The organism is Pedobacter terrestris (assembly GCF_052343045.1).
Taxonomy (GTDB): Bacteria; Bacteroidota; Bacteroidia; order Sphingobacteriales; family Sphingobacteriaceae; genus Pedobacter.
The window spans coordinates 2,708,699-3,170,071 of record NZ_CP180264.1; the positions used below are offsets into that span (position 1 = coordinate 2,708,699).

General features: G+C 38.6%; 377 protein-coding genes, 4 tRNA genes, 1 other RNA gene, 2 pseudogenes and 1 riboswitch (2 of these 385 only partly in view). Of the genes and pseudogenes, 152 read left to right on the top strand and 232 right to left on the bottom strand.

Annotation, left to right across the window (positions count from 1 at the left end; genetic code table 11):
- The 4 genes from ACJVDH_RS11465 to ACJVDH_RS11480 form a co-directional block, all read right to left on the bottom strand.
- Positions 1-214: the 5' portion of a redoxin family protein gene (locus tag ACJVDH_RS11465; RefSeq protein WP_443943540.1), read on the bottom strand. The gene continues 884 nt to the left of window position 1, outside the view; the window shows 214 of its 1,098 coding nt (coding positions 1-214); it begins with the start codon at positions 212-214; its stop codon lies beyond the left edge, outside the window.
- Positions 215-465: 251 nt separating this feature from the next.
- Positions 466-654 (bottom strand): hypothetical protein, encoded by a 189-nt coding sequence (locus ACJVDH_RS11470; RefSeq protein ID WP_443943541.1) that lies wholly within the window; start codon positions 652-654, stop codon positions 466-468.
- A 110-nt stretch (positions 655-764) separates the two neighbouring features.
- Positions 765-956 carry a hypothetical protein gene (locus ACJVDH_RS11475; RefSeq protein ID WP_443943542.1) on the bottom strand — a complete coding sequence of 64 codons (192 nt, stop codon included), beginning with the start codon at positions 954-956 and terminating at the stop codon, positions 765-767.
- A 97-nt stretch (positions 957-1,053) separates the two neighbouring features.
- On the bottom strand, positions 1,054-2,640 hold the full coding sequence (locus tag ACJVDH_RS11480) for a thioredoxin domain-containing protein (RefSeq protein WP_443943543.1): 1,587 nt from the start codon (positions 2,638-2,640) through the stop codon (positions 1,054-1,056).
- A gap of 146 nt (positions 2,641-2,786) precedes the next feature.
- On the opposite strand from ACJVDH_RS11480, the gene ACJVDH_RS11485 reads away from it, so the two are divergent.
- Complete coding sequence (locus ACJVDH_RS11485) at positions 2,787-3,533, top strand: LytR/AlgR family response regulator transcription factor (RefSeq protein WP_443943544.1); 747 nt, start codon at positions 2,787-2,789, stop codon at positions 3,531-3,533.
- A gap of 85 nt (positions 3,534-3,618) precedes the next feature.
- Positions 3,619-3,804 (top strand): hypothetical protein, encoded by a 186-nt coding sequence (locus tag ACJVDH_RS11490; protein WP_443943545.1) that lies wholly within the window; start codon positions 3,619-3,621, stop codon positions 3,802-3,804.
- A 25-nt stretch (positions 3,805-3,829) separates the two neighbouring features.
- Here ACJVDH_RS11490 and ACJVDH_RS11495 read toward each other — a convergent pair whose 3' ends face one another.
- From ACJVDH_RS11495 to proS, 7 genes are all read right to left on the bottom strand, one after another.
- Positions 3,830-4,477, bottom strand: coding sequence for a response regulator (locus ACJVDH_RS11495; protein WP_443943546.1), 648 nt, complete (start codon positions 4,475-4,477; stop codon positions 3,830-3,832).
- A 111-nt stretch (positions 4,478-4,588) separates the two neighbouring features.
- Complete coding sequence (locus tag ACJVDH_RS11500) at positions 4,589-5,611, bottom strand: PorP/SprF family type IX secretion system membrane protein (protein WP_443943547.1); 1,023 nt, start codon at positions 5,609-5,611, stop codon at positions 4,589-4,591.
- The gene (locus ACJVDH_RS11505; RefSeq protein WP_443943548.1) at positions 5,611-20,127 is read right to left on the bottom strand and encodes a DUF7507 domain-containing protein; all 14,517 of its coding nucleotides are present in this window, start codon (positions 20,125-20,127) and stop codon (positions 5,611-5,613) included. Before ACJVDH_RS11505 ends, ACJVDH_RS11500 begins: the two co-directional genes overlap by 1 nt.
- A 485-nt stretch (positions 20,128-20,612) precedes the next feature.
- Entirely contained in the window at positions 20,613-21,227 is a 615-nt protein-coding gene (locus ACJVDH_RS11510) for a Crp/Fnr family transcriptional regulator (protein WP_443943549.1), read from the bottom strand.
- A gap of 105 nt (positions 21,228-21,332) precedes the next feature.
- Positions 21,333-22,118, bottom strand: a complete 786-nt coding sequence (locus tag ACJVDH_RS11515) for a TIGR02757 family protein (protein ID WP_443943550.1) — start codon at positions 22,116-22,118, stop codon at positions 21,333-21,335.
- 82 nt (positions 22,119-22,200) lie between these two features.
- Positions 22,201-23,340 carry a cystathionine gamma-synthase gene (locus ACJVDH_RS11520; protein ID WP_443943551.1) on the bottom strand — a complete coding sequence of 380 codons (1,140 nt, stop codon included), beginning with the start codon at positions 23,338-23,340 and terminating at the stop codon, positions 22,201-22,203.
- A gap of 82 nt (positions 23,341-23,422) precedes the next feature.
- Positions 23,423-24,895, bottom strand: coding sequence for a proline--tRNA ligase (gene proS, locus ACJVDH_RS11525; RefSeq protein WP_443943552.1), 1,473 nt, complete (start codon positions 24,893-24,895; stop codon positions 23,423-23,425).
- Positions 24,896-25,087: 192 nt separating this feature from the next.
- On the opposite strand from proS, the gene ACJVDH_RS11530 reads away from it, so the two are divergent.
- The 5 genes from ACJVDH_RS11530 (at position 25,088) to coaD (ending at position 29,554) form a co-directional block, all read left to right on the top strand.
- Positions 25,088-26,023, top strand: a complete 936-nt coding sequence (locus tag ACJVDH_RS11530) for a hypothetical protein (RefSeq protein WP_443943553.1) — start codon at positions 25,088-25,090, stop codon at positions 26,021-26,023.
- A gap of 26 nt (positions 26,024-26,049) precedes the next feature.
- Positions 26,050-27,567, top strand: coding sequence for an OmpP1/FadL family transporter (locus ACJVDH_RS11535; protein WP_443943554.1), 1,518 nt, complete (start codon positions 26,050-26,052; stop codon positions 27,565-27,567).
- A gap of 121 nt (positions 27,568-27,688) precedes the next feature.
- Positions 27,689-28,495 carry a DUF3822 family protein gene (locus ACJVDH_RS11540; protein WP_443943555.1) on the top strand — a complete coding sequence of 269 codons (807 nt, stop codon included), beginning with the start codon at positions 27,689-27,691 and terminating at the stop codon, positions 28,493-28,495.
- Entirely contained in the window at positions 28,486-29,022 is a 537-nt protein-coding gene (gene rsmD, locus ACJVDH_RS11545) for a 16S rRNA (guanine(966)-N(2))-methyltransferase RsmD (protein WP_443943556.1), read from the top strand. Before ACJVDH_RS11540 ends, rsmD begins: the two co-directional genes overlap by 10 nt.
- A 70-nt stretch (positions 29,023-29,092) precedes the next feature.
- Positions 29,093-29,554 carry a pantetheine-phosphate adenylyltransferase gene (gene coaD, locus ACJVDH_RS11550; RefSeq protein ID WP_443943557.1) on the top strand — a complete coding sequence of 154 codons (462 nt, stop codon included), beginning with the start codon at positions 29,093-29,095 and terminating at the stop codon, positions 29,552-29,554.
- Positions 29,555-29,657: 103 nt separating this feature from the next.
- On the opposite strand, the gene ACJVDH_RS11555 is transcribed toward coaD, so the two are convergent.
- The gene (locus ACJVDH_RS11555; RefSeq protein ID WP_443943558.1) at positions 29,658-30,269 is read right to left on the bottom strand and encodes an NUDIX hydrolase; all 612 of its coding nucleotides are present in this window, start codon (positions 30,267-30,269) and stop codon (positions 29,658-29,660) included.
- On the opposite strand from ACJVDH_RS11555, the gene pyrE reads away from it, so the two are divergent.
- The 7 genes from pyrE to ACJVDH_RS11590 all read left to right on the top strand — a co-directional run bounded on the left by pyrE (position 30,268) and on the right by ACJVDH_RS11590 (position 37,028).
- Positions 30,268-30,930, top strand: coding sequence for an orotate phosphoribosyltransferase (gene pyrE / locus ACJVDH_RS11560; protein WP_443943559.1), 663 nt, complete (start codon positions 30,268-30,270; stop codon positions 30,928-30,930). The two genes, ACJVDH_RS11555 and pyrE, sit on opposite strands and share 2 nt — an antisense overlap.
- 39 nt (positions 30,931-30,969) lie before the next feature.
- Positions 30,970-31,368 carry an SRPBCC family protein gene (locus tag ACJVDH_RS11565; RefSeq protein ID WP_443943560.1) on the top strand — a complete coding sequence of 133 codons (399 nt, stop codon included), beginning with the start codon at positions 30,970-30,972 and terminating at the stop codon, positions 31,366-31,368.
- Positions 31,369-31,665: 297 nt separating this feature from the next.
- Positions 31,666-34,269, top strand: a complete 2,604-nt coding sequence (clpB, locus tag ACJVDH_RS11570; protein WP_443943561.1) for an ATP-dependent chaperone ClpB — start codon at positions 31,666-31,668, stop codon at positions 34,267-34,269.
- A gap of 30 nt (positions 34,270-34,299) precedes the next feature.
- The gene (locus tag ACJVDH_RS11575) at positions 34,300-35,100 is read left to right on the top strand and encodes an outer membrane beta-barrel protein (protein WP_443943562.1); all 801 of its coding nucleotides are present in this window, start codon (positions 34,300-34,302) and stop codon (positions 35,098-35,100) included.
- Between the two features lie 34 nt (positions 35,101-35,134).
- Positions 35,135-35,308, top strand: a complete 174-nt coding sequence (locus ACJVDH_RS11580; protein WP_443943563.1) for a hypothetical protein — start codon at positions 35,135-35,137, stop codon at positions 35,306-35,308.
- A 258-nt stretch (positions 35,309-35,566) separates the two neighbouring features.
- Positions 35,567-36,238 carry an outer membrane beta-barrel protein gene (locus tag ACJVDH_RS11585; protein WP_443943564.1) on the top strand — a complete coding sequence of 224 codons (672 nt, stop codon included), beginning with the start codon at positions 35,567-35,569 and terminating at the stop codon, positions 36,236-36,238.
- 136 nt (positions 36,239-36,374) lie between these two features.
- Complete coding sequence (locus ACJVDH_RS11590) at positions 36,375-37,028, top strand: hypothetical protein (protein ID WP_443943565.1); 654 nt, start codon at positions 36,375-36,377, stop codon at positions 37,026-37,028.
- 52 nt (positions 37,029-37,080) lie between these two features.
- On the opposite strand, the gene ACJVDH_RS11595 is transcribed toward ACJVDH_RS11590, so the two are convergent.
- The 7 genes from ACJVDH_RS11595 to ACJVDH_RS11625 form a co-directional block, all read right to left on the bottom strand.
- Positions 37,081-38,331 (bottom strand): sulfate adenylyltransferase subunit 1, encoded by a 1,251-nt coding sequence (locus ACJVDH_RS11595; RefSeq protein ID WP_443943566.1) that lies wholly within the window; start codon positions 38,329-38,331, stop codon positions 37,081-37,083.
- Positions 38,332-38,404: 73 nt separating this feature from the next.
- Positions 38,405-39,310 carry a sulfate adenylyltransferase subunit CysD gene (gene cysD / locus ACJVDH_RS11600; protein WP_443943567.1) on the bottom strand — a complete coding sequence of 302 codons (906 nt, stop codon included), beginning with the start codon at positions 39,308-39,310 and terminating at the stop codon, positions 38,405-38,407.
- A 262-nt stretch (positions 39,311-39,572) separates the two neighbouring features.
- On the bottom strand, positions 39,573-40,277 hold the full coding sequence (locus ACJVDH_RS11605) for a phosphoadenylyl-sulfate reductase (protein ID WP_443943568.1): 705 nt from the start codon (positions 40,275-40,277) through the stop codon (positions 39,573-39,575).
- A gap of 2 nt (positions 40,278-40,279) precedes the next feature.
- The gene (locus ACJVDH_RS11610; protein ID WP_443943569.1) at positions 40,280-41,791 is read right to left on the bottom strand and encodes a TSUP family transporter; all 1,512 of its coding nucleotides are present in this window, start codon (positions 41,789-41,791) and stop codon (positions 40,280-40,282) included.
- A complete protein-coding gene (cobA, locus tag ACJVDH_RS11615) occupies positions 41,775-42,551 on the bottom strand; it encodes a uroporphyrinogen-III C-methyltransferase (RefSeq protein WP_443943570.1) in 777 nt (258 codons plus the stop codon). Before cobA ends, ACJVDH_RS11610 begins: the two co-directional genes overlap by 17 nt.
- Before the next feature lie 48 nt (positions 42,552-42,599).
- Positions 42,600-44,696, bottom strand: a complete 2,097-nt coding sequence (locus ACJVDH_RS11620; protein WP_443943571.1) for a nitrite reductase — start codon at positions 44,694-44,696, stop codon at positions 42,600-42,602.
- Between the two features lie 213 nt (positions 44,697-44,909).
- Positions 44,910-45,347, bottom strand: a complete 438-nt coding sequence (locus ACJVDH_RS11625) for an RrF2 family transcriptional regulator (protein ID WP_443943572.1) — start codon at positions 45,345-45,347, stop codon at positions 44,910-44,912.
- 288 nt (positions 45,348-45,635) lie between these two features.
- On the opposite strand from ACJVDH_RS11625, the gene ACJVDH_RS11630 reads away from it, so the two are divergent.
- Positions 45,636-46,865, top strand: coding sequence for a metallophosphoesterase (locus tag ACJVDH_RS11630; protein WP_443943573.1), 1,230 nt, complete (start codon positions 45,636-45,638; stop codon positions 46,863-46,865).
- A 4-nt stretch (positions 46,866-46,869) separates the two neighbouring features.
- Here the strand turns inward: ACJVDH_RS11630 and ACJVDH_RS11635 are convergent, their stop codons facing one another.
- The 12 genes from ACJVDH_RS11635 to ACJVDH_RS11690 form a co-directional block, all read right to left on the bottom strand.
- Entirely contained in the window at positions 46,870-47,571 is a 702-nt protein-coding gene (locus ACJVDH_RS11635; RefSeq protein WP_443943574.1) for a sulfite exporter TauE/SafE family protein, read from the bottom strand.
- Entirely contained in the window at positions 47,571-47,999 is a 429-nt protein-coding gene (locus ACJVDH_RS11640) for a FixH family protein (RefSeq protein WP_443943575.1), read from the bottom strand. The genes ACJVDH_RS11635 and ACJVDH_RS11640 overlap by 1 nt, the downstream gene beginning before the upstream one ends.
- A 21-nt stretch (positions 48,000-48,020) precedes the next feature.
- Positions 48,021-49,388, bottom strand: a complete 1,368-nt coding sequence (gene ccoG / locus ACJVDH_RS11645) for a cytochrome c oxidase accessory protein CcoG (protein WP_443943576.1) — start codon at positions 49,386-49,388, stop codon at positions 48,021-48,023.
- On the bottom strand, positions 49,372-50,310 hold the full coding sequence (locus ACJVDH_RS11650; RefSeq protein ID WP_443943577.1) for a cbb3-type cytochrome c oxidase N-terminal domain-containing protein: 939 nt from the start codon (positions 50,308-50,310) through the stop codon (positions 49,372-49,374). Before ACJVDH_RS11650 ends, ccoG begins: the two co-directional genes overlap by 17 nt.
- Positions 50,297-50,479 (bottom strand): hypothetical protein, encoded by a 183-nt coding sequence (locus tag ACJVDH_RS11655; RefSeq protein WP_443943578.1) that lies wholly within the window; start codon positions 50,477-50,479, stop codon positions 50,297-50,299. The genes ACJVDH_RS11650 and ACJVDH_RS11655 overlap by 14 nt, the downstream gene beginning before the upstream one ends.
- A gap of 6 nt (positions 50,480-50,485) precedes the next feature.
- The gene (gene ccoN, locus ACJVDH_RS11660) at positions 50,486-52,624 is read right to left on the bottom strand and encodes a cytochrome-c oxidase, cbb3-type subunit I (RefSeq protein WP_443943579.1); all 2,139 of its coding nucleotides are present in this window, start codon (positions 52,622-52,624) and stop codon (positions 50,486-50,488) included.
- Positions 52,625-52,701: 77 nt separating this feature from the next.
- Positions 52,702-52,881: a cbb3-type cytochrome oxidase assembly protein CcoS gene (gene ccoS / locus ACJVDH_RS11665; protein WP_443943580.1), complete on the bottom strand. Its 180-nt coding sequence runs from the start codon at positions 52,879-52,881 to the stop codon at positions 52,702-52,704.
- A complete protein-coding gene (locus ACJVDH_RS11670; protein WP_443943581.1) occupies positions 52,878-55,322 on the bottom strand; it encodes a heavy metal translocating P-type ATPase in 2,445 nt (814 codons plus the stop codon). The genes ccoS and ACJVDH_RS11670 overlap by 4 nt, the downstream gene beginning before the upstream one ends.
- On the bottom strand, positions 55,277-56,623 hold the full coding sequence (hemN, locus tag ACJVDH_RS11675) for an oxygen-independent coproporphyrinogen III oxidase (protein ID WP_443943582.1): 1,347 nt from the start codon (positions 56,621-56,623) through the stop codon (positions 55,277-55,279). The genes ACJVDH_RS11670 and hemN overlap by 46 nt, the downstream gene beginning before the upstream one ends.
- On the bottom strand, positions 56,620-57,051 hold the full coding sequence (locus ACJVDH_RS11680) for a lactate dehydrogenase (protein ID WP_443943583.1): 432 nt from the start codon (positions 57,049-57,051) through the stop codon (positions 56,620-56,622). The genes hemN and ACJVDH_RS11680 overlap by 4 nt, the downstream gene beginning before the upstream one ends.
- A gap of 90 nt (positions 57,052-57,141) precedes the next feature.
- Positions 57,142-58,173, bottom strand: coding sequence for a response regulator (locus ACJVDH_RS11685; protein ID WP_443943584.1), 1,032 nt, complete (start codon positions 58,171-58,173; stop codon positions 57,142-57,144).
- A 9-nt stretch (positions 58,174-58,182) separates the two neighbouring features.
- Complete coding sequence (locus tag ACJVDH_RS11690; protein ID WP_443943585.1) at positions 58,183-59,376, bottom strand: PAS domain-containing sensor histidine kinase; 1,194 nt, start codon at positions 59,374-59,376, stop codon at positions 58,183-58,185.
- 392 nt (positions 59,377-59,768) lie between these two features.
- Between ACJVDH_RS11690 and ACJVDH_RS11695 the strand changes: the two genes are divergently transcribed.
- Entirely contained in the window at positions 59,769-60,119 is a 351-nt protein-coding gene (locus ACJVDH_RS11695) for a hypothetical protein (protein WP_443943586.1), read from the top strand.
- Between the two features lie 361 nt (positions 60,120-60,480).
- Here ACJVDH_RS11695 and ACJVDH_RS11700 read toward each other — a convergent pair whose 3' ends face one another.
- The gene (locus tag ACJVDH_RS11700; RefSeq protein ID WP_443943587.1) at positions 60,481-60,684 is read right to left on the bottom strand and encodes a cold-shock protein; all 204 of its coding nucleotides are present in this window, start codon (positions 60,682-60,684) and stop codon (positions 60,481-60,483) included.
- A gap of 145 nt (positions 60,685-60,829) precedes the next feature.
- On the opposite strand from ACJVDH_RS11700, the gene ACJVDH_RS11705 reads away from it, so the two are divergent.
- Complete coding sequence (locus ACJVDH_RS11705; protein WP_443943588.1) at positions 60,830-61,468, top strand: phosphatase PAP2 family protein; 639 nt, start codon at positions 60,830-60,832, stop codon at positions 61,466-61,468.
- Between the two features lies 1 nt (position 61,469).
- Here the strand turns inward: ACJVDH_RS11705 and ACJVDH_RS11710 are convergent, their stop codons facing one another.
- Positions 61,470-62,063 (bottom strand): Crp/Fnr family transcriptional regulator, encoded by a 594-nt coding sequence (locus ACJVDH_RS11710; RefSeq protein WP_443943589.1) that lies wholly within the window; start codon positions 62,061-62,063, stop codon positions 61,470-61,472.
- A gap of 114 nt (positions 62,064-62,177) precedes the next feature.
- On the opposite strand from ACJVDH_RS11710, the gene ACJVDH_RS11715 reads away from it, so the two are divergent.
- From ACJVDH_RS11715 to ACJVDH_RS11725, 3 genes are all read left to right on the top strand, one after another.
- Positions 62,178-62,849 (top strand): HAD family hydrolase, encoded by a 672-nt coding sequence (locus tag ACJVDH_RS11715; RefSeq protein WP_443943590.1) that lies wholly within the window; start codon positions 62,178-62,180, stop codon positions 62,847-62,849.
- Between the two features lie 43 nt (positions 62,850-62,892).
- Positions 62,893-63,882, top strand: coding sequence for an L-glyceraldehyde 3-phosphate reductase (gene mgrA, locus ACJVDH_RS11720; RefSeq protein WP_443943591.1), 990 nt, complete (start codon positions 62,893-62,895; stop codon positions 63,880-63,882).
- 94 nt (positions 63,883-63,976) lie between these two features.
- Positions 63,977-64,918, top strand: coding sequence for a cation diffusion facilitator family transporter (locus ACJVDH_RS11725; protein ID WP_443943592.1), 942 nt, complete (start codon positions 63,977-63,979; stop codon positions 64,916-64,918).
- Positions 64,919-64,920: 2 nt separating this feature from the next.
- Here ACJVDH_RS11725 and ACJVDH_RS11730 read toward each other — a convergent pair whose 3' ends face one another.
- The 12 genes from ACJVDH_RS11730 to recR all read right to left on the bottom strand — a co-directional run bounded on the left by ACJVDH_RS11730 (position 64,921) and on the right by recR (position 79,233).
- Positions 64,921-66,294, bottom strand: coding sequence for an NAD-dependent succinate-semialdehyde dehydrogenase (locus ACJVDH_RS11730; RefSeq protein ID WP_443943593.1), 1,374 nt, complete (start codon positions 66,292-66,294; stop codon positions 64,921-64,923).
- A gap of 135 nt (positions 66,295-66,429) precedes the next feature.
- Entirely contained in the window at positions 66,430-66,627 is a 198-nt protein-coding gene (locus tag ACJVDH_RS11735) for a hypothetical protein (RefSeq protein WP_443943594.1), read from the bottom strand.
- 72 nt (positions 66,628-66,699) lie between these two features.
- Complete coding sequence (locus ACJVDH_RS11740) at positions 66,700-67,020, bottom strand: hypothetical protein (protein ID WP_443943595.1); 321 nt, start codon at positions 67,018-67,020, stop codon at positions 66,700-66,702.
- Between the two features lie 136 nt (positions 67,021-67,156).
- Positions 67,157-67,453 (bottom strand): Dabb family protein, encoded by a 297-nt coding sequence (locus ACJVDH_RS11745; RefSeq protein WP_443947622.1) that lies wholly within the window; start codon positions 67,451-67,453, stop codon positions 67,157-67,159.
- A 74-nt stretch (positions 67,454-67,527) separates the two neighbouring features.
- Positions 67,528-70,230, bottom strand: a complete 2,703-nt coding sequence (gene ligD, locus ACJVDH_RS11750; RefSeq protein ID WP_443943596.1) for a DNA ligase D — start codon at positions 70,228-70,230, stop codon at positions 67,528-67,530.
- Positions 70,231-70,380: 150 nt separating this feature from the next.
- Positions 70,381-71,145: a tryptophan synthase subunit alpha gene (trpA, locus tag ACJVDH_RS11755; protein ID WP_443943597.1), complete on the bottom strand. Its 765-nt coding sequence runs from the start codon at positions 71,143-71,145 to the stop codon at positions 70,381-70,383.
- 49 nt (positions 71,146-71,194) lie between these two features.
- Entirely contained in the window at positions 71,195-72,376 is a 1,182-nt protein-coding gene (gene trpB, locus ACJVDH_RS11760) for a tryptophan synthase subunit beta (protein WP_443943598.1), read from the bottom strand.
- 33 nt (positions 72,377-72,409) lie between these two features.
- On the bottom strand, positions 72,410-73,039 hold the full coding sequence (locus ACJVDH_RS11765; RefSeq protein ID WP_443943599.1) for a phosphoribosylanthranilate isomerase: 630 nt from the start codon (positions 73,037-73,039) through the stop codon (positions 72,410-72,412).
- Positions 73,033-74,022 carry an anthranilate phosphoribosyltransferase gene (trpD, locus tag ACJVDH_RS11770; RefSeq protein ID WP_443943600.1) on the bottom strand — a complete coding sequence of 330 codons (990 nt, stop codon included), beginning with the start codon at positions 74,020-74,022 and terminating at the stop codon, positions 73,033-73,035. Before trpD ends, ACJVDH_RS11765 begins: the two co-directional genes overlap by 7 nt.
- Positions 74,023-74,310: 288 nt before the next feature.
- The gene (locus tag ACJVDH_RS11775) at positions 74,311-75,117 is read right to left on the bottom strand and encodes an alpha/beta hydrolase (protein ID WP_443943601.1); all 807 of its coding nucleotides are present in this window, start codon (positions 75,115-75,117) and stop codon (positions 74,311-74,313) included.
- 2,609 nt (positions 75,118-77,726) lie between these two features.
- Positions 77,727-78,548, bottom strand: coding sequence for an SDR family oxidoreductase (locus ACJVDH_RS11780; protein WP_443943602.1), 822 nt, complete (start codon positions 78,546-78,548; stop codon positions 77,727-77,729).
- Positions 78,549-78,615: 67 nt separating this feature from the next.
- Positions 78,616-79,233, bottom strand: a complete 618-nt coding sequence (gene recR, locus ACJVDH_RS11785; protein WP_443943603.1) for a recombination mediator RecR — start codon at positions 79,231-79,233, stop codon at positions 78,616-78,618.
- Between the two features lie 150 nt (positions 79,234-79,383).
- Between recR and ACJVDH_RS11790 the strand changes: the two genes are divergently transcribed.
- The 3 genes from ACJVDH_RS11790 to ACJVDH_RS11800 all read left to right on the top strand — a co-directional run bounded on the left by ACJVDH_RS11790 (position 79,384) and on the right by ACJVDH_RS11800 (position 82,325).
- On the top strand, positions 79,384-80,892 hold the full coding sequence (locus ACJVDH_RS11790) for a sodium:solute symporter (RefSeq protein ID WP_443943604.1): 1,509 nt from the start codon (positions 79,384-79,386) through the stop codon (positions 80,890-80,892).
- Positions 80,893-80,907: 15 nt separating this feature from the next.
- Positions 80,908-81,615: a TIGR00730 family Rossman fold protein gene (locus ACJVDH_RS11795; RefSeq protein ID WP_443943605.1), complete on the top strand. Its 708-nt coding sequence runs from the start codon at positions 80,908-80,910 to the stop codon at positions 81,613-81,615.
- 224 nt (positions 81,616-81,839) lie between these two features.
- Positions 81,840-82,325 carry a hypothetical protein gene (locus ACJVDH_RS11800; RefSeq protein WP_443943606.1) on the top strand — a complete coding sequence of 162 codons (486 nt, stop codon included), beginning with the start codon at positions 81,840-81,842 and terminating at the stop codon, positions 82,323-82,325.
- Here ACJVDH_RS11800 and ACJVDH_RS11805 read toward each other — a convergent pair.
- The 3 genes from ACJVDH_RS11805 to ACJVDH_RS11815 form a co-directional block, all read right to left on the bottom strand.
- Positions 82,322-82,678 carry an arsenate reductase family protein gene (locus ACJVDH_RS11805; protein ID WP_443943607.1) on the bottom strand — a complete coding sequence of 119 codons (357 nt, stop codon included), beginning with the start codon at positions 82,676-82,678 and terminating at the stop codon, positions 82,322-82,324. The two genes, ACJVDH_RS11800 and ACJVDH_RS11805, sit on opposite strands and share 4 nt — an antisense overlap.
- A gap of 1 nt (position 82,679) precedes the next feature.
- On the bottom strand, positions 82,680-83,270 hold the full coding sequence (locus ACJVDH_RS11810) for a DUF502 domain-containing protein (RefSeq protein ID WP_443943608.1): 591 nt from the start codon (positions 83,268-83,270) through the stop codon (positions 82,680-82,682).
- A gap of 977 nt (positions 83,271-84,247) precedes the next feature.
- Positions 84,248-86,707 carry a bifunctional UDP-N-acetylmuramoyl-tripeptide:D-alanyl-D-alanine ligase/alanine racemase gene (locus tag ACJVDH_RS11815; protein WP_443943609.1) on the bottom strand — a complete coding sequence of 820 codons (2,460 nt, stop codon included), beginning with the start codon at positions 86,705-86,707 and terminating at the stop codon, positions 84,248-84,250.
- Positions 86,708-86,768: 61 nt separating this feature from the next.
- On the opposite strand from ACJVDH_RS11815, the gene ACJVDH_RS11820 reads away from it, so the two are divergent.
- The 3 genes from ACJVDH_RS11820 (at position 86,769) to ACJVDH_RS11830 (ending at position 87,560) form a co-directional block, all read left to right on the top strand.
- Positions 86,769-87,257: a regulatory protein RecX gene (locus tag ACJVDH_RS11820; RefSeq protein ID WP_443943610.1), complete on the top strand. Its 489-nt coding sequence runs from the start codon at positions 86,769-86,771 to the stop codon at positions 87,255-87,257.
- Positions 87,258-87,351: 94 nt separating this feature from the next.
- Positions 87,352-87,427: transfer RNA gene (locus tag ACJVDH_RS11825), tRNA-Gly, on the top strand.
- A 48-nt stretch (positions 87,428-87,475) separates the two neighbouring features.
- Positions 87,476-87,560: transfer RNA gene (locus ACJVDH_RS11830), tRNA-Leu, on the top strand.
- Positions 87,561-87,993: 433 nt separating this feature from the next.
- Here ACJVDH_RS11830 and ACJVDH_RS11835 read toward each other — a convergent pair.
- Positions 87,994-88,893: an SDR family oxidoreductase gene (locus ACJVDH_RS11835; RefSeq protein ID WP_443943611.1), complete on the bottom strand. Its 900-nt coding sequence runs from the start codon at positions 88,891-88,893 to the stop codon at positions 87,994-87,996.
- A gap of 336 nt (positions 88,894-89,229) precedes the next feature.
- Between ACJVDH_RS11835 and ACJVDH_RS11840 the strand changes: the two genes are divergently transcribed.
- The 7 genes from ACJVDH_RS11840 to ACJVDH_RS11870 all read left to right on the top strand — a co-directional run bounded on the left by ACJVDH_RS11840 (position 89,230) and on the right by ACJVDH_RS11870 (position 98,014).
- Positions 89,230-89,664 carry a VOC family protein gene (locus ACJVDH_RS11840; RefSeq protein ID WP_443943612.1) on the top strand — a complete coding sequence of 145 codons (435 nt, stop codon included), beginning with the start codon at positions 89,230-89,232 and terminating at the stop codon, positions 89,662-89,664.
- A gap of 530 nt (positions 89,665-90,194) precedes the next feature.
- Complete coding sequence (locus tag ACJVDH_RS11845; protein ID WP_443943613.1) at positions 90,195-90,968, top strand: SDR family NAD(P)-dependent oxidoreductase; 774 nt, start codon at positions 90,195-90,197, stop codon at positions 90,966-90,968.
- Positions 90,969-91,055: 87 nt separating this feature from the next.
- Positions 91,056-91,967: a helix-turn-helix domain-containing protein gene (locus ACJVDH_RS11850; RefSeq protein ID WP_443943614.1), complete on the top strand. Its 912-nt coding sequence runs from the start codon at positions 91,056-91,058 to the stop codon at positions 91,965-91,967.
- Positions 91,968-92,067: 100 nt separating this feature from the next.
- The gene (locus tag ACJVDH_RS11855) at positions 92,068-93,174 is read left to right on the top strand and encodes a transglutaminase domain-containing protein (RefSeq protein WP_443943615.1); all 1,107 of its coding nucleotides are present in this window, start codon (positions 92,068-92,070) and stop codon (positions 93,172-93,174) included.
- Between the two features lie 312 nt (positions 93,175-93,486).
- On the top strand, positions 93,487-96,717 hold the full coding sequence (gene ccsB / locus ACJVDH_RS11860) for a c-type cytochrome biogenesis protein CcsB (protein WP_443943616.1): 3,231 nt from the start codon (positions 93,487-93,489) through the stop codon (positions 96,715-96,717).
- 231 nt (positions 96,718-96,948) lie between these two features.
- Positions 96,949-97,668 carry a DUF3667 domain-containing protein gene (locus ACJVDH_RS11865; RefSeq protein WP_443943617.1) on the top strand — a complete coding sequence of 240 codons (720 nt, stop codon included), beginning with the start codon at positions 96,949-96,951 and terminating at the stop codon, positions 97,666-97,668.
- Positions 97,669-97,720: 52 nt separating this feature from the next.
- A complete protein-coding gene (locus ACJVDH_RS11870; protein ID WP_443943618.1) occupies positions 97,721-98,014 on the top strand; it encodes a hypothetical protein in 294 nt (97 codons plus the stop codon).
- A gap of 20 nt (positions 98,015-98,034) precedes the next feature.
- On the opposite strand, the gene ACJVDH_RS11875 is transcribed toward ACJVDH_RS11870, so the two are convergent.
- Positions 98,035-98,565 (bottom strand): NAD(P)H-dependent oxidoreductase, encoded by a 531-nt coding sequence (locus ACJVDH_RS11875; RefSeq protein ID WP_443943619.1) that lies wholly within the window; start codon positions 98,563-98,565, stop codon positions 98,035-98,037.
- A 93-nt stretch (positions 98,566-98,658) separates the two neighbouring features.
- Between ACJVDH_RS11875 and ACJVDH_RS11880 the strand changes: the two genes are divergently transcribed.
- On the top strand, positions 98,659-99,018 hold the full coding sequence (locus ACJVDH_RS11880; protein WP_443943620.1) for a winged helix-turn-helix transcriptional regulator: 360 nt from the start codon (positions 98,659-98,661) through the stop codon (positions 99,016-99,018).
- A gap of 120 nt (positions 99,019-99,138) precedes the next feature.
- A complete protein-coding gene (locus tag ACJVDH_RS11885; RefSeq protein WP_443943621.1) occupies positions 99,139-100,203 on the top strand; it encodes an NAD(P)H-dependent flavin oxidoreductase in 1,065 nt (354 codons plus the stop codon).
- Positions 100,204-100,306: 103 nt separating this feature from the next.
- On the opposite strand, the gene ACJVDH_RS11890 is transcribed toward ACJVDH_RS11885, so the two are convergent.
- The 9 genes from ACJVDH_RS11890 to ACJVDH_RS11930 form a co-directional block, all read right to left on the bottom strand.
- The gene (locus ACJVDH_RS11890; RefSeq protein WP_443943622.1) at positions 100,307-100,564 is read right to left on the bottom strand and encodes a hypothetical protein; all 258 of its coding nucleotides are present in this window, start codon (positions 100,562-100,564) and stop codon (positions 100,307-100,309) included.
- Positions 100,565-100,666: 102 nt separating this feature from the next.
- Positions 100,667-102,412, bottom strand: coding sequence for an ABC transporter ATP-binding protein (locus tag ACJVDH_RS11895; RefSeq protein ID WP_443943623.1), 1,746 nt, complete (start codon positions 102,410-102,412; stop codon positions 100,667-100,669).
- A gap of 116 nt (positions 102,413-102,528) precedes the next feature.
- A complete protein-coding gene (locus ACJVDH_RS11900) occupies positions 102,529-103,074 on the bottom strand; it encodes a TlpA family protein disulfide reductase (RefSeq protein ID WP_443943624.1) in 546 nt (181 codons plus the stop codon).
- 2 nt (positions 103,075-103,076) lie between these two features.
- Positions 103,077-105,272, bottom strand: coding sequence for a transferrin receptor-like dimerization domain-containing protein (locus ACJVDH_RS11905; protein ID WP_443943625.1), 2,196 nt, complete (start codon positions 105,270-105,272; stop codon positions 103,077-103,079).
- A 23-nt stretch (positions 105,273-105,295) separates the two neighbouring features.
- Entirely contained in the window at positions 105,296-107,716 is a 2,421-nt protein-coding gene (locus ACJVDH_RS11910; protein ID WP_443943626.1) for a zinc-dependent metalloprotease, read from the bottom strand.
- 4 nt (positions 107,717-107,720) lie between these two features.
- Positions 107,721-109,181, bottom strand: a complete 1,461-nt coding sequence (locus ACJVDH_RS11915; protein ID WP_443943627.1) for a RagB/SusD family nutrient uptake outer membrane protein — start codon at positions 109,179-109,181, stop codon at positions 107,721-107,723.
- A gap of 22 nt (positions 109,182-109,203) precedes the next feature.
- On the bottom strand, positions 109,204-112,371 hold the full coding sequence (locus ACJVDH_RS11920) for a SusC/RagA family TonB-linked outer membrane protein (RefSeq protein WP_443943628.1): 3,168 nt from the start codon (positions 112,369-112,371) through the stop codon (positions 109,204-109,206).
- A gap of 247 nt (positions 112,372-112,618) precedes the next feature.
- Positions 112,619-112,720: riboswitch (SAM riboswitch) on the bottom strand.
- 285 nt (positions 112,721-113,005) lie between these two features.
- A complete protein-coding gene (locus ACJVDH_RS11925; RefSeq protein WP_443943629.1) occupies positions 113,006-113,881 on the bottom strand; it encodes an ATP-grasp domain-containing protein in 876 nt (291 codons plus the stop codon).
- A gap of 134 nt (positions 113,882-114,015) precedes the next feature.
- On the bottom strand, positions 114,016-114,381 hold the full coding sequence (locus ACJVDH_RS11930) for a winged helix-turn-helix transcriptional regulator (RefSeq protein WP_443943630.1): 366 nt from the start codon (positions 114,379-114,381) through the stop codon (positions 114,016-114,018).
- A gap of 77 nt (positions 114,382-114,458) precedes the next feature.
- Between ACJVDH_RS11930 and ACJVDH_RS11935 the strand changes: the two genes are divergently transcribed.
- The gene (locus ACJVDH_RS11935; protein WP_443943631.1) at positions 114,459-115,337 is read left to right on the top strand and encodes an NmrA family NAD(P)-binding protein; all 879 of its coding nucleotides are present in this window, start codon (positions 114,459-114,461) and stop codon (positions 115,335-115,337) included.
- 140 nt (positions 115,338-115,477) lie between these two features.
- Here ACJVDH_RS11935 and ACJVDH_RS11940 read toward each other — a convergent pair whose 3' ends face one another.
- Positions 115,478-115,867 carry a c-type cytochrome gene (locus ACJVDH_RS11940; protein WP_443943632.1) on the bottom strand — a complete coding sequence of 130 codons (390 nt, stop codon included), beginning with the start codon at positions 115,865-115,867 and terminating at the stop codon, positions 115,478-115,480.
- Between the two features lie 197 nt (positions 115,868-116,064).
- Complete coding sequence (locus tag ACJVDH_RS11945; protein ID WP_443943633.1) at positions 116,065-117,825, bottom strand: FAD/NAD(P)-binding protein; 1,761 nt, start codon at positions 117,823-117,825, stop codon at positions 116,065-116,067.
- A gap of 138 nt (positions 117,826-117,963) precedes the next feature.
- Here ACJVDH_RS11945 and ACJVDH_RS11950 point away from each other — a divergent pair, with 138 nt between their 5' ends.
- The gene (locus tag ACJVDH_RS11950; RefSeq protein WP_443943634.1) at positions 117,964-118,548 is read left to right on the top strand and encodes a DUF1543 domain-containing protein; all 585 of its coding nucleotides are present in this window, start codon (positions 117,964-117,966) and stop codon (positions 118,546-118,548) included.
- A 185-nt stretch (positions 118,549-118,733) separates the two neighbouring features.
- On the opposite strand, the gene ACJVDH_RS11955 is transcribed toward ACJVDH_RS11950, so the two are convergent.
- The 3 genes from ACJVDH_RS11955 to ACJVDH_RS11965 all read right to left on the bottom strand — a co-directional run bounded on the left by ACJVDH_RS11955 (position 118,734) and on the right by ACJVDH_RS11965 (position 120,928).
- Entirely contained in the window at positions 118,734-119,132 is a 399-nt protein-coding gene (locus tag ACJVDH_RS11955) for a DUF983 domain-containing protein (RefSeq protein ID WP_443947623.1), read from the bottom strand.
- Between the two features lie 77 nt (positions 119,133-119,209).
- Positions 119,210-119,788 carry a Crp/Fnr family transcriptional regulator gene (locus tag ACJVDH_RS11960; protein WP_443943635.1) on the bottom strand — a complete coding sequence of 193 codons (579 nt, stop codon included), beginning with the start codon at positions 119,786-119,788 and terminating at the stop codon, positions 119,210-119,212.
- 153 nt (positions 119,789-119,941) lie between these two features.
- Positions 119,942-120,928 carry a D-alanine--D-alanine ligase gene (locus ACJVDH_RS11965; RefSeq protein ID WP_443943636.1) on the bottom strand — a complete coding sequence of 329 codons (987 nt, stop codon included), beginning with the start codon at positions 120,926-120,928 and terminating at the stop codon, positions 119,942-119,944.
- A gap of 224 nt (positions 120,929-121,152) precedes the next feature.
- Here ACJVDH_RS11965 and ACJVDH_RS11970 point away from each other — a divergent pair, with 224 nt between their 5' ends.
- From ACJVDH_RS11970 to ACJVDH_RS11990, 5 genes are all read left to right on the top strand, one after another.
- Positions 121,153-121,920 carry a PASTA domain-containing protein gene (locus tag ACJVDH_RS11970; protein WP_443943637.1) on the top strand — a complete coding sequence of 256 codons (768 nt, stop codon included), beginning with the start codon at positions 121,153-121,155 and terminating at the stop codon, positions 121,918-121,920.
- A 23-nt stretch (positions 121,921-121,943) separates the two neighbouring features.
- Positions 121,944-122,999 carry an endolytic transglycosylase MltG gene (gene mltG / locus ACJVDH_RS11975; RefSeq protein ID WP_443943638.1) on the top strand — a complete coding sequence of 352 codons (1,056 nt, stop codon included), beginning with the start codon at positions 121,944-121,946 and terminating at the stop codon, positions 122,997-122,999.
- A 1-nt stretch (position 123,000) separates the two neighbouring features.
- Positions 123,001-123,411 (top strand): acyl-CoA thioesterase, encoded by a 411-nt coding sequence (locus tag ACJVDH_RS11980; protein ID WP_443943639.1) that lies wholly within the window; start codon positions 123,001-123,003, stop codon positions 123,409-123,411.
- Positions 123,412-123,416: 5 nt separating this feature from the next.
- On the top strand, positions 123,417-124,406 hold the full coding sequence (locus ACJVDH_RS11985) for a YihY/virulence factor BrkB family protein (protein ID WP_443943640.1): 990 nt from the start codon (positions 123,417-123,419) through the stop codon (positions 124,404-124,406).
- Positions 124,407-124,501: 95 nt separating this feature from the next.
- A tRNA-Ser gene (locus ACJVDH_RS11990) sits at positions 124,502-124,586 on the top strand.
- A 129-nt stretch (positions 124,587-124,715) separates the two neighbouring features.
- Here ACJVDH_RS11990 and ACJVDH_RS11995 read toward each other — a convergent pair.
- From ACJVDH_RS11995 to ACJVDH_RS12020, 6 genes are all read right to left on the bottom strand, one after another.
- Positions 124,716-126,446, bottom strand: a complete 1,731-nt coding sequence (locus ACJVDH_RS11995) for a RagB/SusD family nutrient uptake outer membrane protein (RefSeq protein ID WP_443943641.1) — start codon at positions 126,444-126,446, stop codon at positions 124,716-124,718.
- Positions 126,447-126,457: 11 nt separating this feature from the next.
- Entirely contained in the window at positions 126,458-129,538 is a 3,081-nt protein-coding gene (locus tag ACJVDH_RS12000; protein ID WP_443943642.1) for a SusC/RagA family TonB-linked outer membrane protein, read from the bottom strand.
- A gap of 36 nt (positions 129,539-129,574) precedes the next feature.
- Positions 129,575-131,209, bottom strand: a complete 1,635-nt coding sequence (locus ACJVDH_RS12005; RefSeq protein ID WP_443943643.1) for a RagB/SusD family nutrient uptake outer membrane protein — start codon at positions 131,207-131,209, stop codon at positions 129,575-129,577.
- Between the two features lie 11 nt (positions 131,210-131,220).
- Positions 131,221-134,289 (bottom strand): SusC/RagA family TonB-linked outer membrane protein, encoded by a 3,069-nt coding sequence (locus tag ACJVDH_RS12010; protein ID WP_443943644.1) that lies wholly within the window; start codon positions 134,287-134,289, stop codon positions 131,221-131,223.
- Between the two features lie 1,191 nt (positions 134,290-135,480).
- A complete protein-coding gene (locus ACJVDH_RS12015) occupies positions 135,481-135,873 on the bottom strand; it encodes a response regulator transcription factor (RefSeq protein ID WP_443943645.1) in 393 nt (130 codons plus the stop codon).
- Positions 135,874-135,907: 34 nt separating this feature from the next.
- Complete coding sequence (locus ACJVDH_RS12020) at positions 135,908-136,672, bottom strand: DeoR/GlpR family DNA-binding transcription regulator (protein ID WP_443943646.1); 765 nt, start codon at positions 136,670-136,672, stop codon at positions 135,908-135,910.
- Between the two features lie 156 nt (positions 136,673-136,828).
- Between ACJVDH_RS12020 and ACJVDH_RS12025 the strand changes: the two genes are divergently transcribed.
- Genes ACJVDH_RS12025 through ACJVDH_RS12035 form a run of 3 tightly spaced genes read left to right on the top strand, consistent with a single transcriptional unit; the run spans position 136,829 to position 140,672 of the window.
- Positions 136,829-138,391: a glycerol-3-phosphate dehydrogenase/oxidase gene (locus ACJVDH_RS12025; RefSeq protein ID WP_443943647.1), complete on the top strand. Its 1,563-nt coding sequence runs from the start codon at positions 136,829-136,831 to the stop codon at positions 138,389-138,391.
- Positions 138,392-138,428: 37 nt separating this feature from the next.
- Entirely contained in the window at positions 138,429-139,919 is a 1,491-nt protein-coding gene (glpK, locus tag ACJVDH_RS12030) for a glycerol kinase GlpK (protein WP_443943648.1), read from the top strand.
- Positions 139,920-139,937: 18 nt separating this feature from the next.
- Positions 139,938-140,672: an MIP/aquaporin family protein gene (locus ACJVDH_RS12035; protein ID WP_443943649.1), complete on the top strand. Its 735-nt coding sequence runs from the start codon at positions 139,938-139,940 to the stop codon at positions 140,670-140,672.
- Positions 140,673-140,912: 240 nt separating this feature from the next.
- On the opposite strand, the gene rplT is transcribed toward ACJVDH_RS12035, so the two are convergent.
- The 9 genes from rplT to ACJVDH_RS12080 all read right to left on the bottom strand — a co-directional run bounded on the left by rplT (position 140,913) and on the right by ACJVDH_RS12080 (position 150,668).
- Positions 140,913-141,257, bottom strand: coding sequence for a 50S ribosomal protein L20 (gene rplT / locus ACJVDH_RS12040; protein ID WP_025144714.1), 345 nt, complete (start codon positions 141,255-141,257; stop codon positions 140,913-140,915).
- A 72-nt stretch (positions 141,258-141,329) separates the two neighbouring features.
- Positions 141,330-141,530, bottom strand: coding sequence for a 50S ribosomal protein L35 (gene rpmI / locus ACJVDH_RS12045; RefSeq protein ID WP_090882274.1), 201 nt, complete (start codon positions 141,528-141,530; stop codon positions 141,330-141,332).
- Positions 141,531-141,559: 29 nt separating this feature from the next.
- Positions 141,560-142,129: a translation initiation factor IF-3 gene (gene infC / locus ACJVDH_RS12050; protein ID WP_443943650.1), complete on the bottom strand. Its 570-nt coding sequence runs from the start codon at positions 142,127-142,129 to the stop codon at positions 141,560-141,562.
- A gap of 20 nt (positions 142,130-142,149) precedes the next feature.
- Positions 142,150-144,075, bottom strand: coding sequence for a threonine--tRNA ligase (gene thrS, locus ACJVDH_RS12055; protein ID WP_443943651.1), 1,926 nt, complete (start codon positions 144,073-144,075; stop codon positions 142,150-142,152).
- A gap of 155 nt (positions 144,076-144,230) precedes the next feature.
- Positions 144,231-145,304 (bottom strand): acyltransferase family protein, encoded by a 1,074-nt coding sequence (locus ACJVDH_RS12060; protein ID WP_443943652.1) that lies wholly within the window; start codon positions 145,302-145,304, stop codon positions 144,231-144,233.
- 155 nt (positions 145,305-145,459) lie between these two features.
- A complete protein-coding gene (locus ACJVDH_RS12065; RefSeq protein WP_443943653.1) occupies positions 145,460-146,356 on the bottom strand; it encodes a hypothetical protein in 897 nt (298 codons plus the stop codon).
- 177 nt (positions 146,357-146,533) lie between these two features.
- Complete coding sequence (locus tag ACJVDH_RS12070; RefSeq protein ID WP_443943654.1) at positions 146,534-147,271, bottom strand: (Fe-S)-binding protein; 738 nt, start codon at positions 147,269-147,271, stop codon at positions 146,534-146,536.
- 68 nt (positions 147,272-147,339) lie between these two features.
- Positions 147,340-148,647 (bottom strand): MFS transporter, encoded by a 1,308-nt coding sequence (locus ACJVDH_RS12075; protein ID WP_443943655.1) that lies wholly within the window; start codon positions 148,645-148,647, stop codon positions 147,340-147,342.
- Positions 148,648-148,775: 128 nt separating this feature from the next.
- Positions 148,776-150,668, bottom strand: coding sequence for a RecQ family ATP-dependent DNA helicase (locus ACJVDH_RS12080; RefSeq protein WP_443943656.1), 1,893 nt, complete (start codon positions 150,666-150,668; stop codon positions 148,776-148,778).
- Positions 150,669-150,780: 112 nt separating this feature from the next.
- On the opposite strand from ACJVDH_RS12080, the pseudogene ACJVDH_RS12085 reads away from it, so the two are divergent.
- The 3 genes and pseudogenes from ACJVDH_RS12085 to ACJVDH_RS12095 all read left to right on the top strand — a co-directional run.
- Positions 150,781-151,151 (top strand): annotated as a pseudogene (locus ACJVDH_RS12085) (DUF1016 N-terminal domain-containing protein); the annotation flags it as partial.
- A 90-nt stretch (positions 151,152-151,241) separates the two neighbouring features.
- Positions 151,242-151,748, top strand: coding sequence for a PDDEXK nuclease domain-containing protein (locus tag ACJVDH_RS12090; RefSeq protein WP_443947624.1), 507 nt, complete (start codon positions 151,242-151,244; stop codon positions 151,746-151,748).
- Positions 151,749-151,763: 15 nt separating this feature from the next.
- Positions 151,764-154,991 (top strand): amidohydrolase family protein, encoded by a 3,228-nt coding sequence (locus tag ACJVDH_RS12095; RefSeq protein WP_443943657.1) that lies wholly within the window; start codon positions 151,764-151,766, stop codon positions 154,989-154,991.
- 160 nt (positions 154,992-155,151) lie between these two features.
- Here ACJVDH_RS12095 and ACJVDH_RS12100 read toward each other — a convergent pair whose 3' ends face one another.
- On the bottom strand, positions 155,152-157,359 hold the full coding sequence (locus ACJVDH_RS12100; protein ID WP_443943658.1) for a B12-binding domain-containing radical SAM protein: 2,208 nt from the start codon (positions 157,357-157,359) through the stop codon (positions 155,152-155,154).
- Between the two features lie 324 nt (positions 157,360-157,683).
- On the opposite strand from ACJVDH_RS12100, the gene ACJVDH_RS12105 reads away from it, so the two are divergent.
- Together ACJVDH_RS12105 and ACJVDH_RS12110 are read left to right on the top strand one after the other, a co-directional pair.
- Positions 157,684-157,905, top strand: coding sequence for a hypothetical protein (locus ACJVDH_RS12105; protein ID WP_443943659.1), 222 nt, complete (start codon positions 157,684-157,686; stop codon positions 157,903-157,905).
- 56 nt (positions 157,906-157,961) lie between these two features.
- Positions 157,962-158,675 (top strand): hypothetical protein, encoded by a 714-nt coding sequence (locus tag ACJVDH_RS12110; protein WP_443943660.1) that lies wholly within the window; start codon positions 157,962-157,964, stop codon positions 158,673-158,675.
- A gap of 17 nt (positions 158,676-158,692) precedes the next feature.
- Here the strand turns inward: ACJVDH_RS12110 and ACJVDH_RS12115 are convergent, their stop codons facing one another.
- From ACJVDH_RS12115 to ACJVDH_RS12165, 11 genes are all read right to left on the bottom strand, one after another.
- On the bottom strand, positions 158,693-160,744 hold the full coding sequence (locus ACJVDH_RS12115) for a glycoside hydrolase family 2 TIM barrel-domain containing protein (RefSeq protein WP_443943661.1): 2,052 nt from the start codon (positions 160,742-160,744) through the stop codon (positions 158,693-158,695).
- A gap of 6 nt (positions 160,745-160,750) precedes the next feature.
- Positions 160,751-162,673 (bottom strand): heparinase II/III domain-containing protein, encoded by a 1,923-nt coding sequence (locus ACJVDH_RS12120; RefSeq protein ID WP_443943662.1) that lies wholly within the window; start codon positions 162,671-162,673, stop codon positions 160,751-160,753.
- Positions 162,674-162,677: 4 nt separating this feature from the next.
- Positions 162,678-164,156 (bottom strand): alpha-L-fucosidase, encoded by a 1,479-nt coding sequence (locus ACJVDH_RS12125; RefSeq protein WP_443943663.1) that lies wholly within the window; start codon positions 164,154-164,156, stop codon positions 162,678-162,680.
- 47 nt (positions 164,157-164,203) lie between these two features.
- On the bottom strand, positions 164,204-164,953 hold the full coding sequence (locus ACJVDH_RS12130; protein WP_443943664.1) for a hypothetical protein: 750 nt from the start codon (positions 164,951-164,953) through the stop codon (positions 164,204-164,206).
- Entirely contained in the window at positions 164,953-166,515 is a 1,563-nt protein-coding gene (locus tag ACJVDH_RS12135; protein ID WP_443943665.1) for a beta-N-acetylhexosaminidase, read from the bottom strand. The genes ACJVDH_RS12130 and ACJVDH_RS12135 overlap by 1 nt, the downstream gene beginning before the upstream one ends.
- Before the next feature lie 274 nt (positions 166,516-166,789).
- Entirely contained in the window at positions 166,790-168,214 is a 1,425-nt protein-coding gene (locus ACJVDH_RS12140) for a hypothetical protein (protein WP_443943666.1), read from the bottom strand.
- Between the two features lie 40 nt (positions 168,215-168,254).
- A complete protein-coding gene (locus ACJVDH_RS12145) occupies positions 168,255-170,039 on the bottom strand; it encodes a RagB/SusD family nutrient uptake outer membrane protein (RefSeq protein WP_443943667.1) in 1,785 nt (594 codons plus the stop codon).
- A gap of 10 nt (positions 170,040-170,049) precedes the next feature.
- Positions 170,050-173,187: a SusC/RagA family TonB-linked outer membrane protein gene (locus tag ACJVDH_RS12150; RefSeq protein WP_443943668.1), complete on the bottom strand. Its 3,138-nt coding sequence runs from the start codon at positions 173,185-173,187 to the stop codon at positions 170,050-170,052.
- A gap of 16 nt (positions 173,188-173,203) precedes the next feature.
- The gene (locus ACJVDH_RS12155) at positions 173,204-175,009 is read right to left on the bottom strand and encodes a RagB/SusD family nutrient uptake outer membrane protein (protein ID WP_443943669.1); all 1,806 of its coding nucleotides are present in this window, start codon (positions 175,007-175,009) and stop codon (positions 173,204-173,206) included.
- A 2-nt stretch (positions 175,010-175,011) separates the two neighbouring features.
- Positions 175,012-177,876, bottom strand: coding sequence for a SusC/RagA family TonB-linked outer membrane protein (locus ACJVDH_RS12160; RefSeq protein ID WP_443943670.1), 2,865 nt, complete (start codon positions 177,874-177,876; stop codon positions 175,012-175,014).
- 38 nt (positions 177,877-177,914) lie between these two features.
- A complete protein-coding gene (locus ACJVDH_RS12165) occupies positions 177,915-178,382 on the bottom strand; it encodes a CHRD domain-containing protein (protein ID WP_443943671.1) in 468 nt (155 codons plus the stop codon).
- A 911-nt stretch (positions 178,383-179,293) separates the two neighbouring features.
- On the opposite strand from ACJVDH_RS12165, the gene ACJVDH_RS12170 reads away from it, so the two are divergent.
- From ACJVDH_RS12170 to ACJVDH_RS12180, 3 genes are all read left to right on the top strand, one after another.
- Positions 179,294-180,610 (top strand): NAD(P)/FAD-dependent oxidoreductase, encoded by a 1,317-nt coding sequence (locus ACJVDH_RS12170; RefSeq protein ID WP_443943672.1) that lies wholly within the window; start codon positions 179,294-179,296, stop codon positions 180,608-180,610.
- Positions 180,611-180,880: 270 nt separating this feature from the next.
- Positions 180,881-181,249, top strand: coding sequence for a hypothetical protein (locus ACJVDH_RS12175; RefSeq protein WP_443943673.1), 369 nt, complete (start codon positions 180,881-180,883; stop codon positions 181,247-181,249).
- A complete protein-coding gene (locus ACJVDH_RS12180; protein WP_443943674.1) occupies positions 181,239-182,618 on the top strand; it encodes a YihY/virulence factor BrkB family protein in 1,380 nt (459 codons plus the stop codon). The genes ACJVDH_RS12175 and ACJVDH_RS12180 overlap by 11 nt, the downstream gene beginning before the upstream one ends.
- 112 nt (positions 182,619-182,730) lie before the next feature.
- On the opposite strand, the gene ACJVDH_RS12185 is transcribed toward ACJVDH_RS12180, so the two are convergent.
- From ACJVDH_RS12185 to ACJVDH_RS12210, 6 genes are all read right to left on the bottom strand, one after another.
- Positions 182,731-184,179 carry a TlpA family protein disulfide reductase gene (locus tag ACJVDH_RS12185; RefSeq protein ID WP_443943675.1) on the bottom strand — a complete coding sequence of 483 codons (1,449 nt, stop codon included), beginning with the start codon at positions 184,177-184,179 and terminating at the stop codon, positions 182,731-182,733.
- 18 nt (positions 184,180-184,197) lie between these two features.
- The gene (locus tag ACJVDH_RS12190; protein WP_443943676.1) at positions 184,198-185,610 is read right to left on the bottom strand and encodes a RagB/SusD family nutrient uptake outer membrane protein; all 1,413 of its coding nucleotides are present in this window, start codon (positions 185,608-185,610) and stop codon (positions 184,198-184,200) included.
- Positions 185,611-185,612: 2 nt separating this feature from the next.
- Complete coding sequence (locus ACJVDH_RS12195) at positions 185,613-189,254, bottom strand: SusC/RagA family TonB-linked outer membrane protein (protein WP_443943677.1); 3,642 nt, start codon at positions 189,252-189,254, stop codon at positions 185,613-185,615.
- A gap of 79 nt (positions 189,255-189,333) precedes the next feature.
- Positions 189,334-190,476: a FecR family protein gene (locus ACJVDH_RS12200; RefSeq protein WP_443943678.1), complete on the bottom strand. Its 1,143-nt coding sequence runs from the start codon at positions 190,474-190,476 to the stop codon at positions 189,334-189,336.
- A gap of 72 nt (positions 190,477-190,548) precedes the next feature.
- Entirely contained in the window at positions 190,549-191,145 is a 597-nt protein-coding gene (locus tag ACJVDH_RS12205; RefSeq protein ID WP_443943679.1) for an RNA polymerase sigma factor, read from the bottom strand.
- 109 nt (positions 191,146-191,254) lie between these two features.
- On the bottom strand, positions 191,255-192,445 hold the full coding sequence (locus ACJVDH_RS12210) for an NAD(P)/FAD-dependent oxidoreductase (protein WP_443943680.1): 1,191 nt from the start codon (positions 192,443-192,445) through the stop codon (positions 191,255-191,257).
- A gap of 53 nt (positions 192,446-192,498) precedes the next feature.
- Here ACJVDH_RS12210 and ACJVDH_RS12215 point away from each other — a divergent pair, with 53 nt between their 5' ends.
- A complete protein-coding gene (locus ACJVDH_RS12215; RefSeq protein WP_443943681.1) occupies positions 192,499-193,638 on the top strand; it encodes a 5-(carboxyamino)imidazole ribonucleotide synthase in 1,140 nt (379 codons plus the stop codon).
- 32 nt (positions 193,639-193,670) lie between these two features.
- Positions 193,671-194,156, top strand: a complete 486-nt coding sequence (gene purE, locus ACJVDH_RS12220; RefSeq protein ID WP_443943682.1) for a 5-(carboxyamino)imidazole ribonucleotide mutase — start codon at positions 193,671-193,673, stop codon at positions 194,154-194,156.
- Positions 194,157-194,236: 80 nt separating this feature from the next.
- On the opposite strand, the gene ACJVDH_RS12225 is transcribed toward purE, so the two are convergent.
- On the bottom strand, positions 194,237-194,800 hold the full coding sequence (locus ACJVDH_RS12225; protein WP_443943683.1) for a YqgE/AlgH family protein: 564 nt from the start codon (positions 194,798-194,800) through the stop codon (positions 194,237-194,239).
- 45 nt (positions 194,801-194,845) lie between these two features.
- Here ACJVDH_RS12225 and pdxH point away from each other — a divergent pair, with 45 nt between their 5' ends.
- Positions 194,846-195,496 carry a pyridoxamine 5'-phosphate oxidase gene (gene pdxH, locus ACJVDH_RS12230; protein WP_443943684.1) on the top strand — a complete coding sequence of 217 codons (651 nt, stop codon included), beginning with the start codon at positions 194,846-194,848 and terminating at the stop codon, positions 195,494-195,496.
- Positions 195,497-196,115: 619 nt separating this feature from the next.
- On the opposite strand, the gene ACJVDH_RS12235 is transcribed toward pdxH, so the two are convergent.
- The 6 genes from ACJVDH_RS12235 to ACJVDH_RS12260 form a co-directional block, all read right to left on the bottom strand.
- On the bottom strand, positions 196,116-196,784 hold the full coding sequence (locus tag ACJVDH_RS12235; protein ID WP_443943685.1) for a hypothetical protein: 669 nt from the start codon (positions 196,782-196,784) through the stop codon (positions 196,116-196,118).
- Positions 196,785-196,833: 49 nt separating this feature from the next.
- Positions 196,834-198,246 (bottom strand): RagB/SusD family nutrient uptake outer membrane protein, encoded by a 1,413-nt coding sequence (locus ACJVDH_RS12240; RefSeq protein ID WP_443943686.1) that lies wholly within the window; start codon positions 198,244-198,246, stop codon positions 196,834-196,836.
- 12 nt (positions 198,247-198,258) lie between these two features.
- On the bottom strand, positions 198,259-201,297 hold the full coding sequence (locus tag ACJVDH_RS12245; RefSeq protein WP_443943687.1) for a SusC/RagA family TonB-linked outer membrane protein: 3,039 nt from the start codon (positions 201,295-201,297) through the stop codon (positions 198,259-198,261).
- Between the two features lie 582 nt (positions 201,298-201,879).
- Positions 201,880-202,551: a hypothetical protein gene (locus tag ACJVDH_RS12250; RefSeq protein WP_443943688.1), complete on the bottom strand. Its 672-nt coding sequence runs from the start codon at positions 202,549-202,551 to the stop codon at positions 201,880-201,882.
- A gap of 41 nt (positions 202,552-202,592) precedes the next feature.
- Complete coding sequence (locus ACJVDH_RS12255) at positions 202,593-204,005, bottom strand: RagB/SusD family nutrient uptake outer membrane protein (protein WP_443943689.1); 1,413 nt, start codon at positions 204,003-204,005, stop codon at positions 202,593-202,595.
- An 11-nt stretch (positions 204,006-204,016) separates the two neighbouring features.
- Entirely contained in the window at positions 204,017-207,082 is a 3,066-nt protein-coding gene (locus ACJVDH_RS12260; protein WP_443943690.1) for a SusC/RagA family TonB-linked outer membrane protein, read from the bottom strand.
- Positions 207,083-207,547: 465 nt separating this feature from the next.
- Here ACJVDH_RS12260 and ACJVDH_RS12265 point away from each other — a divergent pair, with 465 nt between their 5' ends.
- Positions 207,548-208,444: a 3-hydroxyacyl-CoA dehydrogenase family protein gene (locus ACJVDH_RS12265; RefSeq protein WP_443943691.1), complete on the top strand. Its 897-nt coding sequence runs from the start codon at positions 207,548-207,550 to the stop codon at positions 208,442-208,444.
- Between the two features lie 31 nt (positions 208,445-208,475).
- Positions 208,476-209,498, top strand: a complete 1,023-nt coding sequence (gene ruvB / locus ACJVDH_RS12270) for a Holliday junction branch migration DNA helicase RuvB (RefSeq protein ID WP_443943692.1) — start codon at positions 208,476-208,478, stop codon at positions 209,496-209,498.
- Between the two features lie 161 nt (positions 209,499-209,659).
- Here the strand turns inward: ruvB and ACJVDH_RS12275 are convergent.
- Positions 209,660-210,042: pseudogene (locus ACJVDH_RS12275) on the bottom strand (GxxExxY protein).
- Positions 210,043-210,162: 120 nt separating this feature from the next.
- Here ACJVDH_RS12275 and ACJVDH_RS12280 point away from each other — a divergent pair.
- The gene (locus tag ACJVDH_RS12280; RefSeq protein WP_443943693.1) at positions 210,163-211,671 is read left to right on the top strand and encodes a GNAT family N-acetyltransferase; all 1,509 of its coding nucleotides are present in this window, start codon (positions 210,163-210,165) and stop codon (positions 211,669-211,671) included.
- Between the two features lie 126 nt (positions 211,672-211,797).
- Here the strand turns inward: ACJVDH_RS12280 and ACJVDH_RS12285 are convergent, their stop codons facing one another.
- Entirely contained in the window at positions 211,798-215,139 is a 3,342-nt protein-coding gene (locus ACJVDH_RS12285) for a TonB-dependent receptor (RefSeq protein WP_443943694.1), read from the bottom strand.
- 440 nt (positions 215,140-215,579) lie between these two features.
- On the opposite strand from ACJVDH_RS12285, the gene lpdA reads away from it, so the two are divergent.
- The 3 genes from lpdA (at position 215,580) to ACJVDH_RS12300 (ending at position 218,412) form a co-directional block, all read left to right on the top strand.
- On the top strand, positions 215,580-216,968 hold the full coding sequence (gene lpdA, locus ACJVDH_RS12290; protein ID WP_443943695.1) for a dihydrolipoyl dehydrogenase: 1,389 nt from the start codon (positions 215,580-215,582) through the stop codon (positions 216,966-216,968).
- 214 nt (positions 216,969-217,182) lie between these two features.
- A complete protein-coding gene (locus ACJVDH_RS12295) occupies positions 217,183-217,512 on the top strand; it encodes a DMT family transporter (protein ID WP_443943696.1) in 330 nt (109 codons plus the stop codon).
- A gap of 60 nt (positions 217,513-217,572) precedes the next feature.
- On the top strand, positions 217,573-218,412 hold the full coding sequence (locus tag ACJVDH_RS12300) for an MBL fold metallo-hydrolase (protein WP_443943697.1): 840 nt from the start codon (positions 217,573-217,575) through the stop codon (positions 218,410-218,412).
- A 16-nt stretch (positions 218,413-218,428) separates the two neighbouring features.
- Here the strand turns inward: ACJVDH_RS12300 and ACJVDH_RS12305 are convergent, their stop codons facing one another.
- Genes ACJVDH_RS12305 through spt form a run of 10 tightly spaced genes read right to left on the bottom strand, consistent with a single transcriptional unit; the run spans position 218,429 to position 229,351 of the window.
- On the bottom strand, positions 218,429-219,367 hold the full coding sequence (locus ACJVDH_RS12305) for a phosphatase PAP2 family protein (RefSeq protein WP_443943698.1): 939 nt from the start codon (positions 219,365-219,367) through the stop codon (positions 218,429-218,431).
- A 1-nt stretch (position 219,368) separates the two neighbouring features.
- Complete coding sequence (locus ACJVDH_RS12310) at positions 219,369-219,989, bottom strand: sterol desaturase family protein (RefSeq protein ID WP_443943699.1); 621 nt, start codon at positions 219,987-219,989, stop codon at positions 219,369-219,371.
- Positions 219,990-219,997: 8 nt separating this feature from the next.
- Positions 219,998-221,287: a DUF4833 domain-containing protein gene (locus ACJVDH_RS12315; protein ID WP_443943700.1), complete on the bottom strand. Its 1,290-nt coding sequence runs from the start codon at positions 221,285-221,287 to the stop codon at positions 219,998-220,000.
- A gap of 9 nt (positions 221,288-221,296) precedes the next feature.
- Complete coding sequence (locus ACJVDH_RS12320; RefSeq protein ID WP_443943701.1) at positions 221,297-223,855, bottom strand: DUF5686 family protein; 2,559 nt, start codon at positions 223,853-223,855, stop codon at positions 221,297-221,299.
- Positions 223,852-224,229: a GtrA family protein gene (locus ACJVDH_RS12325; RefSeq protein WP_443943702.1), complete on the bottom strand. Its 378-nt coding sequence runs from the start codon at positions 224,227-224,229 to the stop codon at positions 223,852-223,854. Before ACJVDH_RS12325 ends, ACJVDH_RS12320 begins: the two co-directional genes overlap by 4 nt.
- A gap of 6 nt (positions 224,230-224,235) precedes the next feature.
- On the bottom strand, positions 224,236-224,691 hold the full coding sequence (locus ACJVDH_RS12330; RefSeq protein ID WP_443943703.1) for a phosphatidylglycerophosphatase A family protein: 456 nt from the start codon (positions 224,689-224,691) through the stop codon (positions 224,236-224,238).
- The gene (locus ACJVDH_RS12335) at positions 224,691-226,016 is read right to left on the bottom strand and encodes an inositol-3-phosphate synthase (protein WP_443943704.1); all 1,326 of its coding nucleotides are present in this window, start codon (positions 226,014-226,016) and stop codon (positions 224,691-224,693) included. Before ACJVDH_RS12335 ends, ACJVDH_RS12330 begins: the two co-directional genes overlap by 1 nt.
- Positions 226,017-226,041: 25 nt before the next feature.
- The gene (locus ACJVDH_RS12340) at positions 226,042-227,031 is read right to left on the bottom strand and encodes an NAD-dependent epimerase/dehydratase family protein (protein WP_443943705.1); all 990 of its coding nucleotides are present in this window, start codon (positions 227,029-227,031) and stop codon (positions 226,042-226,044) included.
- Positions 227,028-228,149 (bottom strand): hypothetical protein, encoded by a 1,122-nt coding sequence (locus ACJVDH_RS12345; protein ID WP_443943706.1) that lies wholly within the window; start codon positions 228,147-228,149, stop codon positions 227,028-227,030. Before ACJVDH_RS12345 ends, ACJVDH_RS12340 begins: the two co-directional genes overlap by 4 nt.
- Positions 228,146-229,351 carry a serine palmitoyltransferase gene (gene spt, locus ACJVDH_RS12350; RefSeq protein WP_443943707.1) on the bottom strand — a complete coding sequence of 402 codons (1,206 nt, stop codon included), beginning with the start codon at positions 229,349-229,351 and terminating at the stop codon, positions 228,146-228,148. The genes ACJVDH_RS12345 and spt overlap by 4 nt, the downstream gene beginning before the upstream one ends.
- A gap of 571 nt (positions 229,352-229,922) precedes the next feature.
- Here spt and ACJVDH_RS12355 point away from each other — a divergent pair.
- The 5 genes from ACJVDH_RS12355 to asnS all read left to right on the top strand — a co-directional run bounded on the left by ACJVDH_RS12355 (position 229,923) and on the right by asnS (position 235,469).
- Complete coding sequence (locus ACJVDH_RS12355) at positions 229,923-230,831, top strand: helix-turn-helix domain-containing protein (protein ID WP_443943708.1); 909 nt, start codon at positions 229,923-229,925, stop codon at positions 230,829-230,831.
- An 81-nt stretch (positions 230,832-230,912) separates the two neighbouring features.
- Positions 230,913-231,272 (top strand): hypothetical protein, encoded by a 360-nt coding sequence (locus tag ACJVDH_RS12360; protein WP_443943709.1) that lies wholly within the window; start codon positions 230,913-230,915, stop codon positions 231,270-231,272.
- Positions 231,273-231,443: 171 nt separating this feature from the next.
- The gene (locus ACJVDH_RS12365; protein WP_443943710.1) at positions 231,444-231,971 is read left to right on the top strand and encodes a ferritin; all 528 of its coding nucleotides are present in this window, start codon (positions 231,444-231,446) and stop codon (positions 231,969-231,971) included.
- A gap of 595 nt (positions 231,972-232,566) precedes the next feature.
- Positions 232,567-233,871 carry a circularly permuted type 2 ATP-grasp protein gene (locus tag ACJVDH_RS12370; protein ID WP_443943711.1) on the top strand — a complete coding sequence of 435 codons (1,305 nt, stop codon included), beginning with the start codon at positions 232,567-232,569 and terminating at the stop codon, positions 233,869-233,871.
- Between the two features lie 149 nt (positions 233,872-234,020).
- The gene (gene asnS / locus ACJVDH_RS12375) at positions 234,021-235,469 is read left to right on the top strand and encodes an asparagine--tRNA ligase (protein ID WP_443943712.1); all 1,449 of its coding nucleotides are present in this window, start codon (positions 234,021-234,023) and stop codon (positions 235,467-235,469) included.
- 980 nt (positions 235,470-236,449) lie between these two features.
- Here asnS and ACJVDH_RS12380 read toward each other — a convergent pair.
- A complete protein-coding gene (locus ACJVDH_RS12380; protein ID WP_443943713.1) occupies positions 236,450-238,111 on the bottom strand; it encodes an FMN-binding glutamate synthase family protein in 1,662 nt (553 codons plus the stop codon).
- Between the two features lie 78 nt (positions 238,112-238,189).
- Here ACJVDH_RS12380 and ACJVDH_RS12385 point away from each other — a divergent pair, with 78 nt between their 5' ends.
- The gene (locus ACJVDH_RS12385; protein WP_443943714.1) at positions 238,190-238,810 is read left to right on the top strand and encodes an L-threonylcarbamoyladenylate synthase; all 621 of its coding nucleotides are present in this window, start codon (positions 238,190-238,192) and stop codon (positions 238,808-238,810) included.
- 10 nt (positions 238,811-238,820) lie between these two features.
- Positions 238,821-239,264, top strand: a complete 444-nt coding sequence (locus ACJVDH_RS12390; RefSeq protein WP_443943715.1) for a DUF2721 domain-containing protein — start codon at positions 238,821-238,823, stop codon at positions 239,262-239,264.
- On the opposite strand, the gene ACJVDH_RS12395 is transcribed toward ACJVDH_RS12390, so the two are convergent.
- The 3 genes from ACJVDH_RS12395 to ACJVDH_RS12405 all read right to left on the bottom strand — a co-directional run bounded on the left by ACJVDH_RS12395 (position 239,265) and on the right by ACJVDH_RS12405 (position 243,030).
- Positions 239,265-239,726 carry a MaoC family dehydratase gene (locus ACJVDH_RS12395; RefSeq protein WP_443943716.1) on the bottom strand — a complete coding sequence of 154 codons (462 nt, stop codon included), beginning with the start codon at positions 239,724-239,726 and terminating at the stop codon, positions 239,265-239,267.
- Between the two features lie 44 nt (positions 239,727-239,770).
- Complete coding sequence (locus ACJVDH_RS12400) at positions 239,771-240,364, bottom strand: TIGR00730 family Rossman fold protein (RefSeq protein WP_443943717.1); 594 nt, start codon at positions 240,362-240,364, stop codon at positions 239,771-239,773.
- A gap of 158 nt (positions 240,365-240,522) precedes the next feature.
- On the bottom strand, positions 240,523-243,030 hold the full coding sequence (locus ACJVDH_RS12405; protein ID WP_443943718.1) for a DPP IV N-terminal domain-containing protein: 2,508 nt from the start codon (positions 243,028-243,030) through the stop codon (positions 240,523-240,525).
- A 181-nt stretch (positions 243,031-243,211) separates the two neighbouring features.
- Here ACJVDH_RS12405 and ACJVDH_RS12410 point away from each other — a divergent pair, with 181 nt between their 5' ends.
- Genes ACJVDH_RS12410 through ACJVDH_RS12420 form a run of 3 tightly spaced genes read left to right on the top strand, consistent with a single transcriptional unit; the run spans position 243,212 to position 246,206 of the window.
- Positions 243,212-244,090 (top strand): polysaccharide deacetylase family protein, encoded by an 879-nt coding sequence (locus tag ACJVDH_RS12410; RefSeq protein WP_443943719.1) that lies wholly within the window; start codon positions 243,212-243,214, stop codon positions 244,088-244,090.
- 58 nt (positions 244,091-244,148) lie between these two features.
- Positions 244,149-245,003, top strand: a complete 855-nt coding sequence (locus tag ACJVDH_RS12415; RefSeq protein ID WP_443943720.1) for a polysaccharide deacetylase family protein — start codon at positions 244,149-244,151, stop codon at positions 245,001-245,003.
- Between the two features lie 39 nt (positions 245,004-245,042).
- Complete coding sequence (locus ACJVDH_RS12420) at positions 245,043-246,206, top strand: DUF3298 domain-containing protein (RefSeq protein WP_443943721.1); 1,164 nt, start codon at positions 245,043-245,045, stop codon at positions 246,204-246,206.
- 335 nt (positions 246,207-246,541) lie between these two features.
- Here ACJVDH_RS12420 and ACJVDH_RS12425 read toward each other — a convergent pair whose 3' ends face one another.
- The 4 genes from ACJVDH_RS12425 to ACJVDH_RS12440 all read right to left on the bottom strand — a co-directional run bounded on the left by ACJVDH_RS12425 (position 246,542) and on the right by ACJVDH_RS12440 (position 249,077).
- Complete coding sequence (locus ACJVDH_RS12425; protein WP_443943722.1) at positions 246,542-246,991, bottom strand: 3-oxoacyl-ACP synthase; 450 nt, start codon at positions 246,989-246,991, stop codon at positions 246,542-246,544.
- Between the two features lie 57 nt (positions 246,992-247,048).
- On the bottom strand, positions 247,049-247,621 hold the full coding sequence (locus tag ACJVDH_RS12430) for a nitroreductase family protein (RefSeq protein ID WP_443943723.1): 573 nt from the start codon (positions 247,619-247,621) through the stop codon (positions 247,049-247,051).
- Between the two features lie 107 nt (positions 247,622-247,728).
- On the bottom strand, positions 247,729-248,280 hold the full coding sequence (locus ACJVDH_RS12435; RefSeq protein ID WP_443943724.1) for a hypothetical protein: 552 nt from the start codon (positions 248,278-248,280) through the stop codon (positions 247,729-247,731).
- A gap of 104 nt (positions 248,281-248,384) precedes the next feature.
- Positions 248,385-249,077, bottom strand: a complete 693-nt coding sequence (locus ACJVDH_RS12440; RefSeq protein ID WP_443943725.1) for a hypothetical protein — start codon at positions 249,075-249,077, stop codon at positions 248,385-248,387.
- Between the two features lie 208 nt (positions 249,078-249,285).
- On the opposite strand from ACJVDH_RS12440, the gene ACJVDH_RS12445 reads away from it, so the two are divergent.
- From ACJVDH_RS12445 to ACJVDH_RS12460, 4 genes are all read left to right on the top strand, one after another.
- On the top strand, positions 249,286-250,908 hold the full coding sequence (locus ACJVDH_RS12445; protein ID WP_443943726.1) for an ABC-F family ATP-binding cassette domain-containing protein: 1,623 nt from the start codon (positions 249,286-249,288) through the stop codon (positions 250,906-250,908).
- Between the two features lie 166 nt (positions 250,909-251,074).
- Positions 251,075-251,773: a DUF4397 domain-containing protein gene (locus ACJVDH_RS12450; protein WP_443943727.1), complete on the top strand. Its 699-nt coding sequence runs from the start codon at positions 251,075-251,077 to the stop codon at positions 251,771-251,773.
- Positions 251,774-251,877: 104 nt separating this feature from the next.
- Positions 251,878-252,462, top strand: coding sequence for an RNA polymerase sigma factor (locus ACJVDH_RS12455; RefSeq protein ID WP_443943728.1), 585 nt, complete (start codon positions 251,878-251,880; stop codon positions 252,460-252,462).
- Positions 252,455-253,696 carry a hypothetical protein gene (locus ACJVDH_RS12460; protein ID WP_443943729.1) on the top strand — a complete coding sequence of 414 codons (1,242 nt, stop codon included), beginning with the start codon at positions 252,455-252,457 and terminating at the stop codon, positions 253,694-253,696. The genes ACJVDH_RS12455 and ACJVDH_RS12460 overlap by 8 nt, the downstream gene beginning before the upstream one ends.
- Positions 253,697-253,712: 16 nt before the next feature.
- Here ACJVDH_RS12460 and ACJVDH_RS12465 read toward each other — a convergent pair whose 3' ends face one another.
- The gene (locus ACJVDH_RS12465; protein ID WP_443943730.1) at positions 253,713-254,492 is read right to left on the bottom strand and encodes a helix-turn-helix domain-containing protein; all 780 of its coding nucleotides are present in this window, start codon (positions 254,490-254,492) and stop codon (positions 253,713-253,715) included.
- 244 nt (positions 254,493-254,736) lie between these two features.
- On the opposite strand from ACJVDH_RS12465, the gene ACJVDH_RS12470 reads away from it, so the two are divergent.
- Complete coding sequence (locus tag ACJVDH_RS12470) at positions 254,737-254,919, top strand: hypothetical protein (RefSeq protein ID WP_443943731.1); 183 nt, start codon at positions 254,737-254,739, stop codon at positions 254,917-254,919.
- 64 nt (positions 254,920-254,983) lie between these two features.
- Positions 254,984-255,619 carry an HAD family hydrolase gene (locus ACJVDH_RS12475; protein ID WP_443943732.1) on the top strand — a complete coding sequence of 212 codons (636 nt, stop codon included), beginning with the start codon at positions 254,984-254,986 and terminating at the stop codon, positions 255,617-255,619.
- 60 nt (positions 255,620-255,679) lie between these two features.
- Here the strand turns inward: ACJVDH_RS12475 and ACJVDH_RS12480 are convergent, their stop codons facing one another.
- Positions 255,680-256,867, bottom strand: a complete 1,188-nt coding sequence (locus ACJVDH_RS12480) for a proline dehydrogenase family protein (RefSeq protein ID WP_443943733.1) — start codon at positions 256,865-256,867, stop codon at positions 255,680-255,682.
- A 93-nt stretch (positions 256,868-256,960) separates the two neighbouring features.
- Here ACJVDH_RS12480 and ACJVDH_RS12485 point away from each other — a divergent pair, with 93 nt between their 5' ends.
- The 7 genes from ACJVDH_RS12485 (at position 256,961) to aroC (ending at position 264,332) form a co-directional block, all read left to right on the top strand.
- Positions 256,961-257,167, top strand: a complete 207-nt coding sequence (locus tag ACJVDH_RS12485) for an RNA-binding S4 domain-containing protein (RefSeq protein WP_443943734.1) — start codon at positions 256,961-256,963, stop codon at positions 257,165-257,167.
- The gene (gene aroB, locus ACJVDH_RS12490) at positions 257,167-258,225 is read left to right on the top strand and encodes a 3-dehydroquinate synthase (RefSeq protein WP_443943735.1); all 1,059 of its coding nucleotides are present in this window, start codon (positions 257,167-257,169) and stop codon (positions 258,223-258,225) included. Before ACJVDH_RS12485 ends, aroB begins: the two co-directional genes overlap by 1 nt.
- A 1-nt stretch (position 258,226) precedes the next feature.
- Positions 258,227-259,177, top strand: a complete 951-nt coding sequence (locus ACJVDH_RS12495; RefSeq protein WP_443943736.1) for a sterol desaturase family protein — start codon at positions 258,227-258,229, stop codon at positions 259,175-259,177.
- Between the two features lie 380 nt (positions 259,178-259,557).
- Complete coding sequence (locus tag ACJVDH_RS12500; RefSeq protein WP_443943737.1) at positions 259,558-260,391, top strand: prephenate dehydratase; 834 nt, start codon at positions 259,558-259,560, stop codon at positions 260,389-260,391.
- A gap of 104 nt (positions 260,392-260,495) precedes the next feature.
- Positions 260,496-261,635, top strand: coding sequence for a chorismate mutase (locus ACJVDH_RS12505; RefSeq protein ID WP_443943738.1), 1,140 nt, complete (start codon positions 260,496-260,498; stop codon positions 261,633-261,635).
- A 209-nt stretch (positions 261,636-261,844) separates the two neighbouring features.
- Positions 261,845-263,113: a 3-phosphoshikimate 1-carboxyvinyltransferase gene (aroA, locus tag ACJVDH_RS12510; RefSeq protein ID WP_443943739.1), complete on the top strand. Its 1,269-nt coding sequence runs from the start codon at positions 261,845-261,847 to the stop codon at positions 263,111-263,113.
- 121 nt (positions 263,114-263,234) lie between these two features.
- Positions 263,235-264,332 (top strand): chorismate synthase, encoded by a 1,098-nt coding sequence (gene aroC, locus ACJVDH_RS12515; protein WP_443943740.1) that lies wholly within the window; start codon positions 263,235-263,237, stop codon positions 264,330-264,332.
- A gap of 108 nt (positions 264,333-264,440) precedes the next feature.
- Here the strand turns inward: aroC and ACJVDH_RS12520 are convergent, their stop codons facing one another.
- A complete protein-coding gene (locus tag ACJVDH_RS12520) occupies positions 264,441-266,861 on the bottom strand; it encodes an alpha-ketoacid dehydrogenase subunit alpha/beta (protein WP_443943741.1) in 2,421 nt (806 codons plus the stop codon).
- A gap of 183 nt (positions 266,862-267,044) precedes the next feature.
- On the opposite strand from ACJVDH_RS12520, the gene ACJVDH_RS12525 reads away from it, so the two are divergent.
- The gene (locus ACJVDH_RS12525) at positions 267,045-267,446 is read left to right on the top strand and encodes a DUF1573 domain-containing protein (protein ID WP_443943742.1); all 402 of its coding nucleotides are present in this window, start codon (positions 267,045-267,047) and stop codon (positions 267,444-267,446) included.
- A 61-nt stretch (positions 267,447-267,507) separates the two neighbouring features.
- Positions 267,508-268,704: a pyridoxal phosphate-dependent aminotransferase gene (locus tag ACJVDH_RS12530; RefSeq protein ID WP_443943743.1), complete on the top strand. Its 1,197-nt coding sequence runs from the start codon at positions 267,508-267,510 to the stop codon at positions 268,702-268,704.
- Between the two features lie 1,214 nt (positions 268,705-269,918).
- Here ACJVDH_RS12530 and ACJVDH_RS12535 read toward each other — a convergent pair.
- Together ACJVDH_RS12535 and ACJVDH_RS12540 are read right to left on the bottom strand one after the other, a co-directional pair.
- Positions 269,919-270,320, bottom strand: coding sequence for an endonuclease domain-containing protein (locus ACJVDH_RS12535; RefSeq protein WP_443943744.1), 402 nt, complete (start codon positions 270,318-270,320; stop codon positions 269,919-269,921).
- A gap of 1,054 nt (positions 270,321-271,374) precedes the next feature.
- Complete coding sequence (locus tag ACJVDH_RS12540; protein ID WP_443943745.1) at positions 271,375-272,004, bottom strand: DUF4159 domain-containing protein; 630 nt, start codon at positions 272,002-272,004, stop codon at positions 271,375-271,377.
- A gap of 152 nt (positions 272,005-272,156) precedes the next feature.
- On the opposite strand from ACJVDH_RS12540, the gene ACJVDH_RS12545 reads away from it, so the two are divergent.
- The 9 genes from ACJVDH_RS12545 to ACJVDH_RS12585 all read left to right on the top strand — a co-directional run bounded on the left by ACJVDH_RS12545 (position 272,157) and on the right by ACJVDH_RS12585 (position 286,604).
- Positions 272,157-273,155: an AAA family ATPase gene (locus ACJVDH_RS12545; RefSeq protein ID WP_443943746.1), complete on the top strand. Its 999-nt coding sequence runs from the start codon at positions 272,157-272,159 to the stop codon at positions 273,153-273,155.
- Positions 273,155-274,042 carry a DUF58 domain-containing protein gene (locus ACJVDH_RS12550; RefSeq protein WP_443943747.1) on the top strand — a complete coding sequence of 296 codons (888 nt, stop codon included), beginning with the start codon at positions 273,155-273,157 and terminating at the stop codon, positions 274,040-274,042. Before ACJVDH_RS12545 ends, ACJVDH_RS12550 begins: the two co-directional genes overlap by 1 nt.
- A gap of 2 nt (positions 274,043-274,044) precedes the next feature.
- Positions 274,045-275,430, top strand: a complete 1,386-nt coding sequence (locus ACJVDH_RS12555) for a BatA domain-containing protein (RefSeq protein ID WP_443943748.1) — start codon at positions 274,045-274,047, stop codon at positions 275,428-275,430.
- Between the two features lies 1 nt (position 275,431).
- Positions 275,432-277,549: a hypothetical protein gene (locus ACJVDH_RS12560; RefSeq protein ID WP_443943749.1), complete on the top strand. Its 2,118-nt coding sequence runs from the start codon at positions 275,432-275,434 to the stop codon at positions 277,547-277,549.
- Positions 277,550-277,556: 7 nt separating this feature from the next.
- Complete coding sequence (locus ACJVDH_RS12565; protein WP_443943750.1) at positions 277,557-279,341, top strand: hypothetical protein; 1,785 nt, start codon at positions 277,557-277,559, stop codon at positions 279,339-279,341.
- 90 nt (positions 279,342-279,431) lie between these two features.
- The gene (locus ACJVDH_RS12570) at positions 279,432-281,066 is read left to right on the top strand and encodes a TldD/PmbA family protein (protein ID WP_443943751.1); all 1,635 of its coding nucleotides are present in this window, start codon (positions 279,432-279,434) and stop codon (positions 281,064-281,066) included.
- A gap of 2 nt (positions 281,067-281,068) precedes the next feature.
- Complete coding sequence (locus tag ACJVDH_RS12575) at positions 281,069-282,385, top strand: TldD/PmbA family protein (RefSeq protein WP_443943752.1); 1,317 nt, start codon at positions 281,069-281,071, stop codon at positions 282,383-282,385.
- A gap of 1,687 nt (positions 282,386-284,072) precedes the next feature.
- On the top strand, positions 284,073-285,713 hold the full coding sequence (locus ACJVDH_RS12580; RefSeq protein ID WP_443943753.1) for a TldD/PmbA family protein: 1,641 nt from the start codon (positions 284,073-284,075) through the stop codon (positions 285,711-285,713).
- 144 nt (positions 285,714-285,857) lie between these two features.
- On the top strand, positions 285,858-286,604 hold the full coding sequence (locus tag ACJVDH_RS12585; protein ID WP_443943754.1) for a dienelactone hydrolase family protein: 747 nt from the start codon (positions 285,858-285,860) through the stop codon (positions 286,602-286,604).
- A 113-nt stretch (positions 286,605-286,717) separates the two neighbouring features.
- On the opposite strand, the gene ACJVDH_RS12590 is transcribed toward ACJVDH_RS12585, so the two are convergent.
- The 9 genes from ACJVDH_RS12590 to ACJVDH_RS12630 form a co-directional block, all read right to left on the bottom strand.
- Positions 286,718-286,975 carry a hypothetical protein gene (locus tag ACJVDH_RS12590; RefSeq protein ID WP_443943755.1) on the bottom strand — a complete coding sequence of 86 codons (258 nt, stop codon included), beginning with the start codon at positions 286,973-286,975 and terminating at the stop codon, positions 286,718-286,720.
- 115 nt (positions 286,976-287,090) lie between these two features.
- Complete coding sequence (locus tag ACJVDH_RS12595) at positions 287,091-288,209, bottom strand: FAD-dependent monooxygenase (protein WP_443943756.1); 1,119 nt, start codon at positions 288,207-288,209, stop codon at positions 287,091-287,093.
- A 75-nt stretch (positions 288,210-288,284) separates the two neighbouring features.
- Positions 288,285-289,142: a helix-turn-helix domain-containing protein gene (locus ACJVDH_RS12600; protein WP_443943757.1), complete on the bottom strand. Its 858-nt coding sequence runs from the start codon at positions 289,140-289,142 to the stop codon at positions 288,285-288,287.
- Positions 289,143-289,876: 734 nt separating this feature from the next.
- The gene (locus tag ACJVDH_RS12605; RefSeq protein ID WP_443943758.1) at positions 289,877-290,287 is read right to left on the bottom strand and encodes a DUF1348 family protein; all 411 of its coding nucleotides are present in this window, start codon (positions 290,285-290,287) and stop codon (positions 289,877-289,879) included.
- A gap of 2 nt (positions 290,288-290,289) precedes the next feature.
- On the bottom strand, positions 290,290-290,817 hold the full coding sequence (locus ACJVDH_RS12610) for a TetR/AcrR family transcriptional regulator (RefSeq protein WP_443943759.1): 528 nt from the start codon (positions 290,815-290,817) through the stop codon (positions 290,290-290,292).
- Positions 290,818-291,355: 538 nt separating this feature from the next.
- Positions 291,356-291,723: a transfer-messenger RNA gene (ssrA, locus tag ACJVDH_RS12615) on the bottom strand.
- Between the two features lie 145 nt (positions 291,724-291,868).
- The gene (locus ACJVDH_RS12620) at positions 291,869-292,423 is read right to left on the bottom strand and encodes a hypothetical protein (protein ID WP_443943760.1); all 555 of its coding nucleotides are present in this window, start codon (positions 292,421-292,423) and stop codon (positions 291,869-291,871) included.
- Positions 292,424-292,538: 115 nt separating this feature from the next.
- The gene (locus tag ACJVDH_RS12625; protein WP_443943761.1) at positions 292,539-293,483 is read right to left on the bottom strand and encodes a DMT family transporter; all 945 of its coding nucleotides are present in this window, start codon (positions 293,481-293,483) and stop codon (positions 292,539-292,541) included.
- Positions 293,484-293,657: 174 nt separating this feature from the next.
- Complete coding sequence (locus tag ACJVDH_RS12630; RefSeq protein ID WP_443943762.1) at positions 293,658-293,945, bottom strand: hypothetical protein; 288 nt, start codon at positions 293,943-293,945, stop codon at positions 293,658-293,660.
- A 259-nt stretch (positions 293,946-294,204) separates the two neighbouring features.
- On the opposite strand from ACJVDH_RS12630, the gene ACJVDH_RS12635 reads away from it, so the two are divergent.
- Together ACJVDH_RS12635 and ACJVDH_RS12640 are read left to right on the top strand one after the other, a co-directional pair.
- The gene (locus ACJVDH_RS12635) at positions 294,205-296,181 is read left to right on the top strand and encodes an ATP-binding protein (RefSeq protein ID WP_443943763.1); all 1,977 of its coding nucleotides are present in this window, start codon (positions 294,205-294,207) and stop codon (positions 296,179-296,181) included.
- Between the two features lie 362 nt (positions 296,182-296,543).
- Entirely contained in the window at positions 296,544-296,783 is a 240-nt protein-coding gene (locus ACJVDH_RS12640; protein ID WP_443943764.1) for a hypothetical protein, read from the top strand.
- Positions 296,784-296,842: 59 nt separating this feature from the next.
- On the opposite strand, the gene ACJVDH_RS12645 is transcribed toward ACJVDH_RS12640, so the two are convergent.
- Complete coding sequence (locus ACJVDH_RS12645) at positions 296,843-297,034, bottom strand: cold-shock protein (RefSeq protein ID WP_443943765.1); 192 nt, start codon at positions 297,032-297,034, stop codon at positions 296,843-296,845.
- Positions 297,035-297,340: 306 nt separating this feature from the next.
- On the opposite strand from ACJVDH_RS12645, the gene ACJVDH_RS12650 reads away from it, so the two are divergent.
- The 5 genes from ACJVDH_RS12650 to ACJVDH_RS12670 all read left to right on the top strand — a co-directional run bounded on the left by ACJVDH_RS12650 (position 297,341) and on the right by ACJVDH_RS12670 (position 300,091).
- A complete protein-coding gene (locus ACJVDH_RS12650) occupies positions 297,341-297,775 on the top strand; it encodes a hypothetical protein (protein WP_443943766.1) in 435 nt (144 codons plus the stop codon).
- Positions 297,776-297,957: 182 nt separating this feature from the next.
- Positions 297,958-298,815: a hypothetical protein gene (locus ACJVDH_RS12655; protein ID WP_443943767.1), complete on the top strand. Its 858-nt coding sequence runs from the start codon at positions 297,958-297,960 to the stop codon at positions 298,813-298,815.
- A gap of 116 nt (positions 298,816-298,931) precedes the next feature.
- Entirely contained in the window at positions 298,932-299,432 is a 501-nt protein-coding gene (locus tag ACJVDH_RS12660; protein ID WP_443943768.1) for a DinB family protein, read from the top strand.
- Between the two features lie 40 nt (positions 299,433-299,472).
- On the top strand, positions 299,473-299,673 hold the full coding sequence (locus ACJVDH_RS12665) for a LytTR family transcriptional regulator DNA-binding domain-containing protein (RefSeq protein WP_443943769.1): 201 nt from the start codon (positions 299,473-299,475) through the stop codon (positions 299,671-299,673).
- 151 nt (positions 299,674-299,824) lie between these two features.
- Positions 299,825-300,091 (top strand): hypothetical protein, encoded by a 267-nt coding sequence (locus ACJVDH_RS12670; RefSeq protein WP_443943770.1) that lies wholly within the window; start codon positions 299,825-299,827, stop codon positions 300,089-300,091.
- Between the two features lie 113 nt (positions 300,092-300,204).
- Here the strand turns inward: ACJVDH_RS12670 and ACJVDH_RS12675 are convergent, their stop codons facing one another.
- From ACJVDH_RS12675 to ACJVDH_RS12685, 3 genes are all read right to left on the bottom strand, one after another.
- Positions 300,205-301,494: an ATP-binding protein gene (locus ACJVDH_RS12675; protein ID WP_443943771.1), complete on the bottom strand. Its 1,290-nt coding sequence runs from the start codon at positions 301,492-301,494 to the stop codon at positions 300,205-300,207.
- A 158-nt stretch (positions 301,495-301,652) separates the two neighbouring features.
- The gene (locus ACJVDH_RS12680) at positions 301,653-302,075 is read right to left on the bottom strand and encodes an organic hydroperoxide resistance protein (protein WP_443943772.1); all 423 of its coding nucleotides are present in this window, start codon (positions 302,073-302,075) and stop codon (positions 301,653-301,655) included.
- 17 nt (positions 302,076-302,092) lie between these two features.
- A complete protein-coding gene (locus tag ACJVDH_RS12685) occupies positions 302,093-302,524 on the bottom strand; it encodes a MarR family winged helix-turn-helix transcriptional regulator (RefSeq protein WP_443943773.1) in 432 nt (143 codons plus the stop codon).
- Positions 302,525-303,134: 610 nt separating this feature from the next.
- Between ACJVDH_RS12685 and ACJVDH_RS12690 the strand changes: the two genes are divergently transcribed.
- On the top strand, positions 303,135-304,004 hold the full coding sequence (locus tag ACJVDH_RS12690; protein WP_443943774.1) for a sensor histidine kinase: 870 nt from the start codon (positions 303,135-303,137) through the stop codon (positions 304,002-304,004).
- On the opposite strand, the gene ACJVDH_RS12695 is transcribed toward ACJVDH_RS12690, so the two are convergent.
- From ACJVDH_RS12695 to ACJVDH_RS12705, 3 genes are all read right to left on the bottom strand, one after another.
- Complete coding sequence (locus ACJVDH_RS12695; RefSeq protein WP_443943775.1) at positions 304,001-305,758, bottom strand: ABC transporter ATP-binding protein; 1,758 nt, start codon at positions 305,756-305,758, stop codon at positions 304,001-304,003. The two genes, ACJVDH_RS12690 and ACJVDH_RS12695, sit on opposite strands and share 4 nt — an antisense overlap.
- Positions 305,742-307,478, bottom strand: a complete 1,737-nt coding sequence (locus tag ACJVDH_RS12700; protein ID WP_443943776.1) for an ABC transporter ATP-binding protein — start codon at positions 307,476-307,478, stop codon at positions 305,742-305,744. Before ACJVDH_RS12700 ends, ACJVDH_RS12695 begins: the two co-directional genes overlap by 17 nt.
- 114 nt (positions 307,479-307,592) lie before the next feature.
- The gene (locus ACJVDH_RS12705) at positions 307,593-308,195 is read right to left on the bottom strand and encodes a phospholipid scramblase-related protein (protein ID WP_443943777.1); all 603 of its coding nucleotides are present in this window, start codon (positions 308,193-308,195) and stop codon (positions 307,593-307,595) included.
- 122 nt (positions 308,196-308,317) lie between these two features.
- On the opposite strand from ACJVDH_RS12705, the gene ACJVDH_RS12710 reads away from it, so the two are divergent.
- Positions 308,318-309,154, top strand: coding sequence for a CvfB family protein (locus ACJVDH_RS12710; protein WP_443943778.1), 837 nt, complete (start codon positions 308,318-308,320; stop codon positions 309,152-309,154).
- 19 nt (positions 309,155-309,173) lie between these two features.
- Here ACJVDH_RS12710 and hscB read toward each other — a convergent pair whose 3' ends face one another.
- The 13 genes from hscB to ACJVDH_RS12775 form a co-directional block, all read right to left on the bottom strand.
- A complete protein-coding gene (hscB, locus tag ACJVDH_RS12715; protein ID WP_443943779.1) occupies positions 309,174-309,710 on the bottom strand; it encodes a Fe-S protein assembly co-chaperone HscB in 537 nt (178 codons plus the stop codon).
- A gap of 73 nt (positions 309,711-309,783) precedes the next feature.
- Positions 309,784-311,172, bottom strand: coding sequence for an RIP metalloprotease RseP (rseP, locus tag ACJVDH_RS12720; protein WP_443943780.1), 1,389 nt, complete (start codon positions 311,170-311,172; stop codon positions 309,784-309,786).
- Positions 311,173-311,199: 27 nt separating this feature from the next.
- Entirely contained in the window at positions 311,200-312,360 is a 1,161-nt protein-coding gene (locus tag ACJVDH_RS12725) for a 1-deoxy-D-xylulose-5-phosphate reductoisomerase (RefSeq protein WP_443943781.1), read from the bottom strand.
- A gap of 148 nt (positions 312,361-312,508) precedes the next feature.
- Positions 312,509-314,014 (bottom strand): GH3 auxin-responsive promoter family protein, encoded by a 1,506-nt coding sequence (locus ACJVDH_RS12730; RefSeq protein WP_443943782.1) that lies wholly within the window; start codon positions 314,012-314,014, stop codon positions 312,509-312,511.
- A 111-nt stretch (positions 314,015-314,125) separates the two neighbouring features.
- Positions 314,126-314,914 carry a hypothetical protein gene (locus tag ACJVDH_RS12735; protein WP_443943783.1) on the bottom strand — a complete coding sequence of 263 codons (789 nt, stop codon included), beginning with the start codon at positions 314,912-314,914 and terminating at the stop codon, positions 314,126-314,128.
- The gene (locus ACJVDH_RS12740) at positions 314,911-315,879 is read right to left on the bottom strand and encodes a glycosyltransferase (RefSeq protein WP_443943784.1); all 969 of its coding nucleotides are present in this window, start codon (positions 315,877-315,879) and stop codon (positions 314,911-314,913) included. Before ACJVDH_RS12740 ends, ACJVDH_RS12735 begins: the two co-directional genes overlap by 4 nt.
- Before the next feature lie 64 nt (positions 315,880-315,943).
- A complete protein-coding gene (locus tag ACJVDH_RS12745) occupies positions 315,944-316,894 on the bottom strand; it encodes a glycosyltransferase family 2 protein (protein WP_443943785.1) in 951 nt (316 codons plus the stop codon).
- Between the two features lie 136 nt (positions 316,895-317,030).
- Complete coding sequence (locus ACJVDH_RS12750; RefSeq protein ID WP_443943786.1) at positions 317,031-317,603, bottom strand: DUF4199 domain-containing protein; 573 nt, start codon at positions 317,601-317,603, stop codon at positions 317,031-317,033.
- 10 nt (positions 317,604-317,613) lie between these two features.
- A complete protein-coding gene (locus tag ACJVDH_RS12755; protein ID WP_443943787.1) occupies positions 317,614-318,282 on the bottom strand; it encodes a hypothetical protein in 669 nt (222 codons plus the stop codon).
- Positions 318,283-318,338: 56 nt separating this feature from the next.
- Positions 318,339-319,595: a dihydroorotase gene (locus tag ACJVDH_RS12760; protein ID WP_443943788.1), complete on the bottom strand. Its 1,257-nt coding sequence runs from the start codon at positions 319,593-319,595 to the stop codon at positions 318,339-318,341.
- A complete protein-coding gene (locus tag ACJVDH_RS12765; protein WP_443943789.1) occupies positions 319,592-321,631 on the bottom strand; it encodes a BatA domain-containing protein in 2,040 nt (679 codons plus the stop codon). The genes ACJVDH_RS12760 and ACJVDH_RS12765 overlap by 4 nt, the downstream gene beginning before the upstream one ends.
- 153 nt (positions 321,632-321,784) lie before the next feature.
- Positions 321,785-322,183, bottom strand: coding sequence for a hypothetical protein (locus ACJVDH_RS12770; protein ID WP_443943790.1), 399 nt, complete (start codon positions 322,181-322,183; stop codon positions 321,785-321,787).
- An 18-nt stretch (positions 322,184-322,201) separates the two neighbouring features.
- Positions 322,202-323,764, bottom strand: coding sequence for a L,D-transpeptidase family protein (locus tag ACJVDH_RS12775; protein WP_443943791.1), 1,563 nt, complete (start codon positions 323,762-323,764; stop codon positions 322,202-322,204).
- A gap of 276 nt (positions 323,765-324,040) precedes the next feature.
- On the opposite strand from ACJVDH_RS12775, the gene hisG reads away from it, so the two are divergent.
- From hisG to ACJVDH_RS12820, 9 genes are all read left to right on the top strand, one after another.
- Positions 324,041-324,892, top strand: coding sequence for an ATP phosphoribosyltransferase (hisG, locus tag ACJVDH_RS12780; protein WP_443943792.1), 852 nt, complete (start codon positions 324,041-324,043; stop codon positions 324,890-324,892).
- Between the two features lie 70 nt (positions 324,893-324,962).
- Positions 324,963-326,246, top strand: coding sequence for a histidinol dehydrogenase (hisD, locus tag ACJVDH_RS12785; protein ID WP_443943793.1), 1,284 nt, complete (start codon positions 324,963-324,965; stop codon positions 326,244-326,246).
- A gap of 55 nt (positions 326,247-326,301) precedes the next feature.
- Entirely contained in the window at positions 326,302-327,342 is a 1,041-nt protein-coding gene (gene hisC, locus ACJVDH_RS12790; protein ID WP_443943794.1) for a histidinol-phosphate transaminase, read from the top strand.
- Complete coding sequence (hisB, locus tag ACJVDH_RS12795; RefSeq protein WP_443943795.1) at positions 327,342-328,475, top strand: bifunctional histidinol-phosphatase/imidazoleglycerol-phosphate dehydratase HisB; 1,134 nt, start codon at positions 327,342-327,344, stop codon at positions 328,473-328,475. The genes hisC and hisB overlap by 1 nt, the downstream gene beginning before the upstream one ends.
- 84 nt (positions 328,476-328,559) lie before the next feature.
- Positions 328,560-329,207 carry an imidazole glycerol phosphate synthase subunit HisH gene (gene hisH, locus ACJVDH_RS12800; RefSeq protein WP_443943796.1) on the top strand — a complete coding sequence of 216 codons (648 nt, stop codon included), beginning with the start codon at positions 328,560-328,562 and terminating at the stop codon, positions 329,205-329,207.
- 1 nt (position 329,208) lies between these two features.
- Complete coding sequence (hisA, locus tag ACJVDH_RS12805; RefSeq protein ID WP_443943797.1) at positions 329,209-329,958, top strand: 1-(5-phosphoribosyl)-5-[(5-phosphoribosylamino)methylideneamino]imidazole-4-carboxamide isomerase; 750 nt, start codon at positions 329,209-329,211, stop codon at positions 329,956-329,958.
- 99 nt (positions 329,959-330,057) lie between these two features.
- Entirely contained in the window at positions 330,058-330,813 is a 756-nt protein-coding gene (hisF, locus tag ACJVDH_RS12810; protein WP_443943798.1) for an imidazole glycerol phosphate synthase subunit HisF, read from the top strand.
- Between the two features lie 111 nt (positions 330,814-330,924).
- The gene (gene hisIE, locus ACJVDH_RS12815; RefSeq protein ID WP_443943799.1) at positions 330,925-331,527 is read left to right on the top strand and encodes a bifunctional phosphoribosyl-AMP cyclohydrolase/phosphoribosyl-ATP diphosphatase HisIE; all 603 of its coding nucleotides are present in this window, start codon (positions 330,925-330,927) and stop codon (positions 331,525-331,527) included.
- A gap of 65 nt (positions 331,528-331,592) precedes the next feature.
- A complete protein-coding gene (locus ACJVDH_RS12820) occupies positions 331,593-332,489 on the top strand; it encodes a WD40 repeat domain-containing protein (RefSeq protein WP_443943800.1) in 897 nt (298 codons plus the stop codon).
- 25 nt (positions 332,490-332,514) lie between these two features.
- Here ACJVDH_RS12820 and ACJVDH_RS12825 read toward each other — a convergent pair whose 3' ends face one another.
- The gene (locus tag ACJVDH_RS12825; protein ID WP_443943801.1) at positions 332,515-333,234 is read right to left on the bottom strand and encodes a carboxypeptidase-like regulatory domain-containing protein; all 720 of its coding nucleotides are present in this window, start codon (positions 333,232-333,234) and stop codon (positions 332,515-332,517) included.
- A gap of 39 nt (positions 333,235-333,273) precedes the next feature.
- On the bottom strand, positions 333,274-334,059 hold the full coding sequence (locus tag ACJVDH_RS12830; RefSeq protein WP_443943802.1) for a C40 family peptidase: 786 nt from the start codon (positions 334,057-334,059) through the stop codon (positions 333,274-333,276).
- Positions 334,060-334,168: 109 nt separating this feature from the next.
- Here ACJVDH_RS12830 and ACJVDH_RS12835 point away from each other — a divergent pair, with 109 nt between their 5' ends.
- On the top strand, positions 334,169-334,621 hold the full coding sequence (locus ACJVDH_RS12835) for a universal stress protein (RefSeq protein ID WP_443943803.1): 453 nt from the start codon (positions 334,169-334,171) through the stop codon (positions 334,619-334,621).
- A 326-nt stretch (positions 334,622-334,947) separates the two neighbouring features.
- On the opposite strand, the gene ACJVDH_RS12840 is transcribed toward ACJVDH_RS12835, so the two are convergent.
- From ACJVDH_RS12840 to ACJVDH_RS12850, 3 genes are all read right to left on the bottom strand, one after another.
- Positions 334,948-335,157: a hypothetical protein gene (locus ACJVDH_RS12840; protein WP_443943804.1), complete on the bottom strand. Its 210-nt coding sequence runs from the start codon at positions 335,155-335,157 to the stop codon at positions 334,948-334,950.
- Between the two features lie 375 nt (positions 335,158-335,532).
- Positions 335,533-335,757 carry a hypothetical protein gene (locus ACJVDH_RS12845; RefSeq protein ID WP_443943805.1) on the bottom strand — a complete coding sequence of 75 codons (225 nt, stop codon included), beginning with the start codon at positions 335,755-335,757 and terminating at the stop codon, positions 335,533-335,535.
- 362 nt (positions 335,758-336,119) lie between these two features.
- On the bottom strand, positions 336,120-336,470 hold the full coding sequence (locus ACJVDH_RS12850) for a 4Fe-4S dicluster domain-containing protein (RefSeq protein WP_443943806.1): 351 nt from the start codon (positions 336,468-336,470) through the stop codon (positions 336,120-336,122).
- A gap of 78 nt (positions 336,471-336,548) precedes the next feature.
- Here ACJVDH_RS12850 and ACJVDH_RS12855 point away from each other — a divergent pair, with 78 nt between their 5' ends.
- From ACJVDH_RS12855 to dnaJ, 5 genes are all read left to right on the top strand, one after another.
- Positions 336,549-337,565, top strand: coding sequence for an acyl-CoA reductase (locus ACJVDH_RS12855; RefSeq protein ID WP_443943807.1), 1,017 nt, complete (start codon positions 336,549-336,551; stop codon positions 337,563-337,565).
- Positions 337,566-337,621: 56 nt separating this feature from the next.
- Positions 337,622-337,825, top strand: a complete 204-nt coding sequence (locus ACJVDH_RS12860; protein ID WP_443943808.1) for a fructose-6-phosphate aldolase — start codon at positions 337,622-337,624, stop codon at positions 337,823-337,825.
- Between the two features lies 1 nt (position 337,826).
- The gene (locus ACJVDH_RS12865) at positions 337,827-338,510 is read left to right on the top strand and encodes a cell division ATP-binding protein FtsE (protein WP_443943809.1); all 684 of its coding nucleotides are present in this window, start codon (positions 337,827-337,829) and stop codon (positions 338,508-338,510) included.
- Positions 338,511-338,637: 127 nt separating this feature from the next.
- A complete protein-coding gene (locus tag ACJVDH_RS12870) occupies positions 338,638-339,219 on the top strand; it encodes a nucleotide exchange factor GrpE (RefSeq protein WP_443943810.1) in 582 nt (193 codons plus the stop codon).
- 97 nt (positions 339,220-339,316) lie between these two features.
- Positions 339,317-340,480, top strand: a complete 1,164-nt coding sequence (gene dnaJ, locus ACJVDH_RS12875; protein WP_443943811.1) for a molecular chaperone DnaJ — start codon at positions 339,317-339,319, stop codon at positions 340,478-340,480.
- Positions 340,481-340,526: 46 nt separating this feature from the next.
- Here the strand turns inward: dnaJ and ACJVDH_RS12880 are convergent, their stop codons facing one another.
- Complete coding sequence (locus ACJVDH_RS12880; RefSeq protein WP_443943812.1) at positions 340,527-341,024, bottom strand: hypothetical protein; 498 nt, start codon at positions 341,022-341,024, stop codon at positions 340,527-340,529.
- 172 nt (positions 341,025-341,196) lie between these two features.
- On the opposite strand from ACJVDH_RS12880, the gene ACJVDH_RS12885 reads away from it, so the two are divergent.
- The gene (locus ACJVDH_RS12885) at positions 341,197-342,096 is read left to right on the top strand and encodes a Ppx/GppA phosphatase family protein (RefSeq protein ID WP_443943813.1); all 900 of its coding nucleotides are present in this window, start codon (positions 341,197-341,199) and stop codon (positions 342,094-342,096) included.
- 114 nt (positions 342,097-342,210) lie between these two features.
- Here ACJVDH_RS12885 and ACJVDH_RS12890 read toward each other — a convergent pair whose 3' ends face one another.
- The 6 genes from ACJVDH_RS12890 to fucP form a co-directional block, all read right to left on the bottom strand.
- Positions 342,211-342,990 (bottom strand): SDR family oxidoreductase, encoded by a 780-nt coding sequence (locus ACJVDH_RS12890; protein WP_443943814.1) that lies wholly within the window; start codon positions 342,988-342,990, stop codon positions 342,211-342,213.
- Positions 342,991-343,081: 91 nt separating this feature from the next.
- Entirely contained in the window at positions 343,082-343,411 is a 330-nt protein-coding gene (locus tag ACJVDH_RS12895; protein WP_443943815.1) for an L-rhamnose mutarotase, read from the bottom strand.
- Positions 343,408-344,256, bottom strand: a complete 849-nt coding sequence (locus tag ACJVDH_RS12900; RefSeq protein WP_443943816.1) for a fumarylacetoacetate hydrolase family protein — start codon at positions 344,254-344,256, stop codon at positions 343,408-343,410. The genes ACJVDH_RS12895 and ACJVDH_RS12900 overlap by 4 nt, the downstream gene beginning before the upstream one ends.
- A 46-nt stretch (positions 344,257-344,302) precedes the next feature.
- Entirely contained in the window at positions 344,303-345,067 is a 765-nt protein-coding gene (locus tag ACJVDH_RS12905) for an SDR family NAD(P)-dependent oxidoreductase (RefSeq protein WP_443943817.1), read from the bottom strand.
- A 17-nt stretch (positions 345,068-345,084) separates the two neighbouring features.
- Positions 345,085-346,722, bottom strand: a complete 1,638-nt coding sequence (locus tag ACJVDH_RS12910) for a UxaA family hydrolase (protein WP_443943818.1) — start codon at positions 346,720-346,722, stop codon at positions 345,085-345,087.
- A gap of 10 nt (positions 346,723-346,732) precedes the next feature.
- Positions 346,733-348,001 carry an L-fucose:H+ symporter permease gene (fucP, locus tag ACJVDH_RS12915; RefSeq protein ID WP_443943819.1) on the bottom strand — a complete coding sequence of 423 codons (1,269 nt, stop codon included), beginning with the start codon at positions 347,999-348,001 and terminating at the stop codon, positions 346,733-346,735.
- Between the two features lie 345 nt (positions 348,002-348,346).
- Here fucP and ACJVDH_RS12920 point away from each other — a divergent pair, with 345 nt between their 5' ends.
- The gene (locus ACJVDH_RS12920; RefSeq protein ID WP_443943820.1) at positions 348,347-349,210 is read left to right on the top strand and encodes an AraC family transcriptional regulator; all 864 of its coding nucleotides are present in this window, start codon (positions 348,347-348,349) and stop codon (positions 349,208-349,210) included.
- Between the two features lie 4 nt (positions 349,211-349,214).
- On the opposite strand, the gene ACJVDH_RS12925 is transcribed toward ACJVDH_RS12920, so the two are convergent.
- The 9 genes from ACJVDH_RS12925 to ACJVDH_RS12965 all read right to left on the bottom strand — a co-directional run bounded on the left by ACJVDH_RS12925 (position 349,215) and on the right by ACJVDH_RS12965 (position 356,346).
- Entirely contained in the window at positions 349,215-349,817 is a 603-nt protein-coding gene (locus ACJVDH_RS12925; protein ID WP_443943821.1) for a Maf family protein, read from the bottom strand.
- 69 nt (positions 349,818-349,886) lie between these two features.
- Entirely contained in the window at positions 349,887-350,270 is a 384-nt protein-coding gene (locus tag ACJVDH_RS12930) for a hypothetical protein (protein WP_443943822.1), read from the bottom strand.
- A gap of 81 nt (positions 350,271-350,351) precedes the next feature.
- Complete coding sequence (locus ACJVDH_RS12935) at positions 350,352-351,179, bottom strand: universal stress protein (RefSeq protein ID WP_443943823.1); 828 nt, start codon at positions 351,177-351,179, stop codon at positions 350,352-350,354.
- Between the two features lie 170 nt (positions 351,180-351,349).
- Positions 351,350-351,922: a KdsC family phosphatase gene (locus ACJVDH_RS12940; protein ID WP_443943824.1), complete on the bottom strand. Its 573-nt coding sequence runs from the start codon at positions 351,920-351,922 to the stop codon at positions 351,350-351,352.
- A gap of 52 nt (positions 351,923-351,974) precedes the next feature.
- Positions 351,975-352,217 (bottom strand): Fe-S cluster assembly protein IscX, encoded by a 243-nt coding sequence (gene iscX, locus ACJVDH_RS12945; RefSeq protein WP_443943825.1) that lies wholly within the window; start codon positions 352,215-352,217, stop codon positions 351,975-351,977.
- Positions 352,218-352,294: 77 nt separating this feature from the next.
- Entirely contained in the window at positions 352,295-352,627 is a 333-nt protein-coding gene (locus tag ACJVDH_RS12950) for a 2Fe-2S iron-sulfur cluster-binding protein (RefSeq protein WP_443943826.1), read from the bottom strand.
- Positions 352,628-352,667: 40 nt separating this feature from the next.
- Positions 352,668-353,435, bottom strand: a complete 768-nt coding sequence (locus tag ACJVDH_RS12955) for a Rossmann-like and DUF2520 domain-containing protein (protein WP_443943827.1) — start codon at positions 353,433-353,435, stop codon at positions 352,668-352,670.
- Positions 353,435-355,903, bottom strand: a complete 2,469-nt coding sequence (gene ccsA, locus ACJVDH_RS12960; RefSeq protein ID WP_443943828.1) for a cytochrome c biogenesis protein CcsA — start codon at positions 355,901-355,903, stop codon at positions 353,435-353,437. Before ccsA ends, ACJVDH_RS12955 begins: the two co-directional genes overlap by 1 nt.
- A gap of 5 nt (positions 355,904-355,908) precedes the next feature.
- Complete coding sequence (locus tag ACJVDH_RS12965; protein WP_443943829.1) at positions 355,909-356,346, bottom strand: cytochrome c maturation protein CcmE domain-containing protein; 438 nt, start codon at positions 356,344-356,346, stop codon at positions 355,909-355,911.
- A gap of 248 nt (positions 356,347-356,594) precedes the next feature.
- Here ACJVDH_RS12965 and ACJVDH_RS12970 point away from each other — a divergent pair, with 248 nt between their 5' ends.
- Genes ACJVDH_RS12970 through ACJVDH_RS12980 form a run of 3 tightly spaced genes read left to right on the top strand, consistent with a single transcriptional unit; the run spans position 356,595 to position 360,673 of the window.
- On the top strand, positions 356,595-357,275 hold the full coding sequence (locus tag ACJVDH_RS12970) for a hypothetical protein (RefSeq protein ID WP_443943830.1): 681 nt from the start codon (positions 356,595-356,597) through the stop codon (positions 357,273-357,275).
- A 44-nt stretch (positions 357,276-357,319) separates the two neighbouring features.
- Entirely contained in the window at positions 357,320-359,290 is a 1,971-nt protein-coding gene (locus tag ACJVDH_RS12975; RefSeq protein ID WP_443943831.1) for a hypothetical protein, read from the top strand.
- A gap of 3 nt (positions 359,291-359,293) precedes the next feature.
- Complete coding sequence (locus tag ACJVDH_RS12980) at positions 359,294-360,673, top strand: hypothetical protein (protein WP_443943832.1); 1,380 nt, start codon at positions 359,294-359,296, stop codon at positions 360,671-360,673.
- Positions 360,674-360,743: 70 nt separating this feature from the next.
- Here the strand turns inward: ACJVDH_RS12980 and ACJVDH_RS12985 are convergent, their stop codons facing one another.
- The 3 genes from ACJVDH_RS12985 to ACJVDH_RS12995 all read right to left on the bottom strand — a co-directional run bounded on the left by ACJVDH_RS12985 (position 360,744) and on the right by ACJVDH_RS12995 (position 363,548).
- Complete coding sequence (locus ACJVDH_RS12985; RefSeq protein ID WP_443943833.1) at positions 360,744-362,165, bottom strand: Glu/Leu/Phe/Val family dehydrogenase; 1,422 nt, start codon at positions 362,163-362,165, stop codon at positions 360,744-360,746.
- A 425-nt stretch (positions 362,166-362,590) separates the two neighbouring features.
- On the bottom strand, positions 362,591-362,797 hold the full coding sequence (locus tag ACJVDH_RS12990; protein ID WP_443943834.1) for a CcmD family protein: 207 nt from the start codon (positions 362,795-362,797) through the stop codon (positions 362,591-362,593).
- Between the two features lies 1 nt (position 362,798).
- Positions 362,799-363,548 (bottom strand): cytochrome c biogenesis protein, encoded by a 750-nt coding sequence (locus ACJVDH_RS12995; RefSeq protein ID WP_443943835.1) that lies wholly within the window; start codon positions 363,546-363,548, stop codon positions 362,799-362,801.
- A gap of 281 nt (positions 363,549-363,829) precedes the next feature.
- On the opposite strand from ACJVDH_RS12995, the gene ACJVDH_RS13000 reads away from it, so the two are divergent.
- On the top strand, positions 363,830-364,294 hold the full coding sequence (locus ACJVDH_RS13000; RefSeq protein ID WP_443943836.1) for a hypothetical protein: 465 nt from the start codon (positions 363,830-363,832) through the stop codon (positions 364,292-364,294).
- Positions 364,295-364,356: 62 nt separating this feature from the next.
- Here the strand turns inward: ACJVDH_RS13000 and ACJVDH_RS13005 are convergent, their stop codons facing one another.
- Positions 364,357-365,022: a heme exporter protein CcmB gene (locus ACJVDH_RS13005; protein ID WP_443947625.1), complete on the bottom strand. Its 666-nt coding sequence runs from the start codon at positions 365,020-365,022 to the stop codon at positions 364,357-364,359.
- A gap of 121 nt (positions 365,023-365,143) precedes the next feature.
- Between ACJVDH_RS13005 and ACJVDH_RS13010 the strand changes: the two genes are divergently transcribed.
- The 4 genes from ACJVDH_RS13010 to ACJVDH_RS13025 all read left to right on the top strand — a co-directional run bounded on the left by ACJVDH_RS13010 (position 365,144) and on the right by ACJVDH_RS13025 (position 367,150).
- Positions 365,144-365,629 carry a methylated-DNA--[protein]-cysteine S-methyltransferase gene (locus ACJVDH_RS13010; protein ID WP_443943837.1) on the top strand — a complete coding sequence of 162 codons (486 nt, stop codon included), beginning with the start codon at positions 365,144-365,146 and terminating at the stop codon, positions 365,627-365,629.
- 3 nt (positions 365,630-365,632) lie between these two features.
- Positions 365,633-366,145: a DUF421 domain-containing protein gene (locus ACJVDH_RS13015; RefSeq protein WP_443943838.1), complete on the top strand. Its 513-nt coding sequence runs from the start codon at positions 365,633-365,635 to the stop codon at positions 366,143-366,145.
- Positions 366,146-366,155: 10 nt separating this feature from the next.
- Positions 366,156-366,548: a hypothetical protein gene (locus ACJVDH_RS13020; protein ID WP_443943839.1), complete on the top strand. Its 393-nt coding sequence runs from the start codon at positions 366,156-366,158 to the stop codon at positions 366,546-366,548.
- A gap of 98 nt (positions 366,549-366,646) precedes the next feature.
- Positions 366,647-367,150 carry a lipocalin family protein gene (locus tag ACJVDH_RS13025; protein WP_443943840.1) on the top strand — a complete coding sequence of 168 codons (504 nt, stop codon included), beginning with the start codon at positions 366,647-366,649 and terminating at the stop codon, positions 367,148-367,150.
- 155 nt (positions 367,151-367,305) lie between these two features.
- Here the strand turns inward: ACJVDH_RS13025 and ACJVDH_RS13030 are convergent, their stop codons facing one another.
- The 13 genes from ACJVDH_RS13030 to ACJVDH_RS13090 all read right to left on the bottom strand — a co-directional run bounded on the left by ACJVDH_RS13030 (position 367,306) and on the right by ACJVDH_RS13090 (position 380,819).
- On the bottom strand, positions 367,306-368,316 hold the full coding sequence (locus ACJVDH_RS13030; RefSeq protein WP_443943841.1) for a hypothetical protein: 1,011 nt from the start codon (positions 368,314-368,316) through the stop codon (positions 367,306-367,308).
- Between the two features lie 8 nt (positions 368,317-368,324).
- Positions 368,325-371,369 (bottom strand): OmpA family protein, encoded by a 3,045-nt coding sequence (locus ACJVDH_RS13035; RefSeq protein ID WP_443943842.1) that lies wholly within the window; start codon positions 371,367-371,369, stop codon positions 368,325-368,327.
- Between the two features lie 20 nt (positions 371,370-371,389).
- The gene (locus tag ACJVDH_RS13040; RefSeq protein WP_443943843.1) at positions 371,390-371,866 is read right to left on the bottom strand and encodes a DUF4280 domain-containing protein; all 477 of its coding nucleotides are present in this window, start codon (positions 371,864-371,866) and stop codon (positions 371,390-371,392) included.
- 18 nt (positions 371,867-371,884) lie between these two features.
- Entirely contained in the window at positions 371,885-372,874 is a 990-nt protein-coding gene (locus tag ACJVDH_RS13045; RefSeq protein WP_443943844.1) for a hypothetical protein, read from the bottom strand.
- A gap of 10 nt (positions 372,875-372,884) precedes the next feature.
- Complete coding sequence (locus ACJVDH_RS13050; RefSeq protein ID WP_443943845.1) at positions 372,885-374,279, bottom strand: hypothetical protein; 1,395 nt, start codon at positions 374,277-374,279, stop codon at positions 372,885-372,887.
- Positions 374,260-375,378: a DUF2931 family protein gene (locus tag ACJVDH_RS13055; RefSeq protein WP_443943846.1), complete on the bottom strand. Its 1,119-nt coding sequence runs from the start codon at positions 375,376-375,378 to the stop codon at positions 374,260-374,262. Before ACJVDH_RS13055 ends, ACJVDH_RS13050 begins: the two co-directional genes overlap by 20 nt.
- Positions 375,375-375,548 (bottom strand): hypothetical protein, encoded by a 174-nt coding sequence (locus ACJVDH_RS13060; protein ID WP_443943847.1) that lies wholly within the window; start codon positions 375,546-375,548, stop codon positions 375,375-375,377. Before ACJVDH_RS13060 ends, ACJVDH_RS13055 begins: the two co-directional genes overlap by 4 nt.
- Before the next feature lie 3 nt (positions 375,549-375,551).
- Positions 375,552-377,414: a type VI secretion system Vgr family protein gene (locus ACJVDH_RS13065; RefSeq protein WP_443943848.1), complete on the bottom strand. Its 1,863-nt coding sequence runs from the start codon at positions 377,412-377,414 to the stop codon at positions 375,552-375,554.
- A 261-nt stretch (positions 377,415-377,675) separates the two neighbouring features.
- The gene (locus ACJVDH_RS13070; protein WP_443943849.1) at positions 377,676-377,861 is read right to left on the bottom strand and encodes a hypothetical protein; all 186 of its coding nucleotides are present in this window, start codon (positions 377,859-377,861) and stop codon (positions 377,676-377,678) included.
- Positions 377,862-378,343: 482 nt separating this feature from the next.
- Positions 378,344-378,760: a hypothetical protein gene (locus ACJVDH_RS13075; protein WP_443943850.1), complete on the bottom strand. Its 417-nt coding sequence runs from the start codon at positions 378,758-378,760 to the stop codon at positions 378,344-378,346.
- 36 nt (positions 378,761-378,796) lie between these two features.
- Positions 378,797-379,132 carry a gliding motility protein GldC gene (gldC, locus tag ACJVDH_RS13080; protein WP_443943851.1) on the bottom strand — a complete coding sequence of 112 codons (336 nt, stop codon included), beginning with the start codon at positions 379,130-379,132 and terminating at the stop codon, positions 378,797-378,799.
- Between the two features lie 71 nt (positions 379,133-379,203).
- Positions 379,204-379,473, bottom strand: coding sequence for a hypothetical protein (locus tag ACJVDH_RS13085; protein WP_443943852.1), 270 nt, complete (start codon positions 379,471-379,473; stop codon positions 379,204-379,206).
- Complete coding sequence (locus ACJVDH_RS13090; RefSeq protein ID WP_443943853.1) at positions 379,470-380,819, bottom strand: DEAD/DEAH box helicase; 1,350 nt, start codon at positions 380,817-380,819, stop codon at positions 379,470-379,472. Before ACJVDH_RS13090 ends, ACJVDH_RS13085 begins: the two co-directional genes overlap by 4 nt.
- A 220-nt stretch (positions 380,820-381,039) precedes the next feature.
- On the opposite strand from ACJVDH_RS13090, the gene ACJVDH_RS13095 reads away from it, so the two are divergent.
- From ACJVDH_RS13095 to ACJVDH_RS13105, 3 genes are all read left to right on the top strand, one after another.
- Positions 381,040-382,374: a dihydroorotase gene (locus ACJVDH_RS13095; RefSeq protein WP_443943854.1), complete on the top strand. Its 1,335-nt coding sequence runs from the start codon at positions 381,040-381,042 to the stop codon at positions 382,372-382,374.
- Between the two features lie 834 nt (positions 382,375-383,208).
- On the top strand, positions 383,209-383,862 hold the full coding sequence (locus ACJVDH_RS13100) for a hypothetical protein (RefSeq protein WP_443943855.1): 654 nt from the start codon (positions 383,209-383,211) through the stop codon (positions 383,860-383,862).
- Positions 383,863-384,602: 740 nt separating this feature from the next.
- Positions 384,603-385,619, top strand: a complete 1,017-nt coding sequence (locus ACJVDH_RS13105; RefSeq protein WP_443943856.1) for a DUF3810 domain-containing protein — start codon at positions 384,603-384,605, stop codon at positions 385,617-385,619.
- Positions 385,620-385,738: 119 nt separating this feature from the next.
- Here the strand turns inward: ACJVDH_RS13105 and ACJVDH_RS13110 are convergent, their stop codons facing one another.
- Positions 385,739-386,320 (bottom strand): tRNA-(ms[2]io[6]A)-hydroxylase, encoded by a 582-nt coding sequence (locus ACJVDH_RS13110; RefSeq protein WP_443943857.1) that lies wholly within the window; start codon positions 386,318-386,320, stop codon positions 385,739-385,741.
- 163 nt (positions 386,321-386,483) lie between these two features.
- Between ACJVDH_RS13110 and ACJVDH_RS13115 the strand changes: the two genes are divergently transcribed.
- The 4 genes from ACJVDH_RS13115 (at position 386,484) to ACJVDH_RS13130 (ending at position 392,321) form a co-directional block, all read left to right on the top strand.
- Positions 386,484-387,719: a glycosyltransferase gene (locus tag ACJVDH_RS13115; RefSeq protein WP_443943858.1), complete on the top strand. Its 1,236-nt coding sequence runs from the start codon at positions 386,484-386,486 to the stop codon at positions 387,717-387,719.
- A gap of 247 nt (positions 387,720-387,966) precedes the next feature.
- Positions 387,967-389,823, top strand: a complete 1,857-nt coding sequence (dnaK, locus tag ACJVDH_RS13120) for a molecular chaperone DnaK (RefSeq protein ID WP_443943859.1) — start codon at positions 387,967-387,969, stop codon at positions 389,821-389,823.
- A 404-nt stretch (positions 389,824-390,227) separates the two neighbouring features.
- Positions 390,228-391,259 carry an LLM class flavin-dependent oxidoreductase gene (locus ACJVDH_RS13125; protein WP_443943860.1) on the top strand — a complete coding sequence of 344 codons (1,032 nt, stop codon included), beginning with the start codon at positions 390,228-390,230 and terminating at the stop codon, positions 391,257-391,259.
- Between the two features lie 117 nt (positions 391,260-391,376).
- Positions 391,377-392,321, top strand: coding sequence for a zinc dependent phospholipase C family protein (locus ACJVDH_RS13130; RefSeq protein ID WP_443943861.1), 945 nt, complete (start codon positions 391,377-391,379; stop codon positions 392,319-392,321).
- Positions 392,322-392,353: 32 nt separating this feature from the next.
- On the opposite strand, the gene ACJVDH_RS13135 is transcribed toward ACJVDH_RS13130, so the two are convergent.
- The 14 genes from ACJVDH_RS13135 to ACJVDH_RS13200 form a co-directional block, all read right to left on the bottom strand.
- Positions 392,354-393,031, bottom strand: a complete 678-nt coding sequence (locus tag ACJVDH_RS13135; protein ID WP_443943862.1) for a DedA family protein — start codon at positions 393,029-393,031, stop codon at positions 392,354-392,356.
- Positions 393,032-393,078: 47 nt separating this feature from the next.
- The gene (locus ACJVDH_RS13140; protein ID WP_443943863.1) at positions 393,079-393,777 is read right to left on the bottom strand and encodes a DUF4397 domain-containing protein; all 699 of its coding nucleotides are present in this window, start codon (positions 393,775-393,777) and stop codon (positions 393,079-393,081) included.
- Positions 393,778-393,836: 59 nt separating this feature from the next.
- Positions 393,837-394,493: a DUF4397 domain-containing protein gene (locus ACJVDH_RS13145; RefSeq protein WP_443943864.1), complete on the bottom strand. Its 657-nt coding sequence runs from the start codon at positions 394,491-394,493 to the stop codon at positions 393,837-393,839.
- 83 nt (positions 394,494-394,576) lie between these two features.
- Positions 394,577-395,701: a DNA polymerase III subunit beta gene (gene dnaN / locus ACJVDH_RS13150; protein ID WP_443943865.1), complete on the bottom strand. Its 1,125-nt coding sequence runs from the start codon at positions 395,699-395,701 to the stop codon at positions 394,577-394,579.
- A gap of 33 nt (positions 395,702-395,734) precedes the next feature.
- The gene (gene gldG / locus ACJVDH_RS13155; RefSeq protein WP_443943866.1) at positions 395,735-397,417 is read right to left on the bottom strand and encodes a gliding motility-associated ABC transporter substrate-binding protein GldG; all 1,683 of its coding nucleotides are present in this window, start codon (positions 397,415-397,417) and stop codon (positions 395,735-395,737) included.
- Positions 397,414-398,142, bottom strand: a complete 729-nt coding sequence (gldF, locus tag ACJVDH_RS13160; RefSeq protein WP_443943867.1) for a gliding motility-associated ABC transporter permease subunit GldF — start codon at positions 398,140-398,142, stop codon at positions 397,414-397,416. The genes gldG and gldF overlap by 4 nt, the downstream gene beginning before the upstream one ends.
- 163 nt (positions 398,143-398,305) lie before the next feature.
- Complete coding sequence (locus tag ACJVDH_RS13165) at positions 398,306-398,512, bottom strand: hypothetical protein (protein WP_443943868.1); 207 nt, start codon at positions 398,510-398,512, stop codon at positions 398,306-398,308.
- Positions 398,513-398,646: 134 nt separating this feature from the next.
- Positions 398,647-399,195, bottom strand: a complete 549-nt coding sequence (locus tag ACJVDH_RS13170; protein WP_443943869.1) for a hypothetical protein — start codon at positions 399,193-399,195, stop codon at positions 398,647-398,649.
- A 1-nt stretch (position 399,196) separates the two neighbouring features.
- The gene (locus ACJVDH_RS13175; protein ID WP_443943870.1) at positions 399,197-399,904 is read right to left on the bottom strand and encodes an ATP-binding cassette domain-containing protein; all 708 of its coding nucleotides are present in this window, start codon (positions 399,902-399,904) and stop codon (positions 399,197-399,199) included.
- A gap of 19 nt (positions 399,905-399,923) precedes the next feature.
- Complete coding sequence (locus tag ACJVDH_RS13180) at positions 399,924-400,856, bottom strand: glycerophosphodiester phosphodiesterase family protein (protein WP_443943871.1); 933 nt, start codon at positions 400,854-400,856, stop codon at positions 399,924-399,926.
- A gap of 63 nt (positions 400,857-400,919) precedes the next feature.
- Positions 400,920-401,540, bottom strand: coding sequence for an HAD family hydrolase (locus ACJVDH_RS13185; protein ID WP_443943872.1), 621 nt, complete (start codon positions 401,538-401,540; stop codon positions 400,920-400,922).
- 9 nt (positions 401,541-401,549) lie between these two features.
- Positions 401,550-402,926: a magnesium transporter gene (mgtE, locus tag ACJVDH_RS13190; protein WP_443943873.1), complete on the bottom strand. Its 1,377-nt coding sequence runs from the start codon at positions 402,924-402,926 to the stop codon at positions 401,550-401,552.
- Between the two features lie 267 nt (positions 402,927-403,193).
- Positions 403,194-403,265: transfer RNA gene (locus tag ACJVDH_RS13195), tRNA-Arg, on the bottom strand.
- A gap of 295 nt (positions 403,266-403,560) precedes the next feature.
- The gene (locus ACJVDH_RS13200; RefSeq protein ID WP_443943874.1) at positions 403,561-405,195 is read right to left on the bottom strand and encodes an ABC-F family ATP-binding cassette domain-containing protein; all 1,635 of its coding nucleotides are present in this window, start codon (positions 405,193-405,195) and stop codon (positions 403,561-403,563) included.
- A 294-nt stretch (positions 405,196-405,489) separates the two neighbouring features.
- Here ACJVDH_RS13200 and ACJVDH_RS13205 point away from each other — a divergent pair, with 294 nt between their 5' ends.
- Both ACJVDH_RS13205 and ACJVDH_RS13210 read left to right on the top strand, forming a co-directional pair.
- On the top strand, positions 405,490-406,074 hold the full coding sequence (locus tag ACJVDH_RS13205; protein WP_443943875.1) for a GIN domain-containing protein: 585 nt from the start codon (positions 405,490-405,492) through the stop codon (positions 406,072-406,074).
- Positions 406,075-406,249: 175 nt separating this feature from the next.
- On the top strand, positions 406,250-406,840 hold the full coding sequence (locus tag ACJVDH_RS13210) for a GIN domain-containing protein (RefSeq protein WP_443943876.1): 591 nt from the start codon (positions 406,250-406,252) through the stop codon (positions 406,838-406,840).
- A gap of 161 nt (positions 406,841-407,001) precedes the next feature.
- Here the strand turns inward: ACJVDH_RS13210 and ACJVDH_RS13215 are convergent, their stop codons facing one another.
- The 7 genes from ACJVDH_RS13215 to ACJVDH_RS13245 all read right to left on the bottom strand — a co-directional run bounded on the left by ACJVDH_RS13215 (position 407,002) and on the right by ACJVDH_RS13245 (position 418,146).
- On the bottom strand, positions 407,002-408,174 hold the full coding sequence (locus ACJVDH_RS13215) for a redoxin domain-containing protein (RefSeq protein ID WP_443943877.1): 1,173 nt from the start codon (positions 408,172-408,174) through the stop codon (positions 407,002-407,004).
- Positions 408,175-408,242: 68 nt separating this feature from the next.
- On the bottom strand, positions 408,243-409,298 hold the full coding sequence (locus tag ACJVDH_RS13220) for a DUF1735 domain-containing protein (RefSeq protein WP_443943878.1): 1,056 nt from the start codon (positions 409,296-409,298) through the stop codon (positions 408,243-408,245).
- A 24-nt stretch (positions 409,299-409,322) separates the two neighbouring features.
- Positions 409,323-410,705: a RagB/SusD family nutrient uptake outer membrane protein gene (locus ACJVDH_RS13225; protein WP_443943879.1), complete on the bottom strand. Its 1,383-nt coding sequence runs from the start codon at positions 410,703-410,705 to the stop codon at positions 409,323-409,325.
- Positions 410,706-410,715: 10 nt separating this feature from the next.
- Positions 410,716-414,912 (bottom strand): TonB-dependent receptor plug domain-containing protein, encoded by a 4,197-nt coding sequence (locus ACJVDH_RS13230; protein ID WP_443943880.1) that lies wholly within the window; start codon positions 414,910-414,912, stop codon positions 410,716-410,718.
- Positions 414,913-415,028: 116 nt separating this feature from the next.
- Entirely contained in the window at positions 415,029-416,180 is a 1,152-nt protein-coding gene (locus ACJVDH_RS13235; protein ID WP_443943881.1) for a FecR family protein, read from the bottom strand.
- Between the two features lie 185 nt (positions 416,181-416,365).
- On the bottom strand, positions 416,366-416,947 hold the full coding sequence (locus ACJVDH_RS13240; RefSeq protein ID WP_443943882.1) for an RNA polymerase sigma factor: 582 nt from the start codon (positions 416,945-416,947) through the stop codon (positions 416,366-416,368).
- Between the two features lie 278 nt (positions 416,948-417,225).
- Entirely contained in the window at positions 417,226-418,146 is a 921-nt protein-coding gene (locus ACJVDH_RS13245; protein WP_443943883.1) for a S1 family peptidase, read from the bottom strand.
- Positions 418,147-418,350: 204 nt separating this feature from the next.
- On the opposite strand from ACJVDH_RS13245, the gene ACJVDH_RS13250 reads away from it, so the two are divergent.
- Positions 418,351-419,268: a bestrophin family protein gene (locus ACJVDH_RS13250; RefSeq protein ID WP_443943884.1), complete on the top strand. Its 918-nt coding sequence runs from the start codon at positions 418,351-418,353 to the stop codon at positions 419,266-419,268.
- 178 nt (positions 419,269-419,446) lie between these two features.
- On the opposite strand, the gene ACJVDH_RS13255 is transcribed toward ACJVDH_RS13250, so the two are convergent.
- Positions 419,447-420,118: a YceI family protein gene (locus ACJVDH_RS13255; protein WP_443943885.1), complete on the bottom strand. Its 672-nt coding sequence runs from the start codon at positions 420,116-420,118 to the stop codon at positions 419,447-419,449.
- A gap of 331 nt (positions 420,119-420,449) precedes the next feature.
- Between ACJVDH_RS13255 and ACJVDH_RS13260 the strand changes: the two genes are divergently transcribed.
- The 3 genes from ACJVDH_RS13260 to ACJVDH_RS13270 are packed head-to-tail and all read left to right on the top strand — an operon-like array spanning position 420,450 to position 427,710.
- Complete coding sequence (locus ACJVDH_RS13260) at positions 420,450-423,647, top strand: SusC/RagA family TonB-linked outer membrane protein (protein ID WP_443943886.1); 3,198 nt, start codon at positions 420,450-420,452, stop codon at positions 423,645-423,647.
- Between the two features lie 19 nt (positions 423,648-423,666).
- Positions 423,667-425,154: a SusD/RagB family nutrient-binding outer membrane lipoprotein gene (locus ACJVDH_RS13265; protein ID WP_443943887.1), complete on the top strand. Its 1,488-nt coding sequence runs from the start codon at positions 423,667-423,669 to the stop codon at positions 425,152-425,154.
- Positions 425,155-425,211: 57 nt separating this feature from the next.
- Positions 425,212-427,710 (top strand): phosphocholine-specific phospholipase C, encoded by a 2,499-nt coding sequence (locus tag ACJVDH_RS13270; protein WP_443943888.1) that lies wholly within the window; start codon positions 425,212-425,214, stop codon positions 427,708-427,710.
- Between the two features lie 61 nt (positions 427,711-427,771).
- On the opposite strand, the gene katG is transcribed toward ACJVDH_RS13270, so the two are convergent.
- The 4 genes from katG to ACJVDH_RS13290 form a co-directional block, all read right to left on the bottom strand.
- Positions 427,772-430,045 (bottom strand): catalase/peroxidase HPI, encoded by a 2,274-nt coding sequence (gene katG, locus ACJVDH_RS13275; protein WP_443943889.1) that lies wholly within the window; start codon positions 430,043-430,045, stop codon positions 427,772-427,774.
- Between the two features lie 311 nt (positions 430,046-430,356).
- Positions 430,357-433,005 (bottom strand): M14 family metallopeptidase, encoded by a 2,649-nt coding sequence (locus ACJVDH_RS13280; RefSeq protein WP_443943890.1) that lies wholly within the window; start codon positions 433,003-433,005, stop codon positions 430,357-430,359.
- Between the two features lie 12 nt (positions 433,006-433,017).
- Complete coding sequence (locus ACJVDH_RS13285; RefSeq protein WP_443943891.1) at positions 433,018-434,355, bottom strand: RagB/SusD family nutrient uptake outer membrane protein; 1,338 nt, start codon at positions 434,353-434,355, stop codon at positions 433,018-433,020.
- A gap of 10 nt (positions 434,356-434,365) precedes the next feature.
- Positions 434,366-437,437, bottom strand: coding sequence for a SusC/RagA family TonB-linked outer membrane protein (locus ACJVDH_RS13290; protein ID WP_443943892.1), 3,072 nt, complete (start codon positions 437,435-437,437; stop codon positions 434,366-434,368).
- A gap of 576 nt (positions 437,438-438,013) precedes the next feature.
- On the opposite strand from ACJVDH_RS13290, the gene ACJVDH_RS13295 reads away from it, so the two are divergent.
- Together ACJVDH_RS13295 and ACJVDH_RS13300 are read left to right on the top strand one after the other, a co-directional pair.
- On the top strand, positions 438,014-438,802 hold the full coding sequence (locus ACJVDH_RS13295) for an SDR family NAD(P)-dependent oxidoreductase (RefSeq protein WP_443943893.1): 789 nt from the start codon (positions 438,014-438,016) through the stop codon (positions 438,800-438,802).
- Between the two features lie 216 nt (positions 438,803-439,018).
- Complete coding sequence (locus tag ACJVDH_RS13300) at positions 439,019-439,825, top strand: phytanoyl-CoA dioxygenase family protein (RefSeq protein WP_443943894.1); 807 nt, start codon at positions 439,019-439,021, stop codon at positions 439,823-439,825.
- Positions 439,826-440,048: 223 nt separating this feature from the next.
- Here ACJVDH_RS13300 and ACJVDH_RS13305 read toward each other — a convergent pair whose 3' ends face one another.
- Genes ACJVDH_RS13305 through ACJVDH_RS13315 form a run of 3 tightly spaced genes read right to left on the bottom strand, consistent with a single transcriptional unit; the run spans position 440,049 to position 444,673 of the window.
- Positions 440,049-441,008, bottom strand: coding sequence for a siderophore ABC transporter substrate-binding protein (locus ACJVDH_RS13305; protein WP_443943895.1), 960 nt, complete (start codon positions 441,006-441,008; stop codon positions 440,049-440,051).
- 9 nt (positions 441,009-441,017) lie between these two features.
- Positions 441,018-442,271 (bottom strand): DUF4374 domain-containing protein, encoded by a 1,254-nt coding sequence (locus tag ACJVDH_RS13310; RefSeq protein ID WP_443943896.1) that lies wholly within the window; start codon positions 442,269-442,271, stop codon positions 441,018-441,020.
- Positions 442,272-442,291: 20 nt separating this feature from the next.
- The gene (locus ACJVDH_RS13315; RefSeq protein ID WP_443943897.1) at positions 442,292-444,673 is read right to left on the bottom strand and encodes a TonB-dependent receptor plug domain-containing protein; all 2,382 of its coding nucleotides are present in this window, start codon (positions 444,671-444,673) and stop codon (positions 442,292-442,294) included.
- A 258-nt stretch (positions 444,674-444,931) separates the two neighbouring features.
- Here ACJVDH_RS13315 and ACJVDH_RS13320 point away from each other — a divergent pair, with 258 nt between their 5' ends.
- Complete coding sequence (locus tag ACJVDH_RS13320; RefSeq protein WP_443943898.1) at positions 444,932-445,357, top strand: Dabb family protein; 426 nt, start codon at positions 444,932-444,934, stop codon at positions 445,355-445,357.
- 163 nt (positions 445,358-445,520) lie between these two features.
- On the top strand, positions 445,521-445,817 hold the full coding sequence (locus ACJVDH_RS13325) for a hypothetical protein (RefSeq protein ID WP_443943899.1): 297 nt from the start codon (positions 445,521-445,523) through the stop codon (positions 445,815-445,817).
- Between the two features lie 105 nt (positions 445,818-445,922).
- Here the strand turns inward: ACJVDH_RS13325 and ACJVDH_RS13330 are convergent, their stop codons facing one another.
- The 6 genes from ACJVDH_RS13330 to ACJVDH_RS13355 form a co-directional block, all read right to left on the bottom strand.
- Positions 445,923-446,249, bottom strand: a complete 327-nt coding sequence (locus ACJVDH_RS13330; RefSeq protein WP_443943900.1) for a hypothetical protein — start codon at positions 446,247-446,249, stop codon at positions 445,923-445,925.
- Positions 446,250-446,666: 417 nt separating this feature from the next.
- A complete protein-coding gene (locus ACJVDH_RS13335; RefSeq protein ID WP_443943901.1) occupies positions 446,667-447,293 on the bottom strand; it encodes a Crp/Fnr family transcriptional regulator in 627 nt (208 codons plus the stop codon).
- A 311-nt stretch (positions 447,294-447,604) separates the two neighbouring features.
- Positions 447,605-448,525 (bottom strand): glycosyl hydrolase family 18 protein, encoded by a 921-nt coding sequence (locus ACJVDH_RS13340; RefSeq protein ID WP_443943902.1) that lies wholly within the window; start codon positions 448,523-448,525, stop codon positions 447,605-447,607.
- 76 nt (positions 448,526-448,601) lie between these two features.
- Complete coding sequence (locus ACJVDH_RS13345; protein ID WP_443943903.1) at positions 448,602-450,233, bottom strand: SusD/RagB family nutrient-binding outer membrane lipoprotein; 1,632 nt, start codon at positions 450,231-450,233, stop codon at positions 448,602-448,604.
- Positions 450,234-450,246: 13 nt separating this feature from the next.
- Entirely contained in the window at positions 450,247-453,354 is a 3,108-nt protein-coding gene (locus ACJVDH_RS13350) for a SusC/RagA family TonB-linked outer membrane protein (protein WP_443943904.1), read from the bottom strand.
- A gap of 135 nt (positions 453,355-453,489) precedes the next feature.
- A complete protein-coding gene (locus ACJVDH_RS13355; RefSeq protein WP_443943905.1) occupies positions 453,490-454,356 on the bottom strand; it encodes an ROK family protein in 867 nt (288 codons plus the stop codon).
- Between the two features lie 263 nt (positions 454,357-454,619).
- Here ACJVDH_RS13355 and ACJVDH_RS13360 point away from each other — a divergent pair, with 263 nt between their 5' ends.
- The 5 genes from ACJVDH_RS13360 to ACJVDH_RS13380 form a co-directional block, all read left to right on the top strand.
- Positions 454,620-455,252, top strand: a complete 633-nt coding sequence (locus ACJVDH_RS13360) for an RNA polymerase sigma-70 factor (RefSeq protein WP_443943906.1) — start codon at positions 454,620-454,622, stop codon at positions 455,250-455,252.
- A gap of 57 nt (positions 455,253-455,309) precedes the next feature.
- Positions 455,310-456,326: a FecR family protein gene (locus ACJVDH_RS13365; protein ID WP_443943907.1), complete on the top strand. Its 1,017-nt coding sequence runs from the start codon at positions 455,310-455,312 to the stop codon at positions 456,324-456,326.
- A gap of 29 nt (positions 456,327-456,355) precedes the next feature.
- Positions 456,356-459,457, top strand: coding sequence for a SusC/RagA family TonB-linked outer membrane protein (locus ACJVDH_RS13370; RefSeq protein ID WP_443943908.1), 3,102 nt, complete (start codon positions 456,356-456,358; stop codon positions 459,455-459,457).
- A 23-nt stretch (positions 459,458-459,480) separates the two neighbouring features.
- Positions 459,481-461,061, top strand: a complete 1,581-nt coding sequence (locus ACJVDH_RS13375) for a SusD/RagB family nutrient-binding outer membrane lipoprotein (protein ID WP_443943909.1) — start codon at positions 459,481-459,483, stop codon at positions 461,059-461,061.
- A 305-nt stretch (positions 461,062-461,366) separates the two neighbouring features.
- A protein-coding gene (locus ACJVDH_RS13380) for an HAD-IIA family hydrolase (RefSeq protein WP_443943910.1) crosses the window boundary here: on the top strand, positions 461,367-461,373 show its beginning. The gene runs 770 nt beyond the window's last position; the window shows 7 of its 777 coding nt (coding positions 1-7); the start codon lies at positions 461,367-461,369; the stop codon falls past the right edge of the window.

The following is a 461,373-nucleotide window of genomic DNA, read 5'->3' on the forward strand; positions in this document are numbered from 1 at the left end:
ATCCCACCAATATTGGATTTTGTATTTTGCCAGTCATCTGAAATTTGCCTGATATGACCCGTGCTGTTATCTTTTCAATATTTTGATGAACTGAATCTTCCTTATCATACAAGTGAAGTTCGACGATACCAGTATCAATATTTATTTTTCCATTAATTTTGAAATCGATTGGTTTCGGCTTTTGACCGAAACTGATAAGTGAATTCAGAATCATTATTAGGCAAATAATTATTTTTCTATGCATTTTTATGAAAATAAAACTGTATTAATTATATATTTAATTGAAATACAACTTAAAGTTTAGGGCAGACTTAATAAAAAATATGATAGTAACAACTTAAAAAAATATACCAGTTGGATTTATTTCAACTTACTTTCGTTTTAAGAACTACCGTTTCGCACCAAAAACTAATGTTAGTAACGAAGAACTTCCTCAAGTTCTTCGTTACGTTCTTACAATACATATTAGCAGCCATTCGGGTTTCTAGAACGACATACCCCTGTAGTATCACAACACCAATCTTCAGCTTTACAAACTACTTTATCACATGGCATACCACCTTCAACTGAGAGTTCCTGTAGCCCACCTAAAACATTTTTAAGCTGTGACCGGGTTAATACTTGCGCTTGAGAAAGCGTTTTTGTTAATTTCATCGTTTTCATATTTTAAATTTCTAAAGTTTATAAATCTATCTTTTAGCCAGATAGTGAGGCTATAAATTGATATAAATATTTCTTATTATTATCATTTACTACTCGGTCTATTAAGGACAGGGCTGTATTCTAGTAATACACCTTCCAGTAATATCACAACACCAATCCTCAGGGTTACACGTTCCGCAATCCATACCAGAAATTGATACTGCTAAACCATCAGTTGTTCCACCTAAGACATTTTTAAGCTGTGAGCGGGTTAATACTTGTGTTTGAGAAAGCATTTTTTTTAATTTTTTCATTTTTTTAAAATTTTAAAGTTTATAAATCTATCTTTTGTTAGACAGTTAAGCTATGCAATAAACGTTGCATTCGTTTTATGTAAAAAGCACTTTGAAATCATAAGAACTGTTTAATTTCTTCTAATGTGTAAAGATCTGGTAATTTGTAGCCATTGATTAAAATGGTTGGTGTATGTGTAATCTCTACCATTCTACACCATTCTTTTTGCTTCTTCATCACTATATCCAAATCCAGATTAAATACGACTGGAAAAATCTTTGCCCAATCTTCGTAATTTTTGTCCGTCCGTTTGTACCAATTATCTATTGCCTCTTCAACCAATTTCTTATCATCTAATTGATTTAATGCAATAATGTGTCTAGCAACTTTAGTACGTTCGTCATTTTCTTTATTAGCCGTTGTAAAAATTATTTTAACGTTGATATCATCTTTTTCTAAAAGCCATTTTTGCAACATTTCATGCGTTTTCATACATGGATTACAAAAAAGATTACTAACCATCGTAATTGTTTTGTCTGCATCTAAATTCCCTAGTACAACAGGTAAAAGATCACTATCAACTGCATATTTTGCTTGACTGGTGAGCATTTTATTAAACAGATCAACGTCGTATTTAAACTTATTTAATTGCCGGCGCAAAGGCTGTAATTGTAGAGATTGGAGGAAATGGGGTTTTAAAAACACCCAGACTGTTATGGGAAGTAAAAATGAAAGGATAGCAATAGGAATCACTTCCAAATTAAACGATGGCATTTCAAATGCATTACCAATAAAAAACAATAAAAATTCTGTCCATAATGATCCTTGAACAATACAGCATAGTAAACACCAATTCTTATTTTTATATTGATAACCGATTGAGTAAATTGTATAAGGAATGGTTGCTAAACTTAGCCAGGCCAACCAATGGATAGAGTTTTGTTGGAAAATAAAAAACACGAGTGACCCGAAGAAATAAAAAAAACCAACCTCACTCCAGCTTAGCCAGCTCGTTAATTTCGCCGCGTCAGATTTTAAAATGGCATTACATCCATTTTTACTTGCTAAACTGCAAAGATTTGCGATAAAGCTGTTACTTGAATTTACACTTTGAACCAATAGCAAAATAGTACTCAGTAACCCAATACACTTAACCAGACCAATAAATATTCCTATTGGATTCATGAAATTCCATCTGGGAAGCACATAAAAAAATGCGAATATCAAAATAACTACTGCCGGATAATACAAAAAGTTTAAAAAGGACTTAATCCTGGTTGAACGATAATTGGGTTCAGCACTATTTGCGTTCGCCTCAGCATTTAAAGTAATTCCATCCCAACGCGTTAGAAACTCTTGCTCATCTATATGCTGATCATTTGCCTTTTCGTCAGAAAAGTTTACCAGTCCATTTTGAATCGATTCAACGAAAATAAATCTCCCACCCTTTTCAGGCAAATGAGCAACGAAAGGAAATTCAAGATCATCTGGATCATATTCTGATTTATTTATCTTGAAAGCAATATTATCGATCGACCAATCGGACAAAAAATCACTTATACACAATAAACTTGGATATTCAGGATGTGCTTCTAACTTAGATGAAATACTTGAGGAATTAAATTTAACGCCCAACTTTTCTAAAATTTTGTGGACTATACTCGAAGAGTTACTCTTATTACGAATGAATATTGTAAAAGACATAAACATCAGTTTTATTGCAGTAATTTCAAAAAATCTTCTATCTTTATTAACTATCACTTCCGCTCTCGTTTATTCTTTCCCTAAACACCTTTATTGTTCCCATATTTTTTACGATTTAAAATTTATTTTTTAGTCAATAGAGGAACATGTATCGATTAAATTCAAAAGAGAAATTAAATTGTGTAATCATTGATGATAACAATGTTTCAACTGAGCATTTGAAATCGAAACTTACAGCACTCGGTTTTCTAAATTTTATATGCAGTTACATTAATCCGCTAACCGCACTTCGTGAAATTGAGCACTTGCAAAATATAGATGTCATATTTATTGAAGCCAACATGGCGGAAATGTCTGGCTTTGAATTTGCCCGGAACATTACGCATCATGCTGCGCATATTATTTTTACGGCCAATGATTCCAATTACTGCTGGAACGCCTTTCAGGTTTTTGCACACGTGTATCTCTTAAAACCGGTAAAAGAATTTGACTTGACAAAAGTAACCCAAACTATCATAAAAAACAGAGTAGAACACTCGAATACAGAATTAACGCTTCAACCGTTTGTATTACTTAAAGGCGAAGTAAAGGGGAAATACCTGCGAATGGAACTAGAAGATATAATTCTGATCTACAAAAAAATGCATCTTGTTTTTGTAGCCACAATGAAAGGTGAATTTCAACTTAACACAACTATGGCGAATATCGAGAGAAAACTCAGTCACTACAGATACTTTATCCGAGTTCATCAATCTAATTTAATTAACAGCAATCACCTATTGAAAATTGAAGGAAATACCATTTATCTCAAGAACAAATGGACAGTTCCAGTTGGTGAATTCTACAGGGCAAATATCAGAAAATTTATTTCCTCCAATCTTTTAAATCCATAAATGGATTTTACCTGCTAGGCAATAGTTTTCCAAAACAAACTTCAAACCTTTTTCTTCTCATTCATGTTGTTAAAACAAAAACAATATGGAAAAGCATAAAGAAAGTAAAGATACCCCAAAGGAGACGAACAGCGGAAATGCAGGAACTGCGAAAGAAAAGGCCACGTTTGACCAGAATGGAAAAGGTGCTTCAGAAAAGTTTGGTGAGGCAGGTTCTACACCGAACGAATCTGGAAAGGAAAATGGCCCCGGAACAGCGAAAGAAAAATAAAACTTTCGCTGTTCCGGAGTAATTTTTATTTTTCGTAAATGCTCATTTTTTCTGCAAGTTCTATAATACTCTTGATTTTGAGTTTCTGAAACAAGCGAAGTTTATACGTACTTACAGTACCCATTCTAAGATTTAATTGCGTAGAAATATCCAATACGCCAACGCCTTTGGTAAGCAACTCGGCAACTTCCAATTCGCGACCAGAAAGCTTTGTAAAAGGATTATCAACATCATTACCTAAAATACTGTTGAACATGTTTTCTTTTACATTGCGGCTAGAATATCTGCTGCCAGCTAAAATAGTGGTAATGGCAATTACAATTTCAGATTCTTCAGCATTTTTTGCTAAATAACCTGATGCGCCCGATTTTAAGTATGGTACCGCATATATATTTTCATTTAAAGAAGAAAACACTAGAATTTTAGCATTCGGCTGAACCAATTTCAATTGTTCAATCACTTTAAGGTTGTTACCTCCCGGAAGGTTAACATCTATGATGATCAGATTTGGAGCTTTCTCCGCTTCAGTTAATGCCTGTTCTAACGTAGATGCGCTGGTGATGGTTACGCCGGTCCAAAAATCTGAAATTAAACTTTTTAAGCCCCGGCGAATAATTTCATGATCATCTGCGATAAGCACAGAGAGCGTACTTGTAGCATTTTTTGTCTTCATTGTTTCTATAATATGTTGCAATTTATAAAAAGTTATCTTATTATACTTAACTGTCAGTTATTTTTTTGTCTATTTTTGTAAATATTAAAATACAAATATTATTATTTCGGATTAAAAAACCCGCGGAGTTGCCAGTCGGATATTGGGTTTGATAAATGAAAACGCAATAGACAACTCATGAGAACCACCACTATAGCTTTGTAAAGGCCCGATTGAAAAGTCATACGCATAACCAATACGTAATTTTTCTGAAGCAAAAATCTGAACCGCCGCTACTGCCGAATTTCTCGGCGTCAGGTCTGTTTGCAGATAACTCTTGTCGTACAATTTCACTCCTGTACGGTAAGAACCGCCAACCCATAAAACGTCTTTTATAATCAAAAAAGTATTGATATCCAAACTTGTGGGCCCGCCCCTATCGTCTTTTAGTAAAAATGATGGCTTGAGCTGAAAATCATAAGACAATGGAATTAACGTACCCGCGGTGAGATAATAATGTGGTTTAGGCTGTGGGATAAATGCATATCGATCGATATCAACATATTGCGCAATCAGATTGTCTACAGAAAAACCTGCATAAAAACGATCGTTAGCAAAATATACTCCGGCACGTGCATCTGGTACAATTGTACTTTGTATACCTACAGGTTGGTTTAGCTCTGCATCGTTTGTATTCAGCATAGAGCCGTCTATTCCCAATTGTACCATTCCGATTCCTAATCCTAATGCAAGCCGGGAACTTCCATCATCATTCATCGCAATGCGATAGGCGTAATTTCCATAAGCTGCCAGATTGGTCTGCGCGCCAAGTTTATCACTGGAAACCTGAAGTGCTAAACCTACATTGCCGTTGTTTGCAATTGCATCAATTGCAAGCGACATACTTTTTGGCGCCCCGGTAATTCCTGTCCACTGGCTACGGTAAAATCCATGCACATTTAATACTTCTTTGTAGCCTGCATAGGCCGGATTAATATATATACCGTTAAACATATACTGGCTATACTGGGCATCTTGCTGCGCTTTTGCCTTCGCAAAAAACATCAGCATAAAAATGACAGGTATACTAATTTTTTTCATCATCATATTTCTAAAAACGGAAAACCTATTTCTGCCTTCCCTGCTCTGCTGCATTAATTTTTAAATGCGCGGATTAATGTTATGTAACCTTTGAATACAGTCCATTCAGAAGAGCCGGCTTTTTTAACGCGCAACAAATAATAATAAGTTCCTTCGTTTAAACCTTCGCCAGACCAATTGTTCTGGTAACCTTTTGCGCGGAATACTTCATTGCCCCAACGGTTCACAATGGTCAGTTCGTTTTCTGCAAAAGCAGATAATCCACGGATTTCAAACTGATCATTCCGTCCGTCACCATTTGGCGTAAATAGGTTCGGGATCAGCAATTCATCGCCTACAATAGTGGTTGTACGTGCCGACATCTGATTGTTCCCACGAATCGGATCTGGCTGATCTGCCGTTACAGAAGCCGAGTTTTCCAAATCACCAGCAGCAAGTGTGCGCGATTTGAAAGTCATAGTGGCCGTTTGTCCGTTCTCCAGTTTTCCTACCGTCCATACAAAATCACGTGTAACGGTGTTGAAATCGGACAATCCCTGTGAAGCCGAAATATCTTTTGGCTGATCAATCAACATTGCAATTCTATCGGTAACTTTTACACCCGTTGCCGTATTGCCCCCTTTATTTCTAACCGAAATTTTATACGACACATATTCGCCGGTTTTAACCTGGCCTTGCGTAAGCAATTCTTTGGTAATATCCAGATCTGCGGACTGATCAATCACCGCGACTGCATTTGGCGCAACACTAAATCCATTTGGACCTTTCATTACCGCTACATTGGTAATGTTTGGATAAGCAGACACATCTGCCGCAACTCTGGCGTCGAACGTAAGCACCGTGCTTGAGTTCGGCTGCATGTTCAATGTCCAGGTTAAGGTATTTCCGGTTACGGTTCCATAACCCGTTACTGTTCCTGAAACATAGGTCAATCCAGAAGGCAATTCATCAGTTACAACCACTCCACGTATTGCTGTTCCGCCTGTATTTTTTACGGTTAGCGCATACGTCAAAATTTCATTTGCCTGTGCTTTTCCATCATTATTTCCTTTCGCATCTGCAAATGATTTGCTTCCTTCCAGTTTTCCTTCTGTCGGAATATTTACCGATGGATAAATTGGCATAGTAGCATTTGCAGGATCAACCACGGTAGCCACATTACTGATTTTTAACATGCCTGATGGCAACACTGCATCAACCTTAACTTTAAACGTAAGCGCCAGTTCTCCATGTGCCGGGATGGTCAGGTTTTTCCAGTTTAGAGTCGTTCCTGTCCATTCTGCACTTTGATTTGCTGTTCCAGTAACATAACTGGTATTTGCAGGAACTGGATCTGAAACATTTACGCCGGTTCTACTTACCGAGCCAATATTTTTGACGGTAATGGTATAAGTTAATTCTTCGCCGGTTTCTGCAAATCCATTTGCATTTGCATCGGTTACTGTTTTTGTACTCACCAATTTGCTCAATTCCAACACCGTTGGGTCATCATTATCTTCGGCTGTTCCGGAAACATCAGAAACTTTTGTACCCGATGGCGCTGTTGCCGTAATTGTTGCCGTATTGCGCACAGAACCCGCGTTCTTTTCTGTTTGAGTCAGATTATAAACTGCAGTTGCAGTTGCGGTTGCGCCCGGTGCAACTGTAGCAGTGTTGAAGCTTATCACCGAAGAGATTTTAACATCGCTAAGGTTCAGCGCAGAAAGTGTAACATTTCCGGTATTTTTCGCCAGGAATGTATACGTTACTGAATTTCCATCGGCACTTAATACACCCGTTTTAACTAATGTTAAACCCGGTGCCTCCACAATATCAAATTCTGTTGCATCATCAACAGCCAGTGTTAATGGGTTGTCAGAGACTTTAGATATTGAATTTACGCCTCCGTAATGTGCGGTCAGACTGGCTTGGTTAATGAACTTGCCAAAGTCTATTTCTATTTGTTTTAGTGTATGCTGTGCAGTGATATTTACACTTTGTAAAGGTTCAAGTCTGGCAATTAGCGATGGTAAGATACTGCCTGCATCTGCACCCGGATCCGAAATCACGATATCGGTTAGCGTTACGTTTCCGGTATTCGTTACTTTAAGCGTATACTTAATTACATTTACTACGCCTTGTGGATTGGTTACCTGTTTTGTGAATGTTAACGAAGGATTTGCAACAATTGCGATAACCGTTGGATCGCCCATTTCGGCAGTTGCCGGATTATCAGATACCTTAGTCAACGTAGACGCTTTTGGATCTTGCGCTGAAGCTGTTGCTTGGTTGGTTACCAATCCTTCATTTGCATCCTCTTGAGTTACCGTGTGCTTTGCCGTAATCTTAACCGAATTACCAGGTGCAACTGTAGCAATTGCAGCAGGCAATATACTTCCCACATCGGCATTGCCATCTGTTACGCTGATGTTAGACAAAGTTACGTTTCCGGTGTTCGTAAAAATCAATTCGTACGAAATAACATCTCCAGCTTTGGTTACTGTATTTACCGATTTCTTAGTAAATGTAAAAGCCGGATTTTGAGTAAGCGTTGTTACTGTTGCATCGTTTGGTGTGCTGGTAATTGGATTATCAGACAACTGATTAATCACAACTCCTTTCGCATCTTTCGCGACAATACTGGCCTGGTTGCTGAAATTGCCAAGATCCAAATCGCTCTGCGTTAAAGTATGCGTAGCATTTACATCTGTACTTTTTCCCGGTGCAAGGCTTGCAATACGCGCCGGCGACATGCTTCCTGCATCTGCACCAGCATCCGAAATTTCTAAATCGCTCAAGGTTAAAGTTCCGGTATTGGTAACCGTAATGCGATAAGTTATGGTTTCGCCAGCTTTTGTTCCTTTACTGAGAACTGATTTTGTAAAGGTTAAAGATGATTTTCCGGCAACCGAAACTACCGTTGGAAGATCATTCCCTGGAGCTGTACCGGAGATATCGTTCACCGTATTTCCAACAGGAGTTTTTGCGGTTATCGACGCCGAATTTGTTACTGAACCTGCATCTTTTTCACTTTGTGAAATGACATAACTTTGGTTGAATGTGAAGGTTGAACCAACGCCCAGGTTTAAATCGAAGGTTTTGTTTAATGCCAATTTAGCATCTGTTAAAACAATTTGGTTTAATGGAACATCGCCATTGTTGCGCATAATAAACGTGTATTGTATGCTGTTTCCATCTGCACTTAACGTTGCGGTTTTAACTAAATCTATGTTGCCTTTAAGTATCGATGTGCTTACGGCAGATTGATCATTTGACGACTCAGGGTCTTCTGTTCCGGATGCAGGGCGAATAGAAACCTGATTGGTAATGCTTGTTCCATTGTAAGAAGCCGAAATTTTACCATTGATGGAAAGACTAAGCTCCTCGCCATTTTTGAAATCTGCTGTTGGTGTAAAGGTTGCTGCAGATGCATCATACGTTCCTCCGACGGCCGAATAGGTAACATTTTCTAATCCCGCCGGAAGATTTTCTACCAATACAATTGCTTTACCAGCAAGTACGGTTGCTGGTCCGTTATTCTTAATTTTGATGGTATAACCGATATTGCCGTTTGGCTCTACGCTGGTTACACTTGAAGATTTTGTTACACTTAAATCAACTTTCCAGTTTGGTACCGTTACCGTTACTGTTGCTGTAGAAGATTTTGAAGGATCTAACTGATCCGTGATTTTATACTCCAACACATACACGCCCGGAAGTGTCCCTGGCATTACTTTTACTTCGCCAGTGGCGATATCAATTGAAAGGTTATTATTTGAAGTGGACAACTGTTCGATTTTCACGGTGTTGATCGTCGCCCCAGAACCGCCGTTGTACATATCATTTGCAAGCACATTTGCAATTGCGACGCCACCACTAAAACCGTCAACAACGCCATTATCTTCCACTGCTAAAATTGCATCAGAAGTTACGTTTACTTTGATCGTTGCAGTCGATGTTTTGCTTGCATCCAGTTTATCGGTAATCGTATAGGTCAGCGTGTATTCTTTCGCTGGCGTGTTTGGTTTTACCGTTACTTTTCCGGTTGCAACATCTAATACTACATTTCCGTTGCTGTCGTTTGTGCCGGCTGTAATGGTCACATTGGTTAAATCGGCCTGTGTTCCACCGTTGAAGGTATCGTTGCTTAAGATGTTCTCAATTGCTGTTCCACCTTTAATGGTATTTGCTGAACCTGAATCGTCTTTGGCTAAGATTGCATCTGATCCAACAGTAACTTTAATGGTTGCGGTTGATGTTTTGCTTGCATCCAGTTTATCGGTAATCGTATAGGTCAGCGTGTACTCTTGCGCTGGTGTGTTTGGTTTTACCGTTACTTTTCCGGTTGACTCGTCTAATACTACGTTTCCGTTGCTGTCGTTTGTGCCGGCAGTAATCGTAACGTTGGTTAAATCTGCTTGTGTTCCGCCGTTGAAGGTATCATTGCTTAAAATGTTTTCTATCGCTGTTCCACCTTTAATTGTGTTCGCTGAACCTGAATCGTTGGTTGCTAAGATTGCATCTGAAGTTACGTTTACTTTGATCGTTGCAGTCGATGATTTGCTTGCATCCAGTTTATCGGTAATCGTATAGGTCAGCGTGTATTCTTTCGCTGGCGTATTTGGTTTTACCGTTACTTTTCCGGTTGTCTCGTCTAATACTACGTTTCCGTTGCTGTCGTTGGTGCCGGCAGTAATGTTCACGTTGGTTAAATCTGCTTGTGTTCCGCCGTTGAAGGTATCGTTGCTTAATACGTTTTCTACCGCTGTTCCGCCTTTGATTGTATTCGCTGAACCTGAATCGTTTGTTGCGGCAATCGCATCTGATCCAACCGTAACTTTGATCGTCGCGGTTGAGGTTTTGCTTGCATCCAGTTTATCGGTAATGGTATAACTAAGCGTGTATTCTTGCGCTGGTGTGTTTGGTTTTACCGTTACTTTTCCGGTTGACTCGTCCAACACTACATTTCCGTTGCTGTCGTTTGTGCCGTCAGTAATTTTCACGTTGGTTAAATCGGCTTGTGTTCCGCCATTGAAGGTATCGTTGCTTAATACGTTTTCTACCGCTGTTCCGCCTTTGGTTGTGTTTGCTAGACCTGAATCGTCTTTGGCTAAGATTGCATCTGAAGTTACGTTTACTTTGATTGTTGCAGTCGATGTTTTGCTTGCATCCAGTTTATCGGTAATCGTATACGTAAGAGTGTATTCTTTCGCTGGCGTATTTGGTTTTACCGTTACTTTTCCGGTTGTCTCGTCTAATACTACGTTTCCGTTGCTGTCGTTGGTTCCGGCAGTAATAATCACGTTGGTTAAATCGGCTTGTGTTCCGCCGTTGAAGGTATCGTTGCTTAAAATGTTTTCTATCGCTGTTCCACCTTTGATGGTATTTGCTGAACCCGAATCGTTGGTTGCGAAGATTGCATCTGAAGTTACGTTTACTTTGATTGTTGCAGTCGATGTTTTGCTTGCATCCAGTTTATCGGTAATCGTATAGGTCAGCGTGTATTCTTTCGCTGGCGTGTTTGGTTTTACCGTTACTTTTCCGGTTGCAACATCTAATACTACATTTCCGTTGCTGTCGTTTGTGCCGGCTGTAATGGTCACATTGGTTAAATCGGCCTGTGTTCCACCGTTGAAGGTATCGTTGCTTAAGATGTTTTCAATTGCTGTTCCACCTTTAATGGTATTTGCTGAACCTGAATCGTCTTTGGCTAAGATTGCATCTGATCCAACAGTAACTTTAATGGTTGCGGTTGAGGTCTTGCTTGCATCCAGTTTATCGGTAATCGTATAGGTCAGCGTGTATTCTTGCGCTGGTGTGTTTGGTTTTACCGTTACTTTTCCGGTTGACTCGTCTAATACTACGTTTCCGTTGCTGTCGTTGGTGCCAGCAGTGATGGTAACGTTGGTTAAATCTGCCTGTGTTCCGCCGTTGAAGGTATCGTTGCTTAATACGTTTTCTACTGCTGTTCCGCCGCGAATGGTATTCGATGATCCTGAATCGTTGGTTGCGGCAATAGCATCAGAAGTTACATTTACTTTGATGGTTGCGGTTGATGTTTTGCTTGCATCCAGTTTATCGGTAATCGTATACGTAAGCGTGTATTCTTGCGCTGGTGTGTTCGGTTTTACCGTTACTTTTCCGGTTGTTTCATCCAAAACCACGTTTCCGTTGCTGTCGTTTGTGCCGGCAGTAATGGTAACATTGGTTAAATCGGCTTGCGTTCCGCCGTTGAAGGTATCGTTACTTAATACGTTTTCTACCGCGGTTCCGCCTTTGATAGTATTTGCTGAGCCGGAATCGTTGGTTGCTAAGATTGCGTCTGATCCAACCGTAACTTTGATCGTTGCAGTCGAGGTTTTGCTTGCATCCAGTTTATCCGTAATCGTATACGTAAGCGTGTATTCTTGCGCTGGTGTGTTTGGTTTTACCGTTACTTTTCCGGTTGCAACATCTAATACTACATTTCCGTTGCTGTCGTTTGTGCCGGCTGTAATGGTCACATTGGTTAAATCGGCCTGTGTTCCACCGTTGAAGGTATCGTTGCTTAAGATGTTTTCAATTGCTGTTCCACCTTTAATGGTATTTGCTGAACCTGAATCGTCTTTGGCTAAGATTGCATCTGATCCAACAGTAACTTTAATGGTTGCGGTTGATGTTTTGCTTGCATCCAGTTTATCCGTAATCGTATAGGTCAGCGTGTATTCTTTCGCTGGTGTGTTCGGTTTTACCGTTACTTTTCCGGTAGCAACGTCTAACACTACGTTTCCGTTGCTGTCGTTTGAGCCGGCAGTGATGGTAACATTGGTTAAATCTGCCTGTGTTCCACCGTTGAAGGTATCGTTGGTTAAGATGTTTTCAACTGCTGTTCCGCCTTTGATGGTATTTACTGAACCTGAATCGTTTGTTGCGGCAATCGCATCTGATCCAACCGTAACTTTGATCGTCGCAGTTGAGGTTTTGCTTGCATCCAGTTTATCGGTAATCGTATACGTAAGCGTGTATTCTTTCGCTGGTGTGTTCGGTTTTACCGTTACTTTTCCGGTAGCAACGTCTAACACTACGTTTCCGTTGCTGTCGTTGGTGCCGGCAGTAATGGTCACGTTGGTTAAATCTGCTTGCGTTCCACCGTTGAAGGTATCGTTGTTTAATACGTTTTCTACCGCTGTTCCGCCTTTGGTTGTGTTTGCTAAACCTGAATCGTTGGTTGCGGCAATAGCGTCTGATCCAACCGTAACTTTAATCGTTCCGGTTGATGTTTTGCTTGCATCCAGTTTATCGGTAATCGTATAGGTCAGCGTGTATTCTTTCGCTGGCGTATTTGGTTTTACCGTTACTTTTCCGGTTGTTTCGTCTAATACTACGTTTCCGTTGCTGTCGTTTGTTCCGGCAGTAATCGTAACGTTGGTTAAATCGGCCTGTGTTCCGCCGTTGAAGGTATCGTTGCTTAAGATGTTTTCAATTGCTGTTCCACCTTTAATGGTATTTGCTGAACCTGAATCGTTGGTTGCTAAGATTGCGTCTGATCCAACCGTAACTTTGATCGTTCCGGTTGATGTTTTGCTTGCATCCAGTTTATCGGTAATCGTATAGGTCAGCGTGTATTCTTTCGCTGGCGTATTTGGTTTTACCGTTACTTTTCCGGTTGTCTCGTCTAATACTACGTTTCCGTTGCTGTCGTTGGTGCCGGCAGTAATGGTCACGTTGTTTAAATCTGCTTGCGTGCCGCCGTTGAAGGTATCGTTGCTTAAAATGTTTTCTATCGCTGTTCCACCTTTGGTTGTGTTTGCTAAACCTGAATCGTCTTTGGCTAAGATTGCATCTGAAGTTATGTTTACTTTGATCGTTGCAGTCGATGTTTTGCTTGCATCCAGTTTATCGGTAATCGTATAGGTCAGCGTGTATTCTTTCGCTGGTGTATTCGGTTTTACCGTTACTTTTCCGGTTGTCTCGTCTAATACTACGTTTCCGTTGCTGTCGTTGGTGCCGACAGTAATGGTAACGTTGGTTAAATCTGCTTGTGTTCCGCCGTTGAAGGTATCGTTGGTTAAGATATTTTCAACCGCTGTTCCGCCTTTAATGGTATTCGCTGAACCTGAGTCGTCTTTGGCTAAGATTGCATCAGAAGTTACAGTTACTTTGATCGTCGCAGTTGAGGTTTTGCTTGCATCCAGTTTATCGGTAATCGTATAGGTCAGCGTGTATTCTTTCGCTGGCGTGTTTGGTTTTACCGTTACTTTTCCGGTTGACTCGTTTAATACTACGTTTCCGTTGCTGTCGTTTGTTCCGACAGTAATGGTCACGTTGGTTAAATCTGCTTGCGTTCCTCCGTTGAAGGTATCGTTGCTTAATACGTTTTCTACCGCTGTTCCACCTTTGGTTGTGTTTGCTAAACCTGAATCGTCTTTGGCTAAGATTGCATCTGAAGTTATGTTTACTTTGATCGTTGCAGTCGATGTTTTGCTTGCATCCAGTTTATCCGTAATCGTATAGGTCAGCGTGTATTCTTTCGCTGGTGTATTCGGTTTTACCGTTACTTTTCCGGTTGACTCGTCTAATACTACGTTTCCGTTGCTGTCGTTTGTTCCGGCAGTAATCGTCACGTTGGTTAAATCTGCTTGTGTTCCGCCGTTGAAGGTATCGTTGCTTAATACGTTTTCTACTGCTGTTCCGCCGCGAATGGTATTCGATGATCCTGAATCGTTGGTTGCGGCAATAGCATCAGAAGTTACATTTACTTTGATGGTTGCGGTTGATGTTTTGCTTGCATCCAGTTTATCGGTAATCGTATACGTAAGCGTGTATTCTTGCGCTGGTGTGTTTGGTTTTACCGTTACTTTTCCGGTTGACTCGTCTAATACTACGTTTCCGTTGCTGTCGTTGGTGCCAGCAGTGATGGTAACGTTGGTTAAATCTGCTTGTGTTCCGCCGTTGAAGGTATCGTTGCTTAATACGTTTTCTACTGCTGTTCCGCCGCGAATGGTATTCGATGATCCTGAATCGTTGGTTGCTAAGATTGCGTCAGAAGTTACATTTACTTTGATGTTTGCGGTTGATGTTTTGCTTGCATCCAGTTTATCGGTAATCGTATAGGTCAGCGTGTATTCTTTCGCTGGTGTGTTCGGTTTTACCGTTACTTTTCCGGTTGTTTCATCCAAAACCACGTTTCCGTTGCTGTCGTTGGTGCCGGCAGTAATGGTAACATTGGTTAAATCGGCTTGCGTTCCGCCATTGAAAGTGTCATTGATTAATACGTTTTCAACCGCTGTTCCGCCTTTGATTGTATTCGCTGAACCTGAATCGTCTTTGGCTAAGATTGCGTCAGTAGTCACATGTACAATTACGGTTGTTTCCTTGATATTTGCTGGATTGGCTTTATCCTCTATAGTATATTTAATCGTGTAATCACCTGCCTTGGTTAATGGCAATACACTTACAATACCAGTAGCCGGATCAACATTTACATTTGCATTTGTTGTCGACACCTGGCCAATGGTTACATTAGTTATTGTTGCCTGACTTCCGCTAAGTTTATCGTTGTCCAGAACATTTAACACCTGCGTTTTTCCTGTATATCCATTGGCAGAACCTTCATCACTTACGGCAAGCACACCAGTTTTTGTTACCGTTGGCAAATCATTATTTGCTGCTGTTCCAGAAATATCCTTCACATCAGTACCGGCCGGATTTTTTCCGATTACGGCAGCCGTATTGCTAACTGAACCGCTATTTATTTCTGTACTTGAAATGGTATAAGTTGCGCTGACAGATGTAGATGCGCCCGGCGCCAAACTTGTGGACGATAATGCCAATCCGGAGGTAATTTTACTATCGCTTAAAGTCAGATTTTTCAACGTTACATTTCCAGTGTTTTGCACCAGGAACGTGTATGTGATTTCATCACCTGTCGATTTCAATACGCCTGTTTTCACCAAAGTAACTGACGGAGCTGCCGCGATGTTTACAACCGTAGGATCATCATTCGATTCTAAAGTTCCAGAAACGTCTTTCACATCGTTTCCTGCCGGATTTTTTGCTGTTACACTTGCAGAATTGCTATACGTTCCTGCATCCACATCACTCTGTGTTAAAGTATGAGAAGCCGTAATTGTAACACTTGCATTTGGCGCGAGCGTTGCAACCGGAGATCCGCTTACAACTGCATTATTATCCGTCACGGTAAGATGTGTAAGTGTTACACTTCCTGTATTTTTGATTACTAGATTGTAAGTCAATACACCACCCGCAACAGAAGGCACTACGCCTTTTACAGTTTTCACCAAAGTAACTGCCGCCGAAGTCAACACATTTACATCGGCACTCGCTGTTTTTTGCGCTGGTAATTCTGATGAGTTAGATGTAACTGTATTGGAAATTTTTCCGCTTTGCGCTACCGGCTGCCCATTGTTGTCTAAATCTGCCTGTCTAACCATATAACTTCCGCTATATGTCCAAACCTCTCCTTTTTCCAGGATATTGTTTGTGTTTCCGGTTTTTTGTGGATTGCTTAAAGCGCCACCAAGTAAAACATCGTTAACAACTAAATTGCTTTGGTTCGCATTGCCTGTATTTGTTAACACGATTTGATAATTAATCACATCGCCGGCTTTATTTACAGATGTTACATCCGCAGTTTTGCTTATCGTATAAGAAGAACATACCGGAACGGTTACCGTAAGCGTGAACGAATTTCCGGCACACGTACCTGCACCCGTCGCTTTGGGCGTTACAGTATAGATTACTGTTTGTGCGGAATTACTGGTGTTGATTAGAGTTTGTTGTATATTATTGCCGCTACCACTAGCTGCGCCAGTTACATTTGCATTGTTGGCAACTGTCCACGTAAAACTCGCTGCTACGCCATTACCACCTTTTGTGGTATTGTCAACATTATCCGTTTTCAAATTGTAATTGATCACTCCGGTACAATCCAGCGTTTTGGAATCGTTGAAACCTTTTGGCGATGAATAAATGGTTACCAACACCGCGGTGCGGGAAATACTTTCGCAACCACTAACCGTTTGGCTTACATAATATATGGTATTGTTTGCTAAAGCAACTGTTGAAAGTAGCGCTGTACCGTTTGTTGCAGAATTGTACCATTTTAATGAAGCGCCAGTGGCAGTAAGGTTTGCAACAGTTGGATTTTCAACATCGCAAAATGTCTGGTCATTCGCTGTCGGTGCCGCGGTTGCTGTTTTCACGAGTACATCAAACGTAAATGATGCACCTGTGCAACCATTAAACAATGGTGTAACCGTATACCTGACCGTTGCATCAGCTCCGGATGTATTGATTAATGTTTGAACAATCGGTGCTGTAACTGCTACAGTTTGGTTTGAAAATCCGCTTGCAGTTCCACTTCTTAAAGCGGCTGTCCAGGTATAAGTGGTATTGTTTACATTGCTAACAGGTGTTACCGAAAACGGTGATGAAGAACAAATGGTTGTTCCGCTGGCACTTGCCGATAAAACCGGTACCAGGTAAACCGTAATTTTAAACGGATCTCCAACACAACCCGCGTAAGTAGCAGTTACGGTATATGTTGCCGTTTCTAATGCCGTACCCGAATTGGTTAAGGTCTGACTAACCGAAGACTGTGCGCTTCCGCTGGTAGAACCGGTAATGTTTGTTGACGACAAAACTGGCGCCGCCCAGGTATACATTGTTCCGTTAGCCGCATCAGCCGGAGAAAATGTAAAACTTCCTGTACGGCAAATGTAATAGGTTTGATCGCTGTAATTCGGTGTAGGATTAACCATTACCGTAAATGGCGATGAATATGCAGCAGAACAATTTCCGCCAGTAACTACTGCTCTATATGTTGTGGTTACGGCAATCTTGTTATAATCTAAACTTTTTGTTGTATTCGCAATCGAAGTCCACGTTGTTCCGTTATCCGTAGAAAATTCCCATCTAACTACATTTGCTGTTGTATTGCTTAAAGTTAACGTTCCATTTGTACCTGAACAAACCGGAGATGTACCGCTAACCGTACCGGTAGATGTTACGGTAACAACATGAGATGCCGTTGTTGTTCCACATGCACCAGTAGCTGTTGCTTTTATAGTTGCTGTTCCACTAAACAAAGAAGACCAGGTCACTTCTCCGGTAGATGCATTGATTACACCAGCTGTTGGTTGATCAATACTATACACAATTGATGTACTGTTTGCCGCTGTAGCACTATAGGTCTCTACGCCATATCCCTGGCAACGCGAAGAACTTCCACCGCGTGCAAATGTAGGATTTGCCGTGGCGCCTTTTATCGTAATTCTTCCTGCTGCATTTAGAATAGTTAGTCCATTTATGTAAGTTGCTGTGACATTGTAAGTATAACTCGCAGCAGTTGCAGTTAATGTACCAGAAATGGTTAGTGTAGTAACATTATTTGCTACTGATGTGGACTGGGTAATACCTGAAGGCAATCCAGTAACGCTAACCAATGGCGCACCCGTTATTGAATAGGTGATAGTCTTTATAGTTGCACCAGCACATAACGACTGATCATCTGTACCCGCCGCAGATGTTAAAGTGAGGTCTACAGGTTTTACGGTTACTGAAGACGTATTGTTAGACAAAACTGGATCTTCCTGCGGCCCAGTTACAACAGCAGTATTGGTGTAGGTTCCATTTGCATTAACTTTTGCGGCAATATTTAAGGTTACCGTTTGACCGGCAGACATGCTTCCGATAGACCATAAACCATTTGCAGAATTGTAACTTGTACCTGCAGACGCAGTATTTGAAATGTAAGTGAATCCACTCGGCAAGACATCGGTTAACGAAACTCCAATAGCATTTCCTGTTCCTGTAACTTTACCAGAAGCCACATTAGAATTTGTAACCGTAATGGTAAAATTAACTGTACCTCCTTTTGCCGGCGCATCATTATCAACCTTTTTGTTGGCAATTAAATCAATATTACAAAGCGCAACTGTAATGGGCAAAGATTGTGCACTCTGTCCACAATCTAACTGCGAAGTTACTGTATATGTTCCGGATACAGTAGCCTGATAATTTGCAGCAGTTGCACCGCTAATGGCTACACCATTTAGGTACCATTGGAATGGTGCCACACTTGTTGGATCTGCTTTCAAAAGTGCAGAAGCACAATCGGTTTGTGTAAATGTTGGTTTTAATGCTTTCTCCGGAAATGGCGAAATAAAGTTAGACATTGAAAAGCCCGTTCCTTGTTGCACCATATTTACGGTCAAACGTGCAGTACTGGTTAAACTCAGTACGTTTGGTTTTCCGATCTGCGCATTTGTAAAATCAATAAGATATTGACCGGTAGACCCCATTTGCCTGCGTAATCCAACACCACTAATCGTTTCTATGTTCTGGTTGGTATATCCGTTATCTGTAGTCAACAAAACAGGTGCAGTCGGGTCTTGAAGAATTACATAAGAAAAATAATCTAAGTCGGTATTTTCATTTAATGCTCGAAACTTTATCGTTTCCACACGTTTTGAACCACCACAGGATGATATTGGCGCAAGTGTTGCCACATCCACCTCACAGCCGTCTGCCGTACCAGAATACGCAACCACATTTTTATTCGCAACAATACGTGTTGATGAATACTTATCTCCTTCGGATGTATTTACATTACCGGCCCCCGCAATCCCGTTAGGAAAACTTACAAAACTTCCGGCTGCAATCAGGTTATAGGTTTTGCTGCTTTGCAATACTCCTTTTGAATTAAAATTATGTACCGTAACAGATGTATTTGCCTCTGATGCGATTACGGTAGTTTGTTCAGAAATATTATTTCCTGCACCTCGTACCACAATATATTCATTGCCCAAAGCAGTAACCGGCGGTACCGGATTACTCGCACTATCGTAACAGGCGGTAGAAACCGTTGGTGCATCAAACTGGGCATTTGTATTCATCACAGCTGGTCCGGAGGTTTCAATCAAAGCGCCCATAGGTGCGTAAAACAGATAGCTTTGTCCAGCTTTCAATGTAGTAGTGGCTACACCGTTTACACTCACAACTGTATTATTTTCTATTGCCAACACACTGTAAACGGGTGCATGTTGCCTTGCCGAATAGCTTGGATTGTTACTGGTATAGATTTCTCCATCACGGTAGTAACCTACTCTGAACTGGTTTCCAACTGCTGCATCACCAAAACTAAATAAAGACGAGTTTCCTTTAATGAAATTATCATTAGATGCATCCGAGGCTACATTTCTGATATTCACACTAATTGGCGCATCTGCGGTAACAATTAAACCTGCAGCATCAATTACAGTATTTAAGGTGAAATATGGAAAACTGGTTACCGCACCAGTAAAACGGTAGCGTACAGGTGTACCGGCAACCACATTGTTTAGCGTCGTAATTAAATCGCCATTACTTTTCTTAACAGTAACAGCAATAGGTGTTGTACTGGACGTACTCACCACCAACTCATTGGCAACAGTGAAATATTGCCATGGCGCTGGCGCTATATAATGCGTTTTGTACGTTTGCGCTAATGCACTTTGAGCAAATATTGAAAGGAGAGTAAAAGCAACTACGGTTAAATGCAAAACATTTAACCTGAACACCGTTGAAAGCCGTTGTAAAGATAATTTCATCAAACTGGGGATAATATTGACAACTTACCCCATGAACCACCGGTTAATGAGGCACTCGATAAATGTCAATAAGACCCTTATTATTTCTGGAATTAAAAAGTTTCAGCAAACTGATTTTCAAGCGACTAAAACCTCATTTTAATCCACTACAACTAGTGAAAAACAACATTTTTGAGGGCGGCAAAAGTATAGTATTTGATAGAGAACCACAAATGCGCACAAACACGCAAAAGCCCTCAAAAGTTTGATGAAGAATATCTTTTAATTGTCAAAAAGCGTACTCTAAATACTACAAACAGAGATAAAAAAGAAAATAATCTAAAACGATGCCAGTTTTAATGAAATTGACAAAAATTGTTTTTTGACAAAAATCAACAACATATTTCAAACATGTATTATTTCAACTACAAATAAAAACCCAAAATGATTAATGAGTATTTGTAATAAAATGGGCTTGTTTGTAGCTGGATACTGGAAAAATTAGGTTATATTTTACTTCTTATCCTACTCAGAGTTTCCAATCTTATAGCCAAGAATGAAGCGATATATTTTAGTGAAATTCTGTGAACCAAATCCGGATAAGTAAGCAAAAAACGCTTATATCTTTTTTCGGCAGACGAAATGCGGCAAAGGTATGCGCGTTCTTCTGCTGAGCGATAATATTCTTCCATCATCTTGCGACCTACAATGTTGGCCTCAGAAAAATTTTCATACAAAAATTCGGAAAGTGTATGCGGGATGGCAATCAATTCAACATCTTCAAGCGCTTGCAGGTATTCTTCAGAATCTCCTTCTAACCACAAATTTCTGATGGTACCTATCACTTCATTTTCAGTACATATCCAAGTGGTAATTTCATTTTTCCCATCTTTAATAAATCCTCTGACAGCACCTTTTACAATCAAAAACAAATATTTGTTCTGATCTACAGGAGATACGATGTGTTTGTTTTTTTTGAAATGTATGGGAAAAGTATGTGCATTAATTCTGCGTTCTATCTCTTCATTAAGTGGATGGAAACGTTGAAAAACAGAAATCAATGGAGAAATATTGTTGTAATTCTTCCATCTATCTTTATCGGAGATGTTAACTGCAATCATTTAAAGACAATAAGGGATAGATTGTAAACAAAAAAATGTTTCAGGCAGAGTTGTGTTGTAATTATACCAACATTGTTTCTAATTATAAAGTTTTTTTACTTTTTATTAAAGAATATTTTCTACGCCCATACCGAATAATGCAAAATCGTATTTCGTTGGATCTTTTTCATCAAACAATTTAAGACTGTTTGTAAGCTCAAGCGCGGTTTGCCAGTCGGTTTGTTTTCTCCGGATTAAGCCAAGTCCGCGGGCTACACGATCCACATGCACGTCACACGGGCATACCAGATCTGCGGGCTTTAAACGGTTCCAAATTCCAAAATCTACACCATTGTTATCTACCCGTACCATCCAACGTAAAAACATATTAAGCCGTTTGCAAGTTGATTTTTGCATGGGCGACGATATATGCTTTTTAGTTCGGTGCGGAAAATCTTCGAGCGAGAAAAAATACGCCCGGAAGTAATTTAATGCATCTTCAAGATCAACTGTAGTCGTTTTTTGCAGTTTATATTCGTTAGGTATAAATGCATCTTCCAGACTTGGATAAAGTTGGTAATGGTTTTTAAAAAAAGCCGTAAAATAAAGTAAATCGGTATCGTTAAAAGTTCTGTGCTTAAAGCCTAATAATTTCTTGAGATCCTGATCCTGATGATTCCGCATAAAATCAAAAGGTGCATTATCCAATCTATCTAGAAGTTCTGTACATTTATTGATAATGGTTTTACGTTGCCCCCAGGCCAGAATTGCGGCAAAAAAACCTGCAATTTCGATATCTTCTTTTAGTGTAAACCTATGCGGTATGCAGATGGGATCATTTACAATAAACTGCGGCTGGTTAAATTGCTCAACCTTTGTATCCAAAAAGTTTTTTAAATCCAGAAAGTCCACAAGAAAAGGTTTAAAACAGAAAATCACCAGAAAAACCAAGCAAGGTTAATTTGTCTGATGATTTTCTTACTAAGAATTAGAATTATTTTAGGGCGTTTTCCAGATCTTCAAGCAAATCATCGATATCTTCTACACCAACACTCAAACGCAGTAAATTGTCGGTTACACCAACTTTTTCACGTTCTTCTTTTGGTATAGATCCATGTGTCATTGTAGCTGGATGGTTGATTAACGATTCTACGCCACCTAATGATTCTGCAAGTGTAAAAACTTTAAATCCCGAAGAAATCCTGAAAGTTTCTGCCAAATCAGCATCTTTTAAAGTGATCGAAATCATCCCACCAAAACCACGCATTTGTTTTTTTGCAACATCGTGGTTTGGATGGTCTTCAAAACCAGGCCAATAAATTTTATCCACTTTTGGATGTGTTTTAAGGTATTTTGCTATACGCTCGCCATTTTCACAATGGGCTTTCATACGCAGGTGCAAAGTTTTAATGCCTCTTAACACCAAAAAAGAATCTTGCGGACCGGGAGTTGCACCACATGCATTGTAGATAAACCAAAGGTCTTTATACAATTGCTCATTACTGGTTAGCAATGCGCCCATTACCACGTCTGAGTGGCCGCCAATATATTTCGTTACGGAATGCATAACAATATCGGCACCAAGATCAATCGGGTTTTGCAAATATGGCGAGGCAAAAGTATTGTCAACAGTTAAGATCAGACCTTTCTCTTTGGTAATCTTCGCAACCCCCTCAATATCGATAATTTGCATTGTGGGGTTTGTCGGAGTTTCTATCCACACCAATTTGGTTTTTTCATTAATATACGGCAACATATTTTCTGGTTTAGATAGATCCAGAAAATGAAATTTGATACCATATTTGGTGAAAATTTTAGTGAAGATGCGGTAAGAACCACCGTAAAGGTCGTTCCCGGTAATCACTTCGTCGCCTGGTTGCAACAATTTTAGAACAGCATCTGTGGCGCCCATTCCGCTTGAGAATGCCAGTCCGTATTTTGCATTTTCTAAAGCAGCCAAACAGTCTTCAAGGGCTTTCCGTGTTGGGTTTGTACCGCGGGAGTATTCATAACCTTTATTATCGCCAGGCGATTTTTGCCAGTACGTAGATGTCTGATAAATTGGTGTCATTACGGCACCAGTTGTTGGGTCGGGTTCCTGGCCCGCATGTATTGCTTTTGTTCCGAATTTCATTTCTATAGTTCAAGTAATCGCAATCAAGTATCGGACTTACATTGTTAAAAACCATGTAAGCCCGAACCATTTTACATTAAGATTAATATGCTCTTGCAAATAATACGCGTTGGATGGAAGGCTTCCCAGAGTAAATACAAATACCATCTTCCAGAGGATTATCTAAAGGAATGCAACGAATGGTTGCTTTGGTTTCTTCTTTTATTTTTTGCTCTGTTTCTGGCGTTCCGTCCCAATGTGCGGAGATAAAACCAGCTTTATCATCTAAAAGGTTTTTAAACTCTTCGTAAGTGTCTGCCTTAGTGATGTGCTCATCGCGGTAGCTAAGTGCTTTGTTGTATAAGCTGGTCTGAATATCTTCAAGCAATTTGGCAATATAAATATCCAATCCTTCCTGAGGCACAGTTTGTTTTAACTTTGTATCTCTGCGGGCAATTTCAACCGTTTTGTTTTCCATGTCGCGGCCACCAATTGCAATTCTAACTGGAACACCCTTCATTTCATAATCTGCAAACTTAAATCCTGGGCGTTGTGTATCTCTGTCGTCATATTTTACAGAAAACCCCATTCCGCGTAAACGCATGCTCAATTCATTTGCATAAGCGGTAATTTTAGATAAATCTTCGTCGTTACGATAAATCGGAACAATTACAACCTGTATCGGTGCCAATTTCGGTGGAATTACCAATCCAGAATCATCGCTATGCGCCATAATTAAAGCACCCATCAAACGGGTCGAAACGCCCCATGATGTTGCCCAAACGTGGTCTAATTTTCCATCTTTACCGGTAAATTTCACGTCAAATGCTTTGGCAAAATTTTGTCCAAGGAAGTGTGATGTTCCGGCTTGCAAAGCTTTTCCATCTTGCATTAGGGCTTCTATACAATACGTATCAATAGCACCGGCAAAACGTTCGTTTGGAGATTTGCGACCACGTACAACTGGTACCGCCAGCCAGTTTTCGACAAAATCTGCATAAATGTGCAACATGCGTTCTGTTTCTTCAATTGCTTCTTCTGGTGTGGCATGTGCGGTATGTCCTTCTTGCCATAAAAATTCTGCAGTTCTTAAAAACAGGCGTGTACGCATTTCCCAACGCACAACATTTGCCCATTGATTAATCAGAATTGGAAGATCTCTGTAAGATTGTATCCATCCTTTATACGTATTCCAGATAATGGTTTCAGAAGTTGGGCGTACAATTAACTCTTCTTCCAATTTTGCATTCTCATCTACAACGATATTTCCGTTGCCATCATTTTTTAAGCGGTAATGCGTCACAACGGCACATTCCGTTGCAAAACCTTCCACGTGAGAAGCTTCCTTAGAAAAAAATGACTTTGGGATGAACAAGGGAAAATAAGCATTACTGTGCCCCGTATCTTTGAACATTTTATCCAAAATAGCCTGCATTTTCTCCCAAATGGCGTATCCATTCGGCTTAATAACCATGCAACCCCTTACTGCAGAGTGCTCTGCCAAATCTGCTTTAATTACGATATCATTATACCATTGCGAATAATCGGTTTCTCGGCTTGTAATTTCTTTGCTCATAAAATGTATTTGGAACGTAAATTGTATGTTAAAAAGTGTGAAATTGATGCGCAAATTTATAAATTTATACCTACAAAACGATTAAGTACTTTGCTCATTAATTTTAGGAGGCTTCTTTTTGAAAGTTCATTCTATTTCAAAAGCCCCAACTTTAGCTTATTATTAACACAAATAACTTAAATATAAACACAAATGAAACCAATTAAATTATTCACTATTGCTATGATTGCATCCGCAGGGTTGATTGCATCATGCTCTACACAACAATTGGCTCAGAACGGCGCCGGTGATGATGTGTACAATAGCGTTGCGAAAGCGCAGGTTATGCAATATGTTCCGCCGGTACAGCAGGCTCAGGGTGGCCAATATCAGGAACAAGGTTACGGAGAAGATGAATATTATGGAACAAGTAATCCATACTATGACATGGATTACTCCTCTAGAATAAGTCGTTTCTATAATGGAAATTCATCTATGGGATATTATGACCCTTATTATGATGGTTATAGCAATTACTATAACAATTACGGTTATAATAATTACGGTTTAAATTATGGACTCAATTATGGTTTAAATTGGTCTACAGGTTATGGAATGGGTTTAGGTTTAGGCTTTGGCTGGGGCGGAAACCCATATTGGGGTTACGGCAGCTGGGGTTGGAATAGTCCTTTCTATGGTGGCTGGGGCGGCTGGGGTCCATACTCTTACTATGATCGTTTTGGTTGGGGCGGCGGCTGGTACGGCGGTGGCCTTTGGGGCGGCGGTTACTATGGTGGCGGACTATACAGCAACAACAGAACGTACAGAGCCAGACCAGGAAATGGTGGCGGCGGCGTTACAAGCAGCCGAGGTACGATTTCAACAAATCCAAACTATGGTCGTCCTACCAGAACAGGTTATACAAATGGTTCTAACAGCGCAATTAGCGGTAGGCCAACCAGAAATTACCAAGGCAATGGCAATAACCAAAACTATACGCCGAATACTCAAATGAGCAGACCAACAAGAACACAAAGTACACCAAGTTATTCTCCACCAGCATCTTCATCAGGTAGAAGCTCTGGCGGCGGTAGTGTAGGTGGCGGCGGCGGCGGTGGTGGCAGACCATCAAGAGCTGGTAGAGGTTAGATCGAAACACACAATTCTATAAATAGATGAAAAAAATCATATTAACCTTTGCTGCCGTTATAGTAACGGCTGGAGGGGCAGCATATGCACAAAGTTATGCACCGGACGCCTACCGGTTTTCACAAGGCAACTACGGCTCAACTGCCCGTTTTAAAGGAATGGGCGGTGCGCAGATTGGCGTTGGAGGGGATTTAAGTTCTTTAGGTGGAAATCCGGCAGGGTTAGGTTTGTTTACAAAATCTGAATTTAGTTTAACACCAGAATTTAATAGTGCAAACGCGCAAAGTTCTTTTTTGGGCACAAATACAAAAGACTCTAAAAGCCAGTTGAACTTAAATAATATTGGTGTGGTTTTTTATAGCCCAACGTATAAAGCTAAAGGTGCAGATACACAGAAAGGTTTGATTAGTGCTGTTTTTGGAGTGGGTTATAACAGAAACAACGATTATTTGAATCAAATTAGCTATAATGGAACAAATGCCAATAGTTCTATCAGAGATGCATTTGCTGAACAAGCAAATGCCTTCGGTACGAATGGAACCGTGGCTGGTGATGCGTATAATAGTTATTTAATCAATAGAAATGCAACGAACTATCCTGGTGGTTTTTCTGCAGAACCTTACAATAACGCAAGTTTCCCACAATCATGGAACGAAAACAGATTAGGTTCTACCTCTGAATTTAATGTTGCAGGTGCGCTGAACTTCAGCAACAAGTTTTATTTGGGTGGTGCAATTAGCTTTGTTGATGTAAGATATATCAGCGATGCATTTTACAGCGAATCGGGAATTGCTAATCCTTTTATTGAAGGAACCGGCGGTGCAGCAGGTTTTTATGAAGGCAACCAAAACTACACTTTAAATTATATCAGAAACCAGGAAACAAAAGGCTCTGGTGTTAATTTAAAAATCGGTATGATTTTCAGACCCGTTAGCGAATTGAGAATTGGTTTAAATTTCCAGTCTCCAACCTGGATGAACGTACAGGACAATACCAACGAAACCTTAAATGCGCGTGTTGGAAATGACACCTATAACAACAATAGCCAAAATTATACCTTCACATATAACTTAAAAACGCCTTTGAAAGCATCGGCAGGTTTGAGTTATGTTCTTGCAGGACGTGCATTAATTTCCGGTGATGTGGATTATATTGATTATTCAACAATGCGTTTCTCTGCCGATGGCGGATCGGATATCGCAGCAATCAACCAGAACAATGCAAACATCAAAGATTTTTATAAATCTACTATAAACTACCGTTTCGGTGCTGAAATTAAAGTAACCAACGAGTTTAGTTTAAGAGGCGGTTATGGCGTAAATGGAAGCGGTATTAAAGGCGGCGACGATTCTTACTATCAAGGACAGTATTTTACAGGTGGCTTGGGTTACCGTATAGACAACTACTATTTCGACTTGGCTTACCAGAATTACAAAACCAATTTCAGTTCTAGCCCTTATGAACTAAACGATTTTTCAGAACCTGTAGCCGATGTAAAAAGTACACGACACAATGTTTTCCTAACCTTTGGGGTTAGATTCTAAATACTTAACGGCCGCAAAAGCGGCCGTTTTCGTTTACTTCATTTTTTACACGTCATAACTTAATGAAGCAATCTAAAGTCTAGTTGTTATTAATGACTAAAAAATTCTACTTTTGTTGTCCATGAGTAGAAACAGCCTCTTATTAGTAGATCCCAATTTTTCCCACAACAACCATGCGGGTTACCATCTCTTACTAAAGATTACCAACGATAGCTTTTCTTACGCAGTAATTGATGGCAAATTGGATAAAGTGTGTGTACTTTTCGACAAACAAAACTGCCAGGATTTAGCTCATGAAATTCAACAGGCTTTTGCAACTGACCAAAACTTATCTATTGCGTACGACTCGATAAAAGCAGCAGTATATACTACAGATTACCTTTTCATACCTACAGAATGGTTTGATAAAGATAACTTGAGTATTTATCAGAATTACTTTTCCAATACAACCGATATTTTTTCTAAATCCAATTCAAAAATGGGTTTTGAAACCGTTTTCTCCGTTCCTTCAGAAATAAGAACACTTCTACCAGAAAATACTCAAATTTTCTCACAATCCTGCGCTTTATTATCAATCAGGAAACAGTTAGATAAGGCATCTATACTCATCGATTTTACAGCAAGTTCATTCAACTTTCTGTATCTTAAAGATGGAAATGTTCAGTTTCAAAACCATTATCAGATTGACAATGATGAAGAATTTAACTACTTTATTTTGTTAATCATTGCGCAACTTCAACTTAATGATGCTATACCAGTATATCTTCAAGGCATTATAAATGAGGATGATGAAGTGTACAACTGCCTTTTGAAGTATTTCAATCAACTGTATTTCTTTCTTCCCAATGGCCTGGAAAACAGCGATTTGCTCGCAGATATGCCCAAACATTATTTTAGCGGACTTCTTGCCTTAGATTTATGCGAATAATTGGAGGTGCATTAAAAGGAATCCGCTTACAGCCACCAGCGAACTTACCGGTTAGGCCAACCACAGATATGGCCAAAGAAGCGTTATTTAATATTCTGAACAACCGCTACGATTTTGAAACTTGTACCATTCTGGATCTTTTTGCCGGAACCGGAAATCTGACTTTTGAATTTGCATCCCGCGGTGCGGAAAAAATCTTGTCAATAGATATGGATTTTGGTTGCATTAACTGGATAAAAAATACCGCAAAGCAACATCATTTTCTCCAAATTGAAACCAGAAAAGGCGATGTATTTAAGTTATTGAAACAAATGACAGTCCCATTCGATTTAATTTTTGCCGATCCTCCATATCATTTGCCCAATATTCCACAGATTCCTGTGCTTGTTAAGGAACAAAAACTGTTAAATCCTGGCGGTTTACTCATTGTAGAACATCAAAGTAACATGAAACTGAACAATCAGCCTGGTTATCAGGAAACCCGCAAATACGGAAACTCATCCTTTAGCTTTTTTGAGTTCGATTAGTAAAGACAATTGCCATACATCCATCTGTTTTAACCTTTCTCCTTTCCACATAAAAATCTATATTTGATTTATGAAGATAGCGCTATTTCCGGGTTCATTTGATCCAATAACGATTGCTCATGTCAACATTCTCCAAAGGGCAACTCCCCTATTTGATAAAATCATCATCGGTATTGGCTTAAACAGTTCCAAGCAGAATTTTTTATCTGCAGAACAGCGTTTACAAATTCTGGAAACTGTTTTTGAAGATTATCAAAATATTGAAGTGCAAACCTATGAAGGACTTACTGTAGATTTCTGCCGCAAAATACATGCTACTTACATGGTTAGAGGTATTCGGTCTGCAGCAGATTTTGAATATGAAAGGGCAATTGCACAAATTAACCAAACCATGATGCCTGAAGTAGAAACCATTCTATTGCTTAGCAAACCGGAATATTCTGCTATAAGTTCTACAATTGTACGCGATATTTTAAGAAACAATGGCGATGTTAGTCCTTTTGTTCCTCAAGAAGCACTAAAGTTCTTGTAAAAACCCTACATCATTCGGCGCTATTTTTCAGGAGTGAAATTCAAAATTTGAGTGTAAAATTTATCCGGAAGATGTTCTTCTTGCCGGATAAACTTAATTGGAATTAAATTAATGCACCTGCTCTTAACACATCCATAATAGACGGATAGGTGTTTGCGATAACCGGCGCTATTTCTCGCTGATCTAGCCAAACAGCTTTATCTATTCCTTCTTCTTTCTGCGGAATAAGTTTTGGCTCGCCTTTCACTTTCATGCGGTACCAATTGGTCTTTTTAATTACCAATTTAGAACCGATTGGATATACATGATAGGTTTTACAAAGTTTTTCTTCGCGTTTTAATACTTTTACGCCACATTCTTCCTCCACTTCGCGTACTGCGGTTTCTTTCATATTTTCGCCATCCTCAAGTTTACCTTTTGGTAAATCCCACTTTTTATTTCTGAAAATAAAAAGGTAATTTCCATTCGCACTTTCTACCAAACCACCGGCAGCTTTTATGATTGTACAGTTCTTTTTAAGTTTATTGAAAGTTTCTTTAGGGTTTTTAGTTAGGAAAATATAGCTTTTTTTCGATCCATTTTTCAATTTTTTATAAAATGTTTCAAGATCAAAATCTTGAATATCAAGTTGTTGTATTTTTTCTTTTTGCTCAGGTAAAACATCAGCAATAAACAAAGTGTTATCGTTGATATAAATTCTGTAATTTTGGGCCATGTATAATAAAAGTGATATTGAATTAAAAGTAGCGGAATTTTTATTACAAATAAAGGCAATTAAATTACAACCTACTAATCCTTTTACTTGGGCATCTGGTTGGAAGTCGCCGATTTATTGCGATAATCGCGTTACCTTATCCCATCCTCAGGTCAGAACGTACATCAGACAAAAGCTTGCACAGGCCATTCAAGAAGAATTTGGATCGGTTGATGTGATTGCTGGTGTTGCAACAGCAGGTATACCTCAGGGCGTGCTGGTAGCTCAAGAGTTGGGCTTGCCTTTTATATATGTAAGATCAAAAGCCAAAGAACACGGAACCGGAAGTTTAATCGAAGGCGAAGTTGTAGAAGGGCAACGTGTTGTGGTAATTGAAGATCTTATTTCTACCGGAAAAAGTAGCTTGCAAGCTGTTGATGCGCTTAGAAGTGCTGGTTTATCCGTTGCTGGTTTGGCTGCAATTTTTACTTACGGATTTGATCAGGCAGATGAAAATTTTGCTGCAGCAAAATGCAGATACATTACATTATCCAATTATGGTGCACTAATTGAATATGCTGCAGAACACAGTATTATTGCTAAAAGCGATATGGAGCTGTTGGGCAAATGGAGATTAAACCCTTCTGAGTGGGGCAAAGATGTGGTAAAAACCCAATCTTAAAGCTACGCGTTTAGGAAAAACACATAACCTATATAAATAATGACAATTATTGAAAGTGCCGTAGAAGTGAATAAACCTGTACAGGAGGTTTATGCTTTTTTATCTAATATGAACAACCATCAGCAGTTAATGCCAGAAAACATTTACAACTGGGAGAGTACTGAAGACGATGCACGTTTTACGATTCAAAATATGGCAAAATTGGCAATTAAAATTTCCAGTCGGATTGAAAACCAAGAGCTAATTGCTGTACCAACAGAAAAAGCGCCTTTTGAGCTTGAACTGAAATGGACAGTAGCTGATAATGGTAACGGAACATCTACTGCAAAACACATCATTTCTGCAGATCTAAATATGATGATGAAGATGCTTGCTTCTGGTCCACTTCAAAAACTGGCAGATCACCAGACCCAAAAACTAAAAGAAATTTTAGGATAGTTAAGCGCATTTGCGATATACTTAAACGAAAAAAGCGAAGATGAACCTTCGCTTTTTTCGTTCGTAAATAAAAATGGCCTTAATTAAATAGTATGCTCTCGTGGAAACCGATTACCCTGTTGGTAAATTTATGTTTTGTCAGTTTGCCTACAATACTCAAATTCAATCGACGGACATAATTACACGATAAAAACCTATTAAACAGCAATTTAGTCATAAAGGATTTCAGTTAACAGACAAAATTTCCGATCAGTAGATTAAATTGAGGATGGCATTTGTTTTGATTAAATGCCAGATATGAACTTCAACAATTTTACGATAAAAGCCCAGGAAGCAATTCAACAGGCTTCCGAAATAGCTCAGGGCAACCAGCAACAAGCTATTGAAACAGCGCACCTGCTTAAGGGTCTGCTCACTGTTGATGAAAATGTAGTTTCTTATGTTTTAAAGAAGCTGAACGTTAACCTAAACGTATTAAACCAAAACTTAGATACTGAGATTGCTAAATTCCCTAAAGTGAGTGGAAGTAACGTATATCTATCTTCAGTAAGCAATAGTGTTCTTCAAAAAGCACAATCTTTTCTGAAAGAATTTAAAGATGATTTCGTATCGGTAGAGCACCTGCTTCTTGGTATACTTGCTGTGAACGACAATACTTCTAAATTGTTAAAGGAACAAGGCGTTAACGAAAAAGACCTGAAAAAAGCAATTGTTATGCTTCGGGGCGACAACAAAGTTACCGACCAGAACGCGGAAGCGACTTATCAGGCGTTGGGTAAATATGCACGTAACCTGAACGAATATGCGGAAAGTGGAAAACTTGATCCAGTGATTGGGCGCGATGAAGAAATCAGAAGAGTAATTCAGATACTTTCTCGCCGTACTAAAAACAATCCCATTTTAATTGGCGAACCTGGCGTTGGTAAAACCGCTATTGCAGAAGGTATTGCATTCAGAATAATCAAAGGAGATGTTCCGGAAAATCTAAAAAGTAAAGTGGTCTACTCGCTTGACATGGGCGCTTTAATTGCTGGCGCAAAATATAAAGGCGAATTTGAAGAACGCCTTAAAGCGGTGGTTAAAGAAGTTACGCAAAGCGATGGAGACATCATTCTGTTTATAGATGAAATACACACCTTGGTTGGTGCCGGCGGTGGCGAGGGTGCAATGGATGCTGCAAATATTTTAAAACCTGCTTTAGCCCGTGGCGAGTTACGTGCAATTGGCGCAACCACTTTAGATGAATATCAAAAATATCTGGAGAAAGATAAAGCACTTGAACGTCGTTTTCAGAAAGTAATGGTTGAAGAACCAGATACACAAGATGCGATTTCTATTTTGCGCGGATTGAAAGAACGCTATGAAACACACCACAAAGTACGCATTAAAGATGAAGCCATTATTGCAGCCGTTGAAATGAGCCAGCGCTATATTTCTGATCGCTTTTTGCCCGATAAAGCTATTGATTTAATGGATGAAGCGGCATCTAAACTTCGCATGGAAATGGATAGTGTACCGGAAAATGTGGATGCTTTAGACCGAGAAATTATGCGACTGGAAATTGAACGTGAAGCGATTAAAAGGGAAAAAGACGACAAAAAAGTTCAGGAGCTGTCTGAAGAAATTGCGAACCTCTCTGCAGAGCGTGATGAATTTAAAGCAAAATGGCAAGGTGAAAAAGATTTGGTAGATGCTGTTAATACACAGATAGAACAAATTGAGCAGTATAAACTAGAAGCTGAACAGGCTGAACGTGCCGGCGATTATGGTAAGGTTGCAGAAATCCGGTATGGTAAAATCAAGGAAGCACAAGATCAGGTAGAGAAATTAAAAATCGACCTCGAAAGTCAGCAAAACAGCAGCAGAATGCTGAAAGAAGAAGTCACCGCTGATGATATTGCCGGTGTTGTTGGCCGGTGGACAGGCATTCCGGTTACGAAACTGATTGCCAGTGAAAGAGAAAAACTGCTCAACCTCGAAGCAGAATTGCATCAACGTGTTGCGGGACAAGATGAAGCCATTGAGGCCATTTCTGATGCCATACGCAGATCGAGAGCGGGTTTACAAGACAAACGCAAACCAATTGGCTCGTTCATTTTCTTAGGCACAACCGGAGTTGGTAAAACTGAACTGGCAAAAGCCCTGGCCGAATTTTTATTTAACGATGAAAATGCGCTAACCAGAATTGATATGAGTGAATACCAGGAACGCCACGCCGTTTCCAGATTAATTGGCGCTCCTCCGGGATACGTTGGTTATGATGAAGGCGGACAATTAACTGAAGCTGTTCGGCGCAAACCTTATTCTGTAGTTTTACTGGATGAAATTGAAAAAGCACATCCCGATGTATTCAATATTTTGCTTCAGGTATTAGACGATGGCCGATTAACCGATAATAAAGGTAGAACCGTAAATTTTAAAAATACCATAATCATCATGACATCAAACATTGGTGCACATTTGATTCAGGATAATTTTAAAGATCTGCGGGATGAAAACCGTGATGAGGTTATTGCGAAAACAAAAAACGAGCTGTTCGAGGTATTGAAACAAACCATTCGTCCGGAGTTTCTAAACCGGATTGATGAACTGATCATGTTTACGCCTTTAAACCGAAGCGAAATCAGAGATATTGTAGCACTTCAGTTTAAGCAAGTACAACAGACTCTTGCAGAAATGGGAATAGAAATGGAAGCGAGCGACGAAGCTTTAGATTGGCTGGCACAATTGGGTTACGATCCGCAATTTGGTGCAAGACCGTTAAAACGCGTAATTCAAAAACGAATTTTAAATGAGCTATCTAAAGAGATTTTAGCCGGAAAAGTGGATAAAGAGAGCAAAATTAAACTCGATATGTTCGACAATAACTTTGTTTTTCTCAATCAAAACGACATGAATTAACAAGTCTTAAGCTGAATTTTCAAAACGTATGTGTTTATTTTTGTAACAAAACACATACGTTTTATTTTTTTATATCTGATTTCCAAATACTTAAATAAAACAAAAACTAATCACCTAGTTGATGTGTGTTTTGTCATTTATCTTGTTTCAACACAAAAAAACACACATGAAAAACAACTGTCAATTCTGGCACTTCTCTGTGCTATCGGGTTTGGTGCGTCAGCACAAACCGAAAAAGGAAAAAGTCTTATCGGCGGAACGCTTCTGTTTAACTCGAATAAGTCAGATACCGAGATGAATGTCTCTTCCACAAAAAATTCTAGTTTTGAAGCAGCTCCAAGTTATGGTTACTTTGTAGCCAATAATTTAGCAATCAGTATATCTGCCAGCTTCAGTCATTCCAAATCAGAAAACTCATATCAATCTACTTTTGCGGTAAACGGGGTTTATTCCTATTCTCAGCTTAGTGCCACATCTACTACGAATAGATACCTGATTGGGCCTTTTGTTAGATATTACGTCCCTATATCAGATCAGTTCAAATTTTTCGGACAATTTAACGCAGGTATTGGATTTGGCGACTCAGAAATAGCCGGTTCCAGTTATATAGCCAATAAGTCAAAATTATCCAGTCTTCAGGCAGCTTTAAGTCCAGGGTTGGCTTTCTTTCCCGCTAGAAAATGGGCAATTGAATTTGGTTTTAATCTTTTGTCCTTTGCAAGAGATAAAGACAAGGAAAATACCACTCTGCAGAACGACTCGACGGTCGATACTTTCGTATTGGGCTTAAGTACTTTTACGCCGAGAATCGGCGTCAATTTCCATTTTTAAAGATCTCTGATTTACATACTAAAACAAATGATATATGAGCGTATTTGTCAGATCTTTGGCTTGTCTGTTAAGCTTTTATTTTATTACACATATGGCGAATGCGCAAAGTTTGCAGTATAAGCATAAGATCGAATATTACATGAGCGCACCTTCCGAATTTGATGGAAAAGTTAAATCCATAGATGGCACTTCAGTTGATTATTACTGAAGTGCACTTTCGGAATTTAATGGGAAGATCAAATCTATCGGCAATGCCCGAATTGACTATTATGTAAGTGCAATTGGAGAAATTGATGGCAAACTGAAATCAATAGGCAACATCGAATTCAGCTACAATTTTGATGGAACAGCACACGATAATTACACTAGCAATTCAAGTTATTCGAATGATGCTGACAGTGCTCTAAATTTATATTGGATCATTGAAAGAATCAATTCAAGGAAATCAAAACATTAACACATTCAAATGAGAAAACATTTTTTTTTACTCGCAATATTCCTGATCTCAGCTACGTATAATGCAATGGCGCAGACCGAAAAAGGTAAAAATCAAGTTGGAGGTACGCTCTCATATTCGTCCTCAAACAGTTCTTTAACGGGTCAGATTACAAATGGCAAATCCAAAGCTCTAGAAGTAAGTCCTTCTTACGGACATTTTTTTGCTGATAATCTTGTATTTGGGCTTTCAGTTTCTTACTCCAGGCAAAAGCAGTCAAATTCCCTTAATGGCATATATATAGGAAGTGTTTACTATCCATCCGCACCTTATGGAAGTGAGCAAACATTAAACTATTTCTTAGCTGGCCCATATATCCGTTACTACACCAAAATTGCAGAGAATTTCAAGTTTTTTGCACAATTTAATGCATATGCCGGATTTGGAAATTCCAAATTTGTGGAAGAATATCCCAACACCACTCAAAGCTCAAAAAATAAGGGTTTTGGAGGCGCTCTAACTCCGGGATTTGCATTTTTCCCAGCAAAAAAATGGGCAATTGAATTTGGATTCAATTTAATTTCGTATTCGAAAAACAAGACTGAAAATTCTATGGGCTTGTATACAGATCAAACCGCTGAAAATTTAAATTTAGGTTTCAACAGTTTTTCGCCTTTGATTGGTATAAACTATCATTTTTAATACAGAATTTTCATAACAAAGGCCTTAAGTGAATTTTTGCTTAAGGCCTTTATCATTCATATCCAACATATTACAGCAAATAAAAACTTTTTCGGGCAATAATTCCTAAACTTGGATACACACAAAAAAACAAATCATGAAACCTAAATTACTTCTCGCTGCAGCTTTTTGCGTTTTTACGTTTAAAGGCTTCTCACAAATTGATAAAGGGCAAGGATCCATTGGTGGAAGCCTAAGTTTCGGAACAAGAAGACAAACCCTAAACTCATCCAGCTTAAACACACTCACCTTAATACCACGTGGCGCTTATTTCGTAGCCAATAATCTGGCGCTGGGTTTAGAAACACCATTAAATTTATCCAAGTTAAGAGGCGAGAATTATATTACTTGGAATAACGAAACCGGTTATTACGAGAACACTTTTGGACCAAAAGAATTCAGTTTCGGAATTTCTCCATTTTTAAGGAAGTATGTAGATGTAAACGCAAAGCTTAAATACTTTTTTCAGGCAAATTTGCTGATGCAAATCAATACATTCAATAGAATAGATCAGGAAGGTTACCTCATCAGAACGGATGCAAAAGTTAAAGGCTATGGCGCCAGTGTTAGTCCAGGTTTTGCCTTCTTCATCAATAGTAGAACAAGCTTAGAGTTCTCCTTTCCTATCGTAACCTATTTTCATCAGAATTATTACGATTACGACTCTATGTATAACTTTGATAAAACAAATACGCTCCGGCTGGCGCTAGATAATTTCACGCCTGTTTTAGGTGTAAATTTTATATTGTAAAAAAGGCATCCCGGTTTTGTACCGGAATGCCTTCAAAATATTTGGATTTATATTAATCGGCAATAGCCCTGAACATCAGCGCGCCAACCGTAAGGTTTGTTCTGCTGTCAATCAAAATTGCAGAGCCATTGGTTCGGTTATCATCGTATAAATCGAAAGCCAAAGCATCAGCAGTTTTGATAATTACGCGACCAATATCATTTAGATTGAAGGCATCTGCCGGATGTTTTTCTAAAGTGTTAATATCTACTTTATGCAAAATTTCGCTGATTTTAGTTCTGGTAATTTTACTATTGTGCTGTAGAAAATAGGTTAATGACGGATCTAAAGCACGTGCATCCATCCAGCATAAATCTGCTTCGATCATTTTAGATTCTTGCGGTACCGCTGTTGCATTTACAATGGTATCGCCTCGGCTAATATCTACATCATCTTTTAAATGGATTACAACAGATTGCCCGGCATGCGCGGCATCGAGATGTTGATCCAATAATTCTATTCTTTCTACTGTAGAACGTGCACCAGACGGAATAACCGCAACTTGATCGTTCAGGTTAAATGTTCCGCTTAAAACACGCCCGGCATAACCTCTGTAATCATGCAAAGCTTCTGTTTGCGGACGAATTACCCATTGAACAGGCATACGTGCAAGTGCAGATTGATCTTGTGCATCTGTATCTACTTTTTCTAAAAAATGAAGCAAACTCTCGCCGCTGTACCAAAGCATCTTATCAGAAGTTTGTACAATGTTATCGCCTTTTAACGCACTTACCGGAATGTAAGTAACATCTTTTAAATTCAATTGATTGGCTAATGTTTTGTATTTTTCCGTTATGGCAGAAAATACAGTTTCGCTGTAATCAACCATATCCATTTTATTTACACAAACTACGATGTGTTTAATGCCCAATAAAGACACCAAATAAGAGTGACGAATGGTTTGTTCTACAACACCGTTACGGCCATCAATTAAAATAATGGCAAGATTGGCCGTAGACGCGCCAGTAACCATATTTCTGGTATATTGAATGTGGCCGGGTGTATCCGCAATAATAAACTTGCGCTTATCTGTCTGGAAGTATTTATAAGCAACATCAATAGTAATTCCTTGTTCGCGCTCTGCGCGCAATCCATCTGTTAAAATGGCAAGATCTATTGTTCCGTCATCATTTTTGCGGTTGGAACTCTGTAAAGCCTCCAACTGATCGGCCAAAATAGAATCTGTATCGTAAAGCAAGCGGCCAATCAGGGTACTTTTCCCATCATCAACGCTACCTGCTGTAAAAAATTTAAGTATGTTCATTTTTTTTCGTTTGGTGTTAGACGGTAAGCGATAGGCGCTGGAAGCACATAACCCTTAACGCTAAAGCTAATTATTAAAAATATCCGCCTTTTTTTCTGTCTTCCATTGCGGCTTCAGAAACCTTATCGTCTAATCTGGCCCCGCGTTCTGATATTTTTGATGCACTGATTTCTTCAATAATATCATCTATTAAAACGGCTTCAGATTCTACAGCTGCTGTACAAGACATATCACCAACTGTACGGAAACGCACTTGTTTTCGTGTAACTACATCTTCATCATCCATATTCAAAAATGGCGATGCGGCCATAAGCTGACCATTTCTGGTAATACAATCCCGTTGATGCGAAAAATAAATACTTGGAAGTTCAATTTTTTCTCTGCGGATATAATTCCAAACATCCAGTTCTGTCCAATTGCTAATTGGAAAAACGCGTACATTCTCCCCTTTATGAATTTTTCCATTATAAATATTCCACAATTCCGGGCGTTGGCGTTTTGGATCCCACTGTCCAAATTCGTCACGAACAGAAAAAATACGTTCTTTAGCGCGTGCTTTTTCTTCATCTCTACGCGCGCCGCCAATGCAGGCGTCAAATTCGTACTTTGCGATGGTATCTAACAATGTTACCGTTTGTAATGCATTTCTACTTGCATTTTTTCCGGTTTGTTCTACTACTTTTCCCTGATCGATAGACTCCTGAACGGAGCCGACTATTAGCTTCTCTCCTATTCTTTCGATCATTCTATCGCGATAATCTATTGTTTCCTGAAAGTTATGACCAGTATCAATATGTACCAGCGGGAAAGGAAATTTTCCGGGTCTGAATGCTTTCTCAGCCAATCTTACTAACGTTATGGAATCCTTTCCGCCAGAAAAAAGAAGCGCCGGTTTTTCAAACTGCCCCGCAACTTCACGCAAAATATGAATGGCTTCTGCTTCCAGTTCGTCTAAATAATCAAAGTTGTATGTGCTCATTTTAATCTTGAATGATACCCGCTATGTGCGGCATTTATCTTAATATTTTTGTTGTTATTATTTTTTGTTTTACTACTACTTTATCAAGCGCTATCGTTATTGCCAGCTTTACCTATCTTATCGGTTAGATTGCTTCGGCTCACGCATTCCCGGCCTCGCAATGACGAGTATCAAAATCCGTATTATCTTCGCCATTGCGAGAACGGTTTCTTCAAACCGTCGAAGCAATTTCCGTTGTAGGCGACGATTTATTTCTGCCAGTTTATGTTGTAGCGGCATGTAATCCGCATTCTTTTTTAGATTGATCTTCCCACCACCATCTTCCGGCTCTGAAATCTTCGCCGGGCTGCACTGCTCTGGTACACGGCGCACAACCAATACTCGGAAAACCTTTATCGTGCAAAGTATTGTAAACAATATTATTTTCTTTGATGTAGTTCCGCACATCTTCTAAAGTCCAGTCGAAAATTGGATGGAATTTTACGAGTTGATTGCCTTCGTCCCATTCCAAATCATGCATATTTTCGCGATTAGCACTTTGATCTGCGCGGATTCCGGTAATCCAGATTTCATTGCCCCCAAGTGCGCGTTTTAACGGCTCTATTTTACGGATGTAGCAACATTCTTTTCTATTGTCTACAGACTCATAAAAACTATTTGGTCCTTTTGAATTGACCATTTCCTGCAGCAATTCATTTTTAGGATAATAGGCGTGAATCGGTTTATTGTAAATTTCCAACGTACGGTTCCAAACATAATACGTTTCAGGAAATAGACGACCGGTTTCCAATGTAAAAACTTTTATCGGAATGTTATTGGCAAAAATTAAATGCGTAACCACTTGGTCTTCCCAACCAAAACTGGTTGAAAATATAATTTTATCCGTATAATTTTCGGCCAGAAATCTCAGTTTCTCTATGGTATTTAAGCCCGAAAGCAGGCTTTTAATGTCTTCCAGATTTTTCATGTTTAAATAAACTTAGAAACGAAAATAAATACGCTTCTGGTACTTACTAACATCACAATTATACCAACGGCAACCATGATGGTTTTTGCGGAGATTTTATTGGACACTTTTGCTGCAATAGGTGACGCCAGCGCACTTCCAATAATTAGGCCAACTACGGCCTCCCAATGCTTTCCGCCAAGCATGGTAAAAAAAGTAAGCGAACTTAAAGTAGCAATAAAAAAACGGCTGATTTTTACTGTTCCTAATGAAAACAACGGATGACGGCCGCCCGCAATTAAGCTGGATAAAACAATCGAGCCCCATCCGCCACCAAAAGCCGCATCGATAAAACCGCCCACAAATCCTAAAAAACCAATTTTCTTAATTTTCTGATCGGCACGTTTTCGTTTTATGTTAAAGGCTTTCATTAAAATTACTGCACCTAAAAACAATGTATATACTGCAACAATTGGTTTAACAAAAGCACTGTAATGTTCTAAAGAAGAAAGGATAAATGCACCCAAAACTGCACCGACAATTGCCGGCAGTATCAGTATTTTAAATAGTTTCCAATTAACATTTCCCATTTTATAATGCATCCATCCGGCAATTCCATTGCTCATTACTTCAGAAATGTGAATGGCCATACTGGCCGAAGCTGGTGGCAAACCCATAGCCAAAGAAAAAGATGCCGAGGTTACACCGTATGACATGCCAATGGCTCCATCAATCAGTGCAAATACAAAACCCGCGCCTAAAAACCAGTAAAACAAGGGATTTATATTGACAACAAAGTGCTGAAATTCAGGCTCCGTATTCCACAGCGTCAATCCTACAGCACCAAGTAACAGCACTGCTGCCAACCAAATTAACCATTTGATATTTGCCTCTACAAAATTTTTTTTCGGGTTTACCAATTGCTCAGTTACCTTATTCAGTTTCTTAACTTTTGCAGTAAAATCACCGTTTAAGGTTTGCCGCAACGCGCTCATATTTTGCAATGTAGCATCTAACTCTTGAGGTAAAGCTTCATTAAGAATTTGTTTTAAGCGTTTTGCAATGGTTGGAGATTTCCCATTGGTAGAAATGGCAATTTTAAGATCGCCTTTCTGTACAATTGAACCCAAATAGAAATCGCAAAGCGACGGTTTATCGGCTACATTAATCAGTAATCCACGTTCATGCGTTACACTTCTGATTTCTTCATTCAGAATATTGTTGTTTGTAGCCGCAAATACAATATCGATGTTGCTTAAATCTTCTACATCGAAACTTTTCTGATTGATTTTAACGTTGGGATAATCAGCAATCAACGTATAGATTTCTGGCAAAACCTGTTCTGCAACAATAGTTATTCGGGCATTCGGGCTGTTGTTTACAATAGCCGTCAGCTTCTCCAAACCTACTGCACCTGCACCAATTAACAATGAACGCAGCTGATTCAGCTTTATAAAAACCGGAAAAAGCTGGTTGCCTTTTTCTTGTTCAGAAAAGGCCTGAGCATTATCATCTGGATTAGGCAATATCTGCATACTGTTTAATTAAGGTTTTAAATGAGGGATGTAGCGAAACTACATCACCAAATACCAAAAGTGCTGGTGCTTTTACATTTTCTTGGGCTGCGCGTGACACAATATCATCTACCACGCCAATTACCAGTTTTTCATCTTCTGCAGATCCATTCTGGATGACCGCTGCAGGTAAATTGTTCCGCCCTTCGGCTTTGAAAATATCGGTAATTTGTTTCAGCTTTTTTAATCCCATCAAGATGACTACAGTAGCATTAGATTTTGCTGCCTGATAAATATCGGCAGAAACCTCTCCTGATGTTGTAGTGCCGGTAATTACCCAAAAACTTTCGGCCATGCCACGATGCGTTACCGGAATTTGTTGCAAACCGGGTACACCAATTGAACTGGAAATACCGGGAATTACACTTACCGGAATGCTATAATCAGATGCATAATCCAACTCTTCATATCCACGGCCGAAAACGAAAGGATCTCCGCCTTTCAAACGGACAACATGACCATAATTGAGCGCATAATCTACCATCAGTTTATTGATGGTTTCCTGCGGATAAGAATGTTCACCTGAACGTTTGCCTACATAAACTTTAATGGCTTCTGCTGGCGCATGTTCCAACAAAGCTTCATTGGTTAAGGCATCATACAATACAACATCTGCAGACTGCAATGCTTTAACACCTTTTAAGGTAAGTAAATCCGGATCTCCGGGGCCTGCACCCAGCAAAGTAATCCTGGCATCTATATATTTTTTCTGATCACTCATATCTGTCTTCTTTTAGAGCAGTAATTTCTCTATTGTAAATCCTTCGTATTAATTTGCGCGTATTACTTCTGCACGTTTCACTTTTATTTCATTTAAAAATGCCTCCGCATCATTAAAATACTTTCTGGCGAAAGCTTCAGATGGTTCATTTTTATTGATTTGAAGTACGAAATCAGAAAAAGTTGAACCGAAATTGAAATCGCCGCTTTCAACGTAATGGTTATCAAATTCGCGGATTACACCAACTTGGGTACTGCTGTTTACACCTTTATCCAACAGTAATGATTTTGCTGCGCTTACTAAAGTTGAGTACGTGTGGTAAATTGAATCTGCATAAGCAGCTTTATTTAGGTTTTCTTTCGCCCAACCAAATTTCTCATCTGCTTCTAACAATAGCGTTGCAACCAGATCTATAACTACGCCGGCACATTCTCCTACGCCGATTGCGGTTTGAAATTGCTCTACGTGCCCCCAATCTACAAATTCTTCAGATTGAAGACTGGTCAAATCTGCCAATGGTTTTAACAACTGATAAAAATGATCTTTACCTTTTCTATCGTAATAGGCATGGAAATTTTCAGATTCGAGGTTATTGTCTTTAAAGTCGTTCAACAGATAATGCAATACGCTGGTTGCGCGTTTTGAAGGCACTTTAATTACGCGTTCTGCAACACGTCCGAAACCATTGCCAACGGTTCCGCCGCCCAGCATTACCTGAACCGCCGGTACAACTTTTCCTTCGGCCTTTAATGAACTGCCATGAAAACCGATTTCGGCAAGGCCATGTTGCCCGCAAGAATTCATACAACCACTAATTTTGATTTTGATATCTTTTTCGTAAATAAACTCAGGGAAATCGCTGTAAATCACATCTTCCAACACCTCGGCCAAAGTCATAGAGTTTGAAATACCCAAATTACAAGTATCCGTACCCGGGCAAGTTGTAATATCGGCTAAACTGTCAAATCCGGCAGTAGTAAAACCGATTTTATGCAATTCATTATATAACGAAGGCAAGGCTTCTTTCCGAACAAACTTCAGCAACAATCCCTGGTTTTGAGTAATCCGGATTTCATCTGCTACATAATTTTTAACCGCATCCACAAAAGCACGCGCACGGTCTGTTTTAATATCGCCAACTTGCACCTTAACATATACGCCGTAAAAGCCTTCCTGTTTCTGTTCTACCACATTTGTAGCCAACCAATGTTTGTAATGCATTTCATCTTCTGGCTGTACATTTTCGAAATTCTGAGATTGCGGAATTTCTGGTTGCGGAACAGTATTCAGATCGATTTTAAAGGTTTTAACTTTATTGGCAAGGCGTTCCTCTGCAATCAATTTCAAAACTTCTTCCAAACCCAGTTTTTGCACTAAATATTTCAAGCGTGCTTTATTCCGGTTGTTTCTTTCACCATAACGGTCAAACACGCGCAAAACAGATTCTGTAAAAGGAATCAGTTGATCTTCGGGTAAAAACTCATGCACCGCATTGGCTAAAAATGGTTGTGCACCCAAACCACCGGCAAAAAGTACTTTAAAGCCACGCTCCCCATTTTCATTTAATTTAGGAATAAAACCCAAATCATGAATATAACTAAATGCTGTATCGCGATCGCTTGAAGAAAAAGAGATTTTAATCTTCCGGCCCATTTCCTGGCAAATTGGATTGCGCAGAAAGTAAGCAAAAACTGCCTGAGCATAAGGAGAAACATCAAAAGGTTCTTCTGCATCAATACCAGAATTTGGCGATGCAGTCACATTTCTCACTGTATTTCCACAAGCTTCGCGAAGGGTAATATCGTCTTGTTCTAATTTCGCCCAAAGTTCTGGCGTGCGATCTAAACTCACATAGTGAATCTGAATATCCTGGCGCGTAGTTAAATGAAGATTTCCGCTGCCATACTCATCTGCAATATCCGCAATTCGCAGCAGTTGCTTAAACGTAACTTTACCAAAAGGAAGTTTAATGCGAACCATTTGTACACCAGGTTGTCTTTGTCCGTACACACCCCGCGCCAATCGTAAGCTCCTAAATTTCTCTTCATGGATGGTGCCGTCTCGAAAGGCTTTTATTTTCCGCTCTAAATCGATGATGTCCTGCTCGACAATCGGATTTTCGAGTTCTGTTCTGAAACTTTGCATATATGTTGTTGTTAGCGATATTCAAAAAATGCCTCCTTTTACTGAGGAAGCATTTCAAATTTTATATTAAAAAAAATCTATATACGTCCTTAACTTACTGTTTTACAACAGCACATCAAACCCGTACACATCAATTTAATTACCATAAACTTTAAAGTCATCTGCCAAATATATAAAGTATATAGAAATAGTCGTAATTTTTATTAAAAAAAATTAAATGATGGCTTTCAGATTATCTTCGCGATTGATGACATCTGCAATACTGGTCTCCGTTAAAACCTTTAGCGTAGCATCTCTAACTTCAATAAAAGCACTTCTAATGCCGCAAGTTTTCTCATCTACACACTCATCACATTTGTGGTAGAAATTTAAACTTGCACATGGTACCATAGCAATTGGACCATCAGTTACGCGCATAACATGTACCAAAAGAATATCTTCTGGTTTTTTGTTTAAGCTATAACCGCCTCCAGCGCCTTTTTTACTGTATAAGAAACCCGCGTTGCGAAGATCGAGCAAGATCTGCTCTAAGAATTTTTTAGGAATATGCTCCTCCTCTGCAATTTTGGATATTTGCATAGGTGGTTTTTCTACATTTTTACCAAGAGCAACGAGCGCTTTAATGGCATATTTTGTCTTTTTGGATAGCATATTTCGTACAAAGCTAATAAAAGAATGTAAAATTTAAAATTTGCGCCCTTCAACAAAATGAAAATTTACGAAAATGCTAATGCGGCGCAACAAACATCCGAAACAATTAGGCAAACCTTCGCACTGCGATAAAAGACAAAAACTTAAATACGAACCAGTTACGGCAAAACTAAGATTTACCTATAAATAAGTTCGATTAATCAACCTGAAGTAAAAAATGATCAGTAATGGAAACTTAACTGAAAAAGAGAGGTTTAAAATTTACATTTACCGAAATTTAAAATCAACATGCGAAGAAAATTAAATCTCCTTCCCTTTCTCTTCATCACCATATTTTTTCTGGCACTAAATGTTTATGTGTTATCTGGTTTCAGCGCGTTAAATGGATCGGCTTGGTTAAGTCCGGCTTTCTGGGTATTTATCATTGGATTGCTTTTCGCATTGATCTTTGCCATACAACAAATGCGTATACAAGGAATAAACCGTTTTTTTCAAATCGTGAGCCATGCTTTTCTCATTGTGTTTACTGCTGAAGTTGTTTTTGCTTTTTTCTTGCTGCTTGGCGATCTGTATCGTTTACTTCTGGGCGCAGCTTCGAACTTTAGTGACGGCGGCTATCATATGCTTGGCCGGAATAACTATTGGATTGATTTTGCCTTCGTGATGTTTTGCGTTACCATTTTGCTATTTGCTTACGGCATTACACAAGGTAAATATGCCTATCGGGTAATTCGGCATACTTTGTTTTTTGATGATTTGCAAGAAAGTTTTGACGGTTTTACACTTACACAGATATCGGATGTACACTCCGGAAGTTTTACCAATCCAAAAGCTGTGCAGAAAGGAATTGATTTGATTAACGCACAAAAAAGTGATCTTTTTGTGTTTACTGGAGATTTGGTTAACAACGTTGCCTCAGAAATAAAGCCTTACATTGGGCACTTCTCTCAAATTAAAGCAAAATTTGGGCAGTTTTCTGTTTTGGGCAATCACGATTACGGTGATTATGTAAAATGGCCAGATGAACAGGCAAAAATTCAGAACCTACAACTATTAAAACACCATCACGCCGATTTAGGTTTCAGGCTTTTGCTTGATGAACACATTGAACTGCAAAAAGGAAATGACAAAATTATACTTGCCGGTGTAGAAAATTGGGGTATTGGTTTTGGAGAACGCGGAGATTTGAAAAAAGCCCTTCAAAACACCAAAACTGACGATTTTAAAATTCTGCTCTCACACGATCCGAGTCACTGGGAGGCACAAGTAAAACAATTTCCATCAAAGATACACCTTACACTTGCCGGTCATACGCATGGTATGCAATTTGGAATTGAAGCTTTTGGTTTACGCTGGAGCCCCGTACAATACCGATACAAGCATTGGGCTGGCGTTAAAACTGAAAACGGCCGTTATTTAAACGTAAATCGCGGTTTTGGTTTTTTAGGTTTTTCCGGACGAATTGGCATCTGGCCGGAAATTACGGTAATTGAACTTAGAAAAACCAAAAAAGCTTAATTTACTACCTGCATTCTGCACCGTGAGCATAACCTGAGCCGCTGATTGGTGAAAGAAATGGAATTCCCAAATCTGAAGCGCGAAGAATAAATAACAAACCGATAAATAAAGTAAACCAGGGAATTAGTTTTTGTACATTGAAAGGAATGTATTTACGCAGATAAAAACCACCTAAAGAAATGGTCATCATTAAAGGACTGGTACCTAAACCGAACAGAAACATAAAAGTGGCGCCAGCAGAAACCGATCCGGTATTAAGTGCGGTGGCCAGAGAGAGGTAAACCATGCCACATGGAATAAGGCCGTTTAACATTCCGAACAGAAAACCCCAAAATGGCAGTTTAAAAATTTTAGGTAAAACCCGGCTTAACGGATGCAGAAATTTAGCTTGTGCAAGTGAAAGCTTTTTATGAAAAGACCGGCTAAAAAGCCTAAAAACACTTACAATTAATAAACTTGAGCCGATAAAAAGACTTAGAAACTTTTGGTTGCTGAAAACGACTATACTGCTTCCAATCCAACCAACAATAAGGCCCAATAGCGTATACATTAGTATCCGCCCCAATTGATAAGAAAGCAGTTGAAATACATTTTTCCACATACCGTCACTTTTGCCTGGTAAACTCAACACAATTGGGCCGCACATTATGGCACAATGTAAACTGCCAAAAAGCCCCATTAAAAATGCCAAGGGTAGAAAATCCATCAGAAAGTGATATTTTTCTTGAATAAATACGGTTTATTGGCGTGCGTCCAACTCAGCGACAGAAACCACATACCAGGCGCAAAATCTTTTTTGTTAAGTACAATCGCATTTGTTGCGCCAATGGTATGCCCTTCAATTTTACGGTCTTGCTTTTTGTTTGATGGGCGCATAAGTGTTAAAACAAATTCTGCACTATCGCGCAAGAGAATGACCATTTTTTGTTGATCAATGATGATTTCTGGCGACGCCTGATCATTTAACATATTCTGGGCCGCCGTATATTCGGAATTAAAATTAATTCCCTTCTCGTAATAATTGTCTTCAATCAAAGCATCTCTGTTGTGTACCGAAAACATGTACATAACCATCCCGATAATAAACAACATAAATGCCGCCATTCCCATTACAATTTTAGTTCCCCAATTCATCTATTCTATCTTTAAAAGAATTTAATCTGGCTGTGCAAAAAAACTTGTAGAAGCCCTACTGATCACCTTTCCATCGGCAAGAATTTCAAACTCTACTTCACTTTTGTATTGCTTAATCAGCGTGTTTTTCCTCAACAGAAAAAATGTGAGTTGCGCTGCACCTTCTTTTGGCAATACCGTTGTATTTTGAACAAACTCTATATGGTTTTGTGGATCTTTGGGCCTGAAAACAAAATGCACATCTTTATTGGTTTTGTTTATCAATTCTGCATTATACAGGTTGCTGGTAGAATCGCCTCTGTTTTGATAAAGTGTGCCACTTGCTCTAAGAACTGTGCTTTGAACGCTTTCGCGGATGTAAACCAACGATGAAAACACACAAATAATAACGGCAAGCACAGCAGCATATCCGTAAGATTTTAAACTGATTTTGAAAGGTTTATTATGCTCGATGTATTCCTGGTTATAAAACCCGATTAAGTTTTTGGTTTTGCCAAGTTTATACATTACCGCATTGCAGGCATCAATACAGGCAGTACAATTTATACATTCAAGCTGTGTACCTTTTCTAATGTCTATACCGGTTGGACAAACCTGAACACAAAGCGAGCAATCTATGCAATCGCCGATTGTGGCGTTTTCCTGTTCGCGTTTGCGGTGCCCGCGAGGTTCTCCCCGTTTCACATCATAGGCAACAACCAAACTCTGGTTATCTAGTAAAACACCTTGTAAACGGCCATAAGGACAAATTACTGTACATACAACTTCCCTTACATAAGCGAAAACACCATAAAAAATTAAGGTAAATACACAGATAGAAATAAAACCAGAAACGTGCTGCGCTATAGGTTCTGTTACAATCCCAATCAGTACATTAGAGCCAATAATGTAGGCCAGAAAAGTGTTTGCAATGGCAAAAGAAATCAACAAAAATAAGAGATGTTTAACTGCTTTTTTAGCAATCTTACGTGTGTTCCAATTTTCTTTGTCTAATTTTTTCTGTTGATTGGCATCTCCTTCTATCCAATATTCAATCCTTCTGAAAACCATTTCCATAAAAATAGTTTGCGGGCAAGCCCAGCCGCACCACAATCTGCCCAATACAACGGTAAAACAAACTACACTCACAATACCGATAAGCATGGCAAGTGCAAAGAGATAAAAATCTTGCGGTGTAAAAATCAATCCGAAGAAAACGAATTTCCGTTCCACGAAATTTAAAAGCACCAGCTGCTCACCTTTAAATTGGATAAACGGAAAAGAAAATAAAAGCAACAGCAAAGCATAACTTACCCATTTGCGATAGGAATACAGCCGACCTGAAGGCATTTTCGGGTAAACAAACTGCCTGCCGCTGCTTTTATTCTCGTTTTTATTTTGTTTGCTCATCTTCTTTTGCAGCATTATCTTCAGGATCTTTTTCCTCGTATTTATCGCCTTGCGGTGCTTTTGCGCCAGCAGGATTTGTGCCGTGCAAAGACAGAATGTAATTGGCGACCGCAGCAATTTGTTTCGGACTTAATGTTTTTTCCCAGCTTACCATTCCTTTTGCCGGCACGCCATATTTAATGGTTTTAAAAACATTGTTAATTCCGCCGCCGTGCAACCAGTAATCGTCTGTTAAATTCGGTCCGATTAAACCTTGTCCACTGTCGCCATGGCACACTTTACAATTCCCGGAAAAAAGGTTTTTTCCCTCTTCGAGAATAGTTGCTGTGTTGTCAACTTTTACGGTATTTTCATCAACAGCATTTGCAGATTTCTCCAGATAGGCAGCTTTTTCTTCATCGGCCTTTGCCATTTCTGTCTTATATTCCTGATCCTGCAGGTCTCCATATCCACCAATGTGGTAGTAGAAGAGATATCCGGCGGCGAAAATCATCGTTCCGAACAACAGAAAATTAAACCAGGCAGGCACCGGATTATCCAGTTCTTTTATCCCATCATACGCATGATCTATTTCCAGATCTTTCTCTTGTTCGATAGGTTTTAATCCCAAAATTTTTGTCCAGATGCTGGTTTTTTTCTTTTTTGTTTTAAGCCAGTCATCATAATCCAGCACCGCAATTTTTTCTTGCTGAATGTAAGGTGTAGGATTCAATTGCTCTTTATACATCACTTTAAATGCGTGGAGCAAGGTAACCGAAACCACCAAAAGCACAATTACAAAGAGCAGCAATATGAGAATGAGCAGTTCAGACTGGCTTAAACCCAAACCCGGTTCTGAAGGCGGCAAAGCCGGTACTTCATCTGCGCCCAAAACCATCAACGAAAAAAATGTCAGGCAAAGCGATAAACTAATCTTTTTCATATTCAGAATTTTGATTTTCGACGATTGGCAATTCACTCATGGTTTGAATGTGGCCCTTATTTAATTTAAGCAGATATAAAGCTACAATGATGAAAAACACCATGAACATAATTAATGAACTGATAAGGTACAGTTCGCCGCCTGCAAGGTTTTTGATCTGATTGAACATGACTGATTAGTTTGAAGGAATTTCTTTTGTATTTGCTTTAATATCTGTACCGAGGCGTTGCAGATAGGCAATAATGGCCACAATTTCTTTGTCGCTTTTTACCTTAATGTTATTTTGCAAAAGCTCCGCAGATATTTTGTTAGCCTGATTTTTTAGACTTTCATTGGCGTTAACATCAAAACCTGCCGGATATGGAACGCCCAATGTTTGCATTGCACGGATTTTAGTTGCCGTGGTAGAAATATCGAGCGTCTGCTCTACCAACCATGGATAAGGTGGCATGATACTGCCTGGGGACATTGATGTTGGGTCTAACAAGTGATTGAAATGCCAGGCATCAGAATATTTGCCGCCAATGCGGTGAAGATCTGGCCCGGTACGTTTACTTCCCCATAAAAATGGATGATCGTATACAAACTCTCCGGCTTTACTATAATCGCCATAACGTTCTGTTTCTGAACGGAAAGGACGAACAGTTTGCGAGTGGCAGTTTATACAACCTTCGCGAATGTAGATGTCTCTGCCCTGAAGTTCCAGTGGCGTATATGGTTTTACGCTTCCGATAGATGGCACGTTAGATTGGATGGTAAACGTTGGCATCATTTCGACCATTCCGCCGATAAGAATAATGATTAATGAGAAAACCATAAATTTAATTGGCTTACGTTCCAGAACGCGGTGCCAGGCACGATCGGCAGCAGATTCTTGGCCAATTTCTTTTTCTAAAGCCATAGCTTCTGCAGGTTCGTTTGCCACCAGTTTTGCACTGCGCATGGTTTTAGCAAGATTGTAGGTCATTGCAATTACACCGGTTAAATACAATGCACCTCCAACGGATCTTAATACATGCATTGGAATAATCTGCAAAGTTGTAGCCAAGAAATTTGGGTATTTTAAAAGCCCTTCTGCAGTAAATTCTTTCCACATTAAACCTTGTGTAAAACCCGCCCAATACATTGGAATTGCATAAAACAAAATCCCTAATGTGCCAATCCAAAAGTGGAAACCTGCTAATTTTTTTGAATACAGAGGTGTTTTATAAATTCTTGGTATTAACCAATACAAAACGCCAAAGGTTAAGAAACCATTCCAACCCAATGCGCCAACATGTACGTGCGCTACAATCCAATCGGTAAAGTGGGCAACACCATTTATTTGTTTGAGGGATAGCATTGGCCCCTCAAAAGTTGCCATTCCGTAAGCGGTAAGTGCCACCACCATAAATTTTAGGGTGACGTCTTCTCGAACTTTATCCCAGGCACCGCGTAGGGTAAGTAAACCGTTAATCATTCCGCCCCAGCTTGGTGCAATCAACATGATAGAAAAAGCAACGCCTAATGATTGTGCCCATCCCGGAAGGGAAGTATACAGCAAATGGTGCGGACCCGCCCAGATGTATATAAATATGAGCGACCAAAAATGCAGAATACTAAGTTTATAGGAATAAACCGGCCTGTTGGCCATTTTCGGCAAGAAATAATACATCATGCCCAGATAAGGTGTAGTTAAGAAAAAAGCAACAGCATTGTGCCCATACCACCATTGCACCAACGCATCCTGAACACCTGCATATACATAATAGCTTTTCATAAATGAAATAGGCAATTCAAAAGAATTTACAATATGCAATACTGCAATAGTTACAAATGTGGCAATGTAAAACCAGATGGCTACATAAAGGTGGCGCTCTCTCCTTTTTATAATGGTTCCGAACATGTTGATTCCGAATACAACCCAGATAACGGTAATGGCGATATCTATCGGCCATTCCAGCTCTGCATATTCATGTGATGTGGTGAAACCTAAAGGAAGTGTAATTGCTGCTGCAACAATAATGAGTTGCCAGCCCCAGAAGTGGATTTTACTCAGTACATCGCTAAACATTCTTGCTTTTAGTAAACGTTGTAAAGAATAATAAACGCCCATAAAAATGGCATTCCCTACAAATGCAAAAATTACTGCATTGGTGTGCAGCGGCCTAATCCGCCCAAAAGTGGTGTATTGGTTCCCCATGTTCATTGCCGGCTTAAAAAGCTGCATAGCCACAAGCAAACCAACCGTCATACCTACAATTCCCCAAACCAGGGTGGCGATTCCAAAATTTCGGACAATCTTGTTATCGTAAGTAAATTTTTCTAACTGCATAATCTATCAGAGATGTTTTGTTTGAATTTTGATAGTTCAAAGGTATCTCGTGATCGATTGCCGGCAGGTGACTTTACTTATCTAGAAAAATGATCTTCTTCACTTTTTTCGTCGGTTAGATCATCATCAAATAAAATACGTACACCGGGTGTATACACATCATCGTGCTGACCAGTTTTAGAAGCCCAGAAAAAGGCGCCGAGAAAAATTAAAGCCATAACTACGCTACAGCCAACTAAAAAATACAGAATATTCATACCAAATGATTTTTACGCGCAAACATCCGCGTGGTGATTGTAGTAAAACAAATAATGGTAATGGTGCTAATTGGCATAAGAACTGCCGCCACCAAAGGATACAAAGTTCCCTGAACTGCGAAATACAAACCAATACAATTATAGGCTGTAGCAATGGCAAAACTGGTTTTAATTACTTTAAGACCATCTCTGCTGAGTTGAATAAATTGCGGCAGCAAGCCAAGTGAATCACCATGTAGGATGGCATCACATCCGGGTGTAAAATTGTTGATATTGTCTGTAATGGCAATGCCGAAATTGCTTTGTTTTAATGCGCCTGCATCGTTCAATCCATCGCCAAGCATTATCACTTGTTTGCCGGTTTGCTGAAGTTTAAGCACTGTTGCCAATTTATCATGTGGTGTTTGCCTGTAAAGCAACCTGCAATGTTCTGGAAAAATTGACTGAATATACTGCTGGTCTTTCTCTGTATCGCCAGAAAGCAATTGTAAGGTAAAAGTACGTTTCAACCGCTCCATTAAATTGCTTAATCCAGGTCTCCACTCCTGCTTCACGGTAAAACAACCTTTGTATTGATTATCAATCATAATGTGTACTCCGCCGCCAGAAACATCAGTTTCGGCAATAGGTAAAAAGCCCGCACTTCCGGCGTAAATCTGTTGATTATCTACCACTCCGCTTAAACCTTTGCCCGGAATTTCCTGATAATCCGAAACGGGATAACATTTATCAACACGAAGCGCTTTTAAAATATGCCGACTTAAAGGATGTGCAGAATTTCTGAGCAAAGAAGAAATTGCGGTTTGTTCTACATAGGTTAATGTGCCATTAAATTCAATTTCGGCTTGATCTGCGCGTGTTAAAGTACCGGTTTTATCAAAAACAATTGTATTGCACGCAGCAAGAAGTTCTACAGCATCAGTATTTTTGACGTAAAAACCTTTCTTATCGAAAACAGATAAAATTGCAGACAGTGTAAAAGGTGTGCTCAAAGCCAGAACACAGGGACAAGCCACAATAATTACGGCAGTAAACGCCGCCCAGGCTTTATGACTATCGTGCTGAAAAATCCAGTATGCTGTTGCGGTGAACGCTAGTATAAAAACACCAAGACTAAAATACTTCGCTATCCGATCGTTAAAATTATGTTTTTGTTGATGATCTGCATAATTGTCATTGTTCCATAAACCTGTAAGATAACTTTGCGATACCGGTTTTACCACTTCAAGTTCTATGGCTTCTGAAGTCTGCCTTCCGCCGGCATAAATAATCTCGCCAAGTACTTTATGCACCGGATCCGATTCTCCGGTTACAAAACTCATGTCCATCCAGGCATCGCCCTTCATTAAAATGGCATCTGCCGGCACAAGTTCTCCATTTCTAATCCATAACCGATCGCCAACCTGCACGTCATTAATTGCTACGGATTTTTCTTTTCCATTTACTAAAGTGGTTACCGCAATTGGAAAATAAGAACGGTAATCCCGATCGAAAGAAATGTGGTGATAGGTTCTTTGTTTCAGCCATTTTCCCATTAGCAATAGAAAAACCAATCCAGTTAAAGTATCTGCAAAACCGGGTCCGGCTTTAAATAACACTTCAAATGTGGTACGCAAAAACAAAACGGCAATAATAAGTGCCAGCGGCGTATCTAAATTAATATGGCGATGTTTAAGACTTGTAAGTGCAGAAACGAAGTATTCGCGGGCGCAAAAAAATGTAACCGGGATGGAGAAAGCCAGATTTAACCAGGCAAAAAGAGATTGAAACTCACGTTCAAAACCATCAAGACCGAAATATTCCGGGAAACTAAAAAGCATCACATTTCCCATACAAAAACCGGCGAGCGCAATTTTCACAATCAATGTACGATCGCTGGCTGCATTGTGGCTCTTCACTACATCTTGTAAACTGATTAAAGGTTCATAACCGATATGATTTAACGTTTCTACCAACTGGCGCAATGAAATTTCTTCGTGATTGAAACTGATGGTAACCTGTTTTTTGATAAAATCTATCCGCGAATTAAAAATTGCCGCGTTTATTTTATACAAATGTTCTAGTAACCAAATGCATGAACTGCAATGAATTGCAGGGATATAAAACGTTACAATACTGGAGCTTCCTTGTTTATAATCGATAAGCTGGTTTACAATATTGGCTTCATCCAGATAATCGAGTTGCTTATTTTTTTCGAAACGCTGACCCGGATTTTCGTTATATGCATAATAATTGCAAAGGTTGTTTTCAGAAAGAATTTTATAAACACCTTTACATCCGATGCAGCAAAAGTCTTTGCCATCTAATTGGAATTTAGCTTTTGGCAATGCTTCTCCGCAATGGAAACAAACATTATCGACAGAAATATTCGTAGTGGCGCCCATAATTGTAGAACTTAAATTGTAGAACTGAAAATCTGCGTTTCGGGTTGTTTTGCCCACATACGCTCATCAAAAGCCATGCATGCATTTCTCAAAAAAGATTTCCCTTTTGTTGTGATTTTGATATTTTTCTCGTCTAGCCAAACCAGTTTATCTTTAAGCATGGGTTGTAGACGTGTGTAAACATTTTCAGGTATTCCCTGAGTAAAAGTTGTTTTTTCCCGGCACATGATGTCCAAAATATGCTGACGAACCTGCAAATCATCCTGCGAAAGCAGATGTCCTTTTTCTGCAGGCAATTTACCGGCGGCAATTTGTTCGAGATAACTTTCTACAGTCTTAGGATTCTGTGCAAAAGCTACCCAGCTGTCGCTTATAGAAGATACGCCTAACCCAATCAGTAAATGGCTATGTGCATGTGTATAACCCATAAAATTGCGATGCAATTGTTGCGAATGGCTGGCTTTATACAACATATCACTTTTTAACGAAAAATGATCCATACCAACATCTGCATAACCAGCATCTTGAAGCATATTTTTTCCGAGTTGATACAGATCAAACTTTGCATCGCCAACTGGCAAATCCTTTTCTGTATAATGTCTTTGGCCGGGTTTTAACCAAGGCACATGTGCATAACTGTAAAACGCAATACGGTCTGGCTGCATGTAAATTACTTCTTCGATGGTATCTTTCAAGCCAGATAAGGTTTGTGCGGGCAGACCATAAATAAGATCAAAATTTATAGAATCGTAACCAATTATTCGCGCTTCGGTAGTTACCTTAAAAACCTGTTCTGGCGTTTGAAAGCGGTTGATCATCATTTGAACTTTCGGATCAAAATCCTGAATACCGAGGCTCAACCTTCTAAAACCAAGTTTATAAAGCACTTGTAAATGTTGAATAGTGGTATTTGCAGGATGCGCTTCAAAAGAAAGCGAGGGGTTTTCTGCCAAAAAAGATTTTGCCAGTATTCCTTGTATCAGTTGTTCCAAATTTTCTGCAGAAAAAAAAGTCGGAGTACCGCCGCCCAAATGCAACTCTTTAATGGTTGGTTTTTCGCCTAAAATGGCAACGTACATTTCCCACTCGCGTAAAACAGCCTCAATATAAGGCTGTTCTACAGCATGATTTTTGGTAATTCTGGTATTACAGCCGCAATATGTGCACAAACTGTCGCAAAAGGGCAAATGAATGTACAAAGCCAGTCCTTCTTCTTTAAATTGCGCGTATGTATTGCGGACAGACTGTTGCCAAACATTGGTATTAAATGTACTCAAATCCCAATAGGGAACCGTTGGATAGCTGGTGTAACGCGGCGCCGCAATATTGTATTTTTTAAGCAAAGTGGACGATTTCATGGCTTTAATGCTTTAGCTGCGCCACAATTGTTTGCACAACAACAGGCTTTACCCACGCATTTTCCGGCGGCCCATTGATCCAGATTTTTAATTACCTGCTCCATCCTGGATTTTGGATTCTGATCTTGATTGGCATTCGGCACATTGGCAATTTTCATATTTGCTTGTGCGGCAGCCTTCAAATCCAAATGTGCAATTTCAAATGAAGAAGTTGCTATGTATTTAATGCCAAGTTTTGCCAAACCGGCAATCATCTCGGCAGTAAGTTCATCATTGTTAAAAACCAGCAACGCTTCTTTCCCAATTGCAAAAGGAAGCGTATCTGCCGTTAAACTGTTCACGATAATGGTAATATCGTGTTTTTTATAGTTGGCCAGCACCAGCCACTCTTTCTCTTCTGGTTTGATATTATATGCGATTGCTTTCATATATTTTTTGATATATACAAAGCTACTCGCTGTACCACTTGCCTTTGATGAGTAGGCTTAGACTAAAAAATGATTTTAATCACTAAAGTATTATTGTTTTACATGGCGCAGTTTTTCTATTGAAAGAATATTGATTGCATTTCCGCTTTTATCAATCAGTTTTTCCTCTTTAAAATCGGCCAGCATTCGACTAATGGTTTCACTTGCTGTACCTACGAGTGCAGCAAGATCATCCCGTGAAATCCGGATTGTACAAGCGTCGGAATCTATATTTCCAAATTTTCCGGCTACCTGCAACAGTGCTTCAGCAACCCGTTTGCGTACAGATGAATATGCAAGTTGCAACATCTGTTTGCCTTTATCATTTACATTTCCGGATAATAAACCAATAAATGTTTTAGAAATAATCTGATGGTTCAATAAACTACTCATAAACTCCAGCTTAGGAATCTGGATGATTTCACATTCTGTAAGCGTTGCGGCATTATCGTTATATGGCTGACCGCTGCAAATGCTTTCATAACCAAAAAAATCGCCATCGTGGTATAAATTTGATGAAAGCTCGCGGCCATCTTTAAATCTTTGGTACGTTTTCACCTGGCCTTTTACCAGAAAGTACAAAAAAGTTGGTTCATCGCCTTCAATAAAAATAACCTGTTTATTGCTTACCAGTCTGCTTTTCCCTTTCTGGCGCAAATCTTCTAATGCTTCTTCGGTATTGCTTTTGGCAGCGCCAAAACCGGCAGATTGCTGTTTCTTCTTGAATCGGCTTTCTATTGCTTTAAACAATTCTATATCGTCAAAAGGTTTTGTGAGGTAATCATCTGCACCCATTTCCATGCCTTTTCTCATATCGGCACGTTCTGTTTTAGCGGTGATAAATATAAAAGGAATAGACGCCGTTTTTGGGTTTTTATTAAGCAAATACAAAACACCGTAACCATCTAATTCGGGCATCATAATATCGCACAGAATAACATCGGGAATATTTTTTGTGGCCAGGTCTACGCCAAGTTTACCGTGTTTTGCGGTAAGGGTTTCATATCCGGCCAGATCAAGTACTTCTGCTGTGCTTTCTCTAATGTCGTCATTATCTTCAATAATTAATACTTTTTTACCCATTGGAATGTGCTAGTTACGTTGTAAATTAAAATTTAAAATAAAAGTGGTTCCGCTGTTCAGTTTACTAAAACAGGCTACTGTACCATTCATTAACCCAACGTAGCGTTTAACAATATTGAGTCCGAGTCCGGTTCCCGGAATATCTCCGGTATTGTGTGCGCGGAAGAAAGGTTCAAATAGATTATTTTGGTCAACTTCCGGAATGCCGATGCCGTTATCGCTCACTTCAACCGTAAGCGTTTTATTTTCTAAACGACTGTTAAATTGAATTAAAGTATCTGCTCCAGAGTATTTTATAGAGTTGGAAATAAGGTTGATAATGCAATTTTTCAACAAATTTGGATCTAAAAACACCTCGGCAGTGGTGCCAGAATGTTCGTAAATAATGTGTTGGTTTTGTTTGGTCATCAATTGCATTTCTTCGGCAATTTCTTCAGCAAAGCTGATGAGGTTAAAGTGCTGGTTATTGGCTTCAACTTTTCCGGCTTCGAGCTTTTCTAGCGATAAAAAATCGTTTAAAATAGTGGTTAAATGATTGATGGAATTGCGGATTTTTGCCGTATGTTTTTCTACATTCGGCGTATCTTGTTTAATGGTATATTTATCAATGAGTGAAGCGGAAAGCTGCATAGAACTTAGCGGCGTTCTAAACTCATGCGACGCCATAGAAACAAAACGTGTTTTCAACTGGTTAAGTTCTTTCTCTTTTTGAAAAAGTGCACGCATATTTTCTTTTGCCAGCTCCAGTTCTGAAACCAGCTTAACCAAATCTTGCGTACGCTCACGGATTTTCACCTCAAGCTTTTCTGTATAGCTTTTAATCTGTTCTTCGCTGGCTTTTTCTTTGGTGAGATCATGAATAAAGCCCGTGTAGATTTTGCGGTCGCTAAATTTCACTTCACTTACACCGAGGCGAAAAGGAAATTGCGATCCATCTTTACGTTGTCCATGCACTTCGCGCCCGATACCAATAATATGTTTTTGCCCGGTTTGATTGTAGTTATGAATATAACCATCGTGGTTAGAACGGTCTGGTTGAGGCATTAAAACCGATACATTTTGCCCAACAAGTTCTTCTTTACGGTAGCCAAAAAGCTCAAGTGCAGCCGGGTTAAGATGTTCGATAAGGCCTTTATCATCAATAGTAATGATGCCATCTATTGCATTTTCTATAATTGCATCTAAAAATTTCGATCTGTCCATACGCAAACAATAATAACCATTTCTGCGATATTCTGGCCAAATGCGTGGCTAAACACAGCAAATATGTGCGTTAATATTTGTTCAAATATAAGATTTCGGTACAGGGCAGATGGGTATCAGAATCAATTAAAAAGGTGATGGGCGTCACAAATTTCACGAGCAAAAAATAAGGGAATACTAATTAAAGTATTCCCTTCCCAATTTTGTATTAAATCGTCCCGTTTTGATTTAATAAGTTGTAAATATCCCCAAAAATTGTATCATTTACAATACTAAACTTGAGTAATTGGTAATTTTACACCAAGCAGTTAATTAAGATTATCTATAATTTAAGCGTGTGCATTTGCTTTAACATTTATTTGTCCTTATTTTTGAAATTCAAATCCATCTCCATGAAAAAGCTCATCCTCTCCATCCTATTCTTTAGTGGTTCTTATCTGGCAAAAAGCCAAACCTTGATTCTGGCGAAAGATGCAGCTCAATATATTGGTAAAACCGTTACCATCTGCGATTCTGTTTACAGTATTAAAGCTTTGGACAAAATAAGCCTGATTAATCTTGGAGGTGCTTTCCCTAAAGAATTGATTACAATCGTAGTGAATAAAGAAGATCAGGCAAAATTTCCTTCAGAACCGTCTAGCATGTTTTTGGGTAACAACATTTGCGTTACCGGTATTGTGAGTGATTTTAAAGGCAAAGTGCAGATTCTGGTAACAGATCCTAAACAGATTGTTGTTAAATAGCTTCCATTTTCCACATCAACATCAAAGATATACTTCCAATTGCTCTGCGATGCTTATGAATTACAGTAACTTTTAAATTTTCTTTACAAGATATAACAGAAAATCAACCTTGCTGGTCCTCCCCATTAAGGAAGGACAGTAGGTTGGAGCGTTATATTTAAGTAGTATACGATTAGTTATTTTTGATAAGGCGTACTATTCAGAATGGCAGGCCGAGCGACCCGCCAATCTTAATAGTTAGATATCCTTATTATCTGTACGAAGATTAGAATTTACTTTTTTAAATCATAGAAGGCTACACACACAGTATATTTTTCGTGATGGATGCCTTAATTTTCTCGATGAAAATTATCGCAGCGAACTAGTGTAACGCTTTAATATTTGCAGCCTGTTTTCCTTTTTTGCCGGATAATAGCAAATAATCTACTTTAAGGCCTTCTTTAAATTCGATGTTTTTTACGGCAGCTCTTTCACAATCTGCGAATACAGGTTCCGATCCGTCTTCCGGAAGAATAAATCCAAATCCTCTGATTGGATTAAACCATTTAATTACTCCTTTTGGCATTTTAGGTGATCATTTTGTTTAAACGTTTTGTTTGCTTTGCACCAAAACGTATTATTGTGCAATTTCGCGCTTCTAAAATACTTAGACAATACTCAAAAATGAGTATTGCAATGAAGATAAAGTGCTTTGAACCTTATATAGAACTATGATTAAATTAAAACCAATACATTTCCGTATCATTGTTATGGTATTACTGTTTTGCTTTGTATTGCTTAGTGTTTTCGTAAGCTTGCATCCAGTTTGGGCATTTGATGTCAAATTTTCTTTGGCGATACAACAATTTCAGTCTAATTGGCTGGATCAGCTTATGCTTGGTATTAGTATTTTTGGCGATATGCCTTTTTCCTTTTTGGCAGTTTTTCTGGTTGCCGTTTTATTCTACCTCAACAAATTTAAAAGAGAAGCTTTGTTTATTCTATTAATTTCATTGTCCAGCCTGGTTATACTTGGCATAAAAAATATTATAGACAGGCCACGCCCTACGGCATTCTATGTGCGTTTAATGCAGCCATATAAATTTCAAAGTTTTCCAAGCGGCCACGTAATGTCTTATTTTGTCTTTTTTGGGTTTCTGATTTTATTGATGTACCAACTGAAATCTATCCCAAATCCAATCCGAATAGCCGTAACCGTATTTTCTGTTTTTTTAATGTTTATGGTTGCACCGTCGCGTATTTACCTAGGCGCGCATTGGTTTACCGATACTTTGGGCGGCGCATTACTTGGAACAATTTGTTTGTTTCCATTGGCGTACTATTATCTTAAACCAAAAAACAACCTTTAGTTTATTTAAACTTTGCCCTTACTCGGCTCAAAGTTTCTATCCTCATACCCAAATAACTAGCCAAAAACTTCCCCGCTATTCTGGTTTGTAACGTTGGATTAAGCATCAGGAACTGACGGTATCGTTCTTCAGCAGAAGGAATGCGAGATAAAATTGAGCGGATATGTGAAGAATGATATTGCATCGCCAGCAACTTACGCCCCAGAATATTGGTCTCTGGAAAACGGCTATACAACTGATCGATAGCTGTATACGGAATGGCAATAAGTTCTGTTTCTTCAAGCGCCTGCAAATGTTCATCATAAGCAAAAACATCAGTTTTAGGATGCCGGATATGCCCGATTAATGAATTTTCACCAACAAGGCGCACAGTTATATCTTTATCCTTATCCAGTATAAAACCACGTACTACACCGCTAATCACAAAAAATAAAATATACTCCTGATCGTGCTGGGTTGCCGGAAGATGTGTCCCTTTTTTTGCTTTGATGTATACACTTTCCTTATTAATAAGAGCAATAACATCCATACTAAGGGGTTCAATATCATTTAAAAAGCTGATCAGAAACTGAGGTATTGCATTTGATTTCGGCATAAAAAAACTTTGGCTTTAAACTTAGCAATGAGATCGCAATCGGTCAATAATGTTACGCAAAATATTAAAGTAATTTAACATCTAAAGCGCAAAAAAACCGATATTTTTACGAGCATGAAGAACATACAATTCAAAGCATTTTTGTTTGATCTGAACGGAACAATGATCAACGATATGGATTTTCACAACCGCGCCTGGCATTCTATCTTAACTGAAGATTTGGGTACAAAAATTAGTTACGAGGCGGTCAAGAAAGAAATGTATGGCAAAAACCAAGAGCTTTTAGAACGCGTTTTTGGTCAGGGCCATTTTACTCAAGAGCAGATTGATCAGATTTCAATAGAAAAAGAAAGACGCTATCAATCCGCATATAAAAAACACCTGAGTCTGATTCCGGGCCTGGGTCCATTTTTAGATCAGGCAAAACAATCGGGCATTTTAATGGCAATCGGTTCGGCAGCGATCATGTTCAATATTGATTTTGTTTTGGACAACCTGCACATCCATCAGTATTTTAAAGCTATTGTAAGTGCAGATGATGTTCATTTGAGCAAACCAGATCCAGAAACCTTTCTTAAAGGAGCCGAAATCCTCGGCATCAATCCAGAAAATTGCCTGGTTTTTGAAGATGCACCAAAAGGTGTAGAAGCCGCGCAGAATGCGGGAATGAAATGTATGGTTTTAACAACTATGCATACTGCAGACGAGTTTGCCGCCTACAATAATATTGTCGGATTTATTGATGATTATACCGATCCGATGCTACAAACCTTGTTTACCAACTAAATACACCAACAAATATTAAATATTAGCTAATCGAATTATACATATGGAATTAAATATTTCTACCAACAGATATGAAAAAATGCTCTACCGCCGTTGCGGCAAAAGCGGACTGAAACTCCCGGCAGTTTCTTTGGGTTTGTGGCACAATTTCGGTGATGTAAACGTTTTCGAAAACAGCCGAAATCTTATTTACACTGCTTTTAACAATGGCATAACTCATTTTGATCTGGCCAACAACTATGGCCCGCCTCCAGGTTCTGCCGAGGAGAATTTCGGCCGTATTCTCGCCACAGATTTCGCAGATTATCGTGATGAAATGATCATTTCTACCAAAGCGGGATACACGATGTGGGATGGACCTTACGGCGATTGGGGATCAAAAAAATATCTGGTTTCCAGTTTAGACCAAAGTCTGAAAAGGATGAAGCTGGATTATGTAGATATTTTCTATCATCACCGTCCAGATCCGGACACGCCATTACGCGAAACGATGGATACGTTAAGTTTGATGGTGCAACAAGGAAAAGCATTATACGTAGGGATTTCCAATTATCAGGCCGAAGAAGCAGAAAAAGCAATTGCCATTTTAAAAGACAATGGCACGCCTTGTCTTATCCATCAACCAAAATACTCCATGTTTGAACGTTGGGTAGAAAATGGATTACTGGATGTTCTGGGTAATGAGGGTGTAGGATGTATTCCTTTTTCTCCGCTTGCACAGGGTTTACTTACCGATAAATATTTAAAAGGCATTCCGGCCGATTCAAGAGTGGCAACCAGTGGAATCTTTCTGAAAGAAAGCAACCTTACGCCAGAAATTTTAGAGAAAATTTCTCAGCTGAATGACGTGGCAGAATCCAGAGGGCAAAAACTGGCGCATATGGCTTTATCGTGGATTTTAAAGGATGAAAGGATTACTTCCGTTTTGATTGGCGCAAGCAAGGCCGAACAAATTCTGGATTCTATAAGAGCCCTAGAAAACATTGTATTTTCTGAAGCAGAGATCACCCGCATTAACGAAATATTGGCTTAATTTTTCTGGGGATCTTTTTTGCGAAAGATCCCCAAAATTAAATGAAACTAAAGTGACTCGAATTGGTTAATTAATAAATTTTCCAAAATCCCATATGGCAAGAGCCAATACATCCATTTACAGTGCCCTTGCGGCAAACTTACTTATCGCGGTTACAAAATTCATTGCCGGAGCATTTACCAACAGCTCTTCAATGATTGCAGAAGGCATTCATTCTACGGTAGATACCAGCAATCAGCTTTTGCTTTTATACGGGTTAAAACGTAGCACCAAACCAGCAGATAAATACCGGCCATTTGGTTATGGCCGCGAACTGTATTTTTGGTCGTTCATCGTTTCCATCATGATTTTTGGTTTGGGTGGCGTAGTCTCGATCACTCAGGGAATTAACCATATCCGCCATCCGGAAATCCTCAAAAACCCAACATGGAATTATGTTGTCCTCATATTGTCGTTCATCTTTGAAGGCACTTCGCTCCTTATTGCCATGAAAGAATTTAACAAAACCCGAAATGGGATGAGTTGGTGGCGTGCCATTATAAAAAGCAAAGATCCTTCTGGTTTTCTGGTATTGTTTGAAGATGGTGCAGCGGTACTTGGTTTAGTTATCGTTTTTGTAATGATGGTATTAAGCCATAAACTTGGTTTGCCCTATTTAGACGGGCTGGCTTCTGTTTTAGTTGGTTTGTTGCTGATTTTTGTTTCGCTGATTCTGGCACGGGAAAGCCGAAGTTTACTTATGGGCGAAGGAATCATGCCGCAAACGCAGGAAAAAATTAAAAAACTAATTGAAAGTGATCAAGATGTGCACGCCGCCATCAGCATTTTATCAAGCTATCAATCTCCAAAAGAAGTTTTATTGGTGGTTATTGCAACTTTTCGACCCAATCTGGATACGGAAAAGCTTACGGATGCAATTGCGAGATTAAGAACTGAGATAAGAGATGCTTTTCCAATTGTAAAATTTGTGATCATACAACCACAATCAGACAAAACAAAACTACCTCAGCCCTTAGACAATATTGATTTTGAATAGATTTATTTGATGTAAACCGTTTTGATGTTTACAAATTCATGAATGCCGTATAAACCCAGCTCGCGGCCGTAACCCGATTCATGAATACCGCCAAACGGCAAAGCCGGATCAGATTTTACGGCTTCATTTACAAAGCAACTTCCGGCCTGAAGTTTGTTTTTAGCAATATCTTCTGCCAATGTTGCATTTTCTGTAAATACCGCAGCACCCAAACCAAAACCAGTATCGTTTGCAATTCTGATGGCATCTTCCGTATTTTCTGCGGTAATAACTGCAGCAACCGGACCGAAAATTTCTTCATCATATGCCAGGTTTCCTTTTTTTACATTCGACAAAATAGTCGGAGTATAATACGCATGTGGTGTTTTTCTTTCAGGAATTTCGCCACCAAGAAGACAATTTGCGCCTTGTGCAATGCTTTTTAAAACTTGCTCATGCAATTCATTTCTAAGTTCCTCACGTGCCATTGGCCCCAGATCAGCATCTGCATCAAACGGATTTCCGGTTTTCTTACTTTGCATTTCAACCTTAAATAGCTTTACAAATTCTTCTTCAACGTCTTTAACTACGATAAATCGTTTTCCCGCAATACAACTCTGTCCGTTATTGATCAATCGTGCTTCGGCACAAATTTTTGCTGCTTTAGGCAAATCTGCATCAGCTAAAACAAGATAAGGATCGCTTCCACCCAATTCAAGAACAGTTTTTTTCAGAAATTTTCCCGCTTGTGCGGCAACTTTTTTACCTGCTTCGGTACTTCCGGTTAAGGTTACCGCTTTTATTTTAGCATGTTCAATAACTGCCGCAATAGATTTACTTTTGCAAATAAGCACTTCCATTACATTTGGATGAAACCCGGCATCTTCTATAATTTTTTTGATGGCAAGCGCACAACCCGTTACACCAGAAGAGTGTTTCAAAATGGCGCAATTGCCTACCATTAATGCCGGTGCAAGAAACCGAAATACCTGCCAATACGGGAAATTCCACGGCATCACGGCCAGTACCAGACCAAGCGGTTGAAAAGTAACGTAGCTGCGAGAAGCATCGGTTTTTACAGCTTGATCGGCAAGAAATTCTGCACTGTTTTTTGCATAATATTCACACACACTGGCGCATTTTAATACCTCTGCAACGCCAGCTTTAAGTGGTTTACCCATTTCTAAGGCGGCGAGTTTAGCAAGCTCGTCTTTTCGTTCTTTAAGTAAAGATGCAGCGCGTAATAGAAGTCCGGCGCGAAGTTTTAAGTCTGTTTCGCGATAGCCCAACCAAGCTTCATGAACGTGATCTATTTTGCTTGCAATGGTTTCTGTAGTATCTTCTTCGTATGCTTTTATCTCCTCACCATTATGTGGATTGATGGACGTTATGCTCATATATTAACCGCTTTTTTAAAAAGTTTCTAATAATACAGTACATCAACAAAAATGTTTGAAATACGGTTGTGCAAACCACAAAAAGAGTGCGGATTTATATACCTGATAAAAGAAAAACTAAACAGAAATCGCTCGCTAAATCAGAAATAGAATTGTTCCGGATTTGCCGATGTTGAAATAATATTGAGTTTCTCGGTTTCGTTGAACTTTTTCGATATCGCAAACCAGACCGGTTTTGCCATATTCATCACCAATAGAATCGCCAATTTTAATGCTATCTAAAAGATACGAGGTTACAGACGACCTCTTTAATATAGTAGTTGATTTTTTCATGAGCGCAATTTTATGCATACCTACGAAAAAAAATTTTACACGGTTTTTTACAAAATCACTTTTTTTAAAAAATTAGTGATGTACAATTTCATAAACCTGTTTCATATATAAAGCTTCTTCTATTTTCAGAAAAAACTCAAACCATTCTACGCGCGTAAATACCAAACTGATGTCCGGAAATGGTGTAGAAAGGATAACAACTTCTCTGCCATCGGGTGTCTGCTCTGCATAATCATCAAACTGCAGTTTTTTTGTAGAAGCATAGAAAAGATCAAACTGATCGAAAGAAAAATTCATCAGTACGCCACACCTCCAGATGTTTAATACTTTACAATTGTTGCATTGGGCAATGGTTATATTCTCATTTTGGGAAAGTACTGTAGTTTTGCACATAAGTTTAAATCGAAATCAATTCGGGCAAATAACATATTATTTAGAACAATTCCAAATAAATTTAATTGATTATTTGAACGGATCACAAAACTATAAAGCAAAAAAAAAACGCTCCGTTTATGGAGCGCTTTTAAAACTAATTTGCGTCGTAAATAATTACTTTTTCAAACAAAGCTCTAAACTCTTCTAAGAAAGCTTTATGAATTGGATGAACCTGATATACATCGTGAGCAGCAAGATCTTCGAAAAACAAGATTAGGCTAAAAGTATAGGTTATATCAACAACGGCACGTTCAATTGGTGCAGGTGTGCCCACATGAAATGTTTTTACGCCTTCTATGTTTTCTAAGGTTTTCAATCCGCCTAAAAAAGCAGTTTTCTGTTCTTCAGTCGTGTCGGCTTTAAGCCAGAATAAAACGTGGTGTGCAATCATCATAAAATATTTTTCCAAATATAATTAATGAAGACTAAGCGCCAAAAAAACGGTATAAGTCATACGGATTATGACTATCCGAAGATGCTTTTTGCTTTCTGTATTGCTTTTTTTAAGTCGATTCCTTTTCCTAAAACGCCTTTAAATAAATCACCTTCTTGTTTCAACCGGTCTATTGCGTTCCATATGGTAAAATCTTTCATTTTTAAACCTTTTTTTACCTCGTCCCAATGCAGTGGCATAGAAACAGTGGCGCCGGGTTTTGGTCGAAGCGAATATGGCCCAGCAATTGTAGCTCCGGGTCTGTTCTGTAAAAAATCTAAGTACATTTTTCCTTTCCGTGCGCTGATCATGCGCTCAAGCGATGTAAATTCCGGAATTTGATGATGAACAATGTCTACAATTAAACGGGCAAACATCTGGCTCTGATCATAACTGTACTTCGCATTTAGCGGTATATAAATGTGGATCCCGGTTGATCCGGAAGTTTTACAGTATCCATCAACTTCTATAGCATCCAATACTTCTTTAACTTTTTGGGCCGCCTGTATTGTCTGCTCAAAAGTGGTGTGTTTTTTATCCGGATCAAGATCAATGACACAGTAATCCGGCTTGTCGGGAGTTTTAACCCGACTAAACCAAGGATTAATTTCTATACAACCCAAACTTGCCATCCACATTAAACTGGCTTCGTTTGTTGCCACCATATATTCCTTTTTCTCGCCATCGCTGGTTTCATATGGAAAAGTCTCAATCCAATCTGGTGCTTTTCCTTTCACATCTTTTTGATAAAAACTCGCCCCGTGAATGCCATTCGGGAAACGGTTTAACGATTGAGGCCGATCTTTAAGATAAGGTAAAATATATTCGGCAACCTGATAATAGTAATTAAACATATCGCGTTTAGTTACTTTATCTTCAGGCCAGTAGATTTTGCTCAGATTTGTAAATTTGATTTCGTGGCTGTTTATTTTCCGAACTTGCGTCTGGTCTTTCGGGTTCAATAAAGATTTCCGATCTGTGTTTTTAGGAGGTTTTAGCGCTGTATTGTGCGCAGTATCTTTCTTATTTTTGTTCACAACTTTCTGTACCTCGGCTTCAGTTTCGCGCATTACAGCTTTTGCGTTTTTATCTTCCCGCATGCCTTGAAAAGATGGATGCCTGAAAACGCCATCGTCCGTTACTTCTGTAAACGCGACCTCGCAAACCAGTTCTGGTTTTAGCCAGGTAACGCTTGCTTTTGGCGGATTTGGCCGGAAACGCGATGGCTTGTTTACATCGGGAACAACATCAAAAGGCACTTCTTTTACTTCAAGTGGCTTAAACTGTTTTAGTAAGTCTTTCTGTAATTGATTGGAAAAACCGGTTCCAACTTTACCAACGTACACCAGTTTTTTATTTTCATATATGCCAAGCAACAGCGAGCTGAAATTTTTCGAGGTCGATTCATTCTTAGTATATCCGGCAATCACCACCTCTTGCCTTTTGTGAATTTTAATTTTAAGCCATTCTTTTGAGCGCCGGTTTGGAGAATACGTAGAATCCATTTTTTTGGCGATTATACCTTCTAAACCGAGGCGTTGTGCCGCGTTAAAAAAATCTGTTCCCCGCGCCTTAAATACTTTTCCTAAACGTACACGATCATCTGTTGTGGGCAGAATATCATTTAAAATTGCCTGACGTTCGGTTAAAGGCAATTCCATCAAATTTTTTCCTTTGTACCAAATCAAATCGAATACATAGTAAACCAATTCTCCATCGGCTTCACTTCTCCAATTTTGCAACGCTCCAAAATCAGATACGCCATTCTGATTCAATACAATAATTTCTCCATCCAAAACCACGTCTAAATCCCATTTCTGTATCAGATTATAAATCGGATAAAATTTCTCATTGTAAGATTTGTTGTTGCGGGAAGTGAGCGCCAATTTTCCTTTCTTTAATGCGGCCAGAGTTCTATATCCATCCCATTTTACTTCATATTGCCAATCCGGATCGTCAAAAGGCGCATCTACCAATGTGGCAAGCATTGGTTTTATTTCTTCGGGAAATGTTTGTCTTTTGCCTTTTTTGATGAGGCTTGCCGGATTCAGGTCTTTCTTTTCACCTACAGCCTTCAATTCTTTTTTTCCTTTTTTATCCAGAAGGGCTTCTGTTTTCTTAATAGTTTTTGCTTTTCCGTCGTCCCAAACCTTTTCCGCATTTTTCTCGGTTTCTGCAATTGTGTGGCCGGAAATTACCGATTTGTCTTTTTTAGTGATATCTGTTTTAGAAGCAAATTCATCGTCATGTTTAATGAGCAACCAACTGTTTTCGCCCATTCCATTTGTACGCACCAAAGCAAATTCGCCCTGCAGTTTTTCTCCGTGAAGTACAATTTTAAGCGAACCGGTTTTTAGCGCATCGAGCAAATGTTTTTCCTGAGCCTTTTTTCCGGATATTTTTTCAATGGGCTCATAAGTTCCTTCGTCCCAAACAATTACCGTTCCTCCGCCATACTCGCCTTTTGGTATAATGCCTTCAAAATCACGATAATCGTAAGGATGGTCTTCTACCATCATCGCCAAACGTTTCGTTTTCGGATCTGTAGAAGGTCCTTTCGGTACAGCCCAACTTTTTAACACGCCTTTCATTTCCAGCCTGAAATCATAATGCAGGCGTGAAGCATCGTGTTTTTGAATCACAAAATGTAATTTTTGAGCGTCAGAACTTTTACCAGACTTTGGTTCTTTTGTTTTTGAAAAATCGCGTTTCTCTTTATATTTTACCAGACTCATGGCGTACACTTTAGTTGCAAAATGATCTTTCAAGCAGAACATGCAGTCGACATAAAAAGTTTTTTGTCGCTTAATGAAATACAAGAAACAAAAAAAGCGCTCATAAAATTGAGCGCTTCTGTGCCAGAAATGGCAAATTATTCTACTTTTTTATTTAAACTTTTTCATAAAGTTTGATACATTTTCTTCGATGTTGCCTTCGGCAATTGCTTTTACAAAAGCGGTTCCAATAATTGCACCGTTTGCGTAAGAACAGGCTTTATCAAAAGTCGTTTTATCGCTAATTCCGAAGCCAATCATGGTTGGATTATTCAGCTCCATTGCCGCAATTCGCTCGAAATACCTTTCAGTAGTATTTCCAACTTCGAGGTTTTTACCCGTAGTTGCTGACGAAGACAAAAGATAAATGAAACCATTGCTCAAATCGTCAATTTTACGAATCCTTGCGTCTGCTGTATGTGGCGTAATCAGAAAAACATTGCTTACACCGTGTTCTACAAAACATTCTTTGTAAAACTCTTCATATTCTGCCATAGGCAAATCGGGTACAATACAACCATCCACACCAACTTCGGCGCAAGATTTACAAAAATTTTCAACACCAAACTGAAGAACGGGATTTACATATCCCATTAATAGTACTGGAATAGTGACGTTTTTACGAAGGTCTTTAAGTTGCTCAAAAAGAAGTGGTAAAGTCATACCCTGATCCAGCGATTGTTTGCTGCTGGCCTGAATAACTGGTCCATCTGCAACAGGATCTGAATAAGGAAACCCAATTTCAAGCATATCTGCACCAGATTTCTCCAAGGCTTCAGCAATTTGAATGGTATCGCCCAGGTTCGGATATCCGGCAGTATAATAAATTGATAATATATTTTTCTTCGTTTCGAAGAGTTGTTTAATTCTGTTCATGTTTTTTCTTTTTTCCGTCATTGCGAAGCACGAAGCAATGACGATTCTTCTACAGGTTAAAGTGTTTGATATACGTATCCAAATCTTTATCGCCGCGGCCAGACAAGCAAACAATCACGTTTTCGCCGCCTTTAAAATTCATTTTTTCCAGGTAAGCCAATGCATGTGCACTTTCTATTGCCGGAATAATACCTTCCAACTGTGTAAGCAATAAACCTGCATCTAAACTTTCATCATCTGTAATGGAAACATATTCTCCCCTACCGCTTTTAAATAAATGTGCATGTTGTGGGCCAATTCCGGGGTAATCCAATCCGGCAGAAACAGAATGTGGTTCCACAACCTGGCCATCTGGCGTTTGCATTAAAATACTTCTGCTGCCATGCAAAACACCTTCTTTACCTAAATACGTTGTAGCTGCAGACAAACCAGAACTCACGCCTTTTCCCGCAGCTTCAACCGCAATAAGTTTTACATCTTCATCGTCAAGAAAATGATAAAACATACCCATAGCATTGCTGCCACCACCAACACAAGCCAGAACATAATCTGGTTTATTGTTACCGGTTTTCTCAAGCAATTGTTTTTTAGCTTCTTCAGAAATTACAGACTGGAACAACGCTACCATATCTGGATAAGGATGCGGACCAACTACAGAACCAATGATGTAATGTGTATCTACCGGATTGTTGATCCAATCGCGCATGGCTTCATTTGTGGCATCTTTCAGTGTTTTACTTCCCGATGTTGCCGAAACTACTTTAGCACCAAGCATTTTCATTCGTGCCACGTTTGGTGCCTGCCTTTGAATATCAACCTCGCCCATATACACCACACATTCTAATCCGCGTAAAGCACAAACAGTTGCAGTGGCAACGCCATGTTGCCCGGCACCGGTTTCTGCAATGATGCGTTTTTTACCCAGCTTTTCGGCAAGTAAAATCTGCCCGATGGTGTTGTTAACTTTATGTGCGCCGGTATGGTTTAAATCTTCCCGTTTGAGGAAAATATTTGCGCCGTATCTTTCTGAAAGACGCTTTGCCAAATATAATGGCGAAGGACGGCCAACATAATCTTTCAGCAGCTGATGAAATTCCTGCTGAAAATCTTCATCATCAATAATGTTAAGATAATTTTGACGAAGTTCTTCTACATTCGGATACAGCATTTCCGGGATATAAGCACCGCCAAAATCTCCGTAATATCCTTTTTCGTTTACTTTGTATTTCATATCTGTGTTTTTTACCTTGCGCTAGGCAGGGTTTTATTTTCTGATTTCTTGTATAAATTCTGAAACCTTTTCTGCGTTTTTAACACCGGCTTGAGTTTCAAACTTGCTGTTGATATCCAATGCATACAACCGCTCGTCTTTAATATTTTTTATGGAGGTGTGATGCTCCAAATCTATTCCTCCGCTTAAAAAATAAGGTTTAAAAAATGTATATTGTGCTAAGATAGACCAATCGAAGGTTTTTCCAGAACCGCCATGCATTTTTGTTTTGGTATCAAAAAGGAAATAGTCTACCACATTGAGGTAAGGCTCCAGGCTGTCGAAATCAAAATCTTCATCAATTCCAAATGCTTTAATGATTTCCAACTGCTGAAATTCTTTTTTCAACTCCGTACAATATGCCGGATTTTCCTGTCCGTGAAGTTGAACGGCAGATAAGTTAAACTGGCTTACGTTTTTCCGAACAATTTGAGGTGTTTCATTTACGAAAACACCTACGGTTTTAATTTCTGCTGGAATGTATTTTATAAGCTCTGCAGATACGCTACTAATGGCACGTGGCGATTTATCGTAAAAAATAAATCCCATATACTCTGGCTTGGCTGCTGCAACTGCTGCAATATTTGCTGCCAATGTCATACCGCATACTTTTATTTTTAACATGCCAACAATTGTTTAAAACTGTTTAATGCCTTTTTACTTAACAATGATTCTTCTGCTTCGTAATAGCAATCTGCGAAAGACATTTGTGGCTTTATTGTTCTGATGGCCAATGCAGAATTGCAAAGCACTACATTATTTTGGATATCTGTTGCTTCTCCATTTAGCACGTCCATAAAAATTTTAGCAGATGATTCTACGGTATCTCCTCCTTTAATTTCTGAAGTGGAAACACGATCGAATCCCATTTCCTGTAACGTCAAAACCTGCTCGCCTTTATTGTTAAAGGTTTTTACATCGCAGGTAAGTGAAATTTCATCATAACCTTCCAGCGCATGTACAATGGTGTAATTTTTATCCGTTTCTTGATACAAATACGCATAAAGTCGGGCCAATTCCAGGCTAAAAACACCAACCATCTGATATTTGGGTTGGCCTGGATTTACCATTGGTCCAAGCATATTAAAAAAAGTTTTAATGCCCAACTCTTTACGAATTGGCGCTACGGTTTTCATCGCCGGATTGAAAAGTGGTGCATGAAGAAAACAAATTCCGGCTGTGTCGAGATTCCGTTTCAACGTATCCTGATCGTTGGTAAAATTGTAGCCCAAATATTCCATTACGTTTGAAGATCCACAACCTGAAGATACGCCGTAATTTCCGTGTTTGGCAACATGATGACCCGCGCCTGCCACAACAAATGAAGACAAGGTTGAAATGTTGAAGGTATTTTTTCCGTCGCCGCCGGTTCCACAAAGATCAATAAGGTCATATCCTGACAGGTCTGTTTTCACGCAGAGATCCAGCATCGCATCGCGAAATCCCTGCAACTCATCAACCGTAATATTTCGCATGGCATATGCCGTGATAAAAGATGCAATCTGCGAATTGTTAAACTCGCCCTGAGCAATCGAAATGAGAATATTTTTAGCTTGCTCGCGACTAAAAGTTTTATTTTCGAATAAATGATTTAAGATCTGTTTCATTTTAACCTATTCAATTTGAGCACTTAAACGCTATGGTTTTCAATCTCGACCGGAGAAAAGTGCATAAAAAAAGGATTGCTTTTTGGGCAATCCTGTTCGTAACTGTAAATATTTTTAAATATACAACAAAAGTGCCTAACGATTATCGTTATGCCACCACCATTTGTTATTTAAGTTTGTATTTGTCATTTTGTATGGAGGCAAATATTAAGATAGTTTTTTAAAATTCCAAAATGTTTTTAAAAAAAGGTAAAAAGGATTACTTATTTCACCAAAATGTTTCTTTGCTTAACGATTGATAAACGCGAGGATGTATTCATACAATTTGTTGCCACCAAATATCATCTGCGCAATCATCGGTACATGCTTTTTTCCTTTAATTTCTTTAATTTCTACATCAACACCATTTTGTTTGAGGCGTTCATACAATCTTGGAGTTTGCAAACGGATTGCACCATAAGTTTTACCGCCGTAAAAGAGCAAATGCGGGTTATGGATGTTGTTTACATAGTTTAGCGGCGATGCCTCTGTCCACACTTCTGGCTTCTTGGTAAACGTTCGCAAGAAATCATAATAGTAATCATCTTTTTCAGCTTCCAATAAATATTCATGAATATCCAAACCGAAAGGATCATTTAAAATGAGTCCTTTAATTGGATTGGATATTCCGGCTTGCTTAAAATAACGTGGATCAGCGTTAATCAACTCGGCTAAATGTGCACCAGCTGAATGTCCCATTACGAAGATCTTTTTTGTATTGCCTTCAAATTTCGAAATACTATCGCGCACCCATTTAATTGCCAAAGCACAATCTTCAGCCATTTTCTCATATTGCGCATCTGGAGCCAGAGGATAATTTATGATTACAGCAACTGCACCTTTTCTGGCAAAATTGCGGCCAAGCCACCAGTACGTTTCCTTTTTACCACTGCTCCATGAACCACCATGTATAAATATAATAACTGGTTTATCTTTTATGCCGTCTGCTTTGTAATATACATTTAGCGTGTTCGCGATGGAATTGTTGTGTACATATTGGATATTTTTGATTTTTTTAACCTGCGCAACAGAAATCAGGGCTTGGAAAAGAAACATTAGTATAAAGCCGTATTTTAACATGGGTAAAATTTATCTTTCAACATAAAAATGAACGAAATTGTTCTGCTTTTGGATGTTTCTCGATCGCATTCTTATTTACGTTTAATCTATAAAACTCGTAGGGATCGCATTTACAATGTAATTCTTTAACTATTCGATACAATCGAAAAACTTACTTGTGCACTTGTGGTAAACAAGCGCAAGAATACTTCCACTCGTTTGTAACGAGCAGGGAATTAGCACAGCGTTTGCAACGCAATCTTTTGATATTTGTTACTATCAAAAAAGCGCTTATGTACTTGTGGTAAACAAGCGCAAGAATACTCCCGCTCGTTTCGAACGAGCAAGGAAATAGCACAGCGTTTGCAACGCATTCTTTCAATATTCGATACAATCGAAAAACTACTTGCGCACTTGTTGTAAACAAGCGCAAGAATACTCCCGCTCGTTTCTAACGAGTGTGGAAATAGCACAGCGTTTGCAACGCAATCTTTTAATATTTGATACAATCGAAAAACTACTTGCGCACTTGTTATAAACAAGCGCAAGAATACTCCCGCTCGTTTCTAACGAGTGTGGAAATAGCACAGCGTTTGCAACGCAATCTTTTAATATTTGATACAATCGAAAAACTACTTGTGCACTTGTGGTAAACAAGCGCAAGAATACTCCCGCTCGTTTCTAACGAGTGTGGAAATAGCACAGCGTTTGCAACGCAATCTTTCAATATTCGATACAATCGAAAAACTACTTGTGTACTCGTTAAAAACAAGCGCAAGAATACTCCCGCTCGTTTTTAACGAGCAGGGAAATAGCACAGCTTGCAACGCAATCTTTTAATATTTGATACTATCAAAAAACTACTTGTGCACTTGTTGCAAACAAGCGCAAGAATACTCCCGCTCGTTTCTAACGAGCAAGGAAATAGCACAGCGTTTGCAACGCATTCTTTCAATATTCGATACAATCGAAAAACTACTTGCGCACTTGTGGTAAACAAGCGCAAGAATACTCCCGCTCGTTTCTAACGAGCAAGGAAATAGCACAGCGTTTGCAACGCAATCTTTCAATATTCGATATAATCGAAAAACTACTTGCGCACTTGTGGTAAACAAGCGCAAGAATGCTTCCGCTCGTTTCTAACGAGCAAGGAAATAGCACAGCGTTTGCAACGCAATCTTTCAATATTCGATATAATCGAAAAACTAATTGCGCACTTGTGGTAAACAAGCGCAAGAATACTCCCGCTCGTTTGTAACGAGCAGGGAAATAGCACAGCGTTTGCAACGCAATCTTTCAATATTCGATACAATCGAAAAACTAATTGCGCACTTGTGGTAAACAAGCGCAAGAATACTCCCGCTCGTTTCTAACGAGTGTGGAAATAGCACAGCGTTTGCAACGCATTCTTTCAATATTCGATACAATCGAAAAACTACTTGCGCACTTGTTATAAACAAGCGCAAGAATACTCCCGCTCGTTTCTAACGAGTGTGGAAATAGCACAGCGTTTGCAACGCAATCTTTTAATATTTGATACAATCGAAAAACTACTTGTGCACTTGTGGTAAACAAGCGCAAGAATACTTCCACTCGTTTGTAACGAGCAGGGAATTAGCACAGCGTTTGCAACGCAATCTTTTGATATTTGTTACTATCAAAAAAGCGCTTATGCACTTGTGGTAAACAAGCGCAAGAATACTCCCGCTCGTTTGTAACGAGCAGGGAAATAGCACAGCGTTTGCAACGCAATCTTTCAATATTCGATATAATCGAAAAACTAATTGCGCACTTGTGGTAAACAAGCGCAAGAATACTCCCGCTCGTTTTTAACGAGCAGGGAAATAGCACAGCGTTTGCAACGCAATCTTTCAATATTCGATACAATCGAAAAACTACTTGTGTACTCGTTAAAAACAAGCGCAAGAATACTCCCTCTCGTTTTTAACGAGCAGGGAAATAGCACAGCTTGCAACGCAATCTTTTAATATTTGATACTATCAAAAAAGCGCTTATGCACTTGTGGTAAACAAGCGCAAGAATACTTCCGCTCGCTTCCAACGAGCAGGGAAATAGCAAAGCGATTGTAATGCAATCTTTTAATATTCGATACAATCGAAAAACTAATTGCGCACTTGTGGTAAACAAGCGCAAGAATACTCCCGCTCGTTTCTAACGAGTGTGGAAATAGCACAGCGTTTGCAACGCAATCTTTTAATATTTGATACAATCGAAAAACTACTTGTGCACTTGTGGTAAACAAGCGCAAGAATGCTTCCGCTCGTTTGTAACGAGCAGGGAAATAGCACAGCATTTGCAACGCAATCTTTTAATATTCGATACAATTGAAAACCGCTTGCTCAATTGTTGTAAGCAAGCGCAAGAATACTCCCGCTCGCTTCCAACGAGCAGGGAATTAGCAAAGCATTTGCAACGCAATCTTTTAATATTCGATACAATCGAAAAACTAATTGCGCACTTGTTGTAAACAAGCGCAAGAATACTTCCGCTCGTTTTTAACGAGCCGGGAAATAGCACAGCGTTTGTAAAGCATTCTTATCCGCGATTAATATGCTCAAAGCGTTATCGAGACGTAAGCTTAAACGCTATCCTTTAGCAATTAATGGATTTTTTTCTTTCGCGAACAGATCAAAAACCTTCTTATCCACAAAAGCCGGAAAAAGTTTATTCATCCAAACAGCAAGTTTCCCTTGTCCGGTCATAATTAACGTTCTCTTACGTTTTTCAACCCCATCAGCAATAATAGTTGCAACTTCTTCTGCGCTCATCATTTTACCTTCTTCCATACTGGTTTCGCCATGCGACTGACCATCTTTTGCCAAAGCGGTAACCCGAATATTTGAAGCTGTAAAACCCGGACATGCCAATAAAACATTTACCCCTGTGTGTAAAAGTTCTGTACGCAATGACTCAATAAAGCCATTCATGGCAAATTTTGATGCTGAATAACCCGTACGCCCAGGCAGTCCGCGGAAACCCGCAATTGAAGATACACCAACAACAGTTCCTTTGCTCTTTAAAATTTCTGGAAGTGCAAATTTTGTACAATACACTGTTCCCCAAAAATTTACGTCCATCAGGTTGCGGATTACCGATAAATCCAAATCATTGAAAAGAGCACGCATAGATAAACCTGCATTGTTGATCAAAATATCTATTTTCTGAAAAGAAATCAGCGTTTGTTTAATGATAAGTTCACAATCTTCTTCTTTACTTACATCTGCCTGAACGGCAACTGCCCGGATGTTGTATTTCTGTTCTAAAGCCTGTGTAATTTCGCAAAGTGTAACATACTGGCGCGCTGCCAAAACGAGATTTGCGCCCCGAGTGGCAAATTCTTCTGCACAAGCTTTACCGATGCCACTTGAGGCACCCGTAATCACAACGACTTTATCTTTTAAATTCATGTTTGTTTAGTGTAGTTATTTGGCCTGAATAATTTTCAGGAAAGTATTTTATTATAGCTTGGAAGAATTACTTCATCATTGCCGTTTCATAAGGTACGCGTGTAACAATCGAACGGCCGAGGGTAATTTCATCCGTATATTCCAATTCGCCACCAAAAGCAATTCCGCGTGCAATAGTCGTTATGGGGACATTAAATTCTTTAAGTCGTTTATATAAATAAAATAGTGTGGTATCGCCTTCCATATTTGGACTTAAAGCCAGAATAACTTCTTTGATACTTCCGGCAGATAATCTTTGAACCAGCCCCTCTATAAACAGATCTGCCGGGCCAATACCATCCATCGGCGATATTAATCCACCCAAAACATGGTAAACGCCGAAATATTGACCGGTATTTTCAATGGCCATAACATCTCGAGTATCTTCTACTACACAAATGGTTTCTTTATCGCGCTTTGGCGCAGTACAAATCTCACAAGTGGTATAATCAGAAATATTGTGGCAAATCGTACAGTTCTTAATTTCGGCTTTTAGCTTAATCAGCGTATTGCCAAACTGGTTTACTTCTTCTTTTTCTTTATTCAACAAATGTAAAACTAAACGCAAAGCCGTTTTTTGTCCCACACCAGGTAATTTCGAAAACTCATTTACCGCATCTTCCAGCAGCTTGGACGAAAAATTCATGGCACAAAAATAATCAAAATGGATTGATTGATAAATTGTTTGATTGCTAAAAATCCAATTCCATTGCGGTGTTATTCGAGAAGATGCTTTAAGCGTGTAGTCATTGACATTAAAACCTAAATTCTTACATTTAGCTCTTAAATCAAAACTATGTCACCAACCATCCTATTGTGTTTCCTGATTGGCTATTTCCTGCTGCTAATCATCATTTCATTTGCGACATCAAAAAATTCTTCTGATAATTCCACTTTTTTTATCGCCAATAAAAACTCCAAATGGTATTTGGTGGCTTTCGGGATGATTGGAACGGCACTTTCTGGTGTTACCTTTATTTCCGTTCCGGGAGAAGTTGGTGCACCTGCAGGCAATCAATTCCAATATTTTCAGTTCGTATTGGGCAACGCAGTTGGCTTTCTTATTATTGCAACGGTTTTGCTGCCTCTGTACTACCGCATGAACCTGACTTCGATTTATGGATACATCGAAAAACGACTTGGCCATTACAGTTATAAAACCGCTGCATCTATTTTTTTACTGAGCAGAACACTGGGTTCTGCAACGCGTCTATACCTGGTTGTTATTGTTTTACAACGATTTATATTTGAAAATTATGGCATTCCTTTTTGGCTTACCGTTTTGATTTCACTGGCTTTAATTTTCTCTTATACCTTTAAAGGCGGACTAAAAACCATCATCATTACCGATACACTACAAACGTTTTTCCTCGTTTTATCTGTTTTCCTAACGATTTATTTCATTTGCAAAAGCTTGGATTTTAACATCCCTCAGGCATTTGAAAATGTTAAAAACAGCAGCTATTCACAGATATTCTTCTTCGAAAATTTCCTTACTAACAAGTTTAATTTCAGTAAACAATTTATCGGCGGAATTTTTGTAACCATTGCCATGACCGGCCTGGATCAGGATTTGATGCAGAAAAATCTAAGCATGAAAACCATCAAAGAAGCACAAAAAAACATGTTTACCTTTACCGGTGTTTTTGTAATCCTGAATGTATTTTTCCTGAGTGTTGGTGCGTTATTATACATTTATGCCAGTAAAAACGGCATCAATATCCCGCTCGATCACGCCACTTTAAAACCAAGAACAGATTTGCTTTTTCCCGAAATTGCGCTGAACAGTTTGGGCGCCATTCCGGCTATTATTTTTATGCTCGGACTTACTGCAGCAACCTTCGCCACAACAGATTCTGCACTTACTGCGCTCACCACCTCCTTTTGCGTAGATTTTCTCGGAATGGATAAGAAAGCCGATATGAACACCAAAAGTTCTGTAAAAACCCGCCACGGTGTACATATTGCCTTTTCAATTTTAATGTTCCTGGTTATTATTGTTATCAATGCAGTAAACAGTTCATCTGTGGTGAGTCTTATATTTTTAATTGCTTCGTATACCTACGGCCCACTTTTGGGATTATACAGTTTTGGATTGTTTGTAAAAAAACGAGGTTTACACGATAAATTGGTACCAATAGTTTGTGTAATATCACCAATTTTATGTTACTTGCTATCCACTTACTCTACCGTGTTATTGGCAGGATATGTGTTCAGTGTTGAACTGATTTTGATTAACGGATTTATCACCTTTTTAGGTTTGCTCTTCATCAGTAAAAAGACCGATGCGCAAACCAGATTTTAATAATAAGCATACAATATGACGAGCGAAGAAAAAATTAGAAGTGCGTTTGAAAATAAAGACTGGCAGGAAATAAAAGTTACCGACTCCTGGCAGATATTTAAAATAATGGCCGAATTTGTTGACGGATTTGAGAAACTAGCCAAAATTGGTCCTTGCGTAACCATTTATGGTTCTGCACGTACCGCACAAACCAATAAATATTATCAACTGGCCGAGCAATGCGGTAAATTACTTACCGATAGAGGTTATGGAGTAATTACCGGCGGCGGCCCAGGAATTATGGAAGCTGGAAATAAAGGCGCCCACACCAATGGCGGTAAATCTGTTGGATTAAACATTGAATTGCCTTTTGAACAGTTTCACAACAAATATATCGACCACAATAAACTATTACAGTTCGATTATTTCTTCGTGCGTAAAGTAATGTTTATGAAATACAGCCAAGGTTTTATTGTACTTCCTGGTGGATTTGGAACGATGGACGAACTTTTTGAAGCCTTAACATTAATCCAGACCGGAAAGATTGCCCGCTTCCCTATTATTTTGTTAGGCAGCGACTATTGGAGTGGTTTAATTGACTGGATTAAAAACACGATGTTGCAAAAAGAACACAATATTCATGAAGAGGATTTAAATCTTTTCCGCGTAGTAGATACCGCAGAAGAAGCAACGGAGCATATATTCCGTTTCTATAACAAATATGTGTTGAAACCGAATTTTTAATCAACACAACAGAAAATTTAAAGTATCCTTCGGGATACTTTTTTTTTGTCTAAAAACGTAACAAACTCAATCTCAGTTGCTCTAATTCTTAAAAGGGATTAATCCACAAAATCACATCGCGTTCACTGTTGCAACCTGTAAAGCCGGAATGCATACCTGCGCTGAACATCATCAAACTAAAAGGTTGTTTAATGGTTATACAGACTTGCAATTCAAATTGATTTATGTTAAACTGGAGAAAAGGCATATTTGACAGCAACTATCAGGTTTTTTCTGATGGACAATTGCGCTTTACACTAAATTTTAGTGCTTTACGCAATTCGGCTATCGCCACCCTACAAAGCGGGATTTTTGTTTTCCAAAGCAATGGAATTTTTCAGTCTACAACAACCGTGTTAGACAGTCAGCATCAAATACTGGCCACAATTGCATTTGAATGGACAAATTTCAAGGCAAAAATTACCATGAACAATGGCGAACAACTGGATTGGTCATTTCAAAATTCGTGGCTGAAACGCTGGACAATCAACAACCATAAGGAAAAACAGATTCTATACAATTCGGCTACAGGAAGTGGTACAATACAAAGCAATGTAGATGACGACATCTTAATTGCAATGGGTTTGTTTATCAATGAATATTATGCGCGTTTGCTTTTTTTAATTATACTCATTTGCATCATTGTGATGACTGTAAGTCGAACACATTAAAAGCCTTTCGATTTTAGAAACTCAAGCAATTTTTCTGGTGGACGGGCAATTACAGCCGAATTTCCGGCAACAACCACTGGCCTTTCCATCAAAATTGGATGTTCAAGCAAAACATCAATCCATTCAGAATCACTACGAAGTGCGCCGGCGTATTGCGCTTTAAAAACAGGTTCAGTTTTACGGATTAAATCTTCAGCAGAAATACCCAATTGCCCAATTAACGTCATCAATTCATCGCGATTTAGCGGCGTTATAAGGTAATTTACAAATTCATATGGATGGTTCAATTCTTCCAGAATATGCAGTGCAGAACGACTCTTACTGCAACTGCCGTTGTGGTAAATTTTAACCATTCTATAATCCACTTACGCCACCGCTCACTACAAGTTTCATAGCATCCGCGGCACTCATATTCAAATCTTTGACTTTAGAACGCGGCACAATACAAAGCTGACCTGCGAAAGAATAGGACAAAGGAAAATAGACACCAACTTCATCCGGAAGTTCGAGCTTTGTAAGGTCATTCTGCGTTAAAAATCCAATCTTTTTTAAACCGCCCTCTACCTCTACCAAAACCGGATGATTAAATTTTTTCTCATCGCCAACGAAAGCTTCTGTAAGGTCTTTAATGGAAGAATAGATAAAATTGAGCAAAGGCAAACGATGCATCACTCTTTGAAACCAATTGTACATGGGTTCGGTTACGAAATTGGTTACAAAAATGCCGGCCACTAAAATAATGAGAATGACCGTAAGCAAACCCAAACCCGGAATATTGCGGCTTTCTCCTGTAATTGGATTTACGCCTAAAATATTATTTACATTCACCCAACTGTCTACCGTTGTAACTGCCCAAACCACGATAAAAATACTTACCGCAATGGGAACAACAATCAACAATCCTTTGATGAGGTAATTTAACAGCACCTTGCCAAGTTTATTCATGGCACAAATTTATCATTATTTGCCACGGAACATGTAACGCCACGGAAGATTTTCTTTTTACTATCAACAGCGTTGAAAGACTTTAAATGTTCTTACATATCTTAGGTGGTAAAACATCTCCAAAAAAGTTTGCCACGGAAACACGAAAACCACGGAAGTCTTCTTTCTTTCAACAGCATTGAAAGACCTTAAATGTTCTTGCATGTCTTAGGTGGTAAAACATCTCCAAAAAAGTTTGCCACGGAAACACGAAAACCACGGAAGTTTTTTTTCTTTCAACAGCGTTGAAAGACTTTAAATGTTCTTACATGTCTTAGGTGGTAAAACATCTCCAAAAAAGTTTGCCACGGAAACACGAAAACCACGGAAGATTTTCTTTTTCCTTTCAACAGCATTGAAAGACCTTAGATGTTCTTACATGTCTTAGGTGGTAAAACATCTCCAAAAAAGTTTGCCACGGAAACACGAAAACCACGGATTTTTTTTCTTTCAACAGCATTGAAAGACCTTAAATGTTCTTACATGTCTTAGGTGGTAAAACATCTCCAAAAAAGTTTGCCACGGAAACACGAAAACCACGTAAGTCTTTTTTCTTTCAACAGCATTGAAAGACCTTAAATGTTCTTACATGTCTTAGGTGGTAAAACATCTCCAAAAAAGTTTGCCACGGAAATACGAAAACCACGGAAGTTTTTTTTCTTTCAACAGCATTGAAAGACCTTAGATGTTCTTACATGTCTTAGGTGGTAAAACATCTCCAAAAAAGTTTGCCACGGAAATACGAAAACCACGGAAGTTTTTCTTTTTTTATGATCAGCATTAAACTTCTTCGATGTCCTTAGGTGTCTTAAATAGTAAAAAATCGCCAAAAAAGTTTGCCACGTAAACACAAAAACCACGGAAGATTTTCTTTTTCCTTTCAACAGCGTTGAAAAACCTTAGATGTTTTCACATCTCTTAGATGGTTAATAAATAAACTATCCATATAAATAAACCCGTTTTACTCTCTGCGATACACTGGTTAAAATTTCATATGGAATGGTATTTATCACGGTTGCAAGGTCCATAATCGTATGTTTTTCGTTGAAAACAATTGCTTCGTCGCCGGGTTTAACATCGATCTCAGAAATATCTAACATCGTCATATCCATACAAATAGAACCGATAGTTGGCACCAAATGTCCGTTAACCAACATTCGGCCTACTCCATTTCCAAAAGCGCGGCTATAGCCATCTGCATATCCAATTTTCACCGTGGCAATTTTGCCGCCATTTTGCAGCATGCCTTTTCTGCTGTAGCCTACACTTTCTCCAGCACTTAAATTTTTCACCTGTGTAATTGTGGTTTTTAAAGTCATAACGGTTTGCAATCCGGTATTTTCAGGCAATGCTGCGTCAAATCCATATAAACCGATCCCCAAACGCACCATATCTAACTGCGCATCTGGCCAGCGGCTAATGCCTGATGTATTCGAAATGTGCAGCAATGGTTTATAAGGCAAGTTGGCCAGCAAATGTTCTGCTGCCTGCTTAAAGATGTCGATTTGTTTCTGCGTAAATCCATCGTGCTCCGCAGCATCACTGGCGGCCAAATGGGAGAAAACACTTAGCACATGTATCCGTTTATCTGCCTGTAAAATCGCGCTCAACTCAAACAAATCTGCAGGATCAAAACCCAAGCGGTGCATCCCGCTGTCAATTTTAATGTGAATAGGAAAATGATCTTCTTTGTTTTCCAATGCGAGCAGAAAACTTTTCAGAATATCCAGACTGTAAATTTCCGGCTCCAGTCTATAATGTATAATCGCATCGAAAGCAGATTCTTCCGGACTCATAACCATAATCGGTAAGCTGATACCCGATTTTCGCAAAGCGATACCCTCATCAGCATACGCTACGGCAAGATAATCCACTTTGTGAAACTGCAATAAGTTGGCAATTTCAAAACTTCCGCTACCATAAGAAAATGCCTTCACCATTGCCATAATTTTAACTCCAGGTTTTAGTTTCGAGCGGTAAAACTGAAGGTTGGTCAACATCGCATTCAGATCAATTTCTAAAACGGTATCATGAATCTTTTGGGTAAGCAGTTTACTGATCCGGCCAAAGTCAAAACGCCTCGCTCCTTTCACCAAAATGGTTTCATGATCGAAACGCAATTTTGGGAAAGCCTGTATAAAAGCTTCGGTATCTGCAAAGTAATCTGCCTCAAATGGAAACAAATGCTTGTATTCTGATAGGTGTATACCAATGGCGATTAATCGGCTTATCCGTTTTTGTTGCAGCAAAGCTGATATTTCTGCGTAAAGTTCCGCGTCATTTTTTCCGGTTTCAAAGAGCTCAGAAAGAATAACGGTTTTCTTCGGGTGCTGGTTTTGCTGGTTTAAAAAATCCAGTGCAATGGCCAGAGATGAAATATCTGCACTGTACGAATCATCAATAATGGAGCATTGGTTGATGCCATTTTTGAGTTCTAAACGCATGTGTACCGGCGCAAGCTTAGCCAATTTAATTGCAACATCTGATGCATCATAACCCAGCGCAAGCAGTGCTGCCCAACAAATTATGCCGTTCTCTATAGAAGCCTGATCGTTAAAAGGAAGCTGACAAGTAATCGTATTGTTGTTAAACCGTGCACTCAGATTTGTATTGCCACTTAACCCATTTTCAGATAGAATTTGCAAATCAGCCGGTTGTTTGCGGCTCCAGGTAAACTTTTGTTTGCCGGGAATTTCTGACGCAGCAAGTTCCGCTGTATAATCTGGCGAATAAATCAGTAAGGCCGAGTCTTTAAAAAGCTTTAGTTTTTCAAGTAATTTTTCTTTGGAAGATGCAAATCCATCGGCATGTGCCGCACCAATATTGGTTAAAATGCCGATTTGAGGATCGATAATCTCCTGCAAAATATCCATTTCGTTTATTCCGGAAATACCTGCTTCAAAAATCCCAAGATTATTTTCGGCAGCAATCTGCCAGACGGACAAAGGTACCCCAATTTGTGAGTTGTAACTCTTCGGACTTCTCACAACGTCGAAATCAGTCCCCAAAAGCTGGTAAAGCCATTCTTTAACAATGGTTTTTCCATTACTGCCGGTAATGCCAATGGTTTTGAGATCAAATGTATGCCGATGATATTTTGCGAGCATGTGCAACGCCAGCAGTACATTTCTAACTACGATAAAATTGCTGTCCGGAAAAAGGTCTTTATATTTTTCATCACTGATCACAAAATTACGAATACCCTTCTGATGTGCATCTTCCAGAAACTGATGTCCATCGCGATGACTACTAATTGCAAAAAATAGCGAACTTTCTGCCAGAAGTATAGAGCGGCTATCGGTAACAAGATGCTGAATGGCAGTATTTTCACACTGAATATAAACTTCTGCACGCAAAACCTGCGCAATTTTTTCGACGGTATAAGTTGATATTTGCATTCTTTAGTTTCAGAAAAAATGTGGTATTCGTATTTATTTTTACGAATTTCAATAAATATTTATGAAAAGCGGTAAACAAGAGGCAGCAATATTAGACAAAAAACAGGCTTTGGCCAAGGCCGAAAATTTCTGTGCATATCAGGAACGTTCACAAAAAGAAGTAAGGGGAAAATTATTGGATTGGGGCATTCGTGGTGACGAGCTGGAAGAAATTATTACCGAGCTGATTTTGAACAACTTTCTAAATGAAGAGCGCTTCGCAAAACAATATGTATCGGGAAAATTTAATATTAAAAAGTGGGGACGGATAAAAATTAAACAGGGTTTAAAACTGAAAGGTGTTCCGGAAAAAATGATCCAAAAGGCGCTTTACAGTATGGATGATGATGATTATTCTAAAGTTCTGGAAGATTTACTGACAAAAAAATCTCAACTTTTAACCGAGTCTGACGCTTTTAAACGAAAAATTAAGCTGACGGCCTACCTTCAAAGTAAAGGTTTTGAAAATGATTTAATTTTAGTTGCACTGAAAGCCAATGGGTTAAAATAAATATTAAAATTTTAATAAAAAATCCCTTGACAGAAGTATAAATCTGTCTATATTTGCATCACCAAAACGGAACGACACACTGTTCAAGTTTAATGCGAAAGTAGCTCAGTTGGTAGAGCACGACCTTGCCAAGGTCGGGGTCGCGAGTTCGAATCTCGTCTTTCGCTCCAAAAAGCCTTCCTTCAAGAAGGCTTTTAAATTTAAAAGGTTAATCACCTGCTCGGGTGGTGGAACTGGTAGACACGCAGGACTTAAAATCCTGTGACCCTAAAAGTCGTGCGGGTTCGATTCCCGCCCCGAGTACTTCTTTACAAAATCGAACAAAAAAAGCCTTGAGAAATCAAGGCTTTTTTTGTTCCGCCAATGTTTTCATCGATCTGTCATTTCGAGCGCAGCAGGAAATCCAGGATCATGCACAAAAGGGTGTGGGAGTAGAATAACTAAGATCCTCGCTGGCCAATTCTACCTATATAAAAACAATGCAATTTGCGAGGAAATCACCCCAGTTATCAAAAGATACTTAATTACCTTATTCCAATACGAAGAAGGCGCATAGATCATTATAAAAAAACTGATGATTCCAAATGGATATGATATGAAAACATTTGAGTAATATGTCCAAATCCAAGAGGTTAAAAGGAAATAAGTAGCAAGAATTACGCCTACAATTTTAATCATTCTGTGCTCTGTAGTCATAATTCTCTGATCTACTCATTTCCAGTGACCTTTTTTAAAACTAAGGATGTCCGTTGCCTCCTGCCGAACCATAAATTTGTCCGGTAGCGTAACTTGCAGCAGAATCTGCCAATTGCACAAATATCGATGCCAGCTCTGCCGGCTGACCCGGTCTGCCTAATGGCGTAACTTCTCCAAATTTTACTATGGCGTCTTGCGGCTGCCCGCCGCTGGTCTGCAATGGTGTCCATACCGGACCAGGCGCTACGCCATTTACCCGAATACCTTTTGGTCCAAGCTGTTTGGCTAAAGATTTTACAAACGCTACATTTGCGGCCTTGGTTTGGGCGTAATCGAAAAGGTTTTCCGACGGATCATAAGCCTGTACGGAGCTTGTGGCAATAATTACAGAACCTTCCGGTAAAATTGGAAGTGCAGCCTTTGTAATCCAGAACGGTGCATAAACATTTGTTTTCATCGTCGTATCAAAATGTTCCGTACTGATATCCAGGAGAGAATCTACAGCCTGTTGATGACCTGCATTGTTAACCAATATATCTATTCCGCCAAGCTTCGCAGCCGCCTGCTCTACCAACTCCTTACAGAAATCTTCAGACGTAATGTCTCCAGGTATCCCAAAGCCTTTTCTTCCTGCGGCAGCAATAAGTGCCAGCACTTCATCCGCATCAGATTGTTCTTGCGGAAGATAGTTGATGACCACATCAGCGCCCTCTCTTGCATAGGCAATCGCCGCAGCTCGGCCGATTCCAGAATCGCCCCCGGTAATTAATGCTTTACGGCCCGATAATCTTCCTGAACCTTTGTAGCTCTCCTCTCCATGATCGGGAATGGGATTCATTTTTGATGCCAGCCCCGGAACCTCTTGAGGCTGTTTCACAAACGGAGGTCTTGGGTATTTTTGAATTGGATTTTCTAGGGTTGTTTTTTCTTTTTCAGACATGTTTTTCATTTTTTTGGCCTGTTCATAATGCTCAGCTAAATGCCTGGCCGGACAAATTGCGTCATGCATGCTGTGCATACATTTTCAACACGAACTATTTTTTTTTGTTCAGAAAAAACGAACAACTTAAACTTTTCCCGATTGCAGCAATATTGAGATTCAAAAACCTCCCTAAACCGATAGCTTATAAGAATGAGAAGTAAAACATAAATATTCATAAGCAATTTGCTTCCATTACTGCAGCATTTGCAAAAATTCTTTATGGATTATCACATTATTTGTACATTCATGTATACCAAAAGTCAAACTGCTTAATTCATCCAAAAAAGCTAAATTATGAGTACTATAAATCCCTGGATCAATTTTAATGGCAATGCCGAAGAAGCATTCAATTTTTACCAATCTGTTTTTGGCGGAGCATTTACAAAGGTGGTCCGGTTTAAAGATTTGTCCAGCCCTGAATTTCAGGTACCGGAACACGAAGAAAATAAAATCATGTACATCGCCTTACCTATCGGAAAACACAATTTACTGATTGCGAATGATGTGCCCGAAGTCCTCGGCCGCGTAAGTGAGACGGAAAATCGGTCTAAAATATACTTCAGCGCGGAAAGTAAGGAAGAAGCTGATAAAATTTTCAACGGTTTATCTGCAGATGGATCCGTAGAAGGGCCGATTGCAGATAGTCCGTGGGGAACATATGCAGGCATGTTCAGAGACCGCTATGGAATAGAGTGGATTATAGAATTTGATCCTGCTCAGCAGACATAATCGGAGAAAATCCGGAGGAAAACGTCGTTGAAATGAAACTTCATATAATCCTCTCGACGGGCAAAATATGGGACTTTGCTATATACCAGGTTTACACCTGGTTTACCCTTTGTTTACCCCTTGGTTACCTATTCTTTACCTAAGGGGTAATAAATAGGTAATAAAAAGGTAAAGAAGAGGTAACCAACTAGTCTTTTTTTGGTCAGTCAGCATTAAATAAACCCTAAAAAATCGATTGGGAGTATATTATTTTGGAAGACTGATATACTAATGACCAGATCAAAATATATCGTGTATCGAATAGTGACGAGTTAAAAGTTTTGGAGCCTAGTCATTTCAAAATGAAATCACAACTCGATCTAATTATAGATTAAGTAGCGCACTTGTGCAGATTGTTCCCCAAAAACCGACACTAAGCTCCGAAAAAACGATTCAATCCCTGTTTAGGTTATCAATCTCCTTGATTTGGTTAAGTCTGCTGCGTGTGGTAAACCGATCTTTGTTGCATTCTTTAAATAAATTTCATTCTTATGGAAAATCAAACTAAAGCAGCAACGAAACAAAAACCTATAGCATTGGTAACCGGAGCAAACCAGGGCATTGGCTATCAGGTTACGAAAGAACTTATAGCCAATGGCTATGTCGTATTTATGGGCGTGCGCAATCTGCAAAAAGGCGAAAAAGCCGCAGCCGAAATTGGACCAGATGCAATCGCCATTGAGTTGGATGTAACCAAGCAAGGCACTGTGAGTACCGCAATGGCGCAAATAGAGAAAGAATATGGTATACTGGATTTATTGGTGAATAACGCTGGGGTTTCGCACGGCGGAAGCCCGGATAGATCTATGGAGGATATGCTAGCCGACGGAAAAGCACTTACCGCAACGCTTAACGAGGTTCGAACCGTTTGGGAAACCAATGTTTTTGGCGTAATTGCGGTAACACAAGCCGCTCTGCCTTTACTTAGAAAGGCTCAGGCGGCGCGCATTGTCAATGTCTCCAGCAGTTTAGGCTCTTTAACCCTGAATGCTGATCCAAAATCCTGGGCAAGAGAAAGCTTCGGTGTAGTATACGCGGCTTCCAAAACAGCCATGAACGCAATTACCCTGGCACTCTCCATTGAACTGGAGAAAGAAAACATCAAAGTGAATGCAGTAAGTCCGGGTTTTACCGCCACAGCACTGAATAACTTTCAAGGAACTGACAGTCTGGAAGTGGGCGCCCGTGAACCTGTTCGCGTAGCATTGGAAACGGATGGACCAACAGGAACTTTTACAGGTCCGGAAGGCATTGTCCCCTGGTAAAAATTTTGAATCCAACAATCGGAATACTGACCGTTTGTTTAAAAATCAACCGGTCATTTAAGTATCTTTAAAGTTTTTAAAAATGACATGCAGAATTTAACTAAACTGGAAACGATTGCCGATGTACACCGTGCCCACAATCTGACAGGCCCAACACATCCGCTTATTACGATGCTCGATGCCTCTAATGGTTATCTTAAAATGTGCAGCCTGCCGGAGAGTTATGTATTAAACTTCTATAAAATCACCTTTGTAACCAAATTTGGTGGAAAAATCAGGTACGGACAAGGCTATTACGATTTTGACCAGGGCAGCATGCTTTTTGCCTCGCCCAATCAGATTATGGGTAGCACTGCAGATTATGCCGATAATGAAGGTTACTCATTGCTAATCCATGCAGATTTTCTCCGTGGTTATCCTTTGGCCAAAAAAATTAAGCAGTTTGGCTTCTTTTCCTACGCTGCAAACGAAGCGCTTCATCTTTCAGAGCAAGAAAAATCAACCATAACGTCTATTTACACCATCATCAGAAATGAATTGAACAGCAGGATTGACGATTTTAGTCATGAGGTCATTATCGCGCAAATTGAATTGCTTTTGAGTTATGCCAAACGTTTTTATAAACGCCAGTTTCTGACCAGGAAAGTGGTTACAAATGATTTGCTTCAGCAACTTGAAGATTTGCTCGATGCATATTTCGAGGAAAACGAAACCGCAACTAAGGGCGTTCCAACGGTTCAGTTTCTGGCCGATACACTACATTTTACACCGAATTACCTCAGCGATATGCTGCGTTCACTTACCGGTTTAAATGCACAACAACATATCCATACTAAACTGATAGAAAAATCTAAAGAACTGCTAACCGCTACGGATAAAACCGTCAGTGAAGTTGCTTTTCAACTTGGTTTTGAACATCCACAATCCTTTACCAGATTGTTTAAAAATAAAACGCAATTGTCGCCACAGCAATTTCGTACTTCCTTTGTTAAAACATAAACAGACACCAAATACCAGAACAGAAGGTTTTGTAACTTATTCAGCGAATCAATTTTTAAATCTCACAGATTGCCTATCTTTAAGAACTAAGTTATCCTCAATGAAAATTCGCATTCTTTTTCAGGCAATTACCTGTACATTTTTCTCTTGCACCGCTTTCGCGCAGCAAAGTTTTAACAAAAAACCACTTTTGCTTGCCTCTTCTGAGCGTGCCGATATCGCAATCGGGCAAGATTGGTATGAAAACCGCTGGAGAATTTCGCCTGAAATTGAACGCGATACCATGAGCCTTAAACTTTATGGAAAAAGCGAAAGTTTTGCATTCAGAACAGATCTGGACAGTTTGCGTTTTACGATAAAACCCGGAGAAACGAAATCGTTCTATGTAAAACTAGGAGATGCGGCGCCTGCAAATACGTTTATTTCGGCAACGCCATACCAATGGGATAAAATCGCTTACGGAACCAATAATGCTACTTCGGATATCCATTTGTCTTTTGAAAACCAGAAACATGCTTACTTCGATTCTTTAAGAAAAACATATCCAATAGCAGATTTGATTGCCGGTGAAAAATCAGATACCGAAAAAGTACTCGCTATTTTAAACTGGACACATCATCAATGGAAACATGACGGTGGAAACTCGCCCAAAGGAAGTGATGGAATTTCTATTCTGAATGAAGCCAAAGCCGGTGGCAGATTTCCTTGTTTTGCCTATGCCATTGTACTCAGAGACCAACTTACGGCCTATGGTTTTCCAGCTCGCGTATTGTATCTGAAAACCAAAGATGCAGAAAACAGAAAAGGTTCGCCTGGCCATGTGGCTACAGAAGTTTACCTTAAAGATTTAAAAAAATGGGCTTTTATTGATGGTCAGTTTAATATAATGCCCATGCTGAGTGGTAAACCTTTAAACGCGGTAGAATTTCAACAGGCATTAAGCAACAACTATGAAAAAGTGGTTATGAAAAGTTTGGATGCGGTTTCTAAACGCAGCTATACAGAGTTTGTTTATGACTATTTATATTACCTTGATACCGCACTGGACAACAGAATTGCTGCAGATAAACGCTCTGATGGAAAACGTTCTGTCATGCTGATGCCCCTGGGCGCGCCGGAATTAAAGAAAATTGCTTTCTGGAATTCTACAGTAGATTATTGCATCTATACAAATAGTATGAAGGATTTCTATCCGGTTATGGAGTAGCAATTAAGTCGGAAAGTCCGGAGACCGATGTTTTGGCGTTAAACCTGTTATTTGCCTAACACTTCTTAAAGTCGGAAAGTCTGATGTACGGAGTGCTGGTATGCAATACTAAACTTACATAAAGCAGTTTCTTATAGTTGGAAGTATGGCCTTTAGATTTATTCTTCGGACTCCCGACCTCTGACCACAGACTTTCCTCCTCCTTACCCGACGGTCATCGTTTATTCAAATTAACAGAAAACGTTCACCTGGCAAAACATAGGTTGTAACTTGGCGGCCAGAAAAACCAATATCTTCTACAGATCCGATTTGATGAACAAAATTACCAAAACTATCTTCTCTACCCGAACCACGGGTTTTATGCTCCTTCTTTTCGCCCTGGCTATGGCCATTGCCACTTTTATTGAAAACGATTACGGTACACCCGTAGCCAAAGCATTGGTTTACGAGAGCTGGTGGTTTGAGCTGGTGATGGTGATATTGATGTTAAATTTCATTGGCAATATTGTACGATACCGTTTGTTCAGAAGAGAAAAATGGCCTGTACTTGTATTTCACCTGGCCTTTATCTTAATTTTTATCGGCGGAGCGATTACACGCTACATCAGTTTTGAAGGCGCAATGCATATTCGTGAAGGCAGCAGCAGCGATGAAATTGTTTCAGACGGTTCTTTCCTTAAAGTGCAGATTGCAAAGGGCGAACAAGCACTGGCTTACGATGATGTTAAAGCAAATTTTATCCCTAAAGATGTTCCTGGTTATCTTTCCATATTTCGTAAAAGCTTTAAATCTCAATACGATTTTATGGGGCAGTTGGTTACCGTTCGTTTGTTAGACGTTGTACCCAGAGCACAAGACAGTTTAATTGCTCAACCGAATGGGAAACAAATCCTCCATTTGGTTACATTGGTTGGCGGAAACCGCGAAAATAAATTTATCCCTTCCGGTACCACACAATTAATCGAAAATACACTGGTGAGTTACAACAACCAAACAGCTGGTGCAGTAAATTTTTCAGATACAGAAGGCGCATTGAAAATCAGCAGTCCGTTGGAAGGAAATTTCATGATTATGGCAACGCAAACCCGTGGGGTTTTGGCTAAATCAGACGTTGCAGTTCCGCTGAATTTACGCAGTTTATATACCATCGGAAATCTGGTTTTTGTGGTACCACAGCCACCAAGTCCGGGAGAAGTTAAAGCTTTTCCAGGCGATAAAACCAAAAATGAGCATGATCCCGACCAGATTATTATGGAAATTTCAACAGCAAATACTGTAGACACGGTTAATTTTAGAGGAGGCAAAGGCCTTACCGGATTTCAGCATCAGGCCGCAATTGATGGATTAACCGTTTCATTGGGTTATGGTTCTAAAATTTACCATGCACCTTTCCGCATTCAGCTGGATAAATTCCTTCTGGAGAAATATCCGGGAAGCAACAGTCCGGCGTCTTACTCTTCTGATGTGACTTTGCTGGATGGAAACACCACTAAACCGTATAAAATTTTCATGAACCATATTCTCGATCATAAGGGTTACCGTTTTTTCCAATCGAGTTATGACGGTGATGAAAAAGGAACTATACTTTCTGTAAACCACGATTTCTGGGGAACTACCACAACATATGTTGGTTATACCTTATTATTCCTCGCCATGTTTGTAACCCTTTTCTGGAAAGGAAGTCGTTTTTCAGATCTCAATCACAAACTGAAAAAATTATCGCGTTCCCGTGCTGTAATGCTCTTGTTGATGTTGGGTTTTGGCACTTCTGCATTTGGGCAAAAAATTGATATGCATGGCCCATCAGAAGAATCTGGTGCTGTGCATAATCACGCAGCAGATTCTGGACTCAACCACGTACATACAGCCCCGCAAACTGCTACAGAAACAACATCAAATATTGCCGGCGCACCAACGTCCAGCACACACATTGATCGCGAACATGCAGATGAATTTGGTTCTTTAATGGTTCAGAATGTAGATGGAAGATTTGAACCTGTAAATACAATGGCGCTTGATATTTTGCGCAGAATTTACGGTAAAGATGAATTTAGTGGCTTAACGGCCAACCAGTTTTTGCTTTCTGCAATGATAGAACCGGTTAACTGGGCCCAATTGCCAATCATTAAAGTGAGTGGTAAAGGTGGTAAAGAACTCTCTACTATTGTTGGTGCAAACGAACAAGGTTATACTACCCTTTTTAACCTGTATGAAATGGGAAGCGATGGCAATGCACATTTCAGACTGGAACGTGAATACATGCAGGCGTTCGCGAAAAAAGCTTCGGAACAAAATAGTTTCGATAAAGAAGTAATTGAGCTGAATGATAAACTGCAAGCCATGCAAGTGCTCATGAGCGGCCAATATATGCGCGTCATGCCAATTCCAAATGATCCCAATCATAAGTGGGCAGCAATTGCTGAAGGCAGAAGTTTCAGAGAAGCCGGAATGGATGATCCGATGTCACTTTATCTAAAACAGGTTGCTGCCGGAAATTGGAAAGAAGCCAAAATAGAACTGGATAAATTAAAAAATATCCAACAAAAACTGGGCGGCGACGTGATTCCATCTGCAGCAAAAATCAATTGGGAAATTAGCTACAACTCCTGGAATGTTTTCTTTAAACTGATGATTACCTACTCTATCCTCGGTACCATCATTTTGTTTCTTGGCTTTGTAAAACTCTTCCGCGATTCCAAATTGCTCAAAAATTTAATCCGCGCCTGCTTTGTAGTGTTGTGTATTGCAGCTGCTATTCAAGCTTTTGGGTTAGGTATTCGCTGGTATATTTCCGGACACGAGCCCTGGAGTAACGGATATGAAGCCGTTATGTTTATCAGTTGGATTGGTGTTTTATCAGGCATGTTCCAATACCGCAACAGCAATGCATTTATTCCCGCCGCAGGTTGTTTAATTGCCGTGATTCTAATGGGTTTTGCCCATGGCGGTTCTCAAATGAACCCACAAATTACTCCACTTGTTCCGGTTTTAAAATCGTACTGGTTGATGATTCATGTGGCCATCATTACGGCCAGTTATGGTTTCTTTGGTTTAGGGGCGCTAATTGGTATGGTGGTTATGCTACTTTACATAGTGGGCAATAAAAAAATCTCCAAAAAAGTTGCAGAATCTATCAACGAACTGACCATTGTAAATGAAATGTCTTTAACCATTGGTTTGTTTCTTTTAACCGTAGGTACATTTCTTGGTGGAATCTGGGCCAATGAAAGTTGGGGAAGATATTGGGGTTGGGACCCGAAAGAAACCTGGGCATTTATCTCGGTTTTTGTGTACGCCTTTGTATTGCACGTACGTCTGATTCCAAAAATGCAGGGAAAATATTTATTCAACTTATTGGCGTTACTAAGCTTTTCATCAGTAATAATGACTTATTTTGGCGTAAATTATTACCTATCCGGACTTCACTCTTACGCCAAAGGCGATCCTGTTCCGGTTCCATCGTGGGTGTATATTACAACTGCCGTTATTTTTCTAACCGCTGCATTGGCATATTGGAGAAAATCCAAAATAACTAAAGCATAGATAAACAGTAATCAGGTAAATCAGTTTACCCATAAGAATAAACCTGAGGGGCAGATTTAAGTTTCTGCCCTTTTTTTATTGGAAAATTGTCCAGCGTGTACAGGTCTAATCTAAATTCCTGAATTGATAATTTTGACGTAAACCTATTTAACGATTTCAAAAAAATCCATAACTTGGCTATATATTTATTAATGTTCTCGGGCACAGAAAAGTGTCCTTATTTCAAATCAGATGATAATTTGTAAAAACTGCAATACCGATATTGTACAAAATTACTGTTCCAACTGCGGACAGCCAGCCCAGCTAAAAAGAATTGACGGTCATTATCTTACACATGAAATGGAGCATATCCTCCATTTTGAACGTGGCATTTTGTACACCATCCGCGAGCTGATAACCAATCCTGGTAAAAACATCAAAAATTACCTTACAGAAAACCGAAGTCGATTGGTTAAACCCATCATTTTCATTATTGTAACCTCACTTATTTATTCCTTTATTAGCCATTTTTTCCACATTGAAGAAGGTTATGTCCGATATATGGAAAAACAGGAATCGGCAACAGGCGCAATTTTTAAGTGGATTCAATCTCACTACGGTTACACCAATATTATTATGGGTATTTGCATTGCCTTTTGGGCAAAATTATTTTTTAGAAAGCAAGGCTATAATTTATTCGAAATCCTGATTCTGATGTGTTTTATCATGGGGATGGCGATGTTGATTCTGGCGGTTTTTTCTATTCCAAGTGGCATTTTTCATATCGATATTTTGCAGTTTGGCGGAATGGTTTGTTTGGTTTACACCATTTGGGCAATGGGCCAGTTTTTTGATAAATCTAAAATATCTGCTTACTTGAAATCTCTGCTGGCTTATTTTTTAGGGATGATTAGTTTTGGAATCATTGCGATACTGATTGGCGTTACGGTCGATTTGCTTTTAAAGCATTAAATCAGATTTTGGTATGTAGAAATCCTCATCTAAAATCTTACCTTACCACAGTATGAAAAGCCTTGATGAATTTAAAATTACTTTAAAAAATACGGCCCCTGATGCCGACCTTTCTGTGCAACTAAAAGCGCTTTGGTATGATGGTAAAGGAGATTGGAATCGTGCGCATCAGCAAGTAGACCAGTTGCATGATCGTTCTTCTGCCTGGGTTCATGCCTATCTTCACCGCAAGGAAGGCGACATTTGGAATGCCGACTATTGGTATAAAAATGCCAGGCAATCCCGCCCGGATGTTTCGCTGATGCAGGAATGGGAAAATCTGGTTTCCACATTCCTGAACATCTAACAGAATCTTAGTAAAAAAAGCTACAACGCATTCAAATAATCAAGATATAAAGGAACACTTTTTTCAATCCATTCTGGTGTGCTGTTGTATTCCATTCCGTAGTATGCAAAAGGTGTTCGATAATCTGCTTTAACATATTCAAAACTCAGCTCAAACGGACGCAGCAGCTCGTTTAGTGTATATTTATAATCGCCTTTTGCGCTATACTCCGCTTCATCTACGCCGATTGAAACCGCCAGTGCAACGGTTTTACCGCCCATTTTATATCCGCTTTTACTGCCGTATGCCCAACCGTGCGTCAGTACCAAATCCATCCATTTTTTATAAAAACCCGGACAACTAAACCAATAGAATGGAAACTGAAAAACAATTTTATCGTGTGCTTCAATTAAACGCTGTTCTGCGGCAACGTCTATAATTTCATCGGGATAAACCTGATGCAAATCATGAATGAGAAATTGATCAGGATATTGTTTAAGTTCATCTACCCAGCGTTTATTTACGACAGATTGTTCCATATCTGGATGAATGACAACTATAAGTGTTTTCATGTGTTTTAGATTGATTGGGTACAAAATTACGGTACATCAGCTATATTTGACGCCCCGGCAACCAATTGTAGGGTACTATAAAAAATGTAAGTTATGACGAAAATAAAGGAAACATCAACCAATTTTGCCAATAAACAGGCCCTGGCCGAAGAATGTCCGGAGGTGTATGCAGCTTATATTATTGGTGGTCAGTGGGCGCTGGTTATCTGTTCCTGGTTGATGAATGGAAAATTAAGATTTAGTGAACTGCGAAAACATTTGCCCAACATAACCGAACGGATGTTGAGCTTGCAGCTGCGCAAACTGGAACAGGATAAAATCCTGACACGTAGTGTATATCCTGAAGTACCGCCACGTGTAGAGTACGAACTTACGCACGTTGGCTATGCCTTACGTCCAGTAATTGAACAATTGGAGATTTGGGGAGAACAGCATAGAAAACTGGAAGATTAACCCCCCTCTTGATTAGCAAAAAATGTTTTTTGAATGTGAAATTTCAGGTCAACTTTTGATGTTTCAAACCTCATTCACCAAATTTGGAGATAAGAAAATGCACATGTAAAATCTGCAGAAATGAATTGGAAAACGACCATTAGCGATCAACTTGAAATTGACTACCCGATTATTCAGGCGCCAATGTTTGGCGTTGGCACTCCAGAAATGGTTGCAGCGGCTAACAGTGCCGGCGCTTTGGGTTCACTCCCACTCGGCGATCTTTCTGCCGCGCAGTGTATAGAAAAAATCCGCGCAACAAAAGCATTAACCAACCGGCCTTTTGCGGCCAATATCTTTGTAAATGCGATTCCGGAAGTGACCATCGAGCTGGAAAATCAATATGAAAATTCACGCAGATATATAGAAACATTTGCAGCAGCGCATAACCTGCATGTACAATTACCGGCTTTTGAAGAAATTTCCATCACACGCTATACCGATCAGGTAGATGCATTAATTGAGGAAAGATGTAGAATTGTTAGCTTCACCTTTGGCAATCTGGATGAAGAAAACATCCGCAAATTCAAAGAAAATGATACCACATTAATTGGAACCTGCACAAGTGTTGCAGAAGCCGTAGCGCTGGAAAAATCTGGCATAGACATCATTTGCGTTCAGGGTTTTGAAGCTGGCGGACATCGCGGCAGTTTTGAAGCAGAAAACATTCCTGAAATTGGCGGATTTTCTTTACTTCCGCAAATTAAGGCAATCTGCAAAAAGCCTATTGTATATGCAGGCGGAATTTACAATGCGCAAACCTTAGGCGCTGCACAAATTCTTGGTGCTCAAGCCTTCCAGGTGGGCAGCTTACTTCTTTGTTCAGCAGAAAGTGCCCTGATGGATTTCGAAAAAAAGCGACTTTTGCAGGCCAAACCAGATGAGATTGTGCTTAGCAAAAACTTTTCCGGCCGTTATGCACGCGGCATTAGAAACACATTTATAGACTTTAGCGATAAAGCTTCCATTTTGCCGTATCCGTATCAAAACAAACTGACTGCAGCATTAAGGAAACAAGCGAAAGAAAGCTTAAATGTTGATTTTGTAAGCATTTGGACCGGAAATTCTTTGCCTGCGTTCTCAACAGACTCAACAAGCAAAATTCTTCGGGATTTGATTTTTGACGCCGGTAATTTTCAGAACTAGCCGGAGATCCGTAATTGATTTAGCAACACAAGAATCTTAAAATCAAACCGTAACGAGAATTAACTAAAATATTGAATAAGCGGGAACGATAAAAAATCCAGGCTTAAAGATGTTGAGCAATCATTTTACGGATCGATTTTAAATCCGGAATCTTGATTGATGGATCTTTAATCGTGAGTTTGCTCAAACGCTGAAGAAACCGATCAACCCGAACAAGATATTGCGCGGTGTGTTTTTGCATCGCCTTTAAAACGGCTTCATTGATATCTTTACCCACTTCAATCTCAGTATTTGCCGATTTGGCTGAGAGTTCGGATAAACATTCGAAAAGAATATCTTCTGCGCTCAATAATTTGTTCATATAACAAATTATCCATAAACCATGCCATAATCCACTAATTCAAGACAAATTAATACGCAAAATATTTCTATGTTCAGGTAAACACCCTCAGTTCAGCCATATCTAAACGCGTCGTTCGCCAATTTGCTGGCGCCACATGGAATAATACAGGCCTTTCTGTTGAAGCAAATCGTCATGCGATCCTGTTTCTGAAATTTTACCTTTTTCCAATACGTAAATTCGATCGGCATGCATAATGGTAGACAATCGATGTGCAATGAGGATGGTCATTTGCTCACGGCGTTCAGAGATTTCGCGGATGGTTCCAGTAATCTCTTCTTCCGTAAGAGAATCTAGTGCGGATGTGGCTTCGTCAAAAATGAGCAGCCGGGGTTTTCGGATCAGTGCCCGCGCGATGGAAATCCGTTGTTTTTCTCCTCCAGACAATTTCATTCCATTCTCGCCCAAAATGGTATTGATCCCGTTTGATGCCCGCTGAATAAGTCCGGTTGCCGAGGCTTTACGTAAAGCTTCATGAATTTCTTCATCCGTGGCCAGAGGATTTACAAACAACATATTTTCGCGGATGGTTCCGGCATATAACTGTGTATCCTGAGTTACGAAACCTATTTGTCGCCTGAGCGGGTTGTAGCGTATGGTTGTAGAATTAATGTCGTTAAAATATATAGATCCTTCAACCGGCAAATACAAACCAACCAATAACTTGACTAAAGTAGATTTTCCAGATCCTGAAGGGCCGACAAAGGCAATGGTTTCGCCTTGCCGGGTAGTAAATGACAAGTCATCTATTGCATTATAGTTTGCCGTTTTGTGCCGGAATACCACATGCTCAAAAGACATGCTTTGTAATGCCGCTACTTCTACAGAATCCTTAGGTCTTTGCTCTATAGGCTTTTGCATAAGCACATCGAAACTTTTCATTGAAGCATCAGCTTCCCGGTACAGAACAATCATATTGCCTAAATCCTGCAAAGGATTAAATATGGCTGTGGAAATAAATTGCATTGCAATCAATTCTCCTGTACTCAGGATCTTTCTGAAAATAAGCCACAACAAAATAAACAAAACAGATTGTTTTAGCAGATTGAGCAGGTTTCCCTGTAAAAAAGAAAGCGCACTCACTTTACGGGCTTTTAACATCTCCAATTTAAAGATATTCAGTGTTTGCAAATTTAGCCGACGAATTTCTGGAAACGTAAGTCCGAGGCTTTTTACCAGTTCAATGTTGCGCAAACTTTCTGTAATTACTCCTGCCTGTGCATCAGTTTGACGATTTATCGCGCGTTGCAGTGTTTTTATCCGTTTAGAAACCAAACCTGTGAGCGAACCCAGCAGAACCACGCCAATGAAAAATACAGGAACCAGAATCCAGTTTTTGTTGATGCTGTACCAAAGGAGAAACCCTACACCTACCAAAGAGGAAAATAGAACATTTATAAAGGAGTTGATAAATCGCTCTGCATCTGTTTTTACTTTTTGAAGAATAGCGAGGGTTGTTCCGCTTCGGCTTTCTTCAAATTCCTGGAAAGATAACCTCAGGGTTTGTTTCAATCCATCGTTGAAAATATTCATACCAAAACGTGCTACAGCTTTCCGGGTTACATATTCCTGAATGGCTTTGCAACATTTAGCAACAACGGCAACAGCCAGCGCCAGCAACAACCAATAACTTACTTCTGTAATCAATTGTCTTTCGGGTAAGTTTTTCTGATTTGTGGAGTAATGATCGATGATCTTTCCGAAAATAATCGGATCAACCAGATTGAGGAGCTGTGCAACTGCAGCCAGTATTAAAGAAAGGACAACAAGAATTTTATGTGGTTTTAAATAATTCCAAAGGATCTGCATAACAATGGTTGTGAAAATACAACGTGGAAACTGAAAATTGGTTTTTATCTTTTCGTATAAAGCACAGAAGCCCTCCAATAGGAGAGCTTCTGTCTATATAACGCTTATTTGAGGAATTATTTTTTCGCCAGTTGATCGATGGCTTTAATCATTGATGCAAACTCTTCCTTATCGTATAATCTGGTGAGATACTGAATCTTACCCGTTTCATCTATAATTACATTTCGGGTTACGCCTGCTTTTTTATCCGCAAAGCGATAAAAAATCCCGGCTCCCGGATCCAGTGCCAAAGGATAGGAAATATTCATATCCTGATGAAATTTCTGCACCTTTTCTAAAGGTTCATCGCGGTCTACGCCAATCAGCACTACATTTTTATCTTTATATGCCTGCCACAAATCTTTCTCCAGATAAGGCATTTCTTCTCTACAAACTTTACACCACGAAGCAGTAAATTGCAGCACCACAATTTTACCACGCAGTGCTTTTAAGTTGGTTTTGCGCCCGTCTTGCAGTATAAGTTCAAAATCATCTGGTGCCTGGTCTCCAACTTTAACCAGATAACCGCGGGCGTCGCTATTGGGATTTTCAAATTTCTTTTCTTGTGCATTGCTTACTACAACCAGTAAGACCAATGCAAATAGGAATGCAAACTTTTTCATATTTATTTATAAATTGAGTTTAATGTTTCATTTAAAGCGTTTACAGATGCCGTTACACGGGTAAGTTCTGTAGACAATTCATCGTAATGTCCTTCTTCTAAAGCTTCGCGAACACCAGGAATGGTTTTAACGCCGTAACCAGTATAAAAGCCGGGCGCATAAATACTGTGTTTATACCAAGGTCTGCGCGGTAAACCGCCGTTAAGCAATAAAGCTTGTTCTGCACGGTATAATTTAATGTTCTGCGCAGCCAACGCTTCAGAATTTCCGTTAAAGGCAGATTTGCGTGCAGCCAAATCTTTCGCTGCTTTCTCTAGTTGTGCAATCGCCAAATCGAGTTGTGTGTAATCAATCTGTGGAATTGCTTTGGCAACTTTTGGTGCCACAACACGGTCTTTATTACCGGCGGCAGTTTTATAAAAACCTCCTGAAACAAGCTTCTGCTGGTAACTTTGATTCTTAGTTAAGGTTTCTGTTTGCGTTTTTAATTCGTCAGAATAAGATTTTATGGCCTTGTACAGACCTTCAAATTCAAAAGGCAGCTGATCGGCATCTGCAAGTTTCAGAACAGTATGGCCGGCAACTTCGGATAATGCTACGCCATAACTGAAATCCGGATCTTTAAAGCGGATATAATTGTCGTAAGAATCATAAATTGAATGATACTCGCCACCTTCTCCTTCTCCAGAGAACGCATAATTTACACTTGGAATGCCCAGATGCTGCAAAAAAGCAGAATAATCAGAACCTGTTCCAAGTGCGCCCAATGCATATTCTTCATTTTTCAAAATACTTTCGCCTTTTTGTGGCGTAGCTGCATTTATCGCATCGTTGGCTTTTTTACGGTCGAATACCGAGGTTCCCGTTTGCGGATCATTCACTTCTTTAGAGATTTTGGTCACAAAGTTTGTGAGTGCATGAGAACCACCTGCCCGCAGAAAACCGCTGCTGTTGTTGTCGCTATTGATGTAGGCAACGGCTTTTTTACTCAGTTCATCAGCATGATCTTCTACCCATTCTGTAGAACCCAGCAAAGATGGTTCTTCGCCATCCCAGGCACAATACACCAGCGTACGTTTTGGGCGGTAACCTTGTTTGGCCAAAAGGCCGATAGCTCTCGCTTCTTCTAAAAGTGAGGATAAACCACTTACAGGATCAGAAGCACCGTTTACCCAGGCGTCGTGGTGATTTCCTCGGATGACCCATTCGTCCGGATATGTACTTCCTTTTAATTTTGCGATGACGTTATAAGCCGGAACGGTTTTCCAGTCGTGTTTAATTTTTAGGTGCACTTTTGCACCATTCCCGCCACCTACGTGATAGGTAAAAGGCAAAGCGCCACGCCACGCACTTGGCGCAACCGGCCCTTCTAAGGCCTTTAATAAAGGTTCTGCATCTCCATACCCAATTGGCAATACCGGAATTTTCAAAATGGTTTCCGCATCTTCGCGGTTTAATCTTTTAGCATTTTTATTGGATGCGTAACCTGGTGTAAGCGGATCGCCGGGATAAACTACCATATCCATAACAGAACCGCGTTGAACGGTTTGCGGCGTTTTAAAAGCGCCTTTAGGATATTCATCGCCTTGCACATAACCATCATCAGCCGGATCAGAATAAATGATACAACCAATTGCACCGTGTTCATAAGCCACTTTTGGTTTTATTCCGCGCCACGATTTACCATATTTTGCAATTACAATCTTACCTTTAACATCAATACCCAGTTTTTCAAGCTGTTCGTAATCTGCCGGAAGGCCATAATTTACGAAAACCAATGCTCCGGTAACATCGCCATCGGCGCCCCAGGCATTGTAGGTTGGCAACTGACCATCCTGACCAGAGGTTGCATCTTCTGCCAATGCCGGTTCTTTAAGACTTGCCGTAAAAGTTGTAGGCGCAATAAGTTCCAGCTTTCTTTCAATCGGTGTTGGAAATAAGACCTGGTAAGTTTCGATTTTACTCTCCCAACCATATTGCTTAAACAACCTGTTTAATTCCTCTGCAATCCATTTGCCTTGCGCAGAACCGAGATGGTGTGGTTTGGCAGAAAAGGTTTTAATGTATTTCCCGATGCTGTCTTTACTCAACTGTGCATCAAACCTGCTCAGTACGTCCTTCTGGTTTTGCTGTGCAAAAAGCGCACTGCTGCCCATGGTCAATAAACTGATGAGTAAGCTGTATTTTTTGTTGATCATTGTATAAAATTGAGGATTAAGGTTTAAAACATTCCATCCATGCCAATAGGTGCACCTGGCGGAATTTGTATTTTAGGTAGAGTTTTATATTCTGTTGGTTTCTCTTTAAAAGCTTCGATTTCTGCAAGCAATTGTAAACGGCTGCTTTGCGATTGCTGATCGCCTTCATCTGCATGCAGTTTTAACCACGCAGCAAGTTCATTTATTTTCAGTCTGGCCTGGCCTTTTACATTTGCCGGAACATCATCCTGAATGGCTAGTGCAAACAAGTAATGCAAGGTTAAATTGTTAACCAGAATACGCAGTTGCGCATTCATACCGGTTCCGATTTTATTGTAAAAAGTCTGAGTAAAAAGCTGGTCGATGACCTTTAATAAACCGGGTTGTTTTGAATCCCGTGCCGAATATTCCGTTAAACGTGCTGCGCGTTCCGGATCGAGGATTTGTGAAAGTGTTGTAGACGCCAGTGATTCTGCCGCCGCAAGCGGATCAAAAGGTGTTCCCGTATTGCTTTTAAACAATTCTACTGTTGAAGAATAACCTGCCGGGCGCGGTGGAATGATGGCAATCAACTTTTCAGGAATTGCCAGTTCTGCAGGTTGCAGGCTTTTTAACAATAAACCAAGTGCCTGAGTTTGCTTGTCTGGCGCAATTAATTCGGTGACTTTCTGTCCATCGCCTTTTAAAGCAAAAGTATAATCTAATCCCCCTATGTATTTAGAAACGGCCAGCAACTGGTAACGGTGCATTAAATATACAGGTACCAAAACCTCTTGCAGCGTGGCCATTGGCGCATCTTTCTGAATGGCATTCTCTGAAAGTTTGCCTAATACGGTTGCACGGATTTTCATCAATCTATCCAGCTCTGCAAGTGGCTCACTCCCATTGTCCCAAACGTGTGCCAAAGGATGGACGTTCCCACCTTCGTCTGGAATCTGGATAAAACCTTGTTTTAGCGTTTCATCCATTACTTTATCCAAAGCTTTATTCTCATCGGTGCCCGCATCAAATTCTCCATAACCCCAGGCAATTGCCCTCTTGTCCCATTCTCCAATTCCGGTTGCATAAGCCTGGCTTACATCTATATTTCCTTTAGCATCCATTGTATAATAAGGTGCAGGATAATCCATTACAGATGTACGTCCTTTAATGCTGGCGCTAAAATTATGATACAAACCAAGTGTGTGGCCAATTTCATGTGCCGACAATTGCCTGATTCTGGCGAGTGTAAGTTCTTTAAGTTTTGCAACTCCGGTTTCATTGCCATGATATGGCTGCAAAAGACCTTCGGCGATAAGATAATCCTGTCTGTGGCGATCTGATCCTAAAGTTACCACACCTTTAATAATCTCACCTGTACGCGGATCGATATAGGACGAACCGTAAGAATATCCTCTGGATTCACCGGCACGGTCTACCCAGTTTACCATATTGTAGCGAATATCCATCGGATCGGCACCTGCCGGAAGTTCTTTAACCTGAAATCCATCAATAAAACCTGCAGCAGTAAATGCCAGGTTCCACCAGTTTCCGCCATCAATCAATGCCTTTTTTATGTCAGCGGGAGCGCCACGGTCTACATAATACACAATGGGTTCTTTAACCTTGCTTGGTGCAGCGCCCGGATTTTGTTTTTCCAGTCGTTGTCTGCGCGAGAAACGGGCAACCAAAGGTTTTTCCATTCCTGCAGAAAAATCATAATAACTAAAGAGATTAAACCCTGACCGCGGATCAAACTTTCGCATTTTAAAACCTTTTTCAGGCAACTTGGCAAAAGACTGATGCATTTTTACCGTTATAGAGGTTTGATCTGGTGCAATATTTCCGCCAGATGCAAAAGGACCTTGTGGTGCAACACCACCGGTAAAAGTAGCCAGACTTTCAAACTCTGTATTGTTTGGAAAATTACCAATATGGCTCCATTCAAGCGCGCTTCTGCTTTCTTCAAACTTATATGTTCCGCCGGCAATTTTAGATATAGATTGTGCGAGGTTCTGGCTATCCTGAATTAAAAACGGCGTTAGATCGACATATACTTTCCCATCGGTAGAAACCAAAGCTTTAAAACCCCAGATTACGGATTGCGGAAAAGCGTTATCAACCGCAATCTGTTCATCAGGATTATCAGAAATTGCCCGGTATTGCAAATTCGGTTCAACAAGCAGCACTTTATTTCCGGTACGCACAAATTTCACCAGCTTAGAACGTGCTTTTCCACGCTCGGCAATACCATTACCCAAACCGCCGGGCAAAGAACTGAAATAAAGCACTTCCTCATTAAGGTGATTCATTTCCAGAAAAATCCGGTCTTGTGTTGCATCATAATAAAACGGGAAAAAACCATCGAATTTTTTAAATCCTTTTACCGGATCAGTTCCTTGTGCCCAAAGTGTTGCTGAGCAACACATAAGTAAGGCGAAAAAATAGTTGAAGCGAGTTGTCATACGCCTAATATAGCTTATTGGTTGCAAGTTCAGTATTGGCCGCAGGGAAAATATAATTATCTGCTGTAGAGGCAACTGCGGGCGTTTGCAAATTACTATCGCCCTTTGCCGGCAAGGTTTGCAGGTTACGCAATAAATCGGGGCCACGAAAACCTTCCCCAAGCAATTCAATCCGACGTTCTTTCCAAATGGTTTCTACCAAGGCTTGCTGTGTTGCCGTAGAAGCGGATGGAAAAACAAAACTGGCGTCTGAACGTTGATGAACGGCTTTAAGCAAATTGGTTGCAAGTGTAAGATCGCCTAATTTTGCAGCAGCTTCTGCATAGTTTAGCAAAACTTCTGAATAGCGGATTACAGGGATATAATCCAAAAATGGCGATGGTTTTGCATATTTTTTAAAATATTGTTTCCCGGATACGGTTCTGGTTAACGCTCTCCTGTCATCTGTGCTACTCCATTGTGCATCGCCCAGAATACCAGATGGATTCAAATAATACTCCAGATTGGTATTGTAAACATAAGCGATAGCCGACTGGCCGGTATAAGAATCCAAACTACTCATTGGCATACTAAAAATCGATTCTACGCTGGTGTAATCACTTGCAAAAATGGCTGCAATACTGGTTTGAAGACTGTGTTTTACAGCGGTAGCCGTTGTACTGAATGGCGCTGCAGTTTGCGGTGCAAGCTTTGCCGCTTCTGCTGTTACTTTTGCCCAGTTGTTCATAGATAGATACACACGCGTTTTTAGTGCTATTGCTGTACTCGCATGCGCTCGTGTGGTATTCAGTTCATTACTGGTGTAATTTTGTGGTAAAGTGGCTTCAGCATCGTCCAGATCTTTTATAATTTGTGCATAGATTTCGGCAACGCTACTTCGGGCCAAATCGTTGTTGGCTGTTCCGGTTTCTGCAACCAAACGCAAAGGCAAACCTTTAGATGCACCTGCATTTTTATTGTAAGGTTGAGCATAGCTAACTACTAGACTATAGTATGCCAATGCACGCAAAAATTTGGCTTCTCCGGTGTATTCTGCTGCTTTCTGCGTAGTCACAATGCCAGGATTTGCGGCAAGTCCGGCAATCAGAACATTGGCATTGTTAATTGTTGTATAACCCGCAGACCAAAGGTTATTGATATCATTAGATCCTGAACTGTAGGAATTGTTCCAGCTTTCATACGCTGTGTACGTATTTGCAGTAAGGTTGATAAAATCTTCGCCTCTTACATCCTGATACAGCAAATAACGTCCGCCATATAAACTGGCAGCTTTAAGCGCTTTATAGATTCCATTTACCAAACCTTCAATCCGAGCAGGCGACTTAAAAATATCCGAATCGGAAATGGTGGTTTGTGGAGAAATGGTTAATGAATCTGTTTTTTCGCAAGCACTAAACGTAATAATTGTTAGTGCAGCAGAAAATGCGAATGTTTTTTTTATGATTGGATTGAAATAATTTTTCATTTGATTTTAATTAGCTAACAGGTTAAAAACTAAGGTTAATACCTAAAGTAAACGTACGGCCCTGGCCAATAGAATTTTTCTCTACGCCCATGCTGGTGGTAGAATTTCCATTTGATGACGATTCAGGGTCGGTTCCGGTATACCCTGTAATCAGGAATAAATTTGATGCTTGTGCATAAACGCGCAAGCTGGAAACATCAATTTTAGACAAAAGTGTTTTAGGTAAAGAATATCCGAAAACCAACGATTGAAGGCGCAGAAAATCTGCTTTCTCTACGTTATCAGAAATTGAAAAACCGCTTGATCCGTTAGAAATTACATCGTTATAAACCAGTCTTGGGATATTAGTTACTTGTCCGGGTGTAGTCCAACGGTTTAACGCTTCGGTAGAATTGTTGTAAAAACGCTGATCAAGAAGTGTTCCGCGGGTACCGTTCATCACTTTATTTCCACCAGAATAACTGATGCTCACGGCAAGGTCAAATGATTTGTATTGAAAAGTATTGGATAAACCGCCATACCAGGTTGGCAAAGCATTACCAAGTACCTGATAATCGGCAACAGTAATTGCTGGCGCTGTTGTACCGTCAAGATAAGTCCAGTTGCTTTGTCCGGATGCAACAGCCGCGCTGTATTGCACTTTTTGGCCGTTTTTATTGATAAAAATCTGACGTCCGTTTTCTGGGTTAACACCAGCAGTTACGGCGCCATATAAGCTTCCGGCAGAATATCCTACACGGGTAACATTGTTTGCTTCTGTAGTGGTGTGGGTATAACCAATAATATCGCTATTTCCCTCTGCCAAAGCCGTAACTCTATTTTTTACGTGTGTATAATTGAAGGATGCATTCCAGCGGAAATTATCTTTGCGAAGGATAGATGCATTTAAACCCAGTTCGATACCTCGGTTATACATAGAACCCACATTCGCCAGAATTGCATTGCCCGGAAGGCCTTTAGATGGCGATTGCGGACTGCTTAAAATCAAACCGTTTACATTATTATTAAAGAAATCTGCTGTAAACGTTAACCGATCTTGCCACAAACCTGCTTCCAAACCGATGTTGGTCTGCTCACTGGTTTCCCAACCCAAATTTGAGTTTCCAGCTTGTGCCAAAGCCCAAGTTGCCGCTGTTCCGTAAATAGAAGAGCCGTAAAGGTTTAATGATGCGTAATCAGAAGATAGATTTCCATTGCCGACGCGGCCCCAGCTCCCTTTAATTTTCAATGCGTTCACGACAGTACTGAATGATGAATTTTTATAAAAAGATTCTTCGCTAACAGACCAACCGGCAGAAACACCACCAAAATTTCCGTATTTATTTACTGCGCCAAGTGCAGAGTTTCCATCCTTACGGAAATTTCCGGTGATGAAATATTTGCCTTTATAATCATAAGAAAGTCTGAAAAAAGACGACAGATATAACTTTTCTGATAATGCATTTCCCGATGATTTTATCGTACCCCAGGTACCTTGGTAATTTTCAAAAAACAGATCCGAAGCGGTGGTTTGGTTAGCGCCCCACGATGAAAATTCAAACTTCTGAACGTCATATCCCGCAAGGGCAGAAATGTGGTGAACTTCTCCGAAACGTTTATCGTAAGAAAGACTATTCGTGAAATTGTAGTTGTTGCGTAATGCAGAAACATTGGTTACAGAACCGCCTGTAGAAAATGCAGATGAACCAAGAATTGGGCTGAGATACGTTTTATCCTCAGATCTTAACCGATCCAAAGCGTAGTTACTGTCAAATTTTAATCCGTCAAGCAATTTAAAGCTCGCATGGATATTTCCAATAATGTGATCGTTTGTTGTAGAGTAATCGCTGTTGTCAAATAATGCGCCAGGATTGTACAATGTATTCGTAAATAAATTTTTACCTGCACCAAGTGTGCCGGTACTGCTTAAATTGTAAGAACCGTCTGCGTTAAACGGCGAAACATTTGGCGGCAAAACAAGTGCAAGACGTGCGGCACCAATAAGCAACAACGTACTGTTACTTAAAGAACCTGTATTTTGCGATTGATTAAGCGTGTTATTGTAAGACACATTACCACTTAATTTGAACCATTTGGTTACATCATGATCAATATTGAAACGAAGTCCTTTACGTTCAAAATCATTGTCTTTTGTAATACCTTCCTGCTTAGAATAGTTGCTGGAAAAGTAATATTTTGTAGTTTCATTTCCACCGGCAATACTGATATTGTGGTTGTGTGATACTGCCGTACGGTAAACCTGATCGTACCAGCGTGTATCAACTGCAGATCCATCGGCATTGGTTGATGGAAAAAACAGTGCGGAAGCTACACTTGCATTATTTTGATTACCAGTTAAAATTTTACTGTTTAATACAGCTTCATTTTTAAGTTCCATATATTGGTTTGCATTCAGCAATTCTGGTAAACGAACTGCAGATGTAAGTCCGACCCAACCATCGTAACTTACTTTTGCTTTGCCTTGTTTACCACGTTTTGTAGTAATTAACAAGACACCGCCCGCAGCGCGAGAACCATAAATTGAGGTTGATGCGGCATCTTTCAAAACATCAATAGATTCTATATCTGCCGGATTGATGTCTGCAAGTGGATTATTCGGAACCGAAGTACTGGTAGAAATATCTCCGGTGTTAATCGGAATCCCATCTACTACTACAAGTGGATAAGAACTTAAAGAAATAGAGTTTACACCACGAATGCGGATAACCGGAGGATTGTTTAACACCCCATTTGGAATAGATATATTCACACCAGATGCTTTACCGATCATACCTTGCTCAAAGCTCTGAACGGGAATATCTTTTAGTGTTTCGCTGGTGATTCGTGCGGCAGAACCCGTAAATTCTTTTTTGTTCTGCGTACCGTAACCAACTACAAGAACATCTTTTAAACTGGTATTAGAAGATTTTAAACGCACATCGCCAGATGAAGATGCGGTAGATTGCGTAAGTGTTTCGTAACCTACATAACTAAATGTCAGGCTTTTATCTGCACCGGTCACAGAAATGGTAAACTGGCCATTTCCATTTGTTGCAGCACTACGGCCGCTTGCCGAAGCTTTAACCACAACACCAGGCAACGGACCGCCGCCATCGGCATCTTTTACCGTGCCGCTGATTTTACGATCCTGCGCAAATACCTGTGCAGAAACTCCGGTGATTAAAAATAAAAAGAGTAAAAATTGTTTCATATCATTTGGTTTATTTTAAACATAATAATCCCCTTAGCCTTTTTTTAAGAAGACTTTAAAGCGCTATACAGCGTGGAAGAAAATTTTAGGGCATGTAACTAACTACCTGTTTTTCTGAAGCTTTATGAATTAGCACAGGTTTAAAATTGTGTCGATACAGGTTATACAAGAATTTGGTAATCATGTGAATAGTATAAGGTTGATTGTTTAACTTTTCGCTTATACAGAACTCCCAAAGGAAATCTCTCTCTTATCTCTCCTCTTGTTAGAGGAAGGATTTAGCACCTTATTTGGCAACAGGTTGCTAAGACATCATCGGGCCCATTCCCTCAGTCTTTCTGGATAAGTCAACCAGGATATTAACTCCTGACAGCAGCAAATATATACAAAATAGGTAGACTTTATATTCTATTGTTAAATTTTTAACAATTAGACTTATATAATTCTGATAATCAGTTTAATAAATTTTATCAAAAAGAAGCAATGAAGGAGAGCGAAAAGCGAAAAGCAGAAAGAGTAATGCGGAGAGCGTAATGCGGAGAGCGTAACGCTAAAAGCATTTTGCCTACGCACCAAATACTATTTTACTAATAAACAAATGATTAATGAACCAATAGCCAATGACGAATGAACTTTACTTGCCTACACTCCTCTTAATCGCTTGCGCGTAACGTTGCACAGCATCTGAATGATAAGCAAGATATAAGAACGGCTCTATAAGTTCGAGCTCCATTAGTTGAAATTCGCCATTAATTAAAAGACCATCAACACGAGCATAAACACTATCTGGCGCAAATTTGGAAATATAGTCAGATGCTTTTTGAATTTGTTCTGCTGATGGTTTTACTTCTTCAATTGTTCCACCGAAAATCTGTTGCACGCGGAAATCGCCGGTTTTTGGTTTTTTAATAATCGTATGGCTGTATTCTCCACCGAAAAATAAAAAAGACCATTCGCCTTCACGCACTTGCTCCATAAATGGTTGCGCAATCAAATCAATATCTTTCAGCAACGTCATTATCTCTGATTTTCTTTCTAAATAATGATCGCGTTCTACAATAAATGTATTTTTTGATCCACCACTTATACATGGCTTTATGATGATTTTATCCACGTACAATTCCCCAAATACCGATGTTAATGTGCCATTCCATCCACGATCTAAAAAAACCGAAGGAATTACATCCATACCCGCATTGGCAATCTCCTTCAGGTAATGTTTATCGGCGTTCCATTTTACGATCTGGTAATCGTTCAGCAACTTAACGCCCAGTTTTTCCAACGCGTTTAGCCAGCTATTAAAAGCTTCAAATTTTTGATGATAATCCCACGGGCATTTCAACAGAGCGAAATCAAAATCAGACCAATTTACCTTTGGATCATCCCAAACTACAGATTCAATATTCAGTCCTTCTTGCTGAAGAAAAGGAAGTGTATCTGTATTTTCATTGAAATTATTGGCTGCAGAATAATTGTTTACTCCACTATAAGTAATGTAGGCTATTTTCATTTTGCTTTTCTGCCAGAAATTTAAAACCAGCCGATTGAGGCAAATTTAGAAAAGCAATGCAATTTTAATCCAAAATGGGAGAAAAAATTTAAGGGCAGCGATATAGCTATATGAATGAATACAACCGGAAATGCCTAGTCGTTGAAAACGCCATCCATATCTTGAAAAGCCCATGCAGCCATCGCATCAATAACGGGTAACAAACCTTTGCCCGCCGCGCTCAGTTTATAGGTTACAAATGGTGGCACAACGGCTTTCGCCTGTCTAATAAGCAATGAATCTGCTTCCAACTGTTTTAAGTGCTGAATCAATACTTTCTCGGTAATAGCCGGAATGCATCTACGGATTTCGCTGTAGCGTTTCTCGCCTTGCGAAAGATGATAAAGAATAATGGGTTTCCAATGCCCGCCAATCTTCTCCATTACATACGTAACCGGACAAGCAGCCAATGCATATTGTTTATTTTCTTGTATGGTAGAATTTTCTTTTATCGCCGTCATTATACATACTTTAGGGTAAGTACTTGTAAAAAAGTATGCACAAATATACCTTTGTTTCATCATTTAAAAAAACAATTATGAAAATTACAATAACAGGTTCTTTAGGGAATATAGGAAAACCATTAACTACAATATTAACAGCATCAGGCCACGAAGTTACCGTTGTGAGCAGCAGCGCAGATAGAACATTAGAAATTGAGAATTTAAACGCAAAAGCGGCGATTGGTTCTGTTAGTGATGCAGATTTTTTGACTGAAGCGATGCGGGGTGCCGATGCCGTTTTTGCAATGACACCTCCAAACTTAGGTGGTTCAAACATTTTGGCCAATACAATTAATGCCGGAAAAGCTTTAGCAACAGCAATTGCAGCATCTGGTGTAAAACGTGTAGTTATGTTAAGCAGTATTGGTGCAGAACATGCAAATGGAACTGGCCCAATTGCAGGATTGCATGCCATTGAAGCGCTTTACAGCACACTCGAAAACGTATCGTTAACCTATTTACGTGCAGGTTATTTTTACACCAATTATTTCAATGACGTGCCATTGATCAAAGGTATGGGCATTATTGGAGCAAATTATCCGGCTTCAACAACAATTCCATTGGTGCACCCGGCAGATATTGCTTCGGCAGCTGCCGAAGAATTGACAAATGCCAAAACCGGCACAGATACTCGCCTTATTGTGAGCCAGGTTTTAAGTGCTCAGGAAATTGCCTCTATTTTAGGTGCTGCAATTGCTAAACCGGAATTGCCTTGGGTTGAGTTTACAGATGAACAATCTTTTGATGGCATGAAACAAGCCGGCTTACCAGAAGAAATGGCTATGCTGTACACTGAAATGGGCACCGCAATACGCAAAGGTTTACTTTCAGAAGAATTTGAGAAGCAAGGCGCGCCAACGCAAGGTCAAACTAAATTTGAAGATTTCGCTAAAACATTTGCCTCTTCATTTTAGACTAAAAATGCGCACAAAAAACCCAGATTACTTGCATAATCTGGGTTTTTATTTTTTCAATCTGCCGCAATAGCCTCAAACCTTTTAATCAAATTTGATTGATACTATTTTCTCAAAGCGATTTCCTAAACACTACATAATTATTTTGCCGGTTCAGATTTTCCGTTGTGGCAGGTAATACAGGAAATGGCCATCGGTTTCCCATCTTTCATTTCATCGTGAAAATATTTTTTATTGATTTTTGCTGTCATGCGCATCATCTCTCGGGCAATATCTTTTTCAGGCTTCTCATCGCTGGCGAAATCCATTCGCTTAGGATTGTCTTTCATCGGCACGTGGCAATAACCGCAACGTACACCTAAAGCCATTTTAAAATTATCCATCACTTTATCCAAATCTTCTTTAGAAATGTTTTTAGGCAGTACTTTCAGGTTCTTTGCTTTATAATCTTCTTGTTTTGGCATAAATGCACTCAATGATCCGGCAAGCGCCAGCAATACGCCAAGAGCAATTGTTTTTCTGTAATACATGTCTGTTAGTTTTTATTTAACTAAATTAATCAATAGGAAGAACAGATTTTTACCTGTTTTGGATTTTAACAGATTTGATACCGCCTATATTTAGACTGAATTTAAGCGCGATAGCCATTTGGGTTGAAAATTATACTTAATAAGGAAAAAACTAAATCCTATTAGTTTTTTTCATCAAAAACTACATAAAGATCAGCTTAAATCTTTTGTTTTTTTTCAGTTTGAAGCAAACGATCGATTACAGAAGCCGAAGCAGCTTCGCAAAAATCAATTCCGGAGTAATCGGGGTTGAAACCGCCAATATAAGGTACAGCAAGAATATAAATGCGGTTATTGGCCTCTCCTTTTTCATCTACAACTTCGAAATAATCATTAATGGTAATGCCGGGAACAGACAATACATATACGCCTTCATCATTTTGCTTTACCTTTTTATTGCCCTTTTCCATTTCTGAGCGCCCAAAGTCTTGATTTTTGAAACGTAAAGTAGCGGAGCTGATGGCGCCTTGATTTATCAAACTTTTAAAAGGAAAATCATCTATAGAAAGATGTGGCTGGCCAACACAATCTACAAAAGTTTCAAAATGCTGCGTTATATTTTCACCAGATTCTGATGTGTATACATAATTTACGCCACCATTTGGTTGCGGAACAATTTCACTATCCTCTCCAACAGCAACCAGCGTAAGAATACCGGCATTGTTTAAAGCCATTAATTCCCTGCAGGAGCTTTGAGGTACAAATGCAATCACCAAAGAAATTAACGGCATCAATACTTTTTGCAGCCGGATCATATCTTCTGCCGGAAGATATTTAGCGGGATAATTCATCGTAAAACTCAATACAGCCAATACTTCCTTCCAATATATAGAGGTACGTTGCGCTATAGATTTTTCGGCCTCTGCATATTCCTTTTTAAACAATTCAAAGGGATCACCTTTCTCGCGGTAATGCATCATTGCATCAACAAATTCTTCGATTGTCAAATCTTTAATCTGCTCAAAAAATTCGGGCCTTTTCTCTATAAACAGTTGCTTAAAGTTGTGCTCAAACAAATAATCCAATGAAACAAAACCTCCATTTTTTCTGGCAAAATCATCAATTTCTTGCCTACTTAATGTTTCATCTTTGCCAAGATGGGAATCTTCAAGATGAAAACGAATTGCCGGCAAAAGTCCGTTTCTGGAATGCATAACCAGTTTAAAAGCGGAACTTGCTTCATGCAAAGCGTAATAAAGTTCTCCGTCGTTTCCTTCATAAAAATGGCCATTATTTCTGGCGAGCGTCCGCACAGCATCTATTGCAGTCAAAGATGCACCTTTAATCCCTACCGGATGATTGACCGCTTTCGCAAGTTTCTTTGGCGGATAAGGTGAATCAAAATAGCCTGCTACTTTGTCTTCATTTTTTTTTGGCCAGTTGTGACCGGTACATACTATAACCCGATCAAAAAAGACATCTGCTTCACCTTCAATACATACCCTAATCTGCTTATGTTCTGGATCATCTTTCACATCCAAAACATTAGATTGCAAATGAATCTGAACAGGAATGCCAAGTTCTTCAGCCTGATCGCGCAATTCCGCAAATTGAGCAGACAAATACTCGCCGAAAAATAACCGTGGCAGTACTTTGTATTCATTAAATTTTTCCGGAACAATGTTAAAACGAGACAATACTGCTTCTGGCGCTTTGTAAACCCAATCCTGAATATGTTCTACAATTCGCGGAATTTCATTATCAGAAACGTTGGTAATATGCTCCTCATTTGCGCCTTCCAAACTGTAAGGCATTCCCATTCCAAGTGTGTTTTTTCGCTCAAAAATATCAATAGAAATGCCGCGCAAGCCAGATTCTATAAATCTCTTTAACATAAATAAACCGCTCGGCCCGCCACCTAAAATGGCTATGCGTTGATTGGAATTGTTTAAAATATTGCTTTTGTAGTGGTTATTCATATTCAAGTGATCGTATAGCTTAAATCACTTTTTAGAAAAATTGTTTTGACAATCCATAAATGGCGTAGTAATACTTCTCGAAATCTGTAGAAACCAATTTCGATGTATCGTGTTGTATCCTGAAAAGTTTTTATGTAAATGGATAGCATCAAAAATCATCAAACACAAAATTTAAAACTCTTTCAATTACTTTTGGGCTCTAAAGCACCTGCAAGAAATGTAGAACAGCATGATTATTTTTTCGGGATTGGATATGAACTGAAAGATTTAGTTCCGCACATTAAGAAGTTCTGGCCAGAAGCCGGAGCAAGCATACATATTGATGGCTGGCGGGAAGTAAATTTTGTAGAAGGATATCAAATTACAGTAAATGAACGTGCCGCAACTGAAACCGACACCGAGCATAAGCTTTTTTTTATAAATCTTGGTGGTTATCAGCATCAAAAACTGGAAGAACAGCATCATACTATTCTTACAGTACAAACTGATCGGGCAACTGCGGTGCAGCATTCAAAAAAAACGGTCTTTTTTAAGGCAAATTCTATTAAAGGTGCCAATTCTCATATTGATGAAAAGTACGGAATAGATGTAGACGATATTTATCGGATTGAAGATATCCTTTCGCCAGAATTTAAACAACGGTACGTGTTAAATATCTCTCCTGCAGCTGCGCCAGTAGAGGATGAAATCCATTTGGGATATTTTAAACTGGATAAATTGTAAAAAGCAGATCGATTATGTAATTATCCCTAAAACACTTGAGGAAATCACCTTTATCTTATGTTCTGTAAATTTAAGACTTTTTATTCCGCTGAACATAGAATAAAGGAGGGTTCCACGAGGTTTACGCTAAGAATAAAACCAAATTCTTCTGAAGTTAATTGGAAATCCACAATAACAGAATTGGCTTATTTAGAATCGCCACTACCAGGGATATAATGCAAACCTGGAGTAAGATAGTGCAAAAGAATTACACGCGAGTAGCGGTAGTTAAATGGAGAACACAGCAACACGCCAAACAAAATTAAGCCTACATAATACCAAAGGTTTTCGTAAACCAAAGGCAAACCAAGCACATAAGCCGCCACGCCAATACTGATAATTTCGGCTACATTCATCGCGTAGCTCACAAACATGGCAACGTAGAAAAATCCGGGTTCACGTTCAAATTTCAAATTACAATGCGGGCAGTTGATGTTTGTTTTTTGCACTTTAAATGAATAAGCATTACCTGTAAAAATCTCGCCTTTGCGGCAACGCGGACATTTACACTGAACGAAAGCCTGAAATTTAGATAATTCTGCCATAGTGATTGTATTCATGCAACAAAGTTAGCACCTCGCAGCGTAATGGTTTATGATCTATATCATATCGAGGTCAAATCTTATTTAAGAATTTTTCCTTTGCGTAATTTGATCGTTTTGTGCAGGGCCATTGTCTTGATTGCACGGATTACAGTTTCTACACGTAAGCCGGTCATGTCTGCTAAATCCTGCCGCGTTACATCAAGTACTTCTCCGTCTTTTAATGGCTCCGCTAAATGTCGGATAATTGTGCTGAGCCGATGTTCTGCTTTCTCATTTGCCAGCTCTTCCAGCATCATGGATTTATAAAATAAACGATCGCTAAGCGTACGGATTAAATCTAAACTAAAATCGGGGTGCGCTTTTATCATCGCGAAGAAATCTTTCCTGGCAACGGGAACAATCTTCGTTGCTTTATTTACGATGGTATAGGCCAGATAAGGTTTATCTAAAATTAATGCAGGCTCGCCAAAGTAATCTCCAGATTTGAAAATGCCCTGAATAAATTCTTTTCCATCTTCACTTACGGTAACCATTCGGATTTCGCCACTTTGTATAAAATACACAAAACGCGGTTTCATTCCGGGTGCGTACACAACAGCATCTTTTGGATACTCTTTAACCCGAAATCCCTGGTCTATAAATTTTTCGATATCCATAATTTTTTGGCCTGAAGCGGAAGAGCGGAGAGCAATTAGCGAAGAGCATTCAGTCGGCTTGTCGTTGAAAATAAAATCCGTCTTATTTTTCAAGTTTGAAATACTTAGCTTGATTTCTGCTTTCTAACCTTTTTACTCCAAACTTTTCCTTTCCTATCCGATCGTTTCTTTCAGCAAACGTGTATAAAATTCTTTTAAAGTTAAACCCATAGCAGCCACTTGTTGTGGAATAAAACTGGTTGCGGTTTGTCCGGGGATGGTATTAATTTCAATAAAATAGAAGTTACCTGTTTCTTCCTGAAGGAAATAATCTACACGCACAACGCCTCTGCAGTTCAATTTTTGATAAACATCTGCAACTACTTGTTGCACGCGTTTCCATTCTTCATCAGACATGCGGCCTGGTGTAATTTCTTCAGTTGCGCCGGGCGTATATTTGGCTTCAAAATCAAAAAATTCATTGGCGGGGATAACTTCAGTTGCAGGCAAAACGGTAATTTTTCCATCTGCTTTAAAAACACCAACAGAAAACTCGCGCCCACTGATAAACTCTTCTACCAAAATCTGTCTATCTTCTTTAAAAGCCTTTTGCAATGCATTGTCGAGATCATTGGTGTGCTTTACTTTAGTCATTCCGATACTGCTGCCGCCATTATTTGGCTTAACGAAATAAGGGAGTTTCAATTTTGATCTTACCAGGCTTGCGTTATCTGGATCGCCAGAAAAAAGCTGAACAGATTTAGCTACATTCAAATGTTCAATCCCATCAACAATGGCCTTTGTATATGCTTTATTCATCGTAATTGCAGAAGTCATTGCATCGCAAGTGGTGTACGGAACATCCATCATATCAAAATATCCCTGTAGCTTTCCATCCTCTCCCGGTGATCCATGAATAACAATAAATGCGCCATCGAACTTAATTTTTTTGCCTTTAATGTTTAATGAGAAATCGTTTTTATCTACTTCAACTTTTACAGAATCTGCAGGTTCATAAAACCAACCTTTATCGTTAACCATAATTTTGTACACATCATACAAATCGGCATCTAAATTCTGGGCAATGGTAGCAGCACTTTTTACGGAGACAACCCACTCTCCCGTAGTTCCGCCAGTTAACAATGCAATTGTTTTTTTCATGTTAAAAATCCTCTTTTATAAATAGAATTGAAGTTTAAATATATCCCCAAAAATATAAATATCTTTGTGCAAAGTTTAATTTTGATTGATATTGTACAGGAATGAACAATTGTAACGTTTAGGTGTTTAAGCTACAAAAAATGCCACTACAGCGATTATTCCTTCAATTAAGCATTATTGACTACATTTGAATTTGTTTGCATAAACCCCCGAATTTAATATTCATGTCTAAATTTATTGATTACTTAAAAACCAAATCCTTCAGGAACAACATTTTAGCCGCAGCAATAACCGTAGTGGTACTTTTACTTATTGCTTTTTTCAGTTTAAGGTATTACACCAAACACGGCGAAGGTTTAAATGTGCCAATGGTTAAAGGGCTCTCTTTTGAAGATGCAGTGAAAAAACTGGAAGATGCCGGTTTAAAATATGAAGTAGATTCTGTATTTATTATGGATCAGCCTGCCGGGATTGTGATTGATCAAGACCCCGATCCAAATACTTTTGTAAAAGACAACCGAACCATTTATCTGACCATTAATGCGGGCAAAACACCGAATACTAAATTTCCGGATATTGCTTTCAAAACCCTTCGCGAAGCGCAGGCCATTATTGAAAGTTCGCGATTAAAACTGGGCGATACCACGTACAAGCCAGATGTAAGCAGAGATGTAGTGCTAGAAGCCAGTTTTGGTGGCCAGGAAATTAAAGCTGGAGATATTATACCAGTAGGTTCTAGAATTAACCTGGTTTTGGGGGATGGCCGCGGAAATGAAGAAGTTGATGTACCGCAATTACTTGGCTTAACAATTGATGAAGCTAAATTTAGTTTGAAAGGTTCTATGCTTAGCCTCGGCACGCTTATATATGAAGGTCAGATAACCGATAGCGCAAATGCTATAATCACCAAACAAGATCCAATGCCTACAGATTCTGTAAGTAAAGTAGCTTTAGGAACCAGAATTAATGTAACCTTATCTAATAAACAGTAGAAAAATTTACAGACATAAATAAAATGACTGACGCAGAAAAAAACAGTACCAGTACAGGCAAAAAAATAGCCATCATCATCACTATTGTCGTGATTTTAGTAGCTGGCTACTTTGCACTTGATTTATATAAAACTTATTTTGCAGCAAATATTACAGGCAATCAAAAATATCTGTATGTCCGTACAGGAAGCGATTACAATGCTTTGATCAAAAATCTTGAAGCGAAAAACATCCTTAAAAGCGTTCCGGCATTTGAGCGTGCAGCAGGCAAAATGGATCTTGCGAACAATATTAAACCCGGCAGGTATCGGGTTAAAGTTGGAATGACCAATCGGGGTTTAATTAACATGATCAAAGCTGGAAATCAAGACCCTGTGAAGTTGAAATTTCAGAATATCCGTAAAAAAGAAAATTTTGCAGCTTATCTGGCAAATAATCTCGAAGCGGATTCATTGCAATTTATCCACGTACTGGACAGTACCACGCTCATTTCTAAATACGGCTTTAATACAGACAATGTTTACACCATGTTTATCCCAAATACATATGAGATGTATTGGAACATTGCCCCTGAAGAGTTTTTTGAGCGTATGCATAAAGAATATGATAAATTTTGGACAGATGAACGCAAACAAAAAGCAACCAGTTTAAACCTAAACCAAATTCAAGTGTATACACTGGCATCTATTGTAGATGCAGAGGCTTTATTTGATAAAGAAATGCCCATTATTGCCGGATTGTATTTAAACCGTTTAAATAAAGGAATTTTATTGCAAGCCGATCCGACAGTAATTTTTGCAAATGATGATTTTACTGTGAAACGTGTAACCGGAAAACTGTTGCAGGTTCAATCTCCATACAATACATACAAATACGCTGGTTTGCCTCCTGGCCCTATTATGATGCCAAGTATTGCTGCTATTGACGCAGTATTGAACCGCGATCAAAACAATTATATTTATATGTGTGCGAAGGATGATTTTTCGGGTTACCATAACTTTGCAGAAACCAAAGCAGAACACGAGATTAATGCAAAAAAATACAGAGAAGCCTTAAATAAGAGAAATATTTTCAAATAACATGTTTATTCACGAAACGAAGGTTAAGGTGCGTTATGCCGAAACCGACCAAATGGGCGTCGTATATCACGGCAATTATGCAGAATATTATGAAATTGCGCGTACAGAATGTTTTGAAGCCTGTTCTGGTATTACTTATGAATCTATGGAAGCCGACGGCGTCATGTTGCCGATTTTGGAACTTCAATCTAAATACCTTAAACCTGCATTTTACAACCAGGTTTTAACTGTTAAATCTATCGTAAAAGAATTGCCCACAGTGCGCCTATATGTGGAATATGAAATTTATAACGAAGCAGAGCAACTGATAAATATTGGAAAAACTACATTGGTTTTTGTAGATAAACAAACACGCAGGCCTTGCCATCCGCCCACCAACTTTATGGATGGCGTACGCAAACACTTTATTTAATTTCAATGGAATGGGTACACAGGCAATTATTACAATTTAGGTTTTATTCGAAATTTATCGAGTGGAGCAAAAGTTGTGTTCTGCCTGGTTTTAGTCCGTTGCCATTGTATACGGTTGCTACTTTTTTTTTCCGCGAGATCGGGAAAGAATCCCTGGTTAATAAATCGTCTTCATTAGCTTATAGCTTTATGCTGGCCATATTTCCAGGAATTATTTTCCTTTTCACCTTAATTCCCTTTATCCCGATCAATAATTTTCAGGATCAGCTATTAGGATTAATTGAATTGGTTTTACCACACAATGCATACGAAGCCTTTGAAACTACGTTGAAAGATATTGTAAAAAATCAGAATGGGCGTCTACTTTCTTTCGGGTTTCTATCGGCTATTTTTTTCGCCACAAATGGTGTTAAAAACCTGATGAAGGCTTTTAACAAATCATCATTGGTAACGGAAACCAGAAGCTGGGTTAAGCAGCGTTTGATTGCACTTGCGCTTACCATGACGATTTGTATTTCGATTATCATCTGCATAAGTGCAATGGCTTTAGGCGAAGTACTGTTAAACCATCTGAAAAATGAATTACACATTAGAGATAGTTGGTCTGTTTATGCCATTCAACTTACCCGATGGACTTTACTTGCAGCCTTATATTTTATCACCATTTCTATTTTATATCGATACGGACCATCGCATGCCAACAAGTGGAAACTTTTTAGCGCTGGCGCATGGTTGGCTACCATTCTAGCCTTTTTAACTATCTGGGGATTTTCATACTACATTAACCACTTTGCCCGATACAATAAAGTGTATGGTTCTATAGGTACCCTAATTGTTGTGATGATCTGGTTATACCTAAATTCACTGATACTTTTGATCGGTTTTGAGCTAAACGCAAGCGTTGATGTAAGCAAACGCAGTGTAAAAATTATCAGAACAAACTTCAATTTGTTTAAAAAACCACTTGAAAAAAACGACAAAGACAAAGGAAAATAATTTTTTCTACCTGTGTGTTAAGCAATTATAAATTTTATATAAAAAAAAGCATTTCGCTATTTGCAGATTACGCCGGAGTTTGTACTTTTGCCTCCGGAAAGCTGGCAGAGTGGTCGAATGCGGCAGTCTTGAAAACTGTTGACTGTAACAGGTCCGGGGGTTCGAATCCCTCGCTTTCCGCTTAACAAAAAATGCCACCCAATTGGATGGCATTTTTTGTTATATTTCAGTTGGCTATGCACTTATTTGAATCTAAAGGATATCCCCAAAACCATATCTGTAACCATCTTGTAAATAAGCGCTTACTTGTCACCAACCTGCATTCTGAATCAATTTTACGTTCTTAGCAATTTCAGCTTCCGGAATCGGAAATAATCCAAATTGTTTTGGAAAAGCATGCGGACGAACATCGAATCTCGTATAGGTGTAGGTATTTCCTATTTTTGTTATCCGCATCCCTCCTGTCGGCTTAGTAAAGACAACATCGGCAATTTTCCATCGCCTTGCATCCCACATCCTATGTTCCTCAAATGCCAGCTCTATTTGACGCTCGGTTTGTATAATTGCACGCATCTGTTCTTGGGTGATTCCAGTTTTCAATCCATAATTTCCGTCTGTACCAGGTAATATTCCTGCACGTTTACGGATGATTTTTAACGTATTATATACCTCTGCAGTTGGCCCAGAATATTCATTGACAGACTCAGCATAATTTAACAGAATTTCAGCATAGCGAATTAACGGCCAGCATCTTTCCGTATTACCCGCACTGCCTTCTAACAACATTTTACGATCGAAATAACCTGTGCTATAAGCTATACTGGCACCTACGGCATCGGCAGTACCCGAACCAACGTAGGTATACACCTCCCGATCAGCATTTGCAGATGACAGGTACCACAATGCGCCGTTGTAAATAATGGAATTTCCAAACCTTGGGTCGCGGTTTACATAAGGATTATTTTCTGAATAACCAGACGCCGGATCTGTAATAGGCAAACCATTCGCCATTGGAAATGCATCTACTAAATTCTGACTGGCCACATGATAGTAATAGCCGCTTCTGGTTGGAGGCAGCAAATAGGTTTCGAACTCACGTTGATTACCACGCATGGCGCCAAATAAATATTCATTATTATAACGAATGTGGAATGTACGGTAAAAGCCATAACCCAGTCGCGTTGTATTGTCTTCATACAATGCATATTGTCCTGTGTTTATAACATCCAGAGCTGCTTGAGCCGCTTTGTTCCAACGTTCTCGATCATATGAGGAGTAGCCTGTAGCATCACGAACCGTTCCTGACGCCGCATATTGTCCACCATTAAAAAGTGGACTGGCTGCATACAGCAACATTCTAGACTTTAAGCCCATGCATGCGCCTTGTGTTACTCTTCCGTAATCTTCAGCGGGCTGTGCGCGAAAGGTAGGCAGATCAATTTTAGCAGCATCACATTCTGAAACAATATAATTTACACAATCGGAATAACTGGATCGTTCTATGCTGAAATCTTCTGTTATGTCGTAAACCTTATCTCCTAAAAGAGGAACGCCACCATACGTACGCACGAGCAAAAAATAGTACCACGCCCTTAGAAAGCGAGATTCAGCAATAACTAATTTTTTCTTCGCAGCACTAAGCGGTGAGTTTCCTATATTTTTTAGCAAAACGTTTACACGTCTAATATTTTCATAGGGCGTTTTCCACATATTTGCAAATTCTGCATTAGTAGAAGTAGCGCCCAGAGTTCCCAATGCACACATTACAGCAGAATTTTGTGCTCCGTTATAATAACCAGATGCCGCTTCATCGGCAATTACAGCACTACCTCCCGCAGCATGGTACGAGTACGGAAATAGAAAACCTACGTTAACATAGATTCGTGTTAAAAAAGCCATCGTATTTGCGCTATCTGCAAACGTTGTAGTCTCATTTAAAGTATTTGTATTTTTTTTATCCAAAAAACTATCGCCTTTTTTGCAAGAAACCGTGATCAACACTATTGCGCTGATTACCACTAGAATTGATTTTATTTTCATCTCTTCCTGTATTAAAAATTAACGTTTAAACCAAAATTATATACCCTTTGAGTTGGGTAAACTCCATATACAGATGTGGTACTATTTCCCGCTTCCGGATCTACCTGATAGAATTTATTTACATTCGTCCAGGTAATTAGATTGTTTCCGTTTGCATATATACGGATGCCTTTAACTTTTAATCTTTTGGAAATCGAATTGGGCAGTTGATAGCTAATTTCGGCCGTTTTCAACCGTAAGTAATAGGAATCTCGGGTCCAGAAATCTGAAAAATTATTGGTTACGCTTGGCCAATTGGTTAAGGTATTATTAAGTCTGGGGAACTGTGCTGTTTCAGCGGTTTCCGGTGTCCAACGTTGCAAATGAATTTCCTGAAAATTACTGCTCATCGGAACAATCGTTTCGGAGTGAAAACGCATGCTATATCCATATGCGCCCTGAAAGAAAAGATTTAAACTGAATCCTTTATACCCGAAGTTGAAATTTGCGCCATAGGTGGTGTTGGGAAGATTGGGCTGTCCGATTACACCTTTGTCATAGTCATTGATAATGCCATCACCATTCAGATCCTCATATTTTAAATCGCCGGCCATCACTGCAGTGGTTGGTTTTGCAACTGAAGGGTCGTTAATTTCCGTCTGTGTATAAAAACCAATTGCATGCCAGCCGAAATACTGCCCGATAGACTGTCCCGTACTGGCAAGCCAAGGATAGCTTGGCTGTGCTTCATCCATATACAGAATTTTGTTCTTGGCATAGGAAAAAGTACCTCGGATACCAAAATTGAAATCATTGTATTTTCCATTAAACCCAATTTCACCATCAAATCCCCTATTATTCACGCGTCCCAGATTTACTGGAGGTAAACCAATACCGATCGTATTTGGAACGCTTGCCCTGGTGGTCAATATATCGTACCGGTCGTTGTTGAAATAATCAGCTGTAATGGTTACTTTTCCTTTAAAAAGATTCATATCAAAGCCAATATTCATCTTTTTTTCCTTTTCCCATGTTACTTCGGAGTTGCCGAGCGTACCTTCCATAATTCCGTTATAGGTAGTGCTTGTCGTTCCAAAGGAATAGTTTGAATTGTAACTATAGGTCTGTTCATATTGATAAGCCCCTCCAATACCATCTGATCCAACGATACCGTAAGATCCTCTGATTTTAAATAAGTCTATAAACTTTAAGTTATTGGAAAAAAATTTTTCCTCAGCGACATTCCATCCCGCGGAAACAGCAGGAAACCACCCGAATTTTTTAGTACCGACAAAGCGATCGGTTCCATTGTACGCAGCGTTGAATTCAAACAGATATTTTCTTTTGAAATCATAACCAGTTCTAAAAGTAACCCCTCTTGAGTTTGTGGCAATACCAGGACCGTCATTTGTTACCGTGGTTGAAGTTATTGCGCTATTCTGATTCAGTAAAGCTAAACCATATAAATGGTGTTGGCCGAACGTGCGATCCCAATTAAGAGCGCCCTGAACATTGATTGTTCTGTAAATACTCGTATTGCTGTAGCTACTGGCTAGGTAAGGAATACGATACAATGTCGCATCTCTTGGCAGGTAGATTTGGGTATCAGGATTATAGTAATACATTGGGAATGAGCTTCTGCTTAACCCTTGGGAATAACTTTGTGCACTTGAATAGGAAACCAATACCTTTGCAGATAGTCCTTCGGTAAGGAAATTTAATTTTTGGTTTGCACTTGTTACAATATTTAAATCATTGTCAAAAGTCCGGTTATACCCCAATAATGCCAATCGTCCAACTACATTGGTTCCAGCCAACAAAGGATTATATCCGTAAGAACCATCCGGATTGTATATTGGGTAAGCCCACGAAGGCAGGTAACTATAGCTGTATATTTCCCCGATCAACCCGTTTCCGTTCGGACTATTTGTAATCGGCTCATTGGTTTCTCCGAACCTTCCGGTAAGATCCAACCGCAGACTCAAAGTTTTGGTAGCTTGAATATCAAGATTTGACCGGAAATTATAGCGTTTATAATAATAGTTATTGTTAAAACCACCTTCCTCATCACTAAAATCTTTTACCATACCATTTTGCCACAGGTAACCCATGGATACGAAATATTTGACACTTTCTGTTCCACCCTGGAAATCTAAATTGGTTCGGGATTGTAAAGAATTTTTATTGAACAGAGTTGAGTACCAGTCAATATCCGGATGACCATAAGGATCAGTTCCATCTCTATAAGCAGCAAGATCTGCTTCAGATGCAAAGAATTTATTATTGGTATCTCCTATATTTCGATAATACTCATTTGATAGTAACTTAGATTCATAAGAATTCAAGAAATTAGGTTTGAAAGTCAATTCCTGAAGAGCAACTTCTTGTCGTAAATTAACACTTGGTCTGCCGGCTTGTCCTCTCCTCGTTGTAATTACCAAAACCCCATTTGCACCCTTAATCCCGTACACCGCCGTAGTTGATGCATCTTTTAAAATCGATATGGTTTCTACTTCATTTGGATCAATCTGAGCTACTTTATCGTAACTATACTCTACATCATCCACAATAATCAATGGTGAAGTATTTCCGTTAAACGTACTTATTCCGCGAATAAAAAATGTTGCCCCGTCTTTGCCCGGCTGTCCGGTTCTTTGTTGTGCAGTAAATCCCGGAAGCCTTCCTGCAAGGGTATTTTGAATACTCGCTGTTGGGTTTTGTCGAATCTCCTTTGCACTAATAGAACTTACTGCACCGGTATTTGTAATTTTTTTTTGTTGACCAAAGCCAACAACTACAACTTCCTCCAAACCTTTGGCATCCGCTATTAGTTCTATCTGAACGCTAGTTTTACCTGCCACGTTCACTTCCTGGCTCAAATATCCGACAGCCCGGACAATGAGTACTTGACTACTTCCCTTCAGCGTGATCTGAAACCGACCTTCCACATCTGCAACTACTCCATTATTTTGTAATCCTTTTTCAATGATGGTGGCTCCCGGAATAGAACCTGCTTTCTCAGCAACTACGCCTTTTATCACCTTGGTTTGAGCCAACGAAAACAAAGGCAGAAAGGCCCATATTAACATTAGTTTTATAAGTTTATTTTGCATAACACAATACGTTATCGAATGAATAATTTTTAAGACTTACCAACCCGGATTTTGGGTCAGATTTCTGTTTTTACTTATTTCTGTCAGTGAAATTGGATACCAATACATCTTGGGTGCAATGAATGAAACCGACAAGGCATCATATCGCAGATAGCTGAACACACCGGTAGCAGATCGTGTGATTTGCATACCATGAAGGGTTCCGTTTAAAACATTTTCTGCGATTTTCCATCGCCTAATATCCCAATAACGCTGTTCCTCAAAAGCCATTTCTACTCTGCGTTCATGACGAATAATGTCTCTCATTTGTGACTGGGTTAAACCTGAATTTAAGGTATAAGGGACTAAACCAGCACGCTGTCGAATCAATTGAATTGCAGAATAAACACTCACATCCGGACCCACGGCTTCATTTTGTGCTTCCGCATAATTGAGCAGTATTTCTGCATATCTAAAAATGGGAAAGTTATGCGTTTGATTACTGTATGCCGAAGAGGAGGAAAAGTCGGCCATGAACTTACGCATGTAGTAACCGGTTCTGGTTTGGGTAACCACTGAACTTCCGGGTTTATCTAATCCGCCTTCATATGTTTGAATTAACCGATTGAGCCACCGCATGTTGTTATGAAAAATAGTTAGATAAAACCTTGGATCGCGATTGCTATATGGATCTGTTGCAAGATATCCGGAGGTAGGATCACTTATTTGCTTTCCGTTCTTCATCTCAAAAGCATCCACCAATTCCTGTGTTGGACTGGTATACCCATAACTCACAACATTACCCGTATAACCAACCGGCGAGTTATTTGTCTCCACATCATAGGTAACAGCACGCTGATACCCTAAAATTACTTCTGTGTTTTTTCTGGATGTAAAAACAGAAAGATAGTTAGCAACCAGACTGAATTTATTTAAGTCTATTAAATCTTTAGCAGCTTTTGCCGCATTCGCCCATTTGGAGAGATTATTAGAAGGATTATTAAGTGGGCTTGCATCGTACAGGAGCAACCGAGCCTTTAATGCCATTGCTACGGCCTGGGTAAGCCTTCCGTAATCTGCATCGGAAACAGGATCAGGACGCAATAGTGGTTTAAGGGCATCACATTCGCTAATTACATAGTTCACACAGTCTTGATAACTGTTTCGTGGAAGCTCAAGGTTGTCATTAATCGTCAGAATACGGTCTCCAATTAATGGCACTCCCCCATACCTTTTAATCAATTCAAAATATTGAAAAGCCCGCAAAAGCCGCGCTTCAGCTTTCCAGTAATCTTTTAATCCCACAGCTTTAAGCGGAACTACATCTACATTAGCCAAAAAAACGTTCACCTTACGAATGGCTTCATAATTATTGTTCCAGGAGTCATTGACCGTAGTGATCGAAGAAATGCGTCCATTTACAAAATATTCAATCGTACTACTAAGCTGTGAACTTATGGCATCATCAGTCCCAGCATCCAATACGTTATTATTAATTCTATTGAAACCATTTGGTAGATAGGAGTATATATCCGTCAAAAATTGTTGAGCGATTGTACCAAGAGAATCTGTTGGATCAAATACATAATCTAATCCCAGACTCGCCGGTTCAGTTTCATATTTCGGCTTCTCGCACGCGGCAAAAGTCAAAATGAGCGATAAAATAACCAATAAATATATATATTTTTTCATGATGGATTCGATTATAGGTTGATATTTAAACCAGCATTGAATACTTTTAGCATCGGATAATTGGCGCCGTAGATTTCTGGATCGATCTCTTTATATCCAGCAATTGTGATCGCATTTACTGCATTGACAAAAATTCTGACAGACGAAACACCAATTTTTGACGTCACACGTTTTGGAATGGTATATCCGATTTCTATATTTTTAAGTCTTGCATAATCTCCGGAGTGCATCCAGTAAGAAGATACAGCTTCATTATTTGGGTTAGAACCAATTGTAAGTCTCGGCTGTGTTGCCGTAGCGGCGGTTTGAGCAGTCCATCTACCAAGATTTTGTTCAAATGCTTGTCCTAAACCGCCATTTTGAAACGCCCATACCGTGTTTCCCGAAACATACACAAATCTGTTACTGACGCCTTGAATCAAAGCTGAAAAATCAAAGCCTTTGTAGCTAAAACCAAAGTTTACGCCATAATACCACATCGGTTTATTATTTTTCAAAGCTGTTACATCGAGATCATTTATGATGCCATCTCCATTTAAATCTTTGTATTTGATATCTCCAGGAACTGGATTATAGCCCTGGATTTTTGCACTGTTGCTTATTTCTTGTTGAGTTTGAAATAGGCCCTCTGCTATGTAGCCAAATACCTGATCTTGACTCTGGCCAGTGTGTATCATCCACTCATACATTCGATCTACTTCATCCTGATAAATAATGGTCTTATTTAAAGAATATACATTTGGTGCAACGAAGTAGTTAAAGTTTCCTATATTGTTACTATACCGCAAGTCAAATTCCACGCCGGTATACCTATTAACTCCAATATTTTCCAGGGGGTACGTATTGCCGAGCAAGGATATCGATCTACCCCTGGTTTGCATCAACTCGAAGTACCTGTTATTGAAATAATCGGCACTTAGTGTAAGGTGATTATTGAATATGGAGGCATCAAATCCGATATTGGTTTTGTTGGCTTTTTCCCATGTAGCATTTGGATTGGCCAAAGTAAGTTCTTCATATGACCCTGGATTTACTGGTGTGGTTCCGAAAAAATAGGCATTTCCAGTTCCACTATAATACTGGTTGTAGACAAAATAGCCAATATTAGCGTTGCCGGTATAGGCATATGTTGCACGTATCTTGAGATTATTCAGCCATTTATTGTCCTTAAGAAAATCCTCTTTAGTCAGATTCCAACCCAATCCGGCTCCATAAAATAATCCAAAACGATTGTTATTTGAATATCGATTCAAACCACTGTAACTGAGTGCCAATTCAGCCAAATATTTTTCCTTGTAATCATAGGTGAATCTACCCGCCAAATTGGTATAATTCAATGGTAGGGTTGAACCGCTAGTGTAACTTTGAGTATTAAGTTTGATTAATGCACCTAAAGCATGATTGCTGAAATTGCGATCCCACCCCGTGGAGAAATCTGCATACAAATTTCTAATCTGCCCGGAATTGGAATAATAATTTCCTTGTGCGGCGTCGTTTCCAAATTTCTGATAAGCAGTTACTCCGGCAACGGTAGTTTCCTTGTATACGGAAAAAGGTTTGATCCGGACAATATTTTCTGATACGCTGGTATTAAAAGCAGCTAGCGCTTTAAACCACAGACCTTTTGTAATATTATCCAGTATCTTTTTTAGGGATATATCAGCAGATACATCTCTGGATGTATTGAAGTAATAACCGGTTTGAGTAGTTGCGCCCCACAAATTATATTGATAATCAGTAGTTCCCCCTAAAGACCCATTTGAGTTGTATACCGGATAAGCATTATTAGGCGTCGTTGCTAATTGATTAAATACACTGCTTGTTCCACCAATACTGGAAACCGAAACTACCCCAGCCGACGTAGCCGAACTTCCCACAACACCTCCCGGCTGATTTCCTGTTTGTATACGTCCGAATAAGTTGAGGTTCAGAAATGTAGTGGGCGTAATGTCTACATCAATGTTAGACCGCACCAGATATCGTTTATAATCTGAATTCGTATTATAGGAATTATTTGCATCCGTTTTAAAAAGCCCTCCTTGATCTAGATAATCAAGGCCAACGTAATAACGTGCCGAATTACCACCGCCGTAGGTGTTTAAATTATATCGACTAAACTTTGCATTCGGTTCTAGAATCGTATCGTACCAATCAACATCCGGATGTCCAATAGGATCTGTTCCATCTCTATAAGCGACTAAGTCGGCATTGCTGTATCGTGCAGTTTGACCTGCATTTGCCAGTGCTTCATTATAAAGGCGTGCATAATTATAAGCATCTAAAGGTTTGGGCAATTTGGAAGGTGTTTGAAGTCCGGTCTGTGCGGTAAAAGATATACGTTGTTTGCCGGTTTCACCTTTTCTGGTGGTAATCAAAACCACCCCGTTAGACGCTTGTTGGCCAAGCATAACAGTTGAGAGGCCATCTTTCAAAACGGTAACGGATTCTATTTCTTCCGGGTCTATTGACGGATAATCTCTTGGAACACCATTTACAAGTACTAAAGGCGTACTTCCCCGTAAGGTTAAACTCGTGCCATCTGCCCCTGGCCTACCACTACTCTGTAAGGTATACAAACCAGCTAATCTACCAGTTAGTGCATTATTAATCTGGACTACCGGTACTTTAACCAGATCAGGTGTGTAAACCGTTGCCGTTGATTGCAGTTGGGTAGATCGTTTTTGATAACCATATAAGATTGGCGTAAGTTCTTCTAGCTTTTGACTCTCCGCCAGTGTTACATTTAATACGTTGTTTTCGATTTGAACCTCTCTAATTAGGTATCCGTTAAGCATAAAAACGAGGACTTCGCCTGGTTCAGCATTAATGGAGTATTTTCCGTTTTTATCTGTTAAAGCATCAACACCATTTTCTTTTACGGATACTTTTACACCATATAATGGATTTCCATATACATCCTTGACGGTACCGGAAACCTCTATTGCATTTTGAAATATTAAAGGTGTCGCTTTCGCTAAGCAGTGTGATGAAAATAATCTTTTGGCTTCACACAGTTGCGGATACATAGCATTCCCCACAAGTGCAAAAAGCACGAGTTGCTTGAAGTAAACTTTCTTCATGTTTGTTGGTTTAGTTGATTAATTATTTGGTCGTTTAGGCAAATACGGACGACATATGAATAAAATTTAGCATTCTATCCTATGTGCGCACTTACATAACTTCAGGAATGTTTTGGATAAGCATCCAAATGGCCTGGTTTACAAAAGGTAGTTTTTGGGCATAGCGTTCTGGTTTAGTTAAACAAAGTTGTTGGTTGTAACAAACCTATATCAAAGCCTGCAATTGAAGGGGATAAAATCTTAAAGGAATAGGTGTAAAATCCTATCATACATGAGTTATCGCATATTTTGTTTTCCGAATCTAAATCCAAAACATATGAAGATCGCATGAAAATACACAAAAGGATTTTAGCGTAGATTATACAACAATACTTAGCTGCAGTTTATAAATTGATTGATCGCTTTCCGCATTTCTCTTATTCGGTAATAACGCGCATTTTTTCAATTGAAACACCTGCAATCTGTAAAATAGCAAGAGCACCTCTGGCACAATAAATCTGGTCAACCTTTATCTTAGTTGAATACTATTGAGCAGATCATGTAAAGTATTTTCGCCTTTTCAGTATCCTTCTGTTTAAAGGCTCGCTCGCTCTGATTGCCTTTAGATTTTTGGGTTCAGAAATGAACCAGATATAAGATTCATTTTTCTTATTGATTGTCTTGATATAGAATCAATGATATTTGTATTTTAAATTTTACCTGAAAAAACCATTTTGTTTGTGTAAAAGGATCCGGCATTCCCATAGGCTCCCTTTTCAAAGGATTCTAGCGAAACAAAAAGATAAGGTGAAAATCTCCTAAACCAAACATGTAAATCTCCGACTAAATACATGTCATTCCTCTTTTTTGGAATAAAGAACAGTTTAAAATTTGATTCGGCACAACGCACACATGCTCTCAATCAAAGTCAAAGCTTTTGAATTTTCTGGTATAGTTAATGAGCAACTTTACCAAATGGTTGCGGAGAAAAAAAGCATTTGAAATTCAAAATATAATATTTACGAACTATATATTCTGTTATTTCAGGATGAAATTAGACCGCATTACTTCTTTAGCAATCCTGATGATATGATTGAGTAAATTCCGCTTAATGTAATCCCCGAATTAAATGCTTCAAAACACCAACGAAAAAAAAAGCTACATTTTTTTTTAAAAAATGTAGCTTTTTTGAATATATTTTAGCTGTAAAAACTAACCCTGTATAGTTCTGTTTTCTTCGCTGCGTTTTATTTGTGCATTAATACGTTTCAATACATCATAGATATCGAACGGCTTACTAATATAATCATCGGCCAAAGCTTCAATCGCTTTTTGCTCACTATTATTCTGTGCAGACATTACAATAATCGGAATATGTTTTGTAAAGATATCGTTCTTTAAATCGCCACAAATCTCCGCTCCATTTCCATCAGGCAACATTACATCCAATAAGAAAAGATCAGGCATTGCATCTTGAATATTCTTCTTCAATTCTGCAAATGATGAAGAAAGTTGAAGTTCAAATCCCTCCTCTTTCAATAAAATTTCAATCACATTTCTAATCTCTTGATCATCCTCTAAGATGTGTATACGTTTTTTTTCCATTTCAATTTAATTTGTTGATTTACGTATAGTAAAACTATACGATAGTTACTGTAACACCTAAACCCTCTAAATGTTTTACGGTTTGGTCAGAAATCCCTCTATCGGTAATAATGTGGTCAATCTCTTCTAAACCGCATATTCTGCCGAAGCCTTTTTTGCCAAATTTTGTAGAATCGGCAAGTACTATAGTTTTTTGCGAAGCCTGAATCATTTTTCTATTCAGATGTGCCTCCATGGCATTTGTAGTGGTCAAACCAAAATCAAGATCTATTCCATCAACTGCTAGAAAAAGTTTGTTGAAATAAAAATCCTGTAAAACCTGTTCTGCATAACTTCCCGTTACCGCCGACGAACTTTTGCGTAAAACGCCTCCCAATTGAATTACTTCAATTTTAGCTTCGCGAATTAGTTCAAGTGCAACGTTTAAAGCAGGCGTAACTACCGTAAGTTTAGACATGTTCACTATATTTTTAGCGAAGTGTAGAACGGTAGTACCTGAAGAAATCAGGATGGAGTCGCTTTCATCCAGAAATGCAATTGCTGCTGCGCCAATCCGGCTTTTTTCGTTAAACTGTAATTTTTCTTTTTCGTTAATTGGTCTATCTACCGTGTATGGATTATTAATCGAAGCTCCGCCGTGCGTACGAAACAAAAGACTTTTATCTTCCAGTAATTTCAAGTCCTTTCTTATCGTAACAGAAGAAACTTTCAGTTCGTTACAAAGATCCAGCACATTGACATACTGGTCTTTTTGCAATCGGTTTAATATAAATTGGTGCCGCTCAGCTAAATTCATCATCGTCTACATTATTAGCGTGCTGCAAAATAACAATAATAATAATGCGAAAAGATCTAAATACATAAATAATGTATTTTTAACGGGGAGAACACATTTTTTAAATATTGTTTGCTTACAATTACACATTATTTCGTTTTATTATTTTTCTTCTACCGAATGAAAAGACTACACCCGGCTGATATAAAGGAAGACTTTAATTGGGATATTATACTAATTGGCGGAGGCGCAACCGGACTTGGCACCGCGCTTGATGCAGCCAGCAGAGGTTACAAAACTTTACTCGTAGAACAATCTGATTTTGCAAAAGGCACGTCCAGTAGAAGTACAAAACTGGTACACGGAGGCGTACGTTACCTGGCGCAAGGCGATATTGGCCTGGTTAAACACGCACTGGAAGAACGTGGTATTTTACAAAAAAACGCCGAACATCTGGTAGCTAAAGAAGCGTTCCTAATTCCCTGTTACAATTGGTTTTCTACAGCAAAATACCTGATTGGCCTCACACTTTACGATTGGCTTTCCGGAAAATATAGCTTCGGCAAGTCCAAATATTTCTCTAAAACAGAAACCTTGCAAAAAATGCCTGGAATTAAAGCCAAAGGCTTAAAAGGCGCTATTCAATATTATGATGGTAAATTTGACGATGCCAGACTTGCAATTAATATTGGCCAAACTGCAATAGAACAAGGCGCAACCATTCTAAATTACACACAAGTAACTGGTTTGTTAAAAAACGAAACCGGAGAAATAAATGGTGTTACGGTTGTGGATGTAATTACCGGAAAAAAATCTGCGCACCACGGAAAAATGGTGATTAACGCCACCGGAATTTTTGTAGATGAAATTTTGCAGATGAGTGATCCAAATGCAAAGAAAATGGTAAGGCCGAGCCAGGGTGTTCACATAGTACTATCTAAGGAATTTCTAAACAGCGATGCAGCACTCATGATTCCAAAAACTTCAGATGGTCGTGTACTGTTCGCAGTTCCATGGCACGAGCATCTATTGGTCGGCACTACAGATACGCCACTTGATAAACACAGTCTTGAACCTCGTGCATTAAAACAAGAAGTAGATTTCATTGTAAATACTGCGCAAGAATATCTTCAAAAAAAACCTAACAAAAGTGATATTTTAAGTGTATTCTCTGGCTTACGTCCACTCGCTGCGCCAACCAAAACCAATGGCAACAGTACCAAAGAAATCAGTCGGGACCATAAATTAGTTGTCTCTGCCAAAGGATTGATTACTATAACCGGTGGAAAATGGACTACTTATCGCCGGATGGCAGAAGAAACGGTAAATTTAGCAATTAAGGAAGCCGGACTTCCATTTATGCCATGCAAAACAAAATCATTGCCGATACATGGAAATACCGATATTAAAAGCAATGATCATCTAGATGCTTACGGTACAGACCGTGATGAAATTCTCTCGCTTCTGTCCGGAAATCCAGAACTCAATCAAAAGCTCCATCCGGATTTTCCTTATCTTGAAGCCGAAGTTGTTTGGTCTGCAAGAAATGAAATGGCAGAAACAGTAGAAGATATTTTGAGCAGACGCCTTCGGGTATTATTCATCAATGCAGCGGCAGCAAAAAAAATGGCGCCTAAAGTTGCGTTTCTATTGGCACGAGAATCTGGAGAGGATGAATCCTGGGAAAAAAAACAGGTTACCGCTTTCAATAATCTTGCAGATGGATATCTCTACCAGGGATAATCATTTTTTTAAATACTAATCAACCGAATAAAAAATTATGAGCAAGTACATTTTGGCTCTTGACCAAGGAACCACAAGTTCAAGGGCAATTATTTTTAACCATAAAGGCGAAATACTCGAAATTACACAAAAGGAGTTTACACAGATTTATCCAAAAGCAGGTTGGGTTGAGCACGATCCGATGGAAATTTGGTCTACACAAATTGGCGTTGTAACAGAAGTAATTGGCAAAGCGGGAATTGACCCGTATGAAATCGATTCTATCGGTATTACCAACCAACGCGAAACTACTGTGATTTGGGATAAGGAAACTGGAATCCCGATTTATAATGCCATCGTTTGGCAAGACCGACGTTCAGCTGCTTACTGTGATGAAATCCGCAAGCAAGGTCTGTCCGAAAAAATACAGAAAAAAACAGGGCTCATTATCGACTCTTATTTTTCTGCTACAAAAGCCAAATGGATTTTAGAAAATGTAGAAGGCGCCAAAGAAAAAGCAAAAAATGGACAACTAGCATTTGGCACAATAGATTCCTGGTTGATTTGGAAACTTACTGCAGGTACAATCCATGTTACCGATGTGACCAATGCATCGCGAACAATGCTGTATAATATCCACACATTGGAATGGGACAAAGAACTTTTAGAGTTGTTTGGTATTCCTGAAAATATGCTTCCCGAAGTAAAATCTTCCAGTGAAATATATGGTGAAACTGCAGGAAAAATCCTTTCAGCAAAAATTCCAATTGCAGGTATTGCCGGAGATCAGCAGTCGGCTTTATTCGGACAAATGTGTACCGGAACCGGTATGGTCAAAAATACATATGGAACCGGATGTTTTATGCTGATGAATATTGGAAACAAACCAAAAACATCGGCAAATAATCTGTTAACTACAATTGCCTGGAAAATTGGCGATGAGATCAACTATGCGCTTGAGGGCAGTATTTTTATTGCTGGTGCAGTTGTACAATGGCTACGTGATGAAATGGGTATGATTTCGAGATCCGCAGATGTAGAAACGCTGGCCAAAAAAGTTCCGGATACGGATGGCGTTTATGTTGTTCCTGCTTTTGCAGGTTTAGGTGCGCCGTATTGGGATCAGCATGCTCGTGGCACCATTACAGGATTAACCCGCGGCACTAACAAATCACATATTGCGCGCGCCGCTTTAGAAAGTATTGCTTTACAAACAATGGACGTACTTCGGGCAATGGAAGCGGATGCTGGCGTTTCTATCAGTGAGTTGCGTGTAGATGGAGGTGTTACGGCAAATAATTTATTGATGCAATTTCAAGCGGATTTGCTCAATTGTGAAGTCATCAGACCAGAAATAACAGAAGTTACGGCTATCGGCTCCGCATATCTTGCTGGCTTGGCAACAGGCTATTGGAAAAGCATAAGTGAAATTCAATCCCAATGGAAAATCAATAAAACCTTCCATGCCGATAAAGATGCGGACAATACTGAAAAAATACTTGGCTGGAAAAGAGCTGTTAAAGCTGCGCGTGTAAATGCAGAAAATTAATCCCTAATTACAATTATTATGAATGCATATTTAGCTGAATTTACCGGTACAGCGCTGATGATTCTGTTGGGCAACGGGGTTGTAGCAAACGTGGTACTTAAAGAGACTAAAGGGAACAGCAGCGGGTGGATTGTAATAACTACCGCGTGGGCATTAGCTGTTTTTGTTGGCGTGGTAGTGGCCGGGCCGTATAGCGGTGCACATTTAAACCCCATAGTTACACTGGGGCTTGCAATTGGGAAAGGTTTTAGTTGGTCGCAGGTGCCATTTTATGTAATTGCACAACTACTTGGTGCAATGTTGGGTTCATTGCTGGTTTGGTTTGTGTATAAAGATCATTTTGATGCAACAGATGATGTAGGTTTAAAAGCAGCTCCCTTTGCGACAGCTCCTGCCATTCGTAAATACTCATCAAACTTGCTGTCTGAAATTATTGGAACCTTCGTGTTAATATTTGTGATTTTTTATTTTACAGATGCCAGTATGGGCACAAAAGAGAATACTGTGCCGATAGGCTTAGGTTCTTTAGGTGCAATACCGGTAGCATTTTTGGTTTGGGTTATTGGTTTGGCTTTGGGTGGCACTACAGGTTACGCCATCAATCCGGTGCGCGATTTAGGTCCGCGTATTGTTCATTCCCTAATTCCGATGAAAGGGAAAGGAAGCAGCGATTGGGCTTATGCATGGATTCCGACAGTTGGGCCGATTGTAGGAAGCCTACTTGCCAGCCTCGCATATTTGGCTTTACACTAATAACTTAAGTTTATATTGATTCACACAGTAACTTCATCCTTGCAAACACAGAAAATTGTCTCAGAATCCTTTCTTTATCGCCATTGGCACAACAAAAATCTGTGTTAATCGGCGAAAATTATGAGGAAAACTCATTATTTATCTGCTAATCAAAATCTCATATGTAAAGTATAGACAATAAAAAAGGGAACTGAAAATCAGTTCCCTTTTCAAATATGATTATCGCCATAGCGAAAATTTCTATTTTACTGCGTCAATTACAGCTTTGAAAGCTTCTGGATGATTCATTGCTAAATCAGCCAATACTTTACGGTTTAAACCGATTTCTTTAGAAGCTAATTTACCGATCAATTGAGAGTAAGAAATACCGTGTTGACGCGCACCAGCGTTAATACGCTGAATCCACAATCCACGAAATTCTCTTTTCTTAACTTTACGGTCACGGTATGCATATTGCAAACCTTTTTCTACTGTGTTTTTAGCAACAGTATAAACCTTACTTCTTGCTCCCCAATATCCTTTTGCAAGGTTAAGGATTTTTTTTCTTCTTCTTCTCGAAGCTACTGCGTTTACCGAACGTGGCATGTTGTTGTTGTTTTTTGGTAAGCGGCGCCCAATTAAGGATCTTTAATGCCTGATACCTGGTGAATTAATAAATTACTTTCCGATGCAAAGCATACGTTTAACGTTACCTGAATCTGCATCTGTTACGATGCTTGCATGACCAAGAGCACGTTTACGTTTAGTACTCATCTTTGTTAAGATGTGACTTTTGTATGCATTGTTTCTTTTGATTTTACCTGTCCCAGTAAGCGAAAAACGCTTTTTAGCACTGGAATTGGTTTTCATTTTTGGCATAACCTGTTTTTTAATTTATAAACCTATTTTTATTTTTTTGCAACTTTAGGTGCAACTGTCAGGAACATACGTTTTCCTTCCAACTTAGGAAGCAACTCTACCTTTCCAACTTCTTCTAAAGCCTGGGCAAATTTCAATAATAGAATTTCTCCCTGCTCTTTATATACAATTGCTCTTCCTTTGAAATGCACATAAGCACGAACTTTTTCTCCGTTCTCTAAAAAGCTTACTGCATGTTTCAATTTGAACTGGAAATCGTGATCGTTCGTATTCGGACCGAAACGAATTTCCTTAATAACCGTTTGCTTAGCGTTTGCTTTAATCTCTTTCTGCTTTTTCTTCTGCTCGTAAACAAACTTGCTATAATCTATAATCCTACAAACCGGAGGAACGGCGTTTGGAGAAATTTCTACCAAATCCAACTCCAACTCATCAGCAAGTGCCAAAGCTTTCGCCAAAGGATAGATTCCTGGCTCAACATTATCGCCAGCCAAACGCACTTCAGGCGATTTAATGTACTGATTGATGTTATGCTCTGCTTCTTTTTTCTTAAAAGGCGGACGTGGTCCCCTGTTAAATCCTGGTCTTCCTAATGCCAAATTTGTATTAATTTAATTTTTTAAACGGTTATTTCTTTAATTAACAAACTGTTGAACTCTTCCAAAGTCATTTCTCCCAAATCTCCCTCACCATGTTTACGAACAGAAACTTTGCCCTCGGCCATCTCTTTATCGCCTATTATCAACATGTAAGGGATCTTTTTAACCTCTGCATCGCGTATTTTGCGACCAATTTTTTCATCCCGGAAGTCAATCAGCCCGCGAATATCGGAATTATTTAGCTCATCTAAAACTTTTTTTGCATATTCTTCATATTTTTCTGAAATCGGAAGAATGATAAACTGCTCCGGACTTAGCCACAACGGGAAGTTTCCGGCGCAATGTTCAATCAATACAGCAACAAATCTTTCTAAAGAACCGAATGGTGCTCGGTGAATCATTACCGGTCTGTGTTTCTGATTGTCACTACCTGTATATTCCAGTTCAAAACGCTCTGGCAAATTATAATCTACCTGAATGGTTCCAAGCTGCCATTTTCTGCCCAGCGCATCTTTTACCATAAAATCCAGTTTCGGACCGTAAAAAGCGGCTTCACCGTATTCAACTACAGTAATTAAATCTTTTTCGGCAGCAGCCTCGATAATGGCATCTTCAGCAAGTTTCCAGTTTTCATCAGTTCCGATGTACTTGGTTTTATTTTCCGGATCGCGCAAAGAAACCTGTGCAGTATAGTTCTCAAATCCCAATGATTTGAATACATATAATACCAGATCAATTACTTTTTTAAATTCTTCTTTAACCTGGTCAGGACGACAGAATAAGTGTGCATCATCCTGAGTAAATCCCCGTACACGAGTTAATCCATGTAATTCGCCACTTTGTTCATAGCGATAAACGGTTCCAAATTCTGCAAAACGAACCGGCAGATCTTTGTAAGAACGTGGTTTAAATTTATACATTTCGCAGTGGTGCGGGCAATTCATTGGTTTCAACAAAAATTCTTCACCTTCTTGCGGCGTTTTGATTGGCTGAAAACTGTCTTTACCATATTTCTCGTAATGACCAGAAGTTACATATAGGTTTTTATGCCCAATGTGAGGTGTAACTACTTGCTCATAACCATGTTTTGCCTGTGCTTTGGCTAAAAACTGAACCAGGCGTTCGCGAAGCGCGGTTCCTTTTGGCAACCACATAGGCAAACCCATGCCCACTTTTTCAGAAAACATAAACAGCTCCAATTCTTTTCCCAGCTTACGGTGATCGCGTTTTTTGGCTTCCTCAATCATTTGAAGATATTCTGTCAATTCGCTCGCTTTCGGGAAAGTTACGCCGTATATACGGGTAAGCTGTTTTTTGGTTTCATCGCCACGCCAATATGCACCGGCAACGTTCATCAGTTTAACTGCTTTAACAAAACCAGTATTTGGAATATGTGGACCACGGCATAAATCTGTAAATGAACCCTGAGTATAGAAAGTGATTTTTCCATCTTCTAATCCATCAATCAAATCTAATTTATACTCGTCTCCTTTTTCAGTAAAATATTTAATTGCATCGGCTTTACTCACACTTTCGCGAGTAAAAGTCTCCTTTTGCTTAGCCAATTCTACCATCTTGGTTTCAATTGCCTTGAAATCATCCGAAGAAAACTCCCGATCGCCGAAATCTACATCGTAATAAAATCCGGTTTCAATAGCCGGACCGATACCAAATTTGGTGCCCGGATAAAGTGCTTCCAAGGCTTCTGCCATTAAGTGAGCAGATGAATGCCAAAACGTTGCTTTACCAGCGGTATCGTTCCAGGTTAATAGTTTTACTGAAGCATCAGCGTCGATTGGGCGGGTAGAATCCCACACTTCTCCGTTAACTTCAGCAGCTAAAACGTTACGGGCAAGTCCTTCAGAAATGGATAATGCAATTTGGTGGGCAGATGTGCCCTGTTCATACTGACGTACAGATCCGTCAGGTAAAGTAATATTAATCATCTACAACTATGATTTAGTTTTTAAAAAATGTACCGAAAATCACCTACAATGTGATTTCATTTTGTGCAAATATGGCGATTCTATGCCGGAAAATCAAGAATTAAAAGGTTTTGATTATTACCTGTTTCCGCAAGTATATTTAAAAAGACACCCGATCATAACCATTTATTTTTCAAATATTTACGAATGGGTTCATCCACGTAGCGCATTACAAGGTAAGAAAAAAGTGTTAGCAGAATTACGCCTATTGGCATAATAATAGCCAGAGTAGACATTGGAGGTTTTAGAACACCTACATAGGTTAGGAAAATCCAAATGAATGGATAATGCGTCATATACAATGGATAGGAAATATCGCCAGATAGTTTACAAATTTTCTTTGATGACGCATTTAGTGTTGAACCTGCACCTAATGATACCAGTAGTGGAAAATAAAATAAAACTAAAATGGGTTCTACTAACCAATTGTATTGATCGTTAAAAGGCACTAAAAATGCGATCAGCAAAAGTACGCTCATCCGTAGAAAACCAAGCTGATTTCTGATTATCCAATTTAACCGATAAATCAGCATCCCCATCAAAAATGAAAAGGCAACGCGCGCGCTTCCATCAAAAAAATTATCTCCTCCCCAGCCGCCACCAAGTGAACCCGACTTTAAAGAAACACAACAAAGTACAATTGCGGCGATAATGGTTAGTGCGAGCAATGTTTTTCGCCCGATGCGCCAAAGTATCAGAATGTAAATTAGATTGGCCACATATTCCCAAAATAGCGACCAACTTGGTGCATTTAAACAAAATAAATTGAAATAACGTTCTGGCATTACCGGATACGGAATTACCAACGCTGAAGTAATAAATAAAAGCGCTGTTTTTACAAAACCGTAACTGCTGTATAAATTACTGAAAGGATCAACTAAAAATGTGATTAAACCTAACACAGAGCCGATAACAACTAAAGGATGAAGGCGGATTAAGCGTAATTTCAGGAACTGGCTTAACTTCATATCTTTCGCACGCGCATCATAAGCATAGGCAATTACAAAACCCGATAAACAGAAAAAGAAATCGACAGCCAGATATCCGTGCGAAATCCAGTTTTTATTGTAATCGGTGAAAGAAATTTCCATGAAATGGAAAAATACAACCACAATTGCGGCAACGCCGCGAAGGCCGTCTAAAATTTCAAAATGTTTTCTGGTTTTTAATAAGTCGGAAGAAGTCCCCATTATAAGTCTGGTATGTTTCGGTTATGCCTTTCAATATTAATTGAATAATTGATGCGTTGCAACAACATAACAATATCATTACCGGATTTTGGTTTTGAGCGGGCAAAAAAAAGCCTGCCTGAAAATCCAGGCAGGCGAATATATTTATTTTATTGTTAATTGCCCATTCCCATCGGACGGAAACCACCACTTGACGGTCTGTTATTTCTGAAGCGTTTCATCATATTTTCCATCTTCACTTTGTATTCTGCTTCGGTAATCAATTTCGCTTTTTTAGGTGCAGTAACGTCTTTAGCACTTACATTTCTATATTCTATACTGGTAGCGATGGTATTATTTCCACGGCTTTCAATGGCTAAAACTACGCCTTCTGGCCATAAATTTGTATTTGGTGAAAAATTAAAACCCAAATCAGTTGTATACCAAATTTTAGTTTCTTCGGTCACTTCTCGATCTGCTCCAAGCAAATTAATATGTTTGGTAGATTTCACAATTACCTGATGGCAATTAAAGCCGATGATATTTTTTGTAGAGTCAGTTTTAACAATATCTATTTTTGGAGGTGTTACCGGTTTTGCAGCTGCAGCAGAATCGTTCCGGTTGCCGCCAGCTCTAAATCCGCCCATTGCGCCACCGCCCGTTGTAGACATTTTTAGCTTGTTGGGCATATAATATGTAGTATCGTTAAGGTCGAAGACTTCTGATACCGACTGATCAGCAAATATGTAATAGTACTCGCGATTGCCGCCAGCACCACCAAACCTCATCATTCTATTTCCAAAGCCACCGCCACCACCGCCGTTACTGTCTTCAACATCTTCTACGGGCATATAACTTGCATTTGTAGCCGTAAATAATAACTCGTAATTGGATTTGCTGCTCGAAGGCATCCGTGCTTTCATTTCGTCGGTTAAGGTAATTCCACTAGCTGAAGCCATCATTGCCGGATCAATTGTGCTGGAATATTGGATTGCTCCAGATGTCTTTTTTTGTGCATTAGCCACACCAACCATTGATGCGATACCCAGTAAAGCCAAGATAATTTTTTTCATGTCCTGTTATTTGTTTCAGTTTGATTTTAAAGATGCTTAAAGGTTTAAACAAAGATACAAAGCGATGTTGTAAATCCTATCGAGAACAACACAAAGCATTCATATAAAACAACTTGTATCTGTAAAAAAATTTATTGTAATTTTATTTTTACAGTAGTAAAGATTTGTTCAGGCACATTAATATTCAGTTGTTTCCAGCCAGCCATGCGTTAAAACATCTGCAAGATGAAGTGTTTTAATCGCAAGATTATTCTTTTCTATATAACCTTGTAGATGAAGTAAGCAAGACAAATCTGTTGAGATGATATAATCAGCATTTTTTGCCAAAGCATGATTAATTTTTTGTTCTGCCATTGCCGAAGAAATCCCATCAAACTTTACGGCAAAAGTGCCACCAAAACCGCAGCACATGTCTGTATCGTCCATTTCGATCATTTCTAATCCATGAACCTTGGATAAAAGCTGGCGCGGTTCGTCTTTAATTTTGCACTCGCGCAAAGCGCTGCAAGAATCGTGATAAACGGCTTTACCTTCTAATTCTGCACCGAAATAGTCTTTTTTAGCAACGTTCACCAAAAAATCAGAAAGTTCCCAAATGTTAGATTGCAAATTTCTGCATTTGTTGTGCACCATTGTATTGGTAAACAAATCATTATAACCACCTTTTACCATTCCAACGCAAGATGCAGACGGCGCAACCACGTAGGTATTTTCGCTAAAATCGTTTAGAAATTTTGTGCCCACTTCTTTGGCTTCGTCCCAATAACCTGCGTTATATGCAGGCTGACCGCAACACGTCTGCTTGGAATTGTACTCAACCTTACAACCAGATTTTTCCAATAACCGCAGCGTATTAAATGCCGTTTCCGGATAAAGTTGATCAACAAAACAGGGAATAAACAATTCTACTTTCATTAACTTTTATGCTATTCAGATGAAAAAGAAAGCAACACATACGTTTTCTTTTCGATAAGGCTACAAACTTACAACTTTAACAATTCTTTGCGTTCAATTTTGCGAAGTAGTGTTAAAAAGATTAGTCCTACGATAAAAAATGATGCCAAAGCAATGATTGAAAAGCGAATATTTCCTGTTAAATCTTCAATATAGGCAAAACTGAATAAGCCGATTACAATTGCCAGTTTCTCCGTTACATCGTAAAAACTAAAAAATGAAGTGCTATCCGGCGTATTTACAGGCAGATACTTAGAATAAGTAGAACGGGAAAGCGATTGGATTCCGCCCATAATTAAACCAACAATTGCTGCCAGAGCGTAAAACTGATATTCGTTAGTGATGAAATATCCGTACACGCAGCACGCAATCCAGATGAGTACAACCATGATCAAAATATTAATATTGCCTACTTTTTTGGCCAGATATGACATTAACAACGCGCCCGGAATAGCCACCAGCTGAATGATAAGAATTACAGCAATCAACTTCGCTGTTCCAAGTTTTAAGGTTTTTTCTGCAAAACCCGCAGCAGCAAGCATGATGGTTTGAACACCCATAGAATAGAAGAAAAACGAAAGTAAAAAACCTTTCAATTTCTTAATTTCTTTCAATTGCCGCCATACTTTAGAAAGCTCATTAAAACCATCTTTTAAAATATTGCTTCTGATTTTTCCTTCCTGAGGAATGCCGGCAGGTAAAACTGCGAACGGAATCTGAGAAAATGCGATCCACCAGATCCCGACCAATAAAAACGACAACCTTGCAGGAAAAGATGCATCCTGAATACCAAACCATTCTGGTTTAAGTACAAATAGGAAACAGATCAACTGCAACAATACCGAACCAATATATCCGTATGAAAATCCTTGTGCACTTACGCGATCCTGATGTTCTTCGGTCGCGATTTCTGGCAGATACGAATTGCTGAAAAGTACGCCACCAATATATCCCATTGCGGCAAGTACGAAAAAAATAATGCCCATTTCAAGCGTATTCAGTTTAAAAAAATATAAGCCGATACAAGCTGCACCCCCCAGGTAAGTAAAAAACTTCATGAATGATTTTTTGTTTCCCCGCCGATCTGCAATAGATGAAAGTACGGGTAAAGAAAGCGCCATTATGAGATACGCGAAAGAAAGCGCATAATTAGACAATGCGGTGTTCACGAAATAGTGTCCGAAAAACGAAACCTGGTCACCATGTTCTTTAGTTGTTGTGATGATGGTGTAATAAGCAGGAAAGATGGTTGAGGTAATCACCAGATTATAGGCAGAGTTTGCCCAATCGAAAAACGCCCAGGAACGGATCGTTTTCTTATTATTTTTTTCTATCATGTACAGTTTGTGGTAATGCTCAAAAATATCATTTTTTTGCACAATGTAGTATTAGCGAGTTGTGAATTTAGAGTAGCCGGTAGTTGTTCTTCTTTTCTTGGCAAACATTTTCCACTATTTGCAAATTCTCACAAATAATATCTTTTGCCATCGGTTTTAATTTTTCCGGCATCAAGCAATGTTCTGATAATATTTAATCTATCGCTTTCAACACCAACCCTAAGTGCGCCCATTAAGCTATCTAAATCCAAAGCCTGCTGTTGCAAAAGAGAAATAATCTCATATTCTATCTGATCTTGCAATTGTCCGGCATTTTCCAATCGTTTTTCTGCCAAACAAACATCACAATACCCGCATTTAGCAGCATTTAACTCGCCAAAATACTGCAATAGTTGAATACTTCTGCATAACTTTTCGGTGGTATATTTTGTTACTGCATGAACTTGTGTATGGATCAGTTCTTTTCTGAACAATAAGTATTTGGTATCTACATCAAAGTGATTCATATCTACCCGCGCCCGGACATATTGAAGTTGCGGCTGATCAGTTTGCGGAATATAATTAATGAGTTCAAGCTCATGAAGTTTATTAAGCAATACATTCATTTCAAGGAACGAAATACCTGTTCTTTTAGCTAAATCACCTTCATTAATTTTCACGAAACCATCAAATGCACCGCCATAAGAACGTTGTATGGTTTTAATAAGCAAATCAAAGCCCCGATTTTCAATTTGAAAACGATATACATCTTCGTGAGCAGCCACAAACATTAACTTTGAAGGTAAAAAAACACTTTCTGTGAAAGTGAGGTAACCGTCATGTTCTAAAAATTTAAGAACAGACATGGTTCTGATTACGCTAAGGTTAAAACGTTTGCAAAAATCGACCAGATCAAAAGGAAATGTAAGCCCTTCGCCAGCACCGAATGCAAGCTGAAAATAGTTTCCGAGGTAATGATAGGTTTTTCGGATATCATCTGCTGTAGGATAGCTTTCCAGATACCTCGTTTCCAGCATTTGCACATCAGATTGATTGGCGAGTAAAACAGCATAACTTCGTTTTTCATCGCGCCCTGCCCTTCCAGCTTCCTGATAATAAGCTTCCAAACTTTCTGGCAAATCCAAATGAACCACGAAACGTACGTCTGCTTTATCAATCCCCATCCCAAAGGCGTTAGTAGCCACCATTATACGGGTTTTATTTTGTTTCCATTCTTCTTGTTTTTTAAAGCGATCTTCACGTGGCAACCCGGCGTGATAAAAATCGGCCTTAATGTGGTTTCTATTAATAAAATTAGAAACTTCTGCGGTTTCCCGTCTGTTGCGCACGTAAACCAGTCCGGTACCTTTCACATTTCGGCAAATGTCTATCAGTTTTTTATATTTATCTTCCTGATCAAAAACCACATAACTGAGGTTTTCTCTGGCAAAACTTTTCACAAAAATCTGCGGATCCTTCATTTCAAGTTTCTCCACAATATCTTTGCGTACAAACTCTGTAGCCGTTGCCGTCAAAGCCAAAACGGGAACATTGGGCAGAATTTCGCGCAATTTGGCTAATTCCAGATATGGCGGCCGAAAATCATATCCCCATTGGGAAATACAATGTGCTTCATCTACTGCAATCAAATTCACATTCATATAAGAAATCCGTATGCGAACAAGTTCTGAAAGCAACCGTTCTGGAGAGAGGTATAGAAACTTAATTTTTCCATAAATACAATTGTCCAATAAAATATCGATTTCTCTTTTCCCCATACCCGCGTAAATGGCAATGGCTTCTATACCTTTGGATTTCAGGTTTTCTACCTGATCTTTCATGAGTGCAATGAGTGGCGAAACCACAATACAAATTCCTTCTTTAACCATTGCAGGTACTTGAAAACAAATGGATTTTCCACCACCTGTTGGAAGGAGTGCCAGTGTATCTTTTCCATCTAAAGCAGCGGTAATAATGTCTTGCTGTAAAGGCCGGAAAGCGGGATAGCCCCAGTATTTCTGTAAAATCTCTATTGCGGTCATAAAATCGGCGGATTCAAAACTACAAATTTCCCTCCAAAGCAATAGGATAATTACAATTGCCGGAAAATCATCTTCAGAAAAGATTATTAACTTTGAAGCACAGGCAAAACCAATGATAGAAAACCGATTTACAGATGTTATAACACTTATTAAAAATGCCAGAACTACTGCATTAAAATCTGTAAATCGCGAACGGATTAATTTGTACTGGAATATCGGCGAATACATATCTATTAAGGTAGAAAAATCGGAATGGGGACAATCGGCTGTAAAAGAACTGGCGCTTCATATTTCTAAAAATGAGCCAGATTTAAAAGGATTTTCGGATAAAACCTTTGGCGAATGAAGCAGTTTTATGAAAGCTATAAAGATTTCCCAAAACTCTCACCACTGTTGAGAGAAATTAGTTGGTCACATAATTTAGCTATATTTTCCAGATGCAATACGCCAGAAGCTCGTGAATTCTATCTCAAGATATCTAAAAAAGACAACTACTCTTTTAGAGAATTAGATCGTCAAATTTCAGCAGGCTTTTTTGAAAGATCAATCTTAGGAAACACAAAACTCTCAACAGTGTTGAGAGAATTACACGATAACCTGGGAAATAATTTTAAAGACAGCTATATCTTTGAATTTCTTAATCTTAATGAGCAACACAATGAAAGTGACTTGCAAAAAAGTCTAGTTCGAGAAATGAAAAATTTCATCTTGGAGCTGGGTAGAGATTTCCTATTTATTGGCCAGGAGTATAAAATACAGGTTGGCAACAGCGATTTTTTTATCGATTTGCTTTTTTATCATCGTGGTTTACAATGTTTAATTGCATTTGAATTGAAAGTAGATAAATTTAAACCCGAACATTTGGGACAATTAAATTTTTACTTGGAAGCTTTAGACAGAGATGTAAAAAAAGACAATGAAAATCCTAGTATCGGAATTTTACTTTGCAAAGATCAAGACCATGAAGTTGTAGAATATGCATTAAGCAGAAGTTTATCTCCAGCATTGGTTGCAGAATACAAAACACAATTGCCCGATAAAAAGCTTCTTCAAAAGAAAATTAACGAATTATTTAAATAACCATTTTCACTATACATGAAACAACTTTACATATTATCTGCGCTTTCCTTACTCTTTTTAACCACAAATGCCCAGGAAAAAAAATGGGATATTGAAAATTATCAGGGTACAAAAAAAGAGTTCACACTAAACACCAATGAGGGAACCTGGATGAATTTGGATGTAAGTCCGGATGGGCAGGAAATTGTTTTTGACTTGCTCGGCGATATCTATATTATGCCAATTGCCGGCGGAATGGCTAAAACCATTAGTAGCGGAATTGCCTGGGATGTTCAACCAAGATTTAGTCCGAATGGCAAATATATTTCTTACACAAGCGACAAAAGCGGTGGCGATAATATCTGGATTATGAAAAGAGATGGCTCAGATAAAAAGCAAATTACCAAAGAAAGCTTTCGTTTGCTCAATAATGCAACCTGGACACCAGATAGCGAATATTTGATTGCCAGAAAACATTACACGGCCGGCAGATCTTTAGGTGCAGGCGAAATGTGGATGTACAACATTAATGGTGGAGAGGGTGTGCAACTCACAAAAAGAAAAAATGATCAGCAAGATGCTGGCGAACCGAATGTTTCTCCGGATGGAAAATTCCTCTATTTCAGTGAAGATGTTTCTCCTGGTCCAAATTTTGAATACAGTAAAGATCCAAACGGAACCATTTATGCCATTAGGCAACTGGATTTAACAACCGGAAAACTATCGACTTTAATTAATGAACAAGGCGGTGCATGCCGGCCGCAAGCTTCTCCCGATGGCAATTTTATTGCCTTTGTTAAGCGTGTGCGATTAAAATCGACTTTGTTTGTTCAAAACCTGAAAACTGGCGAGGAATGGCCGGTTCAGGATAACTTATCACATGATCAACAAGAAACCTGGGCCATTTTTGGTGTATATCCGAATTTTGCGTGGACACCAGACAGCAAAGGCATCGTTTTTTATGCAAATGGGAAGATTAAAAAAGTAGAAGTTGCTACGCTAATCAACACAGATATTCCTTTTCAAGCCAATGCTGTACATACCGTTCAGCAAGCTTTACACTTTGAACAAAAGGTTTTCAGCAATGAGTTTACAGCTAAAATGCTTAGACAACTGAGCACATCGCCAGATGGCAAAACCATCATTTTTAATGCTGCAGGTTTCTTGTATAAACAAGAAATGCCCAATGGCAAACCGGAAAGATTAACCGCAAGTTTAGATTTTGAATTTGAACCTGCATTTAGTCCGGATGGAAAATTTGTAATTTACACCACCTGGAACGATGATTTGCGCGGAGCGATTAAAAGAACGGATATGAAAACGGGTAAAACCATTACTTTGAGCGATGAGAAAGGATTTTATTATTCCCCGCAATATTCTACCAAAGGCGATAAGATTGTTTTTAGAAAAGGCAGCGGGAATGACGTTTTAGGTTACAACTTTGGTAGAGGAACAGGAATATTTATCATGCCAGCAGCTGGCGGAAGTAAAACGCTGATTTCTGAGAACGGAATCCGCCCGCAATTTAACAATACCGATACAAGGATCTATTTCCAAAGTTATGCCGACGGGAAAAAAGCATTAAAAAGTATCGATTTAAACGGTGCAAACGAGCGTACGCATTTTACCTCGCAATATGCCAATCAATTTGTGATCAGCCCGGATAACAAATGGCTTGCCTTCAATGAACTTTTCAATGTATACATTACACCAATGATCAACACCGGAACAGCTCAGGATGCCTCTGCAAGCAATAAATCTATTCCTGTTGTAAAAGTGAGCACCGATGGCGGAACCTACATGCAATGGAGTACAGATAGTAAAAACCTGCATTGGACACTGGGGCCAAAGTATTTCACTATTGATGTTGCGGGTGCGTTTAATTTTGACGGTTCTACGCCTAAAACAACAGCAACATCCAGCGATATCAATCTCATTCTAAAAACAGACGTTCCGACAGGAATTGTTGCATTAAAAGGTGCCAGAATTATTTCTATGAAAGGTGAAGAAGTAATTGAAGATGGCACAATCCTTACCGATGGCAATAAAATTACCGCAATTGGCAAAACGTCAGAAATAAGTTTACCGGCAAATGCAAAGGTGATTGACCTGCAAGGCAAAACCATTATGCCCGGAATTGTAGATGTACACGCGCATTTGCGCACCAGTCCGGATGGAATTTCCCCGCAAAACGATTGGAGTTACATGGCCAATTTGGCTTTTGGAGTAACGACCGCTCACGATCCATCAAGCAATACTGAAATGGTTTTTAGTCAGAGCGAAATGCTTAAAGCCGGAAGAATGATTGGCCCAAGAGTATATTCTACAGGTTCTATTTTATATGGTGCCGATGGAGATTTCAAAGTTGTGATTAACAGTTTAGATGATGCTTTGGCAAATCTTCGCCGTTTAAAAGCTGTTGGCGCTTTTTCGGTAAAATCTTACAATCAACCTCGCCGCGAGCAACGCCAGCAGATCCTGGAAGCGGCACGCCAGTTAAAAATGGAGGTGGTACCAGAAGGCGGATCAACTTTTTTCACCAATATGAACATGGTTGCTGATGGACATACGGGAATAGAACACAGCATTCCGGTTTTACCTGTTTATAAAGATGTGACCACACTGTGGAACAATACAGATGTTGCGTATACACCAACATTAATTGTTGCTTACGGTGGCCAATGGGGCGAAAATTATTGGTATGACCGGACAAATGTATGGGAAAATGAAAAATTAATGGCGTTTACACCGAGATCTATAATTGATGCCCGTTCGAGAAGAAGATCTACATCTGAATATAGCGACTACAATCATATAGACATTGCAAAAGCCACAAAACAAATCGCAGACGGCGGAACAAAAGTGAATCTGGGCGCACATGGACAAATACAAGGTTTGGGCGCACATTGGGAACTTTGGATGTTTGTGCAAGGCGGATTCTCTCCTTTGCAAGCCATTAATGCAGCCACGTTAAACGGCGCAAAATATTTGGGAATGGATAAGGAAATCGGCTCTTTAGAAGTTGGTAAACTCGCCGATTTAGTGATTATGGATGCAAATCCATTGGATGACATTCGCAACTCAGAAAAAATCCGTTATGTGATGATTAATGGAAGATTATATGATAGCGCAACATTAAATGAGGTGGGTAGCCGCGATAAATTAAGAGGGAAACTGTGGTTCGAAAACATAAAAGGAACTGAATATATTATTCCTTCAAGCGAATCCGAAACCTGGACGTTTACTGTTCCGCATTGCGATTAATAATTTTTCAACCATTTAAGGAATTTGAGAATGTTAGTAATTAAGCTTAAATTCCTTAAATGGTTAATTTATCACACAACCAACAACCCGAAGTTTTTAAGAGAAGAATGTAAGAAATTAAGCTTAAATGAATCTTAAATTTCTGTAAATAGTTAGCTTATCACAGAACCAACAACCCGAAATTTCTAAGAGTATTAATTGGTTTGGAAAACCAAAACAGTTCAAAATTCTCCAAATTGGCTTCAAAATCTGCTTTAACTTCCTGGAAAGTGTAAATCTTATCTTGAGTGAGTGCTATTTTATTCAATAGCTCGTTTAGCCACTCTCCTTCTTCTTTGCTGGTTTGTATGGTAAAACTTTCCTTCTTATCGTGAAAACTTAAACTTGCCATTTCCCATGACCGGCCTTTTTTCGATTTGGTAAACGTTTCTAAAGAATGACTTCCACCAATCCAAACAATTTTTGCCGTTGGCTTTATGTTAAAATGATCTTCATCGTTCAAAGATTTTTCGATAAAATCCGCAGCGATTTGTGTTCGCGGGATTTTGAAATCGAACCAGTCTTGTAATGCATAATCAAAACAAATCCCGTGCATAAAATTGAAGAGCGATTTTTTTAATCCATAACTGAATTTATTGTGGTCGATTCCCGTTTTATCACGATAGTTAATGTCATTATTTGCGAAAGTACCAATTGCTTCAGTTTCTTTTACAACGCCAAATTTCTCTGGGTACATACCAACCGGACTATGCGCCGTCATCGCGAACTGATGCCAAAAACCAGACTGTAAAACACCTGCTTCGAAAAGCTGGCGAACCATTTCCAGACTGTCTACCGTTTCCTGAACGGTTTGTGTTGGATATCCGTACATCAGATATGCATGAACCATAATTCCGGCTTCGGTAAAATTGCGTGTAACACGCGCAACCTGCTCTACGGTAACACCTTTATCAATTAATTTTAGTAATCGATCTGATGCAACTTCCAAACCTCCGGAAACCGCGATACAACCAGATGCTTTCAACAAAATACACAGATCTTGTGTAAAACTTTTTTCAAAGCGAATGTTCGTCCACCAGGTTACAGCAAGTTTTCTTCTCAATATTTCCAATGCCACCTCTCGCATCAAGGCAGGTGGTGCGGCTTCATCCACAAAGTGGAAACCATTTTGACCTGTTTGTAAGCTAAGCTCTTCGATACGGTCAACAATTTGTTTGGCCGCAACGGGTTCATACACGCGAATATAATCGAGAGAAATATCGCAAAACGTACATTTACCCCAGTAACAACCATGTGCCATTGTTAATTTATTCCAGCGTCCATCACTCCACATGCGGTGCATCGGATTAACAATTTCGATCACAGAAATATACTGATCGAGCAACAATCCACTATAATCTGGGGTGCCTACATTAAGCTGTTTGTAATCACTCCGAAGCGCATCATTCTTGTAAACCACATGTCCATCTTCCAGCAAGAACGTACGCTTGTACATCTTCATTTGTTCGGGGATGTCTGATGTAATGTTTTGATACAACAACTCTACAGGCAATTCGCCATCGTCAAGCGTTATGAAATCAAAAAATTCAAATACGCGTGGATCTGAAAGCGAGCGCAGTTCTGTATTTGGAAAACCGCCACCCATAGATATTTTAATTTCTGGATGATTGGCTTTTAACCATTGAGCACACCGAAATGCGCTGTATAAATTGCCTGGAAAAGGAACAGAAATTAAAAAAAGTTTGGGTTGATGATTGGAAATATGTTGTTCTAAAATTTTAAATAGAACGAGGTCAATATAACTTGCCGCACCGCTTAGTGTGGTGTAAAGCTCATCAAACGAATTTGCGCTTCTGCCCAAACGTTCGGCATAACGGCTAAAACCGAAGTTATCATCCACACATTCTACAATAAAATCAGAAATATCTTCCAGATATAAGGTTGCAAGATGTTTAGCTTTATCTTGTGTACCCATAGCGCCAAAAGCCCAATCCAATTCCTCTAACTGATCAAACCTGGATGCCTGAGGGAGAAAATCACCACTACAAATTTGAAGCGCCAAAGTCGGGTTTCTCCCTTGAAGAAAAGAAATAACCGGATGAATTGTCTTTAAATATTCATCTCGCAGCGCGAAAATCCGTTTAGTATTTTGACTTGTCTCAGACCAATCGGATTGTGCTCGGCCAAAATCAAAAAGATCTTGCAATCCTTCTTTTGAGAATAAAGCCAAAATTACTTCAATACCCAAGTCTGCCTGTGCAGATGAAATCTGCTTCGTATTCAAAAACCCTTTGATATAGGCAGATGCCGGATAAGGGGTATTTAATTGCGTAAAAGGCGGGGTAATAATGAAGATCTCGTTTTTCAAAAGAAATAATTTTATGCAAAAGTAAGGGAAAAGATGGAAACTAAGGAGTACTGTATCTTTTGCTTTAGCAATACATCTCCACATCACAACAATTACTAATTTTCAACTGCTGAGCGCACAAAGAATTCACAGAGCTACACATAAAGCAATTCTGACTAAATAGTACTTTATTGCCACGGAAACACAGAAGTCACGGAATAAAATGATGGGCTAAAGGTCTCGCATTTTAATTTTAAATCTTTTGAACTCGCTCTCACTCAAACTGGCCTAACCACAGTTTCTCCGTTCTACTTTCAACCGACCTAGCTATTTTTTGGTAAAGATTTGGCAAGTCTTTGCACTGACCTTAATAAAAAAATAGCAGCCGGCAGTTTTTGTTTCTTTTTCCTGCGAAAAAGAAAGCGCCCTATCGGCGGTGAGCCTATTTTAACCACATCACTGAAAAATGTACAGAGTTTAAAGGAAAATATTATTGATTTTTGCCACGGAAACACAGAAGTCACGGAAGAAAAACAGATGGCTGATGAATATTCCGTTTTCACGTAAGTAAACTAAAACCAAGCAAAGCACGTTTTATCCATATATAAGTGTATCCTATCTTCATGAATTTTTTACGAATCATCCTTTTTCTGCTGGTATCCAATACTGTTTTTGCTCAAAAGACTTTCCATTTTCCTAGAGTCGCTTCACAAGGGTCAGATATTGCGAAACTGAAACCCGAAAACTGGAATGTCATCGATCAGACAAGCGGAGATTTGAACAACGATGGGGTACAAGATCTGGCTTTGATTTTTGAATTTAACACCGCAATAGATGAAACCCGTGTCTATGCCGACAACAACACAGATATTATCAAAGAGCATCAGCGTCCGCGGATTCTGGCGATTTATTTCAAAGATAAATCTGGAATCTATCATCTCTCTACCCAAAATAACGACTTCATCCTCAGATCTGAAGAAGGCGGCAAACTTGGCGATCCTTTACAAAGAATTTCCATTCAGGATCAACAACTGTTTCTGCGTTTTAGAGGCGGCAGCGAATGGCGTTGGGAAATGGGTTATACCTTTAAATTTGAAAACAAGGATTGGTTTCTGACAAATGCTATAAACTTGTATTACAACAATCAATCTGGCGATATGACCGAGAGAATTTACAACTTTAAAGAGCGCGAACTCACCACCACTCTTGGCAATATGTATCGAAGAGACATTTCAAACAGCAGAACCAGTGAGGTTCTTTTCTTCAATCACCTACGCACATTTAAAACCTTCAAAAAACCCTGGGCATGGGAAATTAGCCCAAATGTGTATTTATGATGGCTGAACCTTTCAGATTATTTCAGGTTCCAGACAATAGTATCTGAATACATTTTCCCCGCCTTTATCACTTCGGTCTTTATCGTATTTTTTCCTTTTTTTAGTAAAATATTGTCAAAAACGTAATGTACATCAACATCGGGTTTGATTGCTTTCACCTGTATCTTTTTACCATTAACATACAAATTTGGTTCGCCTACATTAGAATAAACAGTAACCGGCGTAATCGCTTTTGTCCGCTCAGTCGTTCTTCTTTCAGTTAGATATAGCACAGGATTTTTACTCCAATTGGCCTTATACCAATAAAAAACATCTTTCTTCAGTTTCCGGTCGAATGTAACCAGTCCTTTCATATTTCTGGCAATATTACCTCCTCGGTTCCACAATGGGGTGGCGAAATCAAACATGTTCCAGGCGTATGATGCAAGGATTATTGGATACCGCGCAATCACCGGCCATTGTTTTTCGTGGGTTTTTGTTTCATAATTCTCTGGATATTCAGGCGACATATAATTCCATTTTTCCGGAAGGGTGGATTGTTCCTGCTGTTGAAATACATTTCCATCCGCGCCATATTCAGAAAGGATCAGCAAATTTTCAGGGTAATTCTTTTCCATCCCACTTGCCCATTTTTGCAGGTCGTCTATTTGTCCGTTATACCAGCCGTAGTAATGATTAATTCCCTGGATATTCGCGTTCAGATTGGTTGGCCGATCCATTTCTGCGTATCCGCTTACAGAAACAGTATATCGATACGGATCGAGTGTTTTCGCCAGATCATTCAAATCGCGGGTGAGAACTGCAGGATAATCTGCTGGTGTTTTACCGTAAACCTCATTATGCAAACCCCAAACGTAGATAGCAGGATGGTTGTAGTTTTGTAAAATCAATTCCTGAAGCTGCTGTTTTGCATTCTCTCCCTCCTCTCCTGTTGATGTATTCACAAAAGGGATTTCGGCCCAAATTATAAAACCCATAGTATCACATTGCGAATACACGTACTCAGCCTGCTGATAATGTGCAAAGCGGATTGTAGTTGCGCCCATTTCCTTTATCAGATTTAGGTCTTCCTTGTGCTGCACGTTAGTTAGTGCGTTTCCATATTGCCATCTGTCCTGATGCCTTGAAACCCCAAACATAGAATATGGCTTCCCGTTTAAAAACATTCCTTTTCCTGCAACCAACTCAAATTTCCGAAGTCCTAATGGTTGTAAAACCTCATCTACCACAATTCCGTTGTGAATCACTTGTGACTTTAATTTATATAGATATGGGTTTTTAAAACCATCCCATAAATCCGGATGGGGAATATTCAACAATTGACTAAATTTTTGCCTGCCTTGAGTAAAAAGACGCTGCTGTTCGCTTTTTTCAAGCACAACTTTGCCTTCTTTATCTAAAACAATATTTTTGATTGTAATGTCTTCGGGCGTTCCTGTCACATTTTCAACTTTTACGGCAACCTCAATATCTGCACTATTCTTATCAACATTATGTTGCGAAATGTAAACGCCTGGCGAGGCATAATCAGTTGTGCTGATGTTGATTTTGTTTGTGGCAATAAGTTCCACCGGACGATAAATGCCTCCGTAAATTCCGAATAAAAAATGGTTAACCGGAATAATATCTTTTCGGGCTTTATTGTTCACCTTTACCAGGATTCTATTGGCTTTGTTCAACAAAATGGCATACGTAATTTCGAAACAAAAAGCACTGTAAGAGCCTTTATGCGTACCAACTAATTTATCATTAACGTAAACCTGGGCAACTTGCCCAACACCTTCAAACCTCAGGAATAATCTCTTGCCTTTGTATTCATCGCCAAAAACTACATCTTTTTGATACAATCCTTCGCCTTCATAAAAGTCTTTACCCAGCTGCATATCCGTTGCATTCCACGAATGTGGAAGCGTTACTTTTTCCCAGTCTTTGCTTTTTCCAGCAGTATCCGTTGTTTTGCTAAATGTCCAATCGCCATTGAAACTTTTTATCAATCGTGTTTCCTGAGCATTTGACACTTCTACCATACACAACAGCATCAATAGATTTATCCAATTTTTAACTTTCATCTAATTTTATTGACTTATTTTAAGCGTATATTCTCCTTTTTGTATTTTATTTTTTGCCTGAAGTTGTATGCGGTATAAAAAATCGCCCCAAACATTTTTCAAACGTATATCATCCATTGGTTTTTCCTCGATGCGAATGTCAAATTTTTGTGCATCGAAAAACATGCTTACGCCATTTTTCCATTTTAAAGTTCCATTGGTTATTTGAGGTTTTTCAGCAGACATAAAATTGAGTGTATTTTTATCCAGTACTTTTTCCAGATCGAATTGATCGCGCAGAATAATTTCTTTTTTGTATCTGTCAAACGTCCATATTCTACGCCAAGACTTTACAGAGGCTTCCTGTGGATAAGCATTGGAAATATCCATAGAAAGTACATCTACGGATTTATTATGTTTAACTTTAAATTCGGTGGCTTTATATGAACTGCCATCTTTTTGCTCATATCCATTAATATTTGGCGTATTGTGCCATTGAGACTGCACATTCCACAATTCATATCTTTTGTTGCTGAAGGTTTTGCTCGTGTAGGTTCCCACTCCGGCGTCGATAATAACGGGACTACCGTCAGCATAAACAATAAAATTGCCGATATCATTGTGGTTATGGCTTTCTCCATTATGGCCTCCTTTTGCGGCAAGGAAAAGACCTTTATCAGTTCCCTTTTGCATCCTTGCCACGAAGACTTTAAGATTGGGCAAAACGGCAAATTCAGGATATGGAGATTTGGTTTCAGTGGCCGTGAGCCTTTTAGAAACCGATGTAATAGCCGTGAAATTGATAAGATCATCACTCGAAATCTTTCGCTTCCGTTCGTTGAACAGATAAGCTGCGTATTCTTTCAGTACGTCATCATTAAAAAGCTTTCCGTAAGTATATACGCTAACCGGATCTTGTGTGTAATTTGCAAACGCATCGGCAAAGTTCACCATCTTATTTCCGGAAATTTGCATTTTATAGGTATAACTTCCCATGTCGTGAATCAATTGTCTATCCGACAAGGTGATTTTGTCTTCTGAGGCTTGCCCAATTAAACTCAGTAATTGAACGAGCTTCCCTCCCGCCATATCCCAATAACTGGGACCTTCATCACAGCCGCCATCTTCAGGATATTGATTAATAAAAAAATCTGTGCTGGCCAATATTTTTTTACTGAGAAGAGTAAGACTGTCTCCAGGCTCGGAAACCAAAAGAGCCGTTTGCATGATATTGGTATTGTTGAAGGAATTCCAGTTATTTACCGCATTGCCTTTAAATCCCATCCACCAAAACGTATCATATTTGAGGTAAGGGTCGAAAATTCTTCTGTTAAGTTCATACAATATGCGTCCGTTCAAAATCTTGGAATATTTTGCAAATTTGTCTGACAGGAGATGATAAATCATGGCTACGTTGGCACCTGTTTGGGAAGCATTCAGATCAATATATGGATTAACGATATTTGCGAGATCTGCACCTTCTTTTTGCACGGTAATGTGTGCAGGTGCTACCCAAGTACTTTCTTCCAAAATGAGCCAAAGACCATCTACAATTTTCGGGATGTATCTTTCATCGTTACGGATCAGCTCTCCAACCACCAGGTTTGAAAGGATTTTACGGCGCTCGCCCTGCAAATTTTCATAATTTACGCGGGTTCCGGTTTCCCGGTAGTCCAGATATAAACTTGCAGGCAAAGACGGCCAGTTATAGGTCAGTGCATCGTCAGCCTTTTTAACTAAATTTTGTTTGATAGTATCCGGAAGCGCTGCAATAGATTGCAGAACCGCTAATTTATTTTTCTGCTGCCAGCTACTTAAATTTGGGAATGCGGCTGCGCCAGAGTATGCTTTATTATAACTATATGTCAACCAATTTCTGGGATTTAGTTGAGCTTTCGCCACGAAGGCAAATTCAGATATCATTAAAGCGGTTAAGATCAATTTATTCATATACTTATGTTTTCGCATCTCCAAATGAATTTCCAGCACCTGTACTCGGCTTGGTGTCTATATAAATGACAAAAGGTTTATCGGTCGAAAATTCCGTGGGAAGCTGCACATCGTAATACACATTACGATCTCCACTCATACCTATATCTGAAACCTTAATATACAAATTGGTTGAGGGCAGCAAATAGGCTGCGATAGGTTTATCTTTATACGCACGCGGGATTGGTAAACGTAAAACATTATTTACCGGTTTATTGAATACGGTTAGGAAAAGTTTATTTTCTTTTTTGGTAAAATATCCGAAATCTGGTTTGGGGAGGCCGGAATAACCTGTACCATAAATAGCTTCACCATTTTTATTTACCCATTTTCCAAGTTCTTCAGCTATTTTACCTTCTTCTGGCCTGATATTGCCTTTGCCATCCGGCCCAAAATTGATCACCAAATTCCCGTTCATGGATACAGCATGCAAAAGCATATCGGTTAAGTCGTCAGTAGTTTTAATGTAAGACGATTTCCAATCTGAATTGTATCCCCATTGATTGGGCGGAATGGTCATTACACAATCCCAATCTCTGCCTTGCAATACTTCAATATTTTCAGGCAACTTGCGTTCCCAGCCCTGCTCGTAATCTCCCATCATTTTATGGTTACTATCGAAATGGCGTTTACCATTTTCGTCTGCTCTAAAACGACTTCCAATAACCAATCCTGGGTGGAGTTTACGTAATTCCTTTTCAAGATCGTCGGCAAATTTAGATTGTTTTACCCAAGCAGCATCCCAGGTTCCGTCAAACCAAAGCCCTTTAGCTTTCGGATATTTTGTCAATAATTCTATAAGCTGATTTCTGGTAAAGGATTTAAATCCTTCATACGCAAGGCTGTCTGCTTTCGTTTTGGGTATACCGCTTTGGTATCCTTTGTGGTTCCAGTCAATAATCGAAAAATACAAGTAAACATCAATGCCCTGCGCATCATATGCATCTACAACCTGTTTAACAATGTCTTTTTTATACGGCGTATATTGAACGGTATATTTGGTATACTTGCTGGGCCACATGCAGAAGCCATCATGATGCTTTGTAGTGAAGATGACATACTTTGCCCCCATTTGTTTCGCCTGTGCTGCCCACGCATCGGCATTAAAATCAGTCGGATTGAATTTAGTGTAGAGTTGGTCATAAGTTTCTTTCCAGTTAGCTGGTGCGCCATTTCCAGACCATGACCGAATCCATTCGGCTGCTCCGCCGTAAGTTTTCCCTTCCCATTGTCCACCAGGAATGGCATAAATTCCCCAGTGGATAAATTGCCCGAGACCATAACTCCGCCAGCGCTGCATATCCGCATCGGTTCTATTGCCTGTACGGTGTGCCCCGTATTTCAGTGGGATTGTATCTGTAAGCATTTGTTGACCGATGGCCGGATTTCCTGCGAATGAGAATGTAACTACAAGAAGTAAAAGAATTTGTTTATAGCTTTGCATGATGTTCATTTTTTTGATGATTATCTAGAATTTCTTATTCCAAGGCCTCATGCCCAATTTTGATTTTGCGTATCGCTTACCGGAGAAATACCTTTATTCGTTTTCGAATCAGATAATTTCTCTATTATCTGGTTTTTACTCGTCTGGAAAACGACAATATTTTTACCTTCGAAAGCCGATCGTTTGAAATCGATTTTGTATCCTTTGTCATCAAAGATACTCGACGGATTCATATTGGTGTTGCCGTCATAACCGATACTGATATAGGCTTTGAGCGTATTTTTGGATTCCAAACATTTGTAAATTGTTGAATACCCGCCGCCATTTAAAAGCGCTTGATGCCGAATCTGGAAGCCATCTTTTTTACTTATTTGAATTGGTGGGTTATCCAGAAAATTTTGAGGTTTTTCTCTTACATAATCTTGTAAGTATCTCGGGCGGATGCTCCGTTCTGGCCGAAAATCCAGTGTAGGTTTTTCTTCATGCCCTTTACAGTTGATATTAACAACCATCAATTCCATCACTGCTAAAACGGTCAATAAAGGGCCTGTTGCACTTGTATTATAGACATCTAATTTAAGTGAAGATGATTGTATTTTTCCTCTCGTTTTAAAATTGAAATGTCCAATGGGCAAACGAGCTTCCGTAAACAATTTGTTTACATCTGGATATTGAGCTACGCGATTGTCTATCACGTCAGTTCGACCAATATTAAAGCGGTCGACCCAATTTATTTCTTGCGCCTTTGCAAAGGCAACTGCTAAAAAGCAGGGGGATGAGATGAGATATGGTTTCATTAATCTTTATAATTTAAGGATAACCTGCTTTTTCCTAATGGTTCAGTAGTTTCATTGGGGTTAAACGGATTATAAAAATTCAGACCAGATGCTTTAAACCATTCTATATGCGGCTCCAATCGTTTTAGGAATTCCTGACTATTTTTATTTGCGGATTCGAGCCAGCTGGCTTCCGCCAATGCGGCAATTCTCGGAAACAGTAGATAATCTAAACGATTACTATTCTGAGCGGTTTCTGTCCATAGATTTGCTTGAATGCCTAAAATATTGTTTTCTGAAAGGTTTCCATCAACGTAGTTATCGGCATTGAAGTTGTATACAGAAATTAAATCGTTAAATTTCCGATCCCATTTGCGTCCAAAACGGTGTGTGCTATCCTGAACAAAATCGAAATACAGCGGAAGCCTTGGACATAATACTGTTTGATATCCCATTTTGAGGGATGCATTTAATTGTTGAGGTTTATCATGCCGCCACCAAAAAATTATCGTTTTATCTTTAGGTAACCCAGCGTCAACCATTTCATCCCATACCAAAACTTTATTTTTCAGCTTAAACACAGAATCGGCCATTCTTTTAATAAAATATTTCTCTACTTCGAGTTCATTTTTTAAATTGAACCGCATTTTTAAGGTATTTATCGTGGTATCTGTTCTCCATTTGTCATTACCAAAACTTACTTCATCACCACCTATATGAATCATTTGAGCCCGAAAGAGCAATTGCGTTTCGTTAAGTATTTTGGTGAGGTAACTGTAGGTCGTTTCCAAACCTGGGTTAAATGTAAAGTCGGGATGTTCTTTTGATCCGCCACCAGAGAATTCCGGATAGGCTTTATTTGCCGCAGTAGCATGTCCTGGCATATCAATCTCTGGAATTACAGTAATGAATCGTTCCGCAGCATAAGCCACAACTTCTTTAATTTGCTGCTGTGTATAATAATTTGCAGGCGTATTGGGATCAGTAAAACTGCCGATACCTCCAACAAGCGTTAACCTTGGATATTTCTTAATTTCTAAACGCCAGCCAGGCACATCTGTTAAATGCCAATGGAAACGATTTAATTTATAAAGCGCCATCCAGTCCAGAATAGATTTCACTTTTGCCACACCAAAAAAATGTCTGGATTCATCTAACATAAAACCTCTCCAAGCGAATTTGGGCTCATCTTTTATCTCCAAAATGGGCACAACAATCTTATTCTTTTCTGCTGATCCGCGAACCAGCTGCAAAAAGCTTTGGATTCCATTAAAAATGCCCGCCGGACTTGAGGATTCAATTTTTACTTGTCCTTCAGTAATCTTTAATTTGTATGCTTCAGTGCCTTTATTTTTGCCAGTAGATAGTAAAACCAGATAAATCGCCGCATCCTCACCTTCTCCATGAATAGGTGTAATCCCTTTTAAATCGAATAGAGATTGTTGCAGATAAAGTACCTGTGATTGCAAAACATCTTGATTGGCAGCAATTTCAAAATTTGGCATCAATTGCAATACACCCTCGCCTAAGGTCATCTGCTTTGGGTATGGAATGAGCGGAGTATTTTGTTGGGCTGTGGCCATTTTGAAAAATAGGACAGTCGAAAAAAGTAAAATGTAGCGCATACCTAAGTCTATTTTTGAATTGTAGAAGCAGCCCGGTAGGAAGCTATTTTTCTGTCTATTTACATTCCGAGTGCGGGACACTTTTACTAATATAATCAGCACTTTTAACCTTTCAATCTATTGATTTTGATACAATTCAGATCAAACGTTTGATTTAACCTTTAAAAGGTTTGAAAAAATGGAATTTAAATCAGGCCAGCGCAATTTGATTGCGCCGACCCAATTCTAATGCTTATAATGCAATGACTCGGATTGATGAAGCTTTGTCATTAAATGTGGAGAGATAGCTGCTCGCTGCATTGAGTTCGAAGCTTGTTCCGGTAAAGTTATCTCCGTCATATAAAATTATTTTAACGCCCAGGTCAACACTGACTGAAGATATGTCATTATCCTTGATTCCTTTCGCAATTAAATCTGCAGTTGTATAATCTCCAACTGGCAATGAGACACTATAACCTCCGTAACTCGCATTTTGATAAAATTTACCGGTGCCATTCGCGCCAATTTGCGGAATCCCATTTAAAAAGTTAAACGTGTATGTTTGCGTAACTAAATTTCCATTATTTAACAACAACTTAACCTTAAATTCATAAGGCTCATTGTTTTTGTAATATAACTCATTCAGCGGAATACTTCCTGCTAAGGTATTTCCCGTATTGGGATTAAAACGCCAGCTCACTGCATTATAGTCTTTATTTGCACCAACCCCTTCATTATTAACGTTCGGATCCAAGTAAACAATAACATCACTAACAGGCAAGCTACTTGTGAACGTTCCATTTAATTGAAAAACTTGTGCTGCCGAATCGAAGGTGCTTGAATTTGCATATATGCTGGTACTTGAGCTCTGATACGCTGTTTCAATGGGACTTGGATTTTGAAAAATTTCGTTACAGTTTAAGATTGCCGCATCGCCTTCTGTGAGAAAAGTAGGTTGTCCTTTACTAAAACTCACATTTCCTGAGCCCATAAGAGACGTTCCTAAACTTTGCTGTTCCGACGCATATTTAGCGTGATTGTGTGCCAGGTTTAGTCCGTGTCCCAACTCGTGCAACATTCCACCAAGATAGTTTGAATTTGGATTGGGTATTTTATCTACCGCCATACTGGAATTGTCTACGGCAAAGCAATATTTCCCATATCCATAAAAAGGCTGATCTCCACCGTCGCTACGTTGTGGAAGTAAAATTAACATATGCCCGGAATTGGAGAATTCTGCTGGATGACTGCTCCTATACGTATTTATTTCATTAATTATTTTGGTTGCTGATACACTGGAGCTGTAGGGATAATCTGTTTGCGCGCCCTGGGCATGTATTTCAATAATCCGGACCAAACCAGTGGAGTCATTCCTCGCCAATCCCATATATTTATCATATCCATAGCGAAGCATTTCATTGTGAAACCAGGTTTGGAAATGGGTAAAAAGTGTAGAAAGTCTGCTTTGATACCCAGAAACTGCTGGATTATCTGTTGGGACAAACATGACAATATTCAGATTTTTTGGATTGGAAACGAAAGTTGATCCTTCTTCTGCCTGCAATTTTGAATTTGCAGAAAGCGTTTCTTCTGATGGTAATTTTTTACATGAAAAAATTCCGACGCTCATAACAGCAAGTACGAGCAAATAGATGGTGCGATGTTTAATGTAATTCATATTTATTATTTTTAGTTTTTGTCTATTGATTTAATTTGTCTTACCATCCGGGATTTTGATGTAGGGAACCGTAGCTTTTTAGAATCTCAGTCCGCGGAAAAGGAACGAAGTACATTTGCGGATAAATGAAAACTGTCGATAAGTGTACAAAGCTGCTATAGGTATACGTACCATTGGCTTCCAGGTACACCCGCGTTCCGGTAACACCCTGTGCTTCCGTTTGTTCTGCGGTTCGCCACCTTCTGGTATCGTAAAACCAATGCCCTTCCTGATAAAATTCAACCCGGTACTCATTTTGTAGTAATATGCGCAATGCCTCTTTTGAAATCCCAGCAGACACACCATACCTCCTGTCCGATCCGGGCAGTATACCGGCACGTTCACGAATTCTATTCAGCCAGGTGACTGCTTCTTCAGTCCGCCCCAATTCATTCAAAGCCTCCGCATAGCCTAGATAAATTTCTGCCAGTCTGATGATTGGATATGCACGATCGACATTTAATGTACTTAAGGGAAGTCGATCATTGCACATTTTACGACTATAAAAACCTGTTTTGGTGTAATAAGCCGTTATGCCGTCGGGCGTTGTAATTCCGGTGGTTCTATTGGTATAAATACTAATGGGTTTCAACTCTGTTGTTGTCCGGTCTGATACGAGCGCTTGATTGTATATAATGGAATAATAGAATCTTGGATCCCGATTCAAATACGGGCTACTTGGCGAAAAACCTGAACTTGGGTCTGTTATTGCTTTTCCATTATTCATTCCAAAAGCATTAACAATATGTTCTGTAGGGTTGCTGAATGTCGCTCCGCTATAGGGAGATGTTCCCAAGCTTCGTGGAAACCAGTAATTTTCCAATACTTTTCCTTGCGCAATATTAAAAACATAGATGTATTCAGAATTTTTTCTGCTCTCGGTAAACATCTTCCAAAATCCATTTCCAGGATAATTCGGCAGGGAGTTGTCCACAACTAAAGCATATTCGGGTAAATCTATAACTGCTTTTAAGGCATCTGCAGCTTTTTGCCATAAATTTTGATCGTAAGAAACGGTGTACGAAACTAATGGAGCAATTTGAGCATCGGTAGTTACAGGACTTCCATTAAACAACGGACTCGCTGCAGTAAGCAATAATCTTGCTTTCATCGCATAACATGCGCCCGATGTAGCGCGCCCGTAATCTGTTGCAATTTGTTCGAGCGAAGAGGGTAAATCTCTCGCTGCAATATCATATTCTGCCGCAATATAATCTACACATTCCTGATACGTATTTCGGCGATATTCATAAGTAGGAAAGTCATCACTTGCATCGTCGCCCATCAATTGAACACTGCCATACAAACGAATTAAAGCTTGATAATAAAAAGCCCTTAAAAATCTTGCTTCTGCCGCCAGGCGAGTTTTTTTTGCTGCCGAAAGCGGCGTGGTCGGCAAATAAAATAGTAATTTATTTGCAGCGCGTATTTTTTGATAATAAGCTGCATAGGTAGCGTAAAATGGTCCACTGGTGCTGCTAGAACCTCCGGTTAAAAAAGAATTTTGTCCGGAAAACCCACTGGCATTATTGGTAGTCAAATCTTCCAAATTCCCATTATTATCACTTGCACCACTATTGCTAACTAAGCTGTTCCGTAAAGGAACAATATCCATCCCAGTGGCAGCATATACTGTATTTAGAAAATTATTGGTTAGTGCACTATCTGCGAAAACTTCAGCCTCAGAGAGCGGCTCTGTGGCCGGATCAAGAAAACTAGCTTTCTTGCAGGCATTGGCGGTGAAAAGTAAAACCAAAGATATGGCTATAAAAAATCTATTCTTCATAATCAAAATACTAAAGACCAAATTGAATTCCAAAATTGACAACACGTTGTTGCGGATATTCTCCAACCGTAGTTGAGCTTACAGACTCAGGATCAATATCTGCCGGAAGATTGGTATACAACAATGCCATATTATATCCATTTGCATAAATGCGGAGACTATTCAGATGTAGTTTTTTATATATAGACGCGGGAAACTGGTAACCGATGTCTGCCGTTTTCCAGCGGATATAATCCCCTTTTACATACCAGAAAGTGGACTGATAAGTTGAAGTGGGGTTATTTGCATTCGGTGTACTGCCTGAAAGCTCAGGAAATATTGCATTTTCAGCAGTAATGGGTGTCCATCTACCAGAATTCAACGGAACTGAAACCCGATCCGGTACGGTATAACTAATCGAGCCTCTGTTCATACTCAGGTAATTTCCGAACGCGCTCTGAAATGTGGTGGAAAAACTAAACCTTCCATATGAAAAACCTAAGGTAAATCCTGCATTGTAAAAAGGAATGTTAGTTCCAATATACCCCTTATCATTCTCATCAATAATACCATCGCCATTTAGATCTTTGAATTTTACCGAACCTAGAAAAAGATTCGAAAGCGGTACAGAGGACGCCAATTTGGGTGCGGTGTACAGTTCTTCTAAAGTTTGATAAAAACCGTCAAACTGATAAGCGAAAATAGGATTGGCCGTTTGCCCGGTTGAGGCAAGCCAAGGATATGGATAGGCGGGTTCGTTTCTGTAGGTCACTTTATTTTTGGCAAAACTTAGATTGGTATTCATGAAAAAACTAACTTTTGGGCTAATACGTTTATTATATGTTATATTTACTTCAAAACCCTTATTTTCCTGTGTACCTAAATTATAGGGGGGCAAACTAGCGCCAAATGAACTCGGAATTGATGCTGGCGTAGTGAAAATATTTTTGGTATTTTTCTTAAATGCATCCAATTCAAGAGATAATTCGCCATTAAACAATTTCAGATCTAAGCCCAGATTAACTTCATCAGTAACCATCCACGTAATTTGTGTATTAGCCAATAAGGGTTCTAATAAACCTGCATAATTAACCGGTGTTTCTCCAAAATAATAGGAAGCTCCAGAATTTGCTACGTAACTTTTTTCATAAAGGTAAACATTGGTCCCAATCCGGTCATTTCCGGTTCTTCCGGCCGAAGCCCTTAACTTCAACAGGTTGATACTTTTGATGTTATTTTTAAAAAAAGGTTCTTCACTGATATTCCATCCAATTCCGACAGCGGGAAAAAGCTGATGCGCGCGATCAGACTGAAACCGATCTGATCCATTGTACGCACCATTTATATCGAAGAGGTATTTTTGCTTGTAGTTGTACGTGAATTTTCCTGTAACTCCTCTAATATTGTAGGGATCGGCAAGAATCACCCCATCGGGATCTTTATTTGTTGTAGATTGATTTAAAAGAATCAATCCGGTAACATTATGATCCCCAAACTGCTTATTGTAATTTAGGTTCATCCTTAAATTGAGGTTTTTTGACATAGCAGCTGTAGAAGAACTTCTGGTAAGCGCACCCATTCTATATAAACCAATAGTTACCGGATCATAAGCACCTGTGGTTCGATTATATGTGTAGGCCAATATCTCGCTCGAATTTCGAGTTAGGTTTCTTGTGAAGTTATAATCTGTAGCCATTGATACCAGAGCATTTGCAGCCAGCCCTTTAGTTATAAAGTTGAGTTCCTGATTGGCTTCTACCACCATATTCAAATTGTTTGTATAAGTTCGTCGATAACCCGAATAGGTTAGATTGGCCACCGGATTTGGTTTTACGGTTGCCGGATTTGTTGAACTGGCTATAAGGCCATTAGGCCAGTAAATAGGATAAGAAAATCCGTTTAGTTCACCATTCCATAAATATTGAAACGTGGTACCTCCACCATTCCATTCTGTATCGTTCGGAATATTCGTTACACCGAAACGACCGGATAAATCGATTCTGATTTTAAGTGTTTTTGTAGGCTTTAAATCTACGTTAGAACGAAAATTATATCTATTGTATGTGTAATTTGAATTGTAACCTTGATCAGCAGAAAAATCTCTATACAAGCCTCCCTGAGAAATATATCCCACGCTAACAAAGTACTTCGCTTTATCGGTACCACCACTTACATCTAAGTTGGCTCTGGTCTGAAGACTTACCTCGCGCATCAGTTCATCCCACCAATTTACATTTGGATAATTATAAGGATCATCGTTTAATCGATAATGTTCAAGGGCGCCGTTGGCAAAATATTGAGAGTAGTTACTTGTTTCGGGTGTCGAAGTAGTACCGGCGAACTGTTCAACCAAGCGTTCACGCAATAAGCTTAATGTGGTATAGCCATCATTTACCTCAGGTCTTTGTGTCGGAAATTGCAATCCGACTTCCGTTTTGAAATTAAGTTCTGGTTTACCCGGACTGCCCCGTCTTGTTCTAACAATAAATACCCCATTAGAACCTCGAACTCCATATACAGCAGTTGTAGACGCATCTTTCAAAATCGTAACGCTTTCAACTTCGTTGGGATCCAGCTGGCTTACCTGATCTAATGTGTACTCTACGTCGTCCACAATTATCAAGGGACTGGTTCCGCCTGCGTAAGAATTAATACCTCTGATTTGGAAACTTGCGGCATCGGCCCCGGGTTGTCCGCTTCGTTGCTGTGAGAAAAATCCCGGAAGCCTTCCGGAAAGCGTGTTTTGAATACTAGCGGATGGTGTTTGACGAATGAGTTCACCAGAAATCGTGCTCGTAGCGCCCGTATTCGTAACTTTTTTCGTTAACTGTCCAACACCAAGAACAACGACTTCTTCCAAACCCCGGGTATCTTCTTCCAATAGTATTGAAAAATTATTTTTCCCTTTTGTATCGATTTCTTGTTCAAGGTAACCTACAAACCGAACAATGATAACCCCAGTATTTCCTTTAAGTCTGAGGGTAAATTTTCCGGCTTCGTTTGTTTTGGCACCGTTAGATGTTAAATCTTTTTCGTAAACGGACGCGCCCTGTATTGGACCAACTTTATCAGAAACCACGCCGGTTACAACCGTTCCAATTTGGCTGTAACTATTGATCCAAACCAATACCAGCGGGAGTAATAAAAGATTAACTATGATTTTCTTCATGTCATTTGTATTTGAATTACCAGCCAGGATTTTGAGTCATCAAAGAATTTGATACCATTTCATTAAATGGAATTGGATATCGGTACATCTTGCCTGCATCAAATATTACGGGCTGAACACCTACGATTTGATAATTGAGTATGCCACCTGTTGACACAATCTGTACGCCAGCCAATGTTCCATTAAGTACGGTTTCTGCGATTTTCCATCTCCGGATATCCCAAAACCGTTGTTCCTCAAATGCCATTTCTACCCGCCTTTCATGTCTGATCCGGGTTTGCATTTGTGCTTTTGTCAATCCTGTTGGTAAATTGGGCATCCCAACCCTGCTGCGGATGGCATTTATCGCAGTATAAACTGAATTGTCTGGCCCGGCAGACTCGTTCTGTGCTTCGGCAAAATTGAGCAATATCTCAGCATATCTGAAAATTGGAAAGATGTGATTGGTTGCTGTGAAACTCGTTGCTGAAGAATTACTGGTCATAAATTTCCTCATATAATAACCGGTACGTGTTTCGCCACTATTTACCAATCCAAAACCATAAGGACGATCCAATCCTCCGTCATAAGTTTGAACAGCCCGGTTTAGCCAATACAAACCATTATACATTATTGTTGCCGGAAAACGCGGATCGCGATTATAATAAGGCATTGTTGCAACATAACCAGAACCACTTTCATTAATTTGTCTTCCATTACTCATTTCGAATTCGTCCACCAATTGCTGGGTTGGGTTGGTTTTACCGGCTCCTGCCCGCGTATACCCAACCGGATCATTATTGGTTTCTAAATTCGTATTTGCGACCGCCATGTATGGCAAAATGATTTCGCTATTTGAAGCCGTAGAAAAAATACTTAGGAATTTATTTACGGAACTAACATAGGCGGATAGGTTTGCGGAAGTGGTTACGCCTGCTAAAGTGGTGGTACTATAATGCGATGTACTGGCGGTATTGTGCAGGGCATAGGAAAACCGGCCTTCTGAAACACTATCCATAATAGCTTTTGCTGCTGCCGCCGCGAGTACCCATTTGCTTTGGTCATTACTCGGGTTATTAAAAGGGCTAGCCGCATACAACAATAACCTGGATTTCAATGCCATTGCCGCGCCCCTTCCAAATCGACCATAGTAGGTGGCACTGAGTGTACCTGTTGTACTTGCGTTTCCAGTGAGCAGGTATGGCATAGCCGAATCCAATTCGGTAATGATGTAATTTTGTACCTCATCGTAACTGCTTCTTCCGATACGAATTGGCTCGGATGTTCCGTAAACAATATCACCAATTAGCGGAACACCTCCCCATCGTTTAAGCAATTCAAAATAGAACATTGCTCGTAAGGCCCGTGCTTCTGCCTTCCATCGATTCATCAAGCCTGCGGTACGCAAAGGAACCCGGTCAATATTGGCCAGAAAAATATTGACCTTTCGAATTCCTGCATAATTTGCCGACCAGTTGTTATCCGGATTTACTGCCGTAGAAATTCCTCCAGTCGAAAAATATTGAACAGCATCTGTATTGGCATTTGGCAATGCATCGTCCGATCCTGCATCTAAAATTGTTCCGACGTTTGCCGTAACTGAATACAACGCCACAGATGTGACAGATAGTCGGTTATAACCTCTCGGTAGAGCCGAGTAAATATTGTTGAGAAATCTTTCAGCGTTTACCCCCAAAGAGTCTTGAACGTCAAATATCAAGTCAACTTCGATCAATTCGGCTGGAGGCGTCGAATCCGTTAATTTATTGCAGCCGCCTGTGAAAAGAAGAATCAGGATAAAAGTCGAAAATAGTACAACTGTTTTTATATGTGTCTTTGTCATCGTCATAATTTTAAGGTTACACCTCCACTAATAATTCTATTGTTCGAAAATCCTGATGTTAGCGATTCTGGATCGAGATAATCCAACGCCGTGACCGTAAATAGGTTATATGCATTTATAAAAAATCGCAACTTTTTAATTTTTGCTTTTTTAATCCATTTCGATCGGATACTATAGCCAAATTCAAGATTTTTTAACCGCACATAGTTCCCGTTTCTAAGCCAAAAACTAGAGACCTGCGTATTGTTCACATTGGTTCCAAGGGTTAATCGTGGAAGTGTAGCATTTACTGTATTGTTAACCGCCCACCGGTTCTCAGTGGTATAATCTAAAACATAACCGGTGCTATTGTTAAAAGCAGACATTTGTGTCGAATTGAGATAGACCTCTTGATTGACAACCCCCTGAAACAATCCGGATAAATCAAAATTCTTATACGCTAAAGAAAAATTAAACCCAAAAAATATCCTAGGACTATTGCTTCCAATCTGCGTAACATCTAAAAAATCGATTCTGCCATCTCCGTTTAAATCCTTATATTTTATATCACCCGGCTGCGGAGTATAACCTTGAATGGATGGTGTATTGGATGAATTTTCATCCTCCTGATAAAATCCAATGGCCTGATATCCCCTAACAGCCGATATCGGCGACCCTTGGTAATACAACCACTCGTAAGGTAAATTGGCCTCATCATATGATAAAATCTTGCTTTTTTCAATAGAGATATTTAAGCCAAATCCATACTGTAGCGAAGTCGTAGACCGGTTGTTGAAATTTAAACTTACTTCCATTCCAGAATATCTGGTTTTGCCCACATTATCTGTTGGATAATTTTGGCCAAGTATCGCGGTTGTATAGCCATTACCAGGATTGCGGATTAAATCGTAATATCTGTTGTTATAGTAGTCGAAACTTACACCAAGCCGATCTTTGAATAGAGTAGCGTCAACGCCAATATCATATTTCCATGCCTTTTCATTCTCCAATGCACTGGAAATACTATTTTCCGCTGCACCGCTTACACTGGCTAAACTGGTGCCGAAAACGTATCCCGTTGCACTGGTACTATAGGACTGAATATAGCTGTAGTAAGAATTAGGATTTGCCCAGGCAGTTTGCCCTACGGTAGTCCGCAATTTCAATGTTCCAATCCATTCAGAATGAAACCATTTCTCTTTATTTAAAGCCCAAGCTAAGCCCAGAGAAGGTAAAAACTGCCACCGATTTTCTGGTGCGTATCTGTTGTAACTTCCAAATACACCGGACAGTTCGAGCATATATTTTTGTTCGAAATTGTAACGCCCGGTTATTCCTGCATTGCGATATATCTGACTTAACTGATTGTAGACGATGATATTGTTGTCTACGTTGTAAGAAGCCAAAACATCCAAATTATTTTTCCCGAACTGTGCAGCATATCCCATTAAAAAGTTGACATAGGTCTGCTTAAATTGGCTTCCGTAAACATATGAAGCCGTACCGGCTGCAACAATACCATCGGTTCCCGATTGTATGTATGTTATATTATCGCCAGAAACTACTGGATAGTAAATGGCGAAAGTTTTAGATCGGTTTGTATATTGCTGATAGTAATTGTTGATAGAAAGCAAACCTTTAGCCCAAAGCCCGGGTAGAATGTCGTCGAGTTTATAATTTAAACTCACATCTGCAGCCAAACTTCTGGCATCAACAGGCATATAACCCGTAGAAATGGCGGTAGCCAATATATTATTGGTGAGTTGTGCCGTTCCACCGAAAGTGCCATCTGCATTTCGGGGTGCATAGGCGAGCGGAGAGGTCGCGAAAATGGATGACATCAGAATCCTGGCTCCCGGTGTATCAATGGAAAAATTAGTGGCTCCTGGTCCATTGCTATTTTCTATTGCGCCGAACAAATTCAGAGATACCGTAATATCGTCATTGAAATTCATCTGAGCGTTAGTTCTGATACTATAACGTTTATAGAAATTATCTGTATCATAATTGTTTTCAGGATCGGTAAGCAAGTTTCCATCCTGATTAAAATTTTCCAAGCTAACATAGTAGCGATAGGTTTTAGAATTTCCGGCAACATTAACACTGTATCGTTGCTGGCTACTCTGGTTTCTATACACCAGATCATACCAGTTAGTGTTTGGGTTTAAATAAGGATCGTTGGTTCCATTACGATAGCTTGCTATTGCATTGGCGCTATACAATGGCGCAGATCCGGGGTTTGTATTTTGTTGCGCTTCATTATATAAGGTTGCATAATCTGCTCCTGTAATAAAATTTGGACTTCTCAAATTACTAAGAAATCCGTATTGGGCATCAAAACCAATTTCAAGAGAGTTGTCTCCTTCTGAGCGGTCTCGTGTAGTGATATAAATTGCTCCATTTGAAGATCTGCTGCCCAACATCGCTGTGGAAAGTCCATCCTTCATCACCGTTATTGTTTCGATATCTGCCGGATTAAAGGACATAAATGAGCGTACAACACCGTCAATGACAAAAATCGGAGTTTGCCCGCGCAAACTTATTGAGGCTGCATCATATCCTGTTAGTGAATTATTCTGGTTTGTGTATAAGCCTGGCAAACGACCAGTAAGTATATTAGTGAGATTTGATACTGGAATCGTCCGTATATCGTGGCCATAAATGGTCGAGGTAGCCGCAATTTGTTCTTCCTTCCCGATTACCTTATTCCAATTGTCAATCAAATTGATACGTAATAATTTAATGGAATCTACTTTTAGCGAATCCTTATTTGATTTTGGATTGGTTTGGGCTATTCCATCCTGTGAGCTTAGGCAAATAAAAAGCCCAATGCTTAAAACGTACCTCAAACAACCCGAAAAAATATATTTGGTCAGTATTTTTGCCATATAAGTTTTTTTAAAAAATTTCTGGTATTATTATGACTTTACATCTGGCCACGTACCAAGCCTGAAGGATACTGAGCAGAGGAGACATTGAGATAGATACTGGTTTGAGCCACTAGGGAATTGGCCATTTCGGTACTTAACGCTACCATCCCATCATTCTCTCCACTGCTGTTGAAAGATGATCCGTTGAAATTGATCAACACTTGTCCATTTTGACCGCTCGCTCCGTAATAAATGGCAGCCGAACCGGGAACATCTCCATTTTGAATGGCAGTATCAAAGTAGATATAGTAGTAAAGTTCATTGTTGTCCATCAGGTATATCGATGCCACAGCATGATCCAATCTGCCGGTAATTTGCGGAACAATTGAATTTGCTGAGAGATAAACCGTCCATTGTTTGCGAATGTAAACGTCTGAGCTAACGTTATCCTTTTTACAGGAAATACTCAAACACAGCACCCACAATAAAATTGGACATACGAATTTCAAAAGTTTTTGTTTCATATTGGCTATTTTAAAAATTACATAACTGCTCCAGTAGCGCAACGGCCAGGATTAAACTTAAAAGATGCTAGATACTGGACGAGAAGTATTGACTCCCTTCAGATGGGTTACGCCAATATTCTTCCTGCGGTAAATTTGAATTAATCAGTATTTGTTTATTTAGTTGTCTTTGGTTCAATTACTAAAATCAATTTAGAAACAATACGCTGTTTATGAGGTAGATAAAAAACACACAAACGTTTGATTATTCAATTCAATCGTTTGAAATAATGCTTTCTATCTTAATTCGCCAAAAGATTTCCAATAGAAAAAAATAGATAAACTAGGTTATCAAAAACGTAAATAAAAATGTCATTAAAATCCTAAAATGAATTTAATATGTAAGTTTTACTCAAACATTCGTTTGAGTAATTTTAAAAAGATAATTTATATTTTGAATGAAGTTCGCGGCCTGTAATCGATGAATAAACATTGTGTATTAAAGATTTTAAGGACTCAGCAGCAAATTTTATTTGAATTTGCGAAAAGAAATACCATATAAAAGACATTGATTTTTGCGCAAACGTTTGCACATTTAATTCATTCATCAGTAAAATATTTTGGCGCTCAGTCATCTACTACTTTATGCCTACAAACCGGTTATATACCTAATTAAGAACACTTAATGAATTAGCTGGGTATCAACGCGCTCGATTTTATATGGTTTTATTTTTAGCAATATTGATGTATTTGCATGCATTTACAAAATAACCGAAGGGATAGTCTTTCGAATGCTTGTTCTATGTCAAACTTTAGATCCAATATCAATTTAAAACCTGAGTATTGTACATTTACAACCATCGCATTCGTTTGGAAAAACATTCGGCATAAACGCTTGTTAAAAGTGTGAACATATATTTTGCTGCTTAGATATGAAGACAAAGAAACACGTTGTAATTGCTGGCGGAGGTTTCGCCGGACTTAACCTTGCCAAGAAACTTGCCCGCACTAATAATTTTTCGATTACACTTGTAGACAGAAATAACTACCATTTTTTTCCGCCCTTGCTCTATCAGGTTTCTACAGCATTTATAGAGTCTTCAAACATCATTTATCCTTTTCGCAAAATGTTTCACGATCAGCCCGTTCGCTATTTTATGGGTTCCGCAATCATGGTTAACGCGCAAAAGAAAACTTTGATTACCGATTCCGGTGAGCTTAGTTACGATATTCTGGTTTTAGCCATGGGTACTGAAACCAACTATTTTGGCAACGAAAAAATACGTGAATATGCGCTTCCAATGAAAACGATTGACGATGCACTGCAAATGCGCAATCATATCTTAATCCAAATGGAATGTGCCGTACGTTTAACAGATGTGGAAGAAAAAAAACGCCATGCAAATTTGGTAATTGCCGGCGGCGGACCAACAGGTGTAGAACTTGCCGGCATGTTTGCAGAAATGGCCACAAATATCATTAAAAAAGATTATCCTGAAACTACTTCTCGTGTTGGAAATATTTACCTGATTGATAGTGGACATGCACTGCTCGGCCCAATGAGCGAAAAAAGTCAGGCCGAAGCTTACCACATTTTACATAAACTGGGCGTTAACATTGTTTTGGGGAAACGCGTTAATGATTATGATGGCGAAAACGTTACTTTATCTGATGGCAGCTCAATTCCATCAAACACGTTGATTTGGGCGACAGGTGTAATTGCCCGGAAAATTGAAGGTATTCCGTCAGAGTCAATAACACGTGGGAACCGGATTTTAGTAGATGCATATAATCGTGTGAAGGGAATGGAAAATGTTTACAGTATTGGCGATCAATGCCTGCAGCTTTCTGATGAAAAATTCCCGGAAGGTCATCCGCAATTGGCGCAAGTAGCGATACAACAAGGCAAATTTTTGGCGCGTAATCTCTCTGCCCTGGAAGAAGGAAACACATTGCTGCCTTTTAAATACTTCGATAAAGGTTCAATGGCAATTATTGCCAAATACAAAGCTGTTGTAGATTTGCCAAAAGGTTTTTTTAAAGGATTTATTGCCTGGATGGTTTGGCTATTTATTCATATTATTCCAATTGCAGGATTCAGAAATAAAGTTAAACTTTCACTAAACTGGATGTGGAGTTTTCTTACCAACGATCCAACCTTACGCGTAATTGTAAGACCAAGAAAGCAGCTCGCTGTTGAAGCACAGCAACCAAAAGTTGAAGTGTTGAGTAATCCAAATCAAGCATAAAGCCTCTAAGATTCGTTACATTCAACCTTTTTGTTAAACCATTTTGGTTTATTCCTGACTCAACAAAAATAAATCCAACTTATTAAAAATTATGAGGGGCAATTGCCTCAATTTTAATCTACAGTTTTACATTTTCGCGCCGACTGATCCGGCATTTCCAGCCCACTTGTTTGTGAAATAAAAAACAATATCCAAAAAAGAAGGTTAAAAATAAGAAAGACGCGTGCATACATAAAAATACTTACAGCCGTGTCTACTTGATTTTAGCCTATGGATAAACAAAGTACAGAAAACCTTCAAACATTGCTCAACGAATTAAACACGAACGCACGGTTGAGATTTGAGCAAATAAAACTTAACGTGATCGTACAGGCATCACGCATAACCGCCGATCTTTTAACCAATATAGTTGTAGCCTTGTCGCTTATACTTGCGTTTTTATTTGCTACAGTAACACTCGGCTTCTTCCTTTCCACTGTATTTAACAGTTATTCATGGGGTTTTGGCGGCTTAACTCTGGTTTATTTAATAATAGCACTGGCGGTTGCAAAGAGCAGTAAAAAGTATATCGAACCGGCAATGATCAATTTCAGTATAGGAAGATATTTCAAAAAACATTTTGCAAATAATGATCACTAGAAAACATACAAGAAGCCTGGAGATTCTGAAAAATTACAGTGAAAATTTAGCCCAGGAAATTCGCGAGAGCGACTCCAGGATTTTAAAATCGGCGATGGAACTTCGGAAAACGGATACCGGAGAAATAATTCCGAGCTTATTTAAACCCAAACTGGAGAAACAAATGGATGCTTTAGCAAATCCCGGCCAAAAGTTTATTCCGGCTACGGCAGCAAAACTCCTGGATAAAACACTTTTTAAAAAAGCGGGCTTTCTGAACAAGATAATTTTATCAACTGCCGTAAAATTTGCTGTCAGAAAAATTTTAAAGCCAAAAGTTAAAGTGGTTAAAGAGAAAACAGGTATAATAACTCAGGAAAGACCGCCAGCGAAAGGTGATGCTGCAATTGAAAACACTCAAAATTTAACCGCTAAATCTAGAGAACAGATGAAAAAGAAAGTAACATTTAAAGGGATAGTTGAAGTGGTAAAATCTGCTTTCGGTGGATTTACAGACCACAAAGTGACTAAAATTAGTGGTTCACTTGCTTATTACACCGTATTTTCAATGGGCCCGCTGTTGGTTGTTATTATCTCGCTATGCGGAATTTTTCTGGATAAAGAAGCTGCAGAGGGGCAAGTTTTTGATCAGCTTAAAGGTTTCTTGGGTGGCGAAACGGCTTTGCAACTGCAAAACATCATTAAAAAAGCGTCAATCGGTAATAAAAGTACAATAGCTTTCATCATCGGGATTTTTACTTTACTTATTGGTGCCACAAGCGTTTTTGCAGATATACAAGATTCTATAAATACCATTTGGGGAATAAAACCGAAACCCAAACGTGGCTGGTTAAAAATGTTGCAAAACCGGTTTCTTTCTTTCTCTGTAATTGTTAGTCTGGGTTTTCTGCTACTTGTGTCGCTCGCCATTACTTCTATTTTAGATGGATTTAGCGAGCGGTTGCAGGCACGCTTTGCTGATGTTTCGGTAATTGTTTTCTATATACTTAACCTCATCATCACACTTGGTGTGATTACCACCATATTCGGTGTAATATTTAAAGTATTGCCAGATGCCGACATCAAATGGCGCGATGTAATTTCCGGTGCAATTGTTACGGGTATACTTTTTATGATTGGAAAATTCGGAATTTCATTCTACATCTCTCAGAGTAACGTTGGCGGTACTTTCGGCGCAGCCGGATCACTTGTTGTGTTATTACTGTGGACTTACTATTCATCCATCATTCTCTATTTTGGTGCAGAATTTACCCGCGCATACGCTTTGAGTTACGGATCAGAAATACGTCCCAATCATTACGCTGTAACCATTAAGGAAATAGAAGTTGAGCAGGGAAATGCATCCGTGCAACAAGCACAGCAGCCATAGATGGAATGAAATTTTGGTTTGGCCACTCATTTTAAATCCACATTCATAAAACATAGTTTTTTAAATAGCCTGCACCTTTGAGAAAAGGTACAGGGACTACTAGTATATTGGTTTAATCGATACTCTTCAGCTGATCGATCAACTTTTGTCCATCACTCGGCCTACGCGCATCCCAGTTAACAATTTTTCCCTCCCTATTTAAAATGAGATAGCGGGGTATACCGGTAAATTTAGGTACGGTTTCGGTGATGTATTTGTAAAAGGCTTGAGTTGCACGCATATTTTTTCCATTTAAACCCATACCTTTTGCCATGTTCTTCCATTCCAAATCTTTATTATCCGCATCTATGGAAAGATAAAGTGCTTGAATACCTAAAGCCGTAAGTGCATCGTGCATTTTAATGCTAATTTGCAATTCTTCCCTGCAGGGTACGCACCACGTTGCCCACAGGTCGACATAAGTTACCTTGCCTTTAACCCGTTCTGCCAGTTGCTCGAAAGTGTTGATGGAATCAGATGCGGGGATAAATTCTACTTCGGGAGCATCCATACGCAATCGTTCCTTAAAGACTTTCACTTTGTCTACAAGCCGTTTCAACAGGGGTAAATAAGGGCTTTTGGGATAGAGGTGTTGAAATGATTGGAAGTTTTCGATCCATTCCGGCTCATTTCTGTTGTAGCCAATTCCCTCCGCCATCAGAGTTGCCCAAGGAAATTCCGCTTCCTGAACATTAAATGTATTGCGAACCAAATTTATAGAATAGAGTGAAAAATTTTCGCCGTATTTAGCGCGGTCAAAATCTAAATTTCCCCCTTTGGATTTTGCATCAAGTGCTACATAAGAGAGATATCGACCTAAGAGAACAGGATATAAATACGAAGATTTCGTCCTCTGATCTGATATGATTGATGTTGCTTTCTTATATGCTGCCAAATGGGAAGCATCAAATTCTATTTCGGGTTTTGTAAAACCCCGAGATATGAAAAACATATCCGTACACAACAATAGACGATAATAGATATCTGCGTTTTGTTCAACGGCTTTATAAAAGATCAGCGAAATTTTCCCGGAATTTAGCAGGTCCTTAAATTGGTTCAGATCGCTTGTCATTAACTTCCGGACATACGCTTCGCGATCTGCTGTTTGAGGAATGGAATCCAACTCTTTAAACCTGCTTCGGGTATTATCCTTAAACAACTGATTAAATAAAATCTGTCCTTCGGCATTCGTACCAGAAATTTCCCATTTTTCGCCGTCAAAAAAATTCAGTGTGTAATGTTCATCTGCGGCTAAATGAATTAGATTTACCGTTTGATAGTCTTGCGATATTTGAATGATACCAGGATCTACAGCCTCCAAATTGAGTATCGCTTGTTGATTAACATCCGCTTGAATTCTTTTTTCATTCGGTTGGAAAAAATTTAAATGGATCGGCAGCCGTATATCAACCTGAGTATTAGAACCTGGTTCGGAAATGATTTTGAGGGATAAGCTTTGGCTCAATACACTTCTTGTTGTAAACACAAACAACAAAAAAATTAGTGCAGATTTTAATTTCATATTATTTATTTAAGCAGATTATGGGTTTTGAATTATTCCATCGGTAATTGCCGATTCCGGCAAACGCAGCACATACCGGTTGCTGCCGGGTGTAAGCTCGATAAATGTACCGTCGGCGAAATAGTGTCTGGCCGTAAAACCATATACGGGGTCAGCACTTAATCGTCTCATATCAAACCACCGCGCACCTTTAAAAAACAGTTCTTTCCTGCGCTCCAAAAGCACCAGTTTTACGGCATCCGTTACTGTATTTGCCGCGAGAGCGGTATACGCATTAGCACGAATTCGTGCTTTCCGCAAAAGGTTTAGATCGGTCATGGCTGCAGAAAGGTTACCCAGACGTGCATTGGCTTCAGCTCTGACCAACAACATTTCCGGCACCGTTATTCCAATACTATATTGATACACTGTACTGTAAGCCATATAATAATAATTTCCATTCCAAATGGCTGGAGTAGCAGTTGTCACAGAACTTGGCGTTAAAACAATTCTACGCAGGTCATTTTCCGGAAATAACGCTACTGTTTCCAGAGAAACACCAAAGCCATACATACCTAAAGAGGAGCTGTGATATCGGATGAATATATCCTGAGTATTCGGCCGTTGGCTTAACAGGCTTCCGGTCTTAGTATAGATGAAATTTAATCCATTTCCATTATATGTTGAAAACTCATTATTGTAATCAATCAAACCGTTTTGAAAGGTTAATGCCTGTGAAGCGGCTTCCCCGGCGGCGGCGTAGTTGCCCATATATAAATAAGCACGGGCTAAGGTTCCGTACGCAGCACCTTTCGTCATTTCGAAATAGTTGGCGCCAATAGACGGCAAATTTGGTAAGGAGGCATTGATCTCGGAAATAATGTAATCATAAACCCCTTGAACAGTTCCCCGGTCTGGCGGGTTTTGGCTGATGTTGGTATCGTACACAAGTGGTATTCCCGGGTCTGTTGAAGATGTATTAGGATTGTATTGTTTGGCATATAAATTTACGAGATACAAAAAGCTGAATGCCCGTAAGGCCCTGGCTTTTGCCTTTGCCGCGGTTTTTCTCGATTCTGTGCCACCAGTAGCATTATCGATATTATTTATAACTGCATTAAACTGATAAATATTGGCATACAAGCGGTTATAAAAAGATTGGGAGAGCAAATCATTTGAGGTTGAAAAGATCGTTTCAGACCATTGATACGCCTGATTTTGTGCTGTGACAGGAATATTGGTTCTGCTCAGGCTCCAATTATAATAGTCATCAGAAAGCACATCCAAGATGGTTGAGAAGGGCCATTGTAAATCTTTAGCTTCAAGAATTTTTTCAAAATCTTCAACGGTTGAGGGAACAACATATCCCTTTGGTTGTATATCTAAATACTTCTGGCATCCAAACTGCACGGACAGCGCCAGGGTGAGAAAACATATGTATATTTTTTTCATGGTTAAAAATTTAAGTTAACACCAAAAGCAAAGGTTGGAGACACGGGTGTTGTGCGAACACCATTGGAAAAGGCTTCGGGATCAATTCCCAATTTATTAGCAGTAATCGTCCATAAATTACGCGCCTGCGCATTTATCTGAAGTCCCTTGATAAACTTAAAGCGTGCCAGAGACTTTGGTGAAAAATTGTAGGTAAGTATTACCTCTCTTAATTTTGCATAAGATGCGTCGAAGACTTGCACATCCAGGTAATTGGAATAGTAGGCTCTGGCATAATAATAGTTTTGGCTATCCCATACGACATTGGGAATGGTGGTTGTGAGCTCATCTCCGGGTGCTTTCCATGCAGTCGCCACACGCGAATCATATGCTGTTCCATTAACATCAGAATTGGGCAGATTTTGACGGCCTACGTGGCCGAGGTAAAACTGAAACATAAAACTCAATTCAAAATTTTTATAGTTAAATATGTTTCCGAATGCACCACTGGTAACCGGCCGACTATTGCCTGAATAATAGGCAAAATCCAGAGCATTTGTGAGATAATCTCCTTGCACCTGCCCATTGGCATCCAGCAGATACAGTTGCCCATTATCTGGCGTTAACCCTCCATAACGTACGCTAAACAACCCACCATAAGGATAACCCACAATATAAGGATGCGAACTGCTGCTGGCCAAGACCCTCGAACTGGTATAACTGGAGGAAAGGGAAACTTCTGTGATTTTATTATTATTACGGGCATAGGTAAAATTGGTGGTCCAACGAAAGTTTTTGTTCACGATATTGCGCGTTGTTAGCTGAAGCTCAAAACCATCATTATTCATACTGGCCGTGTTGAGTAAAGCGGTATAAAAACCCAGCGTAGGATTTATTGCTGTTTCGGCAAGAAGATCTGAACTTCGCCTTAAATAATAGTCCAGCTTGCCGGAGATGCGGTTTTTAAAAAGTCCGAAATCCAGACCGAAATTGGTTACTTCAGTTTTTTCCCACCGCAACGCATCATTTTCTGGCGAGCTAATGGTATATGCTGGCAGATTTGTATTCGAATTGACTGACGCCGTCGCAATTAAAAATGGGCCTGAATTTTTGGGGATATTTCCATTTAAACCATATGTAGCTCGTGCCTGAAGATAGTTAACCAATTTACTATCTTTTAAAAAATCTTCATTACTTATAATCCAGCTCACGCCAGAAGACCACATTGGTTTGTATAAATATTGAGGATCGGTACCAAACAGATTGGTCTGGTCAATTCTGAAACTACCACTTAAGACATATTTTTTCTTGAAGCTATATGCCGCATTTCCAAACATTGATATATACCGATCTTCAACATAGGTGATATAATCTGCAGGAGCTATTAAGTAAGAAGAGTCATATGGATCCAAGCGCGTACTGAAACTTGCCAACTTCTGTTTATCAAGTTCTATAAATTTTAGGGTGTTGTCATCATATCCATATTTTGTTAGAAAACTCCCTGTACCCCAAACACGTCGCTGTTCAAATCCAATTACGGCAGATATCTGATGGTCTGATGCGATAGTTTTATCCACATTCAATACGCCCCTAAGTGTATAAGCGCTATTATCCGTACGGGTTTCTTCCAACTTTCCGCCCTGAGGAATATTGTAGGTTGGATTGAGTAGTGTTCCATCCGCATTGGTAGCAATGACACCGTTCGTTGTATAGGTTGGTGTAATGTAGGATGTCACAGTCGTCATCAGCCTGGACTCATCTGCATGTGTATAAACCTTATTATAGGAATTGGCTTTTTCAAGCTGGTAACTTGCATTAAAACTTATACCATCTACGATCTTATAATTCAATTCGGCCTGAAACCTTTGGGCAGTGGAACGGTTTGTAATTTCAGTTTGGTCCACAGCCAAAAGTGGATAAAAGGCCAGGTCACCCAGTCCATATGCGGCACGCTGGGCAGCAATTGCAGGATTTGCATAGCCATCCATTGATATCGGGAGCGGATTTCCGTTTGCATCCTCCAACATATTATACGCTTTCGTTTTGTAAACATCTATAGAGGATACAGGCGCTCCTGTTCCGTTCGTTGTATTTAAATTCACATTAATTCCAAGGGTGAGCCGCTTGCCAATTTTATGTGTACTTTTGAACAATGCATTATACACGTTATCGGCATCTTTCAGGTCATATCCATTACTGTTGGTTACATTTAACGATCCATAATAGGTGTTTTTATCATCTCCACCACTAAAAGACAGACTTTGATTCATCGTGAATGGATTTTGCATCAATAAATCCTTAATCTGTTGTGTATTGTCCAACCCACTTAATTGCTGTAGGCCTGCTGCATAATCCGCTGCCGATATCCTGCCTGCAACAGAATCCATATAAAGTTGGGTAACTTTAGAGTAACTGTAGCCTGTATTCCTGAAATAAGCCTCTGTATATCCAGGATCCAAAAGTTGTTTTTCAATGGCAATATCTTCTGCGGCGGTGGCACGGTTAAAATAATCCAGGTTCGGCTTAGGTTGAAATTGAAAACTATTGGTATAAGTGAAACTGATATCGCCTTTTTTTCCATGTTTGGTCGTAATTACGATTACCCCATTTGCTGCACGCGCACCCCAAATTGATGCAGCAGCAGCATCTTTCAGAACAGTGATCGTCTCCACATCATTTGGATTAATGGTATTAATATCTCCCTCAATCGGGAAATTGTCTACAACGATTAAAGGCCTTTTAGTGCCAGAAAGTGTGGATACTCCCCTGATAGTTAATCCGTCATCACTCCCATTATCTACACCATTGATCATCATTAAGCCCGGCACCAAACCTTCCAATCGTTCCAAAACATTCGTTTGTATTTTATTTTGAATTTGTTTTGAGGTAACCACATCTATGGCACCGGTGGCACGTTCTTTAGGCAACAATTGATATCCCGTGTTCGCTTTTACATTTACTTCTGTCAAATCGGAAGCGGAAGGAGTCAGCACAACTTTTATAGGAGATCTTTGTACCTTTTTTTCTTCTTGCAAATAGCCAATATATGTAAATACTAGAACCTCATTTTCATCAACATTCTGAAGCTTAAATTCCCCTTTTTCATTGGTTACAACAGATTGATTTGTACCCTTCACTTTTACATTAGCTCCGGATAAAGGCGTGCCTTTTTCATCTAAAACCACCCCTTTAACATCAATTTCATTAAAATAATCTACTAATTTATCAAATACAGTTTTCTCTTGCTTTTGAATAATTATTGTTTTCTGATCTATAGAATACATCAAACCCCGGGGGAGAATAATTTGATCTAATACACGCTTCAATTCAACATTGTATACGTTAATATTCAATGCTTTGCCCCCTTTTAAATCTTCGGTTCGAAAGAGAAAATGGTATCCGGTTTGCGATTTTATCTCCCTGAATAAATCACTAAATGTGATATTACTCTTGGATATGCTCACCTTCTGAGCAAAACCCGCGGCAGAAACTTGTGAAAATGCGATTAATAAAACGATGAATGTGGTGTTAATACGCATAATAGCCTGATTGCTAATAGCTTGTTGGTTTCCAGAAGATAATGTAGCCTTATCTCTCAGAAACTTGAGGTTAAATTTCATATTTTTGTCTGGTTTGGATTGGTTGATAATTTTGTGTAACTGCATTTTTAAAACGCCCAAAACCAATACCGGGAACGGGTCGAGCGTTCCTGGTATTTATGTAAAAAGGCGTTGGTGGTAAAACTCAAGGCATCACGGTAAGCCTCCTTCCCTCTATTTTAAATTGTACGTCTTTAGTGAGTTCGAATTTTTTTAAAATTTCCGAAATGTGCTTAAAACGCGATACCGCCCCGTTAAACCGTTTTGAAGCGGTGTTTCCTTCGAAGATAACGTCGACATCATACCATCGCGCAAGCTGTTCCATAATCACTGCAAGAGTTTCATCTCTAAATATAAACTCCTGATTTTTCCAGGCCAGGTCTAGCTCTACATCCGCAGTTCCCAACGTGACACCGCTATCTGAAAATACAGCGGATTGGCCTGGTTTTATTTGTACGCGTTCAGCAGAACCGTCAGTTGGCGCCATGTCCACAGCGCCTTCTAACAAAGTAGTTTTAACTGCTCCGCTACTCGCATATCCGTTTACGTTGAAATGCGTACCTAATACCTTAACCTGGTAGTTTTCACAATTCACCAGAAACGGACGATTTTTATCTTTTGCCACCTCAAAGTAGGCCTCCCCACTTAAATCAACCTGGCGTTCTTTTTTCAAATAAAAATTTGCCCGATATCGTATAGAGGATTCGGCATTTAACCAGATGACTGTACCATCCGGCAATTCGATCTGAAATTCGCCTCCTTTTGGAGTTTCAAGTGTGTTAAATGCGTTATTACTAAGGGATTGAGCGGCAGAATCACGATCAACAATATATTTAACTTTGCCATCCGCAGTTTTCAACACCTTGATCCCCCCTATTTCTGTTAATTCACCTATTTTATTTTGAGACAAATCAATCTTTCGTCCATTAGACAATGTTAAGGTTGCTTTGTATCCGCCCGGTTTGATATCATTAGCTTCATCAAGCACATGGAGGCTTTGGATTTTCCAGATATACATGGCAGGTGCAACTATCAGAAAAAAAACAGCCACTGACTTCAGCCATGTTTTGGTTGTAAAACCGGGCCAAGCTGTGTTTTTCCTATCAATTATTTTATCTATTTTTTGTTTAAGCTCATATTTAAAATTCGCACGCTCCTCTTCGGTTTTTGACCATAAATCATTATCAAGTTCTAATTCCAACCAATGCTCTATAGCCAAGTTTTCCAAATCGGTAGTTTTTTCTTTGCGATATTTCCGGATTAGCTCTTTAGCCTGCCTTTTTTTCATATATTGTAAGCAAAATGAATCCTATTCTAATGGTATATTCTAAAAAACAGGCATTGGTAGTAGATATTTTTTTTATTTACGCAAAAAATATTTAGAGAAGTCATAAATACAGACGACTATTTGTATATATATGCTTTTATGGATAAACTTAAGCGCATTGTTAATCTGTTTTTTCACAGTGGTTTGTGCGATATTTAATTGCTGAGCGATTTCTCTGTGCGACAATTGATCATTCCGGCTGAGCAAATAAATCTCTTTCATTTTACTTGGGAGTTTTGACACGGCTGCATCTACACTATTTTGCAATTCCTTCGCGGATATGTTTTGCTCAATATCGAGATATATAAAGTCCGCGCGCGTCGAAAATCGTTCAAGAAAATCGTTTTTTGTTATGTTTTTCTGGATAAATTTTAAGGAAAGATTTCGGGTACCCTTAATCAGATACGAAGCGAGGTTACCCTTTATATCAATTGTATAGCGTCTATTCCAAAGCGAAATAAATATTTCCTGAACGATATCCGCGCCCTCTTCTTCAGACTTTGTTAGCTTAATGGCATAAGAAACCATTTTTTCCCAATACCGGTTATAAATTTCTGTGAATGCGTCGTACTCTCCGGATTGTAAGAATCGAACCAAATCATCGTCATGAAATGTGCTAAAATTAGCCATGTCAGTTTGCAGTTACGAGGAAATGGGATGATGTTCAAATAAAGAGAAAAAATATGTGATTTTAAAACGATTAAGAATTAATTGTTTACTCTGAATGTAAAATTGCTAATTAAAGATTCTGAGCAATTACAAAGCCCGAAGCCCAGGCCCATTGAAAATTATATCCACCGAGCCAGCCGGTAACATCAACACACTCTCCACCAAAAAAGAGGTTGGGAATTTTTTTACATTCCAAGGTTTTGGATGAAATTTCGTCGGTACTGATTCCGCCGCGCATTACTTCTGCTTTATCGTAGCCTTTATCGCCAGCCGGCTTCACTTTAAAATGATGAATCGTCTGATCAATAAGTTGAATTTCTGTTTTGGTTAAAGAAGCGACTGTTTTATTCAGCGGCAAAAACTTCCCCAGAGCATCTGTAAATTTCTTGGTGTAAAAACGGTTCAAAAAAGTAGACAATAGAATTGCTCCATTTTGTTTGCGAGCATCATCCAACGCATTAACAATATTTTCTGACGGAAGTAAATTAATATTTACGGTACTTCCCCGACGCCAGAAAGAAGAAATCTGCAAAATAGCAGGGCCGCTTAAACCCCAATGCGTAAACAAAATATTCTCTTCAAAAGCAATTTCATCATTGCTTACTTCACAAAAAACACTATTTCCAGACAATTGGGCAAACCATTCTTCATCTTTTCCGGTAATTGTAAGCGGCACCAAAGCCGGTGCAGTTTCCACAATTTTTAAATGGTGTTTTCGCGCAAAGCGTAAAGCAAAATCTGTGGCACCCATTTTTGGAATAGGCAAACCGCCTGTTGTAATAACCAGTTTTTCTGCCGTTAAAGTTTGTTTTTTGCCAAATTTTTCAAAAGCAACCCGAAATCCATCCGGTAAAATTTCTATATCTGTAACATTAGTGCCGCAGCGAATTTCCTGACCAAAATCTGCACAAACAGAATTAAAAACCTGAACAATATCTTTTGCACTTTTTTGATCCGGAAATAGTTGTCCGAGGGTTTTTTCCTTCCCTTCTATTCCATAAGTTTCAAAGAAACCAACTGTATCTTCTACCGTCCACTGGTTGAAAGCCGATTTTACAAAATGCGGATTTTCAGAAATAAAGTGCTCTGGCGAAGCAAATTGGTTGGTATAATTGCAGCGGCCGCCTCCAGAAATGAGAATTTTTGCACCTGTTTTATCGTTCTTTTCTAGAAGGATAACTTTTTTCCCTAAATAGCCCGCTTGTACGGCACACATTAAACCACAGGCACCGGCCCCAATAATTATCGCATCTGCATCCATCAATAATCGAAATATTGTTACTTTTGTGCAAAATTAGCAATATTTTCAACCTCATGGCAAAACAGATCAGCGATTTAAAATTGGGCATACTCGGCGGTGGACAATTGGGCCGCATGCTCATACAACAAGCAATCAACTACAACGTAACGTCTTTGGTGCTAGATCCTGATCCAGATGCGCCTTGTAAACACATTTGTAACCATTTCGAAAATGGTTCTATCACCGATTTTGATACCGTTTACAATTTTGGCAAAAAGGCAGATATCATTACCATTGAAATTGAAAAAGTGAATATCGATGCCTTAGAACAACTTGAAAAAGAAGGAAAACAAGTGTTTCCCCAATCGCGCGTCATTCGTCTGATTCAGGATAAGGGTGTACAAAAACAATTTTTTAAAGAAAACGATATTCCTACCTCGGCCTTTCAAATTGTAAATACGAAAGAAGACATTTTAAATAGTCCATTCCAATTTCCTTATATCCTGAAATTGCGCAAAGATGGTTATGACGGAAAAGGTGTAATGCGTATTAACAATGAAAACGATCTGGATAAAGCTTTTGACGCGCCTTGCATCATTGAAAAACTGGTAGATTTTGAAAAGGAAATTGCGGTAATTGTTGCACGCAATGCCAACGGCGATGTAAAAACCTTCCCGATGGTAGAAATGGAATTTAATCCGGAAGCAAACCTGGTAGAATTTTTAATTTCTCCGTCTACTTATGCCGAAAGTTTACAGCAAAAAGCAGAAAACATTGCCAAGCACATTGCATCTGCAATGAACATTACCGGAATTTTGGCGGTAGAAATGTTTGTAACAAAAGATGGAGAAATATTGGTCAATGAAGTTGCGCCAAGGCCACACAACAGCGGGCACCAAACCATAGAGGGCAATTATGTTTCGCAATTTGAGCAACATTTAAGGTCTATTTATAATTTGCCTTTAGGCGATACAACGAGCATTACAAATGCAATAATGATCAATCTGCTTGGCGAAAAAGGACATGATGGTGTTGCAAAATATGAGAATTTTGAAAAGGTTTTGGCTATAGATGGCGTATTTGTACATCTTTATGGAAAAAAATACACCAAGCCATTCCGCAAGATGGGACACGTAACCATTGTAGATATAGATCGGGAAAAGGCGATTGAAAAAGCCAGATATGTGCAAAAAACGCTAAAGGTTATTGCATAAAAATTGAAATAGAACAGCAAAAAAACAATATAATGAGTGAAATTAAAGTAGGCATAATTATGGGCAGCAAATCTGATTTGCCTGTGATGCAAGATGCTGCAGATATTTTAAAAGATTTTGGAATTGCATATGAAATTACAGTTGTTTCTGCGCATAGAACACCAGAAAGGATGTTCAACTATGCAAAAGAAGCTTCTTCACGTGGCTTAAAAGTCATTATAGCCGGTGCTGGTGGTGCTGCACATCTTCCAGGAATGGTTGCGTCTATTACAACACTTCCGGTAATTGGTGTTCCGGTAAAATCATCCAATTCTATTGATGGCTGGGACAGTATTTTATCTATTTTGCAAATGCCAAATGGTATTCCTGTGGCAACTGTGGCACTAAATGCGGCAAAAAATGCCGGTTTGTTGGCTACACAAATTTTAAGCACAGCTGATGATTCTTTAACCCTCAAAATGCAGGCTTATAAAGATGATTTGCGTAAAAAAGTAGAAGAAAGCGCAGACAGTATATAATTTAAAACCGGAAGTCTGACGTTCTGGCTAAACACCGAACGTTAGACTTCCGACTCTCAATTTCGGACCTCTGACTTTGTTTAATTCAAATTCGGATCAACCGGGAAATTACTGATGTGTGCATATTTCGGGCCTAAGTTTACCACCACATCTTTCCACAGCTTTTCATCATCACTTGCAAAAATCGAATCAACGTCGAACACATCGCCAACCATCCAGGCATTTTGCTCCATTTCTTTGTTTAACTGGTTGCTATCCCAACCAGAGTAGCCCATAAAAAACTTAATTTCGTCTGGTTCTATAGAATTGCTGTTCAATAAAACTTTCAGTGTTTCAAAATTTCCGCCCCAGTAAATTCCATTGCCAATCTCCTCGCCACTTTGCAATTTATCGTAACAACGGTGTATAAAATGTAATGTATCTGCCGCCACCGGGCCACCAAAATAAATGGGATTTCTTGCTTCCCATAAATCAGGAATTACATCGTTCAATATCAAATTCCCAACCTGGTTTAAAATATAACCCACAGTTCCTTCGTCACCGTGCTCAGCTAATAAGACTACAGACCTTTTGAAGTTGGGATCAGACATAAAAGGTTCAGAAATCAGTAATCTGCCCATTTTTGGTTTTATATTGTTCAGCATGACGTTTATCATTTGTGGCACCGCAAAAGATGCGTATTTTTGCGTATGCAAGTTAATAACGAATTTCTACAAAACCTGCGCCAAGATTACAAAAGCGCGTCCTTAGATGAGTCTGATGTGGATGATAATCCCATCGTTCAGTTTAAAAAGTGGTTTGAACACGCCGTTGATGCTCAGGTTTATGAACCAAATGTAATGACACTGGCCACCGCAGATAAATCTGGCAGACCCGACGCAAGAATTGTACTTCTGAAAGGCGTAGATCAGGATGGGTTTCGCTTCTTTACCAATTATTTAAGTGCAAAGGGTAAAGAGCTTAAACGCAATCCGTATGCCTGTCTGGTATTTTTTTGGCCAGATTTGGAGCGCCAGGTCAGAATTGAAGGCACTGTAGAAAAACTGGATAAAGAAACTTCAGAACATTATTTTAATACAAGACCAGTTGCCAGCCAGATTGGAGCATTGGTATCTCCTCAAAGCCAGATCATACCGAACCGTGAATTTTTAGAAGTAAAATTTGAAGAATTGAAAGAGAAAACCGGCGATAAAACCATTGCTAAACCAGCGCATTGGGGCGGTTACATTGTTAGACCTACCAGAATTGAATTTTGGCAAGGCCGAAGAAGTCGCTTGCACGACCGTATTAATTTTGAATGGACAAAAGGCGCTTGGGTAAAAAACCGATTAGCGCCATAGGCACAAATAAATAACTGTAAAATACAAATAGAGATCGGCTATCCAGCAAGATCTCTATTTTTTAACTAATCATTAACTAACCTAAATTTACTAGGAAGTACCTTTATATAATCGCTTTGGCTATCTAACGCCGCTACGGTAATTAATCTTTTTTTTGATATAAGAAAACTTAAAGCTTATATCTTTTTCTTGATGAATCAAATATCAGCAATAAACCAGCCCTGTTAAAAGTTGTATCGACGAATAATAGTGATGTATCGATAAATGAAATCCTGGCTTTTTTCTATTTGGATTTTAACAAAATTTAACTTCAATATTTTGTTAATTATGTTTTTAAACGCTAAACAAATACGCTGAAATGAACGTGTTTATGAAATCATAAGGTGATTTTTTAACCGGTTAACTTTATTTTCTATATAGTTTCCCAGCGCTCAGGTTTACATTTCATTTTACATGGTCATGAAAATTCCGAACGGGTATATTGTGACAAAAGAAGCTGATATAATCTATTATAACTGAAAAATAAAAAGAGAGGTGCCAAAAGCATCCTCTCTTTGGGAATAATACTTAATCATTTGTCCAATGGAATAAATCTGAACCGTACACTAAGAATTAAATATTAGAGTGCATTGTAGTGTATAAAAATTTTGATTAGGTCAGATTCTTCTTTACTATTCAATTTACCCTCCTCAATATAGGTCTTCATTTTTTCACCTTTAGTTCCAAAGAGCTTGATCAAGCTTTTTTTATCCGTTTGCAAAGGTACAACCTCGCCATTTTCAGATTTTACATAGAAATTTGTAGTTGAGGAAATTGTCTTTTCAACCGTTGCCGAGTTGTATTCTCTTGATTCGGTGATGATTTTTCCAGTTTTCTTGAGCAAAGTCATTGGGCCGTCTACCAATATTTGAACATAATTAGCCGGACTTAAACCTTTTGAGGATGATAAGCCTTTCTTAAAAACAGATGCAGGTATCGCTGTATCTGAGTTGAGTATTTTGAAAGTAGGTATATCTTGTGTAAAGCTCATGGCTATACCATCTTTTCCCTTAAATATTAATTGGTTTGAGATCAGATCTAGTTTAATATCAAGCGGACCAAATACTTTTCCATCTGCTGCCGTAACTTCTGATTTCATCCAATCTTCAGTAAGATACGGTGTACCTTTTACGTCCGCGTAAACATTTGTCTTTATAGGTGTTCCGTTAACATCCTGCATAAATAAACTTTGAGCTTTTGTTTTTGATACTATTGCACCGATTAGAAGGAGTATTAAATAATTTTTCATAGCATAAAATTATTAAAGCCTCAGAATAAAATCCTGAGGCTAGTTTAACTTAATACCCTGTATTTTGGGTCATATTAGGATTGGCATTCAATTCATCTTGAGGAATTGGCCCTATCCTTCTAAAATTAGAATATAAAATCGTTTGTGCCGCGGTGGGAAAAGCTGATGATCTTGCAATATCTCTTTTCAAACGGTTTAATGTATGGAGTCTATCTCCTTCAAAAGCGAGCTCTTTTCGTCTCTCGGTAATGATATCTTCAAGAAGTTGTGTTCCTGTTGATGCATATACCAAAGCGTTATCTCTTTTAGAAACCAAACCGTTCAGATAGCTAAGGGCAAGAACATCATTTGGAGTAGACTGACTATGAGCCGCTTCGGCCGCAATCAGATAAACATCTGAAAGGCGAATTACTTTTTTATCGTCACGATCGCCAGAAACAGCTTTAAATTTCGTTACTATATACGCTGGATTTTCTGCACTTGCTCTGGATCCTACAGTGATCAGGCTTCTTCTTACATCGGTACTGTTATACAAATTATAAAGTGCAGGTGCTGCCAATAAATCGCCATAACCTGCCTGACTGTACATATAGGCCAATTCATCTGTTCCTAAATTATACGTTGCGTCTGATACAACCTCAAATAAGGTTTCAATCTTAGTTGAGGTTTGCGATGCTGGATTTGCCCAGTACGCAACTAAGTCTGTCATCGGAACAAGCGTAAATCCGCTGTTGCTAATTACATCTTGAGCATAAGTTAAAGCTGTTGAATAATCGCCTTTAAACAAGGCAACTTTAGCCGCTATCGCCCTTGCTGCATACTTACTAATATAGGCCGTACCTCTGTAAGATGTAATTAGGCCGTAAGCCTGATCCAAATCTGACTGAATTTGACTATATACTGCTGCTGTTGTACTTCTGCTTGGTCTGAGTGAAGTATCATATACCAGTACTAAAGGTACGCCAGGGCCATTAGGTAAATCTGTATATGGACGGGCAAAATGCTGCAGCAACTCAAAATAACATAAAGCGCGAAGCGCATAGGCCTCGCCTTTGTATTGATTAACAGTAGTTGAGGAAGCAAGAGTTGCGTTGATAATATTATTTGCCCTTAGAATGGTCGTATATAAGGTACTCCAAATTCCGGCATATTCGCTGGAAGCAACGGTAAAAGAATACGCATTGAAAGTTGTGTATCTTCCCGAATTGGAAATGGATACAAAAACATTATCGCCCGCTACATCTCCAATTACCGGAATATTTCGCCCAAAGTTACTGGCATTTCTCAAACCCTGATACGCACCGCCTAAAGCAACCAGCATATCTTTCTCTGTACCTACCGCATCTGCTGTGGCTTGGCTGGTATAAGGTTTTTGCTCTAAGAACTCATCTTTACATGAACTCAGCACACTCAGTGAAAGTAATCCGCCAAGAAGTATTTGTTTATAAAAAGTTTTTTTCATGATTAGTTAAAATTAAAGTCCAACATTTACACCAAAGGTGATTGTACGTGGCATATAAACCGTAAAGTTTGTAGCACTTGTAGTGAATGCTTCCGGATCATAAGGAAGATTTTTATCTCTAACCCACGTGTATAAGTTAGATCCTCTGGCATACACTCTCAGGCTGTTTACGTTTAATTTACTCAATACACTTTTTGGTACCTGGTAACCTAAAGTCACGTCTCTTAAACGGATGTAATCGCCTTTGTATAAAAATCTGGTAGATGCAGAACTTGAGCTGTTGGTATTGTTGTATACATATTTAGGAACATTGGTTATGTCTCCGGCTTTTTGCCATCTGTCCATCTGTGCCGCAACTCTGTTGTATGAAGCATTTGCACCGTCAGATTGTGTGTAAGATGCCCAAGAATCACGTATCCAGTTGCCATAGCTATAATACAACATCGCCTCGAGGCTGAAACCTTTATAAGTGAAAGTATTGGTAAAGCTTCCAAAGCCTTTTGGATCAGATTGTTTGCCGGTATTCACTTGTTTTGCTGCGCTATAGCTACTGGTAGTTGCGGTTTTTGTCTCATCGGTATACCAAAGCGGATTACCATTTGCCGGATCTACGCCAGCCCACTCTCTCATATACCAGGTTCCAGCTGCTACACCTGGTGTATATAGATAGTAAGTGCTTAAGATAATTTGCTGTTGACCGTTAACGATTGATAAAATTTTGTTTTTGTTCAATGCAATGTTAAAATTCACATCCCATCTAAAATCTCCGGCGATGATTGGTGTACCAGAAACCGTGAACTCAAATCCTCTGTTTCTCATACTTCCTACGTTGTTACTATATGATGCAAATCCACTTGAAGTTGGAAGCGGTTCACTTAGCAGTAAATTAGAAGATTTTCTACTATAGTAATCAACATTAAACGCCAATCGTCCTTTGAAGAAAGCCATATCCACACCTAAATCAAAAGGTCGGTTATCTTCCCAAGTCAGGTTTACGTTACCAACTGATGATGGAGCACTTCCAGAGGTTGAATTATAATTGTAGCCATAGCTATATAAAGGTCTCCAATCGTAGTTACCGATGCCAGCATTACCATTTTTACCGTAAGAACCTCTGATTTTCAATTGGCTGATCCAGGAATATTGTTTAATAAAATCTTCCTGATCTAAGTTCCATGTTCCACCTACTGACCAAAAATTACCATAACGGTTTGTTGATCCAAAACGTGATGATCCATCGCGTCTGAAACTTCCCTGTAGTACATACTTTCCTTTATATGAAATATCTGCAATACTCAATAAGGAAGCAAATGTATAATCGGCATTTGTACCAGAAGCGGTATTTAAAACAGAACCTGCTGATGGAACATTGATTTCATAACTGGTAGGTAAACCTGTAGTCGTAACACTTGAAGTATAATAGCTTGATTTTTGAGCTTCATAACCACCACGGACATTTAACAACAACGATTTATCACTCAAAAAACTGGCAGAATAGTTCAATAAGTTTGTTGAAACCCAATTGAAATATCTCGTGTAATAACGATAAGAATAACCCCCTACTGTACGTCCATCTCCATAATCCGGATTCCAGTACATATCTTCTTCCATATTGTTGTAATCAATACCAATTTTTGACGTAAATTTCAGGTTAGGAAGAATTTTATATGCTAAATCTGCCGAACCTAAACCTTTGAAAAGGTTATATTTATTTTTATCGTATGCATTGATCATTACAGGATTGTATACACCTGAGGCAAAGTCTGCTGTTGAAACGTTAGGAGAAACACCATCTGCAGCGTATGCATTTTTGTAAGATGGAAGAAAGTAAGCCGCTAAAACTGGATTACGAAATGATCCGCCTGAATATGGACCAGATTGCCCCGCATTTGAAATATTTAGGTTTATACCAAAAGACAACTTATCATTATATGTATGTCTCAAATTGATATTACTCGTAATTCTGTTAAACTCAGAGCCAATTACCGTACCTTCTTGTTTAAAGTAACCGCCCGACAAACTGTAAACAGTTTTTTCGTTACCGCCACTTGCAGATAAGTTATATTGTTGTTGTTTACCTGTTTGCGTCACAACATCTAACCAATTGGTATTGTTGCTTTGTCTGGCTGTAGTTACAATTGTGTTGTCGAAATAATTGTATGCCGCATCAAGCGTAGTGAAATAGCCACCGTTTACCAAACCTTCTGCAGAAAGCTCGCGATACTGAGAAGCATCCAAAGGCTTGTTTGCATCACTTAAGTATGCAGCGTTTGCAATACCGTATTCTGCATCGAACTTTAGTTTGGTTTTTCCAGCTTTTCCGGTTTTAGTCGTGATTAGGATTACACCATTTGCCGCTCTTGAACCATAAATGGAAGCTGCCGAAGCATCTTTCAAAACAGTCATACTTTCGATATCGTTCGGGTTTATACCAGCTAGTGCATTTGTTGATGTCGCAATTCTGGCCAAATCTCCTGAATTGATTGGAACTCCATCCACCACATACAAAGGCTCATTACTTGCATTGATGGAACTTACCCCACGAATCCTGATTTGCTGAGCGGCTCCGGGCTGACCATTTCCAGCAATAGACATTACACCGGCAACTTTTCCTTGCAAAGCTTTATCAATCGAAGTAAATGGCGATTGCTCCAAATCCTTAGCTTTTACAATACCGATTGAACCAGTTTGCGTTAATTTGGTCTGCTCAGATCCGTAAGGAGACGCAATCGTTACTTCTTCTAAAGTTTTGGCATCTGTAACAAGTGCGACATTGATCACTCCAGTTTCACTAATGATTCTGGTGGTCGTGATGTAACCTAAAAAAGAAAACTCAAGAACCTGTCCGGCAGGTACCCGAATGGAATATTTACCTTCGGCACTTGTACTTACACCACCTTTTTCTCCTTTAATTTTCACACTAACACCAGGCAATGGAATTCCATCATCCTTGGCGGTTACCAGTCCGGTAACAGTCCTTTCTTGAGCTGAAACTTTCGTTGCCAGCAGAACGAAGAAGAACAACAAACATTTTAGTAGTTTTCTTTTCATTTACATTTAATTTTTAGTTTAATAGTTAATTAATATATATGCCGCACGATATCGCATCGCGGAGAATATTCGTGTTCAAAAAAATATTTGATTAGTAGAGGCGCACGATGTCCCGGACATAAATTCCAGGAAAAAGCCATTTGATTGGGTGGAAAAAACACCCGAATAATATGTTAAGGATATATTTCAACCTGCGGATACAGGGAAAAACCAAGAAAATACAGAAGTAATTTTAAATCGAATATGGTTGCTTTTAAGGATGAAACAATAGGGGTTGATATTTTTGGAAAAAGCTTTGCTTTTACCGATCAATTAAATTGAACATGGTAGAAATGCGTTTTCTTTCCTATTGCGAAAAAACATGATTATTGAAAAACTAAGAAATTAGTATAGATGAAGCGGGATTTTGTCTCGATATTCAGACAGATAACTTATAAAAATGCGAAAGATTCATTTTTTAGGATGATGAAATATTGCAGAGACATTTCAAAAAAGCTAAAGCAAAAAAAAATGCACCCCCGATACTGGGTGCATTTTTCACTTATAATTATAAAAACACTTCTATTGAATCAACAACATGAATCAAAGTGCATTATAATACGTTACAATTTTTATCAGATCATCTTCGTCTTTCAAATTCACCTTATTATCTTTCAAAAAGGCCTCAATCTTATCCTGGTGTGAAGAAAAATTCTGAGCAAAATTCTTTTTATTTAATACCAGGAGTATATTTTCCTTGTCTTCATTCACAAAATAATACACAATAGATGTGGTAATACTTTTATCTACCGTAGAAGAATTATATGCGCGACTTTCTGAGACAATTTTATTTGTCTTCTTGAGCAAAGTGGTTTTTCCTTCTGTAAGTACCTGCACAAAATCAGAAGCCCTTAACCCTTTCGAACCTGAAAATCCAGTTTTAAAAATTAGCGTTTTAGAATCTGATTCGTCTGGTTGTAACGCAAAAGAGGTAATATTTTCCGAAAAACTAAGCACCTCATTAACAGAATCTTTAAATAACAACTTATTGGCAATTAGGTCCATTTTAAGATCAGAAATATTGTATTTTTTCCCTGAAAGAGTTGTTACAGTCCCTTTGATCCAATTTTCAAAAAGATAAGGACTACCCGAAATATTCTCATAAGTATTGGTTTTAATGGGTTTTCCAGAAACATCCTGCATAAAATACCCCTGCGCTTGTACATTCACTGCGCCGATAGAACATGCTAAAAGAAAAATAACTAATAATTTCATGTTTAAGCGTTTTATGCGGTCTGAAGACAGACCAGTTTACATTAGTATCCGGCGTTTTGTACAATATTGGGATTTGCATTTAGCTCACTTTGAGGAATTGGACCTATACGCCTGAAATTCGAATATGGAATATTTAGTGCGGCGGCCGGGAAGACAGAAGATCTATTGACATCCCGCATCAGTCGATTTAACGTATGGTACCGATCTCCTTCAAAGGCAAGCTCCTTTCTTCGTTCTGTTATAATATCTTCTAAAAGCTGAGGGCCAGTACTTGTATAAACTAACGATGGGTCTCTTTGCGCCATCAATGTATTGAGGTATTGCAACGCAAGTACATCGTTAGAAGACGCTTGACTGTGTGCAGCCTCTGCTGCAATTAAATAAACATCAGACATCCGGACTACCTTTTTATCATCCCGATCTCCCGATACAGCTTGAAACTTTGTAACTATATACGCTGGATTTTCGGCTCCGCTTCTGGCACCAACAGTAATAAGCCCTTTACGAACATCAGTATCACTATACAAATTGTACAAAGCTGGTGCAGCCAGTAAATCGCCATAACCCTCCTGGCTAAACATATACGCAAGTTCATCTGTTCCCGAGTTATATATTTCATCAGACACTATTTCAAACAAAGTCTCAACACGTGTTGTAGTTTGTGGACTTACGGTAGCCCAAAATGAAATCACATTTGTTAGCGGTACAATAGAAAATCCACTATTATTAATCACATCTTCCGCATAAGTAAGCGCTGTTGTATAATCACCTTTAAATAGAGCAACTTTGGCCCAGAGTGCCCGGGCTGCATATTGATTAAAATATGCTGTCCCACGATAAGTCGTCATTAGTGAATAAGCCTGACCAAGGTCGGATTCAATTTGGTCATAAACCGAGCTTGTTGTACTTCGTGAAGCCAGTTGTGTTGGATCATAAGCCAAAACTAGTGGCACCCCTGCGCCATTTGGCAAATCGGTATACGGACGGGCAAAATGCTGTAAAAGTTCAAAATAACAAAGTGCCCTCAAAGCATAAGCTTCACCTCTATACTGATTAATCAAAGTACTTCCTTCCAAATTTGCATTTATGATATTATTCGCCCGGAGTATCGTTCTGTATAGAGAAGTCCAGATATCGGAATACTCGGCTGAAGAAACGTTAAATGAAAATGCATTATACGTAGTGTACCGCCCTGAATTCCTGATAGATACAAACACATTGTCTGCAGAGACGTCTCCCATAACAGGAATATTTCGCCCAAAAGTACTAGCTGTCCTTAATCCTTCATAGGTACCAGCTAACGCGACCATCATATCTGATTCTGTTGCAAGTGCTACATCAGTTGGAACATTAGTATAGGGTGTCAAATCAAGGAAGCTTTTTTTGCAAGCGCTAAACACACTTAATGTGACCGTGCACAGGATCAGCAAGTTTTTATATAAATTTCTTTTCATGATGTTATAAATTAAAGACCAAGGTTTACGCCAAACGTAATTGTTCTAGGCAAGTAAACCGTAAAATTCGTTGCAGTTGGGTTAGCAGAATTTGTTGCACTAGTAGTGTAGGATTCCGGATCATAAGGTAAATCTTTATCCCTTGTCCAGGTTAACAAATTACTCCCCCGAACATAAACTTTCAGATTACTGATTTTCAAGAAATTGACCACACTTTTAGGAAATTGATAGGCGAAAGTCGCATCTCTTAAACGGATATAATCTGCATTATACAGAAACCTGGTTGATGCAGAATTGGATTGATTTGTATTGTTGTATACATACCTTGGAACATCGGTAATGTCTCCCGGATTTTGCCATCTATCCATTTGTGACGCAACTCGGTTAAACGTGGCATTGGCACCATCAGATTGTGTGTAAGCAGCCCAGCTGTCACGAATAAAATTGCCATAACTGTAGTAGAACATAGCCTCAAGAGAAAAGCCTTTATACTGAAAGCTGTTGGTAAAACTACCGAAACCTTTAGGATCAGACTGTCTACCCGTATTCACCTGTGCCGCTGCACCATAACTGCTCGTTGTTGTGGTCTTACTGGCATCTGTATACCAAAGCGGATTACCATTTGCTGGATCTACGCCTGCCCATTGGCGCATATACCAGGTTCCGGCAGCATAGCCCGGTGCATATAATGAATATGTATTCAGAATCATTTGAGATTGGCCATCTGCAATAGTGAGGATCCTATTTTGATTTAATGAAATATTAAAATTCACATCCCACCTAAAGTTTGTGCTCTGAATAGGTGTTCCTGAAACAGACAATTCAAAACCCCGATTTCGCATGCTGCCAACATTGGCTGTGTACGATGTGAATCCAGTGGATGGGGGAGTTGGTACATCTAGTAATAAGTTGGTCGATTTTCTGGAATAGTAATCCATGTTGAGCGTAAGCCTATTTTTAAAGAACCCTAGATCAAGTCCAATATCAAATGGCGAATTTTCCTCCCAGGTCAAATTTACATTTCCCACAGAAGATGGTGCACTTCCCAGCAAGCTATTGTAACTGTTGCTATAACTGTACAATGCTCTCCAGTCATAGTTACCAATACCTGCATTTCCGTTTCTACCATATGAAGTTCTGATTTTTAACTGACTGATCCAGGAATATTGTTTAATAAATTCTTCCTGATCCATATTCCAGCTTGCCCCAATTGACCAAAAATTTCCATACTGATTATTAGATCCAAACCTAGACGAACCATCTCTTCTAAAACTGCCTGTCAAAACATACTTACCTTTGTAAGAAATATCTGCCAAACTTAACAGAGATGCAAACGAATAATCTTCATTCGTTCCATCTGCTGTATTCAATATGGATCCGGCCGATGGGACATTCACAGAATAATTACCTGGTAATCCATTTGTAATCACACTCGAATAATATAAACTGGATTTTTGTGCTTCATATCCTGCCCTGACATTTAAAACCAGGGATTTATCGGCTAGAAAACTGCCAGAATAATTCAATAAATTGGTCGATATCCAGTTGTAGTACCGGGTATAATACCGGAAAGAATAGCCATCTACATTTCGCCCGTCTCCATAATCCGGATTCCAATACATGTCTTCCTCAATATTATTGTAATCTATACCCAGCTTAGACGTAAATTTTAATCCGGGAAGGATTTTATAAGCAAGATCGACTGACCCTAACCCTTTGAGCGTGTTATTTTTATTGATATCGAATGCATCAACCATGACCGGATTATAAATATTTCCTGCCGGATAATCCACTAAAGATAAATTTGGGGACACTCCATCTGCAGCATATGGATTTTTATATGCCGGAAGGAAATAAGCAGCCAACACCGGATTACGAAAACTTCCACCAGAATATGGGCCGGATAATCCGGAATTTGATATATTCAGGTTCAAACCAAATGATAACTTTTCATTATAGTTATGCCTGATATTTGCATTGGCAGACACCCGATTAAACTCCGAACCAATAACTGTTCCTTCTTGTTTAAAATATCCTCCGGATAAACTGAAAACAGTTTTCTCAGTACCGCCACTTGCAGATAAATTGTATTGTTGTTGTCTGCCTGTTTGCGTAACCACATCTAGCCAATCGGTGTCGGTACCCTGCCTGGCGGCGGTTGCGATCGTGTTGTCATAATAAGAATAGGCATCACTCAGCGAGGTAAAATATCCGCCGTTCAGCAATCCTTCAGAAGTCAGCTCCCTATATTGTGCGGCATTTAACGGTTGATTTGCATCACTTAAAAACGCTGCATTTGCAATACCATATTCTGCGTCGAACCTAATTTTAGTCTGCCCCGCCTTGCCCGTTCTTGTGGTAATTAAAATAACACCATTCGCCGCCCTGGATCCATATATTGAAGAAGCCGATGCATCCTTCAAAACAATCATCGTCTCAATATCATTAGGATTAATTCCGGAAAGTGCATTAGTGGTTTCCGTGTTTCTTGACAAGTCACCGGAATTAATCGGTACACCATCAACTACGTAAAGCGGACTATTCTCAGCATTAATAGAACTTACGCCCCGAATTTTAACCTGCTGAGCCGATCCAGGTTGGCCGTTACCAGAAACGGACATTACTCCGGCAATTTTTCCCTGCAAAGCTTTATCAACTGAAGTAAAAGGCGATTGTTCCAGATCTTTAGCACCGACTATTCCAATTGAGCCGGTTTGTGAAGCCTTAGTTTGCTCTCGCCCATAACCAGTAGTTACGGTAATTTCTTCCAGGCTACGGCTGTCTTCAGATAACACTACATTCAGCAACAAGCTTTCCCCAATTAGCCGCTCTACCGTTACATAACCCAAAAAAGAAAATTCCAATATTTTACCTGCTGAAACACGAATAGAATATTTTCCATCCGCAGCGGTAATCACACCTACGCGTTCCCCTTTTAATTTCACACTTACACCGGGTAAAGGCGTCCCATCTTCTTTACCTGTTACGGTTCCTGTTATTGTTCTTTCTTGTGCGGACGCAGCTGTAACTACAAAGAGACTCAACAATAACAAACAATTAAGTAGTTTTTTTCTCATTTACACTTTAGTTTATTTTTAAATAATAGACAATTGCAAAAAATAAAATATGCTGCTGTGAACAGTCAAATTCAGTTTGGTTTCTAAAGGATAAATCAAGGAATGTGAATGGTTGTCCTTTTATTCGTTTTTTCTGATAAATTGGGGGGATTCCAAATGGGAAGTAACTCAGAACAAAAACGAAATCTGTTAATTTCTGATTTTAAACCCAGATCTTTTAGAACTTGATTTAACAAAAATTAACATGCGGCGAAATACCCTTTAATTGAGAAGATTAAAGAAGTGTGTCGATCAATAACATGTATGTGTCGATAAACCCAAGCAACATTCCTTTTTGCACTAAATTTCTAAAAGAGCAGTTTGTTATTTAATAGTCTGAATAAGTTTATTCGTCATTCTCTATTGAACATCCCTCAGAAATCATAAATTAGCAAGGGAACATTTAATACCTAACCAATACACCTCATGATTAAAAACATATCTGTAATCGGCTCCGGAACAATGGGAAACGGCATCGCCCATACTTTTGCCCAGTTTGGCTTTTCAGTAAAACTGGTTGATATCAACCAATCTGCACTTGATGCAGCGCTAAATACAATTGTAAAAAATCTGGATCGGCAAATTACTAAAGGTCATCTTACGGAGCAGCAAAAATATGATACATTAAATAACATCGAAACCTATACATCAATCTCAGATGGTGTGAAAACCGCAGATCTGGTTGTAGAAGCAGCTACAGAAAATGCCGATCTTAAATTGAATATCTTCAAAGAATTAGACCAGCACGCGCCAAAAAATGCAATTCTGGCCAGCAATACATCATCCATCTCCATCACACAAATTGCGGCTGCAACGCAACGTGGCGATAAAATTATCGGAATGCATTTTATGAATCCTGTACCTGTAATGAAACTGGTAGAGGTAATTCGTGGTTACGCGACAAGCGATGAAACCACTGCACTAATTATGGTATTAGCCGAAAGTCTGCAAAAAACGCCTGTAGAAGTAAATGATTATCCGGGTTTTGTGGCCAACCGCATTTTGATGCCGATGATTAACGAAGCGATATACACCCTTTTTGAAGGTGTTGCCGGTGTTTATGAAATAGATACTGTAATGAAACTCGGAATGGCACATCCGATGGGGCCTTTACAGCTTGCAGATTTTATCGGTCTGGATGTCTGCCTCGCCATTTTAAATGTATTACATACTGGTTTCGGCAATCCGAAATATGCACCTTGTCCGTTATTGATAAATATGGTTGCAGCGGGCAAAAAAGGGATTAAAAGTGGCGAAGGATTTTACAAATACACAGCCGGTTCAAAAGAGTTAATCGTTTCAGATAAATTCAAAAGATCCTAATTTTTTTAGCATTTAATTTTATATTTGCCCTATGAATGAACATTTGGATCCAGATGCGAGCCACCTTACCCCTACCGATCGGGATATTGAGCGTGTATTGAGGCCTCAAGCTTTTGAAGATTTCACCGGACAGGAAAAGGTTATGGAAAACCTTAAAATTTTTGTTCAGGCGGCAAAACTTCGTGGCGAAGCGCTGGATCATGTTTTACTTCATGGCCCTCCGGGTTTAGGGAAAACCACACTTTCGCATATCATCGCCAATGAAATGGCCACAGGTATTAAAGTTACTTCTGGTCCGGTGCTGGATAAACCTGGAGATTTAGCCGGTTTACTTACTGGATTGGACACCGGAGATATTCTTTTCATTGATGAAATCCATCGATTATCGCCTTTGGTAGAAGAATATCTGTACTCGGCAATGGAGGATTTTAAAATCGATATTATGCTCGAAACCGGCCCTAACGCCCGTTCAGTTCAAATTTCTTTAAATCCTTTTACGCTTGTAGGTGCAACCACACGATCTGGTTTATTAACCGCACCTTTACGTGCACGTTTCGGAATTAATGCCCGTTTGGCGTATTACGATGCAAAACTCTTAACAACAATTGTACTTCGGTCATCTGATATTCTGAAAACACCTATAAGTGATGAAGGCGCTTATGAAATTGCAAGAAGAAGTCGCGGTACGCCGCGTATTGCAAATGCGTTGCTTAGACGCACGCGCGATTTTGCTCAGATCAAAGGCAATGGAACTATTGATACCGAAATTGCCCGCTATGCTTTAAATGCGTTGAATGTAGATGAACATGGCTTGGATGAAATGGACAATAAAATTCTGATTACGATTATCGATAAATTCAAAGGCGGACCTGTAGGCTTAAAAACCATCGCGACAGCAGTTGGAGAAGATGAAGGTACTATTGAGGAAGTTTATGAGCCATTTCTAATTCAGGAAGGATACATTATGCGAACTTCAAGAGGCAGGGAAGTAACCGAAGCGGCATATAAACATCTGAAGAAGAATTTCCCTGGTCAAACCGGGAAGTTGTTTTAGGGCGATAACTTAATTGCCTTTTTTATATTTTCCTTAAATCTTCCCGCGGATCAAACCCGGATAAATACGCTGATCTTCGCTGACTTGCCCGATATAAATCTCGTTAAATCTGCGCCCCTTTTCTGCGAAAATCTGCGGGAGATGCTAATAATCAAATCTTCCTAAACATCCAAACCATTAACCTTTCTGAAAATTCCATCAGTAATTTGACTCACATTAAAATTCACCAGTAAACCTAATTTCAAACCTGATAATTTGAGATAGGTAATCAATTGTTTGTGATGCACATCCAAAATTCGTTCAATCGACTTTATTTCTATCACGACTTTTTCTCCACAATCAAATCCATTCTATATCCAACATCCATTTTTATGCTTTCATAATACATTGGCAATGGAACCTGGCGCTGGACCAAAAGACCTTGTTTCTCCAACTCATATTTTAAAGCAACCTCATAAGCGGACTCCAGCAAACCTGGACCAAGTTGATTGTATACATTAAAAATGGAACCTCGGATGATGTAGGAGATTTGGTTTTCTTTCATTCACTAATTTAACGAATCAAACATTTCTGTAAAGAATAAATTATTTTTCATTGCGCCATACCTGCATCCCCATAAAACATTAAACCTCTTCATCTGTTGCTACAGTACAAATGAAGATTTATGAATATTGAAATACGCAAACTGACGCTTGAAGATTATGCCGATTTAAAAGAATCTATGTTGCAAGCTTATGACAGCATGGGCGGGCAAATCTGGCCGAAATCGAGCATCGCAAAACTATTGAAAATTTTCCCGGAAGGACAACTTTGTATTGCAGTTGATGATAAAGTGGTGGCCTGTTCGCTCTCTATTATTGTAGATTATACGGAATATGGCGATCGGCATACTTATAAATTAATTACCGGCGATTATTCTTTCTCCACGCATGATCCGAATGGAGATACCTTATACGGAATTGAAATTTTTGTACATCCTGAATACCGCGGCTTACGCCTCGGCAGACGATTGTATGAAGCCAGAAAAGAGCTTTGCGAAGGTTTAAATCTAAAAAGTATTATTGCCGGGGGCAGAATACCGGGTTACCACGCCTACGCGGAAACACTTACGCCACGCCAGTATATTGATAAGGTAAAAGCCAAAGATATATACGATCCAACACTTACATTTCAGATCTCGAATGATTTTCACGTAAGGAAAGTATTGAAAAATTATCTTCCCGGAGATCACGAATCTAAAGAGTTTGCTACACTGATTGAATGGAATAACATTTATTACCAAGGTGTAGATGCCTCGGCGAGATCGGCTATGACCATTCGTTTAGGCCTTGTACAGTGGCAAATGCGTCTTTTTCCGGATATGGAAAGTTTTTATGAGCAGGTGGAATTTTTTGTTGATGCAGTAAGCGGATATAAATCTGATTTTATCATGTTTCCAGAACTGTTTAATACGCCGCTTCTTCAGCCTTACAACCATTTACCAGAGATTGAAGCCATGCGGAAACTGGCAGAAAAAACAGAAGAAATTGTGCAGAAAATGCATGAATATGCACTAAGCTATAATGTAAATATTATTACGGGTAGCATGCCTTTACTAGACAATGGCAAACTGTATAATGCAACCTATTTGTGCCATAGAACCGGCAAGATTGATGAGTTTAGAAAAATCCACATCACGCCGAATGAACAAAAATATTATGGTATGGTTGGCGGCGATAAATTGCAGGTTTTTGATACCGATTGTGGCAAAGTCGGGATCTTAATTTGTTACGATGTAGAGTTCCCGGAACTCAGCAGAATTTATGCCGATCAAGGTATGCAGATTCTCTTTGTTCCTTTTCTTACAGACACGCAAAATGGCTACACGCGCGTAAGACATTGCGCCCAGGCACGCGCAATTGAAAATGAATGTTATGTAGCCATTGCAGGTTGCGTAGGTAATTTGCCGAAAGTAAATAATATGGATATTCAGTTTGCACAATCTGCGGTGTTCACACCTTCCGATTTTGCCTTCCCTACAAATGCCGTAAAAGCAGAAGCAACACCAAATACAGAAATGGTATTGGTTGTAGATGTTGATCTTCATTTGTTAGATGAATTACACCATTACGGAACGGTAAAAGTGTTGAAAGATAGACGAAAAGACTTGTATCAAACTAAGCTGTTGAAGTAATTATTAAAGATATTTTTAAAAGGCTTTCCAAATTGGGAAGCCTTTTTTGTGTGGCAGAAAAATTTGGCTTAAATAAAAAAATCCCGGCTTGTGGCCGGGATTTTTAAGTTATAATTTGAATTTGTATTAGTTAAAGATATAACGAACACCAAATTGCATGTAGTAAGTAGAAGAAATAGTTTGTGAAGTTCCATAAGTGCTTCTAACCAAATCATTTTGAGATGCTGCTAATCTGAAAACAGGCTTGGTAGTTGCGTTAATTGCAGATACGTTTCTAGGTACTAAAATCGCTGCATTATTCACAAAGTTTATATTACCCCATTTGCGGTTTAACAAATTACCGAAGTTAAAGATGTCTGCAGTAAATTGGAATGAATTTTTTGAATTACCGATATTTTTGAAAATTTCTTGAGTAATTCTCAAGTCAAACTGATGTCTCCAAGGTAGTGTTGCTGCATTACGTTCTGCATATTCACCCTGGTGCTTGCTCAAGTATGGATCCTGAGCAATATAGGCGAAAAATGCGTCACTTTGCTCTTGAGCTGAATATGCTCTACCATAACCAGAAGTTCCAGCAGGAATTGCTTCGAAAGTAATTTCAGATGCGTTACGAGGGATGTAAATCAAATCATTGGTTTGACCATCTCTGTTAAAATCTGCACTATAATAGTAAGAGAATCGACCTTGTTGAGAACCTTGATAAAATAGTGACAATGATGTTGCAAGATTACCAATATATTCTTTTCTATAAGAGATATTCGCAACAATACGATCAGGATTCAAGTTTTGAGAGTAACTCAATGAAGGAGAATTCGCACTACCTGAAGTGTATGGCAGAGACCATAAGTTTAACAACTGATCTCCACTTTGATCTCCAAAGTTACGTTGGTCAGATCTAGTATAGGCAATCATTGCAGAAAGTCCACTACCAAATTGTTTGGTCAACTGTGCTGTTGCCTGCCAGTTGTAACCACCTTTAGTATTTTTCATTTGAACAACGTTCAATGCAGAGGTACCAGTTGCACTTACAGCGCCAGCGCTTGTAATGTTAACAACCTGTCTTCCATTAACAGAACTTGGGTAAAAATATCTTGTATCTGCATAACCGTTAACTTGGATTGTTGGATCTTTTAAGTTTACATTTTCGGCAACAACTACATTTAGTTCTTTACCGTAAATTCCTTCCAATGTACCTACTACACCCCAAGGCAATTTAACATCGAATGCTAAACTTGATTTCCATGTTTGAGGAAACTTTAAGTCTGGAGATAACGAGCTAATTGTACCTGGGATACTGGTTCCTGCAGCAGGTGCAGTAGAAGTCAAATTAGGTGCAATATTTGGACTGAAGAACGGAGTATTAGCACCAGAATAAACCTGAGTGTATTGTAATAATCCAGCATCTCCAGATTGAGATACTAACCAAACAAACGGCACACGGCCAGTGAAGATACCAGAACCTCCACGAACTTGGAAAGAACGGTCACCCAATACGTCCCAATTAAAACCAAAACGAGGAGAGTAGGTTAATTTATTTTGAGGCAAAACACCTGTATCAACTTTCTGTCCGTTTACGAAAGTTTGCGCTGCAACTAATGGATGTGTTCTGATTTCAGATACATCTGGATAAGTTGCCTGCTCCACACGTAAACCAGCAGTTAACTTAAAACGATCTGAGATTGTAAACTCATCTTGAATATACGCAGAGTACTGTGCGAATTTAAAGCTTGGATATGCTTGAGTGCCATCGGCGGTTAATGGATAAGTTACCGAATATTGTAACGGTCTTTGATTAGTAATAAAATCATTCCAAGAAGCAAACGTGTAAAACCCAGTCCCAAAACGTTGGAAACCATTTTTAGTTGTACTGAATTCTGCCTGAGCACCTAAAGTAATGTTGTGTTTACCTAAAGCTAAAGTCAAATCATCACTATATGTATAACCTTTAACATCTCTTAAGTTTCCATAAGTAAATGCTTCGTAACCAAACGTCGTCAAAACGTTACCTGCCGATGTTGCAGATTGACTTCCGTCCAAAATATCTACCAAAGGGAAAGGAGAACTATCCGAGGTACGAGGGTCATTTTGGTGCGAATATGTTACACGCGCAACATTTGTAACTTTACTACCAAAGTTTGAGTTTAACTCAGCAACTGCAGAATATAAGTTAGCTGCTTGATAATAGTTTGAATTTGAGAAATTTAGACCAGCGTTTGTTGCAGAACCAGATCTCGAGTTTCCATAACCTAAATTACCTGTAACACCAGAACCACTAACTGAAGTAGATGCAGAACTTGGTGACTGGCTTTCTACCTGATTATAACGAACGCTAAAACGGTGATTTTTTGAAATGTTCCAATCTAAGCGGGCGAACATCTTTTCATTATCACTGATATTGGAGTAACCTTGATAAACACCTGGATTGTATCCGTAAGTGTTTTGCAAATAAGTTTTAACTCCATCCAAAAAGCTTGCAGTTGCAGGAGCTACAGTTGTTAGACTGCCGAAAGGCTGACTTGGAGTAGCAGCAATTCTGTTGTTTCCTGGTTCTATGGTATGTTTTTTTTCATAGTTCACAAAGAAGAACAATTTGTCTTTAACAATTGGTCCACCTAAGCTAAAGCCATAGTTTTTTTCATCAAGTTTTTGAACTGCTGAAGCTGGAATTCTATAGCTCTCTCCGATTCTTTTTCCTTGCTGATCATCACCGCGCATAGTATAAAATGCACTTCCACTAAACGTGTTTGTACCTGAACGTGTAACCGCGGTCACCGAACCACCGGTAAATCCTGACTGACGTACATCGTAAGGAGTTACGTTAATTGAAATCTGCTCCAAAGCGTCGATAGAAATCGGCGATCCGTTAGCCGGAATGTTCTGACCAATACCAAACTGGTTATTGAAGTTTGCACCATCTACGGTGAAATTGTTTGAACGGTAGTTACCACCGCCAATTGAAGTACCATTAGCTTGTGGTGTTAAACGGGTTAAATCATTCACACTTCTGCTAATTGTAGGCAAACTTTGAATCTGTTGTCTTGTAACAACTGTATTCGCACCATTTTTATTAGAATTCATAATTGAATTGTTACGACCAACAACTTTAACTTCTTCTAAAGTTGAGCTGTTATCAGACAATTCTACGTTTTCTACATAAGGCTCACCTAATTTCAGATAGATATCTGTTTGTTTAAGTGTGTTATACCCTACAAAACTGATTTCAATAGTGTAAGGCCCGCCAACACGCATACCACCAATGGTAAAGCGGCCATCGTTGTTGGTTGAAACCGAATACACGGTACCTGTTGGGGTATGTGTAGCCTTAACGCTAGCACCGGGTAGTGCACCTTTTGCGTCTCTAATTGTACCGGTCATTGATGAGGTAGTTACCTGAGCATTAGCTCCAAACGTAAAACCCACTACAGCAACGAATAGCAGCACGAATCTTAAAAGTAAAGATTTCTTCATACTTTGTTTTTTAAATGTTTTTTTTGTTGTTGAATAAGTCAGTAAATGAATTATTCGACAAATGTAGGGAATAAAATTTAACACATTTTAACATCCAATATTAAATTATCGTTAAATAGTTCAAAACTTTTCAACATTTAACATGAAAATCGCACTGCTAAGTTGCACTTTACCAATTGTTTGAAGCCATGTACCGAAATTTGTCTCTACAATGGCCTAACTTTACTTTCCCAGGGTGTTTATAAAGTTTTTGTAAGGACTTTGCGAATTATCGTTTATTAAGAAACATTTTTTTAGTTTTGACGATAATTTGGATTCAGGTCATCCTGAATTTAATCGTAAAATAAGGTAAGCAGGTAAAATCCGAAACGGTTGGTTTCCTTTTGTCCAAAACTTACACAAAAGAAAGAACAATTAAAAGCAAACTTCTTTAAATAGATATGAATTACGACGTTATTGTTTTAGGCAGCGGCCCTGGAGGTTATGTAGCTGCAATCAGAGCTTCACAATTGGGAATGAAAGTTGCCATTGTTGAGCGCGAATCTTTAGGTGGTATTTGTTTAAATTGGGGTTGTATCCCTACAAAAGCATTGTTAAAAAGTGCACAAGTATTTGAATACATTAATCACGCTGCTGATTATGGTATAACTACTACAGAAGCCAAGGCAGATTTCCCGGCAATTATCAAACGTAGTCGCGGTGTTGCAGATGGTATGAGTAAAGGTGTTCAGTTTTTGATGAAGAAAAATAAAATTGACGTCATCATGGGCACTGGAAAAGTAAAATCAGGCAACAAACTAGAAGTTAAAGGCGCAGATGGTTCTCAAAAAGAACTAACAGCTAAAAACATTATTATTGCCACTGGCGCACGCTCAAGAGAATTGCCAAACCTGAAACAAGATGGGAAAAAAGTAATTGGCTACCGCCAGGCAATGGTTCTGCCTGAACAACCTAAAAGTATGGTTGTTGTAGGTTCTGGTGCCATTGGTGTAGAATTTGCCTATTTCTACGCTACAATGGGTACTAAAGTTACCATTGTAGAGTTTATGGAAAATGTTGTTCCGGTAGAGGATGAAGATGTTTCTAAACAATTGTTGCGCAGCTTGAAAAAAGTTGGAATTGATGTGATGACATCTGCAAGTGTAGAATCTGTAGATACTGCGGGCGCAGGTTGCAAAGTATCTGTTAAAACTGCTTCTGGTATGCAAACCATCGAAGCAGATATCGTACTTTCTGCTGCTGGTATTGTTGCAAACATCGAAAACATCGGACTGGAAGAAGTTGGCATCAAAACCGAAAAAGGAAAAATCGTTACAGATGAGTTTTACAATACATCAGTTAAAGGTTATTATGCCATTGGCGATGTTGTAGGCGGACAAGCTCTAGCGCACGTGGCATCTGCAGAAGGAATTATCTGTGTAGAAAAAATTGCTGGTCAGCATGTAGAGCCTTTAGATTATAACAATATCCCGGGTTGTACGTATTGTACTCCAGAAATTGCATCTGTTGGTTATACAGAAAAAGCAGCTAAAGCAGCAGGTTATGAGTTAAAAATTGGTAAGTTCCCGTTCTCAGCTTCTGGAAAAGCTAGTGCTGCCGGTGCAAAAGATGGTTTTATCAAATTAATTTTCGACGCAAAATACGGCGAATTACTCGGTGCACACATGATTGGTGCTAACGTAACTGAGATGATTGCTGAAATTGTTGTAGCACGTAAATTGGAAACTACCGGTCATGAAATGATTAAATCGGTACACCCTCACCCAACAATGAGTGAAGCCATTATGGAAGCTGCCGCTGATGCATACGGCGAAGTAATACATTTGTAAGTCAATACAATACAAATATTAAAAGGCGGTAGTTATTAAAACTACCGCTTTTTTTGTTTACAGGCATCTCCAAAAATGGCTATTGATACATGAATTTTGGCGAAGGATTTCCTAATGAACTCCTGACTAATGACTATTGACTCGTGAACTAATTCCAAACATTTAAAGATTGAGGCTGTTGAATTTTAGAGGCTAATCAAAAATAAATAACATTATGAATTGGATTTTACTGGTCATTGCAGGACTTTTTGAAGTAGGTTTTACCACTTCCTTAAAATTATCTGAAGGTTTTACCAACTGGAAATGGGCTGTTGCTTTTGTACTTTGTGTCATCATCAGCTTTGTATTATTAACCAAATCAACCGTAGAAATCCCTTTAGGAACGGCGTATGCCATTTGGTCTGGTATTGGCGCTGTAGGTACAGTATTGGTTGGCATTTTCTATTTCAAAGAAGATGTAAGTTTCTGGCGAATCTTTTTTATCGGTTTACTTATCGTATCCATCATTGGTTTAAAACTCGCCACACCGGGCAAAAGCAGCTAATCTTTATTTGGTGCAAACCGTCTGAAAACATAACTTTAACCGGATAAATACCCATCAATTATGAAATTACACACAATAGATACCGGATTATTTAAGTTAGATGGCGGAGCAATGTTTGGCGTAGTGCCGAAAAGCATCTGGCAACGTACAAACCCTGCAGATGAAAACAACATGTGTACTTGGGCAATGCGTTGCTTGTTAATTGAAGATGGTAATGAGCTGATTCTGGTTGATACCGGAATTGGAGACAAGCAAGACGAGAAGTTTTTTAGCCATTATTATCTACATGGAAATGATACAATGGATAAATCGCTCGCTGCACTTGGCTTTCAGCGCTCAGATATTACAGATGTTTTTCTAACTCATTTGCATTTCGATCACGTTGGTGGTGCGGTTGTGCGCGAGGGAGAAAAACTTTTACCAGCATTTAAAAATGCCACCTATTGGAGTAATGAAAAACACTGGCAATGGGCAACTGAACCCAATGCAAGAGAGAAAGCGTCTTTTCTCAAAGAAAACATTTTGCCTTTGCAACAAAGTGGGCAATTGAAATTTATTGAAGAAAGGGAAAATACCACTTGGAAACCGAACATCAATATCAGCTTTGCATACGGCCATACCGATGCGATGATGCTACCTAAAATAAACTACAAAGGCAAAACCATAGTTTATGTGGCAGATTTGCTTCCATCGGTGGGCCACCTTCCCCTACCCTATGTAATGTCTTACGATATGTTTCCGTTGAAAACCCTGCATGAAAAGCAGGCTTTTTTGCAAGAAGCACTTGATCAGGAATATGTATTGTTTCTGGAGCACGATTCTGTACAGGAATGTTGCACTTTACAACAAACAGACAAAGGCATCCGCGTTGGGGATACCTTCAAACTAAGTGAACTTTAATACGATATAAACCTGATTAGCTGATTTTGCTGATCAGGTTTTCACAAAAGCGATGAATAGCTTTTTGTCTGATCACCCAGAAAAAACTAAAAATCCCAATACCTGCGCAAGTAATTCCGGCCAAAACATCTAATATGTAATGATGACTGGTGTAAACTGCCGCAAACCAAATGCCCAGCATAACAATTAGAAAAAAGATATTGATTTTACCTAATTTGCTTTTCATTGCATAGAAAAATACAATTACGGGATAAGCCGAATGCAAGGATGGCATTGCAGCAAAAACATTAGACCCTTTACTATAAATACCTTGAAATAAGGTTGTATTAAAGAAATGATCAAAACGGATTAACCCTGCCGTATTGCCCGGAGTTTTTGCATGAAAGATGAAACCATGTTCCTGAACGTACCAAGGTGGTGCAGCCGGAAAAGCATAATACACTACAAATCCTAATAAATTTACCCAAACAAAAGTTAGAGAAAAGTATACAAACTGCCGTTTGTTGGTAAAGAAAAGGTAGGTAGCAAAAGCTAAAGGAACGGGCACCCACATCAGGTAAAAAAAACCGGTAAGCACGTCTAAAAAAGAATTGCTATTCAGTTTCCAGTATTCATTTGGCGTTAAAACCAAATCGTGAAATTGAATACCGAAAAGTTTCTTCTCTGTTTCGTATAAACTTTGTATATGCACTTCGCTGAACAAATAATTCGGGAAAGCTTTCATATAATCGTACAAAATCCAATAGACGATAAAAATCGAGAAACCGAGAATAAATTTCCGAGTTCCACGACTTAAATAATACATTGAATTAAATATCGCCACCAACACCAATTGATCAGTTTTAAAACCAACCAGCAAGGTTGATAATGCAATGTAAATGGCAGAAATAAGAGTGGTGATGAGAATATCTTTAATTCTGATGTTTGTATTTTTCAGGCTAACTTCTTCGTTCATTCTACTTTTTCTCGAAATTAGACCTGAAGATATTGTCCCAAAATGTCCAACTTACGCCGTAACCTTTCGTTGGATCTGAATAATGGTGCAACATATGGTGATGTTTCAATTTTTTCCAGAATCCACTTTTAAAATTGGCATGATGTAAGGCATAATGTACCATATCATAAAACAGATATCCACCAATAAAACCCGGAAAAAAAGCATACACAATACCTTCTGGCAATAACCACTGAAATAAAAAGAAAAACCCAAGTGCCAGCGGAATACTGGCCGATGGCGGCATTACCAAACGTTTTGCATCATTCGGATAATCATGGTGTACGCCATGAAAAATAAAATGGATTTTTTTGCCAAATGCACCCGGCGGCTCGTAATGGAACACCCAACGGTGCAGTATATATTCTGTAATGGTCCATACGGCCAATCCAAACAACAACCAACCGAAAAAATCTAAAACCGGCGTGTGCAATTGGAAAATAGATTTCCAGACAAAGAAAACAATAATTGGTACGTACACAATTAAGGGCACATAATATCTTACTTTAGATAAACTCTCCAGGAAATTACTCTTAAACATCCGGATAGAATCCGATGAATTTGAAACAAAATTTCTTTTCATATCAATAACTACACTTTGATGCGCTCTACAAGCGGTTTGCTAAAATCAGCTGCATCGTATCCTTTAATTTCAACATATTTAACATTTGGAAGCCAGAACGATCCGCCTTCAATGCGCAGAAATATTCTTTCCAAAATCATCTTTTTATTGTTGATTGTTGCGTAAACATGGTATTTTTTATCAACCGCCGATTTACTTAAATACATGGGCAATTTTTTGTGCGATACAAAACGCAGCTCAAACTGTCCGTTTCCCATATCTTTAGAATCGATACCATAAGCAAACTTGCGTTGGATATAACTTAACTCTTTTTTTTCGCCATTATCGCCATAGCGCATCCAAAACACATTTACCGGTGTTTTTTTAACCACTTCGCCATTTGCATCCAGATTTAACTGGCAGATAATCGTATTGGTATTCGGATCGCGCTGAACATAAAACATTTGATTGCTGATGTTTTTTGGAGTTGGAAATTTTATTGGAGAAGGATCTGAAACTTGCGCCATAACCGATGATGACGCACCAACAGCAATACCTACGGCAAGCAGAAAACCAACTATGGAAGCTGCTTTATTTTTTGACGTACGTTCTTGCAATTCTTGCGCTTCCAATCCTTTTTTCGCTTCCTGTAACCTTTTGATTGCCGTGATATTGGTTAATACGGCCAAAATTGTGATGGGCAAAGTAAAAATAGTCATCGTTTCAAAAACGTGAAATGAGATACCCGGAACATAGATTTTATAATCGCCGCCAATAAAATGACTGGTTACACCACAAGCAATAGCAACAATACCAATGGTAACAACGCGCTCCGGGCGCTGCATTAAACCGCCTTTACATTCTACGCCCAAGCCTTCAGCACGCGCACGGGTGTAACTGACCATCATTGAGCCTATAAGCGCAATAAATGCGAACAATGAACTTAGAAAATAGTGATGTGCTACAAGGTAATAGCAAATACCCAGAAACATAATCATTTCACTGTATCGGTCTAAAACAGAATCATAAAGGGCACCAAATTTCGAGCTCATATTTCCTAGACGTGCAACTTGCCCATCTAACATATCAAATAAGCCGGCAAAAAGCACTAATGCGCCTCCCCAACCTACGTAACCCAATTCGCCACGATTAGATTTTTCTGCACCAAGTACAAAAATTACCGCTACACCAATATTCAACACCAAACCAATGGTTGTAACCATATTTGGCGTTAAACCTATTTTAATTAATCCTTTAACAAAAGGATTAATGACTTTGTATATGCCTTGTTGAAGGCTATCTCTTAGTTTTACCTGCATTTTTATCTGTTAAAAATCAAATTTTACCCGTGCCCGGATTCCCCATTCAGAAACTTCTGGCTGGTTTAAATAATTAAAGCGCTTCACTAAATCTACCCGAAGCAGTTTAAAGATATTTCCGATACCAACACTGCCTTCAATATATGGATCGTTTCCTAAACCATAAGTTCTCTGTGCGCCGTTTTCGTAAACCGGAAAACGGTAAAGATTAGAACTTAAACCTGGGTTATTCTCGTCACGCAATCCGCCATACAAAGCTTTGAATGAAAATACTTCGCGCAGTTTCAATTTTTTAATTAACGGCAATTTATTAAAAAAGAAGCCATTAAAGTTATGATCGATGTTAATACTGACATAATGATCACTTACGAACTCTAAAAAGTTCATCAAATTATATGAACTGATCTGATAAGCGTAAGTTTGGTTGGCACGATGAATGGCCAACAACGGGAAAGGAACTTTACCAGCAATATAACTTCCTTCAATCGTAAAATCTGTATAACCCAATTGAGATAAATAGAAACGCTTATCAATAGATCCCAGAAAATTGTGGTAATTGTATTCGCCACCTAAAACGTCTTTTAAACCCGCTGTATATCTGAAATTAAAAACCGGATAACGATCTGGAATCGGAACACGATAAATTTTTCCTTGATAAAATTTCTCATTTGGTGCGTATCTAAACGCTACAGAAATCTCACTTGTAGTTAAGCGGTTAATCAACTGGCTACCGGTATTGCTTTGATAAAACAATCCGCCTGCTGGCGTCTGACTCCATTTTTTCAATCCAAATGAATAGGATAAATGGTTTTCAAATTCTTTTACATAATCTACACGATAAAAATCGTTGTACAATAACATGTCATTCACACCGCGTTTAAAGGATAGTAAAAAGTTATCTTCCTGAACAAACTGCAACTCCTGACCCGGAATTTTTGTATCGCGCTGAAAGCTTGCCCGGATGTAATTCTGTGGAAACTCGTAAATAGATTTGTTGTTTATAGAATATGTTCCGGAAAGGAAAAACTTCCATTTTTCATCTTTAAATCCGTAAGCCGCATAGTTTTCAAAATAAAAACGTTTGCTCAATTCCGGAGTTGTTCGTCCGCCCAAACGCAATCTTAAACCTTCAACATTGTTAAAACTGTAAAAAGTATTTACCGGACCAACCTCGTATACATTGAAATTTTGATAACCTGCAAAAAGTAAGGTCACAATTTTCATTGTACGTTTAAACGACGGCAAGTTTTGAAGCGTATCTATATTGTGGTAAATTTTAAGCTGATTGGCAGAAATGGTATCCAATCGGTTATTTTCCCAATATTGGTCTGAACGTTTTCCGGCATCTGCCAAAACTACTGTTGGTTTGCCCGCAAAGACGGTATCTGGAATTATTTCGTCATATTTATAATTTTTATAGGTAACGGTCCGTTCGCCGGTAAAACCTAAACCTTTGTTTTTGGAAAGGCCAAAGTCGGCAAGGAGATTACTTTTACTTAAAGAATATTTCTCCTGTTCATTTCTGTCAAAGTTCAGATCAATCTTTAAAGCCCGAACGAAGTTTAGATTGATGTTTTTATTTACGCCAAGATTGGCACCTGTTACGGCATATTTTCCATCATTGGTAACGTAAATTTTGCCCTCAAACAACATATCATTGGTATTTCTCGGCGTAAAAGAAAGCTCAATAATTTGTGGTTTCTGATCTTTTAAAGTATCGGTAATAAAGAATTTGTAAAACGCAGGCGCACCATCGGCAATCGGACTTAAAAACTCATTGCTCATAACCGAAATATTGTTTTTGTAGATATCGATATTCTGATACATCCGATCGAAATATGCTTTCATGCCTTTATTATCAATATAACGATTGTCAAAATCTACCTGCTTTTCGGCCACAACCACAGATTTGTTTTTTTCCGGATTTTGGCTCAGATAATTGTCTGATAATTTTTCTTGTATGTAAACCGGCAATAAGTTTTTGCCACCAATTTGAGTAGAATCCTGTTCCTGAAACAGAAACTGATAATTCCTGAAAATCTTTTTGTTTTTAAACTTTTCTGATAGATTACTCATCGAAAACAACATCTTTTCATACTCGCGGTAAGAAATGGTGTTGTAACTTTTAACGCGGTTATCATCTTTATGTGCAATTACCTGTCGGATCAGTTCAACTGCGGGATTGTCTTTATTACGGTACCGTATTTTTTTACCACCTACAACCACAACTTCATCCAGCGCTTTAGAATCGGCTTTCAATAAAACATCTATTTGTTGTGTGTTAGATGCAATAACGGTTCTCACTAACTCGGTATAGCCAACGTAATTGAATTTTAAACCGGTTTGCGGTTCTGCAGAACTGATGGTGTAGTTTCCGTTTACATCTGTTTGTGTGCCAATTTTTGTTCCATTAAAAAAAACGGATACGTAAGGCAATGTTTCTTTGGTTGCCGCATCGCGTACGGTGCCGGTAACAACAGTTCTTTGAGCCATTGCAACGTTGCCAAAACTGAGCAAACCAATGACCAATATATTTAGAGTTAACGATATGTTAATTAGACGTTTCATGTACGGGAAAAGATAAACTGCTTTTGCATGATATAATTGTAACTTGTACCGATAAGGAGCGACACAATTACTTTAGAGAGCACATAATTTATATTGAAAAAATGAGTCAAACCATAAACGCCACCGGTTACCAGCAACAAATTGCCCAACCAAACGATGATGTATTTAATAATTTGAAATTTTATATTTTGTGAAGTTGCGTTAAAAACGAGGTTTCTGTTTATGCTGAAATTGACAATACCGCCTGATACTGTACCGGTTATACTGGCTGCAAGATACCACATACCAAAAACTCTCGCACAAAGAATAGTCATCAAAAAATCAACTATCGATGCGGATAGCGACGATGCCTGGGCTTTTAAAAATGTGTACATATTGATTTATAAAATGTTCAATATGATAACCAGCTGAAGGATAATGTTTGCGTAAACACCGGCAAGAACATCATCTGCCATTACGCCCCAACCACCTGGCAATGCTTCCAATTTCCGGATGAATAAAGGTTTGACGATATCGAAGAACCTGAACAATACAAGCCCAAGGAGAATATACTCCCACTTTACCGGCACCCATAGTAGTGTAATACACATTCCTACTATTTCATCCATTACGACCCTTGCATGGTCTTTGCCCCAAATGGTTTCTACCTTATTGCCGCTAACAATACCCAAAATTGTTAAAATAATAGTGATGGGTAATGCCCAAACGCTAGGGTATACATCACCGGTCTGGAAAACGTACCAGCAAATGCATGCGAACACAGCAGCAACTGTGCCCCCGCCCTTGCCAATATATCCGATGCCCAGACCGGTAGATATAATTTTATGTGTGAACACTAGATCGTATCAACAGTTTCTTCTTCGTAATCCAAACCTAAATGGGTGATTAAATCTTCTCCCATCATATGGCGTAAAGTATTCTGAAGTTTCATCAATTGCTTGAAGATATCATTTTCTGGTGGCACACCTGGCAATGTTTGAGGCGATTTCAAATAGAATGATAACCATTCTTGTACACCGCTCATGTTTGCACGTTTAGCCAAATCGCTGAACAAAGCCAAATCCAAAACAATTGGTGCAGCTAAAATTGAATCGCGACACAAGAAATTGATTTTGATTTGCATTTTGTAACCCAACCAGCCGAAAATATCGATGTTATCCCAGCTTTCTTTGTTATCACCGTGAGGTGGATAATAGTTGATACGGATTTTGTGATACATATCGCCATACAAATCAGGGTTTTTTTCTGGTTTGAAAATATCTTCCAGTACACCTAATTTAGAAACCTCTTTAGTTTTGAAGTTATCCGGATCATCCAATACCAAACCATCTCTGTTACCTAAAATATTGTCAGAGAACCAACCGTTAACACCAAGTGAGCGTGCAGTTAAACCTGGCGCAAGAATGGTTTTCATTAAGGTTTGTCCGGTTTTGAAATCTTTACCAGCAATTGGTGTATTGGTTTCTTTAGCCAACTCAATTAAAGCAGGAATATCTACTGTTAAGTTTGGCGCTCCGTTTGCAAATGGATAACCCAATTTTAACGCTGCATAAGCATAAATCATACTTGGAGCGATACGAGAATCGTTATCTTTCAATCCTTGTTCAAAAGCCGCTAAAGATGCATGCACCTCAGAAGCTTCGAAATAGATTTCAGTAGAACCACACCATACTAAAACGATACGGTCACAGTTGTTTTCTGCTTTGAAGTTTTTAATGTCTTCAATTACAGCTTGTGCCAAATCCCAACGGTTCTCAATATCTTTTACATATTTACCATCAAGGTTTTTTACGTAGTTTCTATCGAAAGCAGCACGCATTGGCTTGATAGATTCCAATTCTTCTTTAACATCGCGAAGCAAGTTTGCGTCCAATACACGGGCATTCATTGCAGCTTCGTAAACGTTATCTTCATAAACGTCCCATCCACCAAATACTAAATCCTCAAGCGGTGCCAAAGGAACAAAATCTTTAATTTTAGGTTCGTTATTATCTGTTCTTTTTCCGATACGGATTGTTCCCATTTGTGTTAACGAGCCGATCGGTTTTGATAAACCTTTCTTAACGGCTGCAACACCGGCAATCATGGTAGTGGCAACTGCGCCAAGCCCTGGCATCAATATACCAAGTTTGCCATCTGCCGCTTTTACTTGTTCTTTCATTTTATTTTATTTTAACTATCTAATCTTATAACCAATTGTTTTTTTTATACCAGGTTATGGTTTCCTGTATTCCGTTTTCCAAAGTATATTTTGGCTGAAAACCAAAATCTCTTTCTAAGTTTTGTATGCTGCAAATCCAGTTTGCTGCTGTAAGCTCTTTCACTTTATCCAGGTTTAATGTAGGTACTTTATTAAACCAGCCATAACTGCGATCGAGGCACCAGGCAACACCTTTAATTATGCCAACCGGTATCTGAACCGTTAATGTTTTTGTTTTTAATGCCATCTTTGAAAACTTAGCCAGCGAAAACCGATCGTAAATTCTTCCATCGGATACGTTATAAGCATTGTGCTTAATTGCAGACCCCAGGGTTTTAATGATTAGTTCTGCTAAATCTGTAACATAGATGAAGCTTAATTTTTGTTCTTGCTTTCCAATGTAAAGCTCCAAGCCAGAACGGATACTTTTAAACAGGATAAATAAATCCTTTTCTCTTGGGCCGTACACCGCTGTTGGCCTGATAATGATTAAAGGTAAACCTTCAATCTGATTCAGGTAGTCTTCAGCTTTTGCTTTGCTGATGCCATAAAAGGTTACCGGATTCGACTTCGAAAAATCTGTTAGTACCTCATCTGGTTTTTCCAGCGGACCAATTGCTGCCAAACTGCTAACAAACACAAACTTTTCTACCTTATGCGTAGCAGCAGCAGTAGCTTTAGCCAGGTTTCTTGTGTAATCGGCATTTATTTTAATATACTGCTGCAGGTTTTTAGCTTTTGTTGTTGCTGCTGCATGTATAATGTAATTGTATTTATTTTCGTCAATATGCTGTGTAAGCATTTCAACCGAGCTAAAATTGAGGTCTACATATTGTATATCCAAGTCTTTAAGATGATCTACCGAACTGGATTGGCGTACGTTTGCATAAACGTCTAAATCCTGTTTTAAGGCAGCTTCTATCAGATGATATCCCACAAATCCTGTTGCACCTGTTATTAAAACTCTTTTTTTCATATTTTCTTTTCGAGAATCCTGTATTTGCGGTACAGTTTCCCACCTATATCTTCTATAGGTTTGTTGATCATTTCGTTGTGATCTAACGTCCAGCTTGCTTCGGCATATTTCATTCCTTTCGCCTGGAATGCCTTAATGATTCTTCCATATAAACACGCCTCAATACCCATTTTACGATAACCATCAATTACACCTAAAAGTAAAATCCGGATGCCGTCAATCTTTTTCTTGTTCAGTAAAAGCTTAAAAATGCCGGTTGGCAATAATCGGCCGCGTTTTATTTTAATCAGAATTTGATTAATGTCTGGTATAGCTAAAGCAAAACCTACGATTTTCCCTTCCTGCTCTGCTATGATGCAAAAATCCGGGTCCATCACCATTTTTAGATCTTTCGCAGTGTAATCAAATTCTTTATCCGTCATCGGTACAAAACCTAAATTTTTATCCCAGGCCTTGTTGTACACTTCGCGTATGTTATTTGCTTCTTCTTTAAAGTTTTTAAGGTTGATGGTTCTAACAGTGATGTTGTTGCGTTTTAACCTGTTTTCAATTCCTTCAATTAACCTTGTAGAACGATCGTTATAATTTCCGGCGGTATACCGATATGCTCTTAAATCCACATTTTTGGCAAAACCGATCTGTTCTAGTAAAACCGGATAATACGGTGCGTTATATGGCATCATTGCTACCGGCGGACCATCAAATCCTTCAATCAATAATCCGCAGATTTCATTGGTTGAGAAATTTACAGGTCCCATTACCCGGTTAAGGCCTTTTGCTCTTAACCATTCTTCGGCTGTAGAAATTAAAAGTTTCGCTACTTCTATATCATTAATGGTATCGAAAAAACCGAAGAAACCATCTTTACTTTTATAAACCGTATTGTGGTTTACGTTATGGATAGCGGCAATTCTGCCTACAATTTTATTGTCTTCTAAAGCCAGAAAAAGTTGGATTTCCGAATGTTCATAAAAAGGATGTTTTCCGGGCGTCAATAAATCGCGTTGTGCAATAAACAACTCCGGAACGTAGTTTGGATCATTCGCATACAGTGTATGTGGAAAATCTATAAAGGCCGCGAGGTCTTTTTTTCCGGAAACCTGAACTATTTTCTTCATGATTGCGAGCCTACCAAATCAACGTTAACGGCCTTAAATGCTTCAGTTAACTTTTCAATCGCGGTATCGATCTGCTCGAATGTGTGCGTAGCCATCAATGAAAAACGGATCAATGAAGAATCAGACGGTACTGCAGGGGATACTACAGGATTTACAAATACGCCATTCTGTTGAAGAATATTGGTAATCATAAACGTTTTCTCATTGTCGCGGATGTAAACCGGGATGATTGGACTATGCGTATCGCCAAGATCAAAGCCTGCTTCAATCAATAGTTTCTTCGCATATTCTGTATTTTGCCAAAGCTTATCTATACGCTCTGGTTCTTCTTCTATAATATCTAAAGCAGCAATAACACTGGCCACTGCAGATGGCGGCATACTTGCACTAAACATTAGTGAGCGTGCTCTGTGTTTGATAAATTCTATAGTTTCTGCATTACCGGCAATAAATCCGCCTAACGAGGCTAAAGATTTACTAAAGGTTCCCATAATTAAGTCTACTTTATCGTTTAGGTTAAAATGAGATGCCGTTCCTGCGCCATTAAAACCAATAACGCCCAAACTGTGCGCGTCATCCATCATAATATTTGCACCAAATTCATCGGCTATTTTCACCATTTCGGGAAGGTTAACCAAATCACCTTCCATACTGAAAATACCATCAGAAACAATTAGTTTAGCGGAATCTTCTGGAAGACGGCTTAGTTTTTTACGTAGGTCTTCCATATCATTATGCGCATATTTAATCGTGCGCGAAAAAGAAAGACGACTTCCGTCAATAATTGATGCGTGATCGTACTCATCCAAAATAAGATAATCATTCCGATCTAAAAGACATGAAATTACGCCCAGGTTAACCTGAAAACCAGTACTAAAAAGTACTGCTGCTTCTTTACCTACATATGCAGCCAACCGAGATTCCAGCTCAAGATGAATATCTAGTGTACCATTTAAAAACCTCGAACCCGCACAACCCGTTCCGTATTTATCTATTGCTTTTTTTGAAGCTTCTTTAATTTTTGGATGATTGGTTAAACCCAAATAAGAGTTTGAACCAAACATCAGCACCTTTTGCCCATTGATGATAACCTCTGTATCCTGGCCTGATTCGATAGATCTGAAATAGGGATATAATCCCTTTTCCTTTATAATAGATGCATCTTTAAACGATGCTATCCTATCTTGTAATTTTTTACGCATACTTATGCTATTATTTAGCAACACCCTTATTAAAATAGAAAGTTTGGCTTTTCAGTCCGTTTATTTATGCTTTTAGATTGGTCAAAATCCACTAACAGTAACTAAACAATTTGATGATGCAATTTTAACTTGAGTGGAGGCAGAAAAAAAGGTTTAAACGTAGGAAATATTGGTCAAAATGTAGGATCAACAAAATGTGACATTTAGATGAATTGACCATCTGACCATCTGACTATTTTTCTATCTCGGTAAACAAATTAATTAATGAACAGCAACACAAAAAATTGATAGGCGCAATCTTCCACGACAATTAACACTAAATATACAATCAATTAATGGTCAATCACATAAAATATTCAAAAAAACTAAACAAATGCCGCAAAATTGGTAAAATGAGCCGATGGCTATTATTTTAAGGACTCCTGAACAAAGCATTTTGTTTTTAATTATCTTTGCAAAGCAATAACGACCTGACACAACCAGACTTCCTAAAAAGCCGGGTATGGTTTAATTATAACCAAGTGTTAAAGAAAAATTGTTAAAAAATAATTAAGACGGTTCCGCGCAGCGCATGAAGCAACATTCCAGTAACAATAGAATCCCAAAAAATATTGAGGAAAAGTTTAAGCTAAATGAAGATCTGAATGTTACAAAACACGATGGCCCTTCAACAAATATATGCGGAAACCGGACATTCAGGCCTGTATCTTTCGCTTTAATTTTAATTACTGACGGAAAAACCGTGCTTAAAACAGATCTGAATCCAGATAATCTGAAAACACGGGATCTGGTTTTTCTTTTTCCGGGTTCAGTTTATGAATTTGGCGAGTTAACAACGGTTTCTTTCTTCCGTATTGGTTTTAAAAAGAGTTACCTAAAGAAGCAAAGCATCTTGCTGAACAGTGCAGAAAACTACCGTATTTTTCAGTCAAAATCTATCCGTAAATTTTCACTTACCGAAGAAGAATACAATGATATTCTGGCAAATATTCTTTGCCTCGAAAAAAGATTGGCTCTACCGAAAGGAATTTCCCACATCAATGAAATTATTCGCAACAGCTTTTTGGAAGTTTTGTACGACTTATTTCTGATCAACAACAAAAGAAACGGCTTTGAACCCGTAAAACACGATCGCAAAGCAGAAATTACAGGCAGGTTTTTAAATATGCTTACCGATCAGTTTAGAAAAGAAAAACGCGTGCAGCATTATGCAGATGCATTGTTTATCACATCCAGACATTTAAGTCAGGTTGTAAAAGAAGTAACTGGAAAAACTGCCAGCGAAATTATTATTGAAATGGTTATCCGTGAAGCAAAAATTTTACTAACAGGTCACATCCTGAACGTTTCTGAAGTTTCTGAGGCACTGAGTTTTAGCAACGCTTCATTTTTCGGCAAATATTTTAAAAAATATACCGGAATTTCTCCGTCAGAATACCGGTCGGGAAATAAAATCGCGCAACCTCCTATCTTTCAATAATAAGCGAATCGGCGATAAATACAGGAAAATATTTACAATTTTATTTGTATTTAATCTAAATAATCGCAACTTTTGCAAACGATGGAAAAAGCCTGTATTGATCTAAACGAATTGGTTGACGTATTCTCAAACGCATATGGTGCCGTTTATCAATCTGATAAACTCAATTGCTTTTATATTGATTTCGGTGGGAAATTTGCCAGATTTAATTGCCTTTCTCTCCAGAAATTAAAAAAATCTGTTGAAGCTTTTGACATCGATTCCATGTTGTTAAATGCAAATAATGTAGATTTTGAACTGGTTACTTTTAATGGATGTGAACACATCTATTTATTAGATGCATTGGAAATTCTGGGTTTACGAGAATTGTTACAAGGAACATTTACCATGTTTAAATTAAACCACCTTATCAACGATTGCCTGCAACGTCTGGTTTACTAAATGGTATCGGGTTTATGATTTAACCTTCGTCCAGCCCTCGCCCCTTCTTTATTTAAACTCATTATAAATACTTATAAATTAGCAATTTAGACTAATTTCATATTGTAAATAAATCACACAAGATGGTTAAGTGTGTGTTACATTTGTAACATCATTTAAGCAAAAGGCAATATGAAAGATTTAATGAGAATTAAATGTTTGATCTCTCAAGAGATTGAAACACTACTTAACCAACAGATTAAAAAAGAGGCTCACTCTTCATCTCTATATTTATCAATGTCATCTTGGTGCAACCAAAATGGATTCGATTTTTCTTCAGATTATTTCACTAAACAATCTGAGGAGGAGCGTGTACACCAAATGAAACTGTTTAAATATGTTTTGGATATGGGTGGAAATGCTATTTCTCCTGAAGTTACAGACATCAAAACCGAATTTTCAAGTTTTAGAGAGGTTTTTGAAGATGCTTTGGAAGCAGAGATTGCAATTACACAGAGCTTTAAAAATATTGCTGCAAGATGCCATAAAGAAATGGATTTTGTAACGATGGAATTCTTAAACTGGTTCTTAAAAGAACAACGTGAAGAAGAATACAAAGCACGCAGAGCGCTGGAACTTTTTGAAGTAATTGGCGAAGAAGGAACAGGAAGATGGGAAATTGACAAACATGTTAATAAAATTACCTATTCTGAAGATTAATTTCTGAATACACTAACAAAACAAATATGAAGCTATCCACCATCAGGATAGCTTTTTTTTATGTCCAAATTTTTCCATAAAAAAAGGTCCCAAATTTACTTCGGGACCTTTCGGTTAGTTGGTTTGGTTTATGTTGATTATGATAATTCTTTTTTCGTCATTCTTATAAAAAAAGCGCCGTTACCAGCGCTTTTTTTAAACCAAATATATAATAATAATTAACGAGCATTACAAAAGTACGAATACAACTGATAAAAGCAATATTTTTTTCAATTTTTTTTCAAATAACCAAAAATACCGAAGCAAAAACACAACTTATACGTAGAAAAAACATTAAAAAATAATATTAAGTTAATTTATTAGATTTTTAATACGATAAAATCACCAATTTTTAATTTAAAAACATACATTAAGGACATATTTAAGTATATGATAGATGATTTTATTAAAAAATACTTAAATCATCCGAATACGTACGATGAAATGTTGTCAAACGGCGAACTTTACAAATCATTATCGAAATTTCATCAATAACTTCTCCCAAGAATCGCTGGAAAATCTCAACAAGAAAGAAGAACTTGCTAAAAAACTATTCATGAGCCAGGGAATCACCTTCACCGTTTACAATAGTGGTGAAGGCATAGAAAAAATTTTCCCTTTTGATATTATACCGCGCATTATCACTTCTGTAGAGTGGTCTTTTATTGAAAAAGGAATTAAACAACGTTTAAAAGCGCTGAATCTTTTTCTTAAAGATGTATATAGCAATCAATTTATTTTGAAAGACCAAATTGTTCCTGCACGTGTAATTTATTCTTGCCCGCATTTTTTAAGAGAGATGCACAACGTAAATGTATTACACGATATATATATCCATATTGCTGGCATAGACTTGATTCGCGACCACGACGGTACATTTTACGTTCTTGAAGATAATCTGCGTACGCCTTCAGGCGTAAGTTACATGCTCGAGAATCGCGAAATCACCAAACGTCTTTTCCGAGATCTAATCCCGAAATGCGGTGTAAGAAGCGTTACGGAGTATCCCAGCATTTTATACAAAAACTTAATGGCCATTTCGCCAAGAGCCGTTTCAAACCCAACAATTGTATTGCTTAGTCCAGGCATGTATAACTCGGCATATTACGAACACACTACACTCGCCCGACTAATGGGCGTTGAGTTGGTGGAAGGTCGAGATTTGGTGGTCAAAAATCAAAAGGTATATATGAAGACTACATACATTGATTACATCCATCAGGAAAATTTTGACGGAATGGCAATGATGAAAGAAACCACAAATGCTATCCGTACACAAGACGATACGCCTTACCAAATTGCAATAAAATACTACGCTTACGTTTTCCAAAATTTCGAATACGTAAAAGGAATCACCGCTGTAGATACCACAATAGATGAAATCTTAGCACTTAAAGCAGGTGTCTGTCAAGATTTTGCACACATCTTAACGGCTATGTTGCGGTTAATGGGTATTCCGGCAAGGTATGTAAGCGGCTATATTTGTCCCAATAAAAACGGAATGCGTGGCGAAGGCGCAACACACGCATGGGCAGAAGCTTTTTTACCCGATTATGGCTGGCTCGGATTGGATCCAACCAACAATTGTATCGCAAATGAAAACTATGTCCGTTTAGCAGTAGGCAGAAATTTTGCAGATTGTTCTCCGGTTAAAGGCGTTTATAAAGGTAGTTTTGAGCATGTAATGGAAGTTAATGTTTCTGTTGGATATACCGAAGATGATGTGCAGGAGAATGATCAGTATTTTAAGCCTACAGAAATCAAGTACACCAAACCTTCTGCCCTAACAACAACCAGCCGCAGGCAAAACAGTTACCAGCAATACATGGAAGCGATGCAGCAACAGCAGCAACAGCAATAAAATAAATTACTTATTATTTCGAAGCCTGTACATTGTACGGGCTTCTTTGTTTAGCGAAGCGATGAACTAAAATAAGGCATTTGCATTTCTCAATCCTTTGCGGTTTATTCCTTATTTTTTCTAAATTTGCCACCTTTATTAACTATAATATGATTAAGAGACAGCAAATTAAAGATTTATTAAAATCGACAGCGTTTAACACAGAAGTAACGGTTATGGGATGGGTTAGAACTTTCCGCAATAATCAGTTTATTGCATTAAATGACGGATCTTGCATGAGCAATATCCAAGTTGTGGTTGATTTTAATAATTTACCAGAGGAGCTGTTGAAAAGAATTACCACAGGTGCAGCAATTTCTGCAACAGGAAAGTTGGTAGAATCAGTAGGAAAAGGCCAAACCGTAGAAATTAAGGCAACTCATATTGAAATTTTAGGTGATAGCGATCCTGAAAAATTTCCTTTGCAACCTAAAAAACACAGTTTAGAATTTTTACGTGAAATTGCGCATTTGCGTTTCCGAACCAATACATTTAACGCCGTTTTTAAAGTTAGACATGCACTTGCATTTGCCATACATCAGTTTTACAACGAACGCGGTTTTGTTTACATGCACACGCCAGTAATCACTGCAAGCGATGCGGAAGGTGCGGGTGAAATGTTTAAAGTGACCACACTTGATTTTGATAATACACCACGTACGGACGATGGAAAAGTGGATTTTAGTCAGGATTTCTTCGGCCGTGCCACAAACCTTACTGTATCCGGGCAATTGGAAGGCGAGCTTGCTGCAATGGCCTTTGGAAAAATTTACACTTTTGGACCAACTTTCCGCGCGGAAAACTCCAATACAACCCGCCATTTGGCAGAATTTTGGATGATTGAGCCCGAATTTGCCTTCGCAGATCTGGAAGACAACATGCAACTTGCAGAAGATATGATGAAGTATGTAATTAAATATGCTTTAGAAAACTGCAAAGAGGAACTTGAGTTTTTGAATGCTCGCCTTGCTGAGGAAGACAAACAAAAACCACAGAATGAGCGCAGCGAATTTACTTTGTTAGAAAAACTTGATTTCTGTTTAACTAATGATTTTGAACGGTTAACCTATACAGAAGCGATTAAAATTTTAAGATCTTCGAAACCAAATCAGAAAAAACAATTCAAATATCTGATTGACGAATGGGGTGCAGATTTACAAAGTGAACACGAACGTTACCTGGTAGAAAAACACTTTAAAAAACCAGTAATTTTAACAGATTACCCGGCAGATATTAAATCGTTCTATATGCGCCAAAACGAGCCAGATGCAGAAGGTAGAAAAACTGTTGCTGCAATGGATATTCTTTTCCCAGGAATTGGCGAAATGATTGGAGGATCGCAACGCGAAGAACGTTTAGAAAAATTAACCCAACGCATGGACGAACTAGATATTCCTCAGGATGAATTGTGGTGGTATTTAGACACTCGCCGTTTCGGTTCTGCACCACACTCTGGCTTTGGATTAGGCTTTGAACGTTTGGTACTCTTCGTAACCGGAATGACGAACATCAGAGATGTAATTGCTTTTCCACGTTTTCCAAAAAATGCAGAATTTTAACAGATAAAAAACCAAGTTTCGTATACATAAATACGAAACTTGGTTTACAAATTCTTCGATAAATATATGATACCTGAACACTTAACGGTATGAATTATATAGTAGCAATGAATATAGCTGCGTATCGTAGACTAAAATTTGACAAAGCCTTATTTTTTTTAACATCTAAGAGAAAATAGGAGCCAGATAGTAGATGAAATCCATAAACGCTTTATCTTTTAACCGTGTAGTCATATAGAAAAATAAAAGCTATAGGTTTATATGGTAAATGAAAAACTATAAACGCTTTATCTTTTAACCATATAGACAGATAGAAAAATAAAAGCTATAGGTTTATATGGTAAATGAAAAATCATAAACGCTTTATCTTTTAACCATATAGACAGATAGAAAAATAAAAGCTAGAGGTCTATATGGTAAATGAAAATCCATAAACGCTTTATCTTTAAACCATATAGACATATAGAAAAATAAAAGCTAAAGGTTTATTTGGTAAATGAAAAATCATAAACGCTTTATCTTTTAACCATATAAGACATATAGAAAAATAAAAGCTATAGGTTTATATGGTAAATGAAAAATCATAAACGCTTTATCTTTTAACCATATAAGACATATAGAAAAATAAAAGCTATAGGTTTATATGGTAAATGAAAAACCATAAACGCTTTATCTTTTAACCATATTGACATATAAGAAAAATAAAAGCTAAAGGTCTATTTGGTAAATGAAAAACCATAAACGCTTTATCTTTTAACCATATAGACAGATAGAAAAATAAAAGCTATAGGTTTATATGGTAAATGAAAAATCATAAACGCTTTATCTTTTAACCGTGTAGTCATATAGAAAAATAAAAGCTATAGGTCTATATGGTAAATGAAAATCCATAAACGCTTTATATTTTAACCATATAGACATATAAGAAAAATAAAAGCTATAGGTCTATATAGTAAAAATAAACAGTGTTTAAAAAGGAATCAATGTCCATCTTCTTGCAAAGTATCGCTATAAGGATTAGCGTGCGCGTAATCAACAGCAGAAACCTTATAATCCGTTGGTGCAAAACTTTCTGCGCTACTTAATGACATACCAAGTTCATAACGCACAGGATATGGTGTTTGCAACAAACTCCCTTTTGGGATATATGGAAAAGTTTCAAGATAAGATTGCATTAAATTCGGGCTTACGCGTCTGTTAATGTACGCGCGTGTCAACTGTGCAGGTTCGCGCAAGCCAGCTGCACCTAAAAGTTCTACAGCGCTTGAAACGGTAAGATTATGAAAATTCTTAACTCTCACGCGTTTATCTTCTACCACCAAACCTTTCATTAAACTTTGATCTTGCGTAGCTACGCCAGTTGGGCAAGTATTGCTATTACATTCCAAAGCCTGAATACAACCTAATGCAAACATCATTCCGCGGGCAGCGTTACACATATCAGCACCAAGCGCAATGTTTTTTACCAAATCAAAACCGGTTGCAACCTTACCAGAAGCTATAATTTTAATGTGCTGTTTAAGATCAAAGCCGGTAAGCACATCAAAAACAAATGCCACAGCTTCTCTTAACGGCATACCAACAGAGTTTGAAAATTCTTGCGGCGCAGCACCCGTCCCACCTTCACCTCCATCTACAGTAATAAAATCGGGGTAGATTTTCGTTTGAATCATCGCCTTACAAATGGCATAAAACTCACTTCTGCGGCCAATACACAATTTAAATCCGACAGGTTTACCATCAGACAAATCGCGCAGTTGTTTCACAAAATTCAACAGTTCCAAAGGTGTACTGAAAGCAGAGTGACCCGGAGGGGAAAGTACATCTTTTCCTTCCGGAACCAGACGAATACGCGCGACTTCTGGTGTCACCTTTTTACCCGGCAACATACCGCCGTGTCCTGGTTTAGCACCTTGAGACAATTTAATTTCGATCATTTTGACCTGATCGGTTTTCGCTCTATCTGCGTAAGCCTCGTAGTTAAAAGTTCCATCCGCATTGCGGCAACCAAAATAGCCAGTCCCAATCTGCCAGATTAAATCTCCGCCTGGCTGACGGTGATAATCACTTATACCACCTTCTCCAGTATTGTGTGCAAACTTACCAAGCTTTGCACCGCCATTGAGCGCCAGAATTGCATTCTGACTTAGTGAGCCAAAACTCATTGCAGAGATGTTGTAAATACTGGCAGAATAAGGTTGTTTACAATCCGGGCCACCAACAAGCACTCTCGGATCGAGGTTCAAATCATGGTGAGAAATTGCCGCAATACTGTGGCTCAACCATTCATATCCATTGTCATAAACATTAAGCTGCGTGCCAAAAGGAATAGTGTCATTATCCAGTTTTGCTCTCTGATAAATTAAAGAGCGATTTAATCTGCTGTAGGGCGTTCCATTGGTATCACTTTCTACGAAATACTGGTACACCTTAGGTCGAAGATCTTCTGCAAAATACCGCAAACGGCCTACAACCGGATAATTCCGAACTATACTGTGTTTGGGTTGGATTAAATCATAAATACCGAGTAAAACCACCGGGCCTGTAAAAATGGAAATCCACCACAATGGCGGATGGATCAGTCCCAGCATAATGGTCAATGCAACCAAAAATGCCGCAATGGCGATAAAAGCTTTTCTCATGTCTTGCTAATTGGTTAAATAAAGTACAAAGATTAGGATTATTAAACAAGTGATATCATAAAATTGTTATTTTTACCTATGATAATAAAGATTTATCCCGAAAATCCGAATGAGCGCGCTATTGATCAAGTTGTTGAAGTGCTTAAAAAAGGTGGACTGGTTATTTATCCAACCGATACAATTTATGGTTTAGGTTGCGACATTACTAACCCAAAAGCCATAGAAAAGATTTGCCGTATTCGTGGTATCAAACCAGAAAAAGCCAATTTCTCTTTTATCTGCCACGATTTAAGCCACATTGCCGATTATATTAAACCGATTGACAATACAACATTCAGAGTGGTAAAAAAAGCTTTACCTGGCCCGTTTACATTTATTTTCAACGCGAACAATAACGCACCAAAATTACTGAGTTCCAACAAAAAAACGGTTGGTATCCGCGTACCTGACAATACTATTGCCCGTTCTATTGTTAAAGCACTTGGAAATCCAATTCTATCAACTTCCATCAAAGATGATGATGATGTAATTGAATATTCTACCGATCCGGATTTGATTCATGAAAAATACGAGAACCTGGTTGATTTAGTTATTGATGGTGGTTATGGCGACAATGAAGCGTCAACTGTAGTTGATTGTACCAATGGGGATTTTGAAGTGATTCGTGAAGGTAAAGGCGATATTGAGGAATTTTTATAGCCGATAAAATATGGAATTAACGGTAAATATACCTGCTTTACTTTTCCCGGCCATTAGCTTGATTATGCTGGCATACACCAATCGTTTTCTGGCGCTTGCAACTTTGGTACGCAGCTTAAAAGCAAAATATGAAGATGGAAATAAAAATGTTGGTTTACACAACCAGATCAGGAATTTACGCTATCGCCTGCGTTTGATAAAGAACATGCAGGCATTTGGCGTGTTGAGTTTTGCCTGTTGTTTATTCTGCATGTTCTTTATTTATCTGGAATGGAACACCACGGCAGAAGCATTATTTGCCATGAGTCTGATATTTTTTATGGTTTCTTTAATCATTTCATTGATTGAAATTCAGATCAGTACAAAGGCACTTGAGCTTGAATTGAGCAATTTGGAAGATCTCGAAGATCCATCCATTTCGACATTCATCAAGAAAAAATTTCAGAAAAACTGATTAGGACATAAAGTGGTATAGAAAAACAACTTCACCGGTAAATGCTGGCTTTTTCTGTCCTTCAATTTCCATTTCAATTCCCATATGTACTTTTGTAACGCCGCGCAGGTTTACAATTGACGACAATTTAGCCTTCAGCCTGATTTTGCTATTTACCAATACCGGTTGTGCAAAACGCAGGTTTTCTATACCATAATTGATTTCCATTTTAAGGTTACGGATTTCTACAATTTCTTTCCATAAATATGGAATAAGCGAAAGCGTAAGATATCCGTGTGCAATTGTGGAACCAAAAGGACCTTCGTTTTTTGCTTTTTCCTCATCAACGTGAATCCATTGATGATCTAGCGTTGCATCGGCAAATTTGTTGATTTGTTCTTGAGTAATGGTATGCCACGATGAAATGCCCAACTCTTGTCCCAAGTGCTGTTCAAATTCTCCGTAATTTGATATGATCTGCATATATGAAATTATTTTTTAAGCTGTATATGCCCTTTCGGGATAAGTTAGATGAGATTGCGTTCGTGAAACCAGACATCATCCGGCGTAGCCGAAAACTGATCCATTTTATGAATAAGTGTTGCCGCATCAGCTTCATTAAAAACCAATGCACGGTTTGCCTCTTTCAAAAAACGATTCTGAACCATCATATCCATTTGTGCAAATAAAGGATCATAAAACCCATTTACATTTAATACGCCAATAGGTTTATTATGAAGGCCGAGTTGCAACCAGGTAAGTACTTCAAAAAATTCTTCAAGTGTACCAAAACCGCCAGGAAGAATGATAAAACCATCACTTAAATCGGCCATTTTTTGTTTTCGCTGGTGCATATTTTCGGTGATGATCATTTCAGTAACTGAACGATGACCAACTTCTTTATCCATTAAAAATTGTGGAATTACACCCGTAACGGTGCCTTTTATCGCCAAAACATCGTCGGCTAAAACGCCCATAACGCCAACACTACCGCCGCCGTAAACCAAATTGATTTTTTCTTGAACCAATGTTTCTGCCAACTGCAATATGGATTTTCGCAATTGCGCATCCCCGTTGAAATTAGACCCGCAGTATACACAAACCGACTTTAATTTATTCATGGTATAAAATTTACCGAAGTTAACGTTTTATCGTTTCTTACAGAAGTTTACTTATGCACAAAAGCACATTATAAACACACTTTTTAGGTAAAATGTAAATCATAAAGAAGCCTAAAAGCTCCTTTATGATTATGAAACGATGTGTTTTATAAAGCTGACTATTTCCCGTTCTGTTCTATATCCCGATCCATTTCGCGAAGATCAACTTCACTTGGATCTGAAAAATCACCGATGAGATATTTGTTGAAATGATCTGCAAGTTTCCAAAACGCATATTCTGTCATATCTCCAAATGCATGGCGTTGGCCCGGAATTAAAAGAAAATCAAAACGCTTTCCGGCTTTCATCAACGCATTAGCAACGCGAATTGAATTTGCCGGATGAACGTTGTTGTCTACATCTCCATGCATCAATAACAAATGCCCTTTAAGGTTTTTCGCCAGATCAGGATTTTTTTCAATACTGTATTTGAAGGAAGTATCGCCTTTAAGGGAAACGATTTCTTTTACACCATGATGTTTTTCACTCCACCAACGGTTATAAATGCTGTTGTCATGATTTCCGGCATTAGAAACGGCAACTTTGAAAAAATCAGGATAGACCAGCATTGCGGCTGTAGACATGAAACCACCACCAGAATGGCCAGTAATCCCTACTTTTTGATCGTCAATAAAAGAATATCTTGACGCCAATTGTTCAATAGCCGTTTTTTTATCGGCCAATCCATAATCGCGTAAATTTCCATATCCAAAAGTATGGTACCATTTAGAGCGTGAGGGATTTCCGCCGCGATTACCCACCGTAATTACAATGTAGCCGAACTGAGCTAAACGCTCTGTACGGTCCATACTTTTACTAAATGCTTTATTTACCGCTTCTGTTTGCGGGCCTGGATAAACATATTCTATAATCGGATACTTCTTATTCGGGTCAAAATCAAAAGGTTTATACATTACGCCATACAAATCTGTAATTCCATCGTCTGCTTTTACGGTAAATGGTTCTGGAAATTTGTAACCTGCAGACATCAATAATGACAAATCTGTCGTTTCAAGTTCCATTACTTTAAGTCCGTTTTTACCATACAACGTCGCTTTCGGCGCAGTATTTACGCGAGAATAATTGTCAACAAAGTAAGAATTGTTATCATTCATACTTACTTGATGATCAAAATTTCCGGTATTTAGTAATTTAAGGTTAGAACCATCAAAATTAATACTGTACAAATGCAGATAATATGGATCTTCTTTTGCCTCTCTCCCATTTGCAGTAAAATACAATACTCGGTTTTTCTCATCAATATTTACAATGCTTTCGCAATGGAAAGCGCCTTTTGTAATTTGATTTTTTAGTTTCCCATTTCCATCGTACAAGTAAAAGTGTGCCCAGCCGTCACGTTCGCTCCAGTGAATCAACTCTTTGCCATCATTTACAATTCCGGGTCTGTTTAGCTCAACATAGGTATTAAAGCGTTCATCAATTAATGGAGTTACTTTTCCGGTGGCAATATCAACAGTTGCAATATCAATACGTTTTAAATCTCTGCTTGTTCGCGAGAAATAGAAACGATTGTTGTTACCTAACCAGACTGAAGGACGAAATTCATTGTCGCGGTCTTTAGCCAGCGCAGGGCGGCTCCAAACCGAAACACTCTGATCTTTAAAGGCAGAAACATTAAGTTTTTTATTGGTTTTAGCCGCAAAATCAAAGAGTAAAACTTCATCCTGAGGTGCATCAGCTTCGCCCGGCATTTGATATTTGTAGGTTTCGAGCGTTGGCCTGCCCGCAGTAACACTGTTAATTACCCAAAGGTCTTTTACTTTGCGCGAATCTGTACGATCTAAAACAAAGTACTTTGAATTTGGCGACCACAGTACATAAGCTGCACGGCGTTTTTTATTGTTTTTTTCATTTTCTACATTGTTTTCTCCATCGCCATCGCTGCCATAGCTGTAAAATTTTACGCCATCTTTTGTGAGTTGATGCTCTACAATCGTACTGTCTTCTTCATTAGTGATGGCTTTTTTGTAGTTTTCTTTATCCATCCAGTACAAATTATAATTGCGCGAAAAAACAATTGCCGATGAATCTGGCGCTACAGAACCCCAGTTTGGTTTTGCCTTTGGTTTGCTGTAATTCGGTACTTCCGTCAGCTTTGCAGAAGCCAGATCGTACCTGAAAGAGAAAATCTTTTTTTGAAGAGAATCTGCTGCTTTTTTATCTTTACGGTCTTTTTTCAGTTCATCTATCGTACTTTTCACTTCAAAAGTGATGCTCTTTTCATCCGAAGAAAACTTTAAATTTTCTAAAGGCAAGTGTTCAGCATCGAAAGGATCACGAACAATCATTGTAATTGCCGATGCCAATTTGCTGTTATCAAATAATACCGATTTATTTTTTGCAGAAGGATCGACAAGATACCAGAATTTGCCTTTCGGAGTTTCAAAAGTATACCAGAATTTATTGCTGAGTTTTAACCAGTGCGGATCAACCGAAATAGAATACACCATCTTTTTTAATTTATTGGGCGAGAAACGCGATGCCAATTGATAATTTGCCTTTGCCTGTGGCGCAGTATTCTCTGTAATGGTGAAGGTTTTGGTTTGTGCAATAGCAGCAATACTAAAAAATTGTGCTGCCACCAGAAGTTTGTAAATCTTGTTCATTTAATAGTTAGTTTGAAACGCCAAAAATATTTAAAATTGCAGCGATAAAAGATGCGGACTCTGTAATAAATGCGATAGCTATATTTCTTTTTCCCCGCCTGAGAAAATTTTCAACACCAGTCTATCATCTATATAAATTATATAAAGCTTTTTATAGTTTTGCTGCAAAATAAATCACCCTATGAAATTTACATTACTAACCATTATAACCGCTGGCGCAATTATATTTTCGAGCTGCCAATCCGAATCTAAAGGCAAAACCGCAGAAGCGCAAAAATCTGCAGCAGACACAGTTGCAACAAAAAACACCACATCAGAAAAAATAGATGTATCAAACATCAAAGTAGCAGATGCCAAAACCATCCTCGCGCGTAAGCAGGTTCCGATTTTATGTTATCACCAGGTTAGAAACTGGAAACCTACCGATGGAAAAGTAGGCAAAGACTACATTGTAGAAATTCAGAATTTTAAAGACCAAATGAAAATGTTGGCCGATAGCGGTTACCATACCATTTTACCAGATCAACTTTATGCTTATCTAAATACCGGCGCAGCTTTGCCGAGCAAACCAATTATGCTCACTTTTGATGATACAGATATGGATCAGTTTACCATTGTGCGCCCAACTTTAGAGAAATTAGGTTATAAAGCCGTATATTTTATTATGACGGTTTCTATCGGCCGCAAAGGGAAGTTTGTAGATTACATGACCAAAGAACAGATTAAACAACTTTCTGATGAAGGAAATGTGATTGGAAGCCATACGTACGATCACAAAAATTTCAAAAAATATGCGGGTAAAGATTGGGAAGAACAATTAGATAAGCCGACCAAAAAACTGGAAGAAATTACCGGTAAAACCATGACAGAATTTGCCTATCCATTCGGTTTGTGGAATGCAGAAGGTATTCCAGAATTGAAAAAAAGAGGATTCAGAATGGCCTACCAATTATCTACAAAAAGAGACGAAAAAGATCCTTTGTTTACCATCCGCAGAATTATTGCAAGTGGTTATTGGAGTCCGAAAACGCTGAGCAACAGCATTAAAAACAGCTTTTAAACCAATAAAACTCTGGCCAAATATTTCAATTTTGCCAGAGTTTACTTCAAATATATTTATGAACAGATACCTGCCATTAGCCGTTATCATTCCCCTATTTTTTACATCTTGTAAAAATAAATCAACAGCAGAGAAAGCAACTGCTCCGGCCACAGAACAAACCAAAGATTCTATAGCTACAAAACCAGCCGATAATGCAACCATTTTATCCCGCAGGGAAGTTCCGGTATTGTGTTACCATCAAATTAGAAATACTGTTGCCAGCGATAGTAAACGCGCACATGATGATATCATTGCGCCAGATAAATTTAAAGAACATATTAAGATGCTAGCGGACAGTGGTTACCACACCATTTTGCCAGATCAATTGTATAATTACCTGGTTTATGGAGCAAAACTGCCGGAGAAGCCAATTATGATTACTTTTGATGATACCGATATGGATCAGTTTACTACCGGTGCAGCAACTTTAAAACAATATGGTTTTAAGGGCGTATATTTCATCATGACGGTTTCTATCGGTCGCAAAGGCCGTATAAATTATATGACCAAAGCGCAGATTAAACAACTTTCTGATGAAGGCAGTACGATAGCAAGCCATACATATGACCATAAAAATTTCGCCCATTTTACAGATGAAGATTGGAAAACTCAGATAGATGAGCCTACCAAAAAACTGGAAGAAATTACGGGTAAAAAAGTAGAATATTTTGCCTATCCATATGGCGTATATAAAGCGGCCAACCTGCACAAACTGAAGGAACATGGTTTTAAAGCAGCATTTATTCTGTCTACCGCGCGCGATGAAAATTATCCGTTGTATACCATCCGCAGAATTATCGATCCGGGAAGGTACACCGCAAAAAATTTGTATTACAGCATTAACAAAAGCTTCAACAAACCCAAACAATAATGCGTTAATTTCATTTAACAAATACTACACCTACCTAAAATGAAAAAATACATATTAGTTGCGGCGCTGGCTTTATTGTTTTTTAGCGCATGCAATAACCACAGCAAAAGTGATTCTTCTAAAGAAAGTACTACAGAAAGTACCTCACGTTCAAACGCAGAATTGCCTCAAAATTTCAGTAAAAGATTTGAAGGCGAAATTGCAGGTAAACATGTAACCATGAATTTGGAGAAAGTTGACTACAGTTATTCTGGTTCTTACTATTATGATGGTTCTTGGCTTGCCTTATCTACAGATACTTTAATTGGTAAAGACAGCATTGTACTTGCCGAAACAAATGTTGCCGGATATGAATATGATGAAAACTACAAACCCAACACTTTATCTTTAAAATGGACAGGAAATGGTTTTAAGGGAAAATGGAGAAGCGCAAAAAAAGACAAAGTCTTTGATATAAATTTAACAGAAAAATACCCTGAAGGAAGTTATGCTTTCTCTATAACCCGATTTGAAGATTCTAAAATTGCTTTCCCAAAAATGAAAGAATCGCCGGCTGCAGAAATCGGATTTAAAGCTTTATCTGCTACAGGAAATTCTGAAGGAGACAAATGGCTAAATCAGGAACTTAAAAAAATGATGGATTTAAAACCGAGCGAAGATTGGAATGCAGGTTTTAAACGACTTACAAAAGCCTATTTTGACGATTATCTTAGCGGCGTTAAAGATTTATCCTCTGAAGACGAAATAAGTCAGGCGTCATTAAACTACAGCAACCACAGCACCCAGACTGTACTTTTTAACGATAAAGATTTTATAGTGGTAGAATTTATGGTAGATGATTATAGTGGCGGCGCTCACGGGAATTACGCCAGTTTAATGCATTGCCTGGATGTGAAAAACAAAAAGCAACTAAAGTTGGATGATGTTGTGAGGATAGATTCGAATGCTTTGCAAGCTTTACTTGAAAAGAATCTTCGTAAACAGTACAATGTAAAGGCCGGAGATCAACTGACTACGGTTTTATTTGATAATTATCTGAAAGCCAACGATAACTTCTATTTTAACACCAATGGAATTGCTTTCTTGTACAATCCATATGAAGTGGCCAGTTACGCACAAGGACAAATTATCGTATTTATTCCGTTCGCAGAGCTGAAAAATTATCTGGTTCCGGACTTTGCCAGACGCATGAACATAAAATAGATTTCTTAAAACTAAAAAGAATCCCAATGAAAAGCTTCGTCATTGCCATTGAAGCACGATAGCCTGCCCCGACTTTTCGGGGATGCAATCTTTTATAGTTTTGCCACGCAAATAACGAAATAAGTGCAAAAGTAAGTAGCCGTCTTTGCAAACTGAAATCGTGGATAATGTGTGAATGGAGTGAATCAATCTTTCCTAATTTTGCCACAGAAATAAATGTGTACCATTAAAGATTGCTTCACTCCACCGCTGTACTCAAAACTTCAGTTCGCAAAGGCGAGTTTTGCATGTCTTTCTGTCATTTCAGGGAGGAATGACAAAGCAATCTGTGATCGCTACAAAATCTCTTTAATCAGATAATCTTTGCCATTAAAATTCACGCTTTCGCCTTTCTTCTTTCCAATCAAAACGCGACCAATTGGCGCAGCCTGCGAAACGGCGAAGAACTTAGTTTCTTGGTTAATCAGTTCTCCAGCACTAATGCTGATGTAAAAATTTCCTTCAGAAGTAAACAGCAAACTTCCGTTTTTAGACACATCGGCGGCATCAACATTCTCAATTTGCTGAAGCGCAATTTTCTGCTGACCGGCTTCATAAAGCAACTTGCTATTGCGGTCAATTTCTTGCTGCATCATCTCTCGCGTGGTTTCATACTTATCGCCAGCACTACTCTTAGTGTCGTCATTAGATGCTTGTCGCGCTTGCACAAGCGAATATTCTATATTTTCTATGCGCTTTTCAATAAATTCAAGACAGAGTTGATATAATGTAGATTTTAAAGTCATCTTAAAATGGTGGTATGTAATTCAATAGAAAATATTGGAAAAGTTATTCAACAACAACTAGCCTTCCATCCATTTCACTTTAGATTCTATCGGCGTTCTGTTTGGTGTCCAAGGTTTTTCATTGTGGTAACCCATATAAAACAGACCAATGCATTTCTCATTTTCATTGAGTTGCAAGAAATGACCCAAACTATGGATTAACGGCGGCGAACTCCAATACGCACCAACTTTTAAACTCTCTGCAGTTAAAGCCATATTTTGAACTGCACAAGATACAGCAGCAAGTTCTTCCCATTCCGGAATTTTTCCACTCAATTGCATATTTATTGCGACAATACAGTCTGCCTGTTGGGTTTTCTCTGCAAAACTGTCGTATTTTTTTTGAAGAAAGTTAGCTTCACTTACAGTTTCTTTATAGATATTTCCTAAGGCTTCTGCCAGTTTCGCTTTTGCACCTTTACGGATAACCGTAAACCGCCAGGGTTGCGTAAGTTTATGTGTAGGTGCAAAATTTGCCGTTTCTAAAATCTGGTTGATCACTTCTACAGATATCTCTTTTTGTATATAACTGGCCGGAAAAATACTTCGGCGTTCTTTTATAACTTGTGATACAATTTCGTAATTACTCATGCCGTAAAAGTAACGAAAAGCCAAAAGACTAAAGCCCAAAGCAAAAATCAAAATTACCAAAACGCAAAATATTTGACTTTTTAATGTCCAGAAAAACCCGATGCCCGCTAGTTTATCTTTAACTGCTTTCTGATTTGCTTAACTTTGGCAAAAAAAGCAATACTTTCTCTATCTACCAGAAATTCCATAGTTTCTATGAGTTCGGTTCTAATCCAATTGTGTTTTGGAACCAAGTTGGCTAAAACATTTAAACAATGAGATTTTACTGCTACCGGAATTTTCTCGTCTATCAGCCAGGCAAAAACAACTTCAATCAGCGTTTCCGTGTTGTACATCTCGATGATTTCTTTAACCGCTGTTGACGCATTTTTCTGAGTCATAAATGCTAAGATTTTCGTGAAATGACGCAAGGCGGATAAATTCTGCTGAGCAGGTAATCTTTCCAGGAATTCATCGGCGTAGGGCAAAAATCGGTGTTGATGAAATGAATACACCCGTTCTAAAATCCACGCCGCGCGAAAACCGATTTGTTCATCTTTGTTGAAACTCATATCAATTAAATCGAGTACAGAAAAGGTTCCATCTGATGCTATTGAAGCAAGTTTCACCACTTTGTTTTTACTAAGTGTAGTTTTTATCGTTTCGAGTAAATACTCCATAATTTCGCTTGAATTTCAGATTTGATCCTAAAATTAGAAATTTTCGCAAAAAATAAGCCGCTGGTTTATGCCAGCGGCTTATTTCTAATATGCATAGAGGCAAACTAGTGCTCTGGAACAAAGACCTTGTTTCCAAAAATATCAACTTTATACACGCCGACGCGTTTTCCATTGCGATCCTCCACTACTGTATTTCCAAAAACATCAACCTTTTGTTTAGAGATCAGATTGCCATATTCGTCTTCAATTATAATATTCCCGAAAGAGTCGGTTTTTTGTTTGCCAATTGTGCGCCCGTTTTTGTCTTCAATTATTGTATTACCAGATAAATCTTTTTTATAAACTCCAACAGTATTTCCCTGATCATCTTCAACTATCGTATTTCCAAAAACATCGATTTTTTGTTTGGTTACCACTTCTTTCTTTCCATTTCCAGGCACAATACCACCAAATTGTTTATCGCGGTCTTTTTCTAAACTTCGCCCATTTTCCACTTGGATAACCGTATTTCCTGAAAAATCTTTTGCCTGTTTACCAATTACCTCTCCCCGATCGTTTTCCAAAACAACGTTATTAAAAAAATCTGTTTTTTGTGTGGCAACCGTTTTTCCATCATGGTCTACGATGATCGTTTTACCAAAGAAATCTTTCTTTTTTTTACCAATAAGATTGTCTTTTTCGTCAACAACAACAGTGTCGCCAGAAAAATCTACTTTATATTTGTACTGAGAAATTTGGCCGTGCGCAACAGCCCCGATAAAAGACATAAATATGCCTAGCGTTAGTGTTTTCATCATGTTACATTTTGTGTGTACAACTAAAATACAAAATGACACCGAAAATACCCAATGGTGAAAACTCCATTTATGAAAAGGCAAAACAAGTAGAAAAGCTCACTTTTTTGCTCAAATACCCTGCATTACGGAAGAAAACCAAGCACGAAAAAACTAATGCCTTCCGACTTCGGACTATAAACCCTATCTTTGCGGCTTATTATTTTTCAGCATGATTTCAGTTTCTAATTTATCATTACGATACGGCAAACGTACATTATTTGAAGATGTTAACCTCAAGTTTACGCAAGGCAATTGCTATGGCGTAATTGGAGCAAACGGAGCAGGTAAGTCTACTTTTCTAAAAATCCTTTCGGGAGAAGTTAACCAAACTTCGGGAAGTGTGGCATTTACACCAGGCGAACGAATGGCCGTTTTAAAACAAAACCATTATGAATTTGATGAGTTTTCGGTAATTGAAACCGTAATGATGGGCCATAAAGAACTTTATGGAATCATGAAAGAGAAAGATGCCATTTATCTTAAAGAAGATTTTACTGAAAAAGATGGCGAACGCGCCGGGGAGTTAGAAAATCTTTTTGCAGAAATGGACGGATGGAACATGGAAAGCAACGCTGCAACCATGCTGAGTAATCTTGGCATTGCAGAAGAAAACCATTATAAGTTACTCAAAGAGCTAGACAATACACAAAAAGTACGTGTATTATTGGCGCAGGCGCTTTTCGGTAATCCGGATATTTTGCTGCTGGATGAGCCAACCAACGATTTGGACATTGAAACCATTGCATGGTTAGAAAACTTCCTTGCAGATTATCAAAACATCGTTTTGGTTGTATCTCACGACAGGCACTTTTTAGATGCTGTTTGTACGCATATTGTAGATATCGATTTTGCAAAAATGAGCATTTACACAGGTAACTATACTTTCTGGTATGAATCTAGTCAGCTTGCATTAAAACAACGCAGCGACCAGAATAAGAAAATGGAAGATAAAGTGAAAGAATTGCAGGAATTTATCCGCCGTTTTAGCGCCAATGCTTCCAAATCTAAACAGGCAACTTCTCGTAAGAAAGCTTTAGATAAAATCGATATTACCGAGATTAAAGCATCAAGCCGTAAATATCCCGCCATTATTTTTAACAATACAGGCCGCGAAGCAGGTGATCAGATTTTACAGGTAGAAAACCTGGGCAAAACCGGTAATGACGGTGTTTTATTCGATAAGGTTACCTTCATGGTAAACAAAGGTGATAAAATTGCAGTTCTTTCTCAAAACAGTTTGGCTACAGCTGCATTTTACGATATACTAACTGGTAGAGATACCGATCACAAAGGTGAATTTAAGTGGGGTGTAACCATCAGCACAGCTGATATTCCGAATGATAACTCTGAATATTTTGCGGGAAAAGATGAAAACCTGGTTGATTGGTTGCGCGAATATTCTGGTACCGATGCAGACGAACAATTTGTACGCAGCTTTTTAGGCCGCATGTTATTCTCTGGTGAAGAAGTATTGAAAAACGTAAAAGTACTTTCTGGTGGTGAAAAAATGCGTTGTATGTTCTCTAGAATGATGTTACAGCAAGCAAATCTTTTGATGTTTGATGAACCAACCAACCACTTGGATCTTGAATCAATCGAAGCATTAAACAACGGAATGAAAGATTTTAAAGGTACAGTATTGTTTACCTCTCGAGATCATCAGCTTACGGAAACCGTTGCCAACCGCATTATTGAAATTACACCAAAAGGCACCATTGATAAGCTAATGACATATGATGAATACATCAAAAACGCGGATGTTGCAAAACTACGCGAAGAGATGTACGCATAATTATACCTTATACAATAAGCATCAGCCACAGGTTTACACTTGTGGCTGTTTTTTTAAAAAAAAATTTTCTGACTGTAGCGTTTCAAATGAATCACCCGTTTAGAGGTTAAAATTGTTAATGGCCATTAACTCCTTTAAACAAAATTTGAAATTGAATTGACTACACATGAAAACTAAAAATTACTTTGGATTATCTACAAAAATTATATTCTCTCTATTAGCCCTTGTCTTACTCATCTCTTCTTGTAAAAAAGACTTTGGAAATTCTGAAGTTGAAGCATCTGGATTGGGTTTTGTACATGCCTCACCAACTACAAAAGCGCTTGATTTTTTTATCGACAACCAAAAAGTAAATACTTTAACGTACACAAAAGACTTAGGGTACTACGCTGTATTTCCGGGAACCCGTGTTGTTGGCATTGCCAGAAAAGATTCTTTAGGTTATCTATCATCCGGATATGCAAACCTTAACGCAGGCGGTTTCTATTCTATTTTTATTGTAGATACGTTGAACACGGTAAAACTGGTCATGTTTCAGGACGATTTAAAAGCCCCATCAGCAGAAAAAGCTAAAGTTAGGTTTATCAATTTAAGTCCGGACGCAGGCACACTGGATTTAGCTGTTCAAGGCGCAAGCAGCTCGTTATTTACAAATAAAGCATACAAACAAAAATCTGATTTCGCAGAGATTGACCCTTCAGACAATTATACATTTCAGATTAAACAAACCAGCTCATCAACCGTAAGATCAAGCATCTCTGCTGTAAAAATTGAGAAAGGAAAAATCTATACCATCTGGGCGAAAGGATTGGCAAGTAAAACAGACAGTACACAACTGGGCATTTCAGTTATGACAAACAAATAAACATCACCTACTTATGTAAAAGGAATAACATTGCCTTTTTGGGCGATGTTATTTTCTTAATTTAGAACAAAATTAACCGGGTCAGGCTCCATAAACCTTAAAGGGTGATCAAAAAAATACTCAGTTTTGAGGAAATTTTAAAAGGCTGTATTAAAAATGAAAATAGCTGCAAGGAAATGATGTATAAATCATTTTATGGCTATTTAATGGGTATAATTTTACGTTACACCAAAAATGCTGAAGACAGCGAGGAATTGGTAAACGATAGTTTTATTAAAATTTTCAAAAATCTAAACACCTTTCGCTCCCCCGCCAAACCCGAAGAATTGACTAAAGCATTTAAAGGCTGGATTGGACAAATTGCCTCCAGAACGGCCATTGATAAATTGAGGAGCACTAAAATGCAGTTTTACGTTGATGAATTAGCTGAACACGAGCACCCCGCAACACCTGTGTCTGTCACATCAGAATTACACGTAAACGATATATTGAATTTATTAAACCACTTACCAGAAACACAACGCCTGGTTTTTAACCTTTATGAAATTGAAGGTTTTGCACACGAGGAAATTTCTAAAATGCTGAGCATACCAGAAAGTTCGAGCAGAGTTTACTTAACACGATCCAAAAATAAATTACGCAGCTTGTATATGAACACTTTGGACAATTCGTACACAAAAAATGGATAAAGATTTATTCGAACATATTTCCAATAAGCTTCACAACCATGAGGAATTATATGCTCAAGGTGCGTGGGAACGTTTTTCCAACCAGGAAAAAAAGAAGAGACGTTTTGTGCTTTGGCCATTATGGAGTGCTGCTGCCGTTATTCTTATCTGTTCTATTGGTTATATACTGCTTAATCAAACCGTTAAGCAAAACCTATCAACGCCGAAGTTTACAGGTAAGAAAACACAAAAAACCGATTCTGCTAAAATACCAAGTGAAAAATTTCCAATCCCGAATGTTATAAAAGAAGAAAATACACCTTTTGTTTTGCGTAAAAAACCTGTAGAAAGCAACCCAACAAATAATGATCAACAGATTGAAAGTACTAAAAGTTCAGCAATCGATTTACCTGATCTTACTGCAGATCAAACAGGAATTTTGACATACAACAGCAGTAATATATTATTCAATTCAATGGTAAAAATCAATATTGCACCGCAGAGCATTTCAAAATATTATACTTTAAATAAACCTACAGCAGAGAAAAGCCCAACGATTGTTCTAAAGCATAGGCCTACTTTTGAAGATATTCTTGAAGCAGACAGTCGGCCGCAACAACTTGCAAAACAAACAAAAACAGCAGCAGAATCTAAATGGATGCCAAGTGTTTACGTAGCCCCTGCCGTTGGAAACGACAGTAAAGTAAATATGAATTACGGTTTTTCTATTTCCTATGCGCTGGGAAAAAAGGTTTCATTAAGCTCTGGGGTTGCTTATACCGCATTGAGTAGTACAGAAGCCCTGAATTTTAGCGCAGCAACGGCGTATTCGGCAACCAATCTGGAATCGATCAGCACAAAAGTAAGCGGAATCAATATCCCTTTAGAACTGCGTTATAACATCAATGATAAATTGTATACCGGAATTGGTGTTTCTGCTTTGGCGGTATTAGACAACAGGCAGCAAAATAATTATGTGGTAAGCCAGTTTGCCGATGCAATGCTTTCATCTGCCGGAAATGGTACGCCACAAGCTTTTCTTGTTCAAAGTAGAGTAGTAGAAACGCAGACAGATTCTAATCTTGACCCAAATAGATATGTTGGTTTTTACAATTTTTCTCTGGGTTACAAGCAAAAAATATCCAATAAGAATAATATTGCGATAGAACCGTTTTTGCGTTTGCCGATGAAGACTTTCACCAGAGATAACCTGAATTTAACCAACGGAGGATTGCGCATTAAATTTGATTTCTAACGCAATAGGTTGCGGGCTAATCGTACATTTTTTGATATTTATATACCGTAATACCGGCCATTCTTTTAAAACTATTGGCGAAACTGGTTACATTCTCAAAACCGAGCATATCAGAAATCTCCTCAACAGAATGATCGGTATGTTTTAAAAGTTCTTGAGCTTCGCGATGCAGACGATCTTTAATCAGCACAGATAAACTTTTTCCTAGTGCCACTGATAAAAATCGTTTTAATTTCCCTTCCGTCATTCCCATTCCTTCTGCATAAAACGTTAAAGATTTTTCTTTTTTATAGAATTGTTCCAGTATTGCTCTGAAACGCAATACATCCTGAAGTTCATCAAATGATAATGCAACCAGGTAACCTTCTAAATCAGATGTGTAACCCAACAATAAAGAAACGTATTGGGCAAGTAGCTGGGCATCTCTCCCATTCAGCATTTCCTTTTTTAGTTGCGAAAGCAAACTGGTAACACGTTTAAATTCTGCAGCGTCAAGATCTCTGAAAGAAAGCGTTTGAAATAGATTTTTAGCAGATGGATCAAGGTGTTGCAGTAAAAATTCATTATAAACTGCACTACTAAAACTGAGCACAAATCCAGTTTCAACCGCTCCCTCCAAGCGGATTAATCCTTCTTCCGGAACAAAGAAAATCCGTTGATCCAAAAGGTCATAATCTCCAGAATTCATACACAGAAATCCGCTCGCGCGCTGAACAATAAATATCCGCATTGGATATTCTACATTGAGCGCGTGATCTCTTTTAAACTTACCCGATATGGTTTGTAGATGTACCATCAAATTATACTGTCTTGCCTTTAATTACGTTCAAACCTCAACGTGAAACCTAATGACGCTTACTTTGTGCACTTTGTTACACTAAAAATCAATATCTAACAACTTTTATCGTTATTGGCCAAATATATGCTTTTAAATCTACAATAATATTCCTTATAAGAATGTTTATAACTATTTGGTTATAGTTTTATGAAACAGTTTGACTTATTTTTTTGTTTTGATTTTGTAACCAATATAAATCCTAATGAAAAAGATAGATAAAAACACTTCAAAAAGTGATTTGGAAGCGATTAAGAAAGGTGATGAAATTAAAGACGATACGGGCAAACAAGGAAAAGTTTCCGAAATAGAAATTCTGGACAGGTCTAAAGAAAAACAATACTATTATAAGCTTAAAAATGACGGAACCATATTGGTAATTAAGTAGTCAATTTGAAATCTGCGTAACTTATTTCGAGATATATTAAACATATTTGCAGAAAAAATTGAGCATGCAAAATATCAAAAATATCATCTTCGATTATGGAAATGTAATCTTCGCTATAGATTTTAAAATTGCGCAAAACGCTTTCCGCGAACTTGGGATTACAGACATCGAAAATTTCTTCGCACACAAAGGCCACAATCAACTTTTTGATGATTTTGAAACTGGTTCTCTTACACCAGCACAATTTAGAGCAGGAATAAGAACCGCCGCAAATAAACCAGATTTGACTGATCAACAGATTGATGATGCCTGGAATAGCCTTTTGATTGGAACAATGCAAGAAAACCACGAGTTACTTTTGCATGTAAAATCAAAATACCGCACATTTCTGCTGAGCAACAACAATGAAATTCATTACGACTGGATTATCAATTACCTGAAAACAACTTTCAACTTAAACAATTATGATGATTATTTTGAAAAGGCGTATTTCTCGCAACATATGAAATTGCGGAAGCCGCATACCGATATTTTTGAACAAGTGCTGAACGAAAACAATCTAAACCCTGCTGAGACTTTGTTTATTGATGACAGTCCGCAGCACATAGAAGGTGCTAAAAAAGTAGGTTTACACACTTTGCTAATGACAGAGAAACCTGAAAATCTTGAAGAATTTCTGAAAGCCAACGGGATTATCTAACACAAAAAAAGCCAGATTTTTATTTAGAATCTGGCCTTTTTTATATGAAATACTATGGTTTTATTTTAGTTTTCTGCGTTTTAACTCGCGTTCAATTAAGCCAAGTTCTCTACCGGTTTGGCCGGCAACTGATGTGTTTTCTTGCGCACGCCTAAATAAATAAGGCATAACTGCTTTAATTGGGCCGTAAGGTACATATTTCGCCACATTAAAATTGGCATCTGCCAGGTTAAAACTTAAATTATCACTCATCCCCAACAACTGTGCAAAATACACATGATGATGATTGTGAGGTACTTTTTTCTCTTCTAAAAGGTAAGTTAGTAGTCTGCTGCTTTCTTCGTTGTGTGTTCCGGCTACAATAGCAATTTCCTCAATATGTTCAACACAATAGCGTAGCGATTCATTATAATCCCGGTCTGACGCAGCTTTATCTGGCTGAATTGGCGATTTATACCCCATTTCAAGTGCGCGCTTACGTTCTTTTTCCATATAAGCGCCACGTACCATTTTAACACCTAAAATAAAACCATCAGCCTTTGCAATCAGATGATCAGCCTTCATGTCTGCAAGTTTATCATGGCGGTACATTTGGTAAGTATTGTATACAATAATTCTTTCGCGGTTAAATTTGCGCATCATCTCCAATGCCAGTTCATCTATAGTATTCTGAATCCAAGTCTCTTCCGCATCTACCATAATCGGAACTTGTTTTTCAAATGCGGTTTGGCAAATTTTCTCGCAACGCGCCTTCACTTTTTCAAACTCTTTGGTTTCAGTATCTGATAAGACTTCTTTGGCATCTAGTTTTTGCAACAAAGCAAAACGGCCAATTCCGGTTATTTTAAATACAGTAATCGGAATTTTCGGATCGCCATCGGCACGTAAAATCGTCCGGATAATTTCTGCGCAGGTTTCGTCAAAAACCTGCTCCTCTTCTTCGCCTTCTACAGAATAATCCAAAATGGTACCAACGCCGCCTTTATTTAATAAATCTATAGCATGGTCACATTCTGCAATAGTTTCTCCGCCACAAAACTGCTGGAAAATTGTTGCTTTAATTGCACCTTTAATCGGAAGTCCGATATTCAGAAAAAAATTGGTGATTGGCGGGCCAACCTGGGTTAAGAAATTGCTGCCAATCATCTTAAAAAGCCAATACGCTTTTTTTAATTCAGCATTGCTTTTTTGGCGGAAAGCAACTTCGGTATTATCAAAATTTGGTTGTTTACTGGGTGATAGATCCATTATACAATTTGAATGAGTCAGAATGGTGCAAAATTATAAAAAGCATTCATTGTTAAAGGCAAAAGCTTTAAAATAATCGTATTTTTGCATAAAATGATACAGTTTAAACTTGAAGGAGAATTTATCCAGCTTATCCAGCTATTAAAAGCTACAGGCCTGGTTGGTAGTGGCGGCGATGCACAAATGGTTGTAGAAGACGGTTTAGTAAAATATAATGGCGAAGTCGATTTTCGCAAACGCCTGAAGGTTCGTGTTGGAGATATTATTACTTTTGGCGAATATAAAATCGAAATCATTTAATGAAACCTTTAACCAGCGCAGGACATACACTTTATTTTGAAAGTGGTTTATCAGCATTAAAAACCCTGATAGAAGAAAATTCTTACAGCAAAATTTTTGTATTGACAGATGAACATACCAGCGAAATCTGTTTGCCTGTATTTCAATCTTTTCTGGATGATTTCCAAGAATTTGATCTGATTGAAACCGCTGCAGGTGAAGAAAATAAGAATATCGACTTTTGCATCGGCATCTGGAAAACACTTTTGGATTTTGAAGCAGACAGAAAAAGTCTGATGATTAACCTTGGTGGTGGCGTAATTACCGACATGGGCGGTTTTATTGCTTCAACCTATAAACGCGGCATCGATTTCATCAACATCCCAACCACTTTACTCTCGCAGGTAGATGCATCGGTTGGCGGAAAAACCGGTATTGATGTAGATACCGTAAAAAACATGGTTGGCACTTTTACACTGCCCCAAATGGTTTTTATCGAAACAGAATTTCTAAAAACCTTACCAAACCGCGAGTTACTTTCCGGCTTTGCCGAAATGATTAAGCATGGATTAATTGCAGACAAAGCGTATTACAAAAAACTTAAAGCAAGCAATTATTTAACACCATCTGCAGAAGATATTTATCGTTCTGTCGAGATTAAAAATGAGGTGGTTACTATTGATCCACAAGAAAAAAATCTTCGTAAGATTTTAAATTTCGGCCATACCATCGGCCATGCTGTAGAAAGCTATTCATTGGCAAATGACGAAAACCCATTAACGCACGGCGAAGCCATTGCAATTGGTTTTATTTGCGAAGCAGCCTTATCCATCAACAACAGCACTTTGACTACCGAAGAGCTTGAAGACATTAGTACATATATTTTATCCCTATATCCCAAATATTCCATTAAAAGCGAAAGCTTTGATGCCCTGTTGAATCTTATGCAGAGCGATAAAAAAAATGAAGATGGCAATATCCTGTTCTCTCTATTAGAAAGTACCGGAAAATGCACATTCAATTGCCGCGTAACGAACAACGATATTTTAAGCAGCCTGGAGTATTACAACAGTTTGTAATATGAATTTGAATTTCTCGAGCAGCGACCTTTCTGTAGGTGCACTATTCGGATTTGTTATCGTCCTAACATTAGTTGAAATGTATTTCAGCTATCAACACGACAAAAAATTATACAAAGGAAAAGACACCTGGACTAATGTATATCTGATGACTTGTGCGGTTGTAATTAATCTGGGCATGAAGGCTGCCACTTTCTTCCTTTTAGATTATTGTTACCAGTTTAGGTTATTTGAAATAACTAATGTTTGGCTATATTGGATTGTTTTGGTATTGGCCCAAGATTTTTTGTATTGGTTTTTACACACAGTTGGCCATTATGTACGTGTTTTTTGGGCCATGCATGTAACACACCATTCTTCAGAACATTTTAATCTAACCACCGGATTTAGATCCACAGTATTTGAACCGCTTTACCGGGTGTTCTTTTACCTCCCTTTAGCTTTTATGGGTTTTAGTGCAATGGATATTCTTTTCGCTTATCTCATTACCCAAATTTATGGCAATCTGGTTCATACGCAGACCGTTGGTAAACTGCACCCTTGGTTCGAATATGTTTTTGTAACGCCATCACATCATCGTGTTCATCACGCAAGCAATATTCGTTACCTGGACAAAAATATGGGAATGGTTCTAATTCTTTGGGACAGATGGTTTGGCACTTTTCAGGAAGAATTGCCTGAAGATGCAATTAAATATGGTTTAACTACACAACCCGAAGACCAAGGACCGGTAAATATCATCTTTCATGAATTTATCGCTTTGCGTACCGATGTAAAAAAATCATCGAAATTCACAGATAAACTAAAATATCTTTTTAATCCGCCGGGATGGAGCCACGATGGAAGCACTAAAATTGCAAAGGTAATGCAACAAGAATTGCTGGAAGAAGAAGCAAATGCGCGCATTAAAACGTTGGAAAACAGACAACAGGATTTGATTTCTGCCGGATAATTAAGCAATTAAGCCAACAAAATTTTTAATCTAAAAATTAATAGTTTGACTGGCATTTTCCAGGAAAAAATTAAATTGACAAATTATAATTTGGCAAAAAGCCTTCATAAGATAAAAATCTAAATAACAGAAAAGGGTAAAACGAGGCAAACCAAATTAAATTTTTTAAAAAATTTTAATTTTCCTATTGACAAATTAAAATTTGTTATTACATTTGGCTCATTCAAAAAGAGAAATGAAAAATTTTAACACATATTACTTTGGCTACTTTTACTACTTTAGTGAGAGCCGGGGCTAATATGCAAAAAGAAATATAACAATATTCAAATGTATACAAAAGTCCCGGCCCAGCAGCCGGGACTTTTTTGTTTAGCGTAAAAATGGAAACAAAAAAACGAGTAGCCATCCAGGGAATTAAGGCCTCCTTCCACGAAGAAGCCGCCTACAAATATTTCGGTAGAAACATTGAAACAATTGAATGCAATTCTTTCAAAGAAACCTGTGATAAACTGGAAAACAATGATGCCGATTTCGTGGTCATGGCAATAGAAAATTCTATTGCAGGCAGTTTATTGCCGAACTACAACCTCATTCGCGATTTTGGTTTCTCTGTTGTTGGCGAAGTTTATCTTCCAATTCAACTGCACCTTATGGCACTTCCGGGCGTTAAGTTTGAAGACATTAAAACCGTTACTTCTCACCCAATTGCCATTCGCCAGTGCATTGATTTCTTTTACGATTACCCTAACATCAATATCGTAGAAAGCAATGATACAGCGGCCTGTGCAAAACGCATAAAAGATGAGAAACTAACAGATACCATGGCCATCGCGAATTTACTTGCCGCAGAACTTTACGGATTGAACATTCTTGAACGCCGTGTAGAATCCAATAAAAAAAACTACACCCGGTTCTTAATCCTGAAAAAAGACAAAACAGATGACGCAAAAAAAATCAACAAAGCGTCTATTTGTTTCCAGGTTGGCCACAAAGCCGGTTCTTTAGCTACTGTTCTGAATGTATTTGCAGAACAAGACGTAAGCTTAACCAAAATACAATCTATGCCGGTACTTGGAAAGCGTAGCGAATATTACTTTTACGTAGACTTAGAGTGGCCGAGCACGGAAAAATATGACAAAGCCGTACGCAAAGCGCTCAAATACACATCTAATTTTGTGATCTTAGGTGAGTATCAGAAAAACGACAAAGTATAAAAAACAATAGTCCGAATACAAAGTAATAAAACGTAAATAATTAAAAATCAAAATATAAATCTGATCTCCGACAACGGACTTCAGACTAAAACAAACCCAATATCATGAAACTTAATTTAAACATTCAACCTTTAAACACGTGGTTAAACGTAAATAACGAACCATTAATCATTTCTGGTCCGTGTAGTGCAGAAACTGAAGAGCAATTACTAACAACAGCACATTTATTGGCTGCAACCGGAAAAGTTTCTGTATTAAGAGCAGGAATCTGGAAACCACGTACCCGTCCGGGAGAGTTTGAAGGTATTGGAAGCATTGGTTTAGAGTGGTTAAAACGTGCCAAAGCAGAAACCGGTTTACCCACTGCAGTTGAGGTTGCAAATGCAAAACATGTTGAAGAAGCTTTAGCTGCCGGAGTAGATATTTTATGGATAGGCGCGCGTTCTACTGTAAATCCTTTCACCGTTCAGGAAATTGCTGATGCATTAAAAGGACATGATGTACCTGTATTAATTAAAAACCCGGTAAACCCGGATTTGCAATTGTGGATTGGCGCAATTGAAAGAATTAACGGTGCCGGAATCACAAAAATTGGTGCCATTCACCGTGGTTTCTCCTCATTTGAGAAAAGCTCTTTCCGTAATGAACCAATGTGGGAAATGGCGATCAACTTGAAAACTTTATGTCCTGATCTTCCAATCATTAATGACCCTAGTCATATTTGTGGCAACAGAGAGTTAATCCCTTACATTGCTCAAAAAGCGCTGGATTTAGATATGCAAGGTTTGATGATCGAATCTCACGTAGATCCATCAGTAGCTTGGACAGATGCTAAACAACAAGTAACGCCAGCTGCTTTGGCAGAATTGGTAGACCGTTTAACCGTTCGCGAACCAGAAGCACCAAATGCTGCTTTTGCCGATAAATTGGCTGATTTACGTAAGCAAATCGACAAAATTGACGATACTTTGCTACAGAAACTTGGCGAGCGTATGGCTATCGTTGAAAAAATTGGCGAGTATAAACGTGATAATCAAGTAACTATTCTTCAGGTAAACCGTTGGGATGCGATTATCCAAAAAGGACACGCTTTTGCAAAAGCACTTAAACTGGACTTAAACTTTACCGAGAAATTTTTAGAGCTGATGCACGGAGAATCTATCCGTAAGCAAACAGAAATCATGAATGCAGGCAAAGCCGAAAAAGGAATTGCAGCAGAGCAACACGGAGAAGTGAAAGCGTAAAACGCAGAAAGTGTCAAGTAGTTATTAGCAAACATCAAGTACCTGTCCATAAGAGAGATGGAAGATGTTAAGCAAGAAGAAACAACTACTTTGATCACATTTGATATTTCCGAATACAAAACTATAAGGAGGAAATCTAAATATTTCCTCCTTATGACTATTGGCAGGTCATATATCTGCATATTTATATCAGAACAAAATAGAATAAAATGTCGAACAAAGCCTTAGTTTCTTTTACAGGAAATAAGAACATTAATACGGAAATCCAATTAACAGGCTCAAAAAGTGAATGCAACAGAGCACTAATCATCAGTGCACTAAGCAAAAAGTTAGTTCAGGTAGAAAATCTTTCAAATGCAGCTGATACCGTTACTTTAAACGGCATTCTGGGCAATTTAGAGGAAGAATTAGAAGTTGAAATTCAAGAATCAAAAACGGTTGATGTTGGCCCTGCGGGTACTGCAATGCGCTTTCTTTCTGCATATTTATCTGCAAAAAACGGAAATTTCCTTTTAACCGGAACAGAGCGAATGAAACAACGCCCAATTGGGATATTGACCGAAGCGCTTAAAACGATCGGTGCAGAAATTTCTTACGCAGAAAATGCAGGCTTTCCTCCGTTAAATATCGTGGGCCCGCTTGATCAGAAAACCAATCAGGTTAAAATTAAAGGAGATGTAAGCAGCCAGTACATATCAGCTTTACTGATGATTGCACCAATTTTACCTCAGGGTTTAATTTTAGAAATTGAAGGCGAATTAACTTCCAAACCTTATGTAGATATGACATTGGATATGTTAGCTGCTGTTGGTATTAAACACAATTGGACAACAAACCTCATTTCAATTAAGCCTCAAGCTTTCCAACCGGGAACATTAATTGTTGAACCAGACTGGAGCGCGGCGTCTTATTGGTACAGCATTGCGGCTTTGGCCGATCAATCTGATATCCGTTTGCCTGCATTAAAAGATAAAAGTTTGCAAGGCGATAGCCAGATCCAAAAGATTATGGAAATTTTTGGTGTGGAAACACGAAAAACCGACAGAGGAATTGCCATTGCAAAAACAGGTAAAAAATCTGTAAAACCAGCAATACTTGATCTTAAGACTTGTCCGGATTTGGCACAAACTATCGTTGTAATTGCGGCTGCATTAGGTAATGATATGGCCTTTACAGGTCTGGAGACCTTAAAGATTAAAGAAACCGATCGCATTGCTGCTTTACAAAACGAATTGGCAAAAATTGGCGTAACCTTAACCGAAGACAATCTTGTATATACACTAAATTGCGATAAACTGCATTTTCCAGAAAAAATTACCATTGCAACATATGAAGATCATCGAATGGCAATGGCCTTTGCTCCTCTCGCACTTTTTGTAAATGAACTCGAAATTGAAGAACCTAACGTCGTAGAAAAATCATATCCATTCTTTTGGGAAGATTTGAAGAAAGCCGGTTTTGATGTGAAAGAGATATAATAAGTGAGATTTCAAATTTGAGATGTAAACCTCAGGAAAAACAATAACCTAATCTGATTTGAGTACGGTTTGATCGGAAAGTTCTCCAATCTAATCGCTCAAATCTAACACCTAAATAAACATGGCAGGAAACTCATTCGGACAACTTTTTCGCATAACCACATTTGGCGAATCGCATGGCACAGCAATTGGTGTTATTGTAGATGGTTGTCCGGCGCAATTGAATATTGATATGGATTTTATCCAGTCTGAATTAGATAAGCGAAAACCAGGGCAATCTAAAATTACCACGCAGCGCAAAGAAAGTGATACGGTACAAATTCTTTCGGGCGTGTTTGAAGGCAAAAGTACGGGTACACCCATTGCGCTTTTAATTCCGAATGAAGATCAGCGCTCAAAAGATTATGGCCATAATGTAGATGTTTACCGGCCGAGCCACGCCGATTACGTGTACGATGCGAAATATGGTATCCGCGATCATCGCGGCGGTGGTAGATCATCTGCAAGAGAAACGGCTGCACGTGTTGCAGCAGGTGCAATTGCTAAACTCTTACTAAAACAATACGGAATTGAAATTTTTGCACATGTTACATCGGTAGGCACAATTGATGCGCCCAACCTAGAAAGCAATGATTTATCTGCATTATTGAACATCCGTGAAGAAAATATTGTGCGTTGTGCAGATCCGGCAACGGCACATCAAATGATTGAATTTATTGATGCCGTACGCAAAGATGGAGATACTGTTGGCGGAAAAATCGCCTGTATTGTAAAAGGTTGCCCGGCTGGCTTAGGCGAACCTGTTTTTGATAAACTACATGCAGATTTAGGTAAAGCCATGTTAAGCATTAATGCCGTACATGGCTTTGAATATGGATCTGGCTTTGCCGGAAGTGAGTTGAAAGGTTCTGAACATAATGACATTCCGTTACCTAAACATACCGGAGAAAAAACATTTAAAACAGTTACCAATTATGCTGGTGGCATTTTAGGTGGCATTTCTAACGGCATGGATATTACTTTCAAAGTTGCATTTAAACCCGTTGCAACCATTATGCACAACCAGCAAACCATTAATGCTGCAGGCGAAGCAGCAGAGATTAAGGGAAAAGGCCGGCATGATCCCTGCGTGGTTCCGCGAGCAGTTGTCATTGTTGAAGCAATGGCTGCATTGGTTTTGGCCGATCAATTTTTGCGCAACAAAGCAAGCATCCTTTAAAAGATCAATTAAATTGATATTTCCATACTAGGTTTTTGAACGAAGAACCCGGAAACTAAAAAAGCTTATCAAATTGATAAGCTTTTTTAGTGTAAATATATTCCGGATTTAATAAATCGCCGGAAACTTCTGCGGATTGGCTTCATGCATAATCTGATATGCAATTTCCACAACATCATCTACAGACGGTTTACTAAAATAATCTCCATCAGAACCAAATGGAGGCCTATGTGCTTTTGCGGTTAAAGTTCTTGGTTGTCCATCCAAATAAAAATATCCTTTTTGTTCTTCAAGAACTTTTTGAACGATATATGCAGAGGCGCCACCGGGCACATCTTCATCTACAACAAGTAATTTATTTGTTTTGGATAATGATGTAGCACAAACATGGTCTTTATCAAACGGCAATAAAGTTTGTGGATCTATAATCTCTACGGAAATGCCAAATGTAGCCAGTTCTTCTGCTGCTTCCTGAACAATGCGAATACAAGATCCGTAAGATACGATGGTTAAATCGGTTCCTTTTTCCAGAACTTCTGCTTTTCCTAATGGAACAGTAAATTCGCCAACATTAAGCGGTAGTTTTTCTTTCAGGCGGTACCCATTTAAACATTCTATAACCACAGCAGGTTCATCTGCACGGAAAAGCGTATTGTACATACCGGCAGCCTGCGTCATATCTCTTGGTACACAAAGGTGCATTCCGCGTAGTGAACCAAGCAACATGCTAATCGGCGATCCAGAATGCCAAATGCCTTCTAAACGGTGGCCGCGTGTACGTACAATCATCGGTGCTTTCTGAATGCCTTTCGTTCTATAAGCTAAAGAAGCAAGATCATCACTTAATACGTTTAAAGCGAAAATCAGGTAATCCAGGTATTGGATTTCTGCAATTGGTTTTAGTCCGCGCAGCGCCAAACCAATTCCTTGCCCCATAATGGTCATTTCACGAATCCCGGTATCGGTAATCCTCAATTCGCCAAATTTGGCTTGTAAACCTGCAAAACCTTGGTTTACATCACCAATATTCCCCAAATCTTCGCCAAAGGCAACAAGGCGAGGATCACGGGCAAAGTTTTCGTTAAAGCAAGCATTTAGAACTTCACGCCCGTCTACCATTTTAGAAAGATCGGTATATTCTGCGGGAACAACCGGAATCAAATCCGGGCTTTCCAAACTATCTGTATGCAGTTTGGAATTGTAGCGTTCCTGGTTTACTTTCAGCTCTTGCTGGTACCAGTTTAAAAATTCGTCACGCTCTGCAGATGGAGTTTTGGCTGTCATGCGCAACGCTTTACGCACAGCGGAAAAAATTTCGCGGCGTTGTGCATCCGAAGTAGAAGACAATTGAGCCGACACCCGCTCAAGCTCAGGTTCATATGAAATTAAGCTATTGATAAAATCTACAGCCTGTTTTTGTTCCGGTCTTATACTTTCTAAAAATTCATTCCATGCTTCTTTTTGCATGTTGCGAACAAAAGTTTTAGCTTCCTTTTCAAGCTTTTCTAGTTCTTCTTCAGAAATGATAGCAGAATCTAACATCCATTCGCGCATTTTTTTAAGACAATCATATTCACTTTCCCAACTTAAACGGTCTTTAGATTTATATCGCTCGTGCGATCCGGATGAGGAATGGCCTTGTGGTTGTGTAAGTTCTGTAACGTGAATAAACACCGGAATATGTTTTTCACGGCAAATCTGGATGGCTTTTTCATAAACTTCGCAAAGCCCCGGATAATCCCATCCTTTGACTTTATATATCTCAAAACCGGCGCTCTTCTCATCTCTTTGAAAACCCTTCAAAACTTCAGAAATATCTTCTTTAGTTGTTTGATACTTCGCCGGAACGGAGATTCCATAATCATCATCCCAAATGGAAATTGCCATTGGAATTTGCAATACTCCGGCCGCATTTATGGCTTCAAAAAATACACCTTCTGAAGTAGAAGCATTTCCAATTGTACCAAAGGCAACTTCATTTCCGTTTACACTGAAATTTTTAAGGTAATCTAACTCTTTGTTTTCACGAAAAAGCTTTGAAGCATATGCCAATCCAACCAATCTGGCCATCTGACCGCCGGTTGGAGAAATATCCGAAGATGTATTTTTTATCTGTGTTAAATCATTCCAAGAGCCATCTTCATTTACAGATTTTGTAGCAAAATGGCTATTCATTTGTCGGCCGCTGGAGAATGGATCTGCGCCTTCTGTAGGGTTTGCATACAACTGTGCAAAAAACTCTTTTATGGTCGAAATTCCCGTAGCAAAAGCAAAAGTTTGATCTCGGTAATACCCCGAACGCCAGTCGCCAGTTTTAAAAGCTTTGGCCATTGCCAGCTGAGGAACTTCTTTTCCATCTCCAAAAATGCCAAACTTAGCCTTCCCTGTTAATACTTCTCTGCGGCCTAAAACACTGGCTTGCCGGCTCTCATACGCGATCTTATAGTCGTTAATTACTATGGTTTTAAAATCGTTGAAGCTGAGTTCCGAAGTATCAATAGAGTTGGTCATAAATTTTTCATTCTGCATCACAATCAAATATTGGTTCTTCGCAAATATAAAGAAAATAAAAAGTTTGCCTTTATCGTCTTGTGTAAAATTATATATGGATTGTAAAGATTCTAAAATATAAGATGGAATACTTTTTGTTTTACAGCTAAAATATTAGATTTGTTTACAAGTTTTAAAATTATATATATCAAGGCTATAGCAATGAAAAAGATCTTAGTATTATTCGCTTTTGTTTTGGGTTTCGGCGTTGCTGCAAATGCGCAAGCAAAACCTGCTGATTTCAAATTTGAATCAGAAACTCATGACTTCGGTAAAATTGTAATGGGTAAGCCCGTAACTTACGATTTCAAATACACCAATGTTGGAGAACAACCTTTAATCATCAGCAAAGCTGAAGCAAGCTGTGGATGTACTGTTCCTAAATATACTTCTACTCCACTTAAAAAAGGAGAAACAGGTATTATTTCTGTAACATTTAACGCTGCTGCCGGCCCAAGTGCTTTTTCCAAAGCAGTAACAATTACTTCAAATGCGAAAACACCGATTAAAGTATTGTACATTAAAGGTGAAACTGTAGCGGCAAGCGATTCCAGTTCAAAATAATTATTAAATCAGAATATTTAAAAAGTCCCGATTTTCATCGGGACTTTTTTATTTTTGTGCCATGCCAAAAATTTCAATAAAAGGACTGGAAATGCCAGCATCTCCAATCCGGAAACTTACACCTTTCGCAGATCAAGCCAAACGAGATGGGAAAAAGGTATTTCATTTAAATATCGGCCAACCCGACATTGAAACCCCAGAGGTGATGTTGGATGCCATTAAAAACATTGATTTTGATGTTTGGGCCTATACGCCATCCGAAGGTACTTTGGCTTATCGCCAGAAACTGACAGAATATTACAACAAACTGGGCTACAACATCACGCCCGAAAACATATTGGTTACTGTGGGTGGTTCTGAAGCCATTACCATTGCTATGCAAACTTGTGTAAACGAAGGGGATGAAATTATTATTCCCGAACCTTTCTATGCAAATTATAATGGTTTTGCCTGTATGAGTAATGTAGTCGTGAAACCGATTTTATCTTATATAGAAAATGGTTTCGCACTTCCTGCAATTTCTGAATTTGAAAAATTAATTACAGAAAAAACGAAAGCAATTATCATTTGTAATCCGAATAATCCTACCGGTTATCTTTATTCAAAAGAAGAATTGGAGGCATTGAAATCGTTGTGTTTGAAATATGATCTTTTCTTATTTTCGGACGAAGCCTACCGCGAGTTTTGTTATGATGGGCGTGAGTTTATCTCTCCAATGCACTTAGATGGTCTTGATGAAAACGTAGTAATTATGGATACGGTTTCTAAAAGATACAGTGCCTGTGGTGCACGTTTAGGTTGCTTAATTACAAAAAATAAAGAAGTAATCGCATCTGGTTTAAAATTTGCCCAAGCGCGGTTAAGTCCGGGAATGGTAGAGCAAATTGCAGGTGCTGCAGCTGTAGATACCCCAGACAGTTATTTTGAAAAAGTAAATACTGAATATACTTTACGCCGAGACACATTGGTAAAACGCCTGAATAATATTGATGGCGTATTTTGTCCAAATCCGGGTGGTGCATTTTATGTAGTTGCAAAATTCCCGATTGATGATTCCGATAAATTCTGCCAATGGATGCTGGAATTCTTCGAGTTTAATAATCAAACTGTAATGATGGCACCTGCAACAGGTTTCTATTCTACGCCAGGTTCTGGTAAAAATGAGGTCAGAATGGCTTATGTACTGAATGTGGATGATCTTAATGCAGCTATGGATTGCCTTGAAGCGGCACTAAAAGAATATCCTGGGAAGCAATAAGTTTCTTTGATTAATAAAATGTAAAACGCATCTTTTCTCAGGAAGATGCGTTTTTTTTTGCCTGATTGGAAAATAAAGAAGGGGAAACCTTAATATTTATAAATCTGCCGCTCCAAAGGGGGAAACAAAGCACAGAAAAATCACACATTAAATGATTTAAAGTCTGAGGGGTTAAGGGCCATGTATCCCCCGCTCGCGGGGAAGTAAAGGGGGGGGGAAAATTTTACAACTTCCAAGTCCTCCCCCTTGCCCCCTCAAGAGGTGGAGACAAAGCGCAGAAAAACCACACATTAAATGATTTAAAGTCTGAGGGGTTAAGGGCCATGTATCCCCCGCTCGCGGGGGAAGTAAAGGGGGTGGAAAATTTTACAACTTCCAAGTCCTCCCCCTTGCCCTCTCAAGAGGTGGAAACAAAGCGCAGAAAAAAACCACAAATTAAGTAGTTTAGACCTTTTGGGGGTAGACAGAATGTATGCCCCGCCCGCGGGGGAAGTAAAGGGGGTGGAAAATTTTACAACTTCCAAGTCCTCCCCCCACGCCCCTCAAGAGGGGGAGACGAAGTGCAAAAAAACCCACAAATTAAGTAGTTTAGACCTTTTGGGGGTAGGCAGAATGTATCCCCCGCCCGCGGGGGGAAGTAAAAAGGGTGGAGAACTTTAAAATTTCTATTCCTCCCCCTTGCCCCCTCAAGAGGGGGAAACAAAGCGCAGAAAAACCACACATTAAATGATTTAAAGTCTGAGGGGTTAAGGGCCATGTATCCCCCGCCCGCGGGGGAAGTAAAGGGGGTGGAGAACTTTAAAATTTCTATTCCTCCCCCTTGCCCCCTCAAGAGGGGGAGACGAAGTGCAAAAAAACCCACAAATTAAGTAGTTTAGACCTTTTGGGGTAGACAGAATGTATCCCCCGCCCGCGGGGGGAAGTAAAGGAGGTAGAAAATTTTACAACTTCCAAGTCCTCCCCCCACGCCCCCTCAAGAGGGGGAAACAAAGCGCAGAAAAAAACCACAAATTAAGTAGTTTAGAGCTTTTGGGGGGTAGGCAGAATGTATCCCCTGCCCGCGGGGGGAAGTAAAAAGGGTGGAGAACTTTAAAATTTCTATTCCTCCCCCTTGCCCACTCAAGAGGGGGAGACGAAGTGCAAAAAAACCCACAAATTAAGTAGTTTAGACCTTTTGGGGGTAGACAGAATGTATCCCCCGCGGACTGGGTAAATCAAAGGGCGTGGTCCTTTTCAAAGTCTTCTATATAGAACTCAATCGCTCTTCTTACATTCTCAATATCAGAAAGAACCTCGTTGTCGTCAAAACGTAAAACAAAAAAACCTACTTCCTTTAACGCTGCTTCCCTCACCTGGTCCTTTTCTATGACTTTTTCCCAATCGTGAGTCAATCCATCTACCTCAATGACTAATAAAAGCTCTTTGCACATAAAATCTGCTATATAATTAAGAATGGGTCGCTGTCTCCTAAAAGAATAACCTCTCATTTGTTTTGCGCTAAGTACGAACTTCCATATACAAGCCTCGGCTTTCGTCATTGCCTTTCTATTTTGATTCGCGAAGTTTCTTAGGGATGGATTATAATGCCAAAGATTTTTGTTATTAGCCTTATCCATAGCTAAATATAAGATTTTTTGATTAATAATTATTTTTCTTCCCCCTTGCCCCCTCAAGAGGGGGAAACAAAGCGCAGAAAAATCACAAATAAAATAATTTAAATTCTGAGGGATTAAGGGCCATGTATCCCCCGCCCGCGGGGGAAGTAAAGGGGGTGGAGAACTTTAAAATTTCTATTCCTCCCCCTTGCCCCCTCCAAAGGGGGAAACAAAGCGCAGAAAAACCCACAAATTAAATGATTTAAAGTCTGAGGGGTTAGACAAGTTATATCCCCCGCCCGCGGGGGAAGTAAAGAGGGTGGAAAATTTTAAACTTCCAAATCCTACCCTTGCCCCCTCAAGAGGGGGAAACAAAGCGCAGAAAAACCACACATTAAATGATTTAAAGTCTGATGGGTTAAGGGCCATGTATCCCCCGCTCGCGGGGGAAGTAAAGGGGGTGGAAAATTTTAAACTTCCAAATCCTACCCTTGCCCCTTCCAAAGGGGAAATAAAGCGCAGAAAAACCACAAATTAAATAATTTAAATTCTGAGGGATTAGACAATTTATATCCCCGCCCGCGGGGGGAAGTAAAGGGGGTGGAAAATTTTAAACTTCCAAGTCCTCCTCCCCCTTGCCCCCTCCAAAGGGGGAAACAAAGCGCAGAAAAACCACACATTAAATGATTTAAAGTCTAAGGGTTAAGGGCCATGTATCCCCCGCTCGCGGGGGAAGTAAAGGGGGTGGAGAACCTTAAACTTCCAAGTCCTCCTCCCCCTTGCCCCCTCCAAAGGGGGAAACAAAGCGCAGAAAAAACCACAAATAAAATAATTTAAATTCTGAGAGGTTAGACAATTTTTATCCCCCGCCTGCGGGGGAAGTAAAAAGGGTGGAGAACCTTAAAATTTCTATTCCTCCCCCTTGCCCCCTTCAAAGGGGGAAACAAAGCGCAGAAAAACCACAAAAAAAATAATTATAGGCTTTGAGGGGCTTAGATAAAGCGCAGGCGATAGCGTGTTCAAAAATTAAAGTTCGCAGGTATCCGAGCATTTGTACGCAAAAGAAGAAGAAAATCTAAGCGTTTACGCCCATTGCGTATAAGATGATGTTAATTGCAAATTTGGTATTGTCTTCGGCAAGGAAACGTTTATTTCTGAAATCGTAATCCCATTCACAGCCATAATCCTTATTGCTGTACAAGACGCCAATTCTGTTGTTCACGGTTATGGCTTTCAAATAATCATGTACAAGATCATCGCCCCAACCATTTAGTTCAAAAGATGTTGCCGGCGGGCCTTTCTCAAACTTAAAGAAGGAATGATAAATTGGATGATTGTTGGCTATTTTTTTCAAAGCCTGTTGCCCAAATAAATTCGCCATTTGCGTTTCAAAAGAACGTGCAAAAAGGCCATCAATATCATGGTTGCAATCGTCTACCAAAACAAACCCGCCATTTTGCACATAACGTTTAAAGTTGGTTGCTTCTTGCTGACTAAACTGCACCAGTTTGTGTCCGCTTAGATAACAAAAAGGATATTTAAAAATATCTGTACTGCTCAGTTCAATAATTTTCTCTTCTGTTTCTAAGGGAATGGTTGTGTACTCCAACAATGAATTTAAGATATTAGAAGGCATCCGTTGATCGGTGTCCCAATCTCCTGAACTGTATTTTATACGGGCAAATGTAAATTTTGAACCTAGCATCGATCTAAAATTAAATTCATTTTCGTAAAAAACCACTTTTTATCTTTCAGATGTTGTAAATTTTTTGATATTCTTTTCTCTGATTTAATTTTTCACATTCATATACGCTATATTGAGTCATCAATTCCGTTAAACTTAAAAGATTTCGTCCCTTGGAAACTTCAGAAACCACAATAAACGAGCTAATCAGTAAAATTTCATCCTTAAAGAGCGAAATCCAGAAAGTGATTGTTGGTCAGGATACCATTATCGAAGAAATGTTAATCGCATTAATGGCAGGCGGACATTGTTTATTGGAGGGTGTCCCCGGACTTGCAAAAACGTTAATGGTAAGAACCATGTCTCAAGCATTAGATTTATCTTTCAGACGGATTCAGTTCACACCAGATTTAATGCCAACAGATATTGTAGGTACAGAAATTCTGGAAGAAGACCATGTTACCGGGAAACGTTTCTTCAAATTTAATAAAGGCCCTTTATTTGCAAATATCGTACTGGCGGATGAAGTAAATCGGACGCCGCCCAAAACGCAATCGGCATTGCTAGAGGCAATGCAGGAATTTGAAGTGACTTACGCCGGCCAAACCTATCCGCTAGATCCTCCCTTTTTTATTTTGGCTACGCAAAACCCAATAGAACAAGCCGGAACCTATCCTTTGCCAGAAGCTCAGCTAGACCGTTTTTTATTGTACATTAAAATTGGTTATCCAACAGCACAAGAAGAAACACAGATATTAAACAGCACTACCGGTTCAAAAAAAGTTACCGTAAATGCTGTTGTTGGCGCCGAAGAAATTAAACAACTGCAAAAACTAACGCGAGAAATTAGCATAAGCGATGATTTAATTGCCTACACCAGTGAGCTGATCCGAGCAACGCGCCCGGATACAACTTCCGTTGCCTTTGTTAAAGAATGGGTACGCTGGGGCGCCGGGCCACGCGCGGGTCAGGCTTTAATTTTAACCGCGAAGGCACGTGCATTGTTTAAAGGTAGATATGCGGTAAAGCTAGAAGATTTACAAACGATGGCTTATCCGGTTTTGCGCCATCGCGTTTTAATGAACTTCAAAGCAGATGCAGAAAATGTATCTTCAGATGATACAACAACCGAATTAATCAAAGCCATATTGCGTCCTAAAACCAACTTTTGATGAGCAGAATGCTGAATCCGAAAGTCATGATGGCCATAAAAGAACTCTCTTTATCGGCGAAGACAACTGTAGATGGTTTTATGAATGGTATCAACAAAAGCACCATTAAAGGCACTGGAATGGAGTTCAGCCAATACAGAAGTTATCAGCCAGGAGACGATTTGCGCAGTTTAGACTGGAAAATGTTTGCCCGCTCTGATCGGTATTACATCCGCGAGTCTGAAATTGAAACCAGTATTTCTCTTAGACTTTTGATTGATGCCAGCGCATCAATGAACCATAACGATGGCGATTTCACCAAAATAGACTACGCACGTTACACCGCAGCTTCATTGGCCTACCTTGCTAATTTACAAGGCGACGCCATTGGATTATATGTGTTTAAAAATTCTGGTGTATTTTCAATGGCTGCCCGACAGGATTTTCAACACCTTTCGAGACTGTTCTATCAGTTAGAAAACATTAAACCTGAAGGGAATTTCACTCAACCAATTCAGTACAAAGAAATTTTTTCTGGCGGAAATAAGCGCGAATTGCTGGTTTTCATTACCGATTTCTATCAAACCGAACAAGAAATTCTGCGATTGCTAGATAAACTAGTTGCTTTGCGTCATGAAATTATTGTGCTTCAGGTTTTATCAAAAAATGAATTGGAACTTGATTTTAAAGGTTACAATACTTTTGAAGATCTGGAAACCGGCCAAACCTTACAAGTTGATCAGTCGAAAATCCGCGAAAACTATAAAGTTAAAATGGCCGCACATCTAGACAAAATAAGGATAGAAATGCTGGATCGGCATATTTACTATAGAACACTTAGAACCGATGAGCCGATAGATTTGGCGCTGAGAGGTTTTCTAAAACAAAGAAATAAATTAAACACTTAATCGTGCAGTTTTTATATCCCATAGGTTTATTTGCGCTTGCCAGTTTAATCGTTCCAATTGTCATCCATCTGTGGAAAGTTAAACAAGGCAAAACACTAAAAATCGGAAGCATTTCGCTTTTGGGAGAAGGTGCTGCATCAAATGCTAAAAGCATACAAGTAAGCGATTGGTTGCTGCTTCTTTTACGTTGTTTATTCTTTATTCTCCTTGCCTTTATTCTTGCTTCACCCTTTATAACCGGAAAATCTATTGCAAAAACACAAAGCGGATGGATTGTATTGGATCAAAAAGAACTAAAAGACATCTATCCGGCAAACCGCAAAAAAATTGATTCACTGCGATCAAAAGGCTTTGAAATTCATCATTTTGGATATGGATTTCAAAAACTAGAACTTGCAGACAGTTTAACAACTGCAAGAGAAACGAACGACACGACAAAACTAAATTACACTTCATTATTAAAACAGTTAAATCAGCAATTGCCGGATCAATTTCCGGTTTGGATTTTTGCAGATCGCTCTGCGCAGCAATTTGACGAAACACTACCAACTTTACATCTGGCAATTCATTGGCAAAATTTGAATCCCCTGAATACAGAAATCCGTCCAAATAGCAGATTCCTGGGCCAAGCATATCAAGTAAAAACATCGGCAAATGCCGTTACATATACACCAATAGAAACGAAGCCAACGCCCGCACTGAACATTTTGATTTTTCCGGCAAACCATGAAGATGCACGCTATTTAAAAGCTGCATTACTGGCAATTGGCAGTTACCGCGGACAAAAAATTAATTTTTATACCGAAACATCAGCACCAAAACAACTGGACGGCTTATTTTGGTTAAATGAAAAAAATATACCCGAAAGCTTAAAATCATCTATAAAAAGCAATGGTTTTCTTTTTTGTTATGCTGGCGGAAAAATAAAAGAAAAGCCAAGCGCAATTTCTTTCGCCAACCAACCAAATCCGAATTCCGTTCAGGTGTTTAAATCCATCGTAAAAACAAAAGACAAGGGAAAAGACTGGTGGACGGATGCTTATAAAAACACATTATTAAGTTTTAATACAGGAACACCCAACACCTTTACGTTTTATAGTAAACTTAATCCACAGTGGACCAACCTGGTTTGGAACGAAAGTTTTGCCAGTGCCTTAATGCCGGTTTTATATCAAACCGAACCTAAACAATTTGGCTTTGATGCAAACAACAGCTTAACGCCAAATATAAATGAGCCCTATGCACGTTTTGAATCAGACGGAAAAAATATCTCATCAAAAACGGCAAACCAACCTTTAAATAAATTCCTTTGGGCAATTGCTTTTTTAGTCCTTTTAGCAGAGCGGATGTTAACCTTCTTCAAAAAACCAACACGCAAACCAGCATAATATGGAAGGAAAAAATTACATACAAAAGTTAAAACGGATATGGATTTGTACTTCACTTTTACAGTGTCTTTGCGTAACATTTGGCGCCAGTTTATTCTTTGCACCAATTCTTCGTTGGCTATTGGATGTAGGTTTATGGATTTACCCTTTTATTTTCATTATCTCTGCGGCAATATTTTTAGTGTTTCGGCCAATTTGGAAAATCAGTAATCTGACGGTAGTCCGTTATCTCGATCAAAATTTCCCAGAACTGGAAGACAGTACAAGTTTGTTTTTAAAACCTACAGAAAATCTGGGAGTATTAGCACAATTTCAAATCTCCAAAATCAACAACAGACTTCCGAAAAATTTCTGGTCGCGAAACGTGATAAAAATGTTGGGCTTTTCAGTCGCTTTTTTGCTGCTTGGAGTGTTTACTTACGCATGGACAAGCCGTTTCGAAACAAACAGTTTAATTGCAACGAAAGAAAAATTAACAACTGAAAAAACCCAAAACAAAATAATTGAGCATATCCTTCCACAGGTTTCAGATTATACCGTGCGTATTTCTCCACCAGCTTACACCGCTTTACCTGCCAGAAAGCAAAAACAATTTTATGTAAAGGCAGAACTTGGCGCTACGGTTACATGGAATTTAGTAACGAATACCAAAATAAAATCATTTTCGGTAATTTTTAATGATCAGGAAAAACTTAAATTAAAACCCGAAAATGCAGATGCAAATCGGTGGACGTTTAGTCGGAAAATAGAAAAACACGGCTATTATCAGTTGGAACTCGATGGCGTAAAATCAGATCTCTATCAGATAGATGCTATTCCGGATTTACCTGTTAATATTAAAATCATACATCCAAAACCACAAACAACTATTGATGTTGGCCAACCGAAAACTATTGATATTCAAGCCATTTTAACCGATGATTATGGCATAACAGCAAGTTATATTTCTGCAACCATGGCCAGTGGAAAAGGAGAAAGTGTAAGTTTTACCGAAAAGAAACTGGAGTTCCAAACCGCTATAAATGGGCAAAAAACCGTAAAACTGAACAAACACATCGACCTTAAAAGTCTTGGAATGAAAGCCGGAGATGAGTTATACTTTTTTATTCATTCGAAAGACAATAAAGGCCAGCAAAGCCGCTCTGATGTTTATTTTGTTTCTATTATTGATACAGCAGAGCTGATGAGTATGGCCGGAATGACATCTGGCGTAAACCTTGTTCCAGAATATTTTAGAAGTGAAAGGCAAATTATTATTGACACTGAAAAACTTCTTACCGAACAAAAAAGTATTTCTGTTACCGATTTTAACTCGCGCAGTAATGCACTTGGTGTAGATCAAAAATTGCTTCGTTTACGTTACGGGCAGTTTTTGGGAGAAGAAAATGAAACCGAAATTGGCGGAGATGACCACGATGAGCATGAACATGCAGAACATCATGAAGAAGAAAAATTTGGCAATGTACAGGCCATTATGGATAAATATGCGCACAAACATGACATTGCTGAAGATGCAACTTTTTTTGAACCAGAAATTAAAGCCCAACTTAAAGCTGTATTAAATGAAATGTGGCAGGCAGAATTAAAACTGCGCACCTACAAACCGCAAGATGCATTGCCATTTGAATATAAAGCGCTAAGGTTATTAAAAGATTTGCAACAAAAATCAAGAGCCTATGTTGCCAAAACAACGGTTAAAACATCAACCCTAAAACCCGAAAAAAGGTTAAGTGGCGATTTGAATAAAATTACAGAACCTAGCCAAAACCTTCGTAATGAAACTAAAAACGAGAACAAAATTGCTTTAAAAATCTTACTTGCAGTTTTAGATACACACAGAAGCGGGCGCGCATTTAATGAAAATGAGAAAGCTTTACTGCAAACCGGTGAAAAGGAAATTATTAAGGCGGCGGTAGATCATCCGGCAACATATTTAGATGCACTTAAAAGCTTGCGAAAGATCATCAGTCAGAAAAACCCGAAGAAACAGGATTTAGTTGCCGTTTCATCAGCTATCTTCAAATTAATTGGAGAACCCGCAGCAAAGCCATTTCCTGAAGAAACCGGAACAACTAAAAAATTGTCTAATGCATATTTTAACAACCTAAATAACCATTAACCATACAATGAGTTTCAATAATCTGGTCGTTATTCTTTCTTGCTTACTGCTTGCGGTTTTGGTTTTTCGCGAAGTGCGCCGTACCAATAAACAATTTTTATTTCTAAGAATTTTGTCTAGTGTTTTGCTTATTGCGGCATTCGCAGCAATGGTTTTGCCGGTTCGTTACAGTACAGATAAATTAGAAAAAATTAATGAACTAAAAATTATAACTAACGGATTTCCAGACGATAGCCTGAAAAACATTTCGGGAAAGTATTTCTACACAGATTCATCGCTCAGCAAAAAAGTGAAACAAAACGCCACATTTATTCCGGATTTGGCGTACTATTTAGCGGATCATCCGGAAATTGATGCCGTTTCTGCGCTGGGTTACGGATTGGCAACTGACGATCTTAAAAAGTTGGGGAACCGCAAATTTTCTTTCAGAAAAACTGGCGAAGTCCATGGATTTCTGCATGCAAACTGGAACAGCAATTTAAAAGAAGATGAAGTGTTGATTGTGCAAGGCACGTTTAAAAATTCACTCAACAAAAATATCCGACTAAAATTATCGGGTTTCGGGCTTACTTTAGATTCAGCAGAAGTTAAAGCCTCGGCTACCCGGAATTTTGAATTGAAACACCAAATCAAGCAAAGCGGACAATCGATATTATATGTAATTGCAGTTGATGGAAGAGACACCTTATTTAAAGAACCGCTGCCCGTACAATCTGCCATTTCAGAACCTATAAAAATATTAATGCTTACGTCATTTCCGGGTTTCGAATATAATTTCTTAAAAAAATGGCTATATGAAAATAAGTTTCCCGTTGCGGTGCGCAGCCAAATCAGCAAAAATAAATTCAGTACAGATTTTATGAATGTTGATGTCCAAAACTTAGAGCAAATCAATGGAGCATCACTTAAAAATAAAGATGTATTGATTATTGATCAACAAGAATTTGAAGCGCTTGCGGAAGCAGAGCGGAAAAATATTATGCACGCTGTAAGCGATGGAATGGGATTCATTTTGTTGGTTAACGGAGAAAAATCAGTTTTACCGCTCATCAATAAATTAAAATTCATCAGCAAAGATAAACCAGATAAATTGCTGTACCTTACACTTCCGTTTAAACAATTAACCTTATCGGGTTTACCTGCCAATCAGCAAATTTTCCTGTCTGCCCAACCAAATCAGCAACAAATTGCACAAAGCTCAGATCAGTATATTCTTGCGGCGCAAACCATCTATGGAAGTGGAAAATTAATTTATAGCACCTTAGAAAGCAGTTATGAATGGATACTTGCCGGCAAGAAATCGGATTACGCAAAATATTGGTCGACGTTGATTTCTGCTGCCGCACGAAAACATCAACCAAAAATCATTTTCAAGAATGTAGAACAATTGCCAAGGTTAGCAGAGAAACAAACCGTAAATTTCGAGTTGCCAACACTCGATTATCCAACCATAAAATACGGAAACAAACCATTGCGTGCCAACCAGAATTTATGGTTTCCAAATGCATGGACGGTTCAAGCCTACGCAGAGGAAAGTGGCTGGAATACCGTTGAAATAAACGGAAAAAAATTGAGCTTTTACGTGTATAATACGTCAGATTGGCAATCTCCTGTTATTCAAAAAACCATTATAGAGAATAATAACTACGCTGAAATCAAAAAAATTGAAAATTCCGCAACTGAAGTTTCCCAAACTCAGCAAATTGAAGTATCTAAATGGATTTTCTTATGCATTTTGGTTTTCTCTGCCGGATTTCTTTGGATGGAAAACAGAATGATTGATAATAATTAACTGTGAAACTAAATTGTTATATACTTGGTGCCTAAATCAATAAAGCTTTCGCTATTTTGTGACATCAAACAACCTTAAAACCGAACCCAATTGAAAAGAAAAGACTTCCTGTATCTATCCGGAATGGGAATGGGTGCCTTGTTATTACCAGATTTATCGGCTTTTGGCACGCCAATAGATCCCATGCAAGCCCTTGACCGTGTAGATGCTAAAATCAAGAAAGAACTTGCCGATGTAGCTTTAAATGCGGCAAAATCAAAAGGCGCAACCTATGCCGATGTGCGTATTGGCCGCTACTTAAATCAATTTGTGGCCACGCGCGAAAAACGAGTGCAGGGTGTTGCCAATACCGAATCTTATGGTGTAGGTATACGTGTAATTGCAAATGGATGCTGGGGTTTTGCAGCAACCAACAAAGTAACTACAGATGGCATAGCCAAATGTGCAGAACAAGCTGTTGCTGTGGCAAAAGCCAATGCAAAAATCCAAGGCGAGCCCGTACAGCTTGCGCCTCAAAAAGGTTATGGAGAAGTAAGTTGGAAAACACCAATTGAAATTAATGCCTTTGAAGTTCCGGTTAAAGAAAAAGTAGATTTATTGTTAAATGTAAATGATATTGCCATGCAAAATGGCGCTTCATTTGTAAACTCGGTAATTTTTGCGGTAAATGAACAGAAGTATTTCGCATCTACAGATGGATCATATATCGATCAGGATGTGCATCGCATTTATCCAAATTTTAATGTTACCCGGATTGATCGCGCTTCAGGACAATTTAAAACCTGCAATTCTTTAAGTTCGCCAATGGGCATGGGTTATGAATATATGCATGCTCGCCCGCAAGATAAAGTTTCTGGTGTAGTTACACGCTTCAAAGATCGTTACGATATTCTTGAAGATGTTAAAAATGCATCGAAAGTGGTATCTGAAAAAGTAACGGCAAAATCTGTTGAGCCTGGAAAATACGATGTGGTTTTAGATCCTTCGCATTTGTGGCTTACCATTCATGAATCTGTTGGTCACCCTACAGAGCTGGATCGCGTTTTGGGTTACGAAGCCAATTACGCCGGAACCAGTTTCCTTACGCTGGACAAATGGCAATCTAAAAATTTCAAATTTGGTAGCGATAAAGTAAATATCGTAGCAGATAAAACCCAGGTTGGCTCACTTGGTGCAGTTGGTTATGACGATGAAGGCGTGAAATGTGGCAAATGGGATTTAATTAAAGATGGGGTTTTGGTAAACTACCAAGCCATTCGCGATCAGGCACATATCATTGGATTAGAGGCTTCTCAAGGTTGTTGTTATGCGCAAGGCTGGGATGATGTTCAGTTTCAGCGCATGGCCAATGTATCTCTGCAGCCTGGAAAAGAAAAATTAAGTGTAGACGATATGATTAAAGATGTGGAAAAAGGAATCTACATTATTGGAAACGGCAGTTTTTCTATCGATCAGCAACGTTACAACTTTCAGTTTGGTGGGCAGATTTTCTATGAAATTAAAAATGGAAAAATTGCAGGCATGCTGAATGATGTGGCATACCAGGCAAATACACGCGAGTTTTGGAACTCATGCAGCGCAATTTGCGATGAAAATGATTATCGCCTTGGCGGATCATTTAACGATGGTAAAGGGCAGCCATCACAAAGTAGCGCGGTATCTCACGGCAGTTCTACAGCCCGGTTTAATGGAGTTAATGTAATCAATACAGCAAGAAAAATATAATTATGGCCATATTAAGTAAAGAAGAAGCACAGGCAATACTCAAAAAGGTACTTAGCTATTCTAAGGCCGATGCTTGCGAGGTAAGTTTAAATGGTTCTGACGGCGGCAACATCCGTTATGCAAGAAATGCTGTTTCTACAGCCGGACAAATTGATGTGATGAGCCTCAGTGTAAGTGCAACATTTGGTAAAAAAACAGGTACGGCAACCATCAATGAATTTGATGATGCATCGCTACAAAAAGTGGTAAAACGCGCAGAAGAATTGGCGATGCTGGCACCAGAAAACCCGGAATATATGCCGCCTTTAGGCCCGCAAACTTTTGCCGAAGCCAAAACTTTTAATGCAAATACCGCTGCTATGACACCTGATACGCGTGCAGAAATGGTTGGCAAAAGTTTAAGTGTATCCAAAGCCGGAGGATTAGATGCTGCCGGTTTCCTCGAAAACTCTACGCGTTTCAATGCAATGATGAATTCTAAAGGATTGTTTGCCTATAATAAAAGTACAAACGTATCCTTCTCGGTAACAGTAAGAAATAAACAAGGAACAGGTTCTGGCTATATTGAGCAGGATTTTAATGACCTTTCTAAAATGGATACGCTGGCGCTAAGCAAAATTGCAGCCAGCAAGGCCAACGGATCTGCAGATGCAAAAGCTATCGAACCCGGAAAATATACGGTAATTCTCGAACCATTGGCTGCAAGCGATATGCTAGGCAATATGTTTAGAGGTTTTGATGCGCGCAGCGCGGATGAAGGACGTAGTTTTATGAGTAAAAAAGGTGGAGGTACGCGCATTGGTGAACAGTTATTCTCTGAAAATGTCAATATTTATTCCGATCCATTAAATCCGGAACTGCCAGGTTCTACCTGGAGTGGCGATGGTTTGCCGGTTACAAAAACACAATGGGTACAAAATGGTGTAGTTAAAAACCTTTCCTATTCCAGATACTGGGCGGCGCAAAAAAATGTTCAGCCACTCCCATTTAGCAGAAGTTTGGTTGTAGAAGGCGGAACACAATCATTGGAAGACCTGATCAAAAGTACCGAAAAAGGAATTTTGGTTACACGTTTTTGGTACATCCGTATGGTAGATCCGCAAACATTGCTTCTCACCGGACTTACACGTGATGGTACATTTTATATTGAAAACGGCGAAATCAAATTCCCGATCAAAAACTTCAGATTTAATGAAAGTCCGGTTATTATGCTGAACAATGTTGAAGCCTTAGGTAAACCCGTACGCACCGGAAGCGGAATGATCCCTCCAATGAAAATCAGAGATTTTACTTTTACATCATTATCAGACGCTGTCTAAAAAATAATACCATATAGAGGATACATTTTTAATATCATCTGTATGGTTTCAAAATATTTATGCAGGTATTCGAAAAAATAATGCCCTTTAAATTGAGCGAGAGCATTACCCAACACTTGCGCTCGTTTTTAACGAGCGCAAAAATAGATCTTCGATTGTATCGAATTAAAGTGTAGAGTTGATTTTTGTTGAAAACAAAGTATTATATCTCCCTCGTTATAAACGAGCGAGAGCAGTACCCAACACTTGCGTTCGTTTTTAACCAGCGCAAAAATAGATCTTCGATTGTATCGAATAAAAGTGTAGAGTTGATTTTTGTTGAAAACAACGCAGTATACCTCCCTCGTTATAAACGAGCGAGAGCAGTACCCAACACTTGCGTTCGTTTTTAACCAGCGCAAAAATAGATCTTCGATTGTATCGAATAAAAGTGTAGAGTTGATTTTTGTTGAAAACAAAGCAGTATACCCCACTCGTTATAAACGAGCGAGAGCATTACCCAACAATTGCGCTCGTTTTTAAAGAGCGCAAAAATAGATCTTCGATTGTATCGAATTAAAGTGTAGAGTTGATTTTTGTTGAAAACAAAGCAGTATACCTCCCTCGTTATAAACGAGCGAGAACATTACCCAACACTTGTGTTCTTTTTTAACGAGCGCAAAAATAGATCTTCGATTGTATCGAATAAAAGTGTAGAGTTGATTTTTGTTGAAAACAACGCAGTATACCTCCCTCGTTATAAACGAGCGAGAGCATTACCCAACACTTGCACTCGTTTTTAACGAGCGCAAAAATAGATCTTCGATTGTATCGAATTAAAGTGTAGAGTTGATTTTTGTTGAAAACAAAGCAGTATACCTCCCTCGTTATAAACGAGCGAGAGCATTACCCAACACTTGCGCTCGTTTTTAACGAGCGCAAAAATAGATCTTCGATTGTATCGAATTAAAGTGTAGAGCTGATTTTTGTTGAAAACAAAGTATTATACCTCCCTCGTTATAAACGAGCGAGAGCATTATCCAACACTTGCACTCGTTTTTAACGAGCGCAAAAATAGATCTTCGATTGTATCGAATTAAAGTGTAGAGTTGATTTTTGTTGAAAACAAAGCAGTATACCTCCCTCGTTATAAACGAGCGAGAGCATTACCCAACACTTGCGCTCGTTTTTAACTAGCGCAAAAATAGATCTTCGATTGTATCGAATTAAAGTGTAGAGCTGATTTTTGTTGAAAACAAAGTATTATACCTCCCTCGTTATAAACGAGCGAGAGCATTATCCAACACTTGCACTCGTTTTTAACGAGCGCAAAAATAGATCTTCGATTGTATCGAATTAAAGTGTAGAGTTGATTTTTGTTGAAAACAAAGTATTATACCTCCCTCGTTATAAACGAGCGAGAGCATTATCCAACACTTGCACTCGTTTTTAACGAGCGCAAAAATAGATCTTCGATTGTATCGAATTAAAGTGTAGAGTTGATTTTTGTTGAAAACAAAGTATTATACCTCCCTCGTTATAAACGAGCGAGAGCATTACCCAACACTTGCGCTCGTTTTTAACGAGCGCAAAAATAGATCTTCGATTGTATCGAAAAATAAACAACGATAAAAAACGGAGCATATAACTTAAATGTTTTACATGTGCACAACCATTATGGCTATAAACATTTTTAAACTGAACTAAATTGAGAAGAAGAGATTTTTTATACATGACCGGAATGGGCGTTGGTGCTTCAATGTTAAGTAGCCTGCCTGCATTTGGTAAAATCATTTCGATTGAAGAAGCCCTAACCCCTGTCGACATCGCATTAAAGAAAAAAATGGCTGATGTTGCGCTTAATGCGGCAAAAGCAAATGGAGCAAGCTATGTAGATGTGCGCATAGGGCGTTATCTGAGTCAGGTTGTGGCTACGCGGGAAAAACGCGTGGATAATATTTCCAACTCAGAATCTTACGGAATGGGCATACGCGTAGTTGCCAATGGTGCCTGGGGATTTGCTGCGACCAACAATCTGGACAATGACAATATCGCAAAAGCTGCAAAAATGGCTGTAGCCATTGCAAAAGGAAATTCTAAATTGATGGATCAGCCGGTGCAACTTGCGCCACAAAAAGGGTATGGCGATGTAAACTGGAAAACTCCGATAGAAATCAATGCATTTGAAGTGCCTATTGCAGAAAAAGTAGACTTACTTATAAACGTAAATAATGAAGCATTTAAAGGAGGTGCAAAATACATCAACTCAAATCTTTTCATGGTGAATGAGCAAAAATTTTTTGCTTCATCAGACGGTTCATATATTGATCAAGATATTCACCGCATTTGGCCAACCTTCACACTAACTAAAATAGACGCCGCAGCGGGAAAGTTTGAAACCAGAAATGCACTAAGCGCCCCAATGGGTTTAGGTTTTGAATACTTAAAACCTACAGACAGCGAAAAAATAAAAGGTGGTCCAGTTACCTTATACAAAAAACGGTATGATATATTGGAAGATGTAAGAGAAGCTGCCCTACATGTTGATGAAAAACTGAAAGCAAAACCTATAACACCAGGCAAGTATGATTTGGTATTAGATCCATCTCACCTATTTTTAACGATACATGAATCTGTAGGTCACTCAACTGAGCTGGATCGCGTTTTGGGTTATGAAGCGAACTATGCCGGAACAAGTTTCTTAACACTGGACAAATGGGAAAGCAAAAAATTCAATTTTGGAAGTAAAGAAGTAAATATCGTTGCCGATAAATTGGAAACCGGTTCCTTAGGTGCTGTTGGTTATGATGATGAAGGCGTAAAATGTGGAAAGTGGGATATTATAAAAGACGGTATTTTGGTAAATTATCAAACCATCAGAGATCAGGCGCATATTCTAGGTTTAGATGAATCTCAAGGCTGTTGTTATGCTGATAGCTGGGACAGTATTCAATTTCAGCGCATGCCAAATGTTTCTCTTCAGGCCGGCGAGGCCGCTTTATCTGCAGCAGAAATGGTGAAAAATGTAGAAAAAGGCATTTACATGTTTGGCCGAAATTCTTATTCTATTGATCAACAGCGTTATAATTTCCAGTTCAGTGCGCAATTGGCTTATGAAATTAAAGAAGGAAAGATTGTAGGAATGTTTAAAGACGCTGCTTATCAAGCCAATACACAAGAATTTTGGAATTCATGCGTGCAACGTTGCGATCAAAACGACTATCGCTTAGGTGGAACATTCTCTGACGGAAAAGGTCAACCCGGACAGGCAAGTGCAGTATCGCACGGTAGTGCAACAACGCGTTTCAATGGCGTAAGCGTAATTAACACTGGCAGAAAACTTGGTTAAAAATACCTGAAAGACCCATATTTTATCGGAACTTGCATGATAACCCATGCAAGTTTTTGTTTAATTTAGAGTCGGGAAAAATTTCAGTTTCCATCATTTATCGAATGAAATATACACCAGACCAGATCCTTCAAAATTAAAATCATGAAAAAAATAATGTTAACCAGCGCATCTATCCTACTCAGCATTGCTGCAATTGCGCAAAATTTGAAACCGGTAGAATATGCCGATGGAACACAAAAATTGAAAGGTTTAATTACCTCAAACTCTGGAAAAAAATTACCGGGCGTGCTTATTCTTCCAGCTTGGAAAGGCATTGATCAGGAGGCGAAAGATGCAGCATTGAATTTAGAAAAAGAAGGTTACGTAGCATTCATTGCAGATATTTATGGCGAAGGGAATCTTCCGACAGACAATGCTTCGGCTGCAAAATTGTCTTCGTCGTATAAGCAAGATTATAAACGCTATCAACACCGTATTGAGCTGGCGCTGGCCGAACTTAAAAAGGTTTCAAATGCAGAAAATATTGCTGTAATTGGTTATTGTTTTGGCGGAACGGGCGCTTTGGAAGCTGCACGGGCTGCTTTGCCGGTAAAAGGTGTTGTTTCTATTCATGGTGGATTGGCAAAAGCATCCGACCGACCAAATGCGGAGCTAAATCTTCAGATTCTTGTGGAGAATCCGGCAGATGACGCCAGCGTTAAGCCAGAGGACATGAATAATTTGGTTAAGGAAATGAAAGATGGAAAAGCAGATTGGCAGATTATTACTTACGCAAACAGCAAACATACATTTACCGATCCAAACTCTGCAGATTATAATCCAGCAATGGCAAAACGCGCATGGCAGCACACTTTATTGTTTTTAAAAAACCTGCTAAAAACAAAGTAACGAATTGTTGCAGGTGCGCTATTTTAAGGGTTAATATATTTACAAAGGCAAAACAAACCAAATGTTTTGCCTTTGTGTTATTGCGACAAATAGTTTAAGACTGCTTAAACAATTTATACCGCTATACGTTGCAATTTTTCTATGCCAGGTTGAAAAGTGCTGCTCAAGTCAACAATGTCTTTTCGGCTAATGGTAGTTGGATCGTTAAACTGTCTGGAAAGCATTTCTACAGGCACAACAATTTGTCCTGTTGTAGTTACAATACGAGAATACGTTACTGCAACTTGCACCGAATGGTAATCGCCGATACTCGGAATGTATTCTGATAGTCTGGATAGGATTTCGAAATAAATGTACAGTGGGATAGTCATGCCGCAAAGTTAACACATCGTTATTTCAAAGTTAAATTATGAATACATCAATCTGCTTTTTATCACTTAACATAGACTTAATATTGCTGTTTTGGTCGATATGTTAATTTTCTGTTTAGAAACCCGGATTTTCATTTCGTTTGCGAATGGCCTCTTCAGTTCTTGGAATAAAATTTTCTTTTATATTATATTCCGCAACTGCTTGAATTTCTTCAACAAACGGCCGAAGAATTTTATTGTATTCTTCAAATGCATATTCAGTTTCACCATTAAATTTCTGAAGCGATGCTGCAAGTGCTGCTGCACCTTCGAGTGCGAGAGATGCACCCATTCCTGCAGCCGGCGAAGCACAATAAGCTGCATCGCCTACCAGCGCAACTCTGCCCTTTGTCCAACTTGGCATCTTTACCTGGCAAAATTTATCGAAATAAAAATTTTCTGTGCTGGCCAAATGCTGTAGTAATTCTCTAGTTCTCCAACTTTCGTTTTTAAAATGGTTGTAAATGATTGCGTTCTGCTCCTGGTGATCTTTGTAGTGATAGATCAATTCTTCTTCAGAAAGAAAGCAAAAGATAACATCGGTTTTATTGTTGTAGGCATTGAGCATGATGGATTTGCCCGGCACGTTATACATTTGCATCGTATTGGTTTCGATCAAAAGCTTATCCACAATTGTGACGGAGAAATAAGCGCCAAGAAATTGGCTAAACTCACGTTCCTCGCCAAACCAAAGTTTACGTACGCCAGAATGCATACCATCACAACCAATAACCAAATCAAAGTTTCTACATAAACCGCTCTTAAATGCAACCGAAACCTGATTTTCGCTTTCCATCAAATTGGAAATCTGGTTGTCAAAAAGAAATTCAACTTCATTTTTAATCGATTTAAATACGATTTCTAAAAATTTTCCACGTTCAATTTCAATCTCTTGATCGTCTACATCTCCCCTATCGCCATTCAGATCAATCTTCGTTTCCGTAATATCCTGATCATTTTTAAATTCAATAAGATTTACCTGTAAACGTTGCGCTTTAAATGCGTCCAACATCCCCATTTGTTTGATTATGTTTACTGCATTGCCTTTTATGTCTACTGCCGTTCCATTTGTTCTTAGTTTCGCGGAAATTTCTACCACAGTAACCATATAACCAAGCTTATTCATCCAAAACGCGGTAGATAAGCCAGCCATGCTAGCACCGGATATTAAAATAGTTTTCTTTCTTGCTTTCATTACTTGGATTTTTAATACCTCAAAGAAACTTACAATTGGTTTTTTAAGAAAGGACAAGTAGAGGCAAGTATTGGATTAATCGCGGTTTTTCTTTCGGAAACTAAGTGCACTTACACCTGTGTTTTTCTGAAACAAACGCGAAAAGTAGGGATAATCGTCAAAACCAAGCTGACCAGAAATTTCTTTAACAGATTGGTTTGAATAGGCCAGCAAACGTTTGGCTTCTAAAATTACTCTTTGCTGGATATGCCAGGAAACCGGATAACCCGTAACGTTCTTCACGCATTCATTTAGATAAGAGGTGCTAATATTTAAGAGCTCTGCGTATTCTACAGGCCGCTTATTGGAAACAAATTTTTCATCTACTAACGCTCTGAAAGCTTTAGTTACCTGATCAAACCGGTTTGATGACCCGGAAAGTGCTGTACACTTCAAATATTGGGAAATGGTTAAACCTACCAATGTATTGCAGCTGTCTTTTAGCGTTGTACGAAACAACTTTTCCGATTTGCTTTCGGTAATTTTTAAGCAAAGCGATATTGCATCGCGAAGGAGAGAAAATGTTTCCGGATCTAAAACAATTGGTTTCACATTGCCCATGTCTTTAAGTAAATCCCGATATTCTGGGTTTAAATGCTCGTCGCCAATAGCCCAACTGCTCACCACAATTTTATTAGTCGATAATGTGCGATGCACCTGATCCGCATGTACATACAAAACGGAAAACTGTTCTATTACGTATTCCTCAAAGTCAATTTCCATTTGCACGGCTCCTTCTTCCAGCAGAAAGAAAGTATGCCGATCGTGCCGGTGCATTTGTTTTGCTAAATCTACATCGGGTAAACTATGGAAAGAAATGCGTTCTACAGAGATTGAGAAATTGTCTTCTCCACCAAAATAATTTACCGGTATTGATGTACGTTTTGTTGGCATATTTTAAAATCAAAACATAAAGGTACACTTTCCAATACTGAAGAATTACAAATCAGTTTTCTTAAAAATTGATCAGGAAAGACTGTATATTCGATAAATAAGGTCTATCAATAAACGTTTAATAAAGCATTTAATTCCGAAGGTATAGAAACCCAATTACACCAGTTGCGAGAAATAGAAAGCTGACATAGGTATCTACCGGACAAGCAATAATTTGATTAATTGTAAAAAGCTGTCCATTATAATAATTCCCTCCCTGTGGCTGACCATTGGGGATTCTTACTCTACACGTTCCAAGTGCCTGAAGTGCCGTCTTTCTGGAGCATGCAAGAAAGCTGTACGGACCATTCCCCGAATTGTAAATGTAATCGTTTGTATTGGATGCATAAAGCGTCTAGTAGATTTGTCCGAATGGCGGGTAATAACATGCATTTCCTGTTTGAGGTGGTGATTGATCAGATGTGAATGTGAAATGTAAAATTTTAAAGTAAACATCAGTTTTTTAGATTAAAAGTTTCGCGATTCCCTGAATGTCTTTTTTAAGTTGAGATTCACAAAGCTGAAAAAATAGCGTTAACATATTCTTACACCTGAACAACCTGATGCAACGATTTACCATCATACTTTGTTAAAGTTATTGCTCAGCAATAAAATCTCAAAACAAAAAAATCGTCACATTAAAAATAACAAATCACAACTAGATAAAATGTAGAGCCACAAGCGGCTCTACATTTTTAAAGTTTTCGATCTTCTTCAGCAATTGCTAAATTATTGATACTGGCATATCTCTTTGCCATTAAACCATTTTCATCAAATTCCCAGTTCTCATTTCCGTACGCTCTGAACCAATTGCCTTCCTGATTCATGAACTCATATTCAAATCGAACAGCTATACGGTTCTCGGTATGTGCCCAATATTCTTTTTTAAGTTTGTAATTCAGTTCCTTCTTCCATTTATCTGCAAGAAATTCTACAATCTCTTCTCTTCCTTTTACAAACGTATCTCTGTTTCTCCATTCGCTGTCGATCGTATACGCTTTAGATATTCTTTCAGGATCCTGAGAATTCCATGCATCTTCTGCAAATTGTATTTTCTGCAATGCAGTCTCCAATGTATATGGAGGTATCGGATGTTTCTGTTCCATTTTTAATGAATTAAATTGTTTATAATTAGTTTTGATTTGTCGATGAATTGATTCGACTTAAACATTTTACTCTCGGTTATACAGCTTTCGAAAAGCAGATAAATGTGGTCTGATAAATTCTCATCGGTTATGAATGCTGAAAAAAATGCACGAAGATCTTTCTTGTGCTGCACGATCTGATTCAGGATTTTAACGTTATCACCAGGAATTTCAGATAAGATATTCAAGAAACTGCAACCTCTGAAATTTTCCTTCACGTTCATATGAATCAAAAAATCAAATGAAGAAATCACTTTTAATTTCAGGTCTTCTTCATTCTTTATGAAACTGTGCAGTTCATTAAACCAGAATATATGCCTTGCTTCTAAAAATGCTACGCAAAGATCTTCCTTAGATTTGAAATGCTGATAAAAGCTCGCTTTAGCAACATTAGCTTCGGAAATTATCTGATTGATCCCGGTAGAATTGTATCCTTGACTTGCGAAGAGAACGGACGTGGTCTCCATGATTCTTTGTTTCGGTGATGACATAATTGACAGTTTTAACGATACAAAAATAATCAAATATTTGAAACGAACAAACAAGTCTGTCTGTTTTTTATAAATTACTTTACATTCGGTTAAAATTGGTAAGGTTTTATAAAAATAGAGCAGAATACTACCGACCGTAATTTTCGCACCATCTATATCTGAGATACCGATAACTCCACTATTCGAGGGAGCAATTTTTAGATCATTTGAGAAGTTTCCATAAACCCACAGCACCTCAACCAAATTCCTTTTTATTAGGAAAAAACAAAATATCGATTGCTTTAAATCTGTTATAGGTAATTGGCGCCGTTGCTAAATATTAAAGCTCAGCCCTGTATAGATCGAAATAAAAACAATTGGATTCGAACCTTCTGAGTTGGTTTTATTCGCATTTAAGTGAAGCGGACCTAAAATTTCCACGGTGTCTTATTGTTTTTTCTTATGGGATAACTATTGGTGTATATTGGTAAAATTATTGGTTTTATAAAAATCCATAAAACAGAAACGACCCGCATAATTGAATATGCGAGTCGTTTTTAGGTGGAGCCGAAGGGGTTCGAACCCTTGTCCAGTTGTGAGATAAATTATACCTTCTACATGCTTATTTTTCAATTAATTTTCGAAATAGAAACGGGCTGAAAACCGACCTTATTCCTATCCTTAGGTACTTTATCTCACTTTAAGTCGTACCTACTTAAAGCCAGCACTATTATTTCGATGCCCCTGATTCTAACCTAATGGTGCAGCAATTAGAGGGACAAAAGCTATGCTAATTCTAAATTAGGCAGCTAAGGCGTAGTTATTTTCGCCAATTATTGTTTTGAACGTTCTCTTTAAAGTGCTCTCCGTACAACGCACTGCATGCTAACATAACTTTCGCCACCCTGTCAAATCCAGAACGGCCCCAGTTATTTTTCCGTTGAAATCCATCAACGGGTTACAAATATACAATATTCAGGCCAATTAGGACAAATTATAAGTTTGTAAAATCAATTGCTTTTAAACGGAGGAAACCTTTCTTTTCCTTTAAGAAGAAAGGAAAATACTTAAACTACTGTACCTGAGCCACAAGTGAACGGGGCAAATTGAGTTTTGAGGCAAGAATTAATTCTGAGGCTTTCGGGCTTTTAATTTTATCTGAGAGGAAACTGAAAAAATATTTCAGGCTTCTGAGTGTCGCAAAATACTGTCGGTCTAATGCTTTCATCTCATTTAAACTTCGTTTTTTTGCTGAGCAAGCCAAGCCAGATTTCTCGCAACACATCTTCTGAATTTTATCCAAAAGAACAAATCGGGAATTAATTTTCTCAATTGCCGCAGCGCTGAGGTCAATTCCCTTTACAGCAATTATACAATTGTTTTGGATTAGAAATACATTACCCGCAAAAGTAATTGAACAATTTGGCTGTCCGATAAGAGAATTAACGGACGGAACATCAATTTCAGACCCGTTGATTATACTCATATTGTACCGATACCGTTGTTCCATTAAATCTTTAATCAGTTTATCTCCATCAATATCATCAGACTGTGCAAGTAACTGCATTGGAAGACCGAAAAAAATGGCAAGCAGAATTAATTTGGTTGAGGCGCTAATTTTTATCATAATTAACAACAACAACCTGGATGTCAAAAAGTTTAAAATTAATTGTTTATTCTATTCTGAATAAAAAAATACAGTGTCGCTGACTCATGACCAGCAACATTGTATCCTAAAATTTTCATCCTTCTTTCAGCTCGATTGGAACCATATTGTTATTTGTCCTCAAACTTTGCGACAATACAGAAGACAATACAAAAGCACAACCCACGTAAAAATAAATGTTAACCTCTTTTCCTTCTCCAAAAAATATAAAGGCCAGAATAATGGAGTAAATTGGTTCTAAATTAAAACTCAGATTTACTGTAAATGCAGGTATAGATTTTAACGATTCTGCAAAAAGAACATACAAAAACACCGTACAAACAGCAGCCAGGAAAATTAAATTCAGAAAATCTGCAAGATCCGGCACGAGCGAAATTGCTGGTGAAAAGTATAAATAAGCAGGTACAATAAAGCTTAGGCCAATTGTTGCGGCAACCATTTGGTAGTAATTAATTACTACGCTATCATAATGTTTAACCAAACGCTCATTATAGACTGTATAAAGCGCTGCAAAAGCTGCTGAAATAACCCCCAAAATAATGCCCAGTTGAAAAGAAGGATCGAGGTGAAAAATAAGAATGATGCCAACCAGTGTTAGTGCGCTTAGTGAAAGTTGCTTAGCAGAAAATGGCTTTTTATTAATGAGCGGTTCAAAAATCGCGGTAAATAAACTGGTTAGGCAATAACAAATTACACCTACAGAAATATTAGAGTATTTAATGCTTGCGTAGAAAAATATCCAGTGTATGCCAATAAGCAAACTAACTTTACCTAATTTGACACGCTCGGAAAGCGTGTTTAATATTGTTTTTTTTGTAAACCTTACCAATGCGAACAACAGAATAGCCGGAATAAAAACCCTGTACCAAACTAAAACAACCTCGTTTAGAGAGATCAGTTTCCCAAAAACGCCGGTAAACCCAGCAAGAACTACTGCAATATGCAATAGTAAATATGATTTTTTTATTAAAATAAAATATAATATCTTAAAATAAATAATTGATGAAGGGCGCGAAATCAAACACGATATATATCGTTATACTGCCCTATTGATGGTCAATTATTGTGCTGGTGGGGAAATGATTTTTCTAAAATTCATTGTTCCAGCAAGGTAGATAATTTCGCTTGGTGTACAAAACTAAATTTGAAAAATGAGGTAAGAACTTTGATGAAAGTCTTGGGTGCTGAAATGGGTTTATTCCATTTCGCCGCCGGCAATACCATCTAAAAACCAACCAGAATTATAGGTAAACGTATGGCTTTCATTTCTCGACTTATTGGTCACAGTGCCTACAAAATCATGCGCAATTTCCTTTTTTGCTTGAAGTAGTTTTTTCGCCATCTGCGCATATTCTGCAAGGTCCAAACCATCGTCCAGCACATAAGTAATTTCTCCATTTTCTGTTAAAATAGTTTCCACTAAATGCTTTTGAAAAATGGCGTCAAGTGTCATCAAGTTGTTCTCTACTGAATTGTTATCCATACGTCTATTTTTATTGAGATGTATAAACAACCAATTTTTATAAACATGGTTTTAACCCGCATATTATTCAATAGAACAAAAACAGCACCTGAAGGAATAATATTCTCCATCACATTTTGTCTCTTCCGCGAGGCTCTGTTCTCAAATCCATGACGAAATGGTAAACAGGCATTTTTACGTGTTTTACCCTATCCACGAAAGTTGCCAAGAAAGATCTAATGTGATATAAACGCGAAATCTTATATTTGTGCATCACAGCATGAATGAAGAAAATCTCCCTATAGAAAATTTTACCGATCAGATGCTCCTTCAGGTATTACAGACCACGAAAGATGCAACAGCGATTTATATAAATGAAGACCTATTAATCCGTTTTGCAAACGATGCTATGTTATCTTTTTGGGGAAAAGACAGCTCATCAATTGGAAAAACTTTAGAAGAAGCTGTTCCGGAACTTGTAGGCCAGCCTTTTATTCATATTTTACAAACGGTTTGGCGCAGCGGGATTACATATTCTGCCAGAGAAACGGCTGCAGATCTGGTTATCGATGGCGAACTTAAAACACTGTATTTCGATTTTGAATACCGCGCCATTCAAGACGCCAGCAAAAAAACCTATTGCATTTTACATACCGCTACTGATGTAACTTACCGGCGAAACTCCATGTTGCTTCTTGCCGAAAAAGAAGAAGAAGAACAAAGTTTGACCGAAGAAATGGCCGCAACTGTAGAAGAAATGCTATCGACAAATGAAGAGCTGAACCAGTCTTTGATTTTACTTGCCGATAGTAGAGAATATATCCGCACCATTATTGAACAGGCGCCCGTTGGTATGTGTGTACTTCAAGGACCTGATTTGGTTATTGAAATTGCAAATCCGGTGATTTTAAAAATCTGGGGTAGAACAGAGTCTGATGTTCTGGGAAAACCACACCGCATTGCGCGCCCGGAAATGAAAGGCCAGCAAATTAATGCCTGGCTTGAAGATGTACTCGAATCCGGAATTGCCAAGAAAAATGTTGCACTACGCGTATTGCTCAATATCGACGGAAATCTACGCGAGGCTTTTGTAAATTCTATTTATCAACCTATTATTTCCGCCGCTGGCGAAGTGACCGGCGTATTGGTTATTCTGGAAGAAATAACACAACAAATCCGGATACAAAGAGAGCACGATAAGGCAAAACAAATGCTCGAGTTGGCTATTGAAGCCGGTGGAATGGGTACCTTCTTTTATGAACCCAGCACTAATCTTTTTGCCGGAAACAACCTTCTGAAAGAATGGTTTGGGCTTCGCCCGGATGAATATATCGATCTCTCTAACGCCACATCTGCGATTGTACCTGAAGATAGAGAAAGGGTCACTCAGGCAATTGCTGCTGTACTGCGCCCAGAATCTGAAGGGCATTATTTCTGTGAATATCGAATCCAACCGAAAAATCAGTATGAACCGAGAATGCTACGTGCTGTAGGACGAACTACTTTTGACGAATCCGGAATTGCGCTGAGCCTAAACGGAACTGTGCAGGACATTACCGAACAAAAGAAAGACGAACAACGCAAAGACGATTTTATCAGCATGGTTAGTCATGAATTGAAAACCCCGCTTACATCGCTTAAAGCATATATGCAACTGCTGCAGCGCATTGCCGTGAAATCTCAAGATGACATGCTGGAGAATACACTGCAAAAGGCGCTGAAGCAAATTGGCAGTATGACATCTATGATTAATGGTTTTCTAAATGTATCAAGATTGGAATCCGGAAAACTATCTATTCATCCGTTAGAATTTGATCTGTCAGATTTGTTTCATGAACTGGAAGCTGAAATTGTGAGTACATCCAACACGCACGAACTGAATTTTGTGTATAACGAACAATTAAATGTTTCTGCAGACCGAGAAAAGATCTCACAGATTCTGCAGAACCTAATTGGAAACGCCATAAAATATAGTCCGTTCGGATCAAAAATTGATATTACCTACCATTTAGAGGAGAATCAGGTTGTGGTATCTGTAAAAGACAACGGAATGGGTATTGCTATTGAAGATCAGGAACATCTATTTGAACGTTATTATCGGGTAAAAAATAATGAAACCGGTTCTATTGCCGGTTTTGGAATTGGTTTATACCTCTGCAAAGAAATTATAGAAAGACACCAGGGAAAAATTTGGCTCGAAAGCGTCTGGGGGGATGGTGCTACGTTTCAATTTAGTTTACCCAGGTTTGATCAATAATTTTGAGGATGTATTAGATTTACCCGCTTAAACTTGCATCTCTCGATAGATACTGCTGAGAAAGTAAATTCTATTGAATCAAAATTGTATATTCAGTAATACAAATTACTTATTTTTTGGTAATTTAAAATATAATTGTATATTTGCCCTTGAGAGCGTTAATTTAGATACGGGTGTATGACTTAGGTCATATGCCCGTTTTTTGTTTACAGCCATTCTTTAAAACAATTTTCAATTTTGATAAACCAAATATTCCGTATTAACATTACTGTCAATCGGCCAGGAAAATCATCAATTATAAGTATTTGGAAAAGCAAAAAGGATGGTGATATTGGTTGCCCTAAACAAAAGTCTATTCCTTTATGCCAGTATCACAAGTTGGAAAGTTTATTAAGATCCAAAACACCTTTATTAAAATTGAAAATATTGTAATCATCAGACCAAAAGAAATGATCCATTACGATCATGACGACAAAATTCTAAGCAAAGATTTCCCTGAAATTCTGGTAGAAACAACAATGGGCGCACTCCCATTTCTTTTTCAGGAATTTGAACAACGGGATTTAGCGCTTGATAAGATTATGAGTATAATAGCCTCTTAAACGAAAAATGCAGATAGTCAATCTATCTGCATTTTTTGTTGATTAACAAATATGATAAACTAGTCCAGTTTTACATTTACAGCCGTTAATCCCTTCTTTCCTTCCTGAACTTCAAAATCTACTGAATCATTTTCCTTGATCGGATTTTTCAAACCAGAAACGTGAACAAAAATTTCTTTGCCACTATCACTGTCTACGATGAATCCAAAACCTTTGGACTCATTAAAAAATTTTACTCTGCCTTTAGCCATAGTATAGATATATTTTTTTTTTACGGCAATTTAGGAAAATTATAGTGTTCCTTATATTTTTTTTTAAATCAATTCATTTTTAAAAAAACCTGGCTTTCATTTGCCGCAAAAAGCAAGTGTAGTCCTCAATTATTTATATTTCACTATTTGGCTAATATTTGCTTGTTTTAAAGCCAAGTGCCGATAAAGAAACATGTAAAAGAACACCAACAATGGATAAAATAATCAATACCAAATACTTGTATTCATAATATTCACATTTGTTTAAAACGAAACAAATGTTTGATTCAATATGGTTATACAAAAATGAATAGACAATTCAAACTTGTACTACTTTGCTGGATGAGTTGCTTGGGCACCGCATTTGCACAAACCGGAACTGGCTGTTTGGTCGGAAACACTACATCGGGAACCTTATATATAGACCGTGATTTTCTAGGCGCATACCTCTCAAACGGCGTACGCTACCCTGTTAGCTTAAATTCCTGTCCAAGAGCACGTCTAAATGGTGCTTCTGTGGGAACATGCTTTTTGGAAGGGTCTGTGACTCCGCATTCCAGTTATAATTATACCATACTTACAGCAACCGGTCCGGTTGCGTGCCCGCTCGACAAGCACTTTCTTGTATTGGTTGGTGGCTTTTTAGGCTATAAAATAATTTCAAAGTTTGCGAGAATATCTGGCAGACGCAGACAACGTGGCGAAAACTTAATCAGCTTAGATATCTCGCAGTTAGCTTAAAATCACTTTTGTGTATAAACACCAAGTCAAAAAGGAACCAAATCTTTATACACCAAAAAAATCGTGGTATGCCGGGGATTATAATAAAAACGATTTTTTTCAGTATGATGTAAGTATTTATCCTCCGAGGGATTAATTAAGATAAATTTCCTAATTTTAATTTTTATATACCTAGATCATAAATGCCATTAACCCCACTGTCAACAGCAGCATTATCCGCCTTTCATAACAATCTTCAAGAACAAAAAAATACACCTGAAGAAAGTTTTGCAACACTTCGGGAACTTAACAATCGTTTTGCAAAAAATGCGGAGGATCTGACAACGCTTGAATACGGTACCGCGTTAATTGAACTGGAAGGCCAGTATGATGAGCGCAAAACTGGCTCTAAGACGGCTTATCAGGCACTAAAACAACAACAAAAAAACCTTGACGATAGAATTTTAGCCATTGAACAGAAACTCTATCTGGGTTTGCCACAAGATTTGGCAGAAATGGAAAAAGTAATTGTAGAACAGGAAGCGATTGTGGCCGATCAGGAAAAGATTAACCAACAAGAAGAAGACTTGCTGGAAAACATGCGCAAAATAGATGTTGATCACGGGAAAAAACTTGCTGCTTTAGAACAATCAAGCCATAACAGATTGCTGCCATTAAAAGCTGTACAAGAAAAATTTAAGGTACAGATTGATCAGGCGGAGAAACAATTTGAGGTGAAAACCAGACTATTTTCTATCGCGCCAATAGTACTAATTCCAATTGCATTAGACTTTTTGGCAGTGAAACTTGGTATCCAAAAAAGCGCAGAGAATGATTATGCCTTCGCACATTATATCTTTATTCTTTCATTTCTGGTGCTTCAGATATTTTTTGCACAGCGATTCAAAGATTTTTTCAACCGTTTTTTCACAAAATCTGCATGCTTAACGCTTTTCACAGAACTAGAAACCCGTTTCATAGACAATGAGCGCGCAGTAAAAAGCCTCGAACATAAATATCAGGTAAAACTTAGCGAAGTTGTAGAAGCAATGCAGGCCTAACTAAGAATAGAAGTTTACTAAATTCATACGTCTGGTGGAAAATAAAAGACACAAAAAAAACTAAATAAATTAGTTTTCATTACTATCTTTGCCAGGCAAAACAATCCCTAAATACTATGTACCGTCATATTAATGATTTTATAACCGATTGGAAATATGAAACCGAAAGTACAATTAAGGTTCTCGGAAATATAATCGATTCGGTTCGTACAAACATTATTCATGAGCAGGTTCGGTCTTTAGAGCGTTTAAGTTGGCATCTTACACAAACCATTACTGAAATGGGCCACCGCGCGGGCATTTTTTCTGAAGATTTCCTTGAAGCACAACCTATACCAGCTTCAATTGAAGCGCTTACAACACTTTACACGCAATATAGCGAAGAACTGGCAAAAACTTTACCTTCAAAATGGACAGATTCTTCCTTACTGGAAACTGTGGAAATGTATGGCGAAGAGTGGGAAAAAGGCAAGGTTTTAAGTGTTATAATTCATCATCAAATTCATCACCGTGGACAAATGACGGTAATTATGCGCATGCTTGACCTTCGCGTTCCTGGAGTTTATGGCCCTTCTAAAGAAGAATGGGCAGAACTTGGGATGACCGCTCCAGAATAACTTTTGTTTTTTTATTAAAGATGAAATTCTGCCACAAACCATGGAAGAATTGGAACAGCAACTAGATCCAAAATGCTTTTTTAGGGCAAACCGGCAATTTATTGTACACATGAATGCCATTCACCAAGTACACAATTACTTTAATGGTAAACTTAAAGTAGACATTAAGAATAACCCTGAAGTAGCAATTGTAGTGAGCAGAGATAAAGCTCAATCTTTAAAAAACTGGCTGGATTTTTAATTTAGCACAAGTGATAAACGAGTAATTTCTACATAAAAAACTCGGTCGGTAGTATTTTCGGTTCAGAAACAAAAATCTACGTTTCGGTCAATTTAGTCGGTTCGGGCACATTAGATTTTCGTTTTTTTGGACAAAAATAAAGTCCCAAGAAATGAAAAGAAAACTTTCTCAGAAGGGTTTAATCCACAGTCTATCTGCAATTTTAATTACCTCAGCATTGCTTTCTGCCTGCTCGGGCAATCCGCAAATGCCAGAAGCTGCCGCACCAGATGTAGATTTCCTGGAAGTTAAACCAGCACTCGCCCACGAGGAAAAAAAATATCCGGGCGCTATTGAAGGTACCGTAATTAGCATCAAAAGAGACAGATTAAACGCGATAACAGATCTATACCGAGCATTGGGCGCAGGCGTAGAGTAAAATTATCGAAACTTTAGTATGCTATGGCTGCTAAATTTTTTTTTTCAAGTGAAATCAGTATACACCCGCTATGCAGATTTCTCTTCGATTAAATATTCCGATTCCATATAATTTTACGATCCGGCAGGCAATGTTCCAGTTAAAACAGTTTTAAAAGTTTCCAGTTCTTCTTCATTGACGTTCAGTATCTGTCCAAAAAGTGATAAAATACGTTCTGCAGGTTCACGGTCTACCATATTATCAACCAACATCAAAAGTGTACGTTCCTGAATATCACTCAAGCCTTTAAACAATTTAGGCTGGATGCAGTATACTTCGCGCACCACTTGCATAAAATGATGCTTTCTTTGCTGTTGTTCTGTGCTTAAACCAAAAACCGGCAGCAAACCAGATGTTTCCAAGCGTTGCATTAATTCATCTGCAGCAGTTTCCCGCACGTACTGTTTCTGTTTTAAACTGGTAATTTTTTGAAGCGCTCTGATCAGCATTTTAAAAACCGGACTTTGCTGGTTTGAGCCAAATAATCCTTCTGATGTTTCCTGATCACCTGCATTGAAATTGTTAAAATAATCAGATTCAATATAAACGCTGTGGTTAAAATTTATCGCATTATTGTTAAATGAAGTAAGTTGTTTAAAAACCTCTTTTTTATCGCTATCCAGAAAATAATAATAAAACTTATCGCCAATACGTTCTTTCCAACGTACAAAAGTAACCGTAAACTTAAACCGGCTGCTGGAAGCATCTTCAAATTCCCTCTCACTAACCTGATGATCGGCCAGAATTTCTTCGTAACGAATTGCTTCTCCGTTAATAGAAAGTTTAAAATCCTTCTTACTATTCAACAACAAAAACCAGCCAAATTCATATTTTAGATAATCCTGAAAAGCTTCGCTTGAAAAAGAATAAGCCGTTACACCGAACAAATTGAGCAGTTGCAAAGTGGTTCCCGTTTGTTTGCTCTTAGACACGATTTTGTTTTCATCGTAGTAATAATCTTTCGTAGCTGCATGAATAGTGACATCGTAAGTCAGATATTCTCCAGAAACTTCATCTAAATATGTGGTATTCCAAATCGCACTTTGTGCAAATGCAATAAAAGAAAAACGCCCTTTGCCCTTTTTTCCGCGGATATAAGACGAACGTTGTTCTGCCGATCTTTTAAGTGAATCCAGAAAAGCACCAAAGGTTTTGCCCAGCGTGGATAAATTAATGCCAGAGCCGTTGTCTTTTATCGTAAGTGACGGGATAAAATCAATTTCATTTGCATCAAAAATCAAATCAACTTCTGTGGCACCTGCATCAAATCCATTCCAGATTAGCTCGGCAACAGCTTCTTTATATTCTTTTGTAATGCCTGCAAAATCTACACTATTGTTATTGATATTAACCTTATTTTCCATACTGAAATGCTAAAAAGCAAATTTAACGTAATTTACTAAATAATTTAGCAGTTGTGGATTCTTTTCTGTTTGAGAAAAGCTTTTATAAAAGCGTTAAAAGGAATCGGGAGTAAAAAAAGAAAAGCACCTGTAACGGGTACAGGTGCTTGTAATGCCTTTTAGTTATTGGTAACTTTCAACGTTACCGCTACATTGCCACGGGTTGCATTAGAATACGGACAAACTTTATGCGCTTCATCAATAAGCGTTTGCGCTTCGTCAAGACTTACACCAGAAATATTTGCAGTTAATTCTACAGCCAGACCAAAGCCTCCGTCGCCATTTTTACCAATACTTACAGCTGCAGTCACCGCAGTTTCGCCAGTTTGTGCTTTCTTCATACGGATAACCAATTGAAGTGCACTATCAAAACATGCGGCATAACCGGCAGCAAAAAGTTGCTCCGGATTCGTGTAATCGTCATTTGCGCCACCCATTGCTTTAGGCATACGTACTTCTAAATTTAAAACGCCATTATCGCTTTCTACATGTCCGTTTCGGCCACCTTTTGCAGTTGCTGTGGCAGTATATAATTTTTCCATTGTGATTTGTGTATAGCTTACGCTTTTGTTTCTACTGATTTTAATATTTTGCGAATTTGCTTGCGCAGATCCAGAAATTCTTCTTCACTGGTTTCCATTTGCTCAGACAGCGCATCTGGAATGTTGGTTGCCTGTGCCTGCAAATCCCGGCCTTTGGCAGAAAGGATAATATCCACAACGCGTTCATCGGCGGCTCGTCTTTCCCGGCTTAACCAACCGCGTTCGGCCATTCGTTTGAGCAAAGGTGTTAATGTTCCGCTGTCCAGATATAACAATTCGCCCAACCGTTTTACCGAAACCTTTTGATGTTCCCATAAAACCATCATTACTAAATATTGCGGATAGGTTAGCTTTAATTTTTCCAAATGTGGACGATACATCGATGTGATCTGACGAGATAAAGCATAAATCGGGAAACACAACTGATTTTCTAATTTTAACTGTTCCATTTTGTAAAATTTGATTGTGCAAAATTAAATAATTCAAAGGAAAGTTTTGTTAAGTGAATATGTTTTTGACATTTTGAAGATGGATTTTTGAAACCGCTGTAGTCTAAATCGCAGAACTGCCCTAAAAAAGAAAAAAAGCCTTTCAATCCTGAGAAGGCTTTTTTTTAGTTGTCTATCCCTATATAAGTAGGAATCCAAAGGTAAAAATTAAGACGAATATTTATGCCTTCTGAATAAAGTGAACAGCACTTTTTAGGGCTATTGCAGGTTTATTCAGAAACTACTTATTGTTAATTTCCCTTGAAAGACAGAATTTTCCATTGTTCTTTTTTCTTACTGCACTCATTATCAGGAGTTAAAGGACATCTTTATTTCCTGAAAATATGTGTATGCATTTCAGGCCTTTGGGTTAGGGTAACTTGATTTTTACCGAGCAACTATAATTTCACCAATTGTTCAAAATCATTATAAATAGTTTACTTTTGTTCAATCATTCCGATATTCCTCATCCCAAACCGGAAATCGAATTAATAATTTAAGAATCGATTTAACATCCCCTGGGTTCGATTCAGGCTTTAACCAATTTAACTTGAGCTGAAAAAGGGGAAACATGAACTGCATATATTTTATTTTAACATTCACAACTTTACTGGCCACACTTGCTGTACTTTATCAAATGTGCCTGAATTGTAATTCTACAAAACGTTGTAATCAGACGTTGAGATTAATGAACAAAGAATTGACTGAACAAAATCTTATACTGCAAAAAAGCATTACTACAACCGAAGCAAGTGAAAGTGCACAAAAAAATTTAATCCGCATTGTTGCGCACGATTTACGCGGACCAATGGGCGCAATCATTGGTTTAACCGGATTACTTCTCGAAAAAAATACTTTACCTGAAGAGCATAAACCTTTAATTGCACTGATTAAGAACTCCAGTGCCGATGCGATTAAATTTGTTAATGATTTATTGGAACAAGAGAATGAACTGCCAGAAAAAGTGGAAAAAGATGTTGTAGATCTCCAGAGTTTATTAAGGCACTGCGGAAATCTTCTGCGTTATAAAGCAGATGAAAAGGCACAGAAAATTATAGTAGAAGTCCAGCCTTTAACCATAAAACTGAACCGCGAGAAAATAGCGCGGGTTTTTGCTAATTTAATTACAAACGCACTAAAATTCAGTGCACATTCAAGTACAGTTCATATTAAAATGAATATTCTTGAGGATCACGTACTCATTACCGTCGCTGATTCCGGAATTGGTATCCCTCGGGAAATACAAATCCAGATTTTTAAAGAAAATGAGCAACTTGCCATTGCTACAGATTGTAAACGACTGGGCACTAATGGTGAAAAATCATTCGGTATAGGCTTAATGATTTGTAAACAAATTGTTGAAGCCCACAGCGGAAAAATTTGGTTTGAAAGTGAAGTTAACCAAGGTACCACATTTTTTGTTCAGCTTCCTATTCACTAACTAACTCTTTTTCCTTTTAGCAACATGGTCAAAGCATCGTTTAATGTGCCGGCGCGTTGCACTTCACCTTCATTTACGAAATAAATTTCATCGGCATTTTCAATTGTATTTAGGCGATGGGCTATAATAACCAAGGTCGTTTCTTTTGACAGTTTATTCAGAATATTGCCCAGTAACTGCTCTGTTATGGTATCAATATTTGCAGTTGCCTCATCCAGAATTAACAGTTCAGGATTACGCAATACTGCACGAATAAAAGCAATCAATTGTTTCTGGCCTAAACTGATGCTATCTGCACCAGAAATAATTTGCGTGCTTAATCCTTCATCAAAAATAGATAGCAACTCGTTCAGGTTGGCTTCTTCTATAATTTTTGTAAGTTCTGCATCGCTCACATCTTTATATTTAGCATTTCCATAAAGTATATTTTCTTTTACGGTGCCGGTAAATAAAAATGGTTCTTGCAAAATGAAACCAATTTTCTCTGTACGTTCTTCGGCAGTAAAAGACTTTATGTCTTTACCATTTAACAGTACTTCGCCATTTGTTGCATCGTATAACCTCGAAATTAATGATGCCGTGGTGGTTTTGCCGCCGCCGGTTGGACCAATTAGCGCGTAGGTTTTTCCTTTTTCAAACTTTAAACTCACATTGTGCAGAATCTCTTTACTGTGATATCCAAAATGAACATTTTGAAATTCGAGCAAGGCATCAGATTTTGTTTTTGTATCGGTATACATTTGTTGCAGATCACTTTCCAGGTTTAAAATTTGTGAAATACGATCCCAACTGGCCATAGCCACCTGAAAACTTGTCCACAGTGCAGCAAGCTGGCGCAAAGGATTGTAGAAGTTATTGGTATAAGCAATATAACTGACCAATAACCCGATTGTAAATTGCCCCTTAGAAATTAAATAGATTCCAAACAACAAAACTATCAGCTGTGCTGCGCTGGAGAGCAGACCATAAACCGGAACAAAAATATTATTAGCTAAACCAGCAGAGATGGCGGTTTTGTAATTTTCTTTATTGGTTTCATCGAATCGCTGACGGAAATAATCGCGGCGGTTAAAAGCAATAATCACTTTAAAATTATTGAGGCTTTCTTGTATCTCGGCACTCATTCCGCCGACGCTTTTCAGATTTTTTGCATTCTTTGCTTTAACCCATGGCGATAAAACAACCGTAAATAATACAATGGCAACAGCTGGAAGTAATGCTGCGCCTCCAAGTTCGAAATTAATGGAAAGAATAAAAATACCAGCCCCAATCATATTGAAAATACTTCCAATAAACTGCATCAGCGATTGAGAAAAAAACTGATTCAGTTTGTCTGTATCGTTATTTACGCGCGATATCAAATCGCCTGCTTTGTTCTGATTAAAGAAAGACACCGGCAATTCTTGCAGCTTATTGAAAATTGCATTTCTTAAAGTAAACAACATCCTCTGTCCTACGCCGCCCATTAATTTGGTTTGTGTGTAGCCAGTGATCATGACAATGATATAGATTACCGATAAAATACCAGCAAACACCAATACGCCGTGAAATTGTTTGGTACGGATATACGTATCAATGGTATGTCCGATCAAAAGTGGGCCAATTAAGAGTAAGCCAGAGTTGATCAGGATAACGATAAAGGCCAGAACAAGTGTTTTCTGCTCAGCCGAGATCAACTTCAACAATCTTTTAAGCGCCGTAAATGTAGATTGCTTTTCCTGCTTTGAGCTAAGCTGATTAAGATTGTAGTTCATAGTTGCTGGTACTCTGTTGGGAATTATATATCTGAACGTATTCTGGGCTGTTGGCCAGCAATTCTGCATGTGTACCGCGCGCCACAATTTCGCCCTGCATCAACAAAATTACCTGGTCGTAATTTTGTACTGACGCGATTTTCTGGGTAACAGAAATTAAAGTTAAATCGGGATAATTTTTTTCAATATTATTCAATATGCGTTTCTCCGTATTGGGATCTACACGTGCTGTGAAATCATCAAGAAGCAAGATTTTTGGATCTACAGCGAGTGCGCGTGCCAGCATAATGCGTTGTTTCTGGCCGCCAGAAAGGCTGTTCCCTCTTTCAGAAACCAAAGTATCCAGTTGATCTGGCAAAGCATTTACAAAATCTTTCAGCTCTGCAGTTTCTACCGCTTTGGCTAAGGCTGCATCGCTTACATGCGTACTAAAGGCAATATTTTCGCGTATGCTCATATTAAACATAATACTGTCTTGAAATACAAATCCAATTTGCTTGTAAAAATGCTCTTGATTATATTGGTTAATGTCTTGTCCATCAAAACAAACCAAGCCAGAGGTTGGATCAACCAAACCTGTTAACATGTACAAAAGTTGCGTTTTGCCTGCAGCAGTTGGACCTAAAATGGCAGTTTTACTTCCTTTTTTTGCAGCAAAAGATACATTCTTCAACACTGGTTTTTGACCGAAACTCAATGAAATATCCCGTGCTTCGAGTTCTCCACTTAATGATTTTTCTATTGTTCCGGGATGATCAACTTTTTCAGCATTCAAGACCATTTCTATTCTTTGATACGATGCTGTTGCCTGGGCAATTACGTTACTCATGAATCCAATAACCAAAATTGGGAACAGAATCATTGTGAGATAGCTACTGAAAGCTGCAAATTCGCCAAGCGTCATTTTATCGGTAATTACAAAATGACCGCCCAGAACAAGAATCGTTAAGCCGGCCAGGTTGGCTACAAAAATGATAATTGGAATTAAGCCGGCAAAAAGCCTCAATATGGAAAGGCCTAAATCCCGCGCTTTACTATTTGCTTCAATAAACTTATCATATTCCAGCTGCTGCGAATTGATGACGCGAATTAAAGCTGCACCGAGAATACTTTCGCTGATTACTTTATTTAACCAATCAATTACTTCGCGGCTCTTTTTAAACAGAACGCGCACTTTGCTTAGCACATAATAAAACGCGCCACCAATAAGCGGAACAATTGCAATTACACAAAGTGCCAGTTTCCAATTAATCATTAGCAACAAAATACTTGCGCCAACAATTAAAAATATAGACGATGCAATAGAAACAATTGCCTGAGAAACAAACATTTTAATGGAATCTACATCTGATGTTAAATTGGTCAGTAAACGTGCAGGGTTGGCTTTAATCACATATGCGTGGCTTTGTCTCGAAATTTGATCGGAAAGCTGGCTTCTCAAATCTTTCGCTACTTTTTCTGAGGCATAAGTTTGTACCACACTTTGCAGATAAGTAAAAATAAAAACAGACACTATGGCCAGCGTAAACTGAAGCAAAATGCTATCTACACGGAAGGTCTTGTTTTCAAAGCTATCAATGCCATGGGCGATAATTTTTGGCAGCAATAGATTTATCCCGTTGCTTAACAAAGCAAACACGATCAGAAGAATAATAAGGCTTCTGTAGGATGCCAGCAAGCTAAAAATACTCGGTTTTTTTACCGATGGGGATTTTTCCATATAGACAGTACTTGTACAATCAAATGTAGATGTTTTTATTGGAAACGGGCGAAAAGCGCTGAAAACAAAAATGCCTGAAACAATCAGGCATATATAGTTTTTTTTAGTTTATACTTATTTACTTTCTTTTAAAACCATGTCAATGGTAATGGCTGTAGCAACAATTGCCACTTTCTGGTTGTTTTCTGCATATTTCGGATCGATAGAAACATTGTACTTATCGGCAGTGGTAAAAACCTCTTTCAAAGCACCGGCCCATTTTTTATTTATTTTCCCAACTTCCAATCCATCTTTATTGCTAATGGTAAAATTCCACGCTTTCCAATCGCCAGAGATTTTAGCAATTTCACTTCCAGAAATTGGCTCCGATATGATAAATGTTGGTTTAAAAAATTTAAACTTTTGTTGAATTGTACCAACTTCTACCCCTTGCGGATCAGTCACAATAATTTTGGACATCCAGAAAGTCCATCCACGATAAATAGTGGCCTGTAAAACATCATTACTGTCCAGAATTTCTAAAGTAAAAGGCATCATTGCTTTATTAATCAATAGGCGCAGAACTTTGTGCCAACCACTTATGCGTTGCTTAATCAGTCCAATTTGCTCAGCCTTTTCATTATACACTTTATACTCATTGGCAAATTTCAGGAAATTGACTTTCTCGTCAATAAAATACTCGTCGCTTAAAAAAAATGTAGGAATGTTGTTGTTCATTTTAGATGTTATTTTAGTAGTTCGCTAAAATATATAAATAATATGGATGGGCAAATTTTAGATAAACTTAAAGCCGTACCTTTGAAACTTAAAGCCACTGAAGAAAATGGCTTACCAAGAAAATGATTGAAATAGGAAAATATAATGAATTGCGGGTTTCCAGCAAATACGAAGGCGGTTTAGTATTAACTGATGGCGAACAAAATGCTGTTTTGCCTTTCCAGCACCTTAAAGGCGGCGTAGAGATTGGTGATAATGTAAGTGTTTTTGTTTTTGTACAAAAAGATGGAAGATTAGGCGCTACTATGCAAAAGGCCTTTGCCTGTGTGGGGGATTTTGCCTTTTTAAAAGTCGTATCTGATGGCGATGACGGAACTTTTATGGATTTAGGTATCGACAAAGATGTATATGTACCGGCCAAAGAGCAAAAACGCCCAATGAAAAAAGGTTATAAATATGCGGTTTATGTATACCTTGATGAACAAAACAATCGTTTATGCGCTTCTTCCATGTTATACGATTTTGTAGAAGAAGATAATTTTGAGTTTGAAGAAGGCGATGAAGTAAGTCTGTTGATAACTGAAGAAACCGATTTAGGTTACAATGCCATCATCAACAACCGCTATATTGGTCTATTGTATTTTAATGAAGTTTTTGTTGATGTACAAGTTGGCGACCAACGCAAAGGCTGGATCAAGAAAATCCGTGTTGAAAATAAAATTGATCTTACTTTACAACCTAGCGGCTATGGCCATATTCTGGATTCTAAAGATATGATTATTCATGAGCTTGAAAACAGCGGCGGACTAATAGAATTAGGCGATAAAAGTACTCCAGAAGATATCTATCACCGTTTCCAAATCAGCAAAAGTGCTTTCAAAAAAGCCATTGGCGCTTTATACAAAGAGCGTTTAATTGTCTTATCTGATGATTCTATTCGTTTAACCGAACAGGAATAAAGCCAATGCAGGGATAAGATTACTTCGCCAAACGTTCTCTTATCCTTGCAATATATTTTTGGCGGTAAAAAATATCCTTCATTTCTGGAAAAACCGCAGCAGTTGATTCTGCATCGGCATCAAAAGCAATTGTAAGTGCGCTCATTTTATCCTGTAATTGTTGGTCAATTCCATTAATATCGCTTTCTACCTGTGCCTGTTTCTCTGCATCCGGCTCAAACTCTAAATCCATCAAAGCCTCGTTAATCTCCATCATTTCCATTAAGAAACTTTGCGGCAATTGGTAACCTTCATCTGTGGCAACCACTCCGTTTAATTCCAAAACGTATTTTAACCTCTTTTGCGGATGACTTAATGTCTGATAAGCTTTGTTGTTCAATGTAGAAAGCTCCAGAACTTCCTGTTGTTTTTCTTCAGACTCATTGGCATAAAAATCTGGATGGAATTTCTTGCTATTGGCGTAAAACTTGCTTTTAATGGTGTTTAAATCCGGGTGAAATTGTACCGGAAGTTCGTAAAATTCAAAAAAATTGGGTTGTGTTTTTTGCGCTGTCATGTGCTATAAAATAAAAAAGCCGCAGATGTTCAGTTTAGCACTGCGCATCTGCGGCAATATTATGCAATTCGGTTTACTTACCGAAAGATTTTAAAATATCATTACCAAAAGCAAACACCATTAAACTGATCAGGATTACAAATCCTACAATTTGAGCGCGCTCTAATACTTTCTCGCTTACTGGTTTCCGCTGGATCATTTCAATCAATAGAAATACCACGTGGCCACCATCTAAACCTGGGATTGGCAAAAGATTCATAAAAGCCAATGCCATAGAAATTAAACCAGTTAAGGTCCAGAATTTCACCCAATCAAACGTGCTTCCATAAACTTTCGCTATTCCAATCGGACTGCTAATATTTCGTGCACTCACTTTACCAGTTAGCATTTTACCAATACCTTTTGCATTATCTGCAAAGGTTGTCCATGCCATGTTTACCCCTACCGGGAAAGATTCTGAAAGGCTATAATTTACGTGAGAAGTAGGAAGATCAGTGAATTTAGGGGAAACACCAATAACGCCATCTGCATTTACTGTTAACCGGAAATCTATTTCCTTGCCATTTCTAAGCGCGTAAATGGTAACACGTTTATTTGCATTCTTAGAAATTTCCTCTTTAAACTGATCAAAGAAAACGATATTCTGGCCATTTACACGCAGAATGCTGTCGCCGGCTTTCAAACCTGCCGCATATGCGGGATAAACCGGGGTTTCTGTTTTTTTATTGAAAAGTCTGCCGAGTAACGAAGGTTTTTCTTCATTCTGTTCTGGTGCAGCAACTTCTTTCAAGCTGCCCATTTTTAAACGCGGGGAGATGAAATTTTCTTTGTCGTTTTTCGATAACTTATTGAGAACATTGTCTGGAACAGTAACATAAAGCGTTTTTTCGCCGCGAAGAACGGTTAATTGCGCATCGCCAAACAATACTTTTGAGCTTAGTAAATCTTCAAAACGGATAAGTTTTTTTCCATTAATGGCTAAAATCCGATCACCATTTTGCAGGCCAATATCTTTACCAATTTGCCCAACAGCAATTCCATTATCTAGTTTTGTATTTTCTACATAGGTTTGGCCTTGTGTAAAAGTCATCATCCAAAAGATCAGAATCCCAACAATAACATTTACAATAATACCTCCAAGCATTACAATTAAACGTTGCCAGGCCGGTTTTGAACGAAATTCCCAAGGTTGCGCAGGTTGAGCCAATTGCTCCGTATCCATGCTTTCATCAATCATACCGGCAATTTTCACGTAACCTCCAAGTGGCAACCAACCAATACCGTATTCTACGTCGCCGCGTTTAAAGCTGAAAAGCTTAAATCCCCAGGCATCAAAAAACAGATAAAATTTTTCTACTTTAATACCGAACGCTCTTGCTGCCAAGAAGTGCCCCAATTCGTGCAATATCACCAAAATAGACAATCCGAGCAGCAGCTGCCCCGCCATAATCAATCCGTTCATATTCTTTTAAAAATTTTTAGTTAGATGTTAAAATATTCTTTTTGTTACCAACTCTGCCGCTAAGATACGGCTCTGTTGGTCAGTTTCTAAATAATCGTTCAATTGTGGTTTTTCAATGAACTTAATATCTGCCATACATCGTTCAATGGCGTCACTCATCTCCAGAAAACCAATTTCATCTTTCAAAAATGCTTCTACAACAACTTCATTTGCGGCGTTAAGGATACACGGCATATTCCCACCTTTTTCCAAAGCAGAGTATGCAAGACCTAAGTTCCTGAAGTTTTCCATGTCTGGTTTTTGAAAACTGAAGTTTGGATAATCCAGAAAGTTAAAACGTTTAAAATTGTTCTTTAGCCTGTTTGGATAGGTTAATGCATATTGAATAGGCAATTTCATATCCGGAACGCCCATTTGGGCTTTCATAGATCCATCAGTAAATTGAGCGATAGAATGAATAATGGATTGCGGATGCACAATTACATCAATTTGGTTTTCCGCCAGATTAAACAACCATTTGGCTTCTATAACTTCCAAACCTTTGTTCATCAAACTGGCAGAATCTATCGTAATTTTTGCCCCCATTACCCAGTTTGGGTGTTTTAGCGCTTGTTCTTTTGTCACTGTTGATAGGAAATCCTTTGTTTTACCTAAAAAAGGACCTCCAGATGCGGTTAGGTAAATTTTTTCAATTTCGTTCTGCTCCTCTCCTACCAAACATTGAAATATGGCCGAATGCTCAGAATCTACCGGTAAAATTTTAACCTGATGGCTGGTGGCCAGCTGTGTAATCAACTCACCGGCAACCACTAAAGTTTCTTTGTTAGCAAGAGCAATATCTTTGCCGGCTTTAACAGCTGCAACCGTTGGCTTTAATCCAACTGAGCCCATTAAAGCGGTAAGCACAATATCGCTATCGGGATGAGCCGCAACTTCTGAGAGAGCGGCTTCTCCAGCCAAAACCTGAATATCAAATGATGAAAGCGCCGTTTTTACTTCATTGTATTTGCTTTCATCACAAATCACAACTACCGCTGGCTTAAATTCTATCGCTTGCTGAATAAGCAGTGCAGCGTTTTTTAATGCAGATAAAACAGCTATTTTGAATACACCGGGATGATCTCTCACCACTTCAAGCGCCTGCGTACCCACACTTCCTGTTGAACCTAAAATGGTAATTCTTTTCAAATCTTTTAATATCGTAACGCTTAAATTAATTAAGCTTTTTTATTTAATTATAATTTAGCTTCGCTGTGACGAAGCTGGGTTTGGGCGAGCAGAAACATCTGGTTTCTTGCCAAAGGTTGCTTCGCCGTTCCTTCTCGCAATGACGGATCTATAAATTGGTAATATACTGTTCCAGTGCATCAGCAAGTTTGCGATCGTTACTTAAACGAGGTACTTTATTTTGTCCGCCAAGTTTACCTTCGCTCTTCATATAATTTACAAAAGCGTCTTTTTGTAGCGGCCGTATAATTAATGGTTGAAGAATATTTCCTTCAATCAGGTCAAAATAGTAAATATTTTTCTTTTGCAAAGCCTGATCTACTTTTACTGCAAAAGCTGGCAAATCATTTGGCGCAGTAGAAAACTCCACAAACCACTCATGGTAAGGCAATTGGCCATTTTGCGGGTTTACTTGCGGAGCAACCGTAAATTCGGTAATTTCTACACCTTCATCATTCGCAACCGTAAGCAAAGCGTGTTCTACTTCCTCACCAATCACGTGTTCGCCGAAGGCAGAGATAAAATGTTTGATGCGGCCGGTAACCACTATTTTATAAGGATTAAGCGAAACAAACTTTACGGTATCGCCAATACTGTATCCCCAAAGTCCTGCATTTGTATTCAAAATCAGTGCATAATTCTGATCTAGTTGTACACCTGCAAGTGAAATTCTTGTTGGATTTTCATTATAATATTCTTCGGCAGGAATAAATTCATAAAAAATTCCCGCATCTGCAAGTAGCAATAAACCTCTATCGCTTTGCGAATCCTGATAAGCGATGAAACCTTCTGAAGCCGGATAGGTTTCTATTGCATCTATGCGTTTGCCAATACTTTGCTCTATTTTAGCGCGATAAGGCTCAAAATTTACGCCGCCGTAAATGAATAGGCTAAAGTTTTTAAAGATTTCTCCAATTTTTTTCCCACCAGATTTTTCCGAAAGCTTATCGAAATACATTTGTACCCAAGGCGGAATACCGGAAATCAGGGTCATATCTTCGGCAAAAGTTTCTTCTACAATTGCATCAACCTTTTGCTCCCAATCTTCAATAATATTGGTTTCATAAGATGGAAGTCTATTTTTCTGCAAATATGCCGGAACATGATGAGCAACAATCCCGGATAAGCGCCCAATGTTTATTCCATGTTTTTTGGTCAGCACCGGACTACCTTGTAAAAAAATCATTTTCCCATTTACAAAGTCGGTTTTCCCGGTTTCATGAATATAGTTTAAAATGGCATTTCTGGCCGCCTTAACATGCTCTGGCATCGATTCTTTAGATAAAGGAATGTATTTTACGCCAGATGTAGTACCAGATGTTTTTGCAAAATATAATGGTTTACCTTTCCACAATACATCTGCTTCTCCCGCAACAACGCGATCTACATAGGTGCGTAACCCTTCATAATCTTGTACCGGAACATTTTTCTTGAAGTCTGAATAATCCTTGATCTCTACAAAATGATGGTCTTTGCCAAACGCTGTATCTTTGGCCTCCCGAATCAGTTTTTGCAGAATATTTTCTTGAGCGTTAAGGGCATTATTCTTCCATTTATTGATTTGCCAAACGGCAAATGCGGCAAAAGGTTTGCTTAATGCAGCTTTTAATCCCATAAACCCCAAACCCCTAAAGGGGCTTCTCCTTTCTAATGTTAATATTTATTCCGTTAGTTTTTACTGGCATGGCATTATGTGGCTTAAAATCTCCTTTTAGGGATTTAGATGTTAAACAATATTATGCAAAATATCCGGATGGTCATCTCCTTTATATTCACTGGCGATTTTGCGGTAAGCAACTGTGAGCGCTACGCTGGATAAAGGAACAATGATAAATGAACTTAACATATTGACTACAAAAGCCACCAGCGGCCAATGCAAATAATTGAGCAGCAAATAAATTAAATAACCTCCGCCAAGTACAATAAGCAACAGAAGTATTTTGGTGAAATTTCCTTTGGTCGTGGCCAGACTCAGTTTAATAGAATCAAAAGCAGTCGCATTTTTATCGATAATGAAAAAAGGAAAAAAGGAAATACGCAACCAGGTAATAAAAATTGCAATAATCCCTACTGAAATGGCTACGTTTTTCACAACACTTACGTTAATTCCGGTATAAACAAATGGGAAAGCAACCACAATTACTACTGCATAAACGCCGAAAATACACACCACAAAATAAAGCGTTGCAACCACAAAACGGATAATTTGCAGGCGTGTTGGCAAGGTATCTACAATTTTCACGTCATGCTCTTCATCATCCATCAGGTGAAAAATATATTTGAAAAGCGATAGATTGATGGTGAAATAAAGCAATACAAATATCACAACCATTACTACACTTAAAGCCTTACTTACATCTTTAATAAAAAATGCCATCAAACTGGAAGCGCTGGCCGTAATAAACATTAGAAAGCAAAGTGTTGCGATAGAGAAATAATGTTTTTTGGTTATTCCCCAAGCCTTTTGCATTACATCATTAACGGCGAAAGTACTTTCTTTTAGGTAATTGATCATGATTGTTTAAATATCACTTTTTTAAATAAATCCTGGATAAATCCCAAACCATAAGCGGTTAGTTGAATAAACGAGGATATAATGCTCAAAAATGCAACTTTTACCGATTTATTTACAGACCAGGAATGGAAAAATATCAACATAAAATACAGAACAAACAGAAAATTGCAAATTCCGGCCAATGGCCAGTAAAACAGATTGCACAGTATTGTACATCCCACAAATAGTGTAAATGCTGCCGGAAAGAAATGTACCAGTTTAAGTTCTCTAGGAAAGTGTTTATAAATATTAATCCTTGCCCTTCCAAAAAAGTGAAGCTGTTTGTAAAACTGACTAAAACTTGTTCGGCGTTTGTGGTAAACTTTTGCATCGGGAATTAGTCCGATTTTGAATCCGTTTTCGTGAATACGGATGCTGTATTCAATATCTTCACCTAAACGGGTTAAAATAAATCCGCCAACTTTTTCCCAGGCTTTTCGCGAAACACCCATATTGAAACTGCGTGGATGAAACTGCCCAACGTGTTTTTTATTTCCGCGGATACCACCCGTTGTAAAAGGCGATGTCATTGCATAACTGATTGCTTTTTGTACGGGCGTAAAACTATTATGCGCAGCATCCGGACCGCCGTATGCATCTAACTTATGCTCAAAAAGGTAATTTTTAACAATCTCCAGGTAATCTGACGGTACAAGAATATCAGAATCAAAAATAATAAAGTAATCGCCGTTAGCCCGTTCAAAAGCATAATTCCGAGCAAAACCCTGACCAGCATTTTCTTTGAAATAGTATTTGATATCCAGTTTATCCTGGTATGATTCTACAATTGACCGCGCATCGTTTTTAGAGCCGTCTTCAATTACCAAAACTTCAAACTGTAAATAGGTTTGCTTAGTTAAAGTACTAAGAAGCTCGTCTATTTCTTGCGGACGATTATAAAGCGGTATAATGATGGAGAAAAACATGTTTTGGAGCTAAAAGCGAAAAACTACAGACCAAAGCTTTTTACTTTAAGCTTTAGTATTTCGCTTATTTAAGTTCTTTTTCAATTAAATATTGATTTCTTTCCGGCGCATTGCGTGATAGTAACTCGGCAATAAAACCAGCCAGAAACATCTGCGAACCCACAACAATTGCAACCAAAGAAAGGTAAAACAATGGTTGATCAGTTACATTGCGATAAGGTTGTCCGTTATAAATAAGGTATTGTTTTTCTATAAGTGTATAGAGTGACATAATGATACCCACGAAAAAGCTTAATACGCCAAGTGAACCAAAAAAGTGCATCGGGCGTTTGCCAAATTTACCTACAAAAAAGATGGAAAGTAAATCCAGAAAACCATTTATAAACCTGCTAAAACCAAATTTAGTGGTTCCGTATTTCCGTGCGCGGTGTTCTACTACCTGTTCTGATATTTTACCAAAACCCGCCCATTTAGCAATTACGGGAATATATCGGTGCATTTCTCCATAAACTTCTATAGTCTTAACTACATCGCTACGGTAAGCTTTAAGGCCGCAATTGAAATCATTTAGTTCAATCCCGCTCATTTTACGTGTGGCAGCATTGAATAATTTTGTTGGGATAGTTTTGGTTATCGGATCGTAACGTTTCTTTTTCCAACCGGAGATAAGATCCAGTTTTTCTTCTTTAATTCTGCGGTAAAGCTCTGGAATTTCATCCGGACTATCTTGCAAATCGGCATCCATTGTAATGATTACATCGCCTTGCGTGGCTTCAAACCCAACATTTAATGCTGCAGATTTACCATAATTCCGTCTGAATTTTATGCCTTTGATTGCTTGATTATTTTCCCTAAGCGTTTCAATTACGGGCCAGGATTGGTCTGTACTTCCATCATCAACTAAAACAATCTCATAGGTGAAATTATTTTCTTTCATCACTTTAGCTATCCATTCGGTTAACTCTGGCAATGATTCGTCTTCGTTATATAAAGGTACTACAACTGATATATCCATTTATAAAATTGGGTATTGAGGTATGTGTATTGAGATTTACCGCTCAAAACTGGTTTTAAAATAAAACGTGCAAATTTCATCAAATTAAATGATAAAACCTGCACGTTCATTATTTTTTTGGAGACTGAAATCTACTTTACAATTTCACATCCTTTTTAATCACTGCTGCAGAAATTAAACTCACAATTAAGCCAAAGATGGTGTATGTGATGGCTGCACCAAATGCTGCAAAAATCCACATGAATCCGCTCATTTTACGGATGCCTTCTATTTGTTGTTCATTGCCTTTTGCCTGCGCAATAGAAGCATCTACGATATGATCCATTGCGGCTGTATCCAATACTTTATAATACAATATGAACAGCAAACCAATAAAAAGACCAGCGTAGGCCGCAACTTTAAATCCTGTCGAAAACGCACGGCCGTAAGTAATATAACCGCCAAGTTCTCTTTTATGTGTGATTTGTGTATACACAATAGCTAAAATGAAAATACCATAAGACAAAACCATAGATATGATTTTTTCTGCCACTGGCATATCCGGATTGGCAGCATCTATACCTAAAAACTTGTAAAGATAAAACGTAGCCAGTGTATAAACGGCAAAACTAATAGCTACTTTAAAAGCCAATGCATTTGGTTTTTTATCTTGTTGTAAAACAGGATTACCTTCTGTAAAGGCACCCGTTGTAATGTTTTGTTCTTCCATGAGCGAATATTTAGTTGTGAATTGAAGTGATTAATATATAAGTCGCAGAATCGAACGATTTGTTACGGCTAAATTGATTAATTTCTTTAACTGTTGTTGCACTGCCTTCCACGTCGAGAAAAAAGGCCATAAATGGCACAAACAATTCTTCCATTTCCTGGCTGATATTTAACTTTTCTGAGGTTTTAGCAATTTCTTCTATACTACTTTCTGCCAAATGCTGGTTGCTGATCAATTCTTCATAAATTTCAAATTCGTCCTGAAACTCGTCGTCTTCAACCAACAAAAATTCTTTAAGGAAATCACCCAGTTCTGGTTCAATATCTTCGTCTTTACATTCTTTGATGTACAGCAATAAATTTAGAAGCTCTGTTCCGCGTTCTATGGTATCTTCTTCAATTTTTGCCCATTCATCACTTTCAAGATAATCTTCTTCCAGTTTTTGAACGTCACTGGCAAAGAAGTTAACCATTAAAACGTCGAAGAAAATTTCTCTTAATTCTTCAAAATCTGGATGCGAATCAAAAACAGCATCAAATGCGGTTAATTTATCCAGAAAATTCAAATCAAGCTCAAAAGCTGCGATTAATTCGTTTTGAAAAGTTGTTGCATCTACAGATGCCACAGTTGCATATTGTTTTATTGACGCTTTAAGTGCATCTTTTATTTTGTTGTCCATAATTAGATCTTCTGATATTTAGATTTTTGGGATAATTTTATTTTGCTTTTTTACGATTAAAAAGCCTGATGTTGTTTGTTGTTGTAAACGAAGATAACTTTTCCGGTAAGTTCTGTACCTAGAAGCGGACTGTTTGCCGATTTAGAAAAATTATTTTCTGTATTATATGTCCATTTTTCTGTCGGGTTGAAAATTGTGAAGTTCGCGTCCGCACTTTCTTCCACCACCGGAATATTTAAATTAAGTAATTTCCTTGGATTGATACTCAGTTTTTCTACCAAAACATCTATATCTAAGCCGGTTTTTAGTGCCAATGGAAGAACGGTTTGCAGGGCGATAATGCCATAATGGGCAATTTCGAACTCTACATTTTTAAATTCAATTTCTTCTGGTCGGTGTTGAGAAGTGATGGCATCTATCGTTCCATCTTTCAAACCCGCTATTAAAGCTTTCACATCAGCTTTGCTGCGTAATGGTGGCTTTACTTTGTAGTTGCTGTCAAAATCTACAAGTAAATCTTCGGTAAATACCAAATGATGTGCGGTAACATCGCAACTGATACGAAGGCCATCTTTCTTCGCGCGGCGAATCAAGGCAACAGAACCTGCTGTAGAGATATTGCTGATGTGAATTTTAGTATCGTTATACGTGGCAAGGAAAATATCGCGCGCAATGTGCATTTCTTCTGCAAGTGCGGGCAATCCTTTCATACCTAAAAGTACGCTGTTTTTACTTTCATTAATTTGCGCCTTTCCTGCAATAGATTTATTTTCCGGATAAACCATCAATAAGGCATCAAATCCTTTTGCATATTGCAGTGCTCTGCTCATAAAACCATCGTCCTGCAAAGCTTTGTCTCCATCAGAAAAAGCAACGGCTCCGGCGTGTTGCATATCAAAGAGTTCTGCAATTTCTTTGCCTTCGCGGTTTTGACTAATGGCACCCAGAGGCAAAACATCTACTAGATTGTGCTTTGTTTTATTGATAATATATTCTACCTGAGATTTGGATTGCACAACCGGATTGGTTTGTGGAAGCACAGCTAAACCTGTAAAACCGGCAGCTTTTGCCGTTGCTGTTAAGGTTTGTAAATCTTCTTTGGTTTCAAAACCCGGATCGCCGGCGGCACAATTCAGATCGAAAAAACCTGGCGATAAATAAGCGCCTTTTGCATCAAATACCGTTTCATCTTTTTCGGCAGCGAGTTGGCCAATTGCAACAATTTTCCCTTCGCTAACCCGAACATCGCATTTTTGCTGGTTAAATTTACTTTGAGGATCTGCAATGGTTACTTGCTGTATTAGGAGATTCATATTGTTCTTTTAGTGGGGTTAAAAAATTGGATAAGCAAAATTTCTGCTGCAATAAAAACCAGCGACAAAATTAGGCAAAGTTTCCATAATGTTTGTCCTATTTTATTGGTGCCGGCAATGAGTTTTACGGCATCTTTATCTGTATCAAATATTTTGAGGTTACTTTTTCCGGCCAGTTGTTCCAATTCACTTTTAGAAAGGTAATGTAAATCAGATTCGCTTCTGCCTGTATTAAAACTATAAACATTGAGCAAAGAATCTGCTAAATTCAGGTTATAATATCCAGGATTTTTAATCTGATCGGCAACGTAAACCAACGTTTTGCCGTTGCTTTGCCGCAATTCAGGAATGGCTTCAAAATTCTTCGCCTTTAAACTCAGGGTTTGGTTTTTTCCGGTATTTACTTTCTGGCTCTGCAATGCATTGGCTTTTCCCAGCGTATAATACAGCGCACCATCACTACCGGTACTGAGTGCAATTTTATACATCAACGGCACAAAAACGGAATGACGAGCCAAATTTCCATCAGCAGAATTTAAGCCAGACGCAGACAAATATGCAGCGCCATTGCCGAACGCATATTTTGCAAAAAATAGTTTCTTGGTAGGTAAAGTCAGTAAATTTTCTTGGGTTGATGTATTCCGTTCTATAAAACTGAAATATCTGGTAACTTCAGGAAGGTCGAGATTCTTTGGAATTTCTTCAAAAACCGCATTGAAAATTGGATGTTGAAGTTCTATATGCTCAACTTTTGCCGGAATGGTGTTAAGCTTTTCAATTGCGGGCAAAGATAAACCAGAAAGAAATGCATTGTATGTTTGAATATCGGCATCAAGATCTGGAAAAACTACGACAGATCCGCCTGCATTCATATAACTTTTAAGTTGCTGTGCTAAACCGCTCGAAGGATTTTTAAGTCCGTTAAGTACAATCAGACCGTAATTTCCAAATCCGCTGTAATTAATTTGGGTTTCGGTATTTTCAGTAAGTTTATAATATGGATCTGCTGCAAATAAAGCGCGGATATAATTTCCGGCATTTGCGCCATTAATACTCAACACAGCCAAACTCTTGTCTACTTTGAAACTGAAGGCCAGCGAATCATCAAAAGTTACCGGAAAATCTTTAATGCTGATCATCCCTTTTTGCCAACCCGGCTGTAGTCCGGAGAAATTAAGCGTATCTGCAAAACTTTTTCCTGCTGCAATATTCACAGAACTTAAACCTTTTTGCTGGTTGTTGATGATCAGCTTAACCGGAATATTTTTAGCTGCTTCTTGCGAATAATTTTTAAGCTGAACCACCAAACGCTCTGCAGCACCAGGCTGATGACTTGGCGAAAGCATCCAAACGCTATCTACAGCAACATTTGCTAAAGGTGTAGCGTTTAGTTTTAAAAATGAAAACTGTATGTCTTTTCGCGTTTGTAAGACGTTTTTAACCGCCATATTATTTTGAAAGTCAGAAATCAGAAAAGCATATTTGTTTACCGATCCGGAAAGTATACCTTGTTGCCGATTGATGATTTGTTGAAGATCTCGGATTACCGGAGAAATGCTGACTTCATCAAGCGCTTTAAAAAATTCGTCTTTATTGAGTAAACGCTGTTGTTTGCCATCAAAATCATTTGTAAGCAGCTGAAAACGATCATTAATGCCAAATGTATTAACCAGTTCTTTAGCTCTGCGTTTTGCATCATCCAGCAAAGTCCCATCCTGGTTTACCGTTTCCATACTAAAGGAATTGTCTATATAAATACTCGCAGAATTGCTCAACTGAACTGTTTTCTGTGTATTTACAGGAACATAGGGTTGCGCAAAGGCCAAAACCAAAAATGCGAGTGCCAGAATACGACTGAGTAAGATTAATAAATTCTTGAGCTTTTCTTTAGATGAACGCTGTTGTTCTACATCTTTTAGAAACTGAACATTAGAAAAGTATACTTTTTTAAATTTCCGGAAATTAAATAAATGGATTATTATCGGAATAGCAACCGAAAAAAGTGCGAAAAGAAAGCCCGGATAAAGGAAATTCATTAAAAACCAAAGATAGAAAAAATAAGGAAAGAGGAGAATCTGGATTGTAATAAACTTATATCCGAGATTTATTTTTTAAATCTTTAGATTTACATCACACCTTAAAATGGATTGTATTTTTATTCGATTAATGTAAAGGCGGCTTTAGGTCTATTAATAACTAAATCCCGGAAATTCTATATTTACGATTTTCCAATGACCTTCCTGCAAAGCGAAATACAACTTAAAAGGTCCGCTTACAATTTTATATTGTTTGTTTAGCATTGCGCGGAAACCAGCAACACCTTCTACAAAACCCATTCCTTTACCATCACCGAGTAGATTAAAATCCGAATCGATAATATCATATCGGCCACCAACATACTCATCAGACGCGCCAAATACACCTTTTAACCGACTCACAATAACTTTGCGCTCTAAAACTTTGTTCCCCGGAAGGATAAAGAAATCACTCAAATCCGGACTTAACGTTTGCTTAAACCAACATTTAATAAATTTTTCTGTACGGTGGATTAAGTCGGCCTCGTGATTAAAGGGAGTTTGTTCTAACATTCTGCAAACATAAGGCTTCTACCTAAATTTCTTTGTGGCAACCCAAAGTTTTTCGTCCATGCCATAGACATCGGGACGATATTGGATCTGATCATTTTGAGACCATGCCGTGAAATAAGTAATCAATAATGGAATTTGTTTTTTAGGCGCAAACCATGCAGGTTTCAATTGAAAAGATTTTGTTGTATCGGCTTTTTGCGCCAAACGTTTTTTGTACCACTTCACATGCGTACTATCAATGGGTGGCAAATCGACTTCCGCTCTAAGCTTATCATAAGTATAAGAATCTCTAACGAGCAACTCTGCAAACTGCAAAGGTTTTTCGATACGAACGCAACCATGACTAATGGCACGATTACTCAAATTAAATCCGTTTTTATTATTCGTATCGTGTAGATAAATACTGGAGCTGTTGTCAAAAATAAATTTAAACTTGCCCAATGCATTTCCGCCACCAGAACCTTGCTTAAATTTAAAGGGCAATTTATCTCGCGAGTATCGGTTCCAGTTTATGGTATCTGGCTCACCAATTAATTTATCTTTATAGTACACTTTAATGTTGCTGTTAGAAAGGTAGTATGGATCTTTTCTTGCCATCCAATAAATTTCACTTTGCGCAATACTCACCGGAATATTCCATATCGGATTTGCTTGTATTGAGTTAATTTTACTAAACAATAATGGCGTTTCATGATTCTTCGGTTTATCGTCCAGATTGCCTGATTTTGCAAAGGCTTTTAGCTTGTCTTCGTAACCATTTTCGCGCTTCCCGCCTACACAAACTTTCATGGTAATTACGGTATCTTTTTTATCAAACCATGTAAGTTTAAAATCGGGAATATTCACTTGTACAAAGTTCTCTCCGGTTTCCGGAAGTTGCCACCGTAAACGTTCCATATTCACAAATAAAATTCGCTTTTCAAAATCCTCTTTTGCATTCAAAAAAGCAGTTTGCAATAAACGATATTGTTCAGATTTTGGTTGAACATTGCGAAGTGTATCTGCAATATTTTCGGTATCTAAAATCCGGCTCATACCAATACTATCCGGGCGCTTTACCTTGATGTAATACCTGGAAAAAATACCACGTGGATTTACCGCACCAAACTTCAGATAATTGGTATAATTCAAATAGGCATTTGCCGATAACAATTCCAATTTGGCCAGCACAGCATAACTCTCTGAAACTTTCTTAAATTTATTAGAAGAAAGCTCCTCAAGTAGTGTTTCAATTTCCTCAACTTTAAAGATTTTTGGATTAAAACCATGTTGATTGCTGCTTTTTAAATAATGCGTAAGCGAATCTAACTGGCCGTTTACATAAAAACGGGTAATTAAAATAGGCTCTGAATGGTGTTCTGTATAAAAGGCTTTTATGGTTTTAGGATTGATAAACCCAACTGACAGACTATCTCTGGTTTTGACAAAAACACTGTCAAATGCTACAGTATCAAAATCTTTATAGATTTTGTTCTTGAAATGCTCAGACAACACTTTTCCGATTTCAGGAGGCGTTTTAAACCATCCACATGCAGAAATACTCAGTACGAAGGGAATTATTAGAATACGATAACTTTTCAAAACGATAAATTTTAATGAAGGAATGAGCGCATTTGGAACCAATAACACGATAAAATCAAATTAAGTGCCATATTTTTTTGTTTTAAGTTTTCAATGTATATATTTGCCATCGCCTATCAGCTAAAGTATTGATACAAGCGCAAATAATTTTATGAACTTAATTTTGAACCATCACTTACATCTACACCATCGCCGATAGGCGATGATATATGTTTGTTTTGTACTTCAAAACTTTTTTCCGTAAAATATTTTCTTGTTCACTCTATATTCAATACTTTGAAAACACTTAAAATTGCTATCCAAAAATCGGGTAGGTTAAACGAAAAATCTGTAGAAATCCTTAAAAACTGTGGTTTATCCTTCGAAAACTACAAAAGTTCACTCATTTCAACAGTTACCAACTTTCCATTAGAAATTCTTTTCCTTCGTGATGATGATATTCCCGAATATGTACAGGATGGAATTGCTGACTTAGGTATTGTTGGCGAAAACGTAATTGTAGAAACCAAAGCCCACGTAAGTTACCTGCAAAAATTAGGTTTCGGAAAATGCACTCTTAAAATTGCAGTTCAGGCCACAAGTGCAATTCAGAATCTGGAGGAGTTGAATGGTAAAGCCATCGCAACCTCTTACCCCGTAATTCTTGAAAAATTTCTGACAGAAAAAAATATTAATGCCGATATCAGAACCATTTCCGGATCTGTAGAAATAGGACCAGGACTTGGCCTAAGTGACGCCATTTTTGATATCGTTTCTACCGGCGGCACATTAAAAAGCAACGGACTAAAACCCTTTGCAGATGTGATGAAATCTGAAGCAGTTTTGATCGGAAATAAATCCATTGCAGACCATCCAGAAGTTGCAGAATTACTCCAGAGAATCCGCTCTGTACTCAGCGCAAAATCCAACAAATATGTTGTACTGAATGTATCAAAAGATAACCTTCAAAAAATTGTAGATTTACTTCCAGGAGTTAAAAGTCCGACAGTAGTTCCGCTCTTTGAACCAGACTGGGTTGCTGTACATTCTGTAATTGCAGAAGAAGATTTCTGGGATAAAATTAATGCACTGAAAGCCGCAGGAGCTGAAGGAATTTTAGTGATGCCAATCGAAAAAATCATCCAGTAAGAACGTTAATAATTGTTGTTAAAACAGCAGAAACCACATTAACTATTAGTTAATTTTAATTTTTAACACATTGAAAGTCTACAATTATACAGATTTATCTAAATTAAAAGTTGAAGAACTCATTTCCCGACAAATTGAGGACGATAAACTTGTTGAAGAGCGCGTTACGAGTATCATAGAAAGCGTTCAAAAAGACGGCGATAAAGCACTTTATAACTTTGCAAAAATCTTTGATAAAGTTGAATTAGGCAAGCTCTTTTTAGACGCCGAAGAACTCCGTTCTATTGCAGCGTCGATACCTGAAGAGGCAAAAAAAGCAATTGATATTGCCTACAATAACATCAAAAAATTCCATGCCAGCCAGACCAAAACGGAAGATCAAATAGAAACGATGCCGGGCGTGGTGTGCTGGCGCGAAACGCGCGCGATAGAAAAAGTAGGACTCTATATTCCAGGCGGAAGCGCTGTGTTACCGAGTACATTTTTAATGCTTGCTACACCCGCAAAACTTGCTGGCTGCACAGAAATCATTGTGTGTTCGCCGCCGCAGGAAGATGGTAAAACCAATTGCTACCTCGCCTATTGCGCAGTCTTATCGGGCATAGAAAAAATATACCTTGCGGGCGGTGCTCAGGCTGTTGCGGCAATGGCTTTTGGAACAGAAACTATTCCACAGGTTTATAAGATTTTCGGACCCGGAAACCGATATGTAACAGTGGCCAAAACCAAAGTACAAAATAAGGTGGCGATTGACATGCCAGCTGGCCCATCTGAAGTTTTAGTGGTGGCCGATGATACTGCCAATCCGTCATACGTGGCCGCAGATCTGTTAGCCCAGGCAGAACATGGAGCTGATAGTCAAGCCGTATTGGTTTCTAATTCATTAAAAATTATAGATCAGGTTATTGAACAGATTGGTATTCAAGTTAATGAATTGCCAAGAAAAGATATTGCAGCCAAAGCTATAGCAAATTCTTATTGCTTACAGGTTTCAGATTTAAAGGAAGCAATGAATTTTTCCAATCTGTATGCACCTGAACATTTAATTTTAGCAACAGATCATTTTGAAAACCTTATTCCACTGATTTCCAGTGCCGGATCTGTTTTCTTAGGAAATTTAACTCCGGAAAGTGCTGGCGATTATGCCTCCGGAACCAACCATACCCTACCAACAAGCGGCTTCGCAAAAGCGTATTCTGGTGTCTCCTTAGACGCATTTACAAAGAAAATTACCTTTCAGCATCTTTCCAAAGCAGGATTAAACAATATTGGAGATACCGTAGAGATCCTCGCAGCAGCAGAAGGTTTGGAAGCGCACAAAAATGCAGTGACCATAAGAAGGAAGGACCTTTAAATAATTAAAAAAACAAATCGTCTGGATTTTAAACTTCAGACCATCAACGATAATCATGGACATTAACGAATTAGTACGAGAAAATATAAAAAACCTTCGTCCCTACTCTACCGCACGTGACGAATTTAAAGGTCAGGCTTCCATTTTTCTGGACGCTAATGAGAACAGTTATGGATCTCCGCTGCCGGCAGATTATAACCGATATCCAGATCCTTTACAATTGGACCTTAAAGACGCACTCAGCAAAATAAAAGGCGTTCCAATAGAAAATACTTTTCTAGGTAATGGTAGCGATGAAGCGATAGATTTATTATTTCGCGTGTTTTGTAATCCCGGAAAAGACAATGTAATTATCCTTCCGCCAACGTACGGAATGTATGAGGTTTGTGCCAACATAAATGATGTAGAAGCGCGCAAAGTAAACCTGCTTCCAAACTATCAGTTAGACCTCGAAAAAATTGCTGAAACGATAGATAAAAACACCAAAATAATTTTCATTTGTTCGCCAAATAATCCGACAGGAAATTCAATAAATCGCACAGATATTGAAACCATACTAGCCAACTTTAAAGGTATAGTTGTGATTGATGAAGCGTACATAAATTATGCAAAACAAAAGACCTTTATACAAGAGTTAACAGAGTATGCAAACCTGGTTGTTTTGCAAACTTTTTCTAAAGCCTGGGGGCTTGCAGCTTTACGTTTGGGTATGGCATTTTCATCTACAAAAGTAATCGATTTATTAAACAAAGTTAAGCCACCTTACAACATTAATCAGGCAACTCAGGATCTCGCTTTTGAAGCGTTAAAAAACATCGATCAAGTGAACCAATGGATACGGGAATCTGTAGCAGAAAGAGCGCAACTTTCTAAAGAATTATCAGCACTAGAATTGGTTAAAAAAGTGCATCCATCTGATGCCAATTTTATACTTGCAGAAGTAACAAATGCACAACAGATTTATGACCGTTTGGTAGATGAAGGAATTATTGTTAGAGACCGATCAAAAGTTACCCTTTGCGAAGGTTGTTTACGCTTTACAGTTGGCACCAAAGAAGAGAATCAAAAATTACTAAACGTTTTAAAAAATATATAATGAAAAAGGTATTGTTTATCGATCGGGATGGAACACTTAATATAGAACCAGACGACGAGCAAGTAGACAGTTTTACCAAGCTCAAATTTTATCCACGCGCTTTGTATTATTTGTCTAAAATTGCGCACGAAATGGATTATGAATTGGTGATGGTAACCAATCAGGATGGATTGGGAACAGCATCAAATCCGGAAGAAAATTTCTGGCCAATCCATAATTTTATGCTCGATACTTTTGCTGGTGAAGGTGTACAATTTAGCGAGATTGTAATAGACAGAACTTTCGCAAAAGACAATGCGCCTACCCGTAAACCTGGAACTGCTTTGTTGACCAAATATCTGGCTGGCGATTATGATTTACAAAATTCTTATGTAATTGGCGATCGTTTAAATGATGTTATTCTGGCAAAAAATCTGGGGGCAAAAGCAATCTTCTTACGTCAGAACGATGCACTCGGATCTGCAGAAGCACTGGATAAACACGAAACCTTATTGGATATTATTATTTTGGAAACCCAAAAATGGGAAGACATTTATAATTTATTAAAAGCCGGAAGCAGGAAGATTAACCACATCCGCAAAACAAATGAAACAGATATTACGATAAATTTGGATTTGGATGGAACGGGTAAAGCGAAAATTGAAACCGGATTAAATTTCTTCGATCATATGCTGGATCAAATTGCCAGACACGGAAGTGTTGATCTGGAAGTAATAGCCAAAGGCGATTTACATATTGATGAACACCACACTATTGAAGATACCGGAATTGCGCTTGGCGAAGCCTTTGCTAAAGGTTTGGGTAACAAATTAGGTATTGAACGTTATGGCTTTTGTTTGCCAATGGACGATTGCCTTGCGCAGGTTGCTATTGATTTTGGCGGCAGAAACTGGATTGTTTGGGATGCAGAATTTAAGCGCGAGAAAGTTGGCGATATGCCTACAGAAATGTTTTATCATTTCTTCAAATCTTTCAGCGATGCGGCAAAATGCAATCTAAATATTAAAGCAGAAGGCGAAAATGAACACCATAAAATTGAAGCGATTTTCAAAGCGTTTGCTAAAGCCATAAAAATGGCCATAAAACGCGACGCCGAAAAAATGGTATTGCCAAGCACTAAAGGAATGTTATAAGCCCCAGCCCTCCCAAGGGGATCTAATGACCACAGGAAGAAGACAATTTAGTTAACTGTCACTCTTTAAAAATGAGGATAAATTATGCAAACAGATATGAACGATAGAAATTCAACTCCCCCTTCAGGGGGCGGGGGGCTAATTGGAATAGTAAATTACGGAGCAGGCAATATTTTTTCTTTAAAAGCTGCGCTTGATCGGTTAAACCTTCAATACGGAATGGTAAATACAGAAACAGATTTAGATCAGTTTAGCCACATTATCATTCCTGGTGTTGGCCACGCCGGCGCTGCTATGGAAAAATTAAAGGCGACTGGAATGGTTGAAGCTTTAACAAAATTAACCAAACCTGTTTTAGGCATTTGTGTGGGTATGCAGCTGATTACAGAACATTCTGAAGAAGGTGATGCGAAACTTTTAGCTATTGTTCCTGTTAAAACGAAGAAATTTGATAAATCCCTGAACATCAAAGTTCCGCATATGGGTTGGAATGCTGTTCAGGTAAAAAACAATGCCTTATTTAAAGGAATAGAAGATAATGCGCATTTTTACTTCGTTCATTCGTACTTTATTGAATATAACCCTACTTTTGATATTGCATCTGCCGATTACGGTTTAAAATTTTCGGCAGCAGTACAAAGAGACAATTTTTACGGCGTACAATTTCACCCTGAAAAATCGGGGAAAGCCGGAGAAAAAGTATTAAAAAATTTTTCAAACATAAGCTTATAAGATGTACATAATACCTGCTATTGATATTTTGGATGGAAAAGTAGTGCGCTTGCGCGAAGGTGACTACAACCAGAAAACGGAATATGATGTTTCTATTGCCGAAATGATCGAAAGATACCGCTCTAACGGAACAGATTTCATCCATATTATTGACTTGAATGGTGCGAAAGGGGATTTCAGCAATCAAAAGTCATTGTTCGAAATCATCAAAAAAACCGAAATGAAAGTTCAATATGGTGGCGGTATCCGAACCATTGAACAGGTAAATAACTTACTTGATGCAGGCATTCATCGTGTTATTGTAGGCACACAGGCCATCACAAACCCGGATTTTTTACCTCAACTGAGCGAAACTTTTGCAAAAAAAGACGATTATGCAAACAGAATTGTTATCGCTATTGATGTGCTGGACGAAGTAATCAAATACTCTGGATGGATGGAAAGCTCGCCGATGAAACTCATGGACTATGTAGACAAATGTTTGCAACTGGGTTTTTTCCGCTTTTTGTGTACAGACATCAATAAAGATGGAAAACTTGGAGGCGCCGCAGTAGAATTGTATCAAAAACTACTGGAACATTCGCCATTTATTAAACTAATCGCATCTGGCGGAGTAAGTTCTATGGACGATATTAAAGACCTTGCTAAACTAGACGTACGAAGTGTAGTTGTAGGGAAAGCAATTTATGAAAACCGCATCACTATTGAGGAAATTAAAGAATGGAATTTGAAAGCTTTGAGTTCAATTTAAGCCCCACGAAACTAAAGTAAATCGTCATTGCGAGGTACGAAGCAATCTTTCATGCTAAACAGATTGCTTCGTACCTCGCAATGACTGAGCCCAAGAAAAATGTTAAGTAAAAGAATAATTCCATGTCTAGACGTTAAAGATGGTCGAACCGTAAAAGGCGTAAATTTTGTTGATTTACGTGATGCCGGAGATCCTGTAGAACTTGCAGCTCAATATGCGCAACAAGGTGCAGATGAACTCGTTTTTCTCGATATAACGGCAACACATGAACGCCGTAAAACAATGATTGAAATGGTCAAATCCGTTGCGCGACAGTTGAATATACCGTTCACCATTGGCGGAGGAATAACCGAACTCGCAGATGCAGAAGCCTTATTAAATGCCGGAGCTGATAAAATCAGTATCAATTCTGCTGCAGTACGCAATCCGCAGTTAATCGAAGATTTGGCAAAAGCTTTCGGCGTACAATTTGTTGTACTCGCTGTAGATACCAAACATGTAAATGGAAGAAACATGGTTCACCTCAACGGCGGCCGATTGATTACAGAACTTGAAACAGAAAACTGGATCAGACAAGCCGAAGATTTAGGAGCCGGAGAAATCCTTCTCACATCAATGGATCACGACGGCACCAAGTCAGGTTTTGATTGTAATTTGCTTAGTAAAGTAAATGAAATGATCAATATCCCGATTATCGCATCGGGCGGAGCCGGAAACATGCAACATTTTACAGAAGTATTCCAGAATGCAAATGTAGATGCAGCTCTAGCCGCTTCCGTATTTCATTATGGCGAAATTCTGATACCAGATTTAAAACAGGAATTAAAAAAGAATAATATTCCGGTAAGGATATAATAATAAACTCGTCATTGCGAGCTACGAAGCAATCTTAATACAATGGATTAAAAACCAAGTACAACTGCTAAGGCTACTTTTGAATCTTAAAATGACGGAAAGATCATAAAAATGACTATCGATATCAATTCCCTTGATTGGGAAAAAACGGCTGGTTTGCTGCCCGTAATTATTCAGGATTATAAAACCCTTGAAGTATTAATGCTTGGTTATATGAATGCTGAGGCTTTAGAAAAAACCCAGGCAGAAGGAAAAGTTACGTTCTTTTCTCGGTCTAAAAACCGCTTGTGGACGAAAGGCGAAACCAGCAATAACTTTTTATATGTTAAAGAGATTTTTAAGGATTGTGATAACGATACAATACTGATTAAGGCAGATGCTGTTGGTCCAACTTGCCACACAGGAAGCCGCAGTTGTTTTGCAACCGATTTTAATCAGAATTTCATCTTTGAATTGGAGAATATCATTACCGATCGATATGAAAATCCTGTTGAAGGTTCGTATATCAATAAAATGCGCAGCAAAGGTTTAAACAAAATTGCCCAAAAAGTTGGCGAAGAAGGTGTAGAAACCGTAATTGCAGCCCTTGCAGAGACTGAAGAAGAATTTATTGGTGAAGCATCTGATCTTGTTTTTCATCTTTTATTTTTACTGAAGGAAAAAGGATTGTCTATTCAGGATATTGCGAAAAATTTGGAGAAAAGACATCAATAAAGTGAGCGCTGAAGGGTTTACATATCCTTCAACCTTACCCCCATTCACCTTCCAGCCTTACACACATGCTTAAACACTTAAAAACCCTTTCTGGTCATCAAAACCCTATTTATGCTTTAGCTTTATCTGATGAAGAAAACTTGTTTTACAGCGCAGGTAATGATAAAGGCGTTGTAGAATGGTCATTGGAAGAAATGGCTTTTGTGAAGGTTAAAATGCCTGTACAAAGCTCAGTTTATTGTCTTCACCAGCACAACAATCAACTTTTTGTAGGCGAACGCAGCGGTGCATTTAGCGTGTATGATCTTAAACAACAAAAGGTCATTGTCCGCGTCAATGCACATACCAAACCAATCTTCGACATTAACACCGTTAATTCTAAGCATGAACTGATCACAACAGGCGAAGACGGGACGGTTGCCATTTGGTCTTTAAATGATTTTGAAGAAATCTATCGCTTTCAGGCGGCGTATGATACCGTGAGAACAATTGCAATTTCTCCAGACGAAACGGAAATTGCTTTTGGATGTAAAGATCATTTGGTTAAAATCTACAATCTTTCGGATTACAGTTTGAAACGAAACCTCCATGGTCACACCATGCCTGTAACCTCGTTGGCCTATCATCCAGAAGGAAAATATTTAATTTCCGGAAGTCGGGACGCGCAACTAAAAATCTGGAATTTACCAGATTATGAATTGCAGCAAAGTATTGCCGCACATATGTTTACGGTTTATACGATTGTTTTTCATCCGTATTTACCCATTTTTGCAACAAGCAGCCAGGATAAAAGCATTAAGATCTGGGACGCAGAAAACTTTAAACTTTACAAAATTTTAAGTTTGGAGAAAACTGAAACCGGCCACACACATTCTATCAATACATTATTGTGGAGCGTAAGCGGAAAACACTTAATTTCTACCGGAGACGATAGACAGGTTATGGTTTGGGAATTGGAATAATAGTCCTTTTAGCTAATTTCTATTGCTAAGCCCTAAATATGCTAAAAAACTTACGCATAAGCGTTGGTTCTTTCACTAACCCAAAACCGCCCAAAATAGAACTGTCCATTTTCATTTTAATTAAGGTATTTGTTTTATTCAGATTTAACTTAACTTCTTTACTTTCATAACCTATATACCTTATTTCTAAGAACACTTTATCTTTAAATTGTGCTTTGTTTAACCTAAACTCAAACACGCCATTTTCACCTGTTGTCGCCGTTATTTTACTATTTTTCACTTTCACAAGCGCACCGATGATTGGCGAATCGTCAGTCCCATCAACCAGTTTACCGCGAAGAACGAAGACATCGCCGTCACTGCTTTTTTTTTCTGCATTTACAATATGCGTTTTGTTGTTGTCAAGTTGAATGAATGGAGCGGCAGCGCGCGAAGAGGCATCACCGATTTTGGGCATAACTAGAAATGCCAACAGAGAAGCGGTAAATAATGCAGGTTTAAATCTTCGTAAATTAAGAACTGGTTTTGTCATAATTAGCCGATCGAGCTGTTCCGGATTAAAACGCCCGCAAGCTGTAGATTTGTTGCTTGCAAACCAGTTTTGTAAGTCGACATCAGAAAATTGTGTAAAATCAACTACACTCTTCTGGCATGAACTGCAAAATCTGCCATCAGCTTGTTGTTGCATAGAAGCCCACTTCTCAATACATGGATCGGAAATTTGGATTTTAAATTTTGCAGACATAAGATTTGTTCCTTTTATAATAGGATTCATTGTCACCTCTTATTCCACAAATCTTTTTATAATTCTGAGTTTATGCGTGTATCTGCCCAATTCTTTGCTAAAAATTCCTTGATCATCTATCGGGTCAATTTTAACTTTTGCTGATGAATGGATAATTTCGTTCGCACTCAACATAATGCCAACATGAGTTATTTTTCCCTCATCATTATCAAAAAAAGCAACGTCCCCTGGTTTGCATTCGGCTAAAAAACCAACCAATTCACCTTGTTCTGCCTGCTGTGATGCATCTCTATGCAACTTTATTCCCAGCAATTTAAAAACCACTTGTACAAAACCAGAGCAATCTAATCCAAACAAATGTCTTCCGCCCCATAAATATGGAATGTTCTGAAAAAATTTAGCCGTCTGTTCAACTTCTGTTTTGAAATTTGCCAAGGTTGAATCGTGTGCATCAAATGCGAGTGTAAATGTTTCCTTACCAGCGTAACAAACATTGTCTTCCAGGAAGGGTAAATTGCTAGCCGGACTTAAATGATATACAGTCCCATCTTCTGCTTCGAGTACATTATTGAAATTTAATGGCGCAAGATTTTTGCAATCGTGCATGTCTACAAACTGATCTTGGGATATTAAGGCCAATTGTCTAAAATCAATCCAACCTTGATAAGCGTCGTATCCGTTTTGAATGAGCCACCAACGCTCCTCTTTCTGAATAATTTCTACATGTTCACCAAATAAAAGTTGAGATACAATTTCTGCTTTATCAGAAGGTTCGGCGCGGAGAGGCGCAACAGCAACGCGGCAAATGCCATATTGATTTTCCATTTATTTTGCTCGTATAACTTTTGTAAAACTAATAAATTACCCGAATAGCCCAACATTTTGCCCCTAAAATTGTTATTTCTGTGTTGTGAACATTCACATATGCTCCGCCATGAATTTTAAAAAAATATTAATTGCTGTAGACAACAGCACTTGCTCTGAGAAAGCTGCAAAAGCGGGTTATGATATGGCCGATAAATTTGGTGCTGAAGTAGCGCTTGTAAATATTATTGAACCTGTACCTGCAAACGTAAATCCCGACCTCACACTAGCTCCGGTATTTCTAGAAACCTATGACAACAGCGAGGAGAACAGTCATATTTTACTTAAAGAGATTGAAAATAAATTTGGTAACGATATTAAAACAACATATCTCAGTGTAGTAGATACTGCCGCCCATGGTATTATTCAGCAGTCTGATGAATGGGGCTCTGACTTAATCGTTATTGGGACTTATGGAAGAACCGGTCTTTATCATTTTTTAATGGGAAGTGTGGCCGAACACGTGGCACGTAAATCTGCTTGTCCGGTCTTAATTATTCCAAATAAGTGTGATATTGACTAATTAGGCGTTTTTGTCCAGTGGTTATTGGTTTATTTGGCATGGTAACCTGCTAAAAAAACACATAGAACGTGGTAAAAAACGGAGAAGTAGCGGCGGTGAGCGGAAGAGATTCGACACGGAAACACGGAATACACGGAAAATAATTTCAAAATAGATTGCTTCAGATCGACGCGCAAAATCCAAGCTTGCTGTTCGCAATGACGAAATATTGAGAAAAAGTCTGCTAACTTATGCATTTTCTAAAGCCAAACCACTATCTCTACGTTCCGCTTTTTACCGGCATAGGTATTTTTTGGAAACCACTGTCAAAGCCTAATCATAAACTTTCATAAAAAAATACCAGCCGGCAGTTTTTGGTTCTTTTTGCTGTCAAAAAGAACGAGCCCAAGCGGCGGTGAGCGGAAGAGATTCGCCACGGAAACACGGAATACACGGAAAATAATTTCAAACCGGATTTCTTCACTCTGACGCGCAAAATCCAAGCTGGCTGTTCGCAATGACGAGACGTAGATCAAGCGGCGCGCTGTTTTGCGCATTTTCTAAAGCCAAACCTCGATCACTACGTTCCGCTTTTTACCGGCATAGGTATTTTTTGGGAACCACTGTCAAAGCCTAAGCAGAAACTTTCATAAAAAAATCCCAGCCGGCAGTTTTTGGTTCTTTTTGCTGTCAAAAAGAACGAGCCCAAGCGGCGGTGAGCGGAAGAGATTCGCCACGGAAACACGGAATACACGGAAAATAATTTCAAACGAGATTGCTTCACTCTGACCCGCAAAATCCAAGCTTGCTGTTCGCAATGACGAAATATTGAGAAAAAGTCTGCTAACTTATGCATTTTCTAAAGCCAAACCACCATCTCTACGTTCCGCTTGTTACCGGCATAGGTATTTTTTGGGAACCACTGTCAAAGCCTAAGCAGAAACTTTCATAAAAAAAATACCAGCCGGCAGTTTTTGGTTCTTTTTGCTGTCAAAAAGAACGAGCCCAAGCGGCGGTGAGCGGAAGAGATTCGCCACGGAAACACGGAATACACGGAAAATAATTTCAAACCAGATTGCTTCACTCTGACCCGCAAAATCCAAGCTTGCTGTTCGCAATGACGAGACGTAGATCAAGCGGCGCGCTGTTTTGCGCATTTTCTAAAGCCAAACCACGATCTCTGCGTTCCGCTTTTTACCGGAATAGGTATTTTTTGGGAACCACTGTCAAAGCCTAAGCATAAACTTTCATAAAAAAATACCAGCCGGCAGTTTTTGGTTCTTTTTGCTGTCAAAAAGAACGAGCCAAAGCGGCGGTGAGCGGAAGAGATTCGCCACGGAAACACGGAATACACGGAATACACGGAAAATAATTTTAAAATAGACTGCTTCACACCAATACACTACACCACAGTTTGAAATGACGAAATGTCGATATCACTTTACTCTAAACTCCCCGACAGTAAACGAAAAAAGTCCTGACTTACGCCAGGACTTTTCTATGTAAATATCTGAAAAGACTAACCTTCCTGGTGTAACCAGGCTTTCTTAGCCAATAATTCTTCTTCTGTTTCGCGGATATCTTCATCATCCACGCAACAATCCACCGGACAAACCGCAGCGCACTGTGGCTCATCATGAAATCCTTTACACTCTGTACATTTATCCGATACGATATAATATACTTCATCAGAAACCGCATCTTGAGTAGCATCTGCCTCAATTTGTTGATTACCAAAATCGATAACTCCCTCCAGGTTAGTTCCGTCAGAAAAACGCCATGCAGTACCGGCATCATAAATTGCATTATTCGGGCATTCCGGTTCGCAAGCCCCACAATTTATACACTCATCTGTTATTTTAATTGCCATGTTTTCGTCTAATTCTTTTGCTTAGTTTACCTTTGCCCTGCAAATATAAGATATAATCACTTAATAATAATTCTAAATATGTCGGCACTAACACATGAGAAAGTAATAATCGCCATTAAGAAATTGGGAGAATTGCTTACAAACCCCACTGACATACTAGGGAATACACTTTACAGTGCAGAAAGCCGTAATGCATGGTTCACAGCAGAGAACATAAAAAAATCTGTTTTGGCTTATGGCGAGATGCTAAATCCTGAGGATATTGATACCTGGGCCACACAAATCCGCTTCAGCTCTAATCCAAAAAAGGTTGGTTTAATACTTGCCGGAAACATTCCCATGGTTGGTTTTCACGATGTTTTATGCGTATTGGCCACCGGAAACATTGCGTTAATTAAACTTTCCTCTTCAGATGATAAACTAATCAAAACTGTCTTAAATGAACTCATTAATATAGAACCCGCTTTTGAACCGCACATTCGATATGTAGAAAGACTGAAAGATTTTGAAGCCGTTATCGCAACTGGCAGCAACAATTCTTCTAGATATTTCGATTACTATTTCAGTAAAGTGCCAAACATTATCCGTAAAAACCGGAATAGCGTAGCCGTTTTAACCGGAAGTGAAAGCAAAGCCGAGATAGAGAAACTTGGTCATGATATTTTTGATTATTTTGGTTTGGGGTGCCGCAACGTTTCAAAAATCTATTTCCCCAAAGGTTATGATATTGCTCATTTATATGAAGGTTTGGAAGTTTTTTTGCCTATAATCAATCATTTCAAATATCAAAATAACTACGATTACAACAAATCTATTTATTTGGTTAATGCGGCAAAACATTTCGATAATGGTTTTTTATTGTTAAAAGAAGATGAAAATATGGCTTCTCCCCTTGCTGTTCTTTTTTACGAGGAATATGAAAATGAAGAAACTTTGTCAGAAGTTTTAAGAACCAAGCAAGATGATATTCAATGCATTGTAACCAAAACTACACTGCGATTGCCAACTTTTGAGTTTGGCCAAAGCCAGCATCCCAAACTTTGGGATTATGCAGACAATGTAAATACAGTAGAATTTCTGAACGGGATTGCCTGATATAAAAAACCTGGCGAGTTTTAGCTTATCGTTTTGAAATGCTATTTTTGGACAGAATGTATATCATTAAAGTAAAAGGCATAGCCAAAATTCCCGATTATGTTCAGCTTCGGGACGATAAGTTTACACTTTTGGCTTATTTTCGGGTAGATCGTCCGGATAAATCTCTGGACAAACTTGGTCTTGGAGATAAACTCGATTACATTATGGAAGTTGTTAAAGGTTTGCCTTTCGGGCAAATTGCAAAATTAGAAATATAACATGGCAGGAAACGCAGTAATTCATTTAAGTAATGTTGATGTTTTTCAACAAAAAAACTTAGTCCTTTCAAACGTAAACCTACATATAGAGCAAGGCGAATTTGTATTCCTGATTGGAGCAACCGGATCTGGAAAAAGTAGTTTACTTAAAATTTTATATGGCGATTTACACATCGGAAACGGAAATGGCAATATTGCAGGTTTCGACCTGAAAAATCTTCGCGAAAACCAGGTTCCCTTTTTGCGCCGTAAATTGGGTGTTGTTTTTCAGGATTTTCAATTGCTTACTGACAGAACTATCGAAAAAAACCTCGAATTTGTATTGAAAGCAACAGGTTGGAAAGATGAGAAACTGATTAATGAACGCATTAAAGACGTTTTGGATAAAGTTGGTTTGCGTTCTAAAATTAAAAAAATGCCACATGAAATTTCAGGTGGTGAGCAACAAAGAATTGTAATTGCACGGGCATTGTTAAATGATCCGGAAATTATTTTGGCAGATGAGCCTACGGGAAACCTTGATCCGGAAACATCAGAGGAAATCGTTACGTTGTTAAAACAAATCAGCCAGAATGGAACTGCCGTTTTAATGGCCACACACGATTACCACATTATTAGAAAAAACCCTTCACGCATTATAAAATGCGACAACGGACTGGTGCATGCAGATGCACAAATTGTATAATTATAGCTGACAAACGTCAGTCAATCAGCCAAACTGTTAGATGGATTTAAGATTATTCTGACAGCTTGGCTGATTTCCGTTTATGGCAAAATAGTTGAGACCCAAACAAAAAATTCAGCCTCCAATTATGTTTAATAAGAAGAAAAATCAAGATAAAGAAGAAAATATAATGAATACTGAAAATCCATCGGAAAACCCTGCTGATCAGGTAGAAAATACTGATGCAATCCCTAATGAAACCGAACAGGCTCCAGAATTATCTGCCGAAGAAAAATTACAGGCAGAAGTTCAACAGCTAAACGATAAATATTTACGCCTATACGCAGAATTTGACAACTATAAAAGACGTACTCAAAAAGAACGTGTAGAATTGTTGCAAACCGCAGGTAAAGATGTAATTGTGTCTATGTTGCCTGTTCTTGATGATTTTGATCGTGCGTTAAAAGCTATGGAAACTGCTGCCGATCTTGCACCAGTAAAAGAAGGCGTTAATTTGGTACACCATAAAATTAAAAACATTTTAGGTCAGAAAGGTTTGAAAGAAGTGGAAAGCATTAACAAAGATTTTGATACTGATTTTCACGAAGCCATTACCAACATCCCCGCACCAACTGAAGACCTTAAAGGAAAAGTAATTGACGAGGTTGAAAAAGGTTATACTTTAAATGACAATGTAATCCGCTTTGCGAAAGTAGTAGTTGGAGCATAAATTAATTATTGAATGTGTGAATTTTGAATGACGTTTATGGCTTTTAAGCTGTTTTTATCATTCCTTTTTCCCAATATTCAATTATTTTAATATAAAGATGAGTAAAAGAGATTATTACGACGTACTGGGCGTTAGCAAAAGTTCTTCTGCCGATGAGATAAAGAAAGCTTATCGTAAAATGGCAATCAAATATCACCCGGATAAAAATCCTGGAGATAAGGTTGCTGAAGATAATTTTAAGGAAGCTGCAGAAGCTTACGAAGTGTTAAGCAGTCCGGAGAAAAAGCAACGTTATGACCAATTTGGACATGCTGGCGTGGGCAGCAGTGCATCTGGCGGATACGGTGGCGGAAATATGAATATGGACGATATCTTCAGCAACTTCGGAGATATTTTTGGTGGACACAATCCTTTCGAAAGCTTTTTCGGTGGTGGCGGTGGTGGCCAGCAACGTGGCGGCCGCAGAGTTGCAAAAGGTACAAATCTTCGAATCAAAGTAAAACTTACTCTTGAAGAGATTGCACACGGCGCAGAGAAAAAGATAAAAGTTAATAAACTTGTTGTTTGTAAAACCTGCGATGGTTCTGGCGCTAAAGATAAATCATCTGTAAGCACATGTAACACTTGCGGTGGTAGCGGGCAGGTACGCCGTGTAACCAATACCATTTTAGGGCAGATGCAAACTGCATCTACTTGCCCAACTTGTAATGGTAGCGGACAGCAGATTACGTCAAAATGTACTGTTTGTCATGGCGATGGTGTTGTTCGTGGCGAAGAAACCATTACCATCAATATTCCTGCTGGCGTAAGCGAAGGTATGCAGTTGAGCATGAGTGGTAAAGGAAATGCAGCACCTAATGGCGGTATCCCTGGTGATTTGATTATTTTAATTGAAGAAGTACAGCACGAAACCTTGAAACGCGAAGGAAATAACATTGTTTACGATCTTCATTTAAGTTTTGTGGATGCAGCGCTGGGTATGAGCATTGAAGTGCCAACGATTGACGGAAAAGCAAAAATCAAAATAGAACCAGGTACACAAAGTGGAAAATTGTTGCGCTTAAAAGGTAAAGGACTTCCAGAAGTAAATTCTTACCATAGAGGTGATGAGATTATCCACATCAATATCTGGACGCCGAAAGCCTTGAGTAGCGAAGAACGTAATGTTTTAGAAAAACTGCGCGAATCGCCAAATTTCAAGCCGCAACCGGGCAAAAATGAAAAGAATTTCTTCGAAAGAATGAAAGAATATTTTGAATAAAAATTTAACAAAACGCTCCAATCGGAGCGTTTTGTTTTTTATAAAATTAAGAAATAACGTAAAAGAAATTACCAATATACGAGGTAATAATTCCTTCTCCTTTCGCCGCCGGTTGTTGATTAATAACCAAATTTTCTACTTTTCTGGTACTCTCGTTATACTTTAATGTAAGCAACAGAGGCTCTGCATTTCCCAATTTTAGGTAAAATGGAGACCCGGATTTTGCCAGATTTATAATTTCATAGGCAGTAATCTGATAAAAATCAAACTTTTCAGTTGGCGATATATTTACTGGTTTCTGGATATAAATTTTAGATATTTGCTCTGCTCCATTGCTACTTTTGGTATACAATTTAATCTGACTTTCAGATAAAGCACCGTTGGTAGCCGGATTAAGCAAATCTTCGCCCTGCACATTTTTGATTATCAGAGTTAAAGCAGGTTCTGGAAGTGGTGAGCAGGCACAAATATTGCCTTCTCCATTTTTTTTGCAGGCTAAATTCACTAAGAATAAAACCGCGAGTAGAAAGATTGTCTTTTTCATAAGCGTTTTAGTCAAATGTAATGATTATCAATAAAGTAGATATTAAATCTTCAAAAAATCAGTCAAATGAACAAAATGACTCTTTCAATCGTACGGACTAAAATTTACTTTCTATATCTGGCAGATTGCTTTATGGCTTAATTTTTATCGATATTTACCAAAAAATCAATTTATGCGTATTGCTGCCATCGACCTCGGAACGAACACTTTTCACCTCATTATTGCAGAAAAAGAAAACGACAAAATCGAAATCATTTATAAAACAAATTCTCCGGTAAGGCTGGGCGAAGGCAGATTAAACGACAACATTATTATTGATGCAGCATTTGATCGCGGATTAAAGCAATTAAAAGAATTTAGCAATACACTGAAAGAATTTAATGTAACACAATGTAGAACCACAGGCACATCGGCGATTCGCAGTGCCAGTAACGGACAGGATTTTGTGAAACAGGTAAAACTGGAGACCGGAATAGATATTGACATTATTTCTGGCGATGAAGAAGCTGCTTTGATATTTGAAGGCGTAAAAGCCAGCGGCTCTATTAGCGGAAATTCTTTAATTATGGATATTGGCGGCGGAAGCACAGAGTTTATTCTCTGCAACAATGACGGCCTAATCTGGAAGAAAAGTTACAATATTGGTGCAGCCAGATTGATGCAAAAATATTTCCATTCTGATCCTTTAAGCCGAGTTGATGAAGAGAATATCTTGAAACACTTGCGGGAGGAACTTTCCGATTTGCAAAACATTTGCGCCGAATATAAACCGGAAACGCTCATCGGCTCTGCCGGCGCTTTTGAAACTTTTGCGGGCATGCTTTACCCTGATTTGGATACGAAGAAAATAAAGTCTGCTCAGATTGATTTCCGTTCTTATCGTGAGCTTGCGGCAAAATTCTTAACCTCTACACATGCCGAACGTGAAAACATGCCGGGTTTGATTCCATTAAGAGTAGATATGATTGTAATGGCTGCATTACTCACCAATTATGTACTGGAGATCTCTGCGATAAAAGCCATTAAATTGTCTACTTACGATTTAAAAATGGGTGTCTTGTATTCTTTATAAAAATATTTCGAGCGTAGCGAGAAACCTAACGGAACAAACCTTTAAGTTGCAAGTTTTCAAATAGATTTCTCCGCCTGAAAAAGGCATTCGAATTGACGCAGGCTGCTAGATAATTTATAGTGCGCGATCCAGGTGTACATAACCGCCATCCACGTGAATGAGCTGACCTGTTGTATGGCTAGATCTTTCTGAAAGTAAAAACACTACCATATCTGCAATCTCTTCTACCTTCGTCATACGTTGTTCAAATGGAATTTTTTCGGTAATGGATTTCAATTTTTCTTCCGGGTGTTCAAACGTACTGATCCAGGTTTTGTATAACGGTGTCATCGCTTCAGCTACAATTACAGCATTAACACGAATTCCATAAGGCAAAAGCTCTACCGCCCATTCTCGTGTTAACGCGTTCCGACTTCCGTTTGCAGCCGCATAGCCAGACGTTCCGCCCTGACCGGTTTCTGCTGTTTTGCTACCGATATTAACGATTGTTCCTATACTTGCTTTCAGCGCAGGAAGTGCATAATGTACCAAAAGATAATAGTGCACAACATTTTTGTGCAACGATTCTATAAATCCCTCATAAGTGCCGTTTTCAAGTCCTACACCATCATTTACTCCAGCATTATTTACCAAACCATCAATGCGCCCGTATTTTTGCAATACTGTATCTATAACCTCCTTGCAACTGTCAGGTTTTGTAAGTTCTGCGGTTACATAATCGGCTTTCAAACCTTCGGTTTCTAAACTTGCACAGAGTTTTTGATTATCGGCTTCGTTGCGGCCGATCACAATTGGAAACGCATTTTCGCTTGCCAATGATTTTACAATTGCTTCTCCTATCCCTTTTGCGCCGCCACTTACAATAACAATCTTATCTTTTAAATGAAGGTTCATCTTACTTGTTTAATAGGCGTACAACAGGCAATAAATTGTATGCCCTGTTGCCGCTCCATGTTAATTTGGGTGTTTAAATTTTTATTATTTCTTAAAGCGCGAAAATTCGATCCATCAAAATCCATTTCTCGCCTTTTTTTGCCGTTGGCAATGCCTGTTGGTAATTCCACATGAGTGTTTCCCATTTCTGTACAACAGGATTTGCTTCATCGGCATCGGCTTTTGCTTGAAAAGAAAAGCGATCGTTAACCTCCATAATCATAAATAGTCGGTTTGCTGTTCTGTAAATTTCACAGACTTCTACACCAGCACCTCGAATACTTTCTATAATTTCTGGCCAAACAGCCTGATGATATTGCTCATATTCGGCAATGCGCGAAGCATCATCAATCAGATCTAGCGCAAAACAAAATCTTCTCATACGTAAGCCTTGACGTGTTGTCTGCTGGAACCAAGTCCGTCTATACCCAACTCTACAACATCACCTGGTTTTAGATACCAAGGCTCTGGCTTTTGGCCCAAACCTACGCCTGCAGGGGTTCCGGTTGTAATAATATCTCCTGGAAGAAGTGTCATAAACTGGCTCACATAATGAATCAGAAACGGAATATTGAAGATTAAGTTAGAGGTATTGCCATCCTGAAGAATCTGATCATTTACCTTTAACCATAAGCGCAGATTATGTACATCTTCAATTTCGTCCTGCGTAGCGATAAATGGGCCAATCGGTGCGAAAGTGTCGCAACTTTTCCCTTTTACCCATTGTCCGTTGCGTTCAAGCTGAAATTCCCTTTCGCTATAATCGTTATGCAGAACATAACCGGCAACATGCTTAAGCGCATTTTCTTCCGTAACATAAGTAGCTTTTTTTCCAATTACAATAGCCAGTTCTACTTCCCAATCGGTTTTTACGCTATTTTTTGGGATTGTCAAATCGTCATTTGGGCCAACGATTGCAGAAGTAGCTTTAAAGAATAAAATTGGCTCTTTGGGTATCGCTGCATTTGTTTCTGCAGCATGATCTTTATAATTAAGTCCGATACACACAATTTTTGACGGGCGTGTAAGCGGAGCAGCCAAGCGAACAGCTGCATCTACCTTTGGCAGATGAGCAGTTTTAATTTTTTCTGCCAATTGCTGAATACCGTTGCCGGCAAAAAATGCTTCATTATAATCGTCTACAAATGCAGAAGTATCGTAATAATTTCCATCAATGAATACTCCTGGTTTTTCTTGTCCTTCGTCGCCAAATCTTATCAGTTTCATTTCTTATTTTTTTATGGGATGATATAGAACCATCTGTTCATCGTGATTAATTGTTTAATGTTGTAAACCCGCCATCAATCGGATAGTCGCAACCGGTAATAAATGCAGACTCATCGCTACACAAGTAAAGTGCCAGACCTGCAACTTCTTCTGGTTTGGCCATTCGGCCGATGGGTTGTGTTTTAGACAACTTCTGAAACATTTCTTCCACATTATCCGGATAATTGTTTTTTAAAAATCCATCTACAAATGGAGTGTGTACACGTGCCGGAGATATAGAATTACACCGAATGTTTTCTGCAATATAATCTTTTGCTACGCTCATTGTCATGGCTTTTACCGCACCTTTTGCAGTGCTATACGCAAAGCGATCTGGAATGCCAACCAAAGCTGCAATTGATGCCATATTTAAAATTACGCCACCATTATTTTTCCGCAACTGCGGGATAGCTGAGTATAAACAATTGTAAACTCCTTTTACATTTACCTCCATAATGCGGTCAAAATCAGCTTCTGAAGTGTTATCTACCTTACCAACATGTGCAATTCCGGCATTATTAACCAGGATATCAATTGCTCCAATGGTTTCAAAAACTGCTTTCACCTCATTATGGCTGGCAACATTGCAACCATAAACAAAAGCAACTTTACCTAAGGTCTCTATCTCATTAAGCGTATCTTGCGCATGCGCCGCACTCAATTCTATAATGTGCACTTCTGCTCCCTGGCGGGCTAATGTTATTGCTATGGCTTTGCCAATTCCGCTTCCGCCACCTGTAATTACTGCTTTTTTATGAGTTAACTGAAACATATTATCTGTTGTTAAAATTATAAACTTACTCCCCGCTTCCAAGGAATAAAATCATCCTGATTGAGTTGAACGGCCTTCGGAATTTCATCGCCACTGGCCACTTTAATACAATATTCTAGTATATCTTCGCCCATTTGCATAATATTTTTCTCTCCCCGAATTACCGGACCCGTATCAATATCTATAATATCGGACATTCTCTTTGCCAATGCAGAATTGGTTGCTACTTTAATTGTTGGGCAAACCGGATTTCCTGTTGGTGTGCCCAAACCTGTTGTAAACAAAATTAATGTTGCTCCGGCAGCGGCTTTCCCGGTTGTAGCTTCTACATCGTTGCCGGGTGTGCACACCAAACTTAAACCCGGTTTGGTTGCCGGCTCGGTGTAATCCAGAACATCAACAACTGGCGAACTCCCCGCTTTTTTTGCTGCACCGGCAGATTTAATTGCATCTGTAATTAAACCGTCTTTGATATTTCCCGGAGATGGATTCATGAAAAAACCCGATCCAACTTTATGTGCCAGTTCATCGTATTCCGTCATCAAACGGATAAACTTCTCTGCAGTTTCACGATTTACAGAACGATCAATCATTTCTTGCTCTACACCGCACAATTCAGGAAACTCTGCCAACAAAACTTTAGCGCCTAAAGTCACCAGCAAATCGGCACAATGCCCCACAGCAGGGTTTGCAGAAATGCCGCTAAAACCATCGCTGCCACCACATTTTACGCCAACGCAGAGTTTGCTTAAAGGCGCATCTTTACGTTCAATCTTATTGATTTCGATCAATCCGTCAAAAGTCTGTGCAATGGCTTGCTGTATAAGTTCCTCTTCACTCTGTGCCTGTTGCTGCTCAAAAATCAACAATGGTTTATCGAAAAACGGGTTTCTGGCATACAAGTCATTACGAAAATTGGATACCTGCAAATGTTGGCAACCTAAGCTCAGTAACGTTATACCGGCCACATTTGGATGATCAGCATATGCCGCAAGAAGATTGCTCAGCAGATCAGCATCCTGGCGCGTTCCGCCGCAACCACCACTGTGGTTCAGAAATTTAATGCCATCAATATTTTTAAATATGCGCGCAGATTTCAAATCCTGAACGGGTGCAAAAGAAACCTCGTGAATATCTTCGCCCTTTTTCAGCGCATCTGCCAATTGGTTGGCATAGTGTTTATATTTATCATCTACAGAATAGCCAAGTGCGCCATAGAGTGCATCTTTAATTACATCCAGATTTCTATTTTCACAAAATACGGTTGGGATAAACAACCAGTAATTTGCCGTTCCTACCTGTCCGTTATTCCTATGGTATCCTTTAAAAGTTCTGTGTTGATATGCACCTACATCAGGCACATTCCATTGGTAATCTATCCTTCTGTAGCCATAAGGCTCTGCAGCATGTTTGGTGTTTTCTGTATTCATCACTGAACCGGCAACCAGATCAAACTGCGTTTTACCAACCAAAACACCATACATAAAAACTTCTGTTCCGGACAGCATATCGTGCATAAAAAATTTGTGTTTTGCCGGTATATCGTTTTGCAGAAGGTAATCTGTTCCGTCGTAATGCACAACCTCGTCCTTACTTAGATTTGTTAACGCAACCAATACATTGTCTTGATTGTTTATTTTGATGACTTTATTCATGTTAATTTATTTATTGAGGTTTGTAACCGGATTTTCCAAAGTAGAAAACAACCAGAAAACAAATCAATGGAACGATATATCCATATTGAATACTTCCGGAGAGATCGGAAATATAACCTAAACCTAGCGGAAGAATTGCCCCGCCTACAATAGACATTACAATTAAAGACGATGCAATTTTTGTAGCGTTGCCTACTCCTGTTATTCCGAGAGAAAATATTGTCGGAAACATAATCGACATAAAAAATGCAATTCCGATTAAAGCGTAAACCGTTATTAAACCTTGCCCGAAAATGGCAACCAACGATAGAATGACACAGATAACGGCGTAAATCATCAAAAGTTTATTGGGTGCCAGGTATTGCATGAAAAATGTGCCGGCGAAACGGCCGAGCATGAAAGCCAACCCTGCACCGCCAGAATACCATGCAGCAGCTTCGAGTGTTAAACCTGCCGATACTGTTACGAAACGGACAAAAAAACTGAGTACACAAACCTGCGCACCAACATAAAAAAACTGAGCTACAATGCCCCAGCGCAATTGTTTAAATTTTAATGCGTCAAGAATATTTGATTCCTGATCTGTAGACTTGCTTTTGATATCCGGAAGCTTCGTAAACAGAAAAAGAATAATGACCAATAAAATGGCAAAACCCAAAACAGTATACGGCCCTTTTACACTTGCTGCCTCTGTAGTCACATATTGATCATAGGCCGCGGCAGACATGGCCTTAATTTGTTCTTCAGTTTCTGTAGAACCTGTAAAGATAAATTTCGACCCAATAACGGGCGCTAAAAATGCAGCCAGACCGTTAAACGATTGTGAAAAATTTAAGCGCTGTGTAGCGGTGTTTTCCGGCCCAAGTACAGTTACATAAGGGTTAGCTGCTGTTTCCAGAAAGGCCAGGCCACAAGCTATGATAAACAGCGCACCAAGAAAATAAATGTATGCTTTGGTATCTGCAGCGGGAATAAAAAGAAAAGAACCGACGGCAAAAAGTACCAAACCCAGTAAAATGCCGCTTTTGTAGCCCCATTTTTTCATGACATAACCGGCAGGTAAAGCCATGGCGAAATAGGCAATAAAAATTGAAAAATCTACGAAAGACGATTGAAAATCATTCAATTTAAATGCTTTCCGCAGGTGCGGGATTAAAACTGGATCAAGGTTGTGCACAAATCCCCAAAAGAAAAATAAGCTGGTTACCAAAATTAAAGGAAAAAGGTAAACTTTACCGGAGGAGGAAGATTCAAAAGTATCTGTACTGTTGTGGCTCATTATTTTTTACGTGTGTTTTGTAGTCGAATTTGAATCCGGATTGACTCGGATGATACCAGATATAAACAGGTTTGGAACGAGTTATTTTAGGGAACAAAAACCAGCCCTTATCAAATTTATTGTCGAAAATTCTGAATATAAAATAGATTCGTAAATGAAAAAATGTAATGCTGTGCCCATAAAAATTGGTTCGGTTAGCGGTTTGAGTTCTACAAATAACAGTTTAATTGTATAATCAAAATTTTACGCCGTTATCCAATTATTAAGCTATATTGTAAATAATTAACAATTTTGCGATCTTAATTGCAAATTGTACTAAATTTTTAACCAAATATTCCGAAAAACATGAAACCGCACTTATTAAAAGTATCGCCGACTTCTGCGCAATCATTTAGCGCAAGAAGGGACTTGATGCCAGACGTGAACAACCGCTGGCATTATCACTCCGCATTAGAACTCATTTATTTTAAAAAAGGAAAAGGCTCCCAGTTTATTGGAGACAGTATTAAGAATTTTGTTGATGGAGACGTCGTTCTGGTTGGCAGTAATTTGCCGCATTACTGGCGTTTTGATCAGGAATACTTCGAAACTGATGACGAATCTGCTGTAGACATTTATGTTGTTCATTTTGAAGAGCACTTCTGGGGTGCAGAATTTCTAAATCTTCCGGAAAATATGGAAGTCAAAAAGGTAATTGAAAACTCTAAACAAGGGATGCAAATTACCGGAGAAGCCCGCGAAAAGCTCGCCAACCTGATGATAAAAATCATAGAAAGTAGTGGTACAAAAAGAATTATGCTGCTGTTAGAAGCACTATCAGAAATTGCACACTGTAAGGAAATCAATTATTTGGTATCACTTGGTTTTCAATACAACTTTCAGGATGATGAACGAGATCGAATACAAGCCATTTACAATTACACCATTACCAATTTCAAGAAAAAGATTGACCTTCGTGAAATCTCTGACATTGCAAAAATGAGCCCAAATTCGTTCTGTAAATTCTTCAAATCGCGTAGCCGTAAAACCTACACAGAGTTTACCAATGAAATTAGAATAGGTCAGGCCTGTAAATTATTGATTGAAAATCAAATGAGTGTCAAAGAAATCTGCTACGAAAGTGGTTTCTATAATTTTGCCAGTTTCCATAAGTGTTTTAAAAAAATCACTGGGAAAAGCCCGTTAAAATACCAGCAAGAGTTTAACTAAAAACTCAAAAAGACGAACCTTGAGCATCCCCACCAAGGTTGTCAAATAAAAACAAAAGCTCCTGATAAAGCTTTTCTGTAGGTAAGCCCATAACATTCGTATAAGAACCGCGAATTTGCTGTACCACTACCAAACCCCACCAATCTTGAATGCCGTAGCTGCCTGCCTTATCAAAAGGATTAAAGTTATCGATATAAAAATCAATTTCGGCTTCACTAACTGCCCTGCATGTTACTTCAGTACGATCATAAAATGAGCGCGCCGTATTTCCCTTAACCAAGGTTACTCCTGTAAAAACCTCATGTGTACTGCCCGAAAGTTTCCTCAGCATTTCTTGTGCATGCGCCCTGTTACTTGGTTTCCCAAGTATTTCTCCATTCAAAGCCACAATTGTATCTGCTGTAATCACTGTTTTGGTATCAGAAGAAAATGCTTTTGCTTTTTTTTCCGAAATATATACTGCAATTTCTGGCGGTGTTAAACCTTCGGGATAACTTTCATCAACATCTTTAAGCTCGATAGAAAATTCAAAACCTAAAAGTTTGAGCAGTTCTTGTCTTCTTGGAGATTTTGAGGCGAGTATTAACGGCGGGAATGATGCTGACATATTTTTTTTCTGCTAAAATAACAAAAGCGACCAAAAGCCGCTTTCATTATTTTTATTTTTTGGTATCAATTACTGACCTCCACCCTGACGGTTTTGCATCGCTGCGCGTTGCTCTTCCTGCCAAGCTTTGTAAGCAGTTTTTTGATCGTCTGTTAATACAGCATTTACTTTTTCGTCTGTATCTTTTCTTAGTTTCATAGATTTTTCACGCATTGCATCTCTATCACCATTGGCTTCTTCGCGTATTTTGGTCATTGCGGTAGCCTGTTCGGTGTAAATTGCGCTTACTTTAGTTTTTTGATCGTCGGTAAGTTTTAACTTTTCAGTTAAGGTTTCAACCATTTTTTTTGTGCGTTCTTCTGGTGTTCCGCCCATACGGCCGCCACCTTGTTGTGCATTGGCAAATGTTACTACAGCGAATAACAGCGCGCAAATCATCATTAATTTTTTCATGTTTTTTTGTTGAAGTTTGAGACAATTTGAGCGCCATTGCACAAAAAAGTTTAAGCACAAAGTGCAACTTAGTCGTTACAATTAATCTTTTAGCAGTAAAACCGGGATGTGTGATTTAATCGTGAGTTTATGTGACACACTTTCGTGCAGCAGACTTTCAAAAAAACTGCATTTTTTAGGCAAGGCAATCAGCAGCTGTGCTTCTTCACTTTTTGCAAATTTAACAATGCCTTTAATTGTATCGGGATGTTCTGTATAATGGTATTTTGGTCTGAAATCTTTTAACATCTGATCCAAAAAATGTTCTTCATTCACATCAATTTCGCCAGCATTTACGTTTAAGACCAAAAGTTCTATCTGGTGTTTGCTTAAAATGTTTTTAAGCGCGTGCATGGGAATCACTTCTTTTACCTTTTTAAAATCACAAGCCAAAATTACTTTACGGATAGATTGATATTCTGCCTTCGGCGGAACAACCAAAACTGGAACCGGACTGGCTTTCGAAATTTTTATCGCGTTTGAACCGATCTCTGTTTCATCTTTAGCTTTTTTGCCATTGCTACCGATAATGATCAAATCTATAGGTTCCTGGTTTACCCGGTCAATAATAGAGCGTAAAATTGTATCGCGCGTAAGCGAAACTTCAATCTCCGCTTCCGGATTAATTTCCACTAATTTCGTTTTAAGTGCCAGTAATGCTTCGCGCCTGCTGACAATTTCATCGGCAACATGTTCTTCTGTTGTAACAAGTAAATCTGGTGTTGGTAAAATACTTTCATACTCAGAAACGTAATAGGAATTTAAAAGGATAATTTTGGCATTTTTCATTGCCCAGCTTAATCGGGCGGCGTACTGGGCGGCATGATCTGCCGAGCGGGAAAAATCAACAGGTACTAAATAAGTGCTCATATATTTTATGCTTTACGATGATCAATAATTTAATCAATCGATTGATTAAATTAATACGTAAATTTAAGATTTAATGTGTGTATACCAAAGTTGAATCAGAAAATTTTAAGCTGAAAATTGGCTAATCAAAACTATCGCAAAGCGATATTGAAGTTTTGAAACGGTATTGATTATTTGCCGGAATCGGCGGCACTAGGTTGTTCATCAAACCATTTGCCCTGAACTTTCATTACCTTTTCGATAATGTCTCTCACAGCGGTTTTACCACCGCAATACGGAGAAATAAAATGAGAAATGTTTTTAATCTCATTCACAGCATCAGCTGGGCAAGTTGCCAGGCCAACCAATTGCATGACTTTAAAATCAGGAATATCGTCGCCCATATACAAAACCGTACTGGCATTGATTTTCTTATCCTGAATATAATGATTAAACAGCGCTACTTTATCGCCAGCGGCCAAAAATACATCTTTAATACCCAGATTATGGAAACGCCTGGCCATTGCAATTCCATCTCCGCCAGAGATGATACACAAGTTATAGCCTTTTTTTACTGCCAATTGCATGGCATATCCATCTTTAATGTTGAAAGTGCGCAGAGACTGACCGTTGTCTGTTACCTGAACAGAACCATCAGTTAAAACACCGTCAACATCAAAAACGAATGTGGTAATTTCTTTTAACTTTTGAAGAAACATAACTTCTACATCCTCCGAAGGCGACTTTGAATTTTCAACAGACATGATATACGATCGAATTTTACGTAGTAATATTGTTTCTCTTTAGTTGATAGAGTTATTGATTGTCTCTCCACTCGTATACCCAAGCAGATTGAATTTGCTCTAAATGACCCTCGCTGCTTTCTTCGCGTGTTCCTTTAAAATTAGGCAATACAAGTACCCATTCTAATAAATCGGTAAAACGGATACGGTATATTTTGGTTTCAGAAAAATCATCGCCAAATTTCTCATATAAAGACATTGCGATGTCTTCGTAGTCGTTCCAGTAAAAAGGTAAAGCAAATTTATCGTTGTTCATGTTTTGTTTGTGTTTGTTATCGTTGTAGTTTTTTGGATTGGGATTAAGCCCTCGGATTCAAAATTCTTTGGAGTAGCTTAGTGCCCCATAAATCCAGACTGATCTGGAATGGTTACTTCAATATCTCCATCAATTACCACACATTGGCAACCCAAACGGGAAGTAATTTTAGGACGTACGGCTCTATCGATAAAATCTTCTTCTTTATCTGATATTTCCTGAATGTTATCCATGCCTTTGGTTACATATACGTGGCAAGTACTGCAACCGCAAACGCCACCGCAATTGTGCTGCAACTCAATTCCATTGTCCAGACAAACGTCTAAAACCGATTCTCCGGCAGCAATAGGCAGTTCTACAGATTCGTGATCTGCCTCTTCAAAATTTATTTTAAGTTTAAAAATGCTCATAATTATGGTGCAAAAGTAATAAGCAAAAGCCGCAATTGTACTATTTATGTGTTTTTTTAATGCTATTGCTTAAAGTTTGATAAATTTCCTGCAAATCAGGCAGGCCTGTTAACATCGCCAGATGCGTATTTATGGTTTGCTCATCATTGCGTACTGCCGGACCTGTTTGCACATCTTTTGGCAAACTAACCATAATCTTGTCGGTTGTTTCGGCAATGAGGGGCCTAATGATATTAAAATCCAATCCATTCTGAGTTAAAACCTGATTGGCTAACGCAAATAACTGATTGGGAAAATTACAGGCAAAAACGGCTGCTAAATGCAATACCTTTCTTTTTTCTCCGTCTAAAACATGCACGCTATTGCTCAGTTTACCGGCCAATTCTAGTAGTAAACCCAGATCATCTGGCTGAGTGGTTTCTAAACAAAGTGGAATCGTTTTAAAGTCAACATCTTTGGTTTTGGAGAAAGTTTGCAGGGGATAAAAAACACCGGCGCGAGGCAGAAACTTTGTTAAACCTGAAATATCTGTTGCGCCAGAGGTATGTACAACTAAACCTTCAACGTCTGTTAAACCGGCAGCAATTGTTTCAATTGCATCATCCTTCACTGCAATAATGTACAAATCGGCATTCCAAACCAAGTTGGCGATTTTGCTCACACCTTCCGCGTGTAAAGCATCTGCTAATGTTTTGGCATGCTCTGGGTTTTGGCTATATACCTGCAAAATTACTTCGCCCTGCGCAACTAAAGCACGGCCGAGTTGTGTTGCTACATTTCCTGAACCCAGTAGTACAATTTTCATCATTATGCGACTTTCGCTTCTTTTCTTCTTCTAAAAATTGACAGCAAAAAGCCAACAACCATAACAATGGTACCCGCCCAGTATAAATTAATGAATGGAAATTCTATGGCTTTAAAAACTACCCAGGATTTTGCTTGTTGTGGCTTTTCAAAAATCTGAAGTTCAACTTTGCGTTCATCCGGAAGGACTTTAGAAAAACGGAATTTCAAATCCAGTTCATCTATTCTACGTGCAAAATCAAATGTATTATTTCCTTTAATCAGAAAAATTGGTTCTGTATGGAATACTTTACCTGCAGAGTTAACTTCTATGGGTAACCCAACGGCATAATCGCCGGCGCTAAGCACAAGATCTTTTGCTGCTGGCTTGTTGTTTAATGCTTTAATCGTAACAACACCGCTTGAGGTATGAATGGTATCGCCGGCGGCAACCTTCACGATACGTGGTGCCTTATAATTTTCATCATCCGCTTCGCCATCATGATCGCCATGACTATTTTGTTTTATAGCTGCGCTGGTGATATGTGTATACACATCATAAGTTAAATAATGTTTTGTATCTGGCGATGCAATTAAACCCATTTTGGCATTGTCCTGAACATGAGGATGCAAATTAAAATCTTCTTTGACTTGTCCTGTTTTCTCATCCACTACCTTAAAATTTAAAGTATAGTAAGTATTCGGAGCAATTGCAGTATCGGCAATATAGGTAACGGTGTATTTACCCATTTTTTTAGGCTCATTTTTATAGAGCATAATGTTTTCACCTGGTTTTTCAGTTTTTTCAAAATCCTTAACCGGGATGAAATTATTTGCATTAATGGATAATGGCTTATTGGTGGCCGCAGAAATTAAAGCACCTAAAATTAAAAAGGCAAAGCCAATGTGTGCAACAGCAGCTCCAGCAAGCTTTCCTTTTCCGCCGAAGGCTTGATATAGAATACTTGCGTTTGATAAAATAGCGAACGTACAACTAAATGTAATTAAGATGTACATGCTATTGGTATAAATTTCTGTTATGTATACCAAACCGCCGGTAAGTACAATGGCAAACAAAACAGCCGAAACCAAACTGCTGTAAAACTTACGCGGGTCGGTTCTTTTGTATTTTAAATATTGGGAGAAACCCGATATTAACGTAATTAATATCGCAAATGGTGCCTGCCATTGGTTGTAATATTTAACCGCATCTATCGGCGGAGTAAAGTTGGTACCAAAAGCTTTGTTGAAAACAGGAACAGATGTAGAAAAAATAACCTGAATACAAGCTACAGTAACCACTAAAGCGCCAATAAACATCCAAAATTCTCTTGAATAGGTTTCTTCGTCTTTGGTGGTAATCGGCAATTCTTTCCATCTTGAAACGAGCAATACGATAGCAAGTACAGCGAACACCACATTGTATAAAATAAGGTGACCAAACATGCCCATATCTGTAAAAGAGTGAACAGACGTATCGCCCAATATTCCGCTTCTGGTTAAGAAAGATGCATATAAAACCAAAAGGAAACTTAAAAACACCAATGCAATTGCAGTAAAGTATGCATGACCAGTGTTTTTGTATGCAATAAGTACATGCACAGCGCCGATCAAAGTCAACCACGGAATAAGTGAGGCATTTTCTACAGGATCCCAAGCCCAGAAACCGCCAAAATTCAGGGCTTCATAAGCCCAGAAAGAACCCATAATAATTCCTGTTCCAAGTACCATAACCGCAAAAAGCGCCCAAGGCATGGCCGGTTTAACCCATTCTTTATATTTCCTTTGCCACAAACCCGCAATTGCATACGCAAAAGGAACAACCATACTGGCAAAACCCAGGAATAAGGTTGGGGGATGAATAACCATCCAATAGTTTTGCAACAACGGATTTAAACCTCGTCCGTCTGTAATAAATTTCAAGTAATCTTTAAAATTCTCCGGGTTTGCAAAAACCACCGGCGCCATAGATTTCAGATCAACTGCATCACGTAGTAAAATAAAAGGCGAACTTCCAATTCTCTCGCCAAATATTTCTACACCCAAAAGCATTGAAGTTAAAAATACCTGCGAGAATGCTACAGTAGTCATTACCGGACTTTCCCAGGTTTTTGCTTTCCAAATGAGCAACAAGCCTAAAATAGACTGCCAAAAAGCCCAAAGCCAGAAACTGCCCTCTTGCCCTTCCCAAAAGGCAGACACGATATAATAAACAGGAAGTTCTTTTGAGGAGTGAAAATAAACGTAATTGTATTCGTTATAATGGCCTAAAACCAAGTAGAACAAAATGCTCCCAATACCAATTATACAGGCAAGATTAATCAGAAAACCAATTCTACCCAGATTTCTCCAAGAATTGTCTGCAAGATCTTTATTGCGCGCGGCATAGAAATATGCTATAGTTGAGAGTAAAGAAGCACTGAATGCCAAAACAATAAAAAACTGCCCGAACTTACCGGGTAGCAAGTTTTCGCCTACGAATTGAATATCCATTAAAATTAGTTATATTGTTGAACCTTGCCGCTTTGATCTGTAGACTCCACCTTACCGTTCTTATTTACTTCAACAAGGTTATCGTTATATTTAGATGGACACTTCATCAAAATTTTTGAAGCATAAAAAACATTGCCGTCCATTTTTCCAATCAATACCAGTTTTTCAGATTTTTCAAAATCCTGAGGTTTTGTACCGCTGTAAACCACTTGTTTTACTTCGCCTTTTTCATCTTTCATAAAGAAAGAAAATCTATTGGCGTCTTTAACTGCATCGTATTCTGTACCTTTTGATTTTTCCCAATAGCCCATTACGTGTTCCACTTTGTTTGATAAAGTGGCTTCTTTAAAATTTGAATAGGTATCTGTATTTGCGTTTAAACTAAATAAAATCCCTACGGAAATGGCAATGGTAATCAGTCCAATGATGGCACTTTTTTTCATAATATACAGTCTTGTAAAAGCTGGCAACAAAGATAAAAAAATAGCCATAGCGAACGTTCTTTTACATTTTTCTTGTCTTTATATTGACAATTAACTGATGGGCTTGCAGATATGCGTTTACAAATTTTAAAGAAATGCTTTAATGCAGCTAAATTGGCACCAAATTCGCTAACAATTTCACTTCTTTACATCATCTGTAATTTTATTACCATAAACCAATCATTTACGCATCTAAAAACCGAAAAACGATGAACCTTAAAACGTTCTGGAGGCGATTTCTAATCGTTATTGTCCTTCCTCTCTTAACTTCTTGCTTTCAAATTGTTGAAGAAATAAACCTGCATAATGATGGAACCGGCAATGTTCGTTTAACCATTAATTTAAGCCAGAGCAAAACCAAAGTGCAATCCGTAATGCTTTTAGACAGCATTAATGGTTATGCCGTACCAAGCAAACAAAAAATACAACAGGAACTTGCAGAAGCAGTGGCTTACTTAAAAAAATCGCCAGGTATTTCTGATGTCAGAAGCACCAGTGACTTTAGCAACTACATTGCAACAATTAGTTTTGCTTTTAAAGATGTATCTAACATCAACAACATCACAAAAAATATCCTCAATCAGCATAAAATTAAAGCCAACAACACGTCATCCTACAGTTACGATAAAGCGGGCAGAATTTTTAGTCGGCAATACAAGGCTTCGCCAGATGCCAAAAACGCTTACAATAAACTCAAAAACCAAGATAAGGCCATTTTTAACGGCGCAACCTACACCAGCATTTACCGTTTTGATTCTGCCGTAATAAATGCTGCCAATCCAATGTCAAATGTATCAAAATCGCGTACGGCGGTCATGCTTAAAAGCAATGTAATGGATTTAATCAATGGAAAAGTAAACGTTTCCAATCAAATACAACTGTCTAAATAACATCGGTTGCTTAATTCTTTAAGCGCCAAAACAATCATCATCCAATGAAAAAAACTTTAACTGCCCTCCTATTTTTCTGTGCATTTTGTACGGCAAAAGCTCAGGATTTGGCTAAAAAAATCCCGTCAAATGCCTTCACTATCGCCACCATTAAAGGCGATAATGTGTTTAAACTTATGTTTGTTAAAGATTTTGATGAATCTATTCTTGGTAGAAAGCTGTTATCTGGCAGCTCAGAATCGTTAAATAAAAACCTAAACAGCATTGAAGATTTCGGCATCGATTTGCAAAAAAACATGTACTATTTTAACCAGCTGAATGACAGTATTACCTATCATCAGTTTCTGATTCCACTAAAAGATGCGCAAAAATTTGAAAGCATTATGGCCAGCAACAATCACCAAATACAGCACCAAGGCGGATTAAACACTTTTGTTCTGCCAGATAGCTCTGGTTTATTGATGTGGAATAAAGGCACTTTATACGGTGCAATTGGAAGTATAAAGCCCTACTTTTTTGCAGATTCTGCAAAAGCTGCAAAATACGGAATAAAAGAAACCAGATTTATTGAAAATTACGGAGAATCGGCTGTAGATAGCGTAAGTGTAGATTCTGCATGGGTAGCTGTTCCGGAAGTAGCAGTAGAACCTGTTGAAGTACCAAAAGCAGCGAAAATTAAAACCGTTGCACCAAAAAATCAAAAGAAAAAAACAACTGCTAAATCTAAATCCAAAAAGGCTAAAAAATTGCCTGAACCGGTAGAAGAAATGGAAAATTTACCAGTAGAAGCTGTTGCGCCACCAACTGATTTTAATAAACGTTATGACGAATATGAAAAGGAACGTGCAGAACAAGATGCCAAAAAGAAAGCACTGGCGCTCATTTGGTTAAAAGTACAGGCAGAAAAAATACTAAATGGCAGTTTTGAATCAATAGAAAATAACCCATCGTATAAGTCCAGCTTAGATCAAGAATCTATTGCTTCGCTGTGGATTTCCAGCCTGGAATCTGCATACGGCACTTTTGCCTCAGATTTGGGAAAATATGGCCGTGCAAACGTAATGAGCGGTTATGGCAGCTTAAATGCAAAATTGTTTATGGACAAAACCAGTTTCAGGATTTCTACCGGATTGGAACTATCTAAAAACCAGGCAGAAGCTTACAAGAAAATTACCAAAAAGAAGATCAACAAAAAACTCACTAAATATGTCGACAGCGAAAAAGCGATTGGTTTTATGAGCTACGCAATTGATTCTAAAGCTTATCTGGAAGAATTTCCGAAGTTTCTAAAACAAAGCTACGGATCGTTTTTAGGGGCGAATATGGATGAGGAATTGGATTTGGCCACAGATTTCTTTTCACTTTTACTGGATGAAGAAGCGGTAAGCAAAGTTGTTAAAGGCGATGCTTTATTCGTTATTAACGGATTGAACACCAAAGATGTAACCTATACAACTTACGATTATGACGACGATTATAACCAGAAAGAAGTAATCAAAACCAGAAAAGAAACACTTCCTGATTTCCTTTTTATATTCTCTTCTGAAGATACACGTTTGATTAATAAAGTGATCAAATACGGCATCAACAAAAACAAAGTTTCTCTGAATGGCGATGTATACCGCATTATAGAGAAAAAAAGTCCGGTTGATATCTATTTCACCATTAAAGATGGCTTGGTTTTCTTTGGCAATTCTGAAACGGATATGCAGGCGATTAGCAAAAATGAATACCATCCAAAAATTAGCAGCGTGCACAAAAAACTGATGTCAAACAATTTTAGTTTTTTGTTTAATACCAAAAACCTGGTTGGTAAAGTGCCTGAAGAGGAAATTGGCGGAAAAGAAACCGCAGCGAAGTTTAATGAAACCTTAGCTAAAATGGGCAATGTTTATATGAAATCTAACCCAATGAAAGGCAATGTAGTTTCTGCAGATATTAGTGCAGAAATTCCTAACGGACAAGAAAATGCACTTAAATATTTGTTTTCGCTTATTGAAAATGCAATCAAATAAATTATGCTCAAAAAAATTTTGATACCACTGGTGGCAATCTTTGGATTGCTGGCAGTTGCTTTTTGGGGGTATTTTAAATTCAGGCAAATTAAGTCAGAGCAAAATACAATGCCGCAAGGAACAGAAGCAATCGTTAAAGTAAATATAGACGGTTTGTTTGCTTCGGTTATCTGGAGTTGCCTTAAACATCCTGGCCAATATAAATCACTGCAAAAGAAAGCGTTTAACAATCAGTTGAGTTTGGCGCAAACGGGTTTAAAGATGCCGGCAAGCTTGTACTTATATAAAATCAAAGATGGATTTTATACGCGTTTAAGCATCAAAGACCATTCAATCTTCAAAAATTTCATCACCAAACGGAACGATTTTAAGGTTAAAAAATCTACTGAAAGTGATTTATTGACGGCACATTCTGCGCTCTTAGGTATAGATATGGTCTTCGATTCGCGTCATGTTGCACTTTCTTATCATCCTGGTAAACAAACAAACCCTGCAACATTGAATGATGTTTTCAACGAGAAACGCCATGTTCCGGTGGCCAGAAGTAAATTCAACAACATCAATTCGCAGAAAAATCACCTCACCATTGCATTTGAAAACAACATTTTGGGCTTACATTTTAAAGACGGTGCCATACACTTTAACGATGAATTGCTTAGTGATGAAATTGTGCCCGCTGCAAAGCCCAAACACCATACTTTTGCACCAGATATTCCTTTAACCATGTGGATAAATGCAGATTTTAAGCCTTCGGCAGATGGCCGCACAACAGAGAAATTTTCGCTTATTAATGCGTTGAGGAAATCATACGCAGGTTATTTGGATTTTCAATGGATTGGGACAAGCAGTAAAACAGACACGATTATTAGCTATACGTATAATGATAATTTTGAACAGACTGAAACGAAAACCCTGAAAAAAGTTCAAATCCCACAAGTTATTTTAAATATGAATGGAAACTATTCCGCGTTGCGAAAATCACTTCTGGACTCTAACCGGATTGACAGCAAAAGCGGAAAATTTGATGCCCGAACTATACCGTTTTTGAATCTTTACTTAACAGGTACGGGCAACAATATTCAGGTTTCCGGATCAAAAAATTTCGATTCGCGCTTTATAGACAAGTTGCCGTCAGAAAATTTCTTTGAGGCCGATATAGATGTGGAAAAACTTTTACAAGCCACTGATTTTGCACCGAAAGTTGCACAACAATTGCAGGTTAAAAGGATTGTGGCCAGTGCGAAAAGTTTAAGGAAAGGAAAAATTGAAGTTGAAGGCTCAATTGTTTTCAAAAACAACAAGCTGAACAGTATTTTTCAGCTATTGGATATTTTTGGCCAGGCAGAAAAGCTTGACCTGAATTTGAAAAAGAAGTTTCCCTAGACAGATAGACTACAAATAAAAACAGCCCTGAGAAAAAATCTCAGGGCTGTTTTGTAATGAAAAAGTTTGCTTATGGCCAAACACCAAGGTTCATGTAAGAAACTGCAATTTTATCAATTGAGTTAACGAAAGCTGCAGTTCTAAGCGTTTCTGTACCTGGCTTATTCATTAACGTTTCACGAATTTCGTGATAAGAATGAATCATGGTATCTTCCAATCCGGAATTTACAAGTTCAATTTCTGAAGCACCTTTAACAATCATTAATCTGTGTTCAGGAAGAATTGTTTTTCCGGTTAAGTTTTCCAAAGTATTGATCAGGTTTGCATTTGAATTTGCAGCATAGCGATTTTCCATACGGCCAAAAGCAACGTGCGATAAGTTTTTTAACCACTCGAAGTACGAAACTGTTACACCACCAGCGTTACAATACATATCTGGAATAATGATTCCGCCCATTTCCGTAAAGATGGCTTCAGCTTCTGGCGTAGTTGGTCCGTTTGCACCTTCAGCAATAATTTTTGCTTTGATGTTGCGGATATTGGCTTCAGTAAACTGGTTTTCTAATGCAGCAGGCACTAAAATATCACATTCCTGCTCTAAACCTTCCATAGAATTTTTAAATTCTTTAGCTCCGGGGAAACCCAGAATAGAGCCTGTGTTTTTACGATGGGCGAATACTTCGTCGACGTTTAAACCATTGGCGTTGTAAATTGCACCTTCAAACTCGCAAAGGCCAACAATGGTTGCACCAAATTCTGCCAGGAATTTAGCAGAATGGTAACCCACGTTACCCAATCCCTGAACAATTACACGTTTGCCATCCAAACCGGCTGTTAAGCCAATTTTATGCATATCTTCCGGAACATTTACACACTCGCGTACTGCGTAAGCAACACCTCTTCCGGTAGCTTCTTTACGTCCGCGGATTCCGTGTAATGCAATTGGTTTACCGGTAACACATCCCAAAGCATCTAACTGCCCCGGATTCATTGTCATATAGGTATCGGCAATCCAGCTCATTTCGCGTTCGCCAGATCCATAATCCGGAGCCGGTACATCGATACCCGGACCAATAAAATTTTTCTTGATTAATTCTGTAGTATATCTACGCGTAATGGTTTCCAGTTCCGCAACACTGTAGTTTTTGGTATTAATTTTAATACCGCCTTTTGCGCCGCCAAACGGAACATTAACAATAGCACATTTATACGTCATTAAAGCCGCCAGCGCCATTACTTCATCTTCGTTTACCATATCGCTGTAACGAATACCACCTTTGGTTGGGCTCATATGGTGCGAATGCTCTACACGCCATGCATCAATTACTTCATAGCCATTTCCGCGACGGATTGGAAATTGAAAACGATACACACTATTGCATGCTTTGATTTGATTTAACAATCCTTCGGGATGATTGGTAAATTGAGCCGCACTGTCGAAGTTTTTACATACATCTGCAAAAAACTTGGTCTCATCTGCTAGATTAGCCATTTTTATCTTTTATGAATTAAGTATGCCGCAAAATTGCCTAAAATAAATGCATATCTCCAAATGAAAAAACACTTAGTGTATGGCACACACTAGCCTGTATTCTGATCTTTTATACTACCTCAAGGCAACTGGCATCTTCTCTTAAAAATAGGTTTAAACCGTTTAAAGCATAATTATGAACCCATTACCATTTTTAACTTTTGAAGATTTAACTTTCATTTTGCTCCGTTTTAAGGATCGAAAAAAAAATAAAAAAAATTAAATGACATAAAAATGCTTAATCAGTTGTTTATGAACAAGGCCAAAAAATGCTAAAAAAGGATTAGAAACAAAGAAAGGGTGTATCCGATCTCGCAGAAGTACACCCTTTGTTAAGGACTAATTTCAAAAACAAAACGAAAGCTTTGATTTGATTATGGAAGTTTCTAAAGATCCTTTTCCATTTTTTTCAATCTTCTATCTATCGAAAATAAATAGGCAAGTAAACCGACCAAAATGATTACAATACACAATACAACAACATAAATTTTGCCATTGCTGCGTAAAGTATTAGCCATTTCTACTCCATTACCTTGCGCGAATAGCTGCATAGCGAAAATGGATAACATGAGGGATAAAAATATCTTTTTCATTTTAGTTGTGTTGTTTTTTATTTTCGTTTGTTGTTGATTGATTTTCAGCGGTTACGAAGCTATCAAGATCATATTTCAATTCATTTTGATCCGGCGTGTTCATAATGGTTTCAATTGAACGCATGCGGAAACGGATGGTATAAATCCAATATCCGATTAAAATCCAGCCAATGCAGGCCGGATAAAATACCATACGCATACGGCTATCTAAATCATAACTGTTAAAACCGGGGTTTCCGCCATTACCTGGATGTAAAGAATCTTGTAAACGCGGTAAAACAAAAAGTAAAACCACCATCATTGGGAAAGCAAAAATATTATAGATTGCAGAAATTTTAGCTCTTTTTTGTTCTTCATCTATCGCATTGCGCAAAATTAAATAGGCGAAATACAATAAGATGGAAATTGCAGCGAAATTCTGTTTCGGATCGAAACTCCAAAACTCGCCCCAGGTATATTTGGCCCAAACTGCGCCTGTAACCAAGCCGAGCAAACCAAAAATAATCCCTGCATTGATACTTTCTACGGCTTTAATATCGTCAATTTCACTTTTAGTACTCAAAGATTTAATGCTGTAAAAAACAGAGATAGAAAACAATACAATCATGGCAAACCACATAGGAACGTGGAAATACAAATTGCGAATGCCTTCATTTAAAATTGGTAAACGCGGCACCCCCATCAATAATCCTGCTATTGCAGTATAAATGACTAATATCGATCCGAGTATTTTCCACCAGGTTTTCTTCATAGAAATTGTGTTGTTGAATATTGAGTGATTGAATGCTGAATATCTGACTATTGTATCAGATAATAATTCTTTTCAAGCGCACAAAGTTAATAAACTGTTTATTTATTTCTGTTACACCGAGCGAAGTAAATCGCTTTGTTTAGCTTTTAAGGCTTACTGTTTTAATAGAAATTCTATATCTTGTGGAAACTAGAGTATCGCGATGCATATGTTTTTAAAACTTTCATCGAATTTTTATTCACATATATCGCGAGGTAAACAGAACGCTAAAAATTAACAATATGACGATTAACAGTCTCAAAAACAGACCAGAACTAAATGATGATTTAAAACTCGCTGCACTTTATGAACAAATTGCTGCCTTACTTGATGCACTTAACGGCAAAAATGTTCCCACAACAGTTACCAGCGCAATTAATACAGAAATTGATGAAATTAACGCTTCCACATTAAAAGGAAACGATTTCAAAAAGCTGCTAAAATTAAAACAAACGGCAATCCTAAAACTGCTCGATAAAGAACTGAAATACACGCCGCAAAACTACCACCGCAATTTATGGATGCTTTTTGGCATGACTGCATTTGGGCTCCCAATTGGTGTGGCAATTGCAATGAGTATTGGAAATATGGGTTTGCTAGGTATCGGTTTGCCTATTGGAATTGCCATCGGTTTATCTATAGGGATCTCTTTAGATAAAAAAGCACTCGAAGAAGGCCGACAACTTAACCTGGAAATCAAACATTAAAGTTCTGAACATATAATTTGTTGCGATTGATAAGAAACAAGCACAAATAAACCGAAAAAGGTTTAGTCTCTCCACAAGTATGGAAACAGCAGTAAAGAAGTAGCTACAGTAAGTACATTTACAATAAGCAACATACCAATTTCGTCATAACTGTTTTCCCACGGCAAACCGTCAACGGCATTTTTTGCAAGTTTGATCAGTAAAATCAATACCGGAATAATGATTGGGAAGCTGAGAATTGCCATAAGCATACCGCCGTTGCCTGCTTTACTGGCAATAGCCGAAACCATGGTAAAAACTGTAGAAAAACTTATGCTTCCCAAAATTACGGCCACATAATACAAAACCAAATCCGGCGGTGTAAATGTATCAAATACCAGCGTGTAAAAACCCAAAGCAATTGTTGTAAGCAAAAGCATGAGCAAGGTATTGTACAGGGTTTTAGAAATAAGCACTGCAGCAGGACTAGCCAAAATGTAACTGTACAATTGTTGCCCTTTGGTTTCTTGCAGAAAACTTTTAGAAACCCCGTTAATGGAAGCGAAAAGTAAAATCACCCAAAACAAGGCATTCCAGGCCAGTTTATCACTCAGACTTACAAATGACAGGTAACAGGTAAAAATGGTAGAAACCACGTACAGCAACACGCCATTAATGGTGTATTTGGAACGCCATTCCAACACAATTTCTTTATGAATAAGATACTTAACTTCCCTGGCCAGCTGCATATGCGCAAAGATACTTTTCTTAATAAATATAGTGAGATAAAATTGTTGTATTGTTGTAATATTGCAGGCAGAAATGTAGCTGTTTAACACGTTTAACAGCAGATTTTGTAGCTTAGAAATCATGGGAAATCAATATGCAACGGTAATAGAATCGCCGGTAGGGAAAATTAGTATTCTCTCTGATGGCAGATTTATAAATGCGATCCTTTTCAACGAAGAAGCTGCGCAGGGTTTAGATCCGGATGTGCTGAGTGAAAAAGCTGCAGCACAGCTTCGTTTGTATTTTGAGGGTAAACTGCAGGTTTTCGATTTCCCGATAAAACAAAATGGCACAGAATTTCAGTTAGAAGTTTGGAATAACCTATGTGCCATTCCATTTGGTGAGACCACCTCTTACGCAAAATTTTCTGCGCATAAACCTTTGGCAATACGTGCAATTGCCAGCGCAAACGGCAAAAACAAGATCAATATTGTGGTGCCTTGCCATCGTGTTATTGGAAGTAATGGTAAACTGGTTGGTTATGGCGGTGGTTTGTGGCGCAAAAAATGGCTGCTTGATCATGAACGTGAACTGAGCAACACCGGACAAACCGAACTTAAATTTTAACACATGAATCCATTTTTAGATATCGCCATTCGCAGCACAGCCGTTTATGCCTTTATGCTTGTTGCCATTCGCTTAACCGGCAAAAAGGAACTTTCGCAACTTAACACAACTGATGTTGTTCTGATTTTATTGATCAGCAATGCAGTACAGAATGCAATGGTGGGCAACAATACCACTTTATTGGGCGGAATTGCCGCCGCGGCAGTATTGTTTGTGTTAAATTACATACTGAAAAAATCCTTGTTTAAAAGCCGGCGGTTGCGCGAGCTCATTTTCGATAAACCTCAAATTCTGATTCATAACGGAAAACTAGATTTTGATTTGCTCAGTAAATTGGGCATTACCAACGAAGAATTGAGTGAAGCTATGCGCGAACATGGCGTAGACCATTATAAAGATGTAAAACTGGCCATGTTAGAAGTAGATGGAAACATCAGCATCATTACCGGAAACCACAACTTAAAACAAACCCATTTCAAACGTAAACACCAAAATAAAAACCTGGGTTTATCTTAAAAAATTACCAATGACTGAACAACACGAAACGGCAAAGAGTTATCTGAAAGCCATTCGATTGATAAATATTGAAAACGGAAAATGCGATTTTGAAATCGGCAAAATTCCGGCACGGCAACACCTTAATTCCAAATATTTCTTCGCACAAACCGAAATTGATGCGTACCAAAAAGTTGCTCATCCTGCACCGCGGCGCCAATACGTAATTACACTTAAAGGGAAACTTCGTTTTAAAGTAAGCAACGGAAGTACTTTTGATATTGAACCGGGTGTATTGCTTATTGCTGCAGATACTGAAGGTGAAGGACATACATGGGAAATTATTGACGGTGAGGAATGGCACCGGTTATATATTCCGCTTGAGGCAGATGCAGAAGATCATTTTGTTGCCGATGAACATTAGCAAAGCCAAAGAATTTCGATTTCGCGAGATATAAAAGAAGCATTTTGAAATCCATTTAGTCCATTCTTTTCGTAAGTCCTTTAAAACCTATTGGCCCTATGAAATTTTTGTGCTCTATTTTCTTGTTGCTTATTCCATTTGTATCTAAAGATAAAAATGCACCTGTTGATAAACTTGATTTAAAAAAATACTGCGGAACCTGGTATTCTTTATACTCTATCCCAACAATTTTTGATAAAGGTAGTCGCGAAACCACCACAAAATATACTCTAAACAGCGAAGGTTATTATGATGTAACAACAACGTATAAGAAACAAAACGACGAAAAAGTGTATTCCAGATCGTCTAAAATGTTTCCGGCAGACGATAGTAAAAACGGAGAATTAAAAGCACAATTTGTTTGGCCAATTAAAGTAGATTATTGGATCATTGAATTGGCAGATGATTATTCTTATGTTGTAGTTGGCCATCCCGATCATAAATTTCTTTTTATAATGAGCAGGAATAAATCGATCCCGAAAAAAGAATACGATGAAATTGTTGCCAGATGTAAGACCAAAGGTTATGCGGTAGAAAAACTGACTAATCAGCATCATATTTGAGTCGGAGGTCAGATGACCGACGTCCGAAGTCTGGAGACCGGACTTGGAAGATGAATGAAGTCGAAGATCAGAAGACCTGAGTTTGCAACAACAAGTTAATGGTTTAAAACTTTCTAATTAGCAAACTCAGATCTTGGACTTCCTGACCTCGGACTTTAGCGAATAATTTCAAATGTATCTTTGCCTTTAGGCATGTGCAAATACAATCTGGAGAAACTCACACGCGTTTCGCCTTCGGCGGTTTTATATTTTCCCCAAATGGCCCAACGGTTTTTCAACCTTAAATCTTCACTATTTTGTTCTAAACAGACAATTTTGCCATTTCCATATAATTTCATTTTATAGTTCTCAAGCGGTTGCAATTTGAAACTTGGCTCCGTAAAATCTTTAAGTTCATCTCTAAGCCCGTCTTCAATCATTTTCTCATCAAAATATTCAGAAATAACCTGTGCTTTGTTTGATGCAAAACCCAACCTGAAATATTCATCTTGTTTTTTAGTATTGATGATGTTCCAGAAATATTGGTAAGCTGCTTCCGTTTTCTTCAGCAATACATCCTGATCCATTTTGGATAAATCCTGACTTTCATTCCAATCGGGCAATTCATATGGCACTTTTGCTTCAAAATCGAAGCTAAATTCATAATAATCTTTTCCATCGCCAATAAAAGTTTTACCGTCTTCTTTCGTGGCCGATTGATGTGTTAAGATCTCTTTCTGTCCTTCAAAACTATCGTTAACATCTGCATTATTACGCACATAAAGATCAATTTTCATCTTCGTATAATTGGTCAGTTCTGTTAAACCTTCGCCGGTTTCAAACTTGGTTTGCGGATAAAGTTTATATGTGATGGTTTGTTTTCCGGAATGGTTGATATAGTTATTGAGAATAATTGGCGTCATAATCTGGCCATCTTGGAAATATTGAAAAACCGGAACATCATTTACTAAAATCTGGAAGAAACACTGATTGTGGTTAACAAAAATATAGTACAGTGGCTCATCAGCATAATGTTTAATGGCTTTTACCTGTTGGGCTAAGGTATTTGCCGCGGTAATGGTTTCGGTATTGGAATCTGTAATGGGAACTGTATTCATATCTTTGTTTTTTGTATTGCAAGCAGCAAGTGCCAATAATGCAATAAGTAGAATGGATTTGCTTTTCATTAGGTATTTTAAATCAGATTTATTTTGGCAACGGTAAAAGTATGTTCGTCAAAAAGGTTAAATTTCGTATCTACGAGATCGTATTTTTTGTCCTGGTCCCAAGAAGCATCATCTTTTTTCGAAGCTGTAACGCCGAGGTTTACACTTCCTTTAATTCCGGAGAAATAAATTTTGTCTTCATAATACAATCCCTGCTCTTTATCTGCACCATAGGTTCTGGTATGTACAAGATGTGATTGCAGCTCTGCAGAGAGTTTCGTATCAATCTGCGTACTGGTATTTTTAAAGAATGTACTGGCTATAAATGGCGAAACCGGCAATACACCAACAACGTGTATGCGGCCTTTCACCATCAACTTGGCAGACATTTTTATTGTACTGGTACCTATGGCTTTACCCGCACTGTTGCTTAATCCCTGTGCCAATGTGTTTTTAATGGTCACTTTACCCGCATATTGTTCATGTGGTGCAGGTGCGGAAATTTTAATTTTATATTCCTGGCTAATGCTTCCCTTAAATTCAATATTTATACTGGCATCATAACCAGCACGATCAAGTAAAGTCTGCAAACCTTTACCAATTTCGCTTTTCACTTGACCCCGGCCCATATTACGTGCCTGTTTGCCTAAATTGCCACTCAGCCGATCGTCGGTATTGATTTCTTCATTTTTCATGGCGCGGTTAAAGTCTGCCAAATCGCCAGTGGCAACATCTTGTCCTTGCTCGTTTTTTTTATTTGTTAGCAAAGCTTTTTGAATCACACTTTTAAGACTTAAATTTTTGGCAAAACTAATCCCGATTACCGGATCGGCTTTTACATTAAATTCTGTAATGTAATGGATAATGCCATCTTTATATTTTTCAAGATAGCTGCCATAAGTAAAAGCTACTTTAGGGAAAATAAATTCAAAACCCAGATCTTCTACTTTTGCTTTTGCTTCTTGTGCTTTTTTAAGCAAACGAGCGGCCTTTTTAAGTTTAGGAAGTTTAGTTGCTGCAGATTCTCCCATGGTCAGCACGGCGATAATCAGCTCCACAATCATTACAAGAATGGTTAAAGTGAGTATTCCTTTTTCTACAAGATCGCGGTTGGCTTCTGTATAATTTTCTACTTTACTAAATTTTCCACCACTATAATTGTACTTCTTGGCGTAACCTATTCCGTACATATCTGCTTCTGAAATAAAGAAATCAAACGCCAGATTTAGCACCATTGCATAGGCACTTCCCATTGGAAAATATTTGATCACCTGCAGGTATTTATCAATATAATACCGGGCACGTTCTTCCAATTGTTTAATTCCTTTTACAACGGTGATGGTTTCGGGCTTACCCCGATATACAATCGGATAATCTCCATCAAAATCATAAGTGGCCTGCAAAATCCATAATGCATCTGTAAATGCATTAACCACTAATGTTGTTTTATCAATATTGGGAAAATAGCTGCAGCAATTGATGCGCAATTCGTATCGATTGGGTTTAAGGCCAAGTGCTGTTGGAAACATATCTCCGGGAGAAGAAAATATTTTCAGTCTCCCTTCTTCCCCATTCAATGTAATATCGCGCACGTTATTTTGTGCAGCATTTGAACCAACCAACTCTAACGCTTTTATCTTGGTATGATCGTGTTGTTTTTTACCATCTTTAATAAACAAACATTCGTCTGTTTTAAAGCCTTTAACAAATACAGAAAAATCTACAGGTTCTTCGTGATTTGGTGTTAAGGTATTATAATAAATGGTTTCCAGATTATTTACCCGAAAAGTGAGCGTAGTTTTCCGGTTAATTTTATGAATTGGCCGATCTTCATTCGTAATGTAATCAAACTGTTTGGCCTTACTTTCGCCATAGGCTTGCGCCGTTAGTTTATTTTTTACGCCATTGGTATAAAAATAACTGAGAATGGCATTTGCACGTTTGTGTGTAAGTTCCATATTGTACGCATCCGAGTTGCGTATATCTGCATAAGATTCTATCAACACAGGAACTTTTTGGTTTTTTGTGAGGTATTTAACGACATTATTCAGCAATTGCTTGCTGCTTGCCGGAACTTCATAAGCATCGGTATCATAAAAAATGGGCAGGTTAAAAGAAAATTTCTGTTCTGCAAGTTTATTCGATCCGGGAGATTTTTCATCAAAAACAGTTTTAGTTACTTCCCTATCGTGAATACTAATTTGTTTAAACGTACAAAGGTCGTATTTAATAGGTTGTTTATCTTCATCACCAACCGTGATCACCTTATTTCCTTTTGGCAAAGGCACAACTTTGGCAATCAGTTTTCCGAAACTGTTTTTAATAAATAAATGGACCGCATGGTTTATATCGCCTTTTGGCGTGGTATCTTTTACATATCCCTTTGCACCGTCTACTGTAAGTTTAATATAAAATTGTTCTATCGGTTTTTCTGCACCAATTTGTTTACGCCATTGCAATACATCTGAAGCCGGAATATGGATATCCAAAATTCCATTTACGCATTGCTGAGTATAGGTTTTAGCAATTTTCTGATCGTCATTACGAAACAATTCAAACTCGCGGTTGTAAATATGAACAGTACAATTGTAACCGCTTAATCCTTCCAATTCCAGGTGTAAATGCAATGGAACGTTATATTGAGTTGGATTACCGCTGTGAATTTGCTTGTTGTTGCCTTCTATATCTTCGCGCCAATATGAACTTACCAACCTTGGCGGACTATATGCACGCACAAAAAGCCCAGTAAAATCGCTCAGATCTTTAAAGCCAGATAAACTCGCTTCTACGTAATACGTTACTCTTCCGGCATTTGCTTTGGAAATATTTAAACGATAAGGTTTTGAAACCGGCTGACTTGCTTTATAATAATCAACTTTTTTATCACCGGATTGCCTGATCCAGGTAACGTCTTTTTTCTTTTCAGCTTCACTTGTTCCGGGAAACCATTCTCCAACCACCAATTCTACAGTAGTACCACCTTCAATAACGAGGGTATGATTTGCTCTCGATTTATCTGGATGCACACTTCCCTTTCCGTTCCAAATAATTTTCTTTACACCTTTTTTAGCCATAGCGTTATGTTGTATCTAGATTAACCGTCTATTACTCCGGTTTCCATTTCATTTTCTTCCTCTAAATCTGCGGGTGCAACCATCGGATTAAGGCTTTTTTGCACGTCGTTATTGGTATTTTTAAAATTCTGTTCTCCCGGTTGCGCAATTTGCCCATGTTGAATAATCTTGATGCAATCCGTTCCACCAATAGGGCAGGTTGCTTTAGAATCTTCGAGCAAAATTTTCCCTCCGTTATCCAGAATGGTATTTTCATAAAAAGCAGACCATTTTGTAACGACTGCCGTACACGGCGAATTGTTTTTCTTTGCACAACTGCCAAAAGTGTTGCTATCAAACGTAGAGCCGATATCTTTATCTGTTGCAATTGGCTTTTTGCTGCCCTGATCGTCATTTGCGTAATTCTTGCTATTGGTCAAAACCTTTAGCTTATCGGGCTTCGTGCCAAAATTGCATAAGCATGTGGCGCCCTGTACAACTATATGTTTCTCTGCCATAACATTTTCAATTTGTATTTAAAACCACTTTTCCCAAAAACCCTGGCGTTTGGTACCTGATTCACTCCCATCAAGAAAAATCAGGTTAGCCATTTCAGTTTCTTTACGCAGCTTTTTTATTGCATTATCCAGATCTGTGGTAAACAACTTAAACGTAATTTTTTTCTCTGTTTTACCTACTTGCGTCCATTCTGCTACAATCATTCTGATGATGTGCGAAACCGGATCGAGAATATATTTTGCCTGATACCGGCCACTTTCCATATTGATTTCATCAGGAATTAATTCTCCGTTGTGATGAAGTTCCAATGCTCCAAAATGATTTTTTTCTGGCAGAACAATTTCTTCGGTTTGATAACCATCCATCCAAATTTGCAGATTTGGAAAGTGCATATTTTTCGTTTCGGCATTTGCCGGATTGTAATTTTTATAAATCGACTGAAAATATACGCGGATAAACCAATCTTCTTTGAAGATCAGTTGTATAAAATCATTATCGCGTAGCTTGTCTTCCATAACGCCGATGTACCGCGATGCGTAATCGCCTTCAAAATTTGCATCAATTTCCCTTCTGCATTTTGGCCATCTCGCACGGATTTCTTCAACATTTGTAACAGATAGAAATGCACCTGTAGAGTCAGTTTCTACCCTAAGTGGATAGAAAACTTTCCCAGCCAGATAAGCCAGTTTATCGGCAACCAGATCTGGTTCTACCTCATTAATATAAACCGGCGATGTACGATCAATCTGAAATTCAGATCTGGATTCTGCGTTTAAACCCAGGCAGGTAACCGACAGTTCATATTTAATTTCATTCGCTTGTCCGTCATCTTCAAACAAAATGGTGAAGCCGTAATTTTTCTGTTCGCCTTGATGGGTAAAACCCGAACGTAAAGTCTGGCTTCCCGTTGCTGGCTTTTCAGGCGAAGCCGAAACTTCCGCTTCCGCTTTAAACTGCTCCTCACTTTCGCTGGCAGAATCATCCATTAAAAGACTTCTATAATTCATGGCCATTGATTTAATAGGTTACACGTACACGGTCTGGTGTTGGGTCCATCCCAACCCAATCATACTCTGCAGACCAATGCATATATTCGTTGCGTAACTTGCGCAAATCATTCTGTTCTTCCAGTTCTCTGGTATAATCTGCATAACGTTGCTCTGGTAGTTTAGAACCTTTATATTTCTCGTGAATATCTTTAAACCATTTAAAAGTATATGGCCTGCCATTGTCAAAAACAAATGCTTTAAGTTTGGTTTTGGCACGCACGAGTAAAGGATCGTTAGAGATTACATACTTCTGTGTTTCCAGTAATGCTTTATTGATTGGAATAGTGGAATCGAACTTTAAACCATATTCTACCATTAAATGGAGTGGAATGTAGCTAAACGTATTTTTAAGTGTACGCTGGCCAGAAAGTTTACGTCTGAAATTATGAATCGTCAATTGTTCGGTTTTATACCAGCCCTCTGCCACTAATCGATCGCGTTCTTTAGTCAGTTTATCTGTTGGGCCGTTTAAAATTTCGTCTACAGATTCTACGCCTGGCGTGTAACTTCCGCCGATATCGCAGTGTACGCCTGGCAAACTTTTTTCGACGCCAACATGCGTACGGGTAAGTGCAAAATTTTCTCGGTGTTCATTTTCTGCAGTTAAGTGTAGTACGCATTTTGCGCGTTGGATATTGTTTAGTTTCAACTCATCTACATCATTGGTAAAATCATGATTTAATGCCGACCACGAAGCCATAGAAGAAGCGCCCGGTTCATACGAAGAAACCGTATCAAAAATACCGAGGTAACGAATTTCAAGTCGTTCTACAACTAAACCTGCCTGCGCTAAAAGCGCCCCAAAATGCCCTCTCGCAGGTGTAACTTTGCCATCTTTGCGTTCTTCAGACTTACTGATTTCTGCTACAAAATGCCGTGCTGCAGCCGCACCACGACTAAAACCAAAAACATCTACCGTGAGTTTGGAGATTACTTTTCCTTTTGGCAACTTGGAAACCAGTAAACTACATCCTTTTTCTACCTTACTTCTAACACCAGTTTCGCCAGTACCTAAAGCATAACCTAAAGTATCATCTGCACCAGAGTCTGTTGTTCCAATTCCCTCAATATAAATTTTACCGTCATTTTTATATCCTTCCCAAATGCGCGCTACATTGCTGTAGGTATTTTGATAACTGCTGGTTTCATCTCCCTTACCGTGATCTTTATATGCTTGTGCTTTTGCAACATCAGCCGGATCTGTAGATTTTTTGGTCTTATTATACTCCATCCGGCCTTCAGTATTGGTTTTATTGTTCCGCGTACCATCAAAAAACATTCCTTTGATAATTTCTATACCTTTATCACCTTCTTCACGTCCATTATACGGACCGAACTGAACACTAGTTGTACTTGCCGCCATAACTATTCATTAAATATTTAAACTGATGAATGGGCTGGGTTTTTGCCTGTTGTTTTAAATCTAGCGTAAGCATTTTCTTTTGCGGATCTGCATGGATTTGAAGTTCTGCCGGAAGGTTTTTATCCAACTTATCTTTCATTAATCCACGGATTTCATTTTCCTCAAAATCAATTGGAATTTTTTTGGCATCACCGTCTTTCAGCAGTTCTGGCAAATATTTTTCATCGCCAGAAAGTACCACAAAAGCTTCGTATTTGTTTTTCGCTTCGTCTGTATATGCAAAAGTGAGTAAGTAAGGCAACGCACGTTCTGTTTTACTTTGCGCGCTGGCACCATTTAACATGTATTCTTTCTCACCATTGCACATTAAAAATTCCCAGGCGGTTAATTTATAACCTTCAGGCAAGATAATTTTTGGTGCCCAATGGTATTTTTCTCGATAAGTTTGCGTAAAAAGTTCTACCGGAGGATAACCTTTAGTTTTGATTTTTTGCTGAACCGATGGTTTCACAATCATAGGATCTGCAACCACATAATCTACATATTTAACAGTAAACATGTGTTTATCTTCGTCAGAAAGCGAAGCGGTATCTATTTTAGTTTCGGCAGCATTAAATTTTGCAACTTCTACCTGATTGCCATCGCCTGCAATCCAAACTACAACATTGCCTTTTGGCGCCAAACCAATCACAAATGTATTGTAAGTCGATTTTTTCTCTGCTCCGGTTTCTCCAAAACCTTCTTTAAAAAGCTGGGTTATTTTATCTTTTGGCAGAGTAAACTGACCTGAATATACTTTCTTCTCTGCAAAAGAAACCCAGGTAAGGCCAAGATAATCTGGAAGATTTTTCTGCTCCGGCCCCGAGGCAATAGCACCACCTTCATTTCCCCAACCAACTGAAACCGGACCAAAATGTGCTAGGGTTTGTCCGTAGCCTTCACCAGAAATTTCTCCCTTATATACTTCTATTGGATATTCTTGTGGTGCAGATAATGTAGCCGACCAATCAAATTTATCTTCCATATTTTGTCCGTTGCAACTCATTACAGTTGCAGAAATAATCATCAAAAAAAACTTAAAACCATTGTGTAATTTCATGCCTTGCCTCCCCTGCCTACAATTCTTTTATTGCAGGCCAAAACCAGGTTATTGTGTATGGCTTCTACATTCACCTTATCGGCCTGTTTCTCCAGGTTTTTTTCTACCTCAAGGGTATACGTCGCCGCAACTATAATCGTCATGTTGGTTGCATTTTTCAGAATTGCCATAACTTAGAACATTTTAGATTTTTCTGCACTGTTCACTTCAACAATTTTTCCGCTTTGGAGCGTCATATTTTCAGCCTGACTAAATATGCTCACCTGACTGGCCAACTCATTTGAAGTTTCTGCCTTACGGAGGAAATCTTTGCTCACCATCTCCGTTCGGTTGTCAGAACTTTCCTGAATATCGCCTGTAGCCGTTAAAGTAAAGTTGTTGCCTGCGCTGGTATTGATATCTTTCCCTACAGAAACGGTTTGATTGTCGCCAACATTCACAGATTGATCTTTGCCAACTTGTACGCCCATATTTTCTTGCACATTAATCTGCATATTTTTACAGTTTAAAGTCATGTTTTCCAATGCAGTTATAGTGATATTGTTTCCCTTAGTATCGATATGGATAATATTTGCATGAATATCGGTAATCTTAATACCTTGGGTACCTTCATTATCGTCAAATTCTATTAAGTGACCACTTCTTGTAGTTAAACTTTTTAAGTGATTTTGGATTTGCGGCGTACTATCTACATTGCTTTGATTATACACACTTCCCATAACCACCGGCCGGGCAATATTTCCTTCTTCAAAACCTACAATAACCTGATCGCCGATTTCCGGAACAGCAAAAAAACCCCGGTTAGAACCGCGATCACCAATACCTGCATTTGGTGTAACTACACGTAACCACTCTGTAACGTCATTGGTTTGACAAGCCCATTTAAACTGCACTTTTATGCGGCCTTGCCCTTGCGGATCATCATTATCAATAACATCGGCAAGCTGCATATCCGGATTGGGTTTCTTTGCACTGTTAACCAAAATTCGCTCAGTAGAAGAAACCAAACCTTCAAAATGATTGTGATATTTACCATTTTCGTCAATATGGTGGGTAATTTCGGTGATCAGAAATTTGCCCAAACTTTGCGTTTTAAAAGCCAGTTCTTCACGTACACTCATCGTAACTTCGGCAATTGTACCAATGCCTAGCTCGGCATTATCTCCATCGCCTTTTAGCTTAAGCAATTCGCTGATATTTGCCTTTTCTTCGTTTTCTACCAAACTTTGAATATCGGCATCACTCTCAATACGGATTCTGGATTGCTGATTGAATGTTTTGCTGTACATAAGATTGGAAACCTCTACAGCATGGGCCAAATCTGGCGTTCCGTCGGTTTTACCGGTACTCTCACTATGCAACATTTCATTTTGCTTTGGATTATATGCAAAGCGTTTTTTCTTGATTGGCGCAATGCTCATTCCGTATTGCAGATTCTGCACATCCCGTCCATAAAACATAGAAACCTGTCGCTGATCATCTGGTTTACCAAAATTTAGTTGTTTTCCATCGTAAAAAAACCACTCGTGATATTCGGCAGAAAGGCGATTTAAAAATTCAAAATCACTTTCCTGATATTGAATTACATAATCCAGTACCTGCGTTCTGGTTGCTTTAGATACGATATTCAAATCGTTACTTGGCGTATCTTGTGTGGCAAGTTTCACAATTTCATCGAGGTTTTTCTCCAAATAAGAACCAAGGTCTGCTCCACGATCAATCAAAATCGTTGGACTGTAACCACTTACAATAATTAAACCGTGATAACCGTGACTTTGACTGAGTTGCACATTTGTTACCAAACCAGAAAATTCCTGAAGCTTATCACTGGCATGGCCAAAAGATGCGGTTAAGGTTTTTCCAACAAAATTTTTGGTTTCATCGAGTGTAATCAAACCCGGAAATCCCATTTTATCATTGTTAAAACGCAGCTCAAAATAATGGTGACCATTAAAAACCTGTTTCAACATAAAGGAAGCAATATGGGTAATTGCTTTATTTTCGATATTAATTTCTGTGATGAGTTTTCGTTCCATAGTAGATGATTTGTAATTGCACCGCTTTGATTTTCAATTAAATAAAACGGCTATTCTGAATCTTTAATAGATTGATACGATTTAACATTTGCATTTAAAACTGTAGTAAACGCACAGCGATTAAAAGCAGTTTGAAAATTAAGCTGTAAAGTGCGTCAGATCTATAAAAGCCTATTTCTATAAACTGAGAATTTGTATGACATCTTCAGATTATCTGTATTGAGCCAACAAAATTACGGTTTAAGGATATTGCAAAACGCATTACATTACCGCCAGCATTCTGATTGTTGCCGGGATTTTTAATTGATTTGATTTGTATACCAGCGCTATGTTTTGACCAAAACGATGTGGCGTTGCTTGCTCGCTAATAACTTGATTACCGAAATAGGTTGTGTGAGTAGAGCGATACTTTTGGCCTGAAAAATTTAATCTAGCTATGAAAGCCATAGGTTTAAAATTTAGAGATTAGTAAAATGATTTGCAGCGTAACTGCCTCATTTGCCAAACAAAAACTAAGCCAATGGCCCGTAATTATAGATAATGCAAGCGTAATCAAATACTCGAAAACTGGAGAATGAACAGAGAAAAAGATATTTCTTATTCTAGAAATAATTGGATTGTCTGGCTTAAAACAATTTTTTTGCGTCGAAAATTAATTTTCAGACAAAAATGTTAACAATCTAAAACCGGCGTGCTTAAAACCTGTAGGAGTAAATATTTTTTAAAGATGTTGTGGAGTTTTTGAACTTGCTTGTCCGCAAGATGTAGTTTTTAGCAACAGATTGGGGATCTGTTTGTTGCGAAATCAAGAATTTCGAAAGATTCTATCGCCGTAAAGTTTATTTGAAGCGTAGATTACTATAACTCCGACTTGCCGATAAGAGAAGGGCAGAAAAAGTTTAAATTAATTTCTGCCCAATAAGTTTTATTTAAGGCGTAGCTACGCTGCTTACAACAAGTTTTTCGCCGCGTTTTACGCTAAAAAGCATAAACAAAACACCAACGAGTAAAACAATCCATCCCCATTGAAAATGAACCACCTTCCCTATTAATTTGTTCGCAATACCGTATTTGGTATAGTTATTTGCTGTAAAATATACTGCAATAATACTGATGACGTACCAAATGCCCATTACAAAACTCATGAAGCGAAATGCACCTGCTTTTCTGACAAACAATACGAGCACAGAAAGTGCAATGATGGCGTAAGTAATAAAAAATAATCTCGCATCAGATTGATAAAGATTCCAATTGCCTTTAATCGGAACTTTTAACATTGGACAGAAACCCGAAATAAAGCAAAGTAAAACACCTAGCCAGGCTCTAAATTTACTGAGGATCAACATAGCATATATACATTAAAGAGGTTAAATATACAGTAATTATTTGCCCATGTCTATGCCCATTTTGTCTGCAAAATGAGCGCAGTAATCGCGAAGGTCTTCTACGATAAGTTTTTCGCCAGTTGCACGTAGAAAGCTATCGCCCATGGTTTGCAATGTTTCATAGAAAAAACGTTTCATTTCATCTACAGGCATATCCTTTGTCCAAAGATCAATGCGCATAGAGTTTTTATAATTGTGATCCCACAAGGCCAGAATCATAGATTTTACCGGCACCTGATCTGAGGTTTTTGCATCTGTACTTTCCCAAAGAATATTTTCGGGCATATTGTTGTCGTCTAACTCAACCGTAACTTTTATTTCTGCTGTTCTCATAAAATGATTGTTCTGTTATAATTTTTTAAGCCTGCAAAGATGCTGATTTTAGCTCCGATTTGGAGGATTGATTAAGCCACTTTTTGTAAAATTAACATCAAGATTGCGGTGGTTACGATAAATATCAATTCGACCATCCAAAGGCGTTTAAAGTCTTTAAGTGTGAAACGAAAAACCAGGTCCGTAACAAATGTGACCAAAATTAAACAACCCAGAATTAATTTGTAAAAGCCGCCAAAATCAACCGTTTGCGGTTTTTGTGCATGCTGAAAAAAGCTGAGCACCAAAAAAGCAAAGGCAATAGAAGTAATAATATTTAAAGGGGTGATTCTGGTTTTCATGATTTCTTTTTATCGAAACGTTTACCTTTCTTGAAAGATTTAACGGCTTTTCCGGCTTTTGCCTTTGCTTTGTCCCGATTTTTCTGATCGATAACTTTGGCATTTTTCTTCTCGTGAAAGGCACCTTTAAAATCCGGATCTTCTTTTCTTTTCTGGTTGTCAATTTCGCGGGCAATATGCTGGCGTTCATCGTAAGGTGTTTCTTCGATAAATACACCGGCTGGAATATCGTGTACGGGAATTTGTTGACGAATCAGTTTCTCAATTTTACGGATATAGTATTTTTCTGCCTCGGTAGCAAAAGTGATTGCATCGCCTTTGGCAAATGCGCGCCCGGTTCTGCCAATGCGGTGTACGTAATCTTCGATAATAATGGGTACTTCAAAATTAATTACGTGGCTCACATCACTCACATCTATACCTCTACTGGCCACATCTGTAGCCACCAGTACGCGTATGTTGCCTTCTTTAAAGCTATTGATAGAATTAATTCTGGTATTCTGACCTTTATTGGCATGAATAACGCGCACATTTTCTGCGCCATAACGGCGCTCTATAAAACTGAAAATATTATCAGCTACGGTTTTTGTTTTGCAAAAGATAATCAACCTTTTGAAGGCTTCATCATCTTTTAACAGGTTTTGCAGCAAATTGATTTTCGTTTTAAAGTTTGGTACGTAATATAAAGATTGCGTAACATTTTGTGCCGGCGTTGCTTGCTGTGAAGCTTCAATAACGGTTGGATTTTTAAGAAAATCACCTGCAATTTTTTGAACCAAATCGCTCATTGTTGCAGAAAACAATAAATTCTGACGCTTACGCGGAACAACTTCAAGTATACGGTGGATAGAACCGATAAAACCCATATCCATCATTTTATCTGCTTCATCCAGCACCAAAAATTTAAGGCTTTGTACATTAATATCTCCAGTAAGATAAAGATCTAAGAACCTTCCGGGTGTAGCAATTATAATGTCTACGCCTTTAGAAATTTGTTCTTTTTGTGTTTTAGGACCTAAACCACCGAAAATAACGACAGAGCGTAAATCGGTATATGTAGAAAATAGCTTTACCTGTTCTGCAATTTGCATGGCAAGTTCTCGCGTTGGCGATAGAATTAGTGCTCTGGGATGTTCCCCTTGTGCGTATTTCAATTGCATTAAAATAGGCAAAACAAACGCCGCAGTTTTACCTGTACCTGTTTCTGCAATGCCGAAAATATCCTGACCGGACAATATTGGCGCAATTGCTTTTTCCTGGATTGGGGTTGCCACCGTATAACCAGCATCTGCAACTGCATTTAAAATCTGCCGATTTAATTTAAACTCTTCGAATGATTTCGCCATAGCGCACAAAGATAGTGATTAAGGTTGAGGGTTTGAAAGTATAAGCACAAGCCTTTGTTAGGGTATATCTTCTGAACCCAATCCAAACGCATTTGAAAACCCTCACGCAATCCAGAATGTAACATTTAGAACCTGTAATCAGATGCTTTCTTGTATTAATCTAAACTGATTTCTAACATAGGATGTCTAACTTCTAAAATCTATTTTTACCTTTGAAAGCATGAACTCTTACCTGATCAAATCGGCTACAATTGTTAACGAAGGCCGGAAAATAGTTGCCGATGTGTTAATTAAGAATGGATTTATCGAAAAAATTGGCGAAAATCTTTCTGCAGAAAACGTAGAGGAAATTAATGCTGAGGGGAAATATCTTCTTCCAGGTATGATTGATGATCAAGTTCATTTCCGCGAGCCAGGACTTACACATAAAGCAGATATTTTTACAGAAAGTATGGCTGCCGTTGCCGGAGGGATTACATCATTTATGGAAATGCCCAACACCGTACCGAATACTTTAACGCAAACCTTACTGCAAGACAAATACAATATTGCTGCAGAAACTTCACTTGCAAATTACTCATTTTATATGGGTGCCAGCAACGATAATATTGATGAAGTTTTAAAAACCGATCCAAAAAATGTTTGCGGCATTAAGGTTTTCATGGGATCTTCTACAGGAAATATGCTGGTAGACAATGAAAAAACACTGGAAAATATTTTTAGTCAGGCCCCAATTTTGGTTGCTACACATTGTGAAGACGAAGCAACCATCAGGCATAATCTTGCGCAATACAAAGAGAAATACGGAGAAAACTTAACCATTGATATGCACCCGTTAATCAGAAGTGCAGAAGCGTGTTACATTTCTTCGTCGCTTGCGGTAGATTTGGCCAAAAAGTACAATACCAGATTGCACATTCTTCACATCTCAACCGCGAAAGAAATTGCATTGTTTGATAACACAATTCCTCTGAAAGACAAACGAATTACTGCCGAAGCTTGCGTACATCACCTTTGGTTTAACGATAGCAATTATGCTGAAAAAGGAAATTTCATCAAATGGAATCCAGCCGTTAAAACCGCTGCAGATCAGAATGGAATTCTTCAAGGTGTTTTAAATGACAATATTGATGTAATTGCAACAGACCATGCTCCACATACTTTGGAAGAGAAACAGCAAGCTTACCTTCAGGCACCTTCAGGCGGTCCTTTAGTTCAGCATGCATTGCCAGCCTTGCTGGAGATGCATTTGCAAGGCAAAATATCTTTAGAGAAAATTGTGGAGAAAACAGCGCATAATCTGGCTATCTGTTTCAATATCGAAAAACGTGGTTTTATTAGAGAAGGTTATTGGGCAGACCTTGTGTTGGTTGATTTGAAAGATTCATGGACAGTAACCAAACTCAATAATTTTTATAAATGTGGCTGGAGTCCTTTTGATGGTGACACTTTTCAAGCCAGCATTACGCATACTTTTGTTTCTGGAAATCTTGCTTATGTAAAAGGTAGATTTACTACAGATCAGATTGGCAAAAGACTGACTTTCGAAAGATAAAAATTGAGAAGACACCTGTGGTTTATACCAAAAGTGATTTATTGGCGCCTTATACAAAGAAAGGATATAAAATACACAAAAAAATATAATTAAAATATTAATAATCAAATTGTTATATAAATTTTTTATAAAATTCTCACCAAGACAGATTTACGATTATTTCTTGAAATATCTTCTCTCTGACCAAGATTGAAACAGAAGGTCTATGAATATGTATTGAATTTGAAGCAAAATTCAAAAGCGTATTATTCTGCACCAATCTTAAACAAGGATGAAAACCTAATTGATAAAGCGGATTGATTCATCGCCGTCTCTAATAATCTTCGTTTCAACCCCCTAAATCAAAAACATTTTAGCATTTCAAAGACTAAAAGTTTGTTCATAGCTTTAAGTGTGTAGTTTTGAATTATTCGAACGCAATATTTAGCCAACTGTTCTATCCATTAAAAAGGGGTGAAAGTTCGGGAAATATTATATATGTATGGTTGAATATTTATGTTGAAACCTCATATATTTTGTCAGCTTCTTTCCCAAAACGTATTCTTAATCGTTAGTCAATTATCAAACCTGCTGTTGTTTACATAAAAATAGCTTAAATCCTAAAACAATTTTAGTTTTCAGTTATATTCGAGCATAGTAAGAGTCTTAGTACTTACCTTAAACATAAGAACAGTACAACATGAAATTAAATTACGCACTCGCTCTGATCCTAACTTTGTTGCTCTTTAATTCTTGTAAAAAAAGAACCACATATAGATAAGTCTGAAACAAACGCTTTAACCACAAAATCTAATTTTAAGGCAACAAGAGCAATACTACTTTAACTTATTTAATATGCTTCCGGAAGTACAATATCAATGGGATCATCCAATGCTTTTGGATAGGGAAGGCAACCCCGGCATCAATTTTGTAAAAATATATGAAACATTTGGTATTTCTGAATTCGACAATACAATTTTTCGGTTTTTTATTGCTGAAAAAGACGATATTGAAAAAGAACGACTAAATATTGAGGAAGGCGATGTGGTGGTTTTCAGTAGTTTTGGTAACTATTTTAAATATGACTATATAATTAAAGGCGGAGGAAAAAATCTCTCAATCCAGAACGGTGTTTATGTTGGGCAAAAGAGTTCTCAGTTTGAAATTTTTCTACAGCAGATATACGAATTCCAGGCAGCCTTAGAATTTTTCATGAATTATACGCAAACCTCAGGGTCGTATAGTGCGAGCGACTATGATTTATCCGCAGCGCTTGGTAATAATATTAGTGTAAATGTACAAGCACCTTATCCCCCGGATACGTTACATAAAGTAGATATTAAAGATAGTCGATATATAAAAAGACCGCTATCGAGCTTTATGTTTTCATTTAAATATTATAGAGCTCACCCAACAACAATTACCGATTTTAATTTTATTTCAACCTCATTTGGAGTAGATTATACGTTAGCGGAACCACCAACTATCAGTAGTATAATTTATGCCTAAAATACCATAAATATACGATTAAAAATTAAGCAGAGTATAATTACAGATGGTTTTCCAATATCGTTTCTTTATTGGTGTACGATTAGTTATAATTAATTATTCCGAATCTGCCCAAATATCATATACTCAGATTATGTGATTAAAATCAACCATTTTAGATGTAATTAAATAATAATATTATGATTTATCGCAACAAAACGGAAATGAATTATGTAAGAGCATGGTGTTTAATCATTATCCGACTAACGGCAGGACTATTTTTATTTGCAATTTTATTTCCCTATTTAGTCTCAGCTGTTAACTGGATTGTAGACCCCTTTGAAGCCAAATCTGTAAGAAACGCTTATCTCGAAAATTTGAAAAAATCATCTCCTGATGCCTATAATAAATTTATAAAAACAGAAAGTTACAAACGATTTATGTCTTTTACTACGTCAGATTCCGTTGTCCTCTTTTATAACCTCGATCCAAAGTCACCTATTTACAGAGAAGTCCCCAAAAAGTAATTTAATTTTGAAAACTCCCAAAGACTGTAATTTATTAATACAATTATTTCCGTTTTTTTTTTCGATCGCACAGTGATTTTTCATCAAAAAACCGCCGGTAATTAACAGTATGTCACATGTCTAAGAGACACTAATTTATTTATATTTGTGTTTATTTTTTCACCGAGGCAACAATCTAACCAGATGGTAGTTCGAAATTTTCTAATCAAAAGTGCTATATATTTGATTTTAAGCTTGTCGATATTCATTTTTGGCTCTTTTCCAATAATCGTTGAGCGTTATTATGCGCCCGGCATTTATCCTTACCTCTCCTCAACCTTAAGGTATTCTTCGTCTCTTTTTCCCTTTGCAATAGGCGATTTTATTTACCTGGCACTAATCGTTTATGTACTATATAAAATTGTCGCTTTCGCAAGAAAATTTAAGCAGAAAAAGCTCAACAAAAGTCATCGCTTCCAGATTCCTTTGCAGGTTTTAAACTTTTTCTTGATACTCTTTATCATATTCAAAATCGTATGGGGACTAAATTACAGTCGCCCGATGATTAACGAGCAGTTGAAAATCGGAGATGACAAATACAACACGAAACAGCTGGTTTCGCTTGCAAACCTATTCATCACTAAGACCAATGTCCTGAAACTTGCTCAAGCAAAAGTGCCACACTATTCTATAGATGAATTGGAAAAAAAATCAGCAGATGCGTACAACTTTATGGCCAAACAAAATACGGTGTTTACTTATAAAAACCCCTGCTTAAAGAGTGTCCTGAATTCATGGATCATCAGCAAAGTTGGAATTGAGGGATATTACGCTCCGCTAACCGGCGAAGCGAACATGAATATGTTGTTGCCAGATTTTGTAAAACCTTATGTAAGTTGCCACGAAATCGCACATCAATTGGGCATTGCTTATGAAGATGAAGCAAATTTGCTGGGTTATTTGACGGCAGTGAACAGTCCCGATTTGCACTATCAATATTCTGCAAATTATGAAATGCTGAGGTATATTCTGTTTGAAGTGAGAATGAAATCGCCTGACGAGTACCAGAAACTTTATGATAAGCTAGATCCTGGAGTGATCGCAGATTTTAAAACAGAAAAGGAATTTTGGAGAAAATACAACGGCCAAATGTTCGGCTATATGGATGCAACTTTTGATCGCTTCTTAAAACTAAATAACCAGAAAAAAGGAATAGACAGTTATCAGGATATCGTAATTTGGTTGTGGAATATTTATAAGTCGGAGGTCTGAGGTCTGGGGTTCGAAGATAGGAAGCAGCAAGCGAATATTCAGAAGTCTAAAGTCGAAACTTATAAACACCTAATTTCCAAACATATAACTTACCTAACTTAAGACCTCCGACTCTTAAACTAACCATGAATCGCCTCTTTGGTTCCGAAACTTTTTATCAGTTCGCCTTCAAATTCCAGCCATTCTTTCCAGCGTTTATCAACGTCAACATCAACACTATATTTTCGGGCAAAATTCAGAAAAGTAGTATAATGAGTTGCTTCAGAAACCATCAGCTCGTGATAAAATTTGGATAATTCTTCATCTTTAATGTTCAAAGACAAGACCCTGAACCGCTCACAACTGCGGGCTTCAATCATCGCTGCAAACAACAATCGATCAATAAAAGCCGTATTCCGGCTGCCATCTTTTTTACTAAATTTTACCAGTCGCCCAACATAATCATCTTTACGCTCGCGTGTTAAAGTATATCCCCGGGCTTTAATAATATCAATTACCATTTGAAAATGCTGCATTTCTTCAATGGCAATTGCAGTTAATTCATCTACTAAATCCTGATGTTCTGAATTTTGGGTAATCAGAGTAATTGCATTAGAAGCGGCCTTTTGTTCACACCAGGCATGATCAGATAAAATTTCCTCTAGATTCGATTCTGCAATATTTGCCCAACGCGGGTCTGTCAATAATTTTAATCCTAACATGATGTGTAAACTTGCCGCAAAATTAAAAAATAATCGCGATCATTTCTCAAAAGGCTTCGTCCGATTCTCTTTTACAACACGATTGTCTATTTCCATTACCTGATTTTGACAAATCGTCGTTTGATTTTGCGTTTAAAGCACTTATTTTGTAGAAATTTCTATCATGAGCAAGCAGAAGCTATTAATTATCGGATTGGTTTGGCCTGAGCCAACTTCATCCGCCGCAGGCACAAGAATGGTGCAACTCATTAAATTATTTCTCGCTTATGAATTTGAAATCACCTTTGCCTGCGCAGCGTCTAAAAGTGATTTTAGTTTTAATCTGGAAGAACTTGGTGTTAATGAACAAGCAATTTTGCTTAATGACAGCAGTTTTGATGCTTTTTTAAATGAACAGAAACCCAATTATGTACTGTTCGATCGGTTTATGATTGAAGAACAATATGGCTGGCGCATCAAACAAGAATGCCCTGATGCCATGTGCATGCTTGATACGGAGGATTTACATTTACTACGGCAAGCGCGCCAAGAAAGTTCTAAAAAGAAATTGGCAACAAATTTATTTTCAGAAATTGCGAAACGCGAAATTGCATCGATTTTACGTTGCGATCTTTCACTGATTATTTCAGAATCTGAAATGGAGATTTTAAAAAAGGATTTCAGAATGGATGCTTCTTTAATTTATTACCTTCCTTTTTTAGAAAATTCTATAACAGAAGATGTGGTTAAAAACTGGCTTCCTTTTGAAAAGCGAAAAGATTGTGTTTTTATCGGCAACTTTCTTCACGAACCGAATTGGAATACCGTACAGTTTTTAAAAACACAAATCTGGCCGGAACTTCGTAAAAAACTTCCAGGTGTAAATCTTAATATTTATGGTTCGTATCCAAGTCAGAAAGTTTTCCAGTTGCAAAATAGAGATGAACGTTTTTTTATTCATGGCCGGGCCGAAGATGCGCGTACAACAATCGGTAAACACCGTCTTCTACTTGCTCCTATTCAATTTGGTGCCGGTGTAAAGGGCAAATTTATTGATGCCATGCAAACGGGTACGCCATCTGTTACGACACAAGTTGGCGCAGAGGCGATGAAGGGCAAACTACCTTGGAACGGGCAAATCCAAGACGAACCTGAAAAATTCATTCTGGCAGCTGCACATCTATATTCAACGCCCAAAGAATGGCAGGAAGCCCAAAAAAACGGCATTCACATTATCAATCAACGCTATCGTATAGATCGGTATGGGATTGATTTTATTGCTGAAGTACTTAAAATTGAAGGTAGATTAAACAAACACAGACAACATAATTTTATCGGCCAGATTTTGAGCCACCAAATGCTGCAAAGCACAAAATATATGTCGCTTTGGATTGAAGAAAAAAATAAGCACAAGAAATAAGAGCATTATTTTCAGTACTGCGCTTATTATACTTGACTAAGAACTTAAAGCTAGTTTTCTAAATATAAAAGCAACCATGAGTTCTAAATCGCAATCACCTGTAATTAATGCGTTTACAAAGCACCTTGCCTGTGAAACTGTTTAACAAATAAGAATATTTTCACAACAGAATCACCGTTTAGTTTACCAGAGTAACTATTGACTAAATTCCAACAATTTTACAATGCAAAGTATGTAAATTCGCCACATGGCAAAAATATCAATCAACCTGGCTACAGGTTCATTACAACAGGAAGAAATTATCGTTGGGATAGATTTGGGTACAACCAATAGTTTGGTTGCTTTTATAAATCCTGAAAAAAACCCGCAAGTAATTAATGATTCGGGCAAAGGTATTCTGGTGCCTTCTGTGGTTTATTTTAACGCTCAAAACGAAGCCATTGTTGGAAATGAGGCAAAAGAATTTTTAACTACCGATCCCGCAAACACCATATTTTCTGTGAAACGTTTGCTTGGGCGTGCTTACAAAGACGTTGCTGAGCATAAAGACATATTTTCTTATAAAGTGATTGATGACGATACCGACGCTTTAGTAAAAATACAGGCCGGAAATCGTTTTTACACACCAATAGAACTTTCTGCCGAGATTCTTAAGGAACTTAAAGTAAGAGCAGAACATGCACTAAAAACACCGGTAAACCGAGCAGTTATTACCGTACCGGCATATTTTAACGATAGCCAGCGCCAAGCCACGCGTGATGCGGGAAAACTTGCAGGTTTGGATGTTATGCGTATTGTAAATGAACCTACCGCAGCCAGTTTGGCTTATGGTATCGGCTTAGATCCAACCGAGCAAAGAACTATTGCAGTTTATGATCTTGGAGGCGGCACATTTGATGTTTCTATTCTTCAAATTCAAAACGGCATTTTTGAGGTTCTCGCCACAAATGGCAATACCTATCTTGGTGGCGATGATTTTGACCGTGCAATTCTGAATTACTGGATAGAAAAAAACAACTTAAACAGCAGTGAAGTAGCAGCCGATCATATTCTAATGCAAACTTTGCGTTTACAGGCAGAAGCCGCGAAAAAAGCACTTTCTACACAGAATTTATTTAATGAACAAATTGGCGATATCTGGTGTACACTGGATAAACAAACTTTTGAAGAACTCATATCAGCCAAAGTTGCAGAAACGATAACTGCTTGTAAAAATGCACTTCAGGATGCCAATTTATCTGTTTCAGATATTGATGAAGTTATTTTAGTAGGCGGTTCTACACGCAGCCCGTTTGTAAAACAACAAGTTGAATCGTTTTTCGGTAAAAAACCTCAAGATAATATTAACCCGGATGAAGTTGTTGCACTGGGTGCTGCCATTCAGGCTGATGTTTTAGCAGGCAACCGATCTGATATTTTATTACTCGATGTAACTCCACTTTCATTGGGCATTGAAACTATGGGTGGTTTAATGGATGTGATCATCTCCAGAAACAGTAAAGTTCCAACAAAAGCAGGCAGACAATATACAACATCAATTGACGGGCAAGTCAACATGAAAATTTCAGTTTATCAGGGCGAACGTGATCTGGTAAAAGAAAACCGTAAACTGGCTGAATTTGACTTGAAAGGAATCCCTGCAATGCCTGCAGGCTTGCCTAAAGTAGACATTAACTTCTTACTAAATGCAGATGGAATTTTAACCGTTCAGGCGATTGAATTGCGATCTGGCGTAAAGCAGGAAATCGAAATTACACCAAGCTATGGCTTGAGCGATGATACTGTAGAAAAAATGCTGATTGATTCTATTACACACGCACAAAGTGATGTTGAACAACGCATGCTGATTGAAGCACGTGGAGAAGGAGAACAGTTGTTATATACTGCAGAACGCTTTATTGAGAAACATGCTGAGCATCTTACTTCAGAAGAAATTGCGCAAACAAAAGTTCATATAGAAGCCTTACGCGCGGCATTGTCTACGCAAGAGAAAGATATGATTTTGAAAAAAGCCGACGAGTTGAATGAATTTACCCGTCCGTTTGCTGAACGTGTAATGGATGCAGCAATCTCTACAGCCATGAAGGGAAAAAAGATAGAATAATTCAGAAGCCGGCAGGAGAAGCCGGACGCCAAAGTCAACAGACTGGTTTTATCCTGCCATATAAGAAATTTTAGAGATTATAAATGTCTAAGCAGAAAAAACTTAGTTTCTTATATGGTTATAATTAACTCACCTAAAATTTATTGTCAAAATCTATCTGTCATATAATTAAAAACTTACAACTTTACTGATCTGATATCTCTTATATGGTTAAAGTTAACTAACTAGATATTATCCTTAAAATCTGTTTACCATATAATTAAGAACTTGCAACTTCACCGATCTTACGTGGCTAAAACAAACCTGTATAATCTAAAACAAATTTTATCGATTTTATTTCTTACCATACATCAAAACTGGGCATAAGCATAATCCATTAACTTTGCCTTATAAACTTTAGTAATATGGAATTAGGTATCGGTATGTTTGGCGATTTGCAGATTGATGCAAAAGGCGAAATACAACCTGCGCAACAGCGACTTCAGGAAATCATTGAAGAGATTAAACTGATGGACGAAGTAGGTTTAGATTTTTATGGCATTGGGGAGCATCATCGCCCGGATTATGCAGTTTCCAGTCCGGAAATTATTCTTGCAGCCGCCTCTACGGTAACCAAAAATATAAAACTTGGCAGTGCAGTTTCTGTATTAAGTTCATCAGATCCGGTAAAATTATATCAGAATTTTTCTACGATTGATTTAATTTCTAATGGCAGAGCCGAATTAATGGCTGGTAGAGGAAGTTTCATTGAGTCTTTTCCGCTATTCGGTTTTAGTTTGAAAGACTATGATGCTTTGTATGAAGAAAAGCTGGAACTGTTACTAAAGATTAATAAAGAACCGAAAATCAGTTGGAAAGGTCAATTCAGACCAGAACTTGTTAATCAGGAAATTTTACCGCGCGCAGTAAATGATCAGCTGAAAATCTGGGTGGCTGTTGGCGGAACTCCGGAATCTGTAGAGCGTGCAGGCCGACTTGGTCTACCTGTTATGTTTGCAATTATTGGCGGGCAACCAGAACAGTTTAAACCTTTGTTTGATTATTACGAAAGAGTTTATCAGGCTTATGGACACGATATGTCTAAGTTTCAGGTTGGCGTGCACATGCATTCTTTATTTGGCGATAAAAGCCAGGAAATCGCAGATTACTATTTCCCGTTGTATTCTGCGCAAATGAACCGTATTGGCCGTTCACGCGGTTGGGCGCCTTATCAACGCAGCCAGTTTGATGGCGGCAGAAGCAAAAGCGGAGCTTTGATTATTGGTGATGCGAATGAAACTGCTGAGAAAATTCTTGCTATGCAGGAAATGTTCGGTTTGACCCGTTTTTCTGCACATATGGATGTTGGCGGACCATCACACACCGCCATGATGAAATCAATAGAGATTTTTGGAAATCAAATTGCACCACAAGTGCGCAAAGCACTATCTAAATAAACTTGCAATACATAGGCCTTGCAAATAATTTCAATCTAATTTGTAAGGCCTCATTTTCTTTATACCAATTGTAAACGGATTTGCACAAAAAATTAAGCCAATTCCGTATATTCCAACATGAAAAGATTAACGATAAAATTGGCGTTAATTATCCCTTTATTTCTGAATACTTCCTGGGGCTTTTTTGCGCACAAAAAAATGAATAATCTTGCGGTTTTTACGCTGCCGCAGGCGATGATTCGTTTCTACAAAAACAACATTAGATACCTTACAGAGCATTCTATTGATCCTGATAAGCGAAGGTATATTGATACCCTGGAAGCGCCTCGGCATTATTTAGATGTAGAAAACTACGAATCCAACATAGATAGTATCCCAACAAAATGGGAATTTGCTGTACAAAAATATAGTGTAGAAAAATTAAACAAAAACGGCATACTGCCCTGGCACATTCAAAAAACCTACAACTATCTTGTACACGCTTTTAAGCTAAACGATTCTTTAAAAATCCTGAAACATTCCGCAGATCTCGGCCATTATATTGCAGATGCTCATGTACCGTTACACACATCAGCCAACCACAATGGTCAGCTCAGCAATCAAATCGGAATCCATGCTTTTTGGGAAAGCCGGTTACCGGAATTATTTGCAGATAATTACAATTTCTTCGTGGGCCGCGCAACATATATCGAAAATCCTTTAACAGAGGCCTGGAAAATCGTAAAACATACACATGGTTTGGTAGATACAGTACTCACTTTTGAAAAAAAACTTTCGGAATCATTTCCTTCGGATAAGAAATACAGTTTTTCCAGGCGGGGCAATATTGTGCTAAAGCAGTATGCTGTAGACTATTCAAAAGCGTATGAAAACATAATGGACAAGATGGTTGAAAGACAAATGCGGGCCACAATTCTGAGTATTGGAAGTTTTTGGTATTCAGCCTGGATTGATGCGGGTCAGCCCGATTTAAAAAACATGAAAAAAATGGAAACTCCAGACGATGGCCCAGAGTTTCACCAACGTGTTGAGAATGGCAAAATTATTGGCCGTGAAATATAAAAAAGGCTGACGTTTCCATCAGCCTGATTTTTTTAAACTTCTTCTCCTTCGACAATTTTTTCAATTTTCTTAGGCTGTAATTTACTTTTTACAGCTGCCCATACCGCAGGTACAAAGGTGACTACGGCAATAGTTACAATAACAATTTCAAAATTATTTTTGATGATTGGAATTTGTCCCAGTAAGAAACCACCCAAAAGTAAGGCAAAAATCCAGCTTACACCGCCAATAATGTTAAAATAGGTAAATCGGCCAAAAGGCATTTTCGCAATTCCTGCCACAAAAGGTGCAATGGTTCTGAAAATAGGCAGAAAGCGGCTTAACATAATTGCTTTTCCGCCATGCTTTTCAAAAAACTCATGCGACTGATGGTAATATTTAAGCTTCAATATCTTATTATTCTCTTTAAATACACCGGCGCCAAGCACACTACCCAACTTATAATTGAGCGTATTGCCAACAACAGCGGCAATAATCAGAATGAGCAGCATAAACCAAATATTTAAGCCCGTGTTACCGCCGGCAATCAGCGCGCCCATGGCAAACAGAAGGGAATCGCCGGGCAAAAACGGCGTAACAACAAAGCCGGTTTCAGCGAAGATAATTAAGAATAAAATGAGGTAAGTCCAGGTTTGATAATCGCGTACGATTTCTGCCAGGTGAACGTCGATGTGGATAATAAAATCCCAGAGTTGATGTAGTAGTTCCAAGTGTTCTGATTTTTGGGAATAGCAATACAGAATGTATTACACGTTAATTATTGAATATTATTGGTTACCACGCGTTTTTGTAAAACGCCGGTGGCAGATCCGTAAATTAATATGGTATAAATTTTTCCTTTTGCAAATGTACTTGCAGTAAGTGTATCCACTTTACTTAAAGAATCGAGATTATTAAAGTAGAGTTTAGATGTGCTGTTTATTGGAAGATTGATATAAGTTGTACTTTCACCATTAGACAATGTATCGTTTATGGTATTGCCTTCATTTCTGATCCAAATCCGATTGGAGAAATTGTAACCGAAATTGCGAAAAATCACTTTTGCCTGAGTGGTATCCGTTGTACGAACATCATCTTCATAAAATCTTAACACAGAGTCTGTAGCTGAGGTTTTAGCATAAAACAATGAATACTTCTTACCCAAGCGCAAAGTTTGGGTTAGACTATCCGTAACAATAGCCGTTAATGTCCTTTTAGATAAAATATTGAAAATTGTACCGTTTTGGCTATCTGCTATGGGTAATGTCACATAAGAACTACTGCTACCAAAAGCGACAGCAGAACCATATTTTACACCATTAAAATAGAAATCTTGTGCAACGCCTGTTGGCACCATATTATGAAACATAACTTTTGCATCTCCGGCGATGCCGTTGTCATTTTTTATACACGATGCCAGTAGAACAAAGGGAATACAAAAAAGTAAAAGTTTCGGAAAAATAAAGATTTTTTTCATACCAAATCGTCACTGCAATAATAACGAAAATATTGCAGATGCATTTTACAGCATTCAAATTAATTATCCATGATTACATGGGCTTCAATATTTGCAGCTGTTGTTCCACTAAACCAAATGGTATAAATTTTTCCAGCTTCTAATGCGGTAGCCGTTTTGGTTACACCAGAACCCACCACATTGAAACGGAGATTATTTCCTGCATCAACCGAAAAATAATTAGAAGCGCCTTTATACATTAATGCACTCACAAATAAAGTTCCTGACTGTACACTTACATTAATTCCCGTTGGAAAATTCGGACTTAAATTTAACACCCGAACTTTTGCTTTTGTAGGTTCTGAATTACTCAGATTGTCTTCAAAATTTAGAATCTCTCTTTTAGCGCTTCTGTCCATAACCAAAAACGTAGTATAGGTGATGGACGATGTATAATTTAGCGATGTATCTATAGAAATACCAGAAATGGTGCCGATGTACGAAATGGCTTTGAGTCCGGAGTTCATTTTTATATACTCTGTAGTTTGGCCAAAACTGAGGTTTAAAGTCGCAGTTTCGCCGTCAATCATGATTTTTTGTGGAGATTCTGTTTCTGCGGCATTAACGAGCTTAATTTTAGCTTCGCCTTTAGCAGCTTCTTCCATACTGTCTTTTTTGCAAGCCAGAAAACCAATAGAAATGAACAGAAAACTGAAAATTATGTAGCGTTGATTCATGGGATGTTTTATTTGGTTGTAAACAAAAATGGCTTGGTCAAAAACCAAGCCATTTCTTTGTATAATAAAGCTTAAACAGCGAATTAGTAGCTATTGTTTAGCATTACTGGCATAACAAGCATTAGAACATCTTCATTCTCATCATTGGTTTGCGGAATAAGTAAACCTGCTCTATTTGGAGTAGACAATTCAAGTGTCACTTCCTCGCCGCTTAAATTGTTCAGCATTTCAATTAAGAAACGGGCGTTAAACCCTATTTCTAAATCTTCGCCATCATACTGGCAACTTAAGCGTTCATGTGCTTCGTTTGCAAAATCAAGATCTTCAGATGAAATATTCAACTCACTTCCGTTAATTTTTAACCTTACCTGGTGTGTAGTTTTATTTGCAAAAATAACTACCCTACGCAAGGTATTCAAAAACAAACTTCTGTCGATAATCAATTTATTTGGATTGTTTTGAGGAATAACCGCCTCATAATCAGGATAACGTTCGTCTATTAAACGACACACCAGATTAATATTTTCGAACTTAAAAAAAGCGCTTGTAGCATTATAATCTACTGATACGTTAATATCTGTAGAAGGCAATGCAGCTTTCAATAAAGTTAGTGCTTTTTTAGGCAAAATGAACGAGGCTGCTTTATCGGCTTTGCTGTCCATACGGCGATAACGAACCAATTTATGTGCATCTGTAGCAACGAAAGTAATGTGTTGCGGCGATAACTGACAAAATACACCTGTCATTGCCGGACGAAGTTCGTCATTACTTACCGCGAAAATGGTCTTGGTAATGGCCTCAGTCAATACAGATGCCGGCAAATTAACTGAAGATGCATTTTCTACAACTGGGATTTTTGGAAAATCATCTCCATTTTCTCCGCTTAGTTTATATTTACCATCGCCAGCACTAATTTCGATTGCAAAAGTTGCATCATCGATATTAAAAGCAATCGGCTGATCCGGTAAAGTTTTCAATGTATCCAACAAAATTTTGGATGGAACAGCTACTTTACCTTCTTCTTTAGATTCTACAGGCAAAGCAGTGGTCATACTGGTTTGTAAATCTGTAGCGGATATTGTTAAATTTCCATCTTTAATTTCGAATAAAAAATTCTCTAATATAGGCAAAACGGTACTGCTACTTGAGGCACCATTTACCGTTTGTAGGTGTTTTAATAAAGTTGATGTGGATACAATAAATCTCATGATATCATTAAGTCTTCTTCAAAAATATAAAAATTATTTAGCGTACCTGTACTTACGGTAATAATGTTGAAAAATCGCAAAGAAAATCAACAATAGCAAGGGTGCCACAATATTAATCATTTGCCATTTTGTTTTTTCAAGTTTCAATTTGGCTTTATCCAGCAATCTAATTTTGACTTCTTTGTTTCTTAGATCAATCAAATTGTCGCTATCTGTAAAGTAATCCACAATATTAAGCAGTAAAGCTTTATTACCAAATGTGCGCTGTGCATAACGATCAAATCCTAAAGGTAAAGGTGAGCCATCTTTTTCTAAAACCTGGTTTTTAAAAATATCTCCATCACCAATTACAATCATCTTACTCGGTTTGCTGTTTACCACATTGGTATAAGGCGCAGCGATTCCATCAGGTAGCGGTCTGCCCAAAAAAACGGAAGGAAAGCTACCTTCTAAAAGCGCACCGATATGCTGAGGAGGATTTCTAAACTCGGCAGGATTTGGCTGTTCTGCAATCATTTGCAGGCTAAAAACTTTAGGTACTTCAAAAGTCCGGTTGAAGAATGAAGTATTTAAGATGTAAGATTTTTTAACGTTTTTAGCACCAATGGTATCAACAGTACTGGCAAATTCTGCTTTTACACCGTCAATTTTTTTAACCACAGAAACGCCTGTATCTGGCAACAAAATAGGGTAATATACCCAAGGTACCAACTGCATTTGATTTTGGCCGCCAACCATTCCGGTTGCAACCGGAATTTCGGCGCAATTTGCAGGATCGGCAATTACATTGTAATTGATGCGCGCGCCATACATAAACAGCATATCGTCCAGGTTTAAATCATTGGCCGTAACCAGTTGTCCCGCTTTACCGCGTAAACTATCCAGCTCTGCTTTTACCTGATCTATGCTCCAAAGCACAGTACCGCCATTCATCACAAAATAATTTATCTTATATTTTTCGGTCTCCGTAAAACGTTTGCGAGGTTTGGCCACAACCAACATTTTCAATTTGTCCAGTCCTTCTTTGTCAATCGTATTCAAATCTACTCGCCCCACTTCATAACTATTCGAAAGCGTATGAATGGCATCTGCAAGTTCTAAATCAGAAAGTTCGCCATTGGCTTCAGTAAAACCAATTCTGGGATTGTTACCTGTAATTACTTTCTTTATGCTGCTGGTAAAAGTATATTCGAGGTTTTCGATTGATCGATTAATATTGTCTTCGTAATTACCGCCGGCATCAAGATTGGAAAATAACTTTACCGGAATTTGTTTGCCATCACTCTCCATCATCGCCATCGGGAAAACCAGTTTCTGTGTAAGTCCCGATTCCGTTTTTACACTCAAATTTGTAGCTTCTATCCCGTTTTGATACAAATTATTGATAATCGTATCCTGCTCTGCCTGACTTCTTCCGGCCAGTGGATCTACAAAAACCACGTTAAAATCGGCACTGGAATAGGCGCTGTAATCGTTCAGCAAGTCTTTAACGCCGCCTCTTAACCGTTTAAATGCAGCCGGCAAATCGCCATCGAGAAAAACAGTCACTAAAACAGGCGCCTTATTTGATTTAAGCAATTGAACGGTTTTAGCATTTAAGGTAAAACGCTTATCTGCTGTAAAATCAAACCGATGAAAAAAAGAAGAACCGATAATATTGAGCAAGATTATTGCAACAACAATTAACAATGATTGGAGCCATTTTTTTTGCATCATGAGCGCTTTCCTCCTATCGATATTTTTGTGAGCAATAAAAACAAAATAGCAAAGCTGATAAAATAAATCAAATCGCGGGTATCCAAAACACCGCGACTGATTGACGTATAATGTTCATTAATGCCTAGCGACATAATTGTGGTATCAATATTTTGAAATCTGAGCAACTGGCTGCTGTAATCAAAACCTAAATAAGCAAAAGCACATAAACCTGCACAAATTACAAAAGCAATAACCTGATTTTTTGTGAGTGATGAGGAAAAAACACCGATAGCGGTAAATGCTGCTCCAAGCAAGAACAAACCTATGTATGAGCCGATAACCGCTCCAGAATCTATATTACCTTCTGGAAAACCCAATTTTGATAAAGAATAATAATAAACGAGCGTTGGAATGAGGGCCAAAAGCACCAAAACCAAACTTGCAAAATATTTAGCAATGATAATTTGCCAAATGGTAACAGGGCGTGTAATCAACAATTCATAAGTTCCTTCTCGTCTTTCTTCTGCGAAAGAACGCATGGTAATGGCCGGGATGAGAAACATAAAAAGATATGGAACAAGGCTAAAAAACCCGCTCAATTCGGCATAACCGTAATCCAGAATTGATGTATCCGGAAAGAACCAGAGCAACAAACCCGATACCAAAAGAAATATTCCTATGGTTATATACGCAACCATAGAATGAAGAAAACTGAATAATTCGCGTTTAAAAACTGCGTACATGGGCATTCAAAATGCCGAAGTTACTCAATTAATCCTGCAAAGTAAACAGGCCTTTAACGAAAATACCGGGCCAACAGAAATCTGAATTGGCAGGCCGGCAAAGAGAGAATAAACGTTATACGTAGATACGAATATTTGTATACACAATCTAAAACAATACATTTTAGGTTTGGAAAAAGGCAGAAATGAGGTTCAGAAATTCCTTCGCCATTTGCCAGAGCTGTTGCAAAACTTCAAACTTTACAGGAAAAATATCGAAGTGCAATACACTTAAATCTTTGAAAAAAGCAACACCGGAAAAGGAAATATTATTGAGGTAAACAAGATGTAGAATACACCAAGCCACGCAAAGCGATAATTTTTTGTCCATGTTATTAAGCTGTTAATGATTGATAGACTAAAATTCATCAACTTACTTGAAACAACAAAATTAGCAACCTATTTTTAACAGCTTTTAACAGGTTTTTATCCAAAGGTTAAAAGATGTTAATCCAAATTAATCTACTACAAACCAAACACATAACCAAACCGCAATGCGGCAAAACCACGCGTGTTGTTGGTACGAAGACTGGCAAGTGCCGCATCGTTTTTACCACTCCAACCTTCATAACGTATACCTAAATCTAAACGGTTGTTGTTGCGGAGTTTAAAGAAATTTCCAAAGCCAGGCGACCAGGCAATAACCGTTTTTTGTCCGTCGTTTAACGGAAATGCAGTACCAAATTGACCTTCGGCATAAAATCCTTCGGAAAAAGAATATTTTACTCCGCCTTTTAGCGGAATATAAGTGAGATCAGCTACGTTGAGTAACTGGTTATGCCGACCGAAAAAATTCATGAAACCTCCATTCACAGTGATTGCCAATTTTTCAGCTACGGATAAATCAAGTTTTAAACTCGCGCCCAAACCAATACTGCTCAAATTTGCAAAATTACCAGAAGGCAAACCAATTTCTGAAGCAATAGAAATATTAGAACGGTTTTGTGCTTTAGCAACAAATGTGGCAAAAACCAAAACAGACATGAAAAACCATGCAACGGAGAATTTGAGCATATTAAGCGGTTAGTTTTCTAAAAATATCTTCCAGGTTTTGCGCGTTATGTGCTTTTTTAATGCCGTCTAAAGTATTATTTGCTACAATCTTCCCTTTGCTGAGAATGATGATATCATCGCAAATGGCTTCTACTTCTTGCATAATGTGTGTAGAAATAATAACGGTTTTATCTTTTCCCAGCGCCTTAATCAACGCGCGGATATCAACCAGTTGGTTTGGATCTAAACCCGAAGTAGGTTCGTCAAGAATCAATACCTGTGGATCGTGCAATATTGCCTGCGCCAAACCAACACGTTGCCGGTAACCTTTAGAAAGCATTCCGATTTTTTTATGTTGTTCTGGCGTTAAACCTACCATTTTGATTACATCTTCTACCCGCTGTGTCAAATGTTTCAAACCATAGGTTTCGCCTGTAAACTGCAAATATTCTTTAATATACATTTCTGTATAAAGTGGTGTATTTTCTGGAAGATAACCAATAAGCCTTTTCGCTTGCAAAGCATCTTTAACAACATCTTTACTTAGAATTTCTGCGGTTCCGGAAGTTGGATCAATGTATCCGGTAAGCATGCGCATAGTAGTGGATTTTCCGGCTCCATTCGGACCTAAAAAGCCCAAAATCCTTCCCGATTTCGCTTCAAACGAAATCGAATCTACCGCCTTTTGCTGCTGATAATGTTTAGACAGGTTTTTGACCGAAACACTCATTTGATCCTTCTTTTAAAATTTATTGTTTATCTTCTTTTACAAAATCCGCAGTAATTTTTTTATTGTACCTAAACTGATCGAGGTTTTCTGAAGCTTGTTTTAAGTTATCTCCAGACAAAATATCCGCTCCGTTATTTACCAGATGGTAATACACTTTTTTAGCCGGACTGGCTTTCGCACTTTTGTCTATATTGCCCATTGTACCCAGAATTGTTGTAATTCCTTTACTGTGCAAAAATTTATAAAAAGACTTTTCTGGTGCACTTACGCCAACAAAGGCAACAATTCTACTGTTTGGAATACCGAGCGCATTTAAGCGTTCGAGTTCTTCCTTTTTCTGTACAGATGCAGAAATCATTAGCTCTGGAGCCAATTGATGCACTTCTTGCGCCTGGTTTGCATTATAAGTGATAATGATTGAGCAATTTTCTGCTTTATACTGCCGAACTTTATCAATAATCAATGCGTAGGGAACGCCTTTTTTCAAATCTATTGTTAACAATACTTTGCCTTTTGCCCAGCTTAATACGCTATCTAAAGTTGGAATTTTGAAATCAGTTTCCTGGCCTCCATTGTCTTTGAGGTTAAACTGCTGAAGTTCCTGATAGGTGTAATTGCCAATATTTCCTTTTCCGGTAGATGTTCTGTCCAGCTTATCATCATGCATGATAACCAAAACAGAATCCTTGCTTAGCGCAACATCAAATTCGATTACAGAAGGTTGATATTTTGTTGCATTGTCAAAAGTTTCGATACAATTTTCTGGGAAACCAGCCATTGGGCCACCGCGGTGTGCGCTAAAAAGCGGAAAACGGTTTTCAGATTTCCAATTTAAAAACTGATATAAATCTTCTGTAGTTTTAAACTGAATGTAGCGATGCGTTTTTTCATCGGGACGGCAAGAAATTAAAGTTAATGCAAGGGCGAAAACCGCGATAAATGAAAATTTCATGGAGTCAAAAATAGGAAAAAGAAATTATGGCCGCTTTACCGCAGCCATAGATTGTTTTGGATGTTACAATTCAAGTCCGTATGCGGCAAGTTGTGCGCGTGTATCTTCATACGTTGTGTGGCAAATGCCACGCAGCCCCAAACCTTCTGCAATCTGTACAAAAAGTTCGCGATCATCGATAAAGATACTCGTAGCCACATCGCTTTGCGAAATGTCTATTGCTACTTTAAAAATATCGGCATCGGGTTTGCGAAAATGCACAAAGCTTGACGATATAAAGAAATCAATAAACTCATTCAATTTATAGGTATTGATGCGGTATTGATTCAATTCGCGCCCTTCATTACTAATTACGGCAACTTTTAGGTTGTATTTTTTCTTTAAATCGCAAACCAGCTGAATCATGTCGTTATACGGAAGGGATTTGCTGAACATAAATTCTTTGAAATCTTCTTTTGTATAAGTTCGCGGCTCATAAAAAGCCAGCCGATCCAGATATTCATCTAAAGTAATTTTGCCTACTTCATAAGTATCAAAAGTAAGGTGATGTCTTTCCTCCAGCTCTGCTGGTTCTAAATTGAACAATTTTGCTGCTTCTGCCCTCGCCTTTCTGTCCCAACCATTCGTAAGCAAAACGCCGCCGATATCGGTAAATAAAGTGGTGATTTTATGTGGCTTATCCATTTGATTAAATTAAAGTAAAACGCCTTTAAGTATGAGAACGGCAACAGAGAAATAAATTACAATTCCGGTTACATCAACCATTGTCGCCACAAATGGCGCAGAAGATGTTGCCGGATCGAGCTTTAATCTTTTCATAATAATAGGCATCATAGAGCCAATTAAACTGCCCCAAAGTACAATACCAATTAACGTAAAAAATATGGTTCCGGCAATTAAAAACCAGTGTTCGCCATAATTATACAAATGTAGATTTTGCCAGGCTACAATACGGATAAAACCGATTGTACCGAGAATAACGCCCAAAAAAGTACCAGAAACCAATTCGCGGCGCATTACCCGCCACCATTCTGCAAGTGTAACTTCGCCCAGCGCCATGGCCTGGATAATTAGGGTTGATGCCTGCGAACCGCTATTGCCGCCGCTACTCATAATAAGTGGAATGAAGAGCGACAGTACAACTGCTTTTTCCAGTTCTACTTCAAAATGCTGCATGGCTGTGGCGGTAAGCATTTCGCCAAGGAAAAGTACGATAAGCCAGCCAGCGCGCTTTTTAACCAGTTTTAAAATGGGAATATCAAGATAAGGTTCGTCCAGCGCTTCTGTACCCCCAATTTTGTGCATATCTTCTGTATATTCTTCGTTCGCAATCCAAAGAATGTCATCAACCGTTACAATACCAAGCAGAATATTACTTTCGTCTACAACGGGAAGTGCAACGCGATTGTTCATTCTGAAAATGTTGATGGCATCTTCTTGCGGATCATTTGCTTTCAGTGCGATGAAACGCGTATCGGTTAAATCGCCGATTACAGATTCCGGATCGGCGAGAAGAATTTCCCGAATCCGGATATCATCCAGCAGTACGCCATCTTTATCAATAACATATACAACATCAATGGTTTCTGAATTTTTACCATAACGGCGTATGTGTCCGAGAACGCGGTTTACTGTCCAATCTGGTTTTACCGCAACATAATCTGGCGTCATTAAACGGCCAATACTATCTTCCTTGTAGCCCAACAACGCCAGCGATTCTTTACGTTCTTCTGCCGGCAAAAGGGTAATCATTTTCTTTACCACATCGCCTTTTAACTCGCTAAAAAGTGCCGTACGATCATCTGGTGGTAAATCTTTAATAATTTGATTGAGCTTATTGCCCGAAAGTTTTTTGATGATCCGCTCTTGCGTTGGGAAATCGAGAATCCGGAAAACATTTATCGCGCGATTGAGCGAAATGGTTTCAATGAATTTTGCAGCATGCTGTGGAAGTTCATCAATCAACTCTTCAACATCAGAGATATTCAGCTGATCGAGATATGTTTTTAATGCTTTATCATTGCCGTTTTCTAACAATTCCAATACCTCGTCTACAACTTTTTCTTCCATAACCACAACTTTTTTTTACATGCCTAAACCGTTATTTTACTGGTTGGCAAAGGTGCGTTTTTATTTTTAGAAATGCCAATTTTGAGGCGGAAAAGCAAGATTGTGTATAAATGTTAATCTTTTTGACGCAGTGAGTTAACCTGATTGAGAATTGATTTACCAGCTGATGGATTTTTAGGTGGAAACGTACCGCGTGCTACAACATAACAAGAAGAGAACAAACAAAAAACGAGGCAAACAGCTGTGAAACTATTTTGCCTCGTAATGTGCTCCCGACGAGATTCGAACTCATATCGATGGTACCGGAAACCATAATTCTATCCATTGAACTACGGGAGCAGAGGTTGCAAATATAGAAAATACAATACTATCTCTGCAACTAGAAACCTAAATTGTTTAATGAATATTCTTTACCACACTTTTCCATACTGTTCATTAAGCATTTACATTTCTATATTCATATTTATAGTGGCGTAGATTAGGGTTTAAGGTTGCGATTATGGAGGTTTTTGTTTTGCTGAAACTGCACTATGATACTTTTTTTTTTCTGATCTTTCGTCTACATCAATTCAAAATTTAACGATAAAAAAGTTTTTTTTGTAGAGACAAAATCTGTATTAAAAAAGATAAAAAATTACCCTTGCTCAATCTCCTTTAAACTGTTCATCTTTTTGTAAGCCAAGAAACCTTTAATGTTTTCGAAATGTTCGCGTACACGTTTGTTTCCAAATTCAAAAACTTTAGTGGCTAGTCCGTCTAAGAAATCACGATCGTGAGAAACCAGAATTAAAGTACCATCAAAATCACGGAGTGCATCTTTAATAATATCTTTGGTTTTCATGTCCAGATGATTGGTTGGCTCATCCAAAATCAAAACATTGACCGGTTCAAGAAGCAATTTAATCATAGCTAAACGTGTTTTTTCACCACCAGAAAGTACTTTAACTTTTTTAGTGGTATCATCGCCGCTAAACATAAAGGCGCCTAAAAGGTCTTTGATTTTTATGGTTCCGTCGCTTAATGGAATCTGATCTATGGTTTCGAAAACGGTTAAATTTTCATCCAGCAAAGCAGCCTGATTTTGGGCAAAATAGCCAATTTTAGCGTTGTGCCCTACTTTCAAACTTCCGTCAAAATCAATTTCGCCCATAATGGCTTTAATCATGGTTGATTTTCCTTCTCCGTTTTTACCTACAAAAGCAACTTTTTCTCCACGCTCAATCACCATCGAGGCTTTTTCAAAAACAACATGTTCTCCGTAAGTTTTAGTCAGTTCTTCTACCATAACCGGATACTGACCTGAACGCGGCGAAGGTGGAAATTTTAAACGTAAAGCCGACGTATCAACCTCATCAATCTCAATGACTTCCAATTTTTCAAGCATTTTCACACGCGATTGCACCTGCAAAGTTTTAGAGTAAGTTCCTCTAAAACGGTCTATAAACTCCTGGTTATCGGCAATAAAGCGTTGTTGTTCTTCATAAGCCTTTAACTGATGCACGCGTCTGTCTGCACGCAACTGAAGGTAATGTGTGTATTTAGCTTTATAGTCATAAATCCGCCCCATAGTAACCTCTATGGTACGATTTGTAATGTTGTCGACAAAAGTTCTGTCGTGAGAAATCACCATTACCGCTTTTGCAGAATTAACCAGGAAATCTTCCAGCCATTGAATACTTTCGATATCCATATGGTTGGTTGGTTCATCCAATAAAATCAAATCGGGCTTTTTCAGTAAAATTTTAGCCAGTTCAATCCGCATGCGCCATCCGCCAGAAAATTCTGAGGTTTGCCTGGTAAAATCTTTACGATCGAAACCCAAACCTTTTAAGACTTTCTCTACTTCTGCATCATAATTTACTTCTTCTATAGAATAGAATTTTTCGCTCAGTTCAGAAACGCGTTCAATTAATTTCATATAATCGTCGCTATCGTAATCTGTACGAATGGTAAGTTGTTCATTCAGTTCATCGAGTTCTTTTTGCATTTGATTGACTTCCTCAAATGCTTTCATCGTTTCTTCAAACACCGTAAGCTTATCTTCAGTAAGCAAATGCTGTGGCAAATATGCAATAACAGCTTCTTTCGGGCCTGTCACATTCCCCGAAGTAGGTTTACTTGCTCCTGCGATAATTTTTAGAATGGTTGATTTACCGGCACCATTTTTTCCCATCAGGGCAATTTTGTCATTCTCATTTATTGAGAAGGTGACATCACTAAAAAGCGTGGTTCCTCCGAACGAAACGGAGATGTTATTTACATTAATCACGACGTGGAAATATTAATTAGGTCGCAAAGATAAAGGAAAGAGTTTGTATTGTCATCAGAGATTAGGATACAAATAAGCGAAAATTAAGGTTTTGAACATGTTCATGTCCGCACATAGCCTGTTCGATAACGAACACCCAACACAAAAGCAACGTTCATACAAAATACTGATAGGCAATAGCTTACAATAATGATATTGATTTGGCATTTGCTTGGCATCGGGGATTCTGAAAATGATAACGCTGAGAAGATCAGCCAGTAAAAATTAGAGCTACAATAAAAAACACAACAAAACATGAGATTTGCAACACCAACAATCGACAAGGCAATTAAATTTTTAATGTTTGCCTTTGTATTACTTTGCCTGAATGCCAAAGCGGCAAAAAAAGAAGTGGCAAACAATCAAAAAATCTCGCCTTTTAGAAAAGTTTGCGTAAGTGGCTATGTTGAGGTTGTTTTAATACAAAGAGCAAATGTTGACGTGGTTTACGCTGATGACAATAAAGGAAATGCACGCGTTACTCAACAAGGCGACGTGCTTCGCATTACAGGTACTGGAAAACTGCTTGTCAAAATCATTGTCTATGTAAACGATTTATATCGCATTGAAGCCAACGAACATGCAAAAATAATTAACGCTGGCGCGCTAAACAGCCCTTTCCTACAAATCATATTGAAGGGAAATGCCTGCGCTAACATTTGCAGTCAGACTAAAGAACTGTATACTTCAGTTCTCGGCGGCAGCAAGCTTGTTTTAAAAGGGAAAACGGAAAACCATGTGATCGTGGCCGATAAAATGCAGCTGCTTACTTTCGATGGCTTTACTGCTGGCCAGATCAACTGTACCAGGGATGAAAATGTTTTGGCAGATGATAAATAAAAACACGAGTGATTTACAGCTTAAATAATTTGCTTTTGTCTTTAAATATCAGACGTTCGTCGATTGGGTAACCGCGCTGGTATAATGTTGCAGAATTTCATGAAACGCATTGGTAATCAAAGCGTCTTATTACCAAAAACGATTAAACATTATAACACATAAAAACCTAAATCAAATGAAAACTTTAGTTAAAACATTATTCGCATCTTCTTTAGCTTTGGTATTAGCTTCTTCTACAGTTTTATCGGTCCATGCAGAAAATGCACCATCTACAACTGTTGCCCAAAAACCTTTGTCTTTTAAACGCATCAAGGTAAGTGGTAATGTAGAATTGACAATTGTACAAGGTAATCGCACAGCCATTGAATATTCAGATGCAAGTGAAGGGAAAGTAAAAATTACGCAAGTTCGTGATGGCATTGATGTTGTTTCGGCAAACGATCAGGTAGCCAAAGTTACGGTATACACAGATGATTTGTACAGAATCTCTGCGGCCAACCATGCAAAAGTAAAAACCAGTGGACAACTTAAGGTTCAATACCTTCAGGTATTTTTAAGCGGCCAGGCTTCTTTGGAGCTTAATTCGAAAACAGAAAGTTTGTATACTGTTATTGAAGATCAATCGGATTTAAAACTAAGCGGTTCAACCGGAGAACATACTCTGTCAATGGGAAAATCACAAAAATTAATTATGGACAAGTTCGCGGCAAACACAACTACAATTGTATCGCCAATGGAGAGTGAATTCGCTATATTGAGTAAATAAATTTCTTCACGAAAAAAACTGGACCATTTTATATAAAAGCAGTCCAGTTTTTTTTGCCTATTTATGGTAATTGATAGAAGATAAACTGAGCATTTTAATTTTAAGGCAATTTTCATACAAGCGCCAAACTATAAAGCTCGCCTTAGATTAAATTCACAACGTTATCTTAAGTTTTTTCTGGTATTGTTTGTTTCTGCGGTTAATATCCTAGCCAATTCAGTTTGTAAGCTATCTCCCCGCAAATTTGTAGCAATAATTTTCCCTTCGGGATTAATCAGAAAATTACTTGGAATGGAAACAATGGTATATAATACCCCAACTTTATTCTTACCATCTTGAGTGTCTAACAATTGTTCCCAAGGCAAACCGTCTTCAGCTACAGCTCTTCGCCAATATCCGCTCCTTTCATCAACAGAAAGGCTCACAATTGTAAAATTATCATCCTTGAAACGATTATAAGCCTTAACAAGATTTGGATTTTCCGCTCGGCATGGCCCACACCAGGATGCCCAAAAATCTAATAAAACATATTTCCCTTTGAAATCAGTCAACGATACGTCATTACCTTTAATATTTTTTGTCGTAAAATCTGGTGCAAAATCGCCAATCCCAGCGGATGCCGTGGACTCTAATAAAGCGGCATATTTGCGGCCGGACCCGCTATTTTTCACGTTAGCATCGAGTGCATTGAACATTTCTATAGCTAATTTTTTATTTCGAGCAATTTGTACAACATTTGGCAGTAATTCCAAGACCACCACAGAGTTTAGATGAGCATAAAAATACTTTAGAGAAGCTTGCTCCTTTGTTTCTGCCAGAGCTTTTTGTGAAGCTGAAATTCGCGACAATTCCTTTTCGTTCTTTGATCTGTTTGCTATCTGATATGCTTTCTTGAGTGAATCTTCATCTTTTTTAAAAGAACTTAACAAATCACGAAGTACCTGATACTCTTCATTCAATGGAGAACGGCTTACTTTTGCATCTTTGCCTTCTGAACTGATCGATAAATAAATCTCCCCTTTCTCCAGGAAAACAGGGTATGCAGTTTTGAATACATTTGGTTTAAATGCCTTGTTACCCGCATCAATATATACATGTGCCTTTTGTCCATAAAATGACTGGCCTTTAAATACATATTTTCCGCTTTTCCATTCTGCAGAATCTATCTCCAATTTTGAACCGTTTGATTTCACATAGTACAAAAATGCCTTCAACTCTGGTTTTGCTTCCGGAATCAATATATTGAGTTTAAATGTTTCTTGTTTTTGCGCTTTTACGTTGTAAAAACAAGAGATAAGCAGTACAACTGTCCATAAGATTTTTATAGTTCTCATTTTAGTCTTTATTAAATACAATTGATACATATTTTGCGTTGGCATCCCAATCGTTGTCACTTTTAGTATTAGTATGCATAAATACTGATTAAAGTAGTTGCCGAATCTGTTTTAACCGGCGGTGCACTAAGGAGATCTGTACTTACATCTTTTAGCTTCAGTCCCAGCAAATACCAGGTATTTTTGACGATGCTTTGTTTGTTCTTAAAAACGATCGACAAGCTATCGCGGCTCTTGGTTGCGCCGGCTGGTATCTGAACGACCGATCTACGTAATTCATAAGTGTTTGCTGGTAGTGCACGATAAGCAATACGTGAAAGCACACTATAACCGTTTATTGTAGCATCATCGACAGCTATACTTGCATAAACAGAAAGATTTGAGGGCTTGAATGCAGAAGATAATCCTACTGAGATACGAACTGAATCGGGTGCTGTCAATACGCCATCCGCGCCAAATCTAAGCGTATAATAAATGATAAGTCTACCATTACTCCAAGATGGTACTGCGCTTGTTCCCCATCGGTTAGCCATATCCATTTTTGCCGCAAGCTCACCTATATATATTTTCATTTTAATAAAAAACAATGAATATGTTAATGATGAACCCTGTTTACTTGCTAACGAAATGGGAATTAAGTAGGTTGTATTATTTTTAAGTTTCGATGCATCACGGAGCGTTACATACAATGAGTCCTTAGACTTAGTTGTACCTGCGGTGATCGGAAAAACGCCGTTATGACTAACTGAAAAAGCATTTGCTGTAATACTTGGGTTATTTTCGAGGTATAACTGATTATAGGCGGTAACAAGAGCAGTATCTATTGTGGCAAAAATTGTATCGTTAACCGAGGTAGATGTCTTCAATGTAACAGGCACCCCAACGTAGCTGGTTACAAAATTATATTGTGTTCCGCGAAGAGAAACCATCGATCCATGCTCTATATACGAAACCATGCTGCTGCTGGCTAGTCTTGCGTATAATTTATCTTCCTCAGTCAAATTATCTTTTTTACAACCGCTCCACATCATCAAAAGAAGTATAATTTTACAGACTGCAAATGCGCCTCTTCGATCTGTGATATTAATTTGTATGCTATTCTGATAACAGTTTAAATGTTTCATATTTTCTGTATTATTTTAGGATTATTATCTCGGATTTTGCACAATATTTGGGTTAGCAGCCAACACCAATGAAGAAAACGGAAGTAAATAACTTGGCGAATTTGATGCGATAGTTTTTAAAAGTGTATTCCCCGTAACACTTCGACGCTCGATATTGACCTGGTAACCGGTCATTTTATTTAACCTCTTCAAATCGAAAAGCCGCAAACCTCCATGACAAAATAACTCACGCCGACGTTCACTAAATACATAGCTTAATATATTCTGAGTTGTATATGTCCGGCTATCTAAGGTGGATATTCTGGTAGCCCTGAGAGAGTTTAACATATTTCCGGCTGCTAAGACATCCCCTTTTCTGGCCAGACACTCTGCTTTTATCAACATAGTTTCGGCTATACCTATACTATTGTCAAACACATAAGCTCGAGATATAGCGGTAGAAAGCGTATATGAGCTGTAAGAAAAACGCTTCGTAAACCGCGCATCTGTAGCGACAAACGTATTGGTTAATTCTGGGCTAGGTCTGAATGAAGATGCATAATAACCGTAAAAGTTGATGTCGGCGGTGATTTTTCCCATCAAGATTTCTGGATTGTTTCTTAAATCCAAAAGTTGGGTTGGCGCAACGTAACTTGTACTCAAATAATTCTGCAACGTACTAACCCGTGCCAAAGTAGAATCTGCATACTTTTCTGCATTGGTATAATCACCTTTATATAAATACGCGCGGGCAAGCAAGGCAAACCCAGCTGCTTTGCCAGGATGAATTACATCCGATCCTTTTGTGGGTAAATAAGGATTGTCTACCGCTTGCTGAAGATCAGAGATAACTTGATTATAGACCGCTTCCACACTTGACCTTGGCAGTAATGCGTAACTATCAGGGACAAGTGATAAGGGTACACCCAAATCCGTTGCTGCAGTTGCGCTATCATAAGCTGGTCCATACATATTAACCAATTGCAAATAAAAAAAAGCGCGATGGATCAGCGCCTGGGAGATCACATTACTCCTATTTTGTATCGTGTTTAATTCATCTGCAGGCGCATCATTTATTCTATCTAAGATGATATTTGCCTGTAATATTCGAGTATAAGTCGTATTATAGATAAAATCATTTTCCGCTGCATTCCAAACCATACTTTCATACAAATATGCTCGGGTATAGTAGGTGCTGGCCGCCGTTCTTTGATTGTCTGTAAGTTGAATATCATCACTCATCACATCCAGTAAAAAATACTGGCATCGACCAAGAGAATCGCTGTTTAACATTTCCTGAAAATCTTTAATTGTTGTGGGATTAATACTGGAGGTTTGAGCAGTGACATCCAGAAACTTTTTACATCCAGTTCCTAAATAACACAACAGGGAACATAACATCAAAAACAGTAATTTATAACGTTGCATAATCATAATCTTAAAAACTTAAATTAACATTTGCAGAATATACCTTTGGCATACTTAAGCCAGGCCGCCCGTCATTGCCAACCATTACGGGATCAATATTATATTTGTTTTTTGCCCATGTAAAAACATTTTGAACAGAACAAGTGACTGTTAAGGAACTTAGGCCATATTTCTTAACCCATTTGCCTGGTACATTTGCGCCAACCATAATCTCCTGAAGCCGTATATTATCCGCCGGCAAAAGACTGTTGCTGGAATACTGCGCTACAAATTGTCGGTAACCATTTAAACCAGTGGTACTTGCAGCCGCTACATCTGTAAACTGTTCATCACCTGGCTGTCGCCATCTATCGGTAACTAAGGCGCTTGTTTCTTTGGCCGCGCTCACATAAGGGATGTAATAGCGCATCAAATAACCTAAATTGAATACCACCGCGGCGCGACAGAAAAATGCCCGATATCGGACTTCCTGAATAACGCCACCCGTCCACGGCGCTTTGGTTACTCCTGCATAAACTAAGGAAGAAGCAACAGAGGCGCTATCGAAGCGAGAGGAAACCTTGCCAGATGCATCATAATATTGAGGTTCTCCGGTTGCACTTAAACCCGCCCAAGGCAAAGTCCAAACGCCGGTTACGTCATATCCAGATCTGTACGCTTTCGTGTAACTTGACGTTGCAGTAAATGCGGGTGAAGGCACATCAGTTACAACGTTTCTATTATACGCTCCATTAAGGGTTACCGAGTATGTGAAGTCGGTATTTCGTATCACATCGGTTTTCAAAAATAACTCAACACCTTTATTATTCAGGCTGCTATAGGTGGTTTGCGAGGTTGTACCGGTTGCAGGGTCTGTTGGGACTGCGAGATAATTGTTGACTCCAGCAGAGGTTTGATTATAATAACGAACGTCCAAGCTATATCTATCCTCATTCATTGCAATTCGGCCACGAATTTCGTAAGTGGTATTCCTTGGAGGGACACTGGAAAAATCACTTACATTGGCCTGACTGAAAGAACCATTTGTGGCCACATTAGTTCCCATCATTAGTGCCATCGCCTGATAAGAGCTGGTATTCTGCAAAGATGCGCCCACTTCAAATGCACTAATTGTATTGGAGTAAAAGTATCGCTCCTTTGCTATATCATACCTAAGAGAGCCGTTATATTGCCTTATCCCTTCCGGAGATTTTGAATACTTAAAATCTAAGTTAAACAAGCGCTTCCTTAAACTAAGTACAATACCAGCGCTAAGGTAATTGCTCTTTTGAGTACTTATCTGCGTGTCCGACGCGTTCAGAGATTGTAAATTACCTACTGTTCTTTGCGTATTGTAAGCTATATTAACACTAACTGCACTGTCTATTAAAGATGCCGTTAAACGCTGATAGATATTATTTGAAGATTGCCCCTGTTGTTGTGTCGGATTCAAACCCGTAACCCATATTGCGTAATTATTGAAATTGGTTTGCTGATATCTTAAATTATTATACTGAACGGGCAAATCAGGCATTTTTACGCTATTGACTCCCGTCGACACATAAAGACCTTTTACCAATTTACCCCAGTTTTTAACAACTTTCCAGGTAATATCTCCATTATAAGTCTCCATTACTGAATATGGCGGATCTTGTCCGTAAACTGGATTTAAAACCCGGTTATACCCCCCACTTATCGTGATAAAATCTGAAAATCGATACTCAAGCTGTGCATTTGCGTTAATGTTCCGGCTAATCGTAGTATCTCCATTTACCGGCACAGTAAGAGAATATGGCACCTGAGTTGTTATAGTTCCGGCAATTAAAGAATAAAAATTAGTGATAGATGCATCTATCGCCGGCGTTGGCAAATATACGGGAGTTGAAGTACCTGTAGTTTGATTGTAACCATAAAGTGTTTCCCTGGCTGGGCGACTGGATTTGGTACTCGCTGCGCCTACACCCAATCCAATAGATAATCCATGCTTACCAATCGTCTTTGCAAAGCTCAAATTTGTCCTCAAATTATACTGTGTATAATCCGTACTGTTTTGCTGTAAAATGTCGCCGTAAGGCACATAAAAATTCACGTTTCCGCCACTAATTTCTCCGAAGCGATCAACCAGCTGCCGTACATAACTTGATTCCCGACCATATAGCATCTCGGCATTGGTTTGCTTGCCCGTGTAGTATATTGACGTGCCCCATGTTAATCCGGGCAATAGGTTCCAATTGGCGTTCAAGCTAGTTTTTTTGGTAAAAACGTCTGAGGTATTTTGATTTGCTCTTGCATCTTCCAAGATATTAACACCGTAATTCTTATACCCATACCCCATGATGGTTTTATTTGCACTCTCAGATAAGCTGGTATAATCATATACATAATTGCCCTCAGCATCTAGTAACATTTGATAGGGTTCTAAAGACGTATCTGTTGGAGAGAATGAATAGCCCGTGTTTACTTCATCACGTTGAAGATTAATTAACCATTTAATTTTAAGCTTATTGTTAAACAATCTAAAATCGTTATTTAAATTGAGTGAAAATGTCTCTGTTTTATTATTCAGAGCATTGCTTTGATCTTTGATGTAAGATCCGGCCAATGTGAATCCATAAACATTGCTTCCACCACTCAAAATGAGATTGTGATTTTGAGCAAAACGATCTTGCGAAAGAAGGGCGAGTTGTGCCTGATTATCCAAGCGACTAAGGGAATCCCATTTTTGATTAAATTGGGTTTCGGTAATCATGTTAGACTTTCTTTGAGTAAGATACGTTTGTGCGGGAGTTAGATTTAAGGAACTGTTATTAAAATCAGATGGATAGATTGCAAACATTTCTTTTACATATTGTAAATACTCCGCAGAGCTGGCCAGTTGCAATTTCTCCCGGTCAAACTTTACAGCCGGAGAGTAGCTAAAATTATTCGAATAACTAATATTAATGCGCCCTTTCTTCGCTGATTTGGTTTTTATCAATATCGCTCCACCACTTGCAGCTGGTCCCCATTTTATCAACTCTTTAGGATCTTTTATTACTTCAATGGATTCCACATTCATCATCGGGTAATTTGCAGGAAAGCCTTCTTGTGGAAATCCGTCAATTACAACAAGCATATTCGAGTTTTGCGGAACAAAATTACTGGTACCTCTAATTTGAGGTACAAGCGTACTGATAACTGATGTTGTTGTATTGATTTTATAGATTGTACTGGTTTGACCTTTTAAAAGTCCATCTAGAATGCTCTGCGCTTTAGCTGCACCACCAACCCACTTTGTAAATTCTTCAACCGACATTCTCCGGTACTGCATACCAAATTCTCTGGCATATACATCTACACTTGTTACAGTCACAGTATTGGCATTTACGGTTTGCAGGCTCAACCCCGGTATGGTACCTTGCAAGATCTGGGAAAGGTTCATATAACTTCGGTTGGTTAAATCAACAAATTTTGTTGGGTTTTTCTTAACTTGATCATAATTGATAGATACGTCGTCGAGCTCAATAGACATTTCTTTGCCCTTTTTCAAGACAATATATTTTTCTGTTGTATCCATATAATGGATAATTTGTGTGGGATATCCCCGGAAAGTGACTTCGATTGTCCCTTTCTCTCCAATCGTCAATGTAAAGCGACCTACGTCATCTGTTATTGCCGAAGAAAGGCGGTTTATATCTTTAACTTTAGCGCCGGCGATAGGAATTTCATTCTCATCTACCACCGTTCCCCTCATCAGCCGCGCAGGCCTTAAAGGAATCTTCCTGGTGACCTTCCCCTTACCGGCGACTTTTTTAAGTGCAATGGTTTTATTGAATATATCGTATTCAAGATTTAAGCCTTCCAATAGTTTTTGAAGAGCTATAGTTAATTGAACCTTGGTTACATCAAGGCTGACCGAGCTAAATGTATCGATATCTTGTTTTTTGTAAAAAAATACGAAATCTGTCTGCGCTTCTAAATCCTGAAGAATACGTTCCAGCGGTACTTTATCTCTTTTGATGGTTATTTCTTGTGCATATGAACTCGAAAAACTACAGATACAGGCCAGCAATATAGCTATAGACACCAGCGGCACTTGTTTTAATAAAAATGGGTTCTGTCGGCTCTGATCAACTGGATTAAAGGGATGTTTTTCTTCAAGCCGATGACATAGCTTTATGATGTAACGGTCTATAAACAGGAGTCGAATCGTTTTTTTCCAATAAAAACGGATGGTGTAAATTTTCATCAAATGGTTTAGTTTGTCAAGTTTAGGTTTTTATAGTTCTGAAAATGGAGAGATATATCAAGCCATCTTCAGGCAATCGTAAATCGCATTGAGTATTTGTCGATTGTTACAGGTTTTTAGTTTAGAATCATCTGAAATTTGTTGTTATGGTCCTTATATAATGTTAGATTGATATCTTGATAACTCAATAATTTTTGCAATTGACCAAGGCTGATATTTTTAGGAATTTTGCCGGCATATCTAAATGATTTAGGAGAAGATCTGTTTTGGACTGGTATACCATACCAGTCGGCAATTTCAGCAACCAGTTCCTCGATGCTACTGCCATCAAATCCAAAATACCCGGATTTCCAAGCCACAATTTTTGAGGCGTCAACCACTAGTACCTTTAGATTTTCAGCATTCAAAATGGATTGTTGGTTCGGTTTCAGGATTAATGCCATTCGCCGTTTGTCAGTAGGTTTTACCATTACTACACCTTCCAGAAGTGTCGTTTTAGTTTCGCCACTTCCAAACCGGTTTTTGATATTGAATTTTGTACCCAATACCTGTATGCATTGGCCATTACTGTTTACAATGAACTTGCTTTTGTTTAGGCTTTTGGTCACTTCAAAATAAGCTTCACCCTTCAGATAAACCTGTCGATCGCCAGCACCAAACTGTTCTGGAAAGGAAATTGTGGATTGCCCGTTCAACCAAACTTTTGTACCATCCGAAAGCGTAACCCGATATTGAATACCTCTTGGTGTAGTCAGAGTTGCCATTGCCAGCTCTTGTTTTAAAGTCGTATCAGGACGGATAATCATTCCGTTATCCTTTGTATTGGTTACCGTTGCATTTTTTAAATGTGTAGCTCTATTCAGCTCAAGTGTATCCAGTTCTATTTTTTGCCCTGTAGAGAGCGTAAGGCTCGGTTTTCCGGATGCCGCTACCATTTTATTTAGTTCCTGATTGCTTACCACAATCAGATTTGATTGTGCAAAAAAGAGATAGATCGCGGTACTTATTCCAAACACAATAAAACATGCTGCAGCTACTTTATACCAGATTGTATAAGAAGATACAGGTTTGCCTGAGTCTGTCTGTATGGCTGAAAGTGTGCGCTTTTTATTGCGCCGATAAAGCTTTGTTAGATATTTTGAATTGGGAATTGACTTTCCATTATCGGTCTTTTCATACCATTGATACAATTCCATTCTCTCGGCGGTTGTTTCACCACCTTTTAAATACTTTTTTATAATCCTGAGAAGATCATTATTCAATTTCATAAATGCGATTTTTTTATATTAACAGCATGTTAATATCAAGTCAACATTTACATGTCAATCGAAAGTGAATCAGCACCTATCCTCATATCTACTTTTTATAGAAAAAAAATAATTATATTTCTTCAATCTATAGAAGTTCGCCATACACCGATAAAAAAAGTAACGTTTTACAAAAAAACCGCCTCTCAGCAAAAGATATTTGGCAAACAATAAATTATTGCTTTGTTACTAACCTTTTTTATTCGTTGCAATGCTTTTCCTATTTGATTTTCGACGGTCGACTCGGATATCTGAAGATAATTTGCTATTTCCCTGTGCGACATATAGTCTTCTCTACTCATTTTGAAAATTTGTCGACACTTTTCTGGTAAACGTTCTATCTCTTGTGTCACCTGATCTAAAATATAGCGGTAATGCAAACGCTCATCAAGTGGCAGATCATAGGTATCAAGTTTATATTCTGCGATATTTCGGGCGTGGCTTTCGAGTTTTTTTCTCCTATGATAATTGATAATTAAATATCTACAGGAAGAAAATAAATAGGCCGGAAGGGAGGAGATTTGGGTAATGCTTTCTCGTCTTTTCCATAAACTTAAAAATAAGTCGTGAAGAATGTCCTCGGCGTCAGATTCATTATAAACTTTCGAGATAACGTGTTGAAATAAACCAGGATAAAAAAGATCGTATAATTTCGAGAACGCCTGATGACTACCTCCAGAAAAGTCAATTAATAAAGCAGTATATGAACTATCGTTTAAATTTTGCATCCTCAAACCGAAAGAGCTTTTGGGCTCAGTAAATAATATGTTTGGGATGTGGACTCTTGACAGAATAACCATTCTGTTAAAGTTGAATTGAATAAGTAGGGATATAGAAATTAATATAATCTCATTTGCTAAATATACGCGATACCGGCAAATAAATCTACTAAACCCGAGAGGATTTATTGTTAATTTTTTTTAGAAATACATTTTAACATATTACCAGTAAAAAACTAGCGTTTCATAAATACTAGCTCATAATATCATTGTAAAACTGATTTTCGCTAGTTAAATGAGATCAATTTCTTAAAGGTCCGGACGGGAATTGTCGATTTTACGACCATTTGTAAATTGTTCTGTTGATTAGTGCGTAAATTTTCCTGATAATAAATCGAATGCGTCGTAGAAACCATTCCAACAAGATTCCCATATTCATCAATAATTGGTCCTCCACTAGACCCTTTTGCATAATCTGCTGTAATTTCCATACGATTCCCGAAAGCGTCATTTTGTTTTTTTGCATGGTTTCTGGCGACTATTCCCGTTGAGAAATAGTACAAATACCCATAAGGATTTGTATAGGCAAAAATTTTAGCACCAACCAAAGCTTCCAATCCCAATGGTATAGGTTTCAACTGAGTTTTTAACGTATTTATCTTAAACAATGCTATATCTCCTTCTTTGTTAAAAGACAAAATTTCTTCAATAGGAAAAACATCGCCATTTGAATTTGCTACGAGCGTTAGGCTGTCTTTATCCAAAATTGGCGTTTCTTTCTCAATTAGAGGTTTTAATACGTGATAATTTGTTGCACAAACGCCATCTTCACTCAATACAATTCCGGAAGCGATGACCTCAACCTGTTCTCCTTTCGCGCTCACTGCTTTACCGTATTTTACAATCATCAATACAGCATCTTTTCTTATTGATGCGATATTTTCAGCTGTTTTTTTTCGAGAATTTATCTTTATGTTTTTTACTTTAACTAAAGTATTTTCCTTAAGGCCTGATGTCTTAGTTTTTAGGGCTTTTGTACCCATAAACGTATATATCTTTTGAACGGCTTTTACCTTCGAAATGAGACTCGCTTCCAATGCATTGTAATTTACAAAGGTTACATCTCCATCAGGTTCTTGAGCCTTAACATTTTGTATCGAGAAATAAAATAAAATTGTGGACAATAAAATAAGTTTAATTTTGATCATTTTATTAGGTGGTTCTAAAAGAATACATTAGTTCGAATGTTCCATATTCCGGACACATCCGGCGTTTGCTTACTAAGTGTCTTAACACTGAGCCAACCCCTACGTCTATTTTAAAAAAAAAATTGAACCTCCTTATGTGGATGATCTATCAGAAAATTCTGGTGGTTTTAACAGATTAAATTATAAAACCTTTAATTTTGTTTCATGATCAATAGAAAGCCGCTTAACTGGTTTAGCATGTTGTTTGTATGGAATGGCTCTGTACTTCCAAAAGTGTTGCCCAGATTGTTGCTTCTTTTCGGGCTTTCCTGTATTGTTGTCTATTTAAAAGGTAGCCTGTTTGAAATTAAAATTCCTTTGGCGCCGCCGCCACTCACTATTTTTGGCATTGCGCTTGCCCTTTTTCTGGGCTTTAGAAACACGGTAAGTTATGATCGTTTTTGGGAAGGCCGCAAATTATGGGGCGCAGCTTTAAATGAAACACGTTCATTAGCGCGTAAAGTATGCAGTTTGGCACCAAATAAAATTTCTAAAGAATTCGCCAACGAATTTACAGATCTTCTGATCTGTTTTGTGTATACACTAAAACACCAGCTGAGATTTACAGATGCAACAGCAGATTTGCGCAAACGCTTAAACAACGCGCAAGCAGAAAAAGTAATTGCGGCAAAATTTAAACCTGTTGTTTTAAATAGCCTTTTGTCAGAATCTACTGCGAAAATGCAGCAAGAAGGTAAAATAGATTCCATTATACAGATGTCTTTTGAAGATGGATACAACAAACTGAGTGATATTGTTGGCGGTTGCGAACGCATTGCCTCAACGCCAATTCCGTACACGTATCGGGTGTTGCTTCATAGAACGGTATATATTTATTGTTTTTTACTGCCTTTTGGTTTTGTAGACGGATTGGCCTGGATGACACCTTTTATCGTAACATTTATCGCTTACACATTTGTGGCCTTAGAAGCTGTAGCCGATGAAATTGAAGATCCATTTGGCACAGAACCGAATGATCTTGCACTCAATACAATGGCCAATATGATTGAGGAAACACTGCTTGAAATTTCCGGTCGGCCGATTCCTGTTCAGGAGAAAAAAGAAACTTATTTATTGGATTGATAAAGTCGCGAAAGTCTGTAAGTCCGGAAATATGCCGAAAATAACCTGGTGATCACAATTTCCTCAAGGTCTTCATTGCGAACTGAAGCAAGGACTTTGTGTTGGAGTGAAGCAATCTATCTATAAAAAAACCAAATCCCTTATCATAGAGATTTGGTTTTTTATGGTAAAGCAAATTTTATTTTTTATCGGCTTTAAGGTTTAAGCCAATTTCAACATCTTTGGCAATTACCCAGTTTTCTGGGCTACCTTCCGTTTTGTAGCTAATGCCCCAGGCACTTCTATCTATTGTAAATTTAGCTGCTGCAGTAACTCCTGTTTCAGAAATTTCAACTTTCGCCGGGAAAGTAATGTTTACTGTACTGTCTTTCAACGTTAGATTTCCGCTAATTAAACGGTTTGCACCATCCAATAAACTTTTCTGTTTAGCAGCATCATAAGCCTCTACCTTAGTAATTACAAATTTCGCAGTCGGGTATTTCGCAGCATCAAAAAAGTCTGCACTTTTCAAGTGCCCTTCCAGATCTGTTGCTTTTTTATCTTTTTCTGTAACAGAAGCAGAGTCTACTTTTAGCGAAGCCATATTTACCACAAACTCGCCACCGGTTAACGAATCTTTATCTACAGATAATGATCCCGATGTCACTTTAATTATGCCCCATCTTGGTGCCATACCACCTTTGTGTGCAGCTTTCCAATTTACAATTGTTGCAGTAGTATCAATGGCCAAAGCCGTACCAGTTTGTGCTGCTGCCTCTTGCTGATCGCCAGTTGCAGCTTTGTCGCTCGATGAACCGCCACAGGCAGCCAGGAACAAAAACGCGGGGATTGCATAAAGTAATTTTTTCATAATCTTCTTTTTTTTCGTTTTAGGTCAGAGAAAATGTATTTCTTCTCCTTTTGCTACCTAAAACTAAACAATTGATCTTTAAATAAAAAACCAGATTACAAACCACTTCAAACTTTTAATCCGGCCTGACGAAATTACGCCCGGTGATACCGAATTGCGCGTCAAATTTCTGATGGCTTTCTTTCGATTTAACGATTTAATAACACCACCAGCGCTTTTAGGCATCTATTCCTTAATACAAACACGTTCCAAACTTCATACGCTTAGTTTAAAATTGCGGCTACAATCTGGTTCATTTATCCTCCAGAAAAACGGAAACAAACTAATCATTATGAATTTCAAAACAACGTTCGGCGGTATTCTACTGCTGTTTAGTGCACTTGTGGGCAGCGTGCAGGCATCAATGCTTACACGTACTGAGATCTCAAAATTACATTCGCGGGCAGAAACCACCATCACGGGTACCGTTAAAGATGCTGAAGGCAAATCATTACCCGGCGTAACCATTATGCTTAAAGGCAGCAGACGCGGTATTTCTACCAATGGCGATGGTAAATTCACCCTAAAAGCAGAAACCAATGATATTCTGGTTGTATCACTGGTGGGCTATAAAACCCAGGAAATCGCTATCGGCGAAAAAACTGCTGTAGATATTGTTTTGCAAGTTGAAGAAGCTACTTTAAACGAAGTTGTAGTTACCGCAATCGGGATTAAACAGCAGAAGCGTAAACTCGGTTATGCAACACAAGAAGTAAATACAGAAGTATTGGATAAAGCCAAAACCATGAATTTTGGTAATGCCCTTGTAGGTCAGGTTGCAGGTTTAACTGTTAACAGTCCAACGGGTATTTTTCAGGCACCACAAATCAGTTTACGCGGAAAAGAACCGCTAATTGTAATTGATGGTATCCCGATTGAAAGCAATTTATATGATGTTTCCTCTTCCGATATTGAAAACATCAACGTACTTAAAGGCGTAACCGCTTCCGCACTTTATGGATCAAGAGGAAAAAATGGTGCAATTGTCATCACCACTAAACGGGCCAAAACAGAGGGTTTAGAAGTAAATGTGGGTACAAATAATATGGTTACAGCTGGTTTTACGGCTTTTCCAGAAACACAAACAGAATATGGAAACGGTTCTGAAGGAAAATATGAATTTTGGGATGGTGCCGATGGCGGAATCTCTGACGGAGATATGATCTGGGGACCAAAATTTGGAACCGGAATTAAAGTAAGACAGTGGAACAGCCCGATTCGCGATAAACAAACCGGAAATGTAATTCCGTGGTGGGGCGATGTAAGCGGAACCATTTATGACGATAAAGCGCGCTATGAACGCGTACCTACAGATTGGGTACGTCACGACAATCTGAACGATTTTCTAAGCACAGGAATTGTTACAGACAACCATCTTTCTTTGGCTTATAAGAGCGAAAAAGCCCAGCTTTATTTTTCTGCCAAGCAAGCTTACCAAAAAGGACAAGTGCCTAACACCTCACTTTCTACAGGTGGTTTAAATTTTAGCGGAACCTACAACCTCACTAAAAACCTGGTTGCAGAAGCCAGCTTATCTTACAACAAAGTATACTCTCCTAATTTTCCACGTTATGGGTACGGACCAAAAAACCACATGTACACCATTCTGATTTGGATGGGCGATGATGTTAACGGACAGGATTTAAAAGATCATATGTATGTTCCGGGTTATGAAGGCTATCGCCAGGCCAATTACAATTACGCATGGTACAACAATCCATATTTCGCGGCTTATGAGCTGAACCAGATCCACAATAAAAATACGGTTGATGGTTTAATGCGTTTAGCGTGGACAGTAACACCGGGTTTAACTTTACAGGCGCGCGCAAATTTGCGGAACAGCAGTCTTTTTGAAGATATGCAAAGCCCGAAATCTTATATGAACTACGGCGATTCAAGAAACGGAGATTATAAAAACTGGAACAGCAACCAAACCAATTTCGATGCCGATTTCTTAGCAACGTACACTAAAAATCTGTCAGAAAAAATTGCTTTCACGGTTAACGGAGGTGCATCTAAATTTGCCAGAAGCTATCGCCAGCAATACCAAAGTACAGATGGAATTATCGTTCCTTTTGTATACAGTTTAAACAACACGCAAGGCCCGGTTCAGGCATCAAATAACTTACAGGAAAAAGAAATTCAGAGTGTTTACGGTTCTGCAAACCTCGATTTATTTAATGCGGTTTACCTAAACGTAACCGCGCGTAACGACTGGTCTTCTACGCTTCCGGTGGTTTCCAATTCGTATTTCTACCCTTCGGCGTCTATCAGTACAATTGTTTCTCAGTATTTAAAAATGCCAAAGGCGATAGATTACGTAAAAGTTAATGCATCATGGGCACAGGTATCTAACGATTTGGCGCCTTACAGCATCCAATCGGTATACACTAAAGACATTACTTATGGCAGTACACCATCTGTCAATTATGGTAATGGTTTGGTTAATCCATTAATCAATCCAGAAAAATCTACTTCTTATGAACTGGGTTTATCTACAGGTTTATTTAAAAATAAGCTGAGTGTAGATTTCACGTATTACAACATTCTGGATGAAAATCAGATCATTGATCTAAGCGTTTCGCAGGCTTCTGGTTTCTCTACCAGAAAAGTAAACGGAAACAAATACAAAACCAACGGATACGAAGTTGTATTAGGCGTTAAACCGATTACAAACCGCAATTTTAGCTGGGATTTGAATCTGAACTGGTCATCATCGATCCGTAAAATTACCGAAATCTATAATGGCAACGCCAAATTCGGAAATCTATCTGTAGGCGATCGTGCTGATAGTTATTATTCTACCGTGTGGGAAAAAAGTGCAGACGGACAATTAATTTTAGATGCAAACAGCGGTTTGCCTATTCAAGATCCTTATCAACGCAAAGTGGGCAATATTGATCCAACGTGGAGAGTAGGTTTCCAAAACAGGTTTAAAATCAAAGATTTTGTGATAAACATTGATATTGATGGTGCCTGGGGCGGAATTATGAATTCTACAACCATAGAAAAAATGTGGTGGGGCGGTAAACATCCGGCATCTACAGCGTTTAGAGATGCAGAATATGCAGCCGGAAAACCTGTATACGTACCAACAGGCGTTGTGGTTACTGGCGGAAGCCTGACCAGAGACATTAGCGGAAATGTGGTTTCAGATACGCGTACTTACGCACCAAATACCAGAGCCGTAAGCTGGCAAACCTGGAGCCAACAATATCCTTATCGTGCGAGAGTAACCGAAGCCGAAAGCGAAAAATTTGCCAATACTTTCGATCGGTCTTTCGTGAAACTTCGTCGTGTATCGGTTGGATATGATGTAGCCAAACTGGTTAAAATGGGCAGAATTAAAGCGCTTGATATAAGTGTCTACGGTTACAATCTGGCCATGTGGAAAAAAATGCCATATCTGGATCCCGATTTCGGAACCGATTCTGACTTACAAGATCCTTCGGCCAGATACCTTGGCGCATCAATCAACCTAAAGTTTTAACATTTATCGCTAAAAACAAATGAAAAAGTTATTCAATATATGCCTTTTGGCTACTTGTTTATTCACGGTTTCTTGTCAAAAAAACCTCGAAGAACTGAATATAGATCCCAATCGCCCGCAACAAACGCACCCTCAACTTCTACTCACCAGAATAGAATGGACTGCTTTTCAGGCTTTCGGCGGAACGTCTCCTCTTTATGCCAATAAAATATTGGTGCAAAGCGATGGCGAAAACCTGGAACAATACTACAAATGGAACCGATCTTCTTTTGATCCGTACGACAATTTACGTAACGTAACCAAAATGGATGAAGAAGCTACAAAGCTGAACTTAAAAGCCTATAACGCGCTATCTAAATTTTTTAGAGCGTATTATTTTTACAACCTCACTTTGACTTTTGGCGATATTCCATACAGCCAGGCGTTAAAAGCAGAAAGCGAAAAGGCAATCTTTACGCCGGCTTACGATCAGCAAAAAGAGGTTTTTAAAGGTATCCTGGCAGAACTAGCCGAAGCAAACACTATTCTTAAATCAGAAAACAGTATCATACTGGGCGATATTATTTTCGGCGGATCGGTACAAAACTGGCGTAAAGCTGTAAATGCATTGCGCCTAAAAGTTTTGCTTACACTCTCTAAAAGAACTTCAGAAACTGATTTGAATATCGTGAGCCAATTTGCAAACATTTACAATACTGAATTATTATTTACCAAAGATGAAAGTGCGAAACTTGTATTCCTAAACCAGCAAGGCAATCGTTATCCAGAATTTAACTCCAGTAGTTTTGGCTCTGGAATGTATATGGACATGACTTTTGTTGAGCGACTGAAAGAAAGGCAAGATCCGCGTCTTTTCCTTTTCTGTACACAAACCAGATTGGGTAAAGAAGCCGGAAAAGCCATTTCAGATTTTAGTTCCTATGAAGGCGGCGATCCTGCAGCGCCATATGCAGAAACCAATGTTAAAGCCGTGGCTGGTCGCGTTTCTAAAGTACATGAACGTTATTATTCAGATCCTGTAAACGAGCCTCGCGTACTAATCGGATTTTCAGAACAACAATTAATTCTTGCCGAGGCAAGTGTTAGAGGTTGGATTGCGGCCGATGCAAAAACATTGTATGACGATGGCGTAAAATCGAACTTCAAATTCTACGAAAGTAACGTAGCCAGCTTATCCAGCTATGTTACAGAAACCGCAGCAGTAAACTATCTGGCTATGCCAATCAATAGTTTTGCCACTGCAACAACAACAGAACAAAAAATAGAATTAATTACCACGCAAAAATATCTGCAAACGTATTTTCAAAATGGCTGGACAGCCTTTTTCAGCAATCTGCGCACGGGTTATCCGGCATTTCGCAGAACGGCGGGTGTTAATATTCCTTTCAGATGGATCTATCCTCAATCCGAATACAACAACAATGCAGAACAAGTAAAAAAGGCCATCACCAGTCAGTTTGGTGCAAACAACGATTTAATTAACCAGCCCACCTGGTGGATAAAATAATGCTCTATACCCTCGCGGCCGTTTTGACGGCCGCGCTTTTATGTTTAAAATCGCACTATGGAATCAAGAAGAGATTTTCTTAAAAAAACCAGCCTTTTTGCTGGTTTGGCCACTGTTGCCAATGTTATTCCGCCAAGTTTGCTTAAAGCGATGAGCATTGAAGCGGCAGCGGGCAGCACCTATAAAGATGCAGAACATGTTGTTTTTCTAATGCAGGAAAACCGTTCCTTTGATCATGCTTATGGCACTTTAAAAGGCGTTCGCGGATTTAATGATCCCAGAGCTTTAAAATTACCTAATGGAAACCCGGTTTGGTTTCAAAGCAGTAAAGCCGGAAAAACTTTTGCACCTTTCAGGCTCGATATAAAAAATACCAAATCTACCTGGATGGGCTCGCTCCCACATTCCTGGACAGATATGGTTTCTGCACGTAATGAAGGAAAAATGGACAATTGGCTGGAAGCCAAAAAACCAGGTAAAGAATATGAAGGCATGCCGTTAACAATGGGCTATTATGATCGTCAGGATCTTCCATTTTATTATGCTTTTGCAGATGCTTTTACCGTTTGCGATCAGAATTTCTGTTCGTCACTTACCGGAACCAGCTCTAACAGAACATTTTTTTGGTCTGGCGCAATTAAAGAAGATCCGCATGATCCAAAATCATTGCCGCATGTATTTAACGGCCAAATCGATTATAAAAACATTGGCTGGAAAACATTTCCTGAACGTTTGGAAGCCGCGCAAATTCCGTGGAAAGTGTATCAAAATGAACTGAGTTTACCTGTTGGTTTAGAAGGTGAAGAAGACGATTGGTTGGCCAATTTTACAGACAACAGTCTTGAATTTTTCAAACAATATAACGTTCGTTTTCATCCGGCACACCTTGCATGGTTGCAAAAACAGGCCACAAACCTTCCTTCAGAAATACAACATCTTGAAGCCAAATCGCCAAAAACTGCTGAGGAAGACAAACAACTAACCGCAAAGAAAGATGCGTTTGTCAAGGTAACCGAAGCCATGAAAACCTATAACAAAAAAGGTTTCGAGGCCTTGAGCGATTTTGAAAAAAATATCCATAAAAAAGCCTTTGTAACCAATCTTGCCGATTCTGATTACCACAAAACCGAACAGATTGACTACGAAGATGAAGGTAAAAAACGAGAAATGACCGTGCCAAAAGGGGATGTTTTGCACCAATTTCGGCAAGATGTAAACAACGGCACTTTACCGATGGTTTCCTGGCTGGTTGCACCTTGTCGTTTTTCTGATCATCCGGGTTCGCCCTGGCATGGCGCCTGGTATATTTCTGAAGTTCTGGACATTTTAACCAGGAACGAAGAAATCTGGAAGAAAACCATTTTCATTCTTACTTACGATGAAAGTGATGGTTATTTTGATCATCAATCTCCATTTGTTCCGCCAAACACGCAAAAACCATTTACAGGAAAAGCATCATCCGGAATACAAACCGAAACTGAATTTGCTGCAATTGACCAGAAAAATCCTGAAAAAGGAGAAAGCCCAATTGGTTTGGGGTTCCGTGTACCGATGGTGATTGCATCGCCGTGGACAAAAGGCGGATACGTAAATTCTGAAATTTTCGATCATACATCTTCTTTACAATTCCTGGAACATTTCATCAAAGTAAAAACCGGAAAAACGGTAGTAGAAACCAATATCAGTAATTGGCGGAGAAGTGTTTGTGGTGATTTAACGTCGGCTTTCCGCCCGGCAGAAGATCAAACTGTTGCGCTAAAAGCTTTAGACCGTAATACCTTTATCGAAAGCATTTACGCTGCACAGTATAAACCGCTTCCGGGTAATTTCAAAGAAATTTTACCCGCGAACTTAAAAAAAGCTGTTGAAAGTGGAAAATTAAATGAAATTCATCCGGAACAAGAATCCGGAACAAAACCGTCAAATGCCATTCCATATCAACACGAGGTAAATCTGGTCCAAAATGCAGATGGATTACTTTCGATGCAGTTTGCAGCCGGAAATTCTCTTTTTGGTGATAAAAGTGCTGCAGGCGCTTTTCAGGTGTATGCACGGGGAAAATATAAATTGAAAACGGAAACCACTACAGAACTTGTTGATATGAACCAATGGAATTTTTGTGTGTTGCCAGACGACGCAATAGACTTTCAATGGCATGCGGATGATTTTGAAAACGAGCTTTATGTGTTAGAATGTTATGGGGCAAATGGTTTTTTCAGATCATTTCAGGATGCCAAAAACTTCAGCAGCCTTAATGTTAAGGTATCGCCAGAGCTTTTAAATCGTAAAATGGCTTCAGGAAATATGAGTATTTCTTTGTTTAGCAAAGCAGATAAAACAGTTGTTGTAACAGATAATGCGTACGGCAATAAAACTCAAACTGTTGTTGTTAAAGGCGAGAAGCCAGTCTATTTAACTATGCCATCTAGTAAAAATGGTGGTTGGTACGATTTTACAGTTACGGTAAGGGGCAATGCAACATTCGCACAACGTTATGCCGGAAGAATTGAAACCGGAAAAAGCAGTATTTCAGACCCGGTTATGGGCCGCGTGTAAAATTCACAAAAAAACGCTGATGATTTAAAAATCACCAGCGTTTTTTAAGTAGCAGATGTTTCTATTTCAAATCGAACCGATCTGCATTCATTACCTTGTTCCACGCAGCAATAAAATCTTTCACAAATTTTTCTTGTGCATCTGCGCCGGCATACAGTTCCGCAATTGCACGAAGTTCTGCATGAGAACCAAATACCAAATCTGCCCGCGTTGCCGTCCATTTTGGCTGTCCGGTAGACCGGTCGCTGCCGATATAAACTTCTTTATCTTCAGAGAACGCTTTCCACGCAGTACCCATATCCAATAGATTGACGAAGAAATCATTGCTCAATTGACCAGGTTTTGTCGTAAATACACCATGTTTAGAACCATCAAAATTAGTATCCAAAACACGCAACCCGCCAATTAACACGGTAAGTTCTGGTGCGGTTAAAGCAAGTAAATGTGCACGATCGATCAGCAATTCTTCAGTAGACACCGCAAATACTTTTTTCCGGTAATTCCGGAAACCATCAGCGATTGGTTCCAGATAACTAAATGACTCTACATCTGTTTTTTCCTGTAAAGCATCTGTTCTTCCAGGTGCAAAAGGAACAACTGATGGAAAACCTGCATCTCCGGCAGCCTTTTCTACCGCAGCAGCTCCGGCCAGAACAATTAAATCTGCGATGGAAACTTTTTTACCATCAACCTGTGCACCATTGAATTCTGTTTGAATTGCTTCCAATTTGGAAAGCACTTTTTGCAGCTGTGCAGGGTTATTAACGGCCCAATCTTTTTGCGGAAATAAACGAACACGTGCACCATTTGCACCTCCACGTTTATCAGATCCGCGGAATGTTGATGCCGATGCCCAAGCAGTAGAAACCAGCTCACTAACAGATAAACCTGACGATAAAATGTTGCTCTTAAGTACAGCAATGTCATTTTCATCAATTAAGGTATAATCTACAGCAGGAATCGGATCTTGCCACAACAATTCTTCCTGTGGAACGTCTGGACCAAGGTACAGTTCTCTTGGGCCCATATCGCGGTGCGTCAGTTTATACCACGCTCTGGCAAATGCATCCGCAAACTGATCCGGGTTTTCCAGGAACCTTCTTGAAATTTTTTCATATTCAGGATCAAATCTTAAGGAAAGATCAGTTGTCAACATGGTTGGCAATTGCATTTTATTGCTGTCAAACGCATGTGGAATAATGGCATCTGCATTTTTAGCAACCCATTGATGTGCACCGGCGGGGCTTTTTGTCAATTCCCAATCAAATCCGAACAAATTCTCAAAAAAGTTATTACTCCATTGCGTAGGCGTGGTTGTCCAGGTAACTTCAAGTCCGCTGGTAATCGCATCAGGGCCAGCTCCGGAGCCAAAACTATTGCTCCATCCGAAACCCTGTTGTTCAATTCCTGCTGCCTCTGGTTCTTTACCTACATGATCTGCAGGCGCAGCACCATGCGTTTTTCCGAATGTGTGTCCGCCGGCAATCAAAGCAACGGTTTCTTCATCATTCATTGCCATTCGGCCAAAAGTATCCCGAATATCTTTAGCAGCCAAAATTGGATCAGGGTTGCCGTCTGGCCCTTCTGGATTTACATAAATTAAGCCCATCTGTACAGCGGCCAATGGTTTTTCGAGGTTTCTGGTATGTACATCGCCATCGGCATCATCGTCACTCACCACAACGCCGTGCGCTTTATGTGCGCCGTCAGATCCGTGTGCATAACGTAAGTCTCCACCAAGCCAGGTTTTTTCCGATCCCCAATATACCGATTCATCTGCTTCCCAGGCATCGTTACGCCCTCCGGCAAAGCCGAAAGTTTTAAAACCCATAGATTCAAGCGCAATGTTTCCGGTTAAGATAATTAAATCTGCCCAAGAAATCTTACGTCCGTATTTCTGTTTTATTGGCCAAAGTAAGCGACGTGCTTTATCCAGACTTACGTTATCCGGCCAGCTATTTAAGGGTGCGAAACGTTGTAAACCAGCACCAGCACCACCGCGACCATCACCAACCCGATATGTACCTGCACTGTGCCATGCCATACGGATGAACAATCCACCATAATGTCCAAAATCTGCTGGCCACCAGTCTTGTGAATCCGTCATCAAAGCATGTAGGTCATGCTTAACCGCTTCCAAATCAAGTGAGTTGAAGGCTTTCGCATAATCAAAATCCGGATCCGGATTGGATAAGGATGAGTTTTGACGAAGAATATTAAGCTTGAGTTGATTAGGCCACCAGTCATTATTTCTGGTTCCTCCACCAGCTACATTTTGTTTCATCGTACCGTTATGAAACGGGCATTTACTGATGTCGTTTAAGTCGTTTTCCATTTTGTTGGTTATTATATATTGAATACTCGATTGCCTTTCCTAATTTAAGAAGAACAGTATAAATGTAGGAGATTGTAAAACACATTCACAATCATTTAATTCTATAAATCGATAGCTAAAATCTATTTATCATGTACAAAACAGGCAAACCGGCCATTGGTGAGGTTTTTATCAATACATAAAAAAACATTTTATGTACTCAATATTTGTGGAGAAAATTTGCCAATTCAACCCTTAGGTGCAGAAATCAGGCATTAAATGCGAAGCAAAAAGGGCGATCAAAAATGACCGCCCAGAGAGAGAGAGAAAAGTTATCTGTAACTACCGTTTAAAAGGTTGCCGAAGAAAACAGCATTGAGAAACAGCCTGTTGGTACCGAGCCAGTATCCCCGATAGGTTGGATCATCTGCAAAAAGCACAACTTCTCCGCTTCCGATAGCCGCAGCGATTACAGCTGCGGAGCCGGCAATTTTTTCCACATTGGTTTTTGAAGAATATCCGTTAATAAATGGTTTAGCGGTGTATTGTGCCACAGTAGCATATTTATCTGCACTTGGCAATAATAACGTCGGTCCGTTTTTATTTACAAAAAGTGTTCTGGATGTAACACCAAAAGCAATTGGATGAGAAATATCTAAATCTGCCTGAAAAATTGCGCCATTAATCCTTTTAGCACCTTCTACATCTTCTTTACGTGCGAAATCTAACCTCGCATGAGCGGCTTTTGGTTCTTTTTGTGCTGCAACTTTTTTAGCATCGGCGTCAGAAATACTTTCTCGCGGTTGCGCAACTACTTCTCCCCTTCTTGCAAAAACATCGGTTTCAGAAAGTTTCTCTTTTACAATTCCTTGCTGCACTGCCCATGCTGTTGCGGTTTGGAAAGTAATTAAAGTTCCGCCTTCATTTACCCAGTTTTTAAGTTTATCAACGGTTGTTTTATCCCAACTGTTGTAATTCCCGCCGGGCAATACCAAAACTGTATAACGGCTAAGTTCAGCCCTTGCGAAGTTCTGCAAATCCAGCTTACTTACCGGAAGATCCAGTTGTTGATTTAACAAAAACCAAACCTGACCAGCTTCTGAGGCGGTTACACCCTGACCAAATGCAAGCGCAACTTCTGGCTTGCGAATAGCCTTTATATTGCTGCTACCCAAGTCTATTCCTTCTGCGCTAAAACCGCTGCCAACACTTTGAACATCAATATTGCTATATTTTGCCACCTGGCGCAACGCAGAAAATAAGGAATCTGGAGAAAGCGTTTGCCCAACTACCGGAACAACCAGTGTACCCGAAAGAAAAGCTTTTTTACCCGCCGAAGTATTTGCAGAAAAGGATTTAAAAGCCGTTTTTACCAGAATATTTTTTAGCTGAAGCTGATACAATGCTTTGGTGAAATTGTAATCGCCAGAATTGATGAGATACGCGTAAGCAGATTTTTCGCCGTTCACATTTCCGGATCGAGCAGATACTTGTTCAATTTGCTTCCCTTTGGCAAAAGCGGCGTTTAATTTGGCGTATTTTAATCCATAAGCGTGAATGATGCTCCAGCCGGTATTGTCATAAAAAATGCTGTCTTTCAAGGTGTTTTCTTCAAATATGGAATGTACAATCAAAAAATTTGGCTGCGCCGATGGTACCACGTAAGATTTACCTTTCTCAAAAGTTTTTCCATTTTGGGTGATGTTTCCATTAAGTTCATATACATCTACATGATGATCAAGTAATAACCCCAGAAATTTTTGCGTCAGGTTGACATCATTCTCATCTCCAAAAACGAATCCTTTTGCCGCATTTTTCTGCCCTTGATCCAGCGCGTATTTGAAAAAATCTTTCTGCACTTTAAACAAACCTACTTTTTCTGCAACAGCACCGCGTATGGTAGAGAAACTGGTTGTCAAGTGATTACGAATGGTAAATGCAAAAGTAAGGGGACCATTGCTGGATTCTTGTAAAATGCCACGTGAACTGGCCTGTTCAAAAGTTGCGGCTACAGAACCAAAAAATTTCGGATAAGTAGACCCGTATATTGGCGAAAGGTTGTCGTAATTTTCTTTAGTAAAATAGAATGAGCCGATATCATCTAACGCTTTTGCGTGATATTTGGCCAGAATAACCTGATACTCATACAAAAACTGCGGAATAATCGGACTTTCATGGCTTTTTGGAGTAGGCTCAAAATAATATGTGGCATTGGTGCCTTGTTCGTGGAAATCTATTTGCACATTAGGATACCATTTATGGAAAAACGCAATCCGGTTTCTGCTTTCCACTTGTACCAGATTGAGCCAATCGCGGTTTAAATCTGTAAAATAATGATTGGTTCTGCCGTTTGGCCAGGCTTCCTGATGTTCTTTATCCAATGGATCGCCAACGGGCGGAAAAGAATGATACGCATTGTGCCAGTTGGCGGCGCGGTCTCTGCCATCGGGATTTAAAGATGGGTCGATAAAAATGACCGATTCTGAAAGCCATTTCACCGTTTCAGCATCATTGCTGGCGGCAAGGTAATATACTGCAAGCAAGCTGGTTTCGGTGCTTGATGTTTCATTTCCATGCACGCCGTAACCCAGATGAATGATGATTGGTGCATCGTTTCCGAGAACAGCTTTATTTGGATCTGTTTGGGCAAGATGCGCCTGTCTGATTTGCTCCAGCTTCGCGAAGTTCGCTGGCGATGTTGCAGTAACGATTATCTGCGCACGCTGCTCGTAAGTCTTTCCGATTTCTTCTACATGGATGCGATCTGATTGTTTTTCCAAATGCCTGAGATAGGCCACGACCTGATCGTGCCGCGTAAAATAAGTTCCGATCGGATAGCCTAAAAATTGCTCTGGAGTGGTAATTTTCGCATCAAGCTGATTTGCTTTCGGGAAAAAGTACGCGTTTTGTGCGTTTAAATACTGCGTAATGCTGATCAGAAACAGCAGTAGAATGTGGGTTTTATTGATTTGTATTTTCATGTTAACGGGATTTTAATAACCTGGGTTTTGAGTTACATCAGGATCGGATTGTACATCGGAATAAGGTATCGGGAAGAGCCAAAAATTTCTATTGTTAATGCCCAAAACGGCACCTGTGCGCTCTGTACGTACCAAATCAAACCATCGGTGTGCCTCGAATGGAAATTCTACTGCATTTTCATCCTCAATAGCCTGAATAATTGAGGCTTGGGTAGTTGCTGCACTTGCGGCAACATCTGCACGGGCCCGTACTGCATTCAAATCTGTTAAGGCATCTGAGAGTTTATTTTGTTGTGCCCTTGCTTCTGCTCGAATCAAATACAATTCTGCAATTCGGATCAAATAAGAAGGATCTGTACTGGTTGCGGTGGTGTTGTATAAAACCCCATAAACAGTGCTGCCGCTGCCCGCAATAAGACTATTTCTTGTTCCGCCGATTGCAGGATTGTTTAGCTTTGCCACCAATGCATCTGAAGGTTTCAATGTAAATTGCCCGCCGGAAGAACTTGGATACCACAAATTCCAATAACTGTTCCGGTCGTTTACAGAATACGCCAGCTCAAGAACAGATTCTGCAGTTTGAAAAGGCGTGGTAAAAAAGGCCCTGAAAGGTTTAACCAAACTGTATTTTGTATTGCCAATTACCTGGCTTGCGAAATTTTCGGCATCTGCCCATTGTTTCCGATACAAATGTAAACGGGCGCGCAATGCTCTGGCCGCACTTTTCTGCGCTCGGTTTCTGGTGGTTCCATCTTCCGGCAGCAGCTGCTCTGCCTGAATTAGATCGGCCAATACCTGATCATATGTCTGATCTAAAGTACTGCGTTTAATGCCTTTCAAAACGCTTAAATCACTAGTGGGCTGCAATTGCAATTGTACGCCGCCCCAACCGCGGGCCAAATCAAAATAAGACAGCGCGCGGATGAAATACGCCTCGCCTAAAATTTTATTTCGCTCTGTGGCTGTCAATTGCGGATCATTCACCTGCGGCACATACGCAATTACACTGTTGGCAGAATTTATGGTTCTGTAAATGCCCTGATAAGCCGAAACCGTAATTACGTTATCTGTAGGAATGGCATTTTGATCCAACTGCAGGTATTCGCTCAGCGTTCCGTTAAAAATAACGTTGTCGGTTGTTATGGTTCCAAGCGTAGGATAACTTGACGCGTAATAACCTTGCAAGCGGTCATACGTTCCAATAATTGCCGCGCGTGCTGTACTCGCGTCTGTAATAGAACTTTCTGTAGGCAGCGCATTATTCGGCACTTCTTCTAAATATTTTTTGCACGAAATTGTAAGCAACACAGCAGATAATAGCAGTGTTATTTTGATATATGATGTTTTCATTTTGTTAAGATTAAAAAGTTACAGAAGCACCAATCTGAAAGGTTTTTGGTTGTGGAACAGTTGCCCAATCATAACCTGCAGTGTTCTGATTGTTGGATTGCGAGCTTACTTCGGGATCTAAACCTCCGTATTTTGTAAAAGTTAAGAGATTTGTTCCCTGTGCGTAAACACGAAATTTACTAATACCAATTTTCTGCAATACATCCTTAGGAAAGGTATAACCCAGCGTTAAGGTTTTTAGACGGATGAACGATCCATCTTCCAGATATCTTGAAGAAAGACTGGCAACATTTCCACCATAATTATTGGCTGCACCACCATTTTGAGTCGGGTTTCCGCTATATGTGGTTAAACGAGGAATATCTGTAATGTCTCCCGCTTTTTGCCATCTGTCTAGCTGTCTGGGTAAAAAACCAATATTGGCCTGGGTGCCACCATGTACCATAAAGAAATCGTTCATGTTCATAATTTTATTTCCTTGCTGGAAATAGAAAAAGAAGTTTAAATCAAATCCTTTGTAACTAAAATTATTGGTTAAACCGCCGCTGTAGTTCGGCAATGCATTGCCTACAATTTGTCGATCTGCAGAGGTAATCAATCCATCTCCGTTAAGATCGTCATATACTGCATTTCCGGTTTGCGGATCTACATATAACTGTTTGTACAATTGAAATGAATTGGTAGAATATCCCTGGCGAAGGATAGAAATATTACGGCCGGATGCGCCTAAGCTAATATCTGACGCCAGCTTTTCAATCTTATTTTTATTGAAAGAGATGTTAAAATTTGTTGTCCATTGAAAAGCATCTGTTTCGATATTTACGGAGTTGATACCCAGTTCAAAACCTTTATTTCGCACTGCGCCGAAATTCTGGAGGTAAGATGCGAAACCAGAACGGTAAGGCACAGGAACATTTAAAAGCAAATCATACGTATATTTATTGTAATAATCTGCAACTATACTCAGGCGATTTTTAAAGATCGAAAACTCTGTTCCTACGTTAAATTGACGGGTAGTTTCCCAAGTCAAATCCGGATTGCCAAGCTGCGTTGGCGCAATGCCCGGTTGTTCCAGATAATTGGCTCCAGAGGACCATAAACCTTGCGCAGCATACGCGCCAATTCCATTCTGATTGCCAGAAAGACCTAAACTTGCACGCAGCTTCAGCTCATCAAAAAAGTTCAGTTTTTTGATAAATTCTTCCTGACTTAATCGCCAGGCTACACCACCTGAAGGGAAATATCCCCAACGGTTATTTACACCGAATTTCGATGATCCATCTGCACGGATACTTCCGTCAATTGTATATTTGCCATCATACGTATAACTTAATTTGCTAAAAAACGACAGCAGTTTAGATTCTGCCCGCGATGCCGAGCCAGAACGTGTTGCCGCGACAGAAACAGAACGCAAGCTATTGGCTGCAAAGCCGGTTCCACTGGCACTAGTACTTTCGTTTAAAACCGTGTTAATGGTATTTCCTATTAAAGCATTCAGGTTGTGTTTCTTTCCTGTTCCGAAGGACTTCACAAAACTAAGTACCTGTTCATTGGTCAATACCAGGTTTTTATTCTCCATGCTAGAGGCCGAACCGTTAGTAGCAATACCTGCGCTAATCAGCGTACTGGAATAACTGTTGTCGTATTCGCTGCTGTTGTCTATACTCCAGCTGCTGCGCAATTTCAATCCCGGAATGAAAGTATATTCTCCAAATATATTTCCAATGGTTCTCCAACCTACTGCTTTGCTGTCTAAATTTTCAATTAATGCCAAATGATTATCAAAACTTCCGTAGCGCGCATACGTTCCGTCTGCATTGTAAATGGGCAGATATGACCTTGGAAAAAGTGCAGAATTGATTACTCCCGTTGGGTTATTATCGCTTCCGCTTAAATTTCTTTTTGATCGGGTAAGATTGATGCTGGTACCCACTTTCAGTTTATCGGTTAAATATGTATCGTAATTCAATCGAGCAGAATAACGCGTATAATCAGACGGCTTTACGATAGACTCTTGCCCCAAATAACCTAAACTAATATAATATGTACTTTTATCGGTTCCGCCTTGTGTAGATACTTCATAATTTGACGTTCGCGCAGTTCTGAACAATCCGCTGATGCGGTCATACGTTGGCTGACTATCCGGATTTGGAAATGGAAGAACAACAGTTGATGGATCAAGCCCGTTATCTCTGGCCGTATTAATTCTGGATTCGTTTGTTAAAAGCGCCACCTGAGGCCCTGTTGCTACGTCGAAAGTTTTTACGGCTGTAGACCAGCCTTGAAATGTATTGAGCGAAATATTTGCTTTGGTATTTCTTTTTCCACGTTTAGTGGTTACAATAACAACACCATTTGCACCCAGTGATCCATAAATTGCGGTAGCATTGGCATCTTTAAGAATTTGAATGTCTTCAATATCTGAAGGATTGATATCCGCAATGGGATTTGAAGCTTGTTGATTGCCCAAACCAGCGCTAATCGGATCGGCATTACTCACAAAAACACCGTCTATTATATACAAAGGATCAACCGAAGCATTGATAGAATTGTTGCCGCGAACTCTAAAGGTGATTCCTCCGCCGGGAACACCAGAGTTTGAAGATACCTGAACACCGGTTGTTTTACCTTGAAGCAGCTGATTGAAACCACCAGAAGGCTGATTTTGAACCACCGAACCGCTAATGCTACTAATGGCACCGGCAATGTATTTCCGCTCTTGTGTGCTGTAACCGGTTACTACAACATCATTCAGCTGACTTTGAACTTCTTGCAAACGCACCGTAACCGGACTGCCATTTACCGTGAGTTCTTTCTGATCATAACCAATAAAACTGACCAGTAATATGTAAGGGAAAGACTGGCCGGTTACGAAACTGAATTTCCCATCAGAATCAGTAGAAACGCTATGCGTGGTTCCTTTAATTTTAACTACCGCACCGGGCAAAGGCGAACTGGTTGCTGCATCTAAAACGACACCATTGAGGTGCGATTTTATTGTCGGATTTACTTGCGCTGTTGCAACAACCGACCAAAAGATGGCTAGCAGGCAATAAACGCTCTTTAAATAGAGATTTTTCATTGTTCTTTTTTAGAATGTGGAGACAAAACGCTTCCATTGCGCCTTGAAAAAGGCACTTGAGAAAGGATAAATTTGAAAAAAGGGATAGGCCGGTTTGGCCCAAAATTAAAGCTACATGCTGCTACACATTCGGCAATTGCCAAGCTGAAGATTTACTTGTGGTTTGATAACAGCATTGTACCGCTGCAAAGGGTTGTATTGCAGCTTGCCTGGAAAAGTTTGTAAGTTTGGGTTCATGATTAATTTATATTAAATCTATAGATTTAGTAGACAAATTAAAGCAAATATCTAATCTGTTCCAATTTTTGTTTTGAAGTGCAGGCTTAAATGGCGCCTTAAACCAAATAAAATTTTAAAAAAATAGATCTTACCAGGCAACAAAACAATTAAACTAACTTTTTACTTTCCAGTTGTTTTAAATATGCGCTGAAAAAAAATTTTCGAAGGAGATTCTCAATCTACTGATAAAGAAGCATTTTCGCGCAACCATCGGTTAGCAACTTTTTTTTTAATCCAATCGATCACAAAATATTTTTATAATATTGGATATTTACGGGCAACACCAGGCACAATAATATGGCAAAAACAGAAGAACAATATGCTTTGATAACGGGTGCATCTAAAGGCATTGGAAAATCTATGGCGTTGGCGCTAGCCAAACGAGGATTTAATCTGTTTCTGGTTTCCAGATCTGAGCAAGAGCTTAAAGATCTGGCCAAAGATGTACAAGCGAAATATGGTGTACGCGCCGAAACGCTGTCGGCAGATTTATCAAAAATTGATGGAGCAAAGCAAACTGCCGATTGGATTAAACAAAACAACTTGCCGCTACACGTACTGATTAATAATGCTGGTTATGGAATTTGGGGCAAATACGCTGATTTGAATCTCGAAGAACAACTGGAAATGTGCCATTTAAACATGGATACGGTTGTTTATTTAAGCCACGAGTTGATTCCTGTTTTAAAAAAAGCAGATCAATCTTATATTTTGAATGTAGCCAGCACTGCCGCTTATCAGGCCGTTCCAACTTTGGCTGTTTATTCTGCAACCAAAGCTTTTGTCCTTTCTTTTACACGCGCACTTCGTTTTGAATTGAAAAAAACTTATGTCTCGGTTTCTTGCCTTTGCCCCGGTCCTTCCGATACGGGTTTTGCGCAACGTGCAGGTATGGACGCACTTAGTAAAATGGCGGCACAATTTAATATGCAGCCAGATATTGTGGCAGAAGCTGCTGTAAAAGGTATGCTAAAAAGGAAATCAGAAATCATCCCGGGTTTTACAAACCGCATTGGTGTATATGCAAACAGGTTTTTACCAAAGGCATTCATAGAAAATATGATCTCCAGAATTTATAAAGTCTAAAATTATTTTTAATAAAAAACGAATTTAATTTCTTCGGGAGTTAAAAAAATACTACGTTTGTTTAAATATCTAGTTTTCCTATAGATTATGTATAATAAAACATTGCAGTTTTATTTCTCTTCAACACAGAACCACTCGCTAATGCGAATGTGTTGCTGTTGCGCATAACTTCCAATACAACCAATTCTTCAATTTCTAAACTTTAATTTCTTATTTATGGCTACGTCGTATCCAACCTTCACCCTATCCGATCAATTAACGCGCGAACAAATTGATTTTTTTAATCTTAATGGTTTTATCCATTTCAAAAATTTTATTACTGCCGATACCGTTTCGGACATTATCCGATCGTCTAAAACCGTAGAACGCACTTGGATTGATAAAGAAGTTAAAAAAGTAAATGGTGTACCAATTAAGTACGGAAAAGACTTAGACGGAACCCAGATTGTTCAGCGTTTTGCTTTTATTAACCAGCACCATCAAACCTTGAGTGGATTATTGCTTGATCCCCGTTTTGAGGGTTTACTTACCTTGGCCGGACACGGCGCAAGATTAGGCACCGAAGAAAAAGATGGTATGGTGCTGAATCATTACATCAATGGCCCGGAAAGTAAATTCACTAAAATGGGCTGGCATACTGATGGTTTGCGAGATATTTTCTACGGAGGAAAACTTAATCCAATGTTAAATGTCGGTATTCATTTAAGCAATCAAAAAATAGAAAATGGGGGTTTGAAAATTATTCCGGGAACACATAAACAAAGTATTTACCAGATGTTATTTCGTAAAAAATACTTTCTCGATAACGAGGCAGATGCAGAAGAAGTTTCAATTTTGCCCCAAGCAGGCGACCTGACTATACACGATGGTCGTTTGTGGCATCGAGTAGCACAATCCAGCGTAATTGGTGAAGAAAGCAGAAGACGTGTAATTTATATTCCGATAATTGCCGGAAAATATGCGCCGAAACATGAAAATAGTCCGACGGTTTTCTATCAGCGTTTCGCTGGCATTGTAAAATAATTATGCTGATTGTTCTGTTGTTTGGTTACCTGATCAGATCAGGAAAGCTGAAATTATCTGCGCAATTTTTTACAAAGCCTTTTCAAAAATTAACAGTATTCAATAAATCGGGAAACTAAGAAAAGAGCACATGCCTCCACGTCAAACGTTTAAAACGGACAAAAAAAGAGGCAATATCTTACTGGATATTGCCTAACTTTTTATGAGGCGATGTATTTTTGGGTTATTTATACAATCCGTAAACGTATTTGCCGATATCGGTAATCTGCAGTTTCGTAGAAAGCAAACCGCCGCCAGAAAGATACCAGGCATCGCTATGCAATAAAAACACCTTATTGTTTTTGAATGCTGCGCTTTGTTTAATATCGTCGTTTACAACTTTATCCAATCCAGAGGCTTCATGAGTAGTTGCTGCACTTCTGTCGATAATTAAAATATAATCTGGATTGAGTTTAGCGATGTAAGGTTCTTGCGCTTTTGGTTTACCTTCTGCTGGCGCAACTCTTGGCGAGCTTGATTTTGGCGTTGCAGAAGTATCCTGATAAGCAGATTTTAATCCGAGTATATCATATGCAAAACCAAATCTTGAATGGTCTCCATGGGCAACAAAACGATCATTAACATAAAGTACAGTCAATACTTTTTGGGTATCTGTTGCCGAAAGCTTACGTATGTTTGCAACCATTTTATTTAGTTCCAACAGTTTTCTTTCAGCGGCTTTTTCTTTTCCATAAAGTTGGGCAATCTGAAGAACATTTTTTTCGAAACTTTTCCAGGGTTCATTGGCATCTATACCAACAAAAATTGTTGGTGCAATGGCCGATAAGGAATCGTAAGCTGCAGCCTGCCTGCTTGAAATAATGATCAGATCAGGCTGCAACTTTCGCACGGCAGCCAGGTTTGGTTCTTTAAGCGAACCCGCCTTAACATATTTTTCTGATCTGTAATCTGCAAGATATTCCGGGATATTGTTTGGTACGCCAACAACCGGAATGCCAAGCTCATGATAGGTTTCTAATGTCCCCATATCAAAGATAACAACCCTTTTTGGATTATTACTTACTGTGGTACTGCCTTTCGAATGGATGAACACGGTTTGTGCTGTTGCACTGCCAATTGTGGCAAAAAAAAGGACAACGAGCATTTTGCTCATTATCCTTAAAGAAATTTGATTCCAATTCATATCTGCTTATTAATAGCTTAATCTGGAAACTGCAGATACACCTTCCGCTTCGATAACCAAACCTGCTCTGGCTGTTCCGGCAACCGGATCAATAGCGTATATGGTTGGTGAAGCATTTGTAGCAGTTACGGGTAAATAAAGTTTTCCATTTTCGGAAAAAGGCAATCCCGTTCCTGTGATTAATGACTTATCCGGGAAACCACTGGTTAACCATCTGAAACTTAAATCGGACATTTTTACAATTGCAAACTGCGTAGCGGGGGATGTTGAAGAATAAACCAGATCATTATACATCTCAAGTAAAAAGTAATCCTGGGTGATGTGGAAAACCTTGCGAAAACGGTAGCCGCCAGATTTTTCCTGAATATTGAAGTAGAAATTCGGATCAAAAATGGTTGCTCCACTTCTGATCAATAATGCACCGGCAGGTTTAGTAGTTGTTCCATCGTAAGAACCCGAGAAAACATACACATTACCGTTATCATCTTTTCCTAGCTGCGAATACGTTTGTGAACGCATACGCCCGGCTGAATAGCTTATTCGATTGTCGCGATATATTCGTTTAACTTGCAGATTTGCATCCATTGCGGCCACCCAGACACTATCCGGATAGGTTACCGCACCAATACTGCTTCCACCGGTTGCTGTTGCTGGCTGAGGTTCTGACATCACCACACTGGTTAAAAATTCTCCGTCCCCAAATTCCTCTATACCTGAGAATGTTGCTATACCTCCATGACCAGTAAAATTTTCAGTACCAATTGTTTTTTCGGTTAGGCTATTTCCATTGTTCAGATCGATGAAATCAAATCTTGAACCAATTTGTCCATTGGTTAAAGTTTGCCCGCTAACAGCAGTTACAATATAATTTTGAAAAGGACCATAAGTTGTAAAACGGGAGGTAATCTGAAACTCATTGCCCACAGGTGCCAAAGCACCCGAAGCATTCAGTCCGTAAGAGATTCCGATACCCGGATCACCCTGTGCATAGATTAAGCCAATTGCTGCTGTTGTTCCATTTGTTACCCAGTTGGTGTAACTTCTTGGAATTTCTACACCGTTACCAACTGTAGTTACGGATCCAGATTCGAGGCTTTCTGCAAGCAGCAAGTAAGTTCCGGTACCTACGTTTGCCGCAATGAAATACTGTCCACTGGTTTGGTTTGCGGTATTGTCGTTATTGTTCTTTTTACAGCTGACCAATGCTGCCATTAATGTTAAAGCTAAAATCCAGATTCGCTTTGCGTTGTTTATAATATTCATAGTAATTAATTTTTGCCTGATTATTTTGTATTGAATTTGGAGATGAAATACCTTAGTTTAAGCGAAAAACTTCGCCCTGGCTTTTGCAAACTGAAGTTATCATAGAGCATTACGTCCGTAATATCTCTTGCTTCAATTGCGATATTATACCGCCCATTTTTGAGTGAATAGGTTAGGTTTACATCATGATACAATTGTTCGGGCACAAAACTTTTTCCTGTCGCACCTAAACCTGAAGAGAGTAATGTAAACTCAGCGATGTAATTTAAGCTGTAACCGAGTGTCAAGCGATTGCCTTTTCCACCTACATTATGGAAATAAAACGCCGCATCTGCCGAACCGAATAAATAAGGGATATTGGGCATCCTATCTCCGTAAGTTACACTCAGTTGAGTAGAATTACTCGTGTAATACTGCTCTTTATCCAGCATTTCCTGATAGGTACCAGTTATGCCAAACATAAACCACTTTTTATAGTAGTACCGCAATTCGGCATCAATTCCGAGGTTGGTTACATAACCATGATTGGTGTAACTCCCAGTTGGAATACTTCCATTCATAACGGTTCGCCGAATATAACCCGCTATATCTCTATAGTAAAGTGTTGCATCAAAATAGACTGCGTGATCCCGATTAAATTTGCGTTTGTAAGAAGCGCCCAAATTAACATTATATGAACGCTCTGGGGTTAAACCTGCATTTCCGATTTCTGTAACCTGATCACCAAACAATTCAGTTTGTGTAGGCAACCGATAGGTTTTCTCGAAAGATGCTTTAAGTTGTATATCATGCAGAAAGTAAGTTCCCGCAAGGCCGTAGCCTAAATTACGGGTTACAGCATCAACCGGAATAAATACAGAACCTGCTCCGGCAGTTTGATTCTGATCAACCTGTCCGTTTATCTTTTGATAATAAAATTTACCAAAAGCAATCAGGTTAAATTTATCGTCTTTTTTATAGGTGTAAGACGCACCTAAAATATTTTTGAGTGATTGCGTGAGACTATTCTCTGCGGGTGTTGCAACCAAAGCTGCCGCATCTGTATTCGTGCGTCGGTAACCTGTAAATACGTTGTTAATGGTAAATAAATGAGTATCTCCTAAACGGTAATTCAGGTTTCCTGTTGCTGATGTATTGTTGTTAAAAAACTCTGCCAGTGTATTTACAGATTCTCCGACTGTTCCTGTAGTTCTGTACGTTCCATTCCAACTGTACTGTCTGGCCGCCGTATCTATATTTTGATTGTAGTTGCGGTTATAATTGGCATTTATGCTCAGATCCAGTCCATCGAAAAACAGGTTTTTCTTTGCATATTCTATAGATGGTGCAAACGTATTGGCTTGGCGCTCCCTTTTACCAAATGCAATTTGCATTACTGCCGAATTCTGAATTTCAGCGCGTTCTTGGCCCAGCATCAATCCAATCATGATACGATCCGCCCATGATTTTTTCACCACACCAACTTTTGCCATTATTGTTTCATTATTGTAGGCACCATTAAAGCGATTAACCCATTGACTATCTCCCCAATTTCCAGTATTAGTATTGAGAATCGGTACGTAAACCGGATAATTATTATCTGAATAGTTTTGAAATGCATTAACCTGAACAGATAAACCTTTCCTGGTTGTTATACCAAAATTTACATTTGATTTATGTGTATTGAAAGACCCGATTGAATAAGATGCATCCAAATAATTTGGCATCTGATTGGTCACAATGTTAATTACGCCACCAAGTGCGTCGGTTCCAAATTGTATCGGCACAACACCTTTATACACCTCTATGCGTTCTGCAATGGTAACCGGAATATTATTTAACTGGAAAGCAGAGCTGAAAGATTCCATAGGCATGCCATCCATAAAAACCTTTACGTGAGGTCCTGAAAAACCATTTAATGTTATCGACATGTCTGAGCCTACACCACCAGATTCACGGATTCTAACTCCGGATACCTGATTTAATGCATGTGCCAAGTCTAAAGTGCTATTGTGCAATGCGCGTGCATCAAGTGCCACAACATTATAAGGCGATTCTCGAACTTCTTTCAGAGCATTTCTTCCTGTAATTTTTACATCGGCAAGGTTTTGCCGGTCTCCTTCTTTAACGGTAAAGTCTTTGACCAAAACTTTTCCGGCAATAAGCGTAATCTGAGCGTGTCTGCGTTCGTAACCAACTCCGGATACGATGAGCTCATAGTTTCCGGCAGGTGCAATAATGTTATAAGCGCCATTTTTATCTGTTTCAGTTTTGTATTGTGTGCCCTTAAGAAAGACAGTTAAACCAAATATCATATCGGCATTCTCCGACTTGATGAATCCTTTAATGCTTCCTTGATTTTGTGCGACACCAATTGCAGCAACAGAAAGATTTAATAGCAGTACAAGTAAATATTTTTTCACTAATTTTATTTAGAATGTTTTTAAATTGCATCAAAAATACATCCCTTACGTTTACTCTGATATCGGAATCCGAACAAAAAGTATCGGAAAAGGAAATTTATGAAGGTTATGATTCTTCTAATACAAGACAGCCAACAAATAGAAGATTTCTGGTTATGTTATGAACTTAAATTTTGATAGATTCGTAATGCCTTCTATGTAAGCAAAAGTGAAGGTTGTACTAATAGTATTTTTAAATCCCTATTGAATAATCTGGAAATGGAAAGAAGATTTTTTATCAAAAACACTTTATTTGCTGGCGCAACTACAACACTGATGGCTGCCGGAATACCTGCTGCTTTTTCTAAAACGGAAAATGCAGGATCAAATACTACCGGACTGATTGTTCACTCTGTGTATTTCTGGTTAAAAAAAGGAATAAGTGCTAGTGATGAACGCGAATTTTTAAAGTATTTTGATTTACTGAAGAAAATTCCGGGTGCAAAGTCGTTACAATTTGGCAAAGCCGCAGCAACTACGCCACGACCGGTTACAGATAATACTTTCAACTACAACTTAATCATCACTTTTGATTCTCTTAAAGCTATCAAAATATATGAAACGCATCCCGATCATTTAAGAGGTGCCAAAGAATTTGAAAAATATTGGGATCGGGTACAGGTTAGGGATACTGTATTGAGTTAATCCTACAAGTTCAGTCAAGCATCTTTTCGAGGGCTAAAACACAACAAAAATATGATTCAAAAAACTGCATAATTATGCCTTATTTGTAGTTGTATATTGCATTTATTAAAACAAGTTTCGATTATATCGGTTCTTTAAATGAAGAAACTTTAAAATGATCGTTATGGAACAGATGAATGTAAACGAGGAGCGCAAGATCGATTTTGATTTCAGTAATTTTCGCCTCCCGAAATATGTGCAGGAATTTCAGCCTTTGCTGTATAAAGATGGCGGAGAATATTATGCGGTGCTAGGACCGGATCTTACAAAAGGTATTACCGGCCACGGTGCAAGTCCGGAAGATGCCTTGATAGATTGGACAGACCACTTGTCGGCTCAACTGCGTAAGCCAGATATGGAAAATCCGGTAATGCAGTTCGTAATGGATACAATTTACACGCACAAGCGCGATGTATTGTAAGTGTTGCTTAATTATTTAATTGGCTTTTTTTACTTAGCCGCCAACGCGAAAACAATTTTCTGGCAAGTAGAAAGCTGCATATTAACCAGAACACAGCAGAAATACTCATACGGCGCGCCTGTTTGGTGAGTAGAATTGATTTTCCCAATCTATGATGTACTGACGGGTGCGCGCATTAGGTGCAGGTGCGCCAAAAATATCTTTTACAAAAACAACCAAAGGATCATACGTACCAGCTTTGCGCAGATGCACCCTAAGTAATTCATTCCAATGATTTATTGCAGCAAAAATGGTTTTACCACGGCCAACAGCACTTTTGTTCAGATCGGCCTTTAAGGCACAAATGAATTCATTTCCATCCCGATAAACCTCAGGTTGTAACAGTGAGGCAACTCCTTCAAACTTAACCTCCATATTTTTTTTCCTTGGCATAAAAGTTTTTTATTTTGAAACAGCTACCGTTTTAGAATGTTTGCAAGTACCTGTAAAAAAGCCCGGTTGCGGCATTTGCTTCCAAAAAATGGTGGCTTCAGTATTCAAAATGTGTAGTTCAGGAACGTTTTTTTACCCTTCAGCATAAAATTTTAAATCCAGAAACGTGCTTTATTTATCATTGTACTCCGAATTCGAACGTGTTTGAAACTGATTACCTTTCCGTGAATTATTGATTCCAGATCAGAACAGGAATTGAGTTTGACACTTGGAGTTATCAACCGACTACAAATCAATCAAGGTTACGATGTTAAATGCATAGATGAGCGGTATTACGGCAATACAAATGCATCGTTATCTTTTCATGATGGCAAAAAACTTGTACACCTGATTGCTGTAAAAACCAGATAAAACATTCTAGGATTTTCCAGCAATATCGGCTCTAATCCTGCTTAGTGTTTCCAAACGCATACCCAAAAAGGAGGCTATAAATTTTAAAGGCACCCGATTAAGTAAATAACCGTAACTGGTTAAAAAGCGTTCGTATCGTTTTTTTGCCGTAGGCAAGCGGCCCATTATGGCTCTCTCTGATGCACTACGGTAAAACATTTCGGTCATCTTTCTCCCTACATAATTGGCAACCTCAAAATTCTCATATAAATGGCGAGACATGCTGTGTGGAATAGCAACGGCAACAACGGGTTCTATAGATTCAATATATTCTTCAGAGGCTTCTTCTGTCCATAAATTTCGAATCGTTCCGGCAAGATCATTTTCGAGCGTGATCCACGTGGTGATTTTTTTATTGCCCATTTTCACATATCCATGCACGGCACCTTTCAAAATCAGAAAAATGTACCGATTTTTTTTTAAGGGCGAAGCAATGTGCTTGTTTTTGGCAAACACTACCGGAAATGTCTGCTCATTAATGACTTGTTCAATTTCCGCAGTAAGCGGATGAAACTGTTTAAAAACTGAAATTACAGGCGAAAAACCGCCAAAATCATCCCACTTATTGGTTCCAAATTGATTGTCTAAATTCATGTAGGTTTTAGGTGCCGATAAACAACAAGAACAAATTTAAAACAATCATTTCAATTTTAGGTCAACTTTGCCATTTTGCGATCTAAATCGCTTTATTTTCAAAACAACAGGTATATCTACGGAGTGTTAAGAGTGAACTGTTTTTAAAAAATAAATCAAACCAAACACAAGATTGGCCTTAAACCAAGTTATATTTCGGCGGAAAAACTTAGATGGCTGAAAACAAGTCAGCCGAGCTGTAAGAAACAGTTCGGCTGACTTTACAATTTGCAACTATTTTTCGTTGAAAAAGAGACTTTTAAAAAATTAAATTAATTGAGGCAATTTGCTTTAACAGAAGTTGGAGAACCAAATAACGTTGTGGAAAGTGATGAAAGTTTAGTTTGCGAGTTATTGCCTACATTATAGACCATTGCACTTGCCAAACCATTTGCCTTAACATAAGCTGCTACCGCCGCCTGATCGTTATTCCCCAAATCTGTTCCTAAACCCAATTTGTTATTTGGAACGCCAGCGTTAATATAAGGCTGTAAACGGCCGGCATAATTTGTGGAGAAATACGTTTGCTCAAAAACATAATCCAAAATATCGCCTAGTTTTTGTCCGTTATAGGTGGGCGTAAAATAATTGGCTTGATTGAAAGCTGCCATTGTGATGAGTTTTGTAGCACCAAGCCTTGCACGTAGCGCTGCTGCAGCCAAAACCAGCGAGCCATCGTTGGCCGTACAGCTCGAATATTCATCGTCGATATCGATTCCATCGAGATTATATTGTTCTACAGCGTTAGCACATTGCACAGCAAATGCATCTGCAGCTGCGTAAGAAGTAAAACAGCCCCATCCTGCATTTTGATGATTTCCGAGAACATCCAAAACCACTTTAATCCCCAGAGATTGTAGATAAGCCACTTTTCCTGAATTTAAAGTTTCCTGTACTTGAGGGTTAAAATAAAGCGTAGGTGCGCCATTGGTAAAATTGATGTTTGCAGCGAAAATGACCGAAACGCCGAATAACTGATTGGCGGGCGTTCCATAAGTATAACAACCCGGATTGCCAAAATCATTGCTGTTTACCTCAACGTAGGCGGTTGCAAACGGACTGGTAAGATTGGCTGCTTTTAGATTTTTTTGAGCAGATAAACGCTCATTGTCTTCTGTGTTATTTTTTTTGCATGCGTAAAATGTTACGGCAAAGGCAAACATCAGTGTGCCCGAAATTAAGAATTTTCTCATAGTGGTAGTGGTTAGATATTTTTGTATTCAAGTTAAAAAAAAATAGGCAGGTAGAGATGCTCTACCTGCCTATTTTTTAGAAGTTTCCTGCTGTGGTATCCCACCACAACCTGGTTCCTCCGTTATCAGCGCCACCCAGAAGAGTTACCGCTTTTCTAACTTCGTCTTTATTTCCGTTGCTATATTCTGCAGCCGGATAAGGAAGACGACGGATTTGAGTTTGTGTATTGATTGTTCCACCACTGTTGTTATTGGCAACGGTAAACAATTTCGGATATCCTGTCCTTCTATATTCTGCCCAGGCTTCATTTCCATCAGGGAAAATAGCCAGCCATTTCTGCGTGATAATGCGTTCTAATTTAACTTCATTAGTTGCTGCGTTATCCCATGCAATCGTAATTGTACTTACAGCTGCAGAATTGTTGGCCGAGTTTTTAGGATCGGTGTAACTGGTTGGTACGCTTGTCGAATTTGAAAGGTAGCTACCGATGGTTACATTCCACTGAGACATAGATGTAGTAATACCAGTTTCATAATTGGTTTGTGCACTTCCTGCTCCTGTCCAACCTCTCAAAGCAGCTTCTGCTTTCAAAAACCAAACTTCAGCAGCAGTCATTAAAGGCTGAGGGGCTTTTTGTCCGGAAGGTGCAAGTTCAATACTTGGAGAAGTAGAGTTAATGCTAGAATACGTTGAATAGTCAGCTTTTGCCAAACCATTTGCAGCTGTATTTGCACCAGCACGGATCCCCACATATTGACCAGAAAAAAGTGGATCAGTTGCTGGTGTTGCGTATCTTGGTAAACGTGGATCGTTATAACCAACCAAATACGTTTGTAAAGCAGCACCCAGAGCGTTATCTCCGTAAGAAACCGTTACTGTCCATAAATCATTATTACGTGTTCCCGATTGCGCTACAGCAGCATTATCGGCAGCAGTAGTTAGTAAACCACCAGTTGCTGCCATTGCTTTTTCTGCTTGCAATTTCGCAGTTGCAGGATCGGCTTTAACAATACGCATAGCCAAACGCAAACGTAATGAGTTGGCAAGTTTTAACCATTTCGCAGCATCCCCACCATAAATTAAATCGCCAGTGAAAAACGCTTTTTTACCAGGATTTGCTGCGACAAATGTTTGCAAATTGGTTGTTGCAGTATCCAATTGTTTAAAAAACTCATTATAAACCGTTTTTTGATCGTCATATGGTGTAGAAACCAATGATTTTCCTGCCTGTGTATATGGCATCGGACCAAATTTATCTGCAACACGGCTCATTCCCATAATCTGAACCACTAATGCAATACCCCATGATTCTGGTGCAACTGCATTAAGTTGTGTTCTGATTTTAGTAATTGGTGCCATCACGAATGTATAAGGATTATTAAAACCCGTTTCATTCCAGCCATTATTCATGGAATAATTCATATTGTTGATACCACCACCAAAAGGCGTTGGTGGCATCATGTATCCACTAAATACATCGGCACTTAAATTTTGTGCAACCTGATAATTGTGGAATATTTCTTGTTGAATTGGCCCGATTGCCGATGGCAACAAAGCCAGACTCTGCTCTGGCGTAAGCTGGTTTTCATTTGAATTGAACTCTTCGAAATTCTTGGTACAGCCAAAATTCAATGCCGTAACAGAAGCCAATACAATCAAAGACAAACCCTTAATTTTTCCTTGAGATTTATGATATATAGATTTCATATTGTCTGCTTAATTAAAATGTAACATTTAGGTTGAAACCGAAACTGCGGGTTGCCGGCTGATTGAATACATCAATACCTGACAGACCATTACCTGTAGACATGGTTACTTCCGGATCATAAGGTGCTTTTTTGTAGAAATACAATAAGTTCCTTCCAATTACAGAGAATCTCATGCTTTTAACTGCGCCTTTAAGCGGCAAGGTGTAACCCAATGCAGCTTCTCTTAAACGTACAACTGTTGCACTGTAAATATATTCACCAGATACACCATTGCGATCTCCAATGAAAGAATAATAAGTTTGAGGATTGATGGTTGCAGTGACTGCCTGACCTGATGCGTTAACACCATTTACAACAACGCCACCTTGTGCTCTTGCATTTCCACTAACCAACGATGCACCAGCCTGATCCATCAAAGCTTGCGTCATAGACAATACTTCCCCACCAAATTTACCATCAACAAGGAAACTAAAAGTAAAATCTTTATAGCTGAAGCTGTTGCTCCAACCCGCCTGGAATTTTGGATTTGGATTACCAATTAAACTAAAATCTGTGCTTTTGGTAACCATGTAAGGATTTGCAGATGTTCCATCGCCGCTTAAAATCGGACGCCCACTTGCATCTTTTGCAAGTGTGTAACCAAAAATATCGCCATAAGAGCCTCCATTAGTCAATCGTGAAATGTAAGCATTTCCGCTATTTCCTGTTAAGTCTACACTGGTTAAACCTTGCGAAGTTGCAACATCAATAATTCTGTTTTTATTAGCAGATCCATTAACGGAAGTGTTCCAGGTAAAGTTTTCATTTTTAATTACATCAGCACCTAAAGTAAACTGGAAACCTGTATTCTGAACATTTCCTGCATTCAAGTATCCTGTAGCGATCAAAGCAGATGCAGGAGGAATTACTGGAATGTATTGGTTTCTGGTGTTGGTTTTATAATACGTAAAACTGAAATTAATTCTGTTTGATAAGAAACGCATATCTGTACCCACTTCAAATGATTTGGTACGCTCTGGTTTCAACTCGGCAAATGCTTGATTGGTATTTACACTTAAAGAACCATCTGCATTGATTGTGTTCTGAACGTACGTTAAATACGGAGGTACAGTATTTCCTACTTCTGCATATGTACCACGTACTTTTGCATACGTAATTGCTTTAGGCAATTTGAACATTTGCGAAGCGATTAATGACAAACCTACTGAAGGGTAGAAATAAGACACGTTTGGCGTGTATGAAAGGTTTGATGACCAATCGTTTCTACCTGTCAATGTTAAAAATGCCCAATCTTTATAAGATAAGTTGGCATTGGCGAAAACTGCCTGAAGCTGACTGTGGTTTGCATTAATGGCTTTTGCATTAGACAATACGTTTGACGCGTAAGTTGCAGGTGTTGCCGCAACAGTATTTGCAGCAGTAAACAAATCTACCGCAGAAAGATCGCCGGCAATGGTTGTACCAGAAGTCTGCTGATCGTTGATGCTACCACCAATTAAACCGTTAATTTTAAAATCAGAACCTTCCATCGGTACGGTTACATTCAAAATCGCATCGGCATATTTCTGTACATATGTTTGGTTACTTTGCTGATAATATCCGTTACCGTTAGAGTTAAAATTGTTGTTGATACCTGAATAACGTTTGTTATCAAAATCATCAATAGTACGATCAATGTTTCCACGTACCTGAAGATTTAACCACGAGGTAAAATCATATTTCAGATTTCCACTGAACAAGAAACGGTTACGTGTAGAGGTATTTGGATTTTTATTGATCAACCACCAAGGATTCTGATTGATATCTGCTGATCCACCCAACCAGTTTTGACGGGCAGCACCTACAGCTCCTGCGTTCAGGTAATTCTCTTTATAAGCAGAAATATCCGTTCCGCGAGGGAATAAATATAAACCAACCAACGGATTATTGTACAAACCAATAGACGGACTATTTTCGATTTTCTGATTGATGTAGTTGATGTTTCCGTCTACAGTTAATTTATTATCGAAAAACTTAGCCGTTTCGCGGAAACTCAAGTTGTTTCTGTTCAATTTATTTCCTGGCTGAATACCACTTGCATAAGTATTTGCATAAGAAAAATAGGTTTGTGCAAGCTCAGAGCCACCAGAAAGATTGATCGAGTTGGTTGCATTTGTACCAGTTTGATAAAACTGATCAAGATTGTCTGTTGTGTTGCTTATTGCAGAACCCCAGCTGTCTCTTGTAGTTGAAGATGCCGCGCCATAGCTGTTTTGAAACTCTGGTTTGTATGCAATTTTATCAAAAGTTACACTGGAAGAGAAGTTGATTTGTGTTTTACCAGCCTTACCTTGTTTGGTGGTAATTAAAATTACACCATTCTGTGCCTGGCTACCATAAAGCGCCGCAGCAGATGCCCCTTCTAACACGTTAATGCTTTCGATATCATCCGGGTTTAAGTTAGAGATACCATCTCCACCGTCTTGTCCGCCACCGTAAACACTATTTTGTTGTCCGTTTGCATTACCGTTATTGCTAATCGGAACACCATCAATTACGTATAAAGGCTGATTGTTTCCGCTTACAGAACGGCTACCGCGCAAAATTACTTTTGCAGAACCGCCCACACCCGATGAACTCGGACTTACAGTCATACCGGCAACTTTACCGTTCAGAGAGTTTACAAGATTCGGGCTTTTCACTCTGTTCAATTCATCACCTGATACTTGTTGCGTGTTATAGGTTAATGATCTTTCCGATCTTTTGATACCCAGAGCGGTAACCACAACGGTTTCCAGATTTTGTGAATCACTATCTAAAACTACATCTAAAGTAGCTGTTGAACCTACAGTAACTTCTTTGGCTTTATAACCAACAAAAGAAAATACCAGAACATCACCTTCTTTGGCCTGTATGGTGTATTGTCCGTTTTCATTGGTTTGAGCTTTTGCTGTTCCGCCTTTTACAAGAACGGTAACTCCTGGCACAGTAACACCACTTGCGTCTTTTACCACACCTTTAATTGGTGTTTGGAAATGAGCTGCAAACGACATCTTGTCTAAGTGCCTTACAGTTTCAGCTGCGTACATGCTTGTTGATGCATAAAGCAATAAACATGTTAGTCGTAAAGATTTTTTCATAATCATTTAATAGACTTTAATACGTATTTGGTTAATTGTTTTTGTTGTTGTTTGCCAAATGATTTTGGCTTATTTAATATGAAGAGCCATAAGCAAATCAAATTGCCTACAGCGCATACATTTTTTATTTATTTTTTATTTGTGCCAGCAACTCGCTGCTCCGGCAATGGCCGCATGTTCATTTAAAACTGAAATTAATACCGGAACCTGAATGTTATCTGCTTTAAGATGCCTTAGCAAAGCGGGCAAAAACTTATCAGAGGCGTTGGCAATATTGCCACCAATTACAATAGCTTCCGCATTTGTTTTCTGAAGAAAAATTTTAAGGAAAGCCGCCAAATTTGAAGAAAACTCTGAGAAAACTTTTTTGGCTGTTCCGCTATCGCTGTACAATGCTGCCAGTTCTTTAACATCCAGAACATTTAAACCAGAGAATTCATAATACCGTTTTAAAAACCAACGGGTAGAGATGTAATCTTCGGCAATGCCATCAAGAAAAGGCATTCGCCACAAATCTTCATCATTTGCCTGGCCATCAATAAAACTTGCAGAACCCAAACCTGTGCCTAAAGTAATACCAATAACTCTGTTATATCCTTTTGCTGCACCAGCAAAAACTTCTCCGGCAAGAAAACATGCTGCGTCGTTTTCAATTAAGATATTGTCACTTTCGATATTCAATACTTTGGCGAGCATATTCTTGACATTTAAACCGTAAAGAGATTCAAATTTATCATTTCCGGAAATGTAAGAAACACCAGTTTCATAATCGAAAGGACCCGGCATTGCAAGGCCAAGTTTATCGACAGTTAAACCAACTTTCTGATAACCTTCGGCAATTGTTTTACCCCAGGCATCTACAATTTGCTCTGGTTTGCCGTGAGAATCTACCCGAATACGCGTAAAAGAGTCTTTTAAAATAGAGTGATTTTCCATATCCAGTACAGCAACGGTGATGTGAGAACCCCCGATATCTACGCCCAGAACGTACTTATTTGTCATAATAGCATTAAAAAAATTAAATATTTCGCGGTTTTCATACGTAAATCCTTTTACGAAACATGTGGCTTTAAGGGTAAATGCATTTATAAATATTTAAAAATGATGGCTTACACCTGGTTTTTTTGGCCTTTTTGCTCTGAAATTGATTTCGGTATAATTGAACTTCATAGCTAAGAATCCTATTTTTATAAAAAGTGCCTACACGTGTGCTCATTTTTTTGAATATTTTTAATTCTTACATTTGGTCTCTCGAAACTATCCAAATGAAAATAGTAAAGCCGGATCTCCTGTACTTGTGGTCGAAGATTTGCCTCGAAAATGATGTTCAATCTTTTGAAGCACTCTATCGGCATTTGTACACCCGTTTGCTTAAATTTTCTATCCAGTTTACCAAAAACAAAGAAGTTTCCGAAGATATCATTGCCGAGGTTTTTGTACGCTGCTGGGAAAACCGGAAAAACAGTGCGCACTTGAGCAATCTAGAAAGCTACTTTTTTGTTGCGGTAAAAAATCAAACCATTAAGCAAGTCAAAAAAAATTCCTCTTTTACGTTTATCGATTTAGTTGAGTCCTTAGACCAACTTCCGGCTTTCACACACACGCCAGAAACCTTACTTGAACAAAAGGAATTACACAGACAACTAAATGGCGCAATTGAAACCTTGCCGGCACAATGCAAATTGGTTTTCAGGCTAATTAAAGAATCTGGACTAAAATACAAGGAAGTTGCAGAGCTTTTAGAAATTAGTCCGCGCACTGTGCAAACCCAATTGTTCAGGGCAATTGCCAAATTGCGGCTTATTTTAAAACCAGATCATTTCGTTGGTAATGGCGATCACCTGATTGAAAAGCTGGTTAGCATCGTAATTCTTTTGGGAATGATCTCTTTTTTTTAATAATTTGTAGGCATTTTCTTTCTCAAAAGGATTATACAAACAAACAACATAAATTAAATGTCAGATCATCGGTTTACTGAATTGCTGAGCAAACAATTATCAGGAGAAATTTCAGATCAGGAATCTAAAGAATTGGATTTTCTTGTGGCAGATAGTAAAATCTACCAAAGTGAATACGATGCCTTGCAAGGCTACCTGAAAGAACCTATGGCAGATGATAAAAGCATTAATGTTGTTTTTGAAAAAATCAAAGCGAGAATAGACCATCCCGAAAAAGAAAAACCGACTGCCAGAAAACTGTCGATATATAAATTTTCTGCTGTTGCGGCTGCAGTTATAGTACTGGTGTCTGTTTTATTGCTATCACGCCAATATATCGGTCGTCTAATTTTTAAGCATCCGACAGATTGGATGCTGGCCCAAACCCTACCCGGAGAGCGGAAAACTTTAACGCTGGCAGATGGGACACAGGTACACATTAATGCCGGCAGTCATTTAAAATATCCGAGGAAATTTCAAGGCGACACCAGAACAGTGATCTTATCTGGCGAAGCTTTTTTCGATGTTAAAAAAGATGCAAAACATCCTTTTGTTATTCAAACGGATAAAATACAAGTGAAAGTTTTAGGAACGGCTTTCGATGTTAAGGCATATGAAGACGATGATTTTACAGAAACAACTTTAATTCGCGGACGTGTAGAAATTATACTAAACAACCGCAAATCTGCTCCTATAATTCTTAAACCCAACGATAAATTTTTGCTTGCAAATGATAGCGAAGAGGCAAATCTGGGCACATTAACTTATTTTACATCTAATGACCCGAATGCTATTATTGAAACTTCCTGGATTCATGACGAGTTGATGTTTAAAAACAAAGATTTTTCTTCTATTTCTAAATTGTTTGAACGCTGGTACGGAGTTAAAGTGGTTTTCAAAGATCCGGCAGTAAAATCATTTAAATTTACAGGCCAGTTTAAAAAAGAAAATGTCAGCGAAGCGCTCCATGCTTTGCAACTTATTGAAAATTTCAATTATAATATACAGGGATCACTGGTTTACATTTATAAATAAGTAAATTGCACGCCCGTATATTGTTATATATGAAGCGAGCGATAACCCTGTTGTTTTTCTTAATAATTTCACTCAGTTTCCGTAGCTATGCTCAAACCAAAGTTTCTTTAAACTTCAGATCTGCAGATTTTGAACGCGTCATAGAAGCCATTCAGCAACAAACCAACTATCATTTTGTTTTTAGCGAATCTAAAATTCCGCAGCAGAAAATCAGTATCCATGTAAAATCAAAAGAGGTTACCGCAGTTCTAAAACGTATTCTTAAAAACACCAACTACACGTATTCACTTTTGCCCAATCAATTGATTGTGATTCGCGAGATTGTAAACATCCGCAAACCTGCAGATAGCGCACTTACATTGAATGAGGTTTTTATTACCGCGCTGGGCATTGAAAAAGACGACCGCAAGATTGGCTACGCCCTCAGTTCTATCAAAGGATCTTCTATTAGTAAAAGTTTGCAATCTAACATGATTCTTGGATTGCAAGGGCGCGTTGCCGGATTAAATATCGGTAGCGTAAACGGCGGACCATCATCATCTGCCAGGATTTTATTGCGTGGTGTTTCCAGCATGACTGCAACTACACCCCTATTTATCGTGAATGGAATCCCGATTGACAACAGTTCTCGCGGAAGCGCCAATGAATACGGCGGCGCAGATTACGGCGATGGGATCAGCAATATTAATGTTGATGATATTGAAACCATTACGATTCTTAAAGGATCCGCAGCTTCTGCTTTGTATGGCGCGCGCGCTGCAAATGGCGTTATCCTCATTAATCTGAAAACCGGAAAGGAGAATGAAAAACCTCAGTTTGAGTACAACACAAACCTTGCAATAGAACAACCTGTTAACAATACGGACTTCCAATATATTTACGGACAAGGTGCACAAAATCGCCGCCCGTCTGATACCTATAACGCAGTTTCTACCGGAATTTTAAGTTGGGGAGAAAAGATGGATGGACAACTTACGCCTCAGATTGATGGTTCTGTAGCACCTTATTTACCGGTAACCAACAATATCCAATCTTTTTATCAGAATGCATTTTCATTTACCAATACGGTTTCTTTGGTTGGCGGCAGTAAATCCAATATCTATAGGTTTTCTGCATCAAATTTAGATTATGCATCTATCATTTCAAACGGACATTTAAACCGAAAAACCTTCAATTTTTATGGTGCTTTTGATCTGGGGAAAAAGATTAGCATGAGCGTTACCGCAAATTACATTTACGAAAACAATAAGAATAAGAGCTATTTAAGCGATGGGCCTTTAAATGCCAATTATGGAATTGCTTCACTGGCAACCAGTTTAGATCAGGCACTTCTTTCGCCAGGCTTTAATACCGAAACCGGAGACGAAATGCGCTGGAATGCAGACGAGTACAAAACAAATCCATATTTTTTACTCAATAAACAGTCTGATTATGCCAAACGCAACCGATATATAACCGCATCGGCGATTAAATACCAACCTAACGGATGGTTTACAGTACAAGGCCGTATTGGTTATGACCACAGTAAAGATGATTTAGTTAGTATTTTACCTACTGGAACAGCTTTTTCGGTAAATAGGCAGGGCGGTATAAACGCATACGATCAATCTGCCAGATCCGAATTTAACAGTGATGTACTGGCCTCGGCAACCCAATCTCTCGGAAATGATTTCGATCTCGATTTTTCTGTTGGCGCAAACTACCGTGAACAAAAGTTAAATGCAAAAAGCATCAGAGGTTCTCAATTTGTAGTCCCTTATTTGTATACACCAGAAAATCTGATTACTAAAACCACCACCAATGAGGTGTCAAAAATTGTTACACAATCGCTGTATTACACGGCTGATGTTTCTTTCCGTAAATATCTAAATGCATCACTTACGGGTCGTTATGATGTATACTCTACCCTTCCGGCAAATAACCGCGGCATTTTTGTTCCGGGTATTTCGGGTAATTTCATTTTTTCAGATCTGATTAAAATCAAAGGATTAAATTTCGGAAAACTCCGGATGGATTTTGCACGCACCAGCGGCGAGCCTACAGTTCCATATACCACACAGTTGTATTATTCATCTAATAATAGCATAAATGGCATCCCTTTAGGAAGTTTTCTTCAAACTTTGCCCAACTATAACCTTAAACCTTTTACGCTAAATGAATTTGAAACCGGCATCAACCTCAAATTTCTGGACAGCAGACTAAATTTCGATTTTACATACTTCAATCGTTCTACAAAAAATGAAATTATAAATGCCAATCAATCCATCACCAGTGGTTTTACCTCGGCATATGTAAATTTGGGCCAAACCAGAAACAGTGGTATAGAAATTACCGCAGAGTTTACACCTATTGTAAAAAGAGACCACAAATGGCAGCTCGAACTTAATTTTACCAACGTAAATAATACACTCATTTCTATTGATGGAAACCGAAATTATACCCTAACAGGCACATATCGACCATTAAATGCGAATACAGCTTTAGTTGTTGGAAAACCCATTACGCAAATTATGGCGTACGATTACCGCAGAGATGATTCTGGCAATATCATAATCGGATCAGATGGTATTCCCCTACGCGGAGATTTGGTTGCCATGGGAAGTACAATGCCCAATATTTACGGCGGTTTAACCAATAGTTTTACCTTTAAACAGTTCAATTTCTCCTTTTTGATCGATTACCGGTTCGGCAATAAAATACTCTCTGCAACCGAGAATTATTCGTACGTTTTAGGGTTAAATCAAGCAACTTTGGTTGGTCGAGAAAGTGGAATTGTAGCAAAAGGCGTTACTACAAATGGCCAAATAAACACTTTAAATGTGCCCGCATATACTTATTATCCAGAACTCGCTACCAATATTTCTGCACTTTCTGTATTAAATGGAAGTTTCATCAAATTTAGGCAAGCCAGTTTAGGTTATACCTTTTCCGATTCTTTTTTAAAGAAAACACCATTTAGCAGTTTGAGTATTGATTTTATTTGCCGAAATGTATTTACCATACTTAAATACACGAAAAATATCGATCCCGAATCTCAATTTTCATCAACACTTGCGTATTCTGGTATTGAAGGTGCTTCATTGCCGGCAACCAGAACTTTCGGACTTAACCTAAACCTGAAATTCAAATGAAGAGGATCATTACCAAGTGTTTTATGAGTTTCATTTTTTGCTGCTGCCTTTGTATATCTTGCAGTAAAAGTCAGCTTGATGAAATAAATACCGATCCAACAAAAGTAACACCCGAATACTACGATCCAAACGAGCTTCTCTCTACTGCACAACTCAAATATGCCAATTTGGGTTATTATCAGTTGCTGTATCAAAGTACCATGATGCAAATTTTTGCTTCTACTTATAATTATTATAATAATGGCGATAAATACATCAATGTGGGCAGTTTTACAGACTATCAGGGAAGAATTTTTGACGAGGGTTATACGCAAGCTTCAACACTACGGGAAATGCAACGCCTTGCACGATCTAAAGATGCAAGTGCTTATTCCAATTTAATTGCCGTTGGCGATATCATGTTTATCACCATCTTACAAAGAATTACAGATACATATGGCGATGTACCGTATACACAAGCTGCAAAAGCAATTGAGGGAATAAAATATCCGTTATACGATACTCAGGAAAGCATTTATGACCATATGCTTAATGATCTGGAAACCGCTATTAATACATTAGATGCCGAAAAGCCAAAACCAACAGCAGATTTATTTTATCAGGGCGACGTGGAAAAATGGAAAAAATACGGGTATTCTTTAATGTTGCGCATGGCGATGCGACTGACCAAAGCAAACCCGACAAAAGCACAACTTTGGGCCGAGAAAGCTTCTGGCAAAACATTTACCAGTATTAATGATAATGCTATTATTAACACAGACGCATCTTCTTTTGAATCTCAAAACGGCACTTCGCTGGCACTCAGAACGTATTCAGATTATTTGGAAGTAAAATGGAGTAAAACATTTATTGATCAGTTGCAGGTAAATAATGATCCTCGGTTGCCCTTAATTGCAGAAATTCCGCAAGATGGGCTTACCAAAAACTCAAATCAAAACCTCACAGGAAATACCGATGCAACCGCTCAAAACGGCTTGCCCAATGGATACGATTTACTTGGCGGAGCTACAGATATCCGGAATTATTCTGCTTATCCAGGCGGTACAGGAACCGGTACCGATTTCGCGCCATTAGGCAAATACTCGCGCCCGCGTACCGCAGTTTTCTTAAAACTCGGCGGACCAATTTTTGTATCCACTTATGCAGAAACAGAATTTCTGCTGGCAGAAGCAAAAGTGCGGGGTTGGAACGTAAGCGGTACCGCAGCGGCACATTATTCAACTGCGCTTTCGGCTGCTTTACAATCGCTCACACAAATAGACGCAACGGCTTCTGTTGATGCCAATGTTTTGTCTGCTTTTGTTGCACAAAATCCCTTGAATGAAACCAGTACTGAGGAAAGCCTGAAACAGATTAATACACAATTCTGGATTACGATGGGCACAAACTTCAATTTTATTGAAGCCTGGTTAAACTGGAAACGCAGTGGTTATCCAAAACTAACGCCTGTAAACTATCCGGGCAATGTAACCAATGCAACCATTCCAAGGCGAATGATTTACCTGTCTACAGAAATACTCAATAACACCGAAAATTATAAAGCTGCCGTTGCACGGTTGTCTGGCGGCGATGTGCTTACTGCAAGAGTTTGGTGGGATAAATAAAGTTTGGCACCAGACAATCAAACCATTAGAAGAAGATGAACAAAATCCCAAAACTTTTTTCACGTGATCTCGTTTATTGCTGCAGGTGTGGTTACCTCAATTTATTAATTTGTTTGTTAGTGGGATTTGCGAAGCAAGTCCCATTTTTTATAAGAACATTTTAAATTTCCATACTGGCTTCTGTGCTTTTTGCAATTCAGACAGCGATTAAAATCGTATAAAAAAACAATTACAAGCAAAACATCTGGTTAATATGTAATGAACAGGAAAACATTATGTTTGTAATACCTATACACCCGAAAAATATGAAAC

Coding starts and splice junctions, on each gene's coding strand:
- ACJVDH_RS11470 (WP_443943541.1), bottom strand. CDS start 654: ATGAAATTAACAAAAACGCTTTCTCAAGCGCAAGTATTAACCCGGTCA.
- ACJVDH_RS11475 (WP_443943542.1), bottom strand. CDS start 956: ATGAAAAAATTAAAAAAAATGCTTTCTCAAACACAAGTATTAACCCGC.
- ACJVDH_RS11480 (WP_443943543.1), bottom strand. CDS start 2,640: ATGTCTTTTACAATATTCATTCGTAATAAGAGTAACTCTTCGAGTATA.
- ACJVDH_RS11485 (WP_443943544.1), top strand. CDS start 2,787: ATGTATCGATTAAATTCAAAAGAGAAATTAAATTGTGTAATCATTGAT.
- ACJVDH_RS11490 (WP_443943545.1), top strand. CDS start 3,619: ATGGAAAAGCATAAAGAAAGTAAAGATACCCCAAAGGAGACGAACAGC.
- ACJVDH_RS11495 (WP_443943546.1), bottom strand. CDS start 4,477: ATGAAGACAAAAAATGCTACAAGTACGCTCTCTGTGCTTATCGCAGAT.
- ACJVDH_RS11500 (WP_443943547.1), bottom strand. CDS start 5,611: ATGCAGCAGAGCAGGGAAGGCAGAAATAGGTTTTCCGTTTTTAGAAAT.
- ACJVDH_RS11505 (WP_443943548.1), bottom strand. CDS start 20,127: ATGAAATTATCTTTACAACGGCTTTCAACGGTGTTCAGGTTAAATGTT.
- ACJVDH_RS11510 (WP_443943549.1), bottom strand. CDS start 21,227: ATGATTGCAGTTAACATCTCCGATAAAGATAGATGGAAGAATTACAAC.
- ACJVDH_RS11520 (WP_443943551.1), bottom strand. CDS start 23,340: ATGAAATTCGGAACAAAAGCAATACATGCGGGCCAGGAACCCGACCCA.
- proS (WP_443943552.1), bottom strand. CDS start 24,895: ATGAGCAAAGAAATTACAAGCCGAGAAACCGATTATTCGCAATGGTAT.
- ACJVDH_RS11530 (WP_443943553.1), top strand. CDS start 25,088: ATGAAACCAATTAAATTATTCACTATTGCTATGATTGCATCCGCAGGG.
- ACJVDH_RS11535 (WP_443943554.1), top strand. CDS start 26,050: ATGAAAAAAATCATATTAACCTTTGCTGCCGTTATAGTAACGGCTGGA.
- ACJVDH_RS11540 (WP_443943555.1), top strand. CDS start 27,689: ATGAGTAGAAACAGCCTCTTATTAGTAGATCCCAATTTTTCCCACAAC.
- rsmD (WP_443943556.1), top strand. CDS start 28,486: ATGCGAATAATTGGAGGTGCATTAAAAGGAATCCGCTTACAGCCACCA.
- coaD (WP_443943557.1), top strand. CDS start 29,093: ATGAAGATAGCGCTATTTCCGGGTTCATTTGATCCAATAACGATTGCT.
- pyrE (WP_443943559.1), top strand. CDS start 30,268: ATGTATAATAAAAGTGATATTGAATTAAAAGTAGCGGAATTTTTATTA.
- ACJVDH_RS11555 (WP_443943558.1), bottom strand. CDS start 30,269: ATGGCCCAAAATTACAGAATTTATATCAACGATAACACTTTGTTTATT.
- ACJVDH_RS11565 (WP_443943560.1), top strand. CDS start 30,970: ATGACAATTATTGAAAGTGCCGTAGAAGTGAATAAACCTGTACAGGAG.
- clpB (WP_443943561.1), top strand. CDS start 31,666: ATGAACTTCAACAATTTTACGATAAAAGCCCAGGAAGCAATTCAACAG.
- ACJVDH_RS11580 (WP_443943563.1), top strand. CDS start 35,135: ATGAGCGTATTTGTCAGATCTTTGGCTTGTCTGTTAAGCTTTTATTTT.
- ACJVDH_RS11585 (WP_443943564.1), top strand. CDS start 35,567: ATGAGAAAACATTTTTTTTTACTCGCAATATTCCTGATCTCAGCTACG.
- ACJVDH_RS11590 (WP_443943565.1), top strand. CDS start 36,375: ATGAAACCTAAATTACTTCTCGCTGCAGCTTTTTGCGTTTTTACGTTT.
- ACJVDH_RS11595 (WP_443943566.1), bottom strand. CDS start 38,331: ATGAACATACTTAAATTTTTTACAGCAGGTAGCGTTGATGATGGGAAA.
- cysD (WP_443943567.1), bottom strand. CDS start 39,310: ATGAGCACATACAACTTTGATTATTTAGACGAACTGGAAGCAGAAGCC.
- ACJVDH_RS11605 (WP_443943568.1), bottom strand. CDS start 40,277: ATGAAAAATCTGGAAGACATTAAAAGCCTGCTTTCGGGCTTAAATACC.
- ACJVDH_RS11610 (WP_443943569.1), bottom strand. CDS start 41,791: ATGCAGATATTGCCTAATCCAGATGATAATGCTCAGGCCTTTTCTGAA.
- cobA (WP_443943570.1), bottom strand. CDS start 42,551: ATGAGTGATCAGAAAAAATATATAGATGCCAGGATTACTTTGCTGGGT.
- ACJVDH_RS11620 (WP_443943571.1), bottom strand. CDS start 44,696: ATGCAAAGTTTCAGAACAGAACTCGAAAATCCGATTGTCGAGCAGGAC.
- ACJVDH_RS11625 (WP_443943572.1), bottom strand. CDS start 45,347: ATGCTATCCAAAAAGACAAAATATGCCATTAAAGCGCTCGTTGCTCTT.
- ACJVDH_RS11630 (WP_443943573.1), top strand. CDS start 45,636: ATGCGAAGAAAATTAAATCTCCTTCCCTTTCTCTTCATCACCATATTT.
- ACJVDH_RS11635 (WP_443943574.1), bottom strand. CDS start 47,571: ATGGATTTTCTACCCTTGGCATTTTTAATGGGGCTTTTTGGCAGTTTA.
- ACJVDH_RS11640 (WP_443943575.1), bottom strand. CDS start 47,999: ATGAATTGGGGAACTAAAATTGTAATGGGAATGGCGGCATTTATGTTG.
- ccoG (WP_443943576.1), bottom strand. CDS start 49,388: ATGAGCAAACAAAATAAAAACGAGAATAAAAGCAGCGGCAGGCAGTTT.
- ACJVDH_RS11650 (WP_443943577.1), bottom strand. CDS start 50,310: ATGAAAAAGATTAGTTTATCGCTTTGCCTGACATTTTTTTCGTTGATG.
- ACJVDH_RS11655 (WP_443943578.1), bottom strand. CDS start 50,479: ATGTTCAATCAGATCAAAAACCTTGCAGGCGGCGAACTGTACCTTATC.
- ccoN (WP_443943579.1), bottom strand. CDS start 52,624: ATGCAGTTAGAAAAATTTACTTACGATAACAAGATTGTCCGAAATTTT.
- ccoS (WP_443943580.1), bottom strand. CDS start 52,881: ATGAATATTCTGTATTTTTTAGTTGGCTGTAGCGTAGTTATGGCTTTA.
- hemN (WP_443943582.1), bottom strand. CDS start 56,623: ATGAAATCGTCCACTTTGCTTAAAAAATACAATATTGCGGCGCCGCGT.
- ACJVDH_RS11680 (WP_443943583.1), bottom strand. CDS start 57,051: ATGAAAGCAATCGCATATAATATCAAACCAGAAGAGAAAGAGTGGCTG.
- ACJVDH_RS11685 (WP_443943584.1), bottom strand. CDS start 58,173: ATGGGTAAAAAAGTATTAATTATTGAAGATAATGACGACATTAGAGAA.
- ACJVDH_RS11690 (WP_443943585.1), bottom strand. CDS start 59,376: ATGGACAGATCGAAATTTTTAGATGCAATTATAGAAAATGCAATAGAT.
- ACJVDH_RS11695 (WP_443943586.1), top strand. CDS start 59,769: ATGAAAAAGCTCATCCTCTCCATCCTATTCTTTAGTGGTTCTTATCTG.
- ACJVDH_RS11700 (WP_443943587.1), bottom strand. CDS start 60,684: ATGCCAAAAGGAGTAATTAAATGGTTTAATCCAATCAGAGGATTTGGA.
- ACJVDH_RS11705 (WP_443943588.1), top strand. CDS start 60,830: ATGATTAAATTAAAACCAATACATTTCCGTATCATTGTTATGGTATTA.
- ACJVDH_RS11710 (WP_443943589.1), bottom strand. CDS start 62,063: ATGCCGAAATCAAATGCAATACCTCAGTTTCTGATCAGCTTTTTAAAT.
- ACJVDH_RS11715 (WP_443943590.1), top strand. CDS start 62,178: ATGAAGAACATACAATTCAAAGCATTTTTGTTTGATCTGAACGGAACA.
- mgrA (WP_443943591.1), top strand. CDS start 62,893: ATGGAATTAAATATTTCTACCAACAGATATGAAAAAATGCTCTACCGC.
- ACJVDH_RS11725 (WP_443943592.1), top strand. CDS start 63,977: ATGGCAAGAGCCAATACATCCATTTACAGTGCCCTTGCGGCAAACTTA.
- ACJVDH_RS11730 (WP_443943593.1), bottom strand. CDS start 66,294: ATGAGCATAACGTCCATCAATCCACATAATGGTGAGGAGATAAAAGCA.
- ACJVDH_RS11735 (WP_443943594.1), bottom strand. CDS start 66,627: ATGAAAAAATCAACTACTATATTAAAGAGGTCGTCTGTAACCTCGTAT.
- ACJVDH_RS11740 (WP_443943595.1), bottom strand. CDS start 67,020: ATGTGCAAAACTACAGTACTTTCCCAAAATGAGAATATAACCATTGCC.
- ACJVDH_RS11745 (WP_443947622.1), bottom strand. CDS start 67,453: ATGATTGCACACCACGTTTTATTCTGGCTTAAAGCCGACACGACTGAA.
- ligD (WP_443943596.1), bottom strand. CDS start 70,230: ATGAGTCTGGTAAAATATAAAGAGAAACGCGATTTTTCAAAAACAAAA.
- trpA (WP_443943597.1), bottom strand. CDS start 71,145: ATGAACAGAATTAAACAACTCTTCGAAACGAAGAAAAATATATTATCA.
- trpB (WP_443943598.1), bottom strand. CDS start 72,376: ATGAAATACAAAGTAAACGAAAAAGGATATTACGGAGATTTTGGCGGT.
- ACJVDH_RS11765 (WP_443943599.1), bottom strand. CDS start 73,039: ATGTTAAAAATAAAAGTATGCGGTATGACATTGGCAGCAAATATTGCA.
- trpD (WP_443943600.1), bottom strand. CDS start 74,022: ATGAAACAGATCTTAAATCATTTATTCGAAAATAAAACTTTTAGTCGC.
- ACJVDH_RS11775 (WP_443943601.1), bottom strand. CDS start 75,117: ATGTTTCTTTTCCAAGCCCTGATTTCTGTTGCGCAGGTTAAAAAAATC.
- ACJVDH_RS11780 (WP_443943602.1), bottom strand. CDS start 78,548: ATGAATTTAAAAGATAAAGTCGTTGTGATTACGGGTGCCTCAAGTGGC.
- recR (WP_443943603.1), bottom strand. CDS start 79,233: ATGAATTTTTCGTCCAAGCTGCTGGAAGATGCGGTAAATGAGTTTTCG.
- ACJVDH_RS11790 (WP_443943604.1), top strand. CDS start 79,384: ATGTCACCAACCATCCTATTGTGTTTCCTGATTGGCTATTTCCTGCTG.
- ACJVDH_RS11795 (WP_443943605.1), top strand. CDS start 80,908: ATGACGAGCGAAGAAAAAATTAGAAGTGCGTTTGAAAATAAAGACTGG.
- ACJVDH_RS11800 (WP_443943606.1), top strand. CDS start 81,840: ATGTTAAACTGGAGAAAAGGCATATTTGACAGCAACTATCAGGTTTTT.
- ACJVDH_RS11805 (WP_443943607.1), bottom strand. CDS start 82,678: ATGGTTAAAATTTACCACAACGGCAGTTGCAGTAAGAGTCGTTCTGCA.
- ACJVDH_RS11810 (WP_443943608.1), bottom strand. CDS start 83,270: ATGAATAAACTTGGCAAGGTGCTGTTAAATTACCTCATCAAAGGATTG.
- ACJVDH_RS11815 (WP_443943609.1), bottom strand. CDS start 86,707: ATGCAAATATCAACTTATACCGTCGAAAAAATTGCGCAGGTTTTGCGT.
- ACJVDH_RS11820 (WP_443943610.1), top strand. CDS start 86,769: ATGAAAAGCGGTAAACAAGAGGCAGCAATATTAGACAAAAAACAGGCT.
- ACJVDH_RS11835 (WP_443943611.1), bottom strand. CDS start 88,893: ATGTCTGAAAAAGAAAAAACAACCCTAGAAAATCCAATTCAAAAATAC.
- ACJVDH_RS11840 (WP_443943612.1), top strand. CDS start 89,230: ATGAGTACTATAAATCCCTGGATCAATTTTAATGGCAATGCCGAAGAA.
- ACJVDH_RS11845 (WP_443943613.1), top strand. CDS start 90,195: ATGGAAAATCAAACTAAAGCAGCAACGAAACAAAAACCTATAGCATTG.
- ACJVDH_RS11850 (WP_443943614.1), top strand. CDS start 91,056: ATGCAGAATTTAACTAAACTGGAAACGATTGCCGATGTACACCGTGCC.
- ACJVDH_RS11855 (WP_443943615.1), top strand. CDS start 92,068: ATGAAAATTCGCATTCTTTTTCAGGCAATTACCTGTACATTTTTCTCT.
- ccsB (WP_443943616.1), top strand. CDS start 93,487: ATGAACAAAATTACCAAAACTATCTTCTCTACCCGAACCACGGGTTTT.
- ACJVDH_RS11865 (WP_443943617.1), top strand. CDS start 96,949: ATGATAATTTGTAAAAACTGCAATACCGATATTGTACAAAATTACTGT.
- ACJVDH_RS11870 (WP_443943618.1), top strand. CDS start 97,721: ATGAAAAGCCTTGATGAATTTAAAATTACTTTAAAAAATACGGCCCCT.
- ACJVDH_RS11875 (WP_443943619.1), bottom strand. CDS start 98,565: ATGAAAACACTTATAGTTGTCATTCATCCAGATATGGAACAATCTGTC.
- ACJVDH_RS11880 (WP_443943620.1), top strand. CDS start 98,659: ATGACGAAAATAAAGGAAACATCAACCAATTTTGCCAATAAACAGGCC.
- ACJVDH_RS11885 (WP_443943621.1), top strand. CDS start 99,139: ATGAATTGGAAAACGACCATTAGCGATCAACTTGAAATTGACTACCCG.
- ACJVDH_RS11890 (WP_443943622.1), bottom strand. CDS start 100,564: ATGAACAAATTATTGAGCGCAGAAGATATTCTTTTCGAATGTTTATCC.
- ACJVDH_RS11895 (WP_443943623.1), bottom strand. CDS start 102,412: ATGCAGATCCTTTGGAATTATTTAAAACCACATAAAATTCTTGTTGTC.
- ACJVDH_RS11900 (WP_443943624.1), bottom strand. CDS start 103,074: ATGAAAAAGTTTGCATTCCTATTTGCATTGGTCTTACTGGTTGTAGTA.
- ACJVDH_RS11905 (WP_443943625.1), bottom strand. CDS start 105,272: ATGATCAACAAAAAATACAGCTTACTCATCAGTTTATTGACCATGGGC.
- ACJVDH_RS11910 (WP_443943626.1), bottom strand. CDS start 107,716: ATGACAACTCGCTTCAACTATTTTTTCGCCTTACTTATGTGTTGCTCA.
- ACJVDH_RS11915 (WP_443943627.1), bottom strand. CDS start 109,181: ATGAAAAATTATTTCAATCCAATCATAAAAAAAACATTCGCATTTTCT.
- ACJVDH_RS11920 (WP_443943628.1), bottom strand. CDS start 112,371: ATGAAACAATTTTTACTCTTTTTATTTTTAATCACCGGAGTTTCTGCA.
- ACJVDH_RS11925 (WP_443943629.1), bottom strand. CDS start 113,881: ATGAAAATAGCCTACATTACTTATAGTGGAGTAAACAATTATTCTGCA.
- ACJVDH_RS11930 (WP_443943630.1), bottom strand. CDS start 114,381: ATGACGGCGATAAAAGAAAATTCTACCATACAAGAAAATAAACAATAT.
- ACJVDH_RS11935 (WP_443943631.1), top strand. CDS start 114,459: ATGAAAATTACAATAACAGGTTCTTTAGGGAATATAGGAAAACCATTA.
- ACJVDH_RS11940 (WP_443943632.1), bottom strand. CDS start 115,867: ATGTATTACAGAAAAACAATTGCTCTTGGCGTATTGCTGGCGCTTGCC.
- ACJVDH_RS11945 (WP_443943633.1), bottom strand. CDS start 117,825: ATGAATAACCACTACAAAAGCAATATTTTAAACAATTCCAATCAACGC.
- ACJVDH_RS11950 (WP_443943634.1), top strand. CDS start 117,964: ATGGATAGCATCAAAAATCATCAAACACAAAATTTAAAACTCTTTCAA.
- ACJVDH_RS11955 (WP_443947623.1), bottom strand. CDS start 119,132: ATGGCAGAATTATCTAAATTTCAGGCTTTCGTTCAGTGTAAATGTCCG.
- ACJVDH_RS11960 (WP_443943635.1), bottom strand. CDS start 119,788: ATGGATATCGAAAAATTTATAGACCAGGGATTTCGGGTTAAAGAGTAT.
- ACJVDH_RS11965 (WP_443943636.1), bottom strand. CDS start 120,928: ATGAAAAAAACAATTGCATTGTTAACTGGCGGAACTACGGGAGAGTGG.
- ACJVDH_RS11970 (WP_443943637.1), top strand. CDS start 121,153: ATGTCTAAATTTATTGATTACTTAAAAACCAAATCCTTCAGGAACAAC.
- mltG (WP_443943638.1), top strand. CDS start 121,944: ATGACTGACGCAGAAAAAAACAGTACCAGTACAGGCAAAAAAATAGCC.
- ACJVDH_RS11980 (WP_443943639.1), top strand. CDS start 123,001: ATGTTTATTCACGAAACGAAGGTTAAGGTGCGTTATGCCGAAACCGAC.
- ACJVDH_RS11985 (WP_443943640.1), top strand. CDS start 123,417: ATGGAATGGGTACACAGGCAATTATTACAATTTAGGTTTTATTCGAAA.
- ACJVDH_RS11995 (WP_443943641.1), bottom strand. CDS start 126,446: ATGAAAATAAAATCAATTCTAGTGGTAATCAGCGCAATAGTGTTGATC.
- ACJVDH_RS12000 (WP_443943642.1), bottom strand. CDS start 129,538: ATGCAAAATAAACTTATAAAACTAATGTTAATATGGGCCTTTCTGCCT.
- ACJVDH_RS12005 (WP_443943643.1), bottom strand. CDS start 131,209: ATGAAAAAATATATATATTTATTGGTTATTTTATCGCTCATTTTGACT.
- ACJVDH_RS12010 (WP_443943644.1), bottom strand. CDS start 134,289: ATGAAGAAAGTTTACTTCAAGCAACTCGTGCTTTTTGCACTTGTGGGG.
- ACJVDH_RS12015 (WP_443943645.1), bottom strand. CDS start 135,873: ATGGAAAAAAAACGTATACACATCTTAGAGGATGATCAAGAGATTAGA.
- ACJVDH_RS12020 (WP_443943646.1), bottom strand. CDS start 136,672: ATGATGAATTTAGCTGAGCGGCACCAATTTATATTAAACCGATTGCAA.
- ACJVDH_RS12025 (WP_443943647.1), top strand. CDS start 136,829: ATGAAAAGACTACACCCGGCTGATATAAAGGAAGACTTTAATTGGGAT.
- glpK (WP_443943648.1), top strand. CDS start 138,429: ATGAGCAAGTACATTTTGGCTCTTGACCAAGGAACCACAAGTTCAAGG.
- ACJVDH_RS12035 (WP_443943649.1), top strand. CDS start 139,938: ATGAATGCATATTTAGCTGAATTTACCGGTACAGCGCTGATGATTCTG.
- rplT (WP_025144714.1), bottom strand. CDS start 141,257: ATGCCACGTTCGGTAAACGCAGTAGCTTCGAGAAGAAGAAGAAAAAAA.
- rpmI (WP_090882274.1), bottom strand. CDS start 141,530: ATGCCAAAAATGAAAACCAATTCCAGTGCTAAAAAGCGTTTTTCGCTT.
- thrS (WP_443943651.1), bottom strand. CDS start 144,075: ATGATTAATATTACTTTACCTGACGGATCTGTACGTCAGTATGAACAG.
- ACJVDH_RS12060 (WP_443943652.1), bottom strand. CDS start 145,304: ATGGGGACTTCTTCCGACTTATTAAAAACCAGAAAACATTTTGAAATT.
- ACJVDH_RS12065 (WP_443943653.1), bottom strand. CDS start 146,356: ATGAAAAAAATTATCTTGGCTTTACTGGGTATCGCATCAATGGTTGGT.
- ACJVDH_RS12070 (WP_443943654.1), bottom strand. CDS start 147,271: ATGAAAGTAGAATTGTTTATTCCCTGTTTTGTTGATCAACTTTATCCG.
- ACJVDH_RS12075 (WP_443943655.1), bottom strand. CDS start 148,647: ATGATAGAAAAAAATAATAAGAAAACGATCCGTTCCTGGGCGTTTTTC.
- ACJVDH_RS12080 (WP_443943656.1), bottom strand. CDS start 150,668: ATGACCGCAATAGAGATTTTACAGAAATACTGGGGCTATCCCGCTTTC.
- ACJVDH_RS12095 (WP_443943657.1), top strand. CDS start 151,764: ATGAAACAACTTTACATATTATCTGCGCTTTCCTTACTCTTTTTAACC.
- ACJVDH_RS12110 (WP_443943660.1), top strand. CDS start 157,962: ATGAATTTTTTACGAATCATCCTTTTTCTGCTGGTATCCAATACTGTT.
- ACJVDH_RS12115 (WP_443943661.1), bottom strand. CDS start 160,744: ATGAAAGTTAAAAATTGGATAAATCTATTGATGCTGTTGTGTATGGTA.
- ACJVDH_RS12120 (WP_443943662.1), bottom strand. CDS start 162,673: ATGAATAAATTGATCTTAACCGCTTTAATGATATCTGAATTTGCCTTC.
- ACJVDH_RS12125 (WP_443943663.1), bottom strand. CDS start 164,156: ATGCAAAGCTATAAACAAATTCTTTTACTTCTTGTAGTTACATTCTCA.
- ACJVDH_RS12130 (WP_443943664.1), bottom strand. CDS start 164,953: ATGAAACCATATCTCATCTCATCCCCCTGCTTTTTAGCAGTTGCCTTT.
- ACJVDH_RS12135 (WP_443943665.1), bottom strand. CDS start 166,515: ATGGCCACAGCCCAACAAAATACTCCGCTCATTCCATACCCAAAGCAG.
- ACJVDH_RS12140 (WP_443943666.1), bottom strand. CDS start 168,214: ATGAATTACATTAAACATCGCACCATCTATTTGCTCGTACTTGCTGTT.
- ACJVDH_RS12145 (WP_443943667.1), bottom strand. CDS start 170,039: ATGAAGAATAGATTTTTTATAGCCATATCTTTGGTTTTACTTTTCACC.
- ACJVDH_RS12150 (WP_443943668.1), bottom strand. CDS start 173,187: ATGAAGAAAATCATAGTTAATCTTTTATTACTCCCGCTGGTATTGGTT.
- ACJVDH_RS12155 (WP_443943669.1), bottom strand. CDS start 175,009: ATGACAAAGACACATATAAAAACAGTTGTACTATTTTCGACTTTTATC.
- ACJVDH_RS12160 (WP_443943670.1), bottom strand. CDS start 177,876: ATGGCAAAAATACTGACCAAATATATTTTTTCGGGTTGTTTGAGGTAC.
- ACJVDH_RS12165 (WP_443943671.1), bottom strand. CDS start 178,382: ATGAAACAAAAACTTTTGAAATTCGTATGTCCAATTTTATTGTGGGTG.
- ACJVDH_RS12170 (WP_443943672.1), top strand. CDS start 179,294: ATGAAGACAAAGAAACACGTTGTAATTGCTGGCGGAGGTTTCGCCGGA.
- ACJVDH_RS12175 (WP_443943673.1), top strand. CDS start 180,881: ATGGATAAACAAAGTACAGAAAACCTTCAAACATTGCTCAACGAATTA.
- ACJVDH_RS12180 (WP_443943674.1), top strand. CDS start 181,239: ATGATCACTAGAAAACATACAAGAAGCCTGGAGATTCTGAAAAATTAC.
- ACJVDH_RS12185 (WP_443943675.1), bottom strand. CDS start 184,179: ATGAAATTAAAATCTGCACTAATTTTTTTGTTGTTTGTGTTTACAACA.
- ACJVDH_RS12190 (WP_443943676.1), bottom strand. CDS start 185,610: ATGAAAAAAATATACATATGTTTTCTCACCCTGGCGCTGTCCGTGCAG.
- ACJVDH_RS12195 (WP_443943677.1), bottom strand. CDS start 189,254: ATGCAGTTACACAAAATTATCAACCAATCCAAACCAGACAAAAATATG.
- ACJVDH_RS12200 (WP_443943678.1), bottom strand. CDS start 190,476: ATGAAAAAAAGGCAGGCTAAAGAGCTAATCCGGAAATATCGCAAAGAA.
- ACJVDH_RS12205 (WP_443943679.1), bottom strand. CDS start 191,145: ATGGCTAATTTTAGCACATTTCATGACGATGATTTGGTTCGATTCTTA.
- ACJVDH_RS12210 (WP_443943680.1), bottom strand. CDS start 192,445: ATGGATGCAGATGCGATAATTATTGGGGCCGGTGCCTGTGGTTTAATG.
- ACJVDH_RS12215 (WP_443943681.1), top strand. CDS start 192,499: ATGGCAAAACAGATCAGCGATTTAAAATTGGGCATACTCGGCGGTGGA.
- purE (WP_443943682.1), top strand. CDS start 193,671: ATGAGTGAAATTAAAGTAGGCATAATTATGGGCAGCAAATCTGATTTG.
- ACJVDH_RS12225 (WP_443943683.1), bottom strand. CDS start 194,800: ATGCTGAACAATATAAAACCAAAAATGGGCAGATTACTGATTTCTGAA.
- pdxH (WP_443943684.1), top strand. CDS start 194,846: ATGCAAGTTAATAACGAATTTCTACAAAACCTGCGCCAAGATTACAAA.
- ACJVDH_RS12235 (WP_443943685.1), bottom strand. CDS start 196,784: ATGAAAAATTATTTAATACTCCTTCTAATCGGTGCAATAGTATCAAAA.
- ACJVDH_RS12240 (WP_443943686.1), bottom strand. CDS start 198,246: ATGAAAAAAACTTTTTATAAACAAATACTTCTTGGCGGATTACTTTCA.
- ACJVDH_RS12245 (WP_443943687.1), bottom strand. CDS start 201,297: ATGAAAAGAAAACTACTAAAATGTTTGTTGTTCTTCTTCGTTCTGCTG.
- ACJVDH_RS12250 (WP_443943688.1), bottom strand. CDS start 202,551: ATGAAATTATTAGTTATTTTTCTTTTAGCATGTTCTATCGGCGCAGTG.
- ACJVDH_RS12255 (WP_443943689.1), bottom strand. CDS start 204,005: ATGAAAAGAAATTTATATAAAAACTTGCTGATCCTGTGCACGGTCACA.
- ACJVDH_RS12260 (WP_443943690.1), bottom strand. CDS start 207,082: ATGAGAAAAAAACTACTTAATTGTTTGTTATTGTTGAGTCTCTTTGTA.
- ACJVDH_RS12265 (WP_443943691.1), top strand. CDS start 207,548: ATGATTAAAAACATATCTGTAATCGGCTCCGGAACAATGGGAAACGGC.
- ruvB (WP_443943692.1), top strand. CDS start 208,476: ATGAATGAACATTTGGATCCAGATGCGAGCCACCTTACCCCTACCGAT.
- ACJVDH_RS12280 (WP_443943693.1), top strand. CDS start 210,163: ATGAATATTGAAATACGCAAACTGACGCTTGAAGATTATGCCGATTTA.
- ACJVDH_RS12285 (WP_443943694.1), bottom strand. CDS start 215,139: ATGAAGAAATCTTTACTTTTAAGATTCGTGCTGCTATTCGTTGCTGTA.
- lpdA (WP_443943695.1), top strand. CDS start 215,580: ATGAATTACGACGTTATTGTTTTAGGCAGCGGCCCTGGAGGTTATGTA.
- ACJVDH_RS12295 (WP_443943696.1), top strand. CDS start 217,183: ATGAATTGGATTTTACTGGTCATTGCAGGACTTTTTGAAGTAGGTTTT.
- ACJVDH_RS12300 (WP_443943697.1), top strand. CDS start 217,573: ATGAAATTACACACAATAGATACCGGATTATTTAAGTTAGATGGCGGA.
- ACJVDH_RS12305 (WP_443943698.1), bottom strand. CDS start 219,367: ATGAACGAAGAAGTTAGCCTGAAAAATACAAACATCAGAATTAAAGAT.
- ACJVDH_RS12310 (WP_443943699.1), bottom strand. CDS start 219,989: ATGAAAAGAAATTTTGTTTCAAATTCATCGGATTCTATCCGGATGTTT.
- ACJVDH_RS12315 (WP_443943700.1), bottom strand. CDS start 221,287: ATGCAGGTAAAACTAAGAGATAGCCTTCAACAAGGCATATACAAAGTC.
- ACJVDH_RS12320 (WP_443943701.1), bottom strand. CDS start 223,855: ATGAAACGTCTAATTAACATATCGTTAACTCTAAATATATTGGTCATT.
- ACJVDH_RS12325 (WP_443943702.1), bottom strand. CDS start 224,229: ATGTACACATTTTTAAAAGCCCAGGCATCGTCGCTATCCGCATCGATA.
- ACJVDH_RS12335 (WP_443943704.1), bottom strand. CDS start 226,016: ATGAAAGAACAAGTAAAAGCGGCAGATGGCAAACTTGGTATATTGATG.
- ACJVDH_RS12340 (WP_443943705.1), bottom strand. CDS start 227,031: ATGAAAAAAAGAGTTTTAATAACAGGTGCAACAGGATTTGTGGGATAT.
- ACJVDH_RS12345 (WP_443943706.1), bottom strand. CDS start 228,149: ATGAAGAAAATAGTTCAGGTTTCCGGAAAAAAAGACCTCGCGGCCTTT.
- spt (WP_443943707.1), bottom strand. CDS start 229,351: ATGCGTAAAAAATTACAAGATAGGATAGCATCGTTTAAAGATGCATCT.
- ACJVDH_RS12355 (WP_443943708.1), top strand. CDS start 229,923: ATGAAGCAACATTCCAGTAACAATAGAATCCCAAAAAATATTGAGGAA.
- ACJVDH_RS12360 (WP_443943709.1), top strand. CDS start 230,913: ATGGAAAAAGCCTGTATTGATCTAAACGAATTGGTTGACGTATTCTCA.
- ACJVDH_RS12365 (WP_443943710.1), top strand. CDS start 231,444: ATGAAAGATTTAATGAGAATTAAATGTTTGATCTCTCAAGAGATTGAA.
- ACJVDH_RS12370 (WP_443943711.1), top strand. CDS start 232,567: ATGAGCCAGGGAATCACCTTCACCGTTTACAATAGTGGTGAAGGCATA.
- asnS (WP_443943712.1), top strand. CDS start 234,021: ATGATTAAGAGACAGCAAATTAAAGATTTATTAAAATCGACAGCGTTT.
- ACJVDH_RS12380 (WP_443943713.1), bottom strand. CDS start 238,111: ATGAGAAAAGCTTTTATCGCCATTGCGGCATTTTTGGTTGCATTGACC.
- ACJVDH_RS12385 (WP_443943714.1), top strand. CDS start 238,190: ATGATAATAAAGATTTATCCCGAAAATCCGAATGAGCGCGCTATTGAT.
- ACJVDH_RS12390 (WP_443943715.1), top strand. CDS start 238,821: ATGGAATTAACGGTAAATATACCTGCTTTACTTTTCCCGGCCATTAGC.
- ACJVDH_RS12395 (WP_443943716.1), bottom strand. CDS start 239,726: ATGCAGATCATATCAAATTACGGAGAATTTGAACAGCACTTGGGACAA.
- ACJVDH_RS12400 (WP_443943717.1), bottom strand. CDS start 240,364: ATGAATAAATTAAAGTCGGTTTGTGTATACTGCGGGTCTAATTTCAAC.
- ACJVDH_RS12405 (WP_443943718.1), bottom strand. CDS start 243,030: ATGAACAAGATTTACAAACTTCTGGTGGCAGCACAATTTTTTAGTATT.
- ACJVDH_RS12410 (WP_443943719.1), top strand. CDS start 243,212: ATGAAATTTACATTACTAACCATTATAACCGCTGGCGCAATTATATTT.
- ACJVDH_RS12415 (WP_443943720.1), top strand. CDS start 244,149: ATGAACAGATACCTGCCATTAGCCGTTATCATTCCCCTATTTTTTACA.
- ACJVDH_RS12420 (WP_443943721.1), top strand. CDS start 245,043: ATGAAAAAATACATATTAGTTGCGGCGCTGGCTTTATTGTTTTTTAGC.
- ACJVDH_RS12425 (WP_443943722.1), bottom strand. CDS start 246,991: ATGACTTTAAAATCTACATTATATCAACTCTGTCTTGAATTTATTGAA.
- ACJVDH_RS12430 (WP_443943723.1), bottom strand. CDS start 247,621: ATGAGTAATTACGAAATTGTATCACAAGTTATAAAAGAACGCCGAAGT.
- ACJVDH_RS12435 (WP_443943724.1), bottom strand. CDS start 248,280: ATGGAGTATTTACTCGAAACGATAAAAACTACACTTAGTAAAAACAAA.
- ACJVDH_RS12440 (WP_443943725.1), bottom strand. CDS start 249,077: ATGATGAAAACACTAACGCTAGGCATATTTATGTCTTTTATCGGGGCT.
- ACJVDH_RS12445 (WP_443943726.1), top strand. CDS start 249,286: ATGATTTCAGTTTCTAATTTATCATTACGATACGGCAAACGTACATTA.
- ACJVDH_RS12450 (WP_443943727.1), top strand. CDS start 251,075: ATGAAAACTAAAAATTACTTTGGATTATCTACAAAAATTATATTCTCT.
- ACJVDH_RS12460 (WP_443943729.1), top strand. CDS start 252,455: ATGGATAAAGATTTATTCGAACATATTTCCAATAAGCTTCACAACCAT.
- ACJVDH_RS12465 (WP_443943730.1), bottom strand. CDS start 254,492: ATGGTACATCTACAAACCATATCGGGTAAGTTTAAAAGAGATCACGCG.
- ACJVDH_RS12470 (WP_443943731.1), top strand. CDS start 254,737: ATGAAAAAGATAGATAAAAACACTTCAAAAAGTGATTTGGAAGCGATT.
- ACJVDH_RS12475 (WP_443943732.1), top strand. CDS start 254,984: ATGCAAAATATCAAAAATATCATCTTCGATTATGGAAATGTAATCTTC.
- ACJVDH_RS12480 (WP_443943733.1), bottom strand. CDS start 256,867: ATGGATCTATCACCCAGTAAACAACCAAATTTTGATAATACCGAAGTT.
- ACJVDH_RS12485 (WP_443943734.1), top strand. CDS start 256,961: ATGATACAGTTTAAACTTGAAGGAGAATTTATCCAGCTTATCCAGCTA.
- aroB (WP_443943735.1), top strand. CDS start 257,167: ATGAAACCTTTAACCAGCGCAGGACATACACTTTATTTTGAAAGTGGT.
- ACJVDH_RS12495 (WP_443943736.1), top strand. CDS start 258,227: ATGAATTTGAATTTCTCGAGCAGCGACCTTTCTGTAGGTGCACTATTC.
- ACJVDH_RS12500 (WP_443943737.1), top strand. CDS start 259,558: ATGGAAACAAAAAAACGAGTAGCCATCCAGGGAATTAAGGCCTCCTTC.
- ACJVDH_RS12505 (WP_443943738.1), top strand. CDS start 260,496: ATGAAACTTAATTTAAACATTCAACCTTTAAACACGTGGTTAAACGTA.
- aroA (WP_443943739.1), top strand. CDS start 261,845: ATGTCGAACAAAGCCTTAGTTTCTTTTACAGGAAATAAGAACATTAAT.
- aroC (WP_443943740.1), top strand. CDS start 263,235: ATGGCAGGAAACTCATTCGGACAACTTTTTCGCATAACCACATTTGGC.
- ACJVDH_RS12520 (WP_443943741.1), bottom strand. CDS start 266,861: ATGCAGAATGAAAAATTTATGACCAACTCTATTGATACTTCGGAACTC.
- ACJVDH_RS12525 (WP_443943742.1), top strand. CDS start 267,045: ATGAAAAAGATCTTAGTATTATTCGCTTTTGTTTTGGGTTTCGGCGTT.
- ACJVDH_RS12530 (WP_443943743.1), top strand. CDS start 267,508: ATGCCAAAAATTTCAATAAAAGGACTGGAAATGCCAGCATCTCCAATC.
- ACJVDH_RS12535 (WP_443943744.1), bottom strand. CDS start 270,320: ATGGATAAGGCTAATAACAAAAATCTTTGGCATTATAATCCATCCCTA.
- ACJVDH_RS12540 (WP_443943745.1), bottom strand. CDS start 272,004: ATGCTAGGTTCAAAATTTACATTTGCCCGTATAAAATACAGTTCAGGA.
- ACJVDH_RS12550 (WP_443943747.1), top strand. CDS start 273,155: ATGAGCAGAATGCTGAATCCGAAAGTCATGATGGCCATAAAAGAACTC.
- ACJVDH_RS12560 (WP_443943749.1), top strand. CDS start 275,432: ATGGAAGGAAAAAATTACATACAAAAGTTAAAACGGATATGGATTTGT.
- ACJVDH_RS12565 (WP_443943750.1), top strand. CDS start 277,557: ATGAGTTTCAATAATCTGGTCGTTATTCTTTCTTGCTTACTGCTTGCG.
- ACJVDH_RS12575 (WP_443943752.1), top strand. CDS start 281,069: ATGGCCATATTAAGTAAAGAAGAAGCACAGGCAATACTCAAAAAGGTA.
- ACJVDH_RS12585 (WP_443943754.1), top strand. CDS start 285,858: ATGAAAAAAATAATGTTAACCAGCGCATCTATCCTACTCAGCATTGCT.
- ACJVDH_RS12590 (WP_443943755.1), bottom strand. CDS start 286,975: ATGACTATCCCACTGTACATTTATTTCGAAATCCTATCCAGACTATCA.
- ACJVDH_RS12595 (WP_443943756.1), bottom strand. CDS start 288,209: ATGAAAGCAAGAAAGAAAACTATTTTAATATCCGGTGCTAGCATGGCT.
- ACJVDH_RS12600 (WP_443943757.1), bottom strand. CDS start 289,142: ATGCCAACAAAACGTACATCAATACCGGTAAATTATTTTGGTGGAGAA.
- ACJVDH_RS12605 (WP_443943758.1), bottom strand. CDS start 290,287: ATGGAACAGAAACATCCGATACCTCCATATACATTGGAGACTGCATTG.
- ACJVDH_RS12610 (WP_443943759.1), bottom strand. CDS start 290,817: ATGTCATCACCGAAACAAAGAATCATGGAGACCACGTCCGTTCTCTTC.
- ACJVDH_RS12620 (WP_443943760.1), bottom strand. CDS start 292,423: ATGATAAAAATTAGCGCCTCAACCAAATTAATTCTGCTTGCCATTTTT.
- ACJVDH_RS12630 (WP_443943762.1), bottom strand. CDS start 293,945: ATGGATAACAATTCAGTAGAGAACAACTTGATGACACTTGACGCCATT.
- ACJVDH_RS12635 (WP_443943763.1), top strand. CDS start 294,205: ATGAATGAAGAAAATCTCCCTATAGAAAATTTTACCGATCAGATGCTC.
- ACJVDH_RS12640 (WP_443943764.1), top strand. CDS start 296,544: ATGCCAGTATCACAAGTTGGAAAGTTTATTAAGATCCAAAACACCTTT.
- ACJVDH_RS12645 (WP_443943765.1), bottom strand. CDS start 297,034: ATGGCTAAAGGCAGAGTAAAATTTTTTAATGAGTCCAAAGGTTTTGGA.
- ACJVDH_RS12650 (WP_443943766.1), top strand. CDS start 297,341: ATGAATAGACAATTCAAACTTGTACTACTTTGCTGGATGAGTTGCTTG.
- ACJVDH_RS12655 (WP_443943767.1), top strand. CDS start 297,958: ATGCCATTAACCCCACTGTCAACAGCAGCATTATCCGCCTTTCATAAC.
- ACJVDH_RS12660 (WP_443943768.1), top strand. CDS start 298,932: ATGTACCGTCATATTAATGATTTTATAACCGATTGGAAATATGAAACC.
- ACJVDH_RS12665 (WP_443943769.1), top strand. CDS start 299,473: ATGGAAGAATTGGAACAGCAACTAGATCCAAAATGCTTTTTTAGGGCA.
- ACJVDH_RS12670 (WP_443943770.1), top strand. CDS start 299,825: ATGAAAAGAAAACTTTCTCAGAAGGGTTTAATCCACAGTCTATCTGCA.
- ACJVDH_RS12675 (WP_443943771.1), bottom strand. CDS start 301,494: ATGGAAAATAAGGTTAATATCAATAACAATAGTGTAGATTTTGCAGGC.
- ACJVDH_RS12680 (WP_443943772.1), bottom strand. CDS start 302,075: ATGGAAAAATTATATACTGCCACAGCAACTGCAAAAGGTGGCCGAAAC.
- ACJVDH_RS12685 (WP_443943773.1), bottom strand. CDS start 302,524: ATGGAACAGTTAAAATTAGAAAATCAGTTGTGTTTCCCGATTTATGCT.
- ACJVDH_RS12690 (WP_443943774.1), top strand. CDS start 303,135: ATGAACTGCATATATTTTATTTTAACATTCACAACTTTACTGGCCACA.
- ACJVDH_RS12695 (WP_443943775.1), bottom strand. CDS start 305,758: ATGAACTACAATCTTAATCAGCTTAGCTCAAAGCAGGAAAAGCAATCT.
- ACJVDH_RS12700 (WP_443943776.1), bottom strand. CDS start 307,478: ATGGAAAAATCCCCATCGGTAAAAAAACCGAGTATTTTTAGCTTGCTG.
- ACJVDH_RS12705 (WP_443943777.1), bottom strand. CDS start 308,195: ATGAACAACAACATTCCTACATTTTTTTTAAGCGACGAGTATTTTATT.
- ACJVDH_RS12710 (WP_443943778.1), top strand. CDS start 308,318: ATGATTGAAATAGGAAAATATAATGAATTGCGGGTTTCCAGCAAATAC.
- hscB (WP_443943779.1), bottom strand. CDS start 309,710: ATGACAGCGCAAAAAACACAACCCAATTTTTTTGAATTTTACGAACTT.
- rseP (WP_443943780.1), bottom strand. CDS start 311,172: ATGAACGGATTGATTATGGCGGGGCAGCTGCTGCTCGGATTGTCTATT.
- ACJVDH_RS12730 (WP_443943782.1), bottom strand. CDS start 314,014: ATGGGATTAAAAGCTGCATTAAGCAAACCTTTTGCCGCATTTGCCGTT.
- ACJVDH_RS12735 (WP_443943783.1), bottom strand. CDS start 314,914: ATGATCAATTACCTAAAAGAAAGTACTTTCGCCGTTAATGATGTAATG.
- ACJVDH_RS12740 (WP_443943784.1), bottom strand. CDS start 315,879: ATGTTTTTCTCCATCATTATACCGCTTTATAATCGTCCGCAAGAAATA.
- ACJVDH_RS12745 (WP_443943785.1), bottom strand. CDS start 316,894: ATGGATATATCAGTTGTAGTACCTTTATATAACGAAGACGAATCATTG.
- ACJVDH_RS12750 (WP_443943786.1), bottom strand. CDS start 317,603: ATGGAAGAACAAAACATTACAACGGGTGCCTTTACAGAAGGTAATCCT.
- ACJVDH_RS12755 (WP_443943787.1), bottom strand. CDS start 318,282: ATGGACAACAAAATAAAAGATGCACTTAAAGCGTCAATAAAACAATAT.
- ACJVDH_RS12760 (WP_443943788.1), bottom strand. CDS start 319,595: ATGAATCTCCTAATACAGCAAGTAACCATTGCAGATCCTCAAAGTAAA.
- ACJVDH_RS12765 (WP_443943789.1), bottom strand. CDS start 321,631: ATGAATTTCCTTTATCCGGGCTTTCTTTTCGCACTTTTTTCGGTTGCT.
- ACJVDH_RS12770 (WP_443943790.1), bottom strand. CDS start 322,183: ATGTTAGAACAAACTCCCTTTAATCACGAGGCCGACTTAATCCACCGT.
- hisC (WP_443943794.1), top strand. CDS start 326,302: ATGGACATTAACGAATTAGTACGAGAAAATATAAAAAACCTTCGTCCC.
- hisB (WP_443943795.1), top strand. CDS start 327,342: ATGAAAAAGGTATTGTTTATCGATCGGGATGGAACACTTAATATAGAA.
- hisH (WP_443943796.1), top strand. CDS start 328,560: ATGCAAACAGATATGAACGATAGAAATTCAACTCCCCCTTCAGGGGGC.
- hisA (WP_443943797.1), top strand. CDS start 329,209: ATGTACATAATACCTGCTATTGATATTTTGGATGGAAAAGTAGTGCGC.
- hisF (WP_443943798.1), top strand. CDS start 330,058: ATGTTAAGTAAAAGAATAATTCCATGTCTAGACGTTAAAGATGGTCGA.
- hisIE (WP_443943799.1), top strand. CDS start 330,925: ATGACTATCGATATCAATTCCCTTGATTGGGAAAAAACGGCTGGTTTG.
- ACJVDH_RS12820 (WP_443943800.1), top strand. CDS start 331,593: ATGCTTAAACACTTAAAAACCCTTTCTGGTCATCAAAACCCTATTTAT.
- ACJVDH_RS12825 (WP_443943801.1), bottom strand. CDS start 333,234: ATGTCTGCAAAATTTAAAATCCAAATTTCCGATCCATGTATTGAGAAG.
- ACJVDH_RS12830 (WP_443943802.1), bottom strand. CDS start 334,059: ATGGAAAATCAATATGGCATTTGCCGCGTTGCTGTTGCGCCTCTCCGC.
- ACJVDH_RS12835 (WP_443943803.1), top strand. CDS start 334,169: ATGAATTTTAAAAAAATATTAATTGCTGTAGACAACAGCACTTGCTCT.
- ACJVDH_RS12840 (WP_443943804.1), bottom strand. CDS start 335,157: ATGCGCAAAACAGCGCGCCGCTTGATCTACGTCTCGTCATTGCGAACA.
- ACJVDH_RS12845 (WP_443943805.1), bottom strand. CDS start 335,757: ATGCGCAAAACAGCGCGCCGCTTGATCTACGTCTCGTCATTGCGAACA.
- ACJVDH_RS12850 (WP_443943806.1), bottom strand. CDS start 336,470: ATGGCAATTAAAATAACAGATGAGTGTATAAATTGTGGGGCTTGCGAA.
- ACJVDH_RS12855 (WP_443943807.1), top strand. CDS start 336,549: ATGTCGGCACTAACACATGAGAAAGTAATAATCGCCATTAAGAAATTG.
- ACJVDH_RS12860 (WP_443943808.1), top strand. CDS start 337,622: ATGTATATCATTAAAGTAAAAGGCATAGCCAAAATTCCCGATTATGTT.
- ACJVDH_RS12865 (WP_443943809.1), top strand. CDS start 337,827: ATGGCAGGAAACGCAGTAATTCATTTAAGTAATGTTGATGTTTTTCAA.
- ACJVDH_RS12870 (WP_443943810.1), top strand. CDS start 338,638: ATGTTTAATAAGAAGAAAAATCAAGATAAAGAAGAAAATATAATGAAT.
- dnaJ (WP_443943811.1), top strand. CDS start 339,317: ATGAGTAAAAGAGATTATTACGACGTACTGGGCGTTAGCAAAAGTTCT.
- ACJVDH_RS12880 (WP_443943812.1), bottom strand. CDS start 341,024: ATGAAAAAGACAATCTTTCTACTCGCGGTTTTATTCTTAGTGAATTTA.
- ACJVDH_RS12885 (WP_443943813.1), top strand. CDS start 341,197: ATGCGTATTGCTGCCATCGACCTCGGAACGAACACTTTTCACCTCATT.
- ACJVDH_RS12890 (WP_443943814.1), bottom strand. CDS start 342,990: ATGAACCTTCATTTAAAAGATAAGATTGTTATTGTAAGTGGCGGCGCA.
- ACJVDH_RS12895 (WP_443943815.1), bottom strand. CDS start 343,411: ATGAGAAGATTTTGTTTTGCGCTAGATCTGATTGATGATGCTTCGCGC.
- ACJVDH_RS12900 (WP_443943816.1), bottom strand. CDS start 344,256: ATGAAACTGATAAGATTTGGCGACGAAGGACAAGAAAAACCAGGAGTA.
- ACJVDH_RS12905 (WP_443943817.1), bottom strand. CDS start 345,067: ATGTTTCAGTTAACTCATAAAAAAGCAGTAATTACAGGTGGCGGAAGC.
- ACJVDH_RS12910 (WP_443943818.1), bottom strand. CDS start 346,722: ATGAATAAAGTCATCAAAATAAACAATCAAGACAATGTATTGGTTGCG.
- fucP (WP_443943819.1), bottom strand. CDS start 348,001: ATGAGCCACAACAGTACAGATACTTTTGAATCTTCCTCCTCCGGTAAA.
- ACJVDH_RS12920 (WP_443943820.1), top strand. CDS start 348,347: ATGAAACCGCACTTATTAAAAGTATCGCCGACTTCTGCGCAATCATTT.
- ACJVDH_RS12925 (WP_443943821.1), bottom strand. CDS start 349,817: ATGTCAGCATCATTCCCGCCGTTAATACTCGCCTCAAAATCTCCAAGA.
- ACJVDH_RS12930 (WP_443943822.1), bottom strand. CDS start 350,270: ATGAAAAAATTAATGATGATTTGCGCGCTGTTATTCGCTGTAGTAACA.
- ACJVDH_RS12935 (WP_443943823.1), bottom strand. CDS start 351,179: ATGAGCACTTATTTAGTACCTGTTGATTTTTCCCGCTCGGCAGATCAT.
- ACJVDH_RS12940 (WP_443943824.1), bottom strand. CDS start 351,922: ATGTCTGTTGAAAATTCAAAGTCGCCTTCGGAGGATGTAGAAGTTATG.
- iscX (WP_443943825.1), bottom strand. CDS start 352,217: ATGAACAACGATAAATTTGCTTTACCTTTTTACTGGAACGACTACGAA.
- ACJVDH_RS12950 (WP_443943826.1), bottom strand. CDS start 352,627: ATGAGCATTTTTAAACTTAAAATAAATTTTGAAGAGGCAGATCACGAA.
- ACJVDH_RS12955 (WP_443943827.1), bottom strand. CDS start 353,435: ATGATGAAAATTGTACTACTGGGTTCAGGAAATGTAGCAACACAACTC.
- ccsA (WP_443943828.1), bottom strand. CDS start 355,903: ATGGATATTCAATTCGTAGGCGAAAACTTGCTACCCGGTAAGTTCGGG.
- ACJVDH_RS12965 (WP_443943829.1), bottom strand. CDS start 356,346: ATGAAAAAAAGTGCCATCATTGGACTGATTACCATTGCCATTTCCGTA.
- ACJVDH_RS12970 (WP_443943830.1), top strand. CDS start 356,595: ATGAACCTTAAAACGTTCTGGAGGCGATTTCTAATCGTTATTGTCCTT.
- ACJVDH_RS12975 (WP_443943831.1), top strand. CDS start 357,320: ATGAAAAAAACTTTAACTGCCCTCCTATTTTTCTGTGCATTTTGTACG.
- ACJVDH_RS12980 (WP_443943832.1), top strand. CDS start 359,294: ATGCTCAAAAAAATTTTGATACCACTGGTGGCAATCTTTGGATTGCTG.
- ACJVDH_RS12985 (WP_443943833.1), bottom strand. CDS start 362,165: ATGGCTAATCTAGCAGATGAGACCAAGTTTTTTGCAGATGTATGTAAA.
- ACJVDH_RS12990 (WP_443943834.1), bottom strand. CDS start 362,797: ATGAAAAAGATATTTTTATCCCTCATGTTATCCATTTTCGCTATGCAG.
- ACJVDH_RS12995 (WP_443943835.1), bottom strand. CDS start 363,548: ATGAAGAAAACCTGGTGGAAAATACTCGGATCGATATTAGTCATTTAT.
- ACJVDH_RS13000 (WP_443943836.1), top strand. CDS start 363,830: ATGACGATTAACAGTCTCAAAAACAGACCAGAACTAAATGATGATTTA.
- ACJVDH_RS13005 (WP_443947625.1), bottom strand. CDS start 365,022: ATGCAGCTGGCCAGGGAAGTTAAGTATCTTATTCATAAAGAAATTGTG.
- ACJVDH_RS13010 (WP_443943837.1), top strand. CDS start 365,144: ATGGGAAATCAATATGCAACGGTAATAGAATCGCCGGTAGGGAAAATT.
- ACJVDH_RS13015 (WP_443943838.1), top strand. CDS start 365,633: ATGAATCCATTTTTAGATATCGCCATTCGCAGCACAGCCGTTTATGCC.
- ACJVDH_RS13020 (WP_443943839.1), top strand. CDS start 366,156: ATGACTGAACAACACGAAACGGCAAAGAGTTATCTGAAAGCCATTCGA.
- ACJVDH_RS13025 (WP_443943840.1), top strand. CDS start 366,647: ATGAAATTTTTGTGCTCTATTTTCTTGTTGCTTATTCCATTTGTATCT.
- ACJVDH_RS13030 (WP_443943841.1), bottom strand. CDS start 368,316: ATGAAAAGCAAATCCATTCTACTTATTGCATTATTGGCACTTGCTGCT.
- ACJVDH_RS13035 (WP_443943842.1), bottom strand. CDS start 371,369: ATGGCTAAAAAAGGTGTAAAGAAAATTATTTGGAACGGAAAGGGAAGT.
- ACJVDH_RS13040 (WP_443943843.1), bottom strand. CDS start 371,866: ATGGCAGAGAAACATATAGTTGTACAGGGCGCCACATGCTTATGCAAT.
- ACJVDH_RS13045 (WP_443943844.1), bottom strand. CDS start 372,874: ATGAATTATAGAAGTCTTTTAATGGATGATTCTGCCAGCGAAAGTGAG.
- ACJVDH_RS13050 (WP_443943845.1), bottom strand. CDS start 374,279: ATGGCGGCAAGTACAACTAGTGTTCAGTTCGGTCCGTATAATGGACGT.
- ACJVDH_RS13055 (WP_443943846.1), bottom strand. CDS start 375,378: ATGAAATTACACAATGGTTTTAAGTTTTTTTTGATGATTATTTCTGCA.
- ACJVDH_RS13060 (WP_443943847.1), bottom strand. CDS start 375,548: ATGGCAATTCTGAAAAATGCAACCAACATGACGATTATAGTTGCGGCG.
- ACJVDH_RS13065 (WP_443943848.1), bottom strand. CDS start 377,414: ATGGAACGAAAACTCATCACAGAAATTAATATCGAAAATAAAGCAATT.
- ACJVDH_RS13070 (WP_443943849.1), bottom strand. CDS start 377,861: ATGGCTTTCATAGCTAGATTAAATTTTTCAGGCCAAAAGTATCGCTCT.
- ACJVDH_RS13075 (WP_443943850.1), bottom strand. CDS start 378,760: ATGTTGATCCTCAGTAAATTTAGAGCCTGGCTAGGTGTTTTACTTTGC.
- gldC (WP_443943851.1), bottom strand. CDS start 379,132: ATGAGAACAGCAGAAATAAAAGTTACGGTTGAGTTAGACGACAACAAT.
- ACJVDH_RS13085 (WP_443943852.1), bottom strand. CDS start 379,473: ATGAAAACCAGAATCACCCCTTTAAATATTATTACTTCTATTGCCTTT.
- ACJVDH_RS13090 (WP_443943853.1), bottom strand. CDS start 380,819: ATGGCGAAATCATTCGAAGAGTTTAAATTAAATCGGCAGATTTTAAAT.
- ACJVDH_RS13095 (WP_443943854.1), top strand. CDS start 381,040: ATGAACTCTTACCTGATCAAATCGGCTACAATTGTTAACGAAGGCCGG.
- ACJVDH_RS13100 (WP_443943855.1), top strand. CDS start 383,209: ATGCTTCCGGAAGTACAATATCAATGGGATCATCCAATGCTTTTGGAT.
- ACJVDH_RS13110 (WP_443943857.1), bottom strand. CDS start 386,320: ATGTTAGGATTAAAATTATTGACAGACCCGCGTTGGGCAAATATTGCA.
- ACJVDH_RS13115 (WP_443943858.1), top strand. CDS start 386,484: ATGAGCAAGCAGAAGCTATTAATTATCGGATTGGTTTGGCCTGAGCCA.
- dnaK (WP_443943859.1), top strand. CDS start 387,967: ATGGCAAAAATATCAATCAACCTGGCTACAGGTTCATTACAACAGGAA.
- ACJVDH_RS13125 (WP_443943860.1), top strand. CDS start 390,228: ATGGAATTAGGTATCGGTATGTTTGGCGATTTGCAGATTGATGCAAAA.
- ACJVDH_RS13130 (WP_443943861.1), top strand. CDS start 391,377: ATGAAAAGATTAACGATAAAATTGGCGTTAATTATCCCTTTATTTCTG.
- ACJVDH_RS13140 (WP_443943863.1), bottom strand. CDS start 393,777: ATGAAAAAAATCTTTATTTTTCCGAAACTTTTACTTTTTTGTATTCCC.
- ACJVDH_RS13145 (WP_443943864.1), bottom strand. CDS start 394,493: ATGAATCAACGCTACATAATTTTCAGTTTTCTGTTCATTTCTATTGGT.
- dnaN (WP_443943865.1), bottom strand. CDS start 395,701: ATGAGATTTATTGTATCCACATCAACTTTATTAAAACACCTACAAACG.
- gldG (WP_443943866.1), bottom strand. CDS start 397,417: ATGATGCAAAAAAAATGGCTCCAATCATTGTTAATTGTTGTTGCAATA.
- gldF (WP_443943867.1), bottom strand. CDS start 398,142: ATGTACGCAGTTTTTAAACGCGAATTATTCAGTTTTCTTCATTCTATG.
- ACJVDH_RS13165 (WP_443943868.1), bottom strand. CDS start 398,512: ATGGACAAAAAATTATCGCTTTGCGTGGCTTGGTGTATTCTACATCTT.
- ACJVDH_RS13170 (WP_443943869.1), bottom strand. CDS start 399,195: ATGCTCAAATTCTCCGTTGCATGGTTTTTCATGTCTGTTTTGGTTTTT.
- ACJVDH_RS13175 (WP_443943870.1), bottom strand. CDS start 399,904: ATGAGTGTTTCGGTCAAAAACCTGTCTAAACATTATCAGCAGCAAAAG.
- ACJVDH_RS13180 (WP_443943871.1), bottom strand. CDS start 400,856: ATGAAATTTTCATTTATCGCGGTTTTCGCCCTTGCATTAACTTTAATT.
- ACJVDH_RS13185 (WP_443943872.1), bottom strand. CDS start 401,540: ATGGATAAGCCACATAAAATCACCACTTTATTTACCGATATCGGCGGC.
- mgtE (WP_443943873.1), bottom strand. CDS start 402,926: ATGGAAGAAAAAGTTGTAGACGAGGTATTGGAATTGTTAGAAAACGGC.
- ACJVDH_RS13205 (WP_443943875.1), top strand. CDS start 405,490: ATGAGATTTGCAACACCAACAATCGACAAGGCAATTAAATTTTTAATG.
- ACJVDH_RS13210 (WP_443943876.1), top strand. CDS start 406,250: ATGAAAACTTTAGTTAAAACATTATTCGCATCTTCTTTAGCTTTGGTA.
- ACJVDH_RS13215 (WP_443943877.1), bottom strand. CDS start 408,174: ATGAGAACTATAAAAATCTTATGGACAGTTGTACTGCTTATCTCTTGT.
- ACJVDH_RS13220 (WP_443943878.1), bottom strand. CDS start 409,298: ATGAAACATTTAAACTGTTATCAGAATAGCATACAAATTAATATCACA.
- ACJVDH_RS13225 (WP_443943879.1), bottom strand. CDS start 410,705: ATGCAACGTTATAAATTACTGTTTTTGATGTTATGTTCCCTGTTGTGT.
- ACJVDH_RS13230 (WP_443943880.1), bottom strand. CDS start 414,912: ATGAAAATTTACACCATCCGTTTTTATTGGAAAAAAACGATTCGACTC.
- ACJVDH_RS13235 (WP_443943881.1), bottom strand. CDS start 416,180: ATGAAATTGAATAATGATCTTCTCAGGATTATAAAAAAGTATTTAAAA.
- ACJVDH_RS13240 (WP_443943882.1), bottom strand. CDS start 416,947: ATGCAAAATTTAAACGATAGTTCATATACTGCTTTATTAATTGACTTT.
- ACJVDH_RS13245 (WP_443943883.1), bottom strand. CDS start 418,146: ATGATCAAAATTAAACTTATTTTATTGTCCACAATTTTATTTTATTTC.
- ACJVDH_RS13250 (WP_443943884.1), top strand. CDS start 418,351: ATGATCAATAGAAAGCCGCTTAACTGGTTTAGCATGTTGTTTGTATGG.
- ACJVDH_RS13255 (WP_443943885.1), bottom strand. CDS start 420,118: ATGAAAAAATTACTTTATGCAATCCCCGCGTTTTTGTTCCTGGCTGCC.
- ACJVDH_RS13260 (WP_443943886.1), top strand. CDS start 420,450: ATGAATTTCAAAACAACGTTCGGCGGTATTCTACTGCTGTTTAGTGCA.
- ACJVDH_RS13265 (WP_443943887.1), top strand. CDS start 423,667: ATGAAAAAGTTATTCAATATATGCCTTTTGGCTACTTGTTTATTCACG.
- ACJVDH_RS13270 (WP_443943888.1), top strand. CDS start 425,212: ATGGAATCAAGAAGAGATTTTCTTAAAAAAACCAGCCTTTTTGCTGGT.
- katG (WP_443943889.1), bottom strand. CDS start 430,045: ATGGAAAACGACTTAAACGACATCAGTAAATGCCCGTTTCATAACGGT.
- ACJVDH_RS13280 (WP_443943890.1), bottom strand. CDS start 433,005: ATGAAAATACAAATCAATAAAACCCACATTCTACTGCTGTTTCTGATC.
- ACJVDH_RS13285 (WP_443943891.1), bottom strand. CDS start 434,355: ATGAAAACATCATATATCAAAATAACACTGCTATTATCTGCTGTGTTG.
- ACJVDH_RS13290 (WP_443943892.1), bottom strand. CDS start 437,437: ATGAAAAATCTCTATTTAAAGAGCGTTTATTGCCTGCTAGCCATCTTT.
- ACJVDH_RS13295 (WP_443943893.1), top strand. CDS start 438,014: ATGGCAAAAACAGAAGAACAATATGCTTTGATAACGGGTGCATCTAAA.
- ACJVDH_RS13300 (WP_443943894.1), top strand. CDS start 439,019: ATGGCTACGTCGTATCCAACCTTCACCCTATCCGATCAATTAACGCGC.
- ACJVDH_RS13305 (WP_443943895.1), bottom strand. CDS start 441,008: ATGAATTGGAATCAAATTTCTTTAAGGATAATGAGCAAAATGCTCGTT.
- ACJVDH_RS13310 (WP_443943896.1), bottom strand. CDS start 442,271: ATGAATATTATAAACAACGCAAAGCGAATCTGGATTTTAGCTTTAACA.
- ACJVDH_RS13320 (WP_443943898.1), top strand. CDS start 444,932: ATGGAAAGAAGATTTTTTATCAAAAACACTTTATTTGCTGGCGCAACT.
- ACJVDH_RS13325 (WP_443943899.1), top strand. CDS start 445,521: ATGGAACAGATGAATGTAAACGAGGAGCGCAAGATCGATTTTGATTTC.
- ACJVDH_RS13330 (WP_443943900.1), bottom strand. CDS start 446,249: ATGCCAAGGAAAAAAAATATGGAGGTTAAGTTTGAAGGAGTTGCCTCA.
- ACJVDH_RS13335 (WP_443943901.1), bottom strand. CDS start 447,293: ATGAATTTAGACAATCAATTTGGAACCAATAAGTGGGATGATTTTGGC.
- ACJVDH_RS13340 (WP_443943902.1), bottom strand. CDS start 448,525: ATGAGAAAATTCTTAATTTCGGGCACACTGATGTTTGCCTTTGCCGTA.
- ACJVDH_RS13345 (WP_443943903.1), bottom strand. CDS start 450,233: ATGAAATCTATATATCATAAATCTCAAGGAAAAATTAAGGGTTTGTCT.
- ACJVDH_RS13350 (WP_443943904.1), bottom strand. CDS start 453,354: ATGAAAAAATCTTTACGACTAACATGTTTATTGCTTTATGCATCAACA.
- ACJVDH_RS13355 (WP_443943905.1), bottom strand. CDS start 454,356: ATGACAAATAAGTACGTTCTGGGCGTAGATATCGGGGGTTCTCACATC.
- ACJVDH_RS13360 (WP_443943906.1), top strand. CDS start 454,620: ATGAAAATAGTAAAGCCGGATCTCCTGTACTTGTGGTCGAAGATTTGC.
- ACJVDH_RS13365 (WP_443943907.1), top strand. CDS start 455,310: ATGTCAGATCATCGGTTTACTGAATTGCTGAGCAAACAATTATCAGGA.
- ACJVDH_RS13370 (WP_443943908.1), top strand. CDS start 456,356: ATGAAGCGAGCGATAACCCTGTTGTTTTTCTTAATAATTTCACTCAGT.
- ACJVDH_RS13375 (WP_443943909.1), top strand. CDS start 459,481: ATGAGTTTCATTTTTTGCTGCTGCCTTTGTATATCTTGCAGTAAAAGT.